General features: G+C 67.5%; 416 protein-coding genes, 35 pseudogenes and 1 CRISPR repeat array (1 of these 452 cut by a window edge). Of the genes and pseudogenes, 211 read left to right on the plus strand and 240 right to left on the minus strand.

Translation table 11 applies throughout. The features are described 5' to 3' along the window. A protein-coding gene (locus tag K1T34_RS40215) for an AIPR family protein (protein ID WP_220239933.1) crosses the window boundary here: on the plus strand, positions 1-1578 show its 3' portion. It extends 351 nt beyond the left edge of the window; the window shows 1578 of its 1929 coding nt (coding positions 352-1929); its start codon lies off the left edge, out of view; the stop codon is at positions 1576-1578. A gap of 474 nt (positions 1579-2052) precedes the next feature. Here K1T34_RS40215 and K1T34_RS40220 read toward each other — a convergent pair whose 3' ends face one another. The 6 genes from K1T34_RS40220 to K1T34_RS40245 all read right to left on the minus strand — a co-directional run bounded on the left by K1T34_RS40220 (position 2053) and on the right by K1T34_RS40245 (position 10046). Beyond that, entirely contained in the window at positions 2053-2892 is an 840-nt protein-coding gene (locus K1T34_RS40220) for a recombinase family protein (protein ID WP_370643493.1), read from the minus strand. A gap of 298 nt (positions 2893-3190) precedes the next feature. Continuing rightward, a complete protein-coding gene (locus K1T34_RS40225; RefSeq protein ID WP_220239935.1) occupies positions 3191-3763 on the minus strand; it encodes a hypothetical protein in 573 nt (190 codons plus the stop codon). A 508-nt stretch (positions 3764-4271) separates the two neighbouring features. Beyond that, positions 4272-6263 (minus strand): hypothetical protein, encoded by a 1992-nt coding sequence (locus tag K1T34_RS40230; protein ID WP_220239936.1) that lies wholly within the window; start codon positions 6261-6263, stop codon positions 4272-4274. Next, positions 6260-7393 (minus strand): 5'-methylthioadenosine/S-adenosylhomocysteine nucleosidase, encoded by a 1134-nt coding sequence (locus tag K1T34_RS40235; RefSeq protein ID WP_220239937.1) that lies wholly within the window; start codon positions 7391-7393, stop codon positions 6260-6262. The genes K1T34_RS40230 and K1T34_RS40235 overlap by 4 nt, the downstream gene beginning before the upstream one ends. Further along, positions 7390-8115: an NUDIX hydrolase gene (locus K1T34_RS40240; RefSeq protein ID WP_220239938.1), complete on the minus strand. Its 726-nt coding sequence runs from the start codon at positions 8113-8115 to the stop codon at positions 7390-7392. Before K1T34_RS40240 ends, K1T34_RS40235 begins: the two co-directional genes overlap by 4 nt. A gap of 509 nt (positions 8116-8624) precedes the next feature. Then, entirely contained in the window at positions 8625-10046 is a 1422-nt protein-coding gene (locus tag K1T34_RS40245; protein ID WP_255637909.1) for a recombinase family protein, read from the minus strand. Positions 10047-10644: 598 nt separating this feature from the next. Between K1T34_RS40245 and K1T34_RS40250 the strand changes: the two genes are divergently transcribed. Together K1T34_RS40250 and K1T34_RS40255 are read left to right on the plus strand one after the other, a co-directional pair. Next, entirely contained in the window at positions 10645-14883 is a 4239-nt protein-coding gene (locus K1T34_RS40250; protein WP_255637910.1) for a LamG-like jellyroll fold domain-containing protein, read from the plus strand. A gap of 99 nt (positions 14884-14982) precedes the next feature. Continuing rightward, the gene (locus K1T34_RS40255) at positions 14983-21417 is read left to right on the plus strand and encodes an RHS repeat-associated core domain-containing protein (protein ID WP_220239939.1); all 6435 of its coding nucleotides are present in this window, start codon (positions 14983-14985) and stop codon (positions 21415-21417) included. Positions 21418-21806: 389 nt separating this feature from the next. Here the strand turns inward: K1T34_RS40255 and K1T34_RS40260 are convergent, their stop codons facing one another. Next, positions 21807-22589: a transposase family protein gene (locus tag K1T34_RS40260; RefSeq protein WP_220239940.1), complete on the minus strand. Its 783-nt coding sequence runs from the start codon at positions 22587-22589 to the stop codon at positions 21807-21809. 367 nt (positions 22590-22956) lie between these two features. Between K1T34_RS40260 and K1T34_RS40265 the strand changes: the two genes are divergently transcribed. Both K1T34_RS40265 and K1T34_RS40270 read left to right on the plus strand, forming a co-directional pair. Next, positions 22957-23367 (plus strand): hypothetical protein, encoded by a 411-nt coding sequence (locus tag K1T34_RS40265; protein ID WP_220239941.1) that lies wholly within the window; start codon positions 22957-22959, stop codon positions 23365-23367. A 522-nt stretch (positions 23368-23889) separates the two neighbouring features. Next, the gene (locus K1T34_RS40270) at positions 23890-24411 is read left to right on the plus strand and encodes a hypothetical protein (RefSeq protein ID WP_220239942.1); all 522 of its coding nucleotides are present in this window, start codon (positions 23890-23892) and stop codon (positions 24409-24411) included. 438 nt (positions 24412-24849) lie between these two features. On the opposite strand, the gene K1T34_RS40275 is transcribed toward K1T34_RS40270, so the two are convergent. Together K1T34_RS40275 and K1T34_RS53885 are read right to left on the minus strand one after the other, a co-directional pair. Continuing rightward, the gene (locus K1T34_RS40275; RefSeq protein ID WP_255637911.1) at positions 24850-26154 is read right to left on the minus strand and encodes a recombinase family protein; all 1305 of its coding nucleotides are present in this window, start codon (positions 26152-26154) and stop codon (positions 24850-24852) included. Between the two features lie 223 nt (positions 26155-26377). Beyond that, positions 26378-26500, minus strand: a complete 123-nt coding sequence (locus K1T34_RS53885; protein ID WP_255638882.1) for a hypothetical protein — start codon at positions 26498-26500, stop codon at positions 26378-26380. Here K1T34_RS53885 and K1T34_RS53890 point away from each other — a divergent pair. Beyond that, positions 26496-26808: pseudogene (locus tag K1T34_RS53890) on the plus strand (IS701 family transposase); the annotation flags it as partial. The gene K1T34_RS53885 and the pseudogene K1T34_RS53890 overlap by 5 nt on opposite strands. A 58-nt stretch (positions 26809-26866) precedes the next feature. After that, entirely contained in the window at positions 26867-27349 is a 483-nt protein-coding gene (locus K1T34_RS40280) for a GNAT family N-acetyltransferase (RefSeq protein WP_220239943.1), read from the plus strand. A gap of 148 nt (positions 27350-27497) precedes the next feature. On the opposite strand, the gene K1T34_RS40285 is transcribed toward K1T34_RS40280, so the two are convergent. Then, positions 27498-28115: a hypothetical protein gene (locus tag K1T34_RS40285; RefSeq protein WP_220239944.1), complete on the minus strand. Its 618-nt coding sequence runs from the start codon at positions 28113-28115 to the stop codon at positions 27498-27500. A gap of 780 nt (positions 28116-28895) precedes the next feature. On the opposite strand from K1T34_RS40285, the gene K1T34_RS40290 reads away from it, so the two are divergent. Then, positions 28896-29162: a hypothetical protein gene (locus tag K1T34_RS40290; RefSeq protein WP_220247644.1), complete on the plus strand. Its 267-nt coding sequence runs from the start codon at positions 28896-28898 to the stop codon at positions 29160-29162. 272 nt (positions 29163-29434) lie between these two features. Here K1T34_RS40290 and K1T34_RS40295 read toward each other — a convergent pair whose 3' ends face one another. Further along, positions 29435-30382 (minus strand): MerR family transcriptional regulator, encoded by a 948-nt coding sequence (locus tag K1T34_RS40295; RefSeq protein WP_220239945.1) that lies wholly within the window; start codon positions 30380-30382, stop codon positions 29435-29437. Between the two features lie 55 nt (positions 30383-30437). Here K1T34_RS40295 and K1T34_RS40300 point away from each other — a divergent pair, with 55 nt between their 5' ends. Beyond that, a complete protein-coding gene (locus tag K1T34_RS40300) occupies positions 30438-31730 on the plus strand; it encodes an amidohydrolase family protein (protein ID WP_220239946.1) in 1293 nt (430 codons plus the stop codon). Positions 31731-32534: 804 nt separating this feature from the next. Here K1T34_RS40300 and K1T34_RS40305 read toward each other — a convergent pair. Beyond that, positions 32535-33968 carry a metallophosphoesterase family protein gene (locus K1T34_RS40305; protein WP_220239947.1) on the minus strand — a complete coding sequence of 478 codons (1434 nt, stop codon included), beginning with the start codon at positions 33966-33968 and terminating at the stop codon, positions 32535-32537. Between the two features lie 869 nt (positions 33969-34837). On the opposite strand from K1T34_RS40305, the gene K1T34_RS40310 reads away from it, so the two are divergent. Continuing rightward, positions 34838-35155 carry a hypothetical protein gene (locus K1T34_RS40310; RefSeq protein ID WP_220239948.1) on the plus strand — a complete coding sequence of 106 codons (318 nt, stop codon included), beginning with the start codon at positions 34838-34840 and terminating at the stop codon, positions 35153-35155. Positions 35156-35196: 41 nt separating this feature from the next. On the opposite strand, the gene K1T34_RS40315 is transcribed toward K1T34_RS40310, so the two are convergent. Next, positions 35197-35352, minus strand: coding sequence for a hypothetical protein (locus K1T34_RS40315; protein WP_220239949.1), 156 nt, complete (start codon positions 35350-35352; stop codon positions 35197-35199). A gap of 60 nt (positions 35353-35412) precedes the next feature. On the opposite strand from K1T34_RS40315, the pseudogene K1T34_RS40320 reads away from it, so the two are divergent. Further along, a pseudogene (locus K1T34_RS40320) lies at positions 35413-35631 on the plus strand (transposase); the annotation flags it as partial. 29 nt (positions 35632-35660) lie between these two features. Here K1T34_RS40320 and K1T34_RS53895 read toward each other — a convergent pair. Next, complete coding sequence (locus K1T34_RS53895; protein ID WP_255637912.1) at positions 35661-35960, minus strand: hypothetical protein; 300 nt, start codon at positions 35958-35960, stop codon at positions 35661-35663. Beyond that, positions 35957-36580 (minus strand): RHS repeat domain-containing protein, encoded by a 624-nt coding sequence (locus K1T34_RS53900; RefSeq protein WP_255637913.1) that lies wholly within the window; start codon positions 36578-36580, stop codon positions 35957-35959. Before K1T34_RS53900 ends, K1T34_RS53895 begins: the two co-directional genes overlap by 4 nt. A gap of 741 nt (positions 36581-37321) precedes the next feature. Between K1T34_RS53900 and K1T34_RS40330 the strand changes: the two genes are divergently transcribed. The 3 genes from K1T34_RS40330 to K1T34_RS40340 all read left to right on the plus strand — a co-directional run bounded on the left by K1T34_RS40330 (position 37322) and on the right by K1T34_RS40340 (position 41607). Then, positions 37322-39823, plus strand: a complete 2502-nt coding sequence (locus tag K1T34_RS40330) for an alkaline phosphatase D family protein (RefSeq protein WP_220239950.1) — start codon at positions 37322-37324, stop codon at positions 39821-39823. 628 nt (positions 39824-40451) lie between these two features. Then, complete coding sequence (locus K1T34_RS53905; protein WP_255637914.1) at positions 40452-40709, plus strand: hypothetical protein; 258 nt, start codon at positions 40452-40454, stop codon at positions 40707-40709. 712 nt (positions 40710-41421) lie between these two features. Continuing rightward, a complete protein-coding gene (locus K1T34_RS40340; protein ID WP_220239951.1) occupies positions 41422-41607 on the plus strand; it encodes a hypothetical protein in 186 nt (61 codons plus the stop codon). A 535-nt stretch (positions 41608-42142) separates the two neighbouring features. Here K1T34_RS40340 and K1T34_RS40345 read toward each other — a convergent pair. Further along, complete coding sequence (locus K1T34_RS40345) at positions 42143-43105, minus strand: helix-turn-helix domain-containing protein (RefSeq protein WP_220239952.1); 963 nt, start codon at positions 43103-43105, stop codon at positions 42143-42145. A gap of 185 nt (positions 43106-43290) precedes the next feature. Between K1T34_RS40345 and K1T34_RS40350 the strand changes: the two genes are divergently transcribed. Further along, positions 43291-46698 (plus strand): S8 family serine peptidase, encoded by a 3408-nt coding sequence (locus K1T34_RS40350; protein WP_220239953.1) that lies wholly within the window; start codon positions 43291-43293, stop codon positions 46696-46698. A 414-nt stretch (positions 46699-47112) separates the two neighbouring features. On the opposite strand, the gene K1T34_RS40355 is transcribed toward K1T34_RS40350, so the two are convergent. Then, positions 47113-47364, minus strand: a complete 252-nt coding sequence (locus K1T34_RS40355; RefSeq protein WP_220247645.1) for an amidohydrolase family protein — start codon at positions 47362-47364, stop codon at positions 47113-47115. 154 nt (positions 47365-47518) lie between these two features. On the opposite strand from K1T34_RS40355, the gene K1T34_RS40360 reads away from it, so the two are divergent. Then, entirely contained in the window at positions 47519-47866 is a 348-nt protein-coding gene (locus tag K1T34_RS40360) for a hypothetical protein (RefSeq protein ID WP_220239954.1), read from the plus strand. A gap of 149 nt (positions 47867-48015) precedes the next feature. Here the strand turns inward: K1T34_RS40360 and K1T34_RS40365 are convergent, their stop codons facing one another. From K1T34_RS40365 to K1T34_RS54835, 6 genes are all read right to left on the minus strand, one after another. After that, a complete protein-coding gene (locus tag K1T34_RS40365; RefSeq protein ID WP_220239955.1) occupies positions 48016-48483 on the minus strand; it encodes a hypothetical protein in 468 nt (155 codons plus the stop codon). Between the two features lie 186 nt (positions 48484-48669). Then, positions 48670-49026, minus strand: coding sequence for a hypothetical protein (locus tag K1T34_RS40370; protein ID WP_220239956.1), 357 nt, complete (start codon positions 49024-49026; stop codon positions 48670-48672). Positions 49027-49555: 529 nt separating this feature from the next. Then, entirely contained in the window at positions 49556-49711 is a 156-nt protein-coding gene (locus tag K1T34_RS40375; protein WP_220239957.1) for a hypothetical protein, read from the minus strand. A gap of 231 nt (positions 49712-49942) precedes the next feature. Continuing rightward, positions 49943-50080, minus strand: a complete 138-nt coding sequence (locus K1T34_RS40380; RefSeq protein WP_220239958.1) for a hypothetical protein — start codon at positions 50078-50080, stop codon at positions 49943-49945. A 388-nt stretch (positions 50081-50468) separates the two neighbouring features. After that, entirely contained in the window at positions 50469-50804 is a 336-nt protein-coding gene (locus K1T34_RS40385) for a DUF4240 domain-containing protein (protein WP_220239959.1), read from the minus strand. Next, positions 50801-51352 carry a polymorphic toxin-type HINT domain-containing protein gene (locus K1T34_RS54835; RefSeq protein WP_220247646.1) on the minus strand — a complete coding sequence of 184 codons (552 nt, stop codon included), beginning with the start codon at positions 51350-51352 and terminating at the stop codon, positions 50801-50803. The genes K1T34_RS40385 and K1T34_RS54835 overlap by 4 nt, the downstream gene beginning before the upstream one ends. A 556-nt stretch (positions 51353-51908) precedes the next feature. On the opposite strand from K1T34_RS54835, the gene K1T34_RS40395 reads away from it, so the two are divergent. Beyond that, a complete protein-coding gene (locus K1T34_RS40395) occupies positions 51909-52055 on the plus strand; it encodes a hypothetical protein (protein ID WP_220239960.1) in 147 nt (48 codons plus the stop codon). A 194-nt stretch (positions 52056-52249) separates the two neighbouring features. Next, the gene (locus K1T34_RS40400) at positions 52250-52759 is read left to right on the plus strand and encodes a hypothetical protein (RefSeq protein ID WP_220239961.1); all 510 of its coding nucleotides are present in this window, start codon (positions 52250-52252) and stop codon (positions 52757-52759) included. A 13-nt stretch (positions 52760-52772) separates the two neighbouring features. On the opposite strand, the gene K1T34_RS40405 is transcribed toward K1T34_RS40400, so the two are convergent. From K1T34_RS40405 to K1T34_RS40415, 3 genes and pseudogenes are all read right to left on the minus strand, one after another. Next, the gene (locus K1T34_RS40405) at positions 52773-53327 is read right to left on the minus strand and encodes a YceI family protein (RefSeq protein WP_220239962.1); all 555 of its coding nucleotides are present in this window, start codon (positions 53325-53327) and stop codon (positions 52773-52775) included. Between the two features lie 508 nt (positions 53328-53835). Next, positions 53836-54913 (minus strand): annotated as a pseudogene (locus K1T34_RS40410) (IS110 family transposase). A gap of 301 nt (positions 54914-55214) precedes the next feature. Then, positions 55215-55526: pseudogene (locus tag K1T34_RS40415) on the minus strand (integrase core domain-containing protein); the annotation flags it as partial. Positions 55527-55551: 25 nt separating this feature from the next. Between K1T34_RS40415 and K1T34_RS40420 the strand changes: the two are divergent. After that, a pseudogene (locus tag K1T34_RS40420) lies at positions 55552-55668 on the plus strand (IS3 family transposase); the annotation flags it as partial. On the opposite strand, the pseudogene K1T34_RS40425 reads toward K1T34_RS40420, so the two are convergent. Continuing rightward, a pseudogene (locus K1T34_RS40425) lies at positions 55668-56903 on the minus strand (IS3 family transposase). The pseudogenes K1T34_RS40420 and K1T34_RS40425 sit on opposite strands and share 1 nt — an antisense overlap. 50 nt (positions 56904-56953) lie before the next feature. Here K1T34_RS40425 and K1T34_RS40430 point away from each other — a divergent pair. Then, positions 56954-57481, plus strand: a pseudogene (locus tag K1T34_RS40430) (integrase core domain-containing protein); the annotation flags it as partial. A 21-nt stretch (positions 57482-57502) separates the two neighbouring features. Here the strand turns inward: K1T34_RS40430 and K1T34_RS40435 are convergent. From K1T34_RS40435 to K1T34_RS40460, 6 genes are all read right to left on the minus strand, one after another. Then, positions 57503-58495 carry a recombinase family protein gene (locus K1T34_RS40435; protein WP_255637915.1) on the minus strand — a complete coding sequence of 331 codons (993 nt, stop codon included), beginning with the start codon at positions 58493-58495 and terminating at the stop codon, positions 57503-57505. Positions 58496-58768: 273 nt separating this feature from the next. Beyond that, complete coding sequence (locus K1T34_RS40440; protein ID WP_220239963.1) at positions 58769-59407, minus strand: DUF3558 domain-containing protein; 639 nt, start codon at positions 59405-59407, stop codon at positions 58769-58771. Further along, positions 59374-60102, minus strand: coding sequence for a WXG100 family type VII secretion target (locus K1T34_RS40445; protein WP_220239964.1), 729 nt, complete (start codon positions 60100-60102; stop codon positions 59374-59376). The genes K1T34_RS40440 and K1T34_RS40445 overlap by 34 nt, the downstream gene beginning before the upstream one ends. A gap of 2 nt (positions 60103-60104) precedes the next feature. Further along, complete coding sequence (locus K1T34_RS40450; RefSeq protein WP_220239965.1) at positions 60105-60470, minus strand: hypothetical protein; 366 nt, start codon at positions 60468-60470, stop codon at positions 60105-60107. Further along, positions 60467-60772, minus strand: a complete 306-nt coding sequence (locus tag K1T34_RS40455; protein WP_220239966.1) for a YbaB/EbfC family nucleoid-associated protein — start codon at positions 60770-60772, stop codon at positions 60467-60469. Before K1T34_RS40455 ends, K1T34_RS40450 begins: the two co-directional genes overlap by 4 nt. Next, on the minus strand, positions 60769-61203 hold the full coding sequence (locus K1T34_RS40460) for a YbaB/EbfC family nucleoid-associated protein (protein WP_220239967.1): 435 nt from the start codon (positions 61201-61203) through the stop codon (positions 60769-60771). The genes K1T34_RS40455 and K1T34_RS40460 overlap by 4 nt, the downstream gene beginning before the upstream one ends. Positions 61204-61675: 472 nt before the next feature. On the opposite strand from K1T34_RS40460, the gene K1T34_RS40465 reads away from it, so the two are divergent. Both K1T34_RS40465 and K1T34_RS40470 read left to right on the plus strand, forming a co-directional pair. Beyond that, entirely contained in the window at positions 61676-62140 is a 465-nt protein-coding gene (locus tag K1T34_RS40465) for a hypothetical protein (RefSeq protein WP_255637916.1), read from the plus strand. Positions 62141-62419: 279 nt separating this feature from the next. Further along, positions 62420-63181 (plus strand): tyrosine-type recombinase/integrase, encoded by a 762-nt coding sequence (locus K1T34_RS40470; RefSeq protein ID WP_370643497.1) that lies wholly within the window; start codon positions 62420-62422, stop codon positions 63179-63181. A 41-nt stretch (positions 63182-63222) separates the two neighbouring features. On the opposite strand, the gene K1T34_RS40475 is transcribed toward K1T34_RS40470, so the two are convergent. The 5 genes from K1T34_RS40475 to K1T34_RS40495 all read right to left on the minus strand — a co-directional run bounded on the left by K1T34_RS40475 (position 63223) and on the right by K1T34_RS40495 (position 68552). Next, positions 63223-63720 carry a hypothetical protein gene (locus K1T34_RS40475; RefSeq protein WP_220239968.1) on the minus strand — a complete coding sequence of 166 codons (498 nt, stop codon included), beginning with the start codon at positions 63718-63720 and terminating at the stop codon, positions 63223-63225. Positions 63721-65638: 1918 nt separating this feature from the next. Next, complete coding sequence (locus tag K1T34_RS40480) at positions 65639-66394, minus strand: 3-oxoacyl-[acyl-carrier-protein] synthase III C-terminal domain-containing protein (protein ID WP_220239969.1); 756 nt, start codon at positions 66392-66394, stop codon at positions 65639-65641. Positions 66395-66730: 336 nt separating this feature from the next. After that, a complete protein-coding gene (locus tag K1T34_RS40485) occupies positions 66731-66922 on the minus strand; it encodes a hypothetical protein (protein ID WP_220239970.1) in 192 nt (63 codons plus the stop codon). Positions 66923-67056: 134 nt separating this feature from the next. After that, positions 67057-67548 carry a hypothetical protein gene (locus tag K1T34_RS40490; RefSeq protein ID WP_220239971.1) on the minus strand — a complete coding sequence of 164 codons (492 nt, stop codon included), beginning with the start codon at positions 67546-67548 and terminating at the stop codon, positions 67057-67059. Next, positions 67545-68552 (minus strand): hypothetical protein, encoded by a 1008-nt coding sequence (locus K1T34_RS40495; RefSeq protein ID WP_220239972.1) that lies wholly within the window; start codon positions 68550-68552, stop codon positions 67545-67547. Before K1T34_RS40495 ends, K1T34_RS40490 begins: the two co-directional genes overlap by 4 nt. Before the next feature lie 287 nt (positions 68553-68839). Between K1T34_RS40495 and K1T34_RS40500 the strand changes: the two genes are divergently transcribed. From K1T34_RS40500 to K1T34_RS40540, 9 genes are all read left to right on the plus strand, one after another. After that, complete coding sequence (locus tag K1T34_RS40500; protein WP_220239973.1) at positions 68840-69418, plus strand: hypothetical protein; 579 nt, start codon at positions 68840-68842, stop codon at positions 69416-69418. 134 nt (positions 69419-69552) lie between these two features. Continuing rightward, positions 69553-70857: an ATP-binding protein gene (locus K1T34_RS40505; RefSeq protein WP_255637917.1), complete on the plus strand. Its 1305-nt coding sequence runs from the start codon at positions 69553-69555 to the stop codon at positions 70855-70857. Then, on the plus strand, positions 70847-71710 hold the full coding sequence (locus tag K1T34_RS40510) for a hypothetical protein (protein WP_220239974.1): 864 nt from the start codon (positions 70847-70849) through the stop codon (positions 71708-71710). Before K1T34_RS40505 ends, K1T34_RS40510 begins: the two co-directional genes overlap by 11 nt. Positions 71711-71737: 27 nt before the next feature. Further along, on the plus strand, positions 71738-72838 hold the full coding sequence (locus K1T34_RS40515) for a C40 family peptidase (protein ID WP_255637918.1): 1101 nt from the start codon (positions 71738-71740) through the stop codon (positions 72836-72838). A gap of 58 nt (positions 72839-72896) precedes the next feature. Next, a complete protein-coding gene (locus K1T34_RS40520) occupies positions 72897-74741 on the plus strand; it encodes a type IV secretory system conjugative DNA transfer family protein (protein ID WP_220239975.1) in 1845 nt (614 codons plus the stop codon). Next, a complete protein-coding gene (locus K1T34_RS40525) occupies positions 74738-75337 on the plus strand; it encodes a hypothetical protein (protein WP_220239976.1) in 600 nt (199 codons plus the stop codon). Before K1T34_RS40520 ends, K1T34_RS40525 begins: the two co-directional genes overlap by 4 nt. Before the next feature lie 289 nt (positions 75338-75626). Then, positions 75627-76055 carry an Lsr2 family protein gene (locus K1T34_RS40530; RefSeq protein WP_220239977.1) on the plus strand — a complete coding sequence of 143 codons (429 nt, stop codon included), beginning with the start codon at positions 75627-75629 and terminating at the stop codon, positions 76053-76055. A 523-nt stretch (positions 76056-76578) separates the two neighbouring features. Beyond that, positions 76579-83202: an RHS repeat-associated core domain-containing protein gene (locus K1T34_RS40535; protein WP_255637919.1), complete on the plus strand. Its 6624-nt coding sequence runs from the start codon at positions 76579-76581 to the stop codon at positions 83200-83202. Positions 83203-83244: 42 nt separating this feature from the next. Further along, on the plus strand, positions 83245-83778 hold the full coding sequence (locus K1T34_RS40540; protein ID WP_220239978.1) for a hypothetical protein: 534 nt from the start codon (positions 83245-83247) through the stop codon (positions 83776-83778). Positions 83779-84442: 664 nt separating this feature from the next. Here K1T34_RS40540 and mobF read toward each other — a convergent pair. Continuing rightward, complete coding sequence (mobF, locus tag K1T34_RS40545; RefSeq protein ID WP_255638832.1) at positions 84443-89563, minus strand: MobF family relaxase; 5121 nt, start codon at positions 89561-89563, stop codon at positions 84443-84445. A gap of 571 nt (positions 89564-90134) precedes the next feature. Here mobF and K1T34_RS40550 point away from each other — a divergent pair. Continuing rightward, complete coding sequence (locus K1T34_RS40550; RefSeq protein ID WP_220239980.1) at positions 90135-90323, plus strand: hypothetical protein; 189 nt, start codon at positions 90135-90137, stop codon at positions 90321-90323. A 143-nt stretch (positions 90324-90466) separates the two neighbouring features. On the opposite strand, the gene K1T34_RS40555 is transcribed toward K1T34_RS40550, so the two are convergent. Continuing rightward, positions 90467-91284, minus strand: a protein-coding gene (locus tag K1T34_RS40555) for an IS5 family transposase (RefSeq protein WP_220239981.1) whose coding sequence is annotated in 2 segments (ribosomal slippage) — positions 90467-90942 and positions 90942-91284 — 819 coding nt in all. Because the reading frame shifts where the segments join, the coding sequence is not laid out codon by codon here. Between the two features lie 569 nt (positions 91285-91853). Between K1T34_RS40555 and K1T34_RS40560 the strand changes: the two genes are divergently transcribed. From K1T34_RS40560 to K1T34_RS40580, 5 genes are all read left to right on the plus strand, one after another. Next, positions 91854-92294: a hypothetical protein gene (locus K1T34_RS40560; RefSeq protein ID WP_220239982.1), complete on the plus strand. Its 441-nt coding sequence runs from the start codon at positions 91854-91856 to the stop codon at positions 92292-92294. Between the two features lie 34 nt (positions 92295-92328). Then, on the plus strand, positions 92329-92946 hold the full coding sequence (locus tag K1T34_RS40565; RefSeq protein WP_220239983.1) for a hypothetical protein: 618 nt from the start codon (positions 92329-92331) through the stop codon (positions 92944-92946). Between the two features lie 64 nt (positions 92947-93010). Next, positions 93011-94126, plus strand: coding sequence for a LamG domain-containing protein (locus K1T34_RS40570; protein ID WP_220239984.1), 1116 nt, complete (start codon positions 93011-93013; stop codon positions 94124-94126). 50 nt (positions 94127-94176) lie between these two features. Next, the gene (locus tag K1T34_RS40575; RefSeq protein ID WP_255637920.1) at positions 94177-100959 is read left to right on the plus strand and encodes an RHS repeat-associated core domain-containing protein; all 6783 of its coding nucleotides are present in this window, start codon (positions 94177-94179) and stop codon (positions 100957-100959) included. Further along, positions 100949-101380, plus strand: coding sequence for a hypothetical protein (locus K1T34_RS40580; RefSeq protein WP_220239985.1), 432 nt, complete (start codon positions 100949-100951; stop codon positions 101378-101380). The genes K1T34_RS40575 and K1T34_RS40580 overlap by 11 nt, the downstream gene beginning before the upstream one ends. Before the next feature lie 108 nt (positions 101381-101488). Here K1T34_RS40580 and K1T34_RS40585 read toward each other — a convergent pair. Beyond that, positions 101489-102078: pseudogene (locus tag K1T34_RS40585) on the minus strand (hypothetical protein). Positions 102079-102352: 274 nt separating this feature from the next. On the opposite strand from K1T34_RS40585, the gene K1T34_RS40590 reads away from it, so the two are divergent. Next, positions 102353-102718 (plus strand): hypothetical protein, encoded by a 366-nt coding sequence (locus K1T34_RS40590; protein WP_220239987.1) that lies wholly within the window; start codon positions 102353-102355, stop codon positions 102716-102718. 32 nt (positions 102719-102750) lie between these two features. Then, the gene (locus K1T34_RS40595; protein WP_220239988.1) at positions 102751-103830 is read left to right on the plus strand and encodes an IS630 family transposase; all 1080 of its coding nucleotides are present in this window, start codon (positions 102751-102753) and stop codon (positions 103828-103830) included. 1107 nt (positions 103831-104937) lie between these two features. Here K1T34_RS40595 and K1T34_RS54520 read toward each other — a convergent pair. After that, positions 104938-108666 (minus strand): S8 family serine peptidase, encoded by a 3729-nt coding sequence (locus tag K1T34_RS54520; protein WP_220239989.1) that lies wholly within the window; start codon positions 108664-108666, stop codon positions 104938-104940. Positions 108667-108812: 146 nt separating this feature from the next. Between K1T34_RS54520 and K1T34_RS40605 the strand changes: the two genes are divergently transcribed. Next, complete coding sequence (locus K1T34_RS40605) at positions 108813-111659, plus strand: AAA family ATPase (RefSeq protein WP_220239990.1); 2847 nt, start codon at positions 108813-108815, stop codon at positions 111657-111659. 48 nt (positions 111660-111707) lie between these two features. Here K1T34_RS40605 and K1T34_RS40610 read toward each other — a convergent pair whose 3' ends face one another. Together K1T34_RS40610 and K1T34_RS40615 are read right to left on the minus strand one after the other, a co-directional pair. Continuing rightward, entirely contained in the window at positions 111708-111857 is a 150-nt protein-coding gene (locus tag K1T34_RS40610; protein WP_220239991.1) for a hypothetical protein, read from the minus strand. A gap of 170 nt (positions 111858-112027) precedes the next feature. After that, a pseudogene (locus K1T34_RS40615) lies at positions 112028-112348 on the minus strand (recombinase family protein); the annotation flags it as partial. Between K1T34_RS40615 and K1T34_RS40620 the strand changes: the two are divergent. From K1T34_RS40620 to K1T34_RS40630, 3 genes are read left to right on the plus strand one after another with little or no spacing between them, the layout of a single operon-like run. After that, positions 112274-113737, plus strand: a complete 1464-nt coding sequence (locus K1T34_RS40620; RefSeq protein WP_220239992.1) for a hypothetical protein — start codon at positions 112274-112276, stop codon at positions 113735-113737. The pseudogene K1T34_RS40615 and the gene K1T34_RS40620 sit on opposite strands and share 75 nt — an antisense overlap. 12 nt (positions 113738-113749) lie before the next feature. Next, the gene (locus K1T34_RS40625) at positions 113750-114109 is read left to right on the plus strand and encodes a transposase (protein WP_220239993.1); all 360 of its coding nucleotides are present in this window, start codon (positions 113750-113752) and stop codon (positions 114107-114109) included. Between the two features lie 27 nt (positions 114110-114136). Further along, positions 114137-115429: an IS256 family transposase gene (locus K1T34_RS40630; RefSeq protein ID WP_220239888.1), complete on the plus strand. Its 1293-nt coding sequence runs from the start codon at positions 114137-114139 to the stop codon at positions 115427-115429. Positions 115430-115450: 21 nt separating this feature from the next. On the opposite strand, the gene K1T34_RS40635 is transcribed toward K1T34_RS40630, so the two are convergent. Together K1T34_RS40635 and K1T34_RS40640 are read right to left on the minus strand one after the other, a co-directional pair. Next, positions 115451-116578: an IS30 family transposase gene (locus K1T34_RS40635; protein ID WP_220239994.1), complete on the minus strand. Its 1128-nt coding sequence runs from the start codon at positions 116576-116578 to the stop codon at positions 115451-115453. 10 nt (positions 116579-116588) lie between these two features. Then, positions 116589-116888, minus strand: coding sequence for a transposase (locus K1T34_RS40640; RefSeq protein ID WP_220239995.1), 300 nt, complete (start codon positions 116886-116888; stop codon positions 116589-116591). Between K1T34_RS40640 and K1T34_RS40645 the strand changes: the two genes are divergently transcribed. From K1T34_RS40645 to K1T34_RS40660, 4 genes and pseudogenes are all read left to right on the plus strand, one after another. Continuing rightward, positions 116887-117480 carry an HNH endonuclease gene (locus K1T34_RS40645; RefSeq protein ID WP_255638834.1) on the plus strand — a complete coding sequence of 198 codons (594 nt, stop codon included), beginning with the start codon at positions 116887-116889 and terminating at the stop codon, positions 117478-117480. The genes K1T34_RS40640 and K1T34_RS40645 overlap by 2 nt on opposite strands. A 490-nt stretch (positions 117481-117970) precedes the next feature. Further along, positions 117971-118918 carry a polymorphic toxin-type HINT domain-containing protein gene (locus K1T34_RS40650; RefSeq protein WP_255637921.1) on the plus strand — a complete coding sequence of 316 codons (948 nt, stop codon included), beginning with the start codon at positions 117971-117973 and terminating at the stop codon, positions 118916-118918. A 5-nt stretch (positions 118919-118923) separates the two neighbouring features. Beyond that, positions 118924-119391 (plus strand): SUKH-3 domain-containing protein, encoded by a 468-nt coding sequence (locus K1T34_RS40655; RefSeq protein WP_220239998.1) that lies wholly within the window; start codon positions 118924-118926, stop codon positions 119389-119391. Between the two features lie 161 nt (positions 119392-119552). Then, positions 119553-119876: pseudogene (locus tag K1T34_RS40660) on the plus strand (transposase family protein); the annotation flags it as partial. 31 nt (positions 119877-119907) lie between these two features. Here K1T34_RS40660 and K1T34_RS40665 read toward each other — a convergent pair. Continuing rightward, positions 119908-120807, minus strand: coding sequence for an IS3 family transposase (locus K1T34_RS40665; RefSeq protein WP_220239999.1), 900 nt, complete (start codon positions 120805-120807; stop codon positions 119908-119910). Further along, the gene (locus K1T34_RS40670; protein ID WP_220240000.1) at positions 120804-121094 is read right to left on the minus strand and encodes a transposase; all 291 of its coding nucleotides are present in this window, start codon (positions 121092-121094) and stop codon (positions 120804-120806) included. The genes K1T34_RS40665 and K1T34_RS40670 overlap by 4 nt, the downstream gene beginning before the upstream one ends. Before the next feature lie 97 nt (positions 121095-121191). Here K1T34_RS40670 and K1T34_RS40675 point away from each other — a divergent pair, with 97 nt between their 5' ends. Further along, positions 121192-121551, plus strand: coding sequence for an FkbM family methyltransferase (locus tag K1T34_RS40675; RefSeq protein ID WP_255637922.1), 360 nt, complete (start codon positions 121192-121194; stop codon positions 121549-121551). A gap of 127 nt (positions 121552-121678) precedes the next feature. Then, positions 121679-122488: a class I SAM-dependent methyltransferase gene (locus K1T34_RS40680; protein WP_220240002.1), complete on the plus strand. Its 810-nt coding sequence runs from the start codon at positions 121679-121681 to the stop codon at positions 122486-122488. Positions 122489-123057: 569 nt separating this feature from the next. Here K1T34_RS40680 and K1T34_RS54840 read toward each other — a convergent pair. Then, complete coding sequence (locus K1T34_RS54840; protein WP_370643855.1) at positions 123058-123300, minus strand: hypothetical protein; 243 nt, start codon at positions 123298-123300, stop codon at positions 123058-123060. Continuing rightward, positions 123299-123442 (minus strand): annotated as a pseudogene (locus K1T34_RS54845) (hypothetical protein); the annotation flags it as partial. The gene K1T34_RS54840 and the pseudogene K1T34_RS54845, both read right to left, overlap by 2 nt. A gap of 105 nt (positions 123443-123547) precedes the next feature. Here K1T34_RS54845 and K1T34_RS40685 point away from each other — a divergent pair. Next, entirely contained in the window at positions 123548-123994 is a 447-nt protein-coding gene (locus K1T34_RS40685) for a hypothetical protein (RefSeq protein WP_220240003.1), read from the plus strand. 384 nt (positions 123995-124378) lie between these two features. On the opposite strand, the gene ligD is transcribed toward K1T34_RS40685, so the two are convergent. Both ligD and K1T34_RS40695 read right to left on the minus strand, forming a co-directional pair. Continuing rightward, positions 124379-125308 (minus strand): non-homologous end-joining DNA ligase, encoded by a 930-nt coding sequence (ligD, locus tag K1T34_RS40690; RefSeq protein ID WP_255637923.1) that lies wholly within the window; start codon positions 125306-125308, stop codon positions 124379-124381. After that, on the minus strand, positions 125305-126261 hold the full coding sequence (locus tag K1T34_RS40695; RefSeq protein WP_220240004.1) for a hypothetical protein: 957 nt from the start codon (positions 126259-126261) through the stop codon (positions 125305-125307). Before K1T34_RS40695 ends, ligD begins: the two co-directional genes overlap by 4 nt. 661 nt (positions 126262-126922) lie before the next feature. Between K1T34_RS40695 and K1T34_RS40700 the strand changes: the two genes are divergently transcribed. Continuing rightward, complete coding sequence (locus K1T34_RS40700) at positions 126923-127405, plus strand: cupin domain-containing protein (protein WP_220240005.1); 483 nt, start codon at positions 126923-126925, stop codon at positions 127403-127405. A gap of 162 nt (positions 127406-127567) precedes the next feature. Continuing rightward, positions 127568-127669: pseudogene (locus K1T34_RS54850) on the plus strand (IS5/IS1182 family transposase); the annotation flags it as partial. Between the two features lie 66 nt (positions 127670-127735). Here K1T34_RS54850 and K1T34_RS40710 read toward each other — a convergent pair. Continuing rightward, on the minus strand, positions 127736-128437 hold the full coding sequence (locus K1T34_RS40710; protein WP_255637924.1) for an alpha/beta hydrolase: 702 nt from the start codon (positions 128435-128437) through the stop codon (positions 127736-127738). A gap of 862 nt (positions 128438-129299) precedes the next feature. On the opposite strand from K1T34_RS40710, the gene K1T34_RS40715 reads away from it, so the two are divergent. Beyond that, the gene (locus K1T34_RS40715) at positions 129300-130040 is read left to right on the plus strand and encodes a GAF and ANTAR domain-containing protein (RefSeq protein ID WP_255637925.1); all 741 of its coding nucleotides are present in this window, start codon (positions 129300-129302) and stop codon (positions 130038-130040) included. A 156-nt stretch (positions 130041-130196) separates the two neighbouring features. After that, on the plus strand, positions 130197-130322 hold the full coding sequence (locus K1T34_RS53925; RefSeq protein ID WP_255637926.1) for a hypothetical protein: 126 nt from the start codon (positions 130197-130199) through the stop codon (positions 130320-130322). A gap of 584 nt (positions 130323-130906) precedes the next feature. Here K1T34_RS53925 and K1T34_RS40720 read toward each other — a convergent pair. From K1T34_RS40720 to K1T34_RS40770, 11 genes are all read right to left on the minus strand, one after another. Then, the gene (locus tag K1T34_RS40720; protein WP_220240009.1) at positions 130907-131125 is read right to left on the minus strand and encodes a hypothetical protein; all 219 of its coding nucleotides are present in this window, start codon (positions 131123-131125) and stop codon (positions 130907-130909) included. Next, positions 131122-132972, minus strand: coding sequence for a hypothetical protein (locus K1T34_RS40725; protein WP_220240010.1), 1851 nt, complete (start codon positions 132970-132972; stop codon positions 131122-131124). Before K1T34_RS40725 ends, K1T34_RS40720 begins: the two co-directional genes overlap by 4 nt. Continuing rightward, positions 132969-133322 carry a hypothetical protein gene (locus K1T34_RS40730; RefSeq protein ID WP_220240011.1) on the minus strand — a complete coding sequence of 118 codons (354 nt, stop codon included), beginning with the start codon at positions 133320-133322 and terminating at the stop codon, positions 132969-132971. The genes K1T34_RS40725 and K1T34_RS40730 overlap by 4 nt, the downstream gene beginning before the upstream one ends. Continuing rightward, on the minus strand, positions 133313-135490 hold the full coding sequence (locus tag K1T34_RS40735; protein ID WP_220240012.1) for a glycosyltransferase family 2 protein: 2178 nt from the start codon (positions 135488-135490) through the stop codon (positions 133313-133315). The genes K1T34_RS40730 and K1T34_RS40735 overlap by 10 nt, the downstream gene beginning before the upstream one ends. Next, on the minus strand, positions 135490-136311 hold the full coding sequence (locus K1T34_RS40740) for a glycosyltransferase family 2 protein (RefSeq protein WP_255637927.1): 822 nt from the start codon (positions 136309-136311) through the stop codon (positions 135490-135492). Before K1T34_RS40740 ends, K1T34_RS40735 begins: the two co-directional genes overlap by 1 nt. Before the next feature lie 351 nt (positions 136312-136662). Continuing rightward, positions 136663-137937 carry a hypothetical protein gene (locus K1T34_RS40745; RefSeq protein ID WP_220240013.1) on the minus strand — a complete coding sequence of 425 codons (1275 nt, stop codon included), beginning with the start codon at positions 137935-137937 and terminating at the stop codon, positions 136663-136665. Next, a complete protein-coding gene (locus tag K1T34_RS40750; protein WP_220240014.1) occupies positions 137934-138752 on the minus strand; it encodes a polysaccharide deacetylase family protein in 819 nt (272 codons plus the stop codon). The genes K1T34_RS40745 and K1T34_RS40750 overlap by 4 nt, the downstream gene beginning before the upstream one ends. After that, positions 138736-139635 (minus strand): alkaline phosphatase family protein, encoded by a 900-nt coding sequence (locus K1T34_RS40755; RefSeq protein WP_220240015.1) that lies wholly within the window; start codon positions 139633-139635, stop codon positions 138736-138738. The genes K1T34_RS40750 and K1T34_RS40755 overlap by 17 nt, the downstream gene beginning before the upstream one ends. Next, a complete protein-coding gene (locus K1T34_RS40760) occupies positions 139632-140942 on the minus strand; it encodes a hypothetical protein (RefSeq protein WP_220240016.1) in 1311 nt (436 codons plus the stop codon). Before K1T34_RS40760 ends, K1T34_RS40755 begins: the two co-directional genes overlap by 4 nt. Then, complete coding sequence (locus K1T34_RS40765; RefSeq protein ID WP_220240017.1) at positions 140939-143215, minus strand: phosphotransferase; 2277 nt, start codon at positions 143213-143215, stop codon at positions 140939-140941. Before K1T34_RS40765 ends, K1T34_RS40760 begins: the two co-directional genes overlap by 4 nt. Continuing rightward, the gene (locus tag K1T34_RS40770) at positions 143212-145869 is read right to left on the minus strand and encodes an HAD family hydrolase (RefSeq protein ID WP_220240018.1); all 2658 of its coding nucleotides are present in this window, start codon (positions 145867-145869) and stop codon (positions 143212-143214) included. Before K1T34_RS40770 ends, K1T34_RS40765 begins: the two co-directional genes overlap by 4 nt. 261 nt (positions 145870-146130) lie before the next feature. Between K1T34_RS40770 and K1T34_RS40775 the strand changes: the two genes are divergently transcribed. From K1T34_RS40775 to K1T34_RS40785, 3 genes are all read left to right on the plus strand, one after another. Then, a complete protein-coding gene (locus tag K1T34_RS40775; protein WP_220240019.1) occupies positions 146131-147210 on the plus strand; it encodes a GNAT family N-acetyltransferase in 1080 nt (359 codons plus the stop codon). 341 nt (positions 147211-147551) lie between these two features. Then, positions 147552-147980, plus strand: coding sequence for an archease (locus tag K1T34_RS40780; protein ID WP_220240020.1), 429 nt, complete (start codon positions 147552-147554; stop codon positions 147978-147980). A 206-nt stretch (positions 147981-148186) separates the two neighbouring features. Further along, the gene (locus K1T34_RS40785) at positions 148187-149023 is read left to right on the plus strand and encodes an undecaprenyl-diphosphate phosphatase (protein WP_220240021.1); all 837 of its coding nucleotides are present in this window, start codon (positions 148187-148189) and stop codon (positions 149021-149023) included. Here the strand turns inward: K1T34_RS40785 and K1T34_RS40790 are convergent. From K1T34_RS40790 to K1T34_RS40810, 6 genes and pseudogenes are all read right to left on the minus strand, one after another. Then, positions 148960-149325 (minus strand): hypothetical protein, encoded by a 366-nt coding sequence (locus K1T34_RS40790; RefSeq protein WP_220240022.1) that lies wholly within the window; start codon positions 149323-149325, stop codon positions 148960-148962. The genes K1T34_RS40785 and K1T34_RS40790 overlap by 64 nt on opposite strands. Before the next feature lie 93 nt (positions 149326-149418). After that, entirely contained in the window at positions 149419-150141 is a 723-nt protein-coding gene (locus K1T34_RS40795; RefSeq protein ID WP_220240023.1) for a type 1 glutamine amidotransferase, read from the minus strand. Further along, on the minus strand, positions 150134-151417 hold the full coding sequence (locus K1T34_RS40800; protein ID WP_255637928.1) for a MurT ligase domain-containing protein: 1284 nt from the start codon (positions 151415-151417) through the stop codon (positions 150134-150136). The genes K1T34_RS40795 and K1T34_RS40800 overlap by 8 nt, the downstream gene beginning before the upstream one ends. Before the next feature lie 439 nt (positions 151418-151856). Next, on the minus strand, positions 151857-152360 hold the full coding sequence (locus K1T34_RS40805) for a hypothetical protein (RefSeq protein WP_255637929.1): 504 nt from the start codon (positions 152358-152360) through the stop codon (positions 151857-151859). Between the two features lie 112 nt (positions 152361-152472). Next, a pseudogene (locus K1T34_RS54855) lies at positions 152473-152640 on the minus strand (hypothetical protein); the annotation flags it as partial. Positions 152641-152871: 231 nt separating this feature from the next. Then, complete coding sequence (locus tag K1T34_RS40810; RefSeq protein ID WP_220240024.1) at positions 152872-154056, minus strand: phosphodiester glycosidase family protein; 1185 nt, start codon at positions 154054-154056, stop codon at positions 152872-152874. A 191-nt stretch (positions 154057-154247) separates the two neighbouring features. Here K1T34_RS40810 and K1T34_RS40815 point away from each other — a divergent pair, with 191 nt between their 5' ends. The 3 genes from K1T34_RS40815 (at position 154248) to K1T34_RS40825 (ending at position 156723) form a co-directional block, all read left to right on the plus strand. Next, positions 154248-154940 (plus strand): response regulator transcription factor, encoded by a 693-nt coding sequence (locus tag K1T34_RS40815; RefSeq protein WP_220240025.1) that lies wholly within the window; start codon positions 154248-154250, stop codon positions 154938-154940. A gap of 4 nt (positions 154941-154944) precedes the next feature. Next, positions 154945-156228 carry a HAMP domain-containing sensor histidine kinase gene (locus K1T34_RS40820; RefSeq protein WP_220240026.1) on the plus strand — a complete coding sequence of 428 codons (1284 nt, stop codon included), beginning with the start codon at positions 154945-154947 and terminating at the stop codon, positions 156226-156228. 66 nt (positions 156229-156294) lie between these two features. After that, a complete protein-coding gene (locus tag K1T34_RS40825; RefSeq protein ID WP_220240027.1) occupies positions 156295-156723 on the plus strand; it encodes a DUF1707 domain-containing protein in 429 nt (142 codons plus the stop codon). Between the two features lie 3 nt (positions 156724-156726). On the opposite strand, the gene K1T34_RS40830 is transcribed toward K1T34_RS40825, so the two are convergent. The 8 genes from K1T34_RS40830 to K1T34_RS40865 all read right to left on the minus strand — a co-directional run bounded on the left by K1T34_RS40830 (position 156727) and on the right by K1T34_RS40865 (position 163514). Then, the gene (locus K1T34_RS40830) at positions 156727-157008 is read right to left on the minus strand and encodes a hypothetical protein (RefSeq protein ID WP_220240028.1); all 282 of its coding nucleotides are present in this window, start codon (positions 157006-157008) and stop codon (positions 156727-156729) included. After that, entirely contained in the window at positions 157005-157517 is a 513-nt protein-coding gene (locus tag K1T34_RS40835) for a Clp protease N-terminal domain-containing protein (protein WP_220240029.1), read from the minus strand. The genes K1T34_RS40830 and K1T34_RS40835 overlap by 4 nt, the downstream gene beginning before the upstream one ends. A gap of 41 nt (positions 157518-157558) precedes the next feature. Beyond that, entirely contained in the window at positions 157559-157783 is a 225-nt protein-coding gene (locus K1T34_RS40840; RefSeq protein ID WP_220240030.1) for a helix-turn-helix domain-containing protein, read from the minus strand. A gap of 97 nt (positions 157784-157880) precedes the next feature. Next, positions 157881-158741 carry an oxaloacetate decarboxylase gene (locus tag K1T34_RS40845; RefSeq protein WP_220240031.1) on the minus strand — a complete coding sequence of 287 codons (861 nt, stop codon included), beginning with the start codon at positions 158739-158741 and terminating at the stop codon, positions 157881-157883. Between the two features lie 136 nt (positions 158742-158877). After that, positions 158878-160098, minus strand: coding sequence for an alpha/beta hydrolase (locus K1T34_RS40850; protein ID WP_255637930.1), 1221 nt, complete (start codon positions 160096-160098; stop codon positions 158878-158880). A gap of 48 nt (positions 160099-160146) precedes the next feature. Then, on the minus strand, positions 160147-161292 hold the full coding sequence (gene efeO / locus K1T34_RS40855; protein WP_220240032.1) for an iron uptake system protein EfeO: 1146 nt from the start codon (positions 161290-161292) through the stop codon (positions 160147-160149). A gap of 2 nt (positions 161293-161294) precedes the next feature. Then, positions 161295-162155, minus strand: a complete 861-nt coding sequence (gene efeU, locus K1T34_RS40860; protein WP_220240033.1) for an iron uptake transporter permease EfeU — start codon at positions 162153-162155, stop codon at positions 161295-161297. 144 nt (positions 162156-162299) lie between these two features. Then, positions 162300-163514 carry a hypothetical protein gene (locus tag K1T34_RS40865; RefSeq protein WP_220240034.1) on the minus strand — a complete coding sequence of 405 codons (1215 nt, stop codon included), beginning with the start codon at positions 163512-163514 and terminating at the stop codon, positions 162300-162302. Between the two features lie 483 nt (positions 163515-163997). On the opposite strand from K1T34_RS40865, the gene K1T34_RS40870 reads away from it, so the two are divergent. From K1T34_RS40870 to K1T34_RS40880, 3 genes are all read left to right on the plus strand, one after another. Then, on the plus strand, positions 163998-164348 hold the full coding sequence (locus K1T34_RS40870) for an ABC transporter substrate-binding protein (protein ID WP_220240035.1): 351 nt from the start codon (positions 163998-164000) through the stop codon (positions 164346-164348). After that, positions 164345-164665, plus strand: a complete 321-nt coding sequence (locus K1T34_RS40875) for a hypothetical protein (RefSeq protein ID WP_220240036.1) — start codon at positions 164345-164347, stop codon at positions 164663-164665. Before K1T34_RS40870 ends, K1T34_RS40875 begins: the two co-directional genes overlap by 4 nt. 296 nt (positions 164666-164961) lie before the next feature. Then, positions 164962-165837 (plus strand): MurR/RpiR family transcriptional regulator, encoded by an 876-nt coding sequence (locus K1T34_RS40880; protein WP_220240037.1) that lies wholly within the window; start codon positions 164962-164964, stop codon positions 165835-165837. Positions 165838-165843: 6 nt separating this feature from the next. On the opposite strand, the gene K1T34_RS40885 is transcribed toward K1T34_RS40880, so the two are convergent. Next, complete coding sequence (locus K1T34_RS40885; protein ID WP_220240038.1) at positions 165844-166866, minus strand: SGNH/GDSL hydrolase family protein; 1023 nt, start codon at positions 166864-166866, stop codon at positions 165844-165846. Between the two features lie 257 nt (positions 166867-167123). Here K1T34_RS40885 and K1T34_RS40890 point away from each other — a divergent pair, with 257 nt between their 5' ends. Both K1T34_RS40890 and K1T34_RS40895 read left to right on the plus strand, forming a co-directional pair. Then, positions 167124-167921 carry a COG4280 domain-containing protein gene (locus K1T34_RS40890; RefSeq protein ID WP_220240039.1) on the plus strand — a complete coding sequence of 266 codons (798 nt, stop codon included), beginning with the start codon at positions 167124-167126 and terminating at the stop codon, positions 167919-167921. Next, positions 167918-168139 (plus strand): hypothetical protein, encoded by a 222-nt coding sequence (locus tag K1T34_RS40895; RefSeq protein ID WP_220240040.1) that lies wholly within the window; start codon positions 167918-167920, stop codon positions 168137-168139. The genes K1T34_RS40890 and K1T34_RS40895 overlap by 4 nt, the downstream gene beginning before the upstream one ends. A gap of 71 nt (positions 168140-168210) precedes the next feature. Here the strand turns inward: K1T34_RS40895 and K1T34_RS40900 are convergent, their stop codons facing one another. Continuing rightward, positions 168211-168792 (minus strand): Chromate resistance protein ChrB, encoded by a 582-nt coding sequence (locus K1T34_RS40900; RefSeq protein WP_220240041.1) that lies wholly within the window; start codon positions 168790-168792, stop codon positions 168211-168213. Positions 168793-169078: 286 nt separating this feature from the next. Between K1T34_RS40900 and K1T34_RS40905 the strand changes: the two genes are divergently transcribed. Next, positions 169079-169975 carry a MurR/RpiR family transcriptional regulator gene (locus tag K1T34_RS40905; protein ID WP_220240042.1) on the plus strand — a complete coding sequence of 299 codons (897 nt, stop codon included), beginning with the start codon at positions 169079-169081 and terminating at the stop codon, positions 169973-169975. A gap of 30 nt (positions 169976-170005) precedes the next feature. Here the strand turns inward: K1T34_RS40905 and K1T34_RS40910 are convergent, their stop codons facing one another. Genes K1T34_RS40910 through K1T34_RS40925 form a run of 4 tightly spaced genes read right to left on the minus strand, consistent with a single transcriptional unit; the run spans position 170006 to position 173937 of the window. Next, positions 170006-170833 (minus strand): ABC transporter ATP-binding protein, encoded by an 828-nt coding sequence (locus K1T34_RS40910; RefSeq protein ID WP_220240043.1) that lies wholly within the window; start codon positions 170831-170833, stop codon positions 170006-170008. A gap of 10 nt (positions 170834-170843) precedes the next feature. After that, positions 170844-171872, minus strand: coding sequence for an iron ABC transporter permease (locus tag K1T34_RS40915; RefSeq protein ID WP_220240044.1), 1029 nt, complete (start codon positions 171870-171872; stop codon positions 170844-170846). After that, a complete protein-coding gene (locus tag K1T34_RS40920) occupies positions 171869-172921 on the minus strand; it encodes an iron ABC transporter permease (protein ID WP_220240045.1) in 1053 nt (350 codons plus the stop codon). Before K1T34_RS40920 ends, K1T34_RS40915 begins: the two co-directional genes overlap by 4 nt. Then, entirely contained in the window at positions 172918-173937 is a 1020-nt protein-coding gene (locus K1T34_RS40925) for a Fe(3+) dicitrate ABC transporter substrate-binding protein (protein ID WP_220240046.1), read from the minus strand. Before K1T34_RS40925 ends, K1T34_RS40920 begins: the two co-directional genes overlap by 4 nt. A 574-nt stretch (positions 173938-174511) precedes the next feature. Between K1T34_RS40925 and K1T34_RS40930 the strand changes: the two genes are divergently transcribed. The 3 genes from K1T34_RS40930 to K1T34_RS40940 all read left to right on the plus strand — a co-directional run bounded on the left by K1T34_RS40930 (position 174512) and on the right by K1T34_RS40940 (position 178648). Further along, a complete protein-coding gene (locus K1T34_RS40930; RefSeq protein ID WP_220240047.1) occupies positions 174512-175966 on the plus strand; it encodes a TldD/PmbA family protein in 1455 nt (484 codons plus the stop codon). After that, a complete protein-coding gene (locus K1T34_RS40935; protein WP_220240048.1) occupies positions 175963-177282 on the plus strand; it encodes a metallopeptidase TldD-related protein in 1320 nt (439 codons plus the stop codon). The genes K1T34_RS40930 and K1T34_RS40935 overlap by 4 nt, the downstream gene beginning before the upstream one ends. A gap of 262 nt (positions 177283-177544) precedes the next feature. After that, positions 177545-178648 (plus strand): IS630 family transposase, encoded by a 1104-nt coding sequence (locus K1T34_RS40940; protein ID WP_255637931.1) that lies wholly within the window; start codon positions 177545-177547, stop codon positions 178646-178648. A 2455-nt stretch (positions 178649-181103) separates the two neighbouring features. Here the strand turns inward: K1T34_RS40940 and K1T34_RS40945 are convergent. The 3 genes from K1T34_RS40945 to K1T34_RS40955 form a co-directional block, all read right to left on the minus strand. Next, positions 181104-181682 (minus strand): YceI family protein, encoded by a 579-nt coding sequence (locus K1T34_RS40945; RefSeq protein WP_220240049.1) that lies wholly within the window; start codon positions 181680-181682, stop codon positions 181104-181106. A 1037-nt stretch (positions 181683-182719) separates the two neighbouring features. Beyond that, on the minus strand, positions 182720-183124 hold the full coding sequence (locus K1T34_RS40950; protein ID WP_220240050.1) for a helix-turn-helix domain-containing protein: 405 nt from the start codon (positions 183122-183124) through the stop codon (positions 182720-182722). Between the two features lie 344 nt (positions 183125-183468). Then, entirely contained in the window at positions 183469-185067 is a 1599-nt protein-coding gene (locus tag K1T34_RS40955; RefSeq protein ID WP_220247658.1) for a Na+/H+ antiporter, read from the minus strand. A 256-nt stretch (positions 185068-185323) separates the two neighbouring features. Between K1T34_RS40955 and K1T34_RS40960 the strand changes: the two genes are divergently transcribed. Beyond that, positions 185324-186175, plus strand: a complete 852-nt coding sequence (locus K1T34_RS40960) for a helix-turn-helix transcriptional regulator (RefSeq protein ID WP_220240051.1) — start codon at positions 185324-185326, stop codon at positions 186173-186175. Between the two features lie 329 nt (positions 186176-186504). Continuing rightward, positions 186505-188247 (plus strand): nucleotide disphospho-sugar-binding domain-containing protein, encoded by a 1743-nt coding sequence (locus K1T34_RS40965; RefSeq protein ID WP_220240052.1) that lies wholly within the window; start codon positions 186505-186507, stop codon positions 188245-188247. A 122-nt stretch (positions 188248-188369) separates the two neighbouring features. On the opposite strand, the gene K1T34_RS54860 is transcribed toward K1T34_RS40965, so the two are convergent. Then, positions 188370-188750 (minus strand): transposase, encoded by a 381-nt coding sequence (locus K1T34_RS54860; protein ID WP_220240053.1) that lies wholly within the window; start codon positions 188748-188750, stop codon positions 188370-188372. Positions 188751-188773: 23 nt separating this feature from the next. Here K1T34_RS54860 and K1T34_RS54865 point away from each other — a divergent pair. Both K1T34_RS54865 and K1T34_RS40980 read left to right on the plus strand, forming a co-directional pair. After that, positions 188774-189115: pseudogene (locus K1T34_RS54865) on the plus strand (DDE-type integrase/transposase/recombinase); the annotation flags it as partial. Between the two features lie 14 nt (positions 189116-189129). Then, the gene (locus K1T34_RS40980; RefSeq protein ID WP_220240054.1) at positions 189130-189387 is read left to right on the plus strand and encodes an integrase core domain-containing protein; all 258 of its coding nucleotides are present in this window, start codon (positions 189130-189132) and stop codon (positions 189385-189387) included. 373 nt (positions 189388-189760) lie between these two features. Here K1T34_RS40980 and K1T34_RS40985 read toward each other — a convergent pair whose 3' ends face one another. From K1T34_RS40985 to K1T34_RS41000, 4 genes are all read right to left on the minus strand, one after another. Next, positions 189761-190891 carry a catalase family protein gene (locus K1T34_RS40985; protein ID WP_220240055.1) on the minus strand — a complete coding sequence of 377 codons (1131 nt, stop codon included), beginning with the start codon at positions 190889-190891 and terminating at the stop codon, positions 189761-189763. A gap of 197 nt (positions 190892-191088) precedes the next feature. Then, positions 191089-192228 carry a peroxidase gene (locus tag K1T34_RS40990; RefSeq protein WP_220240056.1) on the minus strand — a complete coding sequence of 380 codons (1140 nt, stop codon included), beginning with the start codon at positions 192226-192228 and terminating at the stop codon, positions 191089-191091. Between the two features lie 399 nt (positions 192229-192627). Continuing rightward, positions 192628-193206, minus strand: a complete 579-nt coding sequence (locus K1T34_RS40995) for a hypothetical protein (RefSeq protein ID WP_220240057.1) — start codon at positions 193204-193206, stop codon at positions 192628-192630. 116 nt (positions 193207-193322) lie between these two features. Beyond that, complete coding sequence (locus tag K1T34_RS41000; protein ID WP_220240058.1) at positions 193323-193598, minus strand: hypothetical protein; 276 nt, start codon at positions 193596-193598, stop codon at positions 193323-193325. A gap of 845 nt (positions 193599-194443) precedes the next feature. Between K1T34_RS41000 and K1T34_RS41005 the strand changes: the two genes are divergently transcribed. The 3 genes from K1T34_RS41005 to K1T34_RS41015 all read left to right on the plus strand — a co-directional run bounded on the left by K1T34_RS41005 (position 194444) and on the right by K1T34_RS41015 (position 199526). Then, positions 194444-194737, plus strand: coding sequence for a hypothetical protein (locus tag K1T34_RS41005; protein ID WP_220247659.1), 294 nt, complete (start codon positions 194444-194446; stop codon positions 194735-194737). Between the two features lie 1211 nt (positions 194738-195948). Next, a complete protein-coding gene (locus K1T34_RS41010) occupies positions 195949-197100 on the plus strand; it encodes a site-specific integrase (protein ID WP_220240059.1) in 1152 nt (383 codons plus the stop codon). Continuing rightward, entirely contained in the window at positions 197097-199526 is a 2430-nt protein-coding gene (locus K1T34_RS41015) for a site-specific integrase (protein ID WP_220240060.1), read from the plus strand. Before K1T34_RS41010 ends, K1T34_RS41015 begins: the two co-directional genes overlap by 4 nt. Here K1T34_RS41015 and K1T34_RS41020 read toward each other — a convergent pair. Further along, the gene (locus tag K1T34_RS41020; protein WP_220240061.1) at positions 199513-200433 is read right to left on the minus strand and encodes a helix-turn-helix transcriptional regulator; all 921 of its coding nucleotides are present in this window, start codon (positions 200431-200433) and stop codon (positions 199513-199515) included. The genes K1T34_RS41015 and K1T34_RS41020 overlap by 14 nt on opposite strands. A 106-nt stretch (positions 200434-200539) precedes the next feature. Here K1T34_RS41020 and K1T34_RS41025 point away from each other — a divergent pair, with 106 nt between their 5' ends. Then, entirely contained in the window at positions 200540-201754 is a 1215-nt protein-coding gene (locus K1T34_RS41025) for an MFS transporter (protein WP_220240062.1), read from the plus strand. Positions 201755-201780: 26 nt separating this feature from the next. On the opposite strand, the gene K1T34_RS41030 is transcribed toward K1T34_RS41025, so the two are convergent. The 8 genes from K1T34_RS41030 to K1T34_RS41065 form a co-directional block, all read right to left on the minus strand. Continuing rightward, a complete protein-coding gene (locus K1T34_RS41030) occupies positions 201781-202197 on the minus strand; it encodes an OB-fold nucleic acid binding domain-containing protein (protein ID WP_220240063.1) in 417 nt (138 codons plus the stop codon). Positions 202198-202674: 477 nt separating this feature from the next. Next, on the minus strand, positions 202675-203967 hold the full coding sequence (locus K1T34_RS41035; protein WP_220240064.1) for an ArsB/NhaD family transporter: 1293 nt from the start codon (positions 203965-203967) through the stop codon (positions 202675-202677). 28 nt (positions 203968-203995) lie between these two features. Beyond that, positions 203996-204442: a CBS domain-containing protein gene (locus K1T34_RS41040; protein ID WP_220240065.1), complete on the minus strand. Its 447-nt coding sequence runs from the start codon at positions 204440-204442 to the stop codon at positions 203996-203998. A 909-nt stretch (positions 204443-205351) separates the two neighbouring features. Beyond that, the gene (locus K1T34_RS41045) at positions 205352-205885 is read right to left on the minus strand and encodes a class IV adenylate cyclase (RefSeq protein WP_220240066.1); all 534 of its coding nucleotides are present in this window, start codon (positions 205883-205885) and stop codon (positions 205352-205354) included. Between the two features lie 33 nt (positions 205886-205918). Then, entirely contained in the window at positions 205919-206401 is a 483-nt protein-coding gene (locus K1T34_RS41050; protein ID WP_220240067.1) for a hypothetical protein, read from the minus strand. Between the two features lie 333 nt (positions 206402-206734). Beyond that, on the minus strand, positions 206735-207505 hold the full coding sequence (locus K1T34_RS41055) for a recombinase family protein (RefSeq protein WP_255637932.1): 771 nt from the start codon (positions 207503-207505) through the stop codon (positions 206735-206737). Positions 207506-208027: 522 nt separating this feature from the next. Further along, a complete protein-coding gene (locus tag K1T34_RS41060) occupies positions 208028-208963 on the minus strand; it encodes a DUF5996 family protein (RefSeq protein ID WP_220240068.1) in 936 nt (311 codons plus the stop codon). 190 nt (positions 208964-209153) lie between these two features. Then, complete coding sequence (locus K1T34_RS41065) at positions 209154-209447, minus strand: alpha/beta fold hydrolase (protein ID WP_220240069.1); 294 nt, start codon at positions 209445-209447, stop codon at positions 209154-209156. 10 nt (positions 209448-209457) lie between these two features. Here K1T34_RS41065 and K1T34_RS41070 point away from each other — a divergent pair, with 10 nt between their 5' ends. The 3 genes from K1T34_RS41070 (at position 209458) to K1T34_RS41080 (ending at position 210682) form a co-directional block, all read left to right on the plus strand. Next, positions 209458-209670: a hypothetical protein gene (locus K1T34_RS41070; protein ID WP_220240070.1), complete on the plus strand. Its 213-nt coding sequence runs from the start codon at positions 209458-209460 to the stop codon at positions 209668-209670. Further along, positions 209655-209831, plus strand: a complete 177-nt coding sequence (locus K1T34_RS41075; RefSeq protein ID WP_220240071.1) for a hypothetical protein — start codon at positions 209655-209657, stop codon at positions 209829-209831. Before K1T34_RS41070 ends, K1T34_RS41075 begins: the two co-directional genes overlap by 16 nt. 101 nt (positions 209832-209932) lie before the next feature. Beyond that, positions 209933-210682: a hypothetical protein gene (locus K1T34_RS41080; RefSeq protein ID WP_220240072.1), complete on the plus strand. Its 750-nt coding sequence runs from the start codon at positions 209933-209935 to the stop codon at positions 210680-210682. Between the two features lie 238 nt (positions 210683-210920). Here K1T34_RS41080 and K1T34_RS41085 read toward each other — a convergent pair whose 3' ends face one another. Continuing rightward, the gene (locus K1T34_RS41085) at positions 210921-211766 is read right to left on the minus strand and encodes a phosphotransferase (protein WP_255637933.1); all 846 of its coding nucleotides are present in this window, start codon (positions 211764-211766) and stop codon (positions 210921-210923) included. Positions 211767-212867: 1101 nt separating this feature from the next. Next, positions 212868-213392, minus strand: coding sequence for a hypothetical protein (locus K1T34_RS41090; RefSeq protein ID WP_220240074.1), 525 nt, complete (start codon positions 213390-213392; stop codon positions 212868-212870). Positions 213393-213623: 231 nt separating this feature from the next. On the opposite strand from K1T34_RS41090, the gene K1T34_RS41095 reads away from it, so the two are divergent. Then, positions 213624-214106, plus strand: coding sequence for a hypothetical protein (locus K1T34_RS41095; RefSeq protein ID WP_220240075.1), 483 nt, complete (start codon positions 213624-213626; stop codon positions 214104-214106). Positions 214107-214195: 89 nt separating this feature from the next. Here the strand turns inward: K1T34_RS41095 and K1T34_RS54870 are convergent, their stop codons facing one another. Further along, positions 214196-215086 (minus strand): hypothetical protein, encoded by an 891-nt coding sequence (locus K1T34_RS54870; RefSeq protein WP_370643503.1) that lies wholly within the window; start codon positions 215084-215086, stop codon positions 214196-214198. Between the two features lie 221 nt (positions 215087-215307). Here K1T34_RS54870 and K1T34_RS41105 point away from each other — a divergent pair, with 221 nt between their 5' ends. Then, positions 215308-215859, plus strand: a complete 552-nt coding sequence (locus tag K1T34_RS41105; RefSeq protein WP_220240077.1) for a hypothetical protein — start codon at positions 215308-215310, stop codon at positions 215857-215859. Beyond that, the gene (locus tag K1T34_RS53945) at positions 215844-216032 is read left to right on the plus strand and encodes an ATP-grasp domain-containing protein (protein WP_255637934.1); all 189 of its coding nucleotides are present in this window, start codon (positions 215844-215846) and stop codon (positions 216030-216032) included. The genes K1T34_RS41105 and K1T34_RS53945 overlap by 16 nt, the downstream gene beginning before the upstream one ends. Before the next feature lie 17 nt (positions 216033-216049). On the opposite strand, the gene K1T34_RS41115 is transcribed toward K1T34_RS53945, so the two are convergent. Both K1T34_RS41115 and K1T34_RS41120 read right to left on the minus strand, forming a co-directional pair. Next, on the minus strand, positions 216050-216826 hold the full coding sequence (locus K1T34_RS41115) for a rhomboid family intramembrane serine protease (RefSeq protein WP_220240078.1): 777 nt from the start codon (positions 216824-216826) through the stop codon (positions 216050-216052). A gap of 172 nt (positions 216827-216998) precedes the next feature. Further along, on the minus strand, positions 216999-217154 hold the full coding sequence (locus K1T34_RS41120; protein ID WP_220240079.1) for a hypothetical protein: 156 nt from the start codon (positions 217152-217154) through the stop codon (positions 216999-217001). 781 nt (positions 217155-217935) lie between these two features. Here K1T34_RS41120 and K1T34_RS54875 point away from each other — a divergent pair. Further along, positions 217936-218067 (plus strand): annotated as a pseudogene (locus K1T34_RS54875) (recombinase family protein); the annotation flags it as partial. Positions 218068-218082: 15 nt separating this feature from the next. Beyond that, positions 218083-218473: direct repeats of the CRISPR family, unit length 28 nt; unit sequence GGACCACCCCCGCTCGCGCGGGGACGAC. A gap of 190 nt (positions 218474-218663) precedes the next feature. Here the strand turns inward: K1T34_RS54875 and K1T34_RS41130 are convergent. Further along, positions 218664-218939: a hypothetical protein gene (locus K1T34_RS41130; RefSeq protein ID WP_220240080.1), complete on the minus strand. Its 276-nt coding sequence runs from the start codon at positions 218937-218939 to the stop codon at positions 218664-218666. Between the two features lie 76 nt (positions 218940-219015). Here K1T34_RS41130 and K1T34_RS41135 point away from each other — a divergent pair, with 76 nt between their 5' ends. After that, the gene (locus K1T34_RS41135) at positions 219016-219423 is read left to right on the plus strand and encodes a hypothetical protein (protein WP_220240081.1); all 408 of its coding nucleotides are present in this window, start codon (positions 219016-219018) and stop codon (positions 219421-219423) included. Here K1T34_RS41135 and K1T34_RS41140 read toward each other — a convergent pair. Then, positions 219393-219830 (minus strand): pyridoxamine 5'-phosphate oxidase family protein, encoded by a 438-nt coding sequence (locus K1T34_RS41140; protein WP_220240082.1) that lies wholly within the window; start codon positions 219828-219830, stop codon positions 219393-219395. The genes K1T34_RS41135 and K1T34_RS41140 overlap by 31 nt on opposite strands. A 136-nt stretch (positions 219831-219966) precedes the next feature. On the opposite strand from K1T34_RS41140, the gene K1T34_RS41145 reads away from it, so the two are divergent. Continuing rightward, positions 219967-220197, plus strand: coding sequence for a hypothetical protein (locus K1T34_RS41145; RefSeq protein WP_220240083.1), 231 nt, complete (start codon positions 219967-219969; stop codon positions 220195-220197). Between the two features lie 199 nt (positions 220198-220396). Continuing rightward, positions 220397-221317: a ferritin-like domain-containing protein gene (locus tag K1T34_RS41150; protein WP_220240084.1), complete on the plus strand. Its 921-nt coding sequence runs from the start codon at positions 220397-220399 to the stop codon at positions 221315-221317. Here K1T34_RS41150 and K1T34_RS41155 read toward each other — a convergent pair. Beyond that, positions 221314-221493: a hypothetical protein gene (locus K1T34_RS41155; RefSeq protein ID WP_220240085.1), complete on the minus strand. Its 180-nt coding sequence runs from the start codon at positions 221491-221493 to the stop codon at positions 221314-221316. The genes K1T34_RS41150 and K1T34_RS41155 overlap by 4 nt on opposite strands. A gap of 120 nt (positions 221494-221613) precedes the next feature. On the opposite strand from K1T34_RS41155, the gene K1T34_RS41160 reads away from it, so the two are divergent. After that, positions 221614-222225 carry a helix-turn-helix domain-containing protein gene (locus tag K1T34_RS41160; RefSeq protein WP_220240086.1) on the plus strand — a complete coding sequence of 204 codons (612 nt, stop codon included), beginning with the start codon at positions 221614-221616 and terminating at the stop codon, positions 222223-222225. A 59-nt stretch (positions 222226-222284) separates the two neighbouring features. On the opposite strand, the gene K1T34_RS41165 is transcribed toward K1T34_RS41160, so the two are convergent. Beyond that, on the minus strand, positions 222285-222917 hold the full coding sequence (locus K1T34_RS41165) for a T6SS immunity protein Tdi1 domain-containing protein (RefSeq protein WP_220240087.1): 633 nt from the start codon (positions 222915-222917) through the stop codon (positions 222285-222287). Positions 222918-223039: 122 nt separating this feature from the next. Between K1T34_RS41165 and K1T34_RS41170 the strand changes: the two genes are divergently transcribed. Continuing rightward, a complete protein-coding gene (locus K1T34_RS41170; RefSeq protein ID WP_220240088.1) occupies positions 223040-223198 on the plus strand; it encodes a hypothetical protein in 159 nt (52 codons plus the stop codon). A 358-nt stretch (positions 223199-223556) separates the two neighbouring features. Next, a complete protein-coding gene (locus K1T34_RS41175) occupies positions 223557-224195 on the plus strand; it encodes a DUF5110 domain-containing protein (RefSeq protein WP_220240089.1) in 639 nt (212 codons plus the stop codon). 29 nt (positions 224196-224224) lie between these two features. Here the strand turns inward: K1T34_RS41175 and K1T34_RS41180 are convergent, their stop codons facing one another. The 4 genes from K1T34_RS41180 to K1T34_RS41195 form a co-directional block, all read right to left on the minus strand. Further along, on the minus strand, positions 224225-225682 hold the full coding sequence (locus K1T34_RS41180; RefSeq protein ID WP_220240090.1) for a PP2C family protein-serine/threonine phosphatase: 1458 nt from the start codon (positions 225680-225682) through the stop codon (positions 224225-224227). Next, on the minus strand, positions 225679-226401 hold the full coding sequence (locus tag K1T34_RS41185) for a GAF and ANTAR domain-containing protein (protein WP_220240091.1): 723 nt from the start codon (positions 226399-226401) through the stop codon (positions 225679-225681). Before K1T34_RS41185 ends, K1T34_RS41180 begins: the two co-directional genes overlap by 4 nt. A gap of 216 nt (positions 226402-226617) precedes the next feature. Next, positions 226618-227280 (minus strand): HAD family hydrolase, encoded by a 663-nt coding sequence (locus K1T34_RS41190; protein WP_255637935.1) that lies wholly within the window; start codon positions 227278-227280, stop codon positions 226618-226620. A 9-nt stretch (positions 227281-227289) separates the two neighbouring features. Next, on the minus strand, positions 227290-227667 hold the full coding sequence (locus tag K1T34_RS41195; RefSeq protein WP_220240092.1) for a hypothetical protein: 378 nt from the start codon (positions 227665-227667) through the stop codon (positions 227290-227292). Positions 227668-227828: 161 nt separating this feature from the next. Between K1T34_RS41195 and K1T34_RS53950 the strand changes: the two genes are divergently transcribed. From K1T34_RS53950 to K1T34_RS41210, 3 genes and pseudogenes are all read left to right on the plus strand, one after another. After that, positions 227829-228395 (plus strand): hypothetical protein, encoded by a 567-nt coding sequence (locus K1T34_RS53950; RefSeq protein WP_255637936.1) that lies wholly within the window; start codon positions 227829-227831, stop codon positions 228393-228395. 465 nt (positions 228396-228860) lie between these two features. Beyond that, a pseudogene (locus K1T34_RS53955) lies at positions 228861-229198 on the plus strand (DDE-type integrase/transposase/recombinase); the annotation flags it as partial. 13 nt (positions 229199-229211) lie between these two features. Next, entirely contained in the window at positions 229212-230111 is a 900-nt protein-coding gene (locus tag K1T34_RS41210) for a class I SAM-dependent methyltransferase (protein WP_255637937.1), read from the plus strand. 61 nt (positions 230112-230172) lie between these two features. Here K1T34_RS41210 and K1T34_RS41215 read toward each other — a convergent pair whose 3' ends face one another. The 5 genes from K1T34_RS41215 to K1T34_RS41235 form a co-directional block, all read right to left on the minus strand. Further along, on the minus strand, positions 230173-230715 hold the full coding sequence (locus K1T34_RS41215; RefSeq protein ID WP_220240093.1) for a nitrilase-related carbon-nitrogen hydrolase: 543 nt from the start codon (positions 230713-230715) through the stop codon (positions 230173-230175). Continuing rightward, on the minus strand, positions 230715-232220 hold the full coding sequence (locus tag K1T34_RS41220) for an amidase (protein ID WP_220240094.1): 1506 nt from the start codon (positions 232218-232220) through the stop codon (positions 230715-230717). Before K1T34_RS41220 ends, K1T34_RS41215 begins: the two co-directional genes overlap by 1 nt. A gap of 20 nt (positions 232221-232240) precedes the next feature. Continuing rightward, complete coding sequence (locus K1T34_RS41225; protein ID WP_220240095.1) at positions 232241-233572, minus strand: cytosine permease; 1332 nt, start codon at positions 233570-233572, stop codon at positions 232241-232243. 98 nt (positions 233573-233670) lie between these two features. Continuing rightward, positions 233671-234465: a LamB/YcsF family protein gene (locus tag K1T34_RS41230; RefSeq protein WP_220240096.1), complete on the minus strand. Its 795-nt coding sequence runs from the start codon at positions 234463-234465 to the stop codon at positions 233671-233673. An 18-nt stretch (positions 234466-234483) separates the two neighbouring features. Further along, a complete protein-coding gene (locus K1T34_RS41235) occupies positions 234484-236655 on the minus strand; it encodes an amidase family protein (RefSeq protein WP_220240097.1) in 2172 nt (723 codons plus the stop codon). 422 nt (positions 236656-237077) lie between these two features. Here K1T34_RS41235 and K1T34_RS41240 point away from each other — a divergent pair, with 422 nt between their 5' ends. Then, positions 237078-237278 carry a hypothetical protein gene (locus K1T34_RS41240; RefSeq protein ID WP_220240098.1) on the plus strand — a complete coding sequence of 67 codons (201 nt, stop codon included), beginning with the start codon at positions 237078-237080 and terminating at the stop codon, positions 237276-237278. A gap of 36 nt (positions 237279-237314) precedes the next feature. Continuing rightward, positions 237315-237947, plus strand: a complete 633-nt coding sequence (locus K1T34_RS41245) for a prepilin peptidase (RefSeq protein ID WP_220240099.1) — start codon at positions 237315-237317, stop codon at positions 237945-237947. 501 nt (positions 237948-238448) lie between these two features. Here K1T34_RS41245 and K1T34_RS41250 read toward each other — a convergent pair. From K1T34_RS41250 to K1T34_RS41310, 13 genes are all read right to left on the minus strand, one after another. Beyond that, positions 238449-239696, minus strand: coding sequence for a hypothetical protein (locus tag K1T34_RS41250; protein WP_255637938.1), 1248 nt, complete (start codon positions 239694-239696; stop codon positions 238449-238451). A gap of 755 nt (positions 239697-240451) precedes the next feature. Next, a complete protein-coding gene (locus tag K1T34_RS41255; RefSeq protein WP_255637939.1) occupies positions 240452-241174 on the minus strand; it encodes an STAS domain-containing protein in 723 nt (240 codons plus the stop codon). Positions 241175-241283: 109 nt separating this feature from the next. Further along, complete coding sequence (locus tag K1T34_RS41260) at positions 241284-241733, minus strand: DUF1931 family protein (protein ID WP_220240100.1); 450 nt, start codon at positions 241731-241733, stop codon at positions 241284-241286. Next, the gene (locus K1T34_RS41265) at positions 241733-243424 is read right to left on the minus strand and encodes an FAD-dependent oxidoreductase (protein ID WP_220240101.1); all 1692 of its coding nucleotides are present in this window, start codon (positions 243422-243424) and stop codon (positions 241733-241735) included. The genes K1T34_RS41260 and K1T34_RS41265 overlap by 1 nt, the downstream gene beginning before the upstream one ends. Then, positions 243421-243684 carry a ubiquitin carboxyl-terminal hydrolase 14 gene (locus tag K1T34_RS41270; protein ID WP_220240102.1) on the minus strand — a complete coding sequence of 88 codons (264 nt, stop codon included), beginning with the start codon at positions 243682-243684 and terminating at the stop codon, positions 243421-243423. Before K1T34_RS41270 ends, K1T34_RS41265 begins: the two co-directional genes overlap by 4 nt. 6 nt (positions 243685-243690) lie before the next feature. Further along, complete coding sequence (gene trxA, locus K1T34_RS41275) at positions 243691-244173, minus strand: thioredoxin (RefSeq protein WP_220240103.1); 483 nt, start codon at positions 244171-244173, stop codon at positions 243691-243693. Next, positions 244170-246800 carry an ATP-dependent chaperone ClpB gene (clpB, locus tag K1T34_RS41280; RefSeq protein WP_220240104.1) on the minus strand — a complete coding sequence of 877 codons (2631 nt, stop codon included), beginning with the start codon at positions 246798-246800 and terminating at the stop codon, positions 244170-244172. Before clpB ends, trxA (K1T34_RS41275) begins: the two co-directional genes overlap by 4 nt. Then, the gene (locus K1T34_RS41285; protein ID WP_220240105.1) at positions 246791-247087 is read right to left on the minus strand and encodes a chaperone modulator CbpM; all 297 of its coding nucleotides are present in this window, start codon (positions 247085-247087) and stop codon (positions 246791-246793) included. Before K1T34_RS41285 ends, clpB begins: the two co-directional genes overlap by 10 nt. Next, positions 247087-248010 (minus strand): DnaJ C-terminal domain-containing protein, encoded by a 924-nt coding sequence (locus K1T34_RS41290; protein WP_220240106.1) that lies wholly within the window; start codon positions 248008-248010, stop codon positions 247087-247089. Before K1T34_RS41290 ends, K1T34_RS41285 begins: the two co-directional genes overlap by 1 nt. Positions 248011-248016: 6 nt before the next feature. After that, on the minus strand, positions 248017-248547 hold the full coding sequence (locus tag K1T34_RS41295; protein WP_220240107.1) for a nucleotide exchange factor GrpE: 531 nt from the start codon (positions 248545-248547) through the stop codon (positions 248017-248019). Between the two features lie 9 nt (positions 248548-248556). Continuing rightward, complete coding sequence (gene dnaK / locus K1T34_RS41300) at positions 248557-250437, minus strand: molecular chaperone DnaK (protein WP_220240108.1); 1881 nt, start codon at positions 250435-250437, stop codon at positions 248557-248559. Continuing rightward, positions 250437-250985 (minus strand): general stress protein, encoded by a 549-nt coding sequence (locus tag K1T34_RS41305; RefSeq protein WP_220240109.1) that lies wholly within the window; start codon positions 250983-250985, stop codon positions 250437-250439. Before K1T34_RS41305 ends, dnaK begins: the two co-directional genes overlap by 1 nt. Before the next feature lie 10 nt (positions 250986-250995). Then, positions 250996-251457 (minus strand): Hsp20/alpha crystallin family protein, encoded by a 462-nt coding sequence (locus tag K1T34_RS41310; RefSeq protein ID WP_220240110.1) that lies wholly within the window; start codon positions 251455-251457, stop codon positions 250996-250998. Between the two features lie 165 nt (positions 251458-251622). Here K1T34_RS41310 and K1T34_RS41315 point away from each other — a divergent pair, with 165 nt between their 5' ends. Then, the gene (locus K1T34_RS41315; RefSeq protein ID WP_255637940.1) at positions 251623-253413 is read left to right on the plus strand and encodes a CdaR family transcriptional regulator; all 1791 of its coding nucleotides are present in this window, start codon (positions 251623-251625) and stop codon (positions 253411-253413) included. Positions 253414-253617: 204 nt separating this feature from the next. Here K1T34_RS41315 and K1T34_RS41320 read toward each other — a convergent pair whose 3' ends face one another. Further along, on the minus strand, positions 253618-255054 hold the full coding sequence (locus K1T34_RS41320; RefSeq protein ID WP_220240111.1) for an MFS transporter: 1437 nt from the start codon (positions 255052-255054) through the stop codon (positions 253618-253620). A gap of 167 nt (positions 255055-255221) precedes the next feature. Here K1T34_RS41320 and K1T34_RS41325 point away from each other — a divergent pair, with 167 nt between their 5' ends. The 3 genes and pseudogenes from K1T34_RS41325 to K1T34_RS41335 all read left to right on the plus strand — a co-directional run. Continuing rightward, positions 255222-256124 (plus strand): LysR family transcriptional regulator, encoded by a 903-nt coding sequence (locus tag K1T34_RS41325; RefSeq protein WP_220240112.1) that lies wholly within the window; start codon positions 255222-255224, stop codon positions 256122-256124. A 264-nt stretch (positions 256125-256388) separates the two neighbouring features. Beyond that, positions 256389-257285, plus strand: a complete 897-nt coding sequence (locus tag K1T34_RS41330) for an alpha/beta fold hydrolase (protein WP_220240113.1) — start codon at positions 256389-256391, stop codon at positions 257283-257285. 50 nt (positions 257286-257335) lie between these two features. Continuing rightward, positions 257336-257491: pseudogene (locus K1T34_RS41335) on the plus strand (transposase); the annotation flags it as partial. A 469-nt stretch (positions 257492-257960) separates the two neighbouring features. On the opposite strand, the gene K1T34_RS41340 reads toward K1T34_RS41335, so the two are convergent. After that, positions 257961-258800: a dioxygenase gene (locus tag K1T34_RS41340; protein WP_220240114.1), complete on the minus strand. Its 840-nt coding sequence runs from the start codon at positions 258798-258800 to the stop codon at positions 257961-257963. 169 nt (positions 258801-258969) lie between these two features. On the opposite strand from K1T34_RS41340, the gene K1T34_RS41345 reads away from it, so the two are divergent. Further along, positions 258970-260499, plus strand: coding sequence for a 4-hydroxyphenylacetate 3-hydroxylase family protein (locus K1T34_RS41345; RefSeq protein ID WP_220240115.1), 1530 nt, complete (start codon positions 258970-258972; stop codon positions 260497-260499). Between the two features lie 120 nt (positions 260500-260619). On the opposite strand, the gene K1T34_RS41350 is transcribed toward K1T34_RS41345, so the two are convergent. The 4 genes from K1T34_RS41350 to K1T34_RS41365 all read right to left on the minus strand — a co-directional run bounded on the left by K1T34_RS41350 (position 260620) and on the right by K1T34_RS41365 (position 267285). Continuing rightward, entirely contained in the window at positions 260620-262629 is a 2010-nt protein-coding gene (locus K1T34_RS41350; protein WP_220240116.1) for a LuxR family transcriptional regulator, read from the minus strand. 119 nt (positions 262630-262748) lie between these two features. Further along, a complete protein-coding gene (locus tag K1T34_RS41355) occupies positions 262749-263309 on the minus strand; it encodes a flavin reductase family protein (protein WP_220240117.1) in 561 nt (186 codons plus the stop codon). Positions 263310-263392: 83 nt separating this feature from the next. Beyond that, positions 263393-266428 (minus strand): BTAD domain-containing putative transcriptional regulator, encoded by a 3036-nt coding sequence (locus tag K1T34_RS41360; RefSeq protein WP_255637942.1) that lies wholly within the window; start codon positions 266426-266428, stop codon positions 263393-263395. Between the two features lie 119 nt (positions 266429-266547). Beyond that, positions 266548-267285, minus strand: a complete 738-nt coding sequence (locus K1T34_RS41365; protein ID WP_220240118.1) for an FAD synthetase family protein — start codon at positions 267283-267285, stop codon at positions 266548-266550. 212 nt (positions 267286-267497) lie between these two features. Between K1T34_RS41365 and K1T34_RS41370 the strand changes: the two genes are divergently transcribed. Together K1T34_RS41370 and K1T34_RS41380 are read left to right on the plus strand one after the other, a co-directional pair. Beyond that, the gene (locus tag K1T34_RS41370) at positions 267498-268424 is read left to right on the plus strand and encodes an SDR family NAD(P)-dependent oxidoreductase (RefSeq protein WP_220240119.1); all 927 of its coding nucleotides are present in this window, start codon (positions 267498-267500) and stop codon (positions 268422-268424) included. Next, a pseudogene (locus tag K1T34_RS41380) lies at positions 268342-269036 on the plus strand (CocE/NonD family hydrolase). Before K1T34_RS41370 ends, K1T34_RS41380 begins: the two are co-directional and overlap by 83 nt. Positions 269037-269567: 531 nt before the next feature. Here the strand turns inward: K1T34_RS41380 and K1T34_RS41385 are convergent. Next, positions 269568-269966, minus strand: a complete 399-nt coding sequence (locus K1T34_RS41385; RefSeq protein ID WP_220240121.1) for a helix-turn-helix domain-containing protein — start codon at positions 269964-269966, stop codon at positions 269568-269570. A 346-nt stretch (positions 269967-270312) separates the two neighbouring features. Between K1T34_RS41385 and K1T34_RS41390 the strand changes: the two genes are divergently transcribed. From K1T34_RS41390 to K1T34_RS41405, 4 genes are all read left to right on the plus strand, one after another. After that, the gene (locus tag K1T34_RS41390) at positions 270313-271077 is read left to right on the plus strand and encodes an SDR family NAD(P)-dependent oxidoreductase (RefSeq protein WP_220240122.1); all 765 of its coding nucleotides are present in this window, start codon (positions 270313-270315) and stop codon (positions 271075-271077) included. Between the two features lie 396 nt (positions 271078-271473). Continuing rightward, entirely contained in the window at positions 271474-272034 is a 561-nt protein-coding gene (locus K1T34_RS54880; protein WP_220240123.1) for a Gfo/Idh/MocA family protein, read from the plus strand. Next, complete coding sequence (locus K1T34_RS41400) at positions 271932-272420, plus strand: hypothetical protein (protein WP_220247885.1); 489 nt, start codon at positions 271932-271934, stop codon at positions 272418-272420. Before K1T34_RS54880 ends, K1T34_RS41400 begins: the two co-directional genes overlap by 103 nt. Then, complete coding sequence (locus K1T34_RS41405; RefSeq protein WP_220240124.1) at positions 272366-272608, plus strand: hypothetical protein; 243 nt, start codon at positions 272366-272368, stop codon at positions 272606-272608. The genes K1T34_RS41400 and K1T34_RS41405 overlap by 55 nt, the downstream gene beginning before the upstream one ends. Before the next feature lie 146 nt (positions 272609-272754). Here the strand turns inward: K1T34_RS41405 and K1T34_RS41410 are convergent, their stop codons facing one another. From K1T34_RS41410 to K1T34_RS41440, 7 genes are all read right to left on the minus strand, one after another. After that, positions 272755-273252: a transposase gene (locus tag K1T34_RS41410; protein ID WP_255637943.1), complete on the minus strand. Its 498-nt coding sequence runs from the start codon at positions 273250-273252 to the stop codon at positions 272755-272757. A 271-nt stretch (positions 273253-273523) separates the two neighbouring features. Then, positions 273524-273730, minus strand: coding sequence for a hypothetical protein (locus tag K1T34_RS41415; RefSeq protein WP_220240125.1), 207 nt, complete (start codon positions 273728-273730; stop codon positions 273524-273526). A gap of 568 nt (positions 273731-274298) precedes the next feature. Further along, positions 274299-274955, minus strand: a complete 657-nt coding sequence (gene phoU, locus K1T34_RS41420; protein WP_220240126.1) for a phosphate signaling complex protein PhoU — start codon at positions 274953-274955, stop codon at positions 274299-274301. Between the two features lie 319 nt (positions 274956-275274). Then, a complete protein-coding gene (locus K1T34_RS41425) occupies positions 275275-275607 on the minus strand; it encodes a J domain-containing protein (RefSeq protein WP_220240127.1) in 333 nt (110 codons plus the stop codon). Further along, positions 275604-275996 carry a hypothetical protein gene (locus K1T34_RS41430; protein ID WP_220240128.1) on the minus strand — a complete coding sequence of 131 codons (393 nt, stop codon included), beginning with the start codon at positions 275994-275996 and terminating at the stop codon, positions 275604-275606. Before K1T34_RS41430 ends, K1T34_RS41425 begins: the two co-directional genes overlap by 4 nt. 111 nt (positions 275997-276107) lie before the next feature. Then, a complete protein-coding gene (locus K1T34_RS41435; protein WP_220240129.1) occupies positions 276108-276539 on the minus strand; it encodes an Hsp20/alpha crystallin family protein in 432 nt (143 codons plus the stop codon). 388 nt (positions 276540-276927) lie between these two features. Further along, a complete protein-coding gene (locus tag K1T34_RS41440) occupies positions 276928-277245 on the minus strand; it encodes a hypothetical protein (protein WP_220240130.1) in 318 nt (105 codons plus the stop codon). A gap of 146 nt (positions 277246-277391) precedes the next feature. Between K1T34_RS41440 and K1T34_RS41445 the strand changes: the two genes are divergently transcribed. Further along, a complete protein-coding gene (locus tag K1T34_RS41445; RefSeq protein WP_220240131.1) occupies positions 277392-277709 on the plus strand; it encodes a MerR family transcriptional regulator in 318 nt (105 codons plus the stop codon). 1228 nt (positions 277710-278937) lie between these two features. Here K1T34_RS41445 and K1T34_RS41450 read toward each other — a convergent pair. Continuing rightward, the gene (locus K1T34_RS41450) at positions 278938-279120 is read right to left on the minus strand and encodes a hypothetical protein (protein WP_220240132.1); all 183 of its coding nucleotides are present in this window, start codon (positions 279118-279120) and stop codon (positions 278938-278940) included. 240 nt (positions 279121-279360) lie between these two features. On the opposite strand from K1T34_RS41450, the gene K1T34_RS41455 reads away from it, so the two are divergent. Next, positions 279361-279822, plus strand: coding sequence for an SRPBCC family protein (locus K1T34_RS41455; protein WP_220240133.1), 462 nt, complete (start codon positions 279361-279363; stop codon positions 279820-279822). Positions 279823-279884: 62 nt separating this feature from the next. Here K1T34_RS41455 and K1T34_RS41460 read toward each other — a convergent pair whose 3' ends face one another. The 3 genes and pseudogenes from K1T34_RS41460 to K1T34_RS41470 form a co-directional block, all read right to left on the minus strand. Further along, positions 279885-281468 carry an NAD(P)/FAD-dependent oxidoreductase gene (locus K1T34_RS41460; RefSeq protein ID WP_220240134.1) on the minus strand — a complete coding sequence of 528 codons (1584 nt, stop codon included), beginning with the start codon at positions 281466-281468 and terminating at the stop codon, positions 279885-279887. Positions 281469-281477: 9 nt separating this feature from the next. Beyond that, positions 281478-282548 (minus strand): NAD-dependent epimerase/dehydratase family protein, encoded by a 1071-nt coding sequence (locus tag K1T34_RS41465; RefSeq protein ID WP_220240135.1) that lies wholly within the window; start codon positions 282546-282548, stop codon positions 281478-281480. A 50-nt stretch (positions 282549-282598) separates the two neighbouring features. Continuing rightward, positions 282599-283365 (minus strand): annotated as a pseudogene (locus K1T34_RS41470) (SDR family NAD(P)-dependent oxidoreductase). Positions 283366-283601: 236 nt separating this feature from the next. On the opposite strand from K1T34_RS41470, the gene K1T34_RS41475 reads away from it, so the two are divergent. Further along, positions 283602-284738, plus strand: coding sequence for a glutamate--cysteine ligase (locus K1T34_RS41475; RefSeq protein WP_220240136.1), 1137 nt, complete (start codon positions 283602-283604; stop codon positions 284736-284738). 10 nt (positions 284739-284748) lie between these two features. Next, positions 284749-285744, plus strand: a complete 996-nt coding sequence (locus K1T34_RS41480) for an iron-containing redox enzyme family protein (RefSeq protein WP_220240137.1) — start codon at positions 284749-284751, stop codon at positions 285742-285744. Here the strand turns inward: K1T34_RS41480 and K1T34_RS41485 are convergent. The 4 genes from K1T34_RS41485 to K1T34_RS53965 form a co-directional block, all read right to left on the minus strand. Next, on the minus strand, positions 285729-285944 hold the full coding sequence (locus K1T34_RS41485) for a CDGSH iron-sulfur domain-containing protein (protein WP_220240138.1): 216 nt from the start codon (positions 285942-285944) through the stop codon (positions 285729-285731). The two genes, K1T34_RS41480 and K1T34_RS41485, sit on opposite strands and share 16 nt — an antisense overlap. After that, positions 285931-286674, minus strand: a complete 744-nt coding sequence (locus tag K1T34_RS41490) for a methyltransferase (protein WP_220240139.1) — start codon at positions 286672-286674, stop codon at positions 285931-285933. Before K1T34_RS41490 ends, K1T34_RS41485 begins: the two co-directional genes overlap by 14 nt. A 458-nt stretch (positions 286675-287132) precedes the next feature. Continuing rightward, positions 287133-287570 carry an SRPBCC family protein gene (locus K1T34_RS41495; RefSeq protein WP_220240140.1) on the minus strand — a complete coding sequence of 146 codons (438 nt, stop codon included), beginning with the start codon at positions 287568-287570 and terminating at the stop codon, positions 287133-287135. A 288-nt stretch (positions 287571-287858) separates the two neighbouring features. Next, positions 287859-288320, minus strand: a complete 462-nt coding sequence (locus tag K1T34_RS53965; protein ID WP_255637946.1) for a DUF2188 domain-containing protein — start codon at positions 288318-288320, stop codon at positions 287859-287861. A 126-nt stretch (positions 288321-288446) separates the two neighbouring features. Between K1T34_RS53965 and K1T34_RS41505 the strand changes: the two genes are divergently transcribed. Then, the gene (locus K1T34_RS41505; RefSeq protein WP_220240141.1) at positions 288447-288647 is read left to right on the plus strand and encodes a DUF3072 domain-containing protein; all 201 of its coding nucleotides are present in this window, start codon (positions 288447-288449) and stop codon (positions 288645-288647) included. Positions 288648-288748: 101 nt separating this feature from the next. Here the strand turns inward: K1T34_RS41505 and K1T34_RS53970 are convergent, their stop codons facing one another. After that, positions 288749-289228 (minus strand): YihY/virulence factor BrkB family protein, encoded by a 480-nt coding sequence (locus K1T34_RS53970; RefSeq protein ID WP_255637947.1) that lies wholly within the window; start codon positions 289226-289228, stop codon positions 288749-288751. Positions 289229-289612: 384 nt separating this feature from the next. On the opposite strand from K1T34_RS53970, the gene K1T34_RS41515 reads away from it, so the two are divergent. Further along, entirely contained in the window at positions 289613-289855 is a 243-nt protein-coding gene (locus K1T34_RS41515; protein WP_220240142.1) for an acyl carrier protein, read from the plus strand. Here K1T34_RS41515 and K1T34_RS41520 read toward each other — a convergent pair. Further along, positions 289848-290105, minus strand: coding sequence for a hypothetical protein (locus tag K1T34_RS41520; RefSeq protein ID WP_220240143.1), 258 nt, complete (start codon positions 290103-290105; stop codon positions 289848-289850). The two genes, K1T34_RS41515 and K1T34_RS41520, sit on opposite strands and share 8 nt — an antisense overlap. Positions 290106-290432: 327 nt before the next feature. On the opposite strand from K1T34_RS41520, the pseudogene K1T34_RS41525 reads away from it, so the two are divergent. Continuing rightward, positions 290433-290822: pseudogene (locus K1T34_RS41525) on the plus strand (DUF4383 domain-containing protein); the annotation flags it as partial. A 251-nt stretch (positions 290823-291073) separates the two neighbouring features. On the opposite strand, the gene K1T34_RS41530 reads toward K1T34_RS41525, so the two are convergent. The 4 genes and pseudogenes from K1T34_RS41530 to ctaD (K1T34_RS41545) form a co-directional block, all read right to left on the minus strand. After that, a complete protein-coding gene (locus K1T34_RS41530) occupies positions 291074-292123 on the minus strand; it encodes an NAD-dependent epimerase/dehydratase family protein (protein ID WP_220240144.1) in 1050 nt (349 codons plus the stop codon). 423 nt (positions 292124-292546) lie between these two features. Then, positions 292547-292977, minus strand: a pseudogene (locus tag K1T34_RS41535) (IS701 family transposase); the annotation flags it as partial. A 59-nt stretch (positions 292978-293036) separates the two neighbouring features. After that, positions 293037-294149 carry an IS630 family transposase gene (locus tag K1T34_RS41540; RefSeq protein WP_220240145.1) on the minus strand — a complete coding sequence of 371 codons (1113 nt, stop codon included), beginning with the start codon at positions 294147-294149 and terminating at the stop codon, positions 293037-293039. 331 nt (positions 294150-294480) lie between these two features. Continuing rightward, on the minus strand, positions 294481-296253 hold the full coding sequence (ctaD, locus tag K1T34_RS41545) for a cytochrome c oxidase subunit I (RefSeq protein ID WP_220240146.1): 1773 nt from the start codon (positions 296251-296253) through the stop codon (positions 294481-294483). A 173-nt stretch (positions 296254-296426) separates the two neighbouring features. Between ctaD (K1T34_RS41545) and K1T34_RS41550 the strand changes: the two genes are divergently transcribed. The 6 genes from K1T34_RS41550 to K1T34_RS41575 all read left to right on the plus strand — a co-directional run bounded on the left by K1T34_RS41550 (position 296427) and on the right by K1T34_RS41575 (position 301873). Further along, on the plus strand, positions 296427-296744 hold the full coding sequence (locus tag K1T34_RS41550; RefSeq protein ID WP_220240147.1) for a DUF3040 domain-containing protein: 318 nt from the start codon (positions 296427-296429) through the stop codon (positions 296742-296744). A gap of 680 nt (positions 296745-297424) precedes the next feature. After that, a complete protein-coding gene (locus K1T34_RS41555; protein ID WP_220240148.1) occupies positions 297425-297865 on the plus strand; it encodes a DUF4383 domain-containing protein in 441 nt (146 codons plus the stop codon). 100 nt (positions 297866-297965) lie between these two features. Further along, positions 297966-298832, plus strand: coding sequence for a manganese catalase family protein (locus K1T34_RS41560; RefSeq protein WP_220247666.1), 867 nt, complete (start codon positions 297966-297968; stop codon positions 298830-298832). A 358-nt stretch (positions 298833-299190) separates the two neighbouring features. Then, the gene (locus tag K1T34_RS41565) at positions 299191-299670 is read left to right on the plus strand and encodes a hemerythrin domain-containing protein (RefSeq protein WP_220240149.1); all 480 of its coding nucleotides are present in this window, start codon (positions 299191-299193) and stop codon (positions 299668-299670) included. 104 nt (positions 299671-299774) lie between these two features. Next, positions 299775-300965, plus strand: a complete 1191-nt coding sequence (locus K1T34_RS41570; protein ID WP_220240150.1) for a zinc-dependent alcohol dehydrogenase — start codon at positions 299775-299777, stop codon at positions 300963-300965. Between the two features lie 50 nt (positions 300966-301015). Further along, positions 301016-301873 (plus strand): SDR family oxidoreductase, encoded by an 858-nt coding sequence (locus tag K1T34_RS41575; RefSeq protein ID WP_220240151.1) that lies wholly within the window; start codon positions 301016-301018, stop codon positions 301871-301873. Positions 301874-301988: 115 nt separating this feature from the next. On the opposite strand, the gene K1T34_RS41580 is transcribed toward K1T34_RS41575, so the two are convergent. Further along, positions 301989-302315, minus strand: coding sequence for an ANTAR domain-containing protein (locus K1T34_RS41580; RefSeq protein WP_255637948.1), 327 nt, complete (start codon positions 302313-302315; stop codon positions 301989-301991). Positions 302316-302473: 158 nt separating this feature from the next. Here K1T34_RS41580 and K1T34_RS54885 point away from each other — a divergent pair, with 158 nt between their 5' ends. Then, positions 302474-302818 carry a DUF2188 domain-containing protein gene (locus tag K1T34_RS54885; RefSeq protein ID WP_220240152.1) on the plus strand — a complete coding sequence of 115 codons (345 nt, stop codon included), beginning with the start codon at positions 302474-302476 and terminating at the stop codon, positions 302816-302818. 37 nt (positions 302819-302855) lie between these two features. On the opposite strand, the gene K1T34_RS41590 is transcribed toward K1T34_RS54885, so the two are convergent. After that, the gene (locus K1T34_RS41590; protein ID WP_220240153.1) at positions 302856-303107 is read right to left on the minus strand and encodes a hypothetical protein; all 252 of its coding nucleotides are present in this window, start codon (positions 303105-303107) and stop codon (positions 302856-302858) included. 843 nt (positions 303108-303950) lie between these two features. On the opposite strand from K1T34_RS41590, the gene K1T34_RS41595 reads away from it, so the two are divergent. Further along, the gene (locus K1T34_RS41595; protein ID WP_220240154.1) at positions 303951-304289 is read left to right on the plus strand and encodes a MerR family transcriptional regulator; all 339 of its coding nucleotides are present in this window, start codon (positions 303951-303953) and stop codon (positions 304287-304289) included. 53 nt (positions 304290-304342) lie between these two features. Here the strand turns inward: K1T34_RS41595 and K1T34_RS53975 are convergent. After that, a pseudogene (locus K1T34_RS53975) lies at positions 304343-304559 on the minus strand (plasmid stabilization protein); the annotation flags it as partial. Positions 304560-304825: 266 nt separating this feature from the next. Then, a pseudogene (locus tag K1T34_RS54890) lies at positions 304826-304909 on the minus strand (ANTAR domain-containing protein); the annotation flags it as partial. 186 nt (positions 304910-305095) lie between these two features. Between K1T34_RS54890 and K1T34_RS41605 the strand changes: the two are divergent. After that, positions 305096-305764: an ANTAR domain-containing protein gene (locus tag K1T34_RS41605; protein WP_220240155.1), complete on the plus strand. Its 669-nt coding sequence runs from the start codon at positions 305096-305098 to the stop codon at positions 305762-305764. Continuing rightward, positions 305757-305993 (plus strand): hypothetical protein, encoded by a 237-nt coding sequence (locus K1T34_RS41610; RefSeq protein ID WP_220240156.1) that lies wholly within the window; start codon positions 305757-305759, stop codon positions 305991-305993. Before K1T34_RS41605 ends, K1T34_RS41610 begins: the two co-directional genes overlap by 8 nt. 8 nt (positions 305994-306001) lie before the next feature. Here K1T34_RS41610 and K1T34_RS41615 read toward each other — a convergent pair whose 3' ends face one another. Together K1T34_RS41615 and K1T34_RS41620 are read right to left on the minus strand one after the other, a co-directional pair. Next, positions 306002-306781, minus strand: a complete 780-nt coding sequence (locus K1T34_RS41615; protein WP_220240157.1) for an ANTAR domain-containing protein — start codon at positions 306779-306781, stop codon at positions 306002-306004. A gap of 175 nt (positions 306782-306956) precedes the next feature. Then, positions 306957-307133: a hypothetical protein gene (locus K1T34_RS41620; protein WP_220240158.1), complete on the minus strand. Its 177-nt coding sequence runs from the start codon at positions 307131-307133 to the stop codon at positions 306957-306959. A gap of 87 nt (positions 307134-307220) precedes the next feature. Here K1T34_RS41620 and K1T34_RS41625 point away from each other — a divergent pair, with 87 nt between their 5' ends. Next, complete coding sequence (locus K1T34_RS41625) at positions 307221-307682, plus strand: DUF6098 family protein (protein ID WP_220240159.1); 462 nt, start codon at positions 307221-307223, stop codon at positions 307680-307682. 177 nt (positions 307683-307859) lie between these two features. Here the strand turns inward: K1T34_RS41625 and K1T34_RS41630 are convergent, their stop codons facing one another. Continuing rightward, positions 307860-308519: an HSP18 transcriptional regulator gene (locus tag K1T34_RS41630; protein WP_220240160.1), complete on the minus strand. Its 660-nt coding sequence runs from the start codon at positions 308517-308519 to the stop codon at positions 307860-307862. A gap of 103 nt (positions 308520-308622) precedes the next feature. Between K1T34_RS41630 and K1T34_RS41635 the strand changes: the two genes are divergently transcribed. From K1T34_RS41635 to K1T34_RS54895, 5 genes are all read left to right on the plus strand, one after another. Beyond that, positions 308623-309072 carry an Hsp20/alpha crystallin family protein gene (locus tag K1T34_RS41635; RefSeq protein WP_220240161.1) on the plus strand — a complete coding sequence of 150 codons (450 nt, stop codon included), beginning with the start codon at positions 308623-308625 and terminating at the stop codon, positions 309070-309072. Positions 309073-309148: 76 nt separating this feature from the next. After that, a complete protein-coding gene (locus K1T34_RS41640) occupies positions 309149-309577 on the plus strand; it encodes a DUF6292 family protein (protein WP_220240162.1) in 429 nt (142 codons plus the stop codon). Then, positions 309574-310023, plus strand: coding sequence for a hypothetical protein (locus K1T34_RS41645; protein WP_220240163.1), 450 nt, complete (start codon positions 309574-309576; stop codon positions 310021-310023). The genes K1T34_RS41640 and K1T34_RS41645 overlap by 4 nt, the downstream gene beginning before the upstream one ends. A gap of 147 nt (positions 310024-310170) precedes the next feature. Then, the gene (locus tag K1T34_RS41650) at positions 310171-310485 is read left to right on the plus strand and encodes an ANTAR domain-containing protein (protein WP_255637949.1); all 315 of its coding nucleotides are present in this window, start codon (positions 310171-310173) and stop codon (positions 310483-310485) included. Positions 310486-310711: 226 nt separating this feature from the next. Then, the gene (locus K1T34_RS54895; protein ID WP_370643856.1) at positions 310712-310819 is read left to right on the plus strand and encodes a DUF6098 family protein; all 108 of its coding nucleotides are present in this window, start codon (positions 310712-310714) and stop codon (positions 310817-310819) included. 576 nt (positions 310820-311395) lie between these two features. Here K1T34_RS54895 and K1T34_RS41660 read toward each other — a convergent pair. Further along, positions 311396-311812 carry a DUF6292 family protein gene (locus K1T34_RS41660; RefSeq protein WP_220240166.1) on the minus strand — a complete coding sequence of 139 codons (417 nt, stop codon included), beginning with the start codon at positions 311810-311812 and terminating at the stop codon, positions 311396-311398. A 411-nt stretch (positions 311813-312223) separates the two neighbouring features. Between K1T34_RS41660 and K1T34_RS53980 the strand changes: the two genes are divergently transcribed. Next, positions 312224-312418 carry a VOC family protein gene (locus K1T34_RS53980; protein WP_255638837.1) on the plus strand — a complete coding sequence of 65 codons (195 nt, stop codon included), beginning with the start codon at positions 312224-312226 and terminating at the stop codon, positions 312416-312418. 357 nt (positions 312419-312775) lie between these two features. Here K1T34_RS53980 and K1T34_RS41670 read toward each other — a convergent pair. From K1T34_RS41670 to K1T34_RS41680, 3 genes and pseudogenes are all read right to left on the minus strand, one after another. After that, positions 312776-313326, minus strand: a pseudogene (locus tag K1T34_RS41670) (hemerythrin domain-containing protein). A gap of 85 nt (positions 313327-313411) precedes the next feature. Beyond that, on the minus strand, positions 313412-313897 hold the full coding sequence (locus K1T34_RS41675) for a DUF4383 domain-containing protein (RefSeq protein ID WP_220240167.1): 486 nt from the start codon (positions 313895-313897) through the stop codon (positions 313412-313414). 53 nt (positions 313898-313950) lie between these two features. Next, a complete protein-coding gene (locus K1T34_RS41680) occupies positions 313951-314751 on the minus strand; it encodes a hypothetical protein (RefSeq protein WP_220240168.1) in 801 nt (266 codons plus the stop codon). Positions 314752-315482: 731 nt separating this feature from the next. On the opposite strand from K1T34_RS41680, the gene K1T34_RS41685 reads away from it, so the two are divergent. Next, positions 315483-316562, plus strand: coding sequence for an IS630 family transposase (locus tag K1T34_RS41685; protein WP_220239988.1), 1080 nt, complete (start codon positions 315483-315485; stop codon positions 316560-316562). Between the two features lie 585 nt (positions 316563-317147). Then, positions 317148-317624: a DUF6098 family protein gene (locus tag K1T34_RS41690; protein ID WP_220240169.1), complete on the plus strand. Its 477-nt coding sequence runs from the start codon at positions 317148-317150 to the stop codon at positions 317622-317624. 464 nt (positions 317625-318088) lie between these two features. Here the strand turns inward: K1T34_RS41690 and K1T34_RS41695 are convergent, their stop codons facing one another. The 5 genes from K1T34_RS41695 to K1T34_RS41715 all read right to left on the minus strand — a co-directional run bounded on the left by K1T34_RS41695 (position 318089) and on the right by K1T34_RS41715 (position 320281). Beyond that, positions 318089-318304, minus strand: a complete 216-nt coding sequence (locus tag K1T34_RS41695; RefSeq protein WP_220240170.1) for a hypothetical protein — start codon at positions 318302-318304, stop codon at positions 318089-318091. Beyond that, on the minus strand, positions 318268-318489 hold the full coding sequence (locus K1T34_RS41700; RefSeq protein WP_220240171.1) for a hypothetical protein: 222 nt from the start codon (positions 318487-318489) through the stop codon (positions 318268-318270). The genes K1T34_RS41695 and K1T34_RS41700 overlap by 37 nt, the downstream gene beginning before the upstream one ends. A gap of 3 nt (positions 318490-318492) precedes the next feature. Next, positions 318493-319008 (minus strand): MarR family winged helix-turn-helix transcriptional regulator, encoded by a 516-nt coding sequence (locus K1T34_RS41705; protein ID WP_220240172.1) that lies wholly within the window; start codon positions 319006-319008, stop codon positions 318493-318495. Between the two features lie 126 nt (positions 319009-319134). Further along, the gene (locus tag K1T34_RS41710) at positions 319135-319818 is read right to left on the minus strand and encodes a DUF6766 family protein (protein WP_220240173.1); all 684 of its coding nucleotides are present in this window, start codon (positions 319816-319818) and stop codon (positions 319135-319137) included. Between the two features lie 82 nt (positions 319819-319900). Then, positions 319901-320281 (minus strand): hypothetical protein, encoded by a 381-nt coding sequence (locus K1T34_RS41715; RefSeq protein WP_255637950.1) that lies wholly within the window; start codon positions 320279-320281, stop codon positions 319901-319903. A gap of 731 nt (positions 320282-321012) precedes the next feature. Here K1T34_RS41715 and K1T34_RS41720 point away from each other — a divergent pair. After that, positions 321013-321978, plus strand: coding sequence for a TIGR03557 family F420-dependent LLM class oxidoreductase (locus K1T34_RS41720; protein ID WP_220240174.1), 966 nt, complete (start codon positions 321013-321015; stop codon positions 321976-321978). Between the two features lie 57 nt (positions 321979-322035). Here the strand turns inward: K1T34_RS41720 and K1T34_RS41725 are convergent, their stop codons facing one another. Then, the gene (locus tag K1T34_RS41725; protein ID WP_255637951.1) at positions 322036-322317 is read right to left on the minus strand and encodes a VOC family protein; all 282 of its coding nucleotides are present in this window, start codon (positions 322315-322317) and stop codon (positions 322036-322038) included. A gap of 511 nt (positions 322318-322828) precedes the next feature. On the opposite strand from K1T34_RS41725, the gene K1T34_RS41730 reads away from it, so the two are divergent. Together K1T34_RS41730 and K1T34_RS41735 are read left to right on the plus strand one after the other, a co-directional pair. Then, complete coding sequence (locus K1T34_RS41730) at positions 322829-323173, plus strand: STAS domain-containing protein (protein ID WP_220240175.1); 345 nt, start codon at positions 322829-322831, stop codon at positions 323171-323173. A gap of 310 nt (positions 323174-323483) precedes the next feature. After that, complete coding sequence (locus K1T34_RS41735; protein ID WP_220240176.1) at positions 323484-323651, plus strand: hypothetical protein; 168 nt, start codon at positions 323484-323486, stop codon at positions 323649-323651. A gap of 166 nt (positions 323652-323817) precedes the next feature. On the opposite strand, the gene K1T34_RS41740 is transcribed toward K1T34_RS41735, so the two are convergent. Then, the gene (locus tag K1T34_RS41740) at positions 323818-324258 is read right to left on the minus strand and encodes an ATP-binding protein (protein WP_220240177.1); all 441 of its coding nucleotides are present in this window, start codon (positions 324256-324258) and stop codon (positions 323818-323820) included. A 97-nt stretch (positions 324259-324355) separates the two neighbouring features. Next, complete coding sequence (locus K1T34_RS41745; protein ID WP_220240178.1) at positions 324356-324736, minus strand: STAS domain-containing protein; 381 nt, start codon at positions 324734-324736, stop codon at positions 324356-324358. A gap of 330 nt (positions 324737-325066) precedes the next feature. Here K1T34_RS41745 and K1T34_RS41750 point away from each other — a divergent pair, with 330 nt between their 5' ends. The 5 genes from K1T34_RS41750 to K1T34_RS41770 all read left to right on the plus strand — a co-directional run bounded on the left by K1T34_RS41750 (position 325067) and on the right by K1T34_RS41770 (position 329224). After that, on the plus strand, positions 325067-325531 hold the full coding sequence (locus K1T34_RS41750; protein ID WP_220240179.1) for a hypothetical protein: 465 nt from the start codon (positions 325067-325069) through the stop codon (positions 325529-325531). A 59-nt stretch (positions 325532-325590) separates the two neighbouring features. Beyond that, positions 325591-326694, plus strand: a complete 1104-nt coding sequence (tal, locus tag K1T34_RS41755; RefSeq protein ID WP_220240180.1) for a transaldolase — start codon at positions 325591-325593, stop codon at positions 326692-326694. 11 nt (positions 326695-326705) lie between these two features. After that, on the plus strand, positions 326706-328547 hold the full coding sequence (locus tag K1T34_RS41760; RefSeq protein WP_220240181.1) for a transketolase: 1842 nt from the start codon (positions 326706-326708) through the stop codon (positions 328545-328547). 209 nt (positions 328548-328756) lie between these two features. Beyond that, positions 328757-328993 (plus strand): hypothetical protein, encoded by a 237-nt coding sequence (locus tag K1T34_RS41765; RefSeq protein WP_220240182.1) that lies wholly within the window; start codon positions 328757-328759, stop codon positions 328991-328993. A gap of 39 nt (positions 328994-329032) precedes the next feature. Further along, complete coding sequence (locus tag K1T34_RS41770; protein ID WP_220240183.1) at positions 329033-329224, plus strand: hypothetical protein; 192 nt, start codon at positions 329033-329035, stop codon at positions 329222-329224. A 43-nt stretch (positions 329225-329267) separates the two neighbouring features. On the opposite strand, the pseudogene K1T34_RS53985 reads toward K1T34_RS41770, so the two are convergent. Beyond that, positions 329268-329559, minus strand: a pseudogene (locus tag K1T34_RS53985) (metallophosphoesterase); the annotation flags it as partial. A gap of 196 nt (positions 329560-329755) precedes the next feature. Further along, positions 329756-330244, minus strand: coding sequence for a hypothetical protein (locus K1T34_RS41775; RefSeq protein ID WP_255637952.1), 489 nt, complete (start codon positions 330242-330244; stop codon positions 329756-329758). On the opposite strand from K1T34_RS41775, the gene K1T34_RS41780 reads away from it, so the two are divergent. Then, positions 330243-331193: a hypothetical protein gene (locus K1T34_RS41780; RefSeq protein WP_255637953.1), complete on the plus strand. Its 951-nt coding sequence runs from the start codon at positions 330243-330245 to the stop codon at positions 331191-331193. The two genes, K1T34_RS41775 and K1T34_RS41780, sit on opposite strands and share 2 nt — an antisense overlap. Before the next feature lie 86 nt (positions 331194-331279). On the opposite strand, the gene K1T34_RS41785 is transcribed toward K1T34_RS41780, so the two are convergent. Both K1T34_RS41785 and K1T34_RS41790 read right to left on the minus strand, forming a co-directional pair. Beyond that, positions 331280-331921 (minus strand): diguanylate cyclase/phosphodiesterase, encoded by a 642-nt coding sequence (locus tag K1T34_RS41785; protein WP_255637954.1) that lies wholly within the window; start codon positions 331919-331921, stop codon positions 331280-331282. Positions 331922-332270: 349 nt separating this feature from the next. Continuing rightward, a complete protein-coding gene (locus K1T34_RS41790; RefSeq protein WP_220240184.1) occupies positions 332271-332603 on the minus strand; it encodes a plasmid stabilization protein in 333 nt (110 codons plus the stop codon). A gap of 225 nt (positions 332604-332828) precedes the next feature. Here K1T34_RS41790 and K1T34_RS41795 point away from each other — a divergent pair, with 225 nt between their 5' ends. Continuing rightward, positions 332829-333227, plus strand: coding sequence for an STAS domain-containing protein (locus K1T34_RS41795; protein ID WP_220240185.1), 399 nt, complete (start codon positions 332829-332831; stop codon positions 333225-333227). Between the two features lie 261 nt (positions 333228-333488). On the opposite strand, the gene K1T34_RS53990 is transcribed toward K1T34_RS41795, so the two are convergent. Both K1T34_RS53990 and K1T34_RS41810 read right to left on the minus strand, forming a co-directional pair. After that, positions 333489-335309 carry an FAD-dependent oxidoreductase gene (locus tag K1T34_RS53990; RefSeq protein WP_255637955.1) on the minus strand — a complete coding sequence of 607 codons (1821 nt, stop codon included), beginning with the start codon at positions 335307-335309 and terminating at the stop codon, positions 333489-333491. 45 nt (positions 335310-335354) lie between these two features. After that, positions 335355-335738 (minus strand): hypothetical protein, encoded by a 384-nt coding sequence (locus K1T34_RS41810; RefSeq protein ID WP_220240187.1) that lies wholly within the window; start codon positions 335736-335738, stop codon positions 335355-335357. 753 nt (positions 335739-336491) lie between these two features. On the opposite strand from K1T34_RS41810, the gene K1T34_RS41815 reads away from it, so the two are divergent. After that, positions 336492-337604: an IS630 family transposase gene (locus tag K1T34_RS41815; protein WP_220240188.1), complete on the plus strand. Its 1113-nt coding sequence runs from the start codon at positions 336492-336494 to the stop codon at positions 337602-337604. 97 nt (positions 337605-337701) lie between these two features. On the opposite strand, the gene K1T34_RS41820 is transcribed toward K1T34_RS41815, so the two are convergent. After that, positions 337702-338058 carry a zinc ribbon domain-containing protein gene (locus K1T34_RS41820; RefSeq protein ID WP_370643509.1) on the minus strand — a complete coding sequence of 119 codons (357 nt, stop codon included), beginning with the start codon at positions 338056-338058 and terminating at the stop codon, positions 337702-337704. Between K1T34_RS41820 and K1T34_RS41825 the strand changes: the two genes are divergently transcribed. Beyond that, positions 338045-338533, plus strand: a complete 489-nt coding sequence (locus tag K1T34_RS41825) for a hypothetical protein (RefSeq protein ID WP_255637956.1) — start codon at positions 338045-338047, stop codon at positions 338531-338533. The genes K1T34_RS41820 and K1T34_RS41825 overlap by 14 nt on opposite strands. A gap of 9 nt (positions 338534-338542) precedes the next feature. Here the strand turns inward: K1T34_RS41825 and K1T34_RS41830 are convergent. From K1T34_RS41830 to K1T34_RS41845, 4 genes are all read right to left on the minus strand, one after another. After that, positions 338543-339360, minus strand: a protein-coding gene (locus tag K1T34_RS41830) for an IS5 family transposase (protein ID WP_220239981.1) whose coding sequence is annotated in 2 segments (ribosomal slippage) — positions 338543-339018 and positions 339018-339360 — 819 coding nt in all. Because the reading frame shifts where the segments join, the coding sequence is not laid out codon by codon here. 159 nt (positions 339361-339519) lie between these two features. Beyond that, positions 339520-339960 carry a nuclear transport factor 2 family protein gene (locus K1T34_RS41835; RefSeq protein ID WP_220240190.1) on the minus strand — a complete coding sequence of 147 codons (441 nt, stop codon included), beginning with the start codon at positions 339958-339960 and terminating at the stop codon, positions 339520-339522. Between the two features lie 2 nt (positions 339961-339962). Then, the gene (locus K1T34_RS41840) at positions 339963-340694 is read right to left on the minus strand and encodes an aspartate/glutamate racemase family protein (RefSeq protein WP_220240191.1); all 732 of its coding nucleotides are present in this window, start codon (positions 340692-340694) and stop codon (positions 339963-339965) included. 271 nt (positions 340695-340965) lie between these two features. Further along, a complete protein-coding gene (locus K1T34_RS41845) occupies positions 340966-341709 on the minus strand; it encodes a FadR/GntR family transcriptional regulator (protein ID WP_220240192.1) in 744 nt (247 codons plus the stop codon). 291 nt (positions 341710-342000) lie between these two features. Here K1T34_RS41845 and K1T34_RS41850 point away from each other — a divergent pair, with 291 nt between their 5' ends. Genes K1T34_RS41850 through K1T34_RS41860 form a run of 3 tightly spaced genes read left to right on the plus strand, consistent with a single transcriptional unit; the run spans position 342001 to position 345064 of the window. After that, complete coding sequence (locus tag K1T34_RS41850) at positions 342001-342801, plus strand: sugar phosphate isomerase/epimerase (RefSeq protein ID WP_220240193.1); 801 nt, start codon at positions 342001-342003, stop codon at positions 342799-342801. Positions 342802-342828: 27 nt separating this feature from the next. After that, positions 342829-343875 carry an isocitrate/isopropylmalate dehydrogenase family protein gene (locus tag K1T34_RS41855; RefSeq protein WP_220240194.1) on the plus strand — a complete coding sequence of 349 codons (1047 nt, stop codon included), beginning with the start codon at positions 342829-342831 and terminating at the stop codon, positions 343873-343875. A gap of 55 nt (positions 343876-343930) precedes the next feature. Further along, positions 343931-345064 carry a C45 family peptidase gene (locus tag K1T34_RS41860; RefSeq protein ID WP_220240195.1) on the plus strand — a complete coding sequence of 378 codons (1134 nt, stop codon included), beginning with the start codon at positions 343931-343933 and terminating at the stop codon, positions 345062-345064. Here the strand turns inward: K1T34_RS41860 and K1T34_RS41865 are convergent. Continuing rightward, the gene (locus K1T34_RS41865; protein WP_220240196.1) at positions 345036-346091 is read right to left on the minus strand and encodes an NACHT domain-containing NTPase; all 1056 of its coding nucleotides are present in this window, start codon (positions 346089-346091) and stop codon (positions 345036-345038) included. The genes K1T34_RS41860 and K1T34_RS41865 overlap by 29 nt on opposite strands. A 521-nt stretch (positions 346092-346612) precedes the next feature. Then, the gene (locus K1T34_RS41870) at positions 346613-347161 is read right to left on the minus strand and encodes a hypothetical protein (protein WP_220240197.1); all 549 of its coding nucleotides are present in this window, start codon (positions 347159-347161) and stop codon (positions 346613-346615) included. A 252-nt stretch (positions 347162-347413) separates the two neighbouring features. On the opposite strand from K1T34_RS41870, the gene K1T34_RS41875 reads away from it, so the two are divergent. From K1T34_RS41875 to K1T34_RS54900, 5 genes are all read left to right on the plus strand, one after another. Then, complete coding sequence (locus K1T34_RS41875) at positions 347414-347623, plus strand: hypothetical protein (RefSeq protein ID WP_220240198.1); 210 nt, start codon at positions 347414-347416, stop codon at positions 347621-347623. 7 nt (positions 347624-347630) lie between these two features. Then, positions 347631-347774: a hypothetical protein gene (locus tag K1T34_RS41880; protein ID WP_220240199.1), complete on the plus strand. Its 144-nt coding sequence runs from the start codon at positions 347631-347633 to the stop codon at positions 347772-347774. A gap of 34 nt (positions 347775-347808) precedes the next feature. Further along, on the plus strand, positions 347809-347940 hold the full coding sequence (locus K1T34_RS53995) for a hypothetical protein (protein WP_255637957.1): 132 nt from the start codon (positions 347809-347811) through the stop codon (positions 347938-347940). A 104-nt stretch (positions 347941-348044) separates the two neighbouring features. Further along, positions 348045-348488, plus strand: a complete 444-nt coding sequence (locus K1T34_RS41885) for a VOC family protein (RefSeq protein WP_220240200.1) — start codon at positions 348045-348047, stop codon at positions 348486-348488. Between the two features lie 173 nt (positions 348489-348661). Further along, complete coding sequence (locus K1T34_RS54900; RefSeq protein ID WP_360592847.1) at positions 348662-349288, plus strand: J domain-containing protein; 627 nt, start codon at positions 348662-348664, stop codon at positions 349286-349288. An 89-nt stretch (positions 349289-349377) separates the two neighbouring features. Here K1T34_RS54900 and K1T34_RS54000 read toward each other — a convergent pair whose 3' ends face one another. Continuing rightward, the gene (locus K1T34_RS54000; protein ID WP_255637958.1) at positions 349378-349608 is read right to left on the minus strand and encodes an ANTAR domain-containing protein; all 231 of its coding nucleotides are present in this window, start codon (positions 349606-349608) and stop codon (positions 349378-349380) included. A gap of 264 nt (positions 349609-349872) precedes the next feature. Continuing rightward, a complete protein-coding gene (locus tag K1T34_RS54005; RefSeq protein WP_255637959.1) occupies positions 349873-350253 on the minus strand; it encodes a response regulator in 381 nt (126 codons plus the stop codon). A 773-nt stretch (positions 350254-351026) separates the two neighbouring features. Between K1T34_RS54005 and K1T34_RS41910 the strand changes: the two genes are divergently transcribed. From K1T34_RS41910 to K1T34_RS41920, 3 genes are all read left to right on the plus strand, one after another. Beyond that, positions 351027-354134, plus strand: coding sequence for a Pls/PosA family non-ribosomal peptide synthetase (locus K1T34_RS41910; RefSeq protein WP_255637960.1), 3108 nt, complete (start codon positions 351027-351029; stop codon positions 354132-354134). A 346-nt stretch (positions 354135-354480) separates the two neighbouring features. After that, complete coding sequence (locus K1T34_RS41915) at positions 354481-355485, plus strand: TauD/TfdA family dioxygenase (RefSeq protein ID WP_220240203.1); 1005 nt, start codon at positions 354481-354483, stop codon at positions 355483-355485. Beyond that, a complete protein-coding gene (locus K1T34_RS41920) occupies positions 355482-355829 on the plus strand; it encodes a hypothetical protein (RefSeq protein ID WP_220240204.1) in 348 nt (115 codons plus the stop codon). The genes K1T34_RS41915 and K1T34_RS41920 overlap by 4 nt, the downstream gene beginning before the upstream one ends. On the opposite strand, the gene K1T34_RS41925 is transcribed toward K1T34_RS41920, so the two are convergent. Then, a complete protein-coding gene (locus K1T34_RS41925) occupies positions 355813-357045 on the minus strand; it encodes an IS110 family transposase (protein WP_220240205.1) in 1233 nt (410 codons plus the stop codon). The two genes, K1T34_RS41920 and K1T34_RS41925, sit on opposite strands and share 17 nt — an antisense overlap. Before the next feature lie 363 nt (positions 357046-357408). Here K1T34_RS41925 and K1T34_RS41930 point away from each other — a divergent pair, with 363 nt between their 5' ends. Then, positions 357409-359004, plus strand: a complete 1596-nt coding sequence (locus tag K1T34_RS41930) for an acyl-CoA ligase (AMP-forming), exosortase A system-associated (RefSeq protein WP_255637961.1) — start codon at positions 357409-357411, stop codon at positions 359002-359004. A gap of 404 nt (positions 359005-359408) precedes the next feature. Continuing rightward, positions 359409-359708, plus strand: coding sequence for an acyl carrier protein (locus tag K1T34_RS41935; protein WP_220240206.1), 300 nt, complete (start codon positions 359409-359411; stop codon positions 359706-359708). Here K1T34_RS41935 and K1T34_RS54905 read toward each other — a convergent pair. From K1T34_RS54905 to K1T34_RS41955, 5 genes are all read right to left on the minus strand, one after another. Then, complete coding sequence (locus K1T34_RS54905) at positions 359705-360076, minus strand: putative T7SS-secreted protein (RefSeq protein ID WP_370643512.1); 372 nt, start codon at positions 360074-360076, stop codon at positions 359705-359707. The two genes, K1T34_RS41935 and K1T34_RS54905, sit on opposite strands and share 4 nt — an antisense overlap. Positions 360077-360078: 2 nt before the next feature. Beyond that, positions 360079-360261: a hypothetical protein gene (locus tag K1T34_RS41940; RefSeq protein WP_220240207.1), complete on the minus strand. Its 183-nt coding sequence runs from the start codon at positions 360259-360261 to the stop codon at positions 360079-360081. 57 nt (positions 360262-360318) lie between these two features. Beyond that, entirely contained in the window at positions 360319-360600 is a 282-nt protein-coding gene (locus K1T34_RS41945; RefSeq protein WP_220240208.1) for a hypothetical protein, read from the minus strand. A 335-nt stretch (positions 360601-360935) separates the two neighbouring features. Continuing rightward, on the minus strand, positions 360936-361139 hold the full coding sequence (locus tag K1T34_RS41950) for a hypothetical protein (protein WP_220240209.1): 204 nt from the start codon (positions 361137-361139) through the stop codon (positions 360936-360938). A gap of 80 nt (positions 361140-361219) precedes the next feature. After that, positions 361220-361372: a hypothetical protein gene (locus tag K1T34_RS41955; RefSeq protein WP_220240210.1), complete on the minus strand. Its 153-nt coding sequence runs from the start codon at positions 361370-361372 to the stop codon at positions 361220-361222. 9 nt (positions 361373-361381) lie between these two features. Between K1T34_RS41955 and K1T34_RS41960 the strand changes: the two genes are divergently transcribed. Then, positions 361382-362023, plus strand: coding sequence for a MarC family protein (locus K1T34_RS41960; RefSeq protein WP_220240211.1), 642 nt, complete (start codon positions 361382-361384; stop codon positions 362021-362023). 90 nt (positions 362024-362113) lie between these two features. Here the strand turns inward: K1T34_RS41960 and K1T34_RS54910 are convergent, their stop codons facing one another. The 3 genes from K1T34_RS54910 to K1T34_RS41970 form a co-directional block, all read right to left on the minus strand. Next, positions 362114-362227 carry a hypothetical protein gene (locus K1T34_RS54910; protein ID WP_360592818.1) on the minus strand — a complete coding sequence of 38 codons (114 nt, stop codon included), beginning with the start codon at positions 362225-362227 and terminating at the stop codon, positions 362114-362116. A 79-nt stretch (positions 362228-362306) separates the two neighbouring features. Further along, on the minus strand, positions 362307-363149 hold the full coding sequence (locus K1T34_RS41965; RefSeq protein ID WP_220240212.1) for an aminoglycoside phosphotransferase family protein: 843 nt from the start codon (positions 363147-363149) through the stop codon (positions 362307-362309). Positions 363150-363262: 113 nt separating this feature from the next. Beyond that, on the minus strand, positions 363263-363760 hold the full coding sequence (locus tag K1T34_RS41970; RefSeq protein WP_220247886.1) for a hypothetical protein: 498 nt from the start codon (positions 363758-363760) through the stop codon (positions 363263-363265). A 45-nt stretch (positions 363761-363805) separates the two neighbouring features. Between K1T34_RS41970 and K1T34_RS41975 the strand changes: the two genes are divergently transcribed. Further along, on the plus strand, positions 363806-364189 hold the full coding sequence (locus K1T34_RS41975; protein WP_255637962.1) for a hypothetical protein: 384 nt from the start codon (positions 363806-363808) through the stop codon (positions 364187-364189). Positions 364190-364338: 149 nt separating this feature from the next. On the opposite strand, the gene K1T34_RS41980 is transcribed toward K1T34_RS41975, so the two are convergent. From K1T34_RS41980 to K1T34_RS42000, 5 genes are all read right to left on the minus strand, one after another. Next, positions 364339-367062, minus strand: a complete 2724-nt coding sequence (locus K1T34_RS41980; protein ID WP_220240213.1) for an AAA family ATPase — start codon at positions 367060-367062, stop codon at positions 364339-364341. 157 nt (positions 367063-367219) lie between these two features. Further along, on the minus strand, positions 367220-367543 hold the full coding sequence (locus K1T34_RS41985) for a hypothetical protein (protein WP_220240214.1): 324 nt from the start codon (positions 367541-367543) through the stop codon (positions 367220-367222). Between the two features lie 375 nt (positions 367544-367918). Next, positions 367919-368878 (minus strand): hypothetical protein, encoded by a 960-nt coding sequence (locus tag K1T34_RS41990; protein ID WP_220240215.1) that lies wholly within the window; start codon positions 368876-368878, stop codon positions 367919-367921. 109 nt (positions 368879-368987) lie between these two features. Then, positions 368988-369347, minus strand: coding sequence for a hypothetical protein (locus K1T34_RS41995; protein WP_220240216.1), 360 nt, complete (start codon positions 369345-369347; stop codon positions 368988-368990). Positions 369348-369583: 236 nt separating this feature from the next. Then, a complete protein-coding gene (locus K1T34_RS42000; protein WP_370643513.1) occupies positions 369584-372385 on the minus strand; it encodes an alkaline phosphatase family protein in 2802 nt (933 codons plus the stop codon). A gap of 833 nt (positions 372386-373218) precedes the next feature. Here K1T34_RS42000 and K1T34_RS42005 point away from each other — a divergent pair. Beyond that, positions 373219-373392: a hypothetical protein gene (locus K1T34_RS42005; protein ID WP_220240218.1), complete on the plus strand. Its 174-nt coding sequence runs from the start codon at positions 373219-373221 to the stop codon at positions 373390-373392. 447 nt (positions 373393-373839) lie between these two features. Here K1T34_RS42005 and K1T34_RS42010 read toward each other — a convergent pair whose 3' ends face one another. The 3 genes from K1T34_RS42010 to K1T34_RS42020 all read right to left on the minus strand — a co-directional run bounded on the left by K1T34_RS42010 (position 373840) and on the right by K1T34_RS42020 (position 376045). Next, positions 373840-374094, minus strand: a complete 255-nt coding sequence (locus tag K1T34_RS42010) for a hypothetical protein (RefSeq protein WP_220240219.1) — start codon at positions 374092-374094, stop codon at positions 373840-373842. A 185-nt stretch (positions 374095-374279) separates the two neighbouring features. Beyond that, complete coding sequence (locus K1T34_RS42015; protein WP_220240220.1) at positions 374280-374936, minus strand: response regulator transcription factor; 657 nt, start codon at positions 374934-374936, stop codon at positions 374280-374282. Further along, complete coding sequence (locus K1T34_RS42020) at positions 374933-376045, minus strand: sensor histidine kinase (protein ID WP_220240221.1); 1113 nt, start codon at positions 376043-376045, stop codon at positions 374933-374935. Before K1T34_RS42020 ends, K1T34_RS42015 begins: the two co-directional genes overlap by 4 nt. A gap of 219 nt (positions 376046-376264) precedes the next feature. Between K1T34_RS42020 and K1T34_RS42025 the strand changes: the two genes are divergently transcribed. The 4 genes from K1T34_RS42025 to K1T34_RS54010 all read left to right on the plus strand — a co-directional run bounded on the left by K1T34_RS42025 (position 376265) and on the right by K1T34_RS54010 (position 379199). Further along, positions 376265-376681, plus strand: a complete 417-nt coding sequence (locus K1T34_RS42025) for a DUF6223 family protein (protein ID WP_220240222.1) — start codon at positions 376265-376267, stop codon at positions 376679-376681. A gap of 565 nt (positions 376682-377246) precedes the next feature. After that, the gene (locus K1T34_RS42030; protein WP_220240223.1) at positions 377247-377603 is read left to right on the plus strand and encodes a hypothetical protein; all 357 of its coding nucleotides are present in this window, start codon (positions 377247-377249) and stop codon (positions 377601-377603) included. Between the two features lie 399 nt (positions 377604-378002). Next, a complete protein-coding gene (locus K1T34_RS42035; RefSeq protein WP_220240224.1) occupies positions 378003-378278 on the plus strand; it encodes a DUF402 domain-containing protein in 276 nt (91 codons plus the stop codon). Between the two features lie 378 nt (positions 378279-378656). After that, positions 378657-379199, plus strand: a complete 543-nt coding sequence (locus K1T34_RS54010) for a hypothetical protein (RefSeq protein ID WP_255637963.1) — start codon at positions 378657-378659, stop codon at positions 379197-379199. A 513-nt stretch (positions 379200-379712) separates the two neighbouring features. On the opposite strand, the gene K1T34_RS42045 is transcribed toward K1T34_RS54010, so the two are convergent. Continuing rightward, the gene (locus K1T34_RS42045; protein WP_220240225.1) at positions 379713-380273 is read right to left on the minus strand and encodes a TetR/AcrR family transcriptional regulator; all 561 of its coding nucleotides are present in this window, start codon (positions 380271-380273) and stop codon (positions 379713-379715) included. A gap of 83 nt (positions 380274-380356) precedes the next feature. Between K1T34_RS42045 and K1T34_RS42050 the strand changes: the two genes are divergently transcribed. Next, on the plus strand, positions 380357-381316 hold the full coding sequence (locus K1T34_RS42050) for an NADP-dependent oxidoreductase (protein WP_220240226.1): 960 nt from the start codon (positions 380357-380359) through the stop codon (positions 381314-381316). 537 nt (positions 381317-381853) lie between these two features. Continuing rightward, entirely contained in the window at positions 381854-382237 is a 384-nt protein-coding gene (locus tag K1T34_RS42055; protein ID WP_220240227.1) for a hypothetical protein, read from the plus strand. A gap of 354 nt (positions 382238-382591) precedes the next feature. On the opposite strand, the gene K1T34_RS42060 is transcribed toward K1T34_RS42055, so the two are convergent. After that, on the minus strand, positions 382592-383443 hold the full coding sequence (locus K1T34_RS42060; RefSeq protein ID WP_220240228.1) for a class I SAM-dependent methyltransferase: 852 nt from the start codon (positions 383441-383443) through the stop codon (positions 382592-382594). 71 nt (positions 383444-383514) lie between these two features. Between K1T34_RS42060 and K1T34_RS42065 the strand changes: the two genes are divergently transcribed. Further along, positions 383515-384177, plus strand: a complete 663-nt coding sequence (locus K1T34_RS42065; RefSeq protein ID WP_220240229.1) for a TetR/AcrR family transcriptional regulator — start codon at positions 383515-383517, stop codon at positions 384175-384177. A gap of 464 nt (positions 384178-384641) precedes the next feature. Here the strand turns inward: K1T34_RS42065 and K1T34_RS42070 are convergent, their stop codons facing one another. The 3 genes from K1T34_RS42070 to K1T34_RS42080 all read right to left on the minus strand — a co-directional run bounded on the left by K1T34_RS42070 (position 384642) and on the right by K1T34_RS42080 (position 386200). Next, positions 384642-384911, minus strand: coding sequence for a hypothetical protein (locus K1T34_RS42070; protein WP_220240230.1), 270 nt, complete (start codon positions 384909-384911; stop codon positions 384642-384644). Beyond that, positions 384908-385087: a hypothetical protein gene (locus tag K1T34_RS42075; RefSeq protein WP_220240231.1), complete on the minus strand. Its 180-nt coding sequence runs from the start codon at positions 385085-385087 to the stop codon at positions 384908-384910. Before K1T34_RS42075 ends, K1T34_RS42070 begins: the two co-directional genes overlap by 4 nt. A 198-nt stretch (positions 385088-385285) precedes the next feature. After that, on the minus strand, positions 385286-386200 hold the full coding sequence (locus K1T34_RS42080; RefSeq protein ID WP_220240232.1) for a LuxR C-terminal-related transcriptional regulator: 915 nt from the start codon (positions 386198-386200) through the stop codon (positions 385286-385288). A gap of 359 nt (positions 386201-386559) precedes the next feature. On the opposite strand from K1T34_RS42080, the pseudogene K1T34_RS42085 reads away from it, so the two are divergent. The 5 genes and pseudogenes from K1T34_RS42085 to K1T34_RS42100 form a co-directional block, all read left to right on the plus strand. Continuing rightward, positions 386560-387252: pseudogene (locus K1T34_RS42085) on the plus strand (integrase core domain-containing protein); the annotation flags it as partial. Positions 387253-387353: 101 nt separating this feature from the next. Continuing rightward, the gene (locus tag K1T34_RS42090; protein WP_220239888.1) at positions 387354-388646 is read left to right on the plus strand and encodes an IS256 family transposase; all 1293 of its coding nucleotides are present in this window, start codon (positions 387354-387356) and stop codon (positions 388644-388646) included. Between the two features lie 68 nt (positions 388647-388714). Continuing rightward, positions 388715-389122 (plus strand): transposase, encoded by a 408-nt coding sequence (locus K1T34_RS54015; RefSeq protein ID WP_255637899.1) that lies wholly within the window; start codon positions 388715-388717, stop codon positions 389120-389122. Further along, positions 389070-389624, plus strand: a complete 555-nt coding sequence (locus K1T34_RS54020; RefSeq protein ID WP_255637898.1) for an IS5 family transposase — start codon at positions 389070-389072, stop codon at positions 389622-389624. Before K1T34_RS54015 ends, K1T34_RS54020 begins: the two co-directional genes overlap by 53 nt. A gap of 680 nt (positions 389625-390304) precedes the next feature. Continuing rightward, positions 390305-393124 carry a glycosyl hydrolase family 65 protein gene (locus tag K1T34_RS42100; RefSeq protein WP_220240234.1) on the plus strand — a complete coding sequence of 940 codons (2820 nt, stop codon included), beginning with the start codon at positions 390305-390307 and terminating at the stop codon, positions 393122-393124. 207 nt (positions 393125-393331) lie between these two features. Here K1T34_RS42100 and K1T34_RS42105 read toward each other — a convergent pair whose 3' ends face one another. Next, the gene (locus tag K1T34_RS42105) at positions 393332-393532 is read right to left on the minus strand and encodes a helix-turn-helix domain-containing protein (protein WP_220240235.1); all 201 of its coding nucleotides are present in this window, start codon (positions 393530-393532) and stop codon (positions 393332-393334) included. Between the two features lie 884 nt (positions 393533-394416). After that, positions 394417-394620 carry a LamG domain-containing protein gene (locus K1T34_RS42110; RefSeq protein WP_220240236.1) on the minus strand — a complete coding sequence of 68 codons (204 nt, stop codon included), beginning with the start codon at positions 394618-394620 and terminating at the stop codon, positions 394417-394419. Between the two features lie 236 nt (positions 394621-394856). Here K1T34_RS42110 and K1T34_RS42115 point away from each other — a divergent pair, with 236 nt between their 5' ends. The 6 genes from K1T34_RS42115 (at position 394857) to K1T34_RS54920 (ending at position 398497) form a co-directional block, all read left to right on the plus strand. Then, positions 394857-395309, plus strand: coding sequence for a hypothetical protein (locus tag K1T34_RS42115; protein WP_220240237.1), 453 nt, complete (start codon positions 394857-394859; stop codon positions 395307-395309). 127 nt (positions 395310-395436) lie between these two features. After that, on the plus strand, positions 395437-395955 hold the full coding sequence (locus K1T34_RS42120) for a hypothetical protein (protein WP_220240238.1): 519 nt from the start codon (positions 395437-395439) through the stop codon (positions 395953-395955). 431 nt (positions 395956-396386) lie between these two features. Further along, positions 396387-396698 carry a hypothetical protein gene (locus K1T34_RS42125; RefSeq protein WP_220240239.1) on the plus strand — a complete coding sequence of 104 codons (312 nt, stop codon included), beginning with the start codon at positions 396387-396389 and terminating at the stop codon, positions 396696-396698. A gap of 311 nt (positions 396699-397009) precedes the next feature. Beyond that, positions 397010-397171, plus strand: a complete 162-nt coding sequence (locus K1T34_RS42130) for a CBS domain-containing protein (protein WP_220240240.1) — start codon at positions 397010-397012, stop codon at positions 397169-397171. 139 nt (positions 397172-397310) lie between these two features. Continuing rightward, entirely contained in the window at positions 397311-398066 is a 756-nt protein-coding gene (locus K1T34_RS54915; RefSeq protein WP_370643515.1) for an SLC13 family permease, read from the plus strand. Then, positions 398063-398497, plus strand: coding sequence for an SLC13 family permease (locus tag K1T34_RS54920; RefSeq protein WP_370643516.1), 435 nt, complete (start codon positions 398063-398065; stop codon positions 398495-398497). Before K1T34_RS54915 ends, K1T34_RS54920 begins: the two co-directional genes overlap by 4 nt. A gap of 58 nt (positions 398498-398555) precedes the next feature. Here the strand turns inward: K1T34_RS54920 and K1T34_RS54025 are convergent. Beyond that, positions 398556-399355 (minus strand): annotated as a pseudogene (locus K1T34_RS54025) (IS21 family transposase); the annotation flags it as partial. 909 nt (positions 399356-400264) lie between these two features. Further along, positions 400265-401188, minus strand: coding sequence for a GMC family oxidoreductase (locus K1T34_RS42145; RefSeq protein ID WP_220240242.1), 924 nt, complete (start codon positions 401186-401188; stop codon positions 400265-400267). Between the two features lie 615 nt (positions 401189-401803). Here K1T34_RS42145 and K1T34_RS42150 point away from each other — a divergent pair. From K1T34_RS42150 to K1T34_RS42170, 5 genes and pseudogenes are all read left to right on the plus strand, one after another. Continuing rightward, entirely contained in the window at positions 401804-402637 is an 834-nt protein-coding gene (locus K1T34_RS42150; protein WP_220240243.1) for an LLM class F420-dependent oxidoreductase, read from the plus strand. A 595-nt stretch (positions 402638-403232) separates the two neighbouring features. Further along, positions 403233-403355 (plus strand): annotated as a pseudogene (locus tag K1T34_RS42155) (leucine zipper domain-containing protein); the annotation flags it as partial. A 596-nt stretch (positions 403356-403951) separates the two neighbouring features. Then, entirely contained in the window at positions 403952-404080 is a 129-nt protein-coding gene (locus K1T34_RS42160; protein WP_255637964.1) for a nitroreductase family deazaflavin-dependent oxidoreductase, read from the plus strand. A gap of 42 nt (positions 404081-404122) precedes the next feature. After that, complete coding sequence (locus K1T34_RS42165) at positions 404123-405235, plus strand: IS630 family transposase (protein WP_220240188.1); 1113 nt, start codon at positions 404123-404125, stop codon at positions 405233-405235. 18 nt (positions 405236-405253) lie between these two features. Then, a complete protein-coding gene (locus K1T34_RS42170) occupies positions 405254-405475 on the plus strand; it encodes a nitroreductase/quinone reductase family protein (RefSeq protein WP_220240244.1) in 222 nt (73 codons plus the stop codon). A gap of 239 nt (positions 405476-405714) precedes the next feature. Here K1T34_RS42170 and K1T34_RS42175 read toward each other — a convergent pair whose 3' ends face one another. From K1T34_RS42175 to K1T34_RS42185, 3 genes and pseudogenes are all read right to left on the minus strand, one after another. Next, positions 405715-406122: a hypothetical protein gene (locus K1T34_RS42175; RefSeq protein WP_255637965.1), complete on the minus strand. Its 408-nt coding sequence runs from the start codon at positions 406120-406122 to the stop codon at positions 405715-405717. Positions 406123-406156: 34 nt separating this feature from the next. Beyond that, positions 406157-406864, minus strand: coding sequence for an SDR family NAD(P)-dependent oxidoreductase (locus tag K1T34_RS42180; RefSeq protein ID WP_220240245.1), 708 nt, complete (start codon positions 406862-406864; stop codon positions 406157-406159). A 918-nt stretch (positions 406865-407782) separates the two neighbouring features. Further along, positions 407783-408194 (minus strand): annotated as a pseudogene (locus tag K1T34_RS42185) (nitroreductase family deazaflavin-dependent oxidoreductase). Between the two features lie 146 nt (positions 408195-408340). Here K1T34_RS42185 and K1T34_RS42190 point away from each other — a divergent pair. From K1T34_RS42190 to K1T34_RS42215, 6 genes and pseudogenes are all read left to right on the plus strand, one after another. Beyond that, complete coding sequence (locus tag K1T34_RS42190) at positions 408341-409261, plus strand: NADP-dependent oxidoreductase (RefSeq protein ID WP_220240246.1); 921 nt, start codon at positions 408341-408343, stop codon at positions 409259-409261. Positions 409262-409274: 13 nt separating this feature from the next. After that, the gene (locus tag K1T34_RS42195; RefSeq protein WP_220240247.1) at positions 409275-409763 is read left to right on the plus strand and encodes a cupin domain-containing protein; all 489 of its coding nucleotides are present in this window, start codon (positions 409275-409277) and stop codon (positions 409761-409763) included. A 237-nt stretch (positions 409764-410000) separates the two neighbouring features. Then, positions 410001-410774, plus strand: a complete 774-nt coding sequence (locus K1T34_RS42200) for a methyltransferase domain-containing protein (RefSeq protein WP_220240248.1) — start codon at positions 410001-410003, stop codon at positions 410772-410774. Between the two features lie 1198 nt (positions 410775-411972). Beyond that, a pseudogene (locus K1T34_RS42205) lies at positions 411973-412155 on the plus strand (hypothetical protein); the annotation flags it as partial. Positions 412156-412612: 457 nt separating this feature from the next. Further along, positions 412613-412855 (plus strand): hypothetical protein, encoded by a 243-nt coding sequence (locus tag K1T34_RS42210; RefSeq protein WP_220240249.1) that lies wholly within the window; start codon positions 412613-412615, stop codon positions 412853-412855. Between the two features lie 41 nt (positions 412856-412896). Next, positions 412897-417858, plus strand: coding sequence for an AAA family ATPase (locus K1T34_RS42215; RefSeq protein WP_220240250.1), 4962 nt, complete (start codon positions 412897-412899; stop codon positions 417856-417858). A 146-nt stretch (positions 417859-418004) separates the two neighbouring features. On the opposite strand, the gene K1T34_RS42220 is transcribed toward K1T34_RS42215, so the two are convergent. Continuing rightward, a complete protein-coding gene (locus K1T34_RS42220; RefSeq protein WP_220240251.1) occupies positions 418005-418826 on the minus strand; it encodes an isocitrate lyase/phosphoenolpyruvate mutase family protein in 822 nt (273 codons plus the stop codon). A gap of 535 nt (positions 418827-419361) precedes the next feature. On the opposite strand from K1T34_RS42220, the gene trxB reads away from it, so the two are divergent. From trxB to K1T34_RS54035, 11 genes and pseudogenes are all read left to right on the plus strand, one after another. Further along, positions 419362-420354: a thioredoxin-disulfide reductase gene (gene trxB / locus K1T34_RS42225; protein WP_220247675.1), complete on the plus strand. Its 993-nt coding sequence runs from the start codon at positions 419362-419364 to the stop codon at positions 420352-420354. Positions 420355-420386: 32 nt separating this feature from the next. Continuing rightward, on the plus strand, positions 420387-420713 hold the full coding sequence (gene trxA / locus K1T34_RS42230) for a thioredoxin (RefSeq protein ID WP_220240252.1): 327 nt from the start codon (positions 420387-420389) through the stop codon (positions 420711-420713). A gap of 405 nt (positions 420714-421118) precedes the next feature. Beyond that, positions 421119-421550 carry a DUF5709 domain-containing protein gene (locus tag K1T34_RS42235; protein WP_220240253.1) on the plus strand — a complete coding sequence of 144 codons (432 nt, stop codon included), beginning with the start codon at positions 421119-421121 and terminating at the stop codon, positions 421548-421550. Positions 421551-421735: 185 nt separating this feature from the next. Beyond that, entirely contained in the window at positions 421736-422227 is a 492-nt protein-coding gene (gene msrB / locus K1T34_RS42240; RefSeq protein WP_220240254.1) for a peptide-methionine (R)-S-oxide reductase MsrB, read from the plus strand. 9 nt (positions 422228-422236) lie between these two features. Further along, the gene (gene msrA, locus K1T34_RS42245) at positions 422237-422746 is read left to right on the plus strand and encodes a peptide-methionine (S)-S-oxide reductase MsrA (protein ID WP_220240255.1); all 510 of its coding nucleotides are present in this window, start codon (positions 422237-422239) and stop codon (positions 422744-422746) included. Continuing rightward, positions 422743-422901, plus strand: a complete 159-nt coding sequence (locus tag K1T34_RS42250; protein WP_220240256.1) for a hypothetical protein — start codon at positions 422743-422745, stop codon at positions 422899-422901. The genes msrA and K1T34_RS42250 overlap by 4 nt, the downstream gene beginning before the upstream one ends. A gap of 38 nt (positions 422902-422939) precedes the next feature. Beyond that, positions 422940-423196, plus strand: a pseudogene (locus K1T34_RS54030) (hypothetical protein); the annotation flags it as partial. Then, positions 423126-424229, plus strand: coding sequence for a transaldolase (gene tal / locus K1T34_RS42255; protein WP_220240257.1), 1104 nt, complete (start codon positions 423126-423128; stop codon positions 424227-424229). The pseudogene K1T34_RS54030 and the gene tal (K1T34_RS42255), both read left to right, overlap by 71 nt. Before the next feature lie 60 nt (positions 424230-424289). After that, positions 424290-424619, plus strand: a complete 330-nt coding sequence (locus tag K1T34_RS42260) for a hypothetical protein (protein ID WP_255637966.1) — start codon at positions 424290-424292, stop codon at positions 424617-424619. A 277-nt stretch (positions 424620-424896) separates the two neighbouring features. Then, positions 424897-425085, plus strand: a pseudogene (locus K1T34_RS54925) (IS3 family transposase); the annotation flags it as partial. 110 nt (positions 425086-425195) lie between these two features. Beyond that, positions 425196-425357, plus strand: a complete 162-nt coding sequence (locus K1T34_RS54035; RefSeq protein WP_255637967.1) for a hypothetical protein — start codon at positions 425196-425198, stop codon at positions 425355-425357. Between the two features lie 294 nt (positions 425358-425651). Here the strand turns inward: K1T34_RS54035 and K1T34_RS42270 are convergent, their stop codons facing one another. The 4 genes and pseudogenes from K1T34_RS42270 to K1T34_RS42285 all read right to left on the minus strand — a co-directional run. Then, positions 425652-426611 carry a serine/threonine-protein kinase gene (locus tag K1T34_RS42270; RefSeq protein WP_255637968.1) on the minus strand — a complete coding sequence of 320 codons (960 nt, stop codon included), beginning with the start codon at positions 426609-426611 and terminating at the stop codon, positions 425652-425654. Between the two features lie 1486 nt (positions 426612-428097). After that, positions 428098-428994, minus strand: coding sequence for an SDR family NAD(P)-dependent oxidoreductase (locus tag K1T34_RS42275; protein ID WP_255637969.1), 897 nt, complete (start codon positions 428992-428994; stop codon positions 428098-428100). 318 nt (positions 428995-429312) lie between these two features. After that, positions 429313-430002 carry an RNA polymerase sigma factor gene (locus K1T34_RS42280; RefSeq protein ID WP_255637970.1) on the minus strand — a complete coding sequence of 230 codons (690 nt, stop codon included), beginning with the start codon at positions 430000-430002 and terminating at the stop codon, positions 429313-429315. Between the two features lie 1657 nt (positions 430003-431659). Beyond that, positions 431660-431962: pseudogene (locus K1T34_RS42285) on the minus strand (acetyl-CoA C-acyltransferase); the annotation flags it as partial. 511 nt (positions 431963-432473) lie between these two features. On the opposite strand from K1T34_RS42285, the gene K1T34_RS42290 reads away from it, so the two are divergent. Beyond that, the gene (locus tag K1T34_RS42290) at positions 432474-432965 is read left to right on the plus strand and encodes a hypothetical protein (protein ID WP_220240261.1); all 492 of its coding nucleotides are present in this window, start codon (positions 432474-432476) and stop codon (positions 432963-432965) included. Between the two features lie 1911 nt (positions 432966-434876). Then, a complete protein-coding gene (gene ctaD / locus K1T34_RS42295) occupies positions 434877-436649 on the plus strand; it encodes a cytochrome c oxidase subunit I (protein WP_220240262.1) in 1773 nt (590 codons plus the stop codon). 347 nt (positions 436650-436996) lie between these two features. Here ctaD (K1T34_RS42295) and K1T34_RS42300 read toward each other — a convergent pair whose 3' ends face one another. Beyond that, positions 436997-437152, minus strand: coding sequence for a hypothetical protein (locus K1T34_RS42300; protein WP_220240263.1), 156 nt, complete (start codon positions 437150-437152; stop codon positions 436997-436999). 1460 nt (positions 437153-438612) lie between these two features. On the opposite strand from K1T34_RS42300, the gene K1T34_RS42305 reads away from it, so the two are divergent. After that, positions 438613-439797: an epoxide hydrolase family protein gene (locus tag K1T34_RS42305; RefSeq protein ID WP_220240264.1), complete on the plus strand. Its 1185-nt coding sequence runs from the start codon at positions 438613-438615 to the stop codon at positions 439795-439797. Between the two features lie 108 nt (positions 439798-439905). Here the strand turns inward: K1T34_RS42305 and K1T34_RS42310 are convergent, their stop codons facing one another. From K1T34_RS42310 to K1T34_RS42330, 5 genes are all read right to left on the minus strand, one after another. After that, positions 439906-441078 carry a cation:proton antiporter gene (locus K1T34_RS42310; RefSeq protein ID WP_220240265.1) on the minus strand — a complete coding sequence of 391 codons (1173 nt, stop codon included), beginning with the start codon at positions 441076-441078 and terminating at the stop codon, positions 439906-439908. A gap of 147 nt (positions 441079-441225) precedes the next feature. After that, complete coding sequence (locus tag K1T34_RS42315) at positions 441226-442038, minus strand: aminoglycoside N(3)-acetyltransferase (protein WP_220240266.1); 813 nt, start codon at positions 442036-442038, stop codon at positions 441226-441228. A 154-nt stretch (positions 442039-442192) separates the two neighbouring features. After that, entirely contained in the window at positions 442193-442552 is a 360-nt protein-coding gene (locus K1T34_RS54040) for a hypothetical protein (RefSeq protein WP_255637971.1), read from the minus strand. Between the two features lie 220 nt (positions 442553-442772). Beyond that, the gene (locus K1T34_RS42325) at positions 442773-443210 is read right to left on the minus strand and encodes a cupin domain-containing protein (RefSeq protein ID WP_220240267.1); all 438 of its coding nucleotides are present in this window, start codon (positions 443208-443210) and stop codon (positions 442773-442775) included. Positions 443211-443251: 41 nt separating this feature from the next. Next, on the minus strand, positions 443252-444073 hold the full coding sequence (locus tag K1T34_RS42330) for an SDR family oxidoreductase (protein WP_255637972.1): 822 nt from the start codon (positions 444071-444073) through the stop codon (positions 443252-443254). 717 nt (positions 444074-444790) lie between these two features. Between K1T34_RS42330 and K1T34_RS42335 the strand changes: the two are divergent. The 4 genes and pseudogenes from K1T34_RS42335 to K1T34_RS42350 all read left to right on the plus strand — a co-directional run bounded on the left by K1T34_RS42335 (position 444791) and on the right by K1T34_RS42350 (position 446649). Then, positions 444791-445416 (plus strand): annotated as a pseudogene (locus tag K1T34_RS42335) (alpha/beta hydrolase). A gap of 80 nt (positions 445417-445496) precedes the next feature. Beyond that, positions 445497-445679: a DUF417 family protein gene (locus K1T34_RS54930; protein ID WP_370643519.1), complete on the plus strand. Its 183-nt coding sequence runs from the start codon at positions 445497-445499 to the stop codon at positions 445677-445679. Between the two features lie 62 nt (positions 445680-445741). Next, complete coding sequence (locus K1T34_RS54935) at positions 445742-445948, plus strand: DUF417 family protein (RefSeq protein ID WP_370643857.1); 207 nt, start codon at positions 445742-445744, stop codon at positions 445946-445948. A 248-nt stretch (positions 445949-446196) separates the two neighbouring features. Beyond that, on the plus strand, positions 446197-446649 hold the full coding sequence (locus K1T34_RS42350; RefSeq protein WP_255637973.1) for a hypothetical protein: 453 nt from the start codon (positions 446197-446199) through the stop codon (positions 446647-446649). Here the strand turns inward: K1T34_RS42350 and K1T34_RS42355 are convergent. Further along, entirely contained in the window at positions 446646-448226 is a 1581-nt protein-coding gene (locus tag K1T34_RS42355; RefSeq protein WP_220240271.1) for a CocE/NonD family hydrolase, read from the minus strand. The two genes, K1T34_RS42350 and K1T34_RS42355, sit on opposite strands and share 4 nt — an antisense overlap. A 358-nt stretch (positions 448227-448584) precedes the next feature. Here K1T34_RS42355 and K1T34_RS42360 point away from each other — a divergent pair, with 358 nt between their 5' ends. Further along, positions 448585-449274 carry an alpha/beta fold hydrolase gene (locus tag K1T34_RS42360; protein WP_220240272.1) on the plus strand — a complete coding sequence of 230 codons (690 nt, stop codon included), beginning with the start codon at positions 448585-448587 and terminating at the stop codon, positions 449272-449274. A gap of 55 nt (positions 449275-449329) precedes the next feature. Here the strand turns inward: K1T34_RS42360 and K1T34_RS42365 are convergent, their stop codons facing one another. From K1T34_RS42365 to K1T34_RS42385, 5 genes and pseudogenes are all read right to left on the minus strand, one after another. Beyond that, a complete protein-coding gene (locus tag K1T34_RS42365) occupies positions 449330-450061 on the minus strand; it encodes a TetR/AcrR family transcriptional regulator (protein ID WP_255637974.1) in 732 nt (243 codons plus the stop codon). Between the two features lie 73 nt (positions 450062-450134). Beyond that, positions 450135-450590: a sigma-70 family RNA polymerase sigma factor gene (locus K1T34_RS42370; protein ID WP_220240273.1), complete on the minus strand. Its 456-nt coding sequence runs from the start codon at positions 450588-450590 to the stop codon at positions 450135-450137. Positions 450591-451268: 678 nt separating this feature from the next. Further along, positions 451269-451760, minus strand: a pseudogene (locus K1T34_RS42375) (transposase family protein); the annotation flags it as partial. A 99-nt stretch (positions 451761-451859) separates the two neighbouring features. Then, positions 451860-453257, minus strand: coding sequence for a M1 family metallopeptidase (locus K1T34_RS42380; protein ID WP_255637975.1), 1398 nt, complete (start codon positions 453255-453257; stop codon positions 451860-451862). A gap of 311 nt (positions 453258-453568) precedes the next feature. Then, positions 453569-454681 (minus strand): IS630 family transposase, encoded by a 1113-nt coding sequence (locus K1T34_RS42385; RefSeq protein WP_220240188.1) that lies wholly within the window; start codon positions 454679-454681, stop codon positions 453569-453571. A 308-nt stretch (positions 454682-454989) separates the two neighbouring features. On the opposite strand from K1T34_RS42385, the gene K1T34_RS42390 reads away from it, so the two are divergent. The 3 genes from K1T34_RS42390 (at position 454990) to K1T34_RS42400 (ending at position 456686) form a co-directional block, all read left to right on the plus strand. Next, positions 454990-455655, plus strand: a complete 666-nt coding sequence (locus K1T34_RS42390; protein ID WP_220240274.1) for a hypothetical protein — start codon at positions 454990-454992, stop codon at positions 455653-455655. A gap of 443 nt (positions 455656-456098) precedes the next feature. Beyond that, complete coding sequence (locus K1T34_RS42395; RefSeq protein WP_220240275.1) at positions 456099-456344, plus strand: hypothetical protein; 246 nt, start codon at positions 456099-456101, stop codon at positions 456342-456344. 99 nt (positions 456345-456443) lie between these two features. Then, positions 456444-456686, plus strand: a complete 243-nt coding sequence (locus tag K1T34_RS42400; protein ID WP_220240276.1) for a hypothetical protein — start codon at positions 456444-456446, stop codon at positions 456684-456686. Positions 456687-456712 lie beyond the last annotated feature (26 nt).

Consider the following 456712-nt stretch of genomic DNA (forward strand, 5'->3'; position numbering starts at 1 on the left):
AGGAAGGAAATCGACGAGGCCGTCACACGCGATATCGGAGCCGAAATTTCTGTCGACGTCCAGTGGCTGCTGCTCAAGGATTTCGTCGGGCACCTCGAAGCCAACATGACACGGCGGGGCGTGGCCGTTTCGGCACCCCTGCTACGGAACCGGCCCGTTGACGAGCAATATCCTGCGCTGCAGGGCACCATCAGCGCAGCCGAACTCGGCGAGTGGTTTACGGACCACGGCAGGGCAATCTTCGACGACAACGTGCGCGTCGACATGACGAGTAACGTCAATGACGAGATCGTTGAGTGCCTGCTTCGCGAGCCGGAAAACTTCTGGTATTTCAACAACGGCGTTACCGCATTGTGTGAGCGCTGGCAGCGCGCGCCGATAAACGGCAGAGAAGTGCCATACGAATTCACCAACCTGCGGATCGTCAACGGTGCCCAGACGGTCAGTAGTATCGGGAGGGCGATGCAGTATAGCCGTGACTCCGTTGCTAAAGCGCAAGTTCCAATCCGGTTCGTCGCCCTTGACACGAAAGGGCCGCGATTCGGCGCGCGAATCGCGTACGCAACCAACCGTGCCAATCCGATGGTGCCCCGCGACTTTCTGGCCATGGACCATGTGCAGCAGCGACTACGCGACGAATTCACCTTGACATGGGGTCGTACGTACTCGATTCGCGCGAATGACAGCGTACCCAGTGATAAAACTGGCTGCTCTGTGCTGGAGGCGACGATCGCGATGGCATGCGGCCGGCACAACGTGCCTACGCTCGTCGATGCCAAGTATGACGTCTCGTCGTTGTGGAAGACCCAGGGTGAGAGTTACCGTGAGCTGTTCAACAACAAGACGTCCGCGACCGAAGTCTGGCGACGCGTGTTGGCTCTGCGCATGATCAGGAAGGCTCTCCACCAAGACGATGTGCTGACCAGTCAGCGAATGAAGAACGTTGCCGTCCTGGGCGAGCTGCTCATCGCGCACATCGTCTTCCGACAGCTTGGCGACGATGGGATCGCAGACATCCGGTCGGATTGGGGCGACCGGATGCCGTCGGTTGAGAAGCACACTGTCGCGGCTGTACGTGCGCTGGCGGCGAGCGTTGACCACAGACTGCTCGCGAAGCCGGCGTCCAAGAATCCCTGGAGGGACGTAGCGAACCTACTCAGGGACAAGAAGTGGGTGTCCGATCTGTTGGACCACTCTGGACTGCCCGTGCCGGACGACAACTCCGAAGTCAACTTGCCTTGGCCATCAGAACCGGCGTTCAGGCTGCTGGTCCGGGACGCCTACCGAGCGGTCGGCGGGATATGTGACGGTGGTTTTCTGGTGCGGGCCGGAGCCACCGCCACCGCCACCGACCAGAGTTCACTCAGCACGACACAGCTCCGCCATCGGCAGAATCTTCGGGACTCGCTGGCTTTCGTCGAAGACGGCGGCTTTCTTCGCCTGACCCGTGACGCCTCGTTCGAGTCACCCAGCCAGGCCGCCGCTGTACTGCTGGGCCATTCGGTCAACGGCGCCGACGGCTGGACCACCAGCGACGGAAAAACCTACCGCGAGGTCACAAAGGCTGGGGTGATATAGCGACGACCGGCAGGTCGTCACGGAGTCTGTCCGGCAGTATCGCGTGTACGCCCCCATGCTTGGCGACCTCTGACGCCGAAGCCGAATGTGATTCGGCAGGCGGCTGTCACCGCATGCAAACTGTGCACCGGTAGACCCCAATCAAGTTTCTGACACGTCGCCGTCATCCCGCGTGGGTGCTCGTCGCGAAGGCACAAGCATGCGTCCGACGCCTTGACCGGCAGGTACAGCGTTGATCCCGCGATCAGGTCTTACGAGCAGCCACACACACTGCCTCATCGCCTGAATACGTCACAGTGTGAGGCGTGTGTGCAATTTCGGACACTCAATTGCCCCATGGGGCGTGCGGTGACTTCGGGGTCGACGACTTGAGAACCTGCAGGTCAGCCGGGGATCCGGAGCGTTGTGGTTAGCGTGCAAGATCGTCTCGGACACTCTTTTACCCCACGAATCTTCAGATCCGTGGGGTAATCTCTATATCGGTCCATGGCTAACACCGCCTGATGGTATCGGTCGCTCGCCGATTGCAGGGAATGCGCGGCGATGCTCGTCAGCGGCCACCGTCCGGTGCTCCGGTGCCGTGCCCGTGTGGTGACTGCAGTCCAATTCGAGGGGCAGCTGATCCGGTTGTGTTGGCGGGTAGGTGACCTGCCGCGCGACGGCCGGCCGAAGTTCGCGAGTCTCGTGACCGCACAGGATCTCCAGCCCGCGGTTACGAAGGTCCTCACGCATCTCGCGCGGGCTGCGGTCGTCGGCCTGTCCGTTTTCGTGAAGCAGGCCCGCCAACGTCACCAGAAGGTGATCCTCCCGCACATAGACATTGCGCGGCCCATGAGCCGGCCCATGAGCCGGCCGAGGTGCGGCCGTGCTGTAGCCGTGACGGCAGCGATACCCCGGGCGGCCATGAACCCAGTGCGCCTCCAGCCGACGACCGCATACCCCGCAAACGACCAACCCGGACAACTCGTACTCGCGCGTGTCGCCATCCTTGGTGTGCCGCCCGGAGCGAATCCGCTGGATAGCGATGAACGTGTCCTCGTCGACCAACGGGGCATGAGCCAGACGCTCGGACACCTCCCACGCCCCCGCAAGATTCCAGCGCACAGCGCCCGAGCCACGACCACTCGGACGTCCACCGGCGCCGTGGCCTTGGGTGGTCTGACGGTTCCAGACCTGCCGGCCGGTGTACCTCGGGTTCTCCAAGATCATCCCGACGGTGCGAACAATCCACCGCGCCCCCGACCGGTGGGAGTTCCTCGCCGGATCCGCGCTCGACGGGCACGGAACACCACGCTCATTCAACTCCCGCGCCAACGACGCGATCGACCGGCCCGCAGGCGCGCTCGGCGAACATCCATCGCACCCGCTGCGAGGTCTCCGGGTCCGGCTCGAGCCTGTGCAAACGCCGACCCCATCGCGCGTGGGTCATGTTCGGATGAGGCCCGCCGTCTGCCAACCGATACCCGTAAGGAGGATGACCGCCAAGAAAACGCCCCTGCAACCGTGTCTGCGCACGCATCGCTGCCATGACACGGTGCCGAGTCCGCACGACCTCACGCTGCGCCTGAGCGCCCAGCAGCGTCATCAACCCTCGATAAACAGGACTGCCCAGCTACACCGGGCCGCCAGCCTCAGGCAACCACACCTGCACACCCACCGCATCCAGCCGAGCGACCACCTCTCGGAACTGGTCACCGTGGAAAGCCCGCTCGTACTCACCCACCACCACAGCATCAAACGCACGATCCCGGCTCTCCGCAGCCGCCAACAACTCAGACGCAGCCGGACGCTCCGGCCACGACCACCGCCGCGACCGGCCCTCATCGAAGAACTCGACCACGACCTCGCCGACACCCTCGACCAACTCATCCGCCACCGCGCGCTGCCACGCACGAGACGTCCGCGGGTCTTGGAACTCACTGGTCGACATCCGCCCGTAAAACGCAAACCGCGCACCTTCTGGCGCCCGGTCAGAAGCACGCGCCACACCACGCCGAGCAGCCACAGCCCCGGCAAACCCCGCACCAGTCAATCCGCCCACCGCAGCTCCCTCCGTCGGTCCGAAACCGAAACCGCGCAGGGACTGACCGATGACGACAGACGAGCGACCACCGCCCGAACAGAGCAACGATCGCGCGATCCTTCGACGACCGACGCGCTGTCCAAAGGCGGTGGTGCGCGCCATCGGGACGGCGTTCTGCGTGGGTGGGGATCTTTGCGAGCCGTTGACCGCCGCTGTCCGTGGCCCGCTGTCGGAGCCAGGTGGACATGGTGCTGATGTGCGACTATCGGATCGCCCCGACTCCACCCGCTTCGGTGAGGGGCTACATCTAGGCAGGTGCGGTCCCGCGCGACGGCGGCTGCCGCTACCACCCACGCCCGGTCGGGAGTTCACGGGGCCCTGCGCCTGCTGCACGACGAAATCGTCATCACCGCGCAGGCGCTGAAGTGGTACCTGGTCGACGACGGCTGCACGACGCTGAGGTGCCTTGTGTCGGCGGCGAGGCCCGGGTGCTCTGGACAGTCGTGTCGTGGCCGAGCGCAGCGTGCTCGGCCACGCGAGGAACCCGCAGCGTGATCCGCTCCCCACCACCTCGCCTGCGCCGTCCACGCGCGTGTCCAGCACGCGGTGCTTGCTTGCGGTTGACCGGGGCTTCGCGGTTGCCCTCGTAACCCGACCCTGCCGGGCCAGCTCAGGCTCCGCCGGGCACGCCGGCGCGGCGCTGCGCCCTGATGTCCGGATCCCGGTCGATCCAGCCTTTTCCTTCCGCGGCAATTCCTTCCAGGATGTGCAGCGTGTGCTTGAAGCCCGCGTTATCGAGGTTCAGGTCGGCCATCTTCTTGGGATCCTCGCCCTCTCCGACGCCCACTTGGTCATCGATCACTCGGATCTGGCGCGGCTGTCCGTTCATCAAGGTAAGTTCCAGGGCGTGCCGCAGCTCGTCGGTGATTTCGACGTGCACCGACGACACCGCGTCGAAGCGATAGTTGGTGCGCGCTTCGTCGCCGAATCGGACCCGTTCGAAGTCGAGTTCGGCCATGCATTCCCGCACTCCGTCGACAGTGATCAGAAAAAGCCGGAGGTCGTATTTCGAATACCGCCAGGGCCCGTTGCGCACCCGTGCTCGTTTGGAGTGGTCTCCGGGGGTCTGCAGGAACGCATATGCGAGCACGTCTCGCCAGGCCAGCTTGTAGTGCGACAGGGCCTTGTCGAGGACCATGATGCGATCATAACTGAGCCAGTCCTCCATCTCCTCTTCACTGGGCCGGGTATTATCCAGCTTTTGAGACCACCGACGGTATTCATCCTTCCTGGCCGCAAATATCCGCTCCCGTTCCCTTTCCTGGTCGCTGATCCGGCGGCGCTCGCACAAGATGTGTCCCCAGCCCGAAACGGCCGCCCAGGCCCCGGCGAAAGCCAGCACCGCCGCTGCGGCGTTGGGTAAGATCTCGATTCGGACAGCGACCGACCCGACGTACAAGCTACCAGCAAGCACGGCAACGCATGACAACACACAGGACATCTGCGTAACCGGCCGAACGCGGTACTGCTCGCGGTAGTCGAACAAGGTGCCGTGCTTCCAGCGCTTTCGTGCGTCCCGCGCGTGGAAGCGGATCAGCCAGTGCACCCGGCTGGCCTCTGTCCTGGTTTCCCGGTAGATGTCGACAAGTTCATTGCGCAGCGCCGCTTGGAATCCCGCGCTCTCCCGCAGCCATGCTTCCCGCTCGATGCCGTGCGGCACGAACTTCCCGAAGTAATACCTGACCTCGTGGTCGACGCTCCGAGCAAACCCCGGCTCGTCGTAATACGCGCGGGCACCAAAGCGAGAAAAGGCCCGTTGCTTCGCAGCCAGCCGTCCCGCGAGATGCCGCCACTCCAGCCCGGTGCGCGCGGCGACGACCCCGAGCGCAACGAGCAGCACGTAGGCGAGAATCGGCAGCGCTTGCCCGCTCGACAGGATGGTCCGCCCCAGATAACCCAGCATGCCGACCGCGACGAGGGTGCCGAGCGCTGCTCGGACGCGGTCGCGTGCGCTGACTGTCGACGGCGACACCAGCCGCGCTCTCGGTTTGGCCGGGATGGGATGGAAGTAGGCCCAGACCCGGTCCAGCCGTCCGCCGGCGAGCCGGCTGACCTCGGCGTTCTGCCGAGTCTCGGCCCACAGGCTTTCGCGGAGGCTCGCGGTGAGCACGAGGTCGAGATGCTTGGTGATCTCCTGGCGCTGTTCCGCGGCGACCCCGTGCAGCTTCCGCCGCGCTGAGACCGGGTCGAGACTGGGGTCTTCATAGCACGCCAGCACTGCGGACACCGCGACCAGTGCACGGGTCCATTCGTCGGCGGGCAGTTTATGGGTGGCCTGCGGCAAGGCGGCCAGCTGTTGCCGTTCTTCGTCGTCGAGGTCGCGGTATGACCGTTTGCTGAGCAAGGCGAGCATCATGTGAAACCGGACCTGCCCGCCGTCGTAGCCGTTCGCCCTGGCATCGGCGATGAGCTTCCTGGCGAGCGACGGGCACCCCTCCCGGAGATAGGAGACTCCGACCTCGTACTTCTTCGATGGAGGCGAATCCGGCGACACGTCGTAGTGGATGGAATCTTGGTAGACGACTGAATTGACGACGTTGTGCCCTCTGATCCCGGTGTTGTGGCCGGGTTCGGGAGTGCCCTCCGGTGGAGTTCCGGTCATGCCAGCCCCTTGGCCGCGGCGATCAGGGCGGTGACCTTCGCAGTCAGCCCGGCGAGATCGGACACCAGCCCGCCCAGGCGTTTGAGCGCCAGCACCACTTTGTCCTTGCGCTCCGGGCCGTCCGTCCCGAGCGCCACGTCGGCCTGGTCGAGTTCTGCGCACGCCGCGCCGTAAGTCGCGTCGTCGACCTGTCCGCGAGCCCGCTCCCTGTCGAGGTCGGCTCGCACGACCACCAGTTCGGCCGCCAGATCCCGGGCGCCGCCGATCGGCCCGGAGGAATTCTGATGCACCGTGTTGCCGATGGCGTTTACCGCTTGGATACCAACCTGCCCGGCCGCGTAGTTGTGCACTGAGCCGCGATGCCCGGTCGTACGTTCGTTCATGGTCCGGTACTCCCCTTTTCGGATCAGTTGCTCGGCAAGACACACGGCAAAGGCCGCCGCGTGTGAGGCAGCCACCGGCTGCCAATTCCGGTCCGCAGTCGAATTCTTGGCCCCGTCGGCCAGGTCGCTGATTCCCCGGACGATCGCGATGGGGCAGCCACTGAGGTGGCCGGCCTGCGCGACGCCGGCCGCCTCCATTTCGATCGCCATGGCGTCGTTGTAGTGCTGGCGGATCCAGCGCGCTTCCGCGGACAACCGAGAATTGTGCACTACTTCGCCCGCGGCGATGACACCGAAATGCACCTGCGTCCCGGGCGCGACATCGCACTCCCACTCGCGAGTCCGCGCGACGTACTGGGAGACCTGACTGACGTCGTGCGCGATCTCCCATACCCGTGGGCGGGCCTTCAATCCGTCGTCTTCGCTGGTACCGCCGTGATACGCCTGTACGTGTGTGGCCACTACGACGTCCCCGAGCGGCGTGTCCCACAACGCGCCGGCCACGCCGACGAAGAGTAACGCTGCCGGGGAAAAGTGCTCGATGGCACGTTCAGCCAGCGTCGCAGCGGCCTGATTTCCTTTGCCCGCCAGGCCCAGCGCGATCCGACAGGAAGTACCTTTGACCGCGCCAATCTCGAAAAGCGTGCCTTTGTCGTGCCAATGCTGCTCGACGCCGTTCAGCCTGGACAGGACCGCTTCATATTCCGTGTTGAAGGCGGTCAGCATCACGATCAGATCGTCGCTCATTGCTCCCTTTCCGCGGCTATTGCGGGCCGCACGAGCGGCGGCCACAGAGTCACTCGTTCGCCGACGTGGAACAGCCTCGCCGGGCGTCCGCGGCCGGCTCGCCGCTCCTCGCCGACCGGCACGAGAAAGCCGTCGATGGCCTGCACTTTGCGGTAGAAGTTCCGCGGATCCAGCTCGGCACCCCACACAGCCTCGTACACCTGCTGCAGGTCACTGATAGTGAACGGACTCGTGCAGAACGCGGTGGCCAGTGACGTGCTCTCGAGTTTCGCCCGTGCTCGTTCCAGGCCTTCTTTCAGGATCTGCTCGTGGTCGAACGCGAGCCGGATCCGCCGGTCGAGGATCTCCGGCATCGGCACCCAGACCGCGCGCGCGGCGTCGGTGCCTGCCTGCGGCTCCGGGAGGCGCGGCGCGATCGCGAGGTAGGCCACCGAAATGACTCGTCCTCGCGGGTCCCGGCCCGGCGTGCCGTATGCGCCCAGCTGTTCCAGATGTAACTCGGCCGCATCGAGAGCGGCTTCCTCGTACAACTCCCGGCCCGCCGCGGCGACGACGTCCTCGTTCTCGTCGGCGAGAAACCCGCCAGGCAGTGCGAACGCGCCCTTGAACGGCTCGATGCCGCGTTCCACAAGTAGCACCTGCAGCGCCGACTCGCGCAGGGTGAAGATCACCAAGTCGACTGCGAGCAAGACCGGCGGCGGAGTCCAGTGATCACCAGCCATGGCAACCATAGTAGATTACTGTCCATATGACAGTAAAGGGGTCACTCGAGGTACTCCTATACCGTGAGCGAGTACGCCGAGTACCACGCGCTGCCCAAGCGTTCCGCCGTTCGAGCGGAAGCCAGTGCGCTCCCGCGCCAACTCCGCCGTCACGTCGACTCACCCCGACGTACCCGGCGACAGCTGACGATCCCCACCACAGTGAAGCCCACAGCTCAGAAGCCATTTCACTGATGTAGATGTCGTCCGAGCCGTCGCCGTGATTCGAACTCACATTGGACTGCCGTCATTCTTACGGTCAGGCGGAGGCGTGTGGATAGAGAGCAAGATCGTCTCTCGGACACTCAATTACCCCATGGGGCGTTGGGTGGCTTCGGGGAAGACGAGTGAGAACCTGCAGGTCAGCCGGGATCCGGAGCGTTGTGGTTAGCGTGCAAGATCGTCCTCGGACACAGTATTACCCCACGGATCGCGAATCACGATCTCGGTGGTTGTGCCTGATGTGCGGCTCAGGTCGAGTTGATCGTTTCGAGTCGACAACCGGCGTGGTCGCAGATAACGAACGTTCCTGATGTGCGTAGCGCTGTCGCGATGCGGCTGGGTTGTGTTCGGTTTGGCGCGGGTTCGTTGTGGCCGGTGGTGGTTTGGTCTCCGAGTCGGATGCTGATCTGGTCGATGAGATGGTCTTCTCGGATGTACAAGGTCTTCGGCCGAGTCTGGGTTGGGCCTTGGGTGCTGCGGTGGCCGTGGCGGCAGCGGTAGGTGGGGCGTCCGTGGTTCCAGTGGGAGTCCAGCCGTCGGTGGCAGATGCCGCAGTGGATGAGGCCGGCGAGGGCGAACTGGTGGGTCCGGCCGTCGTTGGATGGTCGTGCCGCTCGGGTCTGCTGGGCAGCGACGAAGTCGTGCTCGGTGACGAGGGCTGGGTGGGCGAGCTTGACCGACAGTGCGGGTTTTGACGTCGGATCGGTCGACCCTGTACCGCGGCGGTTCCAGGTTTGGCGTCCGGTGTAGCGGGGGTTGGCGAGGATGACGGCGACGGTGCGCAGTGTCCAGGCGCCTTGGTTTCGGTGGCGGTTGCGGTGGGGGTCGGCGCTGGAGGGGCAGGGAATGCCGCGGTCGTTGAGGTTGCGGGCGATGCTGGCGATGCTGTGTCCGGCGAGGCGTTGCCGGAACATCCAGGTCACGTGGGGTGCGGTGTGTGGGTCGGGGGAGAGGCGTTGGAGGCGTCGGCCCCAGCGGGCGTCGCCGGGGTTGGGGTGGGGTCCGGCATCGGCGAGTTGGTAGCCGTAGGGTGGTCGGCCGCCGAGGTAACGGCCTTGCTGAGTGGCCTGGTTGTGCATGGCGGCCAGGACGCGGTGTCGGGCGCGGAGAACTTCGCGTTGCGACTGGGTGGCCAGCAGCGCGAGGAGCGCGCGGTGATCGCGCTTGCCGAGGTCGACTGGGCCGTCTGTTTCGGGTAGCCACAGTTGGATGCGGTGACGGGTGCACCAGGCGTAGATCGTGGAGAACTGGTTTCCGGTGAAGGCGCGTTCGTATTCACCAACCACGATCGCGTCGACCGCGGGGTTTGGATCGGTGATCGTGGCCATGAGCTGGGCGGCTTGGGGTCGTTGTGGCCAGGGGGTGCGACGCGAGGTGCCGGCGTCGAAGTAGTCCGCGATGATCTGGCCGCGGCCCATGATGAGGTGGTCGGCCATGTCGCGTTGCCAGCCGTGCGAGGACACGCGGTTTTGGTGGCGCAGGGTTGAGGTGCGGCCGTAGAAGGCGAATCTCAACCCGCCGTGGGGCTGAGGTAGGGGCGAGGGTTGGCTGGGCTTGCCGGTGGTCATCCACTGCGCAAGCACGTCCACTGGTGCTGTTGAGGATGGCGCGGACCTGGAGGGTAGCGGCGGAGAGGACACGATGAACCGATGCGCCGGTTCCAGGTCCATGACGGTGAGCCTGGCTACGTTCGCCCGAACAGCGCAGCTGAGGCGCCGGCCCGAAGGGCGTATAACGTCGTGGTCGTGGCCGTGTGTGGGTCCTTGAAACCGACGCCTTGCACCTCGTCCGTCACGGCGATTCGACCAGGCTTCCGACCGGCGGCAGCACCACGTTGCTGGCCGCCGGTGCAGTTGGTGGAGATCGGCTCGACGTTGGCGCTGTCCGGCGTCGTTGGTCGATTGCCGCTGTTCCGGGCTGGAGGGGGTGATAGCTCGGAAGCCGTCGGGCCGTTCCGGTGAGGGGATGGGGCGTCGCCGTTGCCTCCGTGGAGCTGTGGTCCCGTCGCTGCGGAGTGCGGCCGCCGGCGGCTCGGGGTCGAAGGAGATGGATTTTTGGCAGACTTTGTCTTATTTGCGTCTTTGTCGCTTTCAGCGTGTGTTGTGTTGCACAGCCATGATCCGTTGAATACGCCGCTTGGTCTATTTCCGTGGGTAATGCTGTTTGGCAGAGTGCTCTCGGGTTCGTCGGGGGCCCAGCAAGTCGGCTGGTGCTCTTGGCGAGGGGAATTTCGTGCGTTCTGTTGGTGTGCGTTGGCGCGCTGTCGTCGTGACGGCTGCGGTCGTGTTGAGCTCTGTGGCCTTGGTGCAGCCGGTTCTCGCGGCGCCGTCCGCGAATGTCCCGGATTCGGCGCCGGATGAGGCGACGGCGACGGCGTACGCCCGGGCGGGGGATAAGCAGGTCGAGGTCACCTCGGAGACGACGGAGACGTCGAAGACGGTCGCGAATCCGGATGGTTCGTGGACGTTGACGGAGTACACGAACCCCGTGCGGGTCAAGCAGGGCACGGCCTGGGCCCCGATAGACACGACGCTGGAGCGAAGACCCGACGGTTCGATCGCTCCGAAGGCCGTCGCGGTGGACGTCAGTATCAATCCGGGTGGCGCCGGATCCGCGACGAAACCCATTGTCCAGGCGGGGGAAGACGGCACCGCGGTCGGTCTGAAGTGGACCAGTGACCTTCCGGAGCCCACCCTGTCCGGGGATACGGCCACTTATTCCGAGGTTCTTCCGGGCGTCGACCTGACGGTTAAGGCGGCGACGGAGGGCTACACCGAGAACCTCGTTATCAAGACCCCCGAAGCGGCGCAGAACCCGCAACTGCACGACGTGCCGTTTGGGCTGTACACGCACAACGCCACCGTTTCCGTGGCTGAAGGTGACGGGCGGGGGACGCCTGCCCAGACGGCGCCGACGGACGGTCTGGAAGTCAAGAACTCCTCCGGCGAGGTCATCTTTGCTGGTGACGCCTCGCGGATGTGGGACTCGTCCGGTGAGGGCTCGACCGCCGAGCAGCAGTTGGGCGAAGGGGGCGGCCGGCGCGAGGCGGTGATGGACTTCGCGCTCACGTCGGACAAGGTGACGATCAGCCCGGACGAAGCGTTCCTCGCCGACCCGAAGACGAAGTACCCCGTGTCCCTGGACCCGGACAACTGGTGCACCTCCTGCGGGATCCAGTCGCACGTCGTGGTGCAGTCCGGTTTTCCCACCGCGCACAACTGGAACGCGTCGACGGGTGATCTTTCGAACCTGAAGGCCGGGTACGAGGATTACGACAGCGCTGGGACGTCGCGGTCCTACATCCAGATGAACACCTCGCGCCTGGGCGGCACGGTGATCAAGTCCGCGACCTTGAACACCACGATCCAGCACAGCTACAGCTGCACCCCTCAGCCGACCGGCCTGTGGATCTCCAATCCCGGCAACAGCAACACGACCTGGAACCAGCAGCCGAGCTGGCCGTACTGGGTCTCGGACATGAACGTCGCGAACTGCCACGACGCGCCGAACGTTTCCGGGCAGTTCGATGCGCTCCGGGCTGCGCAGGACGCGGCGGCGAACCACTGGCAGAGCGCCTGGTTCGCGCTCGCGGCGCGCGACGAGGGCACCACCGCGGCGTGGCGCCGGTTCGATCTGAACCCGTATTTTCAGGTGGACTACGACTCCTACCCGAACACGCCGACGAACCTGTCGATGCAGAGCGGCACGGGAAAGTGTGTGCAGGGCGCGAGCCGGCCGTGGGTGGCCACCAAGACGCCGCAGCTGGCCGGGTCTGTGTCCGACCCCGATGGCGGCACGTTGTTGGCCGGGTTCAAGGTGGGTGCCGGGACAGCGGGCAGCAGCACCAATGTCCACGACAACAGCGGCAGCCCCGTGACGGTCGGTACGCCGGGTCCGAATCAGGCGGCGACTGCGCAGCTCGCGGCTGTTCCCGGCGGGTGGATCGCGGGGGATGGCGTCTACAACTGGTCGATGCAGGTCAGCGATGGTCAGCTGTCGTCGCCGTGGGTGGGCAATTGTGAGTTTACCGTCGACTCGGTGGTGCCGCGGGCGCCGACGGTGAGCATGACCGGCACGGCGCCGGAGCATCAGAACGACAGCGTGCACTTCGGTGTTTCGGCGAGCATGGCCACCGCCGGGTTCTACGACGTCGACCGGTTCATCTACACCACCGACGGTTCCGAGCCGCAGCCGCAGGGCTCGCCCAGTGTCAAGGCGACCCAGGGCACGGATGCGAACGGCAATCTGGTCGCCACGGCGGACCTGTCCGCGTTGGCGATCAACGGAAACCAGAACTTCATCAAGGTCAAGGCGGTGAACAAGGCCGGGACGCCCGGCCCGGACGCCACCTGTGTCACCAGTGGCAACCTCGATGCTGCTTCATGTTCCTTCCATGTGCTGCCTTACACCCCGTCCGTCGGGCTGGTGGGGGCGTGGCCGCTGGATGAGATGGGTGGCCGGATCCTGGCCGACACGGCAAACACGACGCCGAACAACGATGGCCTGGCTGTGCACACCGCGAGCCTGATCGGCGGTGGTGACTGGGTTGCCGGTTACGACCACGGCACCGCGTGGACCCATCCCGATACCGCCGGCTACAGCGAAGGCGATAAGGGCGCGCTGACCTTGGACGGTTCCAGCGGCTACGTCACCACCACCGGCGCGGTGCTGGACACGACGAAGTCCTTCAGCGTGGGCGCGTGGGTCAAACTGGCCAACACCAATGGTTTCCAGACCGTGATCTCTCAGGACGGGAACCAAGGCAGCGGGTTCTATCTGCAGTACTCGAAAGATGACAACGCTTGGGCGTTCAGCATGTTGTCCGCCGATCAGGCCAACTCCGGTGTGGTCCGAGCGAAGTCAACGAAGCCTCCTGTACTGGGGATGTGGACTCATGTGGCCGGTACGTACGACGCGTCGACGGGGACGATGACGCTCTACGTCGATGGTGCCAAGCAGGCGACCAACGTCATCACGAGTTGGGCGGCTAACGGGAACTTGGTGATCGGGGCGGGTAAGTACAACGGGGCTCGGGCCGACTTCCTGGCCGGTCAGGTGGACGACGTGCAGGTGTGGCAGCGGGTGCTGTCCGCGCAGGACGCGCACGATCTGGCCAACGCCGCGGTGCCATTGGCGAAGTACGGCCTGGCGGAAGGCTGCACCGACGTCCTCAACACGACGATCCCGTCGCTGCAGAGCAACTGGGCTCTCGACGACGGCACGGGCAGCAGCGCCGGTGACACGAGCGCGTTCGGCAACACCATGACCCTCAATGGCGGCTACGGCTGGACCACGGGTCCGGCTACGGGAGCGGTGCACTTCGACGGTTCCACCGGCTACGGCACCGCGGCTCCGGCCGTGGACACGACGCAGTCCTTTACCGTGTCCGCGTGGGCCAAGCTGGACGACGCGAACGGCTACTACACACTGTTCACCCAGGACGGTCAGCACACGGCGGCGTTCCAGCTGCGCTATTCGCCCGATGTCAACCGGTGGGTGTTCGGAATGACCACGGCTGACGACGACACCGTCGACAACTACCACTGGGCACTGGGGACCGAGCCGCCTCAGGTCGGGACCTGGACCCTGCTGACCGGGGTCTTCGACCAGGCATCGATGCGCGTCAGGTTGTACGTCAACGGAAAGCTCGAGGGCCAGAACACCGTTCCCACCGTGTGGAGCGCCGAGGACGCTTTCACGGTCGGATCGAACATCGGCGTCGGGAACTTCTTCAAGGGCTCAGTCGATCAGGTTCAGGCGTGGGGGCAGGTCCTCACCGACGACCAGGTCGCGGGTCTGTATGGCAACCGCTATTTCGACACGATCAGCAAAGCGACCGGGACCGGATCTGGCGGCGTGAGCCTTGCTGCGGATGACAACGCGTGTGCCGCGCGGTTCGACGGGTCCGGGACGGGACAGATCGATGCGGGACGGCCGGCGAACCTGCGCACGGAAAAGTCCTACACCGTCGAGGCGTGGGTTTATCACTCCTGGACTGCCGATGATGTGGCAGCGCACGGCGCGATCGACCCGTTCGGGCGGGCTGTGGTGGGGATGGATGATGCGCAGTTCTCCGCCGAGCTGCTCGGGTACCACCCTTTGGCGGATGCGAACGGTGTTTCGCATCCCAAGTGGACGATGCTCATCAGTTCATCGCCGACCGGACCTGGAGCGTGGTGGGCGGTCAGTGACGCCGACGCCGTCGACAACACGTGGGTTCATCTGTCGGCTACCTACGACGCGGCGACCGGCACGATGGCGTTCTACGTCAACGGCAAGAAGCAGAACACCTACTTGGGGACGGCGAGTGGCCAGGGTGTCACCAGTCGGGCCAGTACTGGTGACCTGTTCATCGGCCGTGGTGTGTGGAATGGCCAACGGTCCGACCAGTGGTATGGCGGTGTGGCCGGTGTCCGTGTGTATCAGGGTCTTCGCACTGCCAATGACATCGGCAACGATGCCCGAACGGACGATCCTGGCGTGACGTTCGGTCGCCTGAACCTGTAATCGAGCAGCGGGCTCTTCCATTTCTGTGTTCCACCTGTGCAGACAAGGGTGATGACCATCATGACCGTCTCGAGACGGAGTTTTCGGATCAGGAGATGGGTGCGCACGACGGCTGTCGCGGTCGCCGCGATCATGCTGGCGTCGAGCCAGGACGCGGTCGCGGCGCCGACCGGCTGGCATGGGTTGGGATGGGATCTGCCCGCGCTGCAGGCCGAGCGCTCGGTGGCGGGCAAGGATGTGAAGGCGTTGTCCGGTGCTGCGCCGGCGGCTCCCGCATCGGCGCCTGTTCCGGTGGTGCATTGGCCTGCCGCGGGTAAGGCCCAGGTGGATCTGCCGGCTACCGCACAGGGTGGCGCGTCGCCGAAGCGGGTGGCGGCCGGGCAGCAGGTGTCGGTGACCCGCGGCCACGGCCGAGACAGCCGGACCGGCGCCTACAGTGCGACGGCGGCCACAGCGCCGCAGAAGCACGAGGCGGCCCGGGTCGAGGTCACCACGGTGGATCACGCGGTGGCCGACAAGGCGGGTATCCGCGGCACTTTGGTGCAGGTCGCCCCGGTGTCGGGCGATACGTCCGGGCCGGTCGAGGTCGTCGTGGACTATCGGTCGTTCGCCGGCGCTTATGGTGCTGATTTCGGTAGCCGGCTGCGGTTCGAACAGTATCCGGCGTGTGTGGTGAGCACGCCGGAGAAGCCGGAGTGCCGCAGGGGAACACCGGTCGACTCGGCGAATGACGTCAAGTCCGGGCAGCTTGCCGGTGAAGTCACCCTGGCCCCGATGTCGTCTGCCACGCCGACGGTGCTCGCGGCCACGTCGGACACCTCCAGCGGTGGCGGTGATTTCAAGGCGACGAAGCTGTCGCCGTCCGGTTCGTGGACCGCGGGTGGTTCCTCGGGTGAATTCGACTACTCGTACCCGCTGTCGGCCCCGGTTGGTCTGGGCGGCCCGGCGCCTTCCGTGACGCTGCAGTACTCCTCCGGCGCCGTCGACGGGCTGACGTCGGCGACGAACAACCAGGCTTCGGAAATCGGCGACGGCTGGTCCCTGGGCGGCGGCGGGTACATCGAGCGTTCGTACAAGTCCTGCGGCGACGATCTGGGTGGCAACAACGGGCAGACCAAGACCGGCGACCTGTGCTGGGCGACCGACAACGCGACGGTGTCGTTGGCCGGCAGGACGACCGAACTGGTGAAGGACGCCGCCACCGGCACCTGGCATCTGCGGGCCGACGACGGTTCCCGCGTGGAGAAGCTGACCGGTGCGAGCAATGGCGCCCAGGGCGGCGAGCACTGGAAGCTGACCGCTGTGGACGGCACCCAGTACTTCTTCGGGCTCAACCACCTGCCGGGCTGGCAGGCCGGCAACCCCGAGACCCAGTCCACCTGGACGGAGCCGGTCTTCGGCAACAACGCCGGTGAACCGTGCAACGCGGCCACGTTCGCCGCGTCGTGGTGCCAGCAGGCGTGGCGCTGGAACCTCGACTACGTGGTCGACCCGCACGGCAACGCCACGACGTTGTACTACCAGCCCGAGACCAACTACTACGGGCTCAATCTGAACACCACCAGCGCCGGCACTGCGTACGTGCGCGGCGGCTACCTGCAGCGCATCGAGTACGGCTTCAACACCCGGGTCGCGGGCGTGTACACGCACGCACCCGACCAGATCGTGTTCGACACGGCCGAACGGTGTGTGCCCGGCGGAGCCGTCACCTGTGATCCGGCCCAGCTCACCACCGCGAACGCGGCGTCGTGGCCCGACGTGCCTGCTGACCAGCTCTGTACACAGGGTGCGGCTTGCCCCAACGTGTCGCCGGCGTTTTTCTCCCGCCGTCGGATCACGTCGGTGAGCACGCAGGTCACCGACGGTGGCACCGGCTGGAAGACGGTGAGCCAGTGGACGCTGGCTCAGTCCTTCCCCGCCAGCGGCGACGGATCCAGCCCGGCGATGTGGCTGGACTCGATCACCCAGACCGGGAAGGCCGGCGGTTCGATCACGCTGCCGCCGGTGACCTTCCACGCGAAGGCCCTGGCGAACCGCGTCAACCCGAGCACCAACTACACCGCGCTGACCCGCAACCGGATCGACTCCGTCACCAACGAGGAGGGCGGCGTCACCACGGTCAAGTACGCCGACCCGCAGTGCACCCCCGGCATGACCATGCCGGCCCCGGAAGCGAACACGCTCGCGTGTTACCCGGTCTACTGGACCCCAGGCGGCGCGACCGATCCGGTCCTGGACTGGTTCAACAAGTACCTCGTCACCGACATCACCGAGGACGGCCGCATCGCCGGCAGCAACGGCGCCGGCTCGGCCCTGTCACAGCAGACCGTGACGCACTACGATTACCTCGGCGGCGGGGCTTGGCACTACGACGAGAACTGGCTCGGCGACCCGAAGTACCGCACCTGGTCGCTGTGGCGTGGCTACGGCACGGTGAAGACCACCGTCGGACAGGCCACCAGCGATCCTTCAGGACCGCCGACGGTCACCCAGACGCTTTACCTACGCGGCATGGACGGGGACACACTCCCCGGCGGCGGTAAGCGGAGCGTGTCGGTGACCGACAGCATCGGCGAGGTCATCCCCGACAGCCAGCCGCTGCCGAGTTTCACCCGCGAGTCGCTGACCTACCTCGGTGGCACGGTCATCGGCGACACGATCAACGATCCGTGGATCTCCGCGCCGAACGCGACGAACTCCAACGGTTTGCAGGCCTTCTACACCGGCACCGGCACCACTCAGACCCGCACGTGGATCGCCGCCACCAACAGTTGGCGGACCACCCGCACGATCAACACCTTCGGCAGCTACGGGCTGATCACCCAGGTCGAAGACGACGGCGACATCGCCGATCCGAACCAGGCCACCTGCGCCCGCACCACCTACAAGCCGAACACCACTGCATACCTGATCAACTACGTGAGCCAGGTCCAGACGAGCTCCGGCACCTGCGCCACACCTGCCAGCAGTGCCACCATCGTCTCCGACACCCGCTCCTACTTCGACCACCAACCGTTCGGCGCCGCGCCCACGGTCGGTGACGTCACGCAGACCGATACCGTCGACTCCTGGCCCGCCGGCGGTGCGGAGCACTTCCTGTCCCCGGCGACCCTCACCAGCTTCGACAACTACGGCCGTGCGGTGTCCGCGACCGATTCCCTGGGCCTGACCACCACCACAGCGTTTACGCCGGCCACCGGCGGTCCCCTTACCCAGGTCGCGACCACCACGCCCCAGGTCAGCGGCACCGACACCACCACGTTCACCTCGACCCGTTACCTCGATTTGATCACCGGTGCCACCACCGGAGAGGTCGACAACAGCGGGCTGCGCACCGACGCGACCTACGACGCACTGGGCCGCCTGACCGCGCTCTGGCCACCGGGGCACAACAAGAGCGCCAACGCTCCGGCCAAAACCACCTACACCTACACGGTCAGCAACACCCAGCCCAGCGTCGTCGCCACGAACACGCTGCTGTCCAACAGCCACTACGCCACCAGCTACGCATTGGTCGACGGGCTCGGCCGTACCGTGCAAACCCAGGCCCCGACCTCGTATGCGCAAGGCGGCCGGGTCGTCACGGACTCCTTCTACGACTCGCAGGGCCGGGCGTGGAAAACCCACGACGCCTACTGGAACGGTGACTCCGGGCCGACGAACACCTTGTTGGCGGTCGCGGACAACACCGTTCCGAGCACGACGGTGTCCACATTCGACAGCGCCGGGCGCGCGACGGCGTCGGCCTACCAGCTGTACGGCGTGGAACAGTGGCGCACCACCACCGTGTACGACGGTGACCGCACCACCACCATCCCACCCCACGGCGGTACCGCCAGCAGCGTCGTCACCAACGGCCTGGGACAGAAAGTCCAGCTGGCGCAATACAAAGACCCGGCTCACACCAACCCCGGCGACCCGGCCGACACCACCAGCTACACCTACACCCACGACGGTCAACTCGCCTCGACAACCGACACCACCGGCCACAACGCCTGGACCACCGGCTACGACCTGCTCGGCCGGAAAGCCTCGGCCACCGACCCGGACACCGGTACCAGCTCCTTCACCTACGACAACGACGGTCGGATGCTGACCAGCACCGACGCCAGCGGCCGCACCCTGGCCTACACCTACGACAACCTCGGCCGCAAAACCGCCGAATACCAGGATTCCACCAGCGGAACCAAGCTCGCGTCGTGGACCTACGACACCGTGCTGAAGGACAAGCTCACCAGCTCCAGCCGATTCGCGGGCGGCAAGACCTACACCAACACCGTCGTCAGCTATGACACCGCGGGCCGGGTCACCAACTCCCGGTTCACCGTCCCGATCACCGAAACCGGGTTCGGCGGCAGCTACTCGTTCTCGTGGCGCTACGACACGCTCAGCGATGTCCTGCGTTCTTTCAGCAGCCCTGGGATGGGCGGTTTGCCCGGCGAGACCATGCTCAGCGGGTACGACGACCTGGACAGTCCCACCACGTACCAGGACGCCGGCAGCGTCGGCACCCTGTTGGTCTCCGAGACCGACTACAACCCCTACGGGCAGGTTCTGCGGACCAACTACCAGGATCCGACCCTGCCCAACCAGATCGCGGTCACCCACACCTACGCAGACGGCACCAACCGGCTGGCCACGACCCTGGCCGAGCGGGCCACGTCGACGAACTTCATGATCGCCAACCGCTTCTACAGCTACGACGCGGCCGGCAACACCACCTCCATCGCCGACACGCCCCAAGACGCCCCGTCCGACACCCAATGTTTCAGCTACGACTACCTCCAGCGCGTGACCCAGGCCTTCACCCCCACCTCGGGCAACTGCGCCACCACCCCCAGCGTCACGGGTATCGGCGGTGCCGCGCCGTACTGGACGTCGTGGACCTACGACTCGACCGGTAACCGCCTCACCCAAACCCAGCACGGCACTACTGGTGACACCACCGCGACGTCGACCTACCCCGCGGCCGGGCAGCTGCAGCCGCACGCGATCCAGGCGCTGGACACCACCGGCCCGAACGGCAGCACCCACTCCGACTACACCTACGACCCCGCCGGCCGCACCCTCATCCAGGGAACCGGCGACACGCGCCAGACCTTCACCTACGACGCCGAAGGCCACATCGCCACCGCCACCGACGCCAGCGGCAAGGTCTCCAGCTACACCTACGACGCCGACGGCAACCTCCTGTTCACCAAGGACCCGACCGGCACCACCCTGACTCTCAACGACCTGGAGCTGTTCCGCGCGACCGGCACCTCGAGCACGGTCGGGACCCGGTTCTACGCGTTCAACGGCGCCCCCGTCGCCGAGCGCAACGCCAGGACCGGCCTGTCGTGGTCGATGACCGACACCCAGAACACCACCTACGCCACCGTCAACGCCGATACCCTCGCCGTCACCCAACGCCGGCAGGACCCCTACGGTGTCTCCCGCGGCCCGGCCCCCTCCACCTGGCCGGACAAACACGGCTACCTGGGCGGATACCAGGCGACGACCGGCCTGACGCACCTCGGGGCGCGTGAGTACGACCCCAACACCGGCCGCTTCACCACCGTCGACCCGGTGCTGAACACCGACAGCCCGCAGCAGATGAACGGCTACTCCTACGCCAACGACAACCCCGTCGGGATGTCCGACCCGTCCGGGCTGTGCCCTTTCCAGCCCGACGGCGCCTGCCGCCAGTCCGACGGCAAACTCAGCGGCGGCGACGCCTGCCGTGTCGGTGGCTGGAGCTGTCCGACGAAAGACTCGAACATCTGCGGCTGCAGGGATAGGTCGGTTTACGCCAACCACGGAACTCCTCCCTCAGGCGGGAAGCAACAGCCAGGCCAGAAGGCCCACGGCGCATCGGGCGGTGCAGCACGAGGCTCGTCCGACGACAGTGACGACGACGGAGGCTTCTGGGGGAAGGTCTGGGGCGTCGTCAAGGACGTCGGGGAAGACATCTACGAATACTCCGGCGCCAAGGACGTCGTAGACGACTGCTTCAGCGATTTCGCGCTCCTCGGATGCGCCAAGGGCGTCGTCGAAGTCGGCTCGTGGTTCGTGCCCGTCGGCGCCGCCGCCCACGGGGCCGAAATCGCCGCCGAGGCCGGTGGTCACTTGATCGAGGGCGCGATCGCGTCGGGGCGACAGGTTGCTTTCGCCGCCGAAGGCTCAGCCGAAGGCATCGCCGCCGAAGGCTCAGCCGAAGGCATCGTCGCTGATAGCGGCCCGTACAAGATTTCCCTCGACGAAAATGGAAATCCGGTAGGCGGCCACACCTCAGGAAGTGTTCGACCACCGAGAAACGGGCAGCCTCCGGACTCTGTCCATACGAGAACCGGAAGCGATGGAACGCCCGTCCAAAACACCATTTTTGACGGCAACGGCGACGCTGTTGGACATTTCGACTTCAAGGCACATCAGGGAGTCAACGGGCCGCACGGGCACGTATTCGAAACGCCCGGAGTTATTGGTGGACACGGTCCAACAGCTGCCCATATTCCTGAGGCTGATCTGCCTCCGGGTTGGAATATGCGACCCTAGTAGTTTGTAGGAAAATGTCAGCCCAGATTGTTATTGCAATGGGTCTCAAGGTGTGCTCGGAAGGGAGTATATGGCGCTGGTTTGCTAGCGGATATAAATCGTGACGGTGGCCTTTGGATGGAATCGCGGGCCGTGGGGAACTTGCATTCGATTTGGTCCAGTCGCGATGCGGTGATGGATGTGGGGGTAACTTAGATATCGTCGGTGGGGCACCAAGTGCCGACTGACGGTGGCGTGCTGTCGGCCCGGCGCCGTAGGGCGAACCAGCCTCGATCGCGGTGGGCTGCGAGTTCGGTAGTCCGAACTTCTCGACACAGCTCGCCAGCCCTTGGGGGCGGCTAAGGGATGTCTCGTAACTGGTGTTGTGGTTGGTGGGGTTCGTGGTGCGGTCAGTCGGTGAGGAGGATGTTGTGGAGGTGGGCGATGCCGGACACGGTGTCGTTGAGCGTGCTGGCGGCGCGGCGGTAGTCGCGCAGGATCTTCCAGCACTTCATCCGCGCCAGCGCGTGCTCGACGCGCGCACGGATCTTGCGGTGGCCGGCGTTGAGGTCTTCCTGCCAGGCCGACAAATCGCTGCCGTCAAGTGGTTTGCGGTAGGGCATGATCACGGCCGGGTTGCCTTGGTAGCCGCCGTCGGCCATCACCGAACGCCCTTCCAGGTCCTGCTCGATGCCGGAGTCGCGGTAGACCGTGCAGTCGTTGCGGTTGCCCGGATGTGCGTCGCCGGTGGCGATCACCAGCCGGGTGGCGGCGTCGATGGCGATCTGCACGTTCGCCGAGTATCGGTAGTTCTTCGACGGTGCCGCCAGCCGGTGATCCCGTATCGGCACCAGGGTGCCGTCCACGATCGCCACCGCGTCGATCCGGCGTTTGCGGACCGGGGCCAGCGCCAGCAGCGGACCGATCGTGTCGATCACCCGGTGCGCCGCGGAATGCGACACCCCGAACAGCGGCCCGATCTGGCGCATCGTCAGGTTCGTCCGCCGCCAGTACGTCGCGACCAGCAGCACACGATCGGCCAGGTCAAGGCGCCACTGACGTCCAGGCCGACCATCGGCGATCTCCTCACCACCACGGCTCGCCACGACCCGCACCAGCTTACGAAACTGACCCGGTTCCAAGCCCGTAAACGGGACAATCCACTCCGACCGCGACGCCGAGATCACCTGCACCACACCATGATCAACTATCCCGCAGACCAACCCCACGCCGGGTTACGAGACATCCCTTAGTGTTCACGCAGGGATCCAGTGGACGGGTCTCAGTCCTCGTTGTGGACAGGTTGTGCTCGACCAGGCATGTGGCGGCTTTGACGAGCTTCCCCCGTGTCGCGAGCGACGACCCTGTTAGTCTCTAGTTGCATCCGTAGGCGCCTCAGGAGGAAGTTGGTACACGGCTTCTGCCCAGTGTGGATTCAGGTGACGAGACGGGTCGCTATGATAGGCGCTGTCGCGCGGCACTCCAAGGCGCCTTTCGATTCACGGCGTCACGCGGCCGGGAGGCAAGCCAAATCATCGAGTACGGAAGCAGGTGGCCTTCATGAGACTCTCTGTGGAGAATTTTCGAGATTTCGTTCAAAGATTTGGATATTTTGAGGATAGTGTGATAACTGGAATACGACTGCATGTACCAAGAGGGGGGCCGTCTGGGCGAGTCGCCACATTCGATATTCAGGCAATGGATGCGCCCCCTGGGAATGAATGGCGCCTTGTGCAGATTGCGGTTGGTGGCGTCTTTGAATACCAATTTGTTGGCAACGACCAGTTCACGTACTTCATCCTTTCGGATGGTCTAAAGTTGGATCTTTCCCCGGGGCGATGTGTTCTTGATCTCGATCCGGGGCCGGATGAATGGACGCCGGATCAAATTGCGGAACGCAGCGAATATTCCAAGCAATATGTCATCGGTGAATGGTGTGAGTATGAGATACTCGACGGCCCATTTATTTGATTAAAGTAGCGACCTTTGATGATCTGGTGATCGGCAGGCTCGCGATGTCCTCAACTCCCTGTGTGCTGATCGCAACCTTGAACACCTCGTCAATGCGCTAAGTCGGAAAGAAATCGTTCACTTACCAGACCTTCCACGACTCCCGGCTGATGACGGGCCAGACCCCACATGGGCGCGATTGACAGGCCAGCTTGCTGCTGAGCCGGCTGCTCCCGAGACAACGTGTCGCGTGCAGACACTTCGCGAACTGCTCAATCAGCGAGCAGAGTTTACCAAATGGTGGGCTGAGCGCATGCAAGCCGCAATTAATGGGCCGAACGAATTCGCCTGGCTGGAGATGGCGGCTCGCTGTGAAGGAGCTGCTGGTACCGTGCTCGACCTTGACGGAATCGACCTATCGCGTCCGCTTGTTGCTCAATTCATTCTAGACACGGGACTTATCCCGACTTCGGCTAAGGGATGTCTCGTAACCCGGTGTGGGGTCAAGAGGGCTACTATCAAGATCAGGTTGGGTGAAGACTGATGTCGAAGTTCCACTCGATTAGAACAGCGTATGGCGAGTATCAAGAATTTTACGATCGAATGAACAAGTTTTTCGACCTAAGCGCCCGGTTGCCTGATCAAGTATTTAGAGGACCTAAAGGTGAGTCTTTGTTCGGTCCCTATGATGACCTGATTGATCCGGAGTTTTGGACTGTAATTTCCGCTTTGGCGAGATGGCATGGAGATGCAAGAGTGTACTTGCTTTCCGTTCGGCCGGGCCCTGATGAATCTTATCTTCGAGACTCGAATTTTTGCCCTGCGGTGTCGATTTCGGTGGAAGCTAGCGAGGAGGATTACTGGGCGGCTATCGGCTTCGACTCAATCGGAGATTCGGCGCCCTCGATTGCACTTACTACTAACGTTATGGCTTTGACGGGGGACTCTGGGAAATGGGGGTTCTGGGCTGAGAGGGATCCGGAAGTTGCGGTATATCGAGGCGACTTCTCTGTTGTTAGACAAAACAACAATTGGATGGAAAAATTTGGCCCGTTTCGCGATTGACCTCGCCCATCCCGATGGGCCGGGCTGACGGCGCCTACGGTCTCGCCCCGACCCTCGATTAGCGATCGCCCGGCACCTATCGACGGACCTGGCTCGGCTTGGACCTTGGTGGCCGGGCAAGCCGGTCAGGCTGCGACGCAGCAATCACCCGCACTGCGACAACGTGATCAACCGCCGACGACATCGAGAGCTGGGGTGATGGGGAGTGCGCGCATCACGTCCGCGTCAGTTACTCTGGTGACATGATCTCCCGAAACTTGGGAGATCTCCCGTACGTGGGGGTTCAAGTCCCCCTTTGAACACACAGAGGTGGGAAATCTCCCGCGCGGGGGCGGGTCACTCGAGCTGCAGGTTGGTGGCGAACTTCAGTGTGGGGTTATGGGTCAACTCGGTCCTCGGACACTCAATTACCCCATGGCGCCGCGCGTCGCGGCCGGGTCAGAGTAACAGGAGCTGTAGCTGTCCTTCGGTGGTTTCGTCTGCAGTGGCTCGTATGCGTGGTGGGCCGCATGGTTTGAGTTCTTGCGTGGGACCTCCGCAGATGAGCGTCAGGTGATTCGATCTCACGTAGTCCGCGATCGCGGACCCGTCGTCGCCGTCGCCAAGCTTCTCGGGGAATCGGGCGCGGAGATCGTCGAGCAAGTGGTCTTCGCGAACATAGACGTTCTTCGCCAGCCCCGGTGGACGGTTGCGGGCGCTGGTGTGGCCGTGGCGGCAGCGGTAGCCGGGGCGGCCGTTCACCCAATGCGAGTCCAGCCGGCGGCCGCACAGCTGACATTGCACGAGCCCCGCCAACACGTACGTCCTGGTGTCGCCGTGCTGTGTGGGCCGGGCCGCGCGCGTGCCCTGGATCGCCGAGAAGGTCGCCTCGTCCACGAGCGCTGGATGTGTCACCTTCTCTGACTCTGCCCAACCTCGCGCCGCCGGCGGTCGAGTGGGAACACGGTGATGGGCGGAAGCCGTTGTTCTGGCGCCGTGCCGGTTCCACACCTGCCGCCCCGTGTACCTCGGATTCTCGAGGATCCCCACGACTGTCCTGACGATCCACTCGTGCCTCGTCCGGTGTCGGTTGCGTTCCCGGTCGGCGCTTGATGGGCACGGGACGCCGAGGTCGTTCAACTCCCGCGCGATCCCGGCCACACTGCGCCCGGTGGCTCGTTGTTCGAAAATCCACCGCACCCATCGTGCGGCCGGATCAGGCTCCAGGCGGTGCAGGCGGCGCCCCCAGCTCGCGTGGGCTCGGTTCGGGTGTGGGCCGGCATCGGCGAGACGATAGCCGTAGGGTGGTCGGCCGCCGAGGAACCTGCCTTGAACGCGGGACTGGACGTGCATCGCGGCCAGAACCCGGTGCCGAGCCCGTAATACCTCGCGACGCGACTGGGACCCGAGGAACAGCATCAGTGCCTGGTGGACGGGGTCGTCGAGGTTCACCGGACCGCCCGCTTTCGGGAGCCACAGCTGGATTCCCCGCGCCCGCAGTGCGGTCAGCACGGCGTCGAACTGATCTCCGTAGAACGCTCGCTCGTACTCTCCGATGACGACAGCGTCGAACGAACGGTTCGTTTGCTCCGCGGCTGCCATCAGCTGTGCCGCGGCCGGCCGTTGACGCCATGGCAGCCGACGTGAACATCCTTCGTCGAAGAACTCCGCCACGATCACGCCGTGCCCGCCGACCGTCTCCTTGGCAGCCTCCCGCTGCCACCCCAACGACGTTTCCCGGTCCTGGAACTCGACCGTGGACATCCTCCCGTAGAACGCGAACCTCAACCCGCGGCCTGCGACGGATTGAAGGCGACGCCGGGCGCCGGCCCGACGCGGAGACACCGCGCCTGTCGGAGTAGCTGGTCGGGCGGGACGGGACATCGTGTACCTCGATGCTTGAGACGGATCCGGGTCGAGAGCGGAACGCCGCTACCCAGGACCGATGACGAACCGAGAGCTGGTCTGCACCCGAATGGCCGCATCCTCACTCACCTCCACATGCTGTGGGCAGCGCTCGTGGCCAGGCGAGGAGCAGGTCTTTATGGCTGGTGGTGAGGAACTGATCGCCGTAGAACGCTCGCTGGTACTCGCCGACGACGATGGTCACGTACCTGCGGTTGTGGCTGGAGGCTCGCGATGCCGCGTATGTGCTGGCCACCAAGGTCAACGACACCCTGGTCACGACCGGCGGTCACGAAGCCCAGGGCCGACGAGCTGATCGCAGCGTTGCCCGCTCGGGCGTGGCGGCGGTTGTCGGTCGGGGCCTGCGCACACGGGCCCCGCGAGTACGACTGGGCGCGGGTGCCGATCCGGATCAGCCGGCAGCCCGCGCGCGGGTACTGGCTGCTCGCCCGCCGCTCACTCGCCGATACGACCGAGATCGCCTACTACGTCTGCTACGGACCCCGCCGCTCGAACGCCGCGGCTACCCACTCACCTAACTGCCGTTGCAGTACTAGGCCACGATGAAGGCGTGGACGATGTCGCTGTTCGGCCGGTCAAGGACGACGAGTTGGGTGCCGTTGCCGAGCTTCGGTGGCGGTGGGTGCGGGAAAATCAGGGCACACCCGTCACCACCCATGAGGAGTTTCTGCAGTGGTTTGTGAGCTGGGCACAGGCGAACGGCGCCTCGCATCGTTGCCTGGTCATGGTCCGCGGTCACGTGGTCATCGGCATGGCCTGGTTAGCGATCACCCAGCGAGTGCCGACCCCGCGTGCCCTCGAACGTGCGTCAGGCGACGTGCAGTGCGTTTACGTAGTCCCGGATCACAGAGACGCCGGCCTCGGGGGCCGGCTCATCGACGCAGTCGTGAACCTCGCACACGAACTCGGGCTGGAGCGGCTGACAGTTCACTCCAGCACCCGAGCGATTCCGGCATACACCCGTCACGGTTTTGCGATGTCCTCGCGGCTCCTGCATGCCGAACTCGCGCAGGCGAGCGGCACGAGCAGGTGAGGCTCTCCGTTCGTTGCCACGCCCTACGCCGGGCGCGTGGGTCGGCGCCGGGTTCTTTCGACGCCTGCCACCCGGGCCACCTACACCGCCATCGAAGATGCAACAAGCGAATGCCCTGCTCCCTGTGATGCTGTACCCCAAGATGGTCTTATGAGGTTTGCCGACCTGCCGCCCAGGTGGTGAGGTCGTGGCCGCTGGTCTCCGACCAACAGGCCGCAAGCTCCGCTTGTCCGGTGTTTTGGTGGGCGAAGCGGCGGCAGAAGGTGCCGAGACCTTGCAGGATGTTCTCGCGGCCGATCGTCTTCTCTAGTTCCTTGATGAGTTCGGCGTCTGGGGCGTACGACGCGTCCGGTGGAGGCGGGGTCACTGGCCTCCCATGGCTGGCTAACGTGGCCGCGTCAAGCCCGCGCGGCGCCCGACCCCAGTCTTCCCAGTCGATCAAGTGACCTTCGGCCGACAGGTTGTGCCAGTGCACATCGGCGTGGGCGGTCGTCCACTCGTCGACGAAGGTGTCCACACCGGGGAACACCTCACCGACCCGCTTCGTGAAGTGCGCCTGCGCCATCCCAACCCGATCCGTCTGGTGGGCGGCCAGCGCCGCGAACGACTCGCGCACCATCGTCCACCACGCGTCCGGTAGGCAGGCCGCGGCAGCCAAGTCACCGACGACAGGCGACGCGATGAACTCGACCTCGTCCGCACGCCAAACCACCTCGCGCCCGGGGTCGGCCCAGGTGGCGCCTTGGAACCACTCGGGCTTCTTCACCCCTCGGATCGTCGCAGCTGCTTCCAACCCGACCCAGGATGCGGATGCACTGCTGATCCGCCAGCGCCCCCGTCGCTCAACCCGAATCCAAGTGCCCCTGCCCGTGCGGAACCCCTCCGTCGCCCCCGCCTCGCCGTAGACGACGGACGGCTGGTCGAGCTGCCGCGTCAAACGCGCGCTCGACACGGCGCAGCACGTCCTCATGCTCATGCTCGTGCTCACGGACGTCCGCAATCCGCCGCGCGTCACTTTGCACGTCCGCCCTGGCGACACGGTGTGCAACTTTCTAGCTGTAACGAGTCGCTCAGCTCGGTGATTAATTAGCACCACGAAGAGAGGGATGGGGGCTGGAGGCACACTCTGCAAGCGTCGGCAGGAACCTGCCGGTTCTCCAGCGACTGCAACCCGGATGACTGGACTCGACGCTCCGGCGGTCGCCGGCCCACTGCTCGAAGCGGGCCTGTGCGCAGAGCTGACAGGTCGTCGTGCTCAACGAGGCGGGCCGGCCGGACTTCGGCTGCTTGCAGACGCGCCACCAGCTTCGACCCCGGCGCGAGCTGCTGCAACGGCACCCGGCCGTGTTCTAAACCGGATCGCGCACGGGTTCCCGACTGGTTGTGGACAGACCAGGGGTGCAAGTCAGCAGGTCCGGGGGCTTTGGCTAAATGGATCGCTTTGTGCGCCGGCAAGGATCGACCCTGCAATCGATAGATCGACATGGATCGTGTAAGTACCGCCGACTTCTTGGGGTAGCGGAACCCACAGGTTGACCGTTGTCGTATCTTTGTAGTCGGAACCGGATTCTCCGCACAGGAACGCACCCGGCTGCAGCAGTTGCTCGAACTGCTGGAACGACGCACCCACCCGTTCGCCGCGACACCGCCGCGCGAAGACACCGTGCGGGCCCGGTGGGTCAAGCCGAAGCTCGTCGGCGAGGTCGTGTTCCGGCAGTTCAGCCGCGGCGCCGGTCGGCTCCGGCACACGGCGTGGCGCGGCCTGTGCTACGACAAAGCCCTCGCCGACGTCCTCGCCCCGGCTCGTTTATGACAGTCGACTGACAAAGTCCGTGAGTTTGCGACGTCGATCGTGAGACCCCTGCAACCACCCCGGTGGCCCTGTGTTTATCGGAAGTCCCGTTGATGTCGAGGCGAGGTTCTTGAGGTCGAGCGGCGTGACGTGGTCGGCGACGAGGGACACGGTGCCTTGTCCAGCTTGGGCGATGCCGCGCACGAGAGCGCTGGGCTGGCCAGCCATCGCTGGCGCGCCGCCTTCCACCCTGTTGACCGGACCAAGAGGTGACACGCCGGGTGCCTTGTCTGTTATTGCCTTTTGGGGAGGTTCGGGGCCTCGTGCGTCGTGATCAATGAAGTCGCTGGAGTTCGTGTTGCCTGCTCAATCACCTGTGGATGTTGCAGGTCTGCCGCGCCGTGGTCGAGCGGCCTGGCGTGGATGGTGGCGGACCCGGTCGGATCGCCGGTCGGGGCGATCGAGGAGTTCCTGATCGGCTTCGCGGCAAGTCGGTGCTGTGCGTAGGCCGGGATGGCGGCGGCCAGCCAGGCGGGCAGCTCCGGATCCGCCTGTTCTGCCATGCCGCGCTGGCGCGGGTCGCTCAGGTACAGCTGGCCCAGCGCCGAGTACGCCTCGGGTGTGGGCTGCCAGTACTTCTGGACGGAGTCGTAGTGGTCGCCGATCGCGTCCAGCGCCGCGGGTTCGTCCGGTGCTGCTGCGGCGCGCATGACGTCGGCCAGCCGCCGGAACAATGCGGCACCCTGCGCCGCCGCGTGTTCGTAGTCCGCAGTGGTGAAGTCGTCCTGGGCCGCTGCCGCGGTGTCGAAGGCGGCTGAACTCGCCGGCCCGAAGGACTCCGCCAGCGACTTCCGCATGGTGGCTTTGTCCTGGCGCAGACCGGCGAAGAACCGTTGTGGGTCCTGGATGCGGGCCGCGTCCAGGTCGTCGATGGTTTCCTCGATCGTGCTGATGATCGTGTCGAGCCGGCGGCGCTCGGCCTGGAGCTGGGTCAGGTGGCTGAGCAGCGCGGCCGCCTCGTCGGACTGCTCGCGCAGGATCTCGCCGAGCTGGTCCAGTCCGATGCCGAGCCGGCGCAGAACCATGATGCGCTGCAACCGCAACAGCTCCGCCCGGCCATACCAGCGGTACCCGTTGGCGGCGACCACGCTGGGCTTGAGCAAGCCGATTGCGTCGTAGTGGCGGAGCATCCGGGCGGACACTCCGGAGGCCTTGGCGACCTGGCTGATGGAAAAGCGCACGCGCCCACCGTACGCACTTGACCTTCACACTATGTCAACTTTTACCGTTCCCGTCATGGCAACGACGATCACCCAGGTCCGCGTTTTCGACGGACGGCACCTGACCGAGCACACCGCTGTGCGCCTCACCGGCGACCTGATCGCTGCGGTCGGCGGACCTGAGCTCCTCCTGGCCGACGACGAGCACGTGGACGGCCGTGGCGGCACTCTGCTGCCCGGCCTGATCGACGCACACGTCCACTTGCTGCCCGGCGCGCCTCGCCAGGCACTGTCCTTCGGAGTCACCACGGTGCTGGACATGTTCAGCAAACACGACACCGTGCAGCGAGCCGTCGCGCAGGGCGCCGGCCCGGACGCCGCCGAGGTGCGTTCCTCCGGCATCGGCGCGACCGCGCCGGGCGGGCACCCGAGCATGATGTACGCGCCCTTCCCGTACGTCACCGGACCGCAGGACGCCGAGGCGTTCGTGGCCGAGCGCCTCGCCGAAGGCGCCCACCACGTGAAGGTCTTCTACGACGACGGCGCGAACGGCGGCCCGATGCCCATGCCCTCGCTGGATGTGCCGACAGTATCCGCGCTGGTCGGCGCCGCGCACCGAGCCGGTCTGATCGTGGTGGCCCATGCGACGACAGCCCAGACGGCCATCGACCTGCTGCCCACCGGCGTGGATGTTTTGGCCCACGTACCTTTTGACCCGCTTACCGAGGCCCACGTCAGGGCCATCTCGGCGGCGGGTGTCGCGGTCATCGCCACGCTGTCGGTGGCCGAGGGGTTTCCCGGTGACGGCGACGGGATGCCGCTGCTGGCCGAGCCCGAGTTGACCCGGCGGCTGGGACCGGCGTGGTCCGGTGTCCTCGAGCGGCAGGCACAGCGGTGGTTGCCGCCGCAGCTGCCGGACTTCACGGCGCCGGCCGTCAACGTCCGCCTCCTGCACGACGCAGGAGTGCCAGTACTGGCCGGCACGGACGCCCCCAATCCGGGCACGGTCCACGGCGCCAGTGTGCACCGTGAACTTCAGCGCCTCGTCGCTGCCGGACTGACCCCTGCGGAGGCCCTCGCGGCCGCGACGGCGCACACCGCCGACGTGTTCGGCCTTGCCGACCGGGGCCGGATCCGCCCCGGACTACGCGCTGACCTGGTCTTGGTCGACGGGCGACCAGACCAGACCATCACCGACACACAGCGCGTGGCGGCCGTGTGGAAACGCGGCGTTCGCGCAGACCTGGACACCTACGTCGGGTCAGCCGACGAGCAAGCGGGTTTGGCCGCCCTGCGCGCGCAGACCGACAAGGTCGTCGCCGCGGTCCGCGACATGCTTCCGCAATTCACCCCTGGAGCTCGATCATGAGCAGCGGCACACCGATTGCCACCCACCAGCGAGCACGGTTCGGAGATCCTGGGCTACCACCTGGGTGTGGACGAGTTCTGGCAACCGGTCGTCCTATTCGGCGGGTGCGTTGGCCGAACCGACACCGGCGAACCTTGGGGCGAGCTGTGCAGGTACGCCCGGGGACGATCGACCCTCGCCCGGCTAATCACAGTCCGTGAAGGCCCGATAGCGGCGGGGCCACAGGACCGCGAGTGCCACTTCCTGATCGATGACGCGGTAGTCGGAGGACAGGCCCCGCTGCAGGATCCACCCAGGCCTCGATCCGCAGCGCACCTGATTGGCGTGGTTCCGTTGTCAGCGGCGAACTCCGCCCTGTCGCCGCGGCAGCCCGCCACGCGCCATGCCGCGCGCGCCGGCAGCGCGGTGGAATCATCTCCGCCGGCCAAGGGGTTGAAGACATCGGCTGAACTCGCCGAGATCGCCAAGCCAGGCGGGTACCCCTAGGAAGTCGACTCCCGCAGGTACTGCCGGAACCCCTCCTGGCGCCCGTGCCGCCATCGGCCTAACTCGCCAAGCAGCACCCATGTTCTGGGCTGGTACCTGCGCGACCTCAGATACCAGCCCAGAACTGTGTTAAGCAGCCGCGCGCGGCTGAACGCCACCAGGACGCCTGCCACGCCGCAGCGCGTTCAGTCCTCGGTTCGCTCCGGCGGATCAGGCCCAGGAAGGTCGCTTGAGCCGGCCGAAGCGGTCAAGATCGCGGACGAGCGGGGCCGGCTTCAGCACGTGTCCCGCCGGGACGCAGCTGCCAGGCACGACCGGTCAGCCCCGCGTGCCGGCCGCGGCGCGTTCGGGTCGCCGGAGACCGGAGAGATCGACCTTCTTGATGATGTTGCGGTCCACCACGTTGTTCCCCAAGGCGAACTGCGCCCAGGTCCCTGCGAGCTCCTGGCGGCTGCGCTCGCTCCACTCGCGGGCCAGGTCGCTGCGCGACTTGTGGAAGTTGAGCGCGAAACCCTCGCTGTGCAGCCGGAGGATCGAGAAGCCGCCCGGGTATTCCTTGGCCGCGGCGACCTCCTGCAGGGTCACCTGCGGTGCGGTCGGGCTGACCGTGTGGTGGTTGCGGTGAGTGTGTCCCGCGTGGTGGAGGAAGACGCCGGGGGTCTTTGAGTAGGTCTCCAGGATCGACGCGGCCTGGGCGGCGTCCAGCGAGCTGCTCGACTTGATCGGCTTCGACGACTCCTGGACGACGAGCGGGTGGTGACCGAAAACGAGGGTCGGCTGGTCCTTGTGCTCGGCCAGGTCCTTCATGAACCAGGCGTACTGCTCTGCCGCCAGCGCACCCGCGTCGCCTCCGCCGCCGGCCTTGTCGTAGGTGTCGAGTCCGATCACGTGCAGACCGGAGAGATCGGTCGAGTAGAAGGCGACCTCGTCGTCGGCGAAGTAGCGGTCCTGGAAGCAGTCGTTGCCCTGCCAGCGACCGACCCGGCAGTTCGCGTATGGGTCACCGGCGTGCGCCCGGTCGTGGTTGCCGCGGGTGACGAAGTAGTCCTCGCGGTACCGTCCGAACCGGTCGAGCAACTGACCGGCTCGGCTGAGGTCGCTGGGTGCGGCCTCGGCGGAGATGTCACCCGCGGCCAGGAGGTAGGTCGGGTCGAAGCTCCGGACGTCGCGCACCAGGGATTCGAGCATGACCTCGGGATACGGCGGCTCGCCCGGGACCTGGACGATCGGGATGACCGACGGGTCCCCGCCGACGAGCCCCGCCTGCGTCTCGCCCATGTGCAGGTCGTTGCACAGCACCACGGAGAAGAGGTAGCGCCCCGGCGGCGGCTGCGGCGTGGTGAACGAGAATGGGCCGCCTGGCGTGCCGAGGCCGTGGTCGTTGGTGCCGACGGCGTTGCCGGCGATGAGCGTGAACGCCATGGGGGCGGCCAGCTTCCCGCGGGAGCGCGCCTGGTAGTAGTACGTCTGACCCGGCTCGAGGTCGGTCAGTTCGACGTGGTGGTAGGGGGTAAGTCCGCGCCCCTGGCCGGCGACGCGGTTGAGCCGGCGGGGGTTGGTGCCGTACCAGACCTCGCCGTCGGCGGGCAGCGGCATCATCCTGCCCGTGCCGTCGTTCGTGCCGGCCTCGCCGGTATACCAGGTCACCACGGCCCGGTCCTCCGTCAGCGTCACCAGTTCCAGGTTGACCGGCACGACCTCACCGGTCCCGGCAGCGCCGGTGGACGCGTAGCTTCGAGCGGGATCGATCACTCCTAGCAGCGGTATTGCTGCAGTGGCGATCGCGCTCCAGCGGAGAATATCTCGACGGGTCACATCACAACCAGGCATGCGAAAAAGCTATGCGCGGGAAGTGACATGATCATAGGGTCTGGTCGACTTCACGGTTTCCCGACGGCAAACATTGCGGTGGTGTGAGGTGGCCAGAGCAATCACTCAAATACACCCAAACCGGACATCTTGATCCTGGGGCAGGTCCGATTTCAGTCCCCGTTCATTCCCCGCCGCCGAATCCGCGGCATAGTCTGCGTCTGGCCAGGCAATACCAGTGTGCGTGACCGGCTCGCCCGAAACCGCATACCGCTTGACATGGAAACTAATCGGCTCGGCTCCGAACTGTTTCCCAGGGTTCCCCCGGACTGGCTCGAAACCGCTCAGTTCTCGAATGCTGGACGACATCCCGGCATTGCGATCGTCATTCCCGAGCAGGAGAGGCGCCATGGCGAGTACATGCCGAAGATTAGTTTCCGCAGCATGCCAGCCTCTGGTGAGTCGGTCTCACATGTACAGACGGGCGCGGCGCGAAAACCTAATCTGTGCGCGATCTGCGTCCGAAGGTAGTCCTCGCGTTCCGGACTGAGAGCGTGTTCGAGAAGATCAACTTGCGGTGGTGAAGGTCCTCCGTGGGCGATCCTGCGGGATGGTGTTGGTCGCGGACCAGCGGATCAAAGCCTCGGAGATGCTGTCTGTGCCGACGATGAGCTGCATGAGCTGACCGCCCGTGATCGCGCGGCCTGGGTGGACGAGCAGTTGTTGCTCGGCCGGCTGGGGCGGGCCGGCAGTACCTGGGCGATCCGGCCCGCTCGGCGGACAACGTTCATCCATTGTGGACGTATGCAGACGTGCCGCACGGGTACACCGGCGACGCCACCGAGGCGATCATCGCGCAGATCGAGCGGTTCGCGCCCGGCTTCGGGAACCAGATCGTCGGCACGGCGGTGCGGTCGGCCACGGCGATGGCGGTGTACAACCCGAACTACGTCGGCGGCGACATCGTCACCGGGGCGAAGGACGCACCATGCTCTCGCCGTACGACGTGGGCGTGCCGGGGATGTATCTCTGCTCGGCGGCGACCCGCCGGGCACGGCGGGCACGGGATGTGCGGCGCGGTTCGCCCGGCCGAGGCGGCACTGCGCCACCTCGGCCGGGCGAACCGCTAGGCCGTCGGGAAAGTCCCGCTCCGGCAACCCGAACCTCGGCATCAAGACTCGGCCAGCCAGGCCTTCTCCTCGCCGGGCTTCGGCAGCGGACGGCCGCCTTCGACCGCGAACTGCGCGGGACTGTCCTGGATGACCACCAGCACCCGGTCCGGTTCGATGTCCGTTACGCGCCCGGCTGCGGCGGCGATCCGCAGCACCAGTTCGGATCTCTGGGCCTCGGGATGACCGGTCCGCACCCAGCCGTTGACCAGAAGGGGACCAACGCGATCGAAAGCGTCAACGCCCGCATCCGCCGCGCAGTGAAGGCCCGTGGACACTTCCCGAACGAGCAGGCCGCGCTCAACTGTGTCTACGTGGCGATCATGAGCCTGGACCCCACCGGCACCGGCCGCAAACGCTGGACGATGCGCTGGAAACCCGCGTTGAACGCGTTCGAGATCGGCTTCGACGGCCGCCTGGCCGCCGGACGCAAGTAGGGGTCTGCCGGTGGTGTCGACGAGTCCGGTCAGGGCGCCGACGGTGTCGTGGGTGTAGGTGGTGGCTTTCCGTTGTCCACGGTTTGGGAGATACCCAGCGCGGTGCGGGTGAACACGTGGTTGACGGTGGTGCCATTGGTGGTTTCGGTGATGCTGCCCGGCTGGGTTTGGTCGAGGGTGTCGTAGGCGGCGCTGAACTCGGTGGCTCCGCCGGAGGTGATGGAGTCGACCTGGTTGGTCGGGCTGTACTTGACCTGTCCGCTGGGGTTGGTGCTGGTCAGGTTGCCGGCGCCGTCGTAGGTGGCGGTGATCGAGTCGATCCCGGTCATCTGGTCGGCGTTGTTGACGGTGTAGGTGTGCCCGTCGCCGGCGGTGATGTTGCCGGCGAGGTCGTAGCTGTAGTTGCGGCCCCGGCCTGGGTCAGGCGGCCGAACCCGTCGTAGGTGTAGGCGCTGGTGCCGGCGGCGTCGGTGTGGGACTGGATCGAGCCGGTGTCGCTGCCGTCGGTGCGGGTGTAGCGGTCGGTGCTCGAGAGCAGCACTGTGCCGGCGGTGTTCTTCACCGTGATCGCGGTCTGCCGGCCGCTGGCGTCGACGCCGGTGGTTTCGGTGGTGCCGCCGGGCAGGGTGGCGGAGGTGCGGTGGTCGGCGTTGTCGTAGCCGTAGCTGGTTATCTTGCGGCCCTGGTCGGTGAGGCTGGTCACCCGGTTGGCCGCGTCGTAGCCGCAGGAGATGGTGCCAGTCGGGTCGTCCAGGGCGGTGAGGTTACCAACCAGGTCGCAGTGGTATCGAGTGTTCTGCGGGGAGGCGCCGGCGGTTCGGATGACCTGGGTGAGCAGGCGACAGTTGTAGCTGTTGGTGAAGGTGGCCAGCATGGTTTGGGCGGTGGTGCGGTTGCCCAGCGTGTCGTAGCCGTAGGCGGCCAGCCCGGTGCCGGTGGCGGTGCTCACCGAGGCGGGCGAGTTTGTCGTAGCCGTAGCTGATCTTGACGCCGTTGCCGTCGGTGACGCTGGAGACGCGGGAGAGCGAGTCGTAGGTGTAGGTGGTGTGAGCACGAGATCAACGTGCGAATCGCTCGCGAGACTGATCCGGGCTGCTAGAACTCTGCTGCTCTCCGGGCGGCTGGAACACCTGGTGCTGGTTGGGGCCACACGGCGGATCATGCGTCGCCGTACAGCCGTTCTCGGGGAGCGCTGATTTGGCCGATGACGGCCTCGCGCGACCATCGAGCGTTGTGGGATCCCCCGACAGCACAGGGAATGGACAGGGAACAGACCTCGGCTGCGGCTGTGCCCTCGACGTGGGCGAAGAGCACATGGGCGAGATCCGTCGAGCAATAGCATCTGATCAACGGCGTTCGACGGCGTCGAACGGCGCCCAACCACTGTCAACCGCACCGGCGACCAGCAGGTTCTCTATATCCCCAGGCCGGGCACACTGGCGAACGTTTCCCAGCCGCGAACAGCCAAACGTCGCAGCTCTGCGCCTGCCTTCGAACTCTGAAGAAGGCGGCGGTACCCAAGCTTTTCCGGGCGCGATCGCTGGGGAGCGGCCTGGAAGTTCTCTGCCGACCAGACCACCGACACCGGACGTCCGGTGTACCGGAGCCGTTCACCTCGCCGCCATGAGGTCGGCACCTGGGTCCGGCACGCTCGCCGAGGTTTGGGCGACAGAACGGACGAGACGGACAGATGGCGACGTTTTCTCTGGATCGGCGGCGGTTCCTGACGCTGGCCGGTGGCACGGTCGGTGCGGTGGCGCTGGGGGCGGGGCAGCTCGCGGAAGCGGCGGAGCTGGACCCCGCGCCGTTCACCCTGGGGGTGGCTTCCGGCGAGCCCGACCACACGAGCGTGGTGCTGTGGACGCGGCTCGCGCCGGACCCCCTGGACGCGGCGACCGGCGGAATGCGGGCCGAGCCGGTGCAGGTGACGTGGGAGCTGGCGCGCGACGAAGGGTTCCGCCACGTGATCGCGCGCGGGGCGGTCACCGCGGTGCCCGAGTCGGCGCACACCGTGCACGTGCTGGCGACGGACCTGGCGCCGGATCGGTGGTACTGGTACCGCTTCACGGCTGACGGCGTCCGCAGCCGTACCGGCCGCACGCGCACGCTGCCGGCGCCCGGGGCGAAGCCGGACGTGATGCGGTTCGCGTTCGTGTCGTGCCAGTCGTGGGCGGGCGGGCCGTACCCGGCCTACCGCGACCTGGCCGGGCAGGACCTCGACTTCGTCGTGCACCTCGGCGACTACATCTACGAGACCACCAAGGGCGGCCTCGACGAGTTCCGTCGGCTGCACGCGCTGTACAAGACCTCCCCGGACCTGCGCGCGGCACACGCGAGGTTCCCGTTCTTCCTCACCTGGGACGACCATGAGGTGCAGAACAACTACGCCGGCGACGTTGCGGGCGGCGCCGGGGACGGCCGGCCGTTCCTGGAGCGGCGCGCCAACGGTTACCAGGCGTACTACGAGCACCTGCCGATGCGCCCCGAGCAGCAGGCACACGGTCCGGACGCGCTGATGTACCGGCGGATGAGCTTCGGCCGGCTCGCGGAGTTCAGCATCCTCGACACGCGCCAGTATCGCTCCGACCAGGCGCTGGGCGACGGCCGCAAGGAACCGACCGGCGAGGTGTTCGACCCGGCGCGCACGCTCACCGGACCCGAGCAGGAGCGCTGGTTGCTCGACGGGCTCGCCGCGTCGAAGGCCACCTGGAACGTGATCGCGCAGCAGACCATCATGGCGCAGTTCGACTACGACCTCGGGCCTGGCAAGATCGTCAACCTGGACCAGTGGGACGGTTACCCGCCGGCCCGCGCGCGCATCCTCGACTTCATCGCCCGCGAGCGGCCCGCCAACCCGGTGGTGCTGAGCGGCGACTGGCATACGCACTGGGTCAACGATCTCAAGACCGACTTCGACGACCCGCACTCACGCACGATCGCCACCGAATTCGTGGGCACGTCGATCTCGTCGGGCGCCGGCTGGGACGCCGACGTCCGACTGGGCCTGCCGGCGAACCCGCACGTCAAGTTCTACAACGGCACCTACCGCGGCTACGTGAAGTGCGTGGTCACCCGCGAGAAGTGGCGCAGCGACCTGCGGATCGTGCTCAACGCGAGCGACGCGGCGTCGCCCGCCTACACGATCGCGGCCTACGAGGTGCACGACGGCGTGCCGGGCGCGTGCCGCGTCGACGACGGCGACGGCCTGGCCGGGGTGGTCACCGACCGCGCGAACGGCAAGCCGCTGGGCAATGTCGAGGTCGCCGTGCACCGGGAGGACGGGTCGCGCCTCGTCGCCGTCACGACCGACCCGGCCGGCGAATACGTCGTCTTCGCCCCTGCCGGCGCCTACACCTTGCGCGTCAACGGGGTCGGCTACGACCTGGTCTCCGCGCCGGTGCGGATCGGCGCGACCGGCGGGTCCACAGTGGACTTCCGGCTGACGCGGTCGGTGGCCAGCGCGGCGAAGGGTCGCACGGTGCCCGGCCCGCAGTCGCAGGCCACCGCGTCGGATTTCGTGCTGGCCAACGACCTGCTGGCGCTGGCGATCTCGGCCGGCACCACCGACCCGCAGCTGCCCGGTGTCACGCTGGGCAAGCCGCTCGACCTCGCCGCGGTCGGGCACCTCGACCAGCTCGACTGGATGAACCTGCCCTACGCCTCGGCGGCGCAGCCGCGCGGCGGCAACGCGTGGCAGCAGCTGACCGTGCGGGCCACCGCCGTCGAGCTCATCTCGCCGACCGAGGTCCGGGTCACCGGCGCGAGCACCGCGGTCGCGGGCATCGGCGTGGTGACCACGTTCGGCGTGCGCACGGGCGAGCCGTGGGTGCGCGCGGAGACCGTGTTCACCAACACCGCCGACGCGGCCCGCACGTTCTGGCTCGGCGACGTCGTCGACCACGACGGCACCGGCCAGCGCAGCGGCATCGCCGGCCACGGCACCATCACCGCCTCCGCGCCCGCCGACTTCACCCCCACCGCCCCGTGGCTGGGCATGACCGGCTCCGACCGCCAGACCTACGGCTTGCTCTACGACGAGCCCGGCTTCACGGTGTACGCGTGCGGCATCTGGGCCATGACGCAGCGGCAGATCACGCTCGCCCCGGGCGCCGCCTTCACCCTGGGCCGCCGCATCGCCGCCCTCGACAACGGCGGCGCGGCCGACCCGTTCGCGGTGCTCGCCGGTCTCTGATCGCCGGCCAGGGTGGGGCGCCGCAAATTCGGTGTTCCACCCTTCGGCCTCTTCGCCGGGCGTAACGGCGGCGTGCTGGCCCGGCGACCTCGTGCTCGCCGGGCCGTCAGCGCGGGTTCCGGCACGGTCATGCTCGCCCTCGCGGGGACGGCTGGCGCTGGGGCGGGACAGACTTGGTTCACCCGGCGTCACGCGTCGATCGTGGTTGCCGGTGAGGTGGTGAAGCAGAAGCGCCGCCTTGTTCCATACCGGCTGATCGACCGCTATCCCGTGCTCGAGGCCACACATCTGCCGCCGTTAGTGGGCTCCCGGGTCGACCTGCTCGGCCGCTCCTCGTTCCTGTCGACAACGACCCCCGTGCCATCGCCGCGCCGGGCGTTCGGGTTTCGCCGGTGTGAGTGCGGGCACCCGTCGGCATGATGAGATCGATTCTGCGTGGCCTCGCCGCGGGGGAGGCGGATACGACGGCGTTGCACGCCGTCACCTACCTGGACATGGTGCTGCGCGGCAGACCGGCCAGCCGGACCCCGGAGCAGAGTGTGACGCGGTTGGCCGACTTGGCCGGTATCACGATCCCCGCCGACGGGCGGGAAACCGGGTTTCGGGGGCGGGTGCGTTGCTCGGCATCGTGTCCGGTCTGGTGGTGGGGACGGGTTACGGTGCCATCAGGGCGGCGGGCTGGCGGCCCTCCGCGAGGACGGCCGGAGCGGCCACCACCGTGGGCGCCATCGCCGTGTCGGCCGCGCCGATGGCGGCGATCGGGGTGTCGAACCCGCGCAACTGGTCGCTGTCGGACTGGGTGTCCGACGTGGTGCCACACATCGCGTACGGCTGGGTCATGACGTCGGCTTACGCGGCGATGCTCGACCGCGACGAGTCCGGTTAGCCCGGGCGGACGGGTCTGACCTGGTTCTGTCATCGGCTGCGGAGGAGTTTCCTGACCCCCGCGACGACGAGGCCGCCGGCCAGCACCCAAGCTCCTGCCACGATGACCGGGTCCAGCAGGTGGCGCTTGACGTCCGCGCGTTTCTTACCGACCCGGGATGAAAAGCCGTGGCGGAACTCGCTGGGGAAACCGGTTTCGGTGACGGGGTTGTCCGGGCGGACCGTGGCGAACGAGCTGAGGCGGTGTTCCCACGCGTCGATCCGGTCGGCGGCCAGCAGAAGCAGCCAGTGCGCCGCGCGGGCCTCGCTGTAGGTTTGCGCACCGCGCCGGAGAGACCGCGGGGTGGGTCGCGCGGCCCGCAGGCAGCGCCGGCAGGCGCGGTCGGGGACAGCTCCGGGTACAGCGGGCCGAGGTCGAGGAGGACGGTCCCGCTGCGCGGTCCTCGGCGCAGCGCCTCGCCGGCCTGCTTGTCGAGGAGTGGCGATTCAGGCCGCCGCTGGAGCGCACGGCCATCAGCTCGGGGCGGCCCGGGCCTCCGGCACCGTGCCGGGGATCAGCACGGCCGGCCCGCCGGGACGTCACTACGTATAGTCGCCATGGCGCGACACGACTGCCACAGTCCGTAACGAGCGCCTGTGTGCGGAAACTTATTTTGTAGCCAAGATCGGCTTCCAAGCGGCTTCGCGTCAGGGCGAAGCCGTACTCTGAGGCCATGGCTGACCAGGTACAGCAGAGGCCCGGCGAGTCGAACGGCCAATGGCTGAATCGGCTTGAAGCCCTCCTGGTCGTCCACATGGACCGGGTCACCGGCATGGGCTCAGCCGCTGACGAGGAAGAAGAGAGAATCCGGGCCACCATTGCCGCACTGAAACGCGGTAAGGCACCGACGAACCCCTGACCTGGGGCTTAGGGCCTGGTGGTGAAGGGTTTCGCGCTCGGTGTAGTGCGCTCCGGCGAGCGCCGGAACCGGAGCTTGGCGCAACGCCGAGCCCGACGGCCGCAAGTAGCCGTCGTAGCGGCGCATCCTTCGCCGCACCGCACCGCACCGCACCGCACCGGAACCGGCGCCGGCGGCTCCGTGCTGAGTTCAGCACGGGCTACCGAACCGCGGTGGAGCGCAGCGGCTTCGGGAAGTGCGCGGCGCCGGCGTCCTGGCAGTATGGCGCCCGGGAGCCGGGTGAGCACAACGCGATTCCGCTGCCACCCAACCAGCGAGCGAACCTCGGGCCAAGAAACGACGTCTGGGGCAGCGCGCTCGCCGAAGGCACGGCGAAGCGAGGTCCCGCATTCGGGAAGTCGACGTCGTAGCCTGCCCGCGCCCGCCATCGGCGATGACGTCAGCCATCTCCTCGGCCGCCCGGTACGTAGGCGGCACGCGCGCGCGGCAAACCGTCCAGCGTGCCTCGCTGGTCGCTACGGCTTCGAGCCGATGATCACAGCCAGCCTCGCCGCGTGGCTTCCATCGCGATCTGGAACCGGGTGCGCGCGCCGACGCGGTGCATCAGCTTTGTGACGTGCCGCTGCACCGTGCGCTCGCTCCAGCCCAGCGCGCGCCCGACCGCCTTGTCCGTCAGCCCGGACGCCAGCAGCATCAGCAGTTGCGCCTCGCCGGGCGGCAACGCGTCCGAAGCGCCCGACTGGAACGGCACGCTCCGCGCCCACACCGCCTCGAACAACGCGATCAGCGCGTCCAGCAGCGGCGACGGGTGGATCACGTACGAAGCTGTCAACGCCACGTCCCCGGGGCGCAGCAAGGGAATCATCGCGTACCGGTCGTCCGCGATCGCGAGCTTCATCGGCACCTCGCCGGCGATCCGGGCCTCCTCACCGTGGCGCACACCGACCGCGATGTCGTCGAGGACGCCGCTGAGTTCGAGCGCGCTCTTGTCGTATACGACGCGGTAGCGCACGCCCCGCTCCAGTAGCGCGAGCTCGATGTGGTTCGGCTCCTGGTGCCCGTTCGGCGCGGCATACGGCGGGCGATCGAACCCGCGCATCTGCACAAGGACCTCCTGCTGCACGCACGACCATCGCTCATTGACCTCGTCGCGCCCGGAGATCACCTCCACCAGCTCGCCCGGTTGCGCGAAGCGGGTGCTCGCACGGTAGGCGGCGGTCAACGTCGCGATGTGACGGCGCGTGTCGCGCAGCGCGGCTTCGCGTTCCTGCAGCACGGCCTCGATCGCGCTGTCCGGTGGCACCACGACGAACCGCGCCGGGCGCCCCGCCGAGCGCGTCGCCAGCCCGAGGTCCACGAGCCGCTGCACCGCCCGGCGCACGCTCGCCAGCGGGCGGTGGCAGTCTTCCGCCAGTTCGGCGGCCGTCGCCTGCGTCCGGTGGACGAGCACGTCGTAAACCGCCTCGTCGTCACCGCTGAGCCCGATCGCCTCGAGCACGTCGTTCCTCCCACTGGTCCGGACCACGAAGGCTGTCGGAAACACGACAGCTGACCGGAACTGGCCACCCTGCGAGCTTGTCACGCCCCTGATCACTCCTGCACCGTTTTCCGGTGGCGGGCGCCCACCCCGACGCGCCCGCCACATCTCCCCTGCCAGAGATGACGGAGCGAAGGAGTCTCCCCATGTCCCTGTCCGCCTTGCGGACGCGCGGGCAACGCCTGGTCCTCGCGGTGCTGGTCACCGCCGGGACGCTGGGCGCACTGCCCGCGGCACCGGCGTCGGCCGCCCCCACCGGGCCGGCCCACTCGCCGAAGATCGCCCAGGAACTGAGAACCCGGATGGCCGCGGCCCGGACGGGCCCGGGCACCCGGTTCGAAGCTGCCGTGGTCCTCAAGGACCGCACCGGGCTCACGCGCGCCGACGCACGCCGACAGCTCGCCGATTCGGCCGCCGCCATGCAGGCGCCGGTGGTGAACCTCGTCGACGCGCGCGGCGATCAGGTCGTGAACACCTTCTGGCTCAAGAACATGGTCCTCGTGCGCGCCACGCCGGCCACCCTCGACGCCGTCGCCGCGCTGCCACTGGTCGACCACGTGATCCCGAACTTCACCCTCACCACGCCGACCGAGCCGCCGGTCAAGAAGGTCTCCGCTCGCCAGGCGGGCGAAACGGCGACGTGGGGCGTGCAGAAGATCGGCGCCGACCGCGTGCAACAGGAACGCGGGCTCACCGGCAAGGGTGTGCGCGTGGCGATCCTCGACACCGGCATCGACGCCGAGCACCCCGACCTCGCGGGCAAGCTCGTGACCGACGACCCTGCCGATCCGGAGCACCCCGGTGGCTGGCTGGAGTTCGGTGAGGACGGCACGCCCGTGCACTCCACGCCGCACGACAGCGCCTACCACGGCACCCACGTCGCCGGCACCATCGCCGGCGGCGCCGCGTCCGGCGAGCAGATCGGTGTCGCGCCCGGCGCGGATCTGATGGCAGGCCTCGTGATCCCCGGCGGGTCCGGCACGCTCGCGCAGGTCGTCGCCGGCATGCAGTGGGCGATCGCGCCGTACGACGCCGACGGCAGGCCCGCCGGTAAGCCGGCCGACGTCGTCAGCATGTCCCTCGGCGAAGAGGGCTACGCCGAGGAGATGGTGGAGCCCGCGCGCAACATCTACCTCGCCGGCGCGTTCCCGGCCTTCGCCATCGGCAACGACTGCGTGCCCGGCGGCTCGGCCAGTCCGGGCAACATCTACGAGTCGGTGGGTGTCGGCGCGACCGACGCCGACGACAACGTGCCCGATTTCTCCTGCGGCGGTGTCGTCCACAAGACGGACTGGCAGAGCGCGCCGGAGTCCTGGCCCGCCAGCTACGTCGTGCCCGACCTGTCCGCGCCCGGTCTCGACGTGACGTCGAGCCTGCCCGGCGGCGAGTACGGCAGCCTGAGCGGCACGTCGATGGCCACGCCACACGTCTCGGGCACGGTCGCGCTGATGCGGCAGGTGAACCCCGGCCTCAGCGTGGACGAAACCCTCGACATCCTCGACGGCACGGCATTCTCCGACGACCGCTACGGCGCACTTCCCAACACCCGCTACGGTGCGGGCCGGATCGACGCGTACGCGGCCGTCGCCGAAGCGTCGCTTACCAGCGGCGTCAGCGGCACAGTGACGGCCGACGGGACGCGGGCGCCCCTGTCCGGCACCACGATCACGGTCACCTCGACCGGCCGCAAGGCGACGACCGACGCAGCGGGGCACTTCACGCTCCGCCTGCCGGCCGGCCGCTACGACCTCGCGCTGTCCCGCTTCGGTTACCGCGACCAGCACGTGAGCGCCACCGTCGTGGACGACGCGATCGCCGACCTGAAGATCACGCTCCAGCCGACCCCGCGCGGCACGATCACCGGCCGCGTGACCTTCGGCCCGACGCGTTCGGCGGTGCCCGGTGCCACCGTCCGCGTGCTCGGTGTCCCGGATGAGCTCACCGCGGTGTCCGACCGCAACGGCCGCTACACCGTGCCGAACGTCCCCGAGGGCACCTACGAGGTGTCCGCGTCCGCGCCCGGCATCTCGGCCACCGAGCCTCGGCAAGTCGGTGTCACGGGCAAGAAGTCCCACGCCGGCACGGACTTCGCGTTGCCTCGCCCGGCCGCGACCCAGCGGGTCTCGTTGACCGGGACCGGACAGGAGGTCCACGCGGACGCGTTCTGGCCCGCGCTCAGCGGCGACGGCGGCGTGATCGCCTTCGGCGACCTGGCGCCTGACCTCGTGCCGGGAGACACCAACGAGGACGTCGACGTCTTCGCGCGGGACGCCCGCACCGGGATCGTCGAGCGGATGTCGGTCGCCTCCGACGGTACGGGCGCGAACGCGTGGGCCATCAGCCCCACCGTCAGCCCCGACGGCCGGTACGTCGGTTTCCTCAGCGGCGCCACGAACCTCGTGCCGGGTGACACCAACGGTGTGCCCGACGCGTTCGTGCACGACCGCAAGACGGGCAAGACCGAGCGGGTCTCCGTCGGCACCGGCGGGGAGCAGGCGAACCAGTCGTCGAGCCAGCCGGCCATGACCTCGGACGACCGCTACGCCGTGTTCCTCAGCACCGCCACCAACCTGGTTCCCGGGGACACCAACGGCCGCCAGGACGTGTTCCTGCGCGACCGCGTCAGCGGCCGCACCGAGCTGGTGTCGGCCGGCGCGGGTGGCGTGTCGGCGGACGGTGATTCGCTCGAGCCGAGTGTCAGCGCCGACGGCCGGTTCGTGGCGTTCGAAAGCGGCGCGGAGAACCTCGTGCCCGGCACCGCGAACACCCACCGCGACGTGTTCGTGCGCGACCGGCGCGCCGGGACCACGGAGATGATCCCGGCGCCCGGCGGAGCCGAGGCCACGCAGCCGTCGATCAGTGCCGACGGCCGCAAGGTCGCGTATGCGATCAGCGGCACCGAAGAGGGTTTCCAGGTGTACGTCTACGACCGGCAGACGCACACCAACACTCTCGTGACGCAGGCGTTGGGCGCGGCCGGCGGGGCGAACGCTTACACGGCCACCCCGCGGATCAGCGCGAACGGCGCGTTCGTGGCGTTCTTCAGCTTCGCCACCAACCTCGTCGCCGGCGACGACGCCTTCTCCGACGTCTACGTGCGCGATCTGCACGCCGGGACGACCGAGAAGATCTCCGGCGGCCCGCACAGCGAATTGGGTGACGCATACAGCGACTTCCCGTCGATCAGCACCGACGGCAAGTACGTCGCCTTCGAAAGCGCAGCGACGAACCTCGTCGCCGGGGATACGAACGGCTACTCCGACGTGTTCGTCCACGACCGCACCCCGGGCCCCGAACCGCGCTTCGCCGTGTCGGACCTCGCGGCCGATTCCCACGGCCACCCGCGGATCACGGCCGCGGTGAAGAACGTCGGCGAGCGCTCCGGCTCGTATACGGGCGTGCTCTGGCTCGACGGCACGGTCGCCGGCGAGCAGACGGTGTCCCTCGGCACCGACCGGACGGCGCGGCTGTCGTTCGACCTGCGGAACCTGACGAGCGGACCGCACATCGCCCGTCTCGGCGGTCTCACGGTGTCGTTCACCGCGGGCCGCTAGTCCCGGGCCGGGAGGGCGGCGCAGCCCTCCCGGCCCGGTTCTTCCGGCGTGACCAGCTCTGGAGTTGCGGGTCCATTTTTTGGCCGAGCACGGTGGGGTCATGCCGCGCCAACCGGCTCGCGCTCGGGACCATGAACTTCGGCACGGCGGGGTTCCACGCCCCAACGGGCAGGACCGCAGACGAAGCCCGGCCGATCTTCCGGCGTTACGTCGAGGCCCGCGGCAACTTCCTCGACCCCGGGCGGAGATCCGCGCCGATCTCGACCGCGTCAGTGCGGCACACCCGGTCGGCGTCCACCGCATGTTCACGCCGGAGTACCAGTCGTGGCTGGTCAGCACCGGCCCGAAGTCGGCGACAAGCCGGCCGGCTACGCGCCCGCCGTGCGCAACTGGGCGGCCGAGAAGACCGCTTGATCAGGCCTTCTCGTACACCACCCGACCGTCCACAACGGTCAGGTCGACGCCGATGTCCTTGATGGCACCTGGATCCACCGACAGCGGGTCGGTGTCGAGCACGACGACGTCGGCCAGCTTGCCACGGCCGATCGTGCCGAGGTGTGCTCGGCGAACTGCGTGGTGGCACTGCCGAGCGTGTAGAGGTGCAGGGCCTCGCGCGCGGTGATCGCGCTGCTTCTCGCAACGACACGGTGGGCCGGTCGAACGCAGAGTTGAACTGGTGCAGGTGGCTGTCGATCAGACCGGGCACGACTGCCGTCGTGCGAGCAACGTCCCAGAACTCGCGGGGCGCGACCTTGTCGGTCGGGGGAGTACGTAAGGTCGTGGCGTGCGATCTCATCGACGTATCGAGAACCCTCCTGCGTTGGTGCACGATGTGGTCGTCGAGACGTTGGAGCGAGCGCTCCGGTGCCGGGTGTTTGAGCCCGAGGCGGCGAGTGTGTTGGTCGGAATCGCGTCGAACGACGACGAGCAGACGTTCGTCGAGCGCTGGTGTGTTGAGGTCGGGACGCGGGCCGTGTCGGGCAGCCCTTTGCTCGGGCTGGCCGGCCTGTGCCTGGGACATACCGCGCGGCGGTTCGGTTGTCTCAGCGATGAGGCCGTGGCGCTGGCAGCGTCGTTGGCGGCGCGCGCTGAGGCGGACCCTACAGACGTGGACGGGCGGGCAATCGACGGCTTTGATGACGTCCGCAGCTTCTTGCACCGTTGGTGACTCGGGCAGCGCGGCATCTCCGAGGTCGACTTCCAGGCGGCCGTCGATCAGGTGGAGGGCCGAGGCCATCATCCGGGTTCGCATACGACATCCGTGCGACATCGCTCGTGCGGCTAGAGCAATTGTCAAGAGTTGTGGGTGAACCGAGTTCAGCGCTGACTCTGGCGTTTGAGGCTGACCGTGGCACTGTTGCGGATCCGCTTGGTGCGGCCGCCTTCGGCGAGGATCTCGACGGCGGCGGTGCTCGACTCGGCGGCGGCCTTGAGTTGGAGCCAGTCCGACGCTGTGAGCAGGTCGCCAGGGCGCCAGGACAGGTTGAGCGTGATGGCGCGCAAGAGCGACCACTCATGCAGGCGTCGCGTTAGGAAGGGATGGCCGATCGCGGCCTGCGCCATCGCCTTGGACCACTCGACGTAGGCAGGGTCGAGATGGAGGTCAGCGGCTCGGCGGTCCAGGTGTCGCACCACGGCGGACTGAGCCATCGTCTGGTCCGGATCACTGAGGACGTGGCTGATCAAGTCGATCTCGTCCGCTTCAGCGATCTGCTGCAGCTGATCGAGGTATGCCGCGAAGCGGGCGTGCTCGTTCGGCTCCTGCACGGTGTCGTGGGCGTTCATGCGGCCTGCTCCTGCCGCTCGACCAGGACACCGTTCTCGAACTCCTCGGTGCCGTCGCCGGCGAAGACGTCGAGGATGCCCGTGGCCATCATGTGCAGCACGAGGTGCTGGAAGTTCTGGTCGCGGCGGTGGTTCGCGGCGGACGTGTCGTCGAGGCCGCCGCTGTCGTGGCGGGCGAGAATTGGTTCACTGGGCCGGCATACCTCCGTGTGGGCTGTTGATCACCAAGGGCAGGGATCCCTCGGCAAGGTAGTAGTGCCCGGGGAAGTAGTCGACGTGAAGGTGGCCGCCGTCCTCGGCGGTGGCCATGGCATGCACGTTTTCGGACAGGACGGCCCTGGACTCGGCGTCGCCGCTGATCACAATTATCTGCGTCTGGCCATCGAGGCGGATGTGGACGCCGGAGACGGGTGTGTTCCTGACTTCGATTCCCGCCAGCGTGTGGTTCTGGGGTGACGTGGGCGCCGTGCTGATGAAGCCGGCCCCTTCGGCTATCAGGCTTGCCAAGTGCGCCAGTTCTTTCTCGGTCGCGGTGATGTCCACTTCTCCGTACACGGGGTCTGACGTGAGTCTCACGTTCGGCGTTTCCTTCCTGGACAGGCCATTCCTCGGGGCAAACACACTGGCCCCGCAGCGTCAGCATGTCCTTCGTGCTCAGCGGAACACCGAGCAGGTGCCGGACCGATGTAAGGTCTCACCGCCGACGACATGTTGATCTTCTCCGAACTGGGCGAGTCTGAGCTGTCTCACGGCGATGTCACCGTGATCAGTCTCAGTTGTCGTGTCACTTCCTTCGGTGCGAGGCCGGCCCACTGGGCTGCTGAGCCCCTGCGGGCCGGCTGTTCAGCGCTCGCTGTTGACCGCGCCACCGGCCGCGTCGGGCTGGACGCTCTGGTCGGAGTCGGGTGCACCGTGTTCGGTGGTGGTTTCCCGTGGTCACCGTTGAGGCTGTCCGTGTCGGTGTCGCCTTTGCCGGCCAGTGGTCCCGCTGCGCACGTGCTGCCTGGGTGCTCATGGCTGCGGCGCAGCGCGGCGCCCGGCGCCCGATACGGCTGATAAAGGAATTCGCCAGCTAGGTCGGGGTAACGACCACCCGGACCTTCAACGGCCCCTTGGTGTCCACGGCGCAGTACACCGCGCGCGGCGGGCACGGGTAGCCGTGCGCGGCGATCACCAAGGCCACTTTGCCCGGCGCGACCGCCTGGTAGATCGCGGTCTTGCCGTACATTTCGGCCAGCCGGAGCACCGACCACCTCGATGCTTGAGGTGGATTCGGGTCAAGGGCGGAACGCAGCTACCCGGCGCCGATGACGAATCGAGAGCAGGTCTGCACCCGAATGGCCGCATTTGCGACCGACCTCCGCATGCAGTGGCAGCTCTCGTGATCAGGTGGGGGTGTAAGTCCTCGCGACGGCCAGCTCTTCCGGCGCTGCCGGAGGACGACGTGGAGCAAAGCGCACTATGGGAACATGGTGGCCGACGCTGCGGTGGCCACCGGGTTGGAGCGCTTGCGCGCTTCGCCTGTGGCCTGCTGGTTCGCCCAGAGCTTCACCGGCAGCTGCAGCCGGTGCGCGAAGCCAGTGCGTGCGGTCTTCAAGCACTATCTCCGAGATGAGGACGATCAGGGGGCCGAGTTCAACCGGGCGCCTCCCGTGCGAGGACGTGCCGCCGGCGTCTACGCCCACGTACGACTCCGCCTCCAGCGCCACGCCATCGACACCCTCGGCCCGGGCAAGGATGGCCCCAACGACCCCCCTACGGCAGTCGCAGTCCGCTGACGTTGCCGTCAAAGACCCTGCAGGCCCGCCGGAACAATTCCGGCGGGCCCGCAGTTCGTCCTCAGGAAAATCAAATGCAAGCAGGGATCAGTCGACCCATCCCTGAATGTTCGACCTTGACTCAATCGAGAAAAAGCTCTCGACATTCATTCTGGACGCGGTCTTTCTTTTGTACTCCTCCGACGCCAGGTAGAGCAGCCCCTCAGCCTACTGGCCAAACGGCGCGACGAAGCGTTCGAATCCGACGCCAGAACTCAGGATATCGCCGTACACTCTTTCGCCCGCCAAGATGCACGCGCATCGCGCATACAGGAAGTGGTCGCTCGTCTGCGGGAGTTTCAAACCATTGGCAAGCACCATCGGCACCTCTGCCAGATCCCTCCTGTCGATCCGATAAAGCGACTCCCGCAGTCGCTCAACAAAGTGAGTCAAGGCATCGGGTGCCAGCGCGCTGAGCTCCGCAGAGATCCGCTCCAGGGCAGAGTCGATCTCGCTCTCATCCTGGACGGAGCTTGAGCCGATGACCTTCCAGAAATCAGTCACTTCGAGCTGCTCCTACCAGAGCCTGAGTTGTTCGAATTTTCGGCATCTTGCCCTTGCTCCAAGATCTTCTTACCCGGCGACGCAATGTCATTCGAGGGATCGACTCCCTGATCACGCAGTTCTTCCATCCGAGGATGTTTGGCAACGAATAGGTCATCATTCGTTCCGCAAACATGCGTGCAGGTCGCATTTCCACGACTCTTGAGGCGCCCACTGTTGATATGATCCTGTAAGCGGTTATTGAAGTTCTTCGTCTTGCTAATATACGTCTTTCCGGGGTTCAGCTGATCCTCGAACTCGTATCTCGCTTGATTTTTGTTGCAGTTATGCACAAGAACCGGCGTGGTCCCCGCCAGCACATAGTACGTGTGGACGTCGTCGATGGTGAGGTTGTAGCTGATGATCGCGGCGGTGTAGGGGCGGGTGGCTACGACGGTGACGTGACCGTTGTCCGGGGTGTCGACTTCGTCGCCGACACGGAGGTTGTCGGCTTCGCGCCAGGTGTGGAGGGTGGCGTCCCAGAACAGGTGCTGGGCGGTGCTGGTGATGGTCGCCGGTCCGTCCGGCGTGCTGAAGGTGAGGTCGTCGAAGACTTGTCGGTGGTGGTGACGTGCACCGCCGTGACCACGTGCTGTTCATCGTTGTGGCCGTCTGGTTCGGCGTTGGTGATCGTGTCGCCGATGTGGACCTGGTCGATCGGCTTGGTCGAGCCATCGGCCATCAGGACGCTCGTCGCGCCGGCGAAGCTGTTACACCCAGACGAAGCCTTGGCCGGGCTGGCAGCGGGGGCTTCCTCGGCCGGTGCGGTCGCCGCTGGTGCACTCTTCGCAGCAGCGGGAGGCGATGGCGGGTCTGCTGGTGTGGGCGCAGCGCCCGCCTCACCAGCCGACTCCCCGGCGGACGCTTCGGCCCCTGCTTCGCTGCCGGTTGCTTCACCGGCACCGTCGCCGAGCATCTCGCCGGCGACTCCGGCGCCGGCCGTGGCACCACCGGCCGCAGCCAAGGCGCCGGCACCCTCGGAGATCGCTGCGCCGGCCGCGGACAGCGATTTCTTCGGCCGTCATCGGGTCGCTCCTAGCCACGCTCACCGTCCAGGTGGGGCCAGTGTCCGTACCCACGGCCGACGGGTTCCGGGTGGCGTTCGCCGTCGCGGCTGCCGTCGGCGCTCTTTCCGCGCTGCTCGCGCTGACCATCCCCGGGGAATTCCGGACTACCACGATGGGCCGCTGCCAGGGGAATGAGTCAGCGTGACGAACTTTGAGCCAGCTGTACCGCTTCCTGGTAGCTGGTATCGCGCAGCCCCGGCGAGCAGCTACGCCAGGATGGTTGCCTGCTGTGACGACATGCCCGGGTTGGTGAGGAAGACTTGACCTCAGACAGCGACCAATGGCGTGCGTGGCTCAGGAGCGAGGTCCTGACCGGCCTTGTCTCCGTGGGAAAGGGCGATGATGTTCCAGCAGACCTTCGTTACCACGCCGACCGGCGGCGAGACCCGGCCCTCAGTCCACCGGCGGGCCGACGCTGTCGTGTCCCTGACAGCCCAGCATCGCGCGGCCTCGTCCGCCAGCCGCCGCTATGCGGACCTGGCCGACCGCAGCCTGGCCGCGAAGCTGGCCACCGAAGACGCCGCCGTCGAGACCGACCTGTCCCCGTTCGAGCGGCTGACCTGCACCGCCCACCGCCGGTGGATCCATCAGTGCATCGCCTCCCCCGAGCACGCCAGCCCAGTCACGGGTCATCGCTGGTGCCGTGACTGTCAGTGCGCAGTCACGGTGGCTATCGACGAGCTCACTGGCGACGTGACGATGGCTTGCCCGCGCTGCCGCCGCACGCCCAAGGGCATCGCCACTCGCCAGATTGTGAGCGCCTGCCGGGCCAGCCTCGCCACTGTCCACGACCACCGCGCTCAGCCGGCACCCAGTATGCTGCATTTCGGCGAGCGGCGGCCGGCCTGATGATTCTGCGTGGCTAGGGCGGGGTGAGTTCCGCGTCGAATTCGATTGCGACCTCGTTTGCCAGCTTCAGCGCCCCGAAAAACGCCGAATAGGGTTTGATGCCCCATTGTGTCTGGACTATGGTTGCGCCGCCTCGAATCCTGCGGTCGTCGCTGACCGTGGCCAGCACGGTGATCGGGTGTGACTGGTCCATGATGGTCAGATTGCCGTCGACGGTGAGCGATTCGCCATCGTGGATGACTCGCGTCGAGTGGAACGTGATTGCGTGATATCGGTCGGTGTGCAGAATCTTCGTCTGAATGTTTTTCTCGATCTCGGCGCGGTCGGAGTCGGTGAGCGGTTTGATTCCGCCGCTTCCGGACCGCACCCGCAGCGAGCCGGCGACGACGTCGACCGAGACCGAGGACAACGCGGGGTCCGCCGTGTTCACCCACACGGCGGCAACCCACTCTGACGCCTCGATCGTGAGATCGTGCCCGACGCGCGAGCCGAGTCCAGTGCGCCGCGTCTTCACCAATAGCTCGGCCGACTGCGGACCGGACCGGTACTGGCCGTCCCGAAACAACATAAACTCGACGTTACGCCGGGACGCTCAGCCGTCCATGTCGACGTCGCCGTCCGGGTCGCGGCGCGGGCGCTTCCTGGCCGGCGCTGGGTCCCTACGTCGTCCCGGACATGGTCGAGATCGACTGCGACAACGACACGATCGACCGGATCGCCACCCCGCCCTGCCGGGCGAGGTGGCGACTTGTCAGCGGGCGAACTTCTTGATAGCGGCCAGCGTTATAGTCCCCGTGGGGCGTGGGGTGGCTTCGGGGTTGACAAGTGAGAACCTGCAGGTCAGCCAGGGATCCGGAGCGTTGTGGTTAGCGAGCAAGATCGTCCTCGGACACAGTGGGGGTTCAAGTCCCTGGGGACACGAACCGCAGTCGCGATCGACAGCCCCGGTGGCGGGACCCCGTTGATTGACCCAGGTTCTGTGTGAGTCGGTTATCGGTGGGTGCAGGCGGCAGCGTAACCGGCTGGGGTCTGATAGCCCAGGCTGGAGTGCCTGCGATGGACTCTCCTATATCCCGTCAAGCCTGGATCGGCGTGTCGCTGGCGGCGTTGAGGTGGCGGTAGATCTGCCGGGCGAGGTAGCGCTTGAGGCAGCGGCGGATTTCCTTCGTGGTGCGCCCGTCGGCGCGTCGGCGTTCGACGTATTCGCGCGTGGTGGGGTGTGGTGGGGTCGTGGATCATGCGGGTGGTCGTGGCCATGTGCAGGGCGCGGTTCACGCGTCGGTCTCCGCCGCGGTTGAGGCGATGGCGGACGGTGTTTCCCGAGGAGGCGGGGATCGGGTTGACCCCGGCGAGGCAGGCGAACGCGGCTTCGGAACGGACCCGGCCGTGGTGGGACCAGGCTGTCAGGCAGACAGCCGCGGTGACGGGTCCGATTCCGGTTTTCTCGAGCAGTCCGGCGGCCGGGGTGACGCGCACGAGGGTGGCTATCGTCTTCCGGTTGGTGGTGAGTTCGTCGTTGAGGGCGACGACGCGGGTGGCCAGGCGCACGGCTTCGGCCCGAGCGGTCGCCTTGCCCAGTAGTTCGTCTCGGGAGCGCCAGCGGGAGATCTCGAGTACTTGCTTGTTGCGCAGTGGGCGCCGTGCGTCGATGCCCAGGTCGACCGCACGCACCAATGCGGTCAGCGCGTTGACGGTCGCGGTGCGTTCACCGGTCATATGGTCTCGGGCTGTGACCAGGACACGCAGTGCTGCTCGTTCGCCCTCGGCTGAGCGTGGGTGACGGAGCTGGGTTTCCTCCAGCGGCAGCGCGGCCTCGGCGATGCGGCGGGCGTCCAGCGGATCGGATTTTCCAACTCCGCGGTGGGTGCGGGAGTTGATCTGTGGTGCCTCGACGGTCTGGTAACCGGAGTCGGCGATGGCGCCGGCGAGCTGGGCGCCGTAGGTGGCTACGCACTCGACGACCCACAGGACAGCAGGGTCCCCGCCGGTTCGTCGTGCGGCCCACGCGATCGCGCGGGCCATGCCGGTTTTGGTGGTGGGGAACTCGGCTGAGGCGATGGGCTGCCCGGTGGCTGCCAAGATCGCGAAAGCATGGTGGCGTGCGTGGGTGTCCACGCTGATGACGTAGGAGTGATTGTGCGCGACGATAGTCATGCCGGTCGGGCTACCTTCCTGTCCAGGAACAGCGGTCTGGCCGCGGGCGGCCGGCGCCGGTCTGGGTAGAGGTCACTCCGGTTCAGCACTGTGACGGGCCACGATCTGCAGATCGGGCAATCTCCTGATCAGGACACCGAGGTGGGCCAGGACGGCGTCGGCCACTCCGACTGCTGGACGGACAAGTCCAACCGAAAGGCACCACACAGGGCCAGTGATTGTATGAGTCACGACCTCAAGCCGGGGCGGCCGCCGCCCACCCTGGTCGGCCAGTCCCAGACCAGCCACCCCAACACTCACAGTGGTTGTACTCGTCTTTCCAGTCGCTGATCACGACCCTGGCCTGGGTCAGTGACCAGAACAGGGTGATGTTGAGGCATTCGTCGCGCAGCCGGCCGTTGAACGACTCGATGTAGCCATTGCGCCAGGGCTCGCCGGGTGGGATAAACGCCAGGCCGACGCGTTCGCCAGCCCACTCACGCAGGGTCGCGCAGGCGAACTCCGGACCGTTGTCGCTGCGCAGGACGGCCGGATAGCCACGCTCGACTGCGAGCAGGTCCAGTTCCTCGATGAGTGCCTCGGCGGTGATCGAGCGCTCGACCAGGCCACCGAGGTGACGTGACCCCGTTGGCTTGGTCCAGGGCTGGCTGGTCAACCATAAGAAGATCCAGAGACTGTGGCGTCAGGAGGGCTTACGGGTCCCGCAACGCCATCATCGCAAACGTGTCAAGCCCCGGGTTTCATGGAGAGTGGATTAGTTGGTTTCCTGGGTTGCGGTGACCGGGTGGGTCATCGCGTGGAGCGTCTCGTATTCGGTGGGTGGGAGGTGTCCGAGCTCGCCGTGCAGGCGCCGGTTGTTGTACCAGTCGATGTACTCCACGGTCGCGATTTCCAGGTCGTCGAGGCCGCGCCAGGGGCCGCTGTTGCGGACGAGTTCGGCCTTGTAGAGCGAGTTGAACGCCTCGGCCATCGCGTTGTCGTAGCTGTCGCCTCGGGACCCGACCGAGGCGACGGCGTCGGCCTCGGCCAGGTGCTGGGTGTAGCGGATCGCTCGGTATTGCACTCCGCGGTCGCTGTGGTGGACCAGCCCGGTCAGGTCGGCGCGGTCGGCCTGGCGGCGCCAGATCGCCATCTGCAGCGCGTCCAGCGCCAGATCCGTGTAGAGACTGGTGGCGACCTGCCAGCCGACGATCAGGCGGGAGAACACGTCCAGCACGAACGCGGCGTAGGCCCAGCCCGCGGCCGTGCGCACGTAAGTGATGTCCGCGACCCACAACTCGTTCACCCGCGTCGCCGTGAAGTCACGTTCCACCAGGTCAGTCGGCCTTCCGGTCTCCGGCGCCGGCCGTGTCGTGCGAGGAGACTTGTCGCGGAGCAGGCCGCGTAACCCGGCCTCGCGCATAAGCCGCTCGACCGTGCACCGGGCCACCTCGACGCCGTGGCGGTTCAGCTCAGCCCAGACCTTCCTGGCTCCGTAGACGCTGTAGTTCGCCTCATGCACCCGTTTGATCTTCTCAGTCAGCTCCCGGTCCCGCGCCGCGCGGGCGGATTCGGGACGGGACTTGGCGGCGTAGTAGGTCGACGGTGCGATCTGGGCAGGCGTGCCCTCAAGCACCTGCAGGACCGGCTGGACACCGTGCTCCTTCCGTTGCGAGTCAACGAATTCGACCCCTCATCGCGACGGACGGTCCAGCTCCGCTGCGAAGAAAGACGCCGCTGACTTCAGGATCTGGTTCGCCCGGCGCAGCTCACGCACCTCACGTTCCAGCTCGGCGATCCTGGCCGCCTCTGCCGAGGTCGTGCCCGGCCGTGCCCCTTCGTCGGTCTCGGCCTGCTTCACCCACGTCCGCAACGCCTCCGGGTGCACACCGAGCTGGTCGGCGATCCGCTTGATCGCACCACCAGCCGACGCAGGGTCTCGCCTAGCCTCGACTGCCAGCCGCGTTGCCCGCTCCCGCAACTCCTCGGGGTACTTCCGTGGTGCCGCCATGACCGTGAATCCTCCGGGTGTTCGATACCTCCATCAAACCCGGGGCGGGACAACGCCTCGGTGTTTCCACTACGGGCCTGGTCCCGGTCGCGGACGCACCGAACAAGGTGTGGGCGGTGGATTTCCAGTTCGACGCCACCACCGATGGCCGACCGGTCAAGATCGTGTCGATCGTGGACGAACACACCCGGGAGTGCCTCGGTGGCCTGGTCGAGCGCTCGATCACCGCCGAGGCACTCATCGAGGAACTGGACCTGCTCGCAGTCGAGCGTGGCTATCCGGCCGTCCTGCGCAGCGACAACGGTCCGGAGTTCGCCTGCGCGACCCTGCGTGAGTGGGCTGGCGAACGCGTCGGCCTGGCGTTTATCCCACCCGGCGAGCCCTGGCGCAATGGCTACATCGAGTCGTTCAACGGCCGGCTGCGCGACGAATGCCTCAACATCACCCTGTTCTGGTCACTGACCCAGGCCAGGGTCGTGATCAGCGACTGGAAAGACGAGTACAACCACCATCGCAGGCACTCCAGCCTGGGCTATCAGACCCCAGCCGGTTACGCTGCCGCCTGCACCCACCGATAACCGACTCACACAGAACCTGGGTCAATCAACGGGGTCCCGCCAACACTCGACGAGGCCGGCCAGTGTGTAGGTCCGGGTCCTGCCTTGATTCGTGGGTCGGGCCGCGCGCATTCCCTGGATCGCCAGGAACGTTGCCTCGTCCACGAGGGGTGAATGCGTGACTTTCGAAGACTCCGCCAACCCTTGTGCTGCAGTCGGTCGGGTTGGGCCACGGTGGTCGGTCGGCGCGTTTGTTCTGGCGCCGTGCCGATTCCACACCTGCCGGCCGGTGTACCGACGGTTCTCCAGGATCCCGACCACGGTCCGGACGATCCACTCGTGCCCCGTCCGATGCCGATTCCGGTCCCGATCGACGCTCGACGGGCACGGAACGCCGCGTTCGTTCAACTCGCGCGCAATCCCGGCCACGCTGCGCCCGGTGGCTCGTTGCTCGAACATCCAGCGCACCCACGGTGCAGTGGCCGGTTCAGGTTCCAGACGGTGCAGCCGTCGGCCCCATCGAGCATGGGCTGGGTTCGGATGCGGTCCCGCGTCCGCGAGTCGGTAGCCGTAGGGTGGTCGGCCGCCGAGGAATCTGCCTTGGACGCAGCTCTGCGTGTGCATCGTTGCCATGACCCGGTGCCGGGCCCGTAGGACCTCGCGTCGTGATTGTGATCCGAGCAGCATCATGATCGCTTGATGCACCGGGCTATCAACGTCCACCGGCCCGCGGGTCTCGGGCAGCCACATCTGAACCCCGCGTTTGCTCAACATTGCCATAACGGCAGCGAACTGATCGCCGTAGAACGCCCGCTCGTACTCCCCGACAACGATCGCATCGAAGCCGCGATCCAGGCGGTCGGCGTCCGCCAGCAACATGGCAGCAGCCGGTCGCTCACGCCACGGCAGCGGACGTGAACAGCCTTCGTCGAAGTACTCCGCCGCGATCACGCCGTGCCCCCGGATCGTCTCCTCGGCGACCTCGCGCTGCCATCCCAGCGACGTGTCGCGTACTTGGAAGCCGGTCGTCGACATCCGACCCTAGAACGCGAAGCGCAGCCCACTCGCGGCGGCGCTTCGCGCTCGGCCTCTGGAGCCCGCGACGCGGAGAAATCGCAGCGATGTTCGTAATCGAGTTGGCAACACCAGCCATGCCGCTCCTCGCCGTTGATCGTTGCAAGGCAAGGCTGTAACGCGAACGTCCTGCCCGTCATGACGCGGGAGCAGCAGATCTGCACTCGAACGGCCGAACGCGTGGCGAAGAGCGACGCCCTTCTCGACGGGGCCGAAGGCTTGTTGTTGAGCGTTTCAGCTTTGCCGAAGGTTGCCGATCACGTACTCGGCCATCTTGGCGAGTCCGCCGCAGCGGTCGTTGTTCCAGTAGCTGCCGGGTAGGTCTGTGCCTTGGATGTCGAAGGTGAGCATCTGGTCTTGGGTGACTTGGACGGAGACGGAGCATTCGTCCATGTGCCGGAACACGTGGTAGACGACTGCAGGGAGGCCTGCGATCGACGTTTCGGTCCATGGATCGAGTTCGCCGTCCTTCTTCAGGCCGTCCACCGACAGTGCGGTGAGAGTCTTGGGACCGTCGATCGGCTTCAACGCCGAGATGAGCGCGCCGCCGGCGTTGGTCCAGGAACAGCCGAAGTCAGGTGGGCCGTTTCGTACGTTCGCGCGGATGTCGTTGGGTGGGTCGGCCACGACGGCTGCGGCCTGGTCCTTGGTGAGCAGGCTGCACGGGTCGGCGTTGAACTTGGCCAGGTCGACGGGCCGGTCGACCTGGATGAACGGCAGCGGGGCACCAGTCTGCGCTGGTGCCGGCGGCTGGGAGAGAACACGTTCGGGCTTCGACGGCCCACATCCGCTGAGCACACCAGTTGCGAAGATCACGAGCCCGGCGATCGCCCATGCCTTCATGCCGGGGTCGCCGAGGGTTCGATGCGCCACTGCTTCTCGTCGTCCATTCCGGAGTTGCCGGGCAGGTCGGGGATATCCGGGAAATCGGCGTTGCTCCGCACCAGATCGGTCGCTTGCTTGGTGAACCCGCCCAACGTGGTTCGGGCCTGCGCGAACAAGCCGACGACCGAGTCGACGAGGGTTGCGAACGCGTCCACCACCGCGTCGATCAGGTCCTTCGACGTGAAGATGTCCGCAATGGGAATCATTGCGGTCACGGCTGCGATGATCGACTTGTAGCCCAGCTTCCCCAGCTCGACAGCGCACGTTCCGATCAACTCGATGGCCTTGCTGTAGGTCTCGATCACACAGCTGGCAATCTCGGTGAGAATGCCGGACATACCGGCGACGACGTTCTGCTGACCTTCGAGAGCTTTTCCGACCCTGCCTGCGTAGGTCGTGAATTGGTCAGCAGCGCGTCCGCTCCACGTACCGCTCACCGACTGCACAGCTTCGTCGATGTTGTCGCCGGCATCAGCGAGGGTGTGGTTCTTCGCGAACTCCATGGCCAAGTTCTGGACCTGGACTGCGTTGCCCAGCAGGTTGTTGCGGACGTCTTCCAGCAGTTGCAGGATGTCGCCCCGACCGAGAAGCTCGGCGATCTTGCGAATCTTCCCGTCAGCTTCTTCCGGATACGGTTTCGGTTGTGCTGGCGGGCCCGGAGGGACGGCTGCCGATGTAGCCATGATCAGTTCACCCCCTCTTCCTTCGCGCGCAGTTGCTTGAAGTCCTCTTCGTCCTGGGTCTCGTAGTAGTCAGCCGCCTTGTCCAGCGCTTCCGCGAACCGTTCCAGTTGCACCGCGCCGTTGCCGGTCTTGTCACGGATCTGGCTGATGGCGTCATTGAAACTTGTGACGACTCCCGCCTTGACACCCAGCATCCCGACGTCGTCGTTGCGCAGGACCATCGGTGCCAGATCCTCGATGCCGAACTTCACGACCTTGTCGCGCGCGGCGTAGATGTCGTCTGTCGCTGCCCGCAAGGCCTCGGGGTAGACCTCGAAACGCGAGCCGGCCGCCGCGTTGCCCAACGGGTTGAAGTTGCCGTTGGTCATCGGACCTCCCGTGCCGCGTCCTCGACCATCGTCTTGCGCCGGGTCGACGCCGCCGACTCGGCGTTGTTGATCGCACGCAGGACGTGCCCGGACAGGCTTGTTCCGGTCTGCGCGGCAACCGCGTCACGGTTGAGGTCCACCGAGACCAGTCCGCCCGAGCCGTCCACTGTCACCGTGCCGAGACCCGCGCCGATGTCGAGCACCAGCGGCAGACTCTCCCCAGCCTTCGCGGCCTGCTCGACTGCGGCCACGCGCGCGTCGATCTCTTTCGCGAGGTTGTAGAGCTGCTCTTCGCTGATCACCAGCGTCCACCTCCCGGCTCCGGCTCGTCGGTCAGGAAGTCGAGGTCCTCGAAGCTCTGGTCGTCGTCCGGTTCGGGCGGGTAGTGGGCAGGTTCCGGCGCGGCCGCCTGCCGCTGCGGTGAGGGGCCCGTGGCCACCGGAGGCGGCGGTTGTTTGCCGAACAGCGCGTTCAGCTGCGGCAACGACGACGCCAGCGCCTCGTTGCGCGCGTTCCGGATGGCGTCGACGATGCCGACCCCTAGCTTCTGCGCGTGCGCGCCACGGAGCGCCCAGTCGTCGATCCGCAGGTCGACCAGCTTTCCCTGGCCCGTCACTATCGCGCTGATCAGCTGATCGGCCGACCTTGCGGTGTGTCTCGCAGCCGCGAGCTGCGCGTCCAGCTCGCCGGCCTGCTGCTGCATCAGCCGCAGATCGCGGCCCGGCGCGGTCATGACCGCAGCACGGTGTCGAGCATCCAACTCCCCCTACTCTAGGTTCCATCAAGTGACGGAACGTGCCCAGTGGATCTTACTGCGACTCACCGACAAGGCAGAACCGGAAGGGGAACAGCCGGGGCTGAGTGCTGGACGCCGCCCAACCGCCACCGGGCTGGACATATGTCGCACGGCGGAAGCGAGAGCTGATCATCGCCGTTGGCGACTTCGATCAACTATCGGTGGCCCCACATGTCGGCGTCGTCATGCGACCGACTTCCCCTTAGAAACGTTCGGTCCGCGAGCCGAGCGACAGGCGTGTGGTTAGCGCGCAACTCGCCCCTCGGACACATATTCATGGGAGATCTCCCAAGCCACAGAGTAACAGGCCCGCTACGGCGGGTCTTTCTCGCGTTCGGCATCAGCCGGTCTCGACTACGCTGATCGTGAACGCGCCCTCCCCTCGCCCAGCATGCCGCGGAGGTGCCTCATGACCCGCCTCGTCTCACCCCTCGTCTTGCCCGGTCAGATCGTCGCGCCGACCCCGGCGCAGGTGTCTCCGGCGATTCCGATGGGCCTTCCTCCGCTGCGCGACCTCGGCGCGGCAGACGGTCCGCGACTGTCCATCGCGGTCATGGACGGCGGGGGACGACTGCAGGATCGCGGTGCCGTCGCCCTACTCGGGTGGAGCCCGGGCGATCGTCTGCTGATCACTCTCGTCAAGACGTCCGTCGTGATCCGCCGACGCCCGGATGGCGTCTTCGTCATGCCCCGCAAGCCCTACGTCGCTCTCCCGGCTCCGGTTCGCCACGGCTGCGGAGCTCTGGCGGGCAGCCGTCTGCTGCTGGTCGCCGACCCTATCCATGATGTTCTCGTCGTTCATCCGGAAGCCGCCGTGCAGTCGATGCTGCGCACTTTCCACACGTCGCTGTCTGCCGATGAGGAGGCATCGTGAACACACCTGTCACCCGGCAGGACCTGGAAGCGGCTCGGTTGCTGCTGTCCCGCCTCGGCGTCGATCCCGCTGATCTCGTCCCCACTGCCCCGGCCGAGGCTGACCCGGAGCAGCGGCCGATGCCCACGATCCGCGAGTGGGTTCCGGTGGTGGCAGGCCTTGTCTCGCCGAGCACGGCCGCGTCGTACGGGTCGTACTGGAACAGGGCCGAAGGAGCGTGGGGTGATCGGCGCATGGATACGATCACGGCAAGCGAGATCAAGGCGTTGTCGGGAGGTCGTGCGCCGGACCGCTCTGGTTCGCCGCAACTCCCGTGGTGGCCGCAACGCTGCGGAGAACTTCGTCGCAGCTGTGCGCTGCCTGTACCGGCATCTGGAGAACGACGGACGCCTCGACCAGCACCGCAACCCCGCCCGGCGGGTCACCAAACCACGCCGCAACGCCTCCACGCGACGCGCGCTGGCGAACACGCAGCTCGCGGAGCTCAACGACGTCGTCGCGAGCACGGGCGACGACCCGGAGCTGGACTCGCTGATCTGCCGATTGCACGAGGAGAGCGCCTGCCGCCGCGGCGGCGCACTCGCACTGCGCCCGCGTGATCTCGATCGTGCGCAGTGCACTGTGCTGCTGCGGGAGAAAGGTGAAACCGAGCGCTGGCAGCCCGTGTCACCGACCTTGATGCGCCACCTGGTTGCGCACCACGAGGAGCGGGGGAGTGGCGACCCGAACGAGCGGCTGTTGCGCTACGCCAACGGCAACCCGATCACCTACCGTCGCTACGACTACATTTTCCGCCGCGTCCAGAAGGAGCTGGCGTGGGCACGGGCTCTTCAGGTCAGCGCTCACTGGCTGCGTCACACGACGCTGACCTGGGTGGAACGCAACTTCGGCATCGGCGTCGCCCGCGCCTACGCCGGCCACGCCGACACCAGCAGCGACCTCACCACGACCAGTTACGTCAAAGCCGACATCACCGAAGTCGCCACGGCGCTCGCCGCCCTTACCGGCGAACCGCACCCGCTGGCGACCGAGACGAACTGAGGTAGCGGTTGCGGGCGGGTGGGTGCCCCGCCCGCAACCGGTCAGCCTGCCGCTGTCCGATGGGGACTGTCCGGCAGCGAGGCGTGGTAGCCGGTCACCATCTCGTGCACGACATGCTGCGGGTAGACGACCAGCAGGTCGTGATCGGTCAACGCCGCGAGAAGCACCTGCTCGCCGGCTCGGATACGGCACCGTGACCGCAGACGCGCCGGCAGGAAGAGACTCATCTTGGCCGGGACCAAGAACGCGTCCGGACCAGCACAGCGCGTCACGACGATCAAGCCACACGAGACGTCGAATCGAACCGGATGCCCGCCAGGCCAACCGAGCTGTGACAGAGCCGTCCGTGCCGCCACCACACCGCCGCTATCGACACGAACCAGGCTGAGTCCCACCGAACTGCTCTCGACCGCTATCGCGAGATCCATGACCGGCAGCGGAATCGCCTCGGGCACGGACGACTTTCGAGCGGGCAGAAGCAGCGACGCCACGATCTTGTCGCCAGAACGCTGGGCACGCGAAGCGCGAGAAAACGTCATCCCACATCCCCGGACTATCACCTGGGAGGGCGGCTCCTATGGAGAACCGAACCTGCCTCCAGCCTGCCGAAGCGATTCCGAGAGCGCAAGCAAGGGTGCACCGCTCGGGCTGCTTCGAACACGGTGGCGACGTACCCAAAGACGCCGAACGCCTCGTCGATCCGGCCCCGACCGGGTCATTCGAAGGTCTGACCATGTCAGGGCGGGTGCTGACATTCTTCGTGCCCCTCCGACAATGATCTACCGTCCGACGCCCGTCGACGAGTACCCCGAGGTACGGACACGAGGGTTGGTTTGCGCGCCTGTGCGCGAGATTGAGCTGACGGAGGCCGCAGCCAGAGATGGACGTGCGCCTGTTGGCAATGCGAGCTTCGCACGAGTAAGCGCCAATGGCCGGCGCCTTCGCGGCACTCTGGGCCCTCATCTTCGGAACTGTCTTGCAGGTCTTGAGCGACGGCACCCATCTTCACGGACTGGGCGCGTTCAGCGAGGTGCTGCCGCCAGGCCGCCCGGTCGAGGATGTGTCGTGCTCGCATCGTTTCGGTATCGGCTTCTCCGTAAATGGGGGTGTACGTAGTGGGGGATGTTGGTGAAGACGACAACCGGGTGAGGTTCTCCAGCCTTTCGGCCGGCATCCAGTGATCCGAGTCGGTGGGCCCGCCTCGGTATTCGCGAACTCGTCGGATCAGTCCAAGCTGCACGGCGGTGTCGCGAGCGCGGCGAACCGTTTTCGGGTCGAGCCTTGCTCGCTCCGCCCAGCTGCGGACGGATATCGCACCGTCCGAGTAGACGATCGCCTCCGCCAGCGCATCCAACGCCGCCGCGAGACTGGACATCCGAATTCCGCGTACCGGCAGAGCTCGCTCGAGTGCCCTGCGGAGAACGCATCTGGTCGCGGTGACCGTCGATGCTCGATCCGCGGAGAGCGTCGGCTGGAACACGGTGGAGGGCCGTAATCTTCTTCGACGAGGGCGTTCGCGATGCGCCTCCGACAGCGCCGGGCGCCAACGTGTTGCGCGCCATCGCGTTCGGCCGAGGTGCGCGGCCTGTGTCGGAGAGGCGGACTCGAAGAGCGCCCACGCTTCGTCTTCCGGGAGCCGACGTTCGGCTGCGACGACCGTGGTGGCCGGGGCCCAGAACCAGCGGCACCAGGCGTGCCGGCCGATTTCGCGTGCCTTGGAGCCGGATCGACTGGCGCTGAACCAGGCAACCTCCGTCCCCATCCCCGCCCGGGCGAGTGCCAGAGCGTGTCCGTACTCACCTTCTGAGCGGCTATGTCTCCTCCGGGTTGAGGACGGCCGTCTCCGCGGCGGGTGCGGCCTTCCTACGTCGTTTTCGGTGGTCTCAGCGAAGTCTCCGGTGACCAGCGTTCCGTCGAGGACAGGAGACGGTAGCCCAAGCCGATGGCGAACTGCCGTGAGCCTGAGGGTTCGCCGAACGGTGGCAGAGACGTTGTGGCGTGTACCGCTGTCCCTCACGACGGTGTCGAGCTCTTCTCGGAGCAGTTCGGGGATGCGAATGATGACGTGGAAGTGACCGTCGCGTCCAGACGCTCGTCGTAGCCAGGGCAGCCCGAATCGCTCCGCCCACTGGACCACATCATCGGCGACGGCGGCGCCCGCCTCCGGCTCTCCGGCCGCGTCGAAGGGGTCGATATCGACGCCGGCAGCCGAGGCCCCGAGAGTGCCGACTACCGACCGAGCGAGCGCATCAGTGGTGAGCAGCTGGATTGCGGCCACGACCGAATGCAGCACGTGCCGACGCTGATTGTCCTCGCCGATCACGATGTACGGCGCGACGAACAGCGCTCGATCGAGAGGCGCCACGGCGACGTTCTGAGACGCAGCCAGATCGCCGGTTGGCTCGCAGGACATGCGGATCCCTCGTTACTCAAGTCCTCTGTGGTCGCTTCGTTGCATTAGCTGGCACGCTTTCGCGGCGCGGATCGCCACGGCCAGCGCAGCGGAGGAGCGTTGTGCCGCAGAGAATCAGGTATCTCGCCGATGCGAAGAATGACGGCCGTCCAGGTCATACCGATTCCGATGCCGATGAGGGCGACGTGGTCGCCGGCGTCGACCGCTCGCCGGGCAAGCAGGTGCGTGAGGCCGATGATCTGATCGTTCGGCCCGATGTGTCCCCACTGGTCGCCGGCGTGCTTGAGAGTGACGACATCCGCGAGACCCAGTGGTTGGAGGCACTGGGTCTCGAGGTGGTGGTGACCGTAGTGGGGCAACACGACCCAGGAGAGGTCGGCCAGCGCGAGCCCAGTGTCGTCCAGGACACGGCTCACTACCTCGCGGATTCCGCGGGCGGTGCGGGTGCGCACCGACCTCGCGCCCACGGTTCGGAGGTACTGGGTCTTGCGTTCGCGCACGTGCTCGACGCCCACTTCGGTGGTGCCAGCCGGCAGGAACCGGCTGTGGCCGCGGTGGAGCTGCTCGAGCGTGGGGTCGGTGTACGACGCCGTTGCGAGAACTCGCGCCAGACCCGGAGCGCGGCCGAGAATGATTGCTGATCCGCCGTCGCCGTAGGCGATGCCGTGGTCGGTCGTGAAGTGGTCGAATGCTGGAGCGCCGAAGGTTTCGCCTCCGGTGAGCAGGATGTGGGAGATGTCGTCACTGCCTGAGATCATGCGGGCGGTGAGGTCGATTCCGCCGACGAGGCTGTTGCTCATCGCGTTGATCTCGGTGGCGATCCCGGTCCGGCGGGCAGCCCGAGACGGGTGCGTACGTAGCTGGCGCGAGACCAGAAGTCGATGCCCCGGCTTCCTCGCCAGATCGCGGCGTGGAAGTGGGCGTCGGGTGTCGGGAGAGCACCCTCGTTGACAGCGGCGAGGCTGGCGAGTGCGGCGCGGCCGGCTCGGACGGCCAGGTCCATACCGGTGCTGCCTCGGGCGACGGAGACCGAGCGTTGGCCGGAACTGCTGTCCAGGTCGACCTCAGAGGGTACGGGTACGAGCTCGCCGAGCGCCGCTCCGACACCGCGGATATGGAGATCACGCCAAAGCATGTCAGCTCCGTTCCTCGTGATCCGATCTAGACGCGAGTTCGCGTTTGATCGCTTCGACCGACGTGTAGTAGGCGCGTAGTTTGCGGCTGGTGATCCCGGCGGTGGCCGCGATTTCGTCGAGAGTGGGCGGATCCGACGCAGGCGCGCAGGCGCCGAGCAAGTCGCGGGCCGCTGCCAGGATGCGGGTGCGCATGGCGGTCTCCATGTGGACAGCTCTGGTGGAGGGCCGGTGGCGGCGCGCCGCTGCGAACACGCGCTGGCCCGGATGAAGAACTCGCGCAGGCACACGGATGGAGGCCCGCCCGTGAATTGAACGGCGGTCGCGCCTCATCGCGGCCTCCGCGTTGCACCAACTCTGCGGTGGGTGATGCGCTCGAAGTGATCCGTACGAAGTTGCTCGGCGCGGGCGAGAAGCGTCGGCTCCAGGTCAGGTACTGCCTCGAGCGCAGACCAGAAGCGCGGGTCGGTCGTGACCGCGAGCATCAGCACGGCGGCGTTGCGGCTCAGGTTGATCACCGCGTACGGCAGGTTCCGGCGTACGTACACGAGATCTCCCGGGGCCGGCAGCATCGGGCGCAGAGAGCGTCCGGACAAGACGGCCGCGTATCCGCTCAACAGGACCAGTGCCGTTTCCGCGGCCGGGTCCCGATGTACTGGTAGATGCCGATTTCCAGGGATGAGTAGTCGCCCGGCGGACACATGCGAGGTGGGCACGGCGGGGGCGTAGAGCACGGAGGTGACGAGCGCGCCGCCGGAAGTTGTGCGGGTGTCGGCGCCGCTAGGACGCCGGTGGACGGCGAAGTCGAGCGTCCCGGTCATCGCTTGTCACCTTCAACCTTCTGGTGGCTGGCGAAGAGGCGTAAGGGCGCAGCGATGAGCTCGCGAGCGAGCGCAGCGTTGTCCGCCGCCGCGGCCGGAGACCGGCGGCCGTGGCCACACGCGGCGGCGACAGCCGTGACTTTCCGGCCAAGCGCGTTCTCGGCGAGGTCTAATGCGCGGCGGGAGTCACCGGGGTGGTGTTCGCCGATCAGGCCGGCGATCACCTCGACGTCCTTCGGCAGCCAGGCGAGTGCGCGGTAGAACCCGTATTCCGTCGGCGGTCCGGTTGTGCCGGTGCACATCGGGACGTGCACCCGCGGCAGGGCCTCGCCGAGGCTCGTTAGGCGGCGGTGCACTGCGCGGACCAGCCTGACCGCCGGACTGAGGTCGCGGGGAATGACAACGGGCTCGTGGTTGAGGTCCCCGTGGCAGAGGTGCAGGATCCACCGGGCTTCGCGGGGCGTGTCGGTGATGAGCCTGACGATCTGACCGGCGAGGAACGCGGCGACCATCGGCGCGAGCGCACGAGGTGCCTGGTCGAGGGCGATGAGCGATGCCGGTGTCTCGATCTGGAAGACGACCTCGTCACCGAACCTCTGGTGGATCTCCTCGACGTCGTCGACGAGGGCCTGGCGGAAGACTCCGAGATGGGCCATCAGCGGGAATGGCGCGCCGAGGCAGATGTAGGCGAGGTCCAGTGGACTCGGGATCGACACCTGCATCGGGGGAAGCGGGCCGGCGGTGTCGAGGCCGCGTCGTGCACCCATGACCGCGGTGGCCTCGTTCGCCCGGCGGAGCGAAACGTCCTCGGGCGCGAGGCGTTGTCCGGCCGCGACGCGGTACTGGGGGTAGTCGTCGTACCCGGTGGAGTCGCCTGCGCGGGTCGGCGTGAGCGCGGTGCGCTGGGCGAGCTGGTAGAGCCAGCTTTTCAGCCAGCCCGGGTCGCGATCGCAGGGAAGGGTGGCCAGAGGGATTCCTGAGGTCTGATCGAGCATCCACTGCATCGCGCTGCGGTCGTCGGGATGGAGCTCTTCCGGTAGCGAGCCGACGAAGTGGATGGCGCGCGCAGACGTTTCGAGTTCGGTTTCGTCAAGGCGTTGCGATGTTGTGGCGGACGTGTTCTCCCCAGCTGTGGACGGATGGTGTGCTGGAGCAGCGAGGGGAGGGGCGCTGCGGCGGCATCGGCGGACGGGGCACGTGACCCGCCCCCGCACTGAGCGGGGACGGGCCACGGTCTGGCCAGGTGGACTCAGAGGGCGTTGGTTAGTGGGTCACTGGGAGGTGCGCCGGCTTGGGTGTGCCGGTCGGGGCCGGACGCTGGTCGCCGCCGCTGCTGTGCCGACCGGGCTGGGCGGGATCGCCGGGGCGCTCTGTGGGCCTGGGCTGGTGGCCCGGCCTCGTGGGTGACGTCGGAGCGCCGGGGGTGGTGGTTGGCGGTGTGGTCGGTGTCCCGACGGCACAGGCCACGTTGGCGACGTGCACGGTGATCGCCGTCTTCGAGCCGGGAGTGGTGACCACGATGGTTGCCGCAGTGCCGCTGGGGCCACCGGATTTGCCCGGCGTGACGGTGAGGTTCCCCGTGCTGTGTGCGGCGCCGCTGATCGTCGTGACGCCGTTCCGGCATTTGGCGGAGAAGGGCCCGACGCTGGTACCTCCGACGCGGACTGTCGCGACGGTAGCCTCGGCGAGTCCCGCACCGGCGCGCAGCGATATCCCGCTTGCGGCGACGGCTCCGGACCGGGAAGACGCCGATCCGCCGCCTGTTTGCACCGCGCCGCTGCTGCTGACTGTGGGGGCCGGACCGAAATGCTCCCCGCCGGTCACGTCGATTCCGCTTGCGGAGGAAGCCGAAGTTGCTGCCTGCGCCTGAGGTGGTTCGAGGGTCGCGAGCCGGTCAACCGCGCGTCCGCGCCGCGTCGCGGGCACGCAAAGCCCGGGCACGGCTGGTCCCCGGCGGCGGCACCGCTGCCCGTCTACCAAGCCAGTACCCGCGAGATCGGCGGGTTGTTTCCCCTGATCGCGGCCAGCCCGCTGCCGGCGGTGGGCGCGAGGATCGGCTACGACGTGCTGTCCGGAGGGGCCTTCTACTGCCATCCGATCGAGTGGGTGCTGCGCGGCTACGCGACCAACCCGAATATCGCGCTGTTCGGCGAGCCGGGGCGGGGTAAGTCGTCGACGGTCGTCGCGATGATCCTGCGGCTGCTCAACTTCGGCATCCGCACCCTGATCAGCGGCGACGTCAAGGGCGAGTACACGCCAGTCGTCAAGGCGCTGGGGGCGGCACCGATCGTCCTCGGGGGCGGCAGCCGCGCCCGAGTGAACGCGCTGGACCTCGGGCCCCTGGCCGCGCACTGGGACTCCTGGTCGGCGACCCTCCAGCGGACCGAGCTCGAAGGAGTCCTCGGCCGGTGGGGGCAACTGCTCGCTGCGCTGGCCGAATCGCAAGGTTACTCGCCGACCGTGACGGACGAAGCCGCGATCGCGACGGTGCTTCGCCGGCTCGTGGGCGCTGCGTCCGGCGCGACGCGACTGCGTCCGATCACCATCCCCGACGTCCACCGCGAGCTGGCCGACCCGGATGAAGAGCTGTGGCGCGAACTGCGCTTCGCCGACCGTCGTGAGTGCCTCGACGAGCTGCGTTCGATCACCGACGCGCTCGGCAACCTGATCTCCGGGACGCTCTCCGGTCTCTTCGACGCGCCCACCAACATCACCCTCGACTGGGACGCCCCGGTCCAGAGCATGGACCTGTCCCGCATCCGGTCACGTGGTGACCGCGTGGTCGCGGTCTCGCTGACGTGCCTGGGCGCGTGGTCCTCGCTGGCCACCGACCTGCGCTCGGACGGTCAGATCCGCTGCGTCGTGCGCGACGAGAGCTGGCGGCAGCTGCGCCTCGGCCCGCGCGCGGTTGCGGCGATCGACGCCGAGCTCCGCCTCTCCCGGCTTGAGCAGATCATCCAGATCCTCGTCCTGCACAAGCTGTCGGACCTGCTCTCGGTCGGCGCCGTGGGGTCGCAGGCCGTCGCGATCGCCAAGGACCTGATCGCTCTCTGCTCTACGAGGGTCCTGTTCGGACAGTCGACCCACGTCGCCGACGAGTTGGCTGCTGCGCTGGGGTTGACCGGTCCGGAGCTGCAACGACTCGTCGGCGCCGTCAACGAGCGGCGAGGTCGCGCCCTGTGGAAGACGGAGAACCATCCGGCGCACCTCGTGCAGACCGTGCTGTCGAGTTTCGAGCGCCGCCTGTTCGATACGAACGCCCAGCTTCGCCCACGGTCGACACGCGGCAGGCGAGACGATGGCCGATAGCCGAATCCGTCTGCAACCCCGCAGCCCGGGGCTCTTTGTCGAGCGTGAGATCTACGTCGGCTGGGACGACGTCTTGCAGACCTACTACGCCCACGTCATCGACGGTACCGACGACCAAGGGGAGGAGCGTCGAATCTTCGAGGTCGGCGGCGACGTCCGCGAGGTCACCGACCCGTCCCGCTTGGTCGCCGCCGTGCAGTCGTATGCGGAGATCCCCGACAACCTCGGCGAGCTTCTGAACATCAGCCGGGTCTCGCGCACCGCGACGTTCACAGACCTGCGTGACGAGTCGCGCTCGTATCAGAACCAGCAACACTACGAAGAGCGAATCAACGAGCTTGACCGGCCCGACGGGTTCGTCACAGGGCTCGGACGCGATGACGTCGTGCCGGTTCTCGCTTTGCAGGGTTGGGATCTCGCCGAAGTCCAAGCCGTGCGCGGTGGTCACGCGGAGACGTACCGCCGCGGTGACGACGAGGCTGTGCTTCATTGGGATTGGCCGGACTCAAGCCGCTTCAACGAACGCCTGCTGAGCCCCGTCCGCGTCGACGGTGAGACCTACGGGGTGAACTCGGTACAGGCGCTGGAACATGCGCTCGAGCAATGCTCGGCGGATCGGACCGACAGTCAGGACGCTTCCGTGAGTGCGTCTCGTGCCGAGATCCTCCCCGCTGAGCAGGGGTGGTCGGCCGCTGAGGCAGCTTCTCGCGACGGCATCGATACCGAAGACCTCATGTCTAATTCGGACGAATTGTCAGCGGGGTTGCGCACGGTTGATGACTTCCTGGAGTGGCTGTTCTTCGAAGATCCGCCTGATGACGACGAAGATTTCCACTCAGGGCTAGGAATGTGAGCCGTGGCGAGGACGAGCAACAGACTGGTGGCCGCCATCGCGGCTGCCGTGATCGTGGTCGGCTTTCCGATGGGTGCCGTTGGCATGGCTGTGTTGTCGTTCGAGAGTCCGGACGAGAACACAGGCGTCATCGTTTGCTCCGATGGCGGGCCGGGTGGCGGCAGCCAGCCGATCGACCGGCAGGTGCTGGATGCCGATTCGATGGACATTGCCCGGACGATCGTCGACGTCGTCCGGCAGCGCCGGCTGCCGCGCCGGGCTGCGGTGCTCGCGATCGCCGCTGGGCTCGTGGAGTCGCGCCTGCGCAATCTCGACTATGGCGACCGTGACTCGATCGGCGTCTTCCAGCAGCGACCGTCGCAGGGCTGGGGCACGCGCGAGCAGATCCTGAACCCCGTCTACGCCACCAACGCCTTCCTCAACCACTTGGTGGCTCTCGCCGGCTGGGCGACGATGCCGCCGGGCGCGGCCGAACAAGCCGTGCAGCGAAGCGGGTTTCCCGGCAGGTACGCACCTCGCGAGCAGCAGGCGTCGGACTTGGTCGCCAAGTTCTGGGCTGGGCCGGACAATCCCGTGCCGCCATCCGGAGGCGGCCTGCAGCCGGTATCGGCAACTCCGAGCTGCCCGGACCACGAGGCGTCCGACTTACCGGTGCGGCCAGACGACGAGGGCCAACGCAGCCTTCCCCTGAGTTTCGCGTATCCGGCGGATCCACGCGAGAGTGCGGCCGTTCGGTTCGCGATCGCTCAGGTTGGCAAACGCTACGTGTGGGGCGGCAAAGGCCCCGACTCCTACGACTGCTCCGGACTGATGCTGGCCTCGTGGGCCGCGGCTGGAGTCGGCGTGCCCGCCGGAACGCTGAGCCAAGCTCACGCCGGGCACTCCGTCGCCGACATAGGTCAGCTGCTGCCGGGGGACCTGCTGTTCATCCCCGGCGCTCTCGGCACCGCGGCCGTGCCGCGCCACGTCGGGATGTACGCGGGCCACGGGCTCGTCGTCGACGCGTACGACGAACGCCACGGAGTCATCCTCGAAGCCCTGACCGACTGGACCCACCAGATCGTCGCGATCCGCCGGATCGTCGATCTCGCCGCGCCCTCCCCGCCACCAGGAGGGAACCAGCGCTGATGACCGCCTGCCGGCCGAAGGTGCTACTTCCTCCGTACCCGGGAGGAAGTGCACCGCCGTGCCTCGCAATCGCACCGGAGCAACCGATTTCGACCGCGATGTCGCCCTCGTGGCGCTCGTCGCTGGAGCGGTCGTCTTGCTACTGGTCCTCGCTGCCGCCTTGGTCGTCGCCGCGACGCTCACCACCGGCCTGACAACCGGAACGTGGGCATGGCCGCCGGCGCGTGGCTGGTTGGCCGTCGCCGCTCGGATCGCGATCAACCTCGGAGATCCGGGACACGATCTGGCGGGCCCCTGGGCCGGCGGGTTGACCGGGCACGAACTCGCGTTCTACGTCTACTTCTCAACGCTCGTCCTGGTTTTCGCCGGTCTCACCACAGGCGTATCCGTCCCCGCGTGGCGACGCCTGGCACCGGCCGCACCCGGTCACGCGTCACGCCGCGAAGTTCGCGCCAACCTGTCCGTGCATGCCGCACGCAAGGCCGCCGCCTGGACACGTCCCGACCTCACCGGCTCGGAGCGCCGGCAGGCCCGAGTGGAGGAGATCGCGGTGCCGCTGCACCACGGCCCGCATCGTGAACGACTCGTCACCTCGCTCGAAACCCCGACCGGCGTGATCGCGCCGACGCGTTCCGGGAAGAGCCGCACCGACCTCGTCCACAAGATGCTCGCCGCTCCGGGCGCGCTGTTTGCCTCCACGACGAAGGACGATCTAGCGGAGTGGGGCTTACTCGCTCGTTCGCGCCGGCCACACGGAGGGATGGCGTGGTTGCTGGACATGACGGGCACGGTGGAGTGGCCACGGCGCGTCCGCTGGAGTCCCATCACGGGTTGTGAATCCCCGGCAGTAGCGCTTCGCCGAGCCGAGACGCTGATCGAGAGCTCGTCCCTGGGCTTAGACGGTGTCGGCGGCAACGACAAGGTCTTCCGCGGCCGCGCCACCATCGTGCTCCAGGCGTACCTCCTCGCGGCGGCACGGCATCACCGCACGGTCGACGACCTGGTCGCCTGGTCCATCACGAAGCCCGCCGATCAAGAACCCGTGCTGCTGCTGCAGCGCGAGTTCCCGCAGCTCGCGTTCAACCTGCGCTCGGAGATCGGCATGGTCGCCGAGACCTCCGACGCCGTGTGGATGAGCGTTCGCCGCGCCATCGAGCCGTTCATGAACCCCGACATCCGCGCACTGTGTACGCCGACGCCGGACGAGGCCTTCGATATCGACGCCTTCCTCGACACCGGCAGCAGCGTCTTCGTGATAGCCGGCCAGCACCAGGCGCCCCAAGCACGTCCTGTGCTCACGGCCTTCGCCGAGCAGATCCTCACCACCGCGCAGGATCGCGCACTCAGCACCGAGCATCGTCGGCTTGTCCCGCCGCTGACGGCCATCCTCGACGAGATCTACGAGGGGACACCGATCCCGCGCCTGCCTGGGTTCATCTCGGACTCCGCCGGCCGGGGCGCCCTCATCCACTGGTCGGCGCAGTCACGGGCCCAGCTCGACGAGCTCTACGGCGAGCACGGCCGGCAGACCCTGCTCGACAACACTCTCACGCTCTCGATCTTCCCGGGCCTCAAGGACGACAAGACGCTTGAATGGCTGACGACGATCGCGGCCGACCACCGGCGTCACACCTACCAACACCACAGCGACGGATTGTTCGCGTCCGGCCGGGGCTCGGTCGGCTTCGAAACGGTGCCGACCTACAGACCGGGCGACATCCGGACGCTTGAGCGCGGCCGCGTGCTCATCCTGCACGCAAACCTGCGACCCATCCTCGGTCGAACCGCGGACGTCGCTGAGCGCCCTGACTGGCCCGTGCTGAATGACGACATCGCCGCCATCCGCAGTGGACGAGCAGGCGACCGGCTGGCCGTTGCTGGGTCGGAGCAGGTGCCGGCGTGAACGCCGACGACCATGAGATCCCCATCCCCGAAGAGTCCGACTCAAGCGACCTCGACGACGACTCCGGCATCCGTCGTTCCCGTGCCGAGCTCGACGCGATGATCGAGCGGCTGTGGTCGGCAGCTCAAGCCCACCGTGGCCTCCTCGAACAACTGCACGAGCGTGTTGCCCAGATCGAGGCGCGTGAAGACGCTGACACGGAACACCTTGCCCGATGGCTCGCATTCCCCGCGCCTCCAGCTGCGGAAGATCTGGAGTGCGAAGGTGAGACTCCGCTGTTCACGATCGCGCATTTCGTCGCGTACTACAACGAGGTCTACGTCGGACGCCCCGGCAGTCGCGCTGTCGCGATCCCTGACTGCTGGCTCGATCATCCCGGCCTGCTGGCAGAGATCGCGACTCTCACATACACCTGGCGCGCGGCGCACCTCGGCAAGCGCGCGAATCCGCGGGATGCACAGCACTGGCACGACCGCTGGCGACCGGCGTTCGCCGAGCGCTTGGTGTCGGAGTGGACTCACCCGCATTGCCTGACAGACACCCACAAACCTGTTGGCGCGGCATCGTTACCGGACCGCTACACGCTCGAAAGCTAGACGGCGAGACAAGAGCAATATCGCCGCACCTAGGCGTCACGCTGTCGTGGGGCGCATCGCGGACTGGGCTATCCATCGCAGGTTCACTGCGACACTCACACTGGAGAACCGGGGTTCTGTGCGCGGTCCGTCATTGTTGTCAGGCGTCGAATGTCAGGAACCTGGTGCGTCGGCGAGGTATCGCTGGGTGATCTTGGAAGTTTCGGCCATTGCTCGTAGCCCATTGTGATGGGGTAATGTCATCTCAGCTCGGGCCGGGTGCCCGATCTGACTTTGGAGGACATCGCACATGGCGCAGAAGCTCTTGGTGAAGATGGTCGACGACCTCGACGGGGGGATCGCCACCCAGACTGTCCCGTTCGGCATCGACGGCGTGCAGTACGAGATCGATCTTTCCGACGACAACGCCGCAGAACTTCGAGACGAGCTGGCGCGCTTCATCTCGCACGCTCGCCGAGTGGGCGGCCGGAAGGTCAAGCTCGCGGTGGGAGAATCGGTGACGGAGCGGAAGGCTCCGACCTCGGAGGAGCGAGAGCTCAATCGCAGGAAGCGTGAGTGGGCGCAGGAGAACGGATTTGCGGTTTCCGACCGCGGCCGGCTTCCGTCGGAGGTGGACCGGGCGTACGAAGAAGCCCAACGCGAGCCGGCTACCCCTGCGAAAGCGACGGCGGCGGTACGGAAGCGCGCTCCTCGCAAGAAAGCGTCGGCGAACGCCTGATCGCAAGGTAGTCCCGAACGGGCGTCTGTGCCAGCCGGAATCGGCAGGCATGGGCGCCCGTTTTTGTTTGGCGGTTATCATCACGCCTGTGCTCCATGCTTGAGATCAGAGATATTTGTTTCGGGGTGAATCCGGGAACTTTTTTACGATAGGATTTCCAGTTGCTCGAGCGGTGGCGCGACCGCAGCGCCGAGGAGGAGCAAGGCTGTGCTCGCGGTAAGCGTTGGTCGATGTGGTTTCCCCTGATTCGTCTTCGAAAGCTGCGCCGAGGCAGCCAGGACGGTACGTCCGTTTTGTGATTGAAGATCCTTGCCGTGGCTCCTCTGTACTTTTGATGTTTTACTGACTTGTTATCCGCGCTCGTCCGGTTGTGGACCGTCACGCTAATGGGTGATGGTCGTGCGATCTTGCTGCGTTTAACTTTCTTTCTGCCGCTCTCGGTGTCCGGGTGCGCGCGACCTCGTTACTCCGTCTTGTGTTTTCTGGGTGGAAGGGTTGTGCTGTGTCCGGTTCGGGTAGATCTGTGCGCAGAAATCTGGTCGTTCAGCGGTTCGCGCGTCGACGGGCATTGCGGAGCAATGCCTGTTTTTTCGTGCTTTTTCTCGCTGTCGTGGGCTTGCTGTCCGGCTCGGTCGCCACGGTTTCGGCTGCCCCGCGGCCACAAGCGGCCGCTCCGGTGCAGGCGGCGGCGCCGAAGCCGGCGGATTTCGGGGCGGACGCTGCGAAATCCGCGGATGTCGCGATCGACGGGTGGGGTGACGCGCAGGGTTACCACCTGGAAGTGGGACGGGAGAAGGCCGGGTTCGCGTGGCAGGAGGCCGCGCTCATCCGACCGGCGGGGGTCGACGACTCGTCGTGGACCGGCTACCAGTGTCTGTCCGGTGACGGCCGTTTCGCGGCGGTGGCGGTGCTCCCGGCATCTGCGGTGAACCAGCAGGCCGCGCGGGACCACGGTGCGATCGCCTACGCGGTCGAACTCGCGAGCGGGACCGTGCGCCCGCTCGCGAGCGGGGTGGGGCTCAAGTACTTCTCCCCGGGCTGCGGCACCGGCGACGAGGCCGTGTTCACCACGGACACCGGTTCGAACGACCAGAACACCCAGTTGCTGACCGCGAACCTGGCCACCGGCAAGATCGACACCTCGGTTACCGCGCCCGGCCAGATCACCTCTGCTGTGCCGACCTCGAACGGGATCGTCGGCGTCGCGGGTTCGCGTCTGGTCTCGGTGCCGGCCAAGGGAAAAGCTGTCGTGCTAGCGACCGTCGGCGGTGACACGTACGACCTGCGCCCCGCGGCCGACGGGGGAGTGAGCTTCCTCTGGACCAAGCGCGGCACCCAGAACGCAACCGCCGCTCACGAGCACGCCGGCAGCGTCACCGCGCTCGGCGGCGGGGCGCTGAACCGGTTGCAGCTGTTCCAGGGGCGGGCCGGACATGCCGTGCTGGCCGGCGCCACCCACACCCAGCCAGGTGCCCTCCGCTCGGCCGCGGTATCGGCCGTGAACGACAGCGGGATGGCTCGAGGCGCGACGTCGGCATCGCTCGACGGCGACGCCCTGCTCGGCCCGGACGCAGACGGCTCACACTCCGCCCCAGTGGTCAAGGCGGCCCGGACCGGGAAAATTCTTACCCGCCCGCAGGCACCCAGCACCGCGAAGGCCGCGACGGCGTTGCCGAAGTTCACCACCGCGATCCAGCCAGCCGTCGTGAACTCGCCGGCCGGTCACCTGGTCCCGAAAGCCGACGCAGCAGGAAAGGGCGGCGGTGGCGCCGCTGCCGCACCCGCGACGGCCACGGCTGCCCAGACGCCGACGTGTGCCGTTCCTCCGCTGGACCCGACCAAGCAGGTCATGCAGCCTGACCCTGCGCAGGTGGACTGGGCGGTGCAAATGGCTGAACAGGGCCTGCTCACCGGCACCTCCTACACGCGCCCGACCGGGTTCGACAACCTCGGCCTGGCCGCCTACGCCCCGAACAGCGACTTTCCACTGATCCCGCTGTCGCACCCGACGGGTGGATCGAGCACTGTGCCGCGGTCGGTGTTCGAGGCGATCATGGCGCAGGAGTCCAACTGGTCGCAGGCGTCGTGGCACGCCCCGGCCGGCACCGCGGGCGACCCGCTGATCGCCAGCTACTACGGCGCGGGCGGTGACATCCGCTCGATCAACTACGCGGGCGCCGACTGCGGCTACGGCATCAGCCAAGTCACTGACGGCATGCACATCGGCGACCACAGCCTCTCCGCCCATGGTCAGATTAAGGTCGCCGTCGACTACCAGGAGAACATCGCCGCCGGCCTGCAGATCCTCGAGACCACGTGGAACTCCCTGTACTCCGACGGGATCATCGCCAACAACGGCGACCCGAAGGATCTGGAGAACTGGTACTTCGCCGCTTGGGCCTACAACTCCGGCATCCAGCCCAACTCGGCCAACGGCAACACCACCGGCTGCACCCCCGGCCCGACGTGCCAGGGCCCGGACGGCACGTGGGGCCTGGGCTGGACCAACAACCCCGCCAACCTCGACTACCCGCCCAACCGCGACCCGTACCTGCAGGACACCTACGCAGACGCCGCGCACCCCGCGAGCTGGCCGTACCAGGAACGTGTCCTCGGCTGGATGGCCTCACCGCTGCTGCGTTACGGCAGCCGCGCCTACGTCACGCCCACTTACCACGGCGCCGGGTGGGTCCAGCCCGCGCCGTTCACGGCGATGTGCGACCTCGCTGACAACCACTGCGACCCGACCACCACGAACCCGACCAACCCCGGCGCCAGCCACTGCATGCTCGACGACTTCGAGTGCTGGTGGCACCAACCCGTCACCTGGATCCCTACCTGCGCCACCACGTGCGCGACCAGCCCGTATGCGGTCTCGGGTGGCTCGGAGCCGACGAACCCGACGAAGAACCCGCCGACCTGCAACCAGGACACCTCCAAGGTCCCGGCCGGGTCGATCATCGTCGACGACCAACCCAGCCGGCTCAACCTCCAAGGCTGCGGTTCCGCGAACTGGTCCGACAACGGCACCTTTACCTACACGTACGGCACCAACGGTGCCGGCGACCCCATCGGCGCGATCGACACCCACCAGCTCGGCACCGGCCTAGGCGGACACATCCTGTTCTCCCACACCGAGGACGGCACCGAACCCGACCTGATCAACACCGGCACCTGGACACCGAACCTGCCCTCGCTGCAGTACTACAAGATCAAGCTGCACGTCCCCGGGCTCGGCGCCGAAGCGACCAACGTCGTGTACAACATCAACCCCGGTGGCGGTGTGTCGCCGTGGAAGATCCGGGTCAATCAGGCCTGGAACTCCGAGCAATGGGTGACCATCGGCACCTTCGCCATGGAAAACGGCGGCAACGTCGTCCTCACCAACCAGGGCAGCTCGCAGGCCATGGGCGGCAGCGGGTATTCGGACTTCGACGTCGCCTACGACGCCATCGCATTCGTCCCCATGGGAGGCACGCCCGGCCAACCGATCGGCGGGCCCCCGGGGATCCAAGACGCGCCGAAGGGCTCCAACCCGGCATTCATCGCCTGTGGCTGCGCCAAGCGCACCGCCGGCGACCCGGTCGACACGAGCACCGGCTACTTCGGACAGGACTTCACCGACCTGACCACGCCGGGTCGCGGCATGCCGCTCACCTTCACGCGCAGCTACGCCGAAGGCATCGCCGACCCCAACGGCCCCAACGGATCCCTGGCCGCGGACGGGCCTCTCGGCTGGGGGTGGACGTTCTCCTACGACATGACGGCGACAACCGCCGCGAACGGCAACGTCACGGTCCACCAGGAAGACAGTTCGCAGGTTACGTTCGTCGACTCGTCCGGCACGTATGCGCCGTCGGCCCCACGCTATGACGCCGCGTTGGTGAAGAACGGCAACAGCTACGTCTTCACTCGCCGCGGCAAAGACGTGTTCACCTTCGACGTCACGTCCGGCCGCCTCCAAGCCGCCACGGACCTGGCCGGTACCAAGGCAACCCCGCCTTACCAGACCAGTCTCGCCTACGACGGTAGCGGCCACCTCACGACGATCACCGATCCCGGCGGCCGGGCCTACACCGTCACGTGGACCGGCAACCACATCACGGCAGTCACCGATCCCGCCGACCGGCAAGTCACGTACGGCTACGACAGCGCCGACAACCTGACCGACGTCATCGACATCGGCGGCGGCCACACCCAATACGGCTACAACGCGGCGCACCTGATGACCTCGATCCGGACCCCGAAGAACTTCGGTGGCCCGGCATCGGCTGTCACCGCGACGGCGTACGACAGCGCTGAACGCGTCACCTCTCAGACGGACGCCGTCGGGCGCTCGACGACCTTCACCTACGCACCTGACGGCGGCTTGAGCACCGGGCAGGTCCTGGTCACCGACCCTGGTGGCCACAAGACCCTCGACACCTACCAGAACGGCCTGCTCACCTCGGAAACGAAGGGGAGTGGCACGGCCGACGCGGGGACCACGAGCTACACCTACGACCCTGTCACCCTCGGCGTCTCCACCGAGACCGACCCCGATGGCGACTTCACCACCTTCACCTACGACGACCACGGGAACAAAACGTCGGAGTCCAACGCACTCGGCTCCACCACGAACTATGCCTACGACGACAACGACGACCTTGTCGAAACCATCGGCCCGGACGGTGTGGCCACCGTCAACGGATACGACGAGACCGGACACGTGCCGGCGAACGCGGTCGGCGAACGCGCCCTGACCTCCGTCACCGTCACCCAGGCCAACAACGTCGTCGAGTCCACCACAGGGAACTTCGGCCCGGCTCCTACCCGGACCACGAACCTCTATTACGACGACGCCGCTCACCCCGGTGATCGCACGCGTTCGGCCGATCCCAACGGCAAGACGACGACCACGGCCTACGACGCGTTCGGTGACTCGACTTCCGTCACCGACCCGCTCGGGCACATCACGAAGTCCGGCTACGACACCGCCACCGGGTGGCTGACCACCAGCACCGATGCCAACGGGAAGACCACCACCGACGACCACGACACCTACGGCAACGTCACCCGCACCACCGACCCACTCGGACACGCCACCGCGGCCACCTTCGATCCCGACGGCAACAAAACCTCGGTCACCGACGCCGACAACCGCACTACCAGCTCCACCTTCGACGCAGCCGATCAGCTGGTGAAAACCACACGCCCGGATCAGACGACCACGACCACCGACTACAACCCCGACGGCACGGTCGCGGACACCGTCGACGGCCTCGGCCACAAGACGACCTACGGATACGACGGCCAAGGCCGCCAGAACGCCCGAACCGATCCCGACCACCGATCTTTCAACTCACACATCGATCCCGCCGGGCGGGTGCTGACGACCACCGACCCCACGGGCCGGGTCACGACCATCGGCTACGACGCGGCCGGACGCGCCACCTCTGTCTCCTACTCCGACCAGACCACACCGTCTGCCGCCTACGGCTACGACGCGGCAGGTCACCGCGTCACGATGACTGACGGAACCGGCACGTCCACCTGGACCTACGACGTCTTCGGCGAAATCGTCGCGCAGACCCAGGGCTCCGGCACAACCGTCACCTACGGGTACGACGACGCAGGTCACCAGACGACCGTCAGCTACCCGGGCCAGCCGGCCCCGGTCACCCGAAGCTACGACGATGCCGGCCGCCTCAGTGCCGTCACCGACTGGGCCGGAAACAAGACCACCTTCGGCTACAACAGCGACGACCAGCTGCTCACCACGAGTTACCCCAACGGCACGACCGTCACCAACGGCTACGACGACGCCGACCAACTCACCTCGACCACCGCCGCCGCCGGCACGACCACCCTCCTCGCAGCCACCTACGGCCGCGACTCCGCAGGGCAACTGAACTCGCAGAACATCGGCGGAATCGCGCAGGCCATCACCTATACCCCGCGAGACGAGCTGGCTTCCGCAGGTGCCACGTCGTATGCCTACGACGCGGCCGGCAACCCAACCACCCTCGGCGCCACGACGCAAACCTTCGACGCAGCAGACCAACTCGTCACGACCGGAGCCACGACCGTCACCTCCGACGGGCTCGGCGAGCGGACGAACGCCGGCTCGATCACCTACGGCTACGACCAAGCTAGCCGGTTGACCAGCTACACCACGCCGACGGTGTCCGCGACGTACACCTACGACGGCACCGGCCTCCGCGTCGCGAAGAAGGTCGGCAACACGACCAGCAGTTTCCTGTGGGACACCAGCGAAGGCGACGCCCACCTGCTGTCCGACGGTTCAGCCGACTACCTCTACGGCCCCGGCGGCCTGCCGATCGAGCAAATCGGCGCCACAGGCACCTTCTGGTACGTCCACGACCAGATCGGATCCACACTTGGACTGCTGAGCACCTCGGGGACGCTCGCCGGCCGCTACACCTACACCCCCTACGGCGCAGCAACCTACAGCGGCACCGCGACCACCCCGCTCCAGTTCACCGGCCAGTACACCGACAGCGAGTCGGGCCTGGTCTACCTGCACGCGCGGTTCTACGACCCGCACACCGCGCTGTTCCTCACCATCGACCCCAAGGTCAACTCCACCCAAACCCCCTACGCCTACGTCGCAGACAACCCGTTCAACCTCGCCGACCCCGACGGAGTCGACTGGATCGACTGGCTTGCCGACACCGTCACCGTTGTCGTCGACGTCGTCGCCGAGGTCGCCACCGACGGCGCGGACACGCCGTTCCTCGCAGCCGAAGACTCACTCCTGCAAGCGGCCATCCGCGGAATCGCCAGCGGTGCCCGCGACATCCTCACCAACAAGGCGGTGGGCGACGCCGCCAGCGTCTACCTGCAGTCGGTAACGGGTGCGGACCAGCGTGAGTACGACCCGGTCGGTGACGGCAAACGTCGCTATGACGTCTATGACTCCAAGACCGGAACCGCGTATGAGTCGAAGGTCGGTCGCACCGGATCGACCAGGCGAACCCGGGCGGAAGTCGCGCGCGATAAGGCGCTCTTGCAGGCACCCGAACGCAGCGTAGACAGCGTCGAGTGGCACTTCTTCCGTAGTCCGTCGACCGGATCCATAGGCTGCACGGAAGGCCTCGCGGCTAAACTCATGGACGCGGGTATCACGGCGATCACTCACCTGTGATCAAACGGACAAAGAGAATCTTCAGGAAAGCAACGATGCGACATGATGGAACTCGGCCACTGGTTTCCTTACATTCCCCCGCATACGGGGCCGCTGCGGGAGATGGAGCGATCTAAGGCGCGCGAGGTATCCGACGACATGATTGCGATGAGGGATGACCGCATCGGTGAGCTGACTCGGCTGCTGGAGTACAACGGCATCAAGATCACGCTTGACGAAACCGGTGTTCGCTTGGCCGCCGAGTGGATCAAGCGCGAGGTCGAAGAGGACCCCAGTAACCTTGGCGAGCCTCGTCCGTACTGGGCGGCCATCACGTTCGACCTGTACATCTTCATGAACGAAGTGTTGCGGTCGATCAATCCCGGTCTGAAGTGGGGCTTCTACACCGGTCGCAAGACAAGCCTGGTCTATCAGCACCCTGTTCTCATCAACCTCATGCGCACCAAGCAGGGCGGGCCATTGGAGTATTTTGTTTTTTTGCAGGGGTTTACGCGAGCGCACGCTGCTGGAATAGGTTATCGCGAAGAGTTAATCTGGTATGCGTTCCAGCGTGCTCGTGAGCTGATCGATCAGTGAGCGGGTTGGGTCGGTGTTGATCGGTTCGAACCGTGACGACGCCAGCACGGCTCTCGGCGAGTACGGGCAGGTCAAGGAGTTCTCTCGTTCTGCCGCCTCTGAGCCGGGCTGGGGCAGTGCAGGACCAAGTGTCCGGGATTGCTGTGTTCGCGTACTTCGATCGGCGCGGTTCCGTTCAAGCCGTCGAAATCGGGCGGCCTCGGCAAGGCGTCGAAGTCCGTTACCGGGGGTCGACGTGTTCGCGACTCCCGTGGATGTGCTCGTCCCGATGTTGCGCAGCGGAACAGACGCGGTTGAACTTGAGAACGGGCACCCGTTTCGGGCTTCGCAGCTGTTGCTGTCGTTCTGGCGTGCGGCCGTGCCCGAAGACGAGGACGATCACGAGGGCCGGCACTTCGACTCGGTGCTCACCGCTCGTCCTGGGTATTTCGGGGAGCGAGGTTGACATCCGAGTCGGGGCTTCGCGGGCGCGGTTTGGGGCTCTCGCACACGGTACCTGCAAGCTCGAACGCGCGCTTGACTGTCAAGTAGTGCGGTGTACACGCCAGGCCCGTAGGGTGTGCCCGCGACGCGTCCGGATGGCCGTTTCGCGGGTTCGCGCTGTCTAGGTGAGTTAACCCTGCTTCGTGACAACTCCTTCTGCGAGCTATGCACTGCGTGCTGGTCAATATCCAAGGCCGCGCTGCTCGTGAGTCGAGTCGACGTCCAGGTTCGTGTTGAAGTCCTCGTCCGCGATGCCCTGGCTGCGTGGTTGCTCTGTGAGACTGCCGGACAGGCCGTGCGCGAGCCGGTCGCTGGCGAGATACCTCGCGCGGCCATGGTCGACTGCAGGAGGTAGATCTGGCAGCTCGCGGCCGTGAATTTCGTCGTGGCCGACGCGATGAGCGGCCGCGCCCGCGCTGAATTCCGTATCGAGACGCTCGTCGAACGGGCGGGGAAGGCGGTCACTCGGCACGAACACGGCGTCGGCCGGCGAGCTGAGCGAACGCCACCGCTCACGTAGACGGAGCCACTCGCGCGCCCGGGGGCCGTCGCCGTAGGGCATCGAGCCGAGTGGGTTGTCCGAGGCGACGGCTTTGATCCGGTAGGTCTCGCGATACGCAGCTACGTGCGTGACGGTTTCGTCCCAGACCGTGCCATCGCGCGGGTCGTCCGGCCGTGCGCCGAGGCTTTGTGCCCACGGTGGCGGCGAGGCCACCATCTCGGCCCGAAGAGCTGCTACACGATCGGCGATTTCGTCGTTGATCCTCGTGAGCCGGGGACCATGGGCGGCAGCGGGCGCGTCGGGGTCGGTCTGAGGGAGCCAGGGACGAGCAGGACGGTTCCTGCGTTCGCGCGTGGCTCGGCGCGTCAACTCGCCGACCAGCTCGTGGGCAACCGTGATCGGTCGCTGCGCCGGCGGTCCGCCCGTGTCGGTCGCAACGGTCGAAGCCGCGGCGTCGAGCGCCTCCCCGACGTCCACGCCGCTCAGGACGGCGCCTGCGGCGTGGCGCCACACGATGTCCCACGCGTCGTTGTCTACCTCGGCATCCGGGAGACGCCGGCCGACCGCTTCGCGCCACGAAGCGACGTCGGCTTCGTTGGGCGTTGCGGTTCGGGCCGGGGGTCGACGCGTCGACAAGTACCGGTGCAACGCCGCGATCAAGGCGGCGTCATGCGCCTCTGCCCAGCTGAAGTCGTTCCCGCGCGTCACCGCGTGGAGCACTCGTTCCGACTGCCAGCCGACGTCCTGGGCGTCGGCAAGGACCTTCACGAGACGTGCTTCTCCCGCCGTGTTCACGGTGCCGGGGACGTACCGAGCGAGCAGGTCAAGGTAGCGGGATTCGTCGCCGTCGTGCGCGAGCTGTTCGTATCGCGCGACGAGAAGGTCAAGGGTCTCGCTCGGAACGGCATCCTCGTCTGCGTCAAGATGGTCGAGGACGTCGTTCATCGTGAACGTTTCGCCGTGAACGGTGAACGTCTGTGCGTCCATTTGAGGGGTTTGTCGTGCCTGGTCAGGCACGGATGGGCCGACGCCGGACCAGCGCTGAGTGATGTCGGCCCACGCATGAGCTCGTGCTCCGTGACTTGCTGGTGCGGTGCCGAGGGGCTGACCAGGGTCTTCTTCCGTGATCCGGTACGTCTCCCGGTACGCCGCGGCGAGCCCGACCAGGTTGTCCCAGTCCCACGCGGCCAGCGGATCAGCCGGCCGAGGACCGAGTCCTCGAGCCCACGTCGGCGCTGTTCGGATGGCGTCGGCCCTGAGCTGTTCGATTCTGCTCTGAATGGCTTCGTTGACCTCCGACAGGTACTCGATCCGGCCGGGGTGTCGGCGCGCGTCGGCGAGGTCCGGGCGCGCTTGCCACGCGACGGCCGGGACGTGCACCTGTCCGCGCTCGGTCTGCTTGACCAACTCGTGGTCGAGGAGCTGTTCTGCCAGGAGGTGGTCGGGCATCGGATCGGCGCCCGAGCCGGTCGTATGCCGGATCGAGAGCTGGTGCGCAGCGGCGGTGAGAGCCACGTCGACGTCATGGCCTCGACCCAGCGCCCCGGCTGCCATCTTCCAGACGCGGTGCCAACCGACATCCTCGACCGCCGCTTCGGGCGCGATGGCGTCGATGATCGTTCTCCACCGAGTGACGTCCGCCGCGTCGGGATGGCCTGCGATAACAGGCTTGTGGTGTGCGGTGAGGTAGTTCTTGATCCGTGCGATCAACACGGCCGCCGCGTCGTCGGTCCCGGTGAGCGGCGGTCCGGCGGTCACCGTGGCGAGCAAGTGCTCGGCGTGCCAACCGGCGTCGCTCGCAATGCGCAGAGTCTGCACGAGAGCGGGTTCCGCCTCCTGCCCGAGCGTTTCGGGTGTATGTCGCGCCAGGGCCCCGAGGTACGTGTCCTCGTCGAGGTAGTGCGCGGCGTAGTTGTAGCGCTCGACCAGCGTGGCCATCGAGACCACGGATTCGAGGCTCTCGCGCAGTACTTCTGTGGCCGTCGGCTCGATGCTGGAGTGCTTGAGCACCCACTTGAGCACCTTGATGTAGCCCGGAATGATTCTGCCGTCGTCGGTCTCGGTGTCCTCGATGACGACCGTTTCCTGGTGCTGGTCCACGACGTGCAGGTCGGTCACGACGTACATGCAGTTCGACCACATGGCTCGGGTGACCGCGGGGTACAGCTGCTCGCGGGTCATGGTCTGAGGCACCACGGTGTGGCTGTTGCCGGAGCTCGTCATGCCCTGGACCCGGTTGACCGTTGTCGCGTAGGCCAGCTCGACGTAGGCGCGGACGTACCCGCGGGGCAGGGTGACCCGGGCGCCATGGTCGACGTGCTGAACTCTGAGTGAGCCGCCTTGGTCGACGTCGACGACCTTCCAGGTGTCGCCGTTCTTCACGAAATCGGAGCCCCTGAAGAACTTCAGCCGCCGTCGGTTCTTGCGGGTGACGACGAGGTCGCCCGTGCTGGCTTGGCTTCCGTCGTGGAGGTCGACCTCGTAGCCGACTGGCTTCGACTGCCGTCTCAGACGTTCCGCGCGGGCTTCCAGATTCAGGGCGACAGTGTCCTCGTTGGTCGGCACGATCAGCAACGACTGCTTGCCGGCCCGCAGGTCTCGGCGCCAACCGAACAGTGCGGCAGCCCGCATGGTTTCGATCGATCCGCCCTGAATGACGCCGGCCTCGTCGTAGTACGTGAGCCCCTCGGAGATTCCGTCCCGGATCAGCAGGGACGCCTTCGCCTGCTGCTTGGCGTCCTTGCCTTTGAACCGCACGACTTCGGAGAAGCGCACCGCACCCACGTCGAGCGAGATCAGGCGCACCGCGCCGCCCGCTTCCACAGCGGCGAGCTGGCGGTCGTCGCCGATGAGCCGGACGTCGGCGCCCCTCTTCAACGCGTAGGTCACCGCGGCGTGCAGGGTGTGGGTCCCCGCCATTGCGGCCTCGTCGACGATTAGCAGGTCACCGGGGCCGAGCGGGAACATCCGCTCGGCGAAGCCGTGTTCGATCGCCGTCGGGAGCTGGTGGAGGGTGTGGGGCGTCGCGTCGATCGAAGTACCGATCTCCTGCGCCGCCCGTGCGGATGGCCCGAACGCGTAGACCCGGCCGCCGTCTTGACTCCACAGCTCGGGCAGCAGCTTCATCGCGACGGTCTTGCCGGCGCCCGCAGGCGCGAGTGCGAGCTGCAGCCGCCGTCCCGACCGAGCGAACTGGCGGACCATGCGCTGCTGTCCGTCGTTGAGCGACGACCGCTTGAGCGCCCGGTCTACGGGCCGGCGCGCGAGTACGTGGCCGCCGCGTCGTTGCGCCCAGGCCACGAGGTCGCCTTCCTGGAACAAGGTCCGCGTCGTGGTGTAGCGCGTCGAGTTGTGGTTCTGGAACACGGATTCGCCGGAGCGGCGGCGGAGGAACGGGGCTTCGGCGACGAGCGTCGCCCCCTCCAGGGTGACGGTGCTCCGGGCAGACAGGACGGTCTCCACCACTTCCGTGACGACTTCCGGCCGACGTTCTGGGGCGATCTTGAGGTGGGCTGTCTGCCGGTGGGCCTCGTTCTCGAGGTGCCAGCGGGTGAAGTGGGCGTACTTCGCGGAGACCGCCGCGAGAGTGGCTGTCGCGAGGCCGGTGATGTCTCGGACGTTGTCTTCGCGGGCCGGCACACTGAACACCGATGCGCCGAGGTTCTCGATCATCGTGCTGGGCACGAGCGTGCGTGCGAATTCGACCCAGTCCGCGGCGTGCTCGTCGAGCGACTGCGGCGGCTGCTTGCCCGGCCGGCCGTCCAACTTGGCCGCACGGTCGATCTCGAAGATCTCCTTCGGGCGAGGCTCTCGCCCGTGGCGATCCCGGAAGTCGACGATTCGGCGGGCCCGGGCGGCTTCGAACTGCCGTGTTCGCTGGGAGAAGCCCTTGATCAGGGGGAGCGGCACCGTCGCCAGCTGCCAGATCTTGCGATTCTGATCGACGCCGTTGGCCGGTCGTTGTGACCACTTCGCCCCCTGCGCGCGGAACAGATCGCGCGTCCGTGAGTCGAAGAACTCAGACGCGGTGACGGCGCCCGCCAGCATGGGGCGCCCGTCGAGGGCGGTCCACTTGCCGTCTTCGGAGCGGCGAACTTTGGTCGAGATCAGCGCGTGGATGTGGAAATGAGGGTCTCCGCTCCGGGAGTCCCAATGCTCGAACGTCGCCACGGTGATGCCGTCGACGTCCACTTGGGCCTCACCTCGATTACCAGCTCGGGTGAAGGCGAGGTTCTGCTCGACGTACGTCAAGGTGTCGCGCGCGGCTTGTCGGACGAGGTTCGCGATCAGCTCGCGCTCGGCCGGTTGCGCGAGGGCCCAGGCGACGGAGACCGATTTGTCCGGAGCGAACACCATCTCAAAGCCGGAAACAGCCTGCTTCAGCTTCTTCTGCTCGCTCGCCAGCCACGCAGTCAGCTCGGCCGGATCGACGTCTCCGGATGCTCCCGTGGCGTCGCGGTACGCCTGCTCCTGCACAGAGTGCCGGATCTCGCGCCGCGTGTTGGCGTCGATCGGCGCCCCGACAGGACGGCCGTGCACGCGGTTGTATTCCTTGTACGCCCGAGAAGTCTTGCTCCGAAGCTGGTCGAGTCCGCTGTAGACGGGGAAATTTCGGCCGAGCTGTGTAGCTTTCAAGGCTTCGTCGGTGGTCGCGCCGCCTGCGATGAGCTCCGCTTCCATGGCGTCGGCGTTGGGATGGCGGCCTTCGCCGAACAACGCCTGCATCTGGACAGCGCTCACCTGGCCGGCGAGCCCCAATTCCTGCGCATTATGACCAGTGCCAGAACGATGCGACGATATCTGGCTTCGGCACTAATCTCCTGCAGGAGATATATGGCCTGGCCGGCGGCGACCTAGTAGGTGGCGTCACTTCAATCTTGCCCCTATACTCATTCTCTAGTGACGACGAGCTTGCTGACATGGAGGGTTCGCCGAGCCCTGAGGAGGGTATAGCGGCACTGGCCGCCGCGAGTGGGATACCGGTCCGGTCGGGGTCGGTTGAGGTAGGCTTCGGCGGGTCACTATATCATATAACAAAAAGTGACGCTAAAAGAATTCAAAACGCTGCGAACAAGATTGGGATTCCGATCGCGGTTCTTGGTAGTCGAGCAGCGGGGATGGGAGGACCGGAATCGGACTGGGACTATTCTGTACCTGGAATGAACAGTATAATGCGACGAAAAATTAAGAACTCTATACCTCGAGGGGATATAACATTGGGACGTAATCGTCAAGACCTGCTTCGGTCAGACCCCAACCCGAATACGCCGTACATCAAATTCTACCCGGAGGGAAATTGAATCACGCAACCATTATAGCTCAGCGGATTAACTTCTCGTTGGTTCAGCTTCCCGGCAGGAGCTTTCCTGCTTTGACGGTCCAGGGAGACTCGCTGAAGGCGATCGAACAGGCTGTCGACGAGCTGAAATCTCTCGTGGACCCGTCCGGTGAGTCCCATCTCGCTGCCTCGGTGGAAGAGGTGAGCGAATTGCTTTCTGCTTTTATCGAGGAATACGAGGATATGATGGCAGAGGCGAAGATCACGCTGCCGTATCAGTGACCGCTTGAGGCGGGATTCAGCCGGAGTTCGAGTCGTAAGCTGTCGGATGTTTTCGTCGAAGTAGGCGCTGTAGCAGACGTCCGGGGTGTCGCCGCCTTGTTCGTGGCCGCAGATGGCGCCGACGACGGTGCTAAGAGCGTGTCTCATGTGGTGAGTTTGCGGAGTTTCTTGTGGCAGGTGAGGCTGGCTCCGAGGATGAGGAAGGCGAGGAAGTGCTCGGCTTTGCGTTCGTAGCGCAGCGTCAGGCGTCGGTATCCGGTGAACCAGGCCATGGTCCGCTCGATCACCCAGCGATGCTTGCCGAGCTTGTCCTTGGATTCGACGCCTTTGCGGGCGATGCGGACCTTGATGCCGCGGTCGTGGACCCAGCACCGCAAGCCGGGCTGGTCGTAGGCCTTGTCGGCGTGCAGCTTGGCCGGCTTGCGCCGACGGGGACCGCGGCGGGATTTGATCGCCGGGATCGCCATCACCAGTGGTTTGAGCGCATGGGAGTCGTTCGTATTCGCGGCGGAGACCGCGACTGCGAGCGGCAGCCCGGCGCGGTCGGACAGGGCGTGGATCTTCGAGCCGGGCTTGCCGCGGTCCACCGGGCTGGGACCGGTCATAGATCCCCCCTTTTCGCCCGCACGCAGGCACCATCCACGATCGCGCGGCTCCAGTCGATGAGGCCCTCGCTGCCGAGTTCATCCAAGAGCGCGTGGTGCAACTGCCGCCACAGCCCGGCCTTGGTCCACTGGCCGAAGCGGCGGTGTGCGGTCTGGAACGCCACCCCGAACGACGGCGGCAGATCCCGCCATGCACACCCGCTGGTCAGCACGTACACGATCGCCGTGAACACCGCGCGAGCGTCCACCGGGGCAGTGCCACCGCCCTGCGGACGCGGCCCGAACACCGGGATCAACGGCTCCGCCAGCTCCCACAGTTCATCCGGCACCAACCGCAACGACAACCGATCAACCACAGCAAGATCATCACTCACCAACGACCGATCACCACGTAAGACACGCTCTAAGGCTGGTGGTCGGGTCCGGTGAGATGCCTCAGGTGCCGTCGGGGAAGTCGGACAGGCGATGCGTTGCTGGTGGGCCGGGGACTGCGTGGGGGTGTTCGTGCAGACGAAGGCGGCCTCGGCGGTGTCCGGGTAGTCGGTAAGGGTACAGCAGTGGAGGGCGTTGGAGAACAGGGCGCCGAAGGCCGGAGAAGCGGTGCCCGAGGGGATTGGCCCACGGTGTCGTCGTTGGCGTAGGAATCGCCGTTCATTTGATTCGGACGGCGAGCAGGTGGGTGGCGACGACGGTGAGCCGCGCGAGCGGTGGGCGACTGCATGCGGAACGTGGTGACCGTTCAACGGCCAGGGAGGGCCGCCGCGCACCGTTTCCCAGCGCGGGAACGATCGAGGCCGTCGATCCGGATGGTGACGTCGTGTTCCGGGGTGATGCCTCGAAGATGTGGGACTCGGCGGCACAGGCGCCCCAAATGCGATCCGCGGTGGCCGGCGATTCGCCCGCCACGCCAGGACAGGTGTCGACCATGGACGTCGAAGTGACGTCAGCGGCGACGACCGTGCGGCCGGACTACGAGTTCCTCACGGACCCTGCCCGCGTGTTCCCCGTGGTGATCGACCCCGAGTATTGGTGGGCCGGGGGCAAACGTAACCACGTCGTCGTCCAGGCTCCGTGGCCTGATGACCACAACTTCAACCGCACTGACGGAGACCTCGGCGACCTCAAGGCCGGCTACCAGGGCGGCTACATCTCCCGCTCCTACTTCGACTTCGATGTCTCCGCAATGCGGGGCAAGATCGTCAACCGCGCGGACATGCGGATGCGGGTCGTGAACTCCTACTCGTGCAACGGCGGGCCGACCGAACTGTGGCGGACCGGGCCGATCGACTGGGGCACGACCTGGAACCACCAGCCCGGCTGGCAGGCGAACCTCGGGTCCTTCACGAAGTCCAACAACGTCAAATAATGCGGCGGCCACCGGTGGCACGAGCTTGACGTTCATGGTCAAGGCAGCCGCGGAGAACGACCAGGACGACTGGCGCCGTCTGGCGCTCGACCCCGTGCTCGAGGTCAACTACAACTCGGTGCCGGGCCTGCCCGCCGACCTGGGCATGGAGGGCGGGCAGATCCCGTGTGCGTCCGGGGACGCTCGGCCGTTCGTCTTCACGCCCACGCCACGGCTGCGGGGGCGCGTGTCGGATCCCGACGGTGGCATGCTCACCGCCAGATTCTCCCTGCACAAGGGAAAGCTCGGCGCGAGCAGTGAGATCTGGTGGACCACCACCGCCAACATCCCCTCCGGCTCGTACGCCGAAGTCACCGTGCCGACCGGGCTGGTGACCGCCGAAGGTGTCTACAACTGGTCCATGTACGCCTCGGACGGCGGTGCGAACTCGATCTGGGTCGGCAACTGCGAGTTCGAAGTCGACAAGACCGCGCCCGGCTCGCCGTCGGTGACCTCCGACGGATTACCCCGGCGGTGGGAACACCCCAGCGGGTGGGATCGGTCAGACCGGGTCGTTCATCGTCGACGCAAACGGCAACCCGGATGTGCAGTACTTCCTGTGGTCGGTCACCGATCAGCAGAACGACGACCCGAAGACCAGGGTCAACGCTGACCGACTGGGTGGCTCAGGGGTCTTCAGGTGGACGCCGGAGACCGAGGGCCCGCAAACGGTGTTCGTGACCGTCGTGGACACCGCCCAGAGTTTCTCGGTCTCGGCCTGGGTGCGTCTCGACCAGATCGGCGCGTGGCCGTGCGCGGTCTCGCAGGACGGTAAGCGGACGAGCGGGTTCCAGCTGCAGGCGTCGCCCGATGGCAAGTGGTCGTTCGCGATGTTCGCGTCCGATGTGGACGGCGGCGGGCCCGTGCATACTCGCGCCATTTCGAACGAATCGGTGCAGACCGGTGCGTGGACGCATCTGACAGCGTCTTATGACCAGGCCGCGGGGCGGGTTCGTCTCTACGTCAACGGTGCCCTCGCAGCGGAGGCTGCGCACGCCGGCGCGTGGACAGCGACCGGCGACGTGCAAATCGTCGGCGCGCTCTGGAACGGCACTCGGGTGGACTACTTCCCCGGCGCGGTTGACGACGTGCGGCTGTACCAACGAGTCCTCGTGCCCAGCGAAGCCGCCGCGCTCGCCAACCAGTCGGTCCTGCGCGCGCACTACGCGTTCGACGAAGGATCCGGCGCCACCACGAAGGACGACGTGACCGGGAAGGACGCCGCCTTCACGGGTACCGCGGCGTGGACCGAGGCCGATGACGAGAAGGCAGCGAACTTCACCGGTCTCGCGGACAGTGGGTACGGCGCGGTGATCGGTCCTCGGCCGGAGCTGCGCACCGACCGCAGCTATACCGTATCGGCCTTCGTCCACCTGAACGCGGCCGACGACGCACCCCGGACCGCGGTGAGCCTGCGCGATGCCAATTATTCACCGTTCATGCTGCAGTACCGGCCCGAATTGAAGAAATGGTCGTTCCTCGTGTCGATCGGCGCGAACCAGGAAGGTGGCTGGTGGATCCCGGCCGAATCCGACGTGGTGACGGGGGAGTGGGTGCACCTCACCGGCGTCTACGACAACGCGGCCAAGGAAGCGCGCATCTACGTGAACGGCCGCTACGCCGGCCGGCTCGGCGGAGTCACCGGGTGGAACGGCACCGGTGAGCTCATGATCGGCGGAAGCGTGTGGGTCGGCAGGAACGTCGACCCGTTCAACGGGGCGGTTCGCGGGGTGCGCGTGTACTCGGGCACGTTGACCGACAACCAGATCAGGCAGCTTCCCGTCCAGGACTGAGCGCTTCACCAGCCTTCCTCATCCCCATCTCGAACTTCCGGGAGTCCGGCATGTCCAGAAGACGCTTCGTGCCCGCGATCGCGCTGGCCCTGGCTGCGGTGATGACGGCGACGACGACGCAGGCGGTACCGGCTGCGGCGGCGGACCCGAACTACGTCCACCTGCCCGAGCTGCAGGAGGAGAAGTCCGTACCGGGTGAGCCTGTTCCGGTGCGACCGTTGCCGGTGAACGCGGTGGATGCGGCGGTTGCCAAACCGGAAGCGGCGGTGAAGTGGCCGGGAGCGGGTACTGCGGAGGTCGCGCTAGATGGCACCGCGGTGGCACGGACCACCGGCGCCACACCCGTGTTCCGCAAAGCCGGTGCTCTCCCTGTCTCCGTCGCGGCGGAGGGCGGGTCCGGTCAGGCGCGTGCAGCAGCCGGCTCCGCGAGGGTGAAGGTGGACACCTTCGAACAGGCGCTGGCGGCTGATGCCGGGATAGCGGGGTTGGTGCTGGGCGTCGCGGATGCCGGTGGCGCGGCCGGCCGGGCGCTGGACGTCAAGGTCGACTACCGCGACTTCGCCACGGCGTTCGGCGGTGACTACGGCTCGCGTCTCAGGCTTGTGTCGCTGCCCGAATGCGCGGCGACGACGCCGGGGAAACCCGAATGCCGGGTGGCTCAGCCGGTCGAGACGTCGAACGATGTGAAGGCGGGGACCGTGACCGCCAAGGTGACGTTGCCCGCGAACGGACGCTCGGGGACGTCGCGAGCACTACTGGCGGCCACCGCTGCGCCTTCCGGCGCGGGAGGTTCGTTCGGGGCCACCGCGCTCTCTCCGGCGGGCTCGTGGTCGGCCGGTGGCTCGAGCGGCGACTTCACGTACTCGGTCCCTCTTCGCGTTCCGCCGCCCGCGGTTGGCGTGGCTCCGAAGCTCGGGCTGGGGTATTCCTCTGGCACAGTCGACGGCCGCACCAGCGCGACCAACAACCAAGCGGCCGCACCGGGTGATGGCTGGGAGCTGTCCGCGGGTGGGTTCATCGAGCGTCGCTACAAAGCCTGCGCCGAGGATCTCGGCGGCAGCCAGGGCGATCGCAAGACCGGTGATCTCTGCTGGGCGACGGACAACGCGGTGCTGCACCTCAACGGCGTGTCGGCAGAGCTGGTCAAGGACCAGAAGACGGGTGTATGGCGCCCGAAGCAGGACGACGGTTCGAAGATCGAGCGCTTGACCGGCGCGGTGAACGGTGACGACGACGGCGAGCACTGGAAGGTCACCGGCAACGACGGCACGCAGTACTTCCTGGGCCTGAACCGCCTGCCTGGCTGGGAGGCCGGCAAGCCGGAGACGAACTCGGCGTTCACCGTGCCGGTGTTCGGCAACAACAGCGGCGAGCCGTGTGCGAAGGCCACGTTCGGTGAGTCGTGGTGTCAGCAGGCCTACCGGTGGAACCTCGACTACGTCCTCGACACCAACGGCAACGCGACCACCTACTACTACGACACCGAGACCAACTTCTACGGCCGCGACATGGACCCTGCCAAGGGCACGTCCTACGTCGCCGACGGCAGCATTCGCCGCATTGAGTACGGGCTGCGTGGCGAGGCGCTGTTCGCGCCGGCTCCGGCACGGGTGTGGTTCGACACTGCCGAAAGGTGCTTGCCGACGAGCACCTTCGCCTGCAATCCGGACCAGCTCACCAAGGACACCGCGAAGTCCTGGCCCGACGTGCCGTTCGACCGAATCTGCGCAGCGGGGCAGACGTGTGACAATCGCACCTCGCCGGCGTTCTTCAGCCGGAAGCGGCTCGTGAAGGTCCTCACCCAGGTCCGTCGCGACGACGTCATCGGGGCCGCCCAGTGGCGCGACGTCGACCAGTGGACCCTCCGTCACGAGTTCCCCGACACCGGCGACGGCCTGTCGCCCGCGCTGTGGCTGGCCGGCATCCGACACACCGGCCTTGCGGGCGTGGCCAAGCCCGAGGACGGCGTCGCCCTGCCGGAGATGGTGTTCCACGGGCTGGCCAAAGCCAACCGGGTGACCACACCTGGCGACGGGCTGCCTCCGATCACCCGGTACCGCATCGAGCGTGTACAGAACGAGGCCGGCGGCATCACCGAGGTCAAGTACTCCGATCCCGAGTGCGTGTCCGGGCAGGCCATGCCGGCCAACCCCGAGACGAACACGATGCGGTGTTTCCCCAGCTGGTGGCTTCCGGAATTCGGGTACGACGCGGTGCTCGGCTGGTTCAACAAGTACGTCGTCACCGCCGTCACCGAGGACGACCGCACGGGTGGCTCGGCCCTGAAGAAGACGTTCTACGACTACCTCGGCGGAGCCGCTTGGCACTTCGACGACGCCGAGTTCTCCGATATGGCGCACCGGACCTGGTCGCAGTGGCGTGGGTACGGCGAGGTTCGTACCACCGTCGGTGAGCCGGGCCAGACGCAATCCGTCACGGTCGAGCGTTTCCTCCGTGGGATGGACGGCGACCGACTTCCGAACGGAGGAAAACGGCCGGTCACCGTCGAGGATTCCGAGGGAGGGAAGGTCACCGACGCTGAAGCTCTCGCGGGCTTCAGCCTGGAATCCCAGTCCTACGACGGGCAAAAGCTCGTCTCCGCCTCGGTCAAGGATCCGTGGCTGCACGGTCCGACCGCGACGGCGGGCGACGAACAGGCGTTCATGACCAACATCGCCGCGACCCGTGGCAGGACGTTGCTGGGCGACGGCTCGTGGCGGCGGACCAAGGTGATCAACGCCTTCGACGACCACGGCAACGTGATCCAGACTGAAGACCTCGGCGACGCAGCGGTACAAGGCGACGAAACCTGTGCCCGGACCAAGTACGCCACCAACGACGCGGCACACATCCTGACTCGTCCGGCATCAGTCCGGACGATCTCCCTTCCCTGTACGGCGGGTGAGGGTGGGCCGGCTGATGTGATCAGTGAGATCCGCCAGAGCTATGACAGCGCGGAGCCCGGAGCGGCGCCATCGAAGGGCAACCTCACCGCGACCGAACGCTGGACCGGCAGCGAATGGCAGCTCACGCAAGGAACTGCCTACGACGAGTTCGGTCGTCCGACCGAGGTGACCAATTCCGAGGGCGAGAAGGTCACGACAACCTACTCGCCTGGACCGGAGTTCGGGCTCCACACCGTGACCAAGAAGGACCCGATGGGGTTCACCTCGACCACGACGATGGACCCCGCGCACGGTCTCACGACGTCCGACGTGGACATCAGCGGTCTTCGCGCGGACATGGACTACGACGCTCTCGGCCGCGTGGTGCGCAGCTGGGCACCCGGCCGCTCCAAAGCGGACGGCAAGCCACCGACGAGCACCTACGAGTACGAGTACCACATCGACGCACCGACGGTGGTCATCTCGTCGTCACTGCAGGAGAACGGCAAGTACACACCGTCGTACACGCTCTACGACGGACTCCTGCGAGAGCGCCAGACCCAGTTGCCGGCCGTCGGTGGCGGAAGGATCGTCAACGACTTCTTCTTCGACTCCCGCGGTCTGCAGTCGAAGGTCAATGGCGCGTACTACAACGCTGATGTTGCAGGCAAATCCGTCCTTGGGGCTCTCGACAACGCCGTGCCGAACCAGACAGTGACGACGTTCGACGCCCTCGCGCGCGAAACCGCAGTTGTCTTCCGGTCCCTGGCGGTCGAGAAGTGGCGAACGACGTCTACGTACGAAGGGGACCGTGTCACGACAGTGCCACCCGTCGGTGGGACGACGACAACGGTCCTCCGCGACGCACACGGCCAGGCAACCGAAAAGCGGCAGTACCACGGCCGTGACGTCTCCGATGACTACGACAGCACCAAGTACGAGTACGACGTGCGCGGCTTGCAGACCGCGGTGACCGGGCCGGACGGGGCGCGCTGGTCCTACGAGTACGACAAGCTCGGGCGCAAGGTGGCCGACCACGACCCCGATCACGGCGACAGCCGATACACCTACACAGCCCTCGATCAGCTTGAGACCACGACCGACGCCCGGGGAATGATCGTCCGCACCGAGTACGACAAGCTCGGCCGCACCACGGCGCAGTACGAGCGCACTGGTCCGAACGCGGCCGAAGCAAAGGTCGCCGAGTGGACTTACGACGGGATCAAGCCAGGTCTGACGGACAGCTCCACGCGCTACTCCGACAACAAGGCCTACACGAAGAAGATCGTCAGCGTCGACGCCGCCAACCGGCCTACGCAGACGTCAGTCGTGGTGCCTGACGGCGAAGGGAAACTCACCGGCACCTACACGTTCAAAACCGCCTACGACCCGAACACGGGCCACGTCATCTCCCGCACGCAGCCGGCCGCGGGTGGTCTCGACGCCGAGTTCATCACGTACTCGTACAACGAACTGGGGCTGCCGACCGAGACACTCGGCACCGAGACCTACATCCCCGAACACCTGTACTCGAAGTACGGCGAGACGCTGCGCCTGACCATGGGCGAAGGCTCGAAGAAGGTCTACACCTCGATGTTCTACGAGGAGGGTACGCGGCGGCTCAACGGCGTCGATGTGCAGCGCAACCTCGAGAGCGGTACCTACCTCGCGAAGCGTTCGTTCGAGTACGACCCCGCAGGCAACATCACCCGCCTGGCCGACGCCCCACCCGGTGCTCCGGCCGACGTCCAGTGCTTCGCTTACGACAACTTGAAGCGGATGACCAGCGCCTTCACTCCGGCCAGCGCGAACTGCGCCGACCAGCCGTCGGTTGCGGGTCTCGGCGGGGCTGCACCGTATTGGCACGAGTACCACTACGACAAGGCCGGCAACCGGTCGTCGGAGGTCGACCACGCGGCGGCCGGCGACACGACGCGCACGTACGCGTACGGCGACTCCGACGGCTCCCAGCCGCACACCCTCCGTTCGGTGACGGAGACCGGGCCCCGCGGCACGGCGAAGGACACGTTCGGCTACGACGCACTGGGAAACACGACCAGCCGGGACGTCGCCGGTGACCCGCAGACCCTCGACTGGGACGCGCAGGGCCGCCTCGAGAAGGTCACCGAGCACGACGGGCGTACCTCGAAGTACGTGTACGACGCCGACGGCGAGCGGCTGATCAAGCGTGAATCCGGCATCACGACGCTCTACCTCGACGGCATGGAGCTCGTGCTCCAGAACACGACCAAGGAGCTCACCGCACGTCGGTACTACGACCACGGCGGTGCCGACGTCGCCGTGCGGACGTCCGAGAACGGCGGCGGTCTGTCCTGGTTGATGGACGATCACCAGGGCACGACCTCGATGACCGTGGACGCTCGCACGCTGGAGGCCAAGTCGCGCCGCCAGGACCCGTTCGGCAATCCGCGTGGTGATCAGCCTTCGTCGTGGGCCGATGACAAGGGCTTCGTCGGCGGCGCCAAGGACGAGAGCGGCCTGACGAACCTCGGCGCACGCGAGTACGACCCCGAAACCGGACGTTTTATTTCCGCCGATCCGGTAATGGATCTCGACGACCCACAGCAGCTCAACGGATACGCCTACGCAAACAACTCGCCGGTCACGAACTCGGACCCGAACGGCCTGTTCTGGAAGACAGTGTCGGTCCAGAAGAGGATGGCCGTCACCGTCATGCTGTGGGCGCTGGTCGCGGCCTCATTGTTCTTCCCCGTGCTCATGCTGGTCGCGGTCACCTACTGGGTTGTGCAGGTGTTCGTCTACCGCATCTGGATCGACCCGCCGTGGGGTATCGGAGGCGGGGGCGGCGACGCGTCGGCTCACGACCAGGCACTGAAGGACGCAGGCCTGAGCCAAGCCGAGTACGAGGAGGCGAAGAAGGCCGCTGCGGACAAGCGCAGCTGGGTCGACATCGCCATCCAGGTCGGGGGTGACATCCTGCAGGAGATCATCGGTGTGAAGGGCATCGTCGACAACTGCATCAAGGACTTCAACCTCGCCGCCTGCGGCTGGGAAGTCCTGACGGCGCTGCCCTGGGGCAAGATCCTCAAGGGCGGGAAGATCGTCGAGAAGATCGTCACCGCGTTCAAGGACACGCTGTCGTGGATCCGCCGCCGGGACAAAGCCATGGCCGACCTGCGAGCCGTGGAGAGCGCCGAGCAACGCCTGTCCAGTGTGACCGGATGCAACAGCTTCACGCCAGGAACGCTGGTGCTGATGGCCGACGGCGCCAGAAAGCCCATCGAGCAGGTAAAGCTCGACGATCTAGTCCTCGCGACTGAGCCAAAATCGGGCCGTTCGACGCCTCGGCAGGTGGTCGGCACGATTGTTGGTAAGGGCGAAAAGCAACTGGTTCGGATCTCCTTCTCCAGTGGCTCCGCGGTAATTTCCACAGCTGGGCACCCATTCTGGTCGCCAGAGAAGAACGATTGGACCGAGGCTGGAAATCTCCGGCCTGATATGACGGTGCAGGAAAGGGGAAATAGTAATGAGCGAATTTCTAATGTGACTCACTATCGGGCAAGTGGTGAGGTTTACAACCTCACTGTTGACCGCGATCACACGTACTACGTTGTGGCGGGAGAGGATTCAGCTCTTACTCACAACTCCGCGAGCGAAAAGGACGTGTGCGACCTGACGATTGGGCCTGGACTATGGGCGAGGGAAGGGGTTGCGCTGCCGAACGGTAACATCAGGGCGCCAGGGGTCCAGGATCTCATCAACGAGGCTGGTGATCGATATGGGTGTCATACTTGCGGGGCTACCAGTCCGGGAACGCCAAACGGGAACTGGGTACGCGACCATCAGCCACCGAAGGCTAGTGTGCCGGCGGGCACCCCGTTTACCGGGTACCCTCAGTGTGTAGCCTGCATGTACCGCCAGGGCGGAATCGTTGGACAGTTGAAAAAGGGTCGATATGACTTCTGATGGATTTCTCGGGCAGAACCTCCCTGATGAGGTCTACGGAGGATCGCTGACGGCATTTTTCGGGCACGGAATACTCGTGCTGGAAGATGTTTCTAGTGAGGCTCATCATTCTTCATGGGATCCCGATGTGGAAGCCTTGCATCTCGACGCGGACTCTCTTTATGTTGAAGTGGGGGCTTCGGTTGTCGGCCCGGTGCGAGTGGATCTATTTGTTGATGAACCACCTGAAATCTTTGTGGATGGCCTGATTGTAAGGCTGCAGACCGTTCTGGAGACTCCGTCCTTGACGGTGCGAATACGCGATTCTGATGACCAGGCATCGATGAAAGTCGACGTATTGGGCGGAGTTCAGGATATGACTGTGTACACGAACGGCAGCGACTGGGTTGATCGTGTTGTCATCGTGCTTATTGCGCGATGATTAAACTGTGCCATGACTCATTATTGCGGCGAATTTAAAGCCGAGTGCGTGACAGGTGACTGGTGCGTACGCCAGGGGGTATGAACGTGGGTGAGGTTCGGGTGACGATTATGCTTTGAAGGAGTGGGTTGCGACGTCGGCTGAGCTTGGATCAGCTGGTTGACTGTTCGGTCGATTTTCCGGCGGTCGAACAGGTCGCCGATCCACCGGTTCAGGGCGTCCCTCAACGGTTCCTCGCGCGGATAGATCGTGGGCGGGTGCGTGAGGAGGGCCGGCGACCCGGGGGTCAGGGTCCGTGCCGGGCATCGGTAGTACATGCCGCTGTAGGCGCGCCCCGACATTGCAAGTCAGCGGTTCGAGGTCGCCGTCGCCCAGAATCTCGTGGCGGTGCTTGGCCTCCCGGAGGACGTACTCGCGCGTAGCGAGGACCAGCAGCTTCCCCGGCGTCTTCCGGATGCGGCTCAGGATCCCGAGCAGCCGGCGGTCCTCGTTCTTCCCGAGATGGTGGTCGAGGGTGATCTCGCCGAGGAAGTCGTCGTAGAAGAACAGCTGCGGGTTTCCGAGAGCCACAGTTTGTCGATTTCGCCGATTTCCCGCGTCACGTCCTCGACCTGGTAGCCCTGTTCCAGGCGGCCACGGGCCAGCATCTTCGCGAGGGTCGACTTTCCGATGCCCGGGATGCCCGCCAGGGGACAGATCGACTCCCAGTCGAGGGTTTCGCGGGCCGCGTCGAAGCTGGGCGCCCGGACGAACGCCTACGCGGCGTCGTCGAGCTCGCCGACCAGGTCTTCTGACCGGATCAACGCGTCCTGGTTCAGGGCCGCCTGCATCCGCGTCGCGGAGAGCAGTCGGAGGCACAGCCGTTTGGATTCCCATCGGCGTGTGTCTTGCCGTGTATGGCAAGCAGCTGCGGCCGAGCGGTTAGTTCGGTTGCGAGGCAGTCGATGGCGATCCCCGGGGGCGCAACTCGCCGTGCTGCGGCGCCTCGTGCCGGACGAGCAGATGCCGATCAACGTCGTCTTCGCGACCTTCGAGGTGGAGATCATGCCGCCGGCCCGGCTGCCGTCGGCCAGCGCGGCGCTGACGTTTGCCGAGCGAGTCGATCATTGCGTAGACCTCGGCCTCGCCGAGTCCCGGAGGTTCGCCGGCCCTCATCAGTTCTGCCTGAGCGGCCCCTCGATCGGCTTGCGCCCGGTTGAGGTCGACCACGCGTCTGCGTCGCCATCGACCACCGACGCGCCGATCTCGCGCACAACTCCGCACCATGGAGTTCGTGTGGTCCGTACGACGCGGACGGGCATCCTATCGACGGAACTAGTGTTGCGTGTCGTTGATTGATTTACGTCTGTGGTGTTGAGAGAATCACAGTCATGTACGTGGCCTCGGCGTTGGAGTTGCGTGATGGTGATCGGGAACGGCTTCGGGCGGTGACCAGGTCCACGACGGCTTCGGCTGGGCTTGTCCAGCGGGCCAGGATCGTGTTGCTGGCCTCCGATGGTGTTCCCAATACTGAGATCGCTGCCCGAACCGGCTCGACGAGGCCGACGGTGCTCAAGTGGCGTGGCCGCTACGAGCACGCCGGAATCGTCGGCTTGGGTGACCTGCCGCGGCCAGGGCGGGCGCCGGAGATCGACGAGGTCTCCGTGCTAGCGGAAACCTTGGCAGACAAGGGGAAACCACCGGCAGAGTTGGGGGTGACGCACTGGTCGTCACGGCTGATGGCGACTCGGCTGGGAATCTCCTTCGCGACGGTGGCGCGGATCTGGCGGAAGTGGAACATTCAGCCCCATCGGATCGAGACATTCAAGTTCTCCACCGACCCCGAACTGGAGCCCAAGATCCGCGATGTCGTGGGTCTGTATCTCAACCCTCCGGCGAACGCGGTCGTGGTCAGCGTAGACGAGAAATCCCAAATCCAAGCCCTGGACCGGACCCAGCTGGCGTTGCCGCTGCGCCCGGGACTGCCCGAACGACAAACCCACGACTACGTCCGCCACGGCACCACCACCCTCTTCGCCGCGCTGGAGGTCGCCACCGGCAGGATCAGCGCCGACGCCTGCTATCCGCGCCACAGCAACGTCGAGTTCCTTGCCTTCCTCAAAAGAGTCGCCAAGGCCCACCCGCGGGTCAAGCTGCACATCGTGGTCGACAACTACGCCACCCACAAACACCCCGAGATCCAAAAGTGGCTGGACAAGAACACGCGGATCACCCTGCACTTCACGCCCACCAGCTGCTCCTGGCTGAACATGGTCGAAATCTTCTTCGGCATCATCACCCGCCAAGCCATCCGCCGCGGCACCTTCACCAGCGTCAGCAACCTCGAAACCGCCATCCGCGACTTCATCGACGCCTACAACGACCGCGCCAAACCCTTCACCTGGACCGCCACCGACGACGACATCATCACCAAAATCAACCGTAAAATTACTTCAGACACGCGACACTAGGATCAGCACCGACGCGGCACTGGACGCTGCCGAGAAGTGGCTCGGTCCCGGCGGCTACTTCGAACCGGAGTGAAATTGGAATCACGAATCGAATTCGATCAGTACGTTCTGGGCGAGGGCTTGAAGTTCCGTTGGGACGACGGTTTTGCCCTGGACGTGACCATCGATGGATCAGCGGTACTTGTCCGGGGCAACCCTGCGGGGCTGAGGTCGCTTGCGCGCCACCTGCTCACACTGGCTCAAGAGTCAGTCCCCGCCGGATCTCACCTACATCTCACGGGAGGTTCCGAACTCGACGGTGACGCTGACCTCGTTGTCGAACGCGCTGATTTGTGACGGCCACGTCTCGGCCGGCAGCTACAGCAACGGCTGTCAACTCCTGAAGGACACGCGGAAGACGAAGGCCCGACCATTTCGACTGAGCAGGATCCCAGCGGCTTGTTGTTCCGCAATCGTGACTACACCGATTGGAGGACTGTGACACTTTCTCGGATCCCGGTGGTTCGGTGTCCGTCGTTGCCTACTCGTTGTTTGGTAGCGGCGGCCATTGGGTCGGTCACGGGCGCCGGTGTTGTCGAAGCGCAGTGGTTGTCAGCAGTCTGATGAAGATGGACGGTTCCCGCGTTCGCGCGTGGCTCTTCGCCTCAACTCGCCGACCAGCTCGTGGGCGACCGTGATCGGTCGCTGCGCCGGTGCCCACCCGAACCAGGTTCCGCACCACCCCGTCGGGCGGCGGCGCCTGGCCGGCGACTACCTGGGCCAGAGTCGACTCCGCCCAGGTGGGGCCAGTGTCCGTACCCACGGCCGACCCGCCGGCCCGGCAGGACGCCGCCATCTCGAGGACCGTCGTCGCCGTGTCCATTCACCCTTCACGAAGCTCAGGCCGGTGCCCGGTTTCCGAGCAGTGCCAGGAATGTCTTCTCTCGACGGCCAATCGCGCCAGAAAGTGTTTTCACCAAAGCGAATCAGGCCGAGCGTCCATCTCGGACACCCAGCCTGACGGAAACGCCCTGCCCGGAATGAGAGGATGCCGTACGCCGTGAAGGGCGCTTTCGGGTTGTCCAGCGTCCCGAAAGCGCCTTTCACGGCCGGCAGGTGATCAGCTGCTCATTGCTGCCAGGGGTCGACGTAGGCGATGGTGGTCATCTCCACCTCCACGCCGGTCTCGAGGCTGCCCGCCGTGGCGCTCTGGCCGGTCACGTAGAACCGGACGCCGTCCTTCTTCGTGGTCATGGCGATCGCGTGGGCGCCGTCCGGGCCGCCGGCCAGGCCGTCGTACCGGCCGAGCCATGCCTGCCTGCCGGTGGCCGCGTCGTAGGCGATCGTCACGTAGTCGCTGCCCGCGCCGCTATCCGCGCTCGTGCCGGTGATGACCACCTTCTTGCCGTCGGGTGTGACCACGATGCCCGATGACGTGTCGTCTTGGTGGGCCTTGCCGTCGAACCGCTGGAGCCACAGCCGCCTGCCGGTGCGCTCGTCGTAGGCGACCGTGGTCATGTCGAACCCGGTGCCTGCGCCCTCCGTGTTGCCCGTGACGTACACCCGGCCCTGGGAAGCCGTGATGGCGTACGGGTTGTCGGTGGCGTGTCCCGGGCCGTCGTAGTTGTCCGACCACCGCACGGCGCCGGTGCGGGTGTCGTACGCGATGGTCGTCAGGTCGACCGCCGTCGCGCCCTCGGTGCTCGCACCGGTCACGATGACCGAACGGCCGTCCTCCGACACCGTCATCGCGGACGGCATGTCGTAGCCGTGCGTCGGGCTGTCGTACCGGGCCACCCACTTCTGCTTGCCGGTGGCCGTGTCGTAGGCGACCGTGCCCCAGTCGTAGCCGGTCTCGGTCGGCCCCGGGCTCTGCCCGCTGACGAAGACCGTCCTGCCGTCCGGGGCCAGGGCGATCATCCGGGCGTCGTCGGTCGCCTTGCCCGCGCCGTCGTAGGTCGTGGCCCAGACCTGCCTGCCGGTGGTGGCGTCGTAGGCGGCGGTGAAGAAATCGTCGATGCCGCCGTCCGCGAGGGTCGTCATGCCCGTGACGTACACGCGCCTGCCGTCCTGGCTCACCACGATCCCGTTGCTCCAGGCAGTGAAGGCGCCCGGGCCGGTGTACCGCACCTCCCACTTCTGCCTGCCCGTCGCGGCGTCGTAGGCGATGGTGACGGCGTCGTTGCCGGTGGCGTCCGCGGCCGTGGCTCCCGTGACGTACAGCGTCCGCCCGTCCGGGCTCACCTGCATGTCGTGGGGCTCGGCGTACGTGCCTGCCGGGCCCGCGTACTTCGCCGACCACAGCTCGGCACCCGTCTTCGCGTCGTGGGCGACCGTGGCGATGCTCAGGTTGTACTGCCCGGGCGCCGAGCCGTAGTTGAGGCCGGTCACGAAAACCCGCTTGCCGTCGGGCGCGAGGACGACCTGCTCACCCGAGTCCTGCACGCCCGCGACGCCGTGATCCGCGGTCCACGCCTGGGCGACCGGGCGGACCACCATCGGGATCCGTACCTTGTGCCGGGCGTCGCGCCAGGTCAGCTGGCCGGAGACGTACGTGTTGACGGCCGCGCTGGTCCGGGTGAACGTCACGGTGAACGACTTCGTCTCGCCTCCACGCAGCGTGAGCCGGTCGGGCTTGACCTTCACCGACACGCCGGGCAGACCCGTCACCACCGGGGTGTACGTCGTCTGGTCGCGGCCGACGTTGGTCACCGAGCGCGTCACCGTCTGCGTGCCCGGCAAGCGCCCGATGGAGATCGACGGCGTGTTCAGGTCGCTGGGGTCGAACGACTTTCCCTTCTTCGCCTCGGCGTCGCAGGCGGTCTGGGTCACGCCTTTGGTGGTGTCGCACAGGAACGCGATCCAGTCGTCGGCGCCGCTGTCGAAGACCAGCCCCGGGTCCACGGCGCTGTTGGGCACGACGTGCCCGGCGCCCTGTGCGAACGCGACCGCCGGGTCGCTGCCCGGCCCGTCGAGGACATCGCTGCCGGTCGTCATCATCGCCGACTTGACGGCCATCGGCGACCAGTCCGGGTGCCGCTGCTTGAGCAGCGCCGCGAGCCCGGCGACGTGCGGTGCCGACATCGACGTGCCGCTCATGAGGTTGAAGTCCAGGCCGCCCTGTCCCGGCGGCGCGACCGCGGCGAGGATGTCCTGCCCGGGTGCCGTGAGGTCGGGCTTGAGCAGGTCACCGCCCGCGGCCGTGGACGGCCCGCGCGAGGAGAACGCGGCGATGTACGGCGCGGGCGTGTTGTAGGAGATCGTGGCCGCCGAGACCGACGCCGTGGCACCGGGCGTGGCGGCGTACGCCTGGATCGCAGCCTGGTTCGTGGCCGTCAGGTGCACGGTCGGCACGGCGTGGACGTCGGCGACGAGCCCGTCGTCGTCCGGGGTCGTGTTGACGAGGATCATGCCGACGCCGCCGGCCTCCTTCACCGCGCGGCTCTTGTTGATGCGTGCGTTGTTGCCCCGCTCGCAGACGACGATCTTCCCCGTCACCTTGGCGGGGTCGAGCACGGGCGTGCCGCCGTTGTCGACCGCGGCGTAACAGAGCCTCGCGAGCTGGTCGCTGGCCGTCGACTGCCCGGTCGTGGCCGCTCCGGAGTAGACGAGCGGCGCCGGGCCGGCCGCGGTGGTCGCGAGTGACGCGCCGGTGTGGGTGGTGCCGTCGCCGAGGGTGGCGGTGGCGGTCGTGCTCCGGTTGTGGGTGCTCGCGGCGACCGTCGTCACCCACGGCGACGGGTGAGCGACCGTCGTGGCCGCCGGGCCGCTGTTTCCCGCGGAGGCCGAGACGAAGACCCCGGCCTCGGCCGCGGCGAGGAACGCGATCTCAATCGGGTCGAGCAGGTCGGTCGTGGTCCCCGAGACGGAGAAGTTGAGCACGTCGACACCGTCGGCCACGGCCTGGTCGATGGCGGCGACGATGTCGGAGGTGGCACCCGAGGCGGTCGAGCCGTCCTCGCTGGACCACAGCGCCTTGTAGGCGGCGATCCGGGCGCGCGGCGCCATGCCGGTGATCGCACCGAGCACGGACATCGGGCCGGTAGCCGCCACGCCGTGGTTGCCGCCCGCGGTCGAAGCGGTATGGGTGCCGTGCCCGTTGTAGTCACGCGGGGAGGGGAACTCCCACGGCATCGCGCTCGTGACACCCGCGTCGCCGCCCCACGCCGCGTCGAAGTGCCGCGCGGCGACGATCTTGCCTGTGCAGTCGTCCGGCTGCCACGAGGCGTTCGCGACCGTTTCGCACGTGCCGTGGAAGTCGCTCAGCGGCGCGTACATCTTCCCATCGGTGTCGGGGTTGGCGAAGCTCGCGCTGTCGGGCCAGATGCCGCTGTCGATCACGCCGATGACCAGGCCCTCGCCCGCGCCTTCCGGGCCCTGCATCTGGTCCCACAGCCCGCCCGGCTTGTCCAGACCGAGGAAGCCGGCGGTCGACGAGGTCTGCGTGGTGACCTTCCGGTCGGCGGTGACCGCGACGACGTCGGGCATCGCCCGCAGCTGCGCGGCCTGCGCGCCGGTCAGGTCGGCCGCGAACCCGTCGAAGGAGTAGACGTAGGTGCTGCGCTTCTTCGCGCCCACCGCCCGCGCCGCCTGGTCCTGCCGGCCCCGGACGTGGTCGGCGTACTCCGCGACTTGCGCCGACCTGGGGTTGACCTTGCGGCCGCGAGCCGGCTTGGTCGGCGGCAGCCCGGCGACGCCACCGTCGTAGGCGACGACGGGATCCAGCGCCATCTGGACGATATAGGTCTGCCGCGCCGCGGCGGTGCCGGGTTCGGCCGCGGCGGCGACGGGCGTCACCGCCGACGCCACCACCGCGACCGCCACGGCGGCCGGCAGCCACCGCCGGGCTCTGGACATTGTGGACCGTTCCATCGCTCACCCTCCGCGTCGAGAATTTCGCTGACGCTAGCGACGGACCACCCGGGTGCCATCCGTACCGCACACGGAAGAATGGCGGTAACCTAGGCCGACCAGGGAGAACGCGGCATGAGTGAGGTTGGCGGATGATCTCGGGAGCGCCGACCACCAGGGCGGACCCGCCCGCCGGTGCACTGATCGGTCGGGCAGCGGAGCTGGCCCTGGCCCAGACGGCGATCACCGCCACCCCGTCGGTCTTGCTGATCGAGGGCGAGGCCGGGATCGGCAAGAGCCGCTTGGTCCGCGAGCTGCTCGCCCTGCCCCCGGCCGCCGAGCGCCGGGTCCTCGTCGGCCAGTGCGAACAGCTCCAGGAGCCGCTGCCGCTCTCGGCTCTCCTCGACGCGTTCCGGCAGGCGGGCCCGCTGACCGGCGGCGCACTCAACCCGGTGATCGGCGCGCTGGCCCCGTTGTTGCCCGAGGTCGCCGCGTACCTGCCGCCGCCCCCGCCGCCGCTCTCCGACCCGGGCGCGGACCGGCACCGCGTGTTCCGCGCGGCCGTCGCTCTCCTCGACCGGGTCGGCCCTCTGCTGCTCGTGCTCGAGGACGTGCACTGGGCTGATCCCGTGACGCTGGACTTCCTCGCCTTCCTCGCCGCGCACCTCCCACCGGAGCTGGCGCTGATCATCACCGCGCGCACCGAGACCGGCCGGCTGCCGATCCGGGAGGCGCTGGCCCGCGCCCCGTCGGGTGCCGCCCGCGTCGTGGGCCTGCGCCCGCTCGACCGCGTCGAGGTCGCGCAGCTCGCCGGCGGGATCCTCGCCACGCCACCCGCGCCGGCCTTCGCCGAGCGGCTCTACGAGAAAACCGGCGGCATCCCCTTCGTGGTGGAGGAGGTGCTCCGCACCTATCTGGAGGAGCCGGGTGAGCTGTCGGGGCGGCCGGAGGCGCTCGACGACCTCGCGGTGCCGACCGTGCTGCGCGACGTGGTCCTGCAGCGCCTCTTCTCCCTCGGCAACGACGCCCGCGAGATCCTCGACGCGGCCGCCGTCACCGGTCTGGTGACCGATGACGCCCTGCTCGCCGAGGTGACCGGGCGCGACTCGGCCGGGATCGCAAACGCGCTCGCCCGCGCGCAGGAGGTCGGGCTCCTGCAGGAGGACAACCGGCACAGCAGGTTCCGGCACGCGCTCGCACGGCAGGTCGTGTACGAGTCGGTGCCCGCAGCGCGGCGGCGGTGGCTGCACCTGCGCACTGGTCGCGCGCTCGAGGCACGCCACGCCTCCCCCGCCCGGCTCGCGCACCACTACCTGCAGGCCGGTCACCACGCCGAGATGGTGGTCCACGCGGAGGCTGCGGCCGAGACCGCGCTCGCCCACGGCAACGACGCCACCGCCGCGCGGTTCCTGTTGACGGCGCTCGGCGCGGACGGAGTCGCGCAGGAGCTCCGGGTCCGGCTCGCGGTGAAGCTCGGCCGGGCCGCCGTCGACGGGCTCGCGCACGCCGAGGCGCTGCCGATCGTCGACCGGCTGCTGGCCACCGAGCGGCTGCCCGTCGCGGTCCGGGGCGAGCTGCGGTTCGCGCACGGCCGCCTGCTCCGGCAATCCGGCGACGCCCGAGCCGGTCACTTGGAGATCGAGCGTGCCGTCGAGGACCTCGCGGACGAGCCCGCCCTTCTCGGGCGCGCACTCGCCGTCCTGGCCGCGCCCGAGACCGTCACGGGCAGGCACGTCCACGAGCACCTCGCCCGCTGCGACGAGGCGGCGGTGGCGGCGCGCCGCAGCGGTGACCGCGGTGTCGACGTTGCCGTGCGGATCACGCGGGCGGGCCTGTTGATGGAGCTGGGCCGGCCGGACGGCTGGCCGCTGGTCGACGAGCTGCTCGGTGGCGACGGCCTGTCCGCCCGCGAGCGCGCCCGCGCGTGCCTGAACTGGGCGCAGGGGGCGCTGCACGCGGGCCGTCTGGACCACGCGGAGGCGTTGCTCGCGGAGGGGCGGCGGGTCGCCGACCACGCGGAGTACCTGCGGGTAGCGGTGGTGCTCGACCTGGTGACGGCAGCGGTTGACCACGCGGCGGGCCGGTGGGACGGCCTGCTGGACCGGGTCCGGCTGATCGGCGGCACCCACGCCGCGTTCGGGGCAGCGGCGCTGGATTCGCGGCTGCTCCGGGGTTCGCTGCTCGCGGCGATCGGGCCGGCGGAGGAGGCTGCGGAGTGCTTCGGCGAGGTCATCGCCGTCGCGGAGCGGGTCGGGGCCGTGTGGCCGCTCATCTCGGCACGGACCGCCATGGCGCGGCTGCTGCTGACGCTGGACGACGCAGGCGGCGCCGCCGAGCACGCCCGGGCCGCGATCACCCAGGTCCGCGCGAAGGGGAACTGGGTGTGGGGTGGTGAGGCCGTGCTGTGCCTGGCGGAGGCGCTGGGCCGGGCAGCTGAGGTCGCGGCCGTCGTCGACGAGCTGGCGGCGGGTCTCGACCAGACCGACGCACCCCGCGCGCGGGGTGCTCTCCTTGCCGCACAGGCAATCCTGGCCCCCGACGGCGAGACCGGCCGGCTCCTCGACGAGGCCCGCGTCGTCACGGCGGGCGGGGGCTTGAGCTACGAGGAGGCGCAGGCCGCCGAACGGCTGGGGCTGTTGCGCTGCGGGCACGGGGACCCGCGTGGCGGCGCGGACCTGGAGGCCGCGTTGCGACGGTACGGCGCGCTGCACGCCGCCCGTGACATCGCCCGCGTCTGCCGCGCGATGCGGCTGCACAACGTGCCGATCCCCTATCCGTGGCGAGGCGGGCGGCCCGCGCTCGGGCAGACGCTGTCGGCGCAGGAGCACCGCGTGGCCGCCCTCGCGGCGGCGGGCCGGACGAACCGGGAGATCGCGACCGAGCTGTTCCTGTCCCGCCGCACGGTCGAGAGCCACGTCTCGAGCGCGCTGCGCAAGCTCGGTTGCTCGTCCCGCAAGGACCTGGCGGGCCCTCTCCTCGACGACTCCAAGCCCGCGTGACGCGGAAGGCCGGGCCCGCGGGGTGGGCCTGGCCTGCGTTCCGCGAACTCAGTGCGGTGCGGCGAAGAACGCCTGGATGCCGCCGACCACGACCTCGGGCACCTCGTGCGATGCGAAGTGGCCGCCTTTCTCGAACCGGCTCCGGTGCACGATGTTGGAGTCATCCCGCTCCGCGAAGGTCTGGCTCGTGCTTGACACGGACGCCCGCGCGTACGAGCCGGCAACTGGGCCGACCGGATCAAGGCCGTGCCGGGGCGTCCGTGGTTCCAGTGCGAGTCCAGTCGTCGGTTGCAGATGCCGCAGCGGATCAGGCCGGCGAGTGCGAACCTCCGCAGACGGCCGTCGTTAGTGGGTCGCGGTGCACGGATCTGCTGCGCGGTGACGAAGTCCTGTTCGGTGACGAGGGCTGGATGCGCAGCCCTCGATGACAGCGCCGGCGTTGATCTCGGGTTGCCTGTTCCGTTGGCGCGGCGGTTCCAGGTTTGCCGGCCGGTGTAGCGCGGGTTGGCGAGGATCACGGCGACGGTGCGCAGCGTCCAGGCGCTGCGGGTTCGGTGGCGGTTGCGGTCGGGGTCGGCGCTGGATGGTACGCCGACCCGCAGTGCACCCCCGGCATGACCATGCCGGCCCCGGAAGCGAACACGCTGGCCTGTTACCCGGTCTACTGGACCCCGGGCGGCGCGACCGATCCGGTACTCGACTGGTTCAACAAGTACCTGGTCACCGACATCACCGACGACGGCCGCATCGCCGGCAGCAGCGGCGCCGGTTCGGCCCTGTCGCAACAAACCGTGACGCACTACGACTACCTCGGCGGCGGTGCCTGGCACTACGACGAGAACTACCTCTCCGACCCGAAGACCCGCACCTGGTCGATGTGGCGTGGCTACGGCACCGTGAAGACCACCGTCGGCCAGGCCACCAGTGACCCGTCCGGGCCCCCGACGGTAACCCAGACGCAGTACCTGCGGGGCATGGACGGAGACACTCTGCCCGGCGGCGGCAAGCGGAGCGTGTCGGTGACCGACAGCCTCGGCGAGGCCGTCGCGGACAGCTCGGCGTTGCCGAGCTTCACGCGGGAGTCGCTGACCTACCTCGACGGCACGGTCATCACCGATACGATCAACGACCCGTGGATCTCCGCGGCGAACGCGACCAACACCAACGGAACGCAGGCCTTCTACACCGGTACTGGGACCACCCGGACCCGCACGTGGATCGCCGCCACCAACAGTTGGCGCACCACCCGCACGATCACCACCTTCGGCAACTACGGGTTGGCCACTCAGGTCGAGGACGACGGCGACATCGCCGATCCGAGCCAGGCCACGTGCGCCCGCACCACCTACGACCAGAACACCACTGCGTTCCTGATCAACTACGTGAGCCAGGTCCAGACGACGTCCGGCACCTGCGCCACACCCGCCGGCAGCGCCACCATCGTGTCCGACACCCGCTCCTACTTCGACCACCAACCGTTCGGCGCCGCACCCACGGTCGGTGACGTCACCCAGACCGACACGATCGACTCCTGGCCCACCGGCGGCGCGGAGCACTTCCTGTCCCCGGCCACCCGCACCGATTTCGACAACTACGGCCGCGCGGTGTCCGCGACCGATGCGCTGGGCCTGACCACCACCACCGCCTTCACCCCGGCCACCGGCGGCCCCCTCACCCAGGTCGCGACCACCACACCCCAGGTCAGCGGCACCGACACCACCAAGTTCACCTCGACCCGCTATCTCGACCCGATCACCGGTGCCACCACCGGCGAGGTCGACAACAGCGGACTGCGCACCGACGCGACCTACGACGCCCTCGGCCGGCTCACCGGCGTCTGGCCACCAGGACACAACAAGAGCACCAACGCCCCGGCCAAGACCACCTACACCTACACCGTCAGCAACACCCAGCCCAGCGTCGTCGCCACGAACACGCTGCTGTCCAACAGCCACTACGCAACCAGCTACGCGCTGATCGACGGGCTCGGCCGCACCCTGCAAACACAAGCACCCACCTCGTACGCACAAGGCGGACGTGGGGTGTACCAAGGATCTTGGACAGGGCCTCCTGTCTGAGAGGATGCGTGTATGCCCGAGCAGCGTCGGAGATTCAGCGCTCAGTTCAAGGCCGAGGCTGTGCAGATGGTGATCGAGACCGGTAAACCTGTCGCCGAGATCGCCCGGGATCTCGAGATCAACGCCGGCACACTGGCCAACTGGGTCAACGCCTGGCGGCGCGAGAACCCTGGACCTGCGCAACCGGTGAGCCCGTCCGAGCGCGCCCGGGTCGCGGAGATGGAAGACGAGATCCGCCGGCTGCGGATGGAAAACGAGTTCCTGAAAAAAGCCGCCTTAGATTCAACCCGTCAAGGCAACACACTCGGCCGGTGTGCGGTAACCCAGGGACTGTTCCAAGATCGGTGTTTCCGGCCCGACACGCCGGGCTGAGGTCCGGCGGGATGGGCACTGTGAGTGATGACATCGGACCTTGTGAGTCGACGCAAGCGTGACGAGAAGCCGGCGCAGCTGTCGCCGGAGCAGGCCGCTGCGGCGGCGATGGTGGCCGAGGCCAAGGCGCGTGGGCTGGCGTTGACCGGCCCGGACGGGCTGCTGAAGCTGTTCACCAAGAACGTGCTGGAAACGGCATTGAACGAGGAAATGACCGAGCACCTCGGGCACGAGAAGAACCAGGTCGACCCGGACCGGGAATCGACCAATGTGCGAAATGGTAGTCGGCCGAAGACCGTGATCTCGGACGCAGTCGGCGAGGTGCGGGTCGAGGTGCCGCGGGATCGGGAAAGCACGTTCGAGCCGCAGATCGTGAAGAAGCGGCAGCGTCGGCTTGCCGATGTGGACGAGATCGTGTTGTCGTTGTATGCGAAAGGGATGACCACTGGCGAAATAGCCGCGCATTTCGGTGAGATTTATGGGGCGTCGGTGAGCAAGGAGACGATATCGCGGATCACCGACAAAGTGATAGCCGAGATGCAGGAATGGGCCAGCCGCCCGCTCGATGTGATCTACGCGGCGGTGTTCATTGACGCGATCCACGTCAAGGTCCGGGACGGGCAGGTCGCCAACCGCCCGGTCTACGCGGCCATCGGCGTGACCGTGGACGGGCACAAGGACGTGCTGGGCCTGTGGATGGGCGTCGGCGGCGAGGGCGCGAAGTTCTGGATGAGCGTTCTGGTCGACCTGAAGAACCGGGGCGTTCGTGACGTGTTCTTCCTCGTCTGCGACGGTCTCAAAGGCCTCCCGGAGACTGTTGCGAACGTGTGGCCGCAAACCATCGTTCAGACGTGCATCGTTCACCTGATCCGCAATACGTTCCGGTTGGCGGCGCGGCAGAACTGGGACGAGATCAAGAGGGATATTAAACCCATCTACACCGCACCCAATCCTGACGCGGCGCTTGCCGCATTGGACGAACTCGACGAGAAATGGGGTAAAAAGTATGGTGCGATGATTCGACTGTGGCGCAACGCGTGGGAAGAGTTTGTACCGTTCCTGGACTACGATGTTGAAATTCGGCGCATGATCTGCTCGACGAATGCGATCGAATCACTGAACGCCCGCTACCGGCGGGCGATCCGTGCGCGCGGGCATTTCCCCACCGAGCAGGCCGCGATGAAGTGTCTGTATCTTGTGACACGCAGCCTGGACCCGACGGGGACCGGGCGCGCCAGGTGGACAATGCGTTGGAAGCCCGTGATCAACGCGTTCGCCATCACGTTCGGTGACCGCTGGCCGGGAGCCGAAACCTACTGACCGACCCGCCGGAAACACCGATCACGGGATAGACCCGTAACCCAGGCATTTTCGGGGTCGGTTGTTGAGTCGATCGGCGATCGCGTCGAGTTCGGTCTGGCTGTAGGCGGCGAGGTTGGTGCCCTTCGGTAGATATTGGCGCAGCAGCTTGTTCGTGTTCTCGTTCGTGCCGCGTTGCCATGGACTGCGGGGCGCGGCGAAAAACACGTCAACGCCTGTGGCGGTGGTGAATACGCGGTGGTCGGCCAGTTCCATCCCGCGGTCCCAGGTCAAGCTGCGGTGCAGCGTCTCGGGCATCGTGGCGTATCGCTCGATGAGCCCTGCGACGACAGTCTCGGTGCGCCGGTCAGCCAGCTGAACCACTGTGAGGTAGCGGGTTTTGCGGTCTACGAGCGTCGCTACCTGACTGCTCGTACCGCCGACGATCAGATCGCCCTCAAGGTGCCCGATGACGCTGCGGTCTTCGGCCTCGGCCGGCCGGTCGGTGATCGGGCGTGCATCGATGATCTGCGAGCGCCACTGCCCTTTCACACTGTGCCGCTTGTTCTTGCGGATCGGACGCCCGGTCCGCAGCTTCTTCGACATCGCCTTCGGGATGAGCTTCCAACGGCTGGTGTAGACGCTGCGGTAGATCGTCTCGTGGCTGACCATCATGTCCGGATCGCCCTCGTGTTCCAACCGCAGCCGCCGCGCGATCTGCTGGGGCGACCATTCTTGCTCGAGCCAGTCCACGACGCGGTTGCGCAGGATCGGATTCCTTGCCAGCAAGGATTGTTTAGGGCGCTTGCGCTGATCATCGGCACGCTCCTGGGCCGCGACGGCGCGATAGACGTCGCGGCCGCCATTGCGCCGGACCTCCCGGCTCACCGTCGATGCCGACCGCCCGAGACTCGCCGCGATCGCCCGGAATGACAACTGAGCGCTGATTCCACGCGAAATCACCTCGCGCTCATCGACACTGAGGTGGTCCGCTCGGGAAACCGGCCGCTTGGGGGCGATCCCGCCATGATGCTTGAGCACGGTGAACACCGACCCAGGCGGCTTGTCCAGTGCACGTCCGATCACGCTGATCGACTCTCCGGCCCTCCACCGCCCCCACAACTCCTCCTTCATCGGATCCGACATGCCCGGCCGACCCAGACGCGCCACAAACCCCTCCTCAACCAGCCCCGATGCACCGACCGGTTGAATCTAAGGCGGCTTTTTTCAGGAACTCGTTTTCCATCCGCAGCCGGCGGATCTCGTCTTCCATCTCCGCGACCCGGGCGCGCTCGGACGGGCTCACCGGTTGCGCAGGTCCAGGGTTCTCGCGCCGCCAGGCGTTGACCCAGTTGGCCAGTGTGCCGGCGTTGATCTCGAGATCCCGGGCGATCTCGGCGACAGGTTTACCGGTCTCGATCACCATCTGCACAGCCTCGGCCTTGAACTGAGCGCTGAATCTCCGACGCTGCTCGGGCATACACGCATCCTCTCAGACAGGAGGCCCTGTCCAAGATCCTTGGTACACCCCAGACCTCCGTGTCGGCGACGAAGTCGACACCCCGAACAACGGCCACGTCACCGTCGTGTCCACCCGCCTCTACACCGCGGCGATCATCACCTACAACCTCACCGTCGACGACGTCCACACCTACTACGTCCTCGCCGGCAGGGTCGGCATCCTCGTTCACAACTGCGGCAGTGCTGAGCCGAAGGCTGGATCGGGTAAGGCATACTCTGTCGCCTATGAGACGAAGATTTCCGAGGACACGTACCCCGGTCGTTCACGTGCGGCTCATTTTCAGGCAGCCAACCGTGATCTTGCAGCAGCAATGGACAGCGATCAGGAATTTGCGGATTCGATGGAGGACCTGATCCCTGGGATCGGCGATAGCCTCGTTGGTTCCCGAGGCGGAATCTCGCGCAGATCGCCCTCGCCCCTGTGGACGTGGCACCATGCGGCAGACGATGGGCTGATGCAACTCGTTCCGCGTATACAGCATGAGTCTTCGGGCAACCTGCAGAACCTTTTCCACCCGGGAGGTGTTGGTGGCTTCTCAATCTGGGGCTGACGAGCCCCGTACTATGGGCGAACTAGTATCACGGCTTGACGCAGTCGATGACAATCTAACCGTCTACGTCCCTTCCCGGGATTCGATTTCAGCTGAGTTGCCGATCGAGCTGGTAGACGAGGAAGGCGACGGCCCTTCTGCGGGGATGACTTACCTGCTTGAGGTTGACCTTGTGAAGGATGTCATAAGAGTCTGGAGGGAATGGCGAGGTGGGCGAAACCCCGATCTTCGGCAAGCCTGTGAAGCCGTTTCGTACTACGCGTCTCATGATGCCTTCCAGCCAATCGACAAGTGACCCAGGTGCCGCCACATCAACGCGGCCAGGCAGATGGACCGGGACGGTGAGGCGAGCGGCTCAACCCCCGATCACGGGATAGCCCCTCTCGGCGATCGCCTTGGCGTAGGCGCCCTCGGGTCGACGGTTGCAGACGTCACAGCGCACCTGTAGACCTTTCGGGCCGCCGGACTTACCCAGTTAGGGCGAGCCCATTTGGCTGCGCCTGCGCCTACGCCGGCGGATCCGCCGGCGCCTCCCGCTGCTGCGAAGAGTGCACCGGCGGCGAGCGCACCGGCCGAGGAAGCCCCCGCTGCCAGCCCGGCCAAGGCTTCGTCTGGGTGTAACAGCTTCGCCGGCGCCGCCAGTGTCCTGATGGCTGATGGCTCGAGTAAGGCGATCGACCAGGTCCACGTCGGAGACAAAGTCACCAACTCTGAGCCCGACGGCCACGACGCCGAACAGCATGTGGTGACGGCGGTGCACGTCACCACCACCGACAAGTCCTTCGACGATCTCACCTTCAGCACGCCGGACGGGTCGGCGACCATCACCACTACCGCGCAGCATCTGTTCTGGGATGTCACCCTCCACACCTGGCGTGAAGCCGACAACCTGCGTGTCGGCGACGAGGTCGACAGCCCGGACAACGGTCACATCACCGTCGTGGCCACCCGCCTCTACACCGCCGCGATCATCACCTACAACCTCACCATCGACGACCTCCACACCTACTATGTGCTGGCAGGGGGTACGCCGGTACTCGTCCACAATTGTGGAACTGAGGCTAGAGCGGCAGCACAATCGGCACCCAAAGACGCCACGATGAGTGCAGCAGCCCGGTTCAAGGGTACCGATATGGTTTCAACCGGTCACTCTGGCCATTCGTCCCGCCCGGCCTATTTCGAGCCCGAGATTGATTCCGCTCTCGCCGATGGTGGGCAGATCGCTGGCCGCGGAGCCGGTAACTGTGCCGAGATCCGGGCCTGCAATGCTCTGATAGCCGAACATGGAGCCGATTTCGAGGATCAAGTCGGACGCTCGCTGCGGTTGAGTGACATCGAATTTCTGACCATTCGCGTTGCCACTGGCGCCTCGGCACCCGCTTGTCTATCCTGTCAGAGTGTTCTTGTTCGGCGTGGAGTGACGGACCTGTCGAGGTGAGAAGGATGCGCGAATCGGAGCTGGACGAATTTCTCAGCTCGTTCGGCTGGGAGGCGGGTGGGGTGCGCCGTGAGGCGGATGCTGTCGTGGTAGGTCTGGAGCGTGTCGGCTTCGCCTGTCACGAGGAGGCGAAGAACTTCCTGAGTGAGTGCTTCGGCCTAAAGATCGACCACCCTCCAGCCCTCTTTATCCTAGGGGAGAGGATCTCAAGTTGGACGCATTTCGATCCGTCTGCCGTGTGTACCACCCGTGATGCGGACGTGGCTCGCCGATGCGCGGGGGTGGCTGGCACCGTTCTGTGCCCGATTGGAGTGGATAGCTTCCATGTGACCATATACTCGGGAAGTGACGGAAGATTTTATGCCGGGTTCGATTCATCGGTCTATCAATATGGGGAAGATCGCAATTTAATGTTCTCGATGATGAAAGATGGAATTCGACCAATCCTGTTAGGCGAGTGGCCGCTTCAATGAGAAGGACGCGCAGACGCCTTGATGAAGTTGCTCGTCAGTTGGAAGGGTGCACTGCGCACCGTCTGCCGCGATGGGAGTCACTCAGCGGGTCGGGGCCGGCTATAAGGGATGTCTCGTAACCCGGTGTGGGTCTGTTGGGGGTGTTGGTTGATCATGGTGTGGTGCAGGTGATCTCGGCGTCGCGGTCGGAGTGGATTGCCCCGTTCATCGGCTTGGAGCCGGGACAGTTCCGCAAGCTGGTGCGGATCGTGGCGAACCGTGGCGGTGACGACATTGCTGATGGCCGGCCTGGCCGTCAGTGGCGTCTTGATCTGGCTGATCGTGTGCTGCTCGTGGCGACGTACTGGCGGACGAACCTGACGATGCGCCAGATCGGACCGCTGTTCGGGGTATCGCACTCCGCGGCGCACCGGGTGATCGACACCATCGGCCCTCTGCTGGCGCTGGCCCCGGTCCGCAAGCGCCGGATCGACGCGATCGTGGACTGAGCTTCCCCCCGAACCGTGGAGGGCTCCTCTATGCGGCTCGGTTGGCCGCAGTGGTCTCGTAGTCGATCGGGGAATGCATGTCACAGGAACTGTGGCGACGTCGTCGATTATAGAATTCAACGACCCATTCAACAATAGTCTGTTGTGCTTCTTTTCGGGTTTTGAACTGATGGCGGGAAAGCACTTCGTGTTCCAAGGTTGAGAAGAACGACTCAGCCGCGGCGTTGTCGAAACATGACCCGGTCCTGCCCATCGACTGTCGAATACCGAGCTTGTTGCAGAGCACAGTAAAATCGTGCGCGGTGTAGGTAGAACCGCGGTCGGAGTGGAAGATCACACCGGCCACCCGTTCTCTTCCGCCGCGGGCGGCGACGGCCATTTTGATGGTCTCACCTGCGAGTTCAGCGTCCGGATGGACGCTGGTGGCGTAGCCGAGCAGCCGACGGGAGAACAGATCGATCGCCGTCGACAGGTAGAGCTTGCCCTCGCCGGTCGGGATTTCGGTCATATCGCCGACCCACTTCGTGTTCGGTGCCGGCGCGGTGAAGTCCCGTTTCACCAGATCCGGGAACGGCACCGCCCGCTTGTCCGGCCGAGTCAGATTCTTCCGCCGCTTCTTCGTTCGGGCGACCATGCCTTGGCGGGCCATCGAGTTCGCCACCGTCTTCTCACTCACCACCCACCCCGCAGCGCGTAAATCAGCGTGAATACGCGGTGAGCCATGCAAGCCACAGGAGGCCTCGAACGCCTCCGCGACGGCTGCGTCGACCTCCGTCCGCCGCTGTTCGGCCAGCGTCGGCGTCTGCTGGTGTCGACGAGAGTTCTTCTTGTGGAACCACGATTCCGACACGGTCAGAGCCCGGCAAGCGACAGCGTGCGGCACGTCGTGGGTGGTCCTCTGGTCGGCGATGAACGCGGCCAGGCTCACCGCGTCGCCTCCTTCACCCACCCGACCACGGATCGCTTGAGGACATCGCGCTCCACCCGCAGCTCGGCGTTCTCCGCCCGAAGCCGGGCCAGTTCAGCCCGCTCGTCGCCGCTCAGGCCTTCACTCTCGCCACGGTTGATCTTGTCCTGCTTGACCCAGTTGGCCAGAGTTCCGGCATGAATCCCCAGGTCAGCAGCTACTTGGGCGATCGGTTTGTTCGTCTCGCGGACGATCCGGACAGCTCCTTCACGGAACTCCCGGTCGAACTTCCGCCTCTTCTCGGGCATGACACATGATCCTCATAGTCCATGCCTCCACGATCTTGAGGGAAGCTCATCCGATCAGCGCAGTCGCGATGCGTCATCGAGGGCTGTATAACGCCCTATGCGGCGACGCTTCGAGTACTGCGCCCGTAGCGGTGTTACGCGCGTCAACTTCCTGAAGGTGGACGTCGAAGGCGCTGAGTTCGAGGTCGTTCGTGGTTTCACGAAGATGTTCGAAAGCGGTGGGATCGATGCGGTGCAGTTCGAGTACGGGCCGCTGACGTTGGCCGGACGGCGATGCCTGCAGGACTACTACACGTTCTTCTCCGATGTCGGGATGCGGGTGGGCAAGATCTATCCTGCTTATGTCAAGCTTTTCGATCGTTATTACCCCGGGCTGGACGATTTCCGCTGGGCGAACTTCGCGGCGGTACGGCCGTCGGTGGTGGAGGATCTGCCCGGCTTGTTCGCCACGGTCTGAACTGGTGTTCGGGTTGCGCTTTTCCTGTTGGGTGGCCGGGATTCCAGGCTTCGAGGCCGGTGCACTCGAGCGCACGCGGCAGTGACCCACTAACCTGGGCCGGAGCCGAAAGAAAGGGCCAGGTCCGATGGGCAACGAGGCGCACTTCGCCACTGACCTCTACCAGGGAACCGCCGGGTACTACGACCGCTACCGCCTGCCGTATCCCGCCGCCATGCTCACCCACCTGGTCGAGAGCGCCCACCTGTCCGGGCAGGGCCGCCTGCTCGATCTGGCCTGCGGCACCGGCCAGCTCGCATTCCCGCTCAGTCCCCACTTCGCCGAGGTGTGGGCGGTGGACCAGGAACCGGATATGGTCGAGGTGGTCCGCGCCAAGTCGGCCGCCGAGGACGGGCTTCGGCCCATCGTCGCCGGCGCCGAGACGCTCGATGCGCAACCGGACTATTTCGAGCTGGCCGTGGTCGGCAACGCCTTCCACCGACTGGACCGTGACCTGGTCGCCCGCCGGCTGCTCCACTGGCTCACCCCCGGCGGGCACCTCGCCCTGTGCTGGTCCACCTCCCCCTGGGCAGGCGGGGAGGACTGGCAGCGAACTCTCGCGGCGACCCTGAAGCGCTGGCAACAGCAACTCGATGCCGAACACAGGGTCCCAGAGAGCGCGGGCCAGGCACGCCAGCACCGACCCGATCCCGATGTGCTGGCCGCGGCCGGGTTCGAAATCGCCGGCCGGCACGCGTTCACGGTCGAGCACCACTGGAGCCTGGCGGAACTCGCCGGCCACATCCGCTCGACGTCGTTCCTCCCACCCGCGGTCCTCCGTGACAGGGCCGAGGAATTCGATGCCGACCTCGCCGCCAGCCTCCGCCCGCACAGCGACAGCGGGATCTTCACCGAGAACGTGAGCTTCGCCTACGACCTCGCCCGCAAGCCCGCCTGAGCCCACCCGCGGCCGACCAGGCGGGCTGCCTCATGCGCGCGTTGCGCCTCGCCGCTCTTGCCGTGGCGGCGGGGTGGTCCGGCCGTTGAGGTGCATCGGGTCGATGCTGGCGATTTCGGTCAAGCGTCCGCCTGTGCACCGGATCAGCCGGATGATCGCCTCGCCGCGGCGGCTTCATCTTCACCATCGGGCTGAAGCCGATTCCTCCTCATCGACCGGCCAATTGAATCACGCCTGGAGCGCGCGATGGCTACCAGGCTCCAGGGGCGGGTGTGAGGGTGCTGCGGCTCATGAGCGAACATCCAAAGCGGATCGTCACCGAGCGGCGTGCTCTCCTCCCAGCCGGCGTCGGGTCGCACGACAAAGGCCTGGACCCACAGGTCTAAGCCTCGAAGTCGGGATGACAGGATTTGAACCTGCGACCCTCCGCTCCCGCAGCGGCCGCGGGCCGGGCACGATCGCCTGCTGGCTGATCGACGACGTGCCCGCCCTGGTGTGGGCGGCGAACGCCGTCGCGCTCGAGCTTGCACGTGCCCCAGTGGACAGTCGGCCTTGGGCCGAAACAGCAATCATCGGATCGGCTCGTGTTCGATCTTGACCCGGGACCTCGAGTCAAGATCGATCGAACACAAGCCGATCGGGCAGCTGCCGTTGCCCGTCGGAACTGATGTCCATTGTGGAGTGTGTAGTTCGAGGGCGGCCATGGTGGCTGCCCACACCAGGCTCGGGAGGTCGTCGAGCAGCGGGTAGCTGATCGTGCCGGGGCCGCGGCCGCTGCGCGAACCGGCGCTCGGCAGCTGGACAGTGTGCAGCCATGACGGAGCCCCCGCGGGGGAGGTTCTTCTCGAACCAACTTTCGCCCTCGACGCCGTCGGGGTAGCGGATGAAGGTGACCGGTCGGCCGGCGAGCTGGGGCAGCAGTACCGGTGCGATCCGGGCGTAGTAGTTGATCATTATCCGGACTACGGCTCGCCTCGGGGCCAGGAACTACTGTCGCGAGCATGGTCGACCACGATGCCTTTAGTGCCACCCGTAAGGGTTACGACGCTGCTGCCGCCCATGCACGATGACCTGCTCGAAGAGGTCCGGGCGTTGTTTACCGACGAAGAGCTCGCCGAGATCGCGGAGAACAAGCCCGAGCCGGGCGACAATGGCAAGCCTGACGCTATCGGCTTGAGCCGAGCTTGGCCGCTGCACGTCGAGAAGCTCGACCGAGATCGCGGGCTACCTCATGCCGATCGCAGTGTCTGGACCGAGCATGACCTGGCCGGTGCGCTCTTCATGCGCGACTTTGTGGAGGACGCACTCCGCCGGCTCAGGCCCGGGCTTGCTGACAAGGTTCGTCGGTACGTCACAGCGGGCGATGACCTGTTCCGGTCCTTCACTATCGACGACCCGGGCGACCGCATCGCGAAGATTGCTCGGATCGACCTCGCCGGTCGGGGGTGGTGGTGGTTTCGCGTGCCTACCTCCGGCCCAATCGTGCAAGACCTGGCCGAATACTGATCGAGTAAGTGGTGCCGAGGTAGACGGCGCGCGTCCGAGGTAGTCCGGTCAACCGTGCTCTGCGCGGCCTGCAAAAACGCCATCGCCGCTTTCGAGATCCCGTGGGACGAGGTTCTGCCGAGGGCGAAGCAGGTGTCGAGGCAGGCCCGCTGACGTCGCAGCTGACTGTGGCTGCGCCTGGAGTTCGAGGCGCCCAGAGACCGGCAGACGGGCCGTGACCCAGGGTCTGGGAACCGCGGGGTCCGTAGTGCGCGACGCTACGCGCCTGCGATCTCCACGGTTAGCACCCAACGGTGCCTCCCAGACGTTCACGCCGTCGCCCGCGCGTTGCATCCGCCACACGTTCGGCACGCGGCGGGGCAGCTCATGTCACCGGTGACGCGTTTACCGCTCCGGCAGCGTCACGCGGGTGCCAGCCAGCTCGGCGAGCAGGTCGCCGTGTTCGTCGACGCGGTGCAGGACGTCGTCGGCGGTGAAGGTCAGCTCGGACGGCGTGCGGCAGGCGCGGACTTCGTCCCAGGTGATGGGGGTGGAGGCGGTGGGGGTGTCGCGGCCGCGCAGCGAATACGGGGCGATGGTGGTCTTCGCGACGTGGTTCTGGCTCCAGTCGATGAGCACCTTGTTCGTGCGCAGGGTTTTCGCCATCTTCGACACCACGAGCTCGGGCATCTCGCCGGCGAGCTGCTCGGCGATCGCCTTGGCGTAGGCGGAGGTGCGCTCGGGCCGGCGGGTCTTGACGCCGCAGCAGACCTGCAGGCCCTTGGATCCGCTGGTCTTGGGCAGCGGGGTGAGCCCGTCGGCGGTGAGGACTTCGAGCAGCCGCTCGGCGACGCGGGCGCATTCCACGATGCTGGCGCCCTCGCCCGGGTCGAGGTCGAACACGAGCCGGTCCGGTGCTTGGCGTTTCGGGCCGGGGCCGACGGTCCACTGGTGCACGTGGAGCTCGAGGGCGGCGAGGTTGGCCGCCCACACCAGGCTCGGCAGATCCTCGATCAGCGGATAGGTGATCGTGCCGGGGCCGCGGCCGCTGCGGGATCCGGAACTGGGCAGCGTCACGGTCTGGATCCAGTCCGGGGCGCCGCGCGGGAGGTTCTTCTCGAAGAACGCCTCACCGGCCGTCCCGTCGGGAAACCGCACAACCGTCGCAGGCCTGCCCCGGAGGTGAGGGAGCATGACCGGGCCGATTTTCGCGTAGTAGTGCACGACCTCGCTCTTGCTGAAGCCGTTTCCGTACAGCGGTTTGTCCAGGTTGGACAGCACGAGCTGCCGCTCGCCGACCTGCACGGTGACCTTCTTCTCGACCACCGCGCTCACCCGCTCTCGCCGCGGCCGAGCGGGACGTCGGCGGCGTCGAGGTCGAGCCGCGCGCGATGCACGCGCGGCCGTTGCCGGCTGGCGAACGTCTCCACCGCCGGATCGGCCTCAGCTTCCACGACGACCTCGGGCCGGACCGGCAGGTACTGCGTGCGGCCGCGCCCGAACCCACCGGCCGAGGTGTAGACCGCGGGCTCGCCGGTGAGCGTGACGTGGGCGCCGATCTGCCGCCCCAGCCGTGGCTCCAGCGGCAAGGACAGCCCGATCTGCAGCCAAGCGCCGGCGCCGTCGCGGCGTGCGAGCACCACCTCGCTCGGTGCGCGCGGGTCGCCGGCCACGCCGACAACCACGGCGTCGACGACGACAACCTGGCGCACCTTCACCCACGCGTCGGTCCGGCCCGGGCGGTAGCGGGCGTCGAGCAATTTGGCGATGACCCCCTCGATCCCGACGTCACTGGCCTCCGGGCGCATCCACGCCATCGCGGCGTCGCGGTCGGTCGTGCCGGGCACCAGCTGCAGCGGCGGCGCGACCCCGGCGAGCAGCTGCTCAAGCCGGGCACGCCGATCCCGGTACGGCAGGGCGCGCAGATCGTCGCCGGAACCGTCGGCGAGCACGTCGAACACCGCGAAGTAGACGCTCACCCCGGCCTTCACCCGCGCGGCCGGGCGCGCGGCGAGCGCGCCGAAGTCCAGCCGGCCCGCGCGCAGCGCGACGATCTCCCCATCGAGCACCACGTCGCCCAGCTGCGCGCCGGCCGCCACGATCTCGGGGAAACGGTCGGCGAGATCGTTGTTCTGACGCGACTGCAGCAGCCCGAGCTCGGCGAACAGCAGCGCTCGCCAGCCATCCAGTTTCGGCTCATACGCCCACGACCAGCCAGGACGAGACGCCGGCACCTCCCGCGCGGGCTCTGCCAGCGGCAACCGCGTCGGCGGCCGCACCGACGCCACAGCTACCCAGCCCCCGGCAGATTCTGGGCCATCGCGACCTCCCGGCGCACTCGCGACCGGGACTGTCTCCACCCGGCGACACCTGCCCGCGAGCGTAACTCCGATGGACCAACCCTGCCGGAAAAGCGCAGGTCACCGGACTGCCGGCGGGACCAGTGTGCACGACAGCCGTCGTGCACCTTCACGGGTCGAGACCCGGGTCGCCGGAGCCGAAACCCTGGTTGGGAGCCTGACTGACCGCTGAGTGCGGCATGCACATATCGCTTCCGCTGCCCGGAAACAAGTTATAGCCGTGCCCTAATCCAGCCATGACCTAATTAGGAATTGCAGGAAGGCACCAGAGTTGACACCTTCCGGCCAGGTCCCATTGCGGCCAATGTAAAAGTATCGACCACCAGGCGAACCCTATGGCAATCACACTCGGGCGGCTCGCGGCCTTCGTGGAGACGGCATGACGGCCGCCGCTCACGTCTGAGTTGTCACACCCGAAGGGGCTACCTCGTCTCCCTGTCGAGAACACGCTCGCGAGCCGGTGCATCAACCGCTCGGTTTGTCGTCCACCTGCGGCGGGCACCCGTTGACGATCGCCATGGCCCAGCGACGAACGTGCCCGCGGCCAGGCGATCCTTCGCCTCACTGAAAGCTGAACAGGAGACCCCTCATGATCGGAATGCGTATCGCCGGTGGCGTCCTGGTCGTCGCCACGCTGGCCGTGGCCACGGCCTGCGCCGCCTCGGACCAGCCCGCCCCCGCCACGGCCCCGTCGGCCACTGCGGCGCCGTCGGCCACCGCGGCATCGCAGCCACCCACGGAAACCTTCACCCCGCTGCTCCAGCAGGCCCTTCCGAACGTGCAGGGCAAGACCTTCACCTCGGCGATCGTCACCTTGCCGCCCGGCGCCCGCGCGGCGCCGCACCGGCACGGCGATGCTTTCGTTTACGCCTACGTCCTCGAAGGCACCGTGCGCAGCCAACTCGAAGGCCAACCCGCCAGCACATTCAACACAGGTCAGAACTGGGTCGAGCAGCCCGGCGCTCACCACATCCTCACGGAGAACACCAGCTCGACGGCACGGGCCAGGCTCCTGGTCGTCTTCGTCGCCGACCCCGGAGCCCAACTCAAAACCGACGACCCCCACCAGTAACCGGGTCACACAGCGGGCGGCAACGTCGACACGCCCCTCCCCGCCCCTGCCCGAAGGCCGCACCACCGGGCCGGCCACCGCGACGCGCCTGAATTGAACCTCACGGCGCAGGTCACAGAACGAATCGAAGGACTTGTGGCGAACATCCAGCGCGTCAGCAACATATTTGACTACCGCCGACTCACGATCCGCTATGAGCGCAAAACCCACTTCCTCGCCTTACGCACCCTCGCCATCACCTGCTACAAGAAACTTGCAACATGAGACAGGCTCTTGGTCGGGCGGTCGTGGCTTCGGCGCATCGATCCCCATGGCCCTGGACGGCCCGGTTCATGCGGAGGCGAGCTCGTCCCTGAGGAGCTGCGCCACGGCGGCCGGCTGTGAGAGGAAGGGTGAGTGGGAGGTGTTCAATCGGTGGACCCTGCCGGCGCGCTGGGCCAACAGTTCCTGGGCGAAGGGTGGGAACGCGTTGTCGGCCTCACAGATGATGTAGGTGCTGGGGATGGTCTTCCAGGCCGCTTCGGTCAGCTTTTGAATATTCGCGACATACGACGTGTACCGGAAGAGCCGCGAGGCCGCGTCCTGGGCGATGTCTGTGTCCACATCGCTGTAGAGGAGGTCTACGGGATCGAGCGGTGCTTCGACATATTTGATCCCGTTGTCCGTGCTGTCGATTTTCCAATAGGGGAGGGGCGTGCCGCCGATGCTGGACAGCATGGACTCGCCGACGTCGAGCTGGAACGCGGCGAGGTAGACGATGCGCTGGACATTGCTCGCGCCGCTGAGTGCCTGAGTTACGGGAATGCCGCCGTAGGAGTGCGCGCAGACGACGACGGGGCCATCGATAGCGGTGGCCGCGGCCGCGATCTGCGCCGCGTCCTCGTACATGTCTCCCAGCCCGGCCGGATCGTCACCAGAGCTGGCCAGATCGACCGCATGCACGTCCAGGTCCGGTAGTTCGTCCACCAGGAGTTTCACATGGTCCGGTTTGTGCCAGGAACCCGGGACAAGGAGGAGTGAAGGAAGGGGCATGTCATCTTTCTTTCTAAAACGACCTGGTAATTGTGTCAACAATGAACTGTGTGTCCGTCTTCCATGCTGCCGACCAGTGGGCGTTCGGCGCCGCCTCGGTCCGGCCAGGAATCACTCAAATCCGGACTGGGAAAACCGCAGCCGTGCGCTCCGCCACAGGACGCAAACCCGGCCTACACGCCGGAGGAGATCGACCGCTACGCCGAGGCGTGGTCGCAGCCGGGCGCGGCGACCGGGATGATCAACTATTAGCGGTCCTCGGTGCGAAGTCCGCTGAAGAAGGCCGAAGCGGCGACGTCGACGTCCTCTTCGGTCTGCCCAGCCCCGAGCTGTACCTGGTGCTGGTTCGCGATCGAGGCTGGTCGCCCGAGAGGTGGAACTCTGGGCATTCGAGACCCTCAGAGCCCAACTGTGCGCACCATGAGCCACCAAAGCGACCTGGAGCGTCTCGCGTCTCGTGACATACGGATCTTCCGTGACCCGCGGGTTTTGCGGTTGGCGCACTGACACGAACTAGTTGGCAGATTTCGTGATTTCCTTACCTGTCCGCCGGGCGTGTTGAACGGTCTTGTCGGCCGCGGACTTGTGGCAGAGCCGCTCTTCGGTCTAATGACCTGCGCTTTTTGCCGGTGTCGCCGCGAGACGAAGGTGTTTGTGTGCGTCGGGGTCGTACGCTGGGGTTGGTCGCACGACGGTCGAGGACGTGGGGATGGCGGGCGCGTGTCGCATTGCGAGGTGATGCCCGCAGTGTGGCTGCTGCGGTCCTCGACTCCACGAACGGTTGATTGACACGACCGAGGTGTTCCGGTCGTGCCCTGCGGAGGACGGGGATCGACAGCTCATGTCACACATAGTTGGATCGGTGGAGAAGACGCCACGGGACTGGTTGCGGCGGGCGTCGCGTACGTTCGTCAGCCTTGCCGACACCCTTGCGGACGGTTTTGACGTTGCCGATTTTTTGCAGATGCTCGCGGAGCGGTGTGTCGATCTGCTTGGTGTGTCGGCGGTGGGGGTGATGCTGCTCGACGCCGACGGGCACTTGCAGGTGGTGGCCTCCTCTTCTCGGCGGCGCGCGCTGCCGGAGCTCTTCGCCGCGCAGACCGTCGCCGGTCCGTGTTTCGACTGTGTGGACAGCGGGTCGCCGGTGCGGTGCGCGGACATTTCGGCTGAGGCAGACCGCTGGCCGCAGTTCACCGCGGCCGCGGCACAGTGCGGGTTGCGCGCAGAACAGGCCCTGCCGATGCGGCTACGGGACCAGGTCGTCGGGGTTCTGGCCCTGTTGAGCACCGAACCCGGCGACGCGGCCCGCGATGACATCGAACTCGGACAATCGCTGGCCGACGTTGCCACCATCGGGCTTTTGCAGCATTGGACCATCGAACGTGCCAACCGACTCACCGGACAGTTGCAGACCGCGCTGACCAGCCGCGTGGTGATCGAACAGGCAAAAGGGGTTCTCGCCACGTACGGCGCGGTCTCGATGGATGAGGCGTTCAGGCGGTTACGCGGCTATGCCCGCGCCCGCCAGCTGCGCTTGGCCGACCTTTCCCGCGCTGTCGCCGGCGGCGCCGCCGATCTGGCCTCGATCTTGGCTCACTCATAACACTGATAAGGCCGGTCGATATGCCCGCGACTGATATTGGTGATCATCGTGAACCTGACTTTCAGGGTGGTGGCCGCGCGGATTCGAACCGACCGTCGTCGACCTGGACGCGTCCGGTCTGTCGATGACCCAGTTCGTCTTCGAAGGTGGTTTCCGATGAAGATCAATCGAATCAACCCCTGCATCAGCGCCCTCGACGACCAGCTCGACCTGTGTGTGGGTTCGAGTACCTGCAGGTCAACGCCGCCCGTCCTGCACGCCGACGAGCCGGACCCGCGATGACCCAGCAGTGGAAGCATCGCGACGCCGCAACCTAAGAGAAGCACGAGGTGATCATGGCTCTGGCTTGTCCGTTGGCGTGTGGGTCCGCTCGAGTCGGGCTGGTTTTGCACTTCATCGGTGAGGGCTGATTTGAAGTCTGGTTGTGCACCGTCGCGGACCTGCTCGTACGGGATCCACTCGGTCTGGAACGCGTGCGTCCCGGAGGCGCGCACGAGAGTGTCATAGCCGGTGGGCACGGCGGAGCACGGCGGAGCACGGCGGAGCACGGCGGAGCACGGCAAAGTTTACGAGGCAGCCGAGAAGGGGGTTGCTGGACGACGGGAAGCAGGTGTGCGGGCAACCAGGGTGTACTACCGGAGAAGTCAGCCGCGGGAGCGGAGTCGGTGAAGAATTTTCGCCAGGAGGCCCGGTGCGCGGAAGCGGTGGCACTCGTCAGGCGCACAGAGTGCACATTCGGTCCCGCCGCGAAGATGGGTGTGCGCATCGCGATGGTGACCGCAACGGCACTGGTCGCGCCCTTCTGTGGGGATACTGATGGCGACCCTCCAGCAAGCCCGGGTTGGCCACAAGCATAGCCCATTCGTTCACAGCACCGTGTTGACGACGCGGAACACGACCGCGGCGATGACGAGCGCGGTGACGACCACACCGGCCTGGTCGAGCCGCCGCACGAGGGGCGTTCGTGCGTGTGGCCTGCCGTGCCTTCCTGCGGCCCGTTCCGTCAGCACCGTGCGCGCGAAGATGATCGCACTGAATGCGACTGCCAGCGCAATGGTGGGGAGCACCAGCAACGCGTCGTTCATCGTCCCCCTCCTCCGCCGGTGCGCGCCAGCAGCCGGCTGCCACCTTCGTCGAATGTCACGCGGTATTTCCCAGAGTGGACGAGGTCCGCGACGAGGCGGTCGGTCCAGCCGGCCCGGAGCCCGTAGTAGATCTGCCCGTAGTTGTCCTGCGAGGGAATGACCACCAGGTAGTCCGGCGCGGTTTCCAGTACGCAGTCGGTCACCTGGATGTAGCGCGGGCAGGTGTCTTCGATCGAGGTCTGCGACACCACCCCGATCTTGTCGAAGCCCAGCGGTGTGGCGTCGGCGCTGAGCCCGCTGATCGTCTGGCCGGGCCTGGCCAGCCGGTAGGCCTCCGCCACCGTGGCGACGTCACTGCGGGTGTAGCTGAGGTAGGCGTCGCCGCCGCCTCGGGCAGTGATCGTCGCCACGCCCAGCAACGTCAGCACGAGCCCGACGACCACGGGCCCGGCCTGGGGGAACCGGTGCGTCACTCGCGTCGTCGTGGCCAGCGCTCCCGGGGCAGCGCGCACGCCGAGCGCCGCGTCGAGCCCACCCGCGGCGAGCAGGGCGGCGAACGGCAGTGCGAACAGGTAGCAGCGGACGAAGACCTCGCCGCCGTAGGACTGGAGCACGGCCATCGCCAGGGGAGCGGCCGCGAGCGCCACCAGGGGCAGAGAGTGCAGGCCTCGGCGGTGCCGCACCCACCAGCCGCCCAGCGCCAAAGCGCCGACGGCCCCGGTCAGCGCCACGCGGACGACCAGGATGGCCGTGCGTCCCGCGTCGCCGGTGAACCGGCCGGTGATGCCCTGGTCCACCGAGGAAGTCACGTGCCCGACGTCGCCGATCACCATGTGCAGCTGGCCCTGCCAGAAATCCTTGGCGCCCAGGGAGAACCACACCAGCGCGGGTACCAGGACCAGCCACGGCAGCCAGCCCGGCCAGAGCCGCCGGGTCAGCGCCATGACGAGGAGTAGCCCCGCCAGCACGAAAGGCGTCAGCTGGTGCGTGGGCGCGAGCGCCAGGGCGAAGATTAGGATCAGCCCGTGTACGGCCAAGCGTTCGCGCGGCAGGTTCGCCGGCGGAAGGCGGCCGCCCGGGCGGGACCGCACCGAATGGGCAAGGCCCGGGCGCACCAGGTACCGGACGGTCAGCGCCAGCGCGGCGAGCATGATCAGGTAGCCGGCAGCCTGAGGCGACAGGTAGTCCTGCTCCGTCCACTCGGCCAGCAGGAAGATCCAGGTCGCGAGCCACCCGGCGCGCCCGTTGCCGAAGACCGCGGCGGCGAGTGCGCGCATCCCGAGCACCGCGGCACCGGCGAAGAACGTCGGCGCCCACTGCAGGAGCGGGGACGCGTCCGGTTGGCCGCTCGCCTTGGTCAGGAACGCGATCAAGGAGAAGAATCCTGGCCACGAGAACCGCGCGTCGTAGCCCTGCAGCGCGTGCCCGTTCTCGGCAATGTAGCGCGCGAAACCGGTGTGCAGCCAGGACACCGTCAGCCGGGCCGTTTGTTCGGTCGCCGGCTGCAGGCCGTAGACGAGCACTACGCCCAGCGTGGTGACGCACGCCAGCACCCGCGGTCGCGGACGCCGCCGGACCAGTTCGAGCACCACCGCGGCGACGAGTACGGGGTAGGACGCCAGCAGCACCGGTGACAGAGCGGTGATCAAACCGAGGCTGCCGAGCTGTGTCGGCAGTACCGGATGCAGCCCCAGCAGCCACAGCAGGGCGGCGAGGAGGGCGAGTAGGGGGCTCAGCGCGTCGCGCCACTGCCACTCGGGGCTGTCTGGGACGGAATCGTGCGTCAGCGTTTCGAGGTCGGCTCTGGACCGCCGGAACCCCGGAAGCGCCAGGGCGAGTCTCGTCACCGCGCCGCCCCTGCGGTACGGGGCGCGAAGAGCGGCCACAGCAGCGCCAAGAACGTGGCGACCGCGACCACGACGAACCCCACCGTCGGGTGCCACCAGTTCGTCGAGACCATGACCTGCGCGAGCAGCAATGTCCCCGACACGCCGATCGCAATCGCGGTGATCCACTCCAGGGCGCGGGTGGCGAGCCGCACGTGGACGGCCACCGCCCACCCCGGTGCCAGGAGCACGAACGCGACGTCCAGGTAAAGCCGCACTTCGCTGGTCACCTCGAAGGCAGCCAGCAGCAGGACGGCCGTGGTCAGGACGAGCAGGACCGCGGCCACCGCTCGCCGCTCGTTCAGGGGCATCGCGACCACCTGGACCGCCCGCGCCATGCGCTGCGCGCGAGTGCCGCCGGCCCCGAGGCCAGGCCGGTGAGCTGCTCCAGCAGCAGCCGTGCGCCCGGTCCGGCCGAGCCGCCGTCCCGTGGCGAGGATCGCGCGAGCAGGATCCGGCGGACACTGCTGGGCACCACCGCGGCGATCGCCCCGGCGTCCCCAGGCCGGTGCAGCAGGTGGCGGACGAACATCGCCGACAACCCGATGCTGTAGGCGTGCAAGCGATCGCGCAGCTCAGCCCATTCCGCGCCGTGCTCGTGCCACGCCACTGCGTGCGGCGTATAGACGATGGAGCCACCGGCGCGCGCGAGCCGCAGGAACAGTTCGAGGTCCTCGCCGGCGCGGGTGGGAGTACCCGGGCCGAGCAGTGGATCGAACCCGCCGAGGCCGGCCAAGGTGGAACGGCGCCAGAGCGCGCAGCCGCCGGGACCGAACTGCCCGGGGGTGAACGGGTTCTGCGAGCTGCCGCCCGAGAGGCCCGGACCGAACACCTGGCGGTGCGCGCCTCGGCCGAAACCCTTCAGCTGCTCGAACTTCCGCTGGGCGGGAGTGTCCAGCGAGGTCGGCAGAACCAGGCTGGTCGCGCAGTCGACGGCCTCGTCGGCGAGTTCGGCCACCAGGTTCGCGAGCCACCACCGGTCGACCTCGATGTCGTCGTCGACGAAGGCGACCAGCGGCCCGCTCGCCTCGGCCAGGCCGGTGTTGCGGGCTCGGCTGACACCGGGCTGGGCTTCGGCGAGGTACCGGGTCCGCGGGTCGCTCGAGGCGAGTTCGACCAGCGCGGCGGCTTCGGCCGCGTGCGGCCGGTTGTCGACCAGCAGAACTTCCAGGTCCGGGTAGTCGGTCGCCAGCAACGATTTCACGCATCGGCGGACCGTGTCGGCGCGGTCGGCCGTCGGTACTACGACGCTCACCTTCGGGGTCCACGCGCCCGGTTCGGGCCGTGTCGGCGGAGCGGCGAGGCGAAGGTCCCTGGAGTTCATGCGCGTACCGGTGACGGGCAACCGGAGCAGGTCCAACGTCCAGCGCCCGTCACGCACGAGCACCTGCGCGTCGCGGTAGACGGTCCCGGGGTCCGCGGGAACCGGCAGTGTCGTCGTCCCGTGGCGGATGTCGAGTTCGGTGACCGCCGTCGCGGGCGCGGTGACGGCGGCCTCGGCGGCAGGCGCCGTACCGCGTCGTCGCCGGGCCGACTCGCGCAGGTAGCCGCCGGCCGTGGCCAGGAGGGCGGTGGCGATCGCGATGATCGCCTTGCCCGCGTTCGCCGGTCGCCCTCGTGCGGCCTGGACCAGCTCGTGTCCCACGGAGGCCGGGAGCACGCGCGCGACATAGCGGCGCTCGACGGCGAGCGCGGGTCCGGTACCGGCCAGCCGGCTCACTGCGGCTTTGGAGACTCCTTCGGACCAGCTGCGGCGGCGCAGGTAAGACCAGGTCAGCCGGTCCACGCTGACGTGGTGGGTCACGGTCGCGCGCGGTTCGAATAGGATGCGCGCCCGCGGCAACTGCCGGCGGGCGCGGATGCACAACTCGGTTTCCTCGCACCCGAGGGGAAGCGCACCCACCCGGCCCACCCGGGTGGAGAAACCGCCGATCACCTCGAACACGGTGCGGCGAAAGGACATGGTGCAGCCCATGACATTGCGCACCTCCGCGAGTGCGGTGGGCAAGCCGGTGTAGGTGCACCCCACCACCCAGTCCAGCACCCCGGTGGACGGCAGCCAGCCGGGACGGCCGGACCCGGCCGGCCACTGTGGACGAGCCGCACCACCCACGGCGACGACATCCGGATCCGCGTAGGACGCCAGCAGGTGCGCCAGCCAGCCGGGCAGGGCCGCGGCGTCGTCGTCGAGGAACGCGACGACGTCTCCGACGCTGTGGTCGATCCCGGTGTTGCGGGCACCGGACAGGCCGCGCGGGCCTTCGTTGTCGAGAACTCTGATTCCGGACAGTTCGGCGCGGGCGCGGCGCGCGAGCTCCGGGTTGTGGTCGACCACCAGCAGCACCTCCAGCGGAGCCGGGGTTTGCGCGGCGGCTGAGGCAAGCGCGGCGCGGATCGTGTGCCACCGCGCGGTCGTGTAAGCGCAGACGACGACCGATGCCGCAGGTGCGCGCTCGCGGTCTTCCCCCGACAAGGCCATCACGCGATCTCCTGTGCGGTCACGTCGCCGGTACCGGAGAGGCCCGATTCCTTCCGAGCCCGATACCGCCGGTGTTCCGCGAAGATGGTGCGAAGGATCCGGACGCCGTCGGTAAACGTACGCAGGTTGGTCTCGCCGAAGATGCGGTTCCGTTCGTAGCTGGGAACCTCGGCGACCTTGAGCCCCGCTGCGACCACTCGGCAGTTCAGCACGGTCTCGATCTCGAAACCGTCACCCCAGAAGCCTCCCGAAGCGAGGGCGGGCACGGCGGTCGGGGGCAACTTGAGCTGGGGCACGATGTCTCGCCAGAACGCGTTGTAGCCGTAACAGAGATCGGTGAAGCTCGTGTGGTACAGAATATTGGTCAACCCGTTCAGCGCGGCGTTACCGGCTCGGCGCAACGCGGTGATGTCGTCGCTGCCGCCGTGCCGGTGGAACCGGGTCCCCTTCGCGAAGTCGGCGCCCCGAACCAAGGTCTCCACGAAGGCGGGGATCTCCGCCGGATCGGCTGACCCGTCGGCGTCGAACATCACGATGATGTCCCCGCAGGCGGCCTCGAAACCACACGCCAGTGCGTTTCCTTTCCCGCGCCGCGTCTGCGTCAGCGTCACGATCGAGGGCAGCACCTTGCGCGCGACCTCGACGGTCTGGTCCACCGAATGCCCGTCCACCAGCACAACCTCGTCGACTTCGGGCAGTTCCGGAAGGATCACTTCCAGATTGCGTGCCTCGTTGCGCGCCGGAATCACAATGCTGATCTTCGGATTCGCGCACCGTTCCATCGAACGCCCCTCTTCCCGATTCATTCGGCGCTGATCCATTGCGTTAAGTTACCCCAGATTTAAGGTGATATACGGGTGTCGTACACCGATTGGTGACCGTTACGGTGAAAAAGAAATGGCGGCCGGGAGTGGTAACGATTCACGGGAAGCGCGAGTGGCTCATGCGACGATCACGGTGCCCTGGCGGGCACGAGGGCTGCGCAGGTCAGGTCGCATATTTCGGAGTCCTGCTCGAAGTTTGTATTGGAGGCAATCCCAGACCGTGCGCTCGTGGCCACACGCCGTACGGGCAAACGATGCTCATATGCCCGAATCGTCAAGGCTTGAATGTTATGCGGCCGTAACCTCGAGCCTGGCAATTTTTCAACCTCGTGCGCCGGCCGTGGGCGATCAGCGGCGAGGAGTGATCAGCATTCCATATGCCGGCAAGGGTGCGCTTTGTCCCGGTGGGATCAATTCGCCGGCGGTGAGGTTGACGGTGAGCACTTCCCGGTCCGCGATGATCTTCAGAACCGTGCCGGCCGGCGAATAGTCGATCGTCGTCCGGGTGTCTACATTGGCCGCGAGCCAGGTCCAGGCCACCGAGAGGGGCAGCAGCGCGGCATCGGAGTTCGCCGTGGGCGTCGTCCACAATGCCGCGCTGGGCACGTCGGCCGAAGCCTGTGGCTGCCACAGCAGCAGCCGGGCGGCCCCACCGCGCAGCGCCTGGGCGACCGCGGCCACGCTCAATGCGGCCGGCGCAGGGCTTTCCTGTGACCACTGCGGACCGCCGGGCTGCGTGGGGTAGAACTCCGCCCACCACACCGGAAGGCCGACTCGGACTCGAAGCCACCTGCTGACCGTGCCGAACATCGCCGTAGCGCGGAACGCGTCGGTGGTGAGGCCGGCGTCCCGGGTGCCGCTCGACCCGTCCACGACGAGGAAATCCGCGCCGTGCTTGTGCGCGTTCCAGTAATCGATCACGTCGAGCGCGCGTTGGTCGACCACGCCCCACGGACCGGACAGAGCCGAGGGCGCCGAGGTTCCCGCCGCCGACCAGGTGTCGAGAACCACGTACGGTCCACCGACCAGTGCATCCGGGCGCACCTTCTTCACGGCGTCGTAGATCATGTTGTAGATCTCGGTGTACGCCTCGTAGTCCCAGCGGTTCGCGGCCTCGTCGTACAGGCCTTTCAGCTCGCTCCAGACCTGGAAGTACCGCACCTGCGGGTAGCGCGCCGCCGCGGTGGCGGCGAGTGCTGCGAAGTCCCCGTAGTGCGCACGGGTGGGTGCGGTGTTCAGCCGGCTCCAGTCGGTGGTGCCGGCTGAACCGCCCTTCATCCAGTCCGGCGCGCCGGCGAGGGTGAGAACGGGTACGCCGCGGGTTTGCTTGATCAGGTTCATCCGCTGGTCCAAGGAGGTCCAGTCGAACACCCCTGGCGAGGGTTCGGGGTTGTCCGCACCCCAGCCCATCAGGTATTGGTTCTGGAGCATCGGGTGGCGGGCGAGGGTCGTGGTCGCGGCGATCACTTGGCCCGCGGGGTAGTCGTCCGCGCTGTCCTGGGTGTGGGTCACTCCCACGACGGGTTCCGGCGCCGGGATTCCAGTGCTCGAAGTGGGGGAGCAGCCGGTGAGCGCCGCGGCGAGCAGAACCGCGACCACGCCGGCGATCCGGGCGCGGTTCATCGGAGGAACCACGGCGCGGTCCGGGCTTCGCCCGTGGCCAGGGCATCGGACAGGGAGCGTCCGCGAAGCCCGCGTTCGCCGAGTCCGGTCAACACGCGCCCGACCAGGTCACCGCGATCGAACGCGGGCCGCGGACCGTCGTCTGCACCGTCTTCCGGCCCGGCGTGCCCGTCGTGGGCCAGGAGTACCGCACCGGGTCCGAGCCCGCGCAACGCCTGGGTGGCGAGGAGTTCGGGCGGCTGGTCGAGCCAGTCCCAGGCGCAGGGTCCCCAGAGGACGGACGTGAGTCCCTGCCTGCGGGCTGCGCGCCAGACCGCGGGCGTCTGCGCACCGTAGGGAGGCCGGAACCATCGGACCGGGGTGCCGAGGAGGTCCTCGAGCTCGGCCGTGGCGGAGGCGAGCAGCGTGCGCACGATGGCGGACGGGAGCCGCGACAGCCTCCGGTGGTCCATCCCGTGCAGGCCGATCTCGTGGCCGCCGGCCAGCACGTCGCGCACCAGGGAGCGGTGCCGCCGGGCGCGGTCGACGAGCACGAAGAACGTGGCCGTGGCGGCGTGGTCCGACAGCGCCGAGAGCACGCGGTCGGTCCCCCCGGGTTCGGGCCCGTCGTCGAACGTCAGGACGACCTCCGGTGCCTGCGTGCGGACGGCGATGACCGACCCGACGGGACGGGTCAGTGGCCCGGCGAGTTCGAGAGCGCGCCGGCGCGCCGCGGCGAGAGTGCCCCCGGCTTCGGGGATCGCCGGTGTCCGGTTCCGCTGTGGACGGTCGCGACGGTCGCCGCGCCTATTCCCCGGGTCAGGGACGCCAGACATCGCTGATCGGTTTCGTGTCGGTGGCGTGGCCCAGTGCGGGCAGGCGGTACATGGCTTCCAGCGTTCGCAGCAACCGGTAGTGGTTCACCGGCTCCGCGTACGTGCCCGGCCGGATCATCGGGCCGGCCAGGCTCAGCGGTATCCCGTTCGTCGCCGAGGCGTCTTCGGCCTCGTCGAACGTCACCACGAGCAGGCTGTTGTGCGTGGTGGCCCAGCTCGTATATGCGCTCAGGTGCGCCCGGAGCCAGGCATCGGCCGTGACGGTGTCGCAGTCGTGCATGTCGTGGCACAAGTTCGGGATCACGAACGACACGGTGGGCAGTCTCGTGTAGTCCGGTCCGAACGCGGTGAACGGCCGGTTCGCCGCGGCGGGGATCGTGGTGAAGTCCACCCAGGGTGCGTGCCAGCGCACGTAGTCGCCGGATCGGCAGCCGGGGTAGCCGGCGTCGGGCAGGTCTTCGGCGAACGCTCCGAAGCCGTAACCCGCGTCGATCAGCTGGCGGGCCAGGTTCGGACCGGTGAACGTGTGCGGGCAGGAGTCGTCGGTGACGCCCTGTGGGTCGCCGGAGAACAGCGCGAGGTAGTTCGGTTGGCTCGGGTGGGTGATGGCGGTGGCGCTCGTGAAGCGGGCGCCCGCGGCGGCGAGCTCGTTGAGGTACGGCGCCTGGCTGTTGCGTGACACCTGCTCGATCCCGTGGTTCTCCAAGACCACCACGACCACGTGGCTGGGTCGCGGCACGGCGGCGTTCGCCCCGGCGGCGGTGTCGGGTGCGGTGGTCGGTGTGCCCGTGGCAGGACCGTCCGAGGTGGAGGGTGCGCACGCGGCGGCCGCGAACACCGCTGCGAGGAACAGGCACGTCCTCACTCGGCTACCGGCGCTCATCCGAGCGCTTCTTTCGATCGGGTCGCCTGGTTGCGCCATCGCCACACCACGCCGACGGCGCCGATGGCCACCAGGCATTGCACGATCAAGAAGCCCACGCCGACCAGGTTCAGGTGCGTTATGGGAACCACGGCGACCACGCCGATCACCCCGAGCGCGCTACTGCCTTCGAGCGCGGCGACCAGCCGCCCGCGTCCGTGGGCGATACCGGCCGCGACCACCAGGGTGATGAGCAGTCTCGGTATGCAGCCGAGCATGACCAGGCGCAGCAACCACGCGCCCTGGTCGGCGTAGGACTGTCCGAACACCGACAGCAGCGGGTGCGCGAGGGCGACCGCGAGGAGCAGCGCCGGGATGAAGACCATCGCGAGTTTGCGGCATCCGATTCCGAAGAGTTCGCGGGTGCGGTGGGGTTCGTGCGCGATCCGGACGATGATCGACTGGGAGAAGCTGGTCGCGGCGTAGTCCACGGTGTTCCCGGCCATCCACACCAGGAAGAAGACCGCGCCCGTCGCCGGGCCGAACCGCCCGATCACCAGCAACGGCACAAGGTCCGTCAGCACGCCGCCGGTCACCTTCGCCGGATACGTCGGCGCGAGCAGCCGCAGCACCTCGCGCCGGTCCGGGAGCACCGGGGTCCGCTGCGCCAGGGAGGCTTCCGGTTCGCGGGTGAGTACCCGGTAGAGCACGACGGAGATCACCCCCACCCCAGCGACGGCCGGGACGATCCACGACAGCAGAATGCCGGTGGCGCCGAGCGCGGGTCCGGCGAGTGCGAGGATGCCGACGCGCGCGAGGCCGATCGTGGCGTTCTCGTAGGGCACCCAGCGGGCCCGGCCCAGCGAAACCAGCACGGCGTCCTGGAACTGGAAGAGCGCCCAGGCCACTGCGGCGAACAGGAACGCGGCGGTGCTGAACCGGGGAAGACTCTCGGTGATCTCGTCGCCGGTGGGCAGCAGGAGCACGACAACCGCCGCCACCACGGATCCGGCGAGCACGAGGCCGTAGCAGCGGGCGATGAGCCTAGTGCGGCGGACGCCGGCGCGGGGAACCCAGCGCATCAGGGCGGCGCCCAGTCCCAGGTCGCCGAGGCCGGCCACCAGAAGGAACCCGGACACGAACGCCGAGGCGTGCCCGACCTCGTCCTGGGGCAGCAGGCGGGCGGCCACGACCCACGCCGCGACGCCGACGAGTGAGGTCAGCACGGCGCCGACGACCAGCGACGCGCCGTCGCGGACCATGGTCTGCTCGGAGTTGCGGCCGGCTCGCCGTCTCGCCCAGGCGCCGGACGCCGGACCGGCGCTCACGCGAGCTCCCTGCCGACGGTGCGCAGCACCGCGATGACGTTGCGGCGCAACCAGATCGGGTTTGCGCCGTAGCGCGAGGACTTCGCGAGATTGGCCGAGACCATGTGCAGCCATCCCAGCAGCACGAGCGTGCGAACGGGTACCGGATCGCCACCCAGCGTGCTTCGGTGGTGCAGCACCTCGGCGAGTGCGGGCGCTGCACCCGGAGCGAGCCAGGTGGAGACCACCGCGCCGAGCTCCCGCCCGGTCGCCGCCGTCGCCGTGGCCAGTACGAGGCCGGCCACGTCGACGGCGACGAGCCCGGCGCTGGTCGCCTGCCCCCAGTCGACGACGCCGGTGACCTGATCGTCGGCGTTGATGAGCACGTTGTCGGCACTGAAATCGCCGTGAACCCATCCCACGGGCAGGCGCCGGTCCCGCAGTCCCGCCGAGAGCTCGGCCACAAGCTGGTCGATCGCGGATCCGGTGCGTTTCGCGACCGCCGCACGCACCAGTTCCGCCGGCGCGGTGACGTGCTGTCGGACCAGGCGCTCGTCGACCCGGGTCAGTTCCGCGGTGCACTGGTGCAGTCCTCCGAGGGTGGCGAGCGCCGCAGCGGCGAACCGGTTGCGTCCTGCCGGATCGGCTACGCGGGCGCGCGCGTCCGCGCCGGGCAGCAGTTGCTGGATGCTGTACGAGGCGCCCAGTGCGTTCCCGACGTCGTACGCGGCCGGCACCAGGTGCCGCCAGCCGTCCAGCCGGCGATCTTCGTGCAGCCGGCACAGCGCGCTCACCTCGTGAAGGAGCGCTTTTCGTCCCTGCTCGGTGTCGGCGACCTTGAGCAGCGCGGCCGGGCGGTCGCCGGGGCCGACCGACGCGATCGCGGAGTCCGAGAGCCCGCGCAACCGCTGCTGCAGGCACCACGACCGGGACCTGAGTGCAGTCGGGGCGATCCGGCGCAGCAAGCCCCGGCTTCGCAGGCCGGCGAGCGGGCCGACGATGGGCCGCGGCACCCACGCGGCACGCAGCAAAAGGATCATGCCTGCGAGGACGGATTGCCCGGCCAGCACGGCCAGCCCGACCCCTACGATGCCGAAGGTCGGCATCAGGACCAAGGCGAGGCCCACCACGAGCACCGACAGGGTCCCGAGGAGTGTGGCCACCACCCCGGTCCGCCGGAGCGCTCGAGCCTGGCTCACCGCGGCCGCGACGACGATGTTGGGCAACGCCGAGGCCGCCATCAGCGGCAGCACCCAGCGGCCTGCGTCGGCATAGCCGGGGCCGAGCAGTCGCAGCACCCAGGGCGCGGCCAGGACCAGCGCGGCGACCACCGGCAGGAGCAGGAACAACGACCGCCGTTCGACTCCTGCCCGGGCCTCGGCCACGCTCTCGGAGTCGAGCGCCGTGTGCGCGACCAGTGACTGTCCCATCGCCGCGGGGACCAGATACAGCGCGTAGGAGATCGTCCATGCTGCGGCGAAGGTCGCGGTCGGCCGGGCGCCGAGCACACCGAGCACGAGCACCGGCAGCAGCTGGGTGCACGCGAGCCAGCACGTCGCACCGACGAAATCACCGCCCAGGTAGCCGGCAAGCGCCCGCGGGGAAATCTGCTCGCCGGTGGTCGCTGTGCCTTCGTGCGCCGGCAGCGCACGCAGGAACAGGTACGCGGTGGTCGCGAGTACGGCCACCGCGGTGGCGGCCATCCACGACACGGTGATCCCGCCGTGGGGCAACGCCGCCGCGAGGGCCGCGAGCAATCCGAGCTTCACGACGGAGAACACCAGGTTCTCGACGGGGACCACCCGCGCCCGGCCGACGGCGGTCAGCACCCCGTCCTGCATCACGAAGATCGCCCAGACCGCGCAGGCGGCCGCGCACCCGGCGACCGCGATCGGACCGTGTAGGAGCTCTGCAAGGCCCGGCGACCACCAGCGGATGCCGAGCGCGAAGCCCAGACCGGCCAGACCCGCCAGCCCGCCGCCGACGAGGTACGCCAGGGCCACCAGCCGGCGTGCCCGTGGTCCGGCGACCGGGACGAACCGGATGAGCAGGTTCATCAGGTTCAGCTGCGCCACCCCGGCCAGGAACATGATCGCGAAGACCAGTGCCGAATTTCGGCCGAGGACGGCCTGGTCGTAGCTGTGCGCGGCGACGATCCAGAACACCAGGCCGATCCCGGAGGTCAGCGCCGAGCTCAGGACCAGCGCGTAGCCATGGCCATACAGGGAGCGGCGGGGAGGTGCCCCGCGCGCGGAGGTCGCTCGCTCTGGCTGCCCGTGCACCGCGGTCGTCATTCGGTGCTCACCGCCGCCCTCGATAGACACCGGACAACGGCGACAGGCAGCCCCCGCGCGCCCGCGTTGGACGCGTCGAGCAGGGTCAGCAACGTGCGGGTGCGCGCGGTGTGGGCCGGCGGGCGGCACCTCTCGCAGGCGCCCGGACGATGCCCGATCAACAGTGCCGCAGCCTGCGCGGCCCCCGCGGCGTACCGCCTCCGCAGCACCGGCACCCCGGACGCGCGCACCTGCTCGTCCGCGTTGCCGGGTGCGTAGGCGACGGTCGCAGCCTCCAACATCGGCAGGTCCGCCGCGGTGTCCCCGACCGCCCACGCCACCGCGTCGGCCCCGAGCCGAGCCGTGAGGGCGGCCAGCCCCGTGCCCTTGTCCACCGCAGCGGCGACGAAATCGGTCTGACCGTCGCCCGCGACCACGCGCAGGTGCGAGGCAGCGCCTCCCGCCTGCTCCAGGACGCGTTCGACCGCCGCCGCGGGCAGCGCCCGGTGAAAACCGCCGGAGCCGCGGCGGTAGGCGCGGACGATGCGTCGGTAGTCCGCATCCAGGACCACGTCGGTCCGGGCCGCCAGGATTTCCCGGACCCGGGCGACCGCGTCGACGCCCTGCCTGGGGACGAGATCATGCGCCGCTCCGTCGTGGAAGACGACCGATCCGTACTCGGCGACGCCACCCGCCAATCCGTAGGATGTGCACCGCTCGCGGACCTCGTCCAAGCATCGGCCGGTGACCAGGACCGGCCGGAAGCCGTGGGCCAGCAGCGCACGCAGGGTGAGTGCGGCGGTCGGAGTGGCCATGGCGAACCCGAGCGCGTCCGATTCGAGCACCCCGTCCACATCGAGCGCGCACACCGCGCCGTCCTCAGCGGCGTGCACTCCGGCGAACAGCACTTCGCGCAGGTAGTGTTGGACGGCTCGTGCGCCGGCGCGGTGAACGGGCCGGCCCTCGCGTTCCCGGTCCCACAGGTGCACGAGCTCGTAGAGGAGGAACCGTTCGGGGTCGCACGGCATCTCCCGGCGCAGGGACTCCGCGAACGCGGGGTCCGCGCTGCCCGGATCGATTCCGGCGAGGTCGTACGCCGGGTCGTAGCAGGCTAGATCGGTGTTGGCGAAGTCGCGGACATCGGCGTCCACTTTGTACAGCCTGGTGGCACCCCGGAACCAGTGGTCCAGGCCGGTTGCGCCGTCCACCACAGAGGGCTCGGCCACCTCGCACAGCCGGCGGATCAAGGGATCGAGCAGTACGGGCCGCAGCACCACGCCGGCGCGGCCGTAGCTGCGTTGCAGCACCCGGCTCGCCGCCTCCCACGCCGGTTGCCGGCCGGCCAGCCCGGCGGCGTGATCGGCTCCCGCAGGCAGGGCGGCCGCGCGATCGCGGACGTAGCCGGCCAGTCGTTCCGCGTCGGCCGGGCCGGCAGCCCGGAGCCGCTGCTCGGTCGGCAACCAGTCACGGAACACGATCCCGTCGAGGAAGCCGTAGGTGCGCGGCAAGTGGTCGGACACTGCGTGCGCGACGGCGAGCGCATGCCTCCCGAAGAACCCGAGCCCGGCCCCGGCCGCCACGATGCGCCGGGGTTCGCCGTCCGGCAACCCGACGTCGAACACGGCACGGGCGTGCTCTCTCCCGCGGGACACCCCGGTCTGCGGGACCGGGCTGACCGAATGAACCGGACGGCCCAGCAGCGCGGACATCGACCGCACCACGGCCTCGGTCTCGAGCCGGTCGTGGATCGCCCACTCGCGATAGGGCAACGTGACCGAGTCGTAGCGTCCCAAGGTGGCCGGCGGTGTGTCGGAGAACAGGGGGAGCAGCAGCGTGACAGCGCTTTCCGGCACGCCGGCCCTGCAGACGGCCGACGCGACGTCGGCAACCGACTGCCCGGTCTCGGGCGGGTCGTCGACCACGGCGATCCTGCCTCCGCGCCACGAGGCTGACCGCACGAGCGCGCGCAACGGCGGCCGCAGCCGGTGGCCCGGTCGCACCGTCTCGGCGTGCACCTCCCGGAAGCCGGCGTCGCGCAGCGCCGCGGCGACCAGCGGTGCGAGGTAGTTGCCCGAAGTGCGCACCCCCAGGACGACAATTGGCCGTCCGCGGTCCGAATACCGCAGCCGCAGCCGAGTCGCGAGTGCGACCATATCGGCTGGTTCCTGGTCGAAACTCCGGAAACACGACGGAATCCGCAGGACCGCACCGGCGAGGTTGCGGTCGAGCGAGGGGAGGGAACCGCGCAGGCGGACAGCAGCGGTCGCCCACGAATCGAACGCGGCCTCCGATGGGTCGGTGACCACTTGCAGGGCGACCGCGTCGCGCAATATCGCCGCCGTGTCCCGCCAGCGGACCGCCCGCCGCTCGGCGGCCCGTGACGATGTCGCTATTTCAAGGGCGGTGGCGATCTTGCCCAGCAGATCGGGGACGACCGCGGCTGTGCCCCGGTCACGCAGGTACGAGGCGGCGCGGTGCACGGCGAAAGCGTCCCGCTGGAGGTGGTCTTCCACGATCTGCACCGCGGCGGCGGCGAGCAGGTAGGCGTCGAGGACGTCCTGTGCGGCCACGCGATCTATCAGCCGGTGCACGATTTCGGTCAAGTCGGAGAGCAGATCGGCCACGACGAGCGGATCACCGTCGAAGATCGGTTTCTCGCCGTGAGAATGCCTCATCGAAGAGCCCTCCAGCATGGTGTTCGCGGCCTGTGTGCACAGATTCGCCGCGTATTCGCGGCATCACCTCATCATCGGTAATTCGCTGAGCCGGTTGGCGCTGTTACAGCGGAAGTGTCGATCTTAGTGACTTGTCGGGGCAGAAATTTCAACGATCTTGTGTAACCCTTGCACCGAATCGGACGAATTACCAGGTACGCAACCTGCGGGCAACGGCCGCGGGTGAGGAGCGAACGGGGCCGGGTCATGGATAGGAAAGGTGTGAAAAATCTGTCGGATGGGCAGGTGGACGTACCGGCAGCCGACAGTTTGGTGAAAATGATCAGCCCAGCTCCCCGCGCGGAGTGGGTGGCGATCATGCGCAGTGATCCGTACGCTCTGGAGAGCCAATCTCCGGAATGGGCTGATGCGATGTGCGATGCCCATCGACTGCGAGATGTGAGCAGGCTGTATGAAACGGCCGGAGGACGCACGCTAATTCTGCCCATGCTCCGGCGTCCGCTGGCGGCCGCGTTCCTCACGGCGGAGCAGTCCAATCCGCCGGCGTGCGGGCTGGGTGGGATCCTCGCTGCGGGTGGGGTGCAGGTCGGGGAGGTCAACGCCGTGCTCGAGGACCTGGCGAAGCGGCGTGTTGTGGTCCAGTCCGTGTCGCCTGGCCCGCTCGAGGTGGACGCGTGGCGCGACGCGCATCACCCGCGAGCTCTCGTCCATCCGCACCACGTGCACTTGCTCGACCTGCAGGGTGGCTGGGACGAGGTGTGGGCGCAGCGGTTCACCAAGAACTCCCGGCGTGGTGTCCGGACAGCGGAGCGCAAGGGCGTCACGGTGGAACGCGGCACCGGGGGCGAGCTCGTTCCGGAGTTCTACGCACTGATGGAACGTGCGGTCCTGCGGTGGGCGCGCCAGCAGCACGAGCCGACGTGGCTCGCGAGGCGACGGCTTCACCGGCGGGATCCGCGTGAGAAGTTCGAGGCGATCGGACGCCGCCTGGGCGAGGGCTTCCAGGTGTGGGTGGCCCGCGTCGACGACCGGCCCGCCGCGGCCTGCCTTGTGGTACGGGGTGTCAACGCGCACGACTTCCGTGGGGTCATGGATGAACGACTGAAGAGCTACCGGGCCACTGACCTGATTCAGGCTCGGGCCATCCAGGACGCGTGCGAGGCCGGGTGCCGCTACTACTACCTCGGAGAATCGGGCACCGGGACACTCGGCCAGTTCAAGGAACGATTCGGCGCGCGCCGAATCGTCTCCCCGGAGTTCCGTTTTGAACGGCTGCCGGTCACCAGGGTCGAACGGGGAATCAAAACGGCGGTCAAGAAGATGATCGGGTTTCAGGACTGATACCCGGTGGTGCGCGCCTTGTCCCGCGCCGTGTCGCCCTTGGCTCTCTCCTCATCGCCGCCGAAGGTGAACTGGACGAAGGACAACAGGAGTTGCCGCTTTTTGCGTACGCCGCGGTGCGCTTCCACTGCGAGCCAACCGCATCCATTGTCGCCGAACTGGGCGACAAGGCGGGGGCACTCAGCCACCCGAGGTGAATTTCGTCCGGTTCAGGCCCTGATGCGACATTCTTTCGGGGCATGGGGATTGTCCGGGGGGGGCACGGTTCACCTGGCCTGGGTGAGGCCGACGTGGGCTGTCGTCTGGACACTGCCCGGGTGGGGAGGTCTGGGCGGAGATCAGTGCTGAAGCAGGACGCCCGTGGTACGCGGCGCGTTGTGCACGCCGCTGATCTGTGCATCGCAGCGTGGGGGCCGACGCGGGAGGCGTGTCTGGCGGAAGCAGTGCGGGCGCTGGTGGAGAGTTTTGTCCACGCACGGCCTGCGGGTGGGTCCGCGGCGTGGTCGTTCGAGGCCAGCGGGCCGACGGATGGTTCGGTCCTGGTTGCGCTGCTCGACGGGGTTATCGCCATGATGCGGATGCGGAGCCTGATTCCGGTCACGGTGGAGGGGGTCGGCGTGGACGGCTCGATGGTGCGGCTGCGCTGCCGGACGGCCGACCTCGCCGCCGTCATCCCGGTGGGGGCGATCCCGAAGGGTCTGTCGCGGCGGGAGGTTCGGTGCGAGCGCGCCGGAGGCGGTTGGCGGTGCGCTGCTCGGATCGATGTTTGAGTCGCCGTGAGGCCAGGTGATTCCTCGCCTCCGGGGCCCGGGCACCTTCACCCCGGTACAACGTCGGCGGTACCTGCCGGATGACGGTGGGTTGCATCGTCATCGCCACCCATCGGCGGGTCTGCCGCGTGCGGTTCCTGGGTTCTCCCGCGATAAGCTGACGTGGAGACCTTGTCAACATGAGTTGACGACGAAGGAAAAATGAGTTGAGCGCGATCGATCTCGGCCAGTCGGTGATCCTGGGGATCGTGGAAGGCCTGACCGAGTTCCTGCCCGTGTCTTCCACTGGGCATCTGAAGATCGCCGAGGGGCTGCTCGGCATCCCGGTCGACGATCAGTCGGTGGTCGGGTTCACCGCGGTGATCCAGGTCGGTGCCATCGCCGCGGTGCTGGTGTACTTTTTCCGCGACATCGTGCGGTTCGCCGCGGCGTGGGGGCGCGGGCTGGTCAACTCGCGGGCGCGTCAGGAACACGACTACAAGTTCGCCTGGTGGGTCATCTTGGCCACGATCCCGATCGTTGTCGCCGGGTTGCTGTTCCAGTCGCTGGTGAAGGGGCCGCTCGCGTCGTTGTGGGTCGTCGCGATCTCGCTGCTCGCCGGCAGCGCGATCATGTGGGCGGCGGATCGGTTCGGGACGGGTAAACGTGGTGAGGCCGAGTCCACGTTCGCGGACGCGATGTTGGTCGGTTCGTCGCAGATCCTTGCGCTGCTCTTCCCGGGTTTTTCCCGCTCCGGCGCGACGATCTCGACCGGGCTCTTGCGGGGCCTGGACCGGGTCGCGGCCACGCGGTTGTCGTTTTTCCTGTCGATCCCGGCGCTGACGGGCGCCGGGCTCTACGAGCTGAAGGACGCGCTCGGCGGCGGTGTCGAGGTGCTGCCGCTCGTGGTCGGGACGGTCGTGTCGTTCGTCGTGGCCTACGCCACGATCGCGTGGCTGCTGAAGTTCGTCGCGGGGCACACGTTCACGGCGTTCGTGATCTACCGCGTTGTCGTGGGGGTCGCGCTGCTGGCCGCACTGGGATCGGGCGTCCTGTCCGCCTGACCATCTCCGGGTCGCGCGAAGCCCTCTGCGGCGAGCGCTTCGCGTGCGGCGGCGGCGATGCTTTCGCCGTGGGCGAGCGGGTCGTTGAGGCTCCGCTCGCGCATGAGCGGAGCATCGCGAAGATCCCCGTCAGGCAACAGCTCCGCGACCCGCTGCACTGTATTCACCGCGTGCCACGCGGCCAGAGTCAACGGGTCAGGCGGTGGAGCGTCCTCGGCCAGCATCGACGGTCCGAGCTGCGCGGCCAGCCCGCCGGCCAGCTCGGAAAGCCGCGCCGCGTGCGGCAGCTGGGGTTCGGACATGGGTTCGTCTCCGGTGTGGCAGCGAGAAACCAGGTGGTCGCGGCAGTCTCACACGAGGCGGGCCAACGTCTGGCAAAACGCCTTACCGTCCGTTTACCTGTGCGGCCGGCGTTTGGCCGCACGGAGACGTTCCTGCCGCAAGGTACCGATCTCCGGCAGCGGCAGCGCGGAGGGTGTCGCGCCCAGGGCCCACGCCAGCAGCAGGTCGGCCAGCGCGGGGTTGCGGGCGAGGACGGGACCGTGCAGGTAGGTCGCCAGGACACGTCCGGTGAGCGCGCCCTCCGTGCCGTCCCCGTTGCCGATGCCGGCCCGGACCGGTCCGAGCGCGCGGCTGTCGTTGCCGACCTGCGTACGGCCGAGGTGATTCTCGAAACCGGTCAGGGGTTCGGTGCCGAGCCGATCGGCGACGTCGACGACGACCTCGCCGACCGCTCGCTTGCTACCCGGAGCGGTGACCGCGTCGAGCAGACCGAGACCGGTGTGGGGCACGCCGTCGGAAGTGGTGAACTTCGTGCCGAGCACCTGAAAGCCCGCGCACACCCCGAACACGACCGCGCCACGGGCCGCCGCGTGCTGCAATCCGGGATGGGTGCGGAGGTGGTTGACGGCGAGGGCTTGCGCGTCGTCTTCGCCGCCACCCAGCAGGTACAGATCGAGGGAAGACGGGACGGCGTCGCCGTGCCGGATGTCCAGGACGGTGGCGGTGGTGCCGCGCCACTGCAGCCGGCGCTGGAGGACCTGGGCGTTGCCGGCATCGCTGTAGGTGCCCAGGATGTCGGGCAGCACCAGGCCGATGCCCAGCGTGGAGTCAGCCATCGCCGAGCCTCTGGTGCGCGTCGCGGAACGCCGTGTAGTTCGCGACGAGCTCGACGGGACCAGGTGGCAGGGCGCTGACCGCGGTGAGTGGCCGTCGGCACAGGGTGTGCTGCACCTCGGCGTAGGTCAGGCGCACCGCGACGTCGGTCGCCCGCTCGCCGGCGGCCACGACGTGGCGCCCGCGCAGCTGCTCGAAGGGCACGTCCCACAGCCACGACGTGTCGCGTCCGTCGGCCTGGCCGCTGTTGACCGCGATCACCACGGAAGCCCACGGATCGATCAGCGGCAGGGTTTCGCGCCAGCCCGCGGGGTTTTTCGCCAGCAGGAGCCGCACGGCGTGTCCGCTCACGTCGGCGCGGCGGTAGCGGCCGGCGACGTCGTCGATCGTGCGCAGCCGGACCGCGGCGACGTTCGGCGACACGCCGAGGTGCTCGGCAGTGGCGACCGCGACGGCGGCGTTGGCGGCGTTCGCCCGGCCCGGCAACCGGAGGTCGAGTGTGACGCTCGTGCCGCGTGCGTTTTCCAAGGTGTTGCCGAGCAGAGTCCACAGTGGATCAGGCCGGGTCAGGCCGCACGTGCAGCACCAGCCGCTCGGGGTGTGGAGGACGGCTTGGCCACAGCGAGCGCAGGTCACCGCGTCGGCGTGCCAGTCCTGTCCCGCTCCGACCCAGAGCGGCCGCGTGGAGGCGAGCGCGGCCGAGGTGACGAGCGGGTCGTCGCAGTTGGCGATCACCGTCGTGCCCGGCAGCGCGGCGACGAGCGCCCGTAGCTCGCGCTCGATCGTGCGCACCTCGCCGACGCGGTCGAGCTGGTCGCGGCTGAGGTTGAGCAGGACCAGACACGCCGGGCGCACTTGCGCGGCGACGGCCGGGGCGTAGTTCTCGTCGATTTCGAGCACCGCGACGGGGGCGTGTGGTTTCGCCACCAGAGCGGCGGTGACCCCATCGGGCATGTTCGCCCCGTCGCCGTTTCGGGCGACCTCGCCCAGCGTCTCGAGAATCCGGCTGAGCATGAGCGCCGTGGTCGTCTTGCCGTTGGTGCCGGTCACCAGCACCACCGTCCGGTCCCGGGCAAGGTTCCGCAATGTGTCGGGGTCCAGCCGCAGAGCGACGCGCCCGCCGATGATGCCGCCCGACCCCAACCCCAGCAGACGGGAGACCGCCGCGGCAGATCGGGCGGCGGCGGCGGCAAACCGGGTCCGTGCCGGCAGCCGCCCCGGACCCGGGGACACTCGGGCTCGCCCGGTGAGCGCGGTTGGTGGACTCGGGCTCTCCACGGGAACTCCTTCACATGGTGGACGGATCGGGGCCACTTTCGTCGCAGTCTCCTGTGAGGACACTGAGCGCGCCCACAATCCGACGGTAGGCCGAGACAGCCCAGGGAACGGTTCGAGCAGGGTTAACCGATTGCTGTCTTAGTGATCCACAATGGATACGATTAACGGGATGCAAGAACTGTTGGCCTGCGTCTTACCCGGACCTTGGGTGGTGGGGGTTTGCCGAATCACTGAGAGGATCACGGTCCCTATGGGCCGAGCGTGGGCACCGTGCGCATGTCGCGCCGGGCTAGCGTCGACCCCCGCACCTCCCGGTGCGATCACCAGCACGTCATGACCGGCCGCGTGCAGCTCGCGCACCGTGGCCATCAGCCTCGTCACGGTGCCATCGGCGGAGCGCAGTCACGTCTCGGTCACCAAGGCGACGCGGATCCCGGATCTACCGGTTCCGCGGGGCGGAGGCGTTCGCGGCGAGACAGCCGACCAGCGCGGCGATCACGAGCAGCAGCACCAGTCTGACAGGCCCGGTGCCGAGGCCCACCCCGCCCCGGTCAGGCCCGACACCGAACCATTCCGCAAAGGACGCACCCAGCGGCCGCGTGAGGATATACGCGGCCCAGAAGGTGCCGACGCGACTCACTCCGGGGAACCGGGTCGCGATCGCCGGGAGGCGATGATCACGGCGAACCCGATCCCGGAGCCGAGATACCGGAGGTGCAACGTCGTCGCGGTCAGATCGCCGACGGCGGTGCCCAGCGCGAAGGTCGTGCCCGACGGCGAGCCAGTAGAAGAACTCACGGCGTGGCGTGCGGATCTCGTGGATCGACAGCGTCTTCTCGAACCGGTACCACAGCAGGAAGACCACGCCCAGCGCGACCGCGAAGACCGCCGTCGACACCGCGTACGGCACACCCAGGCCCACGTGGGCGACATCGGCCGCCATGGTGCCGAATGCTGCTGACCAGCAGCACGCTCGTCCAGTACAGCGCCGGGCCGTACGAGCGGGCGCGAAACTGCGCGACGAGGGACACGGCCAGCGCCAGGCCCGCCACCGCCACCGCGATCACCGGGTCGATCAGGTGCGCGAGGAAGTCGCTCGTGGTCTCCCCGACACCGGTCGTGAGTACCTTGATGATCCAGAAGAGGCCGGTGACCGCCGGGACCTTCGAGGCTCCGCGCTCGCGGGTGTGGCGCGCACCGACGCTCAGTTCCGCTGTCGTCAGGGGAAATTATCGCATTCCCCGGTGGCGCCGGTGCGATCGGAATGAATGTCCGGCCTTGTGCCGCTTGCTTGTTTCGCCGGTATTTTTCTGGCCAGTGAATAGCCGGTCGTAAACCTGGCGCTAACCTTCGATACTGTACTGTGCGGCGTCATTCCCGTTGGCGTGTCGGGAAATTCAGTTCATTCGATGTTCTTCCTCAGGTTCCCCGTAAATCTACACTGTTTTCGTAGTTCACGGCGTCGTCGCCGGTGGAAGGCGCAGGGAGGTGGCGAAGAAGTCGCGCTGGTCGGGTTGCAGGTAGCGGCCCACGCTGCCGGGCATGGCGGGCAGCAGCTTCGTCGCGCCCGCGTTCGGGTCGCCGGGCCGGTAGCTGTTGAAGGTGACCATGGGCGAGTGGATGTCGAGCTCCATGCCCTGTTGAATGCCCGCCTGCACCATGGCGTCGGCGAGGGTGTGCAGGGTCAGGCCGGTGCCGCCGACGTAGATGAGGTTGCCGGCCCGGTCAGTGCCCAGACCTGAGCGCCAGGTGTACTGGAACTGGTTCGACGCGCTGCCCCAGTGGCCTGCCGGGTTGAGGTCCAGTCCCCGCACTGGGGCGCCGTGGTCGATCACGAGGTCGAGATTCTGGCGCACGGCGGCGATGTTGGCCGTCATCGTCGCGTCCCGCCCCCACTGCGCGACCGACACCCGCCCGGTGTTGTCGATGACGACGGAGGCCATGCCGTCGTGGAGGGGCGAGACAGTGGTGCCGTCGAGGTAGAAGCCGCCGTTGCAGTCCTTGAGCTGGAAACCGGAGTTGAACGCGGCCACGAGTGTGCTGTGCATTTCGGAGGGAATGGCCGCGGGGCCAGGGCCGCCGGGGTCTTTCGTCCCGGCGAACAATTGCGTACGCACCAGGGACTGGTTCAGCCACGCGACTCCCGCGACCACGCTCGCGTGGGCCGGGTCGGGCTGGATGAATGTGGTGTATTCGGCGACCTGGTTGCCGCTGCGGGCCCCGGGGGTCCACTCACCGGCTCCGGCGGAGGCAGACGGGCCAACCGGGAGATTCTGCGGGCGAGGGCCGGTACCACCGGTGGCCGGTCCGCCCATCATGGGCAGCTCGCCGGCCGATGGCGCTGCACTCGAGGGTGGGTGCCGGGTGAACCACCAGTTCTCCACGGCGTTGACCACACCACCGAGCCCCATGTCCCGCAGCCAATCCACGGTCCGGACGGACACGCTCGCGTCGCCGGGGTAGGTCAGTGCGTAGGCGTAGGTTCCGGCCGGATAGCCCACCAGCGCCGCGACGAGCAGAAGCACGATCCGGCGCCGCCAGCGTCGCTTCGGCGGCGCGGGCGCCGCCTGGGGAGCGGTCGGCCGAGGGCCGGGCCGGTGCGGGGAAACCGGGTGCGGGTACAGCTGATCGGCGGACATGATCACAAGCTATTTCGGGTTGTGTGTACGCCTGGGAAGCCGCAGGTTAGTGGCAGGGAAAAACGCGCTCACGGGCGAATGCGAACTGATTTCGCCGCCGGTGCCGGTAAGGGGACAGTCCGCTCAGGTTAGTGGCAGGCAAAATGATCGTGGCCTGCGCCCGAGCCGGGAGATGCGGATATTCTCGGGGCATGGCCCGAGTCCTTGTCGTCGAAGACGACCGCACCATCGGTGAGGTTCTGCACACGAGCCTGACCCAGCACGGGCACGAGGTCGCGTGGCACACGCGCGGCCGCACGGCCCTGCAGGACGCCGCGAAACAGCCGTGCGACCTGGTCCTGCTCGACTTGGGCCTGCCGGACCTGGACGGCACCGAGGTGTGCCGCGAACTGCGCAGTGCGCTGCCGGCTTGCGTGATCGTCATGCTCACCGCACGCGCCGACGAGATGGACGTGGTCGTGGGACTCGAGGCGGGCGCGGACGACTACCTCGTGAAACCGGTGCCGCTGGGCGAACTGCACGCTCGTCTGCGCGCGCACCTGCGGCGCCACTCGACCGATCGTAGCCAGGTCGAGATCACGCTCGGTCGGCTGCGGATCGACCCGGCCGCTCGCCGGGTCGCCGTGGACGGGATCGAGTTCCAGTTGCGCGCCAAGGAGTTCGAGCTCCTGCTGCGCCTTGCCCAAGACCCCGGCAACGCCGTGAGCCGCGAAGCACTGATGGCCGACGTGTGGGATGCCCACTGGTTCGGCTCGACCAAGACACTCGACGTCCACATCGCCACGCTGCGACGCAAACTCGCCGAGGCCGGCGGCGCGGGCCGGATGCCGGAGATCGCCACCCTGCGTCGCCACGGCTACCGGCTCGAGGAATCGGAAGGGTGAGCCAGTGCGTCGCCGCATCGTCCTGACGACGGTGCTCGCCGCGTTGGTCGCGATCGGGCTGTTCGGCGTGCCGCTGGCCGTGGCTGTGGCGCGGTACTTCGTCACCGCCGAACGCGCCGAACTCGAACGGGCCGCCGACTCTTACGCCCTCGATGTCTCGGCCGATATCCTGCGGCACCGGACTCCCGATCGCACGCCGGCTACCGAGGATCCCACCTTTGTGGCGGTCTACAGCCCGGTCGGCAGGCTGCTCGCCGGGGCCGGCCCGCCCACGCTCGCCGACGCCGGTGAAGCCACCGCGGCGGACGAAGTTCTGTCCGCGGACACCCCCGGGGAACTGGTGGTCGTCGTGCCGATCAGCGACGATGGGTCGGTGGTCGCGCTCGTGCGCGCCGCCACCGCGCGCACGGAGGTCTACTGGCACACCGGTCTGACGTGGCTCGGCATGGCCTGCCTGGCCGTGGTCGCTCTGCTGTCGGCTTACCTCGTGGCGCGGCGCCAGGCCCAGCGGCTGGCCCGACCGCTCGAACAGCTGTCCGCGAACGCCCGTGACCTCGGCGACGGTGACTTCAGCATCCGCGCCGACCGCGCCGGAATCCCCGAGATCGACTCGGTCGGCGAGTCCCTCGACTCCACCGCCGTGCGGCTCGACGACCTCCTGGCCCGGGAACGCGCCTTTTCCGCCGACGCGTCCCACCAGCTGCGCACCCCGCTCGCCGGGCTGCGCCTGCAGCTGGAGGCCGCGCTGGAGAACCCGCGTGCGAACCTGCGCGACGTCGTCGAGGCCGGCGTCGCGACCACCGGCCGGCTCGACCGGACCGTCACCGACCTGCTCGCCCTCGCCCGCGACACGCCACCGGTCCGCGACGACGCCACTGACCTCGCCGGCGAGCTCGCCGCCATCGAGACCGAGTGGGCGGCGGCCCTTGCCGAGCACGCACGCGACCTGGTGCTGAAGGTGGAACCCGTCGTCGCCGGCGCCCAGCTGTCCGGTCCGGTGCTGCGCCAGATCATGACGGTCCTGCTCGACAACGCCCTGCGCCACGGCACCGGCACCGTCACCGTCACCGCCCGCGACGCCGGCGACGTGCTCGCCGTCGACGTCGGCGACGAAGGTGAGGTCAACGGCACCGACGTGTTCGACCGCCGCTCACCCGGCGCCCGGGGAACGGGGATCGGCCTCGCGCTCGCCCGCCGCCTCGCCGAAGCCGAGGGCGGGCGCCTGCGCCTGACCCGCCCGCGGCCAGCTCTGTTCACCCTGCTGCTTCCGCTCGAGCAACGACGGTAGCTACTACGTTCGTGTAGAATTTCGGCGAGACCAGAGTTTCGGACACCAGCCCGGCCGGGAGGGACCATGACCGAAGACGAGGCCCGCACGGAGCAGGTACCCGAGGGCATCCGCTGTTCCGACGCCGAGCGGGAAACCGCCGCCACGGCGCTGCACGCGGCCGTTGGCGAAGGCCGGCTGTCACTGGCCGAAGTCGAGGAGCGGACAGCGACGATCTACGCCGCGCGCTTCCGGCACGAGCTCGACGCGGTCGTCGCCGACCTCCCGCGATCCGCTGCGCCGCCGCCGGCCTCCGGATGGCGGCCCGTGCTCACGCTGGCCGCCCATCAGCTGGCAACCGACTTCACAACACTCACCGGCCGTGGTGCCGTCGCCGGCGCCCGTCGTCGGGCGTACGTCATCGCGGCCACCGTCCTGGTGTTCGTGGCGATGCTGCTGCTCGCCGTCCACGGCATCGCCGACGACGGCCCGCACCACGGCTTCGGCCACGACTGACCGTCAGCCGGCCGCTTGCTCGGTGTCCTTTTTGGACGCTCTTCCGAGCAGGAGCCTGACGGCCACGACGGACACCAGCGGAGCGGCTCCGGCGACCACGAGGGCCGCGATCACCGGTAGCCCGGCGTGCGGAGTCGGACTGCCAGGAGGCGCGGGCGGCGGGGTGAAGCGCAGGCGTGAGTCGAGGTGGTGCCAGCGGGTCACTTCCAGGTGGATGATGCGCCAGCTGCCCGCCCAGGCGGCCACTGCCACCGCGAGCAGCCACCACAGGCCTCGGCGGGTCACGGCGTACGTTCCAGAAGCGCTGCCCGCAGGGTCGGTGCGGAGATGCCGAGGGCGGCCAGGATCGGTGGCACGAGGCCGCCATTCGTGCCGACCACCACGGCGCCGAGGTGGTTCGCGCCGGCGGGGGACACGCCGCGGCGTCCGGCCTCGCTGACCGCGGCCTGCAGGCAGGACCGGGCCCGGCCGGTGATCGGCAGGTGCCCGGGCAGTTGCGGACGCCGGCGCCTCCGCGGCAGAGGCGCCGGGACGGGGCCGAAATGGGCCGCGACTGCTTCGCGTACTGCATCCAGGTCGATGCCGATCGCGGCGAGCGCCTCGGCGTCCACATTGTCGAACATCCGGCGCGGCCTGGTCAGGAGCCGGTCGGTCTGGGTGGCGACGCCGTCGGGGGTCAAGCCGTACTCCCGGGCCACCTCGCCCACTCGGGTCGGTGCGTCCGCGACCGCGAACAAGAGGTGCTCGGAACCGATCCCGGGATGCCCGAGCGCGCGGGCGCGTTCCTGTGCCATCCGTACGAGAGCGCGGGCGTCCTCAGCGAACTGCCGGTTCCTCATTTCGGCCCCCGGATTCTGCGGCCGTGCTTGCGGTGCACCGTCTGCTTGCTCACGCCGAGCCGGGCCGCGATGTCCTGCCACGACCACCCCGACAAGCGCGCCCGGTCCACCTGCAGCGTCTCCAGTTCCTCCGCCAGCGCCCGCAACGCGGCCACGGCCCGCAACCCGACGTCGGGGTCGGAACTGGCCGCGCTCTCGGCGATCTCCGCTCGTGTCTTCATCTCGTCAACATAAGCTGACCGCGCCCTGGTGTCAACATAAGCTGACGATTGACCGTCGAGCGGGGCCGGCCGAACGGATCCGGCCGGCCCCCGGGGCTCAGGCGCCGACTCGGGCCGGAGTCGCGTGGTGGCGGCTGATGTTGCGTTCCAGCAGGCCGAGCGACTGCGCCACCCCGACCCCGCCGGCGCCGAGCTCGGGGAGCCGCCCGTCGTCGTGGCGCAGGCGGATGAGCGCGTTGTCCATGGCCTCCTGCGCGGCGAACAGGCAGGGCGTGCTGTAGATCGCCACGTCGACCCCGAGGGCCGACAGCTCGGGCAGGGACAGGCGCGGCGACTTCCCACCCGCGATCTGGTTGAACAGCAACGGTTTGTCGCCGATCGCCGTCCGGATCTCCGTGATCGCCTCAGCGGAGCGGACGCCGTCGATGAGGACCACGTCGGCGTCGGTCCGGGCCAGCGCTTCGGCGCGGCGGAGGATCTCGTCGTGCTCGGTGGCGTCCGTGCGGGCGACCACGACGAGATCCCGGCGGGCGGACAACACCAGGTCGAGCTTCTCCAGGTATTCCTCGAGGGGCAGGACCTGTTTGCCGTCGACGTGGCCGCAGCGTCGGGGCCGCTTCTGGTCTTCGAGGATGACGCCGGATGCGCCGAGCTGCTCCAGCTGCTGCACGACGTGGCCCGCGACCTCGGGGTCGACGTACCCGTCGTCGATGTCGACGAGCAGGTGGTGCTGCGGCAGCGCCAGGCGCAGCCGCTGCACGAAGGCGACCATGTCGGGCCACGCGATGAACCCGATGTCGGGCAGCCCGTAGTGGGACGCGGCGAAGCCGAATCCGGAGATGAACAGCCCGTCGTAGTGCTGTGCCGCGACCGAGGCGGAGAACATGTCGAAGACGCCGATGAGCGGGGTGATCGAGTCCGAGCGGATGGCCGAACGGAGGCTTTCGCCGTGACGCACCTTGATCTCCTTGTCGTGGGTGTCGGTGATCTTGGTGCCGATGGTGGCGGTGGCGGGGTTAACGGCTCCCTATCGTGCGGAAGGCTTGCGGCAAGACGGTTTCCTCGATCGGGTGGTGTTCGGTCCGGCCCTTCGGTCAGGCGGGGTGCCGTTGTGCTTTCACCTGAGGGAATTCGGTGTTGCCTGTCTGGAGAAGCGGTTCCGCGCGTGCGTGGACGGTGTGGTCGAGGAACGCGGTCACGTAGGCACCCGTGATCGTCAGGACTTCGGTGCCGTCCAGGTCGCCGAGGGCGAGCTGGGCTCGGAGGGGAGCGGCGAGGTAGTAGGCGTCGTAGTCGCTGAAGTCGAAGTGGCGGGCGCCGTCGATCCGGTAGCACCACGCCGGCCCGCCTGTCGCCAGCAGTTCGTGGACGGCCGGGTCGGCGGGCGCCGACGGGCAGGTCGCGGCGAGGCACAAGTCGCCGGAGGCGAGAAGCAGGTGCGGTTTGGCGAGTCCGGTGTGGACGACGGCGCCGTAGGGCGTGCCGTCGAGATCGACGGCTCCGGCGCAGCGCGTGTCGGTGCGGCAGGCTTCGAGCGAGGCGGCGCCGCCGAAGGAGTGGCCGACGTAGGACACGAGGTCGTGCTCCACATGTCCGGCGAAGAGGTGGGTGCTGTCGAGCGCGATCGTCTTGTCGGCGGCGAATCGGGCGTCGGCGGCCCACACGGCGACGAGCCGGTCGCCGTCGGCCTGGGCCGCGCCGGCGTGCAGGTCCGGGCCGTTGAACGAGGACGGGTTTCCGGCAGCGGTGGCGTGGACGGGCCGGCCGTGCAGCACGGTCAGATTCGCGCTGTAGGTGGGCGTGACGCCGGCGACGAGGTAACCGTCGCTCGCCAGACCCTCGGCCAGCGTGGTGTACTGCGGCGCCGCGAATCCGAGGCCGGGCTCGAGAACCACGACGGGGAACCGGCCGGGCGCCACCGGGGCGTCGGCGAGCGCGTGGTCGTGTACGTCGGCGAAGTCCGTTTCGGCGAGGCCGACCGGGCCGGGCAGGTGCAGCTGGGCCCAGGCTCCCGGCGTGTAGTCCGCGGGGCGGGCGCGGCTGCCGGGCGCGGCGGGATACCAGAGCGAGACAGCGAGCTCACGACGTCCCGCCGGAGCGGGGGCGAGCGGGTCGGTGCGGGTCGCGTCCGTCCACTCGAGACCGGTCCGGCCGACGGGGTACGAGCCGGTCGGTGCCGGCAGCGTCACCGGCCGGCCGGCGCGGACCACGACGTATCCGGCGTACCCTCCGGCGCCCAGTACCACGACGGCGATCAGGACGAGGGCCGTTCTGAGGATCCGGTGTCCGCGCCGGCCGCTTTCCTCGTTTCGCACCACGCGATCGTGGCAGCGGGTTCCTGAGAGCTCACTCAGTGAGCGTGGCTAGTGGGCGACGACCTCCGCGACCTTGCTCAGCGGCTCGGACAAGGCGTCCACCGAGGCCGCGAACTTCTTGATCTGGTCTTGGGTCAGGTCGGTGTAGAGCTTGAACGTGTCCCCGGTGCGCTGGGCGTCCAGCAGGGTCTGCACGGCCGCGAACCGGGCGTCGAGTGTGGACACCAGCGCGGGGTTGCGCTGCGCCAGGACCGGACGCAGTGCCTGGATGGCGCCCTGGGAACCGTCCACATTGGCTTGGAAGTCGGATAGGTCGGTGTGGGAGAAGGCTTCTTCCTCGCCGGTGATCTTGCCCGTCGCGACCTCGTCGAGCAGGCTCTTGGCCCCGTTGGCCAGATCCAGCGCGCTCAGCTGCAATGCGGACGCTTTCTGTCCGAGCGCGGTGACGTCGGCGACGAGCCGGTCGGCGATGGCGGCGGAGTCCGGCTGCAGGCCGGTGACCCACAGGTCCTTCTCCAGGCGGTGGAAGCCCGTGAACCTCTGCCCCGGCTGGAGGTCGGCCTCGCGTACGTCGATGGCCGGGTCGAGATCGCCGAACTTGGCCGCGACCGGTTCGATCCGCTCGTAGTAAATACGCGTCCGGGCGTACTGCGACTTCGCGGCGGCGACGTCCTTCGCCTTGATCACCGCGGCGAACTTGCGGGTTTCGTCGGCGAACGCGCCGGTTTGCGAGGCGACGTAGCGGGCGTAGCCGCGCGCGGCCTCGGCGAGCTGGGCGTTGGCGTCGGTGCCCTTGGCCGCACCGCCCGTGACGGTGAACGGGCCGCGGATGCCGGCGCCGGCCATCCCGGGCTTGCAGGCCGTCTGGTACGTGCCGCCGTCGGCGACCTCCACGATCAGGCGCCGGGTCAGCCCGGGCGCGATGTTCTCCACCTCACCCATGATCCGGTCGCCGGCACCGTAGAGGTAGAACTCGGTGACCTTGGTTCCGTGGTTGGCGATCTGGAACGTCAGGTTCCCCGCCGGCGCGCTCGTCGCCGACACCTGGCACGCGGAGTCCGAGGCGGTGACCGTGATCGGTCCGGCCGGAGTGCCGTTCGCCGCGGAGGGCGGTGCGCCCCCGCACGCCGAGACGAGGGCGGCCAGGGTCGCGCCCGCGCTCAGCACCAGGCCGGTTCGTGCGGTCTTCGCCATCGTCACTCCTTCAGGTCGCGGGCCGCGGCCGGCTGGGTGGTCGTCGTGGTGGCGGACTTGTCGCGCGCGGGGCGCAGGAACAGCGGCAGGACGATCGCGACGTAGGCCACCCACGCGATCGCCTGCAGAACCGTGGTCTGCTGGGAGTAGTTGAAGATGCCTTTGAGCAACGCGCCGTACCACGAGGTCTCCGGCACCACGGCCGAGGCGTCGAACGCCAGCGTGGACAGCCCGGGCAGGAAAGCCCCCTCCTGCAGGTCGTGCAGCCCGTAGCCCAGAACCCCGGCCGCCACGAACACCAGCAGGACCCCGGTGACCTTGAAGAACTTGCCCAGGTCGAACCGCAGCGCCCCACGGTAGAGCAGCCAGGCCAGCGCCACCGCGAGCACGATCCCGACCGTGAAACCCAGCAGCGGCAAGGCGGTGTCGCCGCGCGCGGTCTGCACCGACGCGTAGAAGAAGACCGACGTTTCCAGGCCTTCGCGCCCGACCGACAGGAACGAGACGAGCACGATGGCCGCCGGCCCCAGCTTCAGCGCGTTCTCCATCTTCCCGCGCAATTCGGCCGAAATGTGCCGGGCGGCCGTGCGCATCCAGAAGATCATCACCGTGACGAACGCGACCGCCACGATCGACAGCAGGCCACCGACCAGTTCCTGGTGCTCGAAGGTCAGGTTCGCCGTGGTGTAGGTGAGCACCGCGCCCACGGCCACCGACAGCAGCACCGCCGCGGCGACGCCGGGCCACACCCAGCGCAGCGCCGCACGCCGGTCGGTCTTGACCAGGAACGCCACCAGGATGCTCACGACGAGTGCCGCCTCGAGCCCCTCGCGCATCCCGATCAAGAGGCTGGAGAACAACACCGCACGGCTCCTTGGGGTCACTCGACGACCGGACCCCGCCAGTCTTTAGGTAAGCCTCACCTGAAATCCAGACCGCGGCCGCCGATTTGTCCAGTTTTTTAATCTGGACAAATCGGGCAGTATCAGCGGCGACCGGTGAGCTGTTCACCCGAGGGACGTGAGCAGCGCGGTGAGCGCCGGCTTCTCGGTCGCGGGATTCGGGCTCGTCGCACGCAACTGGCGAAGCACGGTGTCGATCTTGCCGTCGATCGCCGTCCAGGCGGCCTCGTCCCGGGGCTTCAGGCGTGCTTCGGCGTTGTCCCAGCCGGTTTCCAGGTCGTCGACGCGGTTGGTCGCGCCGGACTGGTCGCCGGCGTCGAGCTTGTTCAGCGTGTCCTGGGTGATGGTGCGAAACGCCGACAGGTCACCGAGCGGCGGCACCCGGCTGCCGGCGGGACCGGGCTGGGCGGTGGCGGGGGTCGAGGAGTCGTTCTGGAGCGCGGACTTCCGCAGCGCGTAACCCGTTCCCGCGGCGATGAGGACGATGACGACCACTGCCGCCGTCTGCCACAGGCCGCCCCGCGCGGCGAGCGCCTCGGCCTCCGCCTTGCTCGTCGTCACGTCGGTTTTCGTGAGGGAGAGGTAGGTGACGACCACGAGGATCCCGACGACGAAGATCAGGCTCGTCATGGTCGTGCCGAGGCCCAGCCCGCCCTGGCTCGGTGACTGCGCGAGATAGTCGCCGATCGACGCGCCCAGCGGCCGCGTCAGGATGTAGATGAACCAGAACGCCAGCACCGGGTGCAGGCCGAGTCGCCACCCGATCGCCAGGACCGCGATCAGCGCCGCCACGATCGCACCCGTCGTCAGGTAACCCAGGCCGAGCACCTCGGCCATGAGGTCGCCGGTCGCCGTCCCGAGTGCGAAGGTGAAGAGGATCGCGAGCCAGTAGAACGCCTCGCGTCGCCTGGTGACGATGGAATGGATGGAGAGCGTCTTCTCCGTCGCGTACCAGGCGACGAAGGTGGCGGCGAGCAGAACGCCGAAAACGAGGGTGCTGGTCTCTAGCGGCACGCCGAGGCTGTCGGTGAGGTTGTCGGTCACCAGCGTGCCGAAGACGCTGACCAGCGCAACGGCCAGCCAGTACCTGGCAGGGACGTAGCGTCGCGCCGTGAACTGCAGGACCAGCGCGATGATCAGCACGACGCCGGTGACGAGGGAAACCCCGGTCAGTCCGAAGTTCAGGTTCACGTTCAGGAAGTCGGCGGCGGATTCACCGACCGTCGTGCAGAGGACCTTGACGACCCAGAAGTAGACGGTGACCTCCGGAACCTTGTTGAGGAGCCGGCTGTCCTGGACGCGTTCGCGGTACGAGGTCATGTGCTTTTCTCTGGTCCGTTCGCTGCGTTGGCAAGGGATCGGCGACCGGGAAATCCATGCCAGGAAAAGGATTCTGGTCACGGAGTGCAGCGCCGCATCACGACCTGTCAGACGCTAGGGGGGATCGGATTAGGCTTCGGCAGGATGCGGGTTAGTGCTTAGTAAAAAATTCACGAGTTTGGGTTCATGCATGCCATCGCGGGTTGGTCGAACAGGTCGACACACTTGACGTGGATTGGGGAGCTCAGGCACGACCGTCGAATTCCGCAGTTGAAGACTTCGACGACGGAACCCGCGACAACGTATCGACCGGCTCTCATAACCTCGCCCAGTCGTGACCTCGTCGGAGCCGGCCAGCTCACCTAACCTTCCGCGAGGATGAGGGACAGGTTGGGCGCCGGAGACCACAGATCGCCAGGTGGTCCAGGCCGGAGCGCTGCTGCCATACCAGCCGAAGGATGCGCCGCCGCTGCCGGTGGTCTCATGTTGCCGAAGGGTTACCAGGGTGTGGTGTATGTGCTCACCACCGTGCTGTCCTGGAATCCGACCGTGGTGCGCCAGCGTGGCCTGATGGCGCCGAAGTCGTGGGAGGACCTGACCGAACCGCAGTGGAAGGGCCAGTTGTCCATCGATCCGTATGCGGTGAACTGGTACGACAGCCTGATCATCGCGATGGGGGCACGACAAAGCGCTGGCCTTGCTCAAGGCACTCGGGGCGAGCTCGCCGCGCTTCGTGCAGAGCCACCGCGTACGGCTACACGGCGTCCGCGCTCAAGGGGAAGACGCCCGCGGAGCTGGACTTCGCCAATGTCGCGCCACTTCCTGCCTCGTTGAGCCTGATCGATGTCGTGAAGAACTCGCCGCACCCCAACGCCGCTCGTCTCTTCGACGACTGGCTGGTGTCCAAGCCCGGCCAGGAGGCGGTTGTCAAGATCACCATCGCTCGCTGTCGTGATAGTCATCGCCGCAGCGGACGTGCGATGTGCCCGCTCGGCGGGCCGGCGCCCGTTCACGGCTCGGCCACCACGCTGATTCAAGATGAGGGGTGGTGTCAGAGTGTCATGGCGAGCCAGAGCGCGAGCCACGCAGCCGCGCAGATCGCGGCGATCGCTGCGGAGATTTCCACAGCCGCGTTCAGCGCCCGCCGGTGAGGTCCGTTGCGGGTGTGCATACTCCCTCCTCTCGTCAAGATCATCATTCGACTCGCGAAGCGATGTCGCAACGGTGACCCCCACGGCGGGGGACCTCCGGATGGGGGAGGCGGTAGAGAAGGAGGAAGGCTCAGCAGTGTGGCCGGCATGTGCGCGCGTCGTTGACTTCTCGCTGCGCAGCACTAGACTGTAGCATCTACTCCAGGGGAAATAAGATGCCGTAGTGGCTGCTACTGTGCCGGATTCGCACGTTGCCCTCTCCGGCACATGCCCGTTCCGAACAGGCAGGGTTCGTCATGGTAGCCACGGATCCACCGGGATCACTCGAGGAACGCGTCGCCGCTCGGCGTGAGGGGCTGACCGCCACCGAGCTGAAAGTCGCCAGCTATCTCGCGAGTCACCCCGACGAAGTCGCCTTTGCGTCGGCGGATGCGTTGGGCAGGGCGACCGAAACCAGCGACGCTACCGTGATCCGCACGGTCAAGGCGCTGGGTTACACGGGGATGCCGGCGTTGAAGCGAATTCTGCAAGAGCAGGTGCGTGAACACCTCACGCCCGCGGGCCGGTTGGGCCGGCGGGTGGACGTCGTCGGGTCCGCGCCTGACGACCTGCTGTCGAATGTATTCACGGAGAGCATCCTGCTGTTGCAGGAAGCGCAGCGGTCGATCCGGTCGGATCAGTTCGCTGCGGCGGTGGTCGCGCTGAGCAGCGCGCGCGAGGTTGTCGTGATGGGTACGGGAGCGCTGGGCATGCTGGGGCGCTACCTGACGCTCCGGCTGACTCGCTTCGGATATCGCACGCGCGACGCGTTGACCTCGGGATTTCTGCTCGCGGACGACCTGCTGAGGCTCACCGAGCAGGACGTGGTGGTGCTCGTGGTGCACGAGAAGGTGACCGTCGAGATCGAAGTCGCGCTCGACCATTGCCGGGAGGTCGGTGCGAAGGTCATCCTCGTCACGGACACGCTGGGGGAGGCGCTGCGCGACCGCGTCTCGATCGTGCTCACCACACCCGCCGGCAGTTCACAGATGTACAAGATGCAGACGACAACGCTGGCCCTGTTCGAAGCGCTGACGCTGGCGATCGCCGCACAGCAACAGGAGCCGGCCCTGCACGCCATGGCCCTGATGAACCGGCTGCGCGACGAGCTCCGCTACCGACCGGACCACTGACGAGGCTCAGCTGGCGACGGCACTTGTGGGGAGGTGGGGCTGCAACAACGGCCCCAGACGCGACGCCATCAGCCGGTAGCCGTCCGGCCCGGGATGCAGCCGGTCGACCAGGAGGGACTGCTCCTCGGTGCGCAGAACGGTGAGGCCGTCGACGAGGTGCAGCCCGCTGTACCCACTTTCACGCAGGACATCGACCGCTTCGTAGACCAGGGCTCGGATGTCGGCGACCGTGAGCCCGACCCCGTTGGGCTCACGCTCCCCGTCCGGGTAGACGATCGGTGTCATCACGACCAGCGGTGTGTCGGGATGGCCGTCGCGCACTGTCTGCAGGAACCCGGCCACGGCCGGCACCAGTGACCTCGCCGAGAACGTGGTGTGACGGTAGATGTTGGCCCCCAGGCACACGCTGATCAGGTCGGCCGGGGTGTCCCGGATGAACCGCGCGACAACGGGATCGAGCTGGCATTGGCCCGCGAATCCCAGGCAGCGCAGGTCCCAGCCGTTCGCCGCGGCGACGAGGGCCGGCCAGGTCTGCGTCGGCCCCGCCGCTCCGGTGCAGTGGGTGACGGAGCTGCCGTAGGTGATCCACCGAGGGCGGGTCGGCGGCGCGGCGACCTGTGCTCCGGCGGACAGTCTGACCGGGCCGATCGCGGTGAAACCCAGCTGAGGCAACCAGATCTGGATCCGCTTGTGCCCGGGCCGCATCCCGTGGAGGGCCAGAGTCCTCACCCCCGAAAGCTGCCTCCGCGCGACGAGCTCACCGTCGACCACGACGTCGAAGGGTGCGGGCGGACGACCGTCTCCCGGAACCGCCGACACGGCGACCTGGCATTCGAGCGCGGTGGCGTCGGTTTCGAAATCCAGCCGGACCCCGGCTGCCATCCGGGCGGACTCGAGCAGCTCGGCGTGGATCAGGGCTTGCGCGTCGCCTACCGGAAGCCGGTAAGGCACCAGGCCTGCCGGCCCGGGGTGCGCTTCGGCGTGTCCTGTCAGTCCCAGCCGGGGATCGTCCGGCGCCAGCTCGATCACACTCGTCCACCCGGGTAGTAGTCGCTACAACAGCTGGCCAGTACTGTAGCATTTCCAACAGTCCGTGGACAGGGTGCCGGTCGCGCGCGTTTTGGCGGCCACTGTGGACGGTGGTGATCGCCGCGTGCCGACGGCGGCAGGAGGTCTTCGGCGGCGGCTGGTCAGCCCGTGGGAAGTTGTTGACAATCACTCGATGGTGTAACTAACGTCCAAATGAAGCAGATGCTACATCTCAGCTCGACCGGAAGGAGAGCGGTGTGAATGCGGCCACCTGGGGGCTAGTGATCGCGACGTTCGTCGCGTGTTTCGTGGAAATGGTGGAAGCGACGACCATCGTGATGGCGATGGGCTTCACCCGGAACTGGCGCTCGGCCATGGCCGGTACCGGTGCGGCGCTGCTCTTGCTCGCCGTCGTCACCGTGGCCGCCGGCTACGCGCTGGCGACCTGGCTGCCGGAGTCCGCGCTCCAGCTCGCGATCGGCGGCCTCCTGCTGATCTTCGGGCTGCAATGGCTGCGCAAGGCGATCCTGCGTTCCTCGGGCCGCAAGGCGGTGCACGACGAGGACGCGATCTACGCCGAGGAGGTCAAAGCCGCCAAGAAAGCCGGTGCGGCACACAAGGGCATCGACATGTTCGGTTTCATGGTGTCGTTCAAGGGGGTCTTCCTCGAAGGCATGGAAGTGGTCTTCATCGTGATCACCTTCGGCCTGAACGCGAACAACATCCCCGCGGCCAGCCTCGGCGCCGTCGCCGCGGTGGTGATTGTGCTGGCGCTGGCGGTCGTGCTCAAGCGCCCGCTGTCGATGATCAACGAGAACCTGCTCAAGTACGGTGTCGGCCTGCTGCTCGCTTCGTTCGGCACGTACTGGGCGGTCGAGGGGATCGGGATCTTCCGGGGCGGGCACGAAAGCCTGCATTGGCCGGGCAGTGACCTGGCGATCCTCGGTCTCCTCGTCATCTGGTTCCTGCTGAGCCGGATCTTCGTCTCAGCCCTGCGTACGCCGCGGACCGCGGCTCCTGCCGTGACCACCAGCACCCACGAGGTCGTGAAATGAAATTCTTGAAGGCCTTCGGGCAATTCTGGTACGACTTCATCATCGGTGACGACTGGAAGATCGCGGTGGCAGTGGTGATCGCGCTGGCGATCCTGCTCGGCGCGGTGGGAGCTCAGCTGTTCGGCGACGCCGGCCTGGCGATCCTCGGCGCCGTGCTCATCGTGGCGGGGTTCGCGATCAGTCTCGTGATCGACGTTCGGCCGAAAACCAAGCCCTAGGGGAGAAATAGGGGCTGCGGTGCAGCCGGGCGAGACCAGGCGCCCGGTTGCACCGCAGTGTTGTCCGCCGATCAGTCCTGGTCGGACACCGTGCGTTCGTAGACGTCGGCTTCGAACTGCTCGAGTAGCTGTTCGCACTCGGCCACTTTGGCCTGGGCGAGCTCGCGACCCTCGGCCTTCATCCAGTCGCGGCTCTCGACCCGCTCCAGCCAACGCCGCAGCTTTTCCAGATCATGACGGATCTCTTCGGCTTCTTCGAAGGTGAAGTTGTCGCGGAAGCGTTCGAACTGGATCTCCTTGAAGAACTTCGTCTCGCACTCCTCGACGATCTCCTGGTATTCCTTTTCGGACTGCGCGCGGAAGCCGTTGACGAACTGCTCGCGGACGTCGGCCTCGACCTCCGTGAGAGTGACGAAGATGCTGGAACCTTTGAGGTCGTCGATCCGCTTGCGCACTTTTTCGATGCCGGCGCGGAGGTCGTCCTGATCTGGCAGCACGCAGACCGCCTGCTGGACGTACAGCCCGCCCATGCGCTTCAGGTCACGCCACACGGCCACCCTGGCCTTCGACGGATCGCTCGGCACCCGGTAGATCAACAGGAGCCAGGGTCCTTCGCTCGGATCCCTCTCGGCGGGAGTGCGCTGTGCGGGCATGTGGTCAGGTTAACCGACTGCTCGGTGAGTCCGGGTCAGTGCTCGACAGGGGGGTCGTTCGACACGTGTCTTTCCGCCCGTAGGCCGCGTCAATTCGTCCCCGGCCGAGACCTGGCCATTTGCCGGTCGCCGAACTTCGGCGCTGCGCCGAGCCTTCACCCGCGCGTAAACCGTCCATTCAAACGATTCCCGACCCCGGTACGATAGTCTGGTGTAGGCTTCGCTACAGAAAGGGGCGCGACTCGTTATGTCCGCTACGAAGCGGTCGGAGGGTGCCCAGGCGTCCTTGGACGAACGGGTCGCGGCCCGGCAGGAATCCCTCAGCGCGGCGGAGCGCCGGGTCGCGAGGTACCTGGCCGACCACCCGGACGAGGTCGCGTTCGCGTCGGCGGACACTCTCGGCCAGGTCACGGACACCAGCGATGCCACGGTGATCCGGACGGTCAAGGCGCTGGGGTATCCGGGACTTCCGGCGTTGAAGAAGGAGCTGCAGCAGACCGTTCGCGACCGGCTGACTCCCGCGGGGCGGCTGGGCCGGAGTCTCGACGAGCTGGGTGACGACCCGGAGGCAGTGCTGTCGCGGGTGCTCGCCGAAAGCATCGAATTGCTGGAGGATGCGCGGCGCACCATCCGCCCCGACAGCTTCGCGGCCGCGGTCAAGCTCCTCGGCGAGGCCCGGGAGATCGTCGTGCTCGGCTACGGCGGGCTGGGGGTGCTGGGGGAGTACCTCACGCTGCGGCTGGTCCGGCTGCGTATGAGGGCGCGTTCCGCGAAGACCTCGGGCTTCCTCCTGGCCGACGAGCTTCTCGGGCTCAACGAGCACGACGTGCTCGTGGTGATCGCTCACCAGGTCGTGTCCACCGAGATCGACGTCGCGATCAACCACGCCCATGAGGTCGGGGCGCGGATTATCGTCGTCACCGACATGCTGGCCGAAGCACTGGCCGGACGGGCTTCGCTGACCCTGACGACCCCCATCGGGAACTCGCAGCTGCTCAGCGTGCAGGCGACTACTCTGGCCCTCTTCGACGCCCTCGTCCTCGCGATCGCATCGCGCGAGCAGGAACCGGCGCTGCACGCGATGGCGCTGATGAATCGACTTCGCGGCGAACTGCGGGGGGAGGGCGAACCCCCGGCCGACGTGAAACCGGCCCGCCGCCGAAGCGGGTCCCGGCGCGCGTGACGGAACCCGCTTCGGTGACGGGCCGGGGGATCAGCATGTGCCCTGGACCATCGCCCGCCCGGGAGCCCGCTGTGAGCGGCGCTCGCCGCGGACCGGGATGCATAAGGGTTTTCCGCTCACCGGATGGTCCATCACGTGCGACTCGACCCCGAACACCTCCTGGATGAGGTGTTGGGTGAACACCTCTCGCGGTGAGCCTTCGGTGACGAGAGTGCCGCTGCTCATCACGAACACGTGGTCAGCGTATTCCGCGGCCATGTTGAAGTCGTGCAGCACCATGGCAATGGTCGTGCCGTGGTCGCGGTTGAGGTCGGCCAGCAGGTCGAGCACCTCGAGCTGATAGGCGACGTCGAGGTAGGTCGTTGGCTCGTCGAGCAAGAGGATCTCGGTCTCCTGCGCGAGGCACACCGCGATCCAGACGCGCTGCCGTTGCCCGCCGGAGAGCTGGTCGACGTGAGCGTCGCGTATTTCCGCGACACGGGTGACGGCCAAGGCCCACTCGACAGCTTCGCGGTCCTTCTCCGTGGGCACCTTCAGCGAAGTGCGGTGCGGATGCCTGCCGAACCACACGAGGTCCTCGATCGAGATGCCCTCCGGGGCGGTGAGCACCTGGGGCAGGATTGCGAGTTTGCGCGCCACTTCCTTGGTCGGCATATGGTGGATCGACTTGCCGTCGAGCACCACCTGGCCCGATTTCGGAGGCAGCAGGCGAGCGAGCGCGCGCATGGCGGTGCTTTTGCCGCACCCGTTCGGTCCGATCAGGACACTCACCTGCCCGTCCGGGATCTGCAACGAGAGGTTCGAGGCGATCATCCGGTCGGTGTAGGCCAGGTCGACGCTCTGCGTCTGGAGCCTCATCGCGTTCCTCCTATTTTCCGAGCTTGACGAGCAGGTAGAGGAAGTAGGGCCCGCCGATGACAGCCGTCACGAGGCCGGCGGGAATCTCCAGCGGCGCCGCGATGCCACGGCCGATCGTGTCGGCGACGAGCATCAGCAGCACCCCGACGACGGACGCGGCCAGCAGCGACGTGAGGTTTCGCCCGCCGACGAGGCGGCGCGCGATGTGGGGCGCGATCAGCCCGACGAAGCCGATGGTCCCCGAGACCGCGACGCAGGCACTCGCGAGCGCGACGCCGAGCAGCAGCAGGATCCTCCGGGTTCGTTCCACCGGCTCGCCGAGGCCGGCGGCCATGTCGTCGCCGAGCCCCAGGACGTCCAGCCTGCGGGCCAGGATCAGGACGATCGGCACGAGCACGAGGATCCACGGCGCGGCGAGGGCCACCGAGTTCATGCTGCGGCCGAACAAGCTGCCCGTGAGCCAGATGAGCGAGGAGTTGACGTCGAGCGGGTACTTGGTCAGCAGGAAGCGGATCACGGACTCGAACACGGCACTCACGGCGATGCCGACCAGCGCGAGCCGCACCGGCGAGGCGCCGCGGCGGTAGGCGAACAGGTAGACCAGCCCCGCGCCCACCAGGCCGCCGGCGAAGGCGACCGGCGGCACGAGCGCCGCCGACAAGGTCGGGAACAGCAGTGACAGCGTCATCCCGGCGACGCCCGCGCCCTTGGTCACGCCGATGATGTCAGGGGCGGCCAGCGGGTTGCGCACGACTCCCTGCATCACCCCGCCCGACACCGCGAGCCCGATTCCCACCAGCCAGCACAGCAGGACCCGCGGCAGCTGGAAGTCGAGGACGATGTTCGCCGCCTCGCTGCCGCGGTCGCCGACGAGCGCGGCGAAGACTTGGGACATCGGGATGGGGGTGGCGCCGATGGCCAGGCTCACCACACTGGCCACGACGGCGAGACCGGCCATTCCGCCGATGAGGACACGAGGATTGCGCGCGGCCGTCGAGGTGGTGCCGACCGGTCGTGCGGGAGCAACGTTCGCTGTCACAGTGCCGCCTTCTGCCGACGGGCGAGGTAGATGAAGATCGGGGCGCCGATCAGCGCCGACACGACGCCACTGGGCACCTCGTACGGCGGGTTGACGAACCGTGAGGCGATGTCGGCGAACACCGTCAGCGCGGCGCCGAGGATCACGCACAGCGGGAGCACGACCGCGTAGCTCGAACCCACGAACCGCCGCACGATGTGCGGCACGATCAGGCCGACGAACGCGATCGGACCGGCGACGGCCACCGAGGCACCGGAAAGGACGATGACAACAGCGGCTCCGACGGCGCGGGTGCGTTCTACGTTCTGCCCGAGCCCTCGGGCCATGTCCTCGCCCAGCGCCAGCAGGTTCATCGCCCGGGCCAGCGCCATGGCCGCGGCGAGCCCCAGCACTGTCCACGGCAGGACCGTCGTCACGGCGTTCCAGTTGGCGAAGTTGACACCGCCGACGAGCCAGAACAGCACGCGCTGGGCGTCGTTCTCGCGGAAGATCACGAGTACCTGGGTGAGGGAGACGAGCAAGGTGCTCGCCGTGACGCCGGCGAGGGTGAGCCGGACCGGGCTCACCCGGCCCGCGCCCATGCCGGCCAGCACCATCACCGTGATCCCGGCTGCGGCGGCGCCGACGAAGGCGAGCAACACCGACGGTGCGCCTGCCAGCGCGGGGATCATCGTCGTCACCGCGACCACGACGACGGCGGCGCCCGAGTTCACACCCATGATGTCGGGCGCGGCCAGCGGGTTGGCTGTCACGCCCTGCATCAGAGCACCCGACACGGCGAGGTTGGCACCCACGAGCGTGGCCAGGAGAACGCGGGGCATCCGCACCACGCGCACGATCACCTCGTCCGGACTGTCGCCGGCGAACAGTGCCCGCAGCACCGTCGACCACGGGATCGGCTGGCTGCCGAGGGACAGTCCCCAGAGCACTCCGACGAGCAGGACGCCCAGTGCGACCACCGCCACGACGACCACGTGCCGGTGGCGGACGCGTCGCCGGGGGTCGGCCGGCTCGGCACGGTTGCCGGTGAGCTCCACGCGCGTGCTCATGCCGGCCCTGCCAGCTTCTGCACGGCCTCGGTCGCGATCTGCTCGGCCGCGACCAGACCACGGGCCCGGGACCACAGGTTCTGGTTCACCATGAACACCGCGTTCTTCTGCACGGCCGGGAGGGTGCCCCAGAGCTGGGTGGTCTTCCACTGGTCGAGCAGGAGCTTGCCGGGATGGGGAGCCATGATGATCACGTCGGGCTTCATCGTGACGAGGGTTTCGAGGTTGACCGAGACGTGGAAGTCGTCTCCCTTGTCCGGCAACGGCGAGTGGAGGCCGAGCGCGGCGAGGACGCCGGGCGCGAACCCGCGGGGCGTGTAGCCGGTGACTCCTGTTTCGGTCCCGATCGCGAAGAGGATCTTCCGTGTGTCGCCCGGCGGGATTTTCGCCTTCAACCCCTGCATCACCTGGGCGTGGTGGTCGAGCACGGCCTTCATCCGGTCGCATTTGCCCGCCGCCTCGGCGATGAGCTTTTCGCTGTTGATCGTCTCCTGGTAGCCGGCCGCGTCGCTGCTGACCGCGATCGTCGGTGCGATCTTGGACAACTGGGTGTAGATCGCGGAGTGTTCCGCCGAGTCGGCGATGATGAGGTCGGGCTTGAGGGAGGTGATGACCTGGAGGTTGGGCGACGCCCGGAGTCCGAGCGGGGTGTAGTTGCCGACTTTGTCGCGCAGCGCGGGAATGAGCACGTCGCGGTTGTTGTCGTCCGCGACGCCCACCGGCTGGAGACCGAGGTTCTCGATCGCGTCGACGAACGACAGCTCGAGCACGGCGATCCGGTGCGGTGTCCCGGTGATGGTGGTGGATCCGAGGTCGTGCTTGATGGTGCGGGTCGGCTTACCGCACTCGGCGCTGTTCACGTCGGCGGCGACCACGGCCGGAGCGGTGGCAGACTGGCTGCCGGTGCTGCTGCCGATGCCGCCGCCGGCCGTACCGCAGCCGATCACGAGGGTTGCCGCCGCCAGGAGTACGCCGGTCAGCGGCAGGGACTTGCGCAGTGGGGGAATGGGAGACATCTCGAGCTCCTCGCACGAACTGAAGCGAGCCGGGCACACGTCGAATTCGATCCGAATCGAATCCGGAACAGGGCGATTCCGGCCCTGCAGTTGTTACCTGCGTTTGACAATGAGCGTACTTCCGGGGTAAATCTGCGGTCGGCATGCGCACTCCGATCAGGAGTGCTTCCTCAGTGAGAGGTGATCGAATCCGATGATCACCGGTTCTCTCCGAGCCATGGCGAATCGCCGATCAGCGGTGGCTGTCGGATGGGTGTGGGCTCCGTCTCAGAGGTTTGGTGTACTGTAGGATCTGCTACAGCGAACGTCAATAGTCCTTCCTGCCTACGACTCTCCGTTCGCTTCTTGCTCTGGCCCACGAGGACTTTCGTCCGAAGAGTTACGGGTAGTAAACGCTACAAGTGATCTTGTTCAGTGACCGCCAGATGTTTGTAGTGAACGCAACCATCGTTGTGATCTTCTGTAGTAACTGCTACGGTCGGGTTGTCCGCAGTTGGTGTCCCCGGACAGTCCCCCATCTCTCGGAGGTCCACGAGATGTCCACGAAGTTCAGCGTGACGCAGGTGAGCCGGTGATGCGCGACATCGCCGAAGCCGTCCTCGGCTTGCTCCCGAGTGCAGTGAGTTATGGAGACGTTCGCGTGCTGCACCGCACGCACGAATTGGTCCTCGCCGAACGCAATGGTCCCGGCGACCTGGCCCGTGAGGAGTCCACCGGGGTGGGCGTGCGGGTGATCGTGGACGGCCAGTGGGGTTTCGCCGCCACGCACCGGCTCGACCGCGTCGGCCTCGCCGAGGTCGTCGGCCGGGCCGTCGCCCAGGCGCGAGCCGTGGGGCCGGGCCCGCGTATCGACCTCGGCGAGCCCGTGACCACTCGCACCCGCTGGCAGTCGCCGATGGTCATCGATCCGTTCCGCGTGCCGGTGTCGGCCAAGGTCGACCTGCTGACCGCCGCCGTCGCGGAAGCCGAGACCGCCGGTCCGTTGGTGCAGAAGGTCGAAGCGTCGATGGACTTCTTCCGTGACGACAAGGTCTTCGGCAACACCGAGGGAGCCCTGATCGAGCAGATGCTCACGGAGAGCGGCGCGGGGCTCGTCGTCTACGCGGGCGACGGCGACGACATCCAGCGCCGATCGTTCCCCCAGGCGGTTCCCCGCACGATCCGGGGCCAGCGCGGTGACTTCGCCACCGCCGGCTACGAACACGTCGAGTCGCTGCGGTTGGTCGAAGAAGCGGCCAGGGTCGGAGCGGAAGCGGTTGCGCTGCTGTCTGCGCCGTCGTGCCCCGACGAGAAGACGACGCTGATCGTGACAGGTTCGCAGATGGCGTTGTTGCTCCACGAATGCGCCGGGCACCCGATGGAAGCCGACCGTGCGCTCGGTTCCGAGGTCAGTTTGGCCGGCGGCACGTACGCTTCGCCGGAGCGGCGCGGTTCGTTCCGGTACGGCTCACCGATCGTGAACGTTTTCGCCGACGCCACCATCCCCGGCGCACTCGGCTCGTTCGGCTACGACGACGAAGGAATCCCCGCACAGCGCACCCAGCTCATCACCGACGGCGTCTTCATGGGCTATCTCTCCGGTCGCGAGTCCGCGGCGGCGATGGGGGAGCAGTCGTCAGGTGCCGCGCGCGCCGACGGGTGGCAGCGTCTTCCCTTGGTGCGCATGACGAATCTCTGTCTCCAACCCGGTGATTCCTCGCTGGAGGAGATGATCGCCGGCACCGACCGCGGGGTGCTGGTCGACATGACCAAAAGCGTGTCGATCGACGACATGCGGCTCAACTTCCGGCTCGGTGCCGAGGTCGGGTGGGAGATCCGTGACGGCAAGCTGGGCCGGTTGCTCAAGAACTGCTCCTACACCGGGGTGACGCCGCAATTCTGGGCCGACTGCGATGCGCTCGCCGGCCGCGACGAATGGAAGGTGCACGGCATCCCCTCCTGCAACAAAGGTGAGCCGCTGCAGGTCGCCCACGTCGGCCACGGCACCGTGCCGGCCCGATTCCGGAATGTGAGGGTGGGAACCAAATGACGATCGACAGCTCGCAGGTGCACGCCGCGCTCGGGTGCTTCGGCGAGGGCACCAGGCTCGAAGTGTCCGAGGAGAAGGTCGACCTGCTGCGATACGCCCGGTCCCGCGTCACCGCGCAGCACAGTGAACAGCGCATGCGGGTCCGCATCCGGCTCGAGCGCGACGGCCGGGTCGTGATCGGTGCGCTGGAGACTCTCGACCGGGAACCGGTGCGCGCGCTGGCGGCGCACCTGACCCAGGAACTCGAGGCGTTGCCCACCACGACACCACGGCCGCAGACTGGAACGGCGCACTCGGGCGAACCGGTACAGCCCCCGGTGAGCGAGGCGACACGAAGTGCCGAGGCCGCCGAACGGTTCGCCTGGTTCGACACCGTCCGAAAAGGACTAGGTGGCGACACGCAGCTCGGTGGCTCGATCCGGCACGAGGTCATCGACCGCGTGGTCGCCGACGGCACCGGACTCTTCCGCCAGGAAACCCTCACCAAGGCATCGCTGCAGGCCATCGCCGATCGAGACGGCCGCTCCGCCAGCGTCCGCCGCGTGCACCGCGACGCCGCGCAGATCCGCGTCGACGATGTTGCCGAGCGGCTGCTCGACTCACTGGCTCCGTTGCCGACCCGGGAACAGTTCAGCGGATCCTGCCGCGTTGTCCTCCGCCCGCAGGCGACCATTCCGCTGCTCGCCACGTACGGCTACGCCGCGCTCGGCGCCGCCGGTTTCGCGGAGAACCGGACCGCGGTGGCCGGTCGCCTCGGCCTGCCGGTCACCAGTGACCTGATCACCGTGGTGGACGACGGCACCGACCCCGAAGGCCTGCCCAGCGGGTTCGACGTGGAAGGCAGCCCCCGTGTACGCACCCCTCTCGTGACGAAGGGGACCCTCGCCGGCGTGGTTTCGAACCTCGAGCACGCCGGAGTGACCGGCGGTGTCTCGACCGGGCACGGCGTGCCGTTCGGCTGGCGCTTCGGTGCCGATCCCGCACCATCCCACCTGCTCATGGCCGCCGGGGACAGCTCGGACGAGGACCTGCTGGCGGGCTGCGACGAGGGCCTCGTCGTCAGCAGGCTCGACTACCTGCGGGTGCTGCATCCCAAGGACACCCTCGTCACCGGCACCACCCGCGACGCGACGTACTGGGTGAGTGGCGGCAAGATCGTCTCCTGGCACCCACCGGTCCGGCTCACCTTCCGCATGGACGAGGTCCTCGACTACATCCTCGCCGTCGGCGCCGAACGAGAACGCGGCGAACAGACGTTCATGGAGAGCATCACCGCACCCGCCCTGCTCGTCGATGCCGGATCGTTCCGCATCTGATCGATCCCTCCGCAGTACACGCCACTCGGCGCCTGACTGTGCCGACGCGCCCCGCGGCGCCGAGTGGCGTCCGGAAGCCGACAATGCCGACGGTTTCCGGATATACAACGAATCTGACGACGCACCCCATGGACACTGGTGCCGGCCTAACAAGACGGGTCTCGGTGAAGGGTCACGGCCGGTTGTCTAGTGCCGCGGCGCAGAAGGTTGGTGAGGTAATAGCCCATGGCCTGACCTGCTATCCCGCCTGGGAGGCTGGGCGGTGGAGGTGGTGCTGGTGGCTCGTCAGCCTGAGGTGTTCGTGCACGAGTTGGAGCCCGAACAAGCGCAGCGTTTGGTGAAGATCACCAGGTCGACGCGAGATCGGGTGCGGCTTCGCCGGGCCGGCGTGGTGCTGGCGTCGGTGCAGGGCCGGTCCGCGAGCGAGATCGCGATGATGTTCGCTGCGACCGAGAACTACGTGCGGGAGGTGATCCATGCGTTCAACGAGCAGGGGTTCGCGGCGTTGGACCCAAAATGGAGCGGCGGCCGACCAGCTAAATTCGGTCCGGCCGCCCGTCAGCTCATCTGCCGCATCGCCCGCAGCGATCCACACGGATTGGGCCAGCCCTTCACCACGTGGAGCCTGACCAAACTCACCGCCTACTTGCGCGAACACCACAGACTGGTCGTCTCCGCCGAGACCGCACGGCGAGTCCTGAACAAGGCTGGCATCACCTGGCAGCGCACCAAAACCTGGAAGCGCAGCCGTGACCCGGACTTCGCATCCAAGATGGCCCGCATCCTCGACCTCTACGACCATCCGCCGGTAGACGGCCGCGTGCTCTGCGTCGATGAGTTCGGACCGCTGAATCTGCAACCTCGCCCTGGTCACGGCTGGTTCCGGCGCGGCCAGCCAGCACGGCTGCGCGCCACCTACACGCGGACTCACGGAGTGCGGCAGATGTTCGCAGCGCTGGATCTGGCCACGGGCCGGATATTCTACCGGTTCCGTGACCGCAAACGCTGGCCACAGTTCCTCGACTTCTGTAAGCAGCTCCGCCGCCGATTCCCGGTGGGCACGCTCTACCTGGTCTGTGACAATTACAAGCCACACTCCAAGGCGGAGGTCGCCTGCTGGTGCTCGGCACACGGGATCGAGCTGGTCTACACGCCCAGCAATGCCTCGTGGCTGAACTGGGTCGAGTGCGAGTTCACCGCATTACGCTACTTCGCTCTCGACGGCAGCGACTACCCCTCCCACACTGTTCAGGAGGCCGCGATCGCCGGCTACTTCCGCTGGCGCAACCGAAATTGCCATCCCAAACGCCACTTCGCGGTCGACTCAAAGATCCGCCGACCGGATTACCTGCCCAACGTTGCGTGACGCGGCACTAGCTTCCGGAGAGTCAGCGCCTTGATCAGCGCCCGCCCGGGGTCTGCGCTGAGGCGCGGATGTGTCGCAATGCCCTGAGCAGCGGAGCCACCCTTGAGAAGCTTGATATCGTGTCCGCTAACCCGAAAGGTAAGAAGTTCAAGATGTGCGAGAACTGCCAGGTCTGGGTGCCGGACGCGGTCGGGCGTGTGTTGGCCGGATGAGCGGTGTGACGGGTAGGCCGAGGATGGCCGCGCTTGAGGAAAATCCTTGAGAACGCTCGTGATTTCGATGGGATCTAACGTGTCGGATTCGGCTTCGAGGCTTTCCTTAGATTCCTGTTGGCGGGGGAGTGGGACAAAATGTTCCATTAATTGCCTCCATGCTGGAGATTGTCGGTCCGAAGGAAACCCTGGTTTCCTTCGGTGCCCAGGATGAGCCTTCGTCGTTGCCAACGGCACCGAACACTTCTTGGGAACCCGCAGAGTCGGACCGGGCGTGCAGGTCGTCTACGGCGGGCCAGTATTCCAGGACGGCATGGCCTGCTGGGTGAGCAATCATGAGACCCTTTTTCCGGAGCCCATTGGCTGGCGAGCGCGGGAGTGACAGCCCGCCCCGGTGGCTCTGGAGTCCGCTTGCGTGGGTTTTGCTCGCGAGCTGGGCGGCGGCCCGGCCCCTATGATTCTCATGCTTCGACGGTCATCGTCGGCGGAGTCGTGGCGGTCCGTGTCGAACTAGGGGCGGTTTAAGGGCTATTTTCGACCTCAAATGAGGTCGAATGACGTCGACTGAGAGCATCAGATTTTGCAAATATCCAAGCTAGATCGACTGAGACCGACTAAAAATCACTTGTTCCAGCTAACCGGAGGGTTCTTGGTTCGAGTCCAAGCGGGGGAGCAAAGCCCAGGTCGCAGGCCTGGGCTTTTTGTTACCTCGGAGTAGGGGCGATTTAAGGGCGATGAAACCCCCAAGTTCGTGACAGCAGGCGGGCGTGCCTCTGCCTTCCCCGGGTGTCGCGTCGACTGACGCGCAGGTAGTCGTTCGGTGACGCTTCGCCGGACGTTGCGAAGGTGATCTCTCGGCCTGCAAGCGCCGCTTGGGTGTCGGCGTTGGATCGGGCTTGTTCCTGTAGCGACGCGATTTCTCTGTGAGGCGGGTAAGGCCCCGGTGGTCGGGTGTGGAGCTGGTTGTCGCAAGCGGGTCGCCCAATGTGCTGGTGATGTTCGTCCACCGATGAGGCGGTCGGCTGGTGATTGGGTGTCTGGCGGCGAGCGAAAGGGTGCGTGGACGGCGACTGCCGCAACGGCTCCGTCGCTGCGGATCCCGGGTCCACCAGGGGCTCGGATCCCGAATCCGCTGGTTAAGAGTTCGCGGCCTGACCTGTCGGACGGTGCCGAATGATGCCGGAGAGTGTCGTTTTCCTGGGCTGCCGGGCGCCTGGGGTGGTGGTCTGTGCCGCCGTCTGCCGTCGTGTTTCCGACTGCTCGGGCTCGTCTTGGCCTCGTGCATGCCGGACTGTGCTGTCTGGACAGAAGCTGATTCAACGACCTCTTCCTGGGGTGGCTCGCGCCGAAAGCCCTGAAGCTCGGCGCGAACTGGCTACCTCAATGGACGGCGCCGCGGCGAGCCGAACACCATCTGAAGTCAACGAACCTCGCTCCGTTCGGGTGGCCCCACGGCGCCGCCTGATGTCTATCGCGACGACGGTCCAACCGGCTCGACTGCAGGTTGAAACCTCGTCGGGGGCACCGCCCAGACCATCATTACCCGAAAGGCCCAGGCTGGCCGGCGCGCTGGTCATCGAGGGCGCGTACGACCTCTCGTCGATGCGCTGGACGCAGACCATCGCCCCGACTGTCGCGTGTTCGGGCTGTGGAGTGGTGTCCGGCTGGGTGCACAGCCGCTACGTCCGGCAACTGTCCGACGCCGCCTCGTCCGGTCGTGAGGTGCTGATCCGGTTGCGCGAATCCCGTGACCGAGTGTCTTGGACGCAGGGTGTACTCAGTCTGCGGCAAGCAGCGTGTTCAGCTCTTCGTGCGAGGTTTCCCCGGTAGTAGATTCGGCCAGTCGGCTAATGGGAGGTCCTGCAGGGCCGTCTCCAACCGGTCCGAGGTGATCGTCAGGCTGGAGTTACCCGCCCAAGGCAGCGTCGCCAGCACGCGCGCGCAACTGCCGTTCCGAGAGGTCCAGTTCCGGGTCGACCCTGACATCTCCGTGCTGAGATCGGTTCGGTTCCTACCGCCAGCCCCGCGGCTCCAACAGCGCGATGCGGCGCCGGATGTCGCGCGCCCATTCACGAGGTGCCGTCGGACGATGGTCTCCACGTTACGCGGGGCCGCAATGATGAATAGTTGAGAGATAGAGGCTCCTCGCCGCTACCTCCGAACATCCATACAAAAGGACTACTCGGCAAGAAAATAAGAAGGATTCGACACAATCACCGTCGTCATCGGGGTCAGGCCGTGGGTCAGTGGGCGTGGGTTATCAGGGCCGCCTCGATTTCCACCGTAATCTGCACCTTCTCGGAGAGGGCGACGCCGCCTCCGGGGATGGGGCTGTTGAAAGTGACGTCGAAATCGGTTCGGTTGAGCTCGGCGGTAGCGCTGAACCCGGCGCGCGCGCCCGCCATGGGGTCCTCCCGGTGAGCGTCCGGCCCGAACCCGTCGACCTCCAGTTTGAACGTGACAGGGTGAGTCACGGCCTTGATGGTCAGTTCGCCGTCAAGGAGGAAATACTCGCCGTCGCGACGGACGCCCGTCGACCGGAACGTCGAGGTCGGATACCTCTCGACCTCGAAGAAGTCAGCGGACCTGATGTGGTCATCACGCTGCCGATTGTTGGTGTTGATCAACGTCACGTCGATAGCCGCGGTCACGCTGGAGTCCAGTGGATCCACCCCAGTAATGATCTCACCCTCCAGGGCCCCAAAACTTCCGCGCACTTTACTCACCATCAGGTGTCTGATGGTGAACGAGACGGTGGAGTGTACCGGGTCGATAACCCAGGTGCCTGCGACGTAACCTGGGATCCCGACAACTTCGGCCATGGGGACGACTCCTCAAAGTAGGGCTGTCTACTTCTATTTGAATACTTCCTATTGGAAACACCTCTATTCTTCACTTGGGGCCTGCCCCGGCGCAAGGAGGCACCTTTTCGTGACCCAATTACCTCGAGGGAACCATGGGCTGAGCAGGGAGATCTTGGTGGCGCGCAGTCCCGTTCCTTGTGCTGGGCCGACTGCGGGTACTGCGCTTACCCACATCGCCGCGGAACCAACCGTGCCGTACAACGCATCCAGCCAGGAAGGACAATTCCCAGGCTCCGCTTCCCCGTCTCCGGTCCGGTGTGGGAGAGGAAGAACGCGGCGAAGCCGATAGCGGTTGTGAAACGACGTCGTGCTGGCGAGCCTGAGGCGGCGGACCGTGCCGCGATCAGTTCGCCGACCCGGCACGCAGGTAGCGCCGGCAAGCATCGCCCCGGCACCAGCGAACCGCTTTACTCGCCGGCTGCCTGCGGGATGACGGCCGTGCCGAGGCCGTTAACGGCGGCGAGCACATTGCGCACCAGAACGTGGTTCTCCCGGAACCGATGGTGAACGCGGTGTCCGACAACAGGACGAGACCACCGAACCGCCCTGGCGATCGCGGACGCCACCAGGTGCAGCGGCCACGCCGTCACCAGTCCACATCCCAGCGAGCCCGCGGTGCGCACCGGAGGTCGTCACGCCTTCGGGGTACGCAAGTCCACGACGACGCGGCGGCGTCGTACTTGCGGTCGCGTCGGAGCTGCTCGATCCGGGCGACTACCTGCGTTCGGGTCAGCTATGACGGGTCGCTCCCAGGTGGCGGAACCGTACTCGGTGACAAGGTACAGATCGTCCTGGCGGTCGAAGCGGACCTCGACCACACGAAATCCTCAGAACGTGGGTGAAACAGCGCTCGTCGGTTTCGGACCTCGTAGATCGGTCATCGGGACTAGATCAAGTTCATCTGCCCAAATTGCACTCATCATTCGACTGGCGTGGGCGAGGCCTACGGCTGCCGTCGCGGAGTGTCGCCGACTACGGTGACGAGCCGAGCGTCATCAGCTCGTCGAGTCGCCACTACGACGGCTGTCGAACTCGATGCGTGCTGTGTCGATTTCCGCGATGTTCCGAAGGCTCCACTGCACGAGGGGGACCGTCGCATCGAGGAGAGTGTTCCCTATGGGGGTGAGCTCGTAGGTAACGTTGGGGGGCATCACGGCGTAGACCGTGCGGGTCAAGATCCCGTCGCGTTCGAGCCTGCGCAGGTTGGCGGTGAGCATCTTTTGGCTGATGCCTGCGATGGATCTCCTGAGTTCGGAGAACCGTTTCGGGCCGCTGCCGAGGGTGTCCACGATGCCCAAGGCCCACTTGTTGGCGACGAGATCGATGACCTCGCGGGCGCGACAGCCGTGCGGGCCGGCCAGCCGAGCCTCTGGCGTCGCGGTGGAGTCGGTGGGAGGCATCTGCCACCTCCATGTTACCCGGGCACTCCGAAGTGCCAGATTGACGATTTTTGCATAGTTCCCTGAGGCCGCGCCAAACCCGAGCTACTACGCAAACGCGTCCTACTCGCCGAGTGAACCCAACCAATTACGGAAACCGTGCCTGAACCGGATTTCGACCGGCGTCGACACGGACACCGGCGGTTCCGTCAAGCACATAGACCAGTCCGTGCCGGCCGGTGACGCCCCGCTGTCCTTCAAAGAGCCGTCGCCGTCTCTGGCCCGACTGCTGGCCGACCGACCCAGCGCCCCACAGCGGCCGACGCCCGGCTCCCGATCCCATGAGCGGGCGGACCGATGTCACCTCATTCCTCGTGCTCGGCTGGCTCCAGCTGCAGCTCCTCGGCGTCGATCCGCGCCTGCACCCGGCGCAACACGATGTCGTCGATCACCTGTTCATCGCGCAGCCTGACCAGCGCCGCGCGTTTGTAGGGCAGCAAGGCCGCGCCGAGCAGCTCGTGGTGGCGCCTCTGGCCGGCGGTGTGCTCGACCTCGCGCACGGCCCGGGTGCCATCCGGCGGGCCGTGCGCGTCATGCAGCGCGAGCAGCTGGTGTTCGTGCACGGTCCGCACCAGGTCGGATACGTGGTCGGGGCAGCGTAGCCGCCGCGCCGCGCCCGGCAGCGCAGCTAGCGCCGCCTCTGTCGCAGCGCGCTCGGCGATCAGTTCCTCCTGATTTTCCCCGTCGGTGTCGGGCAGGCGCGCATGGCGGATGACGGTGGGCAGGGTGAGGCCGTGCCCGAGCAGCATCAGCAGGATGACTCCGAACGCCACGACGACGATTAGGTTCCGTCCGGGGACCGTCGTGACGGTCACCACGAGCGTCATGGCCAGCGAAGTGCCGCCGCGCAGTCCGGAGCACGCGAGGACCAGGACCTGTCGTGGCGGCAGCCTGCGTGACCGTCCAGCCGGGCTGCGATCGAGTAGCCGCGTGAGGTAGGTCACGGTGAAGATCCATGTCAGACGGATGCCAACTGTGGTGGCGGCGACCAGCACGATCCCCACCAGAGCCTGGTGCAGCGTGTAGTGGTGCGTGCCCAGTATCGCGTGCGGCAGCTGGGTGCCGACAAGGATGAACAGCGTGCCGCTGAGTAGGAATGCCGTCAGTTGCCAGAACGCCCGTGCCTGGATCCGGGTCCGGCCCGAGGCCAGCCGTGGCCCGACGTGGCTGAAGGTCAGTCCGCAGGCCAGCACGGCCAGGACGCCGGAGGCGTGTAGCTGCTCGGCGAGCAGGAATGCCGCGAACGGCGCTACCACGTTGATCCCGTTCTCCAGCAGGGGGTCCCGTGCCAGTTTCCTGGCCATGACCGCGAGCCAGGCGATCGCCAGGCCTGCGGCGAGTCCGCCGAAGAAGGAGACCGCGAAGCGCGACAGTGTTTCGGTCCAGGTGAACGCGTGCTGGTGTGTGGCGACGGCCATTGCCACGGCGAACACGACCAGCGCTGTGACGTCACTGACCACGCTTTCCGCGCGCAGCATCGTGGTCATCCGCCGCGGCAGCCGGGCCGCGACGCGTCCGATCGCCGACGCGTCGGTCGGGGCGAGGATGGCGCCGAGGATCCAAGCGGCCGGCCAGCTCAGCCCCAACGCGTGCCCGACGGCAGCCACTGCCCAAGCGGTGGCCAGCACCAGCCCGAGGGAGTTGAGCAGCACCATCGACAGGCTCGCGCGGATCTCTCGCAGTGACGTGGTCAGCGAGTCCCAGTACAGCAGTGCGGGCAACACCACGACCAGGATGAGGCTCGGCGGGACCCGCAGGTCGTGCAGCCAGGGCAGGAACGCCAGGGGCACGCCGCCGGCGAGCAACACCAGCGCCGCTGCGACCCGCACGTGGACGGCGAGCCAGCTCAGCGCCACCACCGCGATCAGGACGGTGACAATCACCTGCAAGCTACGCGGATCCATCGACCGACCCGCCTGTCGTCTGGACGAGCCTGACGGCGGGCCGGTGCGGACGTCTCGCCGCGGTCGGTTCAACGGGCGCCACGTACCCCAGAACGGGTCGCACCAGGACGGAATCGGACATGAGTACCTCACCTGACAGGCTGCGATGTCATTCGCCACCCATCAGATCCGCGTCCTCGCCTACGCGGGAGACTCCACCGGAAGGGGTAACAGCAGTACCTCCCAACGAGCAGGCAGATGAATGTACGTTCGTGACGTGGACAACAGGTCCGATGTCCAGGAGTTCCTGACTAGCAGGCGTGCGCGGATCACGCCGGAGAAGGTCGGGCTGCCTACGCTCGGCCAACGACGCCGAGTCCCCGGGCTGCGCAGGGCGGAGGTTGCGCAGCTCGCGGGGGTGAGCGTCGAGTACTACACGCGCCTGGAGCGCGGCAACCTGTCCGGCGTCTCCGAGTCGGTGCTCACGTCGCTGGCGGCGGCACTTCGCCTGAACGAGGCCGAGCGCGCCCACCTGCTCGACCTTGCCAGGGCCGCCAGCAGCGGGCAAACACAGCCGTGCCACAGGAGTTCGCACACGAATGTCCGGCCAAGCATCCACCGCATCCTCGACGGCATGACAGGCGTCGCGGGCTACGTCCGCAACACCCGCATGGACATCCTGGCCGCCAACCGCTTGTGCCAGGCCCTGTACGTCGACATCATCACGCCGCGCACTCTGCCGCTGAACCTCGCAAGATTCCTATTCTTCGATCCACGCGCCATCGACTTCTACACCGACTGGGACAACGTCGCCAGCGACACGGTGGCGGCGATGCACACGGAAGCCGGCCGTAATCCGCTGGACCGCGGCCTCAGCGCCCTGATCGGCGAACTGGCCACTCGCAGTGACCCGTTCCGCAGCCGCTGGGCGCGGCACAACGTCCGCGGGTGCCGGACCGGGACCAAACGTATTCACCACCCGCTCGTCGGCGACATCGAACTGACCTGCGACAGCCTTGACCTGCCCAGTGACTCGCTCGCCCTCGTCACCTACACCGCACCGCTGGACAGCCCGGCCCAGGAACAACTGGATTTCCTGGCCAAGGGTCCAGCGAGCGACCACCCGTGATCCGGTACACCGTCGATCGTTCGGGCTGAGCGCGTGACCGGCTGCAGAGCGGAATGCATCGGACGACCCGTTGATCACGTCGCAGTGGGTTGGCACCGATCTCCTAGCCCCGGCACGGCCACGACCCTGATCCCTGGCTTCGTCGAGGCGTGCCTGCCTTGTACGGCGGGAGGTCAATGTCGGGCGGCTTTCGCCTCCCGCGAGTGGCTGTCAACGCGAAGGCGGCTCTCACTCGCACCGTCCCGACGCGGGGCTGCGATCGTGTCGCTGTGATGCCTGCCATCAGGTGACTCGCAAGAGAGAACCGATTCGGAACTTAGCATTGGGATATGCGTGTTCTCTTTTCCGGTGCGCCTCTGTACGGGCATCTGATGCCCCTGCTGCCGTTGGCGCGAGCCCTGGTTCGCCGCGGCGACGAGGTGGCCTTCGCTGTGCCGCCTTCGCTGGCCCCCGTCCTCGCCAGCGAGGACGTTGAGATCTTTCCAGCAGGCGCCGAGCCGCTCGCCATCCGCGCCGAAATCCTCCGGCGCATCGGAGTGAACACGGCGACCGGTCCTACCGCCGACAGTGATTGCGAGGCCTTCGCGGGGGCGGGCCTGGACCTGGCCGTCGAGCAGGTGTTGGCGGTTGCCCAAGAGTGGCGCCCGGACCTGGTGATCGGGGACGTCTTCAGCTACACCACCTTGCTCGTAGCGGCCTGTGTGCACGTTCCGGCCGCACATGTGACCCTCCGTCACGAAGTGGGCGAATTTGAGCATGCTCTACGAGCTATGGCCGCCAAACGCTTCGAAGCCCGCGGCCTCACCTTTCGGCCGCCGAGTTGGGTGTTAGACATCTGCCCGTCCGATCTCCAGGTGCCCGGATGGCGCAAACCCCCCGGGTGGATGCCCATGCGGCCGCAGGCCCATACCGCGCCCGGCGGCGTGACCCGGACGCCACACCACGGCGAACGCCCGCAACTGCTGGTGACCTTCGGTACCGCGTTCAGCGATCCCACCCTTGTCGATCCGATCGTGCGCGAACTGACGGCTTTGGACGTCGACCTGCGAGTCACCGTGGGGCCGACGGCAGCGCCGGAAGATTTCAACACCGATTCGGGCCGGATCGTATTCGAGCGGTTCACTCCGCTCGCGGATCTCCTCCTGGGCGTTGACCTCGTCGTCGCGCACGGCGGAGCCGGGACGACCCTTGGCGCGCTCGCCGCGGGTATCCCCCTGGTGCTGGCCCCGCAGGGCGCGGACCAGTTCGTCGTGACCGAGCGGGCGGTCGCCGCAGGCGCCGCCGCGTCGGTCCTGCCCGGCCCAGCCGTGCCCTCCGAGATCGCCACGGCTGTGAGGACCGTCCTGACCGAGCGGAGGTTCCGGGACGAGGGTGATGAAAAGTTGCTCGCTGTAGCCGAAGAAGTGGAGGGATTCTTTGTTCCGCCGGACAAGCACCATGGCGAAGTCGCCATTCTGAATGTGCGGGTGAGTGCTCATGCGCCAAAAAGGACCGACGACGCGATTCTTTACATTATAAATAGTCAGCAAGAAACGATCGGTGAGTATTTTATCGGTCGAGTGGTGTTCGGCAGTGGGGAGGTGAACTATTGGAGCGGAAACAAATCCAGGTTTGAATTTCGGTTCTTCGGAAATCGGTGCGAAGTTCCTGGGACTGGTGAAATCTGGCGACGCTGGGCTTCGGGGGTCCCGGTGCGAAAAGGGGAATGGCTTGACTTGTCGCTTGATCAGCAGGAGTCGTGGCTGCACGTGGTGCAGAACTCGTGGTTCACGACAGGTCATCGAGCTGGTCGTTACGGAGATGATGATATTGTCCATCTCGATGGAGCTCAGATTTCAACGAAAACCGGCTTCTATTGTGCCCTAGGTGAGGCGGTCAATGGTCCTGGAGGGTATTTTGGATCGAACTTGGACGCCCTTGTTGATTGTATTCGTTCCAGCCCTGCTCATAAATCGTTGATCGGGATACGGTGGGACGATTTCGCTGCATCTAGGGAAGCTTTGGGGATTGAATTCATTGATGCAGTGATGGGAGTTATGCATGAATTTGGCGTAGAGGTAACCTGCCTCTAGTTGTAGTCATTTCTCTTTTGTGTCTTTATGGAGTCAGCTAACCGAATGTCTTTGTCGACGTGTTCACATATGTTCGATTGACCTGCGGCTACGGAGAAACTGCTGGCCTGCCGATGGTATGATCATCTGGCTCGTTGTTCCCGCAGCGGGGCGGCTGCCCCTGTGTAAGGCGTGCCCGGGCGGCGGGCGCCCGCGGCATGGCGGGTGCGCCGGCACGATGCCGGAGTCGACGGAGACTTCCCGGTCGAGTTCGTCGATCGCCTCGCAACCACCTGTACACGAGCCACCAGCCTCGCCAAAGTCCCTGAACGCGACCAGCGCCAGAACCGGTTGTAGACCGCCTTCCATGGCCCATAGCGTTCCGGCAGGTCACGCCACGCGACACTGGTCTTGGCCTCGAACAACATCCCGTTGATCACCTGACAGTCATCGCCCCGCGGACGCCCCTTCGCACCAGAAGTCGGAAGCAACGGCTCGATCGCCTGCCAATGCTCATCAGTCAAACCACAAATGCGTCGGGCGGATCATGCGCGAACGTGGGGTGGTCGGTCTGACCCGCAGGCGGCGCAGGTCACTGACCAAGCCCGACACCGTGGCGGCGCCGGTGCCGGACCTGATCGGCCGGGACTTCACCGCCCCGGCGCCGGGCCGGCGGCTGGTCGGCGACATCACCTACCTGCCCACCCAGCAGGGGTGGCTCTACCTGGCCACGGTGATCGACCTGCACACCCGCGAGGTCATCGGGCACGCGATGGCCGAGCACATGCGCGCCGAACTGGTCCGCGATGCCCTCGACCTCGCCGTCCGACGCGGCCTGACCGGCGATGACGCGATCTTTCACACCGATCGCGGGTCGCAGTACACCTCCCAGCGGTTCCGTCCGTGCTCGCCGGGCACGGCGTGCGCCCGTCGGTGGGGCGGACCGGGTCGTGTTTCGACAACGCCGTCGCCGAGTCGTTCTTCGCCACCCTCAAAACCGAGATCGGCACCACCGTGTGGGCCACCCGCGACGAAGTCCGACGCGACGTCTTCGCCTACCTCGGCTACTACAACTACGACCGTCTACATTCGACACTCAACTACCGCACCCCGCACGAGGTCCGTGTCGGCTATCGCCAAGGCCTCACCCTCGTGGCATGAAATCCGGTGCCCGGTCTTCGGGGGCAACCTCAGTTTGACGTTGCACGAGGTCGCGGCGCAGTCACAAGACGTGGCTGATCGCTGGTGGGGCGCCGCCACGCATCGGCACCGAAGCGAGGACCAGCCGGACATGATCCAGGTGTGGCCAGTGAGAGCGCACCGGCGTGGCAGTGCGCTCCTGCTCCCTCCTTGGTCTTGAATCGGGCGACAGACACTGACGGGAGCGGTCATTGGCGTGGCGAGCGCATCGGACTGGCCGGCCAAGAACCGGTCTTTCTCAGCGTCGAGATCAGCGTAGGTGCCTTGATCAGGCGTGACTGAGTCGGCGCGGGTGCGTCGCACGACGTCGGCGTGGCCGGGAGTGGACTACATGTCAGCGCGCCGCGGGGAGTACGTCGTCCGCGCTATGAGGTTCCTCGCGCATCTGCTGGTTCAGCTGGTGGCGCAGGAGCGACGAGTGGCGGTAGACGTCCTTGCGTGCCCGCATGATGTTGCCGAGTGGGGCGTGTTCAGCTGTGACCCGCCACGGGGTGAAGGACAGCGCGTCCATTGTCTCGAGGTTGTCCTTGCCTGAGATGTCCTGTTGCGGGAGGTGGAGCTTGGCCACCGTCACGTACGGCGACAGCTGCTCGGACCATTCCACGGTGACGTCTTGTACCGGCATTCGCTGCAGATCGGCGCACAGCTGGACCTGAACGTCGAATTCGTAGGGGCGCTCCTGCAGCTCCGCCACCAGAGCGGGCCGGAACACCTCCGCTGTCGCGCTGGGATCGATGGTGCGTCGGACGACTGCCTCGGCGAAGCCCGGATCCGGGGCGATGCGCACCTTGGCGATGTAGTCGCCGTGGCGGACCGAGCCCATCGTCCAGTAGCTCGACAGCAGCACGTTGACCAGCGGGATCGCGCCGAGCTTTATATAGGCCAGGAACTCGTCCCAGGCCCAGTCCGCTTGGTCGAGCGTTCCCTTGCCGGTTACGAAGTCGCTGAAGAAGCGGTGCGCTCCGGGGCGTCCTTCGGCGAAGTATGTGGATGACTTGAAGAACAGCTCCTGGATGAACAGGTAGTGGGCCACGGTGTTGCAGAAGAAGATCGGCGCGTTGATGTTGGCGTAGTCGAAGGTGCGCGTATCCGGCTCATCGTCGAGCAGGGTCGGACCGTCGATGTCGAACATCTTCAGCGCCAGCCCGATCGCCGTGCCGAGGCGCGCGTCGGGTCCGGCGTGGGGCGACCCGTTGGAGAAGCGGACCAGCGCGTCGTGCCTGCCCGGGACGGCATAGATGCCCTGGGCGTACTCAGCCGGGAGCTGGTCAAGGATCTCGACCTCCCCCCGCACCACTCCGTACCCCTTGGCATGCGCGTCCCGAACAGCCCGCCCTGTGCCCCCGGCCGTGACCGATCCAGTGATGTAGCTCGCAGTATTGTCGATCACCGTCTTCAGGTTCTCGTCGAAGTGCGGCTCGACGCCGTCGACGTCGGGCGTGTAAGGGACGAATCGTGGAGCCATGAGCTCGACCTTTCTGATGTACGTCTCGCGCGCAGACGCCGTGGCTTCGGCCTAGCTGGGCAGGCGCCGCGCAGGTCCAGCAGGGGAGTCACGCCGGAAGGTTCGCGTTCGGGCATCGTCGCGACGGGCTTCGCCAACGCCTGCGGGGCTTTCGACTGTCGGCACCGGGTACCGGTCCGGCACCGGCCCACTGGTGCTCAGCTCTCCAGGTCGGCGAGCCAACGCAGGGCGTGCAGACCCGGGAGGAAGCAGTACTCGCCGCCTCGTGTGGTCACGAAGCTCGGCAGGTTGTGGATGCGGCGCCGGATGGGCTTTTCGGGGATGGTGAGGCTGTCGGTGCCGTCGTGGTGACCGGCCACCGGGTCCCTCTCTCCGGAGTAGCCGATGAAGTTGCCATCGTTGACCCATTGGGACTTAATGAATTCGAACTGCCGATCCAGGTGGGCGCCGATGAAGACGCCGATGAGGCCGCGATCGGCGCCGTCGTCTTCGAGGACGCCTTCCGGCAAGGGCGGGCCGTAGGTGGTGCCGCGGCGGATGATCCGGTGCAGCCGTGTCGTCCCGATGATGTCGGCATCGCGCGGGTTCACCCGCCGGATGTGCGCGCCGGCGGGACACTTGAACCCGCGGTCGTCGTCTTCGCGGTACTGGAAGTCGTTGTTGCGGTGCGGGTCCGTGCCCAGGGTCTCGTCGTCTTGATTGGGAGAGAGGGTCAGGGGCGCCCCGCTCGGCCAGCGCCCGACCATCTTGGCCGCCAGGCGTGCCTCTTCCTCGGGGGTGGCGCTGTTCCCTCGGAGGAACTGGCGCCAGGCGGCGACGTTGGTGTGCAGCTTGCGCACGGCCAGGTAGGTGCCGTTGCGGCCCAGGATCTCGGGCTGAGGCATGGGCGGGAGGTTCCCGGTCTCATCGGGATAGCCGAGGATGAACTCGCCGGCCTTGAGGGGCGTCTCGTGCGGATTCGAGCTTGGCAGACCGAGCCCCTCGATGCTGGGAAGACTAATGCCGTCGCGGAAGCCGAACGTCGTGCGCCCGGTGGGCAGTTGGCGGACCTCCTGTTGCCAGATCACCTCGACACCGGGCGTCTCCTGGGGGGCGGCGCGAGCTCGGCCGAACGCCTTCTCCAAGCGCGCCTGATCAGGGGCGAGCGCGCTGATGGCGATGTGAACGTCCGGGGTTCCGAACGGTGGCTCCCAATGGGACGGGTCGCTCTCCCCGGTGTCGCCGATCTCCTCCGCGCGCGCCGCCATGCCCTGCTGGAAGGCCACCGGGAAGCTGTCAAGTGACACCTGGGGCACCCCGAGGGCGCGTAGTCCCTGGTAGGTGAAGGCCACGGCCACCCAGGCATCTTGATCCGGCTCGGCGCTGGGCAAGCCCCCCTCGACTGCCGGGAGCAGCCGCCGCAGGAGCGCTCGTCCGGCGCGGGGTTCGTCAGCGCGCAGGAGAACGTACCTCCCCGCGTACGGCCTCGGCCGGGGGTGCAGCGCTCCACTCTGGATGTCGTCGACCTCTAGGGTCACGCTCGGTGCGCGGGCGCTCGACACTTCGTTCATGGTTGCCCTACCTCCTTCTCACCCGTGCAAATGACCCGGCGCGGCCGGCGGGCGTTGTGACCAGCGCCCGGCCGGCCAGGTCCGCGCCTCCACTCATGACCTCACGGACGGGATTTCGGGTACGCCGACCGCTCGGCGTCCCCACCCATTACCCAACCCGTGTACCGCGGGTCCGGTTCGGTGTCCTCAGCCCGAGGCCTCGTCGAGCAGCCTCTTGAAGGCCGGCGTGGCGACCAAGGCTGCGTTGGCCGGGTTGTCCAGCGCTGCCCGGAACTCGGGGGTGTCGAGCACGGCCTGGAAGGCGCTGTCGACGCGTTGGTCCTTCCAGATCTGCTTGACGGTGAGGTCCGGGTAGGAGCTGGCGAAAATGAGGGCAGGCGCCTGGTGGGCTACAAACCAGTCCTTGACGTTGGGGTCGGTGACGCCGGGAAAGCCCTCCGAGTGGGAGAAGATCTTGCCGAAGTGCTCCCCGACGATCGTGGCGGCGAAGTCGTCGATGTAGGTGTCCCAAGAACCGTCGAAGACGCTGGCGAACATGAACCGCGTGTCGTCATCGAAGATGACGTGCCGCGCGTCGTGCAGTGTGCCAATCTCTCGGAGCGCCGACCGCTCCGCCCTGTAGGCGGTCGAGATCTGGGCGAGGTCCTGGCGCAGCTGGTCCGCGTGGCCTGGCTTGATTGTGGTGAAGACCGCGAACTCGGAGGCCACTCCATCCGTCAGGCCCGGTCGTTCCGGGTGGTCCGTGTGACTTGGCATCGTCGTCATCTGAGTCTCCCTTCATGATCACTGTTGGCCTGCGGGGTTATTCCCGGGCCGGTGGGTGGTGCCGATCACTCGCCGGCGCAGTGTCCTTCGCGTGGCAGTAGGCGAGTAGTTGCTGTTCATTGGGGGAACAGGAGGAACACGATCGCTGCGCCGATCAGGGCGGCCAGGATTCCGGCCGTGTACGTCGCGTCGGCTCCGCAAAGGAACGATGACTTCGCTCCGGTGATGATCTGCGTCGAGTACAGTGGCTCCTGTTGGACGCGGTCGGCGGCGCTCGAGAGCGTGTATCCGACGGCGATCAGGTTCAGGCTTGTCTGCGACGACTCGAACGTGCGCCTGATCGAGGGCTGAGCGACGTCGGCCACCGACATGTTGCAGGTCGGCAACCCCACCAACCACAATCAACCAGACGAGCACCAGGCCCGCGTCGGCGGGCTCGTCGGATGGCGCCGCAGCGCATGCGGCAATGTCTTGTTCGGTCCCGGCCATTCGCCTCATCTTCTGCCCGCCGCCGGCGCGACATCCGCCAGCAACGAAACCGCAGGTGCGAAGTACCCCGGCTTCTCGACGCTAAGCGGCTGACGGAGGAACGGACACCACCCGCAAGGGGTGAAGGCGCCGGACGCTCAGCGGTGCGCGCGGCTGACTCAGTCGGGTGCGGGTGGCGCCGGCGGGCCATGGTCGAGGTAGGTGCGGGTCCCTTGCCAAGCCGCGCAGCGCCACACGCTGCGCGGCGAGATCCTGCTTATCGACACGAGTGTCAGTGCAGGTGTCAGGCGCCGCCGGTATCCGAGTCGCGCAGAGCAGTTTGAACACGGTAAGCGATACCGGATTCCGTCACTCGATCGGAGGCACGGAGACTTCACCGACGGCACAGGGGTTGTGCGAGATCGAGAAACCAGCGCCACGGCGGCGGGCCTGAGGGAGATCGAAAACCGGTGTGCGGCTGCCAGCGCCGTGGGCGCCGCACTGTTGTTCCGGCGGTCTGAGCAGCAGCTGTGCGGCCACGGCGACGCGCCGGTGCAGAGTTAACCGCACCTGCGCGCCGATGGGCGTCCTATCTGGCCTTTTCGGACTCAGCGTTCGGCTGGGCGGTAGCTGAGTGAGGGTCGCCACCGGCTCTCACCGACGTCATCCTGATCAGCTATTCGCCGGGAGGTGAGAGCATCGTGGGCGTTCGCGAGGAGCAAGAAACTGCCGACAGACGGGCCTGGCTTCATGCGAAGATCGATGAGTGATGCCCGAGGACGCTCAGGACAACTTGCGATACCTGCTGAACCAGTGGGATCCGATCGGCGTCGCGGACGAAGTGGACGACGAATATGACTGTGTGATCGCGCCGTTGCTGTCGCGTTTGGCGGCTGGGGCGGGACGCCCGGAGATCAGCGAGTTCCTCTGGCACGAACTTACCGATCACTTCGGGTTGAGCGATCCTGCAGCCAACTGTTCTGACCGGATGGCAGACCAGTTGGTGGCGTGGTGGGCTGCGCTCAGCAGGCCCTCAGCAGAGCAGAACCGGCTTTCGCAGTAGGCGTAGCGCCCACCGACCGGTCAATCACCATCAACGATACCTGCCGGGGCCCTGGAGCGACCGTCCTGCCGTTGCGCAATGGAGCTCGGGATATTGACCTGCTCGATGCTTGGGGACGGCGTGTCGACGGAGCGCGCAGAGCGCGAGGCTAGCGCGCTGGGGCTCGAATGTGGTCATCGGAACCGACCTCGTGCTGCTCGCCACCGAGATTCGGCCCGGGTAGAGCTCGCGGAGAGGTGGCGCGCCTCGCCGACCTTCTGACCCCCACGCCTTCGCGTCCAGCTGTGACCCGGCGGCCGTAACAAACGTTCGTCACCCACCGATTCGTGGCCGTACGGATCTGATCAGATGAGGGGGGGCTGACGTCGGTCTTTAACCCGCTGGTGGTGGTGACGCTGCCGCTGCTGGTCGCGACCCTCGTGATGCTCGTGGGTGGCTGGTGAAGATTGGCCGGTACCTTCGACCACGACGCCGGGTTCGACCGGCCAGTAGGTGAAGTCCTCGCGACGTCGCTGCCGAGCCGGGGTCCGGAGCTGTCGGGCTCCGCGAGGTGTGTTGCCGTAGTCGAGCACCAGCGGGAACAGTCGGTGCCCGGGCAGCGCTCAGGCGCGTTCAGCCGCCGGCTGCGCCGTCGATTCCGCATGGGGAACCTCCGGAAACTGTCCCCGGACCGGGTCGCCGAGGGCTGTGAACATCGCGCCTCACCAGTCACCGGGACGAAAAGAACCACCGGTATGAACACCGTATGTCGGCATCGGCTCACGAATACGAACGTCCCGACGTCAACAGCCGGATGGCCTACAACCGCCGGAGTGAACTACCCAGCACGATCCATAGCGGGCACGCCCGTGCGCACCCTGCTGGTGGCCTCACCTGAAGTCCCGGGACGTCGTCGCCAGCGATTTCAGGTCCAGCGGCGTGACCTTGTCGGCCACGATCGAGACGGTGCCTTGCCCGACTTGGGCGATGCCGCGCACGAGCAGCGCTGGGCTGGACAGCCATATTTGACGGTCGCGGCGCCACACCGTTGACCGGACTACGAGGCGACACGCCGGTGCGTCGTCAGCTGACCCCGGACGCAGGGTTCGAGACTTCGGTCGTCGTGATCGCCGAAGTCGTCGGAGTGCGTTGTGCCTGCTCAATCGCCGCTGGATTTTGTGCGGTTGCCCCGTTGGGGGCGGGTTGTTCCGTGGTCGAGTGGCCCGGCGTGGATGGTGGTTGATCCGGACGACGCGGTCGTGCCGGCGATCGCGGAGTTCCTGGCCGATCTCGCGGCCCGGCCCACCAGCGCGGCCAGTGTCCGCAGCTACGCCTACGACCTGTTGCGCTGGTGGCGGTGGTTGCGGGTCTGCGGCGTTGAGTGGAATCGGGCGACCACGGCGGAGGCTCGCGGGCTCGTGCTGTGGCTGTCTCGGGCCGTCAAGCCACGGAAACATCCACGGACGGTGTCGGCGTCGACGGCGGGCACGGTCAACCCGATCACGCGTAAGCCGCACCTCGGGAATGGGTATCAGCCGCGGACAATCCGGCACAGCAACGCGGTGATCCGCAGCTTCTACGAATTCCACCGCGAGGATGGCCGGCGCGGACCGCTGCTGAACCCGATGCCGTTGGACGCGCACGCCTGGCGCGGCTACGACGGCGCCTTCGAGGGCCGGCCCCGGACCGAGGGCCGGATCCGCTTCAACCCGCGGATCCCGCAGCGGCTGCCGCGCGCCATGCCAGATGAGCAGTGGAACACAGTGTTCGGCATGCTGCGCTCGCACCGCGACCGCGCGATCATCGCCATGGGCGTGAGCTCGGCGGCCCGGCCGGCCGAGTTACTGGGCATGACGGGCCCGGACGTCGACTGGGGCGAGCAGCAGATCCGGGTCGTGCGCAAGGGCACGCGTGCTGAGCAGTGGCTGCCCGTCAGTGCCGAGGCCCTGGTGTGGCTGCGGCTCTACCTGGCCGAGCTCGGCGAGCTCGCGCCGACGGTTCCGTTGTGGCAGACACTGCGACGGCGCGACCGCGGGTGCGGGCTGACGCGCCAGCCGCTGAGCTACGACTCGCTGCGTGCCGTGTTCCGACGGCTCAACGCGGCCCTGGGCACGAACTGGACGCTGCACGACTTGCGCCACACGGCGGCGATCCGGATGTCGCGCGACTCGCGGCTGTCGATGCGCGACGTGCAGGTGATCCTCGGACACGCACACCTGAGCACGACCGCGGAGGTGTACCTGGTGGAGGACCAGGCCGAGGTCCTCTTGCGAGCTGCGGAACACCTGGCCGCTCTGGCCGCCGCGCCTGCCCCGCAGCCGAGACCGGCCGCTCCGTACGCGGCCGCGGATCTGCAGGTGCTGTTCGGGGGCGAGCTCCGGTGACGTCGATCGAGACGAAGCGCACGAAGGACTGGATGATCGACCTCGCGCACCTGCTGGATCGTCCCCGCGTCGGCCGCGGTGACCAGCTGACGATCGATGAGGTGCTCGAGCTGCCGACGCGCTCGCCGCTGTGGGTCGCGGTCGACGTCAAGGCGAACAACGCGACGATGGTTGAGTTGCGGCGCCTGATGAGCTGGCTGGCGGGCTTCCCTGGCGCCGGTTGGCAGCACCGGTGGCAGGCGTCGGGCGCCGATGCCGGTCTGGATTGGCTCGGTACTGTGCCCGATCACCGTCCCTTCACCAGGGCGGTCCGCGAGGCGCGGATGCGGGCGTTGTCGTGGCTGCTGCTGGAACAGGTGGTGCTGCCCAGCTATGACGCGCTGCTGGCCTATCGCCCGCACGACTTGCTGGTTCGCTACCGCTTTCTGCATGAACCCGAGTCGTACGAAGCTCTTGCAGCCGGCACGGACAAGCTGAAGCTGCAGCAGAAGTACAGCCTGCCCGCGCTGGTGGTGATCACGAAGATCGCCATCCACACGGGACGCCCGCCGAGCCAGATGACGGCCGACGACGTTCTCGAGATGTACGCCTGGGCAATGCAGTACACCGGCCGCTCGGGCAAACCGACTCAGGGCATGCACGCCGCGTGGCAGATGCTCACCACGATCGGTGTCACTCCGGGAGGCAGCACGTTGCGGTACACCGTGCTGCACGGCCAGCGCCCGACCGCCGACCTGGTCGACGCCTACCGCGTGCAGTCGGCTGAGATCCGCGACTTGTTCATCCGCTACCTCGACGAGCGGCGCCCGGCTCTGGACTACACCTCGTTCCGCGGAGACGTGAGCCTGCTGGTCGGGCAGTTCTGGGCCGACATCGAACGCCACCACCCGGGCATCGACACGCTGCACCTGCCCGACGACGTGGCTGCGGCGTGGCGCGATCGCGCGCGCGTCGTGACGCTGCCCGACGGCACCACCCGCCCACGTGAGGAACGGCTGGGCCTCCTCTCGCGCGTCCGCAGTTTCTACCTGGACCTCCAGCGTTGGGCGGTGGAAGACCCGTCGTGGGTGCGCTGGGCAGTGCCCAGCCCGGTGCGCGCGAGCGACTGCCGAGGGTTCGCGCGCAGCCAGCGCGCCGCACGGTCGCGGATGCACCAGCGCATCCGCGAACGGCTGCCGCACTTGTCCCAGATCGCCGATGTCGCAGACCGTCTCCGCGCAGAGTCGGCGACCCTGCTGCGCGCCACATTGGACTGCGCGCCCGGTGAGGAGTTCACCGTCGGCGATCGGCGATACAGGCGCATCTTGCCCAAGATCGCACAGCGCACCCGCCGCCTGCGCGACGAACTCGTCGGTGCTTACGTCATCGAAGCCGGGGCCACCGATGTGGTCGACGTTGCCGCCCGCGAGGACGAGTTCTTCTGGGCGTGGGCGGCGATCGAGACGCTGCGGCACACCGGCGTGCGTGTGGAGGAACTGCTTGAGCTGACCCAGCTCGCGATCGTGTCGTACCGGCTCCCGGACACCGGCGAGGTGGTTCCGCTCTTGCAGATCGTGCCGTCGAAAAACAACCAGGAGCGGTTGCTGCTGGTCAGCCCCGAGCTGGCCAGCGTGCTCGCCACGATCGTTACCCGGCTGCGCGTCGGCAACGGCGGCGCCGTCCCGCTCGTGCCGCGTTATGACCACCACGAGCGCACGGTCGGCCCGCCGCTACCGCACCTGTTCCAACGCCAGCGCGGCAGTCGCCGCACCGTCATCAACCAGAGCACGATCAACAGTCTCATACGCGGCGTGCTGCGCGAAGCCGGCGTCCGTGACGCGGCCGGGGAGCCGATTAGCTATGCCGCACACGACTTCCGCCGGATGTTCGCCACCGACGTCGTCACCAACGGGCTGCCCGTCCACATCGCCGCGCGCCTGCTCGGCCACGCCTCGCTGGACACGACCCAGGCCTATGTCGCGGTGTTCCAGGACGACCTCGTCCGCACCTACCGCGCCTTCCTCACCGACCGCCGTGCCGCCCGCCCCAGCGAGGAGTACCGCAGCCCCACGGAGGAGGAATGGCGCGAGTTTGAGCAGCACTTCCAGACCCGCAAGCTGGAACTCGGCACCTGCGGGCGTCCCTACGGCACCCCTTGCCAGCACGAGCACGCCTGCGTCCGCTGCCCCGTACTGCACGTCGATCCGCGTCAGCGCGGCCGGCTCGCCGAGATCATCGCCAACCTCCGCGACCGGATCACCGAAGCCCGGATGAACGCCTGGCTCGGTGAGGTCGACGGGCTGACCGCCAGCCTGAACGCAGCGACCACGAAACTAGCCGACCTCGACCGGTCCACCCGTGCCCGGGCGGGCGGACCCGTCACGATCGGGATGCCCGTACTAAGGCAGTCACCCCCGCCGTCGGGCACCCCCGTCACGGACCGCTGATTTTCCGGAGTTCGCCGGCGTGGGTGAGGTCGTAGCCGCCGAGGTTTGCGATGGTGGTGCGGACGGTGGGGTTTCGCAGGGCTGTGCGCAGGGGTTGGGCGACGCCGAGGGCGGATTCGGGGAGGGCGATGTCGTAGGACTCCCAGGTGAGGGGGATGAAGCCCAGTTCCAGTTCTGCGGTGTGGGCGCGGATGCCGAGGCCGGTGTCGGCGGTGCCGGCGGCGATGGCAAGGGCGATTTCGAGGTGGGAGTTCAGTTCCGGGCCGGTGATGGTGTGGGGCGGGATGTTATGGGCGATGAGGAGTTGGTCGAGCAGGACTCGGGTGCCGGCGCCTTGTTCGCGGCGGGCGACGAGCAGGCCGGCGAGGTCGGCCGGGCTGTTGAGGTTGCGGGGGTTTCTCCGTGGGACGAGGAGGCCTTGTTCGCGGCGCCAGAGGTGGAGCAGGTGCGGGTTGTGGTCGTGGAGCAGGGCTCGGGCGAAGGGGGCGTTGTAGTCGCCGTTGCGGTGGCGCAGGTGGATGGCGGCGCCGTCGGCTTCGCCGCGGGCGAGGGCGCGCAGCGCGTGGAAGCTGCCGCGGGCGCCGACGGGTGTGACGGCGGATGTGGTGTGGGCGAGCAGGATTTGCAGGGCGGGGTCGTCGCTGCCGGCGAGGCGGAACACGCGGTCGGCCTCGAGCAGGCGCGCCGCGGCGACCTGGGCGCCGGTGGCGACGCGGGCGCGGCGGCGGTCGGCGACGGTGATGACGCGGGCGTCGGCGAGGTGGCGGTAGGCGCGCACGATGGTCGAGGAGGTGGCGCCGAGCTCGGCGGCGTAGGTGCGCACGGCGGGTAGCTCGGCGCCGGGCGGCAGGTCGCCGGAGCGGACGCGCTGCGCGATGTCGGTGGCGATGTCGAGGTAGCGGGCCACGTTCCCTGCTTCGGTCAGTAGGAACACAGTTCTGTTCTGGTCTTCATCCTAGTGGCTGGTGAGCTGCAGAAGTAGTCTGCCGATTCTGTCGCTGCTGCTGTTGTCTATGGCTGTGAGCGACGCGGTGAAGACGGCGAAACGGCCGTGGTTGACCCCTGGGGTTGGTGGGATCGGCACGGCGAGTTTTCTCGCGGACGTGGGTCATGAGGTTCCGACGGCGCTGATGGCGAGCTTCGTGACCAGCACCTTGGGCGCCCCGGCGGCGGTGCTCGGGTTGATCGAGGGCATCTCCGAAGGGCTGGCCGGCACCGGCCGGTTCGTCGGCGGAGCGCTGGCGGATGACCCGGGACGACGGCGACGGGTCGCGGTCGGCGGCTATACCGCGACCGCGGTGCTGTCGGCGTTGATCGGCGTGACGTCGTCGGCGGTGCAGGCGGGTGTGCTGCGCGGAATGGCGTGGGCCGCACGCGGGCTGCGGGTGCCGGCCCGCAACGCGCTGCTGGCCGACGTCGTACCCAAGCACGCCTACGGGCGGGCGTATGGGTTCGAGCGCACGATGGACAACCTGGGCGCGATCGTCGGGCCGTTGCTCGCGCTCGGGTTGGTCGCGTTGGTCGGGGTCCGGACGGCGATTGTGCTGTCGGTGATCCCGGGAGTGATGGCGGCGGGCGCGATCGTCTTCGCCATCCGGCAGGCCCGGTTGCCCCGCGTCGCCGAGCGGCGCAAGCTGCGGTTCCGGATCCGCCCGGTGATAAGAGGCCGGCTGGGTCGGGTGATGGCCGGGTTCGCCGCGTTCGAGGTCGGCAACGTCGCCGCGACTCTGCTGATCTTGCGGGCCACGGATCTGCTTGCCCCGAGCCACGGGACGCAGAACGCGACACAGCTCGCGATCACGCTCTACATCGTCTACAACGTGGCGGCCACGCTCGTGTCCTTTCCGGCCGGGAGCTGGTCGGACCGTTTCGGGCCGCTGGTGGTGACGGCGGCCGGGGTCGCGGCCTTCCTGCTGGGCTACGTGGTGTTCGCGGTGTCGAGTCCAGCGCTTGTGGTGCTGGGGCTGGGTTTCGCGCTGGCCGGGATCGGGATCGGCTGCGCGGAAACAGCCGAGCACGCCGCGGTGGCTGCGCTGGCGCCGAACGAGCTGCGCGGGTCGGCGTTCGGGCTGCTGGCCACCGTCCAGGCGCTGGGCAACGTGGCCGCGAGCGTGGTCGCCGGGGCGCTCTACACGTTCGTCTCGCCCCCGGTGGCGTTCGGCTACCTCGTCGGCTGGATGGGAATTGCGCTGGTCCTGCTGGGATGGGCAGGCCGCCGCGACCGCTGACTCGGCGACACCAAACGTTCGGCTGGCTAGCGGAAATCGCGAGACTTCGTCGCCAGCGACTTGAGGTCCAGCGGCGTGAACTGGTCGGCGACAATCGACACGGTGCCTTCGCCGACCTGCGCGATGCCACGCACCACAACCGCAGCGTGATTCATCAAAATCTTCCTACTCCGGTGAAACAGCCCGACCGACACGATGATGTTGGCCATGCCGGTCTCGTCCTCGAGGTTGAGGAAGGTGATGCCGCCGGCGGTGGCGGGGCGTTGTTTGTGGGTGACCGCGCCGCCGACCGTGATCCGGGTGCCGTCGGGGACGTCGAGGAGCTGGCCGGCGGGAATCGCGCCGAGCTCATCGAGGTGGATGCGCAGGAATTCGATCGGGTGGCGATCAGCGGTGATGCCGGTGGCCCACAAGTCCGCCGACGCCAGCTCGAAGGTCGTCACAGAACAACGAGAACCCGGACACGTGCGAGGAGCAGGCGACAGCGAACCGAGCACCATCACGGGCACGGACAATTCCAGTGCCGACGGGGATGGGTGCTTTCAGGCCCGCTGCTGGACGATGAGGAACGCGCCGCATCCTCCCCGCGCCGAGGTCCCTCATCGTTCGCGCAAGATCGGTATGCCGCGAAGGCGGCGCACCGCCGGACCGGAACGCGCGAAATACCTCAGCTCTCGCACTCTAACGCCCGCAGCACTACCCCGCGGCCCGGCCGTCACAGGAACGAGCCTTTCCGCGAGCAAGATCGACGACGCCTGTTACCGCGGCGAGCTGGTACCCGTCGTCGGCCGAGGACCTCTAGCCATGTGGCGCGCAAGCGCCAGTCCGGCGAGTTCGACGCGATGACCACCGCCACGTTCAAGCAGGGCGTCCGTGATGCGCTGGCCCAGGCCCACGTGCCTGATTGAGCTGTCGTCTCGTCATGCGAGGACGAAGTAGCGGAGCCAGAGATACGGCGCGGCGACGGCGATGGTGATGGCGGTGATGATCGCGCCTTTCTTGGTGAATTCCCAGAAGGTGATGGGTGTGCCGGCGCGGGCGGCGATTCCGAGCATGACGACGTTGGCGCTGGCGCCGATGGCGGTCATGTTGCCGCCGAAGTCGGCGCCGAGGGCGAGTGACCACCATAGGGCCTGGGAGTGTGCGGGGTCGGGGATGTCGTGGGTGAGGGCGAGGACGAGCGGGGTCATCGTGGCGACGTAGGGGATGTTGTCGATGATGCCGGACAGCAGTGCGGAGGCGCCGAGGATCAGCAAGACGGCCAGCAATGCGTTGCCGCCGGTGGCGTCAGCTGCGAGGTGGGCGAGGTTGTCGATGACTCCGGTCTTGGCGAGGGCGCCGATCATGATGAACAGGCCGGCGAAGAACAGCAGGGTCTCCCACTCGACGCTGGCGAGGTAGTCCTTGGGGCGGGTGCCGGAGATGAGGACGAGCAGGCCGGCGCCGAGGAGGGCGACCACGGACGGGTCCAGATGCACGACCGAGTGCAGGATGAAGCCCGCGAACACCAGCGTCAGGACGAGGCCGCATTTGAGCAGCAGCCGCGGCTGCTGGATGGCCTCGCGTTCGTTGAGTGTCATCACCTCGGCGCGGCGTTTGGGGTCGACGGTGAACGACCCGCGGAACAGCCACGGCAGCACGAGGGTGAACACGATCAGCACGATGAGGACGATCGGGCCGAGGTTGAGCAGGAAGTCGTTGAACGACAGGCCGGCGCGGCTGCCGATGATGATGTTCGGCGGGTCACCGATCAGGGTCGAGGTGCCGCCGATGTTGGAGGCGAAGACCTCGGCGATCAGGAACGGGGTCGGGTTGATGTCGAGGCGGTCGCAGACCAGCAGGGTGACCGGCGCGATCAGCAGCACGGTCGTCACGTTGTCGAGCAACGCCGAGGCGATCGCGGTGATGAGCGCCAGGAGGATCATCACGCGTAGCGGGGAGCCTTTCGCGCGTTTGGCCGCCCAGATCGCGAGGAACTCGAAGACACCGGTGCGGCGGAGGATCCCGACGATGATCATCATCCCGAGCAGCAGGAAGATGACGTTCCAGTCGATGCCGGTGTCCTGGGAGAAGAACGCGTCGGCCGAGCTGCTGACCCCGGTGGCCAGCACGGTGCCGGCGCCGGCGAGTGCGGCGACCATCTTCGGGATCTTCTCGGTCGCGATGAGCACGTAGGCCACGGCGAACACGGTGATGGCGATGACGGGGCTCACGCGAGCGCCTCGCGTGGGGCGCCGGCGGTCAGTGCGGAGTGAGGGCCAGCTCCAGCAGTCGGGACGCGGAGACGACGCCGATGAGGGTCTTGTCCTGCATCACTGCGACAAGCGGACAGCGCAGCCGGGCCATTGTCGCGGCGACCTCGACGATCGTGTCGTCGGCGTTCACCCGCGGCAGCTCCGTCGGCTCCTGGGGCAGCACCGACCGCACGGTCTTGCCTGCGAGTTTGTCCGCGGCGCGGTCGGCTATCGACTCGGTGAGCACTCCCGCCAGCGACGGGTCGTCGCACACGTAGCTCGGCACCAGGAACTTCACCACCTGCGAGGCCGGCAGTACCGACTGCGGGCAGCCAGTGGCATCCGTGACGACCAACCCGGGCAGCCGTCGCTCCGCCAGCAGCCGCGCGGCCGCAAGGGCATCGGAGTCCAGGTCGACGACCGGGTACTCCTCGGCCATCTCGGAGGCGTGCATCTTCCGACTCTACGACCAGCGGGACTCCGCCGCGCTGGCGCGCGGAGGAGTCCTGCGACGTTCTTGACGCTCCGCGGCGCCGCGCCGGCGCCGCGGCCGAAGATCGGTCGCCGCACCCAGCCACAGCAGGAGCCAAGCGGGAACCGGCGCACGTGACCACAGGGTGGAAGGCCGGGCGGTGGACGGTGGGAGACCGGACCGTGGAGGGGGTGACGCCGGTGGCGGGGAGGGGCAGAACGTGGCAGGGCCACCCGGTGCGGACGATCGGAGCGGGGGTCATCGGACTTCCAGGGGTCGGCGAGCCAGCCCGCACCCGGCCGGGTGCGGGCGAGCCGACCAGACTTCCCGGCACTCCTGGCCGTAAAGATGCCGCAAATATCCGCATCAGGCAAACTGCCCGGTCAGTTATCAGTCAGTCCAGCCGAGCGTTGTGTCGAGCTGGTAGAGGTTCTCGCCGAACTGATCACCGGCGGAGCTTGAGCCCTTCCAAGCCGGCCGCGGGAGCAACAAACGCCCGCTCCTGGCATGGCAAGGGAACCGTGTAGCAGAAACCGCGTTCCTCAGATCATGGCCCGAAAACTCGCGGGGATCGATGCACGTTACCCGGCTTGACGGTCCCCGACCAGCTACGCCCCAGCAGCCAGGGGAAGATGAAGAACCTCGCCAAGACGGCCCGCGATGATCGCGCCGCCGAGCCACCTGCACCGGTGTCTGACCGGTCCGAGTCGAGGGTGCCGCGTTCGCTTCCGGCACCGCCGCCGCGACCTCGTCCACCCGCGCCTGGACCCGCAGCAACTCGCGCTCGGCGTCGGTCACGCCGCCGGGCGCGAGCTGCTGCGCCGGCGCGCTGATCTCGTCTTCCTGCGCGGGCGAGAATCCGACCAAATGCGCACTCTGCCGGGGTTCTTGCTAGAAGGTCAGTACCTCGATGGTGCCTAGATCAATCCCGTAGTGCCTGTAGACCTTGGTCGTGTTCTCGCTCGTCAGTTGGTCCTCGGTGTAGCCGAGGAGGCCGGCCGTCCGGACGACGTCGGTTGCCGAGCCAGCCTCGATTTCAAGGTACGGCGGGATCCGCGGCCATTCGTCGATCTCGAGCTGTGTGCCGTCGAGTTCGAAGCTGGCGCGGCGGTTCTCCTGGTACGATTTTGGTGTGAAGCCGAGCAGGCCGAGCAGTTCGTTGGTGCTGGTGAAGTCGCTCACGGTGACCTCGACCTCGTAGGTGCCGTCGATCGCGTCGCTACGGATTTCCTTGACGCATAGCGTTGTCTCGCTGCCGGTATCACGTAGCCGGATCCACTTCGACTGGTCTCCCGGCGTGATGTCGTAGACGTGGCGCCGCATGAGCCGCGTGTCGCTGACCTGCTTGCCGCCCTTCTCCAGGATGAGTGCCGCGGTTGCCTGCGGGTCGATGTCGAGAATCTTGGCTTCGTGCTCGATCGGCACTGGCGTGTCTCCTTCGGTGTGGTGGCGTGGACCCTAGCGATCTACCGCGTCGAGCTCGGCGGCCTCGCGGGCGCGAAGCGCACGGATTTCTTCGGGCAGGTCGGAACGCAGGAACTCATCGAGGGGCCGGCACAGATCCATGCGTTGGATGCAGACGCCGACCTGGTAGAGGCCGGAGCGGTCGCGGTAGAGCCGTACGCCGTAGAAGCCCTCTTGGCAGTCGGTGTCGTTGTTGAAGGGGCAGCCTGCGCACGTCGGCGGTAGCCGGACCCTGCGGATCTTTTTGAAGAACACCCGCCGGCCGCCTGGTAGTCGGTACGCCGTGCGTGCGCCGGAGACGCCGGCCGTCAGATAGCGCGCTTCCGGAACAGCGCCGCGTTGCTCGAGTGCTGTCTCGATCGCGCGGATCGACGCTTCACCGTGATCGAGCGAGTTGAGTAATCGGACGGACAGGCGCGGCGAGTACTCGTCGAGGAGGCGGTGCACGCGGCCGATGTGGCTTTCGTCGGGAACCACGATGTTGGCGTCGACTCCGACGCCCGCTGCGAGCGCGGCGTTGATTGAGTCGGTTAATGCCTTGAGCTTCCGGGCTGCGCGTTCGACGTTGCGGTAGCGGTTGTGCTGGACTGCGCCCAGCTCCTCAGGCGTTGTCCCGAAGATCGAGAAGTTGACACGCTCCAGGCTTGCCTCGGCGCAATGCGGAAGGATTTCGCTGCTAGAGGGACTGCTCCAGGAGGGGACAGACTTCGCCGTCCACGTGCCGGTCCCGCCCGGTGCAGCTGACAGTGCGATGATCGACTACGACGAGTGGGCCGATGATCTCGACCGCGCCGTGATCCATTTCGGGCGTCAAGATTTCCCGCTGGTAGATCGACTGGTGCAGCGCTCGCAGCGGCGGTTCATTCCTGATAGCAGCGATCCAGTCGGAATGTCGCTGTACGGCCGCACGTTGCGCCTGCTCGGCGACCTGCGCCAAGACCAAGGGCACCTGCGAGGACCACTTTCGGCCAGCCACTGCTGATTGGGGTGCGGTCCGGCGTCGACGAGTTGGTAGCCGTAGGGGGGTCGTCCGCCGAGGTAGCGGCCTTGCTGGGTCGCTTGGTTGTGCATCGCGGCCAGGACCCGGTGGCGGGCGCGGAGGACTTCGCGTTGCGACTGGGTTGCCAGCAGCGCCATGAGCGCGCGGTGATCACAATTGCCGAGATCGACTGGCCCGTCTGTTTCGGGTAGCCAGAGCTGGATGCCGTGACGGGTGCACCAGGCATAGATCGTGGCGAACTGGCTTCCGGTGAAGGCGCGTTCGTATTCGCCGATCACGATCGCGTCGACTGCGGGCTTCGGGTCGGTGATCGTGGCCATGAGTTGGGCGGCTTGGGGTCGTTGTGGCCATGGGGTGCGGCGGGAGGTGCCGGCGTCGAAGTAGTCCGCGATGATCTGGCCGTGGCCGGTGATGAGGTGGTCGGCCATGTCGTGTTGCCAGCCGTGGGAGGACATGCGGTCTTGGTGGCGCAGGGTTGAGGTGCGGCCGTAGAAGGCGAACCGCAACCCGCCGCCAGGCTGGGGTGGGGGAGAGGGCCGGGTGGCTCTGCTGGTGGTCATCCACTGTGCGAGCACGTCCACCGTCTCTGTTGATGAGGGCGCTGACGTAGGGAGCGGTCGGGATGGGATCACGCTGAACGGATGCACCGGGCCTGGGTCCATGACGGTGAGCTGGGGAACGTTCGCCCGAACAGCGCAGCTGAGCTGGAGACAAGGCCAAGCCGTATACCGCTCTAGTCATCAACGTTCGGTAGCAGCGAGTCATCGTCGGTTTCGTATCTCATCTCATCCCCTTCTCTACCCGGTTTCTACCTTGGGCCACCGACAGAAAAGGTGCATCCGGGCACACCCGTCCAGGTGAACAACGCACAGGCCTGTCGGGGCGACGAAACCGCTGTGCCGGGCCCAGCGCCCGCCGCAGGGAGTGACTCGGCGAACGGCCGTGCGCGGATCGGCGGCGCGCACGGCCGTCCTGGGGACAGTGGCTGCCGGTCAGAGGCCCGTCGCAGCGTTGAGAAGCGTCGCCTGGCTGTCGTCCGCTTCGAGGGATCCTTCACGCGAACAGCGTCGCCACAGCTTCGTCGTTCACAATAGCCCGCGGCGTCAGCCGTCAATCGCGTGCGGCCGGTGTTCAAGTGCCTCGCGGTCCCATGCCCCGAGATCAGCTGCGGCGACATAGGTTGATCGAAGAAAGCTGAGGAGCAGTTCCTCTGGGTCTCGCGCTGTGCGCACGGCCTCGTACGGCAGCAGGAACTCGCCCAAACCCGCATCAAAGTAAGCAATGTCGGGTTGCACGCGGCGCTGCCGGTAGCCGTCGGGCTCGGGGTAGGAGTAGGCGTAGAAGGAGCCTTCCGCGCTGCCGCCTGGCCAAAACCCGCAACTTGCGAGTTCGTGGGAGTAGCCTTCCACCATCACACGGTCCGGACAGTTCGGAACTCCACCGGCGTGCCGTGGGGCGACGCGGCCGGAAAACCGGGTGCAAGCCAGGTCCATCGCTCCCCAGAAGAAGTGCACCGGGCTGCTTTTACCCATGAACTCGGCTCGGTACTTGCTCATGACGCGGTGTGCGGCCGAGAGCTGACCCCAGAATCGGCGGACGTGATCGTGCTCGTATGTGCGATGCGTGGTGTCTTCGGCGAAGGGGATTGCCTGCTCGACTTCCACGGGGGTCGCCCAGATCGACACTTCGATGCCCAACTTGGCCAGCGCCGCGATCGTCTCCCGGTAGAAGACGGCTACCGGCTTCGACTCGAGGGCCACATGACCGTGCGCGCCGTTGCTGACGCGGATGTTCAGGCGGTGTTCAACGAAGTCGAACTCCAGGTCGAAGAGCTGATCTCCGTTCGGGATCGATGACGTGGTGAGGCCTCTCGCAGAGACATACAGGGGAACCTGCCACCAGTGGTTGACCAGCGGCGTGTTGGCCATGCGGATCTTGCCCACGACCTGCGTCCACATGTGCAAGGTGTCGCGCGTGTCGATCCAGTCGTCGACCCGAAGCGCAGGCCACGGGTCCGTGACAGTGAGCTCAGAGGTCATCGTGACTCCGATCAGTGCCAACCGAATGTGGCACAGTGTAAGCGATTCCGGAGGAGGTCAAGGGCTGCACGTGCCTGGAAGATGTGGCCGGCCGACCCGTGCGATGGGCGCTGATCTTCGGCGCGCCGACGAGGCCGTGGGAGGGATCCAGCGGAGCGTGGCCATGCGCCGACCTGGTTTGCGTCGGTTGTTACCCCCCGACTGCCGCGGACGCGGCCTGCTGGATGAGAGCGGGCACGGCGGCGGGCTGGGATACGTAGATGGAGTGGCTGCCGACCGCTTCGACCACGGTCGAGTGGGTCCGCTGGGACATGGCGCGCTGCGCTGGTGGTGGGATCATCTTGTCGTCGGTCGCGACCAGGTACCAGCTCGGCTTGACCCGCCAGGTGGGTTCAGAAATCGGCCCGCTGAGGGTGTCCAGGCACAAGGAGAACGCCGATGGGACGTCGCCCTGCACGAAGGCGTGGGTCAAGGGCAGTGGCACAGAGCGCACCATGCTGGCCGGCTATGCCTCCGACGACACACTGATCGCCCAGGGCTATCCGCCGACGGACTACGTGGACAACGACCACGCCTCGGTCGTCGACAAGGCCACCCTCGACACCTACGCGACCAAGGATCTCGCTGCGTTCAAGGCCGCCACCGAGACGTGGAAGTGCAGCGTCTGGGTGGCGGCGCAACCGGCAACGGCGTGCAGCTGTCGCTGAAGCTGTCGGGCTGGGCGCTCGGCGACGCGCCGGTGTTCGGCGTCAGCGGGCACCCGTGGATCCCAGACGGCCAGTACCGGCGCCGGATCCTCGGTTCAGCAACGACACCGAAAGCACCGTCTCTCTGGAGTTCAGACGACCTTGGCGGTGACCTGACATGACCCAGCCGCCGGGAACAGGAACCCTGCTCGACCAGCCCAACGACCTGCTCCGCCAAGTTGCCGAACTCTCTCGTAAGTCGTAGGCGATGCCGGCCTGCCGGGTGGGGCTCTCGGCCTCCGTCGGGATCCCCACCGGCGACTCCATTGCCCCTGGGACGTGGGTCGCCCGAGAGGACTCACTCGGCTGGTTCACTTCGGGCAGCCCGAGCTACATCACGGTCGGCCTCGACGGGTATTACCAGCTCACCTACCACAGCACGGCCGGCGAGCTCGCGTCCGGCGCGACCGCCGCGAGCAAGATCCTGCGTAACGGCACCGTCGTGAGCTGCTTATCTGTCGCCTCCGACCTGGTGGTCTCGTCTGGTGCCGTGGAGGGGTGCGTCCAGAACTGCTTCCGGCCGAGAATCCAGCTCGCCGTCGGGGACAAGATCTACTGGAACAACTACGTCTCCACGATCGGCGCCACACTCGGCGCGTCGAGCCTCACCGCCGCTTCCTCCACCTCATTGGGGTTCAGCTCCCGCACCGCGGAGACGGGCGGCCATCTCCGCCATGACCACGTGGAGTTCGTCGAGAAGCTCAGCCGCCTTCGTCGTGAGCGCATCAACCTCTTCCGGCTCGTACTCACGGGGAACGCATTCGTCGTCGGGCTTCCTTGGGGTCACTGGGAACCTCGCTGGCTCGGATCAGCTCCTGGAGGATCGGGATCATCTGCTGGAGCGCCTGGATTTAAGGTGGCCTGGCACACGCAACTTTTGCGACATTCGAACAGATGTTCTAGCTTCGTGGTACCTGGCGGCCGGGAGGGGAAGTCCCGGCCGCCGGACCTCGCCGTTCAGGGGGACCGATGATGCCGACCATGTCCGCTCGCCGGTGGCTTGTCCACGCATGGGAAGACCGTCACGGCGAACTACGGCTCGACGGCACGAGCTGCCCGTTGCACGATCTCGCGCGGCTACGGCGGGGCGGGTACACGCACGGGTGGATGCTCACCCCCGCCGGGCGTGCCGAACGCGAGAGGATCCGCGCGCAGTCACAGCGACTGTGGAGGATGTCCAAAGACACCTGAGACGGCCGGGCTTTCCTTTGCTACTTGGTCAGGCGGTAGCGCGCGTAGACCCTCGCCGCCGCGCTGAGCCCGCTCGATCCGGGAAACGGTGAGGTCGCGCCGCGATAGCTCCACAAACCGGCGACGTAGCAGGCGAACGCGGCGACGGCTTTGTCCGTCCCGGACCAGGTGGGCGCGGTCTCGGCCCACCGTTCCGCCGCCGCCGGCGCGTGGCCGGCCGCGACTAGCCGGATCACGAGGAACGCCACGTCCACCCACGGCGCACCAGCTGCGGGCCGGCCCCAGTCGATTACCCGCACGCCACCTGCCGCATCGTTGATCAGGAACTGGTGCTCGTGGAGATCGGTGTGGAGTAGGGCCGCCCCGTCCAGCAGCTCCGGGGTGAGGGCAGACCACTGCGTCATCGCTGCGATGTCCCAGCCGGCCACCTCGTCGGGCTCGATCCGGTCGAGCTTCTCCCACCAGTCCGACGAAGCCCACCGCTGGCTGAGGGGCTGTGCCCAGCCAGCGGGACGACTGCCGATCTCCGCCATGGTGGCGGAGATGACGCCGAGGTCAGCCGAGTCCGGAGACAGGTCTGCGGGCCGGCCCTCGACGAACTCAGAGCCGACGATTAACCAATCCGGCTCGACGTCTTCGCTGAATTTGGTCGCTGGGGCGATCCCGGGCGCCAGCTCGCCGGCGGCAGCTTCGTTGCGCAGCCATCGCATCCGCGGACTGACGCCCGTCACGCCCTTCAGGAACACGTCACCCGAGCTGCCCCGGACGACGACAGCCAGGTTGCAGTTCTGGCCCTCGCCGACCTCCCGGACGACGGTGACGTCACCGAGGTGCACATGGACTGCATCCCGGACGGCGTCGGGCAATGCGTCCCATCCCGAACTCGCGCCCGACTTCGTCAGGCGAGCGGGGTTGCCGCAGGGCATTCGACCGGCTGATGTTGCAGTGGCCGGATGCTGCGAACTGTGAGGACAAACGACGGCTGCTACGGTTCGTGGCTACCGCTGCCGGCGAACGTCGGGTCGTAGACGGGGTGCTACCGCGCTCCAGGGTCTGGATTGTCGGCTGAGGAGGCAGCGTCACCGCACCGTCGGCTGGGGTGATCGGCAGGCGGCGAGACGTCGTCTTCGTGGAGGCTTGCCGTGACACCGTCAAGCTGTACACATTTCCTCGCAGAAGTGGACAAACTACACTCCTCTTAATGGGGGATATGAGTGGTAGAACGCGACCGTTATATGCAAAAGAGAACCGGCCTTCATCGAGGGGATCGTGTTCGTATTCGAGTTACTGGTCACAGGGATAGGTTCGGTGTGGATGTAGACGTCATTTCTCGGAAGCCATTTTATCCTGCATTTATTGATGCAGCGATAATCTCCGACGAGGCACCGTGGCTATCGCAGGACAAGTTTCCGGAAGTGGGCACGGAAATGGATGCTGTAGTGGTGGCGTTTATGCTTGGTGGTGAGCTGCGTTTGGACTCGAGAAAATCAATAGTAATGAAGTGGGAGAAGGATTCAGGGGGTCTATAACCGATCAGCGGCATAGACAGATGTTCTGCGTGTCGGTGCTCGACGAAGGAACGTCCCCCTGATGCGCTGTCGGGCTTGGTGTCCCATCGCAGGAGGAGGACGCTTGCGGTGAGGTGGCCGGCCTGTGCGGCTAGGTGGCGCAGGCATTCACGCACGGCGTCGTAGCGGATGGGCGGGCCGGAGCTACGGCTGGTCCTGATGCCGTGTTGGCCGATCATGTTGGCGACCCAGGTATCGGGCGTGACTTGGACGAGCTGTGTTGCTCCGAGCTCGAAGTCGGTGCGGGCCTGGTCGCGGTGCCAGCGACGGTCGGCAGCTTCAGGCTCCGGCCACCGCGTGGAGATCGCTCAACGCGTCGGGGCGGTTTTCTCGTTTCCGGGGACACATCCGCCGCAGCGCCGCGGCCGGACGTGAACCGGTCCGCGGCGCTGCGGTGGATTACAGGCGGCCTTCGAGGGTTTTCATCACTGCGGTGTATTCGGCGCGCATGGTGCCGTCGGGAGGATTTACCAGGGAGATCGTCGCGAGGCGGGTCTCACCATGGCTCGACTTGGCGACCACGATGTCGGTGCCGCCGTCCTTGGTGTCGCAGTACATCGCGGCTTCGTAGAGGGACTGCACGTCATCTGCGCAGGACTCGCTGAACAGCTGCAGCGCCTTCTGCGGGGAGACCAGCGACGGCACACCGCCGACCGTCAGGGTTCCCAGGTGGGTCCCGGGGGGATCGGCGAGGCGGTACTCGCAGTTGTAGGCGGTGAACTGGTCTTGGTGTGTCTGGGGCTGTTCACTGCTGGCGTCGACGTCCGTGTCATCGAACGTCTTCGCGAACTCCGCCGGGGACAAGAACGGGCACGCCGCACTGAGGTGTGCCGGAGAAACCGCCGGCACGAACGGCGCCGGGGGAGGGGCGCTGCTGCTGGTGGTGGTCGGCAGGCTGCTGCTGGAAGCCGGCGCCGCCGCCACAGCTCCGCTCCCACCGTTCGAGCACCCTGCGGCAGCCGCCGCCACGAAGGCGACGGCGATGAATCTTCGAGACAAACGCATGGCCTGAATCCTGCCGGACGTTCCCGGAATTCCCGCTGTCGGAGATCCACTCGTGATCACCGGGAGTGGCGATTTGGGAGACTTGTCCGCTGTGCGTAACATTTGCGCGATCTGGACCGGATTGCACGAGGGGACCGGCAGGATGAGGTGATGCCGGATCTGCTCTGGGACGAGGTCAGAAGCCTCTTCGATCCCCACCTGATGGGCGCGCTTCCCAACGTCTCGGTAGCCGACGCGTCGGCCGAGGACTGGCAAGCAGTGTTCGACCTCGTGCGGTCACGGGGGTGGGCGTGGGAGTACCGGCTGGACGATGTCGTCACGCCGTTGCCCAAGGCGGTCGAAGCGTTGGGTCATCCGGTCGATGCGGAGCTGCGGGTTTGGCCGGCCACGGGCGTGCTGGCGATCTTCCGGACCTACTCGCCTGATCAGATCGACTTTGACGTCGACCTACGGGAGTTGCAGGGCCAGACCGGAGTGAACGTCTTGTGCGACTTGCTACGCGCGATCGGCCAGACGCTCGGGAAGCCGGTGCTGCTGACCCCTGAAGGAGACTCAGGGCAAGCGGTCCTCGGGTTCGATCCGCGCGTGGACCGTGTCGTTCTCATGGCCGACCCCGATCCGCGAACCCGCTGACGAAGTCGAAGTCCCCTCGGGCTGGGCGGGCACTCGCTTCTGCGGCGTGCTGATGGGCAGCGTGTTGCGTCGAGGATCGGCTCGCAACCTCAGGTGTTGTGTCCGTCGGACCACCTTCGCTTGCCGCCGAGGCGTTGGTAGCGCTGGCGCATTCCCTGGCGGCTCAAGCCCTGTGCGGCGCCCAGCGATTCGAAAGTCTCGCGACCTGGCAGCCGGCGTCCTTCGTGCCGCCGCCGAACGTGCTGCTCGTCGTCAACGACCAAATTCCTCGCGGATCTTCTCGGCCGCGACGGCGCTAGGCGGTGGAACTCGGCAACGCCTTCGGCTGTGGTGGTGTCCACTGCGACGCGGTAGGCGGTGGCGTCGCTCGTCATCTCCCGGCTGTGCTCGCCGTTGGCGTACTCGGCCGTGAGGCGGAGCACGCCGCGACTCGGGTGCACGCGCGCGTAGGACGCGTCAGACACGTCCGGCAGGAAGAGGCCGATGGTCCTGCTGTTCGGCGCGGGCTTGAAGATTGCTTGGCGCTCGCCCAGCTCGGTCACACACATGTCGTGGACCGCCTGCTGTCGGGCAGTGGTGACGCGGACCCGGATGTGGTTGATCAAAGTGTCCGGCAACGCTTCGGCTCCGGTGCCATTCGCCGTTGGAATGGGCAGGTCCAGGCTCTCGGCCAGGTGCAATAAAGGAACTTTGACCTCGGGCGGGGTTTTGTCCGGGCGCCAGCCGCGCCAGGCGGTGTGGCGCAGGCGGTGTTCGCGCGGGGTGAACTGCCGGTAGACGACCTCGCCGACCAGCCTCGGTTCCACCCACCGCGCACCGCGCGCGCGATCGCGCGGCACCTCGTTCGCGAACGGGCTCGTCTCCCGGGCCAGCGGGGCGAGCTTCTTCTGGGCGTCGAGCAGGGCCTGGTGGGTGAAGCCGGCGCCAACGTCGCCGATACAGACCAAATCGCCCGTGGCGGGGTCGTGCGCGCCGAGCAACAGCCCGCCCATCAGGCCCTCGCGGCTGCCCGTACCCGGTGCTGGCAGGGCGACATGTCTGAACGTGTCGAATGCATCCCACCCTCAATCTGCGAGGCTTCGTGCGGTTCAGCTCATGCGGGATGTGCGGGGCGTAGCTCAGGTTGGGGCGGACAGACTGGTTGGCAGCGTGGGACAGCAACTCGTGTGACTTCAGTCGCGAGGTGGCTTATGGTGCCCCGGTGGTGGTGTTCGACGACGGTGTCCGGGGGACGCATCCGGAAGATTTTCAGCTGCTTCACAACGGGCATCTGCATCTGTTCCGACACGTGTGGGCGTTGTCTCGCCTCGTGACTGATCTTGCCGGGCTGGGGTATGAGGTCGTCGAGGTGGATGCGGCGTCGTGCGATGGTGCGGACGCCCTGCGCGACGCGGTGATTGCAGCGATCGCTGATTGGCCGAGTGACTACGGTCGTGACAGCTGGCCGGGTTTCAACGACGGCTTGATGGACTACTTGCTCACTGCGGAGCGTCCGCTCTTGGTCCTGACCCTGAAGGGTCTCGACCAGGTCCGGAGCAAGGACGAGGCCTCTATGTTGGCCCTGCTGGAACTCTTGGCATCGATCGCCCGATGGCATCTGCTGTTTGGTCGGCGGCTGATCTGCCTCATCGGAACCGATGACATCGAGTTCGACGTCGGTGCGCTGGGCGGCGAGCACCCCTTCTGGAGCCGCCACGAGTTTCTGCTCGCTCATCGCACGGGCGAACGCCTCCCGCCTTGGATCGCGTCCTGATCTCGCCCAAGCGGCTGTGTGAGATGGGCATTCCGTTCACCTCGGCTGAGGCGCGGACCTGGTGGGTGGACGGAGCCTGCCGGCTGGTCGGTCCCCATCCTGACACCCCGGACGACCTGCCGGACACCGACATCGACCTCGCGGCCATCGAACCGGGCCGCGCGATCAGCTGATCATCGTGTAGCGCCGGTCACTGGCCCATTTCCTTGCGGATCTGGGCCAGCCGGTCGGCCGGATCAACCTTGGGGGCCTTGCTCCGCGCGGGCATTTCGGTGGTGGCCGGGGCCGGGGTCTCGATCGTGGTCGTCGGCGGCTCGATCACCGGCACGGCGGCGATCACAGGAGTCGGAGCCGCGGCCTTGACCTGCCGCTTGCGCCGATCCCGGAAGATCCAGCCACCGGCCAAGCCGGCGGCGAAGCCGAACGCGTGGCCCTGCCAGTCGATGCCGTCGGTCGGCAGCAGGACCGTGAACTGGTAGGCGAAGCACAAGCCCATGACCAGGCCCAGGACAATGTCGATGAGGTGCCGGTCGAACAGCCCGCGCACGAGGATGTACCCGAAGTAACCGAACACCACGCCACTGGCACCCGCCGCGACCGAGTTCGGCTCGTTGGTCAGCCAGGCGCCGAGTCCGGCGACCACGACGATCAATGTGGTCACCCAGAAGAACTTCCGCACGCCGCGATAGGCCGACAGGAAGCCGAAGATGAAGAGCGGGCCGGAGTTGCCCTCGATATGCGCCCAGCTGAAGTGCAGGAACGGGGCACTGATGATGTCCGGGAGCGAGGTGACGTCGCGGGCGCGGATGCCGTAGTGCTGGCTGAGCTGGTAACTGTCGATGGCGTTGAAGATCTGGATGATCCAGATGAGGGCCAGGAAGCCGACCATCACCCACAACGCGCGCCGCGCCTCGGCGATCATGATCACGGGATCAGCGGCCTCCGGCTGTCTTCCGCTCTTGCTCATGCCGACCTCCACAACCCACCCCCGGCGCCGACCTGGCGCACGAGCCTCAGGGTAGCCGCCCGTGCTGGTTGTCCAGTCACTGCACGTAAAGGTGACCTCCGCACGGCGTGGGGTTGGTTTCAATTATCAGTGAAGTCATAGTCACAAAAATGGTGTCCGTTGTGGACTCCGGTCAGGCGTCCGGGGCCAGGCGGACGATTCGGTGGTCCTGGGCGGCCAGGCGGGCGGCTTCGATGACGCGCATGGTCTGGATGGCGTCGGCCGGGTCGACCGGGAATGCGGCCGCGCCGCGGAGGGCTTGTCTCGCCCAGCCTCCGGCTCGCAGCACGGCGGGGGTTCCTGAACGTCGGGAACGGCGTTCATTACGGCGCCCAATATCAAGTCCAGGTAGCGCTACCACGTCGGTGATCTGTCAGCAGCCCATCGGTTCACGAGGCATCTGCCTGGGCCGCTGAGACCTCGAGTTTCCTAGGCCAGATGACGACATCAGATGGCAGGCGAACGTCGCATATCAGCTGTCGGACCGCAGTTGCGCTATTTGGTCCTTTGCCGAACTTGGCTCTATGGGATCAAGGCGCCGCCGTCGGCGGCGCGTAGTCGCCGAGCGTTCGGCGGGCTCGCCCAGTGCGGCACGGACGGCCTGCCGCTCCGCTTCGGCCGCCGGCCGCGGGCGGCCCGCCGAAAGGAGCGTTGGGCAGCGCGCCGTCGTCGACGGCGAGAGATCCGTAGAGGCGCATACCGGCATATACGGCCGAGCCACGAAGCGCGTTACAGGCCGGTACGAGATCGTGACCGTCCGCTTCCTCGATCATTGATCGTTTAACACCGGCTCGCCGCCATCAAGGGCGCCTTCGGCGTCGCTGCGCGATGGCCGCACGCGTCCACCCTTGACACCGTCGAGCCGGCGCTAACGGAGGCGGGGACGAGGAGGACGGGGAGCCTGGGCGCGGCCGAGAGGGCGAGCGCGCGAATCAGGGCTGGGCCGTCGTGGGGCCGTCAGACGTCAAGATCGGTCCGGACGCGACCGGACGGGATGAGACACAAAACAGCAGGTCAGAGGCGGTTTACCAAGGAGCTTCCCGAGGTGGCCCCGACCGCCTGGATAGTTCATCGAGAAGGTCTCCGGGAAGCTGTCTTCGCGCCCGAAGCTGGATCTGATGCTGGACAAGCTCCGCGCCGGCGACGAGGTCGTGGTGACCCGGCTCAAGCGCATCGGCCGGTCCCAGCAGCACCTGCTCGAGCAGGTACTCGAGCTGGGACCACCCCCGCGCGGGGACGACTTTCAGCAGCAACTCCAGGTTGGACATGGCCACGGACCACCCCCGCTCGCGCGGGGACGACACCGGCACCAACTTCGGCGCCAACCTCGACGCCGGACCACCCCCGCTCGCGCGGGGACGACAAGCACCACCCGATCTCGGTCATCTGCGACGGCGGACCACCCCCGCTCGCGCGGGGACGACGACACCTGAGACACGCTCCAGTTGTCGAACCCGGGACCACCCCCGCTCGCGCGGGGACGACCCCGGCCGTACGAAGAACATCACCCGCGCCGAGGGACCACCCCCGCTCGCGCGGGGACGACCGACTTCGTCTGCTGGGACAGCGAGCGTTCGAACGGACCACCCCCGCTCGCGCGGGGACGACACTTCTTGACCTGCAAGTTTATCGGCCCGGTGCCCGGTTTTGCTTTACTTTGCTTCGGACCCTCTGCAGCATAGGGTCTATCCCGTGATCGGTGTTTCCGGCGGGTCGGTCAGCGGGCAGGGCACCACCGCACTCGTTGCCGAATCGCGATGGAAGCCACGCGGCGGGGCTGGTTGTGACGGCTCCGGGCTCAGTGGCCGTGGTGGTGAGGGTGGTGGTGCTCGCGCCAGGCGCCGCTGCCGGCGCTCGCTGCTGATTTGGCCTGGGACCATTTCAGCTTCGCCAGCTCGGCCGGCGTGAGCTCGACGCGGCGAGCCCAGTGCCGCCCCGAAACGACGACGGCGGTCCCGAACGCCGCCAGTCCCGCCATCCCCAGCACGGCACTCGCTCCGATGAGCGACACCGCGGCGATCAGCAGCCCCCGGTGCACGTCCTCACGCGCGGGGTCGGTTTGGTGGTTGTTCATGGGTGGCCTCCCTCCTGTCCGGGCACACGCTCGCGGCCTGGCCGCTCGCGCACATCGCCCGGCGAAGGTGAAGCGCGTGGTCGTCGCAGCGAATTACTCAGCCGGGTTGCCTTGCGTTTACAGCACGCAGTCTTTTGCCGACGACCACAAACTGATCGCTCCGCCGACGGTGCCTGTACCCGGCGCGATCGCGGACCCGGACACGCGGATCGAAATCAAACAGGAGAGCACCGGTCCGGTCGTCACGTACCGGCGCTGGTTCCGCCGTGAAGCCGTGCGCACCCTGATACCTGGCGACGTTCGAACCCTGCTTGCCCGGGTCTACGAGAGGGCCTGCCGATCGACCAGTACGAGATCGCAGCTCTGCACACTCTTCCGAATCGGGGTGCCGCATGAGCGGGTGGGCGAACTCCTCACCAGCCGGACTGAGGGTTCCCGGCACGGACGAGAGATCTATTCCTGCCGTCCGAGTCCGCAGGGCTGAGTGGCGCCGGCGTCGGACACGTGGAACATTCGCCCGTTGATGACTTCTATCGGGATCCGCACGAAGTGTGAACGTTCTCCACCGGGCCATGGCCGGTGGCGGGGCTCGGCCAGCGCCACCAGTTCGTCGATTTCGGTGATCGGATTCGCCTTGCCAAGCACGACAACACTCCATCCGGTGCGGGTGGCGAGGTCGATGCTGTCGACCTCGAACGCGACCACTTCGTCGCGGAGCTTGGCAACCGACCCGGTGCGGCTGCTCCGGACGATGATGTTTCCCTCGTGCACGGAGAAGTTGACCGGCCGGATGGCAGGCAACGCGTTCTCGGTAAACACCAGCCTGCCCACAGGCTGGGTCGACAGCAGGTCGATGCATTCCCGCGTGGTCAAAGGGCGCAACTCGGTCATCGTTGATCCCGGTAGTCGGCGGAAAAGTGAGTTCACCGTCGAGTGTGCGCGGCTGCAGGCAGCGGGGTCAGGGCAAGAAGTCCCTGACTCTCGGGACAGTCGGCCAGCATCGGGCCCGCTGCTGCGGTATCCAGCCGTGCACCTCGCTCGTGGCACCGGCGTGTACGTCGGCCGCGGCCCGATCCGACCCCGCAACGCCAAGTTCCTCGTGTTCAAGCCGAAGAACATGGGCCCCGTCCGCGCCGGCGGCTGCGGCTCCCGCGGCGGCTACGTGTTCGCGAAGCAGGTCAAAGGCGTGCCCCCGAACCCGTTCCTGCTCCGCGCCCTCGAAGCGAACTCACCCTGGCCCGTCCGCCGCCTCATGTGAGAGCGGGTTGCAGCGGTGACCTGCAAATTCGGGGCTGGTGGGCGGGGTTGTGGCTGCGCCCCGGCGGGGCGACGCTGGAGGCATGAGCGCACGTCGCCGGCGGTGCCTCGCCTGCGGGGCTCCGGTGCCGCGGGGCGCTTCCCCGCGGAGGCGCCACTGCCTCTGCTGACCGTCACCATCGAGCAGCACAGGAGTTGGGATGTCTGAGGACCGCTTCATCGACGACGCCGTCAAACGCAGCGCCGAAACAGCCGAAGATCGCGACAAGCTCACCGGCATGGTCGCCCAAGCTGCGGCCGGCACGCCGACGGCCACAACAGAACAAGACGGACCGAGCGACGCTTCGATCCTGAACTTTGCGCTCAACCTGGAGTACCTAGAGGCCGAATTCTACGTTCGTGGCGCAACTGGTCAGGGACTGCCGGATGACATGGTGGGCGGGACGGGGAAGCCCGGTCAGGTCTCCGGTGGACGTCAGGTCGAGTTCCGTAGTGCTGTGGTCAAGAACATCGCCCGCGAGATCGCCATGGACGAACGAGCCCACGTCGCGTTCCTCCGCAACGCACTCGGCGACGCGGCCGTCGCGCGCCCGCAGATCTCCCTTGACCACAGCTTTACCGCAGCCGCGACTGCGGCCGGATTGATCAAGCCCGGCGAGATCTTCGACGCCTATGCCGGCGACCGCAACTTCCTCTTCGCCGCCTTCCTCTTCGAAGACGTCGGAGTCACAGCCTTCAAAGGCGCGGCACCGTTCATCTCCAACAAGACTTACCTGGATGCAGCAGCAGGCCTGCTGGCGACCGAGGCCTACCACGCCGGGATCGTGCGGGCCACGCTCTTCGCTGAAGGGCTCGCGGATGACTCGGTGTTCGATGTCCTGCACAAGATCTCCGCGGTTCGCAACGCGGTCAGCGGCCCCGCCGATGACGATCAGGATCTCGGCACCAAGGACGAGGCCAACCTGGTTCCCACCGATGAGTACGGTCGCGCATTCGGCAGGAGCGCCGCGGAGATCCTCAACATCGTTTACCTTGACCCGCAAGGGGTCTCCTCCGGCGGCTTCTACCCGGATGGACTCAATGGAGACATCGTTCAAGGCGCGGCACCGACCGCCAGCTAGTTTCCGCCTCCGCCATTCATCGCAAGTGCAGGCCCATCGCCGTCCTCGGACGGCAGCATCGACTCGACGTCCTCCACAGCCAGTTGGAAGAACTGCACCAGTTCATCTCGGCCGACCTCGGCCGGCCAGGACTCCAGCTCACCGATCTCGCTCGCGGAGAAGAACTGCGTCGCCACCAGACACCGCCAACCCGTGCACCAACTCGACGATCGAGATCATCTCGGGCGGCACTCGACATCAGCTCTCGGGGTGTCGTCAGCGCTGGTCAGTGGCTATTCCGTTGGATATTCCGCGAGATGTCCGGGAACCCCGAGTACGACCGGGAGATGATCGTCGAGGGCACGATGGACGGTCTGGCCGCCGCCCGGGCCCGCGGCCGCGTCGGTGGCCGGCCCCCGGCGCTGACGCAGCGGCAGCTGGATCAGGCGCAGCGGATGTATGACGCGGGGGAGCACACCGTCGCCGAGATCGCCGAGATCTTCCGCGTCGGGCGCACCACCCTCTACCGGCAGTTGCACGCCTACAAGGACGGCGGCGACTGCGCGTTGGTCGTCTACCGCAATACCCGTACCCGCAAGATCGACGCTGACACCAGCCGCCGCTATGGCGAGACCGGCGCCGGCGAGAAGGTGCAGCTGGAGGACCGTAAGTGGTTCCCGATCGCCCCGGCCCGCTGGCCGCGGCTGCAGGCGGTCGTCTACGTCGTCGACGGCGTCGTCGCCCGCATCCGCGGCGTCGAGGCGGACCTGTCGAAGTGGGACACCGACGACCGCGGCTACGCCGACGTGCCGGTCACCAAGCCGCTCACCGAGCTGCAGATCGCCAAGCGTCTCCCGACACTGGGCATCGCGCTCGGCGACCACCGCCCCCACCTCCGCGGCAAGATCCGCGAATACGTGCCTCTGTAGCCACGTCGGGCTCCCACACGGGCTGGCCGGGCACTCCGAGCAGCCCTCGCAACGCTGGGCTAACGGTTCGTGACCTCGTTGATCGCGGTCCCCGGCGGCAGACTCAGCGCGCCACGTCGCAGCTGGCCACAGATCGACCAGTAGACCTCCAGGTCGCTGACCTCAAGGTTCTCGATCATGTCCTGGCCGCCGAGGAACATCGGGACTCGGTAGCCCACGCACTGGTCGCGGCGCAGCGGCACAGAGTCGCTGGTGACGGCTGACCACGAGTCGAAGAATCCTGTCGCTAATGCGGCGTCTGCGTACTCGACAAGTTCTTCGTCGTGGAATGCCGCGAACGGCAGCGGGATCTCCAGAGCCTCGCCCGTTCCCGGCTCGAGTAGGAGGACCTGCGGCTGCCCATCCACGGTGCGGCCGGAGTCGACGGCGAACTGCCGCCCGAGCCAGTCGTAGCCGAACGGGCAGACGCGAGTCGCATACTCGGAGAACGCCTCCGCGATCAGCGTCAACGCCTGCGTGCCAGACGTGTGGTCGTGGACCCGGTACAGTCCGCCTCCGAAGGTCGCTCCGGCGAACTCCGAAGCGAAGTCGAGGTAGCCCTCGACGCCGACGAGCCGTTCGTGCTGCCACGTCGAGCCAGCCGGAACCGCGTCCCGGAGCGGGGCGTACTCGGCGCGGAAACGTTGGAACATCCGAAGTCCTCTCACCAGATCATCACTGATATCACGAATGTGCCTGGCTTGAGGCCTCGGAGCTGCCACATGATCTGCGACCCGAGACTCCGGTTTACCGAACTCAAAGCCCTCTCACCAACATGACCCGCGAGGCACTGCGGACCTGGGAGACCATGCAGGAGACGGCCGGGGCGTCAGCGGACACGCGCAAGGCCCGCCTCAGCGCGGTCGCCGCGTGGTCGCCGCGTGGTGCCGGGGCGCGCCTCGGAGTGGGGATCGCTGGTGGACGCCGTCCGTAGCCGAGCCGCATGGACCAGACCATGCAAAACCCCCGATAACGCGACATTGGCGCGGACACGGCAGGCATTACAGATCGGACCTGCGGAAACGCTGATCAGCCGCCTGTGTCTCGCGGACGATCGTTTTAGAGACTCATATGCACAGGCGCGGTGAGGCGACTGCTTCCGAAGCGAGATGTTCAACTGCTTCGATCGGTCGGGTCGCGAGTAGGTGTCGGAGGCAGCCCTCAGTGACTGGTGAAGCCTTGCGTGCCGCGGGGCCGGCGCAGTCTGACTGCCCTCGGCCCGGTTCGCGCCAGGTGACGCGGCGAGCCGATCCAGGTAGGAGGCGAGGGTTCCCGGACGCACCGGTGGCACGGTGATCGGCAGCCGCCGCAGCGTGGCCGGTGCCCAATTCGCGCGGCTCCACTACGGGCCGGACGTGCTGGTGGCTCCCGCGACGAGCCCGGGTACCACCGCCACCACGAGCGTGTGGTTCCCGCCCGGCAGCGACTGGACGGACTACTTCACGGGCAAGACCTATCGGGGCGGGACCACGGCGCAGATCACCACGGGCTGGGACACCATGCCGGTGTTCCTGCGCTCGGGCGGCATCATGGTCACCCGCAGCGGCGACGTCACCGGCGATGAGGGCCACCCGCTCACGGCCGCGACGGTCACCGTGGCCGGCGGCCACCGGGGCGCGTTCACCCTCTACGAGGACGACGGGCAGTCGGCCTCGGCGAAGGGCGCCACCACCGGCATGACCTACACCGAGGACGCCCACTCGGCGACACTCGCAATCGACGCCCCACACGGGTCGTACCGCGGGCGGCCGACGCAGCGCACCTGGACCGTGCGGTTCACCGACGCCAAGGCACCGTCGGCGATGCTCATCAACGGTCACCGCAGCCCGGAGAACACGTGGACCTGGGACCCGGCGACGAAGACCGTGATCGTGCGGACGCCGGCGCAGCCGGTCACGCGGCCGCTCACCGTGCGGTTGCTGAACTCGTAACCGCGTCCGCCCTTCGCCCGGCAGGAGCGTCACCTTTTCGGATCGATGTCGTGAGGGTTGGTCCACCGCGCGAGCAGGACGGTGGCGTCGTCCTGCAAAGAGCCGTCGTGGTGGGCGAGCACGGCCTGGATCAGCCGCCGCACGGTCTCCGGTGGCGGGTACCCGGTTGACGCCTCGCGGCGCAGGAAGTCGGCCAGTCGCGCCTCTCCGAAGAACTCGCCTTCGCTGTTGCGGGCCTCGGTGATGCCGTCGGTGTAGAGGACCAGCCAGTCGTCGGGCTGCAGTCGTTCCTCACCGACCACCAGCTCGCCGGAGCCCAGCCCCAGCGCGGCCCGCCTCCCGTCGGTCAGCTGTTTCACGACTTTGCCGCCGCGCATCAGCAGGGGCTCAGGGTGGCCGGCGTTGATGTATCGCATCCGCCCGGTCGCGAGGTCGATCTCGGCGAGCACGGCCGTGGCGAAGGAGGCGTTGCCGAACGCCGCGCCGATCGTCTCGTCGATCTGCCGGGCCTGTTCGAAGAGCCCGTAGCCGGCGCGGCGGGCGCTGCGGTGGGTGGCCAGTGCGGTGGCGGCGATGTGGCCGCTGCGCAGGTCGTGCCCGACGGCGTCGACGATGAACAGCACGGCGGTGGTGTCCGAGAGCGAGTAGTCGAAGGCGTCCCCGGCGACGGCGTGCCGTGGTTCGAGCACGCCGGTGACGACGAAACCGTCGACACCGGCGGTCAGGGGCGGGAGCAGGGACCAGATCAGCTCGCCGGGGATCGTGCGGTCCCTGCGGCGACGCACGGCGTCGAGGCCGTCGCCGTACTGCGTCATCAGCACGACGAGGTGCCCGACGAGCAGGGCGGTCCACCGGCATTGAGCACGCAGGCCAGGGTCCTCGAGCGTGTCGTCGTCGGCCACGTCGGCTCGCAGGACGCCGATCCGCTCGGCGCCGTCGACGAGCGGCACCCACAGGCACGGCCGGCCGGCCGAATCCGCGGGCAGCATCTCGAGGCTGCGGAAGGCTCGCCCGGCCAGCGTGCTGTCGATCGGCAACGGTGGCCCGGGATCCGCGGCGGCGGATACCGGGTGCAGGAACTGCTGGGCGTAGTCGGCGAGGTAGGCGCTGAGTCCGATCCCGATCAGCCTGCCCGCGGCCTCGATGAGGCGGGGGAGCCGTTCGGGCGGCGCCAGCTCCGCGCCTTCGAGCAGGTGCACGAGGGCGGCCAGCGAGTCGTCGTGCGGCCTGCGGGGGCGGAGCGCGCGGCTGTAGGGGGCGCGGCGGGTCCAGGCGATCTCGTCGAGGCACTCGTTGACCGCGTGGGCCAGCAGGTCGCATTGGTGTCGTGGCAGTCCGACGAGACCGTCGAGGTACGCCTCGACCTCCACCAGGTCGCGGCTGCCGCCGAGAGCGAAGTACCGCGTCCAGAGCTGTTCCGGCGTCAGGTCGGCGTGCCGGCGGGCGAGGACGATCTCGCGACGCTGCGCGCCGTCGGCCACGCTCATCGGCGTGGCCGAACGGTTGCGCGCAGCATTGCCTCGGCGTTTTCCCGCAACGGTTTGCGGGCTCGCGAGGCCTCGTCCGCCAGCACGAGAAACGCCATCTCCTCGGAGACGTGGTCGCGGCCCATCACGACTCCCTTGGCCATGCTGACGATGTCCCGGGCACGCAGCGCCGATCGCAGCTCGGTGCTGAGTCGTGCGGCGGCTTCGGCAGACCTCACATTCGCCACCAGCACCGCGGCCTGTGACGCGAACATCGTGAGCAGCGTCCGGTCCCGCTCGTCGAACGCGTGCGGCCGGTCGGCGTACACCTTCACGGCGCCGAGGCTGCGGCAGCCCGTGACCATCGGAGCGCTCAGCACGGATCGCAGGCCGAGTCGCGCGGCCGACGCCGCCCACTCCGGCCAGCGGTCGTCGTCGTGCAGGTCGCCGACGTCGATCACCGAACTCTCCTGCCACGCCGTCAGACACGGCCCGGCCCGGAGCTCGTACTGCAGCCGGTCCGCTCGTTCGACCTCTTCGCCGGTGGCCGCCCAGGTCACCGGCGCGCCCTGGCCGCCGGCGGCTGTCACCGCCGACCCGAGCGCCGAGGGGAACACCTCCCTCGCGGTCGCGGTGATCAGCTTCAGCAGCGACTGCACCGTTTCGGCGGTGAGCAGCAGGCCGGACAGTCGGGCGAACACGGCGGCGAGCTCGTCGGCCAAGGGCAGCTCGGGTTCCATCGAGTCCTTCTTCCCCGCAATGCGGCGTTGCAGGGGCGGCTACCCGGCTGGGGTCGGGTCCAATCGGCGCGCTGCGGCGACAATCCGAGCCAGGTCATCGCCAGAGGTGGCTCGCCGATCGGCGTGCTGTGTCGCCTGGCTACCTTCGCGGCCTCCCGGGGCGGACGCCTTTGGCCGTGCGGCGAATCCGGCCGACGGTCCGGGCGACGGCCGGGGTCAGGCGAGTGGGTGTCGTCGAGTGCGTCCAGGAGGTCGCCAGGGGTGTCGTAGATGGCGACGGCGCCGGCTTCCCTCAGCTCGTCGTCCCCGAAGCCGCCGGGGCGCACGACGATCGCCGGCATCCCCGCGTTTTCGCCGCCTCGACGTCCCACACCGAGTCGCCCACAATGACGCTGGGCGCGTCGGGCGGCGCGCCCAGCTTTTCAGCGCCACCTGCAGCAGGTCCGGCGCCGGTTTGGAGGCCTCGACGTCGGCGCTGGCGGTCCAGTCTTCGGCGATGTCGCGGGCGTGCAGCTTGTCCAGGTAGACGTCCACGTGGCGCTGCTGACCGGAGCTGGCCAGCACCAGCCGGTGCCCGCGTTTCCTGATCGCCACGAGCAGGCCGTGGGCACCGGGCAGCGGCGCCATCTCCTCGAGCAGGGCGTCGGCCTCCTTGCCCTGCTGCTCTCGGAGCTGGTCGCCCACGCGGTGCTCGAGGTCCTCGCCTCCGAGAGCCGTGGGCTGCTTGTCCCCGCCCATGCCTATCAGCCGGTGCAGCCGCCACACCGGGTAGGTCTCGCCCACCGACCGCAGTGCCCGGTACCAGGCGAGCGCGTGCTGGTAGTTGGAGTCGACGAGCGTCCCGTCGATGTCGAGGACGGCGATGGTGGAGTCGGTCACGGTCGGCGGCTACCCGTCATCCCGGTTTTTCAACCCCGCAGTCTCGGCTTCTCGTTCCTTCGGTTGCGGCCACCGTTCGCCAGATCCGACTGTGAGGGTCGGCCAGCTGTTCGTCCGGCGTCGGCGGTCGGAGATCGCCTCGTCGCGCACGCGGCCGCTTTCCGCGCCGATGTCACCGACCTGGCCGGCGAGCTCGACGTGGTCGGCCACGAGGTGGCGCCGGGTCGCGGCGAGCGGTTCGAGCAGTGCCGCCGCGTCGTTTGCGGCCAGGGCTCGCGCGACACCCGCAGCGACTCGCCGGCCCGGGGCGGACATGCCTTCGGCCCCGGTGATGTGTGCGGCGAGCTGACGCAGAACCGCGGCGTTGCGCCGCGCCCATTCCGACACCGTGCGGTCGCCGGCTCGGCGGTCGCGCTGGGCGTCGACGCAGCCCTCGCCTGTGGCCTCGCCGGTGGAGGAGGGCCGCAGCCGCAGGTAGCGTCGCTCGGCTGCCTGCCGGCTCGTGACGCCGAGCGACGGCGCCGGGGCCGCCGTCCACGAACGCGATCGTGCTGTTGAAGAAGGACCACAAGACGGTGGAAGGCTTGTTCAGGCAGTTCGAGAAGGCGGGCGAGAAAGCGTACAAGGTGAAGCGCCGGTTGTCGTTCACCGCCACGACGGTGAACGACCCGGTGCGGGACCTGTCCACGTCATCGACGGACGCCGGCGGGTTCGTGACCAAGGAACAGTTCGACGCGCTCGGGCGGCTCACCTCGGTCTTGAAGCCGGGAATCTCGGCGCCGTCGTTGAAGTACACCTACTCCATCTCGAACAGCGCCCCGTCCGTTGTGGACACCTACACGCTGAACTTCAACGGCACCTACCGGCTTTCGGAGACTCTCTACGACGCGATGCTGCGATCGAGGGAGGTCCAGAACCAGACGCCGGACAACGGCCGGGACATCACCGACACGATCTACAACACCGACGGCTGGGTCTCCGAGACCACCAACCCCTACTTCAACTCCGACGCAGTCTCGCCGACCTACGTCCAGGCCCCGGCGGGCGACCCACCGTCGCCTTCCGGACCGCCGGCCGCAGGGCAGCCGGCCGGTGAAACCCTTGGGGCCGGGTAGCGGCAGGCTGGCATGTTTTGCCTGAAGGGTACGAGCTGGTCTCATATGCGCAGCGCGTTCTCCCGCAAGCGCCTGTGCTGGTCTCAGACATGATTCGCGCCATCAGATCGTCGCTTTTAAACAAAGGACCGGACGTTGTCCTATGCGAACAGTCTGGTCCTCATGGCTGGTCCAGCCCACTGCAACTGCGTACGGTTCAATGCTGATATCGCCACTCAGTGACCAGCGACCGGTTCCGAGCGCGTGGCCTGGGAACCTGCTTTGTGGCCTGGCGCTCGGTAGAGCGCCAGGCCACAAGCTTATTTTGAGGGTTCTAACTCTCTTCCCGAAGGCGTTGGGTCGTGGGCGCCCAACGAGATCGGACGCGTCGCGTGCCTTGCTCCGAGTCGTCGTTGAAATCACGGTCCTGCTCCAGGTTTGCTCCAGATCAACTAGTGTCGTGCAAGGTCGGCGCCCGGGCCAACCGGTTACGGCTGTCTGCACAACGCCGTTGACGACCACTCCCGCCTGGCCCCCACCGAGATCCTGCCCGACGAGACCCAGGAAACGCCGCCGCGTTCTGGGGCCGAGCGCAGGAGTTTCTCGCCGGTGCCTGGATCACCGTCCTGCGGGTATTGACCGACAACGGATCCTGCTACCGCTCACGCCTCTGGTGCGACACGCTGCCCTACCGGTCCGAGGCCGAAAGCCGCGCCGCACTGACACACTGGTTACACACCTACAACCACCACCGCGGCCACACCGCACTTGCGGGCCTACCAACCGGTGGCTGCGTTCCTAACCTCTCAGGGCAGTACGACTAGTAAGGAGACAGGGGTGCCTCTCGACTCGACCGGCAAGATCTCCTTCGACCACATCTACGCCGAGCCCGATCCGCGTGCCTTCTACGGCACGCTGGGCCGGGTCGGCTACCTCATTCCACAACTGGCCAAGCCCTACTTCAGCAAGCTGATCGAGGAATACCGTGCCGAACGCGGCGTCGCGGAACCGACCGTGCTCGACGTCGGCTGCTCGTATGGTGTCAACGCGGTCTTGCAACGGTGCGACGTGACGATGGACCAGCTCTACGACTACTACACGGGCCCGGATGTGCTCGCCCTCGACCACGAAGCATTGCTCGCGGCCGACCGTGGCTGGGTCCGCTCGCATGCGGGTACCGAACACATCCGTTTCATCGGTCTCGACAACTCGGGTCCGGCGCTGGCCTATGCGCAGTCGGCCGGGTTCATCGACGCCGCGATCCATGCGGATCTTGAGCAGGACGATCCGACGCCGGAGCAACAGGACCTGCTGGCCGGGGTCGACCTCGTGATCTCGACCGGCTGCGTCGGGTACGTCACGGACAAGACCATCGCCCGGGTCGCGCACGGGTCGCGGCCGTGGATGGCGCATTTTGTGCTGCGGATGTTCTCCTACGACCCGGTCGCGGCAAGCCTGGCCGAGCTGGGCTACCAGAGCGTCGGCGTCGACGGTGTGTTCCGGCAGCGGAGGTTCGCCTCGGCGGAGGAGCAGACCCAGATCCTGGAGAAGCTCTCGAGCGCGGGTATGGACCCGGAGGGCCTGGAGACCGACGGCTGGCTGTACGCCCAGCTGTACATCTCCCGGCCGGCCGGCGCGGCCACGGAGCTCGCCACCGTGATGAACGCCGTGTCGCCTGGTTCAGCCACCAGTCTCGCAAAGTTGGCGGATCCGCCACCGATCGGCGAATGCCACTGAGAATCCGGCATCGCGGCGACCTTCGGGTCGGACATTCAAGATGATCCCACTCGCCCGTCGATCATCGGTAGGCGGCCTCGCGGGCGGCCATTTCGGGCAGCATCCCGTCGTGGCAGATGATCAGGGCCAGCCGCGAACCTGCCGGTCCGTCGCACACGGGGACGCCGAGATCGCCGGGCTGCCAGGGTTCGGCGGGCACCCAGGGGTGCATCTTGCGGTAGTAGAGCTTGATCTCCCCGGAGGCGTCGACAATGATCCCGCTGTTCCATGGGGCACCGCCGGGGTTTCGCTCCATCAGCGAGAAACAGCCCCACACGCCGGCTTCGGCGCAGGCCTTGGCCTGCTGTGTGATCTCAGGGCCGTCGAGATCACACAGCAGGCGATCGTCCAGCCAGGTGCCGGGGTCGAGCCCGTTGAGGCTGTACTCGGGGAAAACGAGCAGATCCAGCGACGGCATGGCCTTCTTGGCTTTCCGCAGTTGCGCGGCCAAGCGTTCCGCCGTCGCGGTCAGGTCGGCGGGTTCGCTGATGACCGGCACCCGCGCCTGGACCAGGCCGAGAACCAGGGCACCCGGGGAAGGGTTGAGTCCGTCCAGGCCGGTCATCACGCCTCCCCGGTTTCCGACGTGGCCACGACGCAAGCCGGCCACGAGCTCGCCCACGGTGCCGCGGCTTCGAACGCGGCGGAGGCGGCGAGCACGCTCGTGTCGGCCAGGTGACGGCCGACGATCTGCAGCCCGACCGGGAGGCCGTGCTCGGTGAATCCGGCCGGGATGGAAGCCGCCGGCTGCCCGGTCATGTTGAACGGGTTGAGGAATCCCAGCCAGGACCCGGGGCTGGTCAGCCGGCCGTCGATCAGGTCGGGCCCTTGGAACCCGATGGGGAACGCCGGCACCGCGAGGGTGGGAGTCAGCAGGAGGTCGTAGTCGCTCATGAACCGCCACATCTGGTTGACCAGCCGCTTGCGGGCCGTCTGGGCGCGGGCGAAGTCTTCCGCGGTCCAGGGCCGCACCACGAGCTCGACCAGGTGCGGGGACATCCGCGCACCGTGTTCGGCGACCATGGCGCGCATTCCGTCGAGGTCGGTGTCGTTGAGCACCATCGCCCAGAAGTGCGCCTGCGGGTCGGTGAAGCCGGGATCGACTTCTTCCACCGCGCACCCGAGCCGGTCGGCGAAAACCCGGGCAGCGGCGTCGACCACGCGCCGGACTTCGGGGTCGACGGGGAGGTAGCCGAAGTCGGGCGCGTAGGCGACGCGCAGACCCGTGAGGTCCGGGTTCACCGTGGTCGCGAGCCAGTCGACGTCCGCGGTCGGGATCGAGTGCCGGTCGCGGGGATCCGGACCGGCGATGACCGACATCAGCAAAGCGGCGTCGTCGACGGTGCGGGTCATCGGTCCGATGTGTTCCAGCGTCTCCCAGCTGGACATGCCGGGGTAGCGCTCGTCGCGGCATCCCGGGTAGAGCGGTACGCGGCCCATGGAGGCTTTCAGCCCGTAGATGCCGCACAACGACGCCGGGATCCGGACCGAACCGCCGCCGTCGGAGCCGAGCGCGAGCGGAGCCATGCCGGTGGCGACGGCGACACCGGATCCGGCCGACGAGCCACCGGGCGTGCGGGTGGGATCCCACGGGTTGCGTGCGGTGGGGGACACGGGGTTCTGCGCGACGGCGCTGAAGCCGAGTTCGGGGACGGTCGTCTTGCCGAGGATCACGGCGTCGGCCGCGCGCAGGCGTTCGACCACGATGTCGTCCTCGTCCGGGACGAAGGTGGCGTAGGCGGGTGAGCCCGATCGCGTGGTGATGCCTCGCGTGGCGATCAGGTCCTTGACCGCCACCGGCACTCCGGCCAGCACGCCGACCTCGTCGCCGCGAGCGAGTGCGGCGTCGATCTCGGCGGCCCGGGTGCGTGCCTCGGCCGCGGTGAGTTCGACGAACGCGTGCAGGTCGTCGTCGAGGGCCTGCACCCGATCGAGGGCGGCTGCGGTCACTTCGGCCGCGGACACTTCGCGGTCTCGGATCAGCCGGGCGAGGGCCGTGGCCGGGAGCCCGGTGAGTTCGGTTCCGTTCCGGCCGGTGGCGTGCGCGGGTGAAGGGGGAACGAGAGTCATGTGGGCTTCTTTCGGGACGTTCAGACGCCGGGTTCGGTGGCCGGTGCGCGTTCGGTGCTCGGGGCCGCCGACGGGGCCAGGGCTTCGATGACCGCGTAGGCGATCGCGGTGACGACGATGCCGGCGCCGGCCTCGCACCAGGCGGGGACGTATTCGTGAACCGCGAAGGCACCGGCGGAGCCCAGCGCCCAGGCGATGAACGGTTCAGCGCGCACCGACCGGATCACCCGGTTCCGGTGGCGGCGGGCGATGAGCTGGTCGCAGATGAGGACCGCGCCGATGGGCGGGACGAAGATCCCCAGCAGGTTGAGCCAGGTCGAGAAGTAGCTCCACACGCCCGCCAGCGCGGCGACCAGTCCGATGACACCGAGGATGACGGTGAGCAGGCGCATCTTGGAGCCGGTCAGCTGACTCCAGCCGACAGCGCCGTTGTAGAGGCAGTGCGTGCACACGGAGCCGAGGTTCACGAAGACGAAGATCACCGCGAGGGTCGAAAGCAGTGGGCCGTGCGAGGTGAGAATGGGCAGGAAGTCGCCGCCGTCGGTGGCCGGGTTGGCGGCGGCGCCTGCCGCGACGATCAGGCCGCCCACGAGCAACGCGATGAAGTTCGCGACCGGGAACGCCGTGAACGCGGCTGCGACGGCTTCCTTGCCGGTACGGGACCAGCGGGTGAAGTCGGCCGTCATGGTGCCGGAGTCGGCGAAGCCGGCGATGACGATCGTGATGGCCGCGCCGACGCTGAGCACGGTGGCGTTGCTGCTGCTACCCGAGTACGAGGCGAACTCGCCCAGATGTCCGTCCTTCGCGGCGAACACGAGCGCGACGATGGCGAGGATGACGAAGAGCGGCGCGGCGATGATCCCGATGACGGTCAGCGCGCGGATGCCGATGAACGTGATGGCGATGTAGAGCACCCCGGCCAGGAGGATCATCGCCGTTTCGTTCCACCCCAGCGAGGTGTTGAGTGTTGCGCCGGTGAGTCCGGTTTGGAACGCGAACCAGCCGATCACCACTGTGGCGAGGAATCCCGCGGCGATCTTGGCGCCGGTCCGGCCGAAGGTCTCGGCGGCGGTGAGGGCGAAGTTCTTGCCCGAGTTGCCCGCGATGTAGGACAGGCAGCCGACGTAAGCGAGCAGCACGAGGTTGCCGACGACGATCGCCAGCATGCCCTTCCAGAAACCCAGTCCGTAGACGATGGTGCCGCCGAAGACGGCGTTGGTCAGAACCATCGGGAACCCGAACCAGACCGCGGACACCGAGGCGAGGCTGCGCCGGTGAGTGCGGGGGACGGGTTCGTGCTCGAACTCCGATTCGAGGTGGTGTTCGGACGCGCTGGGGGCGTTGGTTGTCATGGCAAAGCCTCACTCCTGGTGGGGACCGGTGGACGCACGCGGCGATGAGGGGCGCGAAACGTCGTTGTGCCGCGGAGCCGAGTGGCGGTTCTGGTGGATCAGGACGCCGGCAGTGCCGGAGCCCTCAGCCCGGTGTCGTGTTCTGCCGGGGTCTGCTCGGGCGCGCGCGGCGAGAAGCCGGCCGTCGCCAGGTGTTGCCGAAGGACGCGCAGGTAGCGCGGCGCGTCGACGGTGTCGCTGTGCACACAGACGGTGCCGATCCCGCCGAGCGCGCTGAACTCGGGACCGGTCAGCGCGGCCAGGGTCCGGGCGGCCGCCTGCTCCGGGGTGCCGGGGTCCTCAGTGGATCGGCGGTACATCTGCACTTCGGTGCCCGCGTAGGGGCGGTCGGCGAAGTACTCGCCCACGAGTCGCAGGCCCGCGGCACCCGTGGCCTTGGCCAGCGCCGAGCCCGGCAGCGCGTACACGGCCAGGGAGCTGTCGAAGTCGAGCACCGCCTGGCACGTCGACGCGGCAAGGTCGGGGTCGCGGTTGGCCATCACGTACAGCGACCCGTGCAGCTTCAGGTGCCGCAACCGCGCGCCGGCCGCGCGCACGAACGCGTCGAGCGCTCCGAGCTGGGCCAGGCACAGGTCGTAGAGCTCTCCGGCGCTGGTCGGGATCTCGCGCCGCCCGAACCCCCACCGGTCGGGCAGCCCGACATGTGCCCCCATCGCGACGTCGTGGTCCAGCGCGGCCCGGACGCTGCGGCGCATGGTGGCCGGGTCGCCGGCGTGGGCACCACAAGCGATGTTGGCTGAGGTGATCAGCGGCATCATCTCGGCGTCGGCACCGTAGCTGTACACCCCGTAGCTCTCGCCGAGGTCGCAATTGAGGTCCAGGAATCGTGTCATCGTCGTGTCCACCGGTGCTCAGGCCGGTGCCGAGGTCAGCAGGGGCGACGGCCGGCGCGGGCTGGTCGCGAGTTCCCAAGCGCGGGCGAACCGGAGCAGGGCCCGCTCGGCCAGTGGTTTGCCCAGCACTTCCAGCCCGACCGGGAGACCGGCGGGGGTGAACCCGCAGGGAATGCTCATGGCAGGCAGCGACGATTGGGAGGCGAGTACCGTGTTGGTCGGGAAATCCAGTGCGGTCCAGCGCTTCGCAGCGAGTGCCTCGCGGGTGGGTGGGGGCACTTGGACGGTGGGGTAGACCAGGAAATCGGTCCCCGAGCGAGCCATCAAGTCGACCAGCCGTCGGCGAAGCTCTTCCTGACGCAGCCGCCGGGCGTAGTACGCCGGGTCATCGGCCGGGTCGGCCGGGCCGGCCGCGATGTCGGGCAACAGGTCGGTGAGCTCGTGGAAGACGCCGCTGGCGTGGACCTGTTCGACCGAATGCACCGGCGCGTGCGGCCGGGCGGCGAGGAACGCGTCGATGTCGTGTTTCGAGACGGTGGTGTACAGCGACGTGGCCGCCACCCAGCCGGCCAGATCCAGCTCGCCGTCCCCGAGCTCGACGTCGTGGACCACGCGAACGCCCAGGCCCGCGAGGTGTTTGACCGCGGTCGCGACGACCTCGTTGGTCTCCCCGGATTCCGGCTGTGTGCCGAAGGCATCGGCGAGGACGCCGATGCTGAAGCCGGCGAGTGTCCCAGGTGTCACGTCGTCGAGAGCTTCTTGGTAGCGGCCGACTTCCGGGCTGCTCGCGGCGAGGGAGGTGTAGGCGTCGGCAGGGTCGTAACCGACGACGACGTCGAGTGTGGCGGCGAGATCGGGCACGGTGCGCGCCAACGGCCCCGGAGTGTCCTGGAAGTGGACCAGCGGCGAGAACCCGGTGCGCGGAATCAGGCCGGTAGTCACGCGCAGGCCGAACAGGTTCGTGAACGACGAGGGCAGCCGGATGGACCCGCCTGTGTCCTCGCCGATCCCGACCAGCGCGAGGTTCGCTGCGACGGCGGCGGCGGTGCCGGCGCTCGACCCGCCGGGTTCGCGGTCGAAGTCGTAGGGGTTCTTCGTGAAGCCGCTGCGAGAGGAGAAGGAGAACCAGCCTGCCGCGAAGTCGCACATCGTCGACTTGCCCAGGATCACCGCCCCGGCCGCCCTCAGGCGCGCGACCACCGTCGCGTCCTGTTCGGGCACGTAGTCGGCGAACAATCCGGACCCGAAGGAAGTCGCGATCCCGGCGGTTTCGGCTTGGTCCTTGAGCACGACCGGCACTCCGTGCAGTGGGCCGGTGAGCTCGCCCGTGGCGGCGTAGCGCTCGTCGAGTGCGGCGGCTTCGGCCACGGCGTGGGGGTTCAGCGTCACGTACGAGCCCAGTCGCGGGCCGTCCTGCGACTGGTCGATCGCCTCGATGCGGCCGAGGTACCACCGGGTCAGGTCCGCGCTGGTCGTGGCCCCCGCGGCGAGCGCGGCGTGGAACGATTCGATGGTGAGTTCGTCGTAGGTCATGGCCTGGTCCCCTTCGAGAGCTGTGCCGGCGGCGCTGGCGAGGGCTGTCACGACGGTGGTGGCGGTGTGTTCGAGGTGCTCGGCGGTCATCGCGAGCAGGGCCGGGAGGTCCTTGGTGGCGAACAGGTGCAGGATCTGCTGGTGCTGGCGGTGGGCCTCGGCGAAGTCCTCGACCGCGGTCGCGTAGATCGCCATCGACGGAGTGACCCGGTCCCAGATGTTCCGGATCAGGTCGAGCAGATGCGGGCTGTCCGAACAGCTGTAGAGCCGGTCGTGGAACCGGCGGTTCAAGCCACGCCAGACCACCGGGTCCAAGTTGGCGTCAGCCATCTCGTCGAGGATGGCACGCAGGTCCCGTAGGTCCTCCTCCGTGGCCTGCTCCGCGGCCCATTGGGTCGCGAGACCTTCCAGCCGCTGGCGGATCTCGAAGATCTGCCGGACCTCATCGGTGCTCAGGTTCGCCACCGTCACGCTGCGGCGCCCGAAGACCACCAGTCCCTCCACACCCAGCCGCTTGAGTGACTCGCGCGCGGGCATAGTGGACACTCCGAGCTCGTCGGCCAGAGTGCGCAGTGAGAGCCGGGTGCCAGGGGGATAGGTGCCGTCGAGGATGGCCTCGCGGATGCGCCCGTACACCTCGTCCGCGACGCTCGTCATCGCGATCTGGTCGCCGAGCCGGCCACCTGCTCGGTCGACTGCGCGCCGTCCACCGGTCGTCAATCCGGACCCCTCTCCGCCGTGCTCGAAAGCTTCGAGCCCGCTGTGATCTGAGATCACAATCGCTCCAGAGCGGCGATCGTGGGTTACAGGGAGGCCCGCCGTTTGTGAACTCTGCGGCGGACTTTCGTAACACCGCGCTGCGGAGGAAGACAGAAGGCGTTGACGGACCTGTTGGCAGGGGAGGACGACGGTACCCCCGTATCCGGGGCCGAATTGTTGGTCTACAACGGCGACGCGGAAGTCGTACGGACGGCTCTGGCCCGGCACGCTCGCCGCGAGGAGGCGTCCCTTTTCTGGATCCGCCCATCGGCTTCGCCGAAACTGGTCGGGCGAGTGGCCTGCCCACCTTCGACCCACTGGTGGGCCGACGCAGGGCGCTCGGCGTCGTCTCCGCCGAGCAGCGCGGGCAAGAACTCGAGTTCACGCTCTCGACCGGGGAACGCGCAGTCATCAGGTCGGCGGCCGGAGCTCAGCTGCAGGCGCTACAGGACTTCGACACGTGGACCACAACCCTTCCGGCCGACGTGATCGAAGACCTCGAGCACCTCGACCACGACTGAGCATCAAACCCGCAGGCACCGACGCGTGTCATCACCGTGGGCAACTTTTGGACAGCGACACTGGGAGCGCTCACGGGCGCCGCGCTCACGCCGATCGGAGTGCTGGTCGCGCGGAGCACGGCGCACACCGCGCTGCAACGCCGGCATGAAGTCGTGCTCACGGCAGTGACAGTGTGCGGCGGCGGTGCCTGCTCTTTGTGGCCTCCCGTGCTCTTCGTGCCGGCGGTCCTGTTGATCGTCCTACGTATTCCGGCCGCCACGGTCGATGCCGTGGAGCACCGGATCCCGAACCGGTTGAGCATGCCGCTGGCCGTCAGCATGCTCGTAGCGCTGACATGCTCCGATGATCCGTCAAGACTCCAGCGCGTGCTCGCCGGAGCAGCCGTGTGGAGCGGTCTGCTGCTCGCGACCTTCCTGGCGACCGGACAACCCGGCCCTGGCGACGTCAAGCTCGCTCCCGGCCCCGGCCCCGGCATGCTGGCGATCTGGCGGAGATGGTCGACGTTGGCCACGACGATCGTGGCCGCATACCTACTGGCAGCGCTGGTCGGACTCGCCGGGCTTGCTCGCCGCAAGCTCTCGCGGCGGGCCGGACGACTTCCGCTCGCGCCACCGATGGTAGCGGCGACAATCGGCATCGTCACCGTGTTCTCTTGCATCAGATCCTGAGTCCTCGGCCATGTCTGGGGCGACACAACCCCGACGGCGAAGGAGAGTGCACAGTGGATGGTCACCTCTGGCACGACGACGAGCTCGACTACGCGGCGTCGAACGCGGCACAACGATTCGACCTGGACCAGGACGTCCGGGAGTCGGTGCAGGTTTGTGGTGATCCACACCGAAACCCGAGGTCCTCACCCATATCAAGATCATCACAACCGTGTCGCCACATCACCAACGTGCCCGAACAGCACATCTAGTGAGGGCGCCAGAGCAGATGATGACGTGCTACGCGCGCTGGCCACCGAGATTAAGGTGCCGACCGCAGTTCTCGCCGTCGCACCGGGCACGGCCGAGGTCCTCGTCATGATGACCGCGCTCGCCGACACGAGCACCAGCGCCCGCCCGGTGATCGATACCCGCGTGCCACAGGTTGCGACGCTGTTGCGCCAGGCCCAGCAGCACACTGTGGACTACGTGACGCTGCGGCCGTTCCGACCTCGTCGCGGCTCACGACCACCTCATCGCCCATCTCCGCGTGGGTGGCGCGCCGGAATCGGAGCGGTCGTCGCGGCACGGCTGGGCGGGCTGCGAACTCCGCCGTCGCTCACTCGTCGTTCGGCGAGGTCTGCGTGCGGCATTTCGTGTCCACGGACGTCCGCTCCTCCCGCCGGCGCCGGTTTCGTCCTTGGCGTTCCCGCTCACGGGGCTGTAGGTCGCGCTGCGGACGGTCTCCTTGTCCTCCGGACTGGACCCGAGCGCACCGGCGACGATCCCGACCGAACTGCACAGCCACACCAGGTTCAAGTACGAACCCACACCGTCCGGGTGCCCCAAGGTCTGCGCGAGATAGCCGCTGTCGAGCAGGACGGCCGCCGCGAGCAGCGCGAGCACGAACAGGATCGCGTACATGCACGCCACCCCGACCGCCAGCGTGGTCGCCGTGGAAACGTTGTACATCACGGCCTTCCGTCGCTCGGCAGCCTCGGAAGGCCGGTCCCACATGTGGTTGTACACCACCAACCACACCGTCATGACCAGGACGGTGACCACCGTGATCGCTGTGAGCCGCAGCGGGGACAGCGCGTCCGCGAGCTTCCAGAACGAACTGGTGATGATGCCGTAGGCGGCGGTCCCGGCCGCCGCGGTGGCGCCCGCCAGATGCGGGACGAGCCGCCACGGACGGTTGTCCCGCACCATCCCGGCCAGCAGCCGCACTTGACCACGCAACCCGACCAGAGCGAGATGGGTCTCGGCGGACCGGTGTCCGCCCGACACCCGCTGCGTCGGGGCCAGCGCCTCACGCGCCCGTGCCACCGCCCCCCGTCTGGCGCGGTCCCCGTCGATCCCGAGCCGCCGCGACACCAGCTGCCGCACCACGCGGATCAGCAACGCCCGTGCCCGGTGACGCACCATCACCGCACCGAGCGCGGGAAACGAGATCATCGCGACAGCGTGCTCGACATCGACACCGGCGACGACAGGTTTCGTCCCCGCGCGCCGGAGCAAATCGGTGACCAGGACCACCAGGTCCCAGCCCCGGTCCTGCCGCTGCCGCTGCGACAACGTGCGCATCGGAATGCCACCGTCTGCGTCCAACGGCAACTGCTCCACCCGATGCTCCACTCGCCACCGCGTCCGCCCGCTCACCCTCGCGGCGAAAACCCCGGGCAGATCGTCGGCGATCGTCGTGATCACCTGCTCCGGCGGCCCCTCGTCAGCCAGCACCCCGACGACCACCTGGTGTGGTGCGTTCATCCGGTTCACCTCGCTCATCGGCACCCGCCGGGTTCCCTGGGGATCCCGGCCCAACCGCCGAGTTCCGGCGACGTCGACCGGAGCGTGGTTCGGAGTCACCCAGGGTTGCGAACCGGTCGCCGTACTCGTCTACGTGGCCCGGAACGTCTCGACGGTGAACACCAGCTGACGCACGTGTCGAGAGGCGCGGACCTTGACCCCCGGTGACAGGGGTGGACACGGTCGGCTGGTTGCGGCCGCGCACTGCGTACGCGCCGACAGTGACCGTCGGCGCTTGCGCGGCCAGTCGACGCCGGGTAGCCGCTGATGCTGCGGAGGGACGTCGGCGACACCTTGAGCGAGCCGACCGACTCGGCGGGGCGCGACCTGAGAAGCTGCGTCGTGCAGCACGGTCGAGCCCAGCTCGGTCAACCGTGTACGCGCCGAGCGGACCAGGTCCAGGGTGGCGGATAGCAGTCCGTGCCGAGCACATTCTCGCGGACGTTCAGGACATTCGGGTCGACGCGATCACCCTGCAGGGGAACACCGAGCTCCATTCGAGGGCGGCGCCTACCTGGTGCACGCTCGTGACGCGCACGTCGGCGTGCCCACGCCACGACGGTTGCCAGCACCAGGAGCTACCGAGCAGCACGAAAGTGGGAATGAGGTTGGGGCTCCGGGTCAGGTAGGTGACGATCGCGGACAGCAATCCTAGGACCAGGCAGGCTCCGAATATCCGAAGTCCGTACGTCGTTTCGGCCGTTCAGTAACGGCCTTCATCTGCGCCTTCCCCATCGCTCGCCTGAGCCGTGGGCGGCTGTATCGATGAAAGTCCGATACCGGGCTGCGGATCCGGGCTCCGCGACGTCCTCGAGGCCTTGGGGGCAACGCAATGACGACCACAGCACGGCACGCGGTTTCGGGTCGTCGATGACGGCGCGGTACTGGGAGAAGACTTCGGCCAGCAGGGCGTCGTCCATCGCGTACAGCACGGGCGGCGCGAGGCCGGTCAGCTCGAACAGGCCGTTGAGGGCGGTGAGCCTGTCCTCTACTTTGTGCACGAGTTCGAACAGGCCGTCGTCCACCGGCTTGACCTGGGACAGATCGACCACCAGGTGCCGCGTGCCGGCGTGGAGCAACCCGGCGAAGTGAGCGGCCAGGAGGCGCAGCGCCCGCGCGTCGATCGATCCACTGACGGTGACGACGGTGTAGTGCTCGCCCCGCAATGTTGAGGTGACCGTGAGATCTTCCGTTTTGCCGGTGGTCTCGGCCGGTGCACCGCGTGCCTGCCTTGTGAGGCGTTGCAGCTCTGCGAACGCGGCTACGTACGCCGGCTGATCGAGGGTGAGTGAGAGTCCAATGACCATACAGCGATCGTGCTGATCACCGGCCTCGACGGCTTCACCCTGGTGGCACCAAAAAGAGGAGTCGCTGCTGGCACATCGGGACAGTGTCTGGCGTGCCTTCCTACGATCGTGATCAGGCGGAGGTAAGTTCATGTCCGCGAAGGACGGCCGGACTCGCTGCCTGCGGTATCGTCGCCACGCCGCCCGGGCCGCCGTTTTCCCGGCGGATGAATGCCTTCCGGTGAACCTCGTGCGCGCCTGCCTAGAGGAGCAGTTCGAACATTCGGAAGACCTGTTCCCATTCCGCGGAGCCGGGGTTCTTGAGGCGTGGGTCGGTGATCTTGAACGCCTGGGCGAGAGCCACGCTGAGGCCGCCGGCGATGGCCGGGAGCCGTGCCTCGGTGTCTTCGGAGATCGCGATCCCGAGCGGGGGACGCGTCAGGAGCTGATCGAGCAGCGGCACCACTTCCAGGTCTTCTTCCATCTTGAGGAACTCGTGCATGCACTCCTGCAGCCCCTTGGTGATCGGCAGGTCTCTTTGCTCGATGACGTCCCGTCCGTTGGCCTTGGCCGTGGCCTTGGCGACTACGAAGAGGTCGTAGATCTTGCGGTCCAAGAATTCGTCGTACCGTTTCAGATCGCTCTTGTCGACATTCAGGCTCGCGGCCACCCGGAAGAACCGTTCGAACCTTGCCGCGCCCATGACCGGCATCAGGCCTCCATCGAGAGATGTTCGTGTACGAACCGGACGGCCATGGCGCCTTCCCCGATCGCCGAGGCCACTCGTTTGACTGAGCCGTGGCGTACGTCCCCCACAGCGAACACACCTGGCCTGCTCGTCTCGAGCACCAGTGGCGGGCGCTGTACTCCGCGCCACACGTCGGCATCCCGGTGCCCCTCGGCGTCCGCCCCCGTGAGCACGAAGCCGTCCTCGTCGAGGGCGACCATCCCGGAAAGCCAGGCGGTGTGCGGGGAAGCCCCGATGAAGACGAACAGCGCACGCGCGTCGAGGAAGCGGCGCTCGCGGGTGCGGTTGTCCTCGACGACCAGGGATTCGATGCTGTCGCCGCCGACGAGCTCACGGACTTCGGTGTGGTCGAGCACGATGATCCGCGGATGCCGTTCGACCTGGTCGACGAGATAGCGGGACATGTTCACAGCGAGATCGCCCCCGCGCACCACCAGGTAGACCACCGGCGAGCCTTCCGCAAGGAATACCGCCGCCTGACCGGCCGAGTTGCCGCCGCCGACCACTGCCACGGGGGCGGCCCGGCACCGACGCGCTTCGTGCAGAGTCGCGGCGTAGAAGACGCTGGTCGCTTCGAACTTCTCGATGCCAGGTACGAAGAGCCTGCGGTACCGGGCACCCGTAGCGATCACGAGGGTGCGGGAGACGATCTCGATGCCGTCGTCGAATCCGACGGCGTAGTGGCCTCCGCGTGGATCGAGGGTGCGCGCCTCGGCTGAGACCGCGACGCGAACACCGAACTTGGCCGCCTGGATCACCGATCGCTCGGCCAGCTCCGCACCGGAGATCCCCGGAGGGAAGCCCAAGTAGTTCTCGATGCGGGAGGTCGTCCCGGCCTGGCCGCCCGGGGCCACGGCGTCGAACGCCGAAAGCCTCAACCCGTCGGAAGCGCCGTAGACCACCGCGGCCAGACCGCCGGGCCCGGCGCCGACCACGAGCAGGTCCTGTACACCGCATTCCGGTTCCGGTGGCCGCAGCCCGACTCTCCTGGCCACCTCGGCGGTGCTCGGGTTCCGCAGCACTTCGGTGCCGTTCAGCACGACCACCGGGGTGTCCTCGACGTCGACGCCGAAGCGCTGCAGGAGCGCCTCGGCCTGCTGATCCTTCTCGACGTCGACCAGTCGGTACGGGAGCCGGTTGCGCGCCACGAACTCCAGCAGCCGCCTGGTATCGGGGGAATAGCAGGAGCCGACGATCCGCATCCCGTGGCCGGACCCGATCAGGAGTGCCCGTCGCACGAGGTAGGCACGCAGGATCAGGTCGCCAAGCACAGGATCGCCGAGCACCAGGCGCCGCAACGCGCTCACCGGGATGGCGAGCACCTCGCCGGACTCGGCGGCAACGGCGCCGACGAACGCGGGCTGCTCTTCGAGCAGGCCGAGTTCGCCCAGGAACCGGTGGTGTCCGTGCACGCGCACAACCTTTGCGTCGCCTCCGGTTCCCTCCACGACGGCAACCTTGCCGCTCAAGATCACAAAGAACTCGGAAGTCTGTTCCCCTTGCGCGTACAGCACCTCGCCCGCCTGGACCGGACGACGTTCACCACCTGCGCCGAGTGTGCGGATCTGCTCGTCCGTGAGCCGGGGGAATGCTCCGTACGGATCCGGGGTCTCGGTAAGCGGCGCGCCGACCTCGATCCGGGTCGCGGCTGTCATACGAATGCCTGATCGACGTAGCACCAGCGCCAGGTCTCGCCGGGCTCGAACGAGCGCACGATCGGATGTCCGATGGCGTGGGCGTGACTACTGGCGTGCTTCATCGGCGACGAGTCGCAGCAGCCGACGTGCCCGCACGTCAGGCACAGCCGCAAATGCAGCCACGACGTGCCGGCGACCAGGCACTCCTCGCAACCCTGCGGGGTTCGCGGCACGACGTCTCGTACGAACTCGAGATGCCGGTCGACGACACTGGTCATCACAGGTCACCTTCCTCGCTCATGGCTGGCCTCGTGAGCACTTTCCGGTTGCGCTATCGCCTGATCGAGCCACTCGCGCAGCACGTTCACGGGCGCAGCTCCCGCCTGCCGCGCGACTACCTCACCGCCGCGCAGCACCATGAGCGTCGGCACGGCCTTCACGTCAAACCGCTGCGACAGCCTCGGTGCCCTGTCCACGTCGACCTTCACGAGCTTGACCTTCCCGGCCCGCTCCCGTGCGAGCTGGGCCAGCGCGGGGCTGACCTGGCGGCAAGGCCCGCACCAGGCGGCCCAGAGGTCGACCAGCACCGGCATCGTGGCCTGCTCCGCGACTTCCGCGAAGTCGGTCTCGCTGGTGTCGACGATCCAGGGCAGCGGCTCGTGGCAATGCCCGCACGTCGGCTTGCCCGCGGCAGCCGTCGGTACGCGGTTCTTGTGCCCGCAGTGTTCGCAGACGACCGTGCCGGTGCTGCCGGTGTCGGTGCTCATGCCGCGAACCTCCCTTCGCCCCCGCCGAAGGTGACGACGAGCTCGCCGTCCTTGGCGTCGACGGTGATCACCAGCCCCTCGGTCGGTTCACCGCGCAGAAGCGTGCGGCCGATCTTGGTCTCGACCTCGTGGGAGATGTACCGGCGCAGCGGCCGGGCGCCGTACACGGGGTCGAAACCGTGCTGGGCGATGAGCTTCCTCGCCTCTGCGGTGAGCTCGACCGAGATGCCCTGTTCGTCCAGCCGCTGGCGCAGCTCGTCGAACTGCAGGTCGACGATGCGCTCGATCTCGGCCGGTCCGAGCGGGGTGAACAGCACGATGTCGTCGACGCGGTTGAGGAACTCCGGCCGGAAGTGGTGCCGCAGCCCGGCCAGCACGGCGTCCCGGGCATCCGGCTTGATCTCGCCGGTGGAGGTGACCCCGTCGAGCAGGTGCTGCGAGCCGATGTTGGAGGTCATGATGATCACCGTGTTGCGGAAGTCGACGGTGCGGCCCTGCGCGTCGGTGATCCGGCCGTCGTCGAGCACCTGGAGCAGCGTATTGAACACGTCCGGGTGCGCCTTCTCGATCTCGTCGAACAGCACGACCGAGTAAGGCTTGCGCCGCACGGCTTCGGTGAGCTGCCCGCCCTCGTCGTACCCGACGTAGCCCGGCGGAGCGCCCAGAAGCCTCGAGACGGTGTGCCGCTCCTGGTACTCGCTCATGTCGAGCCGGACCATGTTCTCCTCGCTGTCGAACAAGGCCGCCGCGAGGGTCTTGGCGAGTTCGGTCTTCCCGACACCGGTCGGGCCGAGGAAGATGAATGACCCGATCGGTTTGCGCGGATCGCGGATGCCCGAACGTGCCCGGATGATCGCGTCGGCGACCAGCCGGACGGCCTCGTCCTGACCGACCACCCGCTCGTGCAAGATCTCATCGAGCCGCAGCAGCTTTTCCCGCTCGCCTTCCTGCAGCCTGGAAACCGGGATCCCGGTCCACGAGGCGACGATCTCCGCGATCTCTTCCTCGGTGACGACCTCGTGCAGCAGCCGCTTTCGGCCCTGCTTGCCCGCCAGCTGTTCTTCCTCCGCAGCAAGCCGGCGCTCGGCTTCGGTGATCTCGCCGTAGCGCAGCTCGGCCGCGCGGTTCAGGTCGTAGTTCCGTTCCGCTTGTTCGGCTTCTTGGCGCAGTCGTTCCAGTTCGGATCGCAGCTCCTGGACCCGCCGGATTGCCTGACGCTCGGCTTCCCACTGCGCCTTCTTCGAGTCCGCTCCGGCACGAAGATCGGCGAGTTCCCCGCGGAGATCCTCCAACCGCGCCTTGCTGGCGTTGTCGGACTCCTTGGACAGGGCGGCTTCCTCGATCTCCAGGCGGGTGACGCGCCGGGTGAGCTCGTCGAGTTCGGCGGGCATGGAGTCGATTTCCGTACGCAGCCGTGCGCACGCCTCGTCGACGAGGTCGATCGCCTTGTCCGGCAGGAAACGATCGGTGATGTAACGGTGGGACATGGTCGCGGCGGCGACCAGCGCGCCGTCCTGGATCTTGACGCCGTGGAACACCTCGAGCCGCTCCCGCAGTCCACGCAGGATCGAGACGGTGTCCTCGACGGAGGGTTCATCGACGACGATCGGCTGGAACCGGCGCTCCAGCGCGGCGTCCTTCTCGATGTGCTTGCGATACTCATCGAGTGTCGTCGCGCCGATCATGTGGAGCTCACCGCGCGCCAGCATCGGCTTGAGAATGTTCCCGGCGTCCATCGCGCCTTCGGCGGCGCCGGCGCCGACGACCGTGTGGAGCTCATCGACGAAGAGGAGGATGCGCCCCTCTTCCGCTTTGACCTCGGCCAGCACGGCCTTGAGCCGCTCCTCGAACTCGCCGCGGTACTTCGCCCCGGCGACGAGTGCGCCCATGTCGAGGGAGAAAATCGTCTTGTCCCGCAAGCCTTCCGGCACGTCGCCGCGCACGACCCGCTGGGCGAGGCCCTCGACGATCGCCGTCTTGCCGACGCCCGGGTCGCCGATCAGCACGGGATTGTTTTTCGTCTTTCGCGATAGGATCTGGATCACCCGGCGGATCTCGGCGTCCCGGCCGATCACCGGGTCGAGCTTGCCCGACCGCGCGTCGGCGACCAAGTCCCGGCCGTACTTCTCCAGCGCCTCGTACGCGCCCTCAGGGGTCGCCGAGGTGACTCGCTGGTTGCCGCGGATCTTGGTCAGCGCCGCCAAGAACGACTCGCGCGTCACGCCGTATCGGGTCAGCAGCCGCCCCGCGGCGGACTTCGCACCCTCGTCGGCGAGGGCCAGCACGAGATGTTCGACGGAGACGTATTCGTCCTTGAGTCGCTTGCCTTCCCGTTCGGCGGCGTCCAGGAGGCCGGCGAGGCGCCGGGTGAGGTAGACCTGGCCGGGTGCGGCGCCGGGGCCGGTCACCTTCGGTCGCCGCGCGAGTTCCGCCTCGGCGGCTTCGCGAAGACCGTCGACGTCCGCGCCCGCCTGCACCAGCAGCCGGGGCGCCAAACCGTCGGGCTGATCGAGCAGGGCGAGCAGCAGGTGCTCGCCGTCGGTCTCGGTGTGGCCGTGGCGCTGCGCCACGCTCTGGGCCTCCTGCAGCGCTTCCTGCGATTTTTGGGTCAGCTTGCTCATGTCCATCGCCGGTGGCTCCTGACTTGGGCTTCGAGGACGTCGATTCGGTCCAGCAGGTCGAGCACGAGCCCGATGGCCGCGTAGTTGAGGGAAAGGCCCGCGCGCAGGCGCTGGATGCGCGCGAGGGTGGCGACGGCGGACGGGGCGAACCACAGCCGCCCGCTCGCATCGGCGGTGCCGTCCACCAGGCTCAGCGTGACGAACCGGCGGATCAGCTCCGGGTGCAGTCCGCTTCGCGCGGCTACCGTGTCGAGGCTGAGCCGGACGGGACGGGTGAGCAGGTACTCGGCCATCAGGTCCTCCTCGGGTCGAAATCGGACACCGCGGCGAGTTCCTCGAAGAGCTCGCGCTCCCGCTTTCCGAGCTTCTTCGGCACCATCACGCGTACCTCGGCGTAGAGATCGCCCGGCTTGCCCTTGGGGTTGGGCAGGCCCTCGCCGCGCAGCCGCAGCCGCCGTCCGGTTGACGAACCGGGCACGACCCGCACCTTCACCTCACCGTCGGGGGTCAGCACGGGAACCGTGGCGCCGAGCGCCGCCTCCCAGGGCGCCACCGGCAGCTCGACCGTGATGTCGCGCCCGGACAGGCGGTAGCGGGGATGCGGCTTGATCCGCACCACGAGGTAGAGGTCACCGGGCGCGGCGTTCCCGGACGCCCGCCCGCCCTGACCGGTGAGCCGGATGCGCTGCCCGTCGAGCACTCCGGCCGGAATGTCGACGTCGTAATCGCGCTCGCCCGCGCCGGCGATGCTCAGGTGCCGTCGCCCGCCCCGGTAGGCCTCCTCGACCGTCAGTTCGAGTTCGGCCTCCTGGTCGGCGCCCGCGATTGGCCCGGAACCCCGGCTCCGGAAGAAGCCGCCGAGCAGGTCCTCGATGTCGACGTCTTCGAAGCCCGTGAACCCACTGCCGAATCCCGGCCCCGCCTGGGCGTAGCGGCCGCGGCTGCTACCCCGCCCACCGGCACCGGCGTACACCCGCTCGTCGAAGTCGTCGGGAACGCGGCGGAAGTCCGCACCGAACCGGTCGTACTTCTTGCGCTGCTCTGGGTCGGACAGCACCTGGTAGGCCTCGCTGATCTCCTTGAAGCGCTCTTCGGCGCCCGGGTCGGAGTTCACGTCGGGGTGGAGCTGCCGCGCCAGCTTCCGATACGCCCGCTGGATCTCGTCTGTGCTCGCGGTTTTGGCGACACCGAGGGCCTCGTAGAAATCGGTTGCCACCGGCCATCACCCCTGTGACTTGGACACCGTCACGGCCGTCGGCCGCAGCTGGTGCCGGTCGGTCCCGTAGCCGGGGCGCACCACACGGGTCACGGTGTTCGGTTCGGTGGCGGGGTCGTCGACGACGGCGACGACCTCATGCCTGTTCGGGTCGAACCGGACGCCGGTTTCGTCGTCCCGCGGGTACCCGAGCGCGGCGAGCAGCTGGACGGCTTGATCCCGGATCGCGTGGACGCCCTGCACGATGGCCGACGGGTCAGCCTCGGCGTGCGCGAGCGCCAGTTCGAGGTTGTCGAGCACCGGAAGCCAGGCCGCCGCGACCCTCGCCCGCTCGGCTTCCACCTCCCGCCGCATCTCTGCGGCATGGCGCTTGCGCACGTTGTCGAGGTCGGCCACGGCCCGCCGCCACCGGTCCTCGAGCTCGGCGAGTTTCTCCTCCGCCCCGGCCGCCACTTCCTGCGGGCCGGGCGCTGTGCCGGCCTCGGCGACCTCCGCGGAGGGGTTTCCCTGCTCCGCGGCCTTTCCTGGGGTGGTCATCGATCCGCCTCACGCCCGGTCGAAGTCCGCGTCGATCACGTCGTCCTCGTCGGCCGATTGCTGCGTGCCGCCGCCGGAACCGCTGCCACCTTCGCCGCCGCCGCTCGCCCGGGGAGCGTTGAGCCCGGCCAGCACCTGCTGCAACTCCGACGTCAGCGAACGGACCTGGTCCACCGGAGCCGCGTTCTTCACGGCTTCACGAGCCTCTTGGACGAGCATCTCCGCCCGCGCCTTCTCGTGTGGCGGGGTGGTGTCCGTGATCGCCCGTTCGACCTGGTACGCCGCCGAGTCCAGCAGGTTGCGCGCGTCGACCTCCTCACGCAGCCGCAGGTCCTCGGACCGGTTGCGTTCGGCTTCGGCGACCATGCGGTCGATCTCCGCCTGGTCGAGATTCGAGCTCTCGCTGATCGTGATGCCCTGCTGCGCACCGGTGTCCTTGTCCTTGGCGGTGACATCGAGGATGCCGTTGGCGTCGACGTCGAAGGTGACCTCGATCTGGGGCTCGCCCCGCGGCGCCGGGCGGATGTCGGTGAGCTGGAAGCGCCCGAGCACCCGGTTGTCGGCCGCCCTTTCCCGTTCGCCCTGGAGCACCACGACGTCGACCGCGGGCTGGTTGTCCTCCGCGGTGGAGAACACCTCGGTCCGCCGCGCCGGGATGGTCGTGTTGCGCTCGACGATCTTCGTCATCACGCCGCCCCGGGTTTCGACGCCCAGGGATAGCGGGGTGACGTCGAGCAATAGGACGTCCTTGACCTCACCCTTGAGCACACCGGACTGGACCGCCGCACCGAGCGCGACGACCTCGTCCGGGTTGACGCTCATGTTCGGGTCCTTGCCACCGGTCAGCCTGCGGACCAGGCTCTGCACAGCCGGGACCCGCGTCGATCCGCCGACCAGGATGACCTCGTCGATGTCGTTCGCGGTCACCTTCGCGTCGCCCATTGCCTGCTTGACCGGGCCAAGGCAGCGCTCGACCAGGTCCGCGGTGATCTGCTCGAACACCGAGCGCATCAAGGTGGTCGTGAGGTGCTTCGGGCCGTCTTTGTCCGCGGTGATGAACGGCAGGCTCACGCTCGTCTGGCTGACCGAGCTGAGCTCGGCCTTCGCCTTCTCCGCGGCTTCGAAGAGCCGTTGCAGCGCCTGCGGATCCGCACGCAGGTCGATGCCGTTGTCCTTCTGGAACTGATCGGCAAGGTGGTCCACGATCCGGCGGTCGAAGTCGTCGCCGCCGAGGTGGGTGTCCCCGGCGGTCGACCGGACCTCGACCACGCCGTCTCCGACGTCGAGCAGGCTCACGTCGAAGGTGCCGCCGCCGAGGTCGAACACGAGAACCGTCTCGTGGTTCTTCGAGTCGAGCCCGTAGGCGAGCGCGGCGGCGGTCGGCTCGTTGATGATGCGCAGGACCTCGAGGCCGGCGATTTTGCCGGCGTCCTTGGTGGCTTGCCGCTGGGCGTCGTTGAAGTACGCCGGCACGGTGATGACGGCCTCGGTCACCCGCTCGCCGAGGAACTTGCCCGCGTCGTCGGCGAGCTTGCGCAGGATCTGCGCGCTGATCTCCTCCGGCGAGTAGAGCTTGTCGCGGACCTTGAACCGGACGACGCCGCCCTCACCCTCGACGACGTCGAAGCCGACAGCCTTGGCCTCGTCGCCGACTTCGTCGTATTTCCGGCCAATGAACCTCTTCGCGGAGTAGACGGTGCCCTTCGGGTTGAGGATCGCCTGCCGGCGGGCCAGCTGGCCGACAAGCCGCTCCCCGCTTTCGGTGAACGCGACAACCGACGGGGTGGTCCGGGTGCCTTCGGAGTTGGCGATGACCGTGGGTTCGCCGCCTTCCCAGGTGGCGATCACCGAGTTGGTCGTACCCAGGTCGATGCCGACCGCCTTGGCCATCAGACACTTCCCTTCATCTTGGCGAGCAGGTTCTTGGCGTCGTCGGCAACCGCTTCGTCGGCGACGACCTCGTAGCGGGTGGGCGTCATGACTCGGACCGAGGCGAAGTCGCGGCGGCCACGCTGGAGCGCGTGGATGACGAGGCCGAAGATCGCGCCGATCACTGCGCCGAACAGCAGTCCATACACGGCGAGGGTGAAGGCGGCCAGCAACGGCGTGAACCAGTTGAAGGTCCCGAACAGCCAGCCGATCAGCAGTCCCGTGACGGCACCCGAGCCGGCTCCGCGCAGCGCGGCGCCGCCGTAGTTCAGGCGCCCGACGACCTGCTCGACCAGCTTGACGTCCGAGCCGATGATGGCGACCCGCTGGACCGGGAAACCGTTGTCCGACAGGTAGTCAACAGCACGCTCGGCTTCGCTGTAGGTCTCGTAAGCGCCGATCGGACGACGCTGGCCCGCGGCGCGCTGTTCCGATGTGAGCTTTTCTGAAGCTTGCTGGTCCGAAGAGTGACGCGGTGATGGCGCCGCGGCGCCCGGCTGCGCAGTCATCTTCTGGCTCCTAGACGTTCGCGTGTTCTTCTCGGGAAGCCTTGATCTGAGGCTTCTTTTCGGCCGTCTCGGTGCCACTGCCGACTTCGACCTTGCGAGGCTTGCTGGCTTCGGCAACCGGGATACCGAGCATCAGCACACCGTGGTCGACCTCCGCGGACAGCCGCGTGCTGTCCAGGTTGTCGCCGAGGAAGAATTGGCGGCTGAACTCACCCTGCGGCCGTTCGTCGACCACCAGTTCGTCACCTTCACGGCGCAGCGGGGCGCGACGGGCACGCACGGTCACCACATTGCGTTCCACCGTCACGTCGACGTCGTCGGGGTCCACTCCCGGTAGGTCCAGCGCGACGACGAACTGGTCGCCGCGGCGGAAGGCCTCGATCGGCATCGCCCGCGGGCCGCGGGCACCTACCAGGGCCTGCTCGGTCAACCGTTCGAGATCGCGGAACGGGTCGAAACGCATCAATGTCATGACTCTCCTCATTCCTCGTCCGGGTACTTGTCGCACAGAGACCTACCGCGTCCAACGGACTTTGCGACGCGTTTCTCCTAGCGGACACGAGTTTTGCGGGTACCGAGAGAATCGGGACCGTCGCAGCGGCCTCTCGGGACACAACACACCGTGACAAGGACGGCCATGTTCGCGCGTGCGCCCGGCAGGTCGAAATTCGCGCGAACGATCGACCCGGCAGAGCAGGATCATCCGTGTAAAATTTTGACCAGTCGGCGGTCGGAGGCCCGGATGACACCCGCGGCGGCGGGCGGAGCCCACCAAAATCCACAAGGGTCGGACAGCTGGTGGCGTGGCCACTTGTCGAATTTGCGCGGGCTCTTCGTCGTTTCGGCGACGATGTTCGACGGCCGCGAAGCCGACGACATCATTCGGCTGGCCGCCACCTCGGTGCTGTCGCTGAGCGGCTGTGGCGCCAAGGCGGTGTACCTGATCATCGACGGCGCACTCAGCCGTCGTGATGACGCGGAGCCGGACGCGGAGCTCGACCGACAGGTCCGTCTCCTCGACGGCGACAGCGGCTCGCTCGTCCTACCCGACGGCGATTGGTACTGGGGCTTCGCGCTGCATGGCCTGAGCGGCCTGAAAGGCTACCTGGTGGTGCACGCGGCAATGGAGCCGTCGAGGGACGAGTTCTTCTTGCTCGAGGCGCTCAGCCAGCAGGCGGCGGATGCGCTGGCGAACGCCGCGCTCCACCGGCGAGAGCGGGAACAGGCCCTCGACCTGCAGGAGCTCAACGGCAGGCTGTCCGCATCGGTCGCCCGGCTCGAGCAACAGACACACGTGCACGAGGTACTCACCAACATCTCCGTGTCCGGTGCGGGCGAGCCCGGCATCGCCCACGCGCTGCACCAGCTGACATCGTTGCCGGTCGCGATCGAAGACCGGTTCGGCAACCTGCGGGCCTGGGCCGGTCCCGGCAAGCCCGACCCGTACCCGAAGCCCAAATCCCACCGGCGCGAGGAGCTACTCAGGCGCGCCGCGGCGGTACCACATCCGGTCCGGGAGAAGGACCGGTTGATCTCGCTGGTCAAACCGCGCTACGAGGTGCTCGGGGTGGTGGCGCTCGTGGACCCCCGCAGGACCGTGGGCAGCCACGAGGTGTTCGCGCTCGAATACGGGACAACGGTGCTGGCGCTGGAGCTGTCCCACCAGCGCAATCTCGCCGAGGTCGAGCTACGCCTGCACCGTGACCTGGTCGACGACCTGATCACCGGCACCGACGACGAGAGCGCCTACGCTCGCGCCGACGCGATCGGGCACGACCTGCGCGGCCCTCATTACGCGATCGTCGTCCAATGGGGCGGACGGCAGGCCGACGACGCCCTCGCCCACGCCACCGGCCAGGCGGCTGCGTCGCTTCAGCTGAGCTCGATGATCTCGCGGCGCGCGGGAGCGGTGGTGCTCCTCGTCAGCGGCCGCCCGGACGGGGACGCGCTGTACCGCACCCTCTCGGAGAGCCTCGGAAGCGCCTGCGCGATCGGGGTCGGTGCCCGCTGCGACAGCCCTGGCGATTTTCCGAGGTCCTACTCGGAAGCCTTGCGAGCCTTGGACATCCGTCAGAAATCAAGGTCACCCAATGGTGCGACGGCCTTCGACCAACTGGGCATTTATCGCATTCTGGACACTGGAGACAATCGCGCCGAAATCGTCGCGTTCGTGCGGGAATGGTTGGGCCAGCTTCTCGACTACGACGAGCAAAAGAACACGAATCTGGTCCAGACGCTGTCGCAGTACCTCGAATGCGGCGGACACTACGACGAGACCGCTTCCGCGTTGGTGATCCACCGCAGCACCCTGCGCTACCGGCTGGGCCGGATCCGGCAGATCACCGACCGCGACCTCAATGACGTCGACAGCAGGCTCAACCTGCACGTGGCCTCCAGGGCATGGAAGGTCCTGCAGGGTTCCGAGTGAGCGAGGAGGGCTTGCTCGAAGCGACGGCGCGGCGGTAGCGGATTCGCCTGGTGCTATCGCCGGCGGGTTCGGTCTGATGACGCGCCCCCGGCCCGGCGAACAGCTCGCCAGGTAACGCTTCCGGTCAGCCCGCCGTAGGACCTGTCAGCTTTTACCGAGTTGCGGGGCGGGCGGCGCGGAGGGCGGTGCGCCCGGGCCAGCCTGCTAGTGCCCGGGTTCACCGCGGTGTGATTTCGTGCTGAGCTGGAGCGCAACGATGACCGCGGCGAGGACTGCGAGACCGGTCGCGATGAGAAATGACAGGCGGTAGCCGTCCACCAGTGATCCGCCGTGGCCGTCGGTGGCCGCCGCGGCCGCGGTGGCGAGGATCGCGAGGCCGACTGCGGCGCCGGTCTGCTGGCTGGTGGTGAACAGCGCCCCGGCCAGTCCCTGGTCGCTGCCCCGAACCCCGCTGGTGATCGCGATCGACGCGGTCGGCAGCGCCAGCCCGACGCCGGCCGCAGTCAGCACCAGCCCCGGCAGCACCGCCGCCGGGTAGCTGGCCCCGGTGGTGATCTGCGCGAGCCACAGCTGCCCGGCGCCCATGCAGGCCAGCCCGGCCAGCAGGACGGCCTTGATGCTGAACCGGGCCAGCAGCCGGCGGGTACCGAGGGTGGAGACAAACACCACGGTCACGGTCGACGGGCCCAGCGCCAGGCCGGTCGCCACCGGGCTGAACCCCAGCACCCTCTGCATGTACAGCGACGCGAAGTACACGTAGCCGGCCAGGATGGCGCCGATCAGCAGCATCGCCGCGATCGCGGCCCGCCGGGCCGGCTCCGCCAGGATCGACAGGGGCAGCATCGGGGCCGCCGACCGTTTTTCGGCGAACACGAAGCCCGTGCTCAGCAGCACCGCCAGGGCGAGAGCGATGATGGTGACGGGCGCGGTGAAGCCGTGCTGTTGCCCGCTGCTGAGTCCGAAGATCAGCGCTGCGATGCCGGTGGTCACCAGTAGTGCCCCGCGCACATCGACGCTGCCGCCGCCACCGGACCGGTTCCCGGCCGGCAGCTGCGGGACCAGCGTGAGCATGATGGCGATGATCGGCGGGTTGATCAGGAACACCGCCCGCCAGCCGAAGTACTGGGTGAGCAGCCCGCCGGCCACCACCGCGGCGGTTGCGCCCGCGGCGGTGGTGGCCTGCCAGATCGCCAACGCCCGGTTGCGCGCAGCCCCTTCTGCGTTGGTCGTCGTCAGCAGCGACAGCGCAGCCGGGGACACCATCGCCCCAGCCGCGCCCTGCACGATCCTGGCGATGATCAGCATGATCGGCCACTGCGCGAGCCCGCAGGCCAGCGACGCGATCCCGAACAAGGCCAGGCCGGCGGCCAGCACCTGCCGCCGGCCGAGCAGGTCCGCCAGGCGACCACCTGCCAGTAGCAGCGACCCGAAAGCCAACGCGTACCCGGTGACGATCCACTGCAACTCCGCCGCGGGCATGCCCAACTCCCGCTGGATCGACGGCAATGCCACGTTCACGATGCTGAAGTCCAGCTGCAGCACGAATTGGGCGGCGCAGATCAGCGAGATGACGAACACGGCCCGCCGCGAGCCGCCCGCAGCGGGCAGTGGCGCGGCGCGATTCGTCGAGTGGTCTGCCATGGGCGGATCTCCTGTCCTGACTGTGTTCCTTACTGGTTCGTCGGCGTCAACCACGCCCGTCAGAACTTCGATGCCGGTCCGGCGGCAGTGCGCACAGATGCACTGCATCTGCCTGACAGATGACACTGTCCAGATATGCTGCAATTCAGGCCTGGAGGCGGTGTCCGATGGAACTCAGACAGCTACGTCATTTCCTGGCGTTGGTCGAGGAACGCAGTATCACTCGCGCTGCCAAGCGCGAGCTCATCGTGCAATCAGGCCTGTCGAATTCCCTCCAGGCCCTCGAACGCGAACTCGGTACGCCCCTCTACGTCCGCGGAACCCGGCCCGTCCGGCTCACTGCGGCCGGCGAGGCTTTGGTGGGCCCGGCTCGCCGGACCTTGACCAGCGCTGCGCAGGCGGAACAGGCCGTACACCACACCCGTGACGTGCTCATCGGCACACTGCGCGTCGGCGTCTCGCACTCCACTCAGCATCTGGTGCCGTTCATTTCCTATCTCGGCGAGTTCACCCGCGAACATCCCGGCATCGACCTACGCCTGCAGTACGCGCCCGCGTTGACGATGATCTCGATGGTCGAGGCGGGAGAACTGGATTGCGTGATCGGGCCCGCGGTCAACCAGGTCCCGGGCCTCCGGATGACTCGCCTGGCGCGAGAACCGCTGCACCTCGTCTGCCGTGCTGATCACCGCCTGGCAGAGCAGGCTGAGGTCCACATCAGACAACTCGCCAACGAGCGGTTCGTCGAAGTACCCGCAGGGTGGACGGGTCGCCTGTTGAGTGACGCCGCGTTCGCCGGCGAAGGCATACCGCGCCGCATCGTCTGTGAGGTCGGCGACTGGGAACTGTTCCTCGAGCTGGTCAGCGCAGGCGTCGGTATCGGCTTCGCTCCAGCCGGCCTGCACTACCCGGTGCTCACCGCACCAGACAGCGTTCTGCGGCTCATCGCCGTTGAGGACATGCACCCGGAAAGGCACATCTACCTGATTCTGCCCTCGGTGGGCGAGACCAGTCCGGCAGCACAGCGGTTCGCCGATCAGCTGCTGCGCATCCACCACGCGGGCAGCTGATCGTCACCGGTAATCCAACCCAGCCTTGCCACCTCGGAAGTGGCGGCTGCCGGTGCGCCCATGGGGCGACCATCTGATCGTCAGATGCACTCCATCTGTGACAGGTGCGCCGCAGGCGACATCGGCGGCCACGGAGACACGGTTGTATGAAGCGAAACTTCCATGCCGACCGTGGACGCCGACCCAACGGCCGCCGCAGCCGCTCTGGAAGATCCACCACCCAGTCGGCGCCTACACGGCCGAAGAGAAAAGGAGTTCGCCGAGATGAACCTCACCGACCACGCCGGAGTCCGGCTCACACACGGCAAACCCAAGGTCAACGGCGTGGAGATCCACTACGCCATCGGCGGGGCCGGCGAGCCGGTGTTCTTGCTGCACGGCGTGCCGAAGACCATGTCGTACTGGCGCCACCTCGTGCCGCTGCTGACCCCGCACTACACCGTCGTCGCGGTCGACAACCGAGGCGCCGGCGGCTCCCAGCGCCCCCTGACCGGCTACGACACCGCCACGATGGCCGCCGACGTCGCCGACCTGGCCACCCACCTGGGCTTCGACCAGTTCCGCGTCGTCGGCGAGGACTGGGGCGCGGCCATCGCCTACGCCGTCGCGGCCTTCCACCGGCCCCGGGTGCGGCAACTGGTGTTCCAGGAAACGCTTCTGCCGGGATTGCCGGCCGGCCCGGGATTGCCGGGCGGCGGACCCGACCCTTCGCTCGCTGCCGACGACGTCCGCACCGGCTGGCACTTCAGCTTCTTCAGCCTGCCGCACGTGCCCGAGTTGTTGCTGGCCGGGCGGGAACGGCCGTTCTGGACCTGGTATGCCCGACGCCAGATGTGGGACCCCACCGCGCTGGCCGAGGAGGACGTCGACGAAATAGTGCACTCGGCCGAGCAGCCGGGCGGCACCCGGGCCATCTTGGAGATGTACCGCGCCCGCCAGGCCGACGCCGAACAGAACCGCCCGCATTACGCCGACCCGATCAGCTGCCCGGTCCTGGCCGTCGGCGCCCAGGCCTACCTCGGGGACGCGGTGTCCCAGCAGCTCGCGCAGGTGGCCCGCGACGTCCGCGGCGTCGTCATCCCCGCGTCCGGTCACAACATCGCGTGGGAGAACCCCGCCGCCCTGGCCCAGGCCTACCTCGACTTCTTTGCCGCCGGCTAAGAGCGTGTCTCAGTAGGGGTTTGGCTGGTCTTGGTGGATGATCTTGGGATGTGGATGATCTGTCTCGGCGGTTGGTGCCGGATGAGTTGTGGGCGCTCGCGGAGCCGCTGATTCCGGAGCACGGGGTTCGTCGGCAGGGTGGTGGACCGGCGCGGATCGACGACCGGGCGGTGTTCACGGCGATCGTGTTCGTGTTGACCAGTGGGCCGAGATGAGTTGACGGGTCGGGCGTAGGTGGTGATTCTGCGTAAGCTCGTGGGTTACCAGATCGCCGGGTTTCGTGGTGCTGTGCAGAACAGTCGCGCCGCTGCGATCACGCTGGACCCGCTCGAGGACCGATCGTGGTCGTGGGCATTCGGCAGTACCTGCAGCAATGGGTGCAGCGGGACGGGAACCTCGCCGGCGGGCCGGCGAAATGCGAAATGAGGCGTTCAGCGAGAACCCACTGGACGCGCCGGCCACGAAAGAAGATCTCCTCACCACCTCCGCAGAAGTGATCACTTCCTCCAGCTGCCTGGTTTGTGGTTGCTGGTAGAGGAAACGTGCCCGAAACGCCGGTGCTGGACCGTCCACCGACGGATCAAACGCCCGGTTCGTCGTCGACTTTATATGCCAGTTATGACGACGCACCGGGCGCCGGAGTTTTGCAGCCACGGGTTGGCGGCGATCGGAGCCTCAGTGCAGGCGGTCCAGCACGAAGGTGTGTTCGACGAGATCGTACGGCCGGTCCCGCCCCTCTCGGAGGTCACGTCGGTACAGCAGCGACCGCTTGGTGCCGAACACCGGGTCGTTGGTGAGGTACGGGTCGTCGTCGCGGAACAGCATCGTCGTCACGGTCGAGAAGCCTGGTGCCGCGATCCGGACGTGGATGTGTCCGGGACGCATGACCGGCCGTCCGGTGGCGTGCATCAGCTCGCCGACGGGTCCGTCGTCCGGAATCGGGTAGGGCGCCGGCGCGATGCTGCGGATCGTGACCGTCCCGTCCGGGCCGGTGCGGAACAGTCCGCGCATCGCGGCGGCGTCCAGGCCGGGCACGTCGGAGTCGTAGTGGCCGTGGCTGTCGGCGTGCCACACGTCGAATTCGGCTCCGGGGACCGGAGCGCCGGTGGTGTCGACCACGGTGGCGTGGAACAGCAGTGGTGTGCCGGGGAGCCCGTTGGAGATGTCGGCGCCGTCGGCGAACTCCGGCCGTACCTCCCGGTAGAAGGGGCCCTGGACGCTGTTTTCTGTCGTGCCGGTGCTACGTCGGTGGTTGACCGTGTCGACGAGCATGGTCACCCCGAGCACGTCGGAGAGCAGGATGAACTCCTGCCGTTTGTCATCGGACTTCTGTCCGGTTCGGGTCAGGAACTCGATCGCATACGCCCATTCGGCCTCAGTGAGATCCACGTCGAGGACGAAGTCGTGCAGGTGCTGCACCAGCGCGGACAGCACCGTGCGGATTCGCGAGTCCGGCGTGTCCACCAGTGTCTGCAGCACCGCTTCGGTGATGGTCTTCTCGTCCGGGTCCAGCATTTGTTCCTCCTCGTGCTTGCGCCGGAAACGTAGCCGGACTGCCGTTAGCCGCGGCGAAATCACGTGTTAACTCAGATTCACCCGGCGAGCTCGAGTTTGTCTCACCCCGCTGCGCGGCATGGTCGGTACCGGCGCATCGAGACGCGCCACTGATCGGAAGGAGCGACCTGTGCCGCGAACCGGTAAGGAATACCTGGACGCACTGGACGACGGCCGTGTGGTGTGGGTCGGGGACGAAAAGGTCGACAACGTAGCCACCCATCCGAAGACGCGTGACTACGCGAAGCGCATCGCGGACTTTTACGACCTGCACCACCGGGACGACCTGCGTGATGTCATGACCTTCATCGACGACGCCGGTGAGCGTCGTTCGATGACCTGGTTCCGTCACACGACGAAGGACGAGTTGAAGCAGAAGCGCGGTTATCTGGAGACGGTGATCCGCGAGCTCGACGGCGGCGCCGTACCGAGGACGCCGGACGTCAACAACTACGTGCTGCACACCTACAAGGACGATCCCGTGCCGTGGAGTGAGCAGTCGCAGGGCACCGGTGGGCGTGACCTGACAGTGGGAATCCAGGAGTTCTGGGACCTGATGGTCGACGGCGACCTCAACGCCGCGCCGGCGTTCGTCGACCCGCAGGCGGACCGGTCGCGTGAGTCGGCTCAGGCCGAGTCGCCGGCGCTGCGGATCGTGGAGACCCGCGAGGATGGCATCGTCGTGCGGGGTGTGAAGGCCATCGCGACGGGTGCGGCGTTCGCCGACTACATCCACATCGGGGTGTTCTTCCGTCCGGGTATCACCAGCGAACAGGTCATCTTCGGCGCGGTCCGGGCGAACACCCCTGGCGTCACTCTGGTCTGCCGGGAAAGCACGGTGAAGGAAGGGCAGTACGAAGAGCACCCGCTGGCTGCCAAGGGCGACGAGCTGGACACCACGATCCTCTTCGACGACGTGTTCATCCCGTGGAACCGGGTCTTTCACATCGGCAACCCGAAGCACGCTTCGCTCTACCCCCAGCGGGTGTTCGACTGGCTGCACTACCAGGCGCTCGTGCGCCAGACGATCCGCGCCGAGGTGATGGTCGGCCTGGCCCTGCTGATCACCGAGCACGTGGGGACCTATCAGCTGCCGCCGGTCAAGGCTCGGCTGGCGCAGCTCGTCGGCTTCCACCAGACGCTGCGCGCCCACGTGCTCGCCTGTGAGGAAGACGGGTTCACCACACCAGGCGGTCTGTACAAGCCGAGCGTGCTGCTGTTCGACTTCGGCCGGGCCTACTACCTGGAGAACGTGCCCCGGATGGTCAACGAGCTGGTCGATCTGGCCGGGCGATCATCGCTGATCTTCCCCACCGAGAAGCAGTGGAACCAGCCGGAGCTGCGCCGGTGGCTCGAGCCGTTGCAGACCGGTCCGATCGGGCGGCCGCACGACCGGCTCAAGATCAGCCGGGTCATCCGGGATCTGTACCTCTCGGACTGGGGTGACCGGATCAGCGTGTTCGAGAACTTCAACGGAACCCCGTTGCTGGCGGTGCGAATGCTGACCATGGCTCGCGCCGAGATGGCACCGTCGGGTCCGCTGGCCGACCTCGCGCGAAAGATCGCCGGTATCGAGCCGGCAACCCCGAAGGACGACGGGAAGACGGAGTACGCCGGGCAAGCCGCCTACGCACGCCAGCAGGACGCGCGGGCCCATTGACCGCCAGACCGCGGCTTGGGACGGCCGGTGCCCACCACCCGGCCGTTTCGGGCCGCCACCAAGCCGGAGAGTGAGACAGGCGGGCACCGCACTTCATCGGCTTGGCGAGGCCTGCGCCGGTCACGCTCCGCCGGTAGGCGCGGCGCGGTCGGTAACCGTGCCGCACGCGGCTCCCCGGCTGACGGCATCGGCGCGGTCGTGGGCACCCAGCTTGCGGAACACAGATCGGACATGGGTTTTCACGGTGTTGTGCGAGACGTGCAGTTCGGCTGCGATCTCACGCAGGGTCAGCGGCCCGGACAGGGCGCGGAGCACGGCGCGTTCCCGGTCGGACAGCACGGCCGGGCGGAGATCCGGAGCCCCGCAAGGCCATTGCTCCTCGAACAAGTTGGCGAGCACCGGGCCGTACCGGAGGTCGGCGAGTGCGGCGCGCGCCTGTGCGTGGGCTCTCCGCCGGTGCCGAGCGTCCCCCAAAGCGGACGTGGAGTGCGCGTGGAGGAGAGCCGAGAACGCCTCCGCGTGGGGAGCGGCGGGTACCAGAGTCGCCGTAGGGGGCGGAATTCTGACGCGGTCCGCGCCCGCCCTGGCCGCCAGACACGCGGTTGCGACGACGGGAGCTACACACCGCGTCGGATCGAGCTCGTGCAGGGCAACTGCTTGCGTGGCCGAGGCCAGCGCGGCTGTGGCGTCGCCGGCGAGCAGCAACCCGGCGGTGCGTGCGTCCAGTGCCCGCACCGCGACATCCCGATAGCCGAGCCCGTCCGCGTCGCGAGCCGTCACGGCGAGCTGCTCGACGACGTCGGCTGCCTGCCCCTCCCACACCCCGACTGTGCCGAGCGCGGCGTCAGCCATGAACAGCCACCAGGGCTGGGCTCCTGCCTGTCGGTGGGTAGCGATTGCTCGCATGGCGTCGCACTGTGCGGCGGCCAGATCGCCGCGATGCAGTGCCAGCCACGCCCGCACTGCAAGCGCCGGGCCACCGTCTGAACCGGCGAGCCGGGTCGCCGCACGGGCGGGGTGCCCGCAAGCCAGCTCGGCTGCCGCGGCGATCGCGTGAGCCTCGGCGGGCATCGTCGGCACCTCGTCGAGCCGTGCGAGCAGGGTGTGCGGGTGCGCCGCCGGCCAGGTTTCGATTGCTGTGCAGATAGCGACGTCGGGTAGCCCGGCCATTCGGGCATGCTCGTAGGCGGCGTCCGGATCGCCTTCCTGCCGCAGGCGCTCTGCCGCGCGGGCGTGCAGAACCTCTGTGGCATCGGGGTGTTCCGCCGTCAGCACCGAGCTGAGCACGAGCCGCAGCACCGGGTGGCACCGCAGACCGGACCCGGTCCGCCGCAACAGCAGCGAGGACGCGGCCAGTGTGCTCAGCGTCTCGCCGGCAGCAGGTAGCGCCGTCACTTCCGCACAACGATCGGGCGTCAGCTCCGTCAGGACGCTGCTGTACAGCAGCAGCCGGCGTTGGCGTGAGGTGACGCGTTCGAGCACCTCGGCGCGGAAGAAATCCTCGACCGATGGCACGGGATATGGCAGGGGAGCGCCGGGCGGTTGGTTCCGCAGGGCCATGCCGGCCAGCCGCAGACCGGTCGCCCAGCCCTCGTACCCGCGCCACAGTGCTGCCGCTTCTGCCCGGTCGACCAGGCGGCCGGCCGTGGCCGACAGCAGTTGCCGTGTCTCCGCCAGGTCGAGCCGCAAGTCCTCTTCGGTGAACTCGGCGAGGCGCCCGGCAGCGCGAAGCGCGGCGACCGGCCCGCTCGGCCGGCGTGCCGTGGCCAGCAGGACCCTGACTGTGTCGGGGGCCCGGCGTACGAACTCGTCCAGCGCTGCCCTGGTTACCGGGTCCTCGATGACGTCCAGCCCGTCGAGCACGACCGCTAATGACCCGGTCGAAGCCAGCGCGTTGAGCAGCTCGGGGATGATCTCGGTGAGCAGGGTCGTTTCGTCGTCGAGCAGTGCTGCCGGGGGTGTCGGAACGTCGGCGCAATAGGGCCGTACCGATTCGAGCACTGCGGACCACACGCCCGCCGGGCTGTCGTCGTGGCTGCTCAGGCTTACCCAGGCACACCGCCGGGGGGCGACCCATTGGGCCAGCAGCACGGTTTTCCCGGCGCCTCGAGGCGCGGCCACCAGGATCACTTGTTCGCTGACCGCGTCCAGCCGGGCCAGCAGTCGCGTGCGACGCACGTCGTCCGGGTGCGGGGCTGGTGGCCGCAGTCGGGTCCGGACGACGACGGCCGAACGCGTTCGGGGTGCGGTCACATCGCCGACGCGAAGTGCCAGCCCCCGGCAGTCCCGCTACGGGTCGCCGGGTCGGAAAGGCTGCCGAAAGCGCTGGCAAAGTACACAAGCGGGTTTGTGCCCGGGACGTGATCGCAGTTCACCACGTCGCCTACCACGATCGTGTGGTCACCGCCCGGCAACGTGTCCGCGACGGCGCAGACGAAGTGCGCGATCGCGTCAGTGAGCACTGGGACGTCACTGTCGGTTCGCAGCTTGATGCCGGCGAACTTGTCTTTCCTGCGGGTCGCGAAGTGCTTCGCGATGTGTTCCTGGTCTTCGCCGAGGACGTTGACGGCGAAATGCCCGGACTCGGTGATCGCTTTGCAGGTCGGAAGATTCGAGCCGATGCAGACGAGCAGCTGCAGTGGGTTCATCGATAGTGACGCGACCGCGCTTGCGGTCATGCCGGAAGGCCCGTCCGCTGTGCGGGTGGTGATCACGGCTACCCCTGTGCTGAACCGGGAAATGGCCTGGCGGAAACGAAAAACCCCGTCGTCTGTGTCAGCGGGCACGGCAAGATGCTTCGCGCTGTCCATTGCTACCTCCATGGGAGCACGCGGGTGACGTTGGTAAAGACCACCGTGCCACCGACCCCGTTATTGACCGGGAAATCAGTGCGTCAGCTCCGCAGCCGGGTGACAAGGCGGTGCACTTCCGCCGACGGCGGGACGGCCAGCTCGTGCATGGTCGCCACGTAACGTTGGTACAGCGCGAGCACGTCGTCGTCGTTGCCGCTGGCTTGAGCGAGAGTGATCCGCAGCAGCCAGCCCTGCTCGCGGTACGGATCGAGGCGCAACACCGTGTCTACGTTGACGACCGCCTCCCGATACCGGCCGAGCCGGAACGCAACCCTGGCGACGTCCAGCCGAGCCCGGAGGATGCGCTCGTCAAGTTCGGCGCGCCGCGCCTCCACCCACGCACCGGACAGGCCACTGAGGTAGCTGCCTCGCTCGGTCCGCGCCAGCGTTGCGGTCAACGTGTCCAGCCTGGCTTCCCCGTTCTGGTGATCGGCCTGCGCGAACGCCTCCAGGACCTCGGCCGCGCTGCTGCCCACCAGGTCGGGTCCGGGTAGGCAGAACCGGTCTTCCCGCAGAACGGGCGACAATTCGTCCGGCAGCACCTCACGCAGGCGATACAGCGCCTGCCGCAAGTAGCTGCGCCCAGCCGCTTCGTTGTTCGAGTCGAACAATGAGCCGAGCAGTTGCTGACGGCTTGCCTCGTGGTCGGGGGTGGCCAGCAGGTATGCGAGCAGCTCGATACTTTTGCGCAGCCGCGGCGTCGCGGGAACGCCGTCCACCCGCAGTTCCGGCTCACCCAGGTCCTCGAGCACCAGCCTCGGCGCCCGGCCGGCCGCGGTGATCCGGCGGCCGTTCGCGAGCGACGCGTTCAGCTCGTGCCAGCGCGACAGCCGGTTCGATTCGGTGTCCGCGCCGCGTACGGCCACGGCTGGCACGTCCGCCAGTGCGTTGAGCAGCAGATGCACCGAACCCCGTTCCTCGGCCACGCTGATCGCCAGTGCCGCGGACTCGTCGGAAGCATCCTCCGCGCCAAGCCGCCACAGGACTTCGGCCAGGTAACACGCGACCGTCGGGATCTCGAGCATGCGGTCTGCGCCGCGCATGCTCTCCAGGCCCTGGTGCAGCAGATCACGCGCCTCGGCGTCGCGGTGCCGCAGCAGGAACGCGAGCCCTCGCCATAGCCAGGCCAGTTCGCGAGTGAATGCGTGCGTACGCGAGCCGCTCGTCTCCGCCTCGTCCAGCGCGCGATGCGCGGCTTCCGGGTCATGATGCAGGCGCAAGCACAACTTCGCCTCCATCAGGTGCAGCAACACCCGGTAGATCTGGGACCCGGTCGCCGCCACGAGTTCGTGGCCGCGCCGCAGGGCCTGCCATGCGTCCTCGGCGCGCCCGAGGTCGATCATGAGTTCCACGGCGTCCAGCGCGTGCAGCCACAGTGGCTGAGCTGCGTCGCGGTGCGCCTCGTAGCGCGCCATCGCCTGTTCGATCCGCCCCGTCGCGCGGAGGCCGGCGATGACCCAGGGGGCACCGAGAACGCTGCGCCAAGGACCATAGGCGCCGGGGTCGGCCAAGCCGGCCAGCCGCCCGCGCATGAAGGCCAGTCGCATGAGCATCCCGTCCAGCGGTCCCGACGGGGTGGTCGCGAAAGCCGGGAACGGGGGCGGTGATTCGTCGCGGCTCAGTGCAAGCACGGTAAGCGCGATGTCCTTGGCGCGCCCCGGTGACATCAAGTCGGCTACTTGCCCGGCGTCCGCGATCCGGCCCGCGTGCCACAGGCACCACACCAGCAGGACCAGGGCTTCGCCCGAGCCGTTGTGCTCGTCGGCTGCCAGTTTGGTGATCCAGTCGCGACCGTGACGGTCGTAGAGCTCAACCGCCCGCCCGGCCTGTTCTAGGGCGAAGGCAACGCGCAGCACGATCCCGCCGATCCGTGGGCTGAGCGAACGCTCGGACGCCTGCAGTTCGTCGAGCCATCGTGCCGCGGGACCGAAGTCCATCCGCTCGATCAGGCGCGGCAGCAGCTCTGCCGCCAGCACCCACGCCTCGTCAACTGCACCGACACCGAGAAGCGCGTCCACAGCCTCCTCCTGCTCGCCGCGGCGAACCAGCAGCCGGGCGTGCCGCAGGCGGACCCGCTTCAGCTCACCAGGCTCCTGCTCGGCAAGGAGGTCGCGCAGGTGGTCACGTAGCTGTGGGCTGACGATCAACGTTCGATCGTCGGGCCAGGTCGCGGGGAGGTGACGGTGGCGCAGCGCCGCCATGATCCGGGGTGCGTCTTCGAGCTGGAGCGCGACCGCGTCGTCTTGGGTTACCTCATCCAGCAGGCTCGTGTACACCAGGAACCTTCGCTCCTGTTCGGACAGTCCGGACAGGACGTGCGTGGAGAGGTAGTCACGAAGCCGGTGCGGCGAGTCGGCGACGGCACCATCGGCGAAGAGAATTCCCGCCACCCAGCCGCCGGTGACACGAATGGCCTCAGCCGCGTCCGATGCCGATCGCCCGGCCAGACGCAACGCTTCCCCGGCCTCGTCGAGGTCGAAGGCGATGTCCGGACCGGTGAGTTCGGCGACGCGGGCCAGTTCACCGGTCGAACCGGTGTCCAGCGGCAAGGCGGTCCGGGAAATGAGGATGATCCCGACGCCCATGGGTGCGTAGCGGGTGAGTGCGGACAACACGGCGAGTGCCTCGTCGCTGCCGGAGATCCGCTCGGCGTTGTCACAGACGAGCACGATTCTGGTGCCGTGCAAGCTTTCGGCGAGCAGACCCGCCGCCTCACCGATCAGGATGCCGGCGGCAAGCGCATCGGTCGCCGCGCCACTCGCCTCGGGGGCGTGCGGCGCGACCGCTGCCTCGAGGTACAGCAGGAGGCGCCCTGCGGCTGATTCCGTACCGTCAAGCGACAGCCACGCCACCGGCCGGTCGAGATCCTCCAGTGCCACGGCAACGGCGGTGGTCTTGCCCGATCCTGCTGCCGCGTAAACGGTCAGTACGTTCGCCCGCTCGAGCAGAGCGTGGATGCGGGCGGTCACCCGACCCCGCCGGACCAGATGATCACCGAGAATCGGTGGCGCCAGCTTCCGCCGGATGACAGTACGCGCACCTGATTCCGGCGACACGCCGCCATCGGCAGGCGCCACGCGACGCACCTCCCATCGCTGTGTTGCTGAGCCGTGTGGCTCTTCCGCACCCGAGTGTCCCCTGCAGGACGCAGGTCGGCAACGTGCGATTTCGCCTGGATTAACAGGCCTGGGCCACCTCAGCTCCGGCGCAGGAAAACCACCTCGACCAGGCGTACCTCGCGCCGCGGTACCCCTTCGATGACACCACCGTCGAGAACGGTCACCTCGGTCGTCGAGCCGTCGACGACCGTCGTGTAGCGACCTGGGCGCGGAATCGCCAGAGCCGGATCGAGCAACAGGCGATCGTCACCGAGCGCGCGAGCGGGCAGTGCGTGCGGCCGACCGAGCAGCCGCGCGGCCCGCTCGACGTCACCGGCGGCGACGAGAGCACGGATCCGAGACGAGGACACGATGTCCCCGCCGACTGTCACCATCCCCGCGACGGTAGTGGTGAATCGCCGATCTTCACGCAGGGTCTGCGCATCGCCCATGCCACGCGCGCCGAACCGGAAATCGGCCCCCACCGCCACCCGGACCGCGCCGAGTCGTCCGACCAGCACCTCGTCGACGAACGTGGCTGTGTCCATGGACGCCCACTCGCGGTCGAACGGGATGACCACGACTTCCCTCACGCCCAGTGCGGCGAGCCTCCTTCGCTTGCCGGCCGCGTCAGTCAGCAGTCGTGGGCCATCGCCTGGTCGCACTACCGACCGCGGGTGCGGATCGAAGGTCAGCACCGTCTCGCAGCCCGCGATCACTCGTGCATGACCCAGGTGGACACCGTCGAAGGTGCCGACCGCCACCGCGCGGCGGCCCGGCCGCACCTGCAGCGCATCGATGAGACGGGTCGGTGAGCTGTTCGGTGTCCGGAGCACTCCGGGACTATCCATGATTCCTCCCCGTTTGGGGCTTGAGCGCCTCGATCGTGCCCCAGCGTGTGTTAGCGACGCGAGAGCCGGGCAGCTCGGTGGCGAGCACTACGTGAACGGCCCTGTTAGGCCGACTTGTCAGCCCAGGCTGGACCGCGTTGCAGTGGAAGCACCGTTCCGGCGGAACTGCCGGGGACAAGCAGAAGGAGACACGAATAGTGTCACGCACCGAGCAGTCGGGGCGGCGCACGGCGCTGGTGACCGGGGCCAGCCGCGGTATTGGGTACGCCGTAGCGCAGCTACTGGTCGAGCAGGGCGCCGCTGTCGCGCTGCTCGCCCGGGATGAGACCGCCGTGAAGGACGCCGCGGCACGTCTGAGTGGGGAAACGCTGGCCGTACCCGCAGATGTGCGCGACAGCGAGTCCGTCGCCGCCGCCGTCGGCAACGCGTACGACTGGAACGGTCGGCTCGACATTGTCGTCAACTGCGCTGGACCCCAGATCACGTCGGCGCCACTTGCCGACGCCGAGCACGGTGTGCTCGGTGCAGCGCTCGATACGAAACTTCGCGGGTTTGTCCGGATCGCCAAGGCCGCTCTGCCCAGGATGACCGGCGGCGCGATCGTCAACGTTGCGGGAGCTACTGCGCACGTTCTGGTTCCAGGCGCCGCGGTCACTGGAATCACGAACGCCGCCGTCGTGGCTTTGACCAGTTACCTGGCGGCCGAAGCCGCGTTGCGCGGGGTCCGGGTCAACGCGGTGTCGCCGGGAATGACGCTGACTGAAGGCTGGCTCGCACGACACGCGGCGATGGCCGAGAAACAAGGCCTGACTGCCGACGCGGTGCGCGCCAACATGATCGATGCGCTCGGGATTCAGCTGGGCCGATGGGCGCGCACGGGGGAGGTCGCCGCCGCGGTCGCGTTCCAAGCCTCTGACGACGCGTCCTACATCACCGGTCAGGTGCTACGCGTCGACGGCGGCCTGACGAAGCCGGTGGCAGATCGCGTTCTTCGACCGCTACTTGAAGGACGAACACAACGAAGTCGACACATGGCCGCACGTGCGCATCGAGATCCGCGACGCGTACTACTCGGGCTGGTGGCGAAACGAGAACGAGTGGCCGATCAAGCGCACCGTCCATAAGCCACTGTTCCTCGACGCCGCGACGGCGTCCGTCACCGAGCAGCCGGTACCGGGGGAGGCCACGGTCAGCTACGACGCGACCGCGACCGAGATCACCGCCACCTTCTCCTACACGTTCGCGGAAGACACCGAGATCACGGGTACGCCGCGCTGAAGCTGTGGATCTCCCTCGACGGCTCCGACGACGCCGACCTCTTCGTCGCGGTCCAAAAGCTCGATGCCGAAGGAGTCGTCGTCAACTTCCCGTACTTCACCTGGCAGGACGACGGCCAGAGCACTCACGGCTGGCAGCGCGTCTCTCACCGGGACCTCGATCCGGCGACGTCAACTCGGCAGCAACCGGTCCACACGCACCGCACCGAACGCCGTCTCGTGCCCCACGAGATCGTCCCCGTCGAGGTCGAGTTGTGGCCCTCCAGAACCTTGTACCGCGCCGGGGAGTCGCTGCGAGTGCTGGTGAAGGGCACCGACATCCAGTCGTATCCGGAGACGGTGTTCGTCGCCGGGCACACGTTGGATCGCAACCGCGGCCGTCACGTCATCCACACCGGAGGTCGGTTCGACTCTCGTCTGCTCATCCCCGTCGTTCCCTCTGCCGACAACGAGTCCTGACCGAGACCACCTGGCTCGCCGACCACCTGAACGATCCGGACATCCGGATCGTGGACATCAGGGGTTCGACGTCCTGTTCGCCAGGCTCCGCAACGAAACCCCCTACCGGCCACCCGAGCGCCGGGCCGCTTGACAACCGCTGTAGGGACACGGACCGCGCCACTCGTTTCGGAAACAGCCGGGCACTCCGAAACGACGGAGGCCGTCCGCTCCAGCAGGTCCGCTCTGGGGCGGACACGGCGTCCGGGATTTGGGTCTTGGAGGACCTGCTGACCTTCCCTGCCGGAAAGGACGCCCGGGGGGCCATGACGGCTACGGACAGTACCGAGACCTACCGAAAGGTCGACGGGCACTGGCTGATCGACTCGCTGGTGCTGACCCGATTCCGGATGGACAAACTGGAGAACTGGACTCCGGACGCCTGACACGGAGGCTGTATCCGCAGCCGCGCAATCACGCAGCGCAACCGGCTCCGCCTGACCCTCGCCTGGGGAATTACGCTTCTCACCGGCGGGAGGTTCCAGCGGTCTGTCAGGCCTGTTCGGCGTCGAAAGTCGTTCTTGAGTCCAGGATGCCGCCGGAGTTGTCCTCTGCCCAACGCGCCAGTGACTGGACAATGCCCAGCAAGCTGAGCCCGCGCGCGGTGAGGGCGTAGTCGACGCGCGGGGGCTTGGTGTTGTGGACGGTCCGCGTGACGAGACCGTCACGCTGAAGCCTTCGCAGGGTGGCGCTGAGCATCCGCTGGGTAATGGGGCTGGGGCCGCTGAGGCGGCGCAGTTCGTTGAACCCGCGGGTGGTGTCGGCGAGCTTGCAGATCACCACGACCGACCACTTGTCGCCGATGCGTTCCAGCACGCTGCGGATGAGGTCATGGCCTCGTTCGCACAGTTCGGTGTCTGTCTCCCGTGGTTCCGTGATCACCTGCGTCATACCAGGAAGTATACAAGCGTAACCAGGTATAAAGTTGGCGCCAAACTGCGGATCACAGGAGCAGCCCCCGTCCCGGGGGTCGGTTCCCTCGGTGATACCTGGGCACTTCAAAATGCCCTCTTGTCGCGTTGATTCCTGTTCCGGAGACTTGATCCAGGTACGGGAGACGTACCAGGTAATTGTCAGATACCCCTCTGGGAATGGCGGCGGGCGAGCCGTTCCACTCTACGCATTCGCCGAGCCGGACGTGCTGCAGGTTGTCGACCTACCAAGTCCGCATACGGGGCCGTTGAGGTCCCCCGGCGGCCGTGGCCTCCCTGCCATGCCGGGCAACGAAAGGAGAAGCATGTCCAACCGTCTGCAGTCCAAGGTCATCGTGGTTACCGGAGGATCCTCCGGTATGGGCGCGGCCTTTGCGAGGCGCGCCGCGTCCGAGGGGGCAACGGTGCTCATCGGGGCGCGTGACAAGGAGCGTGGCGAGGCGACCGCGGCGGAGATCGTCCGGGAGGGTGGCAAGGCCCTGTTCGTTCCGACGGATGTGACGGTCGAGGAGGAGGTTGCCCATCTGGTCGATGTCGCGGTCAACGAGTTCGGTGGCCTGCATGGCGCCTTCAACAACGCGGGCGGCGGCAACAGCCAGGGAGCGCTCGGGGACATCGACGCGTCCTTCTGGGACAGTGTCATCGCCCTCAACCTGACCAGCGTTTTCTACAGCCTCAAGCACGAGATTCCGGCGATCGTGGCCAGAGGTGGCGGTTCCATCGTCAACAACGCCTCCGTTGTCGGTGTGGTGGGTGACCCGGGGGCTCCGGCCTACGCGGCTGCCAAGCACGGTGTCGTGGGCCTCACCCGTTCGACGGCGCTCGACGCGGCCAGGTCCGGCGTGCGGGTGAACGCCCTGGTGACGGGGCTGGTGAACACGCCGCTGTGGCGCAGCGTTGTCGACGGCAATCCGGAAGCCGCGCAGGCCCTCCTCGACAAGCAGCCGACCGGCCGGGCCGCCGATGAGGCGGAGATTGCTGCGTTCGCCGCCTTCCTGCTCAGTGACGAGAGCCCGTTCATCACCGGCGCGGCTCTCGCCATCGACGGCGCGCTGACCGCCGGCTATTGAGCTGTCATAGGTCGGCCAATCGGTCCGGCGGCCCCGAGCGAGGGCGTCGCACGCATGCCGGCTGTACAACGCTCCGGTCAACTGCGGCGTCCCCCGCCGGGCAGGGCTTGCCCGGTCGGCGCACACACCAGGCTGACGACGTTTTGCGTCAGCGCCTCGGAGCGCTGTTGCCGCCGATGCATACGACGTGAGGTGTACCGAGCAGCGCTTGCTCCTTAGCCCCATGTACCCGGCTGCGCCGTATCCGCATCCCCGGCAAGGTAGCCGTTTCCGTTCCCTGCACTGCTGTGCGGACAAGCAGGAGCGTGGCGGCGCCGCCGCCTGCGCGGAGGGCGACGCCCCCGAACCACCGGGCGAAACTTCATTATGGAGAGAAGAGAGATTGTGGAGGATGTGATGACGGTGGAGCGGGACAAGACGATCGGCGTGGGCATTGTCGGCGGCAGCACCGGCGGATGGGCCGCACTCGGCCATGTCCCCGCGCTGCGGGCGCTGCCCGGGTACGACCTGCGTGCGGTCAGCACGTCGCGACAGGAGTCCGCCGAGGCCGCCGCCAAGGAGTTCGGCGCGGACGCTGCGTACGACAACCATGCGAACCTCATCGCCGACCCCGCCGTCGATCTGGTGGTGGTCGCCGTGAAGATCGCCCACCACAGGGAGATCATCTCCGCGGCACTGTCCGCGGGGAAGACGGTCTACAGCGAATGGCCCTGGGCGTCGGCCTCGCGGAGGCCGGGGATCTCACCGCGATGGCCGCACACGCCGGAGTGCGGACGGCCGTCGGGCTGTAGGCGCGCTTTGCCCCCGAGGTCCACTACGCCCGTGACCTGGTCGCCCAGGGGTACGCGGGCAGGGTGCTCGGCAGCACGCTGGTCGACTCCGGCGTCGCGTGGGGCCCGACCGCGGACCGGGGCCACCTGTACTGGTACGACGACGCCAACGGCGCCACCACCCTGACCGTACCCACCGTGCACGCGCTGGAGGCCGTCCACCATGTGCTCGGCGGGTTCGCCGACCTCGACGCCCGCCTGGTCCGCGGACGCACCGAGGTGACGCTGTCGGACGACGGCAGCACGGCGCCGGTCAGCGCGCCCGACCAGGTGATGATCGCCGGCACCCTGGACTCGGGAGCCGCCGCGTCGATCCACTACCGCCGCGGAGCCTCCCGCGGCGACAACCTGCGTTGGGATATCAACGGCACCGAGGGCGACCTGGTTGTGACCTCCGCGGTCGGCAGTCTGCAGGTTGCGCCCCTCCTGCTGGAAGGGGGCCGGGCGACGACCCGCGGGTGGCCGAACTCGCCGTGCCGGACGCGTACTTCGCCGGAGTGGGGCGGGAGCTGACCGGCCCGGCGCACAACGTGGCGCAGCTCTACGCACAGCTCGCCCGGGACCTCGCCGACGGCACGCACGAGGTGCCCAACTTGGCGTACGCGCTCACTCGGCACCGCCTCGTCGACGCCGTCGAGAAGGCGTCGGCGACCGGGGTGCGCCAGAGCCTGACCGGCCCCGTGGGCCCGGAGGGAGACTGACACGAAGGCCGTCGCGGTCCGAGCAATGCTTGAAACCTGTGTATCAGCCCGGTGAGGGGCGTACCTTCCCGGTGATCAGCTCAGGCTCTCAAGCAAGGCCGACGTTGGCGCGTCGGTCGGGAAGGCACGCCCGTGAATCTCCTATGTCAAGCGGCGGTTGGTTGGCGTCCCTGTTTCGGTGTGTGGGGCGTGTCGTTGATGAGCTGGCGGTAGACGACGTCGGCGAGGTGTCGGCGTAGGACGCGGATCGCTTCGGTTTTGGAGTCGCCGTGGTTGATGCGGCGCTGGATCAGTGTCTGGGCCGGTGGGTGGATCCGCAGCTGGGTCACAGCGATGCGGCGCAGGGCCGCGTTGAGTTGTCGGTTGCCACCGCGATTGAGGTGGAATCGCGTCCGGTTGCCTGTCCAGACCGGGATCGGAGCTGTTCCGGCGTGCATGGCGAACGCAGCCGAGGATCGGAATCGAGTTGCTCCGGCGGTCTCGCCGAGGATCTTGGCGGCAGTCAGGCCCGCGCAGCCGGGGATGGTCATTAGCCGCGGTGCGATGGACTCGACGAGCTTCTCGATGTGACGACGGAGCTGGCTGATCCGGCGGGTCAGATCGATGGTCCGGTCGATGAGCTCGGTGGCGATGTCGGCGCGCACGCTGCTGGGTAGTGCGTTGAGCTGCTCGCGCAGGGCGAGTAGGGCAGCGATCCCAGCCTTCGCCGCGAAGCTGAGCCCTGTAGCGCCGGGGAACGGGGTCGTGGCTCCTCGGTAGCTCCACAGGCCGGCGACGTAGCAGGCGAAGGAACGTCAGGCCCTTACCGGTTGCCGTTGACCAGCTCGGCACCGAGGCGGGCCAGCGTTCCGCATCTGCCGGCGGGTGGCCGGAGGCGATGAGGCGGATCACCAGGAACACGTGGCCGCGTTTCGTTCAGCCAGGGATGGGGAGGTGTGGGTATCGCTTGAGGACGTGGGGTTCGACGATGGGGCCGGGCCAGAGGACGACGTGGTAGGTGTCGTTGCCGTCGATGCGGTCGTCGGAGATGGTGTCGAAGGCTGTGGCGTAGGTGTGGGCGGTGTAGTTGCCGGGTGGGACGGCGGTGCGGGGAGTGGTGGGTCGGTAGTCGAGTTTGGACACGACGATGCGGCCGCTGGTGATGCGGAGGCCGGCTTCGGCTGACGTGGTCCCAGTCGTCGAGGTTGTCTTCAGGTGCTTCGGTGCGGATGTCGAGGGTGACGGGGAGGGTGCGGCGTCGTGCGGTGCCGACGCCGATGGCGCCGTCGGTGGTGGCGATGAGGTTGTTCATCAGGTCAGTGATGAAGGCGCGGTTGGTGTCGGGGCGGGCGGTGTCGTCTTGGACGAGGAAGCTGCCGTAGTCGGCGAAGACGTCGAGTTCGGTGTAGCGATCTGGCCGGGTGCGGGGCTGGGGGTGTCGGGCATGTTCAGCCTCCGGGGAGGGGGAAGCCGAACCCGGCCCCGGTGGCGTGTTGTGCGCCGGCTGCCTGCACGACATCGCCACCGCACCGCTGGCCTACGACGTGGCTCTCGCCAACGCCAAGAAGCTGTCCAGCCAGTACCGCTGATTCAGCTCCTCAGGGGATCTCAACTCGGGGAGTACCAACTGCCCGGCGTGCCGGATTGACCGGCCGCTGGGCGTTGTCATTCATCGTCTTGTTCAGCCCTCTGACCTGCACGTGGTGTCGAGTTAGGTGTGGGTGTGGAAGGGAAGTTCGCCGGTGGCGGCGAAGCGCAGTCGGTTGGCGACGGCGACGGCGTGGTCGCCGAAGCGTTCGTGGAAGCGGGCGAGCAGGGCGAGGTTGATGGCTGTCTGGATGCCGTGGGGCCACTGGTCGCTGGTGATCAGGGTGAGGATGTGGGCGTGGGTGGTGTCGATGGTCTGGTCGATGTCGGCGAGGTCGGTGAATCCGCAGGGGCATTGGTGGTCGATCAGTTCGGCGAGTCGGTCCGCCATGCTGGCGGCGGCGTCGGCCATCTCGGCGAAGTCGTATTCGAGCTGGGCGGGCACGGCGTGGTGGGGGTGGGCGAAGCGGGCGATGCCGGCGATGTGGGCGGCCAGGTCGCCCATCCGCTCGAGCCGTTCGGCGCAGTAGATCGCGGCCAGGATGGTCCGCAGGTCGTGTGCCTTGGGTGCTTGGAGGGCCAGCAGGGCCTGGGCGTGCGACTCGCAGTCTGCACGGGCCCAGTCGATCTCGGCGTCGGCGGCGATCACCTGCTCGGCGAGGTCCTGGTCTGCGGTCAGCAGTGCTCTGCTTGCCCGGCGGATCGCGTCGGCCGCGAGCGTGCACATCTGCCCCGTCTGTGCGCTGAGGCGGTTCAGCTCGTCGTGAAAGCTCTCGCGCATGTCCGCACCGTGTTCCTCATCGGGCCGCCGAATGCCGGCCTCGCGGGCGTCGTGGCGGCACTCGCGTAATGCGGCCCACCGGCAGGCGAGGGGGGTGAACGTCCTGCCGGTGGGTCCGCCGCGCGCCATGCCGTCGCGCTGCGTGTCCACGATTGTCGTCTCGGTGCGGGGTACCGGCGCCGTGGTGTTACAAGATCTTTTGTGGTGGGCTCTCCGCCGAGTCGGACGTCTTCGGTGACGAGACCGAGCAGAACGGCCGCATGTTCGCCATCCATGCCGCGATCGCGCGCTCGTCGGTGCCCAAACCGAAGCTCCGCGGTCACCAGCTGTGTCGGTGAGGGTGGCGGTGGACGGGGCCGGCGCGCACGTCTGGTTCTGGCGGTGTGGTGCGGGGGTGCACGCGCACGTGGATGTCGTGGCCTGGTGTGGGGCGCTGGTGCGGTTCGGTGGGTTGCCGCGCGAGGTGGTCGCGGAGGTGGCGGTAGGCGGTGATCACGGCCGCGAGTCGTTCGCGGTCCGGGTGTGGTGTGTCGGGGTGGCACTCACGCACGGCGCGCCGGTAGGCGGCGGTGATCTCGGCGGTGCTGGCGCCGGGTGCCACGCCGAGCACCGCGTGGGGGTCGGGCAGGTCTGCGGGGTGGGAGGGGTTCATGGCCAGGACCGGAGCGAACCGGGCACAGCTGGGTTGAGCTGGCTGATCTCGGTGTAGTAGTCGCGCGCCGCGCTGTGGGCGGTGTCGAGGGCGCGGCGCAGGGTGGCCAGTTCCCGGCATGCGGAGGCCAGATATGCGGTGCCCGGCGCGCCGTCGGCCTGGCGAAGCTGCCCGGGACGTTGGGTGTGGTGGCCGGTGTGTTCGGCCAGGAGGGTCACCAGATCGGTCAGCTCGCCGGTGAGCTGGGTCAGCTGCCAGCCGGAGTCACGCAGCTGTGCCAGGCTGGGCGTCTTGGCCGGATCGGCCGCGCGGACCGCGCGCCGAAGGTCGCGGGCCGTGGTGGCCAGCGTGGTGGCGATCGTGACCGGTCGGCGTCGGGTGGTAGCCATCGGTACCGCTTTCCTCCTGCTGTGCGAGGGTCGACGGCGACGCGGCCCCGCCCGGCAGCATTCGATGCCACGCGGGCGGGGCCACAACGCCGAGCCAGGGGTTCGAGACGCTCAGGCGTTGATCTGCTTGGACTCGCTCTCGCCGCTGATCGCGATCTTGCGTGGCTTGGCCTGTTCGGCGATCGGCATCCGCAGCGTCAGCACACCCGTCTCGTAGTGCGCTGCGATGTTGTTGGCGTCGAGGGTGTCGCCCAGGAACAGCTGGCGGGAGAACACCCCGCGTGGTCGTTCGGACACCTGGACCTCGGTGCCTTCGTCGTAGGCCGGCGTGCGTTCGGCTTTCACGGTCAGCACGTTGCGCTCCACGCCCAAGTCGATGGAGTCCGGCGCGACCCCGGGCAGGTCGAACTGCACCACGTACTCGTTGCCGGCCCGGTAGGCGTCCATCGGCATTACCGCCGGGTGCGATGTGGTGCCGTTGGCGCCGAAGAACTGCTGGGTCAGCCGGTCCAGCTCCCGGAACGGGTCGGTCCGCATCAACATGACCATCCCTCCTTCGCTCCTTCCCTGTACCGCCACCGGTGTGCCGGGGCCGGAGGCGGCTCGTCAATCTGTACGCCACCCTGCCTTGTGCGGAGGCAAGGGCTGGTTTCGTGTCATCGTCGGGGTCCGGCTCCCGCCGCAACGCTGGCGGCGGGGCCGGGACCAATTCGGTGGGAAACACTTCTTGAGAATCCTGTGTGTGCAATCGATCCTTCGATCACCCGGGGCCCGTCCCGGCTGCCATACCGCCGGGCCGGAGGTGTCGCGAGGGGTGCGCCACGAGACGCCGGGCCGGGACCACTGCCAGGTCTCCTCGGCCGTCTGTCGATGCAGACATCCCCGCCGGGGCGAAAGAACGACAGCCGAGCGGGCTCCAGGTGTGCTGGCATCACCTGCCTTTCGAGATCACCGTCGCGTTCGCTGACCACAGGAGCGCACCGGTCAGCGGAGGGGAACGCTGCCGATGCCCACCTCGTATCGCCGGCACCACGCCAACCAGCCGGCCGCCGGTGGCGACGGCGCGGGGCCTGCGGCCGGATCGCTGCGGACCTGTGGATCCAGGCCGGCGCCTCGCTGGATACGGAGGGAAAGCGTCGAAATTGGCGGACATGATCGCGTCGAACTCCGCGCGCAGCCAGGCCGCATCGGCGCACACCAGCTCGGCGAACCCGCTGGTCACCGCCTCGCGGCGGGTGATGTCCGGCATCGTCGATCACTCCCCGGCAACGTCGTCGTGCTTGAGACCAGGTCATGTACCGCTCATCCATTTCTATAGCGCGCACTGCAAGTTGTGTCAAGTGCTCGCGCTAGATAATCTGGAGTTCCTGGGGAGCGTGACGACCGGTCAAGGAGATGTGTGTGGCTGATCTGGGCAACCTCGACGACCAGGACTATCCAGCCTTCACCACCGGACAGGCCGCGAAGATGCTGGGCGTGCAGGAAGCGTTCCTGCGTAGCCTGGACACTGCGGACCTGGTGCGCCCACAGCGCTCGGACGGCGGCCACCGCCGCTACTCCCGCCGCCAGCTCACCCTCGTGGTCCGGCTGCGCGAACAACTCGACGAAGGCCACACCCTCACCGCCGCCGCCCGCATCATCGGCCTGCAAGACCAGCTCGCCGACGCCGAGAACACGATCCACGACCTGCGCACCCAGCTTGACCAGCGCTGACTCCGCTCCACCGTGCAGAGCGCGGTTGACCGGACCAAGAGGCATGGCCGATGCCGCCACTCAGGTCGAATTGCTTGCGTGAGCCCATGGCCGCCGCCATCGGCGCCCTCGTGACCTCGTCGGATGCGGTTCTGCCGAGGGCGAAGCAGGGGTCGAGCCAGGCCCCGCTGAACGTCGCTGCGTGACTGCGTCTCGGGCGCAGCGCCGAAGGACGTTGGATCGCCAGCGCCGGGACAGTTGGCGCGGGTAGCGACTCACCGGTTCACGAGCGCCCGGAGGCCGGCAGACGGGCCCCGCGATCCGGGGTCTGGGAACCCCCGGGCCCGCAGGGCGCGACTCTGCGCGGGTGCAGTGCCTGCGGCTAAACCCAAAGGTGGGCGTCCGGACATTCACGCTGTCGCTCGCGCGTTGCATCCGCCCACCGTTCTGCGTGTTTCCCACGGGGATGATCGGGTAGACCCCGTGGTGGCGCGCCGACGAAGACCACCATGTGGCCTGGAGATGGCGTGTCCGCAGGTGGCCCTGCGGTCAAGCAGCGGCTGTTGGGCCGCCTTGCGGTTCCACAGGCACGGTCGCGAATGCTCGCGCGACGTCGCGGAGCTTGATCGGTTTTCGGGGAGCCGGTTCGGACGATCCGGCTCCGGCGGGCGTTGAGGATCGCGTCTCTGGAGCTGAAGCTGGATCGGTTTCGGTTTCGGTTTCCGGTGCTGGCGTTGGTGGTGCCGTCGTCCGAAGCTGTTCGGGTGCCGGTGGCGCGGCGGTAGCTGAACCGGGTTCCGGGAAGAGGTCGCCGGAGATGTTGCCGGATTCCGAGGCGCGTACCCGTGTCGTCACGGGTTCCGTCGCTACGCCGACGGATGCAGTCTTTCCGAGGCGGGAGACTTCGGATCGCCGGTGGGGGTCACCGGTCGCGCTGTGGAGGAGGGGGCTTCCTGGTTGCCGGAGAGAGCTCGCGGGACCGTGAGCGACTGCGGTTGCCGCCAACCGGCGCCGTCGTTGTGCTGCATCTTCTGCGTGATCCGCGGCAGCATGAGCAGGGTGTGCGCCGCGTCTGCGTCCGGGAGAGCGAGCTCGTGCGCGCTCGGGTAGGCCGCCAGCGGATCCACCGACTCCCGCGTCTCGGGCCGGTGCAGCCAAAGCAGCCCGAAGTCCCCGGTATCCCCACCAGGCTGTCATGGCTATCCTCGCTTTCCCCGTGCCGATGGTTTGTCCCGGATAATCCATTGCCTTACGCGGTGGCGACGCCGGAGCCGCAGCCGGTGCGCAGCGCGGTCAGCACCACTGGTGGCCGGTCGGCGCCGTCGACTGGGTACACGCCAACGTCGAGACCCGGTGGTTCGCCTTCGCGGGCGCAGATGCGCCCGGGCAGCCACGCGCCGAGCCGACCGGTGTCAGCGGCGAGGACGAACACCCGGTCGGGGGTGCCCGGTATCCGGCGCTCTGCTTTGAACTCGCTCGCCGGCGCCTGATTACCCAGCTCACCCGCGGGTAACCGGACCGCAAACGAAGGGGACCACCGATGTCCGAGGCCAGGCCACGCCGCCGGAACGCGCCGGACACGACTGTCCGCAGCACAGCGCAGGGTGCCACCGCGTGTGAGCGCCCACTACCACCGCGGCAGGGCTGAATGCCGGCCGCCGAGGAGGGACCGATGATCGAAGTGACCCGCGTGGTCGACGCCCCACCGTCTGCGGTGTTCGCCGTCCTCGGCGACGGCTGGGCCTATTCGGGCTGGGTGGTCGGCAGCTCGCACATCCGGGACGTCGACGCGGCCTGGCCCGCGGTCGGCGCGCGGCTGCACCACAGTGTCGGTGCGTGGCCGTTGCAGCTGGAGGACACCACGGTCGTCCTCGCCGTCTCACCGGGGGAATCGCTCCGGCTCGAGGCGCAGGGCTGGCCCTTCGGCACAGCGGACGTCGAAGTGACGCTGACCCCCGACGATGGGCCCAGCGGAGGCACGCTCGTGCGCATGCGCGAGCGTGCCTTGCGGGGGCCGGGAAAGTTGCTCCCCGAAGCCCTGCAGGCGTTGGTGCTGCGGCCGCGCAATCGCGAGTCGCTGGCGCGGCTGGCCACGCTGGCGGAGGGCCGGGCCCGCAGGGCCGTCGGGCCGTAACCCGGAACCGTGTTCGGCCGCGCCGGTTCGTGAATCCTCAATGGACGCCCTGCGGACGGCGCTCAGCCGTACACTGCGCGGTGCGCCGCCTTGATCAGCGTCGCGTAACCTCCACCGAAGATTCCGTTGCGCGCCAACGCCGCGCGGGCTGCGTTGGCGCCCGGTCCGCCGTGGACGGCGCCGCCGGGGTGGGCGGAAGCGCCGGCGAGGTAGAGGCGGTCCACGGGGGTGTCGGCGCGGCCCAGGCTGGGCACGGGTCGAAAGAAGAGCTGCTGGTGGATCGCGGTGGTGCCGCCGTTGATGGCACCGCCGACGAGGCTCCGGTCGTGGGCGGCGAGCTCGGCCGGACCTTGGACGTAGCGCGCCAGGATGCGGTCTCGGAAGCCCGGCGCCTGGCGTTCGATCGAGTCCTCGATGGCCGACGCCCGCCGCGACAACGCGGACGGCGTCGTGACCGAACCGCGCGGCACGTGGGTGTAGGCCCATGCCGCTTCGGTTCCCGCGGGTGAGCGGGTCGGGTCGGCCGTGGTCATCTGGCCCAGCAGCAGGAACGGTCGCCGGGGCACGCGGCCGTGGGCGAGTTCGGCGCCGAAGGCGGCCAAGCCGTCCTCGTCGCAGCCCAAGTGGACGGTCCCGGCACCCGCGGCTTCGTGCGCCGTCCACGGCACCGGGCCGGACAACGCCCAGTCGACCTTCACGGTCGCACTGTCCCACTCGAACCCGTCCAGATCCTGGATCAGCCGGGCGGGCAGCCACTCCGGCGCGACCAGCTTCCCGTACAGCACAGGCGCAGGCACGTCGGCCAGCACGGCCCGCCGCGCGCGGATCGCGTCGCCGTCGGCGCACCGCACGCCCACCGCCCGGCCGCCGGCGACGAGGACTTCGTTGACTTCCCGTCCACACCGGACCGAGCCGCGGTCGCCCAGGCGCTTCACCAGTGCCGACACCAGCTCCCAGGCGCCGCCTTCGGGCACCGGGAACCCGACGTCCTGCGCCAGCATCGCCAGCAGCCAGCCGAAAACCGCACTGCCGGCGTTGTCCACCGACAGGTCGCTGTGTGCGGCGTTGCCCGCCAGCAGCAATCGCGCGCCCGCCCCGGAAAACCGTTCCTCCGCGAACCGGCGGACGGGCAACGTCAGCATCCGCGCGAGGCGCAGGGCGTCCGCGGTACCGGTGCGCCGCAGCAACCGGGCGGCCGGCCGCACGGGTGGGAACGGCGTGAACAATGCGTCGAGCAGCTGGTCGCGCAGGTGCCGCCACTGGCCGAACAGCTCCTGCCACGCGTCGCCGTCACCGGCGGAGAATCGGTCTACGGACGCGGCCGTGCGGTCGACGTCGCGCGACAGCAGGGCGCAGCGGTTGTCCGGCAGTACGTGCGCGAGCACGTCGGGCGCGTGCCGCCAGCGCAGGCCGTGGTTTTCCAGCCCCAGCCCGCGCATGATCGGCGACGCGGCCGACATCGGGAAGAACGCGCTGCACAGGTCGTTGCGGAAGCCCGGCGCGGTCACCTCGGCGGTGCGCACCGCACCACCCGGCGTGTCCGTCGCCTCCAGCACCAGCACGTCCCAGCCGGCACCGGCCAGCAGGTTTGCGGCCACGAGTCCGTTGTGCCCGGCCCCGACCACGATCGCGTCGACGGTCTCCACCACGCCCCCTCACGCCTGCGACTGGTGCGTCGGCCGCCGGCGCGCGAGTGCGCGCACTCGCGCGCGCAAGCCGGTGGCCGCCCCTGCCAGCGGTGGCGACGCCCCGGCCGCTTTGCCGCGCAACCCCTCGACCAGCTCCGCCAGCGTTTCCTCGGTGCTGTGCCGAGGCTGCCACCCCAGCACGAGCTCCGCACGGGTCGTGTCCACGAGTGCCGCCTGGTCGGCGAGTTCGAGCCATCCGGGGTGCAGCGGCTGCAGCCCGGCCGTCCAGGCGAGGCGGGCCGCGAACCGCGCCACCGGCTTGCCCACCGGCAGGCGCAGGCCGCCGACGAGCCGTGCGAGGGCATTGGCGTCCAGCACGTCCGGCGCGGCGAGGTTGAACGGTCCGGTCGCGCGCTGCTCCAGGATCAGCCGCACGGCCGAGGCCACGTCGTCGGAGTGCACCGCCTGCACTCGCAGGCTGCTCCACAGCGGGATGGGCAGCAACCGCGCGCCCAGCAGCCCGGGTGGGATCACCGGGCCCAGCAGCCAGCGCGTGAACTCGGCCGCCGCCGGCCGCTGCAGCACAGCGCACGGTCGGATCCGTGCCAGCTCGACTTGCGGGTGCGCCGCGGCGAACGCGTCGAGCACCGTCTCCAGCTCCGCCTTGCCGCGGCTGTAGGCGCTGACCGGGATCCCGGTGCGCGGGAACTCTTCGGCCACCTTCTCGCCGTGCGGCCCTGGCCCGTACGCGGCCACCGACGACGCGCACACCATGTGCCCGACGCCCGCTTTCGCCGCGGCGTCGAGCACGTGTCGGGTTGCGTCCTCGTTGGTGCGCCACATCGCCGGCTCGCCCCACGCCGGCGATGTGGCCCACGCGAGGTGCACGACCGCGTCCGCACCGTCGAACTCCCGCGCCAGTGCTTCCTCGGCCCTGGGTTCACCGAGGTCGAGCTGCAGCCAGGACACACCGGAATACGGCTCGGCGGCGAGGTCGGGGATGCGCCGCGCGACGCCGGTCACCTCCCACGAGGAGTCCAGCTCGCGCAACAGCGCCGTCCCGATGTTCCCACTCGCACCGGTGATCACGATTCGCACTTTGCAGAACTACCCTGGTACAGCGCACGGTAATCCGACCGGCCTCTTGGTCACTCCTCGGCCGAACCCGGTTTCATCATCTTCCCCTGCTGCGCCGCCTTCGCCGCGTCCGGCAGCGTCTGCGACGCGGCGGCGGTCTCCTTGTCCTTGGCCCCGACCACGACCTTGTCCTCGCCCGCCATGAGCGCGCCGAGCCCGGCTTCCGCGACGTCGGCCGCGCTGTCCTTCTTGCCCGCGCCGATCTTCGTATCCTCCATGCCCGCGCATTCGAAGAACCCCGTGTCGGTAGCGCCGGGCAGCAGCGCCGTCACCGTCACGCCCTTGTCCTTCACCTCCGCGCGCAGGCCCTCGGAGAACGAGGTGAGGAACGCCTTGGACGCGGAGTAGACGACCTGGTACGGCGCCGGCGCGGTCCCCGCGATCGACGATGTAAACAGCACCCGTCCGCGACCGCGCTCGACCATGGCCGGTACCACGCGCTTGGCCAGGTGCGCCGCCGAGCGCACGTTCAGGTCCACGACGGTCAGCTGGTCGTCGAGGCGCGTGTCGCTGACGAACTCGCCGTTGATCCCGACGCCTTCGTTGACGGCAAGCGCCTCGACCGGGCGGCCGTGGCGGCGACGTGCTCGACGAGTTCTTCCACGCCTTCGCGGCGGGTGAGATCCGTCCGCACTTGCCCAAACGTCGCGCCGCAAGACCGGACCTGCTCGGCGGCCTCGGTCAGCTCATTGTCGTCAGCGGCGAGCATGACGTCGAAGTCGTGGTGGGCGAACTGCTTGGTCAATTCGAGCCCGATGCCGCTCGACGTGCCGGTCATGACGGCCAGTGGCTTCTCCGCGGTGGTCTTGGGTGGTCCCCTCGTGAGCCCGCCCTCCGGGGCCACCGCTGGTGCAGCGCTCACGGCCCTCGGCGCGCAACAGCCGCGCGATGAGGAGCGCGCGCAACCCGACTGGCTCGTGCCGATCTCGCCGCGGCTCGACGTCACGTTGCGCGAGGCCTGTCTCCGGCGCGCGGTCCCGGTTCACCGCCGCGCAAACGGGTAGCCGAGTTCTCATGGATGGGGCGGGGACGACGATCGGGGTCGAGGAGGAGTTCCTTCTCGTCAAGCCGCGCACGGGCCGGACGGCACCGTGCGCGGACCGCGTACTGGCGCGCTGTGGGCACCACGGCCGGTTGCCGGAAGGCGCGATCGTGCAACGGGAGCTGCGCCCGACGCAGCTGGAGCTGGCCACCGGCGTCTGCACGAGTGCCGACGAGCTGCGGGTCCAGATGACCAGCGGGCGCCGGTTGCTCGCCGCTGCCGCGGCCGCCGAGGACTGCGCGCTCGTCGCGTCCGGCACGCCCGTGTCTCTGCCGGGGCGTGGGGCGCAGCCGGAGCCGCAGGGCCGATACGCGGAGATCCACGAGGCCTACGGACCTCTCGCCGCCGACTACGAAGCCTGTGGCTGCCACGTGCACGTCGGCGTCGACGACCCGGACACTGCCGTCGCGGTGGTGAATCACCTCGGCCCCTGGCTGCCGGTGCTGCTGGCGCTGTCGGCCAACTCGCCGTTCGCCGACGGCCGCGACACCGGCTACCACAGCTGGCGCATGGTGCTGCAGACCCGCTTCCCCGGTTCCGGCGTCGCACCGTACTTCCGCAGCCACGCTGAGTACCAGAGCACGGTCGACGCGCTCGTGGAGTGCGGCGCGCTCGTCGACCGCAACCAGAGTTTCTGGCTGGCCCGGCCGTCACCACGGCTGCCGACGGTGGAACTGCGTGTGGCCGACACCGCCGCGACGGTCGACGGCGCGGTACTGCAAGCCGTGCTGTCCCGCGCCCTCGTGCGGACCGCGCTGGCCGACCTGGAGCGCGGGATCGAAGGCCCGCGCCTGTCGCCGCAGGTGTGTGCCGCCGCTGTCTGGGCCGCCGCGCGCCACGGCCTCACCGGGCTTCTGGTGGATCCCCGGCTCGAACGGCAGCGCCCGGGCGCTGAACTCGTCGAAGACCTGCTCACGCACGCGGCCGGCGCGCTCGAGGAAGCCGGCGACCTCGCCCTTGCCGGGTCGCTGGCCGGCCGGGTGCTCGTCGATGGCACGGGGTCGGCTGCGCAGCGCGCCGCGGCGGCCGGTGGGCTGCGCGCGGTGGTGCGGCTGCTCGAGGAACACACCGTGCCCGTAGCGGGGCATGAAGCGGCCGCCGCGGGGTAACCCTCCGGTCATGAAGACTCTGCAGTCCACCGAGCTGCCCACGGCCCGTGGGCCGTTGTCGGCCGCCGTCGCCGAAACGCTGTCCGCTCCTCCACCAGGGCAGGCTGTGCCGCTCGACGCGATCGCAGACGCCGATCCATTCGGCGACGACCTGCAGCTGGCCCTGCACCTGTGTTACGAGCTGCATTACCAAGGTCTGCCGGGCGTCGACGCCGGCTGGGAGTGGGACCCTGAGCTGCTGCGGTTGCGGGCTGCGCTGGAAGAGCGCTTCCTGAGCGCGTTGCGCGCCGCGGCGCCCGGTGGCGACGACGTCGACGGCGAGTTCGCCGCGCTGCTGGTCGAGCCGATCGACGCGGCCGGCGTATCCCACTACCTGCGCGACGAGGGCGAGTGCTGGCAGGTGCGGGAGCTGTTCGCCCACCGCTCGATTTACCACCTCAAGGAAGCCGATCCGCACGCGTGGGTCATCCCGCGCCTGCGGGGCCGGGCCAAGGCGGCGCTCGTGGCCGTGGAGTTCGACGAGTTCGGCGGCGGCCGCCCGGAGTACGTCCACTCGCGGCTGTTCGCCGACCTGCTGCGCGGCGCCGGGCTCCCCGACGGCTACCTGGCCCTGCTGGACCACGTGCCTGCGCCGATGCTGGCGATCGTCAACGCGATGTCGCTGTTCGGGCTCCACCGCGCCCTGCGGGGCGCGCTCGTCGGCCACTTCGCCGCCGCGGAGATCACCACCGCGCCCTCGGCGCAGCGCATGGTGCAGGCGCTCACCCGGCTCGGCGCGGCCACGGAGTGCAAGTTCTTCTACACCGAGCACATCGAGGCCGACGCGGTGCACGAACAGGTGATGCGCCACGACGTGGTTGGCGACCTGCTCGATCAGGAACCGGCGCTCGCGGCGGACGTGGTGTTCGGTGTGCAGGCCACGAACCACCTCGAGGACCGCCTCGGCGAGCACCTGCTGGGGTGCTGGCGCGCCGGGCGGTCATCATTGCGTCAGCCCTTGCCCTGAGTCCGGACCCGCTGACGGTGGCTGGTGTCGCACAGCGGGAAGCATTTGCTGCGCCGGCAGGTGCACACGGCCACGAGGAAACGGTCGGAGCGCACGACGTTGCCTTCGGGCGTCTGCAGCTCCACCGGTCCTTCGATCAGCAGCGGCCCACCCGGGACCATCCGCACCCGCCGGTGGTCCCGGCCCTCACCGGTCGGCACGGAGCACCACCAGTTCCTCTTCGCGCACATGCGGGGCCACGAAGCCGGACTCCTCGAGGAAGTCCGTCCGTCCGGAAAGGACCGGTCCGAACGGGACCACCGCCCGGGCGACGACCCGCGGCCGCAGGCCCGCGGTGGTAAGCAGCCGGGCCGAGCGGTCCACGCCGGCCATCACGGACTGCACCAGCAACAGGAACCCTCCTGGCGCAACCAGTGCTGGGGCGCCCTCGCACAACGGGTCCAGCACCGCGCGTCCGTCGGCCCCGGCGTCGCATCGGCGGTCGGGCCGAGCCTGTTCCGCCGGCACTGGCACGTACGGCGGATTGGTCACGACGACGTCGTAAGGACCCCCGGTCGCGGCGGCGAGCAGGCCGCCGTGGCGCACGCGCACCGGCAGCCCGCGCACGGCGGCGTTCACCCGTGCCGACGCCAGCGCCCGCCGCGAAAGATCCACGGCCAGCACGGATTCTGCCCCCGCCCGGGCAAGTTCGATAGCAAGCGCGCCCGTGCCGGTGCACAAGTCGAGCGCGCGGGCGGCGACGGGCACCCCGGCCCGGCGCACCGCGGACGCCAGCAGGCACGTGTCAGCTTGCGGACGGTAGACGCCAGGCAGGCGGAGCAGGCCGCGCGCGGGGAGCGCCGACCCCGCAGGGAACGCGGGCAGCACCTCCCGCAGTGCCGTAGCGCCGGCGGCGGTCTCGTCCGCTTCTTCCGCGGGTACGGTCGTCATCGGGGCCTCCTCGGCGTCAGGGTCACCGCCGATTACCCGCCGACCGACCGGACAAACTTCGCGCTGTCGCGGCGAAACCAGGTTTCGACCTCCGCGCCGGCGCACCACTGGGACCTGGCGGCTCTGCCGTCGCCGCTCTCGCTATCGGTGAACACCGGACCGGCCTGTGATCGCACGGCTACCGGGATTGTGCCGCAGGATTCCCGGCCGTCGCACGGGAATCCCGTACGGTCCCAGCGCTACAGCCGCCGCGTGCACCGGCGCTCTACCCCCCGCCCAGACCAGCATCGTCCGAGAGTGCCCCAACCGCGCCTTCCACCTCAAAACGCGGAACAGCTGGGATAACTCCATCGGGGTGCTTCGACGTCGGCGCGCCCTGCGCCAACAGTTCCCAGTCGGGCTACACACCTGCGGCCTTTCGGTGCAAGTTGGCGAGTAGCAGCAGCCCACTAATCCGACTAACTCCCCGCCGGGTCGCCCTCGCGATCGTTGCGCTCCACGTCCGAGTCGGCGACGGCGGTGTACGCCAGCGCCGCGACCGTTTCCTCCAGGCCGCGCTGGATCTCCTCCCCGGAGCCCTCGCGGACGCTGCGCAGCGTGACCTCCACGCGGCTCGCGGCGGGGCCGGCGTCGGCGATGCTCAGCTCGCCCTGGTAGTCGTGCGGGCCCTGCGAACCCCAGGACAACGTGCGGTTGGCTTCGTCGACTTTGAGCCAGGCCTCACCCTCGATGTGCTCGCCGTGGATCTCCGCCTCGACGTGGACAGCCTCGCCGCCCTGGGGCTCGGCCTCCTGCATCTGCGTGAAGTAGTGCGGCAGGTTCCGCGGCTCCCGCAGATAGGCGAACAGTTCGTCCGCCGGCAGCTCGACCGAGGCACTGTGGTGGTAGTCGGCCATGGGAATTACCTCCTGGATGTCGGATACGCGAGGTTCTCGCGGCCGACGCCCGATGAGGGGGCCGTGCCGAATCTTCGCCGATTCGGCGCCCGCGTGGTGGACGCCCAACCGAGTGTGCAAATCGCGCCAGATCCCGAAACGACGGAGTGACCACCGGCGGCCGCACCCGCGCTGTTGGCGTACGGTTCGTTGCCAGGATTGATCTCCGGCCCCGCGCGGACTGCGCGTGCAAGAAACACGCGAGGCCACGCTACTGTCCTCAATGGACGTCGAAGCCGGGAAGTGCGATCAGGAACCCCGTTCCACCCGTATTCCCTTGTGGTGGGTGCGGTAGTCCTCGTGGCTGACGAGGGAGCCGAGCTCGTCGCGCACGCGGTGAGCGACGCGGCGGGCCTTCGCCATGTGCCGCCCCGTTTTGACGGCGATCGCGCGGTCCTTGAACGTGTTCGACGCGCGCTGATAACCGTCGATCTTGTTCTTCCACAAGCCGTTTTCGTGGAACGTCTCGACATCGCCGTACATGAGACGGGCCTCCTCCCGTTGTCCGGTCGGGCCCGGATACCCGCCTCCGGCCGCGTCACACGTGCCTGGGTGGAGATACTGCGTTCGCGCAGCGGAGAAGTACATCGCGCGCAGCACGTCGCAGAACGCCTGGTGCGGCACCGTCGGGAGATCGGCCCGCACCAACGTGATCACCGTCTCGGTGTCGACGTGCGGGTGCTCGCGCAACGCCGCGACCACAGCCGACAAGTACCGGAAGCCCAACCCTACCGCCGGCCGCCGACGAATTCCGGTCACGGCGCGCCTGATCGGCGTTTGTCGGACCCCTCGGGTATCGTCGCTTACGTACGAACACACGTTCGAAAGGGGGAAACCATGACGGACCAGATCGACCCGAATCCGCAGAAGGACCCAAGCGACTGGACGACAGGCGACGAACCCATGACCGGCCCGCAGAAGTCCTATTTGCGGACGCTGGCGCAGGAAGCCGGCGTGGACGTGCCGGAGGAGCTCACCAAGGCCGAGGCATCGGAGCGGATCGACGAACTGCAGCGAACCACGGGCCGCGGCACCTGAGAACCGCCTGGCGGTCGGAATGCTCGACGACGCCGAGGACACCGGGCAGCGCGTGATCGGCGAGCAATGCGAACGCCGGCGACAGTGACCGATGACCGCACTCATCTCGTGCAGTCCCTTCGCACACGGCGGCCGCTTCGTTCGCGTCCATCGCCTTCGTATCGCGTGGCGGGCAGGAACGGCTCGCCTTCATCGGAGCCGCCGCCCGCGTCGCGCCGGCGGCCGCGTGCCGGCTCGGCATCGAGCTCGGCACCGAGCAGGTCAGCGATAGTGGAGATCCACATCCACGCCAGCAACACGATGGCCCCGGCGAGCGACCCGTAAGTCTTGTCGTACGAACCGAAGTTGGCCACGCAGAGCGCGAAGCCCGCCGACGCCGCCGCGCACAGCGCAACGGCGACCAGGTCTCTCGGCGTGAGCCACCGGAAGTTCGGCTGCCGCACGTTGGGCCCAGCCCAGCAGAGCAGCGCACCCACAAGGCTCACGAGCACCGCGATCACCGGCCACTTCGCGATCTCCCACACCAGAACCCCGGTCCTTTCCAACCCGAGCAGATCACCCAACCGCCGCGCGACGGTCACGGCGGCACCGCCCCGAGCGCGCAGACCACCAGACCGCGACAACGCGCGCCCAGCCCGGCGAGCCTCTGGGACTCGACGACCCAGGATCGACCCACTTGAACCTGTCAGCCCGGCCCCGGCACGACCTGATTGCGTAGTACGTGAGGTCCGCGGCCCAGTCGGTGCAGTTGTCCCTCCCGAACTGCCGCGCCGTGCGCCTGAGCACCATCCACCAGGACCCGCGGACAGCTTCGTCGGTCCTTCCGGCTCTGGTCGCCGTCCGTTCACCGGAACCACCTCCTGCTCGGACGTTTACCGGTGCGAGCCGCGGGAACCACGGCCTCACGGGCGGCGCCAGACCGGCCCGTATTCCAGTCACCACGGTAAGTTCGAGAGGAACCGCTTATGGCTACCGGAGAGACCGGCTTCGACGACGTCACATACGACCTGGTGTCGGTGCAGTACCACTCGTTGAAAGCCGGACACGATTACGGCCAATACGTGCGCGACGCCGACAACGCCGAGCGTCAGGATATCGCCGACTTCTTTCGCCGCGTGATGGAAGAGGACTCCGCCCGGGCGAAGCAGTGCCACGAGTTCATCAAGGAACTCTCGGGAAGCTCCGAATCGGGTGCGGCGGTTACCTGACAAAGTCACGCCGGGAGGCGCCGGCCTCCGGCACCTCCCGGCGCACCAGCCAGCGTCCGAGGCCCAGACCCGGCCCGGCGGCCGGCCCGGGCTTCGGCCCGGCCGCAGCCGGAGTGCCGCTGCAGGGCTGGATCACGGCGAGACCGAGCTCGACCAGGTTTCCGTCGTAGCACACCAGCTGCGCGCCGGCCTGGCGGTCGGCGGCGGCTGCGAGCGGTTCGTCGACGAGCTTGCACGACTCGCGCAGCACCTTCGGCGGTGGCCCGGCGACGACAGCGCCTCAGTACAACGATGCGCATTGCCGATCCGAAACGCGATCCGGAAGCCTTACCGCCGTTGGACAATCAGTCTCGGGTGGCGCCGGTTTCATCGGTCCCCTCCGGGGCAATTACGGCGCGAGGTAGCCATCGCACGCCGCCTTGGCCCGGTCAAGCGGCAGGGAGTCCTGCGACATGCCTGAACGTGACGCCTCTGCCGACCGGCGGCCACGCCTCGGCCCGGGAGCCCTGCGGCTGGTCGTGCTCGTCGTCGGCGTCGTCTACCTCGTGCTGGGTGTGCTGGTTCGACCGGCTCCGGTCCGTTCACCAGTCACCAGCCCCAGTACACACTGTGGATCTTCAGTGTCGGCCCGCTGCTGAACGTCATGCGCATCCTCATCGGAGCGCTCGGGCTCCTCGCCGCCCGCAGCAGCAGTGGGCCTGCGATCTTCTCCTTCGCCGCCACCATCTGGTTAGCCGGACTCAGCACCTACAGCATCCTCGTTCTGACCCGCGGCACCGGCGACCGGCTCAACGTCAACTGGGCCACCGCGATCCTGCACCTGGCCACCATGGTCGTCACCGCCGTAGTCGCTACACTCGGCATGCGCGGCCGACCCCGGCGGGAGAAGTCCGCCGCGCGGATCTCCGGGGTCGCCGAGCGGACAGCCCGTAGCCGCCCGGGAACGGACTCGTCATCCGCGAAATAAGCCGGCGGCCCATCGCTCGCTGTTGGACCACCCGAATAAAATCCACCTGCCTGAACCGTCTGGGCGACCGAACCCCGGTTATTCCTCGCACGAGTGCCGAACGACGATCGGGCCCGAAGTAGACCGTCCGGAGAGGGCGTGATCAAAGGATCGCACCCGTCCCAGTTCGGTCGCACTGGGCAAACGTTCGGCGCACTCTGGAACGGCTTAGTTCCGAAGCCCCGCCCCCGATGCCGGTCAAGGCGGCCCGCTCAGGGCCGGCGACCGACGCCGGTCGCCAGCTCGTGCGCGCGCTGCCCGTCCGGCGCCAGCGGCGCGGTGTCCGCGCCCGCTCCCGCGCGCAGCCCCGACAGGAACTCCGCCACCGTCTCCGCCGCGGTGTAGCGCGGATGCCAGTCCAGCTCGGAACGCGCCCGGCCGGTGTCCATCACGGGCAGGTGCAGCACCGTCTCGAACAGCCCGGGAGTGGCCGGCACGAGGTGCAGCCGCCAAGCGGCGCCGAGCGCGTGCTTGACCAGCGCGGCCGGAATGGGCACCAGCCGCGCGCCCAGCTGCTCCGCGAGGAACGGCATGTCCACCACGGGCTCGGTCGCAACGTTGAACGATCCCGAGACCGGGCGGAGCACGCAGCGGCGGATCGCGTCGGCGAGGTCGATGCTGTGAACCACCTGCATCCGCAAGCCGGGAATGTCCGGCAGAACCGGCACCAGTGACGGACGCATCAGGCTGCCCGGCACGAACGGACCGCCGAACAGCCTCCGCTGCTCCGACGCGGCCGCCCGCTGAAAGACGAACCCGGGCCGTACCCGCGCCACGCGGACATCCGGGTGCCGTAGCTCGAAGTTGTCCAGGCACCGCTCCACATAGGCCTTTTCCCGCGAGTAGGCCGCCCCCGGCCAGCCGTGGGTCGGCCAATCCTCGGCGACCGGGCGATCATGGACGGCCGGAGAGTAGGCGCCGACCGACGAGGAATACACCAGCTTCGGTACGCCCGCCTCGGCCACCGCGTCGAACACCCGCAGGGACCCGAGCACGTTGGCCCGCCAAGTGACCTCGGGCCGGCGCGTGGGCTGGAAGAGCCAGGCCAGGTGCACCACCGCGTCGGCGTGGCGCAGGATGGGGACCAGGTCGTCCCTCGCGACATCGGCCTGGACGAACTCCGCCTTCGTGGCACCGGGGCCGGCCCGGCGGCGACCTAGCCCGACGATCGTGCCGACCGCCGGGTCGGTGTCGAGGGCGTCCACCACGCTGGTCCCGATGTTCCCGGTCGCACCGGTGACGACGATCCGCTGAGTAGTCATGCCGCCCGGTTACCCGCCCGGGCCAGGGCGTACTCGGCACGGTGCAGCAGTTCATGGAGAGCTGGTCTGTTGCGGACTGACGGGCCCGTAGTCGCTCGAGGACCGCGCGGGCGGCGCGTTCGTGGCTTCGCACGATCTGGTGGCTTCCGAGACGTCGTCCAGTTCGGACCCCATTTCGCAGATTGTCCTTCTGCCAGTCCAAGAAGCGCCCCTGGCGTCCCACGAGTCACCACAGACGCGGCAGATAGATGCGCAGGTAAGAGCTCATAGACCGACCATCCCCCTGGACTGACCGGGACTGCCAGCGGAAGGCCCCGGCACCCTGCGCGTAGGACAGGTGCCCGCGCGATCGTCGTCGCGGACCAGCGCGACGCTCGCCGATGGATACAGCGCGAACACCGCGCCGAGCCCGACCAGCTACGGCTCGGGCAGATACAACTCCCGGTCGATCAACGCATGCCGCGAGCACCGGCATAAGCCAGGAACGTGCCGATCTGGCAGTTCTCGATCCGCCCGGCAGTCCCCGAGTACTGCCGCTGCACCCCCGCAGACCGGGTGCCCTTCTTCAGGAACCCGGTGTCATCCACGATCAGCACCCCGCCCGGTTCACCGAGATGCTCGACCACGTAGTCCCGCACGTCATCGCGGACGCCGTCGATGTCCCAGTCCGCCCAGCGCAGCAGCCGCTGCATCCCGTCCGGCGAGACTTCACCGGCCTGCTCGGCCAGCGTCCAGCCGTTCTTCCGCGCCAAACCCGCGACCAGCCCGGACACATACTCCCGCGCACGATTCCGCGGCTCCGACCGCGCGAACCGGCCCCCGATCCGCTCATGCACCCGCTCCAGCTGACCCATCACCACATCGACCACCACCAGGATGATCTACCACAACACCACTAACTGCCGTTGCAGTACTAGTGTCCTGCGTCAGAAATTCGTCGGCAGAAGTTGGCGAGTGACTCGAGGATCTCAGCGGCGGTCTTGGTCCAGATGAAAGGCCTGGGGTTGTCGTTCCATTCCTTGATCCACGAACGGATGTCAGCTTCGAGATTCTGGACGTTCTTGTGGACACCGCGCCTGATCTGCTGATCGGCAAGGAAACCGAACCACCGCTCAACCTGATTGATCCAGGAGGAACCGGTCGGAGTGAAGTGCATGTGAAAACGAGGGTGCCGTTCCAGCCACGCCCGAATCGCTGGTGTTTTGTGGGTGCCGTAGTTGTCGCAGATCAGATGGATCTGCAGATGAGCGGGGACCTGCTTGTCGATCTTGGCGAGGAACTTCTTGAACTCCGCAGCCCGATGCCGGCGGTGCAGGGCGCTGACGACCTCGCCGGTGGCGACGTCGAACGCCGCGAACAGCGTGGTCAGACCGTTACAAACGTAGTCATGAGTACGACGCTCAGGCATACCGGGCATCATCGGAAGCACCGGCTGGGACCGATCCAAAGCCTGGATCTGCGACTTCTCGTCAACAGAAAGCACGATCGCACCGTCGGGCGGATTGAAATACAACCCGACAACGTCGTGCACTTTCTCCACGAACAACGGATCGGTCGACAGCTTGAAGGTGTCGGTCAGGTGCGGCTTGAGCTGAAACTTCCGCCAAATCCGGCCGACGGTCGACTTGGACAAGCCACTGTGCTGCGCCATCGACGCACGCGACCAGTGCGTAGCGTCCTTCGGGATTTCCTCCAGAGTCGCCACCACCACCGCTTCCACGTCCTCGACCCCGATCACCGGCGGACGACCGGGCCGAGGTTCATCGACCAACCCGTCGAGACGGTGTGCCAGGAATCGTCGACGCCACTTGCGGACCATGTCCGGCGACACGCCGAGATCCTTCGCCACACCCACAACCGGAGGCACACCGTCCTGGGCGCACGCCAGCACAATCCGAGAGCGTGCAGCCAAAGCCTGCGCCGAATTTCGCCGCCGCACCCAGCGTTCCAGCGTGGACCGCTCCTCATCGGTGAGCAGCACCGGCTCAAGCTTCGGCCCCCGACGTCCCGCGACACCATCAGACATGCCATCAGAGTCTAAATGACGACGAATTAACGACGCAGGACACTAGCCGGCCTCCGCGAACGTCTGCCGGCTGTCGACTTCGACGACCTCCTGGCCCGAACCGCCCACCAACGAAACACGTTGGAACCCTTCCGGCGTCAGGTCGGCGTCCAGGTCATGACCGGCACCGGTCGGGACGGCTGACCGTTGCCCTCGGCGTCCCCGTCGAGGAAGTCCTCCCTCCGAAGCGCAAGCAGAATTGTCGGGTCGGCGGAGTCACCCTGATCCGAGATTCCGCGACCGGTTCGGGATGGGCGTCCGCAGTGAGACCCGGCACGAAGGGCTCTTCGCTTCAGCGGCCGCGGGGGTCTTCGCTGTCGCCTTGCTCTTTCGGCTGGGTCGCGCCCGCTGCGACCTCGAAGAGCGATGGTTTGTCTCGGGGGTGACCACGGGTCACGTGGGCTTCGTCGCGCAGGCGTTCGACCATGTGCGGGTAGTGCAGCTCGAATGCCGGCCGTTCGGAACGGATGCGGGGCAGCTCGAGGAAGTTGTGCCGAGGCGGTGGCGAGGTGGTCGCCCATTCCAGCGAATTTCCGTACCCCCAGGGGTCGTCGGTCTCGACGCGGTCGCCGAAGCGGTAGCTCTTCACCACGTTCCAGATGAACGGCAGCACCGAGGCGCCCAGGATGAACGACCCGATCGTGGAGATGGTGTGCATCCACGTGAACCCGTCGGTGGACAGGTAGTCGGCGTAGCGGCGGGGCATGCCGGCGTCGCCGAGCCAGTGCTGGATCAGGAACGTGGTGTGGAAGCCGATGAACGTCGTCCAGAAGTGCCACTTGGCCAGCGGTTCGTCGAGCATGCGGCCGGTGATCTTGGGGAACCAGAAGTAGATGCCGGCGAAGGTGGCGAACACGATCGTCCCGAACAGCACGTAGTGGAAGTGGGCGACGACGAAGTAGCTGTCGTGCACGTGGAAGTCGAGTGGAGGTGCGGCGAGGATGACGCCGGTGAGCCCGCCGAGCAGGAACGTGACGAGGAAGCCGATCGACCACAGCATGGGCGACTCGAACGTGAGGGTGCCCTTCCACATTGTGCCGATCCAGTTGAAGAACTTGATGCCGGTGGGCACGGCGATGAGGAAGGTCATGAACGAGAAGAACGGCAGCAGCACGGCACCGGTGGCGAACATGTGGTGGGCCCACACCGCCACCGACAGCGCGGTGATGCCGATGGTGGCGAATACCATGGTCTTGTAGCCGAACAACGGTTTGCGGCTGAACACGGGGATGATCTCGGTGACGATGCCGAAGTACGGCAGTGCGACGATGTAGACCTCCGGGTGGCCGAAGAACCAGAACAGGTGCTGCCAGAGGATCGCGCCGCCGTTGGCCGGGTCGAACACGTGTGCGCCGATGTGTCTGTCGGCCAGCAGACCGAACAGCGCGGCGGTGAGGATCGGGAACGCGAGCAGGATCAGGATGCCGGTGAACAGGATGTTCCAGGTGAAGATGGGCATCCGCCACATCAGCATCCCGGGTGCCCGCAGGCACACGATGGTGGTGATCATGTTGACCGCGCCGAGGATGGTGCCGAGGCCGGTGACGATCAGCCCGGTGATCCACAGGTCCCCGCCGACACCGGGGGAGTGGATGGCGCTCGACAGTGGGGTGTATGCGGTCCAGCCGAAGTCGGGGGGTCCGCCCGGCGTGATGTAGCCGGACAGGACAATCAAGCCGCCGAAGAGGTAAAGCCAGTACGAGAACGCGTTCAACCGGGGGAAGGACACGTCGGGCGACCCGATTTGCAGGGGCACGACGAAGTTCGCGAACCCGAAGAGGTTCGGGGTCGCGTAGAGCAGCAGCATGATCGTGCCGTGCATGGTGAACAGCTGGTTGTACTGCTCCGGTGACAGGAACTGCATCCCCGGCTGCGCCAGCTCGCCTCGCATCAGCAGCGCGGTCAGGCCACCAACGAGGAAGAACCCGAACGACGTCGTCAGGTAGAGCACGCCGATCGTCTTGTGGTCGGTCGTGCGGATCGTCTTGAGGATCACCGAGCCAAGCGGAGCCCTATTAGCGGGTCGGTGCGGGATCGGAGTCGGCCGCGCGGCGGTGTCGGTCATCGGATCCTCGGTTACGTCGTCGCCGGAACATCCTGGTCATTGCCGGCTCGCCTACCCGTTTCGGTTGTCGCTAAACCTGCCGGAAGTCGACGGTTGGCTGCGGCGGGTGGCGGGTACGCATGGCGGGACCGGGCAACAGCATTGGGCGCGCGTTTCCGGATCGAGGTGCGACGATGGACTCAGCGATTCCCGGCGGACGGAGAACCGTCTCGACACGGGGCGCGGCACGTCATCTCCGGGCGACCGAACGGCACCTGAAGACCACGGACGCTGCCTGGGTGCGGCAGACATTCGGCGACATCGCGTGGCCTTTGCGACGCAGCTGGTTGGCGATGACCGTCGTCTTGGACGTGATCGCGCTGGGTCTTGTCTTGTTCGGCGTTCTCGTGGTGCTGCCGGTTGCCTTCGCGGGATTCCTGCTGGGCAACGTCGCCGTATGCATGCACCTCGAGCGTCGCCTCCGGCGCGAGGGCTGCACGAAGAATCGATGAGCCGCTGATTGCGATTCCGTCTCCCGCGGCGTCGTCATCCAGCCGCTCTCGTGCTCGCGCGGCGCTCGGCGCTTCTGCCTGCGAGCATGTGACGCCGTCAGACTCCAGCACAGGGCCGCGAGATCCCAGTGCACGTGCACCCCCGCCACCACAGCGCCGGCACCAGACCTCACGCCCGCCACGGTGTCGTGCGGGATAACTTTCGTGATCTGGCAGGCCAGGCATCGGTGGTGCGGTCTGTGAGTTTCTAGCTGGCCTACAGTGAACCCCGCGACACGCTAACCACCTGTGGTGCTCGGCAGGCGGTGGCTGTCCGTTGGTGCGATAGGGGTATTCGCTCAGCGTGAGTGTGTGGCGGTACTCGCGCGCAGTAACGCTGAGCGACACAGAACACCGGCATGGTGGCTGCTTGTCCGTTCCGCCTGCTCGTTCTTACAGCGCTGGCGTGACGTCGTATCACCGGCGGTTCGTTTCGTCGGCGAAGCTCACCCACTCGTCCCGGACCCTGCCGTCTGCGGTGGTTACGACTGCGCGAGCGCGGCGAATACGTGGAACGCCGGAGGGACAGTTCCCGGCGGTGTTTGTTTGTGCCCGCTGTGGGCAAACCGGGCGAATCGGCGGCCCTCTCCATGGTCGCACGCTGACAAGACCGAATAGTTTCAAGGAAAAGGATCACCATTATGACGTCAACGAAAACTGCGGTCCGGCGCGGTCCTCGACAGCTGATCGCGGCGGTTGTCGGAGCGGTCTTTCTGGCGGTCGGTGTGCTGGGGTTCATTCCGGGCGTCACCACCCATTACGACCAGCTCAGCTGGGCAGGGCACGACTCCGGAGCGCTGCTGCTCGGAGTCTTTGCCGTGTCCGTGCTGCACAACATCGTCCACCTCGCCTTCGGCGTGGCCGGGCTGGCGCTTTCGGGCACCGCCCGAGGCGCGCGCGGCTTCCTGCTCGGCGGCGGAGTCATCTATCTCGTGCTCTGGCTCTACGGTCTGATCATCGACCACGGCAGCGCGGCGAATTTCGTGCCCGTGAACACCTCCGATGACTGGCTGCACTTGGGGCTGGGCGTAGGCATGATCGTGCTCGGGCTCATTCCGCTCCCGAAAGGAACTCACCTATGACGTATGAGCGGTGACCGGGCGGGAGGTGTGTAGCGGACGGAAGTGTGGGTACGCAGCCGGTGTTCCGCCGCACGCAACGAAGGCAGCACATCCACATTTCCTGACGCTGGAGGCGATTTCCCTTCAGTTCGAGGCCAAGCCGGAGAAGCCAGATCCGGTGTATGCGCACAAGCTGCAGGAACTTATCGGCGGCGCGTTCGGTGAGATGACCGTGACGATGCAGTACCTGTTCCAAGGGTGGAACTGCCGCGTCGAGGGCAAGTACAAGGATCTGATCATGGACACCGCGACCGAGGAGATCGGGCATGTCGAGATGCTCGCCACCATGGTTGCCCGGCTCCTGGAAGGTGCTCCCGCCACGGCCACGGCAAAAGCGGTGAAGGACCCTGTGATGGCCGCGATGATCGGGGGGATGGATCCGCAGCAGGCCATCGTTGCCGGTGGCGGCGCGCTGCCGGCCGACAGCAACGGCACCCCGTGGAACGGCAAGTACATCGTCGCCTCGGGCAACCTGCTGGCCGACTTCCGCGCCAACGCGGCCGCCAAAGCCCAAGGACGGCTGCAGACGGCACGGCTCTACAACATGACCGATGATCCAGGCGTGAAGGCCATGCTGCAGTTCAACCTCGCGCGCGACACTGTGCACCAGAAGCAGTGGCTCGCGGCGATCGAGGAACTGGAGGCCGACGGGTTGGAGAGCGCCATTGCTCCGACCGCTCTGTTCGACGAAGAAAACCAGGAGCACAACAACACCATCTGGCACCTGTCCGACGGCCCCGACGGCGTCAAGGCCGGCTGGAGCTTCGTGGGGGAGGAGATCGAGTACCTCAAGGATCCGAAGCCGCTCGGAGGGCCCGGCACTGCGCCAAAGCCGGATCCGGCGCTTTTCGGTACTTATGCGCCGGTGCAGGACGCCGTGGGCACGGCCAAGGGCAAAGCCAAGAAGCTCCGGAACAAGGCGAAATGATCGGCGTCCACGCCGCGTCGGCGAAGGGCCACATACTGTCCCGCCCCTTGCGATGACGAGTAAACCGGTCCTCAGCCTGAAGGGCATGCTTCTGCACTGAGCTTTCCGGGGTGCGGTCATCCCTGAGGACCTGTGCGATGTCGGGTGCGTGGTGCACGAGTCGCCGGCTCGTAAAGCGGCAACCTGGCTCGAGGTTTCCCCCTGTGCTGGTGCCCCGACCAGAACGATTCGCCGCGCCGAGAAGGCGCGCAGCAACGGCACGCCGGATGTTTCCCCCGTGGCCTCGGGGGTACTCCGGCGTGCATGTTGCCCTCGGGGGATTCGGGGGCGAGTCGGCGAGGGTGAAGGAGGAGGGTCTGTGTCCACTGACGCGATCGTGTTGCTGAAGGACGACCACAAGACAGTCGAGAAGCTCTTCAAGCAGTTCGAAAAAGCGGGGGATAAGGCGTATCAGGAGAAGCGGCGGGTGGTCGACTCGATCATCGAAGAGTTGACTGTCCACGCCTACATCGAGGAAGAGATCTTCTACCCGGCTGCTCGGGAAGCCGTGCCGGAGACGGCGGATCATGTGCTGGAAAGCGTGCAGGAGCACCACGTTGTCGTCTGGATGCTGTCCGAGCTCACGGGCTTGGACGCCGCGGACGAGACGTTCGACGCGAAGGTCACCGTGCTCACCGAGAACGTCCGCCACCACGTGGGCGAGGAGGAGAACGACTGGTTTCCGCAGGTGCGCTCCGCGATGGGACGCAAACGCCTGCAGGAACTGGGGCAGCGCATGGTCGACGCGCGGGCACAGGCGCCGAAAAATCCACTGAAACTGCACAGCGCGACAGCCTGAGCAGCCCACGTGAGCGGGTTCCCGACAGGTGAATCGCGTTTGCCCGGCCGGTGGTCAGGAAATCCCGAAACCAGTTGACTTTCTCCACGGTGAAAGGGAGATCGATGAAGGCAGTGACCTGGCATGGCAAGCGCGACGTCCGCGTGGACACCGTGCCCGATCCGAAGCTCGAGGAGCCGACGGACGCGATCGTGCGGATCACGTCCACCGGGATCTGCGGGTCGGATCTGCACCTGTACGAGGTACTTGGCGCGTTCATGACCGAGGGCGACATCCTGGGTCACGAGCCGATGGGCGTGGTGGAGGAGGTCGGCGCGGGCGTGACCGGGATCAAGCCCGGCGACCGTGTCGTCGTCCCCTTCAACATCTCGTGCGGCCATTGCTGGATGTGCGAACGCGGCCTGCAGTCGCAATGCGAGACCACGCAGGTGACGAGTCAGGGCAAGGGTGCGTCGCTGCTCGGCTACACGAAGCTGTACGGCCGGGTGCCGGGCGGGCAGGCGGAGTACCTGCGGGTGCCGCAGGCGCAGTACGGGCCGATCAAGGTCCCGGATGGCCCGCCGGACGAGCGGTTCGTCTACTTGTCCGACGTGGTCCCGACTGCGTGGCAGGCCGTCGAGTACGCGGAGGTGCCCGAAGGCGGTTCGGTCGTGGTGTTCGGGCTCGGGCCGATCGGGCAGATGTGCTGCCGCATCGCGAAGCACCGCGGGGCCGCTCAGGTGATCGGCGTCGACCTGGTGCCCGAGCGGCTCGCACGGGCCCGGGAGCACGGCGCCACCACCCTTGACCTCCGCGACCACAAGGACATTGCCGAGTCGATCCGGCAGCTCACCGGCGGGCGGGGCGCGGACGCGGTGATCGACGCCGTCGGCATGGAGGCCCACGGCGCGCCGATCGGCCGACTGGCGCAGAATCTCGTCGCTCTGTTGCCGCAGCAGGTCGGTGCGAAGATCACCGAGAAGGCGGGCATCGACCGCCTGAGCGTGCTGTACGCGGCGATCGACAGCGTCCGTCGTGGCGGCACGATCTCACTCTCGGGTGTGTACGGCGGGATGGTCGACCCGCTGCCGATGATGGAGCTGTTCGACAAGCAGATCCAGCTGCGCATGGGCCAGGCCAACGTTCGGCATTGGATCGACGACATCATGCCGGTCCTCACCGCCGACGGCGACCCGCTCGGTGTCGAGGGTTTCGCCACGCACAAGCTGCCGCTGGCCGACGCGCCGCGGGCGTACGACATCTTCCAGAAGAAGCTCGAGGGCGCACAGAAGATCCTGCTACAGCCGGCTGCCTAACCGGTGCACCACCCGCGAATACACCGTCGATCCGTATCCGAGGAGGACCCATGGCCGAAGAACGACTACGCCCGCCGCAGCGACAGGAACCCCCAGGCCTGACCGAGGACATGGACCCGCGGCCGCGAGACACGATGGCCGACTACGAGGGGCGCGGCCTGCTCGCCGGGAAACGGGCCCTGATCACCGGCGGGGACTCCGGGATCGGACGCGCCGTGGCGATCGCGTTCGCGAAGGAGGGCGCCGACGTCGCGATCGCGTACCTCAGCGAGCACGAGGACGCCGAGTACACCGCCGAGCGGGTTCGCGCCGAGGGCCGCGAATGCCTGTTGCTGCCGGGGGATCTGGCTGTCGCGCACCAGTGCCGCGAGGTCGTCGACCAGACTGTGCGCCACCTGCACGGGCTCGACATCCTGGTGAACAACGCCGCGACTCAGTGGCCTGTGGACAAACCCGAAGACCTGACCGAAGAACAGTGGATGCACACGTTCGACGTCAACATGCACAGCTACTTCCGGGTCACCGCGGCCGCACTGCCGCACCTACGCGAGGGCGCGGTCGTCATCAATACCGGTTCGGTGAACGGCCTTCGTGGCAACAAGTCCCTCATCGACTACTCCGCGACGAAGGGTGCGATACACGCGTGGACCATGGCTATGGCGCAGGCACTGGCCGATCGCGGCATCCGGATCAACTGCGTGGCGCCCGGCCCCGTGTGGACGCCGCTGATCCCGTCCACGTTCCCACCGGAGAAGGTCGAGAAGTTCGGGTTGCAGGTGCCGTTCGAGCGCGCCGCGCACCCGGACGACCTCGCGCCGTCCTACGTTTTTCTCGCCGCCAACCGGCTTTCCTCGTACTACAGCGGCGAAGTCATGGCAGCACTGGGCGGCGAGACGACACCGGGCTGAGCGATCCCGGCGGGGTCACCCCGAAGTCCCTCAACGGCTCGGCGGTGCACGCACTGACGCCGGCGACGGACTGGGTGATGGCCCGGAAGCGGTATGTCCGTACGTGGCACGTCGGTCAAGTCGAGGCCGTCGGGCCTCCTTGCGGGTTCGGGGGTGCGGTGGTGAGGAACTCGTCGAGGAACGCGCGTGCGACGTCGCAGAGTTTGACGTTGGTGTCCTGGGACAGCTTCACGAGCACGGCGAACGCCTCGTCCGGACCGCAGCAGCGCTGTGCCATCAGCACACCCTTGGCCTGTTCGATCACCCCTCGGCTCTGCAGCGCCTGACGCAGCTGTCGGTTCTCCTCGGCGAGTACCGCCATGGCATCAATGTCCTCGGGCGCGTGCCGCGGGGTCGGCGCCGACCGGCTCGTCCGCTGAGGCTGTGACTCCACCGTGGACATGGTCGCTCCCCTCGATCCGCTGGCCATCCGATCCGCAGGGCATTCGAATTTACCCCGTCGGGTGGTCGTGCGAAACCGTCGTTCCTGCTGGTGGGAGGTCGGGCATTCAGCGCTGAGGGGCGCGCGCTGGGCGCGCCCGCAGGAAGCGGGGAAAGCTCGTGAAGGGTAGCGTCGGGAGTTATTACGGGGCCGGCCAGTGGAAGACCAAGGTCGAGGGGAACCAGCAGGCCTCGCACACGCACGGCACGAAAGCGGAGGCCGTGGCGGGGCTTGGAGTTGGCGCTCGAGCCCAGCGCGGAGCAGTTCGTCCGCGACATGGAGGGCAAGGATCGCGGAGCGCGACACCTATCCGCGCAGCGCCGATTCCCGCAAGATCCCAGCTGACACCCCTGCCGGCGTTGCCCAGCCGCGGCGGGTCAGCGGTCGGGCAACGCCACGCGGGTCTCGTGCAGGTCGGCGAGCAAGTCGAACTTCAGCGCCTTCCGGGCGATTGCGTGAGCTGATTTCCGGTGGGGGCCATGAGGTGGCTGGCGCGGTTGGTCACGCGCCGAGTCGGCTGTAGAGGCGGCTGGCGAGGGCGGCGGCCAGCTGGCTGAGCTCGGCGGTGGGGTCGAGTTGGGCGTATTGGCCGAGCAGTTCGGCGATGGCGTAGGCCTCGGTGCCGGACAGGAGCGCTGTCCACGGCTCCCGGCGGCCGCGTTCGATCAGCTGGGTGAGCGCGCGCGTGTACTCCTGGTGGTCGCGCACCTTGTCGAGGTCGAACGGATCCTGCCGCGCGGTGGAGTCGGCCATGCCTCGTCACCCTTCTGTGTACCGGAGTCCATCGCGTGTCGGCGCTGACCTGCGAGTTCGTGCCGGCGAGGGTTCATGTCGCCGGCACGGGAGCAAATCTATGATGGCTGGGGTAGACATTCAACCCGGGCCGTGTGTAGTCTTCTCCATGTACCGAGAGAGACAACGTCAAGCAGGCGCGGGAGATGACGGAACTACCCGCGAGGTGAGACAAGGCGGTCAGGCAGGGCGGGGCCAATCAACGGACAGGTCTCGGCTGGTGACCGGTGAACGATCCGGGATCGGGCACGGAAGACGGAATTGGCCGGACGGTCCCGGTCCCGGTCCCGGTGCAGGACGCAAGCGGTGCAGGTGCGCTTGTGAGGTTGTTGTACCGCAGCAACAAGTCAGTACCGCAGTATCGAATCAGGTAAGTGGCAGTGCGAAGGCAGTGTGTGCAGGACGGTCAGGTGGCCGGAGCCGATCACGGACGGGGTTCCGGGCAGTGACCAGCGGTGTTACGCATGCTGGGGCCGATCAGGGAAAGGGTTCCAGCCCGGTGACGACCGCAGCGGTAGCAGTGGAAGTGCACAGTAAGAAGAAAAACCCGGAAAGAAGGGAAAGGGCGCATCATTGGATCGCCCGCGGCGGCTGTGCAGTAGTGCCGCGCGGGTACCGCAGTCCCATCGGATTGGAAGGTGGTTCTCGGTTACGAGTAAGCGATCCCCGCAGTCTCCGCCTCTCGGACGGACGACGCGGGTACACGAAGCCGACGTCCGCGTCGGTTGACAATGGTGAAACCCAACCCCTGGGACCCCGGATGCCGTGCACGGCATCCGGGGTCCCTTGTGACGTGGAGGTGGAATGACTCCTGACCAACGCAAGGCCCCCGCACCCGGTTCGGGTGGGGCTGACAAGTTCGACGACGACCAATACCCCGCCTACACCATGGGCCGGGCCGCGGACATGCTCGGCACCACCCAGAACTTCTTGCGCAGCCTGGATGAAGCCGGCCTGATCGAGCCGCAGCGCTCCGCCGGCGGGCACCGCCGCTACTCCCGCCACCAGCTGCGCATCGCCGCGCGAGTGCGAGAACTCGTCGACGAGGGCACCGCCATCGACGCCGCCTGCCGCATCATCTCCCTCGAAGACCAACTCCACGAATCCCAGCGCCAGAACACCGAACTGCGTTCGAACGAGTAACCTCGGCCAGGGTGTATGGCCGACCTGCGCGGTACACCTCCCCAGCTGCGACCTCTACGCCCGTGGCAAGCGCCGCCGGTCTGGGGTGGGGTGTCGCGGGTCGAACTCTTGCTGGCGGTACGGGATTCGCCGGACTGGGCCTGGTTCTTGTTGACCGTCCGTGCGGCAATTTCCTTGGCACGGCCGGGTGCTGGCGCCCTGCTTCCTCTGCGAAGACTTGATGTGCTCGTACTGACGTTCGCGCTTGGTGCTCTCACTCTTCTCAGGCACCGCTCCTCCTTGGATCTCAAGCGCGATTATCGGCTGGCCGCATCGGCAAAACGGCCAGGCCTCCATTCGGACGTTGCGATGAGGGTTCGGCTTGAGGCGTTTCGCACGCGGACTGGGCGGTTAGCCCGGTTTGGTGCCTGCGGTGAAGAGGCGCGGGTGCCCGGCTCCTGTCGGTCAAGAAGCGGCCGACGGGGGTTCGCGGCCTGCTCGGCCGACTGGACTCTCGGAAGGGTTGTCCTGGCGCTGGGCAGGCACGGCTTCCTCGATCAGCGGCGGGCCACGTCGCGAAGTTTGACGTTCGTGTTTTGTGACAGTGCGCGGAGAGTCTCGAATACCTCATGGGCTGTGCAGGCACGCTGCTTCCACGCCGCTGATGTTTACTCCGCGTCGGAGTGGGTACGAATTGGGGCGAAGCAAGAGTCTATGGGTAGTGGAGCAGAGCCATCTGAAGCAAGAACGTGGGGACTGGGATGGATCCTCGGCGCCTTGAGCGTGCTGTGTCCGCGGCGGAACCTGTTGCCGACCGCGGACCTGGTTTGGCCGAGACGTTTCGGGCGGCGGCGCGTGGTGTGTCGCCGGGAGAGCGTGACATTCTCCTGCGTACGGTGATCGCCGCTGTTCCCGAGATGGTTTCGGGTGTGGTGTCCGTCAGTTTGACGTGCTGGGACGGTGGTCGGTTTCAGACCGTGGCGGCGAGCGACCGGGTGGCTGTGCGGCTCGACGAGTGGCAGTACGCGGCAGATCGCGGGCCGTGTGTGGACGCGGCCCGCCAAGGGCGCCGGACGCTCATCTCGGACCTCACGGACACGGGACAAGGGTTCGCCGCCGCGGCAGGGTCCACCAAGGTCCGCTCGGTGTTGTCGATTCCGCTTCCCCAGCCGGCCGACCATGCGGGGCTCAACTGCTACGCGGCCGGTAGCGCCACGATCGCGGGCGGATTGGCGGAGGCGCGGCTCGATCTGTTCGGCCGCACCGCGGCAGCCTTGCTTGGTGGGCATCCGTCCGAGACCGTTCCGACCGGCGCGCGGCTCGAGGCCGCGCTGGCGCGGCGAAGGGAGCTCGAGCGAGCCTGCGCGAGGCTGGCGAAGCGGGACGGAATCACCGTGGACGAGGCCCTGCGCGCCCTGTCGGCCGGGGCCATCCATCGAGGCGTGACGATGACGGCCGTGGCGCGCGAGTTGCTTCGGAGGGACGCCGATGAGTGAACTCGGCCTGTACGAGGGATATCGGCTTTCCGAGCTGAGCGCGTTCGAGCTGTGGGCGGAGTACCTGGCCGTCGGGGGAGGGGCGGACCAGTTGGAGGTCGAGGCTTACGTGCTGGGCATCCTCTGCCCTGACCGTCTCCAGCACAACTTGATCGCCCAGGCGCTCAACGAGGTGTTCGTGGACCGGGGTCTCGACCACCCGGTCGGTTACCACGACCCGGCACGGTGAGCAGCGTTTCAGGCGTGCGGCGGCAGATCGAGCTCCGTGTGGCGCTCCGCGAGTGTCCGGGCCAGCTCGGCCAGCTTCACGTTGACGTCCTGCGAGGTACGGCGCAGCAGGTCGAACGCCTCGTCCGCGGTGATCCCCCGGCGGCTCATCAAGATGCCCTTCGCCTGCCCGATGACGTCGCGGCTCTCGATGGCGCGTTCCAGGTTAAGCCGATCCAGCTCAGCCCGCGTGAGGGCGGAGGTTCGTGCCAGCGCCAGAGATGCGTGAGCGGCCAGGAGCAGCGCCGCGTCGCGTGACTCCTCGGAGAAGGCGTGCGCGCGGTTCGAGTAGACGTTCAGTGCGGCGCCGGACACCCCGTCGTCCGTTGACGACGGCACCAGGGCGGTGGAGAGCACGGAGTGGTAGCCGCGCGCCGCCGCGGCCGGTGCGAACGTCGGCCAGCGCGGCTCCTGGCCGAGGTCGTCGCTGAGCGCGTAACCGGGCGCCACGTGCCGGGCGATGTCAACGCAGGGACCCTCATCGGCGTCGTACTGCACCTGGTCCAGCTCGCGGGCAACCGGTTCGGTGCGGACGGGGGTGTTGAACTGGCCGTCAGGCGCACACAGCGTGATGCTTACCAGGTCGGCGCCCGGAATCACCACGGGAGCGGCCTCGACGACCCGCTCCAGCGCTTCACCGACCGTGGTGGCGTCGAGCAGCAGCCGGGTGAGGCTCGCCAGCTCCCGGGCCAGGGCACCGTTGCCGTCCTCCCGTCCGGCTTCGAGGTCCTCGCTTTTCCAGGTCGACAATTTCGCTCCTCTCCGCCTGCGAGGGCGGTGCGTGCAGCGGACGTATTCGCGGTTCCGATCGACCGGCTACCCTCGTGCCGGAGCGGGGAAACGAATCGCCGCGGGGGCGCAGGCGGAACCGTCCGGTTTGGGCGTGGTCGCCGCACGTCCGGGAACGAGCGGAGGTGGCCGTCGTTCACTGCCGCCGGCATTCGCGTTGCTCGGCGATCACGCGCTGCCCGGTGTCCTCGGCGTCGTCGACGTCCTCGGGCGGCTGGCCCTCGCCGGGGTCGTAGAGGGTGCCGTCGTCGGCGCGCCCCGGGTCGGGCGTGGTGGGCCGGGCGATGTCGGAGTGTTCGGTTCGGTCGCGCATGTCGTTCCCGTACCCGGTCTGTGATCCGGCGAATCCCGTGGTTCGGGCGGGTAACGGGCGTGCGTGACTTTTTGCGCCCGGACCCGCATGCGGTTGCCCACGGTGAACGGTCTGGCGGACGTGGCCCGGTTGTTCGAGGCCGAGGGTGGCGATGACCTGTATGTCCGCTGGTCTCGGGGACCCGGGACCGACCTCGCGGAAGGGGAGCGGGCGCAGACGAGTCTGGACGGTCTCACGGGGATCCGGTTGCTGGGGCTGTCGGCCAACCCGCTGCGGAGGGAGGCGTGGTGGCGGGACCGCTCGGTGCGGTTCTGGCTGGCGCGCCGGCTCTACGACTACGAGCACCTGCGTGACCTGCGTGGCCCTGGCGTGCGACCTTGGGTGTTGCGTGGCCGGGAGATCGCCCGCGGGCCAGACAACGAACCGCTGGTCGTCGCGGCCGAGCCGCTCGCCTGGGTCGCCGACGCGGTTCTGCACGAGGCCCGCTGCCTGGTCGACGAGCAGGGCTCGCGTGAGCGGGGGCCGATGGACCGGCGCGCCGGCCGCTGACCGGTTGCCCTGGCCCTCACCCGTGCCGGGCGAGAGCGTCCTCGGCCGAGCGATACCTGTGGCAAGTCCGACGTGCCTGAGCCGAGGTGGCCGAACAGCGCCACGCGGACGCGCCGTCCCCGCTTCGGGCTAGCGAGGCCATGCGCCGTGCGGTCGGCCCGGCAGCGCTGCCGGTGATCATTCCGTCGTTCCGGGGGTGCTTCCTCCTTCCAGGACGCCGCCGGCGGGACCCTCGCCGGTGGTGCGGCGTCGGCGGTCGGAGATCGCCCGGTCTCGTACCCGGCCGCTCTCCGCGCCGATGTCGCCGACGCTGCCGGCGAGGTCGGCGTGCCCGGCCACGAGGTGTCGCCGGGCCGCCGCGAGCGGTTCCAACAGCGCCGACGCGTCGTCGGCGGCCAGGGCCTGCGCGACGCCCGCTGCGGCTCGCCGACCGGCGGCGGACATGCCTTCGGCCACGGTGATGCGCGCCGCGAGCTGGCGCAGGACCACGGCGTTACGCCGGGCCCACTCGGACACGGCGCGGTCGCCGGCCCGGCGGTCGCGCTGGGCGTCGATGCGGCCCTCGCCCGTGGCCTCGCCCGTCGTGGACGGCTGGAGCCGCAGGTAGCGTCGTTCCGCCGCCTGCCGGCTCGCGACCCCGAGCGCCGGCGCCAGGGCCGCCCAGCTCACGCCGGCCATGCGCGCCGCGGTGATGAGCTCCGGCTCCCACTCGGCGAGCGTCACCCGCAGAGCGTGCAGCGCGCTGAGCGCCGCGAGCAGCTGTTCTCCATTCGCGGCAGCGGCACGCGCGTCCGCGACCGCCTGGCCCACGAGGGCCATGACACCCGCCTCGTCCATCCTGTCAACCTTTCGACGACTTCAGACTTGTCAACGTTTCGATGACATGTTAGAACAGTCCTGCGCGTTGACAAGTCCGATACGACCCCAGGAGGTGGAACCGATGTTGATGCGCACCGATCCGTTCCGCGAGTTCGACCGGCTCACGCAGCAGCTGATGGGCAGCGCGTCTCCCGGGACGTGGTCGCGGCCCGCCCCGATGCCAATGGACGCCTACCGAGCCGGCGACGAGTTCGTTGCCTGCTTCGACCTCCCCGGCGTCGATCCCGACGCGGTCGAGCTCGAAGTCGAACGCAACGTCCTGACCGTCAAGGCCGAGCGCCGCCCGCTGCCCACTGGCGACGACGCACGGCTGCAGGTCTCGGAGCGCCCCTACGGCGTGTTCTCCCGGCAGCTGCTGCTGGGAGATGGGCTCGACACCACGCGGATCTCGGCCGCGTACGAAGCCGGTGTGCTGACCGTGCGGATCCCGGTCGCCGAAACCGCACAGCCACGCCGGATCACCGTCTCCACCGGAACCGCCGGTGCGGACCGCAAAGAGATCACTTCCTGACGACGTTGTGCTGCCACTGAGGGCCGGGCCCGTCGCGCGGCCCGGCCCTCCCGCACGAGAAAGGACATCGGCTCCTGTGACCGCATCGATCGACATCCCGACCGGCCACCACGCCGCCGCCCCCGCCTTGACCGCCTATCTGCGAGCCGTGACAGCCGAACTCGGCATCGGGCTCGAGTCGTGCACGCTGGACCACGCCTCACCGCTGTCGGCCTACCTCGCGCTCGACCAGCGGCACCCGGCGTACCCGAACCGCGATTTCGCGCTGCTGTGGGACGAGGAGCGTGGTTGGGCCGCCGCCGTCGAGACCCACTCCGGTGAAGACCTCATCGTCGTCCGCTATCTCGGCGGCACCGTTGCGCCGCCGCCCGAGCACGTAGCCCGCTTCGCCGAAGCCGTGCTGGCCGACGACCACACGGTCGGCACACCCGATCCGCCCCGCCTCCGGACCGCGGGACGCGCCGAGGAACTGATCGCCCTGCTCAGCGGGAGGGTAAAGCCGTGACGACCCTGCCCCTGCCCGATAGCTTCGCACTCACACTGCGTGGCTACGACCGTGGGCAGGTTGACGACCGGATCGCCGAGCTCCACGAGGATCTGCGCCTGCTCACCCTCGACCGCGACGGCGCACACTCCCGGGCCGAATTCCTCGCCGACCGCCTCACCCAGGCCCGCGCGGAAATCACCGTGCTGCGTGAACAGCTCGACCGCCTCTGCCGCGCCCCGGCCGACCCGGCCGCCGTCGGTGCGAAGGTGAGCCGCCTCCTCGCTCTGGCCCGGTCGGAAGCCGACGACCTCGTCCTGGCGGCGCAGCACCGCGCGGCCGCCCTGCGCGCGGAAGCCGAGGGCACCGTCCGCCGCACCCAAGCGCAGCTGCGTGCGATCGACGCAGTTCTCGCCGACGCGGAGTCAGTTCTGGAAGAGGGGGTGGCGCTGCATGCGGCTGCGTGATCGAACCAGTCAGGGTCCGATGTGGACTCGCCGGGCGCGTGGGCTGGCAGGGTGGGCTCGCGGAAAGGCTTGCGCGAAGCTCGATACGGGCGGGTGAACAGCTCCGCCGGCACAGAACTTGGACCGGGGCGGTGTAAGGATTTTCGAGTGAACCTTGATTCAGAGCGTGTGGACCAGGCCACCAAGGTAAAGCAGCTGGAGGACGCGCTCGCGACGCGGCCGGTGATCGAGCAGGCCAAGGGCATGCTCATGGTCCTGCGGACCTGTTCGGCGGACGACGCGTTCACGGCGTTGCGCGAGATTTCCCAGCACACGAACGTGAAGCTGCACGATGTCGCAGCGGTGGTGGTCGCGGCCGGTACCCGGAGCACGGCGGCGGTACCGCAGGAGACGACCGCCGCCGTGCTCGTCGAGCTCAAATCCGCCGAAATTTGGAGCGCGGAGCGCACCGCTCCTCGTTGAGCCGGCGCGAAGGCAAGCGAAGCAACCCTGAGCGCCGGCTTCTCTGAGTCCTGGTGGGCCGTGCCTGCGGCATACCGCGCCCGGCCCGGGTGCACACCCGTCCTGTGTTGCGCCGAGCTGGTCAGGTGTCGTCAGCGGCAAGGCCGCTGAGTAGGTATCAGGAGGTGCGCCAGTGTCGAGGCGTGATGGGATCACCCAACATCTGGGCGAACTGCGCGGTCCCGGCGTGCGCCCATGGGTTCTGCGTGGCACGGAAGTCGCGCGTGGACCGGATAACGAGCCGCTCGTACGCTGCGACGAACCGCTGTTTGGTCGCGGACACCGTGCTGCGTGAAACACGCGCCCTCGTCGATGCCCACGGGTCGCGCGAATAGGTCCCGATGGACCGACGTCCTCACACCGCTGAGCACACGGCCACCGGCTGAGCCGGCGGCCGTGTGCAGCTCTGCCCTCGCCTTGCCAGACGGACGGAGCCGGGTGGCCTTACGTGACGGCTGGGCCTGATTCCGAGCTGCCAAACAGCTCTTTGATGAATTCGTGACACTGCTTGGCCCGCGCCGAGTCTTCCTCCATCACTGTGCGGAAAAAATCGGCGATGTCCTGCTTGCCCGCGTTGTCCGCGTCCCTGACGTACTGGCCGTAGTCGTGTCCCGCCTTCAGGGCGTGGTATTGCAGTGGTATTGCACAGACACCAGGTCGTAGGTGACGTCGTCGAATCCGGTTTCGCCGGTGGCCATGATGTCTCCTCTCTGGAACTGGGTCGCGCGGCGGCTGACACCGCTGCGCAGGTGGGGTACCCGCGCCATTGCGGTCAACACGGGCGGGCCGCCGCATCAGCATCGCTTGTGCGCCCGCGTCGGGAGAATGTCGACTCACAGCTGCCGGTCCCCCGCGGGCGCACGGCAAGACTTCACTGACTGATCGGCGTGGAGGCAAGTTCCGGCTGCCGCGTCGGGTGGGCCGCAATTTCCGACGGCGTTGGCGCCACCGTCGCGGCTGACTGCGCCCGCGTTCGCAGCTCGTTCTGGAGGCGGCGCGCGACCCGTGCCGGGGCCGGGCGGACTGGTTCCGGCCACGCGGCAACGATCACAGGCGGTTCACCGCTTTCGGGTTCGAGCGCCAGCCGCCAGCCGTCGTCACTGCTCCACGCGAGCATCAGCAGCCGCCCGGGCCACGCGCGTGACGTGTCGGCGAGCGCGACGTATGCGGTCGAGGGCGTGCCGCACTCGCACAGCACCGCGGTCGCTTCCACTCCCACCTGCTGGGCGACCGACTCTATGTAGTGGCGCAGCAGCAGTTCTTCTCGATACGTGGGCTCCGGTTTCACCGGTCACCACCACCTTCACCTGAGCCTGCCCCGTGGATGGATGCACCATGCGCTAGCTGGATTCCCGCAGGCGGAGGCGCGAAACCAACCCTTTGTGGCCGACCCGGTCTCCGCGTTGCCATCGCGCACTCATCACTGGCGCCGACCGCGGCGAACGGACGTTTGCGGGCACGCGGCCGCGGTCATCCGGACGCGACGAGAACCAACTGTCCGCGCGTGGCGCGGAGGACGAGGCGAGGCGCCGATGGTGCTGAGGCTGGGATTTCCCGTGGTCGGGGTCGCCGATCTGTCTCGTGCCAGTATCTTCTGGAGCGCCGCGCTCGGGCTCGAAAACTCGCCGGAGTGGGAGAGCGGCAACTGGCAAACCCTTCGGCGCCGGGATGGCGGGGACCGGCTGTGGGCTTGGGCTTGATGCGAAGTTCCTCGCCGGTCGAGCGGCGCCCCCGTGTGCATCTCGACCTCTTCGTGGACACCTCCGACGAACAACGGGCCGAAGTTGAACGCCTGGTCGCGCTGGGTGCCCAGCAGGTCGATGGGACAGCTACCCGCCGGATCCCGACTTCGTGGTCCTCGCCGACCCCGACGGGAACGTGTTCTGCGTCGTAGAGCTCAGCCACGCGCCCGCCGGCAGCGGGAGTTCGTGAACGAGCGCCACCTGCTGCGCACACGCGAAAACCCCGCAGTCATCCGCGCCACTTACAACCCCACCGCCGCGGAGGAAGAAGCTGAGTGGCCCGTTGACACGCGACGCCGCCAAGGCCCAGGCGTTCACCGGGCCGGCCGGCGTGCCTCGCCTTCGTTGCGGAGGGTCAGGGGACGGCGCCGGCCGGCCGCGGTGGGCGTTTCCTCGCTGGCATTGGATTCATCCACCTCCCGGGCGTTAGGTCCGCCCGACTTCTGACGTGAACTCGTTCGGGCCGGCAACAACCCCACCGTTGTGCAGTTTTCTTCGTGCGCTGCAGTTCACCTTCCGAGCGCGGCGCGGATGGCGTCGCGCGCCCGGTCGATGATCGCGGCCGGTGGCCCCAGTAGGAGGTTGGCCTTCGCGCTCTCTGCACCGGGATGCGGCCGGGTCGGCGCCACGGCCTCGGCGAGCCGTACGGTCGCCGCCATCGCCCGCAGGCGCTCCGGCGGCCGGTGGGCTCGCAGCATGGGGAACTCCTCGCGTTCTTCGTGTTCGGCGTGTGCGAACACGTCGTCTCGGAGCTGGACCAGCAGTGTGTCGAATCCGTCGGCGTCCGGGCCCATTTTTGGGTGGTCAGTAGTTCCTTGGCGCGGTGCTCCTCGCCCAGTCGCGCCTCGACCACGGGCTCGGCCGCTGGTTCGAGGTCGCGGATCTCCGGGTGCACTACTTCTTCCTCCGCTGTCTCGTGCACGGCCAGGAGCCGTACGAGGCTGCGGAACACTTTCCGTCGCTGGTCGTCCTCCGCTGTTTCCAGCTGTGTGAACAGCTCGCGGATCTCCCGGTGCTGCCGCTGCAGCAAATCAATGACGTCCTCGTTGTTCTCCACCATGAAAATCTCCTTCTTGTCGGCTGCGGGCTTTCCCCTGCACGTCGGTCGCTGTCCCCGCCATGGGGGAAACGCCGGCGCGTGCTGGCTAGCGGGCGCGGGGCCCGTCGGTGGCGTGCGGTGCGGGGACACCGTGTGCCTCGCGGCCGGTGAGAAGGCCGAGGGCGATCATGCCGATGCCGAGACCCAGGTGCAGCCAGTTGTCCGCGTTGTTGAACGGGACGAAGTTGGCGTCGCTGCCGTAGTTGATGAGCAGGCCGTAGAGCCACAGCACGAGGTACACGACTCCGCCGACGAGGAGGTACAGCCGGGCCGCGCGTGAGGTGCGGGCGCACGCCAGGCCGACGACGCCGAAGAGCAAGTGCACGATGTTGTGCAGGGTGGAGACCATGAACACGCCGAAGAGCATGGCCATCGAGCCGTGCCCGGCGAAGCCCATCTGGTCGTAGTCGGTCGTGACGCCGGGGATGAACCCGAGCACGCCGACCAGCAGGAAAACGACGGCGACGATGCCGGCGGCGAGCCGGGCGGACGACCGTCCGGTGGAAGTGGGTGAAGGTGCGCGTGTCGACATGGCTTTCTCCTCCGTGTAGGGAGTGCGCTTCGAACGTGACCGGCGGCGCGGGACTACTGCTCGAAGCCGATGCGGTCGACCTTGCGGTGTTGGTCGCCGACCTTCCGCTCGGTCTTCTGCTTGGTATCGGCGGCGTCCTCGGCGGCGCGCTGTTTGCCGATCGCCAGGTCCGACTTGACGGTGTCGTTCTGTTCCCTGGCCTTCTCGTATCCGGAATTGACCAGCTTCGCGGCGGCGTCGCGGCCGCCGATGCCGAAGGCCATTGCCGCGGCCAGAGCTGCCGCGCCGACCAGGGCGACGTAGGTGATCGTAACGATCACCGGCGAGATACCCAGCTGGGTGAGGATCATGAACACGGCGATCCCCATGATCATCGCCGGGGCGAGGGTGCGGGCGATCTTCCCGGTCGGGGTGTCGCCCATGGTGCGGTGCAGCAGCCCGCCGACCGCGCCGGCGACCGCGGCCGCGACGATGAAGATCAGCAGCGCGGCGATGACGTTGGGCAGGTAGCTCAGCACTTGGTTCATGAACGCGGTCAACGCCGGAATTCCCAGCGTCCCGATGGCCGAGGAGATCACGAAGAACATGATCACCCAGAACACGACCAGGCCGACGAGCTTGGAGGGGCTGCCCTGGGGGGAGAGCTTCTCCACGTAGTTCGCGCCGCCGCCGGTCTTCAGCTTGTCGTCGACCTTGGCCTTCTGGAGGCCTTTGGTGATGGCCTTGTCCAGCAGCTTGGCGATGATGAAACCGATCAGCAGCACGAGCAACGCGCCGATCAGCTGGGGCAGGTAGCCCACGAATGTCGTGAACGCACTCTGCAGACTCTGCAGGACGTTGAAACCTGTATCCATTGATCTATCCCTCCAAGGAACGCTGTGGCTCGCCACTGATCGGCGAAACATCAGGGTTCACGTGCAAATGTCATCTGGGCTGAAACGTCGATGCGGGTTGTGGACAACCGCGCGGTTCCGGTCTGGTCAGGGAGATCCTCCGTCGATCATTGTCCGCATGTCCGAGCATCTTGGTGAGATGTCACAAGCCGGATGAGTTGTGCTGGTCGCTGCATACGACGGGACCAGCCGGAGCTCCAGTCGCGTCGTATGACGTGCGCATACCCGGATTAGTCGGCACCAAACTCACGGGCCGCGGCGTGCAGAAGGCTGCGATTGACCGGATACCAACGTCGTCGGCGAACTTATTTCGTGAACCGGTTCCAATCGAAGTCAGCGCAAGATCAAGTCAGAAATTCTGTGTGCAGCTCAACGCGCGCGGTGATTCGCAGATCATCAACTAGGCGGCCGTTGGCGGCAGAAAATTTGGGCGAGGACGTGTCTGGTCGCTGTCGTCGGGTAATCGGCGGCAAATGACGGCACGTCACCGCGAGGAAGTGGGGAATTGAGGTATCCCCGGATTTTCGTTTCCTGGCCCGGAAATTCACGCCACGGCCGGTCAGGGGATCGGCAACGTTGGCCAGCGAGTCACCGTCAGCACCGGCCTTTTCGGCACGAACGGGACGTTCCTGTCGCCTAGTGTTGCGTGTCGTTGATTGATTTACGTCTGTGGTGTTGAGAGAATCACAGTCATGTACGTGGCCTCGGCGTTGGAGTTGCGTGATGGTGATCGGGAACGGCTTCGGGCGGTGACCAGGTCCACGACGGCTTCGGCTGGGCTTGTCCAGCGGGCCAGGATCGTGTTGCTGGCCTCCGATGGTGTTCCCAATACTGAGATCGCTGCCCGAACCGGCTCGACGAGGCCGACGGTGCTCAAGTGGCGTGGCCGCTACGAGCACGCCGGAATCGTCGGCTTGGGTGACCTGCCGCGGCCAGGGCGGGCGCCGGAGATCGACGAGGTCTCCGTGCTAGCGGAAACCTTGGCAGACAAGGGGAAACCACCGGCAGAGTTGGGGGTGACGCACTGGTCGTCACGGCTGATGGCGACTCGGCTGGGAATCTCCTTCGCGACGGTGGCGCGGATCTGGCGGAAGTGGAACATTCAGCCCCATCGGATCGAGACATTCAAGTTCTCCACCGACCCCGAACTGGAGCCCAAGATCCGCGATGTCGTGGGTCTGTATCTCAACCCTCCGGCGAACGCGGTCGTGGTCAGCGTAGACGAGAAATCCCAAATCCAAGCCCTGGACCGGACCCAGCTGGCGTTGCCGCTGCGCCCGGGACTGCCCGAACGACAAACCCACGACTACGTCCGCCACGGCACCACCACCCTCTTCGCCGCGCTGGAGGTCGCCACCGGCAGGATCAGCGCCGACGCCTGCTATCCGCGCCACAGCAACGTCGAGTTCCTTGCCTTCCTCAAAAGAGTCGCCAAGGCCCACCCGCGGGTCAAGCTGCACATCGTGGTCGACAACTACGCCACCCACAAACACCCCGAGATCCAAAAGTGGCTGGACAAGAACACGCGGATCACCCTGCACTTCACGCCCACCAGCTGCTCCTGGCTGAACATGGTCGAAATCTTCTTCGGCATCATCACCCGCCAAGCCATCCGCCGCGGCACCTTCACCAGCGTCAGCAACCTCGAAACCGCCATCCGCGACTTCATCGACGCCTACAACGACCGCGCCAAACCCTTCACCTGGACCGCCACCGACGACGACATCATCACCAAAATCAACCGTAAAATTACTTCAGACACGCGACACTAGGGTCTGCGACCCCACGGCGACGGCCTCCGGAAGTCACTGTCAACACTGCCGTCTCGGCGCTGGCAAAGCCAGGTCGGGGCGGCACCATGACCAACAGCGGGGGAGCCTGGTCGGAGACAGGCTGCGACTGGGGTGCTGTCTATTGTGGATGGGCGGGTCGAAACGCCCACGGCTCGGCTTGATGATGAGGACGCGCTTCGGGGCTGGATGCGGCTTCCCCGCCGTACGTAAGCGCGGTGGGCCTGTGGAGGCGAAGTTCGATCGGCTGCGCGGGATGTGGGCTTTGCCCTTGTTTTCGGGTTTCCCCTTGGCTTTGAGTCGAATGCCGGTGGGCGACCGCCGTGGGAACACCGGCGTGTGCGGTGCCGGCCTGATCGACAGGTTCGGGAATCACCGCGACAATGCCGCGAGCACGCAGATGCCCACGGATCGCCCTCGATGAGTAGGTCGTTCTCGCGGCCTGGGTCGGCGTCGTCGGGCCGGCGATGTCGGTTGATCGGGGCCGTCGCGCATGTCCGGGCTTACCCGGTCGTGGGTGTGACGACCACCGCGTTTCGCGCGTGGCCACCTGGGTACCGGGGCAGCATGACTCGCATCGGCACGGATCTGCCCACGGTCTCCGACCTCGTGGACCTGGCCCGCCTGTTCGAGACCGAAGGCGGCGACAATCTGTACGTGCGCTGGTCGCGGGGCCCCGACGCCGACCTCGCCGACGACCACCGCGCCCCGACGAGCCTTGACGGGCTCACCGGCATCTCGCTGCCGGGCCTGTCGGCGAACCCGCTGCGGACGGAGTCCTGGTGGCGTGACCGTTCCATACGGCTGTGGCTCGCGCGCCGACTGTACGACTACGAGCACCTGCGCGACCTGCGCGGCCCCGGCGTCCGCCCGTGGGTGCTGCGGGGCCGCGAGATTGCCCGCGGCCCCGACAATGAGCCCCTGGTCGTCGACGCCCAGCCGCTGGCCTGGGTGGCCGATACCGTGCTGCGCGAGGCGCGGCACCTGGTGGACGAGCAAGGTTCCCGCGAGTGGGGTCCGATGGACCGCCACGCCCGGCGCTGACCACAGGCGCGGATCAGCCCACCCACGAACGCAGTGATCACCGCGGTGGCCGGCTTGGGGCGTCGGGCTGGGGGCGTGGCTCTTCGGTCGAGCGTCACCAGTTCGCTGCCGGTGATCTGTTCGTGGCTGATCTGCTAACGGCCGGCAGAGCGGTGGCGTTATGGCGGCACTGCACGATCAGCGCCGAACGGAGACCTTCGGAAGGTCCCGTTGCCGGGCTGGCCCGCGCGAACAGCCGCGCGATTGCGGGATCCGTGCGGAGAAGGAGGTCTTCAGCTCCTCGCCGACTTCCCGGGCGGTCCTCGTTGCCCATGACCACGGGTGCCACGGTGGCGGACCGGGTCTGATCCTTGAGGCTGCCGTAGCGCTCGGGTCTCCACGCGCTCACGTCGGACTTGCCCGAGCCTGTGGGCGAGTAGCACGGTCGGACGGTCCTCGCGTGCGGCGCCGACGTCGGTCTCCCGTCAGCCGTGGGTTCGGCGGCGCCGGTCGGAGATCGCCTCCTCACGTACGCGGCCGGTCTCTTCGCCAAGCTCGCCGACGCGCGCCGCCAGGTCGGCGTGGTCGGCCGCCAGGTGGTGGCGCCGCGCCTCCCCGAGCGGCGCCAGCAGCGCCGACGCGTCGTCCTCCGCCGGCGCCTTGGCTACGCCCGCCGCGGCCCGCCGGCCCGCGGCCGACATACCTCCGGCGGCGGTGTGACGGCGCCGGAGGGCAGGATCGGCGTGAGGAGCAGCGCGAGCAGCAGCCCGCCGCCCTGCCCGATCGGTGCCACCGCGGCGAAGGGCGCGCGGCGTGAGACGAGACCGCCGACGAAGTCGGACAGGCCGTAGCAGACCGCGGAGGCCAAGGCGAGCAGCGTACCCACGGGTCAGCTCCCTCGGTCCCGCTCGGCTTGCCCGACGGGGCACACTGCGCCGCGGGTGCAGCTGGCCCGATCACACAGCCGGCACAACAGCTCGGCGCTGCCCACGTCGTCGTACAGGCGAGCCAGCAGTTTGCCCAGCAGGTCGGCGAACTGGTCCTGCTCGTGCTCGCTGAGCACTTCGATCAAGCCGCTCAGCCCAGTTCCGCGGGCCTCCAGCAGGGTGTGCGCCGCGCGCCGGCCCTCTGGGGTGAGCTCCACGGTCACCTCCCGGCCTTGGCGAGGGAGGCGTTCCAGCAATCGGCTCTGCTCCAGCGAGTCGACCATGCGGGCTGCCGCGGACTGGCTCAGCCCCACCCGGCGGCCCAGTTCGGTCACACTCAACCCCGGGCCGGCCGAGACGACCACCAGGGCAGCCGCGCCGCTGGCGCTGACGCCCACCGCGTGGTGCGCGTCCATCAACACCCTGTCGGTCACCGCCAGCGCGGTCGCGCCCAGCAGATTCGCCGTTCTTGATTGCATGACTCATGCATAACTCGGCTCAAGCGAGCTCGCAAGTCGATCCTCGTTCGAAGGCCCGAGGATGAGGGCGGTGGGTAGCTCAAGGCACCCGCACGCCGAAGGTGCGGCTGGGAGGACCGGCCGAAGTCAGCCTGACTCGTCGGTGACGTGGTGTTCGGCGCCGACGGGTTTCGATTCGGGCGAGCCGCGTTGGCGGAGGTAGACGCTGAAGATCGCCATGCAGCCGATGGCGAGGAATTCCGATTGCCAGTTTTGCAGGGTGCGGTTCCAGAAGTCGGCGGAGAGCAGGTATTCGCCCCAGCTGACTGGGTCACCGAAGTCGCTGAGCTGTTCGGCGTTGTAGGCGCTGACGCCGGCGATCGACTGGGCCAGCAAGGAAAGCAGGAAGATGGTCCCCATGACCAGGCCGAGCGAGCGGGAGAACACCGTTGTCCGCCAGCCTCCGGCCTTGGCCCATCGAGGAGATCCGGCGCGGACGTGAGCGCCGAGTAGCTGGTCCCGGTCGGATTCCGGGCCGATCTTGTGCGATGCCTTCGACTCGGGAGAGCCGCGCTGCACGAGCCAGACGGTGGCGAAGACGTACAGGAAGAATTGCAGGTATTCGGACTGCCAGTTCTCGGCGACGTCGACCGCGAACGAGGAGGAGGTGAGGTAGTCGCCCATCCCGACGGTCTGGGCACCGTGGGCGAGCTGCTGGTCGTTGAACTCGACGAGGCCGGACCACGCTTGCCCGACCAGGCTGAGCAGGAACAACGCGCCGAACGCGAGTGAGAGGCCGTTGTTGCGCAGCAGGGTCCGCAGCCAGGTCATCGGCCCAGCACCCCGAGCGCGATGAAGTAGGCCAGTCCGGCGAGGACTAGCAGCAAGTACACGGCAAACACCGCACGGGCCCTCATCGCCCACCGATCGCGCAGTCGTAGACCTGCTCGTTGCGCAGGTGGCACCCGGCGCCGGTGATGCGCCAGCCGTCGGGGAACTCGTGCAGGAACAGGGTGTCGGCGGCGGAGCGCGCTTGTGCTTCGTCACCCCAGACGGACGCGGAGACGACGGGTGCGCGCGGCACCTCGGGGAGCACCGGCGGACACTCAGCAGGGCCGAGCGTGTCTCGGGCGCGAGGCGCGAGAAGCGCGCAGGCTTCGACGGCGGCACCCGTCGCAGCTGCGGTGACGAATGCCTGGGCGGCGATTTGGGCGCCTGGCGCGTCGGCAGCGCCGCATCCGGCGGCCGCGAGGAGGAACGCCGCTAGCACCACGCTGACGATGGTCTTCCGCACGCTGTTGAGTACCCCGCACTTCGGTGGTTTACGCCTTGCTCCTACGGATGTGAAGCGGCGGTGGTTCGGCAAGCCGATGCTGGAGGCGGTGCTCGCCCACGCCGCGTGGCCGTGGCAGTCGCCTGCTTCAGCCGCGTTGTGGCACATCTCCGGGGAACGTGATCGGTAGCTCGTACAGGCCGCGGGGCTGAACGGCCTCCGTCGAGCCAGCCGTGGAAGTAGATGTGGCCGTCGACGACATCGGCGCCCCCGGGGCGTCGGCTTTCCCGCCGAGGAGGTCGGTGGAGAGGAACTGGGGCGTCCGCCTTCACGAAGGGGCCCGTCAGGGTGGGCGCGGTGGCGTAGCAGGTGTGATAGCCGGTGCTTTGGAAGGTGTCGGCGGAATAGAAGAGCAGGTAGCGGGATGGTGTCTTCACCACCGAGGGGGTTTCTACCACGTTTTTCTCGACCGTCAGGTCGGCCCGCAGCAGTTCGGTGCGGTCGCCGATCAGAGACAGGCCGTCGGCGCCAGCTTTTGCAGCCAGATGGCCGCGGGTGGGCCGGTGGCCACGCCGTCGCCCTCCTCCGACGCGCCGACGGGATGTCCCGCGCCCCTCGCCGACGAGCGCGAAAATCCTTCGTTCAGGTGTCTTACGGATGCGGGTGCGCCGGTCGAGGCCCTCTCGTACGGCTGGCCGTTCAGGCTGCTCGCACGGGTGTGTGCGCGGGTGAGGGCGGGGTACCCGCCGGTCATGACATCGATCGGCTACTTCCTTTCCTGCGAGCAGTACGGTCCGCGTGAACTCGTGGCCCAGGCACGCGCGGCCGAACGCGCGGGGTTCGAGCGGTTGTGGATCTCGGATCACTTTCACCCGTGGCACGACCAGCAGGGCCAGAGTCCGTTCGTGTGGTCGGTGATCGGGGCTTTGTCGGAAGCGGTGTCGCTGCCGGTGACGACCGCTGTGACGTGTCCGACCGTGCGAATTCACCCAGCGGTGATTGCCCAGGCTGCCGCGACCGCTGCCGTTCAGCTGGATGGCGGCTTCGTGCTTGGCGTCGGGTCCGGGGAGGCCCTGAACGAGCACATCCTCGGCGACCCGTGGCCGTCGGCGGGACAGCGGCTGGCCATGCTCGAAGAGGCGGTCGAGGTCATCAGGCTGTTGCACTCGGCGGGCGCGCGCGGTGAGCAGGTGAGCTATCAGGGGACGTACTACGAGGTGCAGGAGGCGAGGATCTACACGGTGCTGGATGAGCCAGTGTCGATCTACGTGTCGGGGTTCGGGCCGCAAGCTACCCAGCTCGCCGGGCGGATCGGTGACGGCTACTGCACGGTGCTCCCGGACGCGGACCTGATCCGCGCCTTCCGAGAGTCCGGCGGTGGCGACAAGCCGGTGCAGGCCGGGATGAAGGTCGCGTGGGGTCCGGACGCCGACGTGGCGCTCGACGAAGCGCATCGTCTGTGGGCCAACGACGTCCTGCCGGGTCAGCTGGGCCAGGTTTTGCCGCGGCCACAGGACTTCGAGGCTGTCACGAAGCTGGTGCCGCGTGATGATGTCCGTGAAGCGATCGTGTGCGGGGACGATCCGAAGGCGCACCTCGATCGGGTACGACAGTATGTCGAGGCCGGGGCGGACGAGATCTACGTTCAGCAGATCGGTCCCGATCACGAGGGGTTCTTCCAGGGCTGGGAGGAGCACGTTCTGCCGGCGTTCCGTTGACGTGGCGAGTGGTAAGGCACTCGGTGCGAAGATTTCTTTCCGTGCCGCGGAGGTTGTTCAGCTGCCTGAGGGAGCTTTGCTCAGGTCGACGACGCAGAAGCGGTTGCCGTCCGGGTCGGCGAGGACGACGAAGTCCGCTTCGGCCGGATAGTTGTTCCAGTCGACCTGGTGCGCGCCCAGCTCGACCAGTCGCTCGATCTCGGCGAGCTGCTCCTCCGCGGTGTCGGCCAGAAGGTCGAGATGCAGCCGAGGATATTCTTCCACGGGCGACTCGCTGTACATGAGGCCCAGCGCATGGCCGGAACCGTCCGCGTGGTCGGAGAGTGCGCCAGCGATCACTCGCCCATTCTTCGGTCTCCGCAAGGTTCAGAGCCGCCGTCCAGAATGTGACCGCACGCGGCAGATCGGAAACACCGATAACCGGAAAACCCAGCCTGAGCATGAAATCGAGGTTAGTGGCGGAACCCTTCTGCCGCGCGCTCTGGGAGACCTCAGCTCGCCTTGCCCTCGGCGCGCGCCCATGGGCGCCGGGTGTGCTCGACTTGCGCGCCGGCCAGAGCGTGGCACACAGTCGTCAAGGACGCGCCCGGTGTGCGAATGCGCTGAGCGCAGGTCTCGCCCAGCCTCGAAGTCCTTTGTGGACGTTCCTGGTGGTTTCTCGGGCCCTTGTCGGTCGTCCCGGCACGGGTTATGGTGGCCGGCAGCGGTCCAGCAGCGGGCCGTGCCCGTGATCTCCTTGCGCACCGGGCACGAGCTGACGCGTGGTCGGGATCTCGCCTCAGCGTTGAGTTCCGGTGGGCGAAGAAAGCAGGCCATCTTGACCACTATCCTGAATCGTTCCGCTGGACCCGTGCCGACCCGATCCATCGGCGTGGAACCGCTTCGGCTCTCCGTCGAACGCCCGGATCGTGACCTCGTCATGGTTCGGGTGGCCGGCGATCTGGACGCGGCCTCGGCACCACGGCTCCGGGAGCTGCTCGACGCGCGGCTGCGCAGCGCCGTGCCCGCGGTGCTGCTCGACATCTCCACGGTGACGTTCCTCGGCACAGCCGGGTTGAGTACGTTGGAACGCGCTCACCTTTTGGCCAGCGAACGCGGTGTGCGCTTCACCGTGCACGTCGGCGAAGCCCGCCAAGTCCGGCGGGCGCTGGGACTGCTCCCGCACGCGACGCTGTTAGCGATCGACGAAGCCTGACCACCGGGCCTTCACGCACGGGCGGTGACGCGTTCGATGGGCGCACCGGCGACATCGCGGAGCTTGGTGAGCGGGGAAACGAATCGCCGCGATGAGGGGCGGGCGGGATCGTCTGGTTCGTGCGCAGTCGCCGTGCGCCCGGGCACGACTGGCTGAGGGTAGGCCGGCCAGGAACGTAGGAAGATCGTGCCCGTGGCCCTGTGGGGGGTCCCCACGTCTACCGCCGGGTAAACGGCAAGTCAGCCGAGGGCTGGCGCCCGAGTACCTCGGCACTTGGATCAGCAACGGTGGCGACACGAACCCGACAACCGTGTACGGCCCCACCGCGAACAACCCGCGAATGATGTTCCAGAACAACCAACGCGGCTACATCCGTGTCGAGATCACGCGGCACCAGTGGCTGACCGACTTCCGTGTGTCCGACACCGTCTTGAACGCGGACGCGCCGCTGCATACCGTCGTCGCCTTCCGTCACTGACGACGGCAAGCCCGACGCCCGGCGGCTGTAACGCCGGTCGGTCACCTCAAACTCCGAACCGGCGGGGTCATCACGCTCGAGCCAGCGCCGTTCACAGAGCGGTGCCGGCGGCTGGTGCGCTCACCCCCGGCTCACCGGTCTGTGGAAAACCGGCCGACTGTTCGGGTCAGCTTGTGCCGAGGGTTTCGGGCAGTGTCAGGTACCACGTCATCGTCACGGTGGTGCCCACGTCGGTGGGGGCGAGGATGGTGTGGTCGGCGAGGGCGCGGATGAGGGTGAGGCCTCGTCCGCGCAGCTGGCCGGGGTCGGCGGCAGGCGGTTGCCAGCGGCCGTGGTCGGTGACCGTGATCCGGATCAGGTCGTGCTGGTGGTGGGCATGCAACTCGACAGTGCCGACGATGCCGGCGGGGTAGGCGTGGTTCGCCGTGTTGATCAATGCCTCGTAGGTGGCCAGCTCGACGTCGTGGGCGAGATCCCCCGTCAGGCCGTGGGCGCTGATCCAGTCCGCCAGGGCGTACCGCATGAGGGCAATGTCGTCGGCGCGGGCGGGGCGGTGTGCCCGCAGCTCGAAGTTCGCGGCCGCGACACGGTTGGCAGCCGGGGACATGGGCACCACCTCACGCGGTCGTGATCGGCCCGGTTTGGGCCTCGCTGGTGTGATACCCGCGCCCTGCTCGGGTACACCTCCCGTGGCGTCGAGCGGGTCAGGTTTTCTCAGCGGCCAGCGCTTCGGTCGCTGAGGAATACAGCGCGAACCGCTGATCGAGGCCGATCAGCCGCAGGGTGCGGTCAAGGGAGTGCTCGACCGCGAGACGCAGCGTGGTGCGCTCGCCGGCGGCTTGACGTGCCTCGGCCAGGGCTGCGAGCGCCATCGAGGCGAAGAAGTTGACCGCGGTCAGGTCGATCACCAGCACGTCGGGCGGGTCCTGGTCGTGCAGCGCCTCGCGGACCGCCGCCTGGAGTTGCGGCGTGGTGAGCGCGTCGAATTCGCCGCGCGCGGTAAGCACCACGGCGGAACCCTCGCGGCGCAGGCTGACGCCCGTCTCGCCCGCGCCTCGCGCGCGCTCAGGATCGGATGCCGGCATGGCCCGATCGTCTCGCACCAGTCGCCACGACGCACCACTCCCGGGGCCCGGAGCATTCACACCGGCCTCGGCGGATGGTGCGCGGGGGTTTCGCAGGTAGCGGTCTGCGGTGGCCGCGAGTCCGCGAACTCGCCAGGTCACTGCTCCAGCCTGTTCCGCCGAGCGTCACGGCCGCCGCCGGGTCCGGTATTCGTGTCCGCGCTTGTCCGACTGTTTGTAGACGGTCTCCGGTGCTTCCGGCGCCCGCGTGCGTGCACGCGGACCCGGTAGGCGCGGGGTTCCGCGTGGGCCAATTCGAGCAACTCCGAGGGCGGAACGTCCCCCCAGGCCGTGGACGATGAGTTCTCCTCGACCGAGTTGGGTGCGGTGTCGAACAACTGCACGGTCACCGTGGCGCCAACCGTTATCGACGCCGGTGAGGACGATTCGCTGAACATCCTCGTCGACGAGAAAGCCTCGGTTATCGACTGGGCCTGGTCCCGCAAGGGCGCCGCCGTCGTCGACGTGGTATTCCTCCTGGCGTGCCTGGTCGCGGCAGGCCATGCCGTCGAGGACGTCATCCGGTGGTGCGAGGAGATTCCCGCCTGGCGGTTGGCCTCGGTGGAGGTGTCCACTGCGCTGGCAGTCGAGATCTGGGGGGATCCGGCTCTACCAGGGCGTTACCGATTCCCGGTCGCTGTGGGACAGCCTCGTGTCGGCCGTTTCCCGAGTCGCGCGGTTGCTCGTTCGGAGGCCTTGATCCTCGCCCCTCGGATGACACGAATCCTTTCACGAGAGGTGCCAAGCCGTGTGTAGCCCGGGCGCGGACGGGTAGCCGACGGGGGAGAACACACGGACGATGAGGAGGGTTGCCGATGCACACCCCGTTGCACGACCTCGTCGAGCACGGGCAGAGTCCGTGGGTCGACTACTTGTCGCGGCCGTTCGTCCGCGGCGGTGAGCTTGACCGGCTCGCCGCCCGGGGTGTGTCGGGCGTGACGTCGAACCCGACGATCTTCCGGGGCGCGATGACCGAGGGAGACGCCTACGACGAGCAGCTCCGTGAGCAACTGCGGCGCGACAGCGACCCGAAGGAGACTTTCCTGGGGTTGGCTGTGCAGGACGTGCGGGCGGCGTGTGACGAGCTGCGGTCGGTGTTCGAGGCGAGCAGGACAAGGCAGGACGGCTGGGTTTCGCTGGAGGTCGATCCGCGGCTGGCGCACGACACCGACGGCACGATCACCGAGGCGGTCCGGCTGTCCGAGCTGGTTGCGCGGCCCAACCTGATGGTGAAGATCCCGGGCACCACCGAGGGGCTGCCGGCCATCGAGGAAACGATCGCACGCGGGATTCCGGTCAACGTGACGCTGCTGTTCTCCCTGAAGCGCCACCGCCAGGCCGCGGAAGCCTACCTGCGGGGCCTGCGCAGGCTGCGTGACTCGGGTGGTGATCTGCGGAAGGTGGCTTCGGTCGCGTCGTTCTTTGTGTCCCGTGTGGACACCGAGGCCGACCGGCGGTTGCGTGAGCTGGGTGGGCACGACGACCTGCTCGGGACATTAGCGGTCGCGAACGCGCGGCTGGCCTACGGGACCTACCTCAAGGTGTTCAACGGTCCCGAGTGGAGGGACCTGTCCGAGGACGGTGCGACTCCGCAGTGGTGTCTGTGGGCGTCCACTTCGATGAAGGACCGGTCGCGCCCGGACGTGTTCTACGTCGAGCAGCTCATCGGACCGGGCACCGTGGTCACGATGCCGCCGGAGACGGTCGAGGCGTTCGCGGACCACGGGTCAGTGGCCGACCGGCTGGCCGAGGGCGTGGCCGGCGCCCGGCACACCCTCGAGGCGTTCGCGGCGGCCGGCGTCGACTACGACGACGTGGTGGCCACGCTGGAGCGCGAGGGCGTCGAGAAGTTCACCGATTCGTTCCGAGGGCTGATCGACGGGATCGAAAACAAGCGCGGGCAGCTGCTCGACGCGTGAAAGGAGATGGCATGGGCGACAACGACTTCCGCCGTGAGCTCGGTAAGCAGCTGCGGGTCGACTCGGTGCGCGTGAGCGCCAAGGCGGGCTCTGGGCACCCGACGTCGTCGATGTCCGCCGCCGATCTGATGGCGGTGCTACTGGACGGGCACCTGCGCCTCGACCCGGCGCAGCCGGGCGATCCCCACCGCGACCACCTCGTCTTCTCCAAGGGGCACGCCTCACCGCTGTACTACTCGATGTACAAGGCGGTGGGCGTGATCAGCGAGGACGAGTTCCTGACCTACCGGACGTTCGGCAGCCGCCTCGAGGGGCACCCGACACCGCGCTTCGCGCCCACCGACGTCGCGACCGGCTCGCTCGGCCAGGGCCTGCCGATCGGTGCCGGGATCGCGCTGGCGGGCAAGCGCCTCGATCACCTCCCGTTCCGCGTCTGGGTGCTGTGCGGTGACTCGGAGATGGCTGAGGGCTCGATCTGGGAAGCCTTCGAGCACGCCGCGCACTATGAGCTGGACAATCTCACCGTTGTCGTCGACGTGAACCGGCTCGGGCAGACGACGGAAACGATGCTCGGCTGGGACGTCGACACATACGCCGCCCGTGCGCGGGCCTTCGGCTGGCACGCCATCACCCTCGACGGTCACGACGTCGAGGCCATCGAAGCGGCTTATGTCGAGGCGGAGGCGACCACCGGTCGTCCCACCGTACTGTTCGCCAAAACGAAGAAGGGCAGCGGCGTCGAAGCGGTCGAGAACCGGCCCGGCAAGCACGGCAAACCCCTCGACGACCCGAACGCGGCGATCGCCGAGCTCGGTGGTCGCCGTGACCTCGAGGTGACGCTCGCCGAGCCGGACACTTCCGCGCCGGTGCGGTCGCACAGCCGCGTTGAGCTGTCGTTGCCCTTGTGGGACCTGGGCGAGGAGGTCGCGACCCGGGAGGCCTACGGTGAGGCGCTGACCGCGTTGGGCGCCGCGCGTTCCGACGTGGTCGCGCTCGACGGCGAAGTGTCGAACTCGACCAAGAGCGAGATGTTCGCGAAGGCTCACCCGGACCGCTACTTCGAGATGTACATCGCGGAGCAGCAGATGATCGCGGCGGCGGTGGGGTTCGGAGTCCGCGGCTGGACGGCGTACGCGTCGACGTTCGCCGCGTTCCTCAGCCGAGCCTACGATTTCATCCGCATGGCCGCGATCTCGCGGGCGAACCTGCGGCTCTCGGGATCCCATGCCGGGGTCTCGATCGGCCCGGACGGCCCGTCGCAGATGGCGCTGGAGGATCTCGCGGCCCTGCGCGCGGTGCACGGCAGCGTGGTCCTACACCCGTCGGACGCCAACCAGACCGCCCGGCTGGTGGCCGAACTGGCCGACCGGGAAGGCATCTCGTACTTGCGGACGCTGCGCGCGAAGACGGTGGTGCGCACCGGCAAGGACGAGAACGTCCACATCGGAGGCAGCCGCACACTCCGCAGTTCCGCCGACGACCAGGTCACCATCGTCGCCTGCGGTATCACGGTCGGCGAGGCCGAACACGCCGCTGCGCGCCTCGCGGACGAGGGCGTGCAAGCACGTGTGCTCGACTGCTATTCGGTGAAACCCATCGACGTCGCCGCTGTCCGCGCGGCCGCCCGGGAAACGGGCGCGGTGATCACGGTGGAGGACCATTGGCCCGAGGGCGGTCTCGGTGACGCCGTGCTGGAGGCACTTGCCGAGCTCCCTGACGCCGTCGTCGTGCGCAAACTCGCGGTCCGGGAGATGCCCGCTTCTGGGACACCCAAGGAACTCCTGGCGGCGGCGGGTATCGACCACGAGGGCATCGCCGAAGCCGCGCAGGCGCTCGTGTCGGCACCGGTCTGATCAACCCCGCCTGCCGGCTGGTGCCGTGAGGCGGGGAGGACGCGCATTGCCGGGCCGCCTGCCTCCCACGCACGGTTTAGGCAGACGCCGTGCCGGTTGTTCCGTCGAGCCGAACTCACTCCGCGAGGATGCGGCGGTTCGAGGTGTCAAGTGGCGGAGTCCGGGTAGCCGGGGCTTGAGGCCATCGAACGCGAGCTCCAGGAGGAATCATGGCCACCACCGAAACCGGCCAAGTCACAGGCACCCAGGACAAGGACTACAACATCATTTGGTTCGTGGAGGCATGCCTGAGTAACGCCCTGCGGATGGAGTCCTACATCGCCGACGCCGACCGCACAGGCGACCGCGAGCTGGCGGCCTTCTTCCGCCGTGCGCAGGAGGAGAGCCGAAAGGGAGGGGAACAAGGCAAGAAGCTGCTCGCCCAGCGGCTCGGCGCCGAGCACTGACCCCGTGACACCGCTGCGCCACCATCGAGCCGAGAGTTCGTGGCGGCTGAGCAGGGCGAGCCGGGAAGCCGTGAAAGCGCCCACGGGGGTCGCCGATCCTCTGCCCGGGCACACCGCCGTTATCTGCCGGGCATCACCCGGCAGGAGAAGCCCACCGCGGCGATCGAGGAATACGAAACGTTCGACCGCGGCGAGGACGGCTGGCTGAAGACGGTGCTGGACGTCGCGTGATTTCCGCCGGAGGGGGGTCGGCAGACGCGCTGGCCGCCCGCTTTCAGTCCCGCACCCTGGCCGGTTCCCGCGCAACGGAGTAGACCGCGTAAGCCGAGCGGAGCACCGGCTGGGCGACGTTGCGGACCCGCACCCCGCCCGGCGTCACGCCTTGTTCCGTACCGAAATGGGCGTGACCGTGCGGGGCTAAGTCGGCCTGCGCCTCGTCGATGGGTTCGCACAGCAGGTACGACCCGAGGGACGGGGTGAATTTCCGGTGGTTCGCCGTGCAGGGTGCCGGGCACGGGGGAGTAGTGCGTGAGCGCAACGACCACGTCGGTGTCCAAGCTCAGCAGCCCACAGGCGGCCTGGTGCTTCCCTGCTTCGGCGCAATGGCTCGCGCCGATTACCCAATCAACCGACCGCCAACACCTGTGTTGCAACCGGTTCCGGCGTCGCCTCGTACGGCAAGCGGGAAGCCTTGGCCGGGATGAAGGGCCCGCATGCGGACAGCGGGGCGGGCTGGTTGTCGACGCGTACCCGCGTGTCAGGTCAGTCCCGCGCAGCGATCCAGTTGATGGCCGCGGCGATCAGCTCCGGCTCGGCGACGGTCGCGGTCAGGGAGGGGTGGCGGACGAGGCCCCAGGGGTCGATGCCGGGAATCGGCCTGTGGAAACGGATGCAGACCCCGTGGCGGGTTGTCGTGCCGAGTGTGAGGCCGTGGTCGGCGAGTGACAGCCGGGCGCCGAGGCCGCGAAGAGCGTTGAACGGGCCGGTTATCTCGGCGCCGGCGAGATTGGTCAACGGAGTCATGACCGCCCAGGGGCCCAGCCGCACCCGCAGGCCGTCGGTGTCCAGCTGGAGGCCGTTGCGTTCGCCCAGCAGCCGTTGGATCCACGGCTGGGTGGCGGCGAATTTCGCCCGCAGCCGGTAGTGCACAGCAGTCTCGGTGAGGCTCGACGCGGGTTCGCAGGGTGCCGCGGTTCCCCCGTGCTCCGTGCCGTCCTCGATGACTGTGCGCCGTTCACGCTGTGGGTGCATGAAACCTCCTTCGGGCCGGACACGAAGCCGCCCGCTGGGACTACCCGGTGGTCCGGCTCGAAAACCTGCCGGCGCGATCGAGTCTCAGCGCTGCTCAAATCTCTTGGTGTGGGCATGTCGCGACGGGGGATGCGGGACGGGTGAAACTCGCTGTGCTGGACATCGGGTCGAATTCGGCCCAGCTGCAGGTGGTCGACGTGTCTACCGGGGCGCCGCCGGTGCCGGGGCACGCGGTCAGGAACCGACGCTGCTCGCCGAAGAACTGCAACACGACGGTGCGCTGAGCGAGACCGGGATCGAACGCGCGACGATCGCCGTGACTCGCGCTGTGGGCCAGGCGGTGCGCCTCGGCGTCGACCACCTCTACCCGTTCGTCACGGCCGCGATCCGTGATGCGACGAACCGTGACGAGGTCATCGACCGGATCGAGGCGGCATCCGGGATTCGGCCCCAGTTCCTCTCGGGTGAGGAGGAAGCGCGTCTGACGTATTTCGCCGTGCGCCGCTGGTACGGCTGGTCGGCCGGGCGGCTGCTGCTGATCGACATCGGCGGCGGGTCGATGGAGCTGGTGCTCGGCCGCGATGTGGAACCCGAACTGGCGATCTCGCTCCCGTTGGGCGCGGGCAGGCGTACGCCTGAGTTCCTCACCGCGGACCCGCCGACGGGTAAGCAGGTGAAGCGGCTGCGCCGACACGTCCAAGACACGCTGGCCGAAGTTCTTGATCGGTTGCGGTGGGGCGATCGACTGCGGAACGACCTATCGCGTGCTGCACGCGCATGGGCCGGTCCGCGAGGTCCTACGAGTCGCGGGAATTCTGGACGTTCTCGCCGACAGCAACGACCTCGGCGCGCTGCTGCAAGCGCTGGTCGTACTGCCGAAGGCGGGCACACCAGCCTGAAAGGAAACGCATCGGTTCCGCGAGCGTTTGCACCGCCGGTTGTCATCTGAAGGACAACCTGTCTATGTTGCGGTACGGCTTGATCGCATCTGGCACCGGCACTCGTGAGCGGGCCGTGGCCGCTCCTTGTTGCGGCTCAGGCCGTCAGGCGCCGGTGCGTCGCGGTGCGGATGCAGCGGTTGAGTTCTTCGCCGTAGGGCAGGGCGATCAGGCCGGTGATCGCGGTGGCGATGCCGGCGAGGTAGCCGGCGGGTAGACGGTGGCGTTTGAGCCGCAGCCGCCAGGCGCTGCGGTGGCCGTCGGCGTGCAGGAGTTCACAGGCGTCTTTCCAGTGCAGGCAGGCGATCGCGGCCGTGCCCATGAACGGCAGGGATTCGAGGAAGCTGTGGATGTGCTGTTCGACGGGGGTGACTTCGCGGCCGCTGTCGACGGCGGTCTTGACGTCCCACAGGGCGGTGGCCTCGTGGGCGGCGATGGTGGCGGCCATGATGGTGAGGATGAGCGGGTTGATCTCGCACAGCAGGGCGAGGGTGATCGGTACGCCCACTTCGGCCATCATCAGCAGGTGGATCAGCGATTCGCGGGCGCCGGCGGTGTCCTGGATGTGGGTGCGGCGGTGCTGCCACCAGTCGAGCACGCCGGGGACGAACCACGCGGGGAGGATGCCGTAGAGCAGGTAGCGCAGGGTGGCTGACTCCACATCGGACGCTCGGTCGGGGATCCGCAGCCTCGGCCGATTGGTGACAGCGTTCTTCAGGGTTTTCAGCGGCGGCTTCATCCACGGTCCTTTCGCGTGCTGGCCAGGTCCACTACCTCGGTCGTGCGTTCGGCGAGGCAAACGAGGTGGCGTCGCCCGTCTGTGGCCCAACGCCGGTGACCAAGCGGTACAGCGATCCGCTCGCTCGACAACATCACCGAGAGAGCTACTCGCGCCGTCGCCCGCGTCCGGCTCGAGCGGCCCCAGCCGTCTGACGGATATCTTCGATCCGGTGGTCAAGTGCGGTTGAACTGAGCCCAACCGGCAATTTCTCCGCAGGACCACCGAGTCGCGTGGCGAAGCGTCAATCACTCGGCAAGAGATCGAGCCGAGGGCTCGCTGAATCCGAAGGAGGGCACGATCTCCGCGATCAGCGTCCGAGGGCGTTCTGCAGCTCCTTTTTGGTCATACTGGAGCGGCCCTTGATGTTGCGCTTCTTGGCCTCGTTGTAAAGCTGGTCCTTCGTCGGCCCACCGGGGCCTTGCCGGTTGCCGGAACGCTTCCCGCCGCGTTTCTGCGGCGAGGTGTCGCGGGTCGAACTCTTGCTGGCCGTGCGGGATTCGCCGGACTGGGCCCGGTTCTTGTTGACCGTGCGCGCGGCGATTTCCTCGGCTCGCCCGGTGCTGGCGCCCTGCTTCTTCTGCGACGACTTGATGTGCTCGTACTGACGTTCGCGCTTGGTGCTCCAGCTTTGCTCAGGCACGGCTCCTCCTTCGTCGTGACTCGTGGCTACCCGCTCGTGACAGCGGCAAAACCGGCAAGTCTCACGGGGTGCATGAGATTCACTCCACCTGGGTACGTTGGTGATGTATGCGGTTCAGCCGAGCAGCCGCCAGTCGCAGCACCCCGGTGCCACCCGGGGTGCTGCCAGACCCGCGACGCCGGTGTGACCCGTAGGTCGCCGGCCTCAACGGAGGTGACAGCGTTCATGACGGGCCCATTTCCGCACAGCGCGGCGACGTTCACCGTCACCGGCAACCTCGACTCGACCGTGTTCGCCGCGACCGGCGACCTCGACTGCACCGTCGCCGACCACTTGCACGGCCGGCTGCTCGACGAGATCACGCTGCGCCCGCGCGCGTTGATCGTCGACTTGACTCGCGTGGGCTTCTGCTCCGCGCGGGCTTTGCGCGCTCTGCTCGCGGCTTCGGCCGAAGCCCACGCCGCCGGCATCCCGTGCGTGACCGTGAGCGATCAACAAGCGGTTCGGCGCCCGATCACCCTGCTGAAGCTGGACCACGTCCTCCTGCTGCACGAGAATCTCGCAGCCGCCCGGGAATGGCTGACGGTCTCGCATGGTGTCGCCGACGTCGCCGGCCATCGGTAGCCGGTGGGGTTCAGGAGCCAGAGGGTGTGTGGCTGAGGTCGACGACGCAGAAGCGTTTGCCGTTGTGTACCTGTCCCAGCCGACATCGCGCGTGCCGAGTTCCTTGAGTCCGAAGATTTCGGCCTTCTATTCGGCCGCAGTGTCGACGAGAAGGCCGAGGTGCAGGCGCGGGCACGGCTCGACGGGGGACGTGCTGTGCATGAGCCCCAACGTGGGTCCCAAGCCGCTGGGATGGGCGAGGGCAGCGGTTGCTGGCTCCATTCATCGGTGGCAACCAGCTTCAGCGCCGCGGTCCACGTCGCGGAGTTTGACGTTGGTGTCCTGCGACAGCATGCGAAGGATCTCGAATGCCTCGGCGGCCGTACAGTGACGTTGCGCCATCAGGACGCCCTTGGCCTGTTCGATCGGCGCCCGTGAGGACAACGTCCGCCGCAACTGCTCCACCTCGGTGTGCGCGGCGCGGTGGCGCTCCGCCAGATCGCTCTCGCCGTGCGGCCCGTCACCCGCTCCATCGCGGCCACTGCGCTCGGCGCGGGCCGGCACCTGCTGGGACGATGTGCTCCGAGATTCAATGCGAGTGCGGAGTGTCCTGGACTCATGCAGGCGCGGACGCCGGAAACTGCGGTGGCGCGCGGCGTGGTGGGGCCACGGTCCGGCACGCGTCCCCCGCTGCAGGATGGGCCGTCCCGCAGGGACGCCACGGGTCGGCGACCGTGCTCGTGGCCGACCGGGCGACCGACCACGACCAGCTCGTTGAAGCGGCGGGCCCGGCCTCGCGAGAGTGCTCACGGCCAGTAGCAACGCGCCAAGGTCGTTGCTGTTGGCAAGTAGGTCGAGGGTACCTTTCGCTCGCAGCATGCGACGGCTCAGGCCGCGGGCACGAGACAGAAGAACCCGCGCCCGCGCCGCACCCGCCGCATGCCGGGGCCGGTCAGCGTGCTGCCTCGCAGCCGCGTCATCCCCGGGAAATACCCTTGGCGTGGCCACCGAAAACCATGTTTCGATGTGGTTGCCCGTCGCGTCCGTGGCCTGCGGCGGCTCAGCGCGGATGGCGGCGCAACGGCCGGACGGCGGGGCCCTGGACGACCGCGCCGTCGGGTCGAAGCGGGAGCCGTGGCACGGGCAGTCCCAGGTGTGTTCCGCGTCGTTGAAGGTCACCAGGCAGCCGAGGTGCGTGCAGTGGGCTTCGACGGTGTGCAGATCGCCGTTTTCCGCTCGGTAGGCGGCGACGAGTTCGGCGCCTACGCGGACCACGGCGCCCTGGCCCGGTCGTACCTGGCCCAGAGAGCGGCCCTGCTGCAGCACGGACACGTGGTCGCCGACGAGGTGGCGGCCGACCTCGAAGGCGTCTTCGGCGAGGCTGAGCACCGAGCGCGCGTCGAAGCGGTTGGGGTCGAACAGCGCGGCGGCGGGATGCTCCTCGCCGAGGATGCGGGCGCTCACGACCTGGCCTGCCGCGGTGCCGCCGGTCATGCCCCACTGGCCGAAGCCCGTCGCGACCCACAGCGGGAGCGAGGCGGGTAGATAGCGGCCGGCGTACGGTAGACCGTCCAAAGTAGACAGATCGTGCGCGGACCAGCGGTGGGTCACGCGGTGCAGGCCCGCGTGTTCGCCGGCCCAGGCGGCGAGGCGTTCGTACCGTGCCTCGACGTGTGATTCGGCGCCGACGCGGTAGTGCTCGCCGCCGGCGACGACGATCGGGGTGCCGTCGGCGGTGTAGGCGCGCACCGAGTGGTGGGTGTCGGCGTCGAGGTACATGCCGTCCAGGGAGGTGTTGCCGGCCGCCGGGCCCGCGACGACCAGGTCGCGCACCGGGTCGAGTCGGGCGAAGTAGACCCCTCGGTCGAACACGGGGTAGTGCGTGGCGACCACCACTTCGTCGGCCTCGACGTCACCCTGGGACGTCCGCACGACCCGGCCGCGCAAGTCGAGGCCCAGCGCGCGCGTGTGCTCGAGGACGGTGCCGCCCGCGTGTTCGACCTCGGCGGCGAGCCCGAGCAGCCAACGGCGGGGGTGGAAATGCGCTTGCCCGGCGACGCGTACAGCACCGAGGGCGGGCACGTCCAGCTCGACGTCCTTCACGTACGCCGCCGGGAGCCCGGCCTTCGTGGCCGCGTCGGCTTCCTTCTAATTCAACCATGAATCAAATGGCGTTGCGCCATCAGGGAACCACCATTCAGAGTGCTTTCCGGCAGTCTCAAGGTCCGCATCGAATTGATACCTGTACTCAAACTCCACTTGAAAATAGAGCTCATGCTCTCCGCTTTCATCGATTACCTCAAGTTGCCGTGTAATGCCGACGATAAAAGTCGAATCTGGCAGCCAGGTCACTTTTCCATATTGAAAGAGATACCCATCCGCGTCACGATCATCCGGGACATCGAACTCTGTCGCAGCGAACGCGCGGGCAAGATCGACGAGAGTGGGGATGGCCGGACTAGTGGTTACATCCCCCACGACGAGGCTACGGGCGATGTCAATCGCATCAGCGACTGGGCGTTTGTTCGACAATCGAACCTCCGTTTGCGATGTTGCTAAGTTGGTCGCGCTCGTCGACTGCGCCACCATACTCGGACAACCAGCTAACCGGTGCCTACGGCCAGTAGCCACTCCGCAGCTGATTCCTGACGTGTCCGATCACGTCGAGAGCTTCATCCCTGCTCCCAGGGCTGTCCATAGTGCCGTCCAGTACGTGTTCTCCATACTTGAACAGCCTGTCCGCGTGAGTGCGGTCGCGGTCGATCACGCACTTCTCCGTGCCCGTGATCGTCACCCTCGGCTTTAGGCTGCCCGCAATGCGCATCGGGAGCATGCCAGACCTGCGCTGGAGTCTGGTGTGACCATCCTTTCCGTCGCGCTGATGCTCGCCGGGCACGGCATCGCGGACGACGGGCCGCGTCACGCCTTCGGCCACACCTGACGGGCACGGTCCGGTGGCGCCTTGCTCGTCGTCCTGGTCGGCCTCGTCGGCCGATCGCACGAGCAGTAGCGCCGCGGCCAGAATGGGGACACCGGCGGTGTAGCGTCGGCCACTACGAGTGCCGTGAGCACCGTCTGACCCGAGTTGCTCGAGTCCTTCAGCCCCTCACGCTGGCTACCACGTCGAGCGTAGGAGTCCATCGTGCGTGAGCTTCGGCCGAGATTTGAAGCCCGGGAGTGGAACTCATAGTAGTGAGAGTTGCCGGTGGGGGAGCGTTCGCCGAGTGCGAGTGCGTCGGCTAGTGTCCTGCGTCGTTAATTCGTCGTCATTTAGACTCTGATGGCATGTCTGATGGTGTCGCGGGACGTCGGGGGCCGAAGCTTGAGCCGGTGCTGCTCACCGATGAGGAGCGGTCCACGCTGGAACGCTGGGTGCGGCGGCGAAATTCGGCGCAGGCTTTGGCTGCACGCTCTCGGATTGTGCTGGCGTGCGCCCAGGACGGTGTGCCTCCGGTTGTGGGTGTGGCGAAGGATCTCGGCGTGTCGCCGGACATGGTCCGCAAGTGGCGTCGACGATTCCTGGCACACCGTCTCGACGGGTTGGTCGATGAACCTCGGCCCGGTCGTCCGCCGGTGATCGGGGTCGAGGACGTGGAAGCGGTGGTGGTGGCGACTCTGGAGGAAATCCCGAAGGACGCTACGCACTGGTCGCGTGCGTCGATGGCGCAGCACAGTGGCTTGTCCAAGTCGACCGTCGGCCGGATTTGGCGGAAGTTTCAGCTCAAGCCGCACCTGACCGACACCTTCAAGCTGTCGACCGATCCGTTGTTCGTGGAGAAAGTGCACGACGTTGTCGGGTTGTATTTCAATCCGCCCGACGGTGCGATCGTGCTTTCTGTTGACGAGAAGTCCCAGATCCAGGCTTTGGATCGGTCCCAGCCGGTGCTTCCGATGATGCCCGGTATGCCTGAGCGTCGTACTCATGACTACGTTCGTAACGGTCTGACCACGCTGTTCGCGGCGTTCGACGTCGCCACCGGCGAGGTCGTCAGCGCCCTGCACCGCCGGCATCGGGCTGCGGAGTTCAAGAAGTTCCTCGCCAAGATCGACAAGCAGGTCCCCGCTCATCTGCAGATCCATCTGATCTGCGACAACTACGGCACCCACAAAACACCAGCGATTCGGGCGTGGCTGGAACGGCACCCTCGTTTTCACATGCACTTCACTCCGACCGGTTCCTCCTGGATCAATCAGGTTGAGCGGTGGTTCGGTTTCCTTGCCGATCAGCAGATCAGGCGCGGTGTCCACAAGAACGTCCAGAACCTCGAAGCTGACATCCGCTCGTGGATCAAGGAATGGAACGACAACCCCAGGCCTTTCATCTGGACCAAGACCGCCGCTGAGATCCTCGAGTCACTCGCCAACTTCTGCCGACGAATTTCTGACGCAGGACACTAGTCTTTCGGCATGATCTCCCAGAACCTGGGAGATCTCCCATGCGGAGGGTTTCAATCGGACACTCAATTACCCCATAGAGCCGCGTGCCGCGGCGAGGTCAGAGTAATAGCACCTGCCGTCCGGTGGTTTCGGTTGCGGCATGTATGCGTGGTGGGCCACAAGGTTTGACTTCATGCGTGGGACCGCCGTACATGATCGTCAGGTGACTCGACCTCAAGTAGTCCGCGATCGCGGAAGCGTCGTGGCCTACCTCTTCGGCAAACCGGGCGCGAAGATCGTTGAGTAAGCGGTCTTCGCGGACGTAGACATTCTTTGCAAGTCCTGGTGGGCGGTTGCGGGCGCCGGTGTGACCGTGGCGGCAGCGGTAGCCGGGCCGGCCGTTCGCCCAGCGCGACTCCAGTCGGCGGCCACAGAGCTGACATTGCACGAGGCCGGCCAGCATGTACGCCGCCATCCACGCGGATCTTGAGCAGGACGATCCGACGCCGGAGCAACAGGACCTGTTGGCCGGGGTCGACCTCGTGATCTCGACCGGTTGCGTCGGGTACGTCACGGACAAGACCATCGCCCGGGTCGCGCACGGGTCGCGGCCGTGGATGGCGCATTTTGTGCTGCGGATGTTCTCCTACGACCCGGTCGCGGCAAGCCTGGCCGAGCTGGGCTACCAGAGCGTCGGCGTCGACGGTGTGTTCCGGCAGCGGAGGTTCGCCTCGGCGGAGGAGCAGACCCAGATCCTGGAGAAGCTCTCGAGCGCGGGTATGGACCCGGAGGGCCTGGAGACCGACGGCTGGCTGTACGCCCAGCTGTACATCTCCCGGCCGGCCGGCGCGGGCACAGAGCTCGCCACCGTGATGAACGCCGTGTCGCCTGGTTCAGTCACCAGTGTCACAAAGTTGGCGGATCCGCCACAGATCGGCGAATGCCACTAAGAGCGTGTCTCATGTGGTGAGTTTGCGGAGTTTCTTGTGGCAGGTGAGGCTGGCTCCGAGGATGAGGAAGGCGAGGAAGTGCTCGGCTTTGCGTTCGTAGCGCAGCGTCAGGCGTCGGTATCCGGTGAACCAGGCCATGGTCCGCTCGATCACCCAGCGATGCTTGCCGAGCTTGTCCTTGGATTCGACGCCTTTGCGGGCGATGCGGACCTTGATGCCGCGGTCGTGGACCCAGCACCGCAAGCCGGGCTGGTCGTAGGCCTTGTCGGCGTGCAGCTTGGCCGGCTTGCGCCGACGGGGACCGCGGCGGGATTTGATCGCCGGGATCGCCATCACCAGTGGTTTGAGCGCATGGGAGTCGTTCGTATTCGCGGCGGAGACCGCGACTGCGAGCGGCAGCCCGGCGCGGTCGGACAGGGCGTGGATCTTCGAGCCGGGCTTGCCGCGGTCCACCGGGCTGGGACCGGTCATAGATCCCCCCTTTTCGCCCGCACGCAGGCACCATCCACGATCGCGCGGCTCCAGTCGATGAGGCCCTCGCTGCCGAGTTCATCCAAGAGCGCGTGGTGCAACTGCCGCCACAGCCCGGCCTTGGTCCACTGCCCGAAGCGGCGGTGTGCGGTCTGGAACGCCACCCCGAACGACGGCGGCAGATCCCGCCATGCACACCCGCTGGTCAGCACGTACACGATCGCCGTGAACACCGCGCGAGCGTCCACCGGGGCAGTGCCACCGCCCTGCGGACGCGGCCCGAACACCGGGATCAACGGCTCCGCCAGCTCCCACAGTTCATCCGGCACCAACCGCAACGACAACCGATCAACCACAGCAAGATCATCACTCACCAACGACCGATCACCACGTAAGACACGCTCTAAGAATCCGCCATCGAAAGTGAGACCCTGCAGCGCGCTTGCAGGGGAGCCACACCGCACTCGGTGGCCGGCCACCCCACCAGCCTTGTTCGTGCAGGAGGGCGGACGGACTCAGCGGGCCTGGTCCGGCCAGCCGTAGGCGTCGAAGACCGCGAGCGGGTCGAGGTAATCCCGCCAGTGCGCCACCTTGCGGTCCCTGATGGTGACGACGGAGACGAAGTGGTTGTCGTAGGCGTGTCCGGTGTGGACGGTGCGCCCGTGCACCGCGTACTCGAGGACGACCACCGACGTGGCGGGATCGTGGTGAACGGCCAGTTCGTCCGCGGCGTGCAGGATCATGCCCTGGCCGTACGGGCGGTACAGATCGACGATGGCCCGGCGTCCTTCGATCCGTCGCGGATACCCGGGCACGGTGATCACGAACTCGAAGACCACGTCCTCGGCCAGGATGTCGAAGAAGTCCGATCGATCGACGAGCCCCGCCAGCCCTTCCTCGACGATCCGGAAGAACGGATCTAGAGCCGAGAAGTCGTCCATGGTGTACTCCGCCATGCTCACATTCCTTTCCACGCCAGAGTATTGCGCTCGACGAACTCGACGTCGTTGTGTTCGGATCCGCCGGATCCGAGGCGGTCCCGTACCGCGTGCGCGGCGAGCTCGGGCGCCGACAGGACCTGGACGCCCACCTCCTGTGCCACTGACTCGCGAACACCGGCCAGCGAGTACTGGGCCAGGCAGATCAGGTCGAAGGTGCCCGGCGCGGTCCGCACTCCCTCGACCAGCGCCGCCACCAGCGCCGGTGTGTCGTCAGCCGAGGCCGCCTCGGCGGCGCCCGCGCAGAACAGCGGAACCACTTCCGCGGCCGACCCGCCTTCCGCGACAGCGGTCCGCAGCCGGGAACCCGAGTCGGCTGCCGAACCGCGCAGGGACGCGACCACCCCGATGCGCCGGGCACCGGACCTCGCCGCCTGCCGCATCATGTCCTCGTCGGCGGGGAGGACGGGAACGGACCAGAGTCCGGCGGACACGGCCGCCGCCGACCCGTACATCGAACAGGCGATCACCACGGCGTCGGCTCCTTCGGCGACGGCGTGGTGCACCAGGCGCAGCACACGGCGGCGGAGCGCGAGGTCGACGGCGCCGGTGGCATCGGCCGCCGCAGCGAGGCGACTGTCCAGCAGGTGCCACACCAGTGCGCCGGGCAGTTCCGCCGCCAGCGCCTCCTCGATCGGACGCATCGAGGAGATCCCGCTGTGGATGACGGCGACCGTCTTGCCAGGTGTCACGGTCGATCCTTCCGCTCGTAGCTCGTGCGTCCGGTCGAGCGGCAACGGTGTCCGTCGGGTCGGGGATCCCTCCACCAGCCAGCAGGATCACCGTCGACCACCGGAATCCAACCACATTGGTTGACAGGTCGATAGGTTACCGGGACTGTAGCTCGCCACCGTGTCGAAGGCCAGGGCTGACTGCCGGTTCGCCCGAGGAGCCCAGTGGCACAAAAGAGCGCAACCCCGGGCACGAGCCCGGGGCTGCGCAGGTACCGACCGGCGGGCGGCCTCAGCTGGTGGTGGCCGCCTCGTTCTCGATGGCGCCGCCGGCCGCGAGACGCTCGCGGACCCGGTCGATGTGGGTCCGCATCGCGTAGGCCGCGGCTGCGGGGTCCCGATCCTCGATCGCCAGGAGGATCCGCTCGTGCTCGCGGTACTTGACGTCGTTGCTGGCCTCGTGGTCCGCCTGTTGCCGGTTGTGCCGGACGGAGGAGTCGAGCAGGGACCGCAGCCGGAACAGCACGTCGGCCAGGGTTCCGCTGTGCGCCGAGCGGGCGATCTGCAGGTGGAACTCGACATCGCTGTCCACCCATTCGGAGACGGTCCGGGAGAGCCGCAAGGCCTCCAGGCGCTCGCGGAGCGCGGCGAGGTCCTCCTCGGTGCGCCGCTGGGCGGCCAGCTCGGCTAGTCCGCCTTCGATCACCCGACGGGCGTCCATCAGCTCGGCGGCGTTCTTGTCGCCGAGCAGCATGCCCCACTGGATGACCTGGGGCAGCAGCGTGGATGTCGCACTGCGCAGGTAGGTCCCGTCCCCCTGTCGAATCTCGAGCAGTCCCAGCACGCTCAGCAGCTTCAGGGCCTCGCGCACGGCGGAACGGCCCACCTCGAAGGTCTCGCAGAGTTCGCGCTCACTGGGCAGCCGGTCCCCGACCCCGATGTTTCCCGACTGCAGGAGGTAGTCCAGCAGTTGACGGGTGACCTCGAGCGCCGGGGTGAACCGTTCGACTCGCTCGACCTTCCGAAGCTCGGTCACGGTGGTCCTTTCTGCAGTGTGGGACCCCTGACAGTGAATAGGTTGACCTTTGCACGCTACACCCCCGGGCGGTGCCCTCAGTCGACCGCCCGGGAGGAGGGGAAGGTGCGTGTTTCCGGTGAGGGGACTACCGCCGCGGCGGTACCAACACGCTCTCTTCATGGCAAGCCGTGACCATAGTGCCAGTTCGGACCGCTGATGAGCTGCCGCGAGCAGCCTTGACAAGCCATACATCAACCTGTCAACCTTTGCGGGTCAGGCGAGAGTGAGTTCGCCATGAGGAGAGTGCCCGTGAAGTGGTCCTACCCCTACGGCACGCCCGAGGTAGAAGCAGACATCCTGGGAATGCGTGGTGACCCGGAGGACGTGCTGACGGCCCTCGCCGGGCTGGGCTACGACGGGGTCGAGCTGTTCGTGCGCGATCCCACCCGCATCGACCTGGCCGCGCTCGACGCGGCGGTGGCCGCGGCAGGGCTGGCCGTGACCGCGATCGGCACCGGTCCCGCCGTGGCCGACGACAAGCTGACCTTCACCGACCCCCACGCGGCCGTCCGCTCGGCGGCGGTGGCGCGGACCGTGTCCGTGATCGATCTCGCCGCGCACTACGACAGTCAGGTGAACATCGGCAAGCTGCGTGGAAGGACCCGCGGTCATCCGGATGCGCGGCGATGGATGCGCGAGTGCCTCCTGGAAAGCGCGGAGCACGCGGCGCGGGTGGGGGTCACGCTCACGCTCGAGCCGCAGAACGGCTCGGTCATTGACAACCTCAACACCACCCAGGCCGGCGTCGAGTTCGTGCGGGAACTCGGTCACCCGAACGTCGCGCTGATGGTCGACATCTACCACGCGCAGATCGAGGACCGGCGACCGAGCCTCGCGTACCTGATCGCCGGCGACCAGCTGCGCCACGTGCACTTCGCCGACAGCAATCGCGGTGCGCCGGGACGGGGCAACATCGACTTCGGCCTGCACGTCGCGACCTTGACAGCACTGGGCTACCAGGGCGCAGTCACCTTCGAACTGGACCAGCGCGACGACAGCCTCGCCACCGCGGCGGAAGCGCTGGCCCACCTCACCACACTCGATCGCTGACCATCAACGAGACAGGAGCGCGGATCCATGCGAGTGGGTGTCCTCAAGGGCAACGGCATCGGGCCGGAGATCACCGAAGCGACCAAGAGCGTCCTCGAAGCCACGGGCCTGCCGCTGGAGTGGCAGGACATCCCGATCGCCGAAGAGGCGGTGGCTCTCCACGGGCATCCGTTGCCGCGTGCGGTGGTGCAGGCTCTGGCCGACGTCAAGGTGGCTATCAAGGCACCATTGATCGTGAACAAGCTCGAGGGCCGGATCACCTGTATCCAGCCCGACGGCTCGGAGGAGACCTACCCGTCGCTGAACAACGCCATCCGGCGTGAGCTCGGTCTGTTCGTCAACCCGCGCCCGGTCCGCGGCTACCGCGGGGTCTCCGGGCGGCACGCGGACCTCGACCTCGTCGTGATGCGCGAGATCACCGAGGACGTCTACATCGGGTTGGAACATCGAATCGGTGACATCGCGGCCGAAGCGATCAAGCTCACCACCCGGCAGGCCGCCACGCGCGTTGCTCGCTACTCGTTCGACTACGCGCGCGAGCACGGCCGCGGGCGAGTGACCTGCCTGCACAAGGCGAACGTTCTGAACTACACCGACGGCCTGTTCCTGCGCTGCTTCCGTGAGGTCGCCGAGGAGTATCCGGAGATCGAGTCGGACGACATGATGATCGACGCGGCGTGCTACTCCATCGTCCGGGACCCGCGGCGGTTCGACATCATCTGCACCACCAACCAGTACGGTGACATCTTCTCCGACCTCGCCGCCGGGTTGGCGGGCTCGCTGGGACTGGCACCGGGGATGAACATCGGCGACAGCGTCTCGGTCTTCGAGGCCGCGCACGGCGCCGCACCCGACATCGCCGGCAAGGGCATCGCCAACCCGCTCGCCCTCGTGCTGTCCGGGGCGGAGCTGCTGGCACTGACCGGGCACCACGGGGAGGCCAGCGCGGTACGCGATGCCGTGGACGAGCTGGTGACAGTGGGTTCCGGGCTCACCCCGGACCTGGGGGGAAGTGCGACGACGGCACATGTCGCTGAGACGCTCGCCGCGGGTGTGCGCGCCCGCATCGGCTAGTACGCGCCCGGGTGGACCCGACCGAAATGACGAACGCGAGCAAAGGGAGTTGGCAATGACAGGGTGGGACATCCCGCTCATCGAGATCAGCGGTGGGCCCCGGGAACGCGGCCTGGCCTACGGAGAGGCCGCCCGCCCCCTGATCCGGGCATCGGTGGACTACTACCGCGAGGGCTTCCACTACTCCTCCGCCCTGGACTGGGCGGACGTCTGCGAACGGGCCCGCGCCTGGCGCGATCCGGTGGCCGAGGTCGCCCCCGACTTGCTGACCGAGATCGACGCCATCGCCGAGGGCGCCGGCCTGCGGGCTGACGAGGTGTTCGCGCTCAACGCCCGCGGCGAGATCGTCCGGGCGCACGACAGCGGATTCGGCCCGCAGGAGGTCGACGGCTGCTCGTCCTTCGCCCTGCTTGCCGAGGCCACCGGCGACGGCCACGTCTACTGCGGCCAGAACTGGGACTGGCGCGTGGGAACGGCGCGGACCGTGGTGATGCTGCGCGTGGTGCAGCCGCCGAAACCGACGATCATCATGCAGGTCGAGGCCGGGCAGATCGGCCGGCACGGTGTCAACTCGGCGGGCATCGCGCTCAACGGCAACGGACTGGACGGCGCGTTCCGCACCCCGCTCGGGCTTCCCCAGCCCTTCCTGCGGCGGATGATCCTCGACAGTGCCTACCTGCGCGACGCCCTCCGAGTGCCCTACGACGTCCACCAGCACATCGCCACCAACCTGCTGTTCACCGCCCGCGGCGGGGTGGCGATCGACCTGGAGACCACCCCGGTGACCCATCGCTGGGGCTACCCGGACAACGGGATCCTGGTACACGCCAACCACTACCAGTACGGCGTGCCGCCGGAGATCGCGGAAGGCTACCGGCCCTCGTCGGTCGACTCGCTCTACCGCGTACCGGTCATCGAACGCGGGCTGGCCGGCGTCCGCAGCGCCGCCGGCTCCGACGAGGTCCGCGCGACGATCCGCCGGACGATGAGCGACCACATCGGCTTCCCGCACGCGGTGTGCGAACACCCCGACCCGCGACAGCCGGAAGTGCGGCACAGCATGACGATGATGTCTGCCCTGGCGGACCTGACCACCGGCGAATACCGTGTGACCGGCGGCAACCCCTGCGAGAACGAGTACACCCTGCTGCCCTGGAACATCAACGACGGCCCCGGCGGCGACGAATGACCCCGCCTGCACCGGGGTCCGGCACGGACGTGATCGCGTGCGGCGAAGGAAGGTGAGCGAAGATCGTGGCCTCCCCGGTTCCAGAGAGCGAGGTGAACAACATGAAGGATTGCGTCGATTGTTCCAACCCCCGGCTGATCCAATTCTCCAGATTCGTAGGATCCGCAGACACCTCCCGCGCGCGCACCGGGCGGCCAGGAACTCGGCGAACGAATGGTGCAGAAATTGCAGGTCGGTCTCGGTCCGCACGAAGATCCCGGTGCCCGCGAGCAGGGCCGAGAGGTTGTCCTGCCGGCCGTCCGGCAGCGTTTTTCCCGCCGGTAGAACCGTTTGCCGTTCCTCGACCCAATTCTCGGCTGTGGTCTTTAGGGAGCTGTCCGATTTGAGTCGGCACTCCGCGAGGTGCTCGATGAGGGCGACTTGGGTGCTCGTCCAGCCACTCGATCAAGCGCATCCGCTGCGGTTGATGCCCGAGCCGGCGGCGAAGTTCAGCGAGCGTGTCGCGACCGCCGACTGAGCGGTCGAGTAGGTGCTGCATGAACGTGGTGTAGAGGTCGACTCGGCTGTCCGGCAGCGGGCGGCCGGGGTTCAGCGTCGCGACGATGGCGGCGATTGTGGCGAGCAGCGGGTTGCGGACCAGTCCACTCAGCTTGCAGTCGCTGACCTGCCTGATGAACTCGCGCGCCCGGTCCGGCGCGGTCAGCGGGTCCTGAGCGCGGAACCAGGCGTGCGCGAAGTCGGTGAGCTCGTCCGGTCCGAAGGGCGGAATCGAGTACTTGGTGACGCCGGCGTCTTCCAGTCGCCTCAGCTCGCCGCCTTCAAGGGGCCGGGTCGTGATCACCAGTCGTTGGTCCGGGTTCCGGCGGACCTGATGCGCGATCGCCGCGATGACTTCCTTCCGGGTTTCGGCTTCGGTGATTTCGTCGAGGCCGTCGATGAACACAAGCCAGCGGGCACCCACGGTGCGCCGGGTGAACAGTTTGGCCGCTGGTGCATGGGTGAGCCGGCGCTGCAGCGCGTCCCGCACTCCGGCCGCGACCAGTTCGCTCCATGCCCAGGAGCCGGCGAGCGCGCGAGCCGAGATCCGGACGGCAGCATCGGTTCACCGATCGGCGGTACTCCCGTACCATTCAGTCAAATTTCGGAGAGCCGGTAGGCGTACATGTGCCCAAAGGTCGACTTTCCCGCGCCCGGCGGACCCTGGATCAGCACGTGTCCGTCGCGGGCGAGTACTTCGGTGATGTCGATCGGCCGCTCCGGCTCCGGGCTCGGGTGACCGTGCTGTTCGAACGCGTTGCCTGACCCTCGCCGTTGGCGGTCCGGCCCGACGTCTTCGCGAGTTCACTCGCAGGCTCGATGTCGCGGTGAGGGTGAGCGGTGGATTTGCGCGACCACGGGAGTTGTGAGGGCAGGTACTGGGGGAGTGTGCACAGCGCGTAGGCGTCAGCTACTCTAATGACATGATCTCCCGAAATCTGGGAGATCTCCCATGCGAAGGGGTTCAAGTCCCCCCTCGGACACACACGTTAACCACACGGGGAGAGGCGGTCACCACGACCGCCTCTTTTTTGTTGTCGTAGACGACTTGCAGGCCCAGGTCTCTCGGTACACCTGCATGATCCGGTCGGGGTTCCGTGAGTTGAGGTGCCGTGCGACGTCGCCGAGCTGGTCGAGCATCGCGTGCACCTCTGCCGCGTCGATCGTCTGCGCTTCTGGCAGGTGCTGAAGCTCTTCCTTCGCTGCTTGCCGCTCGGCCTGAGCGATGTTCATCGCGTCGACCAGGGCCGCCGGGTCAACCCCTGCTTCGATCGCCGCCTGGTGCCTGCGCAGCCGTGCTTCCGCGTCCTTAAGTCGTTTCTCCACGGCGTCCCGGCCCCTGCCTGGCTGGCCGCCCTGCGCTCCGACCAGCGCGGCCACTGTCTCGTCCCGGTTGGCCGGGTCGAAGACCTGACACAGCCAATCGTTGATCGGCGGAGTCACGACGTCCTCTCGCAGATTCACCGTCTTCGGGTGGTCGGCGAGCGCCGCCGAGCCCGGCGCCAGTGTCCGCGCGATGCACCGGTAGTACACGCCTTTGCGAATCGCCGCGCCCTGCATCTTCCGCGTACAGATCTCGCAGCGCACCAACGCTGTCCGGTGTCATGACGCTCGGTGTGGCCGCGTGGCCCGCTTGTACCGGGGGCGCGGCCCGCCCCGCCGGCTCCGAGCTGACGGCCGCCCCGGCACCGGCGAACGCCACCGGCGACCGCGGCGATGGTCGCATGCACGGTCCGGGCCAGGACGTAGAGCCCACCGATGATGGCGTCGCGTTCCTGCGCGGTGAACCCGCTTGTGACAAGGACTGTTTCGGTGGCGGTGTCGGTGTGCGCGTTCAACCTCTACGACACCGACACCCCGGCCGCGATGAAGCGGTTCGCGCGGCTGGAAACCCAGGTGCGTGGCCTCGACGCGGACGTGCTGGCGGTGCGAGAGGTCGTCGCCCGCGAACCCAGCCCCGGTAACGAGCCCGGCAAGCGGGAGCTCGCGACAGCGGGGGTGCGGTGGGCGGCCAAGCTGTGAGCCGTCGATGGAAGCCGGGCGGGCGCCGGTGCTCGCGATGGGCGGCGGGATCCACCACGCTGCGCTGCTCTGGCGCGACGGGATCAACGCGGCGCCCGGCACGGTAGGCCGGTTCGAGCGCGCCGCACGGGCACGTGGCACTCCCTCGTGACCGAGGTGTTCGACCTTGGCTGCGCGTCGGGCCCGTGCACCTGTCGCCGTTCGATCAGGTCTGCGCGTGGTCGGACGCCGCGCAGATCCTGCGCGCGATGCACGGCGACGACCTGCCCGGGTTCGTCGGCGGCGACTTCAACGGCGTCGACGCGACGAAAGTGTAGGTGCTCGACGGCGGCGAGTCCTTCTATGACGGGAACCCGTACCTGCACCATCCCTGGCAGCAGGCTCCGCTCCGATGTTGGACGACCGGCGAATACTCGACACCATGAACACATCCGCACCGCTGGCGAACCTCATCACTCTTGGTGCGCGTGATCTTCGCGCGCTGCGCGACTTCTACCGCGCGCTCGGCTGGCCGCAGATCATGGACGACGGCGAGTTCGTGGCCTTCGAGCTTCGCGGCATCGTGCTGGCCTTGTTCCCGCTCGCCAAGCTCGCACGCGACGGGAACACCGATCCCGACCCCGGCACAGGCGGCATCCGGTTCACGATCGGCGTGATGGTCGACAGCGCCGATGAGGTCGACCGGCTGACCGAGCAGATGCGCGCCGCCGGCGCTCGCGTGACCAAGGAACCCGTCGACGCGGAGTTTTTCACCGGGCGTTCGGCCTACCTCTGCGACCCGGAAGGCAACTACTTCGAGATCGCCTGGGCCGACATGCCGGACAACCCCGTCGTCATCGCGACGCGCCGAGCGGCCGGCACCTGAACCTGAACCAACGGCCAAGTACTGCTCCCGGAAGCGACGCCATTCCGGCGACCCACGTCAGCCGGATGGAGCCACTGATCTCCGCCGCGGTGACGCCACTGTCCGCCTCTCCCACAACACGCCGACATAACGATCAGTGGAAGTCTTGTGCCCGGTTCGCTCCGGTCCTGGCCATGAACCCCTCCCACCCCGCAGACCTGCCCGACCCCCACGCGGTGCTCGGCGTGGCACCCGGCGCCAGCACCGCCGAGATCACCGCCGCCTACCGGCGCGCCGTGCGTGAGTGCCACCCCGACACACCACACCCGGACCGCGAACGACTCGCGGCCGTGATCACCGCCTACCGCCACCTCCGCGACCACCTCGCGCGGCAACCCACCGAACCGCACCAGCGCCCCACACCAGGCCACGACATCCACGTGCGCGTGCACCCCCGCACCACACCGCCAGAACCAGACGTGCGCGCCGGCCCCGTCCACCGCCACCCTCACCGAAAAGCTGGTGACCGTGATCCCCTCGAGCGCGGACAGGGAGCAGATGCGCCGACTACTCAACGTTGGCTGAGAACCTCCGTCACGCATCCAGGCGAGGCTCAAGGCTCGAGGGTTACCCGTTGCCGCGGGCCCATCCCGTCATCCCCGCGGGGATGGTCCAGGTCGACTCCGGTGAAGCGTTGCGGGCCGCCTCGCGGGATGGCCACTATCGCCGTGGCGACAGACGTCACCGTCGGACCGCATACTGACTCGAGAGAGACTTCGCCTTCGCGATCGCCTCATCCCACGGCACCACGAAGCCGTTGATCTCGGCGAGGTATCCCGCGCACAACACCATTGACCGGACTACGGCCGCCGCAAGTCCGATCCGGCTATCCGGGGTCTAATCTCGCTCGTCACAGGTCGCGGCGGTGCTCAACGAGCCAGGCGGCGACCTCGTGCAACTTCATGTTGCCGTGCTGCGACGCGTCGACGAACATGCGGAACGCGGGTGTGGCGTCCACATCGCGGCGTTGCATGAGTATGCCCTTTGCCATGCTGTTCACGCCCCGGCTTTCCATGGCAAGGTGCAGGTGAGCTTCGGTTTGGGCACCGACGAGCGCGATCGCGGCGTGGATGACGAACATGCGGCCGTTCTACTCGGTCTCGTCGCCGAAGGCGTCCGTCTCGGTGGAGACGAGTCCGCGGTGACCCGGCGAGCGGCCGGGTCGATCCTCAGCCGGCCGAGCGTGATCTCAACCTGGCTGCGATCGGACGAGTGGCGCCGCAGGTTCGCGCGCAAACGAGCATGCAATTCGCCCAGCGCCACCGGTTTCACGAGGTAGTCGTCCGCGCCCGCCCGAGTCCCACGACCTCGTCCATCTCGTCAGCACGCGCAGTGAGCATCACGATCACGCACGCCGGCAGCGCACCACGCAGCGCGTGGACACCTCCGTACCGTCCACGTCCGACAGGTCCAGATCGAGCAGGACCAGGTCGCACGGCTGTTTCGCCGCGTCCTGCAAGGCCGTGCGGCCACAGGTGTGCCACGCGACCTCGTGCCCGTGCTGGGCCAGGCTCGTGTGCAGAACCTCACCGATAGTGCCGTCGTCTTCGACGACAAGGACCGGGCCATGCCCCGAGAATATCCGCGTTTCCCGATTCCAGGGCAGTGCGCGATCATTTTGCCTACCGCTAACCTGAGCGGACTGTTCGTTTGCCCGCGCGAACGGCGAAATCGGTTCGCATCCGCCCGTGAATGCGTTTTGATCGGCACGCGCCGACCGGATCACCGGAGCGGCGTCGCGACAGCCCGGTCACGTCGCGGGTGGCGTCGTTCCCAGGCGTAGGCAGAAAAAATCTAAGATCCAATTGGTGCGACTGCGGCACAAAGGCTGCACCAATTCCGCGCCGCCTCCTGCGTGGCATTGGAAATTATCGCTCCAGAAAGGCTTGACAGCCGGGCGTCGTCCACCACTAGTCTGGATTGCGAGCACAAAAACAGATGTTCTTGTGGAGCTAGCTCCGACCATTCCGTATCGGGCTGGGGCGTGTCAAGAACGTCTTCGTTGAGGATTCGGGTTGGCGGGAGTTCAGTCGCATGAGACACGGGTCGGCACCGCGAAGGCTCAGGCGACGCCCGCCCTGCCCGACGGCGGGCGGCACCTTTCGCGGCACGGCCCAGTGCAAGGCGCCGGCCATCGAGGCCGAGCGCGCTGGCCGACACTCGTTGCCGCCCGCGTCTCGGCTTGCGGCCACTTCTCCGATGATCTCGGCGCTTACTCCCTGCCGCGGGCCCGGTTCCGCATCTTACGGGCGAAGACGGGCCTGCCGCCGGTGTTGGTCGATGCGTACCTACATCCGGCGGTAACCCCGCTGTGCTCAGGACGCGAGGCCGCAGTCGGAGGCTGCACCCATCCTTCCTGCTGCGCACCGCGCCGGTTTACGGCTAGCCGTGTTCTGGCCCCAGCTCCGATAGCAGTCCAGGCAAGTGTGGATGTCGTTCATGAGTCAGGCCCGCTTGTCGCGCCGATCCCTCCAATTTCTGATTCAAGAGGTTCACCAAATGGGAAACTCCCACGGCGTCCTGACCGCTGAGCCGGCTGACAATCTGACCACGCTCGCCGAATGCGAGCGGGTCTTTGCCGAGGTGCTCGCCGATATCGTGGGCGCCGACCACGTACCGGTCGACAGCCACTTTTTCGACGATCTCGGCGCGGACTCCATGGTGATGGCCCGCTTCTGCGCGCGGGTACGCAAGCGGCCCGACTTGCCGTCGGTGTCGATGCCGGACGTCTACAAGCATCCGACGATTCGGAGTCTTGCCGCAGCCCTCACGAGCACCACAACCGACACCGCAACCACGCCTGCCTCACAACCGGCAACCACGCTCGCCGAATGCGAGCAACTCTTCGCCGAAGTGCTCGCCGACATCATGGGCACCGACCACGTACCGGTCGACAGCCACTTTTTCGACGATCTCGGCGCCGACTCCATGGTCATGGCCCGCTTCTGCGCGCGGGTACGCAAACGGCCCGACTTGCCGTCGGTGTCGATGCCGGACGTCTACAAGCATCCGACGATTCGGAGTCTTGCCGCAGCCCTCACGAGCACCACAACCGACACCGCAACCACGCCAGCCTCACAACCGGCAACCACGCCCGCCGAATGCGAGCAACTCTTCGCCGAAGTGCTCGCCGACATCATGGGCACCGACCACGTACCGGTCGACAGCCACTTCTTCGACGACCTCGGCGCCGACTCCATGGTCATGGCCCGCTTCTGCGCACGCATACGCAAACGGCCCGACCTGCCCTCGGTATCCATGCCCGACACCTACAAGCACCCGACCATCCGAAGCCTCGCAGCGGCCCTCACCACCACAACCGACACCGAAACCGCCGCGTCGCAGCCGGCAACTCCGGCGGCTCCCAATGAGCCGCCGAGGCACGCCCGCAATGGCAAGTACGTCCTCTGCGGGACGTTGCAACTCCTGTTCCTCCTCGGCTACCCCGGCCTCACCGCGGCCGTCTGGGTGGCGGGTTTCAAGTGGGTCTCGGCCAGCCCGAACCTGGTCGACGTCTACCTGCGTTCGGTCGCGTTCGGCGCCGCGATGTTCCTCGGCCTGTGCACCCTTCCGATCCTCGTCAAGTGGGTGTTCGTCGGCCGGTGGAAGCCTCAGGAGATCCGGGTCTGGAGCATGGCGTACGTCCGCTTCTGGCTCGTCAAAACCCTGATCCAGCGCAACCCGATGATCTTGTTCGTCGGTTCACCGCTCTACGCGCTCTACCTGAGGGCACTGGGCGCGGAGATCGGGCGTGGCGCCGTCATCTTCTCCAGGAACCTGCCCGCGTGCACCGACCTGCTCAGCATCGGCGACGGCGCGGTGATCCGGAAGGACTCGTTCTTCAACGGCTACCGAGCCCACGATGGTGTCATCCAGACGGGCGCGGTGAGCATCGGCAAGGACGCGCTCGTCGGCGAGGCGACGGTGCTCGACATCCGGACCTCGCTCGGTGACGGGGCCCAGCTCGGACACTCGTCCGCGCTGCACGCGGGTCAGGCAATACCTGCTGGGGAGCGCTGGGTCGGCGCGCCTGCCCAGCGGGCCGAGAAGACGAACCAGATGGCGGTCTCAGCGCGCGACGTGGGCACAGGGCGGCGGGTGGTCTTCTCGGCCGTGCAGCTCGGGAACCTGCTCCTGCTGGGTCTGCCACTGACGTTCGGCATCGCGGACTTCGCGATCCCTCAGCTCCCGGAGTTCGGCCCCCTGCTGGACTCGGCACCGGTGTCGCTCACGACCTGGACGTTCTTCCGTGACGCGCTGGTCGTCTCCGCCGTGGTCTTCTTCGGCGCCGTGCTCGTCGGCCTCGTGCTTGTGGGAACGGTTCCGCGCGTGCTGAACCTCTTCATCAAGCCGGACAAGGTCTATCCGCTGTACGGATTCCGTTACTGGGTCCATCGCGCGATCGCCCGCACGACCAACATCAGATTATTCACAACTCTCTTCGGTGGAACCTCCTACATCATCTACTACCTCCGCTGGTTGGGCTACAGCCTTCGCGGCGTGCGGCAGACCGGTTCGAACTTCGGCGAAATGGTCAAGCACGACACCCCGTTCCTCAGCGCGGCCGGCAGCGGAACGATGGTCGCGGACGGGCTGTCCATCATCAATGCCGATTTCTCGAGCACTTCCTTCCGCTTGTCCCACGCGTCGATCGGACCGGACAACTTCCTGGGGAACATGATCGCCTACCCCCCGCAGAGCAAGGCGGGCGAGAACTGCCTTCTCGCGACGAAGGTCATGGTTCCTCTCGACGGACAGGTGCGGGAAGGCGTGGGCTTGCTCGGCGCGCCCAGTTTCGAGATCCCGCGGTCGGTCAAGCGCGACAGGCAGCTCGACGTGACCAGCGCGGACGAGCTGCGCCGCGGCCTCCGGGCCAAGACCATCTACAACACCATCAGCATGGCGCTGTTCCTGCTGGTGCGCTGGACCTTCGTCTTGTCCCTCACCGTGGTCTATCTGGCTGCGATCAACCTCTTGCACTTCCTGGGCTCGCTCGCACTCGCGGTCGCATTGGCCACCGCAGTGGTCATCGTTTTCACGGTCGCCTACAACGTCCTCGTCGACCGGCTGTTCCGGCCGCTGCAGGCCTTGGTGCCGCAGGGGTGCTCGATCTACGACCGCACCTTCTGGCGGCACGAACGCTTCTGGAAAGTGAGTTCCCTGACCTATGTCCTCGCCTTCAATGGCACCCCGCTCAAGAACGTGATCTGGCGGCTGCTGGGTATGCGGGTCGGCCGCCGGGTCTTCGACGACGGCCTCCGCGTGCCCGAGCGGAGTTTCACCACGATCGGTGAGAACTGCACCCTCAACGCGGACACCATCGTCCAGTGCCACTCGCAGGAGGACGGCGGGTTCAAGTCGGACCGCATCGCGATCGGTGCCGGCTGCACCCTCGGTGTCGGCGCGTTCGTCCACTATGGCGTGACGACGGGCGACCGCGCGGTGCTCGCCACCAGTTCTTTCCTCATGAAGGGCGAGGAAATGCCACCGAACGCACTGTGGGGCGGAAACCCCGCCACAGAGATGCGCGAGCACTCGGTCGATCTGCAGGTCCGAAAGATCAGCATCGATGACAACGGCGCCGCCGTGCTCGTCCGCGGTGGCTGACCCGGCAAACGTGGAATGTAGGGATGATTCGATGGACAAGCGGGGAGAAACCGGCCGGGAAGTTCTGGCGGGCTGTCCTGCTCGCGGGCGGCGCGACCGCGATCTCGCGGTGGACGCTCGACCCGGCACCGGGCGGCGGCCAAGCACCGCGGCGACCCTCGATGACGACCTCGCGGCAGCGCTGCGCCGGCCGGCCGATGGGATGGCGCTGCCGCCGCACCCGGTCTGGCGCGTACGCGAAGGTGCAGTCGCGCGGTGTCCTTAAAGGACATCGCCGAGCTACCGCACCGCGAGCACGCCCCGAACTGCTCACGTCTTTCTCTGGTCGGAATGAAGGGAGATCAAGATGTCGTCCTCGTCATCATCGCTGGTGGACGTGGATCTGCAGCTCGGCAGCGTGCCGATGCTGCAGGCCGATGCCACCGGCGACGGGCCGGGCTGGGCGGCCGTGCACCGCGATGCCTTGCGCGCCGTCGTCGCCGAGCACGGTGCGGTCCTGGTCCGCGGTCTCGGGCTGCGCGATGCGGCCGAGGTCGCCGCGGTGTTCCGTGGGCTGGCCACCGCAGGCCTGATGACCGAGAGGGAGGCGTTCGCCCAGCGGCAGACCTACGCCGAGGGCGTGTACTCCTCGTCGAAGTGGCCATCGAACCAGCCGATGTGCATGCATCACGAAGTGAGCTACCGGCTCGAGTTTCCCGGCCTGATGTTGTTCGCGTGCCTGTCCGCGCCCGCCAAGGGTGGGGCAACCGGTGTGGCGGGCTCGACGGCCGTGCTCGAGGCGCTGCCCGGTGACCTCGTCGAGCGGCTCGAGCGGGAGGGCTGGATGCTCGTTCGCAACTACAACGAGGAGATCGGCGCGTCGCTCGCCGAGGCGTTGGGCACCGAGGATCGTGTCGCGGTCGAGAGCTACTGCCGCGCCAATGCCATCGAGTTCGAGTGGCAACCCGATGGAGGGCTGCGCACCTGGCAGCGCCGCAGCGCGGTGGTGCGGCACCCGGCCACCGGCCGGCGCTGCTGGTTCAACCAGATCGCCTTCCTCAACGAGTGGACGCTCGACCCCGAGGTGCGCGAGTTCCTGGTCGACACCTACGGCGCCGAGGGGCTGCCGTTCACCACCCGCTTCGGCGGCGGCGACCCGATCGGCGAGGACGTCGTGCAGCTGATCAACGAGGTGTACGAGGCCAAAACCATGCGGGAGCCCTGGCAGGCGGGCGATCTGATGCTCGTCGACAACATCGGCAGCGCACACAGCAGGGAGCCCTTCACCGGACCGCGCGAAGTACTGGTCGGGATGGCTGACCCGGTTCGCCTGGCCGACTGCTCGCCGACCGTCGAGGTCAACGTCGGATGACCACGTCGCTCGTGCGACTGTTCGCGGTCATCCGACGGTGCCCAGGTGCAGCGCGCTGGAGGGGCGCGAGCAACGGCTTCCTCGGCACACGACTCGAGCACGTGCGGGAGGTGGGCGGCTCCAACGATCGGTGCGTGAACAGCATCGGGCAGGCACGGTTCCTGTCCGGCGGATCCACCGGCACGGCGGCGCGACGAGCCGGCTCACCCGCAACGGCGCCTGGCGTCACTGCGGCGATCGCCCCGGACCTCGGCGAGCGCTACCTCGACATCGCCTACTGGTCCAGCTGTGTGGAGGACCCAGAAAGACATCTCAGGTTCTTAAGAGTCAAGCCGCAGCGGTGAGTGGAGGTGGGAAGGCCTGATGTTCGTCGAAGAGTTGTCCTGTTTGGAGGCAGTGGTGAAGCTGTCCGAGGAACTTGTTGAACAGGTGTCGTTGGGCTTGGTGGTTCCAGTCTCCGGCGGCGCGGCGGGTGTCGAAGTGGCGTCTGGCGCCGGGGCTGGCGCGCAGCGAGGCCAGTGCCCAGATCGGGCCGACCGCGGCCAGGCGCCGGTTTTTGATGTGTCGGTGCGTGATCACGGTTTTTCGGCCGCTGGCGCGGGTGATGGGGGCGGATCCGGCGTAGGCCTTGAGGCCGCGGGGGTCGGTGAAGCGGGTGCGGTCGTCTCCGATTTCGGCGAGCACCCGGGCGCCGGCCAGCAGTCCCAGGCCGGGGAAGCTGGTGATGATCGTGGCGTCCGGGTGCTGCTCAAAATGGGTTCGTGCCGCTTCCGCCAGACTGTCAGCGGCGGCGCAGGCGGCCTCGAATTGGCTCAGCAAAGCCGAAAACTGGATGCCCATCGCGTTCTCCACGATCGGTGGCTGCCGCAACCGATCAGACCGGAACACACCGTGGAGGCGATCAACGTCGGTATCGACGTTGCGGCGGCGCCCGGCCTTGGCCAGCAGTGTCCGCAGACGTGCTCGGGTGAGTTTCGCTGCGAGCGCGGGTGTGGGTGCGGCGGCGAGGACGGTGCGGGCGTCGCGACGGGCCAGGCCGCCCTCGGGCTGGCCGGCGAACGCGTCGAGCGCGGCGGGGTAGAACTGCTTGAGCAGCGATCGGAGCTGGTTGCCCAGCTGCTGGCGGGCCCAGACCGCGTCCTGCTGGGCCCGCGCGAGCACCCGCACCGCCTGGGCGAGATCGGTGTCGGCCGGCAGTGGGCGGTGTGCGTCGGCGTCGGTGCGCACGATGTTGGCCAGCATCACCGCGTCCGCGGCGTCGGACTTCGCGCCCGAGACCTGGTGCCGGGCCCGGTACCGCGATGCGGAGAGCGGGTTGATCGCGTAGATGGTGCGTCCGGTGGCGCGCAGCGCAGAGACGAGCAGTCCGTGGTCGGTCTCGATCCCGACCGGGATCGGGTTTCCGGCGGTGTCGCCGCCCTCGGCCAGCAGGTCGAGCAGGTGGGCGAACCCGGTCGCGTCGTCGCCGATGCGGGCTTTCGCGACCACGGTTCCGGTGTCGTTGACGATGGCGACATCGTGGTGGGATTCGGCCCAGTCGATGCCGCAGAACAGTGTCAAACCGTCACGCCTCCTTCGCTATTGCGGCTGCTCACGGGTCCAGGCAGGGTCACGCAGCGCCCTAATCGCGGGACTCGATGGTCCGTCATCTCAGTAGCCGTTCGTGACTCCAGCACACCGCAGGAACCTCGTTCTGCCGAAGAGCTCGCGGCTCGGGAACACACCGAGAGGTCACCTCCTGCGGCGGACTCGCGCCACGACATCCCACCACCACAAGCACCGGCCCACCGGCCGACGCGCCGTTCTTTCTTAAGTCGTCGAACGACCGGAAAACCTAGGCATCGCCCGCCGGCGGACCAGCACCAACCGGCTCGATCACGAGCCGGAAGAACTACTCCTACTACCGATTAGGAATCTTCCGAGATGATCATGCGGTTGCCGGACCTCGTTGCCAGGTCCGCCCAACGCGCCCCAGGCGCGCCCGCCCTGACCGCGCGAACGACCACGATCTCCTACGCGGATCTGTCCGAGCGGACGGAGCGAGCGGCCGCCGGCCTGCGCGATCTCGGGTTCGATGATGGTGAGCGCGTCGCGGTCTTCCTGGACAAGAGGATCGAGACCGTCGTGGCGCTGTTCGCCTGCTCGCGGGCCGGTGGCGTGTTCATCCCGGTGAATCCCGTGCTGCGGGGCAGGCAAGTGAGGCACATTCTCGATGACTGCGCCGCGCGGGTGGTGGTGACGTCCACGGATCGGCTGCGGGCCCTGCGCGACGAGCTCGCCGCCTGCAAGTCACTCGCCCACGTCCTCGTGCTGGGCGACTCGCCTGGTGAGGACAAGGAAGCCCCTTACCGCATACATGCCTGGTCAGAGGTCGCCGAGCGCGCAACCCAGGAGGTGTGTCCTCCCGCGGGTGGCGTCGACACGGATATGGCCGCGATCCTCTACACGTCGGGGAGCACCGGAGCCCCGAAGGGCGTCGTGCTGTCGCACCGCAACCTGCTCGTCGGCGCGGAGAGTGTCAGCACTTACCTGAACAACACGGCAGACGACCGGATCCTGGCGGTTCTCCCGCTGAGCTTCGACGCCGGACTGAGCCAATTGACGACCGGCTTTTACGTTGGTGCCAACGTGGTGCTCGCCGACTACCTGCTGCCGGGAGATGTCGTCCGGCTGTGCGCGGAGCACCGCATCAGCGGGATGGTTGGTGTACCGCCTTTGTGGATCCAGCTCGCGGCCCAGACGTGGCCATCCGAGGCCGTAGACGGGATGCGCTACTTCGCGAACACTGGAGGGCGCCTCCCGCGCGTCACCCTGCAACGGCTGCGAGCGATCTTCCCGGCTGCGGCGCCGTACCTGATGTACGGCCTCACAGAGGCGTTCCGCTCCACCTACCTCGATCCGCGGGAGGTCGACCGGCGGCCAGATTCGATCGGCAAGGCCATCCCGAACGCCGAGATCCTCGTAGTCCGGGAGGACGGCGGCCTGTGTGGTCCGGGTGAGCCGGGTGAGCTGGTACACCGAGGTCCGCTCGTTACGTTGGGCTATTGGAACGACGCGCAGCGGACGGCCGAGCGGTTCCGGCCGCCGCCGAACCGTCCAGTCGAGCTGTGTACGCCTGAACTGGCAGTCTGGTCCGGCGACGTCGTCGTCCGCGACGAGGAAGGCTTCCTGTACTTCGTCGGACGGCGCGACGACATGATCAAGACATCGGGGTATCGGGTCAGCCCCCAAGAGATCGAGGAAGTGGCCTACGAGACCGGACTGGTCCACGACGCCGTAGCAATCGGCATCGAGGACGAGGCGCTCGGCCACCGGGTCGTCCTCGTCGTAACCCCCCGCGATCCCGCCGGCTTCGATCCGGCCGCGGTGACCGCGCGCTTGCGACAGGAACTGCCCGGCTACATGGTTCCCGCCGAGGTCATGGTCCGAAGCGCCCTTCCCCAATCGCCGAACGGCAAGTTCGACCGGGCGGTCCTTCGCCACGAGCTCGCCGCCGCCCGCCCTCAGGAGCCCGCATGACCGCAGTCGCCCACGCGCGCCCCACGATCTGCCCGTTCGCAATCGCCAACGGCATGCTCGACATCGGCCGCCGCCCTCGGTCGGGTTGCTCGCTGACCGCGCCGGTGCCACCCACGGCAAGGAGTCGCGCGGCCACACCTGCCTCGTCGATGGCGGCCTCCGCCACCAGTTCGCTGCCATGGGGAACTTCGGACAGGTCATCCGCAAGACGAACTGCCCGGTCGCCGTCACGAACCGCATGGGCGTCCCGGGTGCTGAGACCGGCGACCTTGTGGCGGTCGTTCAGGCCGGCGCCTGCCGGATGACGCCAGTCCTACAGCGTTCCTCGGCCATCCGACACCAGAGGGAGCTGTTGATGTAGATCGCAGGCCGCCGGGCCTGTACGACCGATGAGGAGATTCTATATGGCTCGCTCGCAAGAGATCTCGCAAGCGATTTTCGAGGACGTCAAGGCCGTTGTGGTGGTCACGCTGGACATCGAGGACCAGGCCGATGACCTCGGGCCGAAAACGGGACTATACGGCAATCTTCCTGAGCTCGATTCGCTCACCGTCGTCAAGCTCATCGTGGCCTTGCAGAAACGGTTCGGGATCGTAATCGAGATCGACGAGATCGTCGGTGACATCTTCGACACACTCGGGCGGCTCGCGGCCTTCGTGGAGTCCAAAGTGGACTTGGAGCCACACGGCGGAGTCAAGTGCTAGAGATGCGCGACGGCATGACGGCCGCCGACCCGGTCCCGCGCCCGGCGCGCGTCGCCGGGGCGGACGAGGCCCGCAGCGCCGCCTTGCATACCGCTCGCCGGTAGGTCGCCGGTTATACCGGCGTGGTCCAAGGCGTCGGCCGCGGACAGCATGGAGTCGGCGGCGTCACACCACTTGGCCGGTTCGTAGCAGCACTTGTCGTGGAATGCATGAGCCGCCGGCCCTGTCCAGGCTCTCGTATCGATCGCTTTGAGGCCCTCGGACGCGTGGCCGGCTCGGTCGGCTCGGGCACCGCAGCACCCGGACGTTGTCTTCGATGGCCTCAGGTTTGCCTGGCACCAACTCGGTTGGATCCTGGGTTTGTCCAAGTTCAGCCGTCGTTGTCTGCTCCCTCGCCGGGGCCAGTCGTCAACGAGCGGGTGGCTGCGTCATGGACGGCGCGGTATGCCTGCGTAGCGCGGGAGAGTGTGTCCGAGATGGCGCCGGCGTCGTCGGTGAGGGTGTCGAAGCCGTCACTCCAGCGCACGCAGAAATCCATCAACGCGTCGTGCACGCCAGTCCGTGAATTCGCAACTGCTTCAGCTCGTGCCGTCGAGCGTCACGGTCGCGGCTACCGCTGGGCCCGATATAGCCGGTAGGTGCCGGGTCCCACGTGGGCCAATTCGAGGAACTCCGGAGGCGGATCGTCCCCCAGGTCGTGGACGATGAGTTCTCCGTCCTCCGACTCGATCGACACCTCGGCGACGTCGTCCCAGCCGTCGAACTCGGCCGAGTCGGGTGCGGCGTCGAGCAGCTGCACGGTCACTGTGACCCAACCGTTAGCGATGCCGTCGAGGACGATCGCCCCGTTGAAATCCGCCCCCACGAGACCGTTGGCATAGGCAAGGTCCACGCTGGGTATCGAGCCGGTCTAGTCCGTAACGACGAAGCTCGCGTCACTCATTTGCAGATCAGCGGTTGCCGTCCTCACCGGCTGTTCATGTATCCCTCCTGGTCCGGCTACACGATGGTGACCCAGAACGGGTCGTTGTCGACCACTCGATTTTCGTTGTAGAAGTCCTTCAAGGCGAGGCCGCCCTTCTGGTTCTGCTCTGAGTCGATCGCTTTGCTGGCGTACGGGCCGCCGGACGCCGCGCCTTCCCAGTCGACTTGAAAGGCGCCCTTTCGGCTGGAGTGGTCGCGGGGGAGACACGCGCGCGGGCCGAAGCGTTCCCGGTGCAGGCGCGATCAGGTCCGGCGGTCGTACCAAGTTGGCGGGGCCTGGCCGGTTACCACCGAGGGTTCGTCGGGCGTCGGCCGCGGCAGCTGCGCCAGGGGTGCGGCGTCGGTGTCGATGACCGGCGCCCACTGGGGCGCCGGCATGGCGGCGTCGCGGTCGGCCCAAGGCCGGGCGGACTTGGGCAGCGGCCGAAGTGTCCAGGTGTCGTTCATGATCACGACGGTCGCACACCCGGCCGCTGACGTTCGGGCGTTTCGCGCGGGCTGGGTCGTCCGCCGCAGGCCGGAGACGGTCACGGTGCGGCGGGGTCAGGGTCGATGGTGGTCAGCAGGAGCGCGGTGAGGCGGATCGGCTGCTCGAGCACGGTGCTGGCGCGCTCGGTCGCGGCGGCGGCGAGGGACATCACCCGTGGTGGACCAGGCGCCGGGGTCCTGGCCATGGTCACACTGGGACGATGGATCAGACGTCGATCACTGCTGCCGGTGCGATCGACACGTTCCTGATACTGCTGATCGGTATTGGGCCGAAGATCGCGCTGGTCCCGTTCGTGGAAATCACGGCTTCCCTTGACGCGGACGCCAAGCGGCGCGTGCTGCGCAAGATGCTGACCACAGCGGCCGTGGTGGCCGTGGTACTCATGGTGCTGGGTGAGCTGTTGCGCGTGTTGCTGCACTTCACGATCGGATCCTTGTCGATCGCCGGTGGCGTGATCTTGCTCGTGCTGGCGGTGTGGATGGTGCTCTCGCCGCCTCAAAGCGGCAGCGCCCGCACTGCCGGGAAAGACCCGATGCAGCTTGCGGTGTTCCCGCTGGCAGTGCCTTACCTGCTCAACCCGGTGGGCATCGTCGGCCTGATGACGATCTCTGCGGAGACGAGTTCGGTCAGTGTTTTCGCCGTCGAGTTCGGCATCCTGGTCTTCGTCCTGCTACTGGATGTGCTGGTGTTCCGGTGGGCGAACCGAGTGAGCGAGAAGCTAGACGAGAACCGCATGCTGGTTACGGAGAAGGTCTTCGGGTTCCTCATCGCGGCGATCGCCGTGCAGCTGGTTCTCGATGGCCTGGCCTCGGTCGGTGTCATCGGGCCGGTCCCGCATTAGGCCGGTGGGCGTGACGTGCTCGCTGATCTGTCCCGCAACGATGGCGCCAACGGGAACGACGGCCCGATTCGGCGTAGCTCCCCGCCCTCATCACGTCGTGCCAGCACGACCTCGACCGGTGCCGTCGGGCCAGCGGACGAACGTGACCGGCCGGCCGCGCAGGTGCGGGAGCAGGACCGGTGCGATGGTCGAGTAGTAGTGCACGATTATCTGGACTAAGACGAAACGTCTTTGACTACTGGGATGCGCAGTTTCGTCAAGCTGGTGTGCTGTATGCCGAGGTCTAAGCGTGACTCGCGAGGGTGTTGGTCTCAAGCCAGGGGACGATCGCTGCAACGAACCCGTCGGGGTCGGTCATGGGGCGGCCGTTCATGGTGGCGACCAGGTGGCCGACGCCGAACAGGGCGTCCCAAGTACGTGCGCGGCGATAGGTCGCGGCGGGAACGGCGCGGCGGACCTTGTCCCAGCCGTGCCAGGCCATCAGGGCGGCGTCGATGGCGGGGTCGGCGGGCATGGCCATGTCCCAGTCGAGGATGCCGAGAAGCTTGCCGTCCGCCGACCAGTGCACGTTGGACCCGCCGAGATCGCCGTGCACCAACGCATCGGGCAGGGGCTCCAGGGCGAGGGCGGCGTCCAGACGCCGCCGTCCCTCGGACTGCCAGCGGGCCGGTAGGCGGGGCAGGATCTCCTCGGCGATGACCGTCGACCACGACGGACCCAGCGCCCGGCCATCCAGGGCCGCCAGCAGCGAATCACTGAGTGGCACGGAGTGCACAGCCGCCAACGCGTCGGCCACCTGCGACGGATCGCCAACTCCCTGAGGCAAGGCAACACCGCCAATCCACGACACAGCAACGGCGGCCCGATCGCCGAACATGGTCACGGGCGTAAGCGGCTCCGGCACCTGGAACGGCAGGTCAGCGGAAGCCAGCTGCCGCAATACCTCCACCCGGCGGGGCATCGACGCGGCGGCCAGCGGCCGCTTGCTGACTCGGACGGCGGCGATGCCCGGGATCAGCAGCACGTGGTGGATATTGCCGTCGATTGCGGTGAAGGCGTTGTCCAGCCGTACGCCGGGCAGCAGCGCGGAGGCGATCGCCAGTAAGTCCGGAGCAGCCTTGGGCATGGCCAAAACCTAGCGCATCGCTGACGCCGTGTAGCGGGTCCTCGGTCGATGGTTCGCGCATCGCGACCGCGGACTTCGTCATTTCGGCGAGGACAAGGGTTCTCACGATGGGGCTACGGGTCAATGATGACCGGCAGGCCGAGGTTGACAGGCCCGGCCAGCTGGCGTTCGCGGGCTCGGTCGAGGCCGACCAGCTTGCGGGCTGCTTCATTCAGGCTGGTCTGCAGGCCGGCGACTTCTCCGAACCATCCGTTGTTGTTGGCTTCGTCGATGCGTTCGCGGAGGTTGGCGATGATCTCCACGAGCCGCGATCGTGCGCGTGGGTCGAGGCGCAGGCTGGGGCAGCGGATGCAGGCGTGTTCGTGTTTGCAGGGGGTGCCCGGCTCCCCGGGCTGGCGGATGCGTACGGGCTTGGGCCGAAGGGGCAGGCCCTCGTCCACCGCGGCGGCCTCGGCTTCCGCGAGTGCCCGGTAGAGCGAGGCGACCGACGGCGACTTGCCCGCGTTCGTCCCGGCCTTGATGGTGAGCTTCTTCGCGATGTCGGGGGCGGGGACGCCCTTGTCCTTCAGCGCCCCGGCCTCACGCCGAGGAGCCCGCCTGGCAGTTGTCACACGCGCTCCACGTACGCCGCCGCGACGACGCTGTTAACGCTCGGTTTGAGCTGGGGTACCGCGAACGCCGCGACGAACGAGACCGACCAGGTCGCCCAGGCGGCGGTGCCGGCGGCCACCGCTCTGGCTGCCTGCGTGGGCCCCGGCTCGCCGGACGGGGGAGCGTTGGCCTGCTTCAACCCGACTGGGGAGCACCTGCTCAACTGCGACCTTCTCGCCGACGGCCACCACCCGGAGGCCTACTACTACCGGTCGACCTCGCCCAATACGCTGCGTCACATCAGTGACGCGCCCGAGGCCGGTAATTGCGTCGACCACGACCTGGCCGACATTCCCGAATCCGGCTGGATCTATGTCCAGTCGTGCAACTACGAGGGCGACACGGAACTCAGCTGCAGCAACTTCGTGTACGTATACGCCGAGGGCTGAGCACTCACATCGAGGCGAGGTCTGAACCACCAAGAGAACCTCGCACCACGCCGGCCCAACAAGAAACTCCGCAAACTCACCACATGAGACACGCTCTAAGCCTGGCACCGGAAGAAGATCGCCGACCCCGTCGCCTGCGGCAAGGGCAGTCACGGTGGCGCCGGAGGAGACGGCGGTTTCGGTGGTGTCATGAGCTTGTCGTAGATGCGGGTGAGGTGCTGTTCGATGGTGCGGGGGCTGAGGAACAGCCGTTCGGCGATGTCGGGGTTGGTGTGGCCGGTCTGGGCGAGGTGGGCGATCTGGGCTTCTTGGGCGGTGAGGTCACTGCTGGTCTCGGTGGCGTGGGTGCGGATGGTTTCGCCGGTGGCGTGGAGTTCGCGGGCGGCGCGTTCGGCGAAGCCGGCCATGCCCATCGTCGAGTACAGGTCGTGCGCGGTGCGCAGCTGGTTGCGGGCGTCGCCACGGCGACGTTCGCGGTGCAGCCATTCGCCGTAGAGGAGGTGCGCGCGGGCCAGGTCGGGTCGGATGCGGGTGGGGGCGAGGTAGTCGATGGCGTCGCGGTAGGCGGCCTCGGCGGCCGGGCCCTCGGCCAGCAGGGCGCGTGTGCGGGCCTCCACGCCGAGCGCCCAGTCGGTGCCGGTGGCCCGCAGCAGCGGCGAGAGCCAGGCCCAGATGTCGGTGGCGAGCTCCCGCGCCCCGGCTCGGGCGGCCGCCTCAATCACCTCGGCCGCGCCCCACTGGGACACGAACCGCTGGCCCGGGTAGTCGTAGTCCATGAGCTGCCGGCCTGCCCTCAGGGCGTCCTCGTAGCGGCCGAGCCCGTTGTAGAGCACCACGCTCGCCCACGCGGCCGCAGTCAGCGCGACGCCCTCGCCCCGCTCGACCGCGCCCGTGACGGCTGACTCGCTCAGGGTGTGGAACTCGGCCTCCCGCCCCTGCCAGGCCCTGAGCAGCAGGCCACCGTAAGGGGCGATCTGTGTCCCTGTCGCCTCTGCGACCGCCTCGCATTCCTTGAGTAACGGCTCGGCCTCGGTCAGCTCGCCGGCAAACACGCGTCCGCACATGTGCGATTGCAGGGCGAGCGGGAGCCCGGCGAGCGTGCCGGTATCGCGGGCGATCTGGACGTGCCGGCCAGCGATCACGTCGAACGTCTCGTCGTCCCACAGGTTTTGGGCGGCGAAAAGGGCCAGCCATGTCCAGCGAAGCACCTCCTCAGGGGCGAGATCTGGGCTGCGGAACGCGGCCAGCGCCCGCTGCAACGGCACCACTGAGGCCGCGTATCCCTCCACAAGCTGCACGGCGAGGCCGTCGAGCAGCCGGTCAAGCGGGTGTGGCGGCTCCGGCGCCGGAGGCGCGCCGTGCGCAGCCTTCGCCGCCTCCCGAATTCCCTCGCCGCTGCCGGCAAAAACTGCCGCTTCCAGTGCATCGAGGTAGGTTTCGCGGGCCAGTCTCACATCGAGCGGCGCGAGCCGGGCGGCCGCTCTCAGCAGCAGCGGCGGAGCGTCGCGGCCGTGACTGAGTGCCAACGTGTTCTGGGCGCGCAGCAGTTCGCACCGGGCGCTGCGGAATTCGTCGGGCGGGCCCGCCTCGGCGATGGCCAGCAGGTCCTTCGCGGCGTCGAGCGCGCCGGCCTGGTGCTTGGCTCGTGCGGTGGCCAGGGCGCGTTCGGCGCGCAGGGCCGGGTCGAGGGTCAGTTCGGTGGCCCGTTGCAGGAATGCGGCGGCCGCGGCCACCCCGCCGCGCGCCTGCGCCCGCCCGGCCGAGCGGGCCAGCTCGGCCGCGACGTCCTCGTCCAGCCCCGCCGTCGCCAGGGCGCGGTGCCACGCCCGGCGATCCGGGTCCCGCTCCGGGTCGGCGACCGCGCCCAGCGCGGCGTGCACGCGGCGCCGATCCTGCGGGGAGGCGGCGCGGTAGAAGGCCGAGCGCACCAGCGGATGCCGGAACCGAACCCGCGGACCGAAGGTGACCAGGCCCGTTGCCTCCGCCGGTGCCGCCGCCGTGATCCCTATGCCGAGCCGCTCGGCCGCGCGCCACACCAGCACCGGCTCACCACTCTGCTCCGCCACCGCGACCAGCAGCAGCAACCGGGTCTCGCCAGGCAACGGCGCCAACCGACGCTGAAAACTCTCCTCGATCCGGCTCGGCAACCCCACGGTGCTCGGCAGCCCGAACCCACCCGCCAGCTCGGCCCGGCTCAGCCCGCGCGGGAGCTCCAACAGCGCCAACGGATTCCCCCGCGTCTCGGCCAGGACCCGGTCCCGCACCTGCGGGTCCAGCGGTCCCCGCAGCGCCGAGCTCAGCAACTCCCGCGCGTCCTCGGCGGGAAGACCACCGATCGCCAGGTCCAGAAGCCCCGCGAGCTCCCCGGTTTCCTGCGGCTCTCGCAGGGCGAAGACCATGCCCACCGATTCGGCCGACAGCCGCCGCGCCACGAACGCCAGCGCCTGCACCGACACCTGATCCAGCCACTGCACGTCGTCCACCAGACACACCAGCGGGCGCTCACGGGCGGCCTCGGCCAGCAGGCTCAGCACGGCCAACCCGACCAGGAACCGATCCGGCGGGCTCGCGCTGGTGCCCAGCCCCAGAACCGTTTCCAGCGCGACCCGCTGCGGGTCCGGCAACCACGCCAGCCGATCCAGCATCGGCGCGCACACCTGGTGCAGGCCCGCGAAGGCCAGCGCCGTCTCCGACTCGATTCCGGCCGCGCGCACCACCCGACACCCCCGGGCGACCTCGGCGACGTACTCCAGCAAGGCCGTCTTGCCCACGCCGGGCTCGCCACGCACCACCAGGACCCGGCTCTGACCCGCCCGCACGTCGTCGACCAGCCGGTCGAGCTCAACCCGCTCACTGTGTCGGTTTCGCAGCATCTCGCACCACCGCCACCAGCTCCTCCGCCACCACGCCGGCCTGAGCAGACAGACCCCAGGGCGACCTCAGTGGGCCCTTGAATATAACTCCGCCCTCGTGTCCCACAGTGTGCTTTCGTGCGTTATCCGGCTACATCTCCGCGCGCAGTCGCAGGGCTCACCACTCGCGCCAGCTCTGCTCCGCCGGGTCGGGGCGCGGGCCGCGGGGGGTGATGAACTGCAGCAGGCAGGGGGAGCAGGGGACGCCGACGTCGCCGTCGACGAGTTCGATGCTGTCGTGGGGCAGTTCGGTGCCGCAGCGGGCGGTCATCGTGTTGCCGGGGTTGGCGAGTGCGGGGGAGGGCACGTGGTGCACCTCGCGGTCGGTCTCGCCGCAGACGCGGCCGGTGGGCAGTGGTACGCCGCGGCGGAGCCGGACGGCGACGACGCCGGAGGTGCGGTGCCGACCGTGGGGTGGTGTGTCGAAGGCGGGAGCGGTCATGACGTGGGTCCTCACTCGAATGCGTGATGGGCAGGGTCAGGCCGCGCGTCCCGGTGTAACTTGGTGGGCCGCGCGGGAGTTACGTCTTGTGCGAAATGGGGCGGGGCCACACTCTGTCTCTCCAGCCACGGGGTCGACTCGCCCGCTATGAACAGACTGGACGTCGACGGCCTGATCCGATCCCGACCGTAGCCACGGGGAGCCGACGTCCCGCCCCTGGCCCACCACGCCTCGGCGCAGACCACAGCCCGATTCTTCCGCGCCGGCGCCGCCGAAGAAGCCAAGGTTGTCAACAGCTTCTTCGCGCAGCAATGGCCTCAGGAGTCCCCAGGTCACCGAGTGTGCACACGGCTCTCTGCGGTCGCGTCAGCCGACTCATAGTGAGTCGATCTGTCCATCAGGGCCCGGGGCTTTCAAGGCTGCAGCACGACGGTATGCAAATTCTGAGCCGATTTCGTCCTCATTGTTCAACGCCCTTGCACATGATAGATCGCTCTGACTTCCAGCAATGCACAACTCCGATTGAAGGGCGACTGTGCCGTAGTATGGACCATTGTCGCCAGGGTTATCACACTTTGGAGGAATTCCGGGCGGACAGTCCCGCCGGTCGGGATGGTGAAAACCGGCACAGTGCGTCATTTCATGCACCAGGGTCTGCGCTTGCTCGCGTGCTATCAAACTGAAGAAGTTTCCGCGGTTTAATTCAACCGCGCTTGCGCCAGGAAACGGCACGGACGCATTGGCGCCAGCAGGCGCACCGAGGGTATGGTTGATCGACCTTCGAAACGCTTCATCAATTCTTACCTTATCAGTGGCGCCCAACGTATTACAGACCTGCAGGCGCGCATAAGCGACCCCCCATCGCTCCAGTACCGTTACTCTTTCTCCATCGGTGAATCCACCCTCAAAGGTGTAATTCGAGTACATGCCGAGAATATTGGCAAAGATGTCCTGCCACGTGACTACACCTACGCTGAACAGGTTAATCCCGACAATCACGCCCGCATCATGGTCGGCCTGTTCAAATGTTGGAAACCCGGCGCTGAATCCATTTGCGATAGCGTAGTCGTTCGCCCCCCTCATCATTGCAGGAATGTCCATCACATCTTGGGCACCAATGATTGAAATCGGAACATCGCGCCATTGCGTCGTCTCCGGTCGCAGAATAAGAACTCCAAGAACTACTCCCGAACCGTGATCAGTCTGCTCGAATGTAGGAATTGCGCCTACAAATCCGTTAGCGTAAGACCATTGATTAATTGCACGACATACGGCTGAAACATTCTCTATGGCGTAAACCCCACTATCGAAGCCCGCCAGCGAGTCGCGATACACATCGCGCCACTCCGCCGAGTTATTTGTAATTAGAAACGTACCATACACGACACCGAACCCGTAGTCGGCTTCGTGAAAATTCGAGAACCCGCCGATGACGCCATGGGCGTTAGCCTACCGTCCAGCGTTTCGGAACCTCGCCCGTTCCCAGCTCGAGTAGGAGGACCTGCGGCTGCCCATCCACGGTGCGGCCGGAGTCGACGGCGAACTGCCGCCCGAGCCAGTCGTAGCCGAACGGGCAGACGCGAGTCGCATACTCGGAGAACGCCTCCGCGATCAGCGTCAACGCCTGCGTGCCAGACGTGTGGTCGTGGACCCGGTACAGTCCGCCTCCGAAGGTCGCTCCGGCGAACTCCGAAGCGAAGTCGAGGTAGCCCTCGACGCCGACGAGCCGTTCGTGCTGCCACGTCGAGCCAGCCGGAACCGCGTCCCGGAGCGGGGCGTACTCGGCGCGGAAACGTTGGAACATCCGAAGTCCTCTCAACAGATCATCACTGATATCACGCATGTGCCTGGCTTGAGGCCTCGGAGCTGCCACATGATCTGCGACCCGAGACTCCGGTTTACCGACAGGTCCAGCGGATTCATGTTCACGACGTTAATCCATCACTCGAGCGAAGGTGATCCAGGCGGAACGCGGACGGCCCGCCGGGTGTCCGGCGGGCCGTCGCGTCGTGCTGCTGTCGAGGTGTTGGTGCTGACTCGTCAGTTGGTGTCGGGGCCGGGGAGGTAGGCGCCGGGCACCTGGTTGGGTGGGTAGATCTTCGTGTCGCCCGGGTAGGGCGTCTTCCATTGGTGGGCCTGGTACCAGGTGTAGCGGTTCATCTGCTCGGGGTTCGAGTAGTCCGGGATCGCGCCGTTGCCGGTGGTGTGCTGGCCGGCGAGCCAGGTCTGCCACGCGGCGGCGGTGGCCTGCATGTCCGCCGGTACCGCGACTTTCTGCGCCTCGGCCTTGTTCAGCGCGGCCGCCGCAGCGCCCGTCTGGCCCAGGGTGTCGAGACCGCACGACGGCGCGGTGGCGATGCCCTCGGTGAGCGGAACCTGGTTCCGCACCGTGGTGAACGGCGTGTAGTCGGGCTTGTTGGTGAACGCGTCGACCATCGGTGTGGCCGCCGCGAGCTTCTCGTTGAGCGGCTGCGCTCCGAGCATCTGCTCGATGGTGCGGACCATGCTGATCTGCGAGTAGTAGGTACTCACGGTCTTGCCGTGCACCGCGTACGGGCTGATGACCTGGACCGGGGCGCGGTGTCCGTCGACGTGGTCGGCACCGTCCTGGCTGTCGTCGTCGACGACGAAGATGGCCGAGTCCTTCCAGTACTGGCTGTGCGAGATCGTGTCGACGATCTGGCCGATGGCGAGGTCGCCGTCGGCCACGCCCGACTCCGAAGTGGTCGGCCCGCCGGTGTGGTCGCTGGACAGCCACACCATGTTCAAGTTGGCCGGACCGTTCTTCTCGAAGTCCTGCTTCCACAGCTGGGCGCGGTAGACGTCCGGGATCGACAGGTCGAACGGCGGGGACTGCGGGTCGGCGATCGCGTTCAACGACGGGATCGCCGAGCCGTAGGTACCCTTCAGCGCGGGCGCGGTCAGCTGGCCGGCATCGCCGCCGTTCTGGACGCTCGTGGCCGCGCAGTAGTACTGCTGCCAGCTGCCGGAGGGCCTGCCCTCCATGTACTCGAACTCGCCGTAGTTCCTGGCCGTCTTGCCGGCGGCCTCGACCCCGGTCCACAGGAAACCGGCACGCTGGTGACCGAGGACGTCCTCTTCGGTGTCGTAGCTGCGCTGGTATTCACCGGCCGAGGATTCGGTGTACTCGGGGTTGTCACCCTCCATGAGCCAGTTGTGGCCCTCGGCGGAGTTCGTCGCGGGGTCGTAGGTGTTGTCGTAGAGGCCGAACTGCGTGGCCAGCGCGTGCTGGTTCGGCGTGGTCTGCGCGCCGAACTGCGTCAGGGTCGGATCACCGTTGCCCTGTTTCATGTCGCCGAGGATCTGGTCGTAGGTGCGGTTCTCGTTGATGATCAGGAAGACGTGCTTGATCGTCGAGGGATCGCCGATCCGGGCCGGCACCGGCACGGCCGCCGCTTTGCCGCCGTTGGACTGCTGGACGTCGTTCTTGCCCCAGCCGTTCTGGGCGAACACCGTGTCGGTGTACTTGCCGGCGATGTCCTTGTCGCTCGGCATGGTGAAACGGGTCAGCGACGCGGTGGTGCTGTGCGTGTCGTGGCCGGTCACCGGGACGGTGCCCTGTCCCTTGGACGTCGTGATGCCCGGGCCCCGCGCGTCGATACCGCGAGTGTTGGTGACCACGACCTGGCCGCCGACCGTCGCCACGTCCGACGGGTAGTAGTCCGTCGGCAGCAGGCCGATGTAGCTCACCGGCTGCTTCGGTGCGCCGTCATAGCGGTAGACCGCGACGGCGTTCGCCCGGCCGAGGGTCACCAGCAGGTGCCCGTCGGCGGTCAGCGCCATGCCGGTGGGCTCGTAGCCGACATCGGACGACGGCCACGGCTTGGTGTCGATCGTCTGCACGACCTGGTTCTTGGTGGCGTCGACGACCGAGAGGGTGTCGCTGCTGGTGTTGGCGACGAACAGCGCGTTGTTCTTGACGTACATCGCGGTGGGGTGCAGCCCGACCGCGATCGATCCGACCGCCGCTCCCGGGGTCGCGGTGTTGATGACGCTGACGGTGCCGGTCGTCGAGGCGCCGGTGGATCCGTTGGCGGGCACCTGGGTGCCGTACGAGTCCATCGTCGTGTCGCCGGCCTGGGCCTGGCGGCCACCCTCGTTGCTCACATAGAGCGTGTTGCCGACGAAGGCGAGCTCGCGGGGCGCGATGCCGACGTTCCAGGTCCGCTCGACCGCGCCGGTGGCGGGGTTGAGCGCCGCGACCGTGTTCTGCCCGTTGAACGCGGCGTACAGGGTCGAGCCGTCAGGCGAGTACTTGAGCTGGCCGACGAGTGCGGAGTTGGCCACCGTACTGCGGTCGTTACCCGAAAGGTGGGTGCCCGACGTCGGGATCGGGAAGCGGGTCGGCGTGCCGAAGGTGCCGTCGGCGTTCACCGGGAATCGGGTGATGGCGTCCTGCTCGGGCAGCCAGAGGAACTTGCCATCCGGCGAGTAGGTCGGCCCCTCTTGCCCGACGGTGCCGTCGGACAGCTTCTGGTTGACCCCGGACGCGGTGCCCACCGTCCAGATCAGCTTGTAGCTCTTCAGGTCGAAGACCTGCAGAGCCACCGACTTGTCGGTGCTGGTCGCCGCGAGGAACCGCCCATCGGGGCTGACCGTCGAGCCCATGAACTTGCCGAACTGGGTCATCAACCGGGCGCCGATCGGGTTGATGAGCTGGTCGTCGGCGACCTGCAGCCCGTTGCGGTACTGCGTACCGACCTGGTTGTCGCCCAGTGGCACTGTGGTGGCTGCGGCCACTCCCGTGCCGATCGTGAGAACACCGGCCAGACCGGCCACCACGATGCGGAACCGTTGGCCGTTCCGGCGCGAGAGCCCCAACCGGACTCCCGAGCCTTGCCTGCGTTGTCTCGTAACTTGCATACCTATCCCTTTCTACCGGGGCCGGCAGATCGTCCGGAGCGCCGAAATGGCACATTCCGAACTCCCACAGAGGGTCGGGCGCACCACCCGTTGTGACACAGACCGCGGAAGCTGCAGATCACCTGAACTTCGCGACCGGGGCCTCCAGGTCGCTGCGATCGGCCACGCAGCGCGAACAGCACCCGTCCCGGCGTCGTCTGACCGGTCTCGTCCGGCGCGACCAGATCAGGTACTTGGCATTCCTCGACATCGAGGTTCAGCCTGGCACCGGCGACGACCTCGTCGAAACGATTGTTGATCTCCGCGCATTACGAGCGGATTTATGCATTTGGACCCTCTAATGTGATCAGCGGCTTGAAGAAACCTAACTTCACTCCATGCATGGACAGGGCGTACCCGGTGAACCTTGGGTAACGTACGAATGACATCGAATGAACCAATTTCGCGTGTTCATCGGACTGCTGGCAGAAATTGATCACGATGCTGCTCGCGTGGCTCGAATGGTAAGAAAAACAATCGAAATTGCCAAAGAATTTGTAAAGTCCTGATCAGGTGATCATAATCAGTCAGGGTTCGTAGGCGGGTCTAGTGTCCGAAATGGTGCGATAATCCGGTTATCGGTGACGCGGCAGGACAGCGTCCGTCTACGACTTTTTCGGCCAGCTAACAATTTGCCCATACCTTACCTGTTTAACTTCTAGATTACCTGTTTAACTCATCGCTTTGCTGTTTCGGCGATTGGTCGCCGGTGGCTTCAGGCCCGCCGGACAGCGATCGCGAAACTGACCTCCTTGACCACCTGCAACGTGTTCGGCTTGCCATCGCCACAGCAGGCCATGCTGGCCGGAATGAAGGCGTTCAAGGTGTCGTGCGGCGCGATGCTGGCCGTGCTGCTGCTGACGGCCGGCTTCACCGCGTCGCCTGCCTCGGCTCCGTCGCCGACCGCAAGTCGACCGCAGGGCTGACCTCTCCCGCTGTTGCCCAGCAGCAGTCCGCACCAGGCTGGGAAACACCCACCCCGCCCCCGCCTACGCGATCGAAGACTTCGCCGACCACGGTGGAGTACCCGCTGATCGATGAGCTAGGCCGCGCTGGAACTTCACGTTCCACCATCGACGCCATCGGAACGAGACGCTCCGCGACCGACTGCTGACCGCACGACAAACGCCTTCGGCAAGTGCCTGGAGCCGGAGCGGTGGTCACGGCGGGGTAATATTTCGCCACGGGTCGCTCGAAGGTGGCTCAAGGGACCGGCTTGGTGGCGAGCGACCAGGTGGTGGTCGTCTACCACCCACTATCCATCCGCTTGGACGGTCGGGTACGCGCCGCACGGACGGACGCGGGATAACGCCCAGTGGCGGACAAAGGGGGAGCCGATGAATCCGGCTGCTCCGGTGACAAGCAGACGCATGTCAGCCTTCCTGTTCGGTCCTGGTGATCGGGGCGGCGGTGTCGACGCCGCTGGGGGCGCAGCCGCGTCCTTCGGCCTCTGCGTAGATCAGCAAGCTCAACACGGGCGCGGCGTTCGTGGCAGGCGGTGTCGACAGGTCGGGCGCTACTGCCGCGACGGCGTTGTGGCGCAGCATGGTGGCGGCGTGGTGAGCGCGCTGCCACCGCAGGAGCTTCCGGTCCCCCTGCGGGTTCGCAGCGCGACTGTGGGACGTCATGCAACCAGCATGGCCGACGCCAGTTGACCATCACCACCTACCTGCCGCCATCGTCGCGTCCGATGCTGAGGTCGCGCGCACGCGGGTGTGACGTCAGGCGTCAGTTGGCATCCTCCAGATCGCAGGTGGCTCGTGACCACGCAGAGACAGGGAACCGGCGACACAGGTCTGCAGGGCTTGGGGGGTCAGGGGCTGTGCGGGGCGACCAGGCCGGACTCGTAAGCGAGCACCACGAGCTGCGCGCGGTCACGGGCATGCAGCTTGACCATGGCTCGGTTGACGTGCGTCTTCGCAGTCAGCGGGCTGATCACCATTCGCGCGGCGATCTCGTCGTTGGACAGGCCCGCTGCGACCAGGGCGACTGCCTCGCGCTCGCGGTTGGTCAGGTCTGCCAGCCCCGCTCCGGTGGTGGGCGGCTGGGTGACGTACCGATCGATCAGCTTGCGGGTGATCGACGGCGCAAGCAGCGCGTCACCCCGCGCGGCGACGCGCACGGCGTGCAGGAAGTCTTCCGGCCGGATGTCCTTGACCAGGAACCCGGCCGCACCGGCGCGCAGCGCTTCGAAGACGTATTCGTCCAGGCCGTAGTTGGTCAGGATGACGACGTGCACCGCTGCCAGCGCCGGGTCCGCAGCGATGCGACGGGTCGCTTCGATGCCGTTGACGTCCGGCATCTGGACGTCGACCAGCGCGATATCAGGCAGGTGTTCCTTGGCGAGTGCCACGGCCTCGCGGCCGTCAGCTGCCTCAGCGACCACCTCGATATCGTCCTCGACCTCGAGGAGCGCGCGGAACCCGCTGCGGATGAGTGGTTGGTCGTCGGCCAGCAGGACGCGGATCATGCCGAGTGGTCCACGGGGAGTTCCGCCTGAACGCTAAAGCCGCCTTCGATCCGGGGCTCCGCCCTGAGGTGGCCGCCGAGGGCCGTGACGCGTTCGCGCATCCCGAGCAGGCCGACGCCCGGCACCGGCGCGGTGTCCACAGTGGCCTGACCGTCGTCGTCAACCCTGATGACCAGTGCCCCGGGCCGGTAGTCGATCCGAACCGACGCGGTGGCCGCGGCGGCGTGCCGGGCGACGTTGGTCAGCGACTCCTGGACGATCCGGTAGGCGGTCCGGCCCACCGCGGCCGGCACGTCGTCGCAGTGGCCCTCGATCGTCAGCTGCGCGTCCAGGCCGGCGGTCCGGGCCCGGTGCACCAGTTCGGCGACGTCGTCGAGTCCGTGAGGTGGGTTCGTGGCATCGTCGCGCAGCGCCTCCAGGGTCGCGCGCAGCTCCCGGGCCGCGTCACGGCCGGCGTCCCGGATCGCCAGCAGCGCGTCCGGCACCTCTTCGCCCCGCTTGCGGGCTAGGTGGACGGCGACTTCGGCCTGGATCTTGATGACGGAGATCTGGTGGGTGAGCGAATCGTGCAGCTCCCGCGCGATGTGCAACCGCTCCTCGTCGGCGCGCCGCCGCGCGGTCTCCTCCCGGGTGCGCTCGGCCTCGTTGGCCCGGCACTCCGCCTGACGCAGCGCCTCGCCCGCCGCCCCAGCGGCGATCAGCCAAGCCAACTGCAGGACGTCGCGCGACTGCGTGAACGCCTCGCCCACCGGCCAACCGTGGGGAGAAGCCAGGATCGCGAGCGGAACCGCGGCCAGCATGAGCACCGAAGCCACCACCGCGGCGACGCGATGTCCCGCCCGCACCGCGGTGTACACGGCGAACAGGTAGGCGACAACGGGCACTGCGAAACCGACGACCTGGTATCCCACCGCGCACACCGCAGTCACCGCCAGCACGGCGACCGGGGCCCGGCGTCGCGCGGCTAGTGCCAGCCCGCCGGCCACCAGCAGCACATAGCCCAGCGGGTCGTGACTTGTCGCGGTGGGCTGCTCGGAGAGCCCGGCGACCAGCAGGCTCGCCGCCACACCGGCGGCTATCACCCCGTCGACGATCCATCCCCTGCGCATGCGTGAACCCTAGCCGGATGTTCGCGCGTGCGACTCCCACAAACAGACGGTCAAGGGCCTACCGCGTCCGCAGTACCGTCGCCGGCTTGTGCGGCGTCCGCAGCAGGCGGCTACTGCACCGGCGGCAGCGTGAATTGTCCGCGTTCGCACGACGACCGGCGGTGGGTCCAGCGGACATGATCAGGTGGCGTCCAGTCCCAGGCAGAGAAGGAGCACCTCATGCCCGCCCGCTACGTAGTCGCCGCAGCAGCCGCTCTGCTCGGCATTGTCTTCGCTGCCACACCGGCAGCCGCGCAGGTCTCGCTCCAGTCGGCCGACGTGGGCGCGTACACCCTGACCGCCGCGCGTCTGTGGGCCACCGCGGCCGCGCTGCTCGGGCTAGTCGGAGCGGTCATCGGCGGGCGGGCCCTGGCTCGCTCTCTCCGTCGTATCGGCAGCGGCGGGAAGAGAGCAGCCATCGTGTCCCTGGCGTCAGGACTGACCGCCGTGGTCGTCGGCGCGCTGAACCTGGCCGTCGCCGACGGCGGCCCCGGCACTGGCAACGGCGTGATTGGTGGCGCCGCCGCCCTGGTGCTGGGGCTGCTCGCAATAGTCCTCGGCGGACTGGTGGCGGCTCGTTCCCGCCACACCGCCTGAGAGCCATACATCACTGCATTGATGTACCGCCGCGGCAGTCGACGACCGACAGGTCCAATTCACCGCCGTTCGTGCGGTTGGCCGGCGACCCGCGGCGCTGGCTGCGCATGCGCGAAACTCGCACACAGCGACCGCCGGGTACGGGAGTTGGTCGACGCCATCGGCCAGCCGCAGAACCCCAGTGCCCTACCACCGGTGGCAGCTGTGCACGGCTGAGCTGGTCACCGCCCGGTGGAGCAGCTTCGACGCGCGCGACACCTCCCTGCCACCTCCTGAGATCGCTTCCGGTACGCGACCGTGTCCGACGGCCGCGAGGTGGATATCTACGCCGACGGCGCGTCCAGCGATGGCGTGATGCTCTACCAGTTTCAGCTGGGGCCACGTGCTCGACTTGCTGCCCGACGTTGCGCGGGTGGGGGATACCCGTCACGATTGCGCGACCACGCTGGCGAGGCCTCGTCATCACCGCGCACCGGCGGTGCGCCGCGGCCGGACGCGATCCGCTCTCCCATCCGGCTCACCGCGGAATCAGGCGTCGTCTTACCGGACATGCACGGAGGAACGCGTGCTGCTGGAAATCTTGCACGTGCCCGACTGCCCGAACGTTGCGCTGCTGGAGCAGTGCCTGACCGAAGTTCTGGCTGGCCACGCCGTGCCGACCGAGTGGCCCTATCGGGTGGTCGAGGACGTGGAAATGGCACGTGCTGTCGGGATGACCGGGTCGCCGACCGTGCTGATCGACGGAGTCGACCCCTTCGCTGAACCAGGGCTGGAGCCGAGCGTGTCGTGCCGGGTTGTACCGCGGCGACGACGGCCGGATGCAGGGTGCGCCCTCGGCCGCCGCGTTGCGTCGGGCACTGCGCGCCTAACGCCGGTCGGGTCCGTCAATGCGCTGCCCGGCGCCGTGGACGCGAACAGCTGAGTGGTGGAGTAGATCGCGCAGTCAGCCGGCAATTCGCTGATCTTGACGACGGATTCCCGGTTGCCAGGTGCGGTAGGAAAGATCCATGGAGCAGGTGGAGGTTTGGCGGGGCGACCATGGTGACCCGGTGCCACTGGTCGGACCACTGCCCGGGGTCCGCGACGGTGACACGCTGGCCTACGAATTCCAGCTGCCGCAGCAGTTTGAGCCGTGGCCGGGGCGCACCCGACTGGAGCGCGTGTTCGTCCTCCTGGATCTCGAAGTGGGCATGGCCCAGCCCTGCTGGCAGCGGGTGCGGGACACCCACGGCCGCACCACCGTGGGGGTCGACGGTGACCTGCCCGCACCGGCCACCTGGTACGTCGATCTCCTGCACGTGACGATCGAGCCCGGCGGATCGTGCTGCGCGACCTGTACCTGGACGTCATGGTGCCCGCCGACGGACGCCACCAGAGGCTGCTCGACCTCGACGAGTTCGCCGACGCGATCGACGCCGGCCAGCTCGACCTGGCCACCGCGGTGGACGGAATGCGGCGCTGGCAACGGTTCCAGGATCTGCACCTGCACACCCACCGCTTCCCCCGCGCCGAATGGAGCTACTTCCCGCCCCGCAGGCTGGCCGGACTCGCCGCGCTGCCGATGCCGCTCGGATCGATCGTCGAGGTCACCGGCTGAGTCCAGAGGATGTCCCGTTACCCCTCGTGTGGGCCGAGGTGTGCATTGCGGCCGCTCGACGCGGCACGTCAAGTCGCGAGCCGCCCGGGCCGCAAGGCTTGGTGCTCACGGGTGTGCCCGCTATGGAGGGCGCCGGGTGGTTCGCTCCGATGGTCGTGGGCCATCCGGCTGTTGACATCGGGAAAGTTCGTGTCCGTGATCTGATGCTGACACGGGGTGTTCACGCTGGTGGTTCTTCTCCTGGTCGCGGCCGATGAAGTGCGATGTCCACAGCCCCGGCGACTCGGCCCGGGGACTGCCTTCGGAGGTTCCCCATGCGCGTAGCCGTGCGCTCGGTCACCGCAATTCCTCGCCGCTGTCGCTCTCGCCGGTGGTGGCGTGATCGTGACCGGTGGTGTCGCCGTGGCCGCGACCTGTTCCACGGCCCGTCTGCCGCTGCCTTATTCGAGCTGCACTCCGGGTACGTACAACCCGGACGTCACCCAGTCCAACATCCACAGCACGATCTGCGTGTCCGGCTGGACCGCCACCGTCCGCCCGCCCACGTCGTACACCAACCCTCTGAAGGTGCAGGGCATCGCCGACTACGAGGAAGACCACATGGTGCCACTCGAGCTCGGCGGCGCGCCCCGGGATCCGAAGAACCTGTGGCCCGAGCCCTACTCCGGCACCCAGGCCGCGCACACCAAGGACGGCACCGAAACCAAGTCATCTGGCCCTGGCGGCGTGAATAGCTCCGATGTCGCAGGTCAAGTCGTCGCGGACGCGTCCGCGACGTTCACGGGTAGTTCGTCAGACAAAGATCGACTCGAAACGAAGTTGAAGGTCTTGGTCTGTTCGGGACAGGTCCTTCTGGCGACCGCCCAGCAAGCGATCACGACGGACTGGGTTGCTGCGTATCACAAGTATGTAGGTTCGTGACCAGACTGCTAGCTAGATGCGCCCCCAGCGCCCGCTCCCGTGGGAGCGGGCGTGTCCATTTGGTTTTGTCCGCCGAGATGCGACCGCGTTTCTCCGTGACAACCGATCGCACCCGGTTCGGTGGGGAGGCTTGTGTTCGTGAGGCCTGATCGCGCTCGATCCCCGGCTCGTGCGGCGGGCGCGCTCCACCTTTCCTCGCTCCTTTCCGCCTTTGGCTGCCACGAAGGAGCCAGTCCCGGTTGCCAACTGTTGCGGGATCACCGCGTTGCCGGCCGGTGGACCACCAACGGCAGGTGATTCATCGGGAGAACGTGTTCCAGATCTGCCGTGTGGACCGATCATGGGTAAGGGCAACCGAGTGTCCGGAAATGCCCATGTGCGCGTTCCATCGTCTGCCAGGATGCCGTTCATTGGGGACAGGTTCCGGCCTTCCTTGATCGGTGGACGTCAGCTGCATGATCGCCTTGATCGCGGCGAACAGGTCGAGCATCAGCCGTTGCAGGTCAAGGAGGTTCAGGTGCTGCCGAGTGTGAGTACCTCGTCGGCGGCTTGGGCGATCAGGATGTTCAGGTCGAGGCTGGGGTCGTCGGCCCAGGACCGGCTGGCGCGGTCGAAGGCTGCCATCCCGACCTGCGCTGCAAGTCGTGCTGTCGGTCGTGTGATCCCGCGCGCTGTGAGGGCGTCGGCGAGGGCGTCGGCGAGGCTGGCGGTCTTGGCGTAGGCGCGTTCCCGTAGGGCGGGGGTCACGGCGATCACCTCCGCTCGCTGCTGTGCCACCGCGCGGTTGGCGAGGACGAGCGGGACCGCGGCGGTGAACGCGCGAACCATGACGGGCAGCGGTGCCAGGTCGTCCGGCGCTGCGGCGACGGCGTCGACGAGGATCGCGCGCAACTCCGCTTCACCGTCGAAGAGCACCTCGCGCTTGTCGGCGAAGTGGCGAAAGTAGGTTCGCTCGGTCACCCCGGCCCGCGCGGCGATCTGCGCGGTGGTCGTCTCGTCGTAGCCGCGTTCGCGGTACAGCTCCAGAGCCGCCGCCCGTAGCCGGGCGCGTGCCTGCGATCCATCTCTCGGCATGCCCTGCATTCTACGTAATGTCAGTGACTGCCGCTATCCTGTAGTGTCAGTGACTGCCACTACAGGCGTTCGGAGGAGAACCGATGAGTCCCGTTCCCGCTACCGCAATCCGCTTCCATGAATACGGCGAACCGGCCGACGTCCTGCGCGAGGAGCGTGTCGAGATCGCCGACCCCGGCGCCGGCCGCGTCCGTGTGCGGGTGACCGCGGCCGGGCTCAACCCTGCCGACTGGGAGCTCTGCCGCGGATTCATGCCGGGCAACTTGCCGCGCGGCATCGGCTACGACGTCGCCGGAGTGGTCGACGCCGTGGGTGAGCACGTCGACGACACCGCGATCGGCGAGCTCGTCTTCGGGACGGCGGACTTCCTCACGCAGCCCAGCGCGGGCGCCGCCGACGTCGCGATCCTCGACAGCTGGTATCGCGTGCCCGAGGGCCTCGAACCCGTCGCGGCTGCCGTCTTGCCGATGGCCGCGCAAACCGCCACCTGGACCCTCGATGCGATGGACGTCGCGCCCGGGGCCACACTGCTGGTCAACGGCGCCGGCGCGACGGTCGGGTTCGCCGCCGCCCAGATCGCCCTTCGCCGGGGCGTCCGGGTCATCGCCACCGCCGGCCCCACCTACGCGGCGAAGCTCACCGCCCTGGGTGCTCAGGTCACGTCGTACGGCGCGGGGATGGCCGATCGGGTGCGCGAACTGGCCGGTGGCCCGGTCGACTTCGTATTCGACGCTCCGCCGCCGAATGCGGGATCCATCCCCGAACTCATCGCCATCACCGGGAACCCGCACCGCGTCATGACGATCAGCAACCACGACGAGGCGAGGCGACTCGGTGCGCGGGTCAACCTCGACCACGCCACCGATCCAGTACCAGCCGACACGTTCCTGCCCGACTACGCCGCGCTCGCAGCCGACGGCGCGTTCACTATCCCGATCGCACGCACCTACCCACTTGGTGAGTGGCGGTCCGCTGTCGAACTCAGCATGTCCGGCCACCCCCGCGGCAAGCTCGTCCTGCTCCCCGAACAAAACGCCCTCTAAGGCCGCATACCGGCCGTTCGAGAACGCAGCGTTCGCCAGTCATCAGCGCGATAATCTGTTCCACTTCCGCGTTGCTGTCGGTCGCTCCACGACTGGCAATGTGGTGGCCCTGCAACGAGGAAACGACAGGTGGAGCGCCCGGTGCGAAGCGGATGACGAATGATCTGAAGAGGCGTCAAGTAGCGGCCAGACTTGATCACGAGTAATGCATAGTGCGGTCAAAACTCGGCGACATTGATCATGACAGGCGATCAACATGTGCGTTCAGAATCCACGAACAAGTGCGATCGAAACTCGCGGACATAAGCATCCATTGTTAGCCCACCATGGAGGGAGTCATCGCGCTGGTCGATAGTCGGGCTCGCCCTGCAGGTCACAGGCAGCGGCTGAGGCCCACCGCCCTCGAGCCACTCCCTCACGTGTGAGCCGCTGCTGCCCGCCGGGGCTGGGACGCCCCGGCGGGCTGTAGGTTCTCGCCGAGCGTGACATCTCGCGGGTCGCGACCTTGTCGGTCGGGGGAGTACGTAAGGTCGTGGCGTGCGATCTCATCGACGTTTCGAGAACCCTGCTGCGCTGGCGCACGATGTGGTCGTCGAAAAGTTGGAGCGAGCGCTCGGGAACCGGGTATTTGAGCCCGAGGCGGCGAGTGTGCTGGTCGGAACCGCGTTGAACGACGACGAGCAGTCGTTCGTCGAGCGCTGGTGCGTTGAGGTCGGGACGCGGGCCGTGTCGGGCAGCCCTTTGCTCGGGTTGGCCGGCCTGTGCTTGGGACATGCCGCTCGGCGTTTCGGTTGTCTCAGCGATGAGGCCGTGGCGCTGGCAGCGTCGTTGGCGGCGCGTGCTGAGGCGGACCCGACAGACGTGGACGGGCGGGCAATCGACGGCTTTGATGACGTCCGGGACTTCCTGCACCTTTGGTGACTCGGGCTCCGCGGCGTCTCCGAGGTCGACTTCCTGGCGGCCGTCGATCGGGTGGAGGGCCGACGCCATCATCCGGGTTCGCATACGACATCCGTGCGACATCGCTCGTACGACTACGTCATCAGCCGCGAGACCCTACACGGGCAGCAGTCCCTGAGAACGGTCACCGAAAGTCGTGGGACGTCGCGGCGAGACTCTTCAGGTCCAGCGGGGTGACCTGGTCGGCGACGAGCGACACGGTGCCCTGCCCGACCCTGCGCGATGCAGCGCACGAGCAGCGCCGGGCTGGACAGCCACAGCTGCCGGTGCCGGCGCCAGACCGTTGATCGGACTACGGGGTGGCCTCGGTGGGGATCAGCCGAGTTCGCCGTGCGGGCGGGCGGCGTCCACGAGCCAGACCGCGCCCGGGATGCGGACTCCGGTCGAGGTTTCGTAGGCGGCGAGCCCGGTCCGCAGTTCGTCGCGGATGCTGTCGACAGCGAGTTGGTCTTTTCCTCGGAGATTGAACCGCACCGGTCCCTGGCTGAGGATGAAGTCGGCCGCATCGCTGGCGTCGTGGCCGTAGTCCATGAGTGCCTCGACCGGTCTGATGTTCGCGTCAGTGAACCCTGCCTGGTCGAGTACTGCGCGAATGCGGGCTGGGTCGACCAGGGAGCCCATCCCGCGTGCGGCTGGCGACGGGCTGTGCAGGTGCGGATTCAGCGCGGAGGTGGCGCGCGCGTAGGCACTGTCGGGGCGACCTGCCTGCGGCCCCATGAAGACGAGTCGGCCGCGTGGCCGTAACGCGCGGCGGATGTTGGCGAAGGCGGCGACGGGGTCACTGAAGAACATCACCCCGCCGCGGCTGATCGCGAGGTCGAAGGCACGCTCGGGAAATCCCTGGACCTGGGCGTCGCCCTGCTCGAATTCGACGTTGGCAATTCCCTCTCGCGCGGCGTCGGCCTGAGCGCGGTCGAGCATCGGCGCCGAGAGGTCTACGCCGGTCACGTGTCCGTGGGACGCCCGGCGTGCTGCCTGCAGAGTCACCTGGCCAGTGCCGCAGCCGATGTCGAGGACGCGGTCGTCCTCCCCGATGGCGGCGGTTTGAAAGAACTCGTCGGTGAACGCGGCGACGATCGCGTTGTAGCGGGCTGGGTTCTGGGCCCAGTGGACGCCCTCCCAGCCATTCCACGCGTCGGCGTGCCCGGTGTTGGCGATGTTCTGCATGGAATCCTCCACCGCTAGACCACTCACTAGAGTCTCCATCTAGTGATTTCTACTAGAGTTAAGCTCTAGTCATGAGCGAGGTCAAGGACGGGGGAACGCGAGCCCGCAAGGCTCGGGAGACGCGCATGCGCATGCTGGACGCCGCACGGGATCTGTTCCTCGAGCGCGGCTACGGCGCGACGGCGCTCCAGGAGGTCGCCGACCGGGCCGGGGTCGCGGTGCAGACGATCTACTTCACCTTCGGCACGAAGCGTGTATTGCTCAAGGAGCTGGCCGACGTCGCGATCGCCGGCGACCAGGAGCCCGTCGCGACGATGGACCGTCCGTGGTTCCGCGACGCCCTCGCGGAGGAGACCGCCGCCGATCAGCTGCGCCTGCATGTCCGGGGCACGCGCGGAATCCTGGACCGGGTGGCCCCGATCCTCGAAATGCTGCGCGCCGCCGCGCTCGCCGACCCCCAGATCGCCGCGCTGTGGGGCGGCGAGGCCGACCCCAGGTTCACCGTCCACGCTGCCGCTGCCCGATCGCTGGTGACCAAACCGGGGATCCGCGCCGGTTCGGATGCGGGGTACGTGGCCGATGTTCTCTTCGGGCTGCTCAGCCCCGAGCTGTACTTGGTGTTGGTCCGCGATCGCGGCTGGTCACCAGAGAGCTGGGAGCGCTGGGCTTTCGACACTCTCAGCGGCCAGTTGTGCGCACCGCTGAAGCCAGACTCTTCAGGTCGAGCGGGGTGACCTGGTCAGCGACCAGGGACGCGGTGCCCTGGCCGACCTGGGCGATGCCGCGCACGAGCAGCGCCGGGCTGCTCAGCCACAGCTGCCGGTGCCGGCGCCAAACCGTTGACCGGATTAGGGCCGTCGTGCCGGGCTTCGGTACGTGGTTGGGGTTGAGCCTCCGGCGGTCGTATCCTGCGAACGTTGCAGGGATGAGCCAGGGGTTTCTGTTGCCGCGCGCCATGCGACTACAGCGGCAGGACGCGGGGGAGGGCGGCGGTGGGTAACCACGGGCTACGCCCTAAGGGGCAACTCATGGTGATTGCGGCCGGACGGGCGTGCCGTACACCGTGGTCTGGATTCGACGTGAGGACACGTGTTTGCCGAAGAAGTCGGGCCGGCGGGGGCAGGTGGCGAAGTCAGTGAACGCGCAGGGCAGGTTTGGTGGTGTCGAGAACGTTCTTTTCGCAGCAACAAGAACGATTTCAAGGCAGCGTTGTCACCACCGGCACCGGCCCGGCCCATCGATCGTCCTCGCCGGCGGGATGCCCGGTGATGTCGGTCAGCAATTGCACGTTCGGGGCGCCGGCGGTGAAGTCCAGCGGATCAGGTCGTCGCGCAACGGCGGACGCTTTGCGAGAAGGTCCTTCTTCGTGGCGTGCTGAGAGAAGATCTGCTGCATCGAGCAAATCCGCCGCATTGAGGACACGCTCTGGGTCGGGTTTTCGTTTTCGCGCAAGGGGCCGGTAGCTCACGGTTGTTGATCCGTGAGGTTGAGCGTGGACCAGAACAGGACGGCGACGACGAGCAGGAACGCATCTGCGAGGCCGGAGGTGCCTGCGACGAGCACGACCGCGAGCACCAGGGGGATGAGCACGGCTTCGCGACGCGAAATCGCCAACTGGCCTGATGGAGTCTGCTGGGGGGACACGGGATCTCCTGTGGGCGGGCGGCTGCTGCGGATGGGTGTGGCGGGGGCCACTGCGGCGGCTGGGCTTGGGCATGGTTCGCTGGGTCTGCAGCAGAGGGATCGGCGGCGACGCGGGCTGGTGGTGTCGATGGATCGTTCGTGAGCGAGGACAGGGCCTTGGACGGTGGCGGCCGTCGGCTCAGACCTTCGTGCGGCAGGTCATTCCGGCGTCCGGGAGCACCAAGCCAGACGACGCACGTCCGTCGGGCGGCGCAGGGAGCCACGCGAACGCCACGCGCTTAACCGGTTTCGGCACCCGAGGACGGCGCAGGATGCGCAGCCACCCATAGCGGCCGTCCAGACGGTGCCCGGGTGCTCACTCGCGAGGGCATTCGAGCAACAGCCCTGTTCGTGCTCCTTCGTTGCCGCGAAGCCACTGAACAGGCTCGTGGCGACGCTGTTCATGCACTGCCACAGCCGCATCGGGAACGGCTGGGTAGCGGCGGTCATACGATGCGGCAGCCCGCGCGGTACCAGGCGTGCCGGCTTTCGGACGACGTAGAAGGCGTCCGCCGGTTTGTCTCGCCGCACGCCTTGCAAGTCTGCGCACAGGCACCGCCGAAGCCCCAGGATCGATCTCAGAGTGCGCCTCGCTGTCGACGTCGGCGCACCACGCGCGCGAGACCTCGGCGGGGCGTCCCGACACACTCCTTGGCGGCCGTCACTGGGCGCCGTCGAGGAGCGTGCGCTTATGTGCGAGGTGGACCCGTTCGCGCGGTCGTGCGAGCCGAGCTTGCGGAGAGTGTTGGTGATGTGCGCCTTGGTCGTCTCGGTGGATACGCACAGGGCGCGTGCGATCGCAGAATCGGACAGGCCGTCGGCGACGAGCTTCAACACCTCGCGTTCCCGCGCGCCCAGCTGCTCAGCAACCTCGTCCTGCGGCGCCGCTCTGAGCGGGGCCACACGGTAATGCTGAATACGGTAAAGCCTGTCCGGCTCGGTCGCCTGGGCGACGCGGTCGAGCTTCGCGCGCACGGTCTCACGCGCGGAGGCGGTCACGAGCAGCACAGCGATGTAGTCGTGCCGCCGCGCGGTCGGCAGTGACGAGGATTTCGTTTCAGGCTCTGCAGTCATGGGGATCTCCTGATCTCGGTGGCTTCGCGGCAGTGGGTGGCGGCCCACAGGTCGAGCTGCTCGCGCTCGGGCAGCCGACGCGGTCATGGTCGGCATTTCAGCAGCAAGCGAACGCAGTGGGCGAGGCGGCGCCACTGCGCGCGTTACGGAATCACCTCGGCGTCGCCGGGCCAGACTCGGAGCACCCGATCGGCACGGTCGGCGAGCTCGTCGGTTGCCTGGTGCGCGGCGGGCCAGCCGGGCGGGCCACACAGGGTGTCCACTTGAGGTCGCACAGGTATCGCAGCACGCGCAATGTGTTGTTCGCGTCCGGGAACACACGAGGGCGTCCGACCAGTCGAGGTGCCGTACAGGCCTGGCTCGGCGCCGAGCTGGGTGTGCCGACCCGGACGGTGTCGCGGGTGCTGGCCCGCCACCGGGTTCCGCGGTTGGCCGCACTGGACCCGATCACCGGACTGCTGATCCGCGCCAGCACCACCACGTCGGTGCGGTATGAGCGGGAACGGCCCGGCGAGCTGGTCCACATGGACCTCAAGAAGATCGGCCGCATCCCCGACGACGGCGGCCGGCGAGCCCACGGCCGGGCCCAAGCGGGAAGCCAACCGCGACCGCAGCGTCAAGATCGGGTTCGACGACGTCCACTCCCTGGTCGACGACCACAGCCGGCTGGCCTACTCCGAAATCCTCCCGGACGAGAAAGGCCCAACCTGCGCCGGCCTCCTGGACCGCGCGATCACCTACTTCGCACATCACGGCATCACCCGCATCGAACGGCCGATGACCGGCAACGCCTGGGCCCATCGCTGTTCCCTGCGCGAGATCTGCGCCGAGCACGGCATCCGGCAGAAGTCCATCAAGCCCTATTGCTCCTGGCAGAACGGGAAGGTCGAACTCGACCGCACCCTGCAAACCGATGGGCCTACCGGCAACCCTTCACCAGCAACACCCAACGCGCCGCAGCCCTTGCACCCTGGCTCCAGCACTACAACACTCAACGCCGCCACAGCGCACTCGGCGGACACCCACCCACCAGCCGACTGCCACCAACCTGATGGCCAAATACACCTAGGGCGTGTCTGAGGGACTGTTCCAAGATCGGTGTTTCCGGCCCGACACGCCGGGCTGAGGTCCGGCGGGATGGGCACTGTGAGTGATGACATCGGACCTTGTGAGTCGACGCAAGCGTGACGAGAAGCCGGCGCAGCTGTCGCCGGAGCAGGCCGCTGCGGCGGCGATGGTGGCCGAGGCCAAGGCGCGTGGGCTGGCGTTGACCGGCCCGGACGGGCTGCTGAAGCTGTTCACCAAGAACGTGCTGGAAACGGCATTGAACGAGGAAATGACCGAGCACCTCGGGCACGAGAAGAACCAGGTCGACCCGGACCGGGAATCGACCAATGTGCGAAATGGTAGTCGGCCGAAGACCGTGATCTCGGACGCAGTCGGCGAGGTGCGGGTCGAGGTGCCGCGGGATCGGGAAAGCACGTTCGAGCCGCAGATCGTGAAGAAGCGGCAGCGTCGGCTTGCCGATGTGGACGAGATCGTGTTGTCGTTGTATGCGAAAGGGATGACCACTGGCGAAATAGCCGCGCATTTCGGTGAGATTTATGGGGCGTCGGTGAGCAAGGAGACGATATCGCGGATCACCGACAAAGTGATAGCCGAGATGCAGGAATGGGCCAGCCGCCCGCTCGATGTGATCTACGCGGCGGTGTTCATTGACGCGATCCACGTCAAGGTCCGGGACGGGCAGGTCGCCAACCGCCCGGTCTACGCGGCCATCGGCGTGACCGTGGACGGGCACAAGGACGTGCTGGGCCTGTGGATGGGCGTCGGCGGCGAGGGCGCGAAGTTCTGGATGAGCGTTCTGGTCGACCTGAAGAACCGGGGCGTTCGTGACGTGTTCTTCCTCGTCTGCGACGGTCTCAAAGGCCTCCCGGAGACTGTTGCGAACGTGTGGCCGCAAACCATCGTTCAGACGTGCATCGTTCACCTGATCCGCAATACGTTCCGGTTGGCGGCGCGGCAGAACTGGGACGAGATCAAGAGGGATATTAAACCCATCTACACCGCACCCAATCCTGACGCGGCGCTTGCCGCATTGGACGAACTCGACGAGAAATGGGGTAAAAAGTATGGTGCGATGATTCGACTGTGGCGCAACGCGTGGGAAGAGTTTGTACCGTTCCTGGACTACGATGTTGAAATTCGGCGCATGATCTGCTCGACGAATGCGATCGAATCACTGAACGCCCGCTACCGGCGGGCGATCCGTGCGCGCGGGCATTTCCCCACCGAGCAGGCCGCGATGAAGTGTCTGTATCTTGTGACACGCAGCCTGGACCCGACGGGGACCGGGCGCGCCAGGTGGACAATGCGTTGGAAGCCCGTGATCAACGCGTTCGCCATCACGTTCGGTGACCGCTGGCCGGGAGCCGAAACCTACTGACCGACCCGCCGGAAACACCGATCACGGGATAGACCCGTGTCTGACAAACATCGTCTGTGGCAGCTGGGATGCTGTCGGTCGTGTCGCGGTTTCAGTTGCTGTCAGACGAGCAGTGGGCGTTGATCAAAGACTTGTTGCCGGCGCGGACCGGTAAGCGGGGTCGTCCGTTTTCGGATGCGCGGGCGATGGTGGAGGGGATCGTCTACCGATATCGGTGTGGGATCGCGTGGCGGGACGTGCCCGAGGTGTTTGGTTCGTGGCAGACGATCTGGACCTGGCATCGCCGGATGGCGGGGGACGGCACGTGGGACATGGTGCTGCAGCGGCTGCTCACCGCCGCGGACGCGGCCGGGCAGATCGACTGGGCGGTGTCGGTGGATTCCACGATCGCGCGGGCGCATCAGCACGCCACCAACGTCAGGCGTGTCACGGGGGGCTGGGTCGAATTACACGGATCTGCTCGCCGAGCCGCCTGATCACGCGATCGGCCGCTCCCGCGGAGGCTGGAGCACCAAAGTTCACCACCTCGTCGACGGCAACGGGCGGCCGCTGGTAGCTCTGGTCGGGCCCGGCCAAGCCGGGGACGCGCCGATGTTTCCGCACCTGATGCGACATCTGCGCGTCGCTCGAATGGGGCGTGGCCGGGCGCGCACCCGTCCCGACCGGGTCCGGGGCGACAAGGCCTACTCCTCGCGAGCGATCCGCGGGCACTTGCGCACCCGCGGCATCACCGCCGTGATCCCCGAACCTGCCGATCAGGTCGGGCACCGCGCACGGCGGGGTTCACGAGGCGGCCGCCCACCAGCGTTCGACCCGGTCGACTACCAAGGCCGCAACGTCGTCGAACGCGGCTTCAACCTGCTCAAACAATGGCGCGGCCTGGCCACCCGCTTCGACAAGTTGGCCATCGTCTACCGCTCCGCAGTAGTCCTCCATGCCGTGATCACCTGGACCAAGGCTTTGTCAGACATGCCCTAGGGGGTCGGATACCCTGGCGCGGAGTTCAAACCTGTGTCTTGGACAAAGATGGGGCCGTCCTGGAGCCATGATGACCGGGTTGGAAGATGTCCTGACCGCAGTGGCGCTGCGCTGACTGAGCTTGACGAGGAGCTGTCTCGTCACGCAGCGGGTGTGGTCCTGTTGGAGCGGTTGGCCAGCTCAAAGCTTTTCGCTCGCTCATTGCGGCTGAACAGCTACGGCCGCCTGTGACTGATGAATGTCGAGGTAGAACGCTCGGACCAAGCCCAGAACGCTCAGGTGGTCGCTGCGGGGCCGCACCGTGGCGTCGCCGAGTTCGACCTCGCGGTGGCGTTCTTTTCAGGCTCGGACGACGTCGTCAGGCAAGCCTGAATCTCGTTGCTGCCGAAGGCGTTGTTGCGTGGCATCGGCAGCGCGCCCTGCGGCCGGCGACCTGGTCCGGACCTTGGCCGACGGACAGCGCGAGGCTGCGGCGCAGATCTGGCACGCGTCGGCGCGCGAACTGGTGACTCCAGGCCCCCCGTCGGCACTGCTTTGCTCTTTACCAACCCTCTTCCCGCCTATATGTTGTTGCCCGCAACATATACGCCGTGGTGGGTATCGGAATGTGGCCAGGCCGCTCAGCGAGCGGTTGGCTTGTCTCGCCGCCGGGCGTTCCGCCGCGAGGAGGTGCCGTTTCGATGAAGATGCACGGCGAGGCCACGAAAGCCGGCAGAACGAGGCTTCGCGCCTCGCGCCGCGGGCGGGCGTGGGGCCGTTTCCGCTCGGGCGGGCTCAGGGGCAGGGCGGGCTTCCTGCTGGCGGTCGGTGGTCTGCTGCTGGGCTTGGTGACGGTGCCGGCCTCGGCCGCCCCGGTGGCGGGGCCGGGCGGCGGTGGCGACGGCTGGGTGCTGAGCACGAGCGACACGGCGGAGAACTACTCGCCGACGTTTGTCGGCAACGGCTACCTCGCCGCACGGGTGCCCGCGGCCGGCCACGGGTACAGCACCATGCCCATCGTCACCCAGTCCGAGCTCGCCGGCTTCTACGGCGCGCCCGCGGCGGGGCAGGAGGAGCGAGCGAGCCTGCCGGCCTGGACCACGCTCGGGTTCGGCCGCGGCGGCGACGTCTACGGGATCGAGGGTTGGTCCTGCGGGTTCGGCCAGTTGTGCCCGACCGCGTACGGGAAGGTTTCCGGGGGCGCGTTCCTCGAGTCCTCCCACCCCGGCTCGATCGTCGGGAGCTACTTGGCCGGCCTGAACAGCAACGACACCCCGACAGTCGGCGGCGGCGGCGTCATCCCGGTCCGGAACGCGCCGGCCGGCCCGGCGACGCTGGCCGTGCGGTACGGCAACGGCAGCGGCAGCCCGCAGACCATCCACATCGGCGTGAACGGCGCGTTCCGGCAACTGTCCGTGCCCAGCCTGGCCAGCTGGGACGACTGGGCGGTGGTGACTGTGCCGGTGACGTTGAACGCGGGCGCGAACACGCTCGAGGTCACCGTCACCGAGGGGGACACCGCGCGGGTGAACGTCGACTACCTCGCGCTGTATCCGGACGGCGCACAGCCACCGACGCAGATCGCCCCGGCCACGGTCGGCACCACCACGAAGTACCGGCAGTCGATGGACCTGCGCACCGGTTTGCTGACCACGTCGTTCGACTGGACCTCGCCCGCGGGCGATACGACCAGCCTTGCCTACGAGGTCAACGCCAACCGCGCGGACGGCCACCTGGGCACGGTGAGCGTGCAGGCCGTTCCGCACTGGAGCGGAACGGCCACCGTCGTCGACGAGTTCGACGGCAGGGGCCTGGACCACGCCTCGACGACGGACCCGCGCGTGGACGGCAAGACCGCGACACTGTCGCAGACCGTCGTGAGCAACGGGAACCTGGTCACCGCCGGCCTGAACTCGGTACTGCGCATCGGCGGGAAGACGGTGCCGACCCAGGCGATCGCCGACCCGGGTGACGGCGGTGCCGGACAGCGAGCGACTTTCCCGGTCCGCGCCGGAGAGCCGTTGCGGATCACCAAATACGTTGGCGTCGCCTCCAGCGTCGACACCGACCGGCCGCTCGCAGCCGCGACTCCGCAGCAGGCCGCCGCGAAGACCGCGGCCCACGCCGCCGCGGACGGCTATCAGCGCGCGCTGGCACGCAACCGCGATGCCTGGTCACGCCTGTGGCAGTCGAGCATCTCGATTCCCGGTGACCCCACCATGACCACGCAGGTCCACGCGTCGATGTTCTACCTGCTCGCGAGCGTGCGCGCCGGCGTCGTCTGGAGCGCCAGCCCCGGCGGTCTGTCCTCGGACGGCTACAGCGGTCACGTGTTCTGGGACACGGAGACGTGGATGTACCCGGCGCTGCTCGCCCAGTACCCCGACATCGCCGCCGACGCGAACACCTACCGGCAGCAGCGCCTGCCGGCGGCTCAGGCCGCCGCCGCGGCACTGTCCACTCCGGACCACCCGATCAAGGGCGCTAAGTTCCCGTGGCAGAGCGCGCTGACCGGCAAGGAGACAACCCCGGACTGGTCCCCCGACGGCAAGCAGGAAATCCACATCAACTCCGACATCGCCTTGGCGCAGTGGCAGTACTACGAAGCGTCCGGTGACAAGACCTGGCTGCGGGACAAGGCCTGGCCCGTGCTGCAGGGCATCGCCGACTACTGGGCCACGCGTGCCGTCCCCGACCCGGCCGGCGGTTACGCCATCAGGGATGTCAAAGGTCCGGACGAGTACCACGACAACGTCGACAACAGCGTGACCACCAACGCCGGAGCGCAAGCCTCGCTGCGCATCGCGATCCGCGCCGCGGGCATGCTCGGCCGGGCCGCCGATCCGGCCTGGCACAAGGTCGCCGACGGCCTGAAGATCCCGGTCGACACCACGACGAACATCCATCCCGAGTTCGACGGGTACTCCGGGCAGACGATCAAACAGGCTGACGTCACGCTGTTGCAGTACCCGTTGGCGGTGCCGATGTCGCCTGGCCTCGCCCAGAACGACCTCGACTACTACCAGCAGCGCACCGACCTCGACGGCCCGTCCATGACGGACGCGATCGCCACCATCGCCGGTGCCGCCCTCGGGTCGCGGGGCTGCGACGTCTACACCTCCCTGCGCAAGAGCGCGGACCCGTACCTGGCGGCACCGTTCGACCAGTGGTACGAGACCCGCACCGGCGGAGCGTTCGACTTCACCACCGGCCAGGGCGGCTATCTGCAGGAGTTCCTCTACGGGTTCACCGGGCTGCGCTGGGGAACCGACGCCGTCACCGTCGATCCCTTCCTGCCGCCGCAACTGCCGGGTGTCGACCTCACCGGGATCAAGTGGCACGGCCGCTCGTTCGACCTGTCCGTCGGCGCGCGAACGACGAAACTGACCCTGCGCTCCGGCCCGCCGCTCCCGGTCCGGGTCGGCAGCGGCAGCGATGACGTGCGCCAGGTCAGGCCCGGGACCGTGCTGCAGGTGCCCACAAGGCACCCGGCAGGCGACGCCACGAACTGCGGCTCCTGACCAGCACCCTCGGCCGGACTCCCCAGGGACTCCGGCCGAGGGTGCAGCAGCCTGGACCCCGGCTGGCTGCGACCCGAGATGCCCGCGCAAGCGTTGAGCGGACCCCGTTCGCCTTCGCGTCCGCCACCCCAGGGCTGAGCGCACGTCGGCCCGACGACCGGGTCGCGGTGGCGCTGCTTGGAAGTGAAGTGACGAGGCCGGAGCGCGTCACGGGTTCGCGGTGAGGAAGTCCGAGCCGTAGACCTCGAGGCAGCGCAGGGCGAGTTCGACGTACATCCAGCGCTGGTCGATGGGGTGGCCGAGGAGTAGCTCGGCCTGGTGGATCCGGTAACGAACGGTGTTGCGGCGCAGGCGCAGCTCCCGACCGGTCGCGGCCGCGTTGCCCGCATTCGCGAAGAAGCGGATCACCGTCGTGCGGAGCCGCCATCACCCGCGAATTGTTCGGTCCAACGATCGTGCGCTGGTACCCCACCGTTCAGTGGTTCAACGGGGACGGATTTGCCGACCTCCTTCGCGCGATGTCGCTGTATCGGAGGCTCGACCACGACGTCCGCGAGCCCCTGCTCGACGCCATTGCCGAGCCCATCCGCAAGCGGATGGGCGCTCGAGTATCACGCCATTATCTGAGCGTCCTCCGTGTCGGACAGCGAGCCGAATGAAGCCAGGGCCCGATCTTCGAACCACCTGCTGCGGCCTAGCTAGCCGACCCTGTCTCCGGTTGGGCTCCGTTGCTCACGGAGCGCCCGATACGGAGCGACACCGGCCGACACAAACGCTCATGAAAAATGCGCCTTGACCTGCGCAGATCAACCCTGGGCGCACTATGTAACACTCGTTGACATCACTAACGAGGGGATTGAAAGTCCGCGGGCGTTGAGACGTGGCGCTGTCGGCCACGATGCTGTGGATGTAGTGCGTGGTGAGTGTGAGTCTGGCTTCGTGTTGGCGGTTGGCCACTGGGCGAGAGGCTCTCGGATGTCCGCTGCCGCGCCCTCGATGTGGCTCTGACCTGCGGAGAAACGTACAGTCGCTACCCGTCGTTGAGCGGTCGGAGTGTCGCTGCTGTCGGTGACTGCTTGGGCACGCTGAAGCTGGCGGGCTCGGTGAGCTCATGGTTTTGCTGATGCACGCGTACGCGGTGGGTTTCCATGCCGCGCGTGAAGCGTCGCGTTGGCAGGGCTTCGGTGGGAGCCGGCGGGTGTTGTTGGATGCGGATGTGGAGGTGCCGTTCGCGACGCGGTAGGACGCCGCACCACACTCGCGGTGTGGTGCGGCGTCCTGTCAGCGGCTTCTCAGTTGATTTGTTGGGCGAGCGCCGTTACCTGGGTGGGTGTGAGGGTGTAGTTCCAGGCTTGCAGGTGGCTGATGCTGCCGGGGAAGTAGAACGTACTCGTGCTGCCGTATTTGCCTCGGCCGATGGTGAAGGGGCCGGTGGCGTTCCATCCGGTGACGTCGGTGACGGTTTGGGCGAGTGTTCCGTTGATGTAGAGGGCCATGGTGTGGGTGGGCGTACCCGGTGCTGCCGTCGGTGGTCAGGACGGTGCCGCGGGTGGCGTCTGGTGTGTAGGTGGCGCCTGCGGTGAGTGTTGCGGGGTTTACAGAAAACGTGTGATCAACAACGACCCGTTCTGGGTAACGATCACGTAGCCGAGCGAGGGGACGCATGAACAAGCCGGTGAGGACAACAACCGCTGACCTGCACATGAGTCACGGTCACTTCGTCATCAGGGACGTGAGTGCGGACTTGCCCGCGCCACGCCTTGCCCGCGTCAACGGTTTCGTGGGGACGGATCTCGCCAACGGCGCGGTTGTCCTCACCGGCATCCATACGGGTTCGGTCACCGTGACCCTGCAACTGCTCGACACCGCACCCGACTCGGTCGACCTCGACGGCTGGGACGAAGTCGCCGAAGTCTCGGTCGAGTCGGAGTACGGAGAACTCATCGTGCACGGCATCATGGAAGACCCGCCGGATTTCCCCGAGCTGGCCCACACAGGACCCGGCACCTACCGGGTACGCGTGCACGCCCGCGGCCGCGACATCGCCCCCCATCTCAACGTCCAGGAACCCGTCGAGAACTACCTGCTTTCCGTGTGGCCGGCACCGGAAGCACCCGACGTCGTCTACAAACAGTCGGACGAGCGCGGACAGGAATACCGGGCAGCACGGAAGCCGAGACCCTGACGTGTTGAGGCGGCCGCGCCGGTGATCTTTCCTGGAGACGAGTTTCGCGAGGCCGGTTTGAGGCAAGCGTGGAACGTCCTGTCCTCCGACGCCTGCCCGTGGTGCACGGGCGTGGCAGGATTCCGGCGTGGCAGCGCGCAAGAACCCCGAGTACCCGAAGGCGCCGGCGGTCCTGACTGGCGGCCGGCCGTGGCGCGTCGACCGGGGCGCGACGGGCTTTTGGGACGCGGGTGGAAAACCGTTGCCCAGCACGGACCTGACCCGCTTCCGCGCGGTCTGCTTCGCGGCGGCGAGGACCGCTGGCGGCCACGTCGGTGTGGTGACCCGCCTCGCGATGGCGACCTTCCACGCGGTCACGATCACCGGCCGCGGATGGTCCCGTACGGTCCTGTGTCACGCCCACCTCGCCGTGGTCGCGTTTCCGTCGGCACCACCGCAAGGCTGGGAATCGCCACGGACTTTCGATGAGCCGCCGGACTGGGCGGGGCAGTTCGCCCTGGCCGGGTTCCGGGTGCTCGGCCAAGTCGAACTCGCGACGCCGGTCGAGGCGTTGGACTTGTCCAGCCTCGCCGGGGCCGAACGCACCCAGGCGCGCCACTGGCGGCCGGCCACCCTGGGCGAGCTGCTGTTCAACTGCTGGGACTGACCAGAGTCGGCCGGGAACCGACCGGAGCCCCGGCAGATCACCGACGCGCTGCGCGGTGGGCCGCGAAGGCGGACGGTGGTGCGGACATTCCGCTGGTGCGAGAGCTGAACAACCGACACGGCCAAGCGGCGCACCGCAGCCTGGCGGATCGGCGGCGCAGTTGAGAAACGGCCGGTGCCACCCCATCGAGATTGATCATCTCTGGGCCATTCGAGTGCGGCTCGTTCGATCTTCTTCCCCGCGGAGCTCCGCCCACAGCACGAGCGCAGGTGGTGACCTCCGCCATGCAACGGGTTGGACGCTGCGCTCCGTCTACCCATCACCGGCTGCCCAGCGCTGGTACCCGACGGGCGCCGGCGAAGAGTCTGCTCGCACGAACCCGACGGAGGGCGGAAGACATGAACGTTCCCACAGCTGACGGCACGGTACGCATGCTGCTGCTCGCCGCCGACGTCGACGAGCCGGGCACTGTTCAGCTCGACGCGGTCATCCCCTACCAGGTGGGCGTCGACGGCATCGTGTACTGGAATGCGCCCTGCGAATCCGGGTTGACCTTCGTGCTCCTTAACCTCGATCCCACAGATCTGCCCAGCGGCGTTGTGCACCAGCGGCCCGACGGTTCCGAAGTGCTGCGCACGATCGACGGCTACCGCCTGGAGGTCGACACCGGAAACGGAGTGGCCGTCTTCGCACCGAACGGACAGCGTCGATCGGTGGCCGGAATCTTCCTCGTCAAGCCCTAGCTGCCGGCGCCCGCCTGGCCCGCCGGTAACGGCATCGGCGGCGAGGGCGGTCGGGCCGTGTGCGCACCGAGGACTCGGCCGACGAGCGGCCAACGCGGCTGCTCGCCGCGTGGCGCCGCGGGTCAAGGCAGAACCTTTCGCGCCGTCGCCGGACGTCGCAACGATGAAGTACCTGTGGTCGGTACCGGAAGTCATACCGGGAAGACCCGGCACTCGTCGGCGCGGTCGACGAGGACCACGCCGACCGGTTCTGGCTGGAGCTGGCCGGGCGGACGGTCGGTGACTGCGCCCCCCAGCGTTTCGCGAAGCCCGTGACGGTTCGCGCTGACGCGACGTTGTTCGAGGCCGCCGTGTTGATGGCCCGGCAGCACAGCCCGCTCGTGGCCGTTGTCGACGACATGGGCGTGCTCGTCGGCGCCATCACCCTCGAGCGGCTGATCACGGGGCTGGCGGTGTTCGGCCCCGAGGAATAGTGCGCACCCGGGCCATCTGCCGAAGCCGTCGGCGACGGCACCTAGGTTCGGAGGTTCGTGTGGTGCGTCATTCTGCCGCCGATGACGTTGCTCGTCGCCCCGTCCGGGTCCGGTGTGCCTGGCCGCGGGGAGGGTCGCCGTGACTGCGGTTCTCTCGCTGGCGATCTTCGTCGTCGCGTTCTTCTTCATCGCTACGGAGAAGGCCGACAAGACGAAAGTGGCGCTGGTCGCCGCCGGTCTCATGGCGGTGCTGGGCCTGATCCCGGGTACCGAGGTGTTTTTCTCCGAGCATGCGGGCGTCGACTGGAATGTCATCTTCCTTCTCTTCGGCATGATGGTCATCGTCGGGATCATCAAGCAGACCGGCGTGTTCGGCTACCTCGCCATCTGGGCGGCCAAAAGGGCCAAAGGCCGGCCCTACCGGCTGATGGTGATGTTCATGACGATCACGGCGATCGCTTCCCCGTTCCTGGACAACGTCACCACGATCATGCTGGTCGCCCCGGTCACGGTGGTCGTCTGCAACCGGCTGCGCATCCCCGCCCAGCCCTATCTGATCGCCGAGATCCTCGCGTCCAATATCGGTGGCGCGGCCACGTTGATCGGCGATCCTCCCAACATCATCATCGGCAGCCGCGCCGGGCTCACGTTCACCGACTTCCTCGTCCACATGGCACCGATCGTGGTGATCGTCTTCGTGGCTTTCGTGCTGTTCACCAGACTGTTGTTCCGCAAGTCTTTCCGCTACCACCCCGAGCACGTGGCCGCGGTGCTGGCTCTGCACGAACGGCGCGCGATCACCGATCCGCGCATGCTGCGCCGTTGCCTGGTCGTGTTCGCCGCGGTAGTGCTCTGCTTCGGGCTGCATTCCGTGCTCCGCTCGTCTTCTTCATGAGCTTGTTCGTGATGGTCGCCGGGCTCGCGCACACCGGCGTCATCGAGACCGCCGGCGGCTGGACGATACAGATTTTCGGCGACAACCACCTCGCCGCGGCAACCGCGTTGCTCTTCGGATCGAGCGCGCTGGGCGCGTTCTTCGACAACATCCCCTACGTTGCCACCATGACTCCGATCGTCGAAGGCATGGTCGCCGAGGTACCCGACGCCCAGACGGGACAAGCCCTCTGGTGGGCCTTCGCGCTCGGAGCCGACTTCGGCGGCAACGGCACCGCGGTCGCGGCCAGCGCCGACGTCGTCGCCATCGGCATCGCCGCCCGCACCGGCCACGCCATCAGCTTCTGGCAGTTCACCCGCTACGGCCTTGTCGTCACTGTCCTCAGTACGGCGATGGCTTGGGGATACGTCTGGCTGCGCTACTTCACCTGACTCCCGTCGCCCCACAGAGCCGGCTCGTGACAGCCACCCTCACGGCGTTGCGGAAGCAAAGCGGCAGCATCGCCTGGCGATCGGTCTCCAGCAGTTCGACCGGTCGGCCCTGGATCGCCCGGACGATCCGGTTGTTCGCCGTGGCCAGCCACTCGTCGAGCTGGGTGTTGAAGCCCGCGGGACCGGTGAAGACCCGGCCGGGCAGAAACGAGGTCTCCAGGAACTGGTTGTTCCGCTCGACCATGCCCTTGAACTCACGGTCTCGCGGCGGCGCGAGCACGATCTTCGTGGCCAGGGTGCCGGCGAACGCCGCCGCCGGGGTGCTCACCCGCGCGGTCCCGCCGATCGCGAACTCCCGGTCCCAGACCAGCCGCTTCGTGACTCGTCCGATCCCGTTGATCCGCTGCCACATCCCGGACAGAATTTCCCCGGCCTGCCGCGACGCGTTCCTGACCCGCGGCGACCGGGATCCGCGGCTCGTGGGAACCACAGGTCGCACTGGGCGATCTGGCCGGGCTCGTAAACCACCCGGTCGACCGGGTCGATCCCCGCATACTCCGGCCGCGACGCCGCCAGCTTCTTCTTCAGCGGCGACATCGAGTACAGCCACCCGATCTTCTGCGCGATCACCGGTCCCGGCATCCGCGGCCACTCCGCCGGCAACACCCGGATCTGCGGCTCGAACGCATCCCGCCAACGACCCCTGCGCAGCCCGTTGATACGACGGCGCCCCTTCTATCTCAACGCCGCCCGAACCGTGTTCCGCGCGATCCCCAACCGCTGGTCAATCTCCTTGATCGGCACGCCCTCAGCCCGATGCAACCGGGGGATCTCCGCCCAGTCCTCCACGTTCAACACCCTCCTACATCAGAGGGGGTCAACTTTCGGAAGACTCCTGGGGGTCAGTTTTCACGAGTCGGCGGCACGGCGGCGTACACAACTTCGCTCATGGCGACATCGCGGAGGGTTCGTCGACCTCGCGAGCGTCGGCTGCCCGCCGACGCCCGACGTCCTTGGCCACGCATAGCAACTGTCTCCCATGATCGCCGAGAACGGCAGGCGTGAAACCCGAAGTGCTGGGCGCCGATCACCAAGTCCTGGGATACGGCCACCTCCGGTTCAACCGCTGCTGTCACAGGCTACGTGCGGCTCGTTGGATTCGGGGCCGCGCGCTCGCACCCGCTGGCGGTTGACAGGGACACCGAGCGACCTTGTCGGTGAGGATTTCATACGGATCAGCACGATGGGCGTGCGTCGATACCACGGTTCCTCGAGCGGCTCCCACGCCTACGACCGGCTCGCCTGCGCGCCCGACACGTTCCCGCACTGAAGCAGCCAGGCGCAAGGCGCGAGTTCACCATTTTTGCCGAGGTCACGCTCTCCTGACCACCCGGCGCATACCTCCGAATGTTCGACCGAGGACGAACGTAGGCTCCGTGACGGGATGGGTGGGTGTGATTCCTCAACCGCGGTTACCGCCGCCGGTCGGTACGTACGCTGCGACGGCCCGGCGGTTCAGGCGGACCGTGACGGGGGTCCGTGTGGCTTCACCGGTCGGGGACGGGTCTTCCTGCGGCTCCTCGAAGGTAGGCCGTCACGGCGGCGCGCCCACCGCGACGGGACTTGTTGCGGCCCGGTGGCAGTTTGCCCTCCTGGTCTGTTTCAAGGTTCGGGGCAGGCCTGGTAGCTCAGTACGGACTGAAGTTCGCTACTCCCGACTGGCTGGCAGACGTCATCGCCCGGTGCAGGCTCCGGAAGAAGCCCCTCTCAACCGGTTGACGCGCCGTGTAACGCAAGAGAGACGAGCGGATGGTCGTGCAGGTTCTCACCCACACCGGGTAGGTCTGCCCGTACCTTGACGCCGACTTCGCGCAGCTGGTCGGCCGGTCCCACTCCTGACACCATCAGCAGTTGCGCCGAGCCGAACGCGCCGGCGGTGAGGACGACCTCACCCCGAGCCTCGACCGTATGCTCCTCGCCGTCCCTGACGTAGACGACACCGCGGCATCTCTGCCTCTCGAGGACGAGCCTGGAGGCGAAAGCGCGGTCGACGACGGTGAGATTGCGGCGATGCAGGATCGGGCGCAGGTAGGCGTCAGCGGCGGACTGTCGCTTCCTACCGACGACATTCACTTCAATCCACGACGAGCCCTCGCCTTGTGCCCCATTGAGGTCGTCGCGGTAGGAATGGCCCGTTTCGATCGCGGCGCCTAGAAGGGACTCGAACAGTGGATGGGTGTCGGGGGCAGGCGCCACTGTAATCGGTCCACTGGTTCCCCGGTACGCTGGATCGCGTCCCGGCGCGCTCTCGCTGCGCTTCAGAAACGGCAGCATCTCCTGATAATTCCACCCCACCGCACCTCCCTTCTCCCAAGCGTCGTAACTGAGAGCGTGCCCGCGGATATGCATCAATGCGTTGATACTGCTCGATCCCCCGAGAACTTTTCCCCGCGGAACGGGATGCACGGCGCCTTCAGTGTGCGTCTGGGGAGTTGTGGAGAACGCCCAGTCTGCCCCCGTGCCAGCCAGCGACAACCAGGAACCCGGGTCCGACACGGCGGGAGGAGCGTCGGCGTTACCGGCCTCCAGGAGCATCACCGTCACCGTCGGGTCCGCGGAGAGCCGCGAGGCCAGGACGCATCCGGCTGTCCCGCCTCCAACCACGACAAAGTCATATTCTTCCATGATCATCCAAAAAAGTAACGGTCGCTTGTGAAAACACGCCAAAATTTGACCTGCGGGCCACATTAAAGACAGCAAATATGGTGGAAATCACAGCATTGAGGGGCTGGCATAGCTGGTGTTGAACCCCGAATCAGAACGGATGGGGTAGTCATCGCAAAAGACCCTTCGAAAGCGTGACGAACGTGCGCGCCGACCTACCCCACTTACACGTTAGCCATGCTAGTTGCGTTCAGCGTCATGATCACGGTCACAAGGCTGCCGAGGCGTTGCCGGTCCCGTGCCCGAGCGCTTCCCTGCCCTGAATGGCGTGGATGCGCACGCGGCCACGGTGACCACCGACGCCCACCCTCGCCTGAACCGGCCGGTAGCTGACTCGGCGGGTAGCCGTCCGGCTGCGCGCGACTATTTGGAGTCGCCGCGGGGTGAAGCAGCAGCAAACGAAAGATCCAGACGGTGCGGACCGCGCTCTCACTGATTGGATGAACTTTGGGCAAAACTGCAAACCTGCGGGTCGTTCGAACTGCCCTAAGTGCAGGGAAGTGCGGCGCGTTCGTCCCGATCAGCGGTGCCGGCGAGTGTCTGGCTGGGAATATTGCTGTGGCCCATCTGGTAGAAGGAGTCATGGACTTTGGGATCTCGACGTTTGTGACTGATGAAGGCATCCGGCCCGACGTGCTGGGTGAGGCCCTGGAGGAGCGGGGCTTCGACTCGCTGTTCCTGGCCGAGCATTCGCACATCCCCGTGAGCCGGAAGAGCCCCCACCCCCGCTACGACGACATCCCGCGCTGGTACTACCGCACGCTGGACCCGTTCGTCGCGCTGACCGCGGCCGCGGTGAACACGTCGAACCTTGTGCTGGGCACGGGCATCGCGTTGCTGATCCAGCGCGATGTGTTCTACACGGCCAAGGAGGTCGCGTCACTCGACCTGGTGTCGCGCGGGCGGGTGGCGTTCGGCGTCGGCGTGGGCTGGAACCGCGAGGAGACGGCCAACCACGGCATCGACCTGCGCACCCGCGGTGAGCGGCTCGACGAGCAGATCGAGGCGCTCAAGGCGATCTGGACCCAGGAGCAGGCCGAATATCACGGCAAGCACGTCGACTTCGACCCGATCTTCGCCTGGCCCAAGCCCGTGCAGACCCCGCACCCGCCGATCTACATCGGCGGAGGGAGCCCGGCCGCGCTGCGCCGGCTCGCCCGCCACGGTGACGCTTGGCTGCCGACCCAGCAGACCTCCGCCGACGAGATCCGCCGCGTCCGCGACTGGCTCGGTGAACAGGGTCGCACCAACGTGCCGTTCACCGTTTTCGGCGACGGCTCCACCGACGCCGACGCGATCAAGCGTTTCGCCGAAGCCGGCGTCGAGCGCTACACGTTCCTGCTGCCCACGCTGCCCGAAGCCGAGACACTCACCGCCCTCGACGACCTCGCACGGCTGGCGGCAGATCACCGGTGAACCGCGGTTTTATGCGCATGCGAGGTTCGGGATAGTTCGCCACGGACGAGGGCATCCGTCCCGAAGCACTGTTCGTCGGAGAGCGCTCGCGCATCCTTGCCGGCCGGCAGTCGCCGCGCCCGGCCGGTACCTGCGCCGCAGCCTGCTGCGCGGCGCCGCGGCGCGAACTCGTTCCGCGCGCACGCCGCTACTGTCCGCGCGACCGCCGATTCCGTGCACTTGCGCGCGGCTCGGTACCTCTACGCCATCGCCGCTGAAGTCCACGGTCTTCTGCCAGATCTCCCGTAACCTCGGCCACGTCAGCCTCGCCACCACTGAGGCCTACCTCGAACAAGGCCGCTACCGGGCCGGCACCACCGACCCCCCCTGACCTCATCACCGCAGGTGAAGGAACCGCTCCTGCTATTCAGCCGGAACACCACGCGTTGACGGGTGCGCGAGCTGGTCGTGGCAGCGGTCAGCCCGGTTATGGACGACTAGCTGTTGCGGGGCATGACGTTGGTGACGCGGGCGAGGGCCGGAGACGAGGGACGGGTCTTTCAGCGGCAGGATGAGAAGTGCGACCAACACATCCGCCAAGCAGAAAGACCCGTCCATGCACCACCGTAATGCCCCGCTGTCGGTCGAGGGCCGCCGCCGGCTCGTCGCGCGTTGCCAGACTCGCCCGATCGCCCACGTCGCCGCCGAGATGGGCATCTCCCGCCAATGCGCATCCAGGCTCCAACCTCCGCGTCGGCGAGCACGGCTCCGACTGCGAGGGAACCTGCGGTAGATGGTGGTCGAGTCCATCGGCGTCGACGCGCTCGACAACGCGGCGAACGTGATCGGCGAACTCGCCGGGACAGCAAACTGTGGTAGAGGGGTTGCCCGACGTGGGGTTGGTTCCTCTTGACGGTGGAGCCGGGGTGAGAGCATCTCGCAGCGTCCACTGTGGAATACCCGCGGTCGGGCAGCGTTGCAAGTCATTGCTGGTGCGGTGGTGTCCTCGGGCTCCACCCACTGGCCTCCCGGGCCGCGAGTCTTCGGCTCCGGGCTGCGGCACTCGCCTGGAGGCGACCCCGCGCCGGCTTCATGCCACCCGTTCCGCTGCATCCCTCCCCACAGCAGCTCGGGGGGCTGATGTGCTTCCTGCTCATCCCGCCGGACTCCCGAGCGCGGCGGGAGCGGGGCATCCAGTCCCACCACGAATGAACTCCCGCTCGCACCCACCGACCCCCAGCGACAAGGCGGGGCGGGACCGAGTGCCGGCGGAGGGTAAAGACCCCGGACAAGGAGACGCTGTCTTCGTGGCTAACGAACCAGGAGGGAGCACGAATGCTTGAGGGTGACGAGCACGTCGGCCGCTACGAGGAGCCTGACGGCGAAGTCGGCCACGACCGGCGACCAGGGGTACCGACACTGGTCACCACTACCAAGGGCCGCAAACTCGTGTTGATCTACTAGTGTCCTGCGTCGTTAATTCGTCGTCATTTAGACTCTGATGGCATGTCTGATGGTGTCGCGGGACGTCGGGGGCCGAAGCTTGAGCCGGTGCTGCTCACCGATGAGGAGCGGTCCACGCTGGAACGCTGGGTGCGGCGGCGAAATTCGGCGCAGGCTTTGGCTGCACGCTCTCGGATTGTGCTGGCGTGCGCCCAGGACGGTGTGCCTCCGGTTGTGGGTGTGGCGAAGGATCTCGGCGTGTCGCCGGACATGGTCCGCAAGTGGCGTCGACGATTCCTGGCACACCGTCTCGACGGGTTGGTCGATGAACCTCGGCCCGGTCGTCCGCCGGTGATCGGGGTCGAGGACGTGGAAGCGGTGGTGGTGGCGACTCTGGAGGAAATCCCGAAGGACGCTACGCACTGGTCGCGTGCGTCGATGGCGCAGCACAGTGGCTTGTCCAAGTCGACCGTCGGCCGGATTTGGCGGAAGTTTCAGCTCAAGCCGCACCTGACCGACACCTTCAAGCTGTCGACCGATCCGTTGTTCGTGGAGAAAGTGCACGACGTTGTCGGGTTGTATTTCAATCCGCCCGACGGTGCGATCGTGCTTTCTGTTGACGAGAAGTCGCAGATCCAGGCTTTGGATCGGTCCCAGCCGGTGCTTCCGATGATGCCCGGTATGCCTGAGCGTCGTACTCATGACTACGTTCGTAACGGTCTGACCACGCTGTTCGCGGCGTTCGACGTCGCCACCGGCGAGGTCGTCAGCGCCCTGCACCGCCGGCATCGGGCTGCGGAGTTCAAGAAGTTCCTCGCCAAGATCGACAAGCAGGTCCCCGCTCATCTGCAGATCCATCTGATCTGCGACAACTACGGCACCCACAAAACACCAGCGATTCGGGCGTGGCTGGAACGGCACCCTCGTTTTCACATGCACTTCACTCCGACCGGTTCCTCCTGGATCAATCAGGTTGAGCGGTGGTTCGGTTTCCTTGCCGATCAGCAGATCAGGCGCGGTGTCCACAAGAACGTCCAGAACCTCGAAGCTGACATCCGCTCGTGGATCAAGGAATGGAACGACAACCCCAGGCCTTTCATCTGGACCAAGACCGCCGCTGAGATCCTCGAGTCACTCGCCAACTTCTGCCGACGAATTTCTGACGCAGGACACTAGGAAGTAGACGGCAACCCGGTGATCGTGGCGTTCAACGGCGGCACCCCGAAGCGCCCGAGCTGGTACCTCAGCTTGCCAGCCGACCGGAACGTCCGCGTGCAAGTGAAAGCGCACAAGTCCACCGCCCACGCCGGAGGGCGCGAACTGTGGGACCAAATGGCCAAAGTGTGGCCGTATTACAACGAGTACACGAAGAAGACCGACCGCGAGATCCCCACATTGGTGCTCGAGAGGGTGTGACCGCGCGAGGAAATGCGGAGCCTATCCGAATTTCCGGGTGCGGTGATCTCACCGGTGGATTGACCTGTGTTCGAGTGCGTCTTGTCGCGGCGTTCGGGCTTCGAGTAGAGCTCCGGCCCGGTACCGGCTGGAATCCGTGTCGGGAGGCGGTGAAGTTTGGCCGCCTCCCGACACGTGGGCGCCGAGGCCGCTACGAGATCACCGCTCAGACCGCCTCCGAAGATGTCCGGTCTCGGCCGCTACTTGCTGCCGGGGTTTCCGCCGGTGGTGTCCTGGTCGAGCTTGGAGACCTGGTAGAGGGCCATAGCCCACCCAGTTCCGATTCGTTTCAGCAGGATGCTCAGGTAGACGTTGACCGTGGGGCGGTCGGTGAAGGAGAAGTCGACGTTCAGGTATCCAAGGACGAGGTCGTCGGATAGGCGCCTGGTCTCCAGGATCCGGTACTCCGCGGTCAGGCCTGGGGGCTGTGAGTCGTAGTAGGCGGCGACGCCCGGTCGTCCAACGCTGTAGGGGTGCATTCCCTGGAAGATGGCGTCGTCGGTGAAATGGGCGGCCGCCTGATCGGGCTGGTGCTTGTCCACGGCGGCCTTCCAGCCGTCGAGGACGCCGCGCAGCACCGCCTCGTTGTCCGCGGTGTTCTTGTTCACAGTAGTGCTCCGTGGAAGGAGTGGGTGGGCGTGGTCAGTGGCCGGCGCTCATGCCGCCGTCCACGTGAAGGACCTCGCCAGTGACGAACGGCGCATTCTCCAGATACATAACCGCCTCGACGATGTCGCTGATCTCGCCCATACGACCAACGGGCTGCAGGCCATCGAGGAACTCATGGATCTGCGGGTCGTGCATCGGAGTGCGGGTAGTAGCCGGAGAAACAGCGTTGGCCCGGATCCCGCGCGTGGCGTACTCGATCGCCAACGACGTGGTAGCGGCCTGCAGGCCGCCCTTGGTCAGCGCGGCGAGGACGGACGGGACCCGCGAATCAGGGTTGTCGACAATGCTGGCGGTGATGTTGACGATGTGCCCACCGCCCTGAGCGAGCATCTGGCCGACGGCGAGCTGGGTGAGACGGAAGAACCCGACCAGGTTGATCCCGGTCACGGAGGCGTAATCGTCCGCGGTGTAGTCCGTGAACGGCTTGGACACGTAGACGCCCGCGTTGTTGACCAGGGTGTCGACACGGCCGAACCGCTCAAGGGCAGCGGAAATCACCCGCTCGGCAGTGGCCGGGTCGGCGATGTCGCCCTGGACCGCGAGGACGCCCGCGTCCTCGCCAGGGGCAATGGAGCGCGAGGTGGCGACAACCGCGTAACCGCGCTTGCGGTACGCCTCGACCAGGCCGGCACCGATGCCCTGCGAGGCCCCAGTGATGACAGCAACCTTCTCATTCTGCATGCCCATAACATACCTCCGAATGTTCGACTGAGGACTACGCGGTCCACTTGATGACGCACAGCCCGATGATTCGGACCTAATCCACGTAAAACTGGACCTCAACGTCCATCGCAGAGATTCGCGCCGTCCCCACGTTCGAGCAGGCTGCGGGCGTCGCCAATGCCGGGCTGGCACGACGTGCTCGCCGCGGCGCTGGTGAGGCGAACCGGTCCGCAAGGCGGCTCACGGACCCGGGAGTCCGCGAACACCGCGTGGACCATGGCCACACGCCTCCTGCGGTTCTCGACGAGCTGCCGACGCCACCGCCGGAGCCCTCTGCCTGGGTGAGCAGATCGCAGGGACCGGCCTTGCCGGTAACTTTGGATGAAAAGGTCCAGTTCCCGCTGGCGGTGTTGAAGGATGAGTTGTCGCTGACGTTGGCGGCACCGCATCTCGTCGGCGACGATGGGGAACTGGCAGGACCTGATCGGACATGAGGCCGCCCTGGGCTCCGCCTGGCAGATGGTGAAGCGCGCAGACGAGAGGCCGCTGGGTCGAAGCCCGTGTTTTCCTCTCCGGCGTGGGCCCGGGGCCGAAAGGCCGAACACTACGTCCGCTTGGTCAAGATCAAGAAGGCTGACAACGCGACCAACCTGTGCCGGGGAACCACAATCTCCCGACCGCCTGACCGGATCCGCGTCTGTTTACCGGCGCGGTGATACCCCGGATACTCGTGGAGGTGGTCTGAGGGAGAATGCCGTCGCCAGTTCCGCGCCCATGTGGCGGAAGGCAGCCAAACCTCCGCTGCCTTCAACCACGGAGTCCGGCCGATACCGAGCCCAGCGCTACTCGAAGCCCTATCGCCGCGACAAGGCGTCCTCGACCACCGACGAGATCACCGGACGCGGGAACGCGGACAGCCCACGTGTTTCCTCGTGGTTACGCCCGCTCGAGCATCACCACGGGGATTTCGCGGTCGGTCTTCTTCGTGTACTCGTTGTAGTACGGCCACACTTTGGCCATCTTGTCCCACAGTTTCGCGCGCTCGTCGCCTACGGCCGTGCGGGCGTGCGGGCGTGCGCGGTGAACTTGTCGGCCTTCACCTGCACGCGGACCTGCGGGTTGGCCTGCAGGTTGAGGTTCCAGCTCGGGTGCTTCGGGGCGCCGCCATTGGACGCCACGATCACTGGGTTGCCGTCCACCTCCTGGTAGATCAGCGCGAGCTTGCGGTCCTCACGCTCTTGCGGCCCTTGGTAATCAGGACCAGTGCCGGTACTCCCGGTTGCCAGTCGTGGCCGACTTCACCGTCGGTCTCCTCGTAGCGGCGGACGTTCTCGTCACCTTCAAGCATTCTTGTTCCCTCCTGGTTCGTTAGCCACGAACACAGCTTCCCCGGGCCCGAGGTTCTTACCCAGCGGTCCGATCCCTGTCACATCTTGCGGGGCTACCTCGTCTCGCTGATGATCATGCACGCGAAGAGCAAGGAAGGATCTGTCATTGCGAGCCATCACTGTTCAAGACCGCGACGCGGGCGTCGCCGGGTTCACCCCGGCGGAGCTGCCCTACCCGCACGCGGCCGAAAACGACGTCATCGTGCGGGTGCATGCCGCCGGCTTCACGCCGGGGGAGCTGAGCTGGCCGGCCACCTGGACCGACCGCGCGGGCCGCGACCGGACGCCGAGCGTGCCCGGCCACGAGCTCTCGGGTGTCGTCACGGAGCTGGGGTACGGCACCACCGGACTGAGCATCGGGCAGCGAGTGTTCGGGATGGCTGACTGGGCACGCGACGGCTCGCTCGCCGAATACACCGCGGTGGAAGCGCGGAACCTCGCACCCCTGCCGACGGACATCGACCACACCGTGGCCGCCGCGTTGCCGATCTCCGGGCTGACCGCGTGGCAGGGCCTGTTCGACCACGGCCGTGTCAGCACCGGTCAGACAGTGCTCATCCACGGTGCCGGGGGCGGTGTCGGGTCGATCGCCGTGCAGCTGGCCCGTGAAGTCGGCGCACGCGTGATCGGCACGGGCCGGGCCGCGGACCGGGAGCGGATGCTCGAGCTCGGCGCAGACACGTTTCTCGATGTGCAGTCCGAACGGCTCGAAGACGTCGGTGAGGTCGACGTGGTGTTCGACATGATCGGCGGCGACGTTCACGCCCGCTCGGCCGCGCTCGTGCGCGCGGGCGGCACGCTCGTCACGATCGCGATGCCACCCCAGGTCAGGCCCGCCGACGGGCGGGCCGTGTTCTTCGTCGTCGAACCCGACCGCGTCCGGCTCGCCGACCTCGCCGAGCGCGTGCGCAGCGGACGCCTCAAACCGATCATCGGCACCGTAGTGCCACTTGCCGAGGCACGCGCCGCGTTCACCTCGGGCGTGCGCACACCCGGCAAGACGATCATCCGAGTCACGGAAGACTGAACAGGACCTCCTCATGATCGCAAAGCGGATCACCGCAAGTGCCCTGGCGTTCTCGGTGCTGGTCGGAGTCACGGCCTGCACCTCTGCCGACGAGCCGACCGACCAGCCCGCCGCAGTCACATCAATGGCTCCGAGCCCGAAGGACACGGCGGGAGCAAAGCCGCCCGCCGAGTCCTTGACCCCCCTGATCCAGCAGGCGTTGCCGGACGTCCAGGGCAAGACGTTCACCTCGGCGATCGTCGACTTCCCACCCGGCGCGGTCGCGACGCCGCACCGGCACGGTCAGGCGTTCGTCTACGCGTACGTGCTCGAAGGCAGCGTGCGCAGCCAACTCGACGACAAGCCCATCAGCACCTTCCACCAGGGCCAGAACTGGGTCGAGCAACCGGGCACCCACCACGTCCTCACGCAGAACACCAGCCAGACGGCCCGCGCCCGGTTACTGGTCGTGTTCGTGTCCACCACCGGAGACCCGCTCAAGGTCGACGACCCTCACTCCTGACGACATCGATGCAGACACGGCACGCTTGACAGTCAGCTCCTGCGGAAAGGCTGAGAATTGTTTCTGCAGGAGCGACCAGCCCGGCGGATTGGGAACTGGAATCATCACGAAGTCGAGCAGCGCGCATGGGGCGGAGTCTCGGCCCTGGCGAGCAGTATCACTCGACAAATAGTTGTTTTTTGGGCGCTTGCTGCGGAACGCAGCAGTAACAACAAAGATCGACTGACGGAGGTGGGAATGAGCACTGACTACGCGCTGACCAACGCGTGGGAACGCGCGCAACGCAGGCTCAAGGGATTGGAAGCTACCTACGACCCGACGACGCGCCGGCGCCTGAGCACGCTGGGGCTTGCTCCCGGCTGGGCGTGCCTCGAGGTCGGCGCAGGCGCGGGATCGATCGCGCGCTGGATGGGGGAGCAGGTGGGTCCGTCCGGGCACGTGAGCGCGGTGGACCTCGACATCAGCGGCCTGCACGACCTGCCGGCGAACGTTGAGGTGCACCAAGCCGACGTGCGTGTCGATCCGCTTCCGGATGGCGCCTTCAATGTGGTGCACGCCCGTTTGCTGCTCAACCACCTGTCCGAACGCGACGAGATCCTCGGCCGACTCGTGGCGGCCCTGCGCCCGGGCGGGTGGCTGCTGATCGAGGAGGGCGATATGTTCTCCAGTGGTGTCATTGACGAGGATCCCGACCACGCCCGCGCCATGCGCGCCTTACGTGACCTCCTCGCGAGCGCCGCCGACGTCGACTACGGTCGCAAGCTACCTCGCCTGGCTGTCACCCGCGGCCTCACTGAGGTCGGCGTCGAATGCGAAGTTCCATTCTCCGAGGGCGGTTCGCTCGGGACGGAATGGCTGGCACTGACGTTTGACCAGCTGGCCGAACGCGCCGGCGGTGGCATCCTCGACCCCGAGACGGTCGAGCGGTGGAAGGAGAAGCTGGCACGACCGGGTTTATGGTTCGCCTCGCTGGGTGTGGTGGCAGTGCAGGGGCGGTGCCCGACGGTATGAACCGTTCCTGCTGCTGACCAGGCTCGCGCGTCTGGAACGACTACCAGGTCGGCCACTTCGTCCCCTGCGAGCCGCACGGGGCCAAGACGGTACTCAAAACAGGTAATTGCCCCGAGGACCAGGCCGGTCCTCGGGGCCTTTTGGCGGGCCTGATCCTTCCGCGATCGTCTTGCGTGCGCGCACCAGCCGAAAATGAACGTGAATTAACCTGATCCTGATCATGATCCCGAACGCGACTAGCGTGGCGAGCGTGTGAGCCGGGGCCACAGTGGCTCACACGCTCGCCACGTTTTCGAAGGGTCTTTCGCGATTACTACACATCTGTTCCGCTTCTTGGCATCCCACGTGGCCGCTTACCCCGAGGTCATCAAGCATCTGCGCTGACGTCCCGCAGCTAGATCAATTACAGGAACCCCTAACAGTCGGAGCTCGTTTGATGGTGATCACGAACAGGATCCGCCGAATGCCGGTCTGCCTGACCGGTATTCGGCGTCAGCCCAGGCGAAATCCGGTCGCGTGCGGCGAGGTACCAGCCCCCAATACTGCAAATATTCCACTACGATAAAATTTTCATGATGTGGCAACAAGGAGTCCTGCAGGGTGCTTCGGAAGCGTTTGCGGAACCCTGGCAATAGGCGCGACCACGGTGCTACCGGTCTCCGATTGGGCTCCGTTGCTCACAGAGCACCCGATACGCTGCGACACTTCCCGACATTAACGCTGGCGAAAAATGCCGCCTGACCTGCACGGATTAGCCCCGGGTGGCACCCTGCGATACTCGTTGACACGGCAAACCCGGGGATTAAAAGCCTGCGGGTTCGATTGCGGTGATCTTGAAGCGGTCTTTGATGGCAGGGCATCTACCTGCAGTTATGTCGCGACAAGATCATGTTTGCTTTTACGAAAAGCCGTTCTGGGCTCCGTTGTGTCTCCGTTCTTCCAGCTGTGCTCAGCAGGCCCAATTGTGTAGTCTGACCTGCTGTTTTGCCTCGAGGTGGGCTTTCGCCTGGCGTCTGTCCGGGCTGCATGAGGTTCGGGGCCTCGTGCAGGGCTATTCGGGTTCTGGGTAGGTGAGTACGGATGTCGACGCTGGCAGGACGAGACGAGTCGGTACCGACGAGTCTCAGATTCGCGGTCGGCGGGATGGCCATCTGGATGGGCGAGTTCGACGAGGGGGAACGCTGGCTCCACCGCGCCTGCCGACTTCGGTGGCAACCTGACCGCGGTGGTCGCCAGCGCGAACGTGGTCATGCTCGGGATCGCGGCCCGTTCGGCTCACCCTTCTGTTTGGGAGTTCACCAAGAAGGGCGCCGTCGTCACCCTCATCACGGTCCTCGTCGCGGCACCCTACCTCTGGCCGCGGTATTTCGTGCTTTCCTGAAGACACGAACAGAAGAGCGCACCGTGGACCCCCTGCTCGTCGCCGTGGCGATGATCGCCGCGTTCACGCTCGCGATCGTCGCTCTTCGGCTCCTGCACCGCTGGCAAGGGCGCTGACCGGGGCGTGCACGTTCGTGCCTGATTCGGCGCGCTCGGCGCAACGGCGACAACCGTGAGCCATGCGCGGCTCATCCGCTGTCGCCCGCTGCCACGCGTTCGCCCCGAGATCGCTCGATCTCGGGCGTGCAGGGTCCGACCCCGCCTGCCGCACCTGAGCTGTCGCCACCGGTTCCGCCACCGATCGCGGTTGCCTCGGCACGACGGGGCGGCGGCATTGTTGTCGACGCCAGGTCGTCGACCTGGCGCCGTTCCCCCCTCATGTGACCCTCTTCGGGAACCTGCACAATCGCGCCACCTAAGACGAACTGATCACCGCCCTCGACTCCGCATTCACCGACGTGGCGTCAATCCCTGTGTACAACAGCGGCATCACCTGGGTCGACCGCTACCGCTATGACCTCAACCTCGACGCCACCGGCACCGAGCCCAACGACTACTCGGCGCCACCGCCGCGGCTGTGGCCCAAGCTGTCGCACCGCGATTTCACCGCCGACTGGAGTGGCCACTGGTCGCACGACATGACGTGGCGCCACACCCCCGACGTCGCGCGAATAGTCGCCTTCGCCCTCGAACAGGTGTAGGCACGGGATGAGGGGAATCCGTCCATGCCTGGAGGTGTCGGATGGGGGACGTCGGAGTGCTGCCGGGCCGAGAGCCGCAGGTCGAGATACTGCACGAGAGCGACCGGGCGCGCGTCAGTCGGCTGTTCCTGGCTGAGCGCACGGTCATCCGGAAGGAGCTGCTGGGGCCGGACGCCGAGCGCCGGCTACAGCACGAGCGTGCGATGTTGGAGCGGCTGCGCGATGTCGCGGGGGTCGCCCAGCTGGAGGCGCCTCAGTATCCGGGGTCCATCGTGTTGGCGGACGTTGGTGGCACCGGCCTGGCGGGGCTGGCCAAGCCGTTGCCGGTTGATGTTCTGATCGGGCTGGCGCTGGGGTTGGCGCAGGCAGTGGCGGGGATGCACGGGCGGGGCGTGATGCACCGTGACATCACCCCGGCGAACATTGTGCTCTCCGGCGATGGTGTCCCGTGTCTGGTCGATTTCGCGTTGGCGACCTCGTTCGTCGAGATCCGCCCGGAGTTCATCCACCATACGCAGATCGTGGGGACGTTGGCTTATCTGGCGCCGGAGCAGACCGGGCGCACCGGCCGGTCGGTGGACCAGCGGGCCGACCTCTACGCGCTGGGCGCGACGTTGTACGAGCTGGCGACGGGGGAGCCGCCGTTCGGCACCGGGGACCCGCTGCGCCTTACACACGATCACCTGGCGCGGGTGCCGGCGCCGCCGGCGAAGGTGAACCCGGCGGTACCGGGGCCGCTGTCGGAGATCATCCTGCATCTGCTGGAGAAGGAACCGGACCACCGCTATCAGACCGCCGACGGCGTGGTTCACGACCTGGAGCGGGTGCCGGACGTTCAGGTGCGTCCGGCGGCAGCTTCGGTCCGCGTCGGCGAGCACGATGTTCCGCTGCGGCTGCTGCCGCCGCGGCTGGTGGGCCGCGATGACGAGGTGGCGATCCTGCAGGCGGCGTTCGAGAACGCGCAGGCGGGCAGGTGCCGGGCGGTACTGGTCGGCGGGACACCCGGGGTGGGCAAGACTGCGCTGGTCGACGAGCTGCGGCCGCTGGTGGCCGGCCGAGGCGGCTGGTTCGTGGCCGGCAAGTTCGACCAGTACCGGCGCGACCTGGAGTTCAACGGGGTCCACCAGGCGTTTCGGGCGCTGGGCCGGCTGCTGCTGGCCGAGCCGGAGGCTGAGCTGGCCGAGGTCCGCGCGCGGATCCTGGCCGCGCTCGGCCCGAACGCCGGGCTGCTGACCGCCGTGGTGCCGGAGTTCGCCGCTCTGCTGGCGGTGGCACCCGATCCCGGGGATCCGCTGACCGCGCAGAACCGGGCGCAGCGGATGGGCGTGCAGGCGCTGCGGGCGGTCGCGTCGCGGGAACGCCCGGTGGTGCTGTTCCTCGACGACCTGCAGTGGGCCGGGCGCGTCGCGCTCGGCCTCGTCGACATGATGCTCGACGAGGAACCGGTCGGGGGTCTGCTGCTGGTGGGCGCCTACCGCGACGAGGCCGTGGACGTGGCGCATCCGCTGGCGGCGCCGCTGTCGCGATGGCGTGACCGGGCCGGCGTGCGGAACCTGAGACTGGACAACCTGCCCGTCTCGAGCCTCGTCACCATGGTCGCCGAGATGCTGCACGCGGCCCCGGCCGTGGTGGCCGGTTTGGCCGAGGTGATCGGGCCGCACACGTCCGGCAACCCGTACGAGACTGTGGAGCTGCTCAACGCGCTGCGCCGCGACGGTGTGCTCACCGCGACCGCTACGGGATGGCGGTGGGACACGGCGACGGTGCGCGCACATCTGGGCCAGTCAAAGGTCGGCGAGCTGCTAGCGGCGCGCATCGAGACCGTACCGCTGCCGTCCTGGCAGCTGGTGGAGGTGATGGCCTGTCTGGGCGGCCGCGCCGAGCTGAGCCTGCTGCGGATTGCGACCGGCGACCCAGCGGCCGAGGTGCAATCGATGCTGGCGCCCGCCCTCGCCGAAGGCCTTCTCGTCATGGAGCCTGGCGCCCACGAGGCGGTGCGGTTCCGCCACGACCGGCTCCGCGAGGCGATCCTGCGCGGGCTCGACCCGGGGCGGCGACGCACCGTGCAGCTGGCCACGGCCCGGCGGCTGGCCGGGGTGCCGGAGTTGTATGCGGTCGCCGCCGAGCAGTACCTGCCGGTCGTCGACGCGATCGACGATGCCGGCGAGCGGCGTCGGGTGGTGGGGCTGCTGCGGCGTGCCGCCGACCAGGCCACCTTGATCGGGGATCACGCGCTGGTGAACGCGCTGCTGGCCGCCGCGCTGCGGCTGATCGGCCCGGGTGAGACCGCCACGCTGATCGCGGTGCACACCGGCCGCCACGCCGCCCTGTACGGCCTGGGGCGCCTTTATGATGCGGACGAGGAGTACCGCACGATCGAAGGGCTGGGCCCCACCGCGTTGGGCCGCGCGGCCGCGACGGCGGTGCAGGTGAGCAGCCTGACCCACCAGAACCGGTTCGCCGATGCGATCGGACTCGGCGTCGAGTTGCTGCGTGAGCTCGGCATCACCGTGCCGGTGGCGGACCGGCTCGCCGCCGAGCTCGACCGTCAGTTCGACCGCCTGTACCGGTGGCTGGACCGCACCGACGCTGCCGATGATCTGGCTCGGCCCACCCTCGCCGAGCCCACACTGCTGGCCACGACCCGTCTGATCGACGCGGTCCAGCCGGCGGCCTATTTCGCCGGCGGCGACGCCACGGGCGCCTGGCTGGGCCTGGAATCGCTGCGGATCTGGCTCGAGCACGGCCCTGGCCCTACCCTCATCGGACCTGTCAGCGCCGCCGCCGTCGCCGCGGTGGCGCGGCGCGCGCTCTACGCCGCCGGGTACCGGGCGGTGCGCCGGGTCCTGGCGTTGGGCGAGGCCCGCGGCTACGAGCCCGGCACCTCCGAAGCCCGACGCCGGTTCGCTCTGCTGAGCTGCTGGTTCGAGCCGATCGAGAACGGTGTCCAAGCCGCGGGGCGGGCCCGGGAGGGGCTGATCGAGGGGGGCGACCTGGCCAACGCCGGCTACACCTACCACCCGACCGTGCATTACCTTCTGGACTGCGCGCCGTCGCTGGACGTCCTCGTCGCCGAGGTGGAGGCGGGTCTGGCCTTCGTGCGGCGTACCGGCAACGAGCAGACCGGCGAGTGGCTCGGCAGCTACCAGTGGCTGGCCGGTGTACTGCGTGGCGAAAGCGTCGCCACGACCGCTGGGGCGGTCCCCACCGACGGGTACGCCAACAACCCGATGCCGCTCTTCCACGCGCATCTCAGCCACGCGCTCGTCGCCGCGGTGTTCGGCGATCCGGACGGGCTGGCGCGGCACGCCGCGGCGGCGATGCCGCTGCTGCCGGCTGTGGCGGGCCTGTACCCCACCGCTGTGGCCCGTCTGCTGCGCGGCCTGGCCCTCGCCGAGCAGGCCCGCGCCGGCCCGGGTGACGAGCGTGGCGGTCTGCTGTCGGAACTGGACGAGGTGACGAGCTGGCTGGCCGCCCGCGCCGCGGACGCGCCGGACAACTTCCGCCACCTGCAGCGGTTGCTGGAGGCGGAGCGGGCCTGGGCGGTCGGCGACTTCCGCGCCGGAGCCCTCGCCTTCGACACCGCCCGGCGCGAGGTCGCCGGCCGGCAACGCCCGTGGCACCGGGCCCTCATCACCGAACGCGCCGCCCGCTTCTACCTCGCACAGGGGTTGGAGCAGGCCGGCCGCGACCTGCTCGCCCGCGCGCGGCAGTACTACGTGGCATGGGGCGCGACGGCGAAGGTTGCCCAGCTGGACTGGGCATACCCCACCTCACGGCCGGAAGCACTCACGACCGGCGAGTCCGGCGGCGGCCGGGGTGCCGATGATCTCCGGCCGTCCTCGACGGTCACGACCGGCACGCTCGACTTGCTCGGCATCCTCGCCGCGTCGCAGGCGCTCAGCTCGGAGACCGACATCGAACGCTTGCACACCCGCGTCGTCGAAGTGCTCAGTGCGATGACCGGCGCCACCAGCGTGCACCTGTTGTTGTGGGACGAGGACCGCCACGACTGGCTGCTGCCGACGCCGAACCGCACCACGGATACCGCCACGGCAGGTGGCCCGCAGGAACGCGACCTGCCGATGTCGGCAGTGCGCTACGTCCAGCGGACGGCCGAGATCCTGATTGTCGACGACGCCACCCGCGATGACCGCTTCGCCCGCGACTCGTACATCGCCGGCCTGGGTGCTTGTTCGTTGCTGGCCATGCCCATCCTCGGCCGCGGCGCGCTGCGGGCGGTGCTGTTGCTGGAAAACCGTCTCATGCGCGCCGCGTTCGCCACGGAACGGCTCGACGCTGTCAGGCTCATCGCCGCACAGCTCGCCGTCTCTCTCGACAATGCCCAGCTCTACTCCGACCTCATCGCGTCGCGCGCGCGTATCGCCACCGCCGCCGACCGGGCCCGTCGGCGGATCGAGCGGGACCTGCATGATGGCGCCCAGCAACGTCTGATCACGCTCGCCATGCGCGCGCGCATCGCCCGAGCGGACGTTCCACCCGACTCAGGTGCGCTGGGGGAGGAGCTGGAGGATCTCGCAGCCGAAGCGGTCACTGCCCTGGACGAGCTGCGCGACTTCGCCCGCGGCATCCATCCGGCGATCCTCGCCGAGGGCGGCCTTCGCCCGGCGCTCAAGGGACTCGCCCGCCGCTCCGCGGTCCCGGTCGAGCTGGCCGTGCAGGTCGACCGGCGTCTGCCCGAGCCGGTCGAGACCGCCGCCTACTACGTCGTTTCCGAGGCGCTGACCAACGTGGTCAAGCACGCACACGCATCGGCCGTCCAGGTCGAGGTCGAGATCGTCGACGCCAGCCGCGTGCTGCGGGTCCGGGTACGCGACGACGGTCGTGGCGGCGCCGACTTCGCCGGCGGCTCCGGCTTGGTCGGGCTCAAGGACCGGGTGGAGGCGCTCGGCGGCCGGCTCTGGCTGCAGACGGCGGCCGGCGCCGGCACGGCCGTTCTGGCCGAGTTCTCCCTGCAGCGCGCCGGCATGGGCCCGAGCTGAGCGGGAGTCACCGCGATTTCGTGTGCCGCCTCCGACGTCGGGAGCCAGCGACGTGATCGCCGGGGCGGACAGCGTCGCGCTCAACCCGACGGAGGTCACCGAGTTCGGTCTCCCGCCGCTGCCGGGCAAGGCCACCGACTCCCGCGTCAGCCCTTGATCAGGTCGATGATGTGGCCGAAGGTGAGATCCGATGCGAGCGCCGTGAGGTCTCCGTCCGCGAGCTTCGCCGCAGCCGCCTTCGTAGCTCCGAGGGCGTGCGTGTACGGGTCAACCCCGAGGCTGATCCGGCGGACGCCGATCGTCTGGAGTTCCGCAAGGGTAGCGGTGCCCTGGGGGCTGACGAGGACGTTGACCGGCTTGGGCGCGACAGCCTTGACAACTGTGCTGATCGAGGCCGTGTCCGGCAGGTTCGGCGCGTACAGGACGTCAGCTCCTGCTTCCGCGAAGGCCGTGAGGCGGCGGATGGTGTCCTCGAGGTCAGAAATCCCCCACAAGAAGTTGTCCGTACGGCCGGTCAGGACGATCTGCCCACGCGCAGCTGCGGCGGCGGCCTCGATGCGGCGAACCGCATCATCGAAGTCACGAATCGGGTTGGCGGGGTCACCAGTGGTGTCCTCGATGCCGATGCCGGCCAGACCGCAGGCGATGGCAGCGTCGACAGTCGTCCGGACATCTTCGGGAGTCTCGCCGTAACCGTCTTCGAAGTCGCCGTTGATCGGCAGGCCACTCACGGACGTGAGCAGGGCGGCATGGTCCAGATGCGTGTCACGGCTGATGGCGTGGATGCCGTCAAGCCGGCCCAGTGTCGCGGCGAACGCCGCTGAAGAGGTCGCGATGGACTTGAACCCGGCCTCCGCGAACAGCAGGGCCGACGGCACGTCCCATGCGTTGGGCATGATGACGATATTGGGGCCACGATGGAGTTCGGCGAACTGTTCGTAGCGTGTCGGGGCTGCACTGTCAGACATGGCCGAGCTGTTCCTTCCAAAGCGTGCGAAATTCTTTCCGAAACGGCGGCATATCAGCAGCTGTCAGCCGGGTGGCCGAGGGACATCCCCGGTCACGCCGATGCGGATCTGCAGTCGGTCTCTCGCGTGTACAGGGGAGCGATCGCGCAGGTTGAGACGCAGGCCCACGCGCCTTCACGCTTCTGGCGAACGGCTGTGTACCGCGCATCCTGCTCCGCGTCATGGGCAGTCCCGGGACGTATCCGTCCACGGCTTCTCCTCTGGCCCTGGCGCCCGACAGTCAACCACGCGAGCTGACCTCGGCAAATTGCCGTTGCCGTTTTTGAGCGGCGCGCGGACGCGACTTGCTTACGGACTCTACCGCGTAGGGCCTTGGTGCATGCGGATGAGGATCTGCCTCTGGTTCGGGTCAATCTGGGTGGGCCGGCGTCAGCCGGCGGTAAGAACCGACCGTCGACTGTCGCCACCAGGAAACCAGCACAGAGGAGAGGGGCATATGGCCGAGTCGAACGGGCGACTGAACTCCACCGGCAAGGTGGCTGCCGAGGAAATGAGGAACCTGATCGTCGTCGGGTCGGGTCCCGCCGGTTACACGGCTGCGGTTTACGCGGCTCGCGCGCAGCTCGAACCGTTGGTGTTCGAGGGCACGCAGTTCGGTGGTGCGCTGATGACGACCACGGAGGTCGAGAACTTCCCCGGCTTCCGCGACGGCATCCAGGGCCCGGACCTGATGGAAGAGATGCGCAAGCAGGCCGAGCGCTTCGGCGCCGAGCTGCGCGCGGAGGACGTCGAGTCGCTGGAGCTGACGGGCGACGTCAAGTACGTGGTCGCGAACGGCAAGCGGTACGCCGCGCGCGCGGTCGTCCTCGCGATGGGCGCTGCGGCGCGCTACTTGAACGTGCCCGGTGAGCAGGACCTGCTCGGCCGCGGTGTGTCGGCCTGTGCGACGTGTGACGGCTTCTTCTTCCGCGACCACGACATCGCCGTGGCCGGCGGTGGTGACTCCGCGATGGAGGAGGCGACCTTCCTGACGAAGTTCGCCAAGTCCGTCACGATCGTGCACCGCCGTGACGAGTTCCGCGCGTCCAAGATCATGCTCGAGCGCGCCCGCGCGAACGACAAGATCAAGTGGCAGCTGAACTCCGAGATCACCGGGGTGGAAGGCGACGGCACCGTCAAGGGCCTGAAGGTCACGGACACCAAGACCGGCGACGAGAAGACGCTGGACGTCACCGGTTTCTTCGTCGCGATCGGTCACGACCCGCGCAGCGCTCTGGTGCGCGGCCAGGTCGACGTCGACGAGGACGGCTACGTGGTGACGCAGGGGCGCACGTCCTACACGAACGTGCCGGGCGTGTTCGCGGCCGGTGACCTCGTGGACCGCACCTACCGTCAGGCCATCACGGCGGCGGGTTCCGGGTGCAGCGCGGCCATCGACGCGGAACGATGGCTGGCGGAGCACGGCGACGAGAACGCCCACGAGGCGTCCGAGCTGGTCGGCGGCGGCTACGGCGCCGGCACCCACTGACTTTCCGATACCGACCACCCGAAGGAGAAACCATGGGCAACAACACCGTCAAGGTGACCGACAAGTCGTTCGTGGACGACGTCCTGACCAGCGAAAAGCCGGTCCTGGTCGACTTCTGGGCGACCTGGTGCGGGCCTTGTAAGATGGTCGCCCCGGTGCTCGAGGAGATCGCGGCCGAGAACGGCGAGAAGCTGACCGTCGCGAAGCTCGACATCGACGAGAACCCGAACACGGCGCGTGACTACCAGGTGATGTCGATCCCGACGCTGATCCTGTTTCAGGGTGGCAAGCCGGTGAAGCAGATCGTCGGCGCGAAGCCGAAGGCGGCTCTGCTGTCGGATCTGAAGGACGTCCTCTGATCGAGGCGGCGCTGTCCAGCTGCTGAGAACCCGGGCCTGCGGGAATCGCCTCGCGGGCCCGGGTTCCCGCACGGCAGTGTGGCTGCGCGATACGACCCTGGACGAGGCGATCGTCCAGGCCACCCGCGAATGGATGATTCGCGCCCCACGCTGTATCGACGGTGGAGCACCAAGTGTGACCTGGTCGTGGACGCCCTCGACCACGGTTTCCGGAAGCAGGGCGACATGTACACCGTCGACCTGAGCTACCCGGAGCCATGCGACGCACTCGTGGAAGCCCCGCCACGTGAACCCGGCCTTGTACCGGTGCCCCCGACACCTTTGGTCCACCAAGGTCCTGCCGAACACGCGGTAAGAATTCGTGCCGCGCCGCCGCACATCGTCAAATACCCAATGAGGTTGGACATGAGTGACGACGCTGACGAGTACGACGGCGGCGTGGACAACGACTCCGGCGTCCTCGAACCCGATGAGAGCCTCGACGAGCGGGATGTCGAGGACGTCCTCGACGAGGGCTACTCCGCCTCCGAACGACCGATCGCCGTGTTCGATTGGGGCACCACGGCCGGCGAGGCCGCGGGGCATGAGGACCTCGGCCACCGCCTCGCGCGCGAACTGCCCGATTTCACGGGCGAGCCCGAAGGCGACGGCCTGGGCGACACATCGGACACGGACGGGGAGCTCTACGACGACCAGGTCGGCACTCGGCGCGCCGGACGGTTGATCGAAGACGAGGAGTCGGATCCGGTCTACCCCTATCTGTTCGCGTCGGACGCTGGAGTAGACGGCGCCGCCGCGTCCGCGGAGGAAGCGGCCGTTCATATCGTCCCCGAATAGCCTGACACCGCCCGGCCGCTCATCCTTACGCTTGCGCACTGCGGTGTCCGATCAGTGCACGCCTGCCAACGGGCTGCTCTTCCGGAGTCCAACCTTCGCGAGGGCCGGCGCGGGGTCCTCTGCTCCGGCATCGCTTCTGGGAACGGTAAGACCGGCGTCAGCCCGGCCGCGAAACTGTTGTCGAGGTGTACACCGTCAGGGAGGCGTTCGTGCAGCAGTACAACAAGAACCCGGAAGCCGTGTCCCGGCTGACCCCGGAGCAGTACCGCGTGACCCAGCAGGACGGGACCGAGCGGGCGTTCGCGAACGCCTACTGGGACAACCACGAGCCCGGCATCTACGTCGACGTCGTGTCCGGCGAGCCGCTGTTCGCGTCGGTCGACAAGTACGAGAGCCACTCCGGCTGGCCGAGCTTCACCAAGCCGATCCAGAAGACGACGAACGTCGTCGAGCGCAACGACTTCAGCCACGGCATGATCCGGGCGGAGGTCCGTTCGCTGCACGGTGACAGCCACCTCGGCCACGTCTTCGACGACGGCCCGGTCGACCAGGGCGGCCTGCGCTACTGCATCAACTCCGCGTCGTTGAAGTTCATCCACCTCGACGACCTGGAGAAAGAGGGGTATGGAGACTTCCGTGCCCTCTTCACCGACGACACCGACAACACCGACAAGTAAGGAGACGACGTGACGACCGAAAAGGCGATCCTCGCGGGCGGATGTTTCTGGGGCATGGAGGAGCTGTTCCGCCACCAGCCCGGCGTCGTGTCCACGCGCGTCGGCTACAGCGGCGGCGACACCCCCAACGCCACCTACCGCAACCACGGCACCCACGCCGAGGCCATCGAGGTCCTCTACGACCCCTCCCAGACCGACTTCCGCAACCTGCTCGAGTTCTTCTTCCAGGTCCACGACCCGACCACGAAGAACCGCCAGGGCAACGACATCGGCCTGAGCTACCGCTCCGCGATCTACTTCACCAACGACGAGCAGAAGAAGGTCGCCGAAGACACCATCGCCGACGTCGAGGCCTCCGGCCTCTGGCCCGGCAAGGTCGTCACCGAAGTCACCCCCGCCGGCGACTTCTGGCAGGCCGAACCCGAACACCAGAACTACCTGCAGACCTATCCGAACGGCTACACGTGTCACTTCCCCCGCCCCGGGTGGAAGCTGCCCAAGCGGGCGACGGCCTCGTGATCCGCGCCCGCGAGTTCGGAAAGCCCGATCGCTGGTACCTCCTCGCTGCTGTGGGGATCGCTGCGTTCGCGGCGCAGTTCGTGCTGGCCCTCAACTGCCAGCGGGCCGGCGAGACTGACGATCCGGCACGCACGGACGAAAACCGAGGAGAATGAGGGGCGGCCGTCCCTCAAACGTGAGCGCTTTAATAGCGAACCAACCGCTGGGTGGCGTGGACAACCACGGCCACGCGGTCCCGCTCGAGTACCAGGGCGCACCGGTGCCGAAGAAGATGACAAGCTCGGGTCCGCTGGGCGTGCTGTGCCGGGCTCGTTGTGGACGCCGGACCCATCGGAAGAAACCGCCGCCTGGAACGAGGCACACAACAGAGGAAAACGAAGTGAACGAAGACGAAGACAGCGATCGGCTCCGCGAGCTCAGCGCAGCCGGCGTTTCGATCTGGCTGGATGAGCTCTCGCGCGACATTCTGGAGAACGGCGAATTCGAACGCCTCGTGCGAAGCCGTTCAGTCGTCGGCGTCACCACGAACCCGACGATCTTCGCCAACGCCATCACCCGGAGCAGCCGGTACGCCGCGCAGCTGGAACGCCTGGCCAGGAACGGTATCGACGTTGCCGAGGCAGTTCGGGTGCTGACGATCTGGGACGTTCAGCACGCGGCGAACGTGCTCCGTCCGGTCTGGGAGCAGACCGACGGCATCGACGGCAGGGTGTCGCTGGAGGTGAGCCCCGAGCTCGCCGGCGACACGGACGCGACCATCGCGGAGGCGGTCCAGCTCTGGGAGCTCGTCGACCGGCCGAACCTCATGGTGAAGATCCCGGCCACGCGCGCCGGCGTCCAGGCTGTTACCGGTGCGCTCGCAGCCGGCGTGAACGTGAACGTGACCTTGGTCTTCTCGGCGCAGCGGTGCGCCGAGATCGGCGAGGCGTACGTCGAGGGCCTCGAACAGGCCCTTGAGAACGGCCACGACCTCGCGTCGATCCATTCCGTGTCGTCTCTGTTCGTATCCAGAGTGGATACCGAGGTCGACATACGCCTCGATGCCACCGGCGTCCGAGAGCTGCGTGGCCGCGCAGCCCTGGCCAATGCACGGCTCGCTCACGAGGCCTTGACAGCAGTGTGGGAATCCTCGCGATGGCAGAGCCTTGCCGCCGAGGGCGCCCGCCCGCAGCGACTCCTGTGGGCATCCACGGGTGTCAAGGACGCGTCCTTCCCGGACACCAAGTACGTCACCGGTCTCATCACGCCCGGAACCGTTTCCACGATGCCACCCGCGACGCTCTCGGCGTTCGCCGATCACGGCGAGGTTTCCGGCGATCAGGTCGTCGGGCGCAGCAAGGAGGCGGCAGCGGACATGGCGGCCGTCGTCGCCGCGGGTGTCGACCTCGGCGATGTGTACGACACGCTCGAGAGGCAAGGCGTCGCCAAGTTCTCAGCCAGTTGGCGCGCCCTCCACGCCTCAGTCGGCGCGCTTCTCGGCTGAACGCCACCTCACTGCCCCTCTCGTACCCACGCACCCACATCAGTCCCGGAAGGAATCCCGTTGCCTCGGTCGCTGGAGTCACTCAGTCCTGCCGATGGCGAGCAGGTGGCCACGAAGAACCTGCTGGCAGCGTTGACGGCCGGGCGGATAGTTTACGACAACGGCGCCGAACAAGTCTTCGACCACAGTGGTGTCACTACATACGTCGATCGGGGGCACCCCACCCGCGGCGACTGGTATGTCGACGCCGACGGCCGCTTCGCCTCGTTCTGGCCGCCCAGCTACCGTGCCTCCTACGACCTGTACTGGATGGTCGAGGACGGCTCGATCGTCGGCCTGCGCTTCATCCACTGCGGAGACGGTTCACAGTTCTCGGGACGCTACGCCTGACTTGCGGGCCGTGGCACATACCCCAGGCAAACCACCGGTCCGACGTTTTCAGAACAGGACCGTCAACCCCGACCCGCGAGTTCGAAGGACCGCGCCGGGATTGACCGACGGCGCAGCTCCCCGGAACTGGGTCGTGCGCTGAAGCTGCCGCCGCGGCTGGAACCAGACCGCGAACAAATCGAGGCGATACTGCCCAAGTTGTCCTTGCCCGGTTAGAACAACCTCGAGCTCGAGGAGAAGGCGAGGTCATGACCATCGCGCTGGACCGTCCGCACGTTTGGCTGCCCGGGGACGTGCTGGTCATAAACGGGGCGACGCAGCACTCACCAGCGAGATCGTCGCGGTCCACGACGAGTCGAAGGGCACCTACGGCAGCCCTCGGGTCCATGCCGAACTACGCCCCCGCGGCAGACGGCATTCCCGCAAGCGGATCGCCCGGCTGTTACGCGCTGCCGGTCTGGCTGGGCGGGCGTCGAACCGCTGGCGCACCACCACTCCCGACCCGGCCGCAGCCGTGCCTGCCGACCTGATCAAGCGGGATTTCTCTTGTGTGGCAACAGATATCAACACCCGCTGGTGTGTGGCGACATCACCTACATCCACACCTGGCCCTACCTGGCCCTACCTGGCGCGATCTTCGAGTACACCGAAGGCTGGTACAAGACCCGCCGACTGCACTCCACCCTCGGCTACCTCAGCCCCGCCAGCCACGAAACGGTCATGCGTCAAGCAGCCTAACCACCTCAACCACCCTGTCCGTCAAACCGGGTCAACCCCACGTGCAGGAATGTCCCGGGAAGCAACGGCTGACGCCGCCTGGACAGCGGGCGATGACGTAACGCGGTGCGGTATGCCTGGCTGCCGATCGATACCAACCCCGGTGCTCAAGGCGACTACCCGCAGGAGGCCGGCATCTACGATCTCGCACCAGAGCCACGGGTGGCAGGCTGCACTGACCTGAGCGGGCGACGCCGGATGGACGGAGTGCTGGCGCACGCGGTGAGATCGCCGGCACCCGAGGTCGACGCGTGCTCACCGGATCTGCAGGTCCGTGCGGCAGCGCTCGCGCCGGATGCTCTGCAGGACGGTGTATGCCTGGTCGGCGTTCAGTCGTCGGTTCGGCTCCTTGGCCAGGAGACCCTCGATGACCGGGCGCAACGGGCCGGCACGCAAGAACGGGGCCGGTGGTTCCTCGGTCACGGCGGCGAGTGTGGCGGCCATGTTGTCCCTGGTGAACGGCGACGTGCCCTCGACGGCGGTGAACAGCGTTGCGCCGAGAGAGAATAGGTCGGACGCCGGTCCGGCCTTGCCCCCGCGGAGCCGTTCGGGTGAAACATAGCCCGGGCTGCCGGCCACTATGCGGATCTGAGTTCGTGAATCACTGCCGGGGGCGATCGCGATGCCGAAGTCGGTCAGGATCACCCGCGCACCATCGCAGAGCTGCACGTTGGCCGGTTTGACATCGCGATGCACGATGTTCGCGCGGTGTACGGCGCGCAGCACGTCGAGAAGGCTCAGTCCGATGTGGATCACCTGCTCGCCCCGCAGCGGCCCCTCGGCGTCGAGCGCTTCGGCCAGACTCCGCCCCCGCAGCAGTTCCATGACGATCCACGGATCGCCGTCCTGCCTGACGACGTCGTAGACCGTGACAACGCCGGGGTGGCCCACTTGCGCAGCGGTACGCGCCTCCCGGAGTGCCCGCACGCGAGCGGCTCTGCGTGATTGCGCGGATGCGCGGTAGCTCACGTTGACTTGCTTCAGCGCGACCTGACGCCGTAGGAACTCGTCCTCGGCGAGCCAGATCATCGCCATTCCGCCGCGGGCCAGTAGCGACTCGACTCGATACCGGCCTGCCACGAGTCGCCCGGCACACTCGGTCCCATGGCCCTCTCCGTGGTCGCCGGCGCCCGCCGGATGTGTCGGGTCAAGTGCTGAAAGCGGAGGCTTCGCGGGGCGTGGGCTCCGATCTGGTGACTCCACACGCTTCGTCATACGAGTAACGATCGAGCTTGGTGACCGGCGTGTCTTCACAGATGGCACCAAACCCTGCTGCCGGTTAGCCGGAATCCCGCGATACCCGCCACCTCGAACGGGGTCGCCGGTGCTGCAGTGCGGACCGCGAAGCGGATCGGCGCGGCATCGGTACCGTCATCCTCACCACGATCTTCTAACGACGTCCTGGTCAGCAGCGGCCACGACACTCGACGGCGGTGCACTGAACCTATATGAAGAGAAGCGAATACACCGCCCGTCCTCGTCGGGGCATCGGCGCTACCGAGCATCCGGAACGTTGGTTACCGCTGACCGGTGGCAGAGTTGGGTACTCCGCGAGGCGGATAGTCTCTGCTCCGGCGGGGATCGTGGTGTCGCGTGCCCGGAAGGGTCCGATGGCGACCGAATCCCGGCCACCTTCAGTGTGGGTGATGAATGCGGCCATCTGCCGGCTCGACCAATGCGAGGGCCCAGTCGACACCGCCAACACAACGTCCCCGGGTTCGCGGGCGCCCCCGAGCGCCACTTACCAGCCGCGTATGGAAAGGCGCCCACCCCAACATGTGCGTCTCGGCGGCACGGATTCTTTACCGCGTGCTCAGGAGAGGACCTTGGTGGACCAAGGTGTCAGGGACCTGGAAGGCCGTTGCGAAGCCACGGCGTTCGGGCCACACGGTGGGTGGGATGGCGGCGGCGATAAGGATGCCGCCAGAGCACACTGCGCCGTCGACCGGTCGAGGATGTCGCCGCAAGGCCGTGATGAGGCGACATCCTCGACCGGTCGACGGTGGCGAGCGCTACCGGATACGGGGTGTCATCGAAGGGCTTGCCGCTTTCAGCGCGACGGGTCACCCGGCTTCATTATCACGTGGTTACCGCGCTCGCCCACCATTATACTCTGGCCGCGCGCGTCGATCCGGGCTGACATCTGACTGATTTAAACCGACGCAAGTTCACAGCACCCCGGAGGACAGCTGAAGTGACACGGGCATCGTTGCCCTGGTCTTGTGTGGACAATAGGGCAGGTTGCCGGTTCTGTCTCGAAGTCGGTCAGGCTGGGTTGTCGGCAGATGTCAGGAGGCGAGGACAAATCCCTCGTAGCCGTTATTGGGGATCTCGAGTCCCGGCGTGGACCTACCGAGCCAGTATCAAGCGCGAGGACGCGGGCGCCGCCAGCAACCACCTCGCACCGGGTCTGGCGTGTGCACTACGGCGCTGCATCCCGATCACGCCCGAGTTCGCGCTCGACGGCGGGTCGCCCGCCGTGCTCGTCAAGGGCGTGCCTGCCGCTCGCGGTGGGTCTTTTCCAGATTAACCCGAGCTATTCCACGTTTAATTAGTCACTAGTTCTTTGTGCGACCACATGCGGGCCGGCCGGGCAACGCTCTCGGTGGGATTTCTTTGGTGTCCCTGCTGGCGCGGGCTGCGCACGCGTCCGCGCACGTCCGCGGCCCCACCGGCGAGACCCCGGAGTTGGGTTTCGGGGTTAGTTGCGGCCGGCCATGACGCCGCCGTCGACGTCGACGATGGCGCCGGTCATCCAGCTCGACTTGTCGGAGAGCAGGAACGAGACCGCGTTTGCGATGTCCTCCGGGGTGCCAACCCTTCCCAGCGGGTGGAGGCCGGCGAAGCTGTCGACCGTTTCGTCGAGCTTGTCCGCCGGTACGAAGCCCAGGTACAGGGGCGTTTTGACGACCGCGGGAGCGACTGCGTTGACCCGGATTCCATGGGGCGCCAGCTCGATCGCGAGCGCCTTGGTGAACGAGTGCGCGCCGCCCTTCTGCACGGAGTAGCCAGTGTGCGGTGTCGCCGCGATGCCCTGGTGCGCCCACATCGAGCCGACGTTGACGATGGCGCCGCCCTTGCCGCCCGCGACCATGCCCGCGACGACGGTCTGCGTGATGAAGAACAGTGCGCGGTTGAGTTCGTTGTATGCGTCGTAGAAGTTTTCGTCGTATTCGCTGAACGCCCTCGGGATGAAGAATCCCGCCGCGTTGACGAGCAGGTTCGCATCGGAATGTTCGGCAGCGAGCTGCTTACGGATCTCGGGCACCTGGTCACGGTCGGTCAGCTCCGCCGTGATGCCCCAGGCCTTTCCCTTCTGCGACAAAGCGTCGACTGCGGTCCGGACTCGTTCGGAGTCCCGGCCCGTGATCACGGCCGTGCCACCTCCGGCGACTACCTGGTGGGCCGTGGCCAACCCCATACCACTGCTGCCACCGACCACCACGACCTTGTGGCCATCGAACCTCTCACCCATGACAGTTGTTCCTTCCTCACCAAATCGCGACGCCGGGCGGTTCCCGGATCGAGCAATCAAAATGTTCGTGCCGCGCAGGCGGCGGTTCTTACCTGCGGCTGTGCCACTGCTCACCGCCGCCACGGCGATAGCGGCGCCGGGTCACGTGGCGCGAGACGCCTGGATGTGAGTGTTCAATCCACGTCGCGGCGCTGATTCAACCGAGGTCTCGCAGCCAGCTCCAGGCGACATCGTCCAAAAGAACCCGAAGGATAGTGAGCGTTGCGGAGAAGGTGGCATCAGTCAGTGCGGGCGTCAGGCTGGGCAGGTGGGCCACCTGATGACCGGCGGCAGGGCGACGGTTCGCTCTCGTGCCTGTGGAGCCTGCGACTGTACGAGGGGCCTTCCTTTTGTTCGGGAATACTTGGTCGTTCGGATGGTCCGTTCTGTGCGTTCTGCTGGTCAGGCGATGAAGTCGTTGTCCACCAGGTAGGTGCGGATGTTGCGCCGGGCGTCGAACATCGCCTTGTAGATGGCGTTGCGGTTGGTTTCCAGTTTTGCGGCGAGGGCGTCCATCGGGATGTTGTCGATGGCCACGGCGACGAAGACGCGTCTCTGGTGTTCGGTCAATACGTTCTCGATGACGTGGGCGAGGGCGGCCCGGAGTTCGGTGGCCTGCACCTGGTGGGGCGGTTCGTCACCGACGGCGGCCCGAGCGCGCTCGGCCTCGTCGTGGTCGAGAGACACTCGGTGGTCGCGCCAGAAGTGCCGGCCGACTTTCGTCGAGACCTCGAGGATGACGAATTTGAAGGCCCAGGTCTTGAACTGCGCGTCGCCGCGGAACTCACCGATCTTGCGGGTGATCCGCATGAGGGCGTCGGCCGCGGCCTGGTGGGCCAAGTCTTCGAGTTCGGGGCCGGTGAGCCGGAGGACCGGCGACCTGCGTGCGGTCTCTCTCCTGGCGATTTTGATGAGCATCGCGTGCAGCCGGCGGCAGGCGTCTTCGAATGCCGGGCTGCCAGGGCTCAATTCTTGGACCCAGGCGGCGGACGCGGGGTCAAAGCTCCGTCCACCGACCAGGACTCGTCCACTGATCTTCCGTCCAGCGTCAGCGGTGTATGCCGTCTGGATGCGGGACGCGCCTGGTGTCATGTGGCTTCACCTTCTCGCCGGTGACCGTCTTCTGCATTTGAAATCTCCTTGCTACGCCTTCACTTTCCGCTTTGACGGCACGTCAACTGACTTGTCCACCACTGCGTCGATGGCCATCGACGATGAGCGGTCAGCCCGGGAGGGAGTCAGAGGAGAGTTGCGCCGCCCGCAAGGCGTCGGAGCACCACCCGATGGTGCGCGTCGGTTCGCGCTGCGACACGTCGCCCGGTTGCGCTCCGCGGGTTGCGCGGCGAATCCGCGTGTATGCGGCAGAAGTCGACGGCGCGTGGAACGGCCACAGGACCGAGTAGCGAGAACCACCACGGGCCTTCCCCTGTCGCTCCTCGTCGATCGAACGGTACTTGGACCATATAGTCCGGACGAAGTCGAGCCCGATGGCGAAGAAGCACGGGTGGGAGCATAGGGCGAAGCCGTGACGGGCGATGTCAGCCGCTTGCCGACGGTGACTGGAGCCGCCGAAAACAGAGTATTCGTCGAAGCGCCCGACGCTTCCCAGCGATACGGCTCACCCGCTCCCAGTATCACGCGGTCATCGCGCTCGCCGAGCACCACGCGCTGGCCGCTGGCGTCAATCCAGATAGGATCGCCGCTCACCGGCAGCAGGACAGTGGGCCGTTGCGCCGGTGGTTCGCACCGGTCACCCCGGGCTCCAGATGAGTACCCGGTCCAGCCCGGCTCGACCTTGATCGGCGCTCCGGGTGGTGTGCGCGCTGGCAGGTAACCTCCTTGCAGTGTAGTGATGACGCCAGTGGCAAGGACCTCCGCGGCCACGCCGGAATCGAGGTCACCGGCGGCCTGCAGGCGCGACAAGGCCGAGGCCAGCAGCCCCTGCCACCGGGAAAACGCCGTAGCGAGAACAATTCGGCCACGATCGTGGCGAAGAGCGAAGTAATGGGTCAGCGAGCCGAGGAGACAACTGCCTTCCGGCGCCCACGAATCGACCAGGTACTGTGCGCCGGTGCGCCCGGTGACCGTGGTGAAGTCCTCGGGGTCGGGGCCCTGAGAGGACAGCTCGTTCGTCGATGACACGGCTACAGAGTCGCATCGCCGCCGCCCGCGCACATTCCGGCCAGCGGCCGTTGCGTGCCCATTGCTGGCGGGAATGCCCGGGTACCGGCCGGCCGGTATCGGCCATACCGGCTGGCGGTCACTCACCCGGTACCGATAACGGCATGGGGCCTTGACGTCGGTGACGCCGCGGGAAGCCGGTCATGGCGCCTGAGCGTTCCGGTGCGCCGGCCCACCCGCACGAGCCGCCATGATCCTTTGTGGACCAGGCGCGAACCGGCATCCGACGCTCGATTCACACTGTCGCTTGTGCGAAAGCGACCATACTTTTTCGCCACATTTTTCCGAGACGAAGGAGTCGGCAGTGAACGACTTCCTCACTTCACACCACAGCAGGCGGGACCTGCGACGAGCGGCGGCCCTACATCGACCACGACGGCCCGTCGCCCGGCTGTCCAGAGCCGCGAGCAGCGAATCGCCGAGCGGCACAGAGCATACCTCCTCATTCACCATGTCGCGCTGGTCGTAAGCCGGACCACCTCGGCTGTCGGTGCCCGACATGCCGCCGCCCGAGTGGCGTTTGGCGTGGTCGAGCCGTCGCCGACGCCCGCCGTGTCCATCACCCGTCAAGACCGTGCAGCGCCTTGCGGGTGGTCTGCAGGCTCGACCCGCGGTACCGCGGGTTCGTGCAACCGGGCAGGTGGTCGTAACCCAGCTCGACGGCAACGACGCGGCCCGTGTTGAACCCGGACTCGCCGCCGGGCCGGCCACGGCCCTGCATCAGGTCGCCGATATCGGTGGGGTCGAGCTGTGGAACCTTGTTGAGCGCAGCCCTAACAATATGCACGGTGAGGTCGTCGGGACGCATGTCGACCAGCGACCCCTTGGCCGCGCGACCGATCGGCGAACGGGCGGCGGATTCTGCGCACAATAAGCGTCTGCTTAGTGCAGGTCCTGTCTCCTCGCCGCACAGGAAGCGCCATGCCACGGCGGCGGGCCTTCGGTCGGACGACGTCGCGACGAGACACGAGCGCGGAGGCGGACATCGGTGAGACTTCTGCCTGAGCACAGCACCTAGGTGCCGAAGCGGCGTCACGTGACCGCGGATGCGTTATCGCTGCCTTTCGATCTTGGCGACGAATCGTGCAAACCGGGGGTAAGAGATGTGGTGGGCGTGGCGCCAAGCACACGGTAGTGAAGTGATGACGTCTTCGGAGGCCGAAAAATTTCCCCCATGTGTGTCCGTACTGGCGCGACTGGTTGCCGGCGGGTTGTGCCGTTGCGGAGTGATGGGGCCTGGTGGCGCAGGCGTCCACTGTGCAAGGCAGCGCGCGCCCATCGCGCTTTCCCTCGTGTGGGCGGCGCAGGACCCCGGCGCGGCGGCTCGCCGACGCGCCGGGGTCCTGCTTCCCGTCACTTCCGGACTATAGGAGGAGGAGTCCTTGACAGGCGCAGTAAATGGCAAGGTGGTGCTTCGCCTGCCACGGCTGGTTGCGCGGGTCGACCGGGCCATGGCTTTCGCGGCCGCGGTGCACGCGGCGCTGGTGCTGGCTGACTTCTTGTTGCTGGGGTTGCTCGTCGGAGGTGTGCCTGTACTGGAGGAGTCGTTCCTCGTCGTGTTCGGCATCATCGGCCCGGCGATTGGCATCACGCGCCATTTCCGGGCCGCGTCACGGGACGGAGCGAGTCTCGTCATCGTCTCGGCAGCCTGCTCGCTGATCCTGAGCGTTCTGTGGCATTTCGTGCTCGGCGGGCCTAGCAGTCTTCGTGTCGCCCTCCGTTCGGGGGTGCCCGTCGTGGCGCGGGTCTTCGAAGTCTCGGTGACGCTCCACGTGGCCGCGGCCGCGGCGGCACTACTGCTGGCCGCACTCGCGTTTCGCCGCCGGGCTTCGATCTTGTCGATCGGCCGAATGCCAGTGGTAGGCCGAGACTGATGCCGGAGTCTGGTTTCGCTGGCCCAGCGAACCAAACGGGGCATACGCTCGAAGCCGTGTCGTCGCCGTTCCCGCCCTCACCCCGCGTTGAGCCCCGGAGCCCTGGTGGCCTCCGCTGTGAACGATGACGACCACCGCCCGTCCGAGCATGCCCAGGCCGTAGAGAACCGTCAGCCTGTCGGTGTAGTTCGTCCTGACCAACTTCGTGAACGATGTGGCCTGGACGGCCGTCAACTATCCGGCGGCGAGCCTCGCCGCCGCCGGATGAGTCACTGCGGCTGCCGTTCGAACACCGTCTCCACAGACTCTCCGTTCCGCCACTGCTCGGCCCGAACTGTCGGACCGGCGATGTCGGGGACGTGATACGGCACAGTCAGCTTGGCCATCGCGCCATCGCTTCGGCCGCGCCTGGCCGGCCAGTGTTACGGGAGTATCTGGCCACGTCCGCGACGAGGTCGGCCCCGCGGGGTGGCGAGTTGGGCTGTAGACACTGCCTGTGGCGTATGGGGCCAGCCGGAGCTGATCGCCGTACCGGGACACCAGCTCGGCTGTGCTCACCTGCTAAACGATAGACAACGTGTCCGGTGGCCGGCCCCACGCCGGTGACGGTGGGGGTGCGAACTCCAGGTGGCAGGAATGCGAGGTGACCCCCACCACCGCGATGCTCAACAGGCTCCCGTCGCCCGCGGACGCCCGGTTCCCGGCCACTTCGCCCGGTGTCCGCCCCCAATCTGCTCCGGACCGGAAGGTGGAATCTGATGCGGACCTTCGGCCTGCCCCGTGCCGGACGCCCGGCACCCGTCGTTTCCCGTTGCGCGACCGCGAGGCCGCCCTCGTCCCGCACGTGTCCCCGGCAGCCGCCGCGTTCACGCCGACCGCCCTGTTCCCGCACCGGATCCGTGTCGAACGCAGGTGGATTCCGTGAACCTCGAACAGATTTCCCTTCGCCTGGCGGTTGTCCTCATGGGTTCGGGGTGCTCCGTGTGCGGCCGCCCCCACGGCCGCATCGGCCAGGTCGTCGAGGCGTGAATGCTCCTGGAGCGTGATTCGGACCATATGGTCCAGGTAGGTTCGGTCGACGAAGTGCGACAGACAAAGGACTCGTGTTGGTTCTCGGCGACCGTTTGCGAACGCTGCACGAGGAGATATGTCCGGTACGGCTGCACGCTTTGCCGCGAGATCCCACCGAGAATGAAGGCTTTACGAGGCTCATGCGGACCTGCTCCGTCACAGGGGTTACCACCAACCCGACGATCTTTGCCCACGCCATCGCACACGGTGTCCAGTACGCGTGGCAGGTCGGCGGGCTCATGGGCACGCCGGCGACCTGGACCAGGAACGAGCGCCGCGCCCTGTCAGGCGACCGGTACGGCAGCCACATCCGCTCTGTGACCTCCTGGTCGAACTCCGACATGTGGTGCGACGGGGTGTCGATCGACACGCGTCCCGAGTCGGAGCGGCCGCAGGACGACGCCGGCTTCATCACTGTCTGGGCGGTACGGAACACGAACGGTGGGCCGCCTGAGATCCATGGCGGACGCGCGCGGCGACCGGTTCCCGAGTTGCACTTCGGTGAGAGCGCAAGTGGATTTCAAGAATCACCCGGACGGTCGATAACGAGCCAGATCTCAGGGAGACCAACGGCTACGACGACCATGGTGACCCGCGGCGGGGAGACCGGTACAAGGGCGACTGATGATCCTTCCCACATCGTGGCAGACAGCGACGGCACTGCAGATCGTCCGAGATGCCGCGAACCAAGACCTGGAACCGGGTCCGGGCTGAACGTTTCGGTCCGAGAGGGCGAGTTCTCCACGAAGGATCAGGCCGGACCGATGCAGCCGAACGGCTCCCAAGTTCCGGATGCAGGATCGAAAACCCACGCAGTTCAGCACCTAGCCGGAGGAAATCATGCGGACCACCGCGCCCAGCCCGGTCATAACGCGGCCCTATCCCGCGCGCATTTCCGCGAAAGGCGCCGCGTTGCTGCGGTTGTTCCACACGACGGACCACAAGCAGATCGGCATCATGTACCTGGTCACGGCGTTCGCCTTCTTCATGGCCGGCGGCGCGATGGCCATGCTGATCCGCACCGAACTGGCCCGGCCCGGACTGCAGTTCCTGTCGCAGGAGCAGTACAACCAGCTGTTCACCATGCACGGCACGGTGATGTTGCTGATGTATGCGACCCCGGTCCTGTTCGGGTTCGCGAACTTCGTGCTGCCGCTGCAGATCGGTTCGCCCGACGTCGCATTCCCGCGGCTCAACGCGTTCTCGTACTGGCTCTACCTCTTCGGGAGCCTGATCGTCATCTCCGGCTTCCTCACGCCCGGGGGTGCGGCCGAGTTCGGCTGGACTGCTTACACGCCATTGTCGGAGGCAACCCACACTCCAGGCCCCGGCACGGACATGTGGATCTGCGGCCTCATCGTGTCCGGTCTGGGCACGATCCTCGGTGCGGTCAATATGATCACCACCGTTGTCTGCCTGCGCGCGCCGGGTATGACGATGTTCCGGATGCCGATCTTCACCTGGAACATCCTGGTCACGAGCATTCTGATCCTCGTCGCGTTTCCGATCCTCACGGCCGCGTTCTTCGGCCTGGAGGCCGATCGCCGTTTGGGGGCGCACGTGTTCGACCCGGCAAATGGCGGGGCGATCCTGTGGCAGCACATGTTCTGGTTCTTCGGCCATCCCGAGGTGTACATCATCGCGCTACCGTTCTTCGGGATCGTGTCGGAGATCTTCCCGGTGTTCAGCCGCAAGCCGATCTTCGGCTATAAGGGATTGGTGTTCGCGACGCTGGCGATCGCCGCGCTCAGTTTCTCCGTGTGGGCGCACCATCTCTACGCCACCGGTGCTGTGCTGTTGCCGTTCTTCTCCTTCATGACCTTCCTGATCGCCGTGCCCACGGGCGTGAAGTTCTTCAACTGGATCGGCACGATGTGGAAGGGCCAGCTGTCCTTCGAGACGCCGATGATCTTCTCCGTCGGATTCCTGGTTACGTTCCTGCTTGGTGGTCTGACGGGCATCCTGCTGGCCGCGCCGGCCATCGACTTCCACGTGTCGGACAGCTATTTCGTGGTGGCGCACTTCCACTACGTGCTCTACGGCACGATTGCGTTCGCGACCTTCGCGGGCATCTACTTCTGGTTCCCGAAGATCACTGGCCGGATGATGGACGAGAAGCTCGGCAAGTGGCACTTCTGGACGACGTTCATCGGCTTCCACGGCACGTTCCTGGTCCAGCACTGGCTCGGCGCCGAGGGCATGCCCCGCCGCTACGCCGACTACCTGTCCACCGACGGGTTCACCACGCTGAACACGATCTCCACGATCGGCGCGTACATCCTCGGTGCGTCCACGCTGCCGTTCATCTGGAACGTGTTCAAGAGCTACCGCTACGGCGAGATCGTCACGGTCGACGACCCGTGGGGCTACGGCAACTCTCTCGAATGGGCCACGTCGTGCCCGCCGCCGCGGCACAACTTCACCGAGCTGCCGCGCATCCGCTCCGAACGTCCCGCGTTCGAGCTGCACTACCCGCACATGGTGGAACGCCTGCAAACCGAAGGCGAGATCGGCTTCTTCGGCAAGCCGCGCCACCAGGCCGCACCGTCACAGAAGCTCGCCGCCACAACCACAGCTGACAACCACGACAAGGACAACGCAAGCGAGCAATAATTGCGTCCACCCTCGTCGACTCGGTGCTCCTGCCGCTATCGCTCGCGAGCATGGTCTTGATCCTGATCGGGTCGATCGATCTGTCGGTGGGGGCAAACGTGACGTTGAGCGGCGCGATCACCGCGACCACCGCGGAGGCGTGCCGTCCGGCAGCGGCGAGCCGTCGACCGGGAGCAGCCCGGAGACCAGGACGCGGTACTGGAGTTCGCTGTTCGCGGACATAGACGGCCTCCGATCGCCTGGCGCAGCACGGGCCCACTGCCCGCCGTCGGGTGCGGTCATTCGGCAGCACCCCGGGACCATTCTCTGGAAGACCACCGGCCGACAACAGGGAATAAGAGCGTGTCTCACTTGGTGAGTTTCTTGTAGCAGGTGATGCTGGCGGCGATGGTGAGGAAGGCGAGGTAGTGGCCGGCGGTGGTGTTGCCGGGGTTTCTCCCTTGCCCGTTCCGCGTCACCCATGCGGCGCGGGCGAGCCGTCGAGCAGCCACAGAACCGGCCACCGATCCAGCCCAGGCCACACCGGGCGGTCCCGACAACCGGTGCCACAGCGGAGCACTCCCGCCCGGATACGGAAGATTCACGAGCCGACCGCCGGGGTGCTGATGTCCCCGGTTCGAGATTTTCGGTGGGCGTTCCATGCCGCACGACGTGTCGTTCGCGTTGCTGCGTCGGCTCCGAGCGTGGCGCGACGGTCTCGAACGGCACACCGGAAGCGATCACGTCCTGGATGAGCGACTTCCGTGCCGACACCGCAGCGAAACGAGTGGCACGTGGCAGCCCAGAATCGGAAGGCCAGAGTCACTTCGTTCTTCCGCGTGATCGCCGGCTCGACCTGGTGGCCCGCTTCGCCGGGACCGTCCGGATGCTTCGCGCTGGCGCCGCAGTTGACCAATTCAGTTCCATCTCAAGGACACTCATCGCCGTCGATCTCCGCTCGACCTCGACCTGTACCACGTCCGGGGCGAGCACGTTCACTGGGCGGCCCCGCGCCCGAGCTCCAGCCAGCCCCGGTTCGCGAGCGTGGCGAACCGCTGGGCGGCCTCGTCGCGCGAGAGTTTCTCCTCGCGCTTGACCTCCACGTCGGCATCGCGGCACCTTCACGCTCGCCGCGGCCACTGCCCTCGCGAAGACCACCAGTTGCGTTGGGGCCGGCACATCACCTGCCACGAGTGAGGACGTAACCAACGGCCGGACGCGGCGGTCACAGCGAGGGCAACGCCAGACACGCATTCCGGTCCGCACCCTCTGAAGAAGCGGGACGTGCATTGCGCTGCAAGCACGACTCGACCAGTCGATGTGTCGAGCACGTCCTCGAACCTCATGTCTAGACGCTCAGCGGCCTCGGGCACCAAGAAGGGGTAGTTCTCGGTGTTCATGGATTTCCCCGGTGCCGCACTTTTCACGTCGAGCCGCGAAGCCTGACAGGTCACAGAGTCCGCCGGGACCTGCGCTCGTACCGTGGTGCACGATGATGCCGCCTTCGTTCATCTTGCGTTCACGTGAATGGCGTGCACTGAAATTCTTCGCAGACCGGTGCATCCCGTGCGCATCGGGCTGGAGGCGACGGTGCAGGAACACACAATGGACGCGATCGCGTCCGAGCAACTGGACATTCAGGTAGCGCATCCGGAGACCTGGGTCGCGCGTGACTCCACCGTGCTCGACTCGTCGGTGGTGCGGGACCAGATTGCGTGTGAGCGGTCTCGTTTCGCCCCAGGCGCGGATCCACGCGTACCTGCCGATCCTCGTCGTGCGCGCGGCCGGTCCGCGCTGGGACGACTGCAAGCTGAACCCGACCAAGCGGAAGTGGGAAACCCGGCCGGTACGCACCGTGCGGGGCGGTCGCACCGGCCGGGCACAACGAGGTGACGCGGGCGTTGTGCGTAGGCCCGGATCACCTGGCCCGGCGTGCCAAAGAGGGGCGGGAGCGCCGGTCGACCCGGCCCGATAGGAGGAGAACATGTCCAACGACAACGAAATCCGCCCCTTCCGACTTCACACGCCGGAGGAAGCGCTCACTGGCGTGCGTCGCCGGATTACGACGACGCGCTGGCCCGCCCAAGAGTTGGTCACTGATCGGTCCCAGGGCGTGCAGCTGGCGACCGTTCAGGAGCTGGCCCGCTACTGGACGACCGATCACGACTGGCGTGCGTTCGAGGCGAAGCTGAACGCGCTGCCGCAATTTACGACCGATATCGACGGCGTCGAGATCCACTTCATCCACGTGCGGTCGCAGCACGAGAACGCCTTGCCGCTGATCATGACGCACGGCTGGCCGGGCTCGGTCGTCGAGCTGCTCGGGGTCGTCGGCCCGCTGACCGATCCGACCGCGCACGGCGGAGAGGCCGAGGACGCCTTCGATCTTGTGCTGCCGTCGCTGCCGGGCTACGGCTTCTCGGGCGAGCCGACCGAGCTCGGCTGGGAGTCCGGCCGCATCGCACGCGCGTGGACGGAGCTGATGGACCGCCTCGGCTGCACGCGCTACGTCGCCCAGGGCGGCGACGTGGGCGCCACCGTCACGGACGCGATGGGCCGACAAGCGCTCGCGGGGCTGCTCGGTATCCACGTCAACTTGCTCGCCGCCGCGATCGGGATCAAGGACCAACTGCCGGCGGAGTCCGAGCAGGAACGCACAGCGCACGACGCGGTGACCACGTTCACGACGGACGGATTCGGCTACTTCCTGGAGCAGTCCACCCGGCCGCAGACGATCGGCTACTCCCTGCTGGATTCACCTGTCGGGCTGGCGGCCTGGATGCTCGACCACGACACGGACAGTTACTACAAGATGTCTCGCGCGTTCGGCGACGGCGAGCCCGCGGGCGACCTCACTCGGGACAACATCGTCGACGACATCACCTTGTACTGGCTGACGGGCACCGGCGCCTCGGCCGCCCGGTGGTACTGGGAATTCGGCCGGGCCCAGGCACAGGGCCTGGTTCCTCCGCCGGTCTCTGTCCCGGTCGGCTTCACGACGTTCCCCGGCGAGATCTGGGCTGCCCCGCGCAGCTGGGTCGAGACGGTCTACCCCGATCTCACCTACTTCAACGAGGTCGACTGCGGTGGCCACTTCGCCGCGTGGGAGGAGCCCGACCTGTTCGCGACCGAGGTGCGGGCCGCGTTCCGGCCGTTGCGGAAATCCTGAGCCCGCTTCGGTTCGCGCGGCGACACCACGGTGTCACCGCGCGCCTCGGGTGCAGGGGTGCGCGCACCGATACTCGGTCGCGCCGGGCGGTACGCGCTGCCTCGGGCTTCAGGCTCTCCGCAGCAGGCCGAGGGCGCCGGCGGGGAACAGCAAGACCGACAGCAGACCGGCGCAGACCAGCGCGGCGGCGGTGACCTGCGTCAGAAGCCCGGTTGCCACCCCGATCTGGGTCGCGGTGACGACGAACGGCAGAGACGTTGCCTGCAGCAACGCGGCGGCCACGGTGCTGCGGGCCCCGAACGTCTTCCAGTACAGCAGTGCGGGTACGCCGCGCACGAGCAGCAGGGCGGCGAGGAACAAGGGCACTCTGGCCAGCGCGGCGGGGTTGGCCAGCAGCTCGGACAGATCCAGCCGCAGACCGCTGGCGACGAAGAAGACCGGGATCAGGAACCCGTAGCCGATGGCTTCGAGTTTGGCCCGGAAGCGAGGGTGCGACGCGGTGTCCTGGTCGAGCAGGCCGACGACCGCGCCGGCCAGGAACGCTCCGAGGATGGACTCCAGCCCGAACGCTTCGGCCAGAGCGACGAACGCGATCAGCAGGGCGACCGCCGCCCGCACGCGGATCTCGGCGGTGCTGTCCTGCAGCCGCGTCAGCGCGGTCTCCAGCCGGCGGGACCGGCCGACCACGGAAACGACGAGCCCGGTGACGGCGACCAGCACCACGAACATCACCAGCAGCACCACCCGGGCTCCTCCGCCGGCGCCGGCGGAGGAGAACAGCACCGAGAGCAGCACCACGGCCGCGAAGTCGGCCACCGAGCAGGCAGCGATGACCGCCTGCCCGAGCGCGCCGCCAGCCTGCCCGGCGTCCTTGAGCACCGGCACGACCAGCCCGAGCGAGGTGGCCGACAGCGTGATGGCGACCAGCAGCGGGCTGTGCACCCACCCGGCGGTGCCGAAACCCAGTCCGGCCAATACCCCGAGGCCGAGAGTGACGGCGTAGCCGAGCAGGGCCAGCCGCAGCGTCCCGCCGCGCAACCGGTGCACGTCGATCTCCAGCCCTGCCAGGAACAGCAGGAACGCCAGCCCCAGCAGGGCGACGATCTGCACCGGCAGGTCAGGGTGGACCCAGCCCAGCACTGACGGGCCCACGACAATGCCGGCGACGATCTCCAGCACCACAGCGGGGATCCGCACGGCGGGCAGCATCGCGAGCACCAGCGGCGCGCCGAGCGCGATCGCTGCGACTGCGAAGAGATTGACGAACTCGACATCCGGCACGACGAGTCCTCCTCCACCAGATCACCGGTATCGGGATTTGCTGTGGTCGAACCGGCAACCGGCGTCCCATTCCCCGCGTTGGGTGGCCGCACGTCGGCGCCCTTGAACATCCGCGCGAGATGCACCAGGCCCCCGTCCGGTCAGCGGTCACCCGTTTTCTCGGTCGGGCTCGAATTCCCGCTCCGGTACCAGGAATTCGCTGAGCCGCTGGACGGCGAAGTCCACGAACGGGCGGGCGTGAAAAAGCCGGCACCCCGCTCGGCCCACGATGGCTTCCCTGATGCCGAAGCGTCGTTCGAAGTCTCGGCCGACGAGAGGGAAGTAGGTGTCCTTGTCGTCGGCGACATCGACGGTCTCGCACCAGATCCGCTGCCGGTGGGTGATCATCGGGAACCGCCGCAGCGTCAGGCGGGGACGCGGAGTGAGCGCTTCGGCGTGGTGGAGGAAGCTGTTTCGATTGTGTCCCACACCGATGAGCAAAATCGCGCCGCGGAGGTCGTAAAGGCGTTCCAACGGTGAGTCACGGCCAAGGGCGAAGCCGAGTGGCTGCCCGGCCACGATCTGTCCGGCTCGCGCGCCGATCGCGGCCACCGACGCCTGGGGGTGCGAGCTGCGGACGGTGCCAGGCAGCGAGCGGAGGGCCTCCGCGACCGCGCCCATGCTGGACGGCATGGTGCAGTGAAACGTGGGTACTGCGTCCCGTCGCTCCCGGACTCCTTCATCCGGGACGCCGACATGCTCTGGATCGCGATCGGCGACGTTCGGGGTGAAGGTGGGCACGACCACGGTCCCCGTGGCGCCGACGGCGCGCAGCAGGCTGTTCACCACGGTCGCGGCGCCACCGTCGACGGGGCCGAGGCTGGACAGCGACGAATGCACGATCATGTCCATTCCCTCCTCGACCCCAACTCGGCGCCACCCCGCGACCAGATCATCAGTAGTGAGTGCGGATTGACTCATCTGTCTTTCTCCAGCTCAGACTCAGACCTCAACGCACGACGATGGTGTGCTGGGAAGGGCTGGGACGAGGAGCGGCATTGCGCAAATCCCTGGCGGCGAGTGAAGTCACGGTGGCCGTCGTGAGCTGCCTCTTCAGGCCAAGCGTCGTGCCTGGCTATGCGGGTTTGCCGGCGTCGATCCAGTGGCGGAAGACCGCGATCCGCTCGGCCGGCCATGCTCCGTCGCAGGGCATTGTGCCGGCCTCGAGCCGGCCGAGGATGGCGTCGGCGTGGGTCGAAACGTCGTCGAGGGACCAGAGATCGAAGGCGAAGTTCATCGCATCGCGGTCTCTCTGGCGAAACAGTGGCTTGATGTGTTCATCAAAATGCATCGGCTCGTCCTCCGTTTCAGTTGTGTGTGGCTGGACTCGACCGGTCACGAAGCGACCGACCGCACCCCAATCGGCGAAGTGCGTAGCAAGCGAGTCCGCCACGGCGGTCAGCGCACGCTGAACCGGTTCGAGCGCGCTCGCCACATGCTCCGGTGCGGCGCCCGTCCGGCGGTGGCCATCGGATCAATCATTCCTGGCGCCCCAGCTCCCTTCGGGCGCCCTGCGGATCGGCGCTGTGTTTGCTGCCGCGCTGGTGGACTTTCCCCGGAGCGGCCACGACAAATGGCCGGGTCGGTGCTGGGCACGGCGATAGCGACGACTTTTCGAGCGTGGGGATCAAGACGGCACCGCCTCGCCAGGCCGGTCAGGTCTTCCGAGGGGCACGGCGGTCTTTGCGCTGGGCGAGCTCGGCTTCTTCCACCAGGACAAGCATCGGCTTTCCAGGTTCGCACAGCATCGTGACGGTGAAACGGAGCGGGACGTCCTCGCGGTTGTTGCCGTCCTGGTAATGGATGACATCGCCACCCGGCTCCCAGAACGCCTCGCCGGCGTGCACGACGCGTTCCGGTTCGCCTTCCACCTCCAGCACCATCTCGCCTTCCAGCACGTAGCCGAACGCCGGGCCGGGATGCCGGTGCGGCGGCGCACCGGGATCGCCGGGTGGATACTCGACGACCACGGTCATCACGTGGGCTCCCGCCGGAATGAAGGGCGGGTCCGCCTCCTGCAGCGTGGTGAACGCCGTCTGCCACGCCGTCGATCGCTGTTTCTGCCCGGTCGGCGCCGGATCTGTGTTCGCCATGTGAATCTCCTCCACGTTGGATGGGTGGTCGAGGGGCGGCGTTACTTCCCGGTCCGGCCGGGCCAGTCGGCGTAACGGATCTCGCCGAGGATCGCCGGTCCGGCCGGCACCAGGGTCTGCTCGCTCAGCTCGGCTCCGAAGTAGCGTGCGTGCGGGTCTGGCACCACCTCGCGCGGATCGTTACGGGCAGCGAGCGCCGTGTGGAAGAATTCGTCCATCCGGAACTGCTCGGGGCCGGCGACCTCGAGCGTCTCGCTCAGAGGCGAGCCCACCGCAGTCCGGCCGACCACCTCGGCGACGTCCTCGCCCGCGATGGGCTGGAAAAGCACCGGCGCCACCCGGACCATGCCACTTTCGGTAGCCGCGTCCGCCATGCGCGTGACGAACTCGAAAAACTGCGTGGCGTGCACGAGCGAGTACGGGATCGACGACTTCTTGATCAGTGACTCCTGCACGATCTTCGCCCGGAAGTAGCCGCTGGCGGCCAGCCGCTCGGTGCCCACCACCGACAACGCCACATGATGGCCGACGCGTGCCGTCGTCTCGGCGGCCATCAGATTGCGGGTCGAGGTCTCGAAGAACGCCATCACCGCGGCATCCTCGAACGACGGCGAATTCGCCACATCGACCACCACCGACGCTCCGGCCAGGGCGTCCGAGAGTCCTTCACCGGTGAGGGTGTTGACGCCGGTGTTCGGCGATGCGGCCAGTGCCTGGCGGCCGTGCTCGCCGAGCGTGGTCACGAGCTTCGAGCCGATCAGACCGGTACCGCCGATGACCACGATCTTCATAAGTGTTCCTCCCCTTGCCATCGAGGCACCCGGCCCGCGCGAGACCGCCGTGTCAGTTGGCGGCACCAGCACCGATCAGGTATGGCCAATCTCGACCCGCGACCCCCATGGCCGGAGCGCGCAAGCCGACACGAGTCGGTCAGGAAATAACAACCGGCGCCATCCCCTGATCGACGGGCCCGCGGTGCCTCGCCCCTTCTTCTTGCGGGCCCGCTAGTGAGCGTCCCGCGCGCCTACTCAGTCATGAAGGGTCTTTCGTCACCGCTTCTGCTCTATCGCCGGATTCTGAACGCATCGGTGGCGTGGAAGGCCGAACCGCAGGGCGGCACCGGTCGGGTCGCCACGCGGTCAGCAGCAGGTTGAGAGTGGTGACGCCCGGGCGGACTTCCCCTGCGACCTCAGCGCGTCCGGCGTGGCCGGGAATTCCGTGCTGATCGACGTGTCCAGCGACCGGGGCGATTGCGGCCGGAGGCCGTATCCGTTCGGAAACCAGCAGCCCCGCCGGCGACGTGATGACGTCGTTCGGGCTGATGCGGGTCGACGCGTGGCGATGCGAGCTGGGCGACGGACCATGTCTGCTCTGGAACGTGACTGAATGCGGGATCGCCTCCGATCCCCTTGAACCGAAGGTTCACCCCCGACGGGGGAAGAGGTCCCGGCGTCCGCCACAGAAGTGTCTACAGGGGAGTGTTGATAACGCCGCTGTCCAGGGGAGGAACCAGCGTGGCTCGTCGACCGAACATCGTCCTCGTCCACGGCGCGTGGGCTGACGGTTCCAGTTGGAGCGCGGTGATCGAGCGGTTGCAGGCTGACGGCTACACCGTCACCGCACCCCAGTTCCCGGAGTCCGAGCTGGCGGGTGATGTCGCCCGGTTGCGTGAGGTGCTGGGGCGCCAGGGCGGGCCGACGCTCGTGGTGGGGCATTCGTACGGGGGCAGATCGTCACCGCGCTGGGGACGGACGCGCCGAACGTCGTGGGGATCGTCTACGTCGCGGCGTTCGGCCTGGACGAGGGCGAGACGATCGGCAAGCTGTTGGAGCAGGGCCCCCTCGGCGCGGCGCTGGCGCATCTGGACGTGGACGAGCAGGGCTTCGCGTGGCTGCCCGAGGACGACTTCGTGAACCACTTCGCCGCCGACGTCGACCCGGTCAAGGCGCGGGTCATGTTCGCCGTGCAGCAGCCGCTGGCCTTGTCGGCCCTCGACGAGGTGATGGGGGTGCCGGCGTGGAAGTCGCACCCGGCGTGGTTCCTGGTGGCCGACGGCGACCAGGCGATCCCGCCCGAGGCCCAGCGCCTGTTCGCCGCGCGGATGAAGGCCACGACCGTCGAGGTCGCGTCGAACCACGTGGCGATGGTCTCCCATCCCGACGACGTGCTGCGGCTCATCGCGAGCGCGGTCCACGCCGTGCAATGAACTCGCGGCGGGCCACCACGAAACGGCCGCGCGCTGCGGCCTCGGCGCCAAACGCGTTGGCTTCGGCAGGTTTGCCGGTGATGCGGGGTGGGCTTACAGCGTGCTTCGTGTGGGTCGGGGTGTTGAAGTCCCAGGACTACGAGGTCGAGAACGCGGAGCCATTGGTCACCGCGAGTCCGCTCACGTCATGGCCGCGTGAGAAATTGGGTGCGCGGAGGCTCGGGCGGCTCATCGGAATCACTCAGATCATTCGGGTTCCTTGATCGCGGCGAAGCCACTGGCGCCGCGGGCGTCGGCCGTGGGCAGCCTCGGGGCCGCGGGGATGATGGTCGGCACGCTCAGCTTCCTGGTCACGACACCGGAAGCCTGGCGTGAGGGGCACCGGATGACCCAGCTGTCAGTGCTGGGCGAGGCCCTCTTGAAGGACGGTGTGCTCCTTGGTGCCTCCCTCTTCACCGCCGCCGACTCGCTGACCGCCGCCCGGGACAGATCGATCGGAGCAGGTGAAGGCGGTTCCGCCGCGTGCCGATGACCGTTCGCAGGTCGGCTCCCAAGGTGGTCACCGCGGTGCGCAGGTGCGCCAGGTAATGGTCGATCTGGACGACGGGCGCTGGGGCGTTGTCGGTGGTGAACACGAGGTCCGGCAGGACGCCATCGATCACGACTTCACCCGAGGCGCGCGGGCTTCCGTCGACGTCGAGCCTCGTTCGTGGCTACCTGTTGCGCGTCGCCCGCGGCCTTGTTTCACTGGGCGATTCACCCTGTCGACGAGGAGGTGCGATGGAGATTTCGCGTACCCGCGCCATGCAGCTGTGGGCGGTCACGATGACTGCGGAGGACGCCATCTTCACCTGCGCCGCCGGCGACGACAGCGAGGCATGGTCACTGCCGCGCGTGTGGCCTGGACGGGGGCTGGGTCTGCCGTCAGCCGAAGTGCCCGCCTTCACCGCCGCGGTCGGTGAGGTGATGAAGACGCCGCTGTACTGGCGGGCGCGGTTCGCCCGTCCCGAGCGAGCTCACGCTCAGGCGTGGGCGGCGCCGAAGGTCGACGCCGAGGATGACTTCACCTACGTCAGCGGCCCGTGCGGGCGTGACGACCAGGCCGTCGGTTACCAGCCGGTGGCGCGCGTCGTGATCGCGCTCGCCGACCTGCGGGGACTTCGGGTCCGGCTGGCGGCGCACCTGCACGAGCGCTCCCGGGCACTGGCGTTGATGTTGCCGGATGAGCGTTAGGCCGAGGCGTCGACGCCCCCTCCGACGGGCAGCGTGAGGTGGGAATGTTCACACGCGATCGTGTATTCGCACGGCTCGGGGTTGCGGGCGAAGCGCGGATAAGCCCCGCCGGAGATCTGCAGGCGGAGGCGGTGGCCGGGAAGGAACCGGTGGGCGCACGAGCCCAGCGGCAGCATGACGGGGCCAGACGTGGGGGCGAGTCGCGTGAACGCCTCGGTCACGTTCCAGGAGCGGCCGCGCGGATCGACGTCGCACAGCCGCACGAACAAGCTGGCTGCCGTGCTGGTGGTGAGGTGCAGCTCGACGGCGGGTGCGCCGAGAACTTCGAGCTCGCTGGCGAGGGGTGCGGAGGTGAAGGTGAGGACGTCGTCGCGCGATTCGAGTGGACGGTTGTCGCGACGGCCCGCGCCAGCGGACATGTGGCGGCCGCCGAGAGACGGCGTGGGATCGACTGGGTCGTAGCGGAACTCCGCGCTGCCCCAACCGGTTTCGTCCACGAGCTGCCCGTTACCGGTCAGGCCGAGGGTGTGCGCGTGGGTCTTCGGTGGCCAGGTAGGAAGCGTCCGCCACTCGGCGGCGCCGGTCACGTGGACGCGCACGGGGAAGGGCCGGCGGGAACCGGCGCCGGCGACGTGCTCGTCGAACCAGGCCAGGGTTTCGGGATCGGCTGTGCGCGCGGCTTTCAGCGCCGTCTCGAGGTGCGTCCACGGGCCGATCGTCAGGGCGACGTCGGCGTCGAGACGGTCGTATTGCTCGAGGGTCTGGTCGAGGAACACGTCGTGCCAGCCGCCGATGAGCAGCACCGGGATCCGCGTCGCGGAGAGTGCTGCCGAGGCTTCGTAGGGAGTCCAAAAAGGATCTTCGAGGTCGGAGTGTGCGAGCCAGTCGGAGAACCATGTGCGCTGGGGCCCCAACGCCGTCGCCGTGGCCGCTTCGGGGGTCGGCTCGCGCAGCGATGCGGCCAGGCGGCGGCGCGCGGCGAGGAGTGCACGCAGCCCGCGGCCTTGCGCACGCATCGTGGTGCTCCAGCCCAGGAAATCGGCGAGCGCGATCGAGCCCGTACCGCGGATAGCCCGGCCGAAGTCGTGCGGCCCGACCATCACGACGGCCGCGCTCAGCTCCGGCGGCGGATCCTGCAGCAGTGACCACTGTGCCCAGCCCAGGTAGGAACCGCCTGCGCTCGCGAGGCGGCCGGTGAACCACGGCTGTTTGCGCAGCCACGCGACGGTGTCCTGTCCGTCCGCCGCCTCCTGCGCTATCGGCTGGAACTCACCCGTGGAGCCGTGGGTACCGCGAACGCTCTGTAGCACGACCTGGTAACCGCGCTCGGCGAACGCCCGGCCGTGGAACAGGCTCTCCGGCAGGCCCCGGCCGTAGGGCGTGCGGATCAGCACCGTGCCGTGGGCCTCGCCGACCGGCCGGTAGAGGTCGGCGAGCAACTGCGCACCATCACGCGTCGGCACGGCGACGCCGTGCGTGACCTCGTACGGTTGTCCGCCGGGTGGGAGGCCGAACACTGCTCGGTGGGCAGCGCCGACCGCACGAGCGACAGCACCGGCTCGGCGGGACCGGGCCATGGGGTTCTCCTCGTGGTCGGAGGCGCGCACGGATCGGAATAGCTATTCCGGATCGTATCATCGCGCCGTCGTGGCTAGGTCGTTTGGCGGAATCGACGAGCCGCTCATCTCGTCAGCGTTGTCGGGCGTTCGGGCGCTTGTGCGGAGGAAGAGCGGGACTAGGCTCGGGCGGAATAGCAATTCCGGGGTCGGTCCTGGGTGTCCGGCTCGAGAAAACTGACGGGGCTCCTCGCCGGACAGCTGGCGCATACTGGCCGTTACCCCTGAACCGGGTCCCGGCCAGGGTGCGCCCGCGTGCTCCGGGGAGGGGACGTCAGCCGAGAACCTCATCAGGACCACCACCCTCAGGGAGACAATCATGAGCGCAGGAGCGCGCAACGTCGTCCTCGTCCACGGCGGGTTCGTCGACGGTTCGGGTTGGGCTCAGGTCCACGGCCTGCTCGTCCGCGACGGCTACTCCGTGAGCGTCGTGCAGAACCCGACCCTGTCGCTGGCGGGCGACGCCGCCGCCACGCGGAGGATCCTCGACCAGCAGGACGGTCCCACTGTCCTGGTCGGACATTCCTATGGCGGCGCGGTGATCAGTGAGGCCGGCACCCACGACAACGTCGTCGCGCTGGCCTACATTGCCGCGTTCGTCCCCGACAAGGGGGAGTCGGTGAACACGCTCATCGCCGACCCGCCTCCGGGCGCGCCGGTGCCGCCGATCCTGCCGCCGCAGGATGGATTCCTGTTCCTGGACAAGGAGAAGTTCCACGCCTCGTTCTCCGGTGACCTCACGGCGGAACGCGCGCGGTTCCTCGCCGACTCGCAGGTTCCTTGGGGTGTCGACGCTCTCGCCGGTGCAGTGAGTCAGCCGGCGTGGCGCGTGAAGCCGAGTTGGTACCTGGTGGCGTCCGAGGACCGGATGATCCCGCCGCCCGCGCAGCATGCGATGGCCGAGCGTGCCGGAGCGACGGTCACGGAGGTCGGGGCCAGCCACTCGTTGTTCGAATCGCAGCCCGCCGCGGTGGTCGACGTGATCAAGAAGGCCGCAGCGGCGGTCTGACCGTCGTCGGTGGAGGGCGCGGCCGGCATCCGGCCGCGCCCTTCACCGGTCCGGGCTACTTTTTGGTGGTATTCGAGATCCGCCGGCGCCGACCTCGTTCCAGGGCGGCGATCTGCCGGTCGGTGAGCCCAGGTTCGGGCAACGGGGTGGGGGCGTCGCGAGCGGGCTGGAGGCTGTCCATGAGGAAGCCGATCATCCGGCGGTACAGGCGGGGGTGGGTCGCGCCACCGAACTCGACGGAGGTCTGCACGGCCATCGACAGCAGCAACAGGTCGCCGGCCACGAGATCGTCGCGCACGAGCCCGGCATCCCGCGCGCGCCGCACGATCTCGCCGAGGTGCTTGCCGGTGCGGTTGTGGGTGTCCTCGACCAGCTTCGCCAGCCGGTGCGGGGTGCGCGGACGCGACCAGCCCAGCGTCTGGCTGTAGGACCCGGTGAGCAGCTCCCGGAACCCCCTGTCGGGGGCCAGGGTAGTGACCGATTTCTCGAGGAACCCGGCGATGCCAGCCCACGGGTCCGGATCCAGGCTCGCGTCGATCGCCTGCTGCTCGGCGATCTCGAACAACGGCGCGTAGACGTCGTGGATCAGGTCGTCTTTCGTCGGGAACGTGCGGTACACCGTGGCCACGCCGACCCCGGCAGCCTTGGCCACGTCGGCGAGGGTGGCGCCGCAGCCGTGCTCGGCAAAGACCCCGGCCGCGGCCGCCACGACCCGTTCGAGGTTCGCCTTCGCGTCCCGCCGGGTCGGGCCCGGGCTACCCGGCTTGGCTTCGCGGGACTCGGTCACGCATCGGATTTTACCGGGCTGCCCTGCGACTTCGCGGCGTGGCGGACCCGGGCCGCTTGACAACGGCCCGCGATCAGAACGACAGCGTGCCGCTCCCGTGACTGGGACGGGTATTGATCAGCCGCGCGGTCTCGGCTTCACTCAGGTCCAGGTAGAAGCGGGCGGCCAGCACCGCCCGCATCCGCGGCGGCAGCCGGTGCAGCAGCGCGACCATCTCCGCCCGGCCGGCCGACACGACGAACGCATCACCCTGGGCCTGAACGTCGGCACCCGCGTCGGGCACCAGCCGCTCCCGCCGACCGCGGTCACGGCGGGCCAGGAACACCCGGAACAACACCTGCCGTGCGTAGGCACGTTCGTGCGCGATGTCCGCGCGACTGACGTGCTTGACCACCTTCAGCAGCGCATCGTGCACCACGTCCTCGGCCTCGCCCCGGTCGCCGGTCAACACCAGTGCGTACCGCAACAGCTCGCCGTAGTGCTGCTCGACGAACACCTCAAACCGCTCGCCCGGCCCCCGCACACCCACCCCCCATCTCCTGCAGTAACAACCCCCTTGATCACTCAGGACACCGAAAAGTTGCTCGCTCCGCCGAACTTTCTCCAGCAATCACCCCCGCAAGGGGCAGTTGCACGCAGATCGTCGAGGTCAGGCCCTCAGCCGCGGAACGGCGTGCCAGAAGGCCCAGCCGATGAGCACGAGCTGGCCGACGATCCGGGCGAACGCGGGAATCGAGGTGGAGATCGAGGTTCTTGGGCGCGTTCTCGGCCAGGCCGAGAACATCACGTCCCCGGTCGGCGGATGTTCGGGTGCAGCGGAGCCCGCGCCGCCCAGGAGGTACACGGTCGCGCCGGTGCGCAGCGGGGCCTCCGCTGGGCCCTTCACGTGCGGGTTGATCCACACGGGCCGGTGTTCACCGCGCGAGGTGTACCACTGGTTGCGCCAATGCCCGCGAACGGTCCACCGGACCTGGTAGCTGCGTTCGGCGTGCTGCTCGCGCTGTGGGGTGTCGGCGCGATCGTGGATCCGCACGACGCGCACGGCGTGGGGGTTGTAGCCCTCGCGCTCGGCCCGGCGGCGGAAGGTGCGCGGCAGCGGTTGCTCGTCGGCGGCGGTGACGCCGGGCTGGGTGATCAGCAGCCACGTCGCGCGCACGGCCTGGCCCAGGCGACGGTGGTGTTCTTGATCTATTCCCAGCCGACGTCGGTCGTGGTAGGCGGTGCAGACGTTGCGGCTGCCCGGTTGCGGATTGCCGGTGGCGATCACCAATCTGGTCTCGGCGTCGATGGCGACCTGCACATTGCTCGAGTAGCGGTAGTTCTTCGACGGGGTGGTCAGCCGGTGATCCCGGGTCGGGACCAGAGTGCCGTCGACGATCGCGACTGCATCGATCCGGCGTTTGCGGACCGGGGCCAGCGCCAGCAGTGGGCCGATCGTGTCGCTTCCCCCGGTGCGCGGCGAGTGCGATGCCCCGAACAGCGGGCCGATCTGGCGCGTGGTCAGGTTCGTCCGTCAATAGGTCGCGACCAGCAGAACCCGGTCTGCCAGGGGCAATGCCCACTGCCGGCCCGGCCGTCCGTCCGCGATCTCGTTTCCGCCCCGCTTGGCGACCAGCCGTATCGGCTTGCGGAGCTGACCCGGTTCCCGCCCGGTGAACGGGGCAATCCACTCCGGCCGCGACGCTGTGATCACCTGCACCACACCGACAGGATCAACTACCGACCCAGCCAGCCCGACACCGGGTGACGAGACATCCCTTAGGAGAGCGTGATGCGGTCGGTGCAGTCCATGACGTGGTCAGAGTGCCGGCTTGCCCGCTTGGTAGAGCCAGGCGTGGAAGAACGAGTCGAGGTTGCGGTGGGTCAGTCGCTCGACGAACTGGATGAATTGCCGCGTCGAGACGTTGCCGTATCGGTGAGCGGTCGGCCACTGCGTGAGCACTTCGAAGAAGGCGCGGTCGCCGATCTTCATGCGCAGCGCCTGCAGTGTCATCGCACCGCGGTTGTAGACCAGGTCGTCGAAGATGTGATCACGTCCGGGGTCGGCGACTTCGCCGCTCCAGTCCTTCTCGTCGGCGTAGGCCTTCGCGAAGGTCTGTTGCACGGGGACGTTGTTGAATTTCTCCTGGTAGAGCCACTCGGAGTAGGTCGCGAAGCCTTCGTTGAGCCAGATGTCCGACCAGTGCACGGGAGTGAGGCTGTCGCCGAACCACTGGTGGCCGAGTTCGTGGGCGAGCAGGTCGCCGTCGACATCGCTGGTGCTCTGATCGTAGACCGGCCGGCTCTGCGTCTCGAGGGCGTAGTCGACGCCGACGTCGGCGAGGATGCCGCCGGTCGAGTCGAACGGGTACCGCCCGTACATCGAGGATTCCCATTGGATGACCTGCGCCGTGGTCTGGTTGAACACCTTGCCCTGACCGGGCTTGGTGTCGATCGACTTGCCGATCGCGGTGATGTTCGGCAGGCCGCCGGCCGCCACGCCGCGGGTGACGTCGTAGTTGCCGATCGCGAGCATGCTCAGCTCGCTGGCCATCGGCCGGTTCATGGTCCAGCGGAAGGTGGTCTGGTGATCGTGCGTGGTGGTGGGCCCGGGTTCGCCGTTGGCCAGCACCGTGAGTCCGGTGGGGACGGTGATGGTCTGGGTGTAGGTCGCTTTGTCGTCGGTGGTGTCGTTCACCGGGTAGTAGGTCGCCGCACCGATCGGCTGGTTGAGCGCGACCGCGCCGTCCTTGGTGGCGACCCAGCCGGAGACGCCCAGCGCGGGGTCGTCGATCTTCTGCGGGACGCCGGCGTAGCTCACCGAGACGACGAACGAGCTACCCTTCCGTAGACCGTGCGGCGGGGTGATCGCCAACTCCTGGGCACCGCTGCGGCTGTAGGGGGTGTTTCGGCCGTCCACCGAGAGCCTGCTGATCTTCAGCGGTCCCTGGAAGTCCAGGTCGAAGCGGGAGAGATCCTGTGTGGCCGTGGCGAGGATCGTCGTGGTCGCGTTGATTGCTTTGGTTTCGGGGTTGAACGCCAGCCGGATGTCGTAGTGACTGACGTCGTAGCCGCCGTTGCCCATGTCGGGGAAATACGGATCCCCGGCGCCTGGGGCACCAGGGGAGTACAGCGGTTCTCGTGCCGGCGCCGCATCCGCTGCCGGGCTCGTCGCGGCCAGCAGACCGGCGGCCAGGGCGCCGGAGATGATCAACAAGTGGCCACGGCTACGGTTGGCGCCTCGCATTGGTTTGGTCCTCCTCGGCAGTGGTCGACGCTGAAGAGTAGGACCGATCCGACACGCGGATCAAGTCTGTTGCGGCGGCTTCGAACGTTCGGTTCGGGCGGTTCCCGGGCCGGTCGTGCCGCTGAGGTTTCCGGGGCAATCGCTTGAGGACCTTCCGTCGGAGGTTGCACGCAACATCCGACGGAAGAGCAGGGGGCCTGTCCGACCACCGGTGGTGCAGGGTCACCACCGCGAAACCCCAGCAGCAGTGTGTGGATCGAACGCAACAGCGGCAAGAAGTACTAGTGTCCTGCGTCAGAAATTCGTCGGCAGAAGTTGGCGAGTGACTCGAGGATCTCAGCGGCGGTCTTGGTCCAGATGAAAGGCCTGGGGTTGTCGTTCCATTCCTTGATCCACGAGCGGATGTCAGCTTCGAGGTTCTGGACGTTCTTGTGGACACCGCGCCTGATCTGCTGATCGGCAAGGAAACCGAACCACCGCTCAACCTGATTGATCCAGGAGGAACCGGTCGGAGTGAAGTGCATGTGAAAACGAGGGTGCCGTTCCAGCCACGCCCGAATCGCTGGTGTTTTGTGGGTGCCGTAGTTGTCGCAGATCAGATGGATCTGCAGATGAGCGGGGACCTGCTTGTCGATCTTGGCGAGGAACTTCTTGAACTCCGCAGCCCGATGCCGGCGGTGCAGGGCGCTGACGACCTCGCCGGTGGCGACGTCGAACGCCGCGAACAGCGTGGTCAGACCGTTACGAACGTAGTCATGAGTACGACGCTCAGGCATACCGGGCATCATCGGAAGCACCGGCTGGGACCGATCCAAAGCCTGGATCTGGGACTTCTCGTCAACAGAAAGCACGATCGCACCGTCGGGCGGATTGAAATACAACCCGACAACGTCGTGCACTTTCTCCACGAACAACGGATCGGTCGACAGCTTGAAGGTGTCGGTCAGGTGCGGCTTGAGCTGAAACTTCCGCCAAATCCGGCCGACGGTCGACTTGGACAAGCCACTGTGCTGCGCCATCGACGCACGCGACCAGTGCGTAGCGTCCTTCGGGATTTCCTCCAGAGTCGCCACCACCACCGCTTCCACGTCCTCGACCCCGATCACCGGCGGACGACCGGGCCGAGGTTCATCGACCAACCCGTCGAGACGGTGTGCCAGGAATCGTCGACGCCACTTGCGGACCATGTCCGGCGACACGCCGAGATCCTTCGCCACACCCACAACCGGAGGCACACCGTCCTGGGCGCACGCCAGCACAATCCGAGAGCGTGCAGCCAAAGCCTGCGCCGAATTTCGCCGCCGCACCCAGCGTTCCAGCGTGGACCGCTCCTCATCGGTGAGCAGCACCGGCTCAAGCTTCGGCCCCCGACGTCCCGCGACACCATCAGACATGCCATCAGAGTCTAAATGACGACGAATTAACGACGCAGGACACTAGTCAGACTTCATCGTCCTTGGCAAGGACGGTGTCCACTGGGTCGTCCAAGGCCAGTCGGACCGGAGGAAGCGCTCGACACCGATGGGCTCGAGGACCAGCGCGCAGCCGAAGAGTGGGCCCCGGTTCGTCCGCGACAAAGTCAAGTCGGGACCTGGCGATACACGTTCGTCACTGAGACCCATCTCAAGTCAGCCACGAGCCGGGAAGAACTGTTGGTCCGTACCAAAGCCATCCTCCAACTTCAAACATGTCGGGCGGGGCCATGCCCGGAGCGACTCGCGGAGCCCACCAACGAAGGCAAGCGAACGCTGCGGCAGCTGCGATCACAACTGCCGCAGCCGCTGCGAACCAAGCCGAGTACGAGGAGGCGAAGAAGGCCGCCGCGGACAAACGCAGCTGGGTCGACATCGCCATCCAGGTCGGGGGTGACATCCTGCAGGAGATCATCGGTGTGAAGGGCATCGTCGACAACTGCATCAAGGACTTCAACCTCGCTGCCTGCGGCTGGGAGGTGCTGACCGCGCTGCCCTGCGGCAAGATCCTCAAGGGCGGGAAGATCGTCACGGCGTTCAAGGACACGCTGTCGTGGATCCGACGTCGGGACAAGGCGATGGCGGACTTGCGAGCGGTTGAGGTCGCGGAGCAAAAGCTGTCCAGCGTCAAGACCTGCAACAATTTCCTGCCCGGAACGCTGGTGCTGATGGCTGACGGAAGCCGTAAGTCGATCGAGCAACTCAGAGTCGGGGATCTCGTCGCTGCACATGACCCCGCGGCAGGCGCCTTGAGACGCCAGGCTGTAGTCGGCACCATCATCGGCGAGGGCTGGAAACAAGTGTCCGAAATCAGCTTCGGGCCTCACGCATGTCTTGTCGCCACGAACAACCACCCCCCTGTGGGCACCCGACTCTCACCGTTGGGTGCGTGCTGATGAGCTGAAGCCCCGGGTCTTGGCTCCAGGACGAATCTGACACCTCGGTTCGAGTCGATTCGATCCAAAACCGACAGCTTCCGACGCGCGTGTACAACCTGACCATCGATGTCGACCACACGTACTACGTCGCCATCGACCGCCAACGTACCGTTCTCGCGCACAACTCCGCACCATGGAGTTCGTGTGGTCAGTACGACGCGGACGGGCATCCTGTCGATGGGACTAGGATCAGCACAGACGCGGCACTGGACGCTGCTGAGAAGTGGCTCGGTCCCGGGGGCTACAACGAGCCCGTTCCCGGCAGCGGCCGCTTCGTTTCGAAGGACACCCGGAAGACGAAGGTCCGACCATTTCGACTGAGCAGGATCCCAGCGGCTGTTGTTCCGCAATCCTGACTACACCAGTTGGAAGAGTGTGACAACTCCGGCGCCAAGGACGTCGTGGACAACTGCATCAGCGACTTCGAGCTCCTCGGATGCGCCAAGGGCGCCGTCGAAGTCGGCTCGTGGTTCGTGCCCGTCGGCGCCGCCGCCCACGGGGCCGAAATCGCCGCCGAGGCCGGTGCCCACCTGCTCGAAGGCGCGGCTGCCGCCGAAGGCCGAACCATTGTCGCCACAGGCGCCGAAGAACTTGCGACAGCCGGTGACGGGGGCTACCCGTATGTGGCACGAAAGGTTGGATCATAATGGAAATGTTAGAATCGTTCGTCCCGACGTTAGCGCAACCGCTGGGAGTAAGGTTCACTACATGTTCGACACCAACGGCAATAATACGGGGAGCTGGTAGTGCAGATCCACGAGCAGGTCAGGGGCAGGATGATTGCCCTAGTTGAGGGCTTATTGACGCGGGAAGAAGTCGCAGACTGGGCTCTGCCGCTGATTAAATGCGAATCCGCAAGGTATTCCTCTGATGCGACTCTTTGGACTGCGCTCGATAGGTTGGCCGGTGCTGACCTTCAGCAAGGTCCGGGAGTGTATCTGCATGACGCGGATGATTTCCAATCCTGGCTAGATGAATTCGATAAATAGTGAATGTGTGGACGTTTAGTTCGAGT

The organism is Amycolatopsis sp. DSM 110486, from assembly GCF_019468465.1.
GTDB lineage: Bacteria > Actinomycetota > Actinomycetes > Mycobacteriales > Pseudonocardiaceae > Amycolatopsis.

Excerpts from the sequence above, each read along its gene's own strand:
- K1T34_RS40225 (WP_220239935.1), bottom strand. The coding sequence starts at position 3,763 with ATGGCGCGCACCACCGCCTTTGGACAGCGCGTCGGTCGTCGAAGGATC.
- K1T34_RS40230 (WP_220239936.1), bottom strand. The coding sequence starts at position 6,263 with ATGACCGGAACTCCACCGGAGGGCACTCCCGAACCCGGCCACAACACC.
- K1T34_RS40235 (WP_220239937.1), bottom strand. The coding sequence starts at position 7,393 with ATGAGCGACGATCTGATCGTGATGCTGACCGCCTTCAACACGGAATAT.
- K1T34_RS40240 (WP_220239938.1), bottom strand. The coding sequence starts at position 8,115 with ATGGCTGGTGATCACTGGACTCCGCCGCCGGTCTTGCTCGCAGTCGAC.
- K1T34_RS40245 (WP_255637909.1), bottom strand. The coding sequence starts at position 10,046 with ATGGACCTGGAACCGGCGCATCGGTTCATCGTGTCCTCTCCGCCGCTA.
- K1T34_RS40265 (WP_220239941.1), top strand. The coding sequence starts at position 22,957 with ATGAGACTCTCTGTGGAGAATTTTCGAGATTTCGTTCAAAGATTTGGA.
- K1T34_RS40270 (WP_220239942.1), top strand. The coding sequence starts at position 23,890 with ATGTCGAAGTTCCACTCGATTAGAACAGCGTATGGCGAGTATCAAGAA.
- K1T34_RS40275 (WP_255637911.1), bottom strand. The coding sequence starts at position 26,154 with ATGTCCACGGTCGAGTTCCAGGACCGGGAAACGTCGTTGGGGTGGCAG.
- K1T34_RS40300 (WP_220239946.1), top strand. The coding sequence starts at position 30,438 with ATGGCAACGACGATCACCCAGGTCCGCGTTTTCGACGGACGGCACCTG.
- K1T34_RS53895 (WP_255637912.1), bottom strand. The coding sequence starts at position 35,960 with ATGACCGGGATCGACTCGATCACCGCCACCTACGACGGCGCCGGCAAC.
- K1T34_RS40330 (WP_220239950.1), top strand. The coding sequence starts at position 37,322 with ATGGCGACGTTTTCTCTGGATCGGCGGCGGTTCCTGACGCTGGCCGGT.
- K1T34_RS40340 (WP_220239951.1), top strand. The coding sequence starts at position 41,422 with ATGGCTGACCAGGTACAGCAGAGGCCCGGCGAGTCGAACGGCCAATGG.
- K1T34_RS40350 (WP_220239953.1), top strand. The coding sequence starts at position 43,291 with ATGTCCCTGTCCGCCTTGCGGACGCGCGGGCAACGCCTGGTCCTCGCG.
- K1T34_RS40365 (WP_220239955.1), bottom strand. The coding sequence starts at position 48,483 with ATGAACGCCCACGACACCGTGCAGGAGCCGAACGAGCACGCCCGCTTC.
- K1T34_RS40375 (WP_220239957.1), bottom strand. The coding sequence starts at position 49,711 with ATGTACGGCAAGACCGCGATCTACCAGGCGGTCGCGCCGGGCAAAGTG.
- K1T34_RS40400 (WP_220239961.1), top strand. The coding sequence starts at position 52,250 with ATGATGTTCCAGCAGACCTTCGTTACCACGCCGACCGGCGGCGAGACC.
- K1T34_RS40405 (WP_220239962.1), bottom strand. The coding sequence starts at position 53,327 with ATGTTGTTTCGGGACGGCCAGTACCGGTCCGGTCCGCAGTCGGCCGAG.
- K1T34_RS40435 (WP_255637915.1), bottom strand. The coding sequence starts at position 58,495 with ATGTCGACGACCGGCTTCCAAGTACGCGACACGTCGCTGGGATGGCAG.
- K1T34_RS40445 (WP_220239964.1), bottom strand. The coding sequence starts at position 60,102 with ATGGCTACATCGGCAGCCGTCCCTCCGGGCCCGCCAGCACAACCGAAA.
- K1T34_RS40450 (WP_220239965.1), bottom strand. The coding sequence starts at position 60,470 with ATGACCAACGGCAACTTCAACCCGTTGGGCAACGCGGCGGCCGGCTCG.
- K1T34_RS40460 (WP_220239967.1), bottom strand. The coding sequence starts at position 61,203 with ATGACCGCGCCGGGCCGCGATCTGCGGCTGATGCAGCAGCAGGCCGGC.
- K1T34_RS40465 (WP_255637916.1), top strand. The coding sequence starts at position 61,676 with ATGACCCGCCTCGTCTCACCCCTCGTCTTGCCCGGTCAGATCGTCGCG.
- K1T34_RS40475 (WP_220239968.1), bottom strand. The coding sequence starts at position 63,720 with ATGACGTTTTCTCGCGCTTCGCGTGCCCAGCGTTCTGGCGACAAGATC.
- K1T34_RS40480 (WP_220239969.1), bottom strand. The coding sequence starts at position 66,394 with ATGAGCAACAGCCTCGTCGGCGGAATCGACCTCACCGCCCGCATGATC.
- K1T34_RS40485 (WP_220239970.1), bottom strand. The coding sequence starts at position 66,922 with ATGCGCACCCGCATCCTGGCAGCGGCCCGCGACTTGCTCGGCGCCTGC.
- K1T34_RS40490 (WP_220239971.1), bottom strand. The coding sequence starts at position 67,548 with ATGACCGGGACGCTCGACTTCGCCGTCCACCGGCGTCCTAGCGGCGCC.
- K1T34_RS40495 (WP_220239972.1), bottom strand. The coding sequence starts at position 68,552 with ATGCAGTGGATGCTCGATCAGACCTCAGGAATCCCTCTGGCCACCCTT.
- K1T34_RS40510 (WP_220239974.1), top strand. The coding sequence starts at position 70,847 with ATGGCCGATAGCCGAATCCGTCTGCAACCCCGCAGCCCGGGGCTCTTT.
- K1T34_RS40530 (WP_220239977.1), top strand. The coding sequence starts at position 75,627 with ATGGCGCAGAAGCTCTTGGTGAAGATGGTCGACGACCTCGACGGGGGG.
- K1T34_RS40540 (WP_220239978.1), top strand. The coding sequence starts at position 83,245 with ATGATGGAACTCGGCCACTGGTTTCCTTACATTCCCCCGCATACGGGG.
- K1T34_RS40560 (WP_220239982.1), top strand. The coding sequence starts at position 91,854 with ATGGACGTCGAAGTGACGTCAGCGGCGACGACCGTGCGGCCGGACTAC.
- K1T34_RS40565 (WP_220239983.1), top strand. The coding sequence starts at position 92,329 with ATGGTCAAGGCAGCCGCGGAGAACGACCAGGACGACTGGCGCCGTCTG.
- K1T34_RS40575 (WP_255637920.1), top strand. The coding sequence starts at position 94,177 with ATGTCCAGAAGACGCTTCGTGCCCGCGATCGCGCTGGCCCTGGCTGCG.
- K1T34_RS40580 (WP_220239985.1), top strand. The coding sequence starts at position 100,949 with ATGACTTCTGATGGATTTCTCGGGCAGAACCTCCCTGATGAGGTCTAC.
- K1T34_RS40595 (WP_220239988.1), top strand. The coding sequence starts at position 102,751 with ATGTACGTGGCCTCGGCGTTGGAGTTGCGTGATGGTGATCGGGAACGG.
- K1T34_RS54520 (WP_220239989.1), bottom strand. The coding sequence starts at position 108,666 with ATGTCCAGAGCCCGGCGGTGGCTGCCGGCCGCCGTGGCGGTCGCGGTG.
- K1T34_RS40605 (WP_220239990.1), top strand. The coding sequence starts at position 108,813 with ATGATCTCGGGAGCGCCGACCACCAGGGCGGACCCGCCCGCCGGTGCA.
- K1T34_RS40620 (WP_220239992.1), top strand. The coding sequence starts at position 112,274 with ATGACCATGCCGGCCCCGGAAGCGAACACGCTGGCCTGTTACCCGGTC.
- K1T34_RS40625 (WP_220239993.1), top strand. The coding sequence starts at position 113,750 with ATGCCCGAGCAGCGTCGGAGATTCAGCGCTCAGTTCAAGGCCGAGGCT.
- K1T34_RS40630 (WP_220239888.1), top strand. The coding sequence starts at position 114,137 with ATGACATCGGACCTTGTGAGTCGACGCAAGCGTGACGAGAAGCCGGCG.
- K1T34_RS40640 (WP_220239995.1), bottom strand. The coding sequence starts at position 116,888 with ATGCCCGAGCAGCGTCGGAGATTCAGCGCTCAGTTCAAGGCCGAGGCT.
- K1T34_RS40655 (WP_220239998.1), top strand. The coding sequence starts at position 118,924 with ATGCGCGAATCGGAGCTGGACGAATTTCTCAGCTCGTTCGGCTGGGAG.
- K1T34_RS40670 (WP_220240000.1), bottom strand. The coding sequence starts at position 121,094 with ATGCCCGAGAAGAGGCGGAAGTTCGACCGGGAGTTCCGTGAAGGAGCT.
- K1T34_RS40675 (WP_255637922.1), top strand. The coding sequence starts at position 121,192 with ATGCGGCGACGCTTCGAGTACTGCGCCCGTAGCGGTGTTACGCGCGTC.
- K1T34_RS40680 (WP_220240002.1), top strand. The coding sequence starts at position 121,679 with ATGGGCAACGAGGCGCACTTCGCCACTGACCTCTACCAGGGAACCGCC.
- K1T34_RS40685 (WP_220240003.1), top strand. The coding sequence starts at position 123,548 with ATGCACGATGACCTGCTCGAAGAGGTCCGGGCGTTGTTTACCGACGAA.
- K1T34_RS40700 (WP_220240005.1), top strand. The coding sequence starts at position 126,923 with ATGATCGGAATGCGTATCGCCGGTGGCGTCCTGGTCGTCGCCACGCTG.
- K1T34_RS40710 (WP_255637924.1), bottom strand. The coding sequence starts at position 128,437 with ATGCCCCTTCCTTCACTCCTCCTTGTCCCGGGTTCCTGGCACAAACCG.
- K1T34_RS53925 (WP_255637926.1), top strand. The coding sequence starts at position 130,197 with ATGAAGATCAATCGAATCAACCCCTGCATCAGCGCCCTCGACGACCAG.
- K1T34_RS40720 (WP_220240009.1), bottom strand. The coding sequence starts at position 131,125 with ATGAACGACGCGTTGCTGGTGCTCCCCACCATTGCGCTGGCAGTCGCA.
- K1T34_RS40730 (WP_220240011.1), bottom strand. The coding sequence starts at position 133,322 with ATGCCCCTGAACGAGCGGCGAGCGGTGGCCGCGGTCCTGCTCGTCCTG.
- K1T34_RS40735 (WP_220240012.1), bottom strand. The coding sequence starts at position 135,490 with ATGGCCTTGTCGGGGGAAGACCGCGAGCGCGCACCTGCGGCATCGGTC.
- K1T34_RS40740 (WP_255637927.1), bottom strand. The coding sequence starts at position 136,311 with ATGGATCAGCGCCGAATGAATCGGGAAGAGGGGCGTTCGATGGAACGG.
- K1T34_RS40745 (WP_220240013.1), bottom strand. The coding sequence starts at position 137,937 with ATGAACCGCGCCCGGATCGCCGGCGTGGTCGCGGTTCTGCTCGCCGCG.
- K1T34_RS40750 (WP_220240014.1), bottom strand. The coding sequence starts at position 138,752 with ATGTCTGGCGTCCCTGACCCGGGGAATAGGCGCGGCGACCGTCGCGAC.
- K1T34_RS40755 (WP_220240015.1), bottom strand. The coding sequence starts at position 139,635 with ATGAGCGCCGGTAGCCGAGTGAGGACGTGCCTGTTCCTCGCAGCGGTG.
- K1T34_RS40765 (WP_220240017.1), bottom strand. The coding sequence starts at position 143,215 with ATGACGACCGCGGTGCACGGGCAGCCAGAGCGAGCGACCTCCGCGCGC.
- K1T34_RS40770 (WP_220240018.1), bottom strand. The coding sequence starts at position 145,869 with ATGAGGCATTCTCACGGCGAGAAACCGATCTTCGACGGTGATCCGCTC.
- K1T34_RS40790 (WP_220240022.1), bottom strand. The coding sequence starts at position 149,325 with ATGTCCGAACCCCAGCTGCCGCACGCGGCGCGGCTTTCCGAGCTGGCC.
- K1T34_RS40795 (WP_220240023.1), bottom strand. The coding sequence starts at position 150,141 with ATGGCTGACTCCACGCTGGGCATCGGCCTGGTGCTGCCCGACATCCTG.
- K1T34_RS40805 (WP_255637929.1), bottom strand. The coding sequence starts at position 152,360 with ATGGCGGCCGATGTCGCCCACGTGGGCCTGGGTGTGCCGTACGCGGTG.
- K1T34_RS40810 (WP_220240024.1), bottom strand. The coding sequence starts at position 154,056 with ATGTCCGCCGATCAGCTGTACCCGCACCCGGTTTCCCCGCACCGGCCC.
- K1T34_RS40815 (WP_220240025.1), top strand. The coding sequence starts at position 154,248 with ATGGCCCGAGTCCTTGTCGTCGAAGACGACCGCACCATCGGTGAGGTT.
- K1T34_RS40825 (WP_220240027.1), top strand. The coding sequence starts at position 156,295 with ATGACCGAAGACGAGGCCCGCACGGAGCAGGTACCCGAGGGCATCCGC.
- K1T34_RS40835 (WP_220240029.1), bottom strand. The coding sequence starts at position 157,517 with ATGGCACAGGAACGCGCCCGCGCGCTCGGGCATCCCGGGATCGGTTCC.
- K1T34_RS40840 (WP_220240030.1), bottom strand. The coding sequence starts at position 157,783 with ATGAAGACACGAGCGGAGATCGCCGAGAGCGCGGCCAGTTCCGACCCC.
- efeO (WP_220240032.1), bottom strand. The coding sequence starts at position 161,292 with ATGGCGAAGACCGCACGAACCGGCCTGGTGCTGAGCGCGGGCGCGACC.
- K1T34_RS40865 (WP_220240034.1), bottom strand. The coding sequence starts at position 163,514 with ATGACCTCGTACCGCGAACGCGTCCAGGACAGCCGGCTCCTCAACAAG.
- K1T34_RS40870 (WP_220240035.1), top strand. The coding sequence starts at position 163,998 with ATGTTGCCGAAGGGTTACCAGGGTGTGGTGTATGTGCTCACCACCGTG.
- K1T34_RS40880 (WP_220240037.1), top strand. The coding sequence starts at position 164,962 with ATGGTAGCCACGGATCCACCGGGATCACTCGAGGAACGCGTCGCCGCT.
- K1T34_RS40895 (WP_220240040.1), top strand. The coding sequence starts at position 167,918 with ATGAAATTCTTGAAGGCCTTCGGGCAATTCTGGTACGACTTCATCATC.
- K1T34_RS40900 (WP_220240041.1), bottom strand. The coding sequence starts at position 168,792 with ATGCCCGCACAGCGCACTCCCGCCGAGAGGGATCCGAGCGAAGGACCC.
- K1T34_RS40910 (WP_220240043.1), bottom strand. The coding sequence starts at position 170,833 with ATGAGGCTCCAGACGCAGAGCGTCGACCTGGCCTACACCGACCGGATG.
- K1T34_RS40920 (WP_220240045.1), bottom strand. The coding sequence starts at position 172,921 with ATGAGCACGCGCGTGGAGCTCACCGGCAACCGTGCCGAGCCGGCCGAC.
- K1T34_RS40925 (WP_220240046.1), bottom strand. The coding sequence starts at position 173,937 with ATGTCTCCCATTCCCCCACTGCGCAAGTCCCTGCCGCTGACCGGCGTA.
- K1T34_RS40930 (WP_220240047.1), top strand. The coding sequence starts at position 174,512 with ATGCGCGACATCGCCGAAGCCGTCCTCGGCTTGCTCCCGAGTGCAGTG.
- K1T34_RS40935 (WP_220240048.1), top strand. The coding sequence starts at position 175,963 with ATGACGATCGACAGCTCGCAGGTGCACGCCGCGCTCGGGTGCTTCGGC.
- K1T34_RS40945 (WP_220240049.1), bottom strand. The coding sequence starts at position 181,682 with ATGGCCGAAGTTGTCGGGATCCCAGGTTACGTCGCAGGCACCTGGGTT.
- K1T34_RS40950 (WP_220240050.1), bottom strand. The coding sequence starts at position 183,124 with ATGCCTCCCACCGACTCCACCGCGACGCCAGAGGCTCGGCTGGCCGGC.
- K1T34_RS40955 (WP_220247658.1), bottom strand. The coding sequence starts at position 185,067 with ATGGATCCGCGTAGCTTGCAGGTGATTGTCACCGTCCTGATCGCGGTG.
- K1T34_RS40965 (WP_220240052.1), top strand. The coding sequence starts at position 186,505 with ATGCGTGTTCTCTTTTCCGGTGCGCCTCTGTACGGGCATCTGATGCCC.
- K1T34_RS40985 (WP_220240055.1), bottom strand. The coding sequence starts at position 190,891 with ATGGCTCCACGATTCGTCCCTTACACGCCCGACGTCGACGGCGTCGAG.
- K1T34_RS40995 (WP_220240057.1), bottom strand. The coding sequence starts at position 193,206 with ATGACGACGATGCCAAGTCACACGGACCACCCGGAACGACCGGGCCTG.
- K1T34_RS41005 (WP_220247659.1), top strand. The coding sequence starts at position 194,444 with ATGCCCGAGGACGCTCAGGACAACTTGCGATACCTGCTGAACCAGTGG.
- K1T34_RS41010 (WP_220240059.1), top strand. The coding sequence starts at position 195,949 with ATGGTGGTTGATCCGGACGACGCGGTCGTGCCGGCGATCGCGGAGTTC.
- K1T34_RS41025 (WP_220240062.1), top strand. The coding sequence starts at position 200,540 with ATGGCTGTGAGCGACGCGGTGAAGACGGCGAAACGGCCGTGGTTGACC.
- K1T34_RS41040 (WP_220240065.1), bottom strand. The coding sequence starts at position 204,442 with ATGCACGCCTCCGAGATGGCCGAGGAGTACCCGGTCGTCGACCTGGAC.
- K1T34_RS41060 (WP_220240068.1), bottom strand. The coding sequence starts at position 208,963 with ATGACCTCTGAGCTCACTGTCACGGACCCGTGGCCTGCGCTTCGGGTC.
- K1T34_RS41070 (WP_220240070.1), top strand. The coding sequence starts at position 209,458 with ATGCTGGCCGGCTATGCCTCCGACGACACACTGATCGCCCAGGGCTAT.
- K1T34_RS41095 (WP_220240075.1), top strand. The coding sequence starts at position 213,624 with ATGCCGGATCTGCTCTGGGACGAGGTCAGAAGCCTCTTCGATCCCCAC.
- K1T34_RS41115 (WP_220240078.1), bottom strand. The coding sequence starts at position 216,826 with ATGAGCAAGAGCGGAAGACAGCCGGAGGCCGCTGATCCCGTGATCATG.
- K1T34_RS41130 (WP_220240080.1), bottom strand. The coding sequence starts at position 218,939 with ATGAACAACCACCAAACCGACCCCGCGCGTGAGGACGTGCACCGGGGG.
- K1T34_RS41140 (WP_220240082.1), bottom strand. The coding sequence starts at position 219,830 with ATGACCGAGTTGCGCCCTTTGACCACGCGGGAATGCATCGACCTGCTG.
- K1T34_RS41150 (WP_220240084.1), top strand. The coding sequence starts at position 220,397 with ATGTCTGAGGACCGCTTCATCGACGACGCCGTCAAACGCAGCGCCGAA.
- K1T34_RS41160 (WP_220240086.1), top strand. The coding sequence starts at position 221,614 with ATGTCCGGGAACCCCGAGTACGACCGGGAGATGATCGTCGAGGGCACG.
- K1T34_RS41165 (WP_220240087.1), bottom strand. The coding sequence starts at position 222,917 with ATGTTCCAACGTTTCCGCGCCGAGTACGCCCCGCTCCGGGACGCGGTT.
- K1T34_RS41170 (WP_220240088.1), top strand. The coding sequence starts at position 223,040 with ATGACCCGCGAGGCACTGCGGACCTGGGAGACCATGCAGGAGACGGCC.
- K1T34_RS41180 (WP_220240090.1), bottom strand. The coding sequence starts at position 225,682 with ATGAGCGTGGCCGACGGCGCGCAGCGTCGCGAGATCGTCCTCGCCCGC.
- K1T34_RS41185 (WP_220240091.1), bottom strand. The coding sequence starts at position 226,401 with ATGGAACCCGAGCTGCCCTTGGCCGACGAGCTCGCCGCCGTGTTCGCC.
- K1T34_RS41215 (WP_220240093.1), bottom strand. The coding sequence starts at position 230,715 with ATGACCGGCCTGGACGGACTCAACCCTTCCCCGGGTGCCCTGGTTCTC.
- K1T34_RS41220 (WP_220240094.1), bottom strand. The coding sequence starts at position 232,220 with ATGACTCTCGTTCCCCCTTCACCCGCGCACGCCACCGGCCGGAACGGA.
- K1T34_RS41225 (WP_220240095.1), bottom strand. The coding sequence starts at position 233,572 with ATGACAACCAACGCCCCCAGCGCGTCCGAACACCACCTCGAATCGGAG.
- K1T34_RS41230 (WP_220240096.1), bottom strand. The coding sequence starts at position 234,465 with ATGACACGATTCCTGGACCTCAATTGCGACCTCGGCGAGAGCTACGGG.
- K1T34_RS41235 (WP_220240097.1), bottom strand. The coding sequence starts at position 236,655 with ATGACGAGCGTCGCGGACGAGGTGTACGGGCGCATCCGCGAGGCCATC.
- K1T34_RS41250 (WP_255637938.1), bottom strand. The coding sequence starts at position 239,696 with ATGAACGCACCACACCAGGTGGTCGTCGGGGTGCTGGCTGACGAGGGG.
- K1T34_RS41255 (WP_255637939.1), bottom strand. The coding sequence starts at position 241,174 with ATGAACTTACCTCCGCCTGATCACGATCGTAGGAAGGCACGCCAGACA.
- K1T34_RS41260 (WP_220240100.1), bottom strand. The coding sequence starts at position 241,733 with ATGCCGGTCATGGGCGCGGCAAGGTTCGAACGGTTCTTCCGGGTGGCC.
- K1T34_RS41265 (WP_220240101.1), bottom strand. The coding sequence starts at position 243,424 with ATGACAGCCGCGACCCGGATCGAGGTCGGCGCGCCGCTTACCGAGACC.
- K1T34_RS41270 (WP_220240102.1), bottom strand. The coding sequence starts at position 243,684 with ATGACCAGTGTCGTCGACCGGCATCTCGAGTTCGTACGAGACGTCGTG.
- trxA (WP_220240103.1), bottom strand. The coding sequence starts at position 244,173 with ATGAGCACCGACACCGGCAGCACCGGCACGGTCGTCTGCGAACACTGC.
- clpB (WP_220240104.1), bottom strand. The coding sequence starts at position 246,800 with ATGGACATGAGCAAGCTGACCCAAAAATCGCAGGAAGCGCTGCAGGAG.
- K1T34_RS41285 (WP_220240105.1), bottom strand. The coding sequence starts at position 247,087 with ATGGCCGAGTACCTGCTCACCCGTCCCGTCCGGCTCAGCCTCGACACG.
- K1T34_RS41295 (WP_220240107.1), bottom strand. The coding sequence starts at position 248,547 with ATGACCACCCCAGGAAAGGCCGCGGAGCAGGGAAACCCCTCCGCGGAG.
- dnaK (WP_220240108.1), bottom strand. The coding sequence starts at position 250,437 with ATGGCCAAGGCGGTCGGCATCGACCTGGGTACGACCAACTCGGTGATC.
- K1T34_RS41305 (WP_220240109.1), bottom strand. The coding sequence starts at position 250,985 with ATGACTGCGCAGCCGGGCGCCGCGGCGCCATCACCGCGTCACTCTTCG.
- K1T34_RS41310 (WP_220240110.1), bottom strand. The coding sequence starts at position 251,457 with ATGACATTGATGCGTTTCGACCCGTTCCGCGATCTCGAACGGTTGACC.
- K1T34_RS41315 (WP_255637940.1), top strand. The coding sequence starts at position 251,623 with ATGTTCGCGCGTGCGCCCGGCAGGTCGAAATTCGCGCGAACGATCGAC.
- K1T34_RS41320 (WP_220240111.1), bottom strand. The coding sequence starts at position 255,054 with ATGGCAGACCACTCGACGAATCGCGCCGCGCCACTGCCCGCTGCGGGC.
- K1T34_RS41325 (WP_220240112.1), top strand. The coding sequence starts at position 255,222 with ATGGAACTCAGACAGCTACGTCATTTCCTGGCGTTGGTCGAGGAACGC.
- K1T34_RS41330 (WP_220240113.1), top strand. The coding sequence starts at position 256,389 with ATGAACCTCACCGACCACGCCGGAGTCCGGCTCACACACGGCAAACCC.
- K1T34_RS41340 (WP_220240114.1), bottom strand. The coding sequence starts at position 258,800 with ATGCTGGACCCGGACGAGAAGACCATCACCGAAGCGGTGCTGCAGACA.
- K1T34_RS41355 (WP_220240117.1), bottom strand. The coding sequence starts at position 263,309 with ATGGACAGCGCGAAGCATCTTGCCGTGCCCGCTGACACAGACGACGGG.
- K1T34_RS41385 (WP_220240121.1), bottom strand. The coding sequence starts at position 269,966 with ATGACGCAGGTGATCACGGAACCACGGGAGACAGACACCGAACTGTGC.
- K1T34_RS41390 (WP_220240122.1), top strand. The coding sequence starts at position 270,313 with ATGTCCAACCGTCTGCAGTCCAAGGTCATCGTGGTTACCGGAGGATCC.
- K1T34_RS54880 (WP_220240123.1), top strand. The coding sequence starts at position 271,474 with ATGACGGTGGAGCGGGACAAGACGATCGGCGTGGGCATTGTCGGCGGC.
- phoU (WP_220240126.1), bottom strand. The coding sequence starts at position 274,955 with ATGCGCGAGAGCTTTCACGACGAGCTGAACCGCCTCAGCGCACAGACG.
- K1T34_RS41425 (WP_220240127.1), bottom strand. The coding sequence starts at position 275,607 with ATGAACCCCTCCCACCCCGCAGACCTGCCCGACCCCCACGCGGTGCTC.
- K1T34_RS41430 (WP_220240128.1), bottom strand. The coding sequence starts at position 275,996 with ATGGCTACCACCCGACGCCGACCGGTCACGATCGCCACCACGCTGGCC.
- K1T34_RS41435 (WP_220240129.1), bottom strand. The coding sequence starts at position 276,539 with ATGTTGATGCGGACCGACCCGTTCCGGGAGCTGGACCGGCTGACCCAG.
- K1T34_RS41440 (WP_220240130.1), bottom strand. The coding sequence starts at position 277,245 with ATGCCGGACATCACCCGCCGCGAGGCGGTGACCAGCGGGTTCGCCGAG.
- K1T34_RS41445 (WP_220240131.1), top strand. The coding sequence starts at position 277,392 with ATGTGTGTGGCTGATCTGGGCAACCTCGACGACCAGGACTATCCAGCC.
- K1T34_RS41455 (WP_220240133.1), top strand. The coding sequence starts at position 279,361 with ATGATCGAAGTGACCCGCGTGGTCGACGCCCCACCGTCTGCGGTGTTC.
- K1T34_RS41475 (WP_220240136.1), top strand. The coding sequence starts at position 283,602 with ATGGATGGGGCGGGGACGACGATCGGGGTCGAGGAGGAGTTCCTTCTC.
- K1T34_RS41480 (WP_220240137.1), top strand. The coding sequence starts at position 284,749 with ATGAAGACTCTGCAGTCCACCGAGCTGCCCACGGCCCGTGGGCCGTTG.
- K1T34_RS41490 (WP_220240139.1), bottom strand. The coding sequence starts at position 286,674 with ATGACGACCGTACCCGCGGAAGAAGCGGACGAGACCGCCGCCGGCGCT.
- K1T34_RS41495 (WP_220240140.1), bottom strand. The coding sequence starts at position 287,570 with ATGGCCGACTACCACCACAGTGCCTCGGTCGAGCTGCCGGCGGACGAA.
- K1T34_RS41505 (WP_220240141.1), top strand. The coding sequence starts at position 288,447 with ATGACGGACCAGATCGACCCGAATCCGCAGAAGGACCCAAGCGACTGG.
- K1T34_RS41515 (WP_220240142.1), top strand. The coding sequence starts at position 289,613 with ATGGCTACCGGAGAGACCGGCTTCGACGACGTCACATACGACCTGGTG.
- K1T34_RS41530 (WP_220240144.1), bottom strand. The coding sequence starts at position 292,123 with ATGACTACTCAGCGGATCGTCGTCACCGGTGCGACCGGGAACATCGGG.
- K1T34_RS41540 (WP_220240145.1), bottom strand. The coding sequence starts at position 294,149 with ATGTCTGATGGTGTCGCGGGACGTCGGGGGCCGAAGCTTGAGCCGGTG.
- ctaD (WP_220240146.1), bottom strand. The coding sequence starts at position 296,253 with ATGACCGACACCGCCGCGCGGCCGACTCCGATCCCGCACCGACCCGCT.
- K1T34_RS41550 (WP_220240147.1), top strand. The coding sequence starts at position 296,427 with ATGGACTCAGCGATTCCCGGCGGACGGAGAACCGTCTCGACACGGGGC.
- K1T34_RS41555 (WP_220240148.1), top strand. The coding sequence starts at position 297,425 with ATGACGTCAACGAAAACTGCGGTCCGGCGCGGTCCTCGACAGCTGATC.
- K1T34_RS41570 (WP_220240150.1), top strand. The coding sequence starts at position 299,775 with ATGAAGGCAGTGACCTGGCATGGCAAGCGCGACGTCCGCGTGGACACC.
- K1T34_RS41575 (WP_220240151.1), top strand. The coding sequence starts at position 301,016 with ATGGCCGAAGAACGACTACGCCCGCCGCAGCGACAGGAACCCCCAGGC.
- K1T34_RS41580 (WP_255637948.1), bottom strand. The coding sequence starts at position 302,315 with ATGTCCACGGTGGAGTCACAGCCTCAGCGGACGAGCCGGTCGGCGCCG.
- K1T34_RS41590 (WP_220240153.1), bottom strand. The coding sequence starts at position 303,107 with ATGGCCGACTCCACCGCGCGGCAGGATCCGTTCGACCTCGACAAGGTG.
- K1T34_RS41595 (WP_220240154.1), top strand. The coding sequence starts at position 303,951 with ATGACTCCTGACCAACGCAAGGCCCCCGCACCCGGTTCGGGTGGGGCT.
- K1T34_RS41610 (WP_220240156.1), top strand. The coding sequence starts at position 305,757 with ATGAGTGAACTCGGCCTGTACGAGGGATATCGGCTTTCCGAGCTGAGC.
- K1T34_RS41620 (WP_220240158.1), bottom strand. The coding sequence starts at position 307,133 with ATGCGCGACCGAACCGAACACTCCGACATCGCCCGGCCCACCACGCCC.
- K1T34_RS41625 (WP_220240159.1), top strand. The coding sequence starts at position 307,221 with ATGCGGTTGCCCACGGTGAACGGTCTGGCGGACGTGGCCCGGTTGTTC.
- K1T34_RS41630 (WP_220240160.1), bottom strand. The coding sequence starts at position 308,519 with ATGGACGAGGCGGGTGTCATGGCCCTCGTGGGCCAGGCGGTCGCGGAC.
- K1T34_RS41635 (WP_220240161.1), top strand. The coding sequence starts at position 308,623 with ATGTTGATGCGCACCGATCCGTTCCGCGAGTTCGACCGGCTCACGCAG.
- K1T34_RS53980 (WP_255638837.1), top strand. The coding sequence starts at position 312,224 with ATGCGAAGTTCCTCGCCGGTCGAGCGGCGCCCCCGTGTGCATCTCGAC.
- K1T34_RS41675 (WP_220240167.1), bottom strand. The coding sequence starts at position 313,897 with ATGTCGACACGCGCACCTTCACCCACTTCCACCGGACGGTCGTCCGCC.
- K1T34_RS41680 (WP_220240168.1), bottom strand. The coding sequence starts at position 314,751 with ATGGATACAGGTTTCAACGTCCTGCAGAGTCTGCAGAGTGCGTTCACG.
- K1T34_RS41685 (WP_220239988.1), top strand. The coding sequence starts at position 315,483 with ATGTACGTGGCCTCGGCGTTGGAGTTGCGTGATGGTGATCGGGAACGG.
- K1T34_RS41690 (WP_220240169.1), top strand. The coding sequence starts at position 317,148 with ATGACTCGCATCGGCACGGATCTGCCCACGGTCTCCGACCTCGTGGAC.
- K1T34_RS41695 (WP_220240170.1), bottom strand. The coding sequence starts at position 318,304 with ATGTCGGCCGCGGGCCGGCGGGCCGCGGCGGGCGTAGCCAAGGCGCCG.
- K1T34_RS41705 (WP_220240172.1), bottom strand. The coding sequence starts at position 319,008 with ATGCAATCAAGAACGGCGAATCTGCTGGGCGCGACCGCGCTGGCGGTG.
- K1T34_RS41710 (WP_220240173.1), bottom strand. The coding sequence starts at position 319,818 with ATGACCTGGCTGCGGACCCTGCTGCGCAACAACGGCCTCTCACTCGCG.
- K1T34_RS41720 (WP_220240174.1), top strand. The coding sequence starts at position 321,013 with ATGACATCGATCGGCTACTTCCTTTCCTGCGAGCAGTACGGTCCGCGT.
- K1T34_RS41740 (WP_220240177.1), bottom strand. The coding sequence starts at position 324,258 with ATGTCCCCGGCTGCCAACCGTGTCGCGGCCGCGAACTTCGAGCTGCGG.
- K1T34_RS41745 (WP_220240178.1), bottom strand. The coding sequence starts at position 324,736 with ATGCCGGCATCCGATCCTGAGCGCGCGCGAGGCGCGGGCGAGACGGGC.
- tal (WP_220240180.1), top strand. The coding sequence starts at position 325,591 with ATGCACACCCCGTTGCACGACCTCGTCGAGCACGGGCAGAGTCCGTGG.
- K1T34_RS41760 (WP_220240181.1), top strand. The coding sequence starts at position 326,706 with ATGGGCGACAACGACTTCCGCCGTGAGCTCGGTAAGCAGCTGCGGGTC.
- K1T34_RS41765 (WP_220240182.1), top strand. The coding sequence starts at position 328,757 with ATGGCCACCACCGAAACCGGCCAAGTCACAGGCACCCAGGACAAGGAC.
- K1T34_RS41780 (WP_255637953.1), top strand. The coding sequence starts at position 330,243 with ATGAAACCTCCTTCGGGCCGGACACGAAGCCGCCCGCTGGGACTACCC.
- K1T34_RS41775 (WP_255637952.1), bottom strand. The coding sequence starts at position 330,244 with ATGCACCCACAGCGTGAACGGCGCACAGTCATCGAGGACGGCACGGAG.
- K1T34_RS41785 (WP_255637954.1), bottom strand. The coding sequence starts at position 331,921 with ATGAAGCCGCCGCTGAAAACCCTGAAGAACGCTGTCACCAATCGGCCG.
- K1T34_RS41795 (WP_220240185.1), top strand. The coding sequence starts at position 332,829 with ATGACGGGCCCATTTCCGCACAGCGCGGCGACGTTCACCGTCACCGGC.
- K1T34_RS41815 (WP_220240188.1), top strand. The coding sequence starts at position 336,492 with ATGTCTGATGGTGTCGCGGGACGTCGGGGGCCGAAGCTTGAGCCGGTG.
- K1T34_RS41825 (WP_255637956.1), top strand. The coding sequence starts at position 338,045 with ATGTACGCCGCCATCCACGCGGATCTTGAGCAGGACGATCCGACGCCG.
- K1T34_RS41820 (WP_370643509.1), bottom strand. The coding sequence starts at position 338,058 with ATGGCGGCGTACATGCTGGCCGGCCTCGTGCAATGTCAGCTCTGTGGC.
- K1T34_RS41835 (WP_220240190.1), bottom strand. The coding sequence starts at position 339,960 with ATGGCGGAGTACACCATGGACGACTTCTCGGCTCTAGATCCGTTCTTC.
- K1T34_RS41855 (WP_220240194.1), top strand. The coding sequence starts at position 342,829 with ATGCGAGTGGGTGTCCTCAAGGGCAACGGCATCGGGCCGGAGATCACC.
- K1T34_RS41860 (WP_220240195.1), top strand. The coding sequence starts at position 343,931 with ATGACAGGGTGGGACATCCCGCTCATCGAGATCAGCGGTGGGCCCCGG.
- K1T34_RS41870 (WP_220240197.1), bottom strand. The coding sequence starts at position 347,161 with ATGCAGGGCGCGGCGATTCGCAAAGGCGTGTACTACCGGTGCATCGCG.
- K1T34_RS41880 (WP_220240199.1), top strand. The coding sequence starts at position 347,631 with ATGGAAGCCGGGCGGGCGCCGGTGCTCGCGATGGGCGGCGGGATCCAC.
- K1T34_RS41885 (WP_220240200.1), top strand. The coding sequence starts at position 348,045 with ATGAACACATCCGCACCGCTGGCGAACCTCATCACTCTTGGTGCGCGT.
- K1T34_RS54900 (WP_360592847.1), top strand. The coding sequence starts at position 348,662 with ATGAACCCCTCCCACCCCGCAGACCTGCCCGACCCCCACGCGGTGCTC.
- K1T34_RS54000 (WP_255637958.1), bottom strand. The coding sequence starts at position 349,608 with ATGTTCGTCATCCACGCCGCGATCGCGCTCGTCGGTGCCCAAACCGAA.
- K1T34_RS41910 (WP_255637960.1), top strand. The coding sequence starts at position 351,027 with ATGGGAAACTCCCACGGCGTCCTGACCGCTGAGCCGGCTGACAATCTG.
- K1T34_RS41915 (WP_220240203.1), top strand. The coding sequence starts at position 354,481 with ATGTCGTCCTCGTCATCATCGCTGGTGGACGTGGATCTGCAGCTCGGC.
- K1T34_RS41920 (WP_220240204.1), top strand. The coding sequence starts at position 355,482 with ATGACCACGTCGCTCGTGCGACTGTTCGCGGTCATCCGACGGTGCCCA.
- K1T34_RS41930 (WP_255637961.1), top strand. The coding sequence starts at position 357,409 with ATGATCATGCGGTTGCCGGACCTCGTTGCCAGGTCCGCCCAACGCGCC.
- K1T34_RS41935 (WP_220240206.1), top strand. The coding sequence starts at position 359,409 with ATGGCTCGCTCGCAAGAGATCTCGCAAGCGATTTTCGAGGACGTCAAG.
- K1T34_RS41950 (WP_220240209.1), bottom strand. The coding sequence starts at position 361,139 with ATGAACGACACCTGGACACTTCGGCCGCTGCCCAAGTCCGCCCGGCCT.
- K1T34_RS41960 (WP_220240211.1), top strand. The coding sequence starts at position 361,382 with ATGGATCAGACGTCGATCACTGCTGCCGGTGCGATCGACACGTTCCTG.
- K1T34_RS41965 (WP_220240212.1), bottom strand. The coding sequence starts at position 363,149 with ATGCCCAAGGCTGCTCCGGACTTACTGGCGATCGCCTCCGCGCTGCTG.
- K1T34_RS41980 (WP_220240213.1), bottom strand. The coding sequence starts at position 367,062 with ATGCTGCGAAACCGACACAGTGAGCGGGTTGAGCTCGACCGGCTGGTC.
- K1T34_RS41985 (WP_220240214.1), bottom strand. The coding sequence starts at position 367,543 with ATGACCGCTCCCGCCTTCGACACACCACCCCACGGTCGGCACCGCACC.
- K1T34_RS41995 (WP_220240216.1), bottom strand. The coding sequence starts at position 369,347 with ATGTTCCAACGTTTCCGCGCCGAGTACGCCCCGCTCCGGGACGCGGTT.
- K1T34_RS42010 (WP_220240219.1), bottom strand. The coding sequence starts at position 374,094 with ATGACGTCCCACAGTCGCGCTGCGAACCCGCAGGGGGACCGGAAGCTC.
- K1T34_RS42015 (WP_220240220.1), bottom strand. The coding sequence starts at position 374,936 with ATGATCCGCGTCCTGCTGGCCGACGACCAACCACTCATCCGCAGCGGG.
- K1T34_RS42020 (WP_220240221.1), bottom strand. The coding sequence starts at position 376,045 with ATGCGCAGGGGATGGATCGTCGACGGGGTGATAGCCGCCGGTGTGGCG.
- K1T34_RS42025 (WP_220240222.1), top strand. The coding sequence starts at position 376,265 with ATGCCCGCCCGCTACGTAGTCGCCGCAGCAGCCGCTCTGCTCGGCATT.
- K1T34_RS42045 (WP_220240225.1), bottom strand. The coding sequence starts at position 380,273 with ATGCCGAGAGATGGATCGCAGGCACGCGCCCGGCTACGGGCGGCGGCT.
- K1T34_RS42050 (WP_220240226.1), top strand. The coding sequence starts at position 380,357 with ATGAGTCCCGTTCCCGCTACCGCAATCCGCTTCCATGAATACGGCGAA.
- K1T34_RS42060 (WP_220240228.1), bottom strand. The coding sequence starts at position 383,443 with ATGCAGAACATCGCCAACACCGGGCACGCCGACGCGTGGAATGGCTGG.
- K1T34_RS42065 (WP_220240229.1), top strand. The coding sequence starts at position 383,515 with ATGAGCGAGGTCAAGGACGGGGGAACGCGAGCCCGCAAGGCTCGGGAG.
- K1T34_RS42080 (WP_220240232.1), bottom strand. The coding sequence starts at position 386,200 with ATGACTGCAGAGCCTGAAACGAAATCCTCGTCACTGCCGACCGCGCGG.
- K1T34_RS42090 (WP_220239888.1), top strand. The coding sequence starts at position 387,354 with ATGACATCGGACCTTGTGAGTCGACGCAAGCGTGACGAGAAGCCGGCG.
- K1T34_RS54015 (WP_255637899.1), top strand. The coding sequence starts at position 388,715 with ATGCTGTCGGTCGTGTCGCGGTTTCAGTTGCTGTCAGACGAGCAGTGG.
- K1T34_RS42100 (WP_220240234.1), top strand. The coding sequence starts at position 390,305 with ATGAAGATGCACGGCGAGGCCACGAAAGCCGGCAGAACGAGGCTTCGC.
- K1T34_RS42110 (WP_220240236.1), bottom strand. The coding sequence starts at position 394,620 with ATGGCCCTCTACATCAACGGAACACTCGCCCAAACCGTCACCGACGTC.
- K1T34_RS42125 (WP_220240239.1), top strand. The coding sequence starts at position 396,387 with ATGCTGCTGCTCGCCGCCGACGTCGACGAGCCGGGCACTGTTCAGCTC.
- K1T34_RS54920 (WP_370643516.1), top strand. The coding sequence starts at position 398,063 with ATGAGCTTGTTCGTGATGGTCGCCGGGCTCGCGCACACCGGCGTCATC.
- K1T34_RS42145 (WP_220240242.1), bottom strand. The coding sequence starts at position 401,188 with ATGATCATGGAAGAATATGACTTTGTCGTGGTTGGAGGCGGGACAGCC.
- K1T34_RS42150 (WP_220240243.1), top strand. The coding sequence starts at position 401,804 with ATGGACTTTGGGATCTCGACGTTTGTGACTGATGAAGGCATCCGGCCC.
- K1T34_RS42160 (WP_255637964.1), top strand. The coding sequence starts at position 403,952 with ATGCTTGAGGGTGACGAGCACGTCGGCCGCTACGAGGAGCCTGACGGC.
- K1T34_RS42165 (WP_220240188.1), top strand. The coding sequence starts at position 404,123 with ATGTCTGATGGTGTCGCGGGACGTCGGGGGCCGAAGCTTGAGCCGGTG.
- K1T34_RS42180 (WP_220240245.1), bottom strand. The coding sequence starts at position 406,864 with ATGCAGAATGAGAAGGTTGCTGTCATCACTGGGGCCTCGCAGGGCATC.
- K1T34_RS42195 (WP_220240247.1), top strand. The coding sequence starts at position 409,275 with ATGATCGCAAAGCGGATCACCGCAAGTGCCCTGGCGTTCTCGGTGCTG.
- K1T34_RS42200 (WP_220240248.1), top strand. The coding sequence starts at position 410,001 with ATGAGCACTGACTACGCGCTGACCAACGCGTGGGAACGCGCGCAACGC.
- K1T34_RS42215 (WP_220240250.1), top strand. The coding sequence starts at position 412,897 with ATGGGGGACGTCGGAGTGCTGCCGGGCCGAGAGCCGCAGGTCGAGATA.
- K1T34_RS42220 (WP_220240251.1), bottom strand. The coding sequence starts at position 418,826 with ATGTCTGACAGTGCAGCCCCGACACGCTACGAACAGTTCGCCGAACTC.
- trxA (WP_220240252.1), top strand. The coding sequence starts at position 420,387 with ATGGGCAACAACACCGTCAAGGTGACCGACAAGTCGTTCGTGGACGAC.
- K1T34_RS42235 (WP_220240253.1), top strand. The coding sequence starts at position 421,119 with ATGAGTGACGACGCTGACGAGTACGACGGCGGCGTGGACAACGACTCC.
- K1T34_RS42270 (WP_255637968.1), bottom strand. The coding sequence starts at position 426,611 with ATGACGAAGCGTGTGGAGTCACCAGATCGGAGCCCACGCCCCGCGAAG.
- K1T34_RS42280 (WP_255637970.1), bottom strand. The coding sequence starts at position 430,002 with ATGACACCAGGCGCGTCCCGCATCCAGACGGCATACACCGCTGACGCT.
- ctaD (WP_220240262.1), top strand. The coding sequence starts at position 434,877 with ATGCGGACCACCGCGCCCAGCCCGGTCATAACGCGGCCCTATCCCGCG.
- K1T34_RS42305 (WP_220240264.1), top strand. The coding sequence starts at position 438,613 with ATGTCCAACGACAACGAAATCCGCCCCTTCCGACTTCACACGCCGGAG.
- K1T34_RS42315 (WP_220240266.1), bottom strand. The coding sequence starts at position 442,038 with ATGAGTCAATCCGCACTCACTACTGATGATCTGGTCGCGGGGTGGCGC.
- K1T34_RS42325 (WP_220240267.1), bottom strand. The coding sequence starts at position 443,210 with ATGGCGAACACAGATCCGGCGCCGACCGGGCAGAAACAGCGATCGACG.
- K1T34_RS54930 (WP_370643519.1), top strand. The coding sequence starts at position 445,497 with ATGCGGGGTGGGCTTACAGCGTGCTTCGTGTGGGTCGGGGTGTTGAAG.
- K1T34_RS54935 (WP_370643857.1), top strand. The coding sequence starts at position 445,742 with ATGGTCGGCACGCTCAGCTTCCTGGTCACGACACCGGAAGCCTGGCGT.
- K1T34_RS42350 (WP_255637973.1), top strand. The coding sequence starts at position 446,197 with ATGGAGATTTCGCGTACCCGCGCCATGCAGCTGTGGGCGGTCACGATG.
- K1T34_RS42355 (WP_220240271.1), bottom strand. The coding sequence starts at position 448,226 with ATGGCCCGGTCCCGCCGAGCCGGTGCTGTCGCTCGTGCGGTCGGCGCT.
- K1T34_RS42360 (WP_220240272.1), top strand. The coding sequence starts at position 448,585 with ATGAGCGCAGGAGCGCGCAACGTCGTCCTCGTCCACGGCGGGTTCGTC.
- K1T34_RS42385 (WP_220240188.1), bottom strand. The coding sequence starts at position 454,681 with ATGTCTGATGGTGTCGCGGGACGTCGGGGGCCGAAGCTTGAGCCGGTG.
- K1T34_RS42390 (WP_220240274.1), top strand. The coding sequence starts at position 454,990 with ATGCCCGGAGCGACTCGCGGAGCCCACCAACGAAGGCAAGCGAACGCT.